At 58.6% G+C, this 461,373-nt stretch carries 416 protein-coding genes and 30 pseudogenes (2 of these 446 cut by a window edge); 259 read left to right on the top strand and 187 right to left on the bottom strand.

Annotation, left to right across the window (positions count from 1 at the left end; translation table 11 throughout):
- From LOY56_RS12365 to LOY56_RS12355, 3 genes are all read right to left on the bottom strand, one after another.
- Positions 1-977, bottom strand: partial view of a cystathionine gamma-synthase gene (locus LOY56_RS12365; protein ID WP_258622195.1) — the 5' portion only. Its footprint begins 205 nt before the window's first position; only the first 977 of its 1,182 coding nucleotides appear in the window; it begins with the start codon at positions 975-977; the stop codon falls past the left edge of the window.
- Entirely contained in the window at positions 974-2,350 is a 1,377-nt protein-coding gene (locus tag LOY56_RS12360; RefSeq protein WP_258622193.1) for a pyridoxal-phosphate dependent enzyme, read from the bottom strand. Before LOY56_RS12360 ends, LOY56_RS12365 begins: the two co-directional genes overlap by 4 nt.
- Before the next feature lie 293 nt (positions 2,351-2,643).
- Positions 2,644-5,118, bottom strand: coding sequence for a UvrD-helicase domain-containing protein (locus tag LOY56_RS12355; protein ID WP_258622191.1), 2,475 nt, complete (start codon positions 5,116-5,118; stop codon positions 2,644-2,646).
- A 280-nt stretch (positions 5,119-5,398) separates the two neighbouring features.
- Here LOY56_RS12355 and LOY56_RS12350 point away from each other — a divergent pair, with 280 nt between their 5' ends.
- On the top strand, positions 5,399-6,094 hold the full coding sequence (locus LOY56_RS12350; RefSeq protein WP_258622188.1) for a pirin family protein: 696 nt from the start codon (positions 5,399-5,401) through the stop codon (positions 6,092-6,094).
- Positions 6,095-6,257: 163 nt separating this feature from the next.
- On the opposite strand, the gene pgm is transcribed toward LOY56_RS12350, so the two are convergent.
- From pgm to LOY56_RS12325, 5 genes are all read right to left on the bottom strand, one after another.
- On the bottom strand, positions 6,258-7,904 hold the full coding sequence (pgm, locus tag LOY56_RS12345) for a phosphoglucomutase (alpha-D-glucose-1,6-bisphosphate-dependent) (protein ID WP_258622186.1): 1,647 nt from the start codon (positions 7,902-7,904) through the stop codon (positions 6,258-6,260).
- Positions 7,905-8,012: 108 nt separating this feature from the next.
- A complete protein-coding gene (locus LOY56_RS12340; protein ID WP_258622184.1) occupies positions 8,013-9,413 on the bottom strand; it encodes a PLP-dependent aminotransferase family protein in 1,401 nt (466 codons plus the stop codon).
- Positions 9,414-9,480: 67 nt separating this feature from the next.
- The gene (locus LOY56_RS12335; protein WP_258622182.1) at positions 9,481-10,968 is read right to left on the bottom strand and encodes a hypothetical protein; all 1,488 of its coding nucleotides are present in this window, start codon (positions 10,966-10,968) and stop codon (positions 9,481-9,483) included.
- 125 nt (positions 10,969-11,093) lie between these two features.
- Positions 11,094-11,342: a hypothetical protein gene (locus LOY56_RS12330; protein ID WP_258622180.1), complete on the bottom strand. Its 249-nt coding sequence runs from the start codon at positions 11,340-11,342 to the stop codon at positions 11,094-11,096.
- A gap of 191 nt (positions 11,343-11,533) precedes the next feature.
- A complete protein-coding gene (locus LOY56_RS12325) occupies positions 11,534-12,556 on the bottom strand; it encodes a zinc-dependent alcohol dehydrogenase family protein (RefSeq protein WP_258622179.1) in 1,023 nt (340 codons plus the stop codon).
- 268 nt (positions 12,557-12,824) lie between these two features.
- On the opposite strand from LOY56_RS12325, the gene LOY56_RS12320 reads away from it, so the two are divergent.
- The 5 genes and pseudogenes from LOY56_RS12320 to LOY56_RS12300 form a co-directional block, all read left to right on the top strand.
- The gene (locus LOY56_RS12320; protein ID WP_258622177.1) at positions 12,825-13,739 is read left to right on the top strand and encodes a LysR family transcriptional regulator; all 915 of its coding nucleotides are present in this window, start codon (positions 12,825-12,827) and stop codon (positions 13,737-13,739) included.
- 282 nt (positions 13,740-14,021) lie between these two features.
- Positions 14,022-14,427: pseudogene (locus tag LOY56_RS12315) on the top strand (tyrosine-type recombinase/integrase); the annotation flags it as partial.
- 595 nt (positions 14,428-15,022) lie between these two features.
- Positions 15,023-15,397, top strand: a complete 375-nt coding sequence (locus tag LOY56_RS12310) for a hypothetical protein (RefSeq protein ID WP_258622175.1) — start codon at positions 15,023-15,025, stop codon at positions 15,395-15,397.
- A gap of 615 nt (positions 15,398-16,012) precedes the next feature.
- Entirely contained in the window at positions 16,013-16,354 is a 342-nt protein-coding gene (locus LOY56_RS12305) for a hypothetical protein (RefSeq protein WP_258622174.1), read from the top strand.
- 517 nt (positions 16,355-16,871) lie between these two features.
- A pseudogene (locus LOY56_RS12300) lies at positions 16,872-17,020 on the top strand (DUF4224 domain-containing protein); the annotation flags it as partial.
- Between the two features lie 367 nt (positions 17,021-17,387).
- Here LOY56_RS12300 and LOY56_RS12295 read toward each other — a convergent pair.
- Positions 17,388-17,678: pseudogene (locus tag LOY56_RS12295) on the bottom strand (transposase); the annotation flags it as partial.
- Positions 17,679-17,912: 234 nt separating this feature from the next.
- On the opposite strand from LOY56_RS12295, the gene LOY56_RS12290 reads away from it, so the two are divergent.
- The 6 genes and pseudogenes from LOY56_RS12290 to LOY56_RS12265 all read left to right on the top strand — a co-directional run.
- Positions 17,913-19,139, top strand: coding sequence for an MFS transporter (locus tag LOY56_RS12290; RefSeq protein WP_258622172.1), 1,227 nt, complete (start codon positions 17,913-17,915; stop codon positions 19,137-19,139).
- Positions 19,136-19,513 carry a hypothetical protein gene (locus tag LOY56_RS12285; protein WP_258622170.1) on the top strand — a complete coding sequence of 126 codons (378 nt, stop codon included), beginning with the start codon at positions 19,136-19,138 and terminating at the stop codon, positions 19,511-19,513. Before LOY56_RS12290 ends, LOY56_RS12285 begins: the two co-directional genes overlap by 4 nt.
- Before the next feature lie 176 nt (positions 19,514-19,689).
- Positions 19,690-20,613, top strand: coding sequence for a LysR substrate-binding domain-containing protein (locus LOY56_RS12280; protein WP_258622168.1), 924 nt, complete (start codon positions 19,690-19,692; stop codon positions 20,611-20,613).
- 365 nt (positions 20,614-20,978) lie between these two features.
- Entirely contained in the window at positions 20,979-21,206 is a 228-nt protein-coding gene (locus tag LOY56_RS12275) for an NAD(P)-binding protein (RefSeq protein ID WP_258622167.1), read from the top strand.
- 272 nt (positions 21,207-21,478) lie between these two features.
- Positions 21,479-23,557 carry a bifunctional diguanylate cyclase/phosphodiesterase gene (locus LOY56_RS12270; protein WP_258622165.1) on the top strand — a complete coding sequence of 693 codons (2,079 nt, stop codon included), beginning with the start codon at positions 21,479-21,481 and terminating at the stop codon, positions 23,555-23,557.
- A gap of 78 nt (positions 23,558-23,635) precedes the next feature.
- Positions 23,636-23,851: pseudogene (locus tag LOY56_RS12265) on the top strand (hypothetical protein); the annotation flags it as partial.
- A 264-nt stretch (positions 23,852-24,115) separates the two neighbouring features.
- Here the strand turns inward: LOY56_RS12265 and LOY56_RS12255 are convergent.
- Together LOY56_RS12255 and LOY56_RS12250 are read right to left on the bottom strand one after the other, a co-directional pair.
- Positions 24,116-24,616 (bottom strand): Lrp/AsnC family transcriptional regulator, encoded by a 501-nt coding sequence (locus tag LOY56_RS12255; protein ID WP_056724899.1) that lies wholly within the window; start codon positions 24,614-24,616, stop codon positions 24,116-24,118.
- A gap of 128 nt (positions 24,617-24,744) precedes the next feature.
- Entirely contained in the window at positions 24,745-26,118 is a 1,374-nt protein-coding gene (locus LOY56_RS12250; RefSeq protein ID WP_258622163.1) for an MFS transporter, read from the bottom strand.
- A 139-nt stretch (positions 26,119-26,257) separates the two neighbouring features.
- Between LOY56_RS12250 and LOY56_RS12245 the strand changes: the two genes are divergently transcribed.
- Positions 26,258-26,986 (top strand): helix-turn-helix transcriptional regulator, encoded by a 729-nt coding sequence (locus LOY56_RS12245; RefSeq protein WP_258622161.1) that lies wholly within the window; start codon positions 26,258-26,260, stop codon positions 26,984-26,986.
- Positions 26,987-27,002: 16 nt separating this feature from the next.
- On the opposite strand, the gene LOY56_RS12240 is transcribed toward LOY56_RS12245, so the two are convergent.
- Complete coding sequence (locus tag LOY56_RS12240) at positions 27,003-27,452, bottom strand: hypothetical protein (protein ID WP_258622949.1); 450 nt, start codon at positions 27,450-27,452, stop codon at positions 27,003-27,005.
- Between the two features lie 3 nt (positions 27,453-27,455).
- On the opposite strand from LOY56_RS12240, the gene LOY56_RS12235 reads away from it, so the two are divergent.
- Positions 27,456-28,127, top strand: a complete 672-nt coding sequence (locus LOY56_RS12235; RefSeq protein WP_258622159.1) for a hypothetical protein — start codon at positions 27,456-27,458, stop codon at positions 28,125-28,127.
- A gap of 52 nt (positions 28,128-28,179) precedes the next feature.
- On the opposite strand, the pseudogene LOY56_RS12230 reads toward LOY56_RS12235, so the two are convergent.
- Positions 28,180-28,353: pseudogene (locus LOY56_RS12230) on the bottom strand (transposase domain-containing protein); the annotation flags it as partial.
- 82 nt (positions 28,354-28,435) lie between these two features.
- The gene (locus LOY56_RS12225; protein WP_232005464.1) at positions 28,436-28,729 is read right to left on the bottom strand and encodes a group II intron maturase-specific domain-containing protein; all 294 of its coding nucleotides are present in this window, start codon (positions 28,727-28,729) and stop codon (positions 28,436-28,438) included.
- Between the two features lie 384 nt (positions 28,730-29,113).
- On the opposite strand from LOY56_RS12225, the gene LOY56_RS12220 reads away from it, so the two are divergent.
- The 10 genes from LOY56_RS12220 to LOY56_RS12175 all read left to right on the top strand — a co-directional run bounded on the left by LOY56_RS12220 (position 29,114) and on the right by LOY56_RS12175 (position 37,295).
- Complete coding sequence (locus tag LOY56_RS12220; protein ID WP_258622158.1) at positions 29,114-29,560, top strand: MFS transporter; 447 nt, start codon at positions 29,114-29,116, stop codon at positions 29,558-29,560.
- 663 nt (positions 29,561-30,223) lie between these two features.
- Positions 30,224-30,451 carry a hypothetical protein gene (locus tag LOY56_RS12215; protein ID WP_258622157.1) on the top strand — a complete coding sequence of 76 codons (228 nt, stop codon included), beginning with the start codon at positions 30,224-30,226 and terminating at the stop codon, positions 30,449-30,451.
- 220 nt (positions 30,452-30,671) lie between these two features.
- A complete protein-coding gene (locus tag LOY56_RS12210) occupies positions 30,672-31,373 on the top strand; it encodes a LuxR family transcriptional regulator (RefSeq protein ID WP_258622150.1) in 702 nt (233 codons plus the stop codon).
- A 159-nt stretch (positions 31,374-31,532) separates the two neighbouring features.
- Positions 31,533-32,108 (top strand): acyl-homoserine-lactone synthase, encoded by a 576-nt coding sequence (locus LOY56_RS12205; protein WP_258622143.1) that lies wholly within the window; start codon positions 31,533-31,535, stop codon positions 32,106-32,108.
- 144 nt (positions 32,109-32,252) lie between these two features.
- Positions 32,253-32,846, top strand: coding sequence for an NAD(P)H-dependent oxidoreductase (locus LOY56_RS12200; RefSeq protein ID WP_258622137.1), 594 nt, complete (start codon positions 32,253-32,255; stop codon positions 32,844-32,846).
- 13 nt (positions 32,847-32,859) lie between these two features.
- Positions 32,860-33,408 carry a DUF2867 domain-containing protein gene (locus LOY56_RS12195; RefSeq protein WP_258622136.1) on the top strand — a complete coding sequence of 183 codons (549 nt, stop codon included), beginning with the start codon at positions 32,860-32,862 and terminating at the stop codon, positions 33,406-33,408.
- Positions 33,386-34,585 carry an AfsA-related hotdog domain-containing protein gene (locus LOY56_RS12190; RefSeq protein WP_258622135.1) on the top strand — a complete coding sequence of 400 codons (1,200 nt, stop codon included), beginning with the start codon at positions 33,386-33,388 and terminating at the stop codon, positions 34,583-34,585. The genes LOY56_RS12195 and LOY56_RS12190 overlap by 23 nt, the downstream gene beginning before the upstream one ends.
- A gap of 13 nt (positions 34,586-34,598) precedes the next feature.
- Positions 34,599-35,747, top strand: coding sequence for an NADH:flavin oxidoreductase (locus LOY56_RS12185; RefSeq protein ID WP_258622134.1), 1,149 nt, complete (start codon positions 34,599-34,601; stop codon positions 35,745-35,747).
- Position 35,748: 1 nt separating this feature from the next.
- Positions 35,749-36,519 (top strand): SDR family NAD(P)-dependent oxidoreductase, encoded by a 771-nt coding sequence (locus LOY56_RS12180; protein ID WP_258622132.1) that lies wholly within the window; start codon positions 35,749-35,751, stop codon positions 36,517-36,519.
- A gap of 8 nt (positions 36,520-36,527) precedes the next feature.
- Positions 36,528-37,295 (top strand): SDR family oxidoreductase, encoded by a 768-nt coding sequence (locus tag LOY56_RS12175; protein ID WP_258622128.1) that lies wholly within the window; start codon positions 36,528-36,530, stop codon positions 37,293-37,295.
- An 81-nt stretch (positions 37,296-37,376) separates the two neighbouring features.
- Here the strand turns inward: LOY56_RS12175 and LOY56_RS12170 are convergent, their stop codons facing one another.
- Both LOY56_RS12170 and LOY56_RS12165 read right to left on the bottom strand, forming a co-directional pair.
- Positions 37,377-37,586, bottom strand: a complete 210-nt coding sequence (locus LOY56_RS12170; protein ID WP_258622127.1) for a hypothetical protein — start codon at positions 37,584-37,586, stop codon at positions 37,377-37,379.
- A complete protein-coding gene (locus tag LOY56_RS12165; protein WP_258622125.1) occupies positions 37,579-38,454 on the bottom strand; it encodes a DMT family transporter in 876 nt (291 codons plus the stop codon). Before LOY56_RS12165 ends, LOY56_RS12170 begins: the two co-directional genes overlap by 8 nt.
- 155 nt (positions 38,455-38,609) lie before the next feature.
- Here LOY56_RS12165 and LOY56_RS12160 point away from each other — a divergent pair, with 155 nt between their 5' ends.
- The 5 genes from LOY56_RS12160 (at position 38,610) to LOY56_RS12140 (ending at position 47,169) form a co-directional block, all read left to right on the top strand.
- On the top strand, positions 38,610-39,191 hold the full coding sequence (locus LOY56_RS12160) for a helix-turn-helix domain-containing protein (protein ID WP_258622123.1): 582 nt from the start codon (positions 38,610-38,612) through the stop codon (positions 39,189-39,191).
- Positions 39,192-39,772: 581 nt separating this feature from the next.
- Positions 39,773-41,026, top strand: a complete 1,254-nt coding sequence (mexE, locus tag LOY56_RS12155; protein WP_258622121.1) for a multidrug efflux RND transporter periplasmic adaptor subunit MexE — start codon at positions 39,773-39,775, stop codon at positions 41,024-41,026.
- Between the two features lie 15 nt (positions 41,027-41,041).
- Positions 41,042-44,233, top strand: a complete 3,192-nt coding sequence (locus tag LOY56_RS12150; protein WP_258622119.1) for an efflux RND transporter permease subunit — start codon at positions 41,042-41,044, stop codon at positions 44,231-44,233.
- Positions 44,230-45,651, top strand: coding sequence for an efflux transporter outer membrane subunit (locus LOY56_RS12145; RefSeq protein WP_258622117.1), 1,422 nt, complete (start codon positions 44,230-44,232; stop codon positions 45,649-45,651). Before LOY56_RS12150 ends, LOY56_RS12145 begins: the two co-directional genes overlap by 4 nt.
- Positions 45,652-46,113: 462 nt before the next feature.
- The gene (locus LOY56_RS12140) at positions 46,114-47,169 is read left to right on the top strand and encodes a tetratricopeptide repeat protein (RefSeq protein ID WP_258622115.1); all 1,056 of its coding nucleotides are present in this window, start codon (positions 46,114-46,116) and stop codon (positions 47,167-47,169) included.
- A 111-nt stretch (positions 47,170-47,280) separates the two neighbouring features.
- Here the strand turns inward: LOY56_RS12140 and LOY56_RS12135 are convergent, their stop codons facing one another.
- The 3 genes from LOY56_RS12135 to LOY56_RS12125 form a co-directional block, all read right to left on the bottom strand.
- A complete protein-coding gene (locus tag LOY56_RS12135; protein ID WP_258622615.1) occupies positions 47,281-47,658 on the bottom strand; it encodes a response regulator in 378 nt (125 codons plus the stop codon).
- 102 nt (positions 47,659-47,760) lie between these two features.
- Positions 47,761-48,570 carry a protein-glutamate O-methyltransferase CheR gene (locus LOY56_RS12130; RefSeq protein WP_258622113.1) on the bottom strand — a complete coding sequence of 270 codons (810 nt, stop codon included), beginning with the start codon at positions 48,568-48,570 and terminating at the stop codon, positions 47,761-47,763.
- Positions 48,571-52,059, bottom strand: a complete 3,489-nt coding sequence (locus tag LOY56_RS12125) for a response regulator (RefSeq protein ID WP_258622111.1) — start codon at positions 52,057-52,059, stop codon at positions 48,571-48,573.
- A 258-nt stretch (positions 52,060-52,317) separates the two neighbouring features.
- Here LOY56_RS12125 and LOY56_RS12120 point away from each other — a divergent pair, with 258 nt between their 5' ends.
- From LOY56_RS12120 to LOY56_RS12085, 8 genes and pseudogenes are all read left to right on the top strand, one after another.
- Complete coding sequence (locus tag LOY56_RS12120) at positions 52,318-52,677, top strand: response regulator (RefSeq protein ID WP_258622109.1); 360 nt, start codon at positions 52,318-52,320, stop codon at positions 52,675-52,677.
- A gap of 57 nt (positions 52,678-52,734) precedes the next feature.
- On the top strand, positions 52,735-54,027 hold the full coding sequence (locus LOY56_RS12115) for a glycosyltransferase (protein ID WP_258622107.1): 1,293 nt from the start codon (positions 52,735-52,737) through the stop codon (positions 54,025-54,027).
- 179 nt (positions 54,028-54,206) lie between these two features.
- Complete coding sequence (locus LOY56_RS12110) at positions 54,207-55,139, top strand: phospholipase (protein ID WP_258622105.1); 933 nt, start codon at positions 54,207-54,209, stop codon at positions 55,137-55,139.
- A gap of 24 nt (positions 55,140-55,163) precedes the next feature.
- Positions 55,164-55,341 (top strand): annotated as a pseudogene (locus LOY56_RS12105) (PfkB family carbohydrate kinase); the annotation flags it as partial.
- On the top strand, positions 55,339-55,623 hold the full coding sequence (locus tag LOY56_RS12100) for a hypothetical protein (protein ID WP_258622947.1): 285 nt from the start codon (positions 55,339-55,341) through the stop codon (positions 55,621-55,623). The pseudogene LOY56_RS12105 and the gene LOY56_RS12100, both read left to right, overlap by 3 nt.
- Complete coding sequence (locus tag LOY56_RS12095; RefSeq protein WP_258622103.1) at positions 55,620-55,916, top strand: hypothetical protein; 297 nt, start codon at positions 55,620-55,622, stop codon at positions 55,914-55,916. The genes LOY56_RS12100 and LOY56_RS12095 overlap by 4 nt, the downstream gene beginning before the upstream one ends.
- 106 nt (positions 55,917-56,022) lie before the next feature.
- Entirely contained in the window at positions 56,023-57,444 is a 1,422-nt protein-coding gene (locus tag LOY56_RS12090) for an IS1182 family transposase (RefSeq protein WP_258615292.1), read from the top strand.
- A 138-nt stretch (positions 57,445-57,582) separates the two neighbouring features.
- Positions 57,583-57,832: pseudogene (locus tag LOY56_RS12085) on the top strand (hypothetical protein); the annotation flags it as partial.
- On the opposite strand, the gene LOY56_RS12080 reads toward LOY56_RS12085, so the two are convergent.
- Together LOY56_RS12080 and ilvA are read right to left on the bottom strand one after the other, a co-directional pair.
- Positions 57,829-58,098: a DUF1652 domain-containing protein gene (locus LOY56_RS12080; RefSeq protein ID WP_258622102.1), complete on the bottom strand. Its 270-nt coding sequence runs from the start codon at positions 58,096-58,098 to the stop codon at positions 57,829-57,831. The pseudogene LOY56_RS12085 and the gene LOY56_RS12080 sit on opposite strands and share 4 nt — an antisense overlap.
- A gap of 649 nt (positions 58,099-58,747) precedes the next feature.
- Positions 58,748-59,743 (bottom strand): annotated as a pseudogene (ilvA, locus tag LOY56_RS12075) (threonine ammonia-lyase, biosynthetic); the annotation flags it as partial.
- A 207-nt stretch (positions 59,744-59,950) separates the two neighbouring features.
- On the opposite strand from ilvA, the pseudogene LOY56_RS12070 reads away from it, so the two are divergent.
- A pseudogene (locus LOY56_RS12070) lies at positions 59,951-60,134 on the top strand (DUF2834 domain-containing protein); the annotation flags it as partial.
- Positions 60,135-60,252: 118 nt separating this feature from the next.
- Here the strand turns inward: LOY56_RS12070 and LOY56_RS12065 are convergent.
- Positions 60,253-61,404, bottom strand: a complete 1,152-nt coding sequence (locus tag LOY56_RS12065) for a PQQ-dependent sugar dehydrogenase (RefSeq protein WP_258622098.1) — start codon at positions 61,402-61,404, stop codon at positions 60,253-60,255.
- 51 nt (positions 61,405-61,455) lie between these two features.
- Positions 61,456-61,815 carry a hypothetical protein gene (locus LOY56_RS12060; protein WP_258622096.1) on the bottom strand — a complete coding sequence of 120 codons (360 nt, stop codon included), beginning with the start codon at positions 61,813-61,815 and terminating at the stop codon, positions 61,456-61,458.
- 210 nt (positions 61,816-62,025) lie between these two features.
- Here LOY56_RS12060 and LOY56_RS12055 point away from each other — a divergent pair, with 210 nt between their 5' ends.
- The gene (locus LOY56_RS12055) at positions 62,026-62,886 is read left to right on the top strand and encodes a Ku protein (protein ID WP_258622094.1); all 861 of its coding nucleotides are present in this window, start codon (positions 62,026-62,028) and stop codon (positions 62,884-62,886) included.
- Positions 62,887-62,978: 92 nt separating this feature from the next.
- Here LOY56_RS12055 and lpxO read toward each other — a convergent pair whose 3' ends face one another.
- Positions 62,979-63,878 (bottom strand): lipid A hydroxylase LpxO, encoded by a 900-nt coding sequence (gene lpxO / locus LOY56_RS12050; RefSeq protein WP_258622092.1) that lies wholly within the window; start codon positions 63,876-63,878, stop codon positions 62,979-62,981.
- A 381-nt stretch (positions 63,879-64,259) separates the two neighbouring features.
- On the opposite strand from lpxO, the gene LOY56_RS12045 reads away from it, so the two are divergent.
- A complete protein-coding gene (locus LOY56_RS12045) occupies positions 64,260-64,466 on the top strand; it encodes a hypothetical protein (RefSeq protein ID WP_032836318.1) in 207 nt (68 codons plus the stop codon).
- Between the two features lie 112 nt (positions 64,467-64,578).
- Here LOY56_RS12045 and LOY56_RS12040 read toward each other — a convergent pair whose 3' ends face one another.
- Entirely contained in the window at positions 64,579-64,860 is a 282-nt protein-coding gene (locus LOY56_RS12040) for an excalibur calcium-binding domain-containing protein (RefSeq protein WP_258622085.1), read from the bottom strand.
- Between the two features lie 352 nt (positions 64,861-65,212).
- Between LOY56_RS12040 and LOY56_RS27020 the strand changes: the two are divergent.
- From LOY56_RS27020 to LOY56_RS12030, 3 genes and pseudogenes are all read left to right on the top strand, one after another.
- Positions 65,213-65,446 (top strand): annotated as a pseudogene (locus LOY56_RS27020) (hypothetical protein); the annotation flags it as partial.
- Positions 65,447-65,451: 5 nt separating this feature from the next.
- Complete coding sequence (locus tag LOY56_RS12035) at positions 65,452-67,041, top strand: ABC-F family ATPase (RefSeq protein ID WP_258622077.1); 1,590 nt, start codon at positions 65,452-65,454, stop codon at positions 67,039-67,041.
- Between the two features lie 299 nt (positions 67,042-67,340).
- Complete coding sequence (locus tag LOY56_RS12030) at positions 67,341-68,528, top strand: MFS transporter (protein ID WP_258622075.1); 1,188 nt, start codon at positions 67,341-67,343, stop codon at positions 68,526-68,528.
- A gap of 161 nt (positions 68,529-68,689) precedes the next feature.
- On the opposite strand, the gene LOY56_RS12025 is transcribed toward LOY56_RS12030, so the two are convergent.
- Entirely contained in the window at positions 68,690-69,727 is a 1,038-nt protein-coding gene (locus tag LOY56_RS12025) for a dienelactone hydrolase (RefSeq protein WP_258622073.1), read from the bottom strand.
- Between the two features lie 168 nt (positions 69,728-69,895).
- Positions 69,896-70,507 (bottom strand): FMN-dependent NADH-azoreductase, encoded by a 612-nt coding sequence (locus LOY56_RS12020; protein ID WP_258622072.1) that lies wholly within the window; start codon positions 70,505-70,507, stop codon positions 69,896-69,898.
- 129 nt (positions 70,508-70,636) lie between these two features.
- Here LOY56_RS12020 and LOY56_RS12015 point away from each other — a divergent pair, with 129 nt between their 5' ends.
- The gene (locus tag LOY56_RS12015; RefSeq protein ID WP_258622070.1) at positions 70,637-71,545 is read left to right on the top strand and encodes a LysR substrate-binding domain-containing protein; all 909 of its coding nucleotides are present in this window, start codon (positions 70,637-70,639) and stop codon (positions 71,543-71,545) included.
- Positions 71,542-71,901, top strand: a complete 360-nt coding sequence (locus LOY56_RS12010; RefSeq protein WP_258622068.1) for an MmcQ/YjbR family DNA-binding protein — start codon at positions 71,542-71,544, stop codon at positions 71,899-71,901. Before LOY56_RS12015 ends, LOY56_RS12010 begins: the two co-directional genes overlap by 4 nt.
- Here the strand turns inward: LOY56_RS12010 and LOY56_RS12005 are convergent.
- Both LOY56_RS12005 and LOY56_RS12000 read right to left on the bottom strand, forming a co-directional pair.
- Positions 71,898-72,326, bottom strand: coding sequence for a DUF1294 domain-containing protein (locus tag LOY56_RS12005; protein ID WP_258622067.1), 429 nt, complete (start codon positions 72,324-72,326; stop codon positions 71,898-71,900). The two genes, LOY56_RS12010 and LOY56_RS12005, sit on opposite strands and share 4 nt — an antisense overlap.
- Positions 72,323-73,153, bottom strand: coding sequence for an undecaprenyl-diphosphate phosphatase (locus LOY56_RS12000; protein WP_258622065.1), 831 nt, complete (start codon positions 73,151-73,153; stop codon positions 72,323-72,325). The genes LOY56_RS12005 and LOY56_RS12000 overlap by 4 nt, the downstream gene beginning before the upstream one ends.
- A 291-nt stretch (positions 73,154-73,444) precedes the next feature.
- Between LOY56_RS12000 and LOY56_RS11995 the strand changes: the two genes are divergently transcribed.
- The 3 genes from LOY56_RS11995 to LOY56_RS11985 all read left to right on the top strand — a co-directional run bounded on the left by LOY56_RS11995 (position 73,445) and on the right by LOY56_RS11985 (position 76,270).
- Positions 73,445-75,079: a methyl-accepting chemotaxis protein gene (locus tag LOY56_RS11995; RefSeq protein ID WP_258622063.1), complete on the top strand. Its 1,635-nt coding sequence runs from the start codon at positions 73,445-73,447 to the stop codon at positions 75,077-75,079.
- 106 nt (positions 75,080-75,185) lie between these two features.
- Entirely contained in the window at positions 75,186-75,749 is a 564-nt protein-coding gene (gene pnuC / locus LOY56_RS11990; RefSeq protein WP_258622061.1) for a nicotinamide riboside transporter PnuC, read from the top strand.
- Positions 75,746-76,270: an AAA family ATPase gene (locus tag LOY56_RS11985; RefSeq protein WP_258622054.1), complete on the top strand. Its 525-nt coding sequence runs from the start codon at positions 75,746-75,748 to the stop codon at positions 76,268-76,270. Before pnuC ends, LOY56_RS11985 begins: the two co-directional genes overlap by 4 nt.
- Before the next feature lie 52 nt (positions 76,271-76,322).
- On the opposite strand, the gene LOY56_RS11980 is transcribed toward LOY56_RS11985, so the two are convergent.
- Positions 76,323-77,648: a sigma-54 dependent transcriptional regulator gene (locus tag LOY56_RS11980; RefSeq protein WP_258622052.1), complete on the bottom strand. Its 1,326-nt coding sequence runs from the start codon at positions 77,646-77,648 to the stop codon at positions 76,323-76,325.
- 343 nt (positions 77,649-77,991) lie between these two features.
- Here LOY56_RS11980 and LOY56_RS11975 point away from each other — a divergent pair, with 343 nt between their 5' ends.
- The 3 genes from LOY56_RS11975 (at position 77,992) to nhaB (ending at position 81,382) form a co-directional block, all read left to right on the top strand.
- Positions 77,992-78,255, top strand: a complete 264-nt coding sequence (locus LOY56_RS11975) for a hypothetical protein (RefSeq protein WP_258622050.1) — start codon at positions 77,992-77,994, stop codon at positions 78,253-78,255.
- A 269-nt stretch (positions 78,256-78,524) separates the two neighbouring features.
- Entirely contained in the window at positions 78,525-79,814 is a 1,290-nt protein-coding gene (locus LOY56_RS11970) for a hypothetical protein (RefSeq protein WP_258622048.1), read from the top strand.
- A 65-nt stretch (positions 79,815-79,879) separates the two neighbouring features.
- Positions 79,880-81,382, top strand: coding sequence for a sodium/proton antiporter NhaB (gene nhaB, locus LOY56_RS11965; RefSeq protein ID WP_258622046.1), 1,503 nt, complete (start codon positions 79,880-79,882; stop codon positions 81,380-81,382).
- Positions 81,383-81,515: 133 nt separating this feature from the next.
- Here nhaB and LOY56_RS11960 read toward each other — a convergent pair whose 3' ends face one another.
- Genes LOY56_RS11960 through gnd form a run of 3 tightly spaced genes read right to left on the bottom strand, consistent with a single transcriptional unit; the run spans position 81,516 to position 84,836 of the window.
- The gene (locus LOY56_RS11960) at positions 81,516-82,340 is read right to left on the bottom strand and encodes an HAD family hydrolase (protein WP_258622041.1); all 825 of its coding nucleotides are present in this window, start codon (positions 82,338-82,340) and stop codon (positions 81,516-81,518) included.
- On the bottom strand, positions 82,333-83,859 hold the full coding sequence (gene zwf, locus LOY56_RS11955) for a glucose-6-phosphate dehydrogenase (RefSeq protein ID WP_258622039.1): 1,527 nt from the start codon (positions 83,857-83,859) through the stop codon (positions 82,333-82,335). Before zwf ends, LOY56_RS11960 begins: the two co-directional genes overlap by 8 nt.
- Entirely contained in the window at positions 83,856-84,836 is a 981-nt protein-coding gene (gene gnd / locus LOY56_RS11950) for a phosphogluconate dehydrogenase (NAD(+)-dependent, decarboxylating) (RefSeq protein WP_258622037.1), read from the bottom strand. The genes zwf and gnd overlap by 4 nt, the downstream gene beginning before the upstream one ends.
- Positions 84,837-85,108: 272 nt before the next feature.
- Between gnd and LOY56_RS11945 the strand changes: the two genes are divergently transcribed.
- Both LOY56_RS11945 and LOY56_RS11940 read left to right on the top strand, forming a co-directional pair.
- A complete protein-coding gene (locus tag LOY56_RS11945) occupies positions 85,109-85,291 on the top strand; it encodes a DUF6026 family protein (RefSeq protein ID WP_258622034.1) in 183 nt (60 codons plus the stop codon).
- A gap of 198 nt (positions 85,292-85,489) precedes the next feature.
- The gene (locus LOY56_RS11940; RefSeq protein WP_258622027.1) at positions 85,490-87,235 is read left to right on the top strand and encodes a phosphoethanolamine transferase CptA; all 1,746 of its coding nucleotides are present in this window, start codon (positions 85,490-85,492) and stop codon (positions 87,233-87,235) included.
- 84 nt (positions 87,236-87,319) lie between these two features.
- Here LOY56_RS11940 and LOY56_RS11935 read toward each other — a convergent pair whose 3' ends face one another.
- The 4 genes from LOY56_RS11935 to LOY56_RS11920 form a co-directional block, all read right to left on the bottom strand.
- The gene (locus LOY56_RS11935; RefSeq protein ID WP_258622020.1) at positions 87,320-87,811 is read right to left on the bottom strand and encodes a GNAT family N-acetyltransferase; all 492 of its coding nucleotides are present in this window, start codon (positions 87,809-87,811) and stop codon (positions 87,320-87,322) included.
- Positions 87,812-87,944: 133 nt separating this feature from the next.
- Positions 87,945-89,060 (bottom strand): cell division protein ZapE, encoded by a 1,116-nt coding sequence (gene zapE, locus LOY56_RS11930; protein ID WP_258622019.1) that lies wholly within the window; start codon positions 89,058-89,060, stop codon positions 87,945-87,947.
- A 49-nt stretch (positions 89,061-89,109) separates the two neighbouring features.
- Positions 89,110-89,451 carry a nuclear transport factor 2 family protein gene (locus LOY56_RS11925; protein ID WP_258622017.1) on the bottom strand — a complete coding sequence of 114 codons (342 nt, stop codon included), beginning with the start codon at positions 89,449-89,451 and terminating at the stop codon, positions 89,110-89,112.
- A gap of 52 nt (positions 89,452-89,503) precedes the next feature.
- Positions 89,504-90,220 (bottom strand): YafY family protein, encoded by a 717-nt coding sequence (locus LOY56_RS11920; protein WP_258622015.1) that lies wholly within the window; start codon positions 90,218-90,220, stop codon positions 89,504-89,506.
- A gap of 181 nt (positions 90,221-90,401) precedes the next feature.
- On the opposite strand from LOY56_RS11920, the gene LOY56_RS11915 reads away from it, so the two are divergent.
- Positions 90,402-90,869 (top strand): LEA type 2 family protein, encoded by a 468-nt coding sequence (locus LOY56_RS11915; RefSeq protein WP_258622008.1) that lies wholly within the window; start codon positions 90,402-90,404, stop codon positions 90,867-90,869.
- Positions 90,870-90,872: 3 nt separating this feature from the next.
- Here the strand turns inward: LOY56_RS11915 and LOY56_RS11910 are convergent, their stop codons facing one another.
- On the bottom strand, positions 90,873-92,450 hold the full coding sequence (locus tag LOY56_RS11910; protein WP_258622006.1) for an alkaline phosphatase D family protein: 1,578 nt from the start codon (positions 92,448-92,450) through the stop codon (positions 90,873-90,875).
- 104 nt (positions 92,451-92,554) lie between these two features.
- On the opposite strand from LOY56_RS11910, the gene LOY56_RS11905 reads away from it, so the two are divergent.
- Positions 92,555-93,100, top strand: coding sequence for a GNAT family N-acetyltransferase (locus LOY56_RS11905; RefSeq protein WP_258622005.1), 546 nt, complete (start codon positions 92,555-92,557; stop codon positions 93,098-93,100).
- Here the strand turns inward: LOY56_RS11905 and LOY56_RS11900 are convergent.
- Complete coding sequence (locus LOY56_RS11900; RefSeq protein ID WP_258622003.1) at positions 93,093-94,013, bottom strand: carbon-nitrogen hydrolase family protein; 921 nt, start codon at positions 94,011-94,013, stop codon at positions 93,093-93,095. The genes LOY56_RS11905 and LOY56_RS11900 overlap by 8 nt on opposite strands.
- 85 nt (positions 94,014-94,098) lie before the next feature.
- Between LOY56_RS11900 and LOY56_RS11895 the strand changes: the two genes are divergently transcribed.
- Entirely contained in the window at positions 94,099-95,013 is a 915-nt protein-coding gene (locus LOY56_RS11895) for a LysR family transcriptional regulator (RefSeq protein WP_258622001.1), read from the top strand.
- Between the two features lie 62 nt (positions 95,014-95,075).
- Here the strand turns inward: LOY56_RS11895 and LOY56_RS11890 are convergent, their stop codons facing one another.
- Positions 95,076-95,327: a hypothetical protein gene (locus tag LOY56_RS11890; protein ID WP_123359611.1), complete on the bottom strand. Its 252-nt coding sequence runs from the start codon at positions 95,325-95,327 to the stop codon at positions 95,076-95,078.
- Between the two features lie 165 nt (positions 95,328-95,492).
- On the opposite strand from LOY56_RS11890, the gene LOY56_RS11885 reads away from it, so the two are divergent.
- Positions 95,493-95,810 (top strand): YqjD family protein, encoded by a 318-nt coding sequence (locus tag LOY56_RS11885; protein WP_258621999.1) that lies wholly within the window; start codon positions 95,493-95,495, stop codon positions 95,808-95,810.
- Positions 95,811-95,853: 43 nt separating this feature from the next.
- Here LOY56_RS11885 and LOY56_RS11880 read toward each other — a convergent pair whose 3' ends face one another.
- Positions 95,854-96,894: an Ldh family oxidoreductase gene (locus LOY56_RS11880; RefSeq protein WP_258621997.1), complete on the bottom strand. Its 1,041-nt coding sequence runs from the start codon at positions 96,892-96,894 to the stop codon at positions 95,854-95,856.
- 262 nt (positions 96,895-97,156) lie between these two features.
- Here LOY56_RS11880 and LOY56_RS11875 point away from each other — a divergent pair.
- The 3 genes and pseudogenes from LOY56_RS11875 to LOY56_RS11865 all read left to right on the top strand — a co-directional run bounded on the left by LOY56_RS11875 (position 97,157) and on the right by LOY56_RS11865 (position 103,332).
- Positions 97,157-101,202 (top strand): annotated as a pseudogene (locus LOY56_RS11875) (dermonecrotic toxin domain-containing protein).
- A gap of 239 nt (positions 101,203-101,441) precedes the next feature.
- Positions 101,442-102,443, top strand: coding sequence for a FecR family protein (locus tag LOY56_RS11870; RefSeq protein WP_258621995.1), 1,002 nt, complete (start codon positions 101,442-101,444; stop codon positions 102,441-102,443).
- A 148-nt stretch (positions 102,444-102,591) separates the two neighbouring features.
- The gene (locus LOY56_RS11865; protein WP_258621993.1) at positions 102,592-103,332 is read left to right on the top strand and encodes a Mut7-C ubiquitin/RNAse domain-containing protein; all 741 of its coding nucleotides are present in this window, start codon (positions 102,592-102,594) and stop codon (positions 103,330-103,332) included.
- Between the two features lie 51 nt (positions 103,333-103,383).
- Here LOY56_RS11865 and LOY56_RS11860 read toward each other — a convergent pair whose 3' ends face one another.
- Positions 103,384-103,842, bottom strand: coding sequence for a helix-turn-helix domain-containing protein (locus tag LOY56_RS11860; RefSeq protein WP_258621991.1), 459 nt, complete (start codon positions 103,840-103,842; stop codon positions 103,384-103,386).
- Positions 103,843-103,978: 136 nt separating this feature from the next.
- Between LOY56_RS11860 and LOY56_RS11855 the strand changes: the two genes are divergently transcribed.
- Positions 103,979-105,313 (top strand): MFS transporter, encoded by a 1,335-nt coding sequence (locus tag LOY56_RS11855; protein WP_258621989.1) that lies wholly within the window; start codon positions 103,979-103,981, stop codon positions 105,311-105,313.
- Here the strand turns inward: LOY56_RS11855 and LOY56_RS11850 are convergent.
- Positions 105,264-105,905, bottom strand: a complete 642-nt coding sequence (locus LOY56_RS11850) for a LysE family translocator (RefSeq protein WP_258621987.1) — start codon at positions 105,903-105,905, stop codon at positions 105,264-105,266. The two genes, LOY56_RS11855 and LOY56_RS11850, sit on opposite strands and share 50 nt — an antisense overlap.
- A gap of 383 nt (positions 105,906-106,288) precedes the next feature.
- Here LOY56_RS11850 and LOY56_RS11845 point away from each other — a divergent pair.
- Positions 106,289-107,142, top strand: a protein-coding gene (locus LOY56_RS11845; protein ID WP_258621986.1) for an IS5 family transposase whose coding sequence is annotated in 2 segments (ribosomal slippage) — positions 106,289-106,630 and positions 106,633-107,142 — 852 coding nt in all. Because the reading frame shifts where the segments join, the coding sequence is not laid out codon by codon here.
- Positions 107,143-107,194: 52 nt separating this feature from the next.
- Here the strand turns inward: LOY56_RS11845 and LOY56_RS11840 are convergent.
- Positions 107,195-108,400, bottom strand: a complete 1,206-nt coding sequence (locus LOY56_RS11840) for an ISL3 family transposase (RefSeq protein ID WP_258614918.1) — start codon at positions 108,398-108,400, stop codon at positions 107,195-107,197.
- Positions 108,401-108,546: 146 nt separating this feature from the next.
- Complete coding sequence (locus LOY56_RS11835) at positions 108,547-113,454, bottom strand: NAD-glutamate dehydrogenase (RefSeq protein ID WP_258621971.1); 4,908 nt, start codon at positions 113,452-113,454, stop codon at positions 108,547-108,549.
- 503 nt (positions 113,455-113,957) lie between these two features.
- Here LOY56_RS11835 and LOY56_RS11830 point away from each other — a divergent pair.
- From LOY56_RS11830 to LOY56_RS11785, 10 genes are all read left to right on the top strand, one after another.
- On the top strand, positions 113,958-114,314 hold the full coding sequence (locus LOY56_RS11830) for a hypothetical protein (protein ID WP_258621969.1): 357 nt from the start codon (positions 113,958-113,960) through the stop codon (positions 114,312-114,314).
- 171 nt (positions 114,315-114,485) lie between these two features.
- Positions 114,486-115,445 carry a MoxR family ATPase gene (locus tag LOY56_RS11825; RefSeq protein ID WP_008067939.1) on the top strand — a complete coding sequence of 320 codons (960 nt, stop codon included), beginning with the start codon at positions 114,486-114,488 and terminating at the stop codon, positions 115,443-115,445.
- 5 nt (positions 115,446-115,450) lie between these two features.
- Positions 115,451-116,395: a DUF58 domain-containing protein gene (locus LOY56_RS11820; protein ID WP_258621965.1), complete on the top strand. Its 945-nt coding sequence runs from the start codon at positions 115,451-115,453 to the stop codon at positions 116,393-116,395.
- Positions 116,392-116,886: a DUF4381 domain-containing protein gene (locus LOY56_RS11815; protein ID WP_258621964.1), complete on the top strand. Its 495-nt coding sequence runs from the start codon at positions 116,392-116,394 to the stop codon at positions 116,884-116,886. The genes LOY56_RS11820 and LOY56_RS11815 overlap by 4 nt, the downstream gene beginning before the upstream one ends.
- Positions 116,879-117,958: a VWA domain-containing protein gene (locus LOY56_RS11810; RefSeq protein ID WP_258621962.1), complete on the top strand. Its 1,080-nt coding sequence runs from the start codon at positions 116,879-116,881 to the stop codon at positions 117,956-117,958. Before LOY56_RS11815 ends, LOY56_RS11810 begins: the two co-directional genes overlap by 8 nt.
- Positions 117,955-119,691: a VWA domain-containing protein gene (locus tag LOY56_RS11805; protein WP_258621960.1), complete on the top strand. Its 1,737-nt coding sequence runs from the start codon at positions 117,955-117,957 to the stop codon at positions 119,689-119,691. The genes LOY56_RS11810 and LOY56_RS11805 overlap by 4 nt, the downstream gene beginning before the upstream one ends.
- Complete coding sequence (locus tag LOY56_RS11800; protein ID WP_258621958.1) at positions 119,688-121,340, top strand: BatD family protein; 1,653 nt, start codon at positions 119,688-119,690, stop codon at positions 121,338-121,340. The genes LOY56_RS11805 and LOY56_RS11800 overlap by 4 nt, the downstream gene beginning before the upstream one ends.
- Positions 121,341-121,590: 250 nt before the next feature.
- Positions 121,591-122,835, top strand: coding sequence for an exonuclease SbcCD subunit D C-terminal domain-containing protein (locus LOY56_RS11795; protein ID WP_258621956.1), 1,245 nt, complete (start codon positions 121,591-121,593; stop codon positions 122,833-122,835).
- Positions 122,832-126,473: an AAA family ATPase gene (locus LOY56_RS11790; protein WP_258621954.1), complete on the top strand. Its 3,642-nt coding sequence runs from the start codon at positions 122,832-122,834 to the stop codon at positions 126,471-126,473. Before LOY56_RS11795 ends, LOY56_RS11790 begins: the two co-directional genes overlap by 4 nt.
- On the top strand, positions 126,470-127,066 hold the full coding sequence (locus tag LOY56_RS11785; protein ID WP_258621952.1) for a glutathione S-transferase: 597 nt from the start codon (positions 126,470-126,472) through the stop codon (positions 127,064-127,066). Before LOY56_RS11790 ends, LOY56_RS11785 begins: the two co-directional genes overlap by 4 nt.
- Before the next feature lie 51 nt (positions 127,067-127,117).
- On the opposite strand, the gene LOY56_RS11780 is transcribed toward LOY56_RS11785, so the two are convergent.
- The 8 genes from LOY56_RS11780 to LOY56_RS11745 form a co-directional block, all read right to left on the bottom strand.
- Positions 127,118-127,330 carry a hypothetical protein gene (locus LOY56_RS11780; protein WP_258621950.1) on the bottom strand — a complete coding sequence of 71 codons (213 nt, stop codon included), beginning with the start codon at positions 127,328-127,330 and terminating at the stop codon, positions 127,118-127,120.
- Between the two features lie 115 nt (positions 127,331-127,445).
- The gene (locus tag LOY56_RS11775) at positions 127,446-127,571 is read right to left on the bottom strand and encodes a hypothetical protein (protein ID WP_258621948.1); all 126 of its coding nucleotides are present in this window, start codon (positions 127,569-127,571) and stop codon (positions 127,446-127,448) included.
- Between the two features lie 206 nt (positions 127,572-127,777).
- Entirely contained in the window at positions 127,778-127,957 is a 180-nt protein-coding gene (locus LOY56_RS11770; protein WP_258621946.1) for a hypothetical protein, read from the bottom strand.
- Positions 127,958-128,112: 155 nt separating this feature from the next.
- Positions 128,113-129,282 (bottom strand): lactonase family protein, encoded by a 1,170-nt coding sequence (locus LOY56_RS11765; protein ID WP_258621944.1) that lies wholly within the window; start codon positions 129,280-129,282, stop codon positions 128,113-128,115.
- Positions 129,275-129,571 (bottom strand): DUF5629 family protein, encoded by a 297-nt coding sequence (locus LOY56_RS11760; protein WP_258621942.1) that lies wholly within the window; start codon positions 129,569-129,571, stop codon positions 129,275-129,277. The genes LOY56_RS11765 and LOY56_RS11760 overlap by 8 nt, the downstream gene beginning before the upstream one ends.
- Positions 129,572-129,766: 195 nt before the next feature.
- On the bottom strand, positions 129,767-131,347 hold the full coding sequence (locus LOY56_RS11755) for an aldehyde dehydrogenase (NADP(+)) (RefSeq protein ID WP_258621940.1): 1,581 nt from the start codon (positions 131,345-131,347) through the stop codon (positions 129,767-129,769).
- 10 nt (positions 131,348-131,357) lie between these two features.
- The gene (araD1, locus tag LOY56_RS11750; RefSeq protein WP_258621938.1) at positions 131,358-132,350 is read right to left on the bottom strand and encodes an AraD1 family protein; all 993 of its coding nucleotides are present in this window, start codon (positions 132,348-132,350) and stop codon (positions 131,358-131,360) included.
- Between the two features lie 64 nt (positions 132,351-132,414).
- On the bottom strand, positions 132,415-133,737 hold the full coding sequence (locus LOY56_RS11745; RefSeq protein ID WP_258621937.1) for an MFS transporter: 1,323 nt from the start codon (positions 133,735-133,737) through the stop codon (positions 132,415-132,417).
- 195 nt (positions 133,738-133,932) lie between these two features.
- Here LOY56_RS11745 and LOY56_RS11740 point away from each other — a divergent pair, with 195 nt between their 5' ends.
- Together LOY56_RS11740 and LOY56_RS11735 are read left to right on the top strand one after the other, a co-directional pair.
- On the top strand, positions 133,933-135,669 hold the full coding sequence (locus tag LOY56_RS11740; RefSeq protein WP_258621935.1) for an IlvD/Edd family dehydratase: 1,737 nt from the start codon (positions 133,933-133,935) through the stop codon (positions 135,667-135,669).
- Positions 135,670-135,869: 200 nt separating this feature from the next.
- A complete protein-coding gene (locus LOY56_RS11735) occupies positions 135,870-136,589 on the top strand; it encodes a FadR/GntR family transcriptional regulator (protein WP_038984087.1) in 720 nt (239 codons plus the stop codon).
- A 146-nt stretch (positions 136,590-136,735) separates the two neighbouring features.
- On the opposite strand, the gene LOY56_RS11730 is transcribed toward LOY56_RS11735, so the two are convergent.
- From LOY56_RS11730 to LOY56_RS11695, 8 genes are all read right to left on the bottom strand, one after another.
- Positions 136,736-139,120 (bottom strand): RND family transporter, encoded by a 2,385-nt coding sequence (locus LOY56_RS11730; protein ID WP_258621932.1) that lies wholly within the window; start codon positions 139,118-139,120, stop codon positions 136,736-136,738.
- 28 nt (positions 139,121-139,148) lie between these two features.
- Positions 139,149-140,216 (bottom strand): YCF48-related protein, encoded by a 1,068-nt coding sequence (locus LOY56_RS11725; protein WP_258621928.1) that lies wholly within the window; start codon positions 140,214-140,216, stop codon positions 139,149-139,151.
- A 1,021-nt stretch (positions 140,217-141,237) separates the two neighbouring features.
- Positions 141,238-143,895, bottom strand: coding sequence for an aminopeptidase N (gene pepN, locus LOY56_RS11720; RefSeq protein ID WP_258621927.1), 2,658 nt, complete (start codon positions 143,893-143,895; stop codon positions 141,238-141,240).
- 10 nt (positions 143,896-143,905) lie between these two features.
- Complete coding sequence (locus LOY56_RS11715) at positions 143,906-144,736, bottom strand: DUF2797 domain-containing protein (protein WP_258621925.1); 831 nt, start codon at positions 144,734-144,736, stop codon at positions 143,906-143,908.
- On the bottom strand, positions 144,733-144,993 hold the full coding sequence (locus tag LOY56_RS11710; RefSeq protein ID WP_258621924.1) for a YeaC family protein: 261 nt from the start codon (positions 144,991-144,993) through the stop codon (positions 144,733-144,735). The genes LOY56_RS11715 and LOY56_RS11710 overlap by 4 nt, the downstream gene beginning before the upstream one ends.
- 31 nt (positions 144,994-145,024) lie before the next feature.
- Entirely contained in the window at positions 145,025-145,897 is an 873-nt protein-coding gene (locus LOY56_RS11705) for a rhomboid family intramembrane serine protease (protein WP_258621922.1), read from the bottom strand.
- Entirely contained in the window at positions 145,894-146,868 is a 975-nt protein-coding gene (locus tag LOY56_RS11700; protein WP_258622614.1) for a metallophosphoesterase, read from the bottom strand. The genes LOY56_RS11705 and LOY56_RS11700 overlap by 4 nt, the downstream gene beginning before the upstream one ends.
- Positions 146,865-147,755 (bottom strand): NAD(+) kinase, encoded by an 891-nt coding sequence (locus LOY56_RS11695; protein ID WP_030130396.1) that lies wholly within the window; start codon positions 147,753-147,755, stop codon positions 146,865-146,867. The genes LOY56_RS11700 and LOY56_RS11695 overlap by 4 nt, the downstream gene beginning before the upstream one ends.
- Positions 147,756-147,879: 124 nt before the next feature.
- On the opposite strand from LOY56_RS11695, the gene LOY56_RS11690 reads away from it, so the two are divergent.
- Positions 147,880-148,830: a DUF1853 family protein gene (locus tag LOY56_RS11690; RefSeq protein WP_258621921.1), complete on the top strand. Its 951-nt coding sequence runs from the start codon at positions 147,880-147,882 to the stop codon at positions 148,828-148,830.
- 75 nt (positions 148,831-148,905) lie between these two features.
- On the opposite strand, the gene LOY56_RS11685 is transcribed toward LOY56_RS11690, so the two are convergent.
- Complete coding sequence (locus LOY56_RS11685; RefSeq protein WP_258621919.1) at positions 148,906-149,466, bottom strand: NADPH-dependent FMN reductase; 561 nt, start codon at positions 149,464-149,466, stop codon at positions 148,906-148,908.
- A 182-nt stretch (positions 149,467-149,648) separates the two neighbouring features.
- Here LOY56_RS11685 and LOY56_RS11680 point away from each other — a divergent pair, with 182 nt between their 5' ends.
- The gene (locus tag LOY56_RS11680; protein ID WP_258621917.1) at positions 149,649-149,885 is read left to right on the top strand and encodes a hypothetical protein; all 237 of its coding nucleotides are present in this window, start codon (positions 149,649-149,651) and stop codon (positions 149,883-149,885) included.
- A gap of 88 nt (positions 149,886-149,973) precedes the next feature.
- Complete coding sequence (locus LOY56_RS11675; protein WP_258621915.1) at positions 149,974-150,867, top strand: LysR substrate-binding domain-containing protein; 894 nt, start codon at positions 149,974-149,976, stop codon at positions 150,865-150,867.
- On the opposite strand, the gene LOY56_RS11670 is transcribed toward LOY56_RS11675, so the two are convergent.
- The 5 genes from LOY56_RS11670 to LOY56_RS11650 all read right to left on the bottom strand — a co-directional run bounded on the left by LOY56_RS11670 (position 150,833) and on the right by LOY56_RS11650 (position 156,295).
- Complete coding sequence (locus tag LOY56_RS11670) at positions 150,833-151,447, bottom strand: GNAT family N-acetyltransferase (protein ID WP_258621913.1); 615 nt, start codon at positions 151,445-151,447, stop codon at positions 150,833-150,835. The two genes, LOY56_RS11675 and LOY56_RS11670, sit on opposite strands and share 35 nt — an antisense overlap.
- Before the next feature lie 14 nt (positions 151,448-151,461).
- Positions 151,462-153,717 carry an Orn/Lys/Arg decarboxylase N-terminal domain-containing protein gene (locus LOY56_RS11665; RefSeq protein ID WP_258621911.1) on the bottom strand — a complete coding sequence of 752 codons (2,256 nt, stop codon included), beginning with the start codon at positions 153,715-153,717 and terminating at the stop codon, positions 151,462-151,464.
- A 288-nt stretch (positions 153,718-154,005) separates the two neighbouring features.
- The gene (dnaQ, locus tag LOY56_RS11660; protein WP_258621910.1) at positions 154,006-154,764 is read right to left on the bottom strand and encodes a DNA polymerase III subunit epsilon; all 759 of its coding nucleotides are present in this window, start codon (positions 154,762-154,764) and stop codon (positions 154,006-154,008) included.
- A gap of 227 nt (positions 154,765-154,991) precedes the next feature.
- Positions 154,992-155,444: a ribonuclease HI gene (rnhA, locus tag LOY56_RS11655; RefSeq protein ID WP_003180633.1), complete on the bottom strand. Its 453-nt coding sequence runs from the start codon at positions 155,442-155,444 to the stop codon at positions 154,992-154,994.
- A gap of 92 nt (positions 155,445-155,536) precedes the next feature.
- Positions 155,537-156,295, bottom strand: coding sequence for a methyltransferase domain-containing protein (locus LOY56_RS11650; RefSeq protein WP_008074391.1), 759 nt, complete (start codon positions 156,293-156,295; stop codon positions 155,537-155,539).
- Positions 156,296-156,360: 65 nt separating this feature from the next.
- Here LOY56_RS11650 and gloB point away from each other — a divergent pair, with 65 nt between their 5' ends.
- The 8 genes from gloB to fabI all read left to right on the top strand — a co-directional run bounded on the left by gloB (position 156,361) and on the right by fabI (position 167,178).
- On the top strand, positions 156,361-157,128 hold the full coding sequence (gloB, locus tag LOY56_RS11645) for a hydroxyacylglutathione hydrolase (RefSeq protein WP_258621908.1): 768 nt from the start codon (positions 156,361-156,363) through the stop codon (positions 157,126-157,128).
- 99 nt (positions 157,129-157,227) lie between these two features.
- On the top strand, positions 157,228-158,682 hold the full coding sequence (locus tag LOY56_RS11640) for a transglycosylase SLT domain-containing protein (protein ID WP_258621906.1): 1,455 nt from the start codon (positions 157,228-157,230) through the stop codon (positions 158,680-158,682).
- A gap of 298 nt (positions 158,683-158,980) precedes the next feature.
- Positions 158,981-160,813 carry an extracellular solute-binding protein gene (locus LOY56_RS11635; protein WP_258621904.1) on the top strand — a complete coding sequence of 611 codons (1,833 nt, stop codon included), beginning with the start codon at positions 158,981-158,983 and terminating at the stop codon, positions 160,811-160,813.
- Complete coding sequence (locus LOY56_RS11630; protein ID WP_258621902.1) at positions 160,810-162,651, top strand: extracellular solute-binding protein; 1,842 nt, start codon at positions 160,810-160,812, stop codon at positions 162,649-162,651. Before LOY56_RS11635 ends, LOY56_RS11630 begins: the two co-directional genes overlap by 4 nt.
- 4 nt (positions 162,652-162,655) lie before the next feature.
- Positions 162,656-163,729: a microcin C ABC transporter permease YejB gene (locus LOY56_RS11625; RefSeq protein ID WP_258621900.1), complete on the top strand. Its 1,074-nt coding sequence runs from the start codon at positions 162,656-162,658 to the stop codon at positions 163,727-163,729.
- Position 163,730: 1 nt separating this feature from the next.
- Positions 163,731-164,750, top strand: coding sequence for an ABC transporter permease (locus tag LOY56_RS11620; protein ID WP_205889284.1), 1,020 nt, complete (start codon positions 163,731-163,733; stop codon positions 164,748-164,750).
- 1 nt (position 164,751) lies between these two features.
- Positions 164,752-166,362 carry an ABC transporter ATP-binding protein gene (locus LOY56_RS11615; RefSeq protein ID WP_258621897.1) on the top strand — a complete coding sequence of 537 codons (1,611 nt, stop codon included), beginning with the start codon at positions 164,752-164,754 and terminating at the stop codon, positions 166,360-166,362.
- Between the two features lie 21 nt (positions 166,363-166,383).
- Positions 166,384-167,178 (top strand): enoyl-ACP reductase FabI, encoded by a 795-nt coding sequence (gene fabI, locus LOY56_RS11610; RefSeq protein ID WP_007906751.1) that lies wholly within the window; start codon positions 166,384-166,386, stop codon positions 167,176-167,178.
- Positions 167,179-167,243: 65 nt separating this feature from the next.
- Here the strand turns inward: fabI and LOY56_RS11605 are convergent, their stop codons facing one another.
- Complete coding sequence (locus LOY56_RS11605; RefSeq protein ID WP_258621895.1) at positions 167,244-168,098, bottom strand: LysR family transcriptional regulator; 855 nt, start codon at positions 168,096-168,098, stop codon at positions 167,244-167,246.
- 113 nt (positions 168,099-168,211) lie between these two features.
- Between LOY56_RS11605 and LOY56_RS11600 the strand changes: the two genes are divergently transcribed.
- Both LOY56_RS11600 and LOY56_RS11595 read left to right on the top strand, forming a co-directional pair.
- Positions 168,212-168,637 carry a VOC family protein gene (locus LOY56_RS11600; RefSeq protein ID WP_258621893.1) on the top strand — a complete coding sequence of 142 codons (426 nt, stop codon included), beginning with the start codon at positions 168,212-168,214 and terminating at the stop codon, positions 168,635-168,637.
- Positions 168,634-169,911, top strand: a complete 1,278-nt coding sequence (locus LOY56_RS11595) for an amidase (RefSeq protein WP_258621891.1) — start codon at positions 168,634-168,636, stop codon at positions 169,909-169,911. The genes LOY56_RS11600 and LOY56_RS11595 overlap by 4 nt, the downstream gene beginning before the upstream one ends.
- On the opposite strand, the gene LOY56_RS11590 is transcribed toward LOY56_RS11595, so the two are convergent.
- From LOY56_RS11590 to LOY56_RS11575, 4 genes are all read right to left on the bottom strand, one after another.
- Entirely contained in the window at positions 169,902-170,525 is a 624-nt protein-coding gene (locus tag LOY56_RS11590; RefSeq protein ID WP_258621890.1) for a GGDEF domain-containing protein, read from the bottom strand. The genes LOY56_RS11595 and LOY56_RS11590 overlap by 10 nt on opposite strands.
- A gap of 74 nt (positions 170,526-170,599) precedes the next feature.
- Positions 170,600-171,178 carry a hypothetical protein gene (locus LOY56_RS11585; protein WP_258621888.1) on the bottom strand — a complete coding sequence of 193 codons (579 nt, stop codon included), beginning with the start codon at positions 171,176-171,178 and terminating at the stop codon, positions 170,600-170,602.
- 1 nt (position 171,179) lies between these two features.
- On the bottom strand, positions 171,180-173,348 hold the full coding sequence (locus LOY56_RS11580; protein ID WP_258621887.1) for a xanthine dehydrogenase family protein molybdopterin-binding subunit: 2,169 nt from the start codon (positions 173,346-173,348) through the stop codon (positions 171,180-171,182).
- Positions 173,349-173,372: 24 nt separating this feature from the next.
- Entirely contained in the window at positions 173,373-173,828 is a 456-nt protein-coding gene (locus LOY56_RS11575) for a (2Fe-2S)-binding protein (protein ID WP_007906916.1), read from the bottom strand.
- Between the two features lie 157 nt (positions 173,829-173,985).
- On the opposite strand from LOY56_RS11575, the pseudogene LOY56_RS11570 reads away from it, so the two are divergent.
- Together LOY56_RS11570 and LOY56_RS11565 are read left to right on the top strand one after the other, a co-directional pair.
- A pseudogene (locus LOY56_RS11570) lies at positions 173,986-174,156 on the top strand (VOC family protein); the annotation flags it as partial.
- A gap of 34 nt (positions 174,157-174,190) precedes the next feature.
- Positions 174,191-175,024, top strand: coding sequence for an AraC family transcriptional regulator (locus LOY56_RS11565; protein ID WP_258621885.1), 834 nt, complete (start codon positions 174,191-174,193; stop codon positions 175,022-175,024).
- A 47-nt stretch (positions 175,025-175,071) separates the two neighbouring features.
- On the opposite strand, the gene LOY56_RS11560 is transcribed toward LOY56_RS11565, so the two are convergent.
- Positions 175,072-175,659, bottom strand: coding sequence for a LysE family translocator (locus tag LOY56_RS11560; protein WP_258621883.1), 588 nt, complete (start codon positions 175,657-175,659; stop codon positions 175,072-175,074).
- A 291-nt stretch (positions 175,660-175,950) separates the two neighbouring features.
- Here LOY56_RS11560 and LOY56_RS11555 point away from each other — a divergent pair, with 291 nt between their 5' ends.
- Positions 175,951-176,163 carry a DUF1059 domain-containing protein gene (locus LOY56_RS11555; RefSeq protein ID WP_192410688.1) on the top strand — a complete coding sequence of 71 codons (213 nt, stop codon included), beginning with the start codon at positions 175,951-175,953 and terminating at the stop codon, positions 176,161-176,163.
- Positions 176,164-176,253: 90 nt separating this feature from the next.
- On the opposite strand, the gene LOY56_RS11550 is transcribed toward LOY56_RS11555, so the two are convergent.
- Complete coding sequence (locus LOY56_RS11550) at positions 176,254-177,264, bottom strand: aldo/keto reductase (protein ID WP_258621879.1); 1,011 nt, start codon at positions 177,262-177,264, stop codon at positions 176,254-176,256.
- A gap of 92 nt (positions 177,265-177,356) precedes the next feature.
- On the opposite strand from LOY56_RS11550, the gene LOY56_RS11545 reads away from it, so the two are divergent.
- Positions 177,357-178,259, top strand: a complete 903-nt coding sequence (locus LOY56_RS11545) for a LysR family transcriptional regulator (RefSeq protein WP_258621877.1) — start codon at positions 177,357-177,359, stop codon at positions 178,257-178,259.
- Here the strand turns inward: LOY56_RS11545 and LOY56_RS11540 are convergent.
- Together LOY56_RS11540 and LOY56_RS11535 are read right to left on the bottom strand one after the other, a co-directional pair.
- Entirely contained in the window at positions 178,234-178,422 is a 189-nt protein-coding gene (locus LOY56_RS11540; protein ID WP_258621875.1) for a DUF2986 domain-containing protein, read from the bottom strand. The genes LOY56_RS11545 and LOY56_RS11540 overlap by 26 nt on opposite strands.
- A gap of 53 nt (positions 178,423-178,475) precedes the next feature.
- Positions 178,476-178,886 carry a VOC family protein gene (locus tag LOY56_RS11535; protein WP_258621873.1) on the bottom strand — a complete coding sequence of 137 codons (411 nt, stop codon included), beginning with the start codon at positions 178,884-178,886 and terminating at the stop codon, positions 178,476-178,478.
- Positions 178,887-178,976: 90 nt separating this feature from the next.
- Between LOY56_RS11535 and LOY56_RS27015 the strand changes: the two are divergent.
- The 7 genes and pseudogenes from LOY56_RS27015 to LOY56_RS11505 all read left to right on the top strand — a co-directional run.
- Positions 178,977-179,119, top strand: a pseudogene (locus tag LOY56_RS27015) (XRE family transcriptional regulator); the annotation flags it as partial.
- Between the two features lie 262 nt (positions 179,120-179,381).
- Entirely contained in the window at positions 179,382-180,650 is a 1,269-nt protein-coding gene (locus LOY56_RS11530) for a hypothetical protein (protein ID WP_258621871.1), read from the top strand.
- Between the two features lie 273 nt (positions 180,651-180,923).
- Positions 180,924-182,006 carry a bifunctional transcriptional activator/DNA repair enzyme AdaA gene (locus LOY56_RS11525; protein WP_258621869.1) on the top strand — a complete coding sequence of 361 codons (1,083 nt, stop codon included), beginning with the start codon at positions 180,924-180,926 and terminating at the stop codon, positions 182,004-182,006.
- A gap of 45 nt (positions 182,007-182,051) precedes the next feature.
- Positions 182,052-182,864 (top strand): isocitrate lyase/phosphoenolpyruvate mutase family protein, encoded by an 813-nt coding sequence (locus LOY56_RS11520; protein WP_258621867.1) that lies wholly within the window; start codon positions 182,052-182,054, stop codon positions 182,862-182,864.
- A gap of 75 nt (positions 182,865-182,939) precedes the next feature.
- On the top strand, positions 182,940-183,557 hold the full coding sequence (locus tag LOY56_RS11515; RefSeq protein WP_258621865.1) for a DNA-3-methyladenine glycosylase: 618 nt from the start codon (positions 182,940-182,942) through the stop codon (positions 183,555-183,557).
- 196 nt (positions 183,558-183,753) lie between these two features.
- Complete coding sequence (locus LOY56_RS11510) at positions 183,754-184,242, top strand: GFA family protein (protein WP_258621863.1); 489 nt, start codon at positions 183,754-183,756, stop codon at positions 184,240-184,242.
- Between the two features lie 101 nt (positions 184,243-184,343).
- A complete protein-coding gene (locus LOY56_RS11505) occupies positions 184,344-185,132 on the top strand; it encodes a MipA/OmpV family protein (RefSeq protein ID WP_258621861.1) in 789 nt (262 codons plus the stop codon).
- A gap of 118 nt (positions 185,133-185,250) precedes the next feature.
- Here the strand turns inward: LOY56_RS11505 and LOY56_RS11500 are convergent, their stop codons facing one another.
- The 3 genes from LOY56_RS11500 to LOY56_RS11490 form a co-directional block, all read right to left on the bottom strand.
- Positions 185,251-186,537 carry an ATP-binding protein gene (locus tag LOY56_RS11500; RefSeq protein ID WP_258621859.1) on the bottom strand — a complete coding sequence of 429 codons (1,287 nt, stop codon included), beginning with the start codon at positions 186,535-186,537 and terminating at the stop codon, positions 185,251-185,253.
- Positions 186,538-187,245: a winged helix-turn-helix domain-containing protein gene (locus LOY56_RS11495; RefSeq protein WP_258622613.1), complete on the bottom strand. Its 708-nt coding sequence runs from the start codon at positions 187,243-187,245 to the stop codon at positions 186,538-186,540.
- 166 nt (positions 187,246-187,411) lie between these two features.
- The gene (locus tag LOY56_RS11490) at positions 187,412-188,020 is read right to left on the bottom strand and encodes a tRNA-(ms[2]io[6]A)-hydroxylase (protein WP_258621857.1); all 609 of its coding nucleotides are present in this window, start codon (positions 188,018-188,020) and stop codon (positions 187,412-187,414) included.
- Between the two features lie 160 nt (positions 188,021-188,180).
- Here LOY56_RS11490 and LOY56_RS11485 point away from each other — a divergent pair, with 160 nt between their 5' ends.
- Positions 188,181-189,044, top strand: coding sequence for a universal stress protein (locus LOY56_RS11485; RefSeq protein ID WP_258621855.1), 864 nt, complete (start codon positions 188,181-188,183; stop codon positions 189,042-189,044).
- 48 nt (positions 189,045-189,092) lie between these two features.
- Here LOY56_RS11485 and LOY56_RS11480 read toward each other — a convergent pair whose 3' ends face one another.
- On the bottom strand, positions 189,093-189,563 hold the full coding sequence (locus tag LOY56_RS11480; protein ID WP_030130429.1) for a DUF1289 domain-containing protein: 471 nt from the start codon (positions 189,561-189,563) through the stop codon (positions 189,093-189,095).
- 407 nt (positions 189,564-189,970) lie between these two features.
- Between LOY56_RS11480 and acnB the strand changes: the two genes are divergently transcribed.
- Complete coding sequence (gene acnB / locus LOY56_RS11475) at positions 189,971-192,571, top strand: bifunctional aconitate hydratase 2/2-methylisocitrate dehydratase (RefSeq protein WP_258622612.1); 2,601 nt, start codon at positions 189,971-189,973, stop codon at positions 192,569-192,571.
- Positions 192,572-192,772: 201 nt separating this feature from the next.
- Here acnB and LOY56_RS11470 read toward each other — a convergent pair whose 3' ends face one another.
- Positions 192,773-194,053, bottom strand: coding sequence for a serine/threonine transporter (locus LOY56_RS11470; RefSeq protein ID WP_258621853.1), 1,281 nt, complete (start codon positions 194,051-194,053; stop codon positions 192,773-192,775).
- 459 nt (positions 194,054-194,512) lie between these two features.
- Here LOY56_RS11470 and LOY56_RS11465 point away from each other — a divergent pair, with 459 nt between their 5' ends.
- The 3 genes from LOY56_RS11465 to LOY56_RS11455 all read left to right on the top strand — a co-directional run bounded on the left by LOY56_RS11465 (position 194,513) and on the right by LOY56_RS11455 (position 197,584).
- Positions 194,513-195,484, top strand: a complete 972-nt coding sequence (locus LOY56_RS11465) for a 2-hydroxyacid dehydrogenase (protein ID WP_258621851.1) — start codon at positions 194,513-194,515, stop codon at positions 195,482-195,484.
- A gap of 226 nt (positions 195,485-195,710) precedes the next feature.
- Positions 195,711-196,778, top strand: a complete 1,068-nt coding sequence (locus tag LOY56_RS11460; RefSeq protein ID WP_258621849.1) for a phosphotransferase family protein — start codon at positions 195,711-195,713, stop codon at positions 196,776-196,778.
- 38 nt (positions 196,779-196,816) lie between these two features.
- Positions 196,817-197,584: an SDR family oxidoreductase gene (locus tag LOY56_RS11455; RefSeq protein WP_258621847.1), complete on the top strand. Its 768-nt coding sequence runs from the start codon at positions 196,817-196,819 to the stop codon at positions 197,582-197,584.
- A gap of 475 nt (positions 197,585-198,059) precedes the next feature.
- On the opposite strand, the gene LOY56_RS11450 is transcribed toward LOY56_RS11455, so the two are convergent.
- From LOY56_RS11450 to LOY56_RS11435, 4 genes are all read right to left on the bottom strand, one after another.
- Positions 198,060-198,308 carry a DUF1652 domain-containing protein gene (locus tag LOY56_RS11450; protein ID WP_258621845.1) on the bottom strand — a complete coding sequence of 83 codons (249 nt, stop codon included), beginning with the start codon at positions 198,306-198,308 and terminating at the stop codon, positions 198,060-198,062.
- A 192-nt stretch (positions 198,309-198,500) separates the two neighbouring features.
- Positions 198,501-199,997 (bottom strand): helix-turn-helix transcriptional regulator, encoded by a 1,497-nt coding sequence (locus LOY56_RS11445; RefSeq protein WP_258621842.1) that lies wholly within the window; start codon positions 199,995-199,997, stop codon positions 198,501-198,503.
- A 115-nt stretch (positions 199,998-200,112) separates the two neighbouring features.
- Entirely contained in the window at positions 200,113-201,396 is a 1,284-nt protein-coding gene (locus tag LOY56_RS11440) for a Zn-dependent hydrolase (RefSeq protein WP_258621840.1), read from the bottom strand.
- 129 nt (positions 201,397-201,525) lie between these two features.
- Positions 201,526-203,010 carry an NCS1 family nucleobase:cation symporter-1 gene (locus LOY56_RS11435; RefSeq protein ID WP_258621839.1) on the bottom strand — a complete coding sequence of 495 codons (1,485 nt, stop codon included), beginning with the start codon at positions 203,008-203,010 and terminating at the stop codon, positions 201,526-201,528.
- A 623-nt stretch (positions 203,011-203,633) separates the two neighbouring features.
- Between LOY56_RS11435 and hydA the strand changes: the two genes are divergently transcribed.
- The 3 genes from hydA to preA all read left to right on the top strand — a co-directional run bounded on the left by hydA (position 203,634) and on the right by preA (position 207,875).
- Positions 203,634-205,073 carry a dihydropyrimidinase gene (gene hydA / locus LOY56_RS11430; protein ID WP_258621837.1) on the top strand — a complete coding sequence of 480 codons (1,440 nt, stop codon included), beginning with the start codon at positions 203,634-203,636 and terminating at the stop codon, positions 205,071-205,073.
- A 159-nt stretch (positions 205,074-205,232) separates the two neighbouring features.
- The gene (locus LOY56_RS11425) at positions 205,233-206,600 is read left to right on the top strand and encodes an NAD(P)-dependent oxidoreductase (RefSeq protein ID WP_258621835.1); all 1,368 of its coding nucleotides are present in this window, start codon (positions 205,233-205,235) and stop codon (positions 206,598-206,600) included.
- Positions 206,601-207,875, top strand: a complete 1,275-nt coding sequence (gene preA / locus LOY56_RS11420; RefSeq protein WP_258621833.1) for an NAD-dependent dihydropyrimidine dehydrogenase subunit PreA — start codon at positions 206,601-206,603, stop codon at positions 207,873-207,875.
- 19 nt (positions 207,876-207,894) lie between these two features.
- Here preA and LOY56_RS11415 read toward each other — a convergent pair whose 3' ends face one another.
- A complete protein-coding gene (locus LOY56_RS11415; RefSeq protein ID WP_258621831.1) occupies positions 207,895-208,515 on the bottom strand; it encodes a TetR/AcrR family transcriptional regulator in 621 nt (206 codons plus the stop codon).
- Positions 208,516-208,653: 138 nt separating this feature from the next.
- Here LOY56_RS11415 and copC point away from each other — a divergent pair, with 138 nt between their 5' ends.
- A complete protein-coding gene (gene copC, locus LOY56_RS11410) occupies positions 208,654-209,019 on the top strand; it encodes a copper homeostasis periplasmic binding protein CopC (RefSeq protein ID WP_258621829.1) in 366 nt (121 codons plus the stop codon).
- A gap of 3 nt (positions 209,020-209,022) precedes the next feature.
- Positions 209,023-209,883, top strand: a complete 861-nt coding sequence (gene copD, locus LOY56_RS11405; protein ID WP_258621827.1) for a copper homeostasis membrane protein CopD — start codon at positions 209,023-209,025, stop codon at positions 209,881-209,883.
- 7 nt (positions 209,884-209,890) lie between these two features.
- On the opposite strand, the gene LOY56_RS11400 is transcribed toward copD, so the two are convergent.
- The 12 genes from LOY56_RS11400 to pedF form a co-directional block, all read right to left on the bottom strand.
- The gene (locus LOY56_RS11400; protein ID WP_258621825.1) at positions 209,891-211,618 is read right to left on the bottom strand and encodes a NahK/ErcS family hybrid sensor histidine kinase/response regulator; all 1,728 of its coding nucleotides are present in this window, start codon (positions 211,616-211,618) and stop codon (positions 209,891-209,893) included.
- Complete coding sequence (ercA, locus tag LOY56_RS11395) at positions 211,602-212,765, bottom strand: alcohol dehydrogenase-like regulatory protein ErcA (RefSeq protein ID WP_258621823.1); 1,164 nt, start codon at positions 212,763-212,765, stop codon at positions 211,602-211,604. Before ercA ends, LOY56_RS11400 begins: the two co-directional genes overlap by 17 nt.
- 149 nt (positions 212,766-212,914) lie before the next feature.
- Entirely contained in the window at positions 212,915-214,048 is a 1,134-nt protein-coding gene (gene pqqE / locus LOY56_RS11390; protein WP_258621821.1) for a pyrroloquinoline quinone biosynthesis protein PqqE, read from the bottom strand.
- A complete protein-coding gene (pqqC, locus tag LOY56_RS11385) occupies positions 214,045-214,797 on the bottom strand; it encodes a pyrroloquinoline-quinone synthase PqqC (RefSeq protein ID WP_258621820.1) in 753 nt (250 codons plus the stop codon). The genes pqqE and pqqC overlap by 4 nt, the downstream gene beginning before the upstream one ends.
- 66 nt (positions 214,798-214,863) lie before the next feature.
- The gene (gene pqqB / locus LOY56_RS11380) at positions 214,864-215,778 is read right to left on the bottom strand and encodes a pyrroloquinoline quinone biosynthesis protein PqqB (protein WP_258621819.1); all 915 of its coding nucleotides are present in this window, start codon (positions 215,776-215,778) and stop codon (positions 214,864-214,866) included.
- A gap of 54 nt (positions 215,779-215,832) precedes the next feature.
- Positions 215,833-215,904 carry a pyrroloquinoline quinone precursor peptide PqqA gene (pqqA, locus tag LOY56_RS11375; RefSeq protein ID WP_010455123.1) on the bottom strand — a complete coding sequence of 24 codons (72 nt, stop codon included), beginning with the start codon at positions 215,902-215,904 and terminating at the stop codon, positions 215,833-215,835.
- Between the two features lie 220 nt (positions 215,905-216,124).
- Positions 216,125-217,645: an aldehyde dehydrogenase family protein gene (locus LOY56_RS11370; RefSeq protein ID WP_258621818.1), complete on the bottom strand. Its 1,521-nt coding sequence runs from the start codon at positions 217,643-217,645 to the stop codon at positions 216,125-216,127.
- A gap of 162 nt (positions 217,646-217,807) precedes the next feature.
- The gene (locus LOY56_RS11365; RefSeq protein ID WP_258621817.1) at positions 217,808-219,583 is read right to left on the bottom strand and encodes a PQQ-dependent methanol/ethanol family dehydrogenase; all 1,776 of its coding nucleotides are present in this window, start codon (positions 219,581-219,583) and stop codon (positions 217,808-217,810) included.
- A gap of 261 nt (positions 219,584-219,844) precedes the next feature.
- On the bottom strand, positions 219,845-220,783 hold the full coding sequence (locus LOY56_RS11360; protein WP_258621815.1) for a quinoprotein relay system zinc metallohydrolase 1: 939 nt from the start codon (positions 220,781-220,783) through the stop codon (positions 219,845-219,847).
- A gap of 15 nt (positions 220,784-220,798) precedes the next feature.
- The gene (locus LOY56_RS11355) at positions 220,799-221,560 is read right to left on the bottom strand and encodes a quinoprotein dehydrogenase-associated SoxYZ-like carrier (protein WP_258621814.1); all 762 of its coding nucleotides are present in this window, start codon (positions 221,558-221,560) and stop codon (positions 220,799-220,801) included.
- Entirely contained in the window at positions 221,557-222,435 is an 879-nt protein-coding gene (locus LOY56_RS11350) for an ABC transporter substrate-binding protein (protein WP_258621812.1), read from the bottom strand. The genes LOY56_RS11355 and LOY56_RS11350 overlap by 4 nt, the downstream gene beginning before the upstream one ends.
- Positions 222,436-222,438: 3 nt before the next feature.
- Complete coding sequence (pedF, locus tag LOY56_RS11345; RefSeq protein ID WP_048394661.1) at positions 222,439-222,900, bottom strand: cytochrome c-550 PedF; 462 nt, start codon at positions 222,898-222,900, stop codon at positions 222,439-222,441.
- Between the two features lie 251 nt (positions 222,901-223,151).
- On the opposite strand from pedF, the gene exaA reads away from it, so the two are divergent.
- Positions 223,152-225,059 (top strand): quinoprotein ethanol dehydrogenase, encoded by a 1,908-nt coding sequence (gene exaA / locus LOY56_RS11340; RefSeq protein WP_258621809.1) that lies wholly within the window; start codon positions 223,152-223,154, stop codon positions 225,057-225,059.
- A gap of 195 nt (positions 225,060-225,254) precedes the next feature.
- Positions 225,255-225,896 carry a pentapeptide repeat-containing protein gene (locus LOY56_RS11335; protein WP_258621808.1) on the top strand — a complete coding sequence of 214 codons (642 nt, stop codon included), beginning with the start codon at positions 225,255-225,257 and terminating at the stop codon, positions 225,894-225,896.
- Between the two features lie 38 nt (positions 225,897-225,934).
- On the opposite strand, the gene LOY56_RS11330 is transcribed toward LOY56_RS11335, so the two are convergent.
- The 3 genes from LOY56_RS11330 to LOY56_RS11320 are packed head-to-tail and all read right to left on the bottom strand — an operon-like array spanning position 225,935 to position 227,957.
- Positions 225,935-226,573 (bottom strand): response regulator transcription factor, encoded by a 639-nt coding sequence (locus tag LOY56_RS11330; protein ID WP_258621807.1) that lies wholly within the window; start codon positions 226,571-226,573, stop codon positions 225,935-225,937.
- Positions 226,570-227,832, bottom strand: coding sequence for a sensor histidine kinase (locus tag LOY56_RS11325; protein WP_258621806.1), 1,263 nt, complete (start codon positions 227,830-227,832; stop codon positions 226,570-226,572). The genes LOY56_RS11330 and LOY56_RS11325 overlap by 4 nt, the downstream gene beginning before the upstream one ends.
- 2 nt (positions 227,833-227,834) lie before the next feature.
- Positions 227,835-227,957 (bottom strand): hypothetical protein, encoded by a 123-nt coding sequence (locus tag LOY56_RS11320; RefSeq protein WP_258621805.1) that lies wholly within the window; start codon positions 227,955-227,957, stop codon positions 227,835-227,837.
- Between the two features lie 157 nt (positions 227,958-228,114).
- Here LOY56_RS11320 and LOY56_RS11315 point away from each other — a divergent pair, with 157 nt between their 5' ends.
- The 6 genes from LOY56_RS11315 to LOY56_RS11290 all read left to right on the top strand — a co-directional run bounded on the left by LOY56_RS11315 (position 228,115) and on the right by LOY56_RS11290 (position 233,344).
- On the top strand, positions 228,115-229,305 hold the full coding sequence (locus LOY56_RS11315; protein ID WP_258621803.1) for an ABC transporter substrate-binding protein: 1,191 nt from the start codon (positions 228,115-228,117) through the stop codon (positions 229,303-229,305).
- Positions 229,306-229,338: 33 nt separating this feature from the next.
- Positions 229,339-230,298, top strand: a complete 960-nt coding sequence (locus LOY56_RS11310; protein ID WP_258621802.1) for a YVTN family beta-propeller repeat protein — start codon at positions 229,339-229,341, stop codon at positions 230,296-230,298.
- Complete coding sequence (locus LOY56_RS11305) at positions 230,295-231,038, top strand: ABC transporter ATP-binding protein (RefSeq protein WP_258621801.1); 744 nt, start codon at positions 230,295-230,297, stop codon at positions 231,036-231,038. The genes LOY56_RS11310 and LOY56_RS11305 overlap by 4 nt, the downstream gene beginning before the upstream one ends.
- Complete coding sequence (locus LOY56_RS11300; protein WP_258621799.1) at positions 231,035-231,826, top strand: ABC transporter permease; 792 nt, start codon at positions 231,035-231,037, stop codon at positions 231,824-231,826. The genes LOY56_RS11305 and LOY56_RS11300 overlap by 4 nt, the downstream gene beginning before the upstream one ends.
- 235 nt (positions 231,827-232,061) lie before the next feature.
- Positions 232,062-232,619, top strand: coding sequence for a PQQ-dependent catabolism-associated CXXCW motif protein (locus tag LOY56_RS11295; protein WP_258621797.1), 558 nt, complete (start codon positions 232,062-232,064; stop codon positions 232,617-232,619).
- Between the two features lie 59 nt (positions 232,620-232,678).
- Positions 232,679-233,344 carry a response regulator transcription factor gene (locus LOY56_RS11290; protein ID WP_095055052.1) on the top strand — a complete coding sequence of 222 codons (666 nt, stop codon included), beginning with the start codon at positions 232,679-232,681 and terminating at the stop codon, positions 233,342-233,344.
- A 115-nt stretch (positions 233,345-233,459) separates the two neighbouring features.
- Here the strand turns inward: LOY56_RS11290 and nahK are convergent, their stop codons facing one another.
- The 6 genes from nahK to LOY56_RS11260 form a co-directional block, all read right to left on the bottom strand.
- Positions 233,460-236,093 carry a hybrid sensor histidine kinase/response regulator NahK/ErcS' gene (gene nahK, locus LOY56_RS11285; protein WP_408980362.1) on the bottom strand — a complete coding sequence of 878 codons (2,634 nt, stop codon included), beginning with the start codon at positions 236,091-236,093 and terminating at the stop codon, positions 233,460-233,462.
- On the bottom strand, positions 236,023-237,186 hold the full coding sequence (gene nosP, locus LOY56_RS11280; protein WP_258621795.1) for a nitric oxide-sensing protein NosP: 1,164 nt from the start codon (positions 237,184-237,186) through the stop codon (positions 236,023-236,025). Before nosP ends, nahK begins: the two co-directional genes overlap by 71 nt.
- A gap of 272 nt (positions 237,187-237,458) precedes the next feature.
- Complete coding sequence (locus tag LOY56_RS11275) at positions 237,459-238,643, bottom strand: porin (RefSeq protein ID WP_258621793.1); 1,185 nt, start codon at positions 238,641-238,643, stop codon at positions 237,459-237,461.
- 210 nt (positions 238,644-238,853) lie between these two features.
- Positions 238,854-239,660, bottom strand: coding sequence for a sulfite exporter TauE/SafE family protein (locus LOY56_RS11270; RefSeq protein ID WP_258621792.1), 807 nt, complete (start codon positions 239,658-239,660; stop codon positions 238,854-238,856).
- 9 nt (positions 239,661-239,669) lie between these two features.
- Positions 239,670-240,914, bottom strand: coding sequence for an FAD/NAD(P)-binding oxidoreductase (locus LOY56_RS11265; RefSeq protein WP_258622610.1), 1,245 nt, complete (start codon positions 240,912-240,914; stop codon positions 239,670-239,672).
- Positions 240,915-241,162: 248 nt separating this feature from the next.
- On the bottom strand, positions 241,163-241,498 hold the full coding sequence (locus tag LOY56_RS11260; protein ID WP_032830345.1) for a helix-turn-helix transcriptional regulator: 336 nt from the start codon (positions 241,496-241,498) through the stop codon (positions 241,163-241,165).
- A gap of 104 nt (positions 241,499-241,602) precedes the next feature.
- On the opposite strand from LOY56_RS11260, the gene LOY56_RS11255 reads away from it, so the two are divergent.
- The 3 genes from LOY56_RS11255 to LOY56_RS11245 all read left to right on the top strand — a co-directional run bounded on the left by LOY56_RS11255 (position 241,603) and on the right by LOY56_RS11245 (position 245,971).
- Positions 241,603-242,466: an MBL fold metallo-hydrolase gene (locus LOY56_RS11255; RefSeq protein ID WP_258621789.1), complete on the top strand. Its 864-nt coding sequence runs from the start codon at positions 241,603-241,605 to the stop codon at positions 242,464-242,466.
- A 260-nt stretch (positions 242,467-242,726) separates the two neighbouring features.
- Positions 242,727-243,560, top strand: coding sequence for a hypothetical protein (locus LOY56_RS11250; protein ID WP_258621787.1), 834 nt, complete (start codon positions 242,727-242,729; stop codon positions 243,558-243,560).
- Between the two features lie 53 nt (positions 243,561-243,613).
- Positions 243,614-245,971 (top strand): AAA family ATPase, encoded by a 2,358-nt coding sequence (locus tag LOY56_RS11245; protein ID WP_258621785.1) that lies wholly within the window; start codon positions 243,614-243,616, stop codon positions 245,969-245,971.
- Between the two features lie 45 nt (positions 245,972-246,016).
- On the opposite strand, the gene bkdR is transcribed toward LOY56_RS11245, so the two are convergent.
- Complete coding sequence (gene bkdR / locus LOY56_RS11240; protein ID WP_008059350.1) at positions 246,017-246,505, bottom strand: Bkd operon transcriptional regulator BkdR; 489 nt, start codon at positions 246,503-246,505, stop codon at positions 246,017-246,019.
- A 185-nt stretch (positions 246,506-246,690) separates the two neighbouring features.
- On the opposite strand from bkdR, the gene LOY56_RS11235 reads away from it, so the two are divergent.
- The 6 genes from LOY56_RS11235 to LOY56_RS11210 all read left to right on the top strand — a co-directional run bounded on the left by LOY56_RS11235 (position 246,691) and on the right by LOY56_RS11210 (position 253,306).
- Positions 246,691-247,926, top strand: a complete 1,236-nt coding sequence (locus tag LOY56_RS11235) for a 3-methyl-2-oxobutanoate dehydrogenase (2-methylpropanoyl-transferring) subunit alpha (protein WP_008005369.1) — start codon at positions 246,691-246,693, stop codon at positions 247,924-247,926.
- A 1-nt stretch (position 247,927) separates the two neighbouring features.
- On the top strand, positions 247,928-248,986 hold the full coding sequence (locus LOY56_RS11230; RefSeq protein ID WP_258621782.1) for an alpha-ketoacid dehydrogenase subunit beta: 1,059 nt from the start codon (positions 247,928-247,930) through the stop codon (positions 248,984-248,986).
- A complete protein-coding gene (locus LOY56_RS11225; protein WP_258621781.1) occupies positions 248,987-250,258 on the top strand; it encodes a dihydrolipoamide acetyltransferase family protein in 1,272 nt (423 codons plus the stop codon).
- Between the two features lie 3 nt (positions 250,259-250,261).
- Complete coding sequence (lpdA, locus tag LOY56_RS11220) at positions 250,262-251,644, top strand: dihydrolipoyl dehydrogenase (protein WP_258621779.1); 1,383 nt, start codon at positions 250,262-250,264, stop codon at positions 251,642-251,644.
- Positions 251,645-251,810: 166 nt separating this feature from the next.
- Positions 251,811-252,830 (top strand): branched-chain amino acid aminotransferase, encoded by a 1,020-nt coding sequence (locus tag LOY56_RS11215; protein WP_258621776.1) that lies wholly within the window; start codon positions 251,811-251,813, stop codon positions 252,828-252,830.
- A 134-nt stretch (positions 252,831-252,964) separates the two neighbouring features.
- The gene (locus LOY56_RS11210; RefSeq protein ID WP_258621774.1) at positions 252,965-253,306 is read left to right on the top strand and encodes a hypothetical protein; all 342 of its coding nucleotides are present in this window, start codon (positions 252,965-252,967) and stop codon (positions 253,304-253,306) included.
- Here the strand turns inward: LOY56_RS11210 and LOY56_RS11205 are convergent.
- Positions 253,296-254,222 (bottom strand): LysR substrate-binding domain-containing protein, encoded by a 927-nt coding sequence (locus LOY56_RS11205; RefSeq protein ID WP_258621773.1) that lies wholly within the window; start codon positions 254,220-254,222, stop codon positions 253,296-253,298. The two genes, LOY56_RS11210 and LOY56_RS11205, sit on opposite strands and share 11 nt — an antisense overlap.
- Before the next feature lie 105 nt (positions 254,223-254,327).
- Between LOY56_RS11205 and LOY56_RS11200 the strand changes: the two genes are divergently transcribed.
- Complete coding sequence (locus LOY56_RS11200) at positions 254,328-254,936, top strand: LysE family translocator (protein WP_258621772.1); 609 nt, start codon at positions 254,328-254,330, stop codon at positions 254,934-254,936.
- Positions 254,937-254,997: 61 nt separating this feature from the next.
- On the opposite strand, the pseudogene LOY56_RS11195 reads toward LOY56_RS11200, so the two are convergent.
- A pseudogene (locus LOY56_RS11195) lies at positions 254,998-255,147 on the bottom strand (transcriptional regulator); the annotation flags it as partial.
- Between the two features lie 81 nt (positions 255,148-255,228).
- On the opposite strand from LOY56_RS11195, the gene LOY56_RS11190 reads away from it, so the two are divergent.
- From LOY56_RS11190 to LOY56_RS11165, 7 genes are all read left to right on the top strand, one after another.
- Positions 255,229-255,900, top strand: coding sequence for a cytochrome P450 (locus LOY56_RS11190; protein ID WP_258621770.1), 672 nt, complete (start codon positions 255,229-255,231; stop codon positions 255,898-255,900).
- Positions 255,901-256,036: 136 nt separating this feature from the next.
- A complete protein-coding gene (locus LOY56_RS27010; protein ID WP_408980361.1) occupies positions 256,037-256,270 on the top strand; it encodes a response regulator transcription factor in 234 nt (77 codons plus the stop codon).
- Positions 256,233-256,508 (top strand): helix-turn-helix transcriptional regulator, encoded by a 276-nt coding sequence (locus tag LOY56_RS11185; protein ID WP_309474886.1) that lies wholly within the window; start codon positions 256,233-256,235, stop codon positions 256,506-256,508. Before LOY56_RS27010 ends, LOY56_RS11185 begins: the two co-directional genes overlap by 38 nt.
- A gap of 130 nt (positions 256,509-256,638) precedes the next feature.
- Entirely contained in the window at positions 256,639-257,313 is a 675-nt protein-coding gene (locus tag LOY56_RS11180; RefSeq protein ID WP_258621768.1) for a sensor histidine kinase, read from the top strand.
- Positions 257,310-257,960, top strand: coding sequence for a response regulator transcription factor (locus tag LOY56_RS11175; protein WP_258621766.1), 651 nt, complete (start codon positions 257,310-257,312; stop codon positions 257,958-257,960). The genes LOY56_RS11180 and LOY56_RS11175 overlap by 4 nt, the downstream gene beginning before the upstream one ends.
- A gap of 203 nt (positions 257,961-258,163) precedes the next feature.
- Entirely contained in the window at positions 258,164-259,522 is a 1,359-nt protein-coding gene (locus LOY56_RS11170; protein ID WP_258621764.1) for a hypothetical protein, read from the top strand.
- 79 nt (positions 259,523-259,601) lie between these two features.
- Positions 259,602-260,810, top strand: a complete 1,209-nt coding sequence (locus LOY56_RS11165) for a hypothetical protein (RefSeq protein WP_258621762.1) — start codon at positions 259,602-259,604, stop codon at positions 260,808-260,810.
- Between the two features lie 398 nt (positions 260,811-261,208).
- Here the strand turns inward: LOY56_RS11165 and LOY56_RS11160 are convergent.
- Positions 261,209-261,757 (bottom strand): annotated as a pseudogene (locus tag LOY56_RS11160) (cation diffusion facilitator family transporter); the annotation flags it as partial.
- A gap of 2 nt (positions 261,758-261,759) precedes the next feature.
- Here LOY56_RS11160 and LOY56_RS11155 point away from each other — a divergent pair.
- From LOY56_RS11155 to LOY56_RS11145, 3 genes and pseudogenes are all read left to right on the top strand, one after another.
- A pseudogene (locus LOY56_RS11155) lies at positions 261,760-262,398 on the top strand (S-type pyocin domain-containing protein); the annotation flags it as partial.
- A 58-nt stretch (positions 262,399-262,456) separates the two neighbouring features.
- A complete protein-coding gene (locus LOY56_RS11150) occupies positions 262,457-262,687 on the top strand; it encodes a hypothetical protein (RefSeq protein WP_258621761.1) in 231 nt (76 codons plus the stop codon).
- Complete coding sequence (locus tag LOY56_RS11145) at positions 262,684-263,019, top strand: hypothetical protein (protein WP_258621759.1); 336 nt, start codon at positions 262,684-262,686, stop codon at positions 263,017-263,019. Before LOY56_RS11150 ends, LOY56_RS11145 begins: the two co-directional genes overlap by 4 nt.
- 104 nt (positions 263,020-263,123) lie before the next feature.
- Here LOY56_RS11145 and LOY56_RS11140 read toward each other — a convergent pair whose 3' ends face one another.
- Together LOY56_RS11140 and LOY56_RS11135 are read right to left on the bottom strand one after the other, a co-directional pair.
- The gene (locus LOY56_RS11140; RefSeq protein WP_258621757.1) at positions 263,124-263,462 is read right to left on the bottom strand and encodes an FKBP-type peptidyl-prolyl cis-trans isomerase; all 339 of its coding nucleotides are present in this window, start codon (positions 263,460-263,462) and stop codon (positions 263,124-263,126) included.
- Between the two features lie 143 nt (positions 263,463-263,605).
- Positions 263,606-264,070 carry a hypothetical protein gene (locus LOY56_RS11135; RefSeq protein WP_258621755.1) on the bottom strand — a complete coding sequence of 155 codons (465 nt, stop codon included), beginning with the start codon at positions 264,068-264,070 and terminating at the stop codon, positions 263,606-263,608.
- Positions 264,071-264,292: 222 nt separating this feature from the next.
- Here LOY56_RS11135 and LOY56_RS11130 point away from each other — a divergent pair, with 222 nt between their 5' ends.
- A complete protein-coding gene (locus tag LOY56_RS11130; protein WP_258621753.1) occupies positions 264,293-266,101 on the top strand; it encodes a monovalent cation:proton antiporter-2 (CPA2) family protein in 1,809 nt (602 codons plus the stop codon).
- A 135-nt stretch (positions 266,102-266,236) separates the two neighbouring features.
- Complete coding sequence (locus LOY56_RS11125) at positions 266,237-267,343, top strand: DNA alkylation repair protein (RefSeq protein WP_258621751.1); 1,107 nt, start codon at positions 266,237-266,239, stop codon at positions 267,341-267,343.
- Here LOY56_RS11125 and LOY56_RS11120 read toward each other — a convergent pair.
- The gene (locus tag LOY56_RS11120) at positions 267,324-267,896 is read right to left on the bottom strand and encodes a cytochrome b (protein ID WP_258621750.1); all 573 of its coding nucleotides are present in this window, start codon (positions 267,894-267,896) and stop codon (positions 267,324-267,326) included. The genes LOY56_RS11125 and LOY56_RS11120 overlap by 20 nt on opposite strands.
- Before the next feature lie 185 nt (positions 267,897-268,081).
- Between LOY56_RS11120 and LOY56_RS11115 the strand changes: the two genes are divergently transcribed.
- Genes LOY56_RS11115 through LOY56_RS11085 form a run of 7 tightly spaced genes read left to right on the top strand, consistent with a single transcriptional unit; the run spans position 268,082 to position 274,427 of the window.
- Positions 268,082-268,759: a thermostable hemolysin gene (locus LOY56_RS11115; protein ID WP_258621748.1), complete on the top strand. Its 678-nt coding sequence runs from the start codon at positions 268,082-268,084 to the stop codon at positions 268,757-268,759.
- On the top strand, positions 268,749-270,230 hold the full coding sequence (locus LOY56_RS11110; protein WP_258621747.1) for an AMP-binding protein: 1,482 nt from the start codon (positions 268,749-268,751) through the stop codon (positions 270,228-270,230). Before LOY56_RS11115 ends, LOY56_RS11110 begins: the two co-directional genes overlap by 11 nt.
- Positions 270,227-270,901 (top strand): TenA family transcriptional regulator, encoded by a 675-nt coding sequence (locus tag LOY56_RS11105; protein WP_258621746.1) that lies wholly within the window; start codon positions 270,227-270,229, stop codon positions 270,899-270,901. Before LOY56_RS11110 ends, LOY56_RS11105 begins: the two co-directional genes overlap by 4 nt.
- Entirely contained in the window at positions 270,888-271,697 is an 810-nt protein-coding gene (locus tag LOY56_RS11100) for an SDR family oxidoreductase (RefSeq protein ID WP_258621744.1), read from the top strand. The genes LOY56_RS11105 and LOY56_RS11100 overlap by 14 nt, the downstream gene beginning before the upstream one ends.
- Positions 271,694-272,338 (top strand): tetratricopeptide repeat protein, encoded by a 645-nt coding sequence (locus LOY56_RS11095; RefSeq protein ID WP_258621741.1) that lies wholly within the window; start codon positions 271,694-271,696, stop codon positions 272,336-272,338. Before LOY56_RS11100 ends, LOY56_RS11095 begins: the two co-directional genes overlap by 4 nt.
- Positions 272,339-272,349: 11 nt before the next feature.
- Complete coding sequence (locus tag LOY56_RS11090; protein WP_095055020.1) at positions 272,350-273,012, top strand: response regulator; 663 nt, start codon at positions 272,350-272,352, stop codon at positions 273,010-273,012.
- Positions 273,009-274,427 carry an ATP-binding protein gene (locus LOY56_RS11085; RefSeq protein WP_258621738.1) on the top strand — a complete coding sequence of 473 codons (1,419 nt, stop codon included), beginning with the start codon at positions 273,009-273,011 and terminating at the stop codon, positions 274,425-274,427. Before LOY56_RS11090 ends, LOY56_RS11085 begins: the two co-directional genes overlap by 4 nt.
- A 102-nt stretch (positions 274,428-274,529) precedes the next feature.
- Here the strand turns inward: LOY56_RS11085 and LOY56_RS11080 are convergent, their stop codons facing one another.
- On the bottom strand, positions 274,530-275,429 hold the full coding sequence (locus tag LOY56_RS11080; RefSeq protein ID WP_258621736.1) for a LysR family transcriptional regulator: 900 nt from the start codon (positions 275,427-275,429) through the stop codon (positions 274,530-274,532).
- Positions 275,430-275,565: 136 nt separating this feature from the next.
- Between LOY56_RS11080 and LOY56_RS11075 the strand changes: the two genes are divergently transcribed.
- Together LOY56_RS11075 and LOY56_RS11070 are read left to right on the top strand one after the other, a co-directional pair.
- On the top strand, positions 275,566-277,215 hold the full coding sequence (locus LOY56_RS11075; RefSeq protein ID WP_258621734.1) for a GMC family oxidoreductase: 1,650 nt from the start codon (positions 275,566-275,568) through the stop codon (positions 277,213-277,215).
- 194 nt (positions 277,216-277,409) lie between these two features.
- Positions 277,410-279,032 (top strand): MFS transporter, encoded by a 1,623-nt coding sequence (locus LOY56_RS11070; RefSeq protein WP_258621732.1) that lies wholly within the window; start codon positions 277,410-277,412, stop codon positions 279,030-279,032.
- A 133-nt stretch (positions 279,033-279,165) separates the two neighbouring features.
- Here LOY56_RS11070 and LOY56_RS11065 read toward each other — a convergent pair whose 3' ends face one another.
- Positions 279,166-279,528 (bottom strand): DUF427 domain-containing protein, encoded by a 363-nt coding sequence (locus LOY56_RS11065; RefSeq protein ID WP_258621730.1) that lies wholly within the window; start codon positions 279,526-279,528, stop codon positions 279,166-279,168.
- A gap of 252 nt (positions 279,529-279,780) precedes the next feature.
- On the opposite strand from LOY56_RS11065, the gene LOY56_RS11060 reads away from it, so the two are divergent.
- The 5 genes and pseudogenes from LOY56_RS11060 to LOY56_RS11040 form a co-directional block, all read left to right on the top strand.
- On the top strand, positions 279,781-281,721 hold the full coding sequence (locus LOY56_RS11060) for a DNA topoisomerase III (RefSeq protein ID WP_258621728.1): 1,941 nt from the start codon (positions 279,781-279,783) through the stop codon (positions 281,719-281,721).
- A 155-nt stretch (positions 281,722-281,876) separates the two neighbouring features.
- On the top strand, positions 281,877-282,404 hold the full coding sequence (locus LOY56_RS11055; protein WP_258622608.1) for a GNAT family N-acetyltransferase: 528 nt from the start codon (positions 281,877-281,879) through the stop codon (positions 282,402-282,404).
- A gap of 537 nt (positions 282,405-282,941) precedes the next feature.
- The gene (locus LOY56_RS11050) at positions 282,942-283,271 is read left to right on the top strand and encodes a hypothetical protein (RefSeq protein WP_052962958.1); all 330 of its coding nucleotides are present in this window, start codon (positions 282,942-282,944) and stop codon (positions 283,269-283,271) included.
- Between the two features lie 167 nt (positions 283,272-283,438).
- Positions 283,439-283,741, top strand: coding sequence for a hypothetical protein (locus tag LOY56_RS11045; RefSeq protein WP_258621726.1), 303 nt, complete (start codon positions 283,439-283,441; stop codon positions 283,739-283,741).
- A 28-nt stretch (positions 283,742-283,769) separates the two neighbouring features.
- Positions 283,770-283,928 (top strand): annotated as a pseudogene (locus tag LOY56_RS11040) (cyanate hydratase); the annotation flags it as partial.
- A gap of 65 nt (positions 283,929-283,993) precedes the next feature.
- On the opposite strand, the gene LOY56_RS11035 reads toward LOY56_RS11040, so the two are convergent.
- From LOY56_RS11035 to glsB, 4 genes are all read right to left on the bottom strand, one after another.
- Positions 283,994-284,344: a BON domain-containing protein gene (locus LOY56_RS11035; protein WP_258621724.1), complete on the bottom strand. Its 351-nt coding sequence runs from the start codon at positions 284,342-284,344 to the stop codon at positions 283,994-283,996.
- Between the two features lie 132 nt (positions 284,345-284,476).
- Positions 284,477-285,979: an aldehyde dehydrogenase family protein gene (locus LOY56_RS11030; RefSeq protein WP_258621722.1), complete on the bottom strand. Its 1,503-nt coding sequence runs from the start codon at positions 285,977-285,979 to the stop codon at positions 284,477-284,479.
- Positions 285,980-286,063: 84 nt separating this feature from the next.
- Positions 286,064-287,182 carry a DUF3616 domain-containing protein gene (locus LOY56_RS11025; protein WP_258621720.1) on the bottom strand — a complete coding sequence of 373 codons (1,119 nt, stop codon included), beginning with the start codon at positions 287,180-287,182 and terminating at the stop codon, positions 286,064-286,066.
- Between the two features lie 85 nt (positions 287,183-287,267).
- Positions 287,268-288,176 (bottom strand): glutaminase B, encoded by a 909-nt coding sequence (glsB, locus tag LOY56_RS11020; protein ID WP_258621718.1) that lies wholly within the window; start codon positions 288,174-288,176, stop codon positions 287,268-287,270.
- A gap of 220 nt (positions 288,177-288,396) precedes the next feature.
- On the opposite strand from glsB, the pseudogene LOY56_RS11015 reads away from it, so the two are divergent.
- The 4 genes and pseudogenes from LOY56_RS11015 to arsN2 form a co-directional block, all read left to right on the top strand.
- Positions 288,397-288,600, top strand: a pseudogene (locus LOY56_RS11015) (DoxX family protein); the annotation flags it as partial.
- A 47-nt stretch (positions 288,601-288,647) separates the two neighbouring features.
- Positions 288,648-289,346 (top strand): dienelactone hydrolase family protein, encoded by a 699-nt coding sequence (locus tag LOY56_RS11010; protein WP_258621716.1) that lies wholly within the window; start codon positions 288,648-288,650, stop codon positions 289,344-289,346.
- Between the two features lie 61 nt (positions 289,347-289,407).
- Positions 289,408-290,595, top strand: a complete 1,188-nt coding sequence (locus LOY56_RS11005; RefSeq protein ID WP_258621714.1) for an MFS transporter — start codon at positions 289,408-289,410, stop codon at positions 290,593-290,595.
- Positions 290,596-290,697: 102 nt separating this feature from the next.
- Positions 290,698-291,168: an arsenic resistance N-acetyltransferase ArsN2 gene (gene arsN2, locus LOY56_RS11000; RefSeq protein WP_258621712.1), complete on the top strand. Its 471-nt coding sequence runs from the start codon at positions 290,698-290,700 to the stop codon at positions 291,166-291,168.
- Here arsN2 and LOY56_RS10995 read toward each other — a convergent pair.
- Positions 291,134-291,580 (bottom strand): DUF1801 domain-containing protein, encoded by a 447-nt coding sequence (locus tag LOY56_RS10995; RefSeq protein ID WP_258621710.1) that lies wholly within the window; start codon positions 291,578-291,580, stop codon positions 291,134-291,136. The genes arsN2 and LOY56_RS10995 overlap by 35 nt on opposite strands.
- Before the next feature lie 185 nt (positions 291,581-291,765).
- On the opposite strand from LOY56_RS10995, the gene LOY56_RS10990 reads away from it, so the two are divergent.
- On the top strand, positions 291,766-292,248 hold the full coding sequence (locus LOY56_RS10990) for a cupin domain-containing protein (protein ID WP_258621709.1): 483 nt from the start codon (positions 291,766-291,768) through the stop codon (positions 292,246-292,248).
- A gap of 165 nt (positions 292,249-292,413) precedes the next feature.
- Here LOY56_RS10990 and LOY56_RS10985 read toward each other — a convergent pair.
- Positions 292,414-293,217, bottom strand: a pseudogene (locus tag LOY56_RS10985) (tyrosine/phenylalanine carboxypeptidase domain-containing protein); the annotation flags it as partial.
- On the opposite strand from LOY56_RS10985, the pseudogene LOY56_RS10980 reads away from it, so the two are divergent.
- Positions 293,212-293,496: pseudogene (locus LOY56_RS10980) on the top strand (GrpB family protein); the annotation flags it as partial. The pseudogenes LOY56_RS10985 and LOY56_RS10980 sit on opposite strands and share 6 nt — an antisense overlap.
- 56 nt (positions 293,497-293,552) lie before the next feature.
- On the opposite strand, the gene LOY56_RS10975 reads toward LOY56_RS10980, so the two are convergent.
- Positions 293,553-294,512 (bottom strand): threonine dehydratase, encoded by a 960-nt coding sequence (locus LOY56_RS10975; RefSeq protein ID WP_258621707.1) that lies wholly within the window; start codon positions 294,510-294,512, stop codon positions 293,553-293,555.
- Between the two features lie 96 nt (positions 294,513-294,608).
- Here LOY56_RS10975 and LOY56_RS10970 point away from each other — a divergent pair, with 96 nt between their 5' ends.
- Both LOY56_RS10970 and LOY56_RS10965 read left to right on the top strand, forming a co-directional pair.
- On the top strand, positions 294,609-295,436 hold the full coding sequence (locus tag LOY56_RS10970; protein ID WP_258621705.1) for a helix-turn-helix transcriptional regulator: 828 nt from the start codon (positions 294,609-294,611) through the stop codon (positions 295,434-295,436).
- 320 nt (positions 295,437-295,756) lie between these two features.
- On the top strand, positions 295,757-296,275 hold the full coding sequence (locus LOY56_RS10965) for an isochorismatase family protein (protein ID WP_258621703.1): 519 nt from the start codon (positions 295,757-295,759) through the stop codon (positions 296,273-296,275).
- Positions 296,276-296,381: 106 nt separating this feature from the next.
- Here the strand turns inward: LOY56_RS10965 and LOY56_RS10960 are convergent, their stop codons facing one another.
- A complete protein-coding gene (locus LOY56_RS10960) occupies positions 296,382-296,726 on the bottom strand; it encodes a cupin domain-containing protein (RefSeq protein WP_258621701.1) in 345 nt (114 codons plus the stop codon).
- Between the two features lie 88 nt (positions 296,727-296,814).
- Complete coding sequence (locus LOY56_RS10955) at positions 296,815-297,114, bottom strand: hypothetical protein (protein WP_258621699.1); 300 nt, start codon at positions 297,112-297,114, stop codon at positions 296,815-296,817.
- Positions 297,115-297,309: 195 nt separating this feature from the next.
- Here LOY56_RS10955 and LOY56_RS10950 point away from each other — a divergent pair, with 195 nt between their 5' ends.
- On the top strand, positions 297,310-297,789 hold the full coding sequence (locus LOY56_RS10950) for a VOC family protein (RefSeq protein ID WP_258621698.1): 480 nt from the start codon (positions 297,310-297,312) through the stop codon (positions 297,787-297,789).
- A 110-nt stretch (positions 297,790-297,899) separates the two neighbouring features.
- Here the strand turns inward: LOY56_RS10950 and LOY56_RS10945 are convergent, their stop codons facing one another.
- Positions 297,900-298,616: a class I SAM-dependent methyltransferase gene (locus LOY56_RS10945; RefSeq protein ID WP_258621696.1), complete on the bottom strand. Its 717-nt coding sequence runs from the start codon at positions 298,614-298,616 to the stop codon at positions 297,900-297,902.
- A 285-nt stretch (positions 298,617-298,901) separates the two neighbouring features.
- Here LOY56_RS10945 and LOY56_RS10940 point away from each other — a divergent pair, with 285 nt between their 5' ends.
- The gene (locus LOY56_RS10940) at positions 298,902-299,933 is read left to right on the top strand and encodes an IS110 family transposase (protein WP_258621694.1); all 1,032 of its coding nucleotides are present in this window, start codon (positions 298,902-298,904) and stop codon (positions 299,931-299,933) included.
- Positions 299,934-300,596: 663 nt separating this feature from the next.
- Here LOY56_RS10940 and LOY56_RS10935 read toward each other — a convergent pair.
- From LOY56_RS10935 to LOY56_RS10925, 3 genes are all read right to left on the bottom strand, one after another.
- Positions 300,597-301,055: a hypothetical protein gene (locus LOY56_RS10935; RefSeq protein ID WP_258621693.1), complete on the bottom strand. Its 459-nt coding sequence runs from the start codon at positions 301,053-301,055 to the stop codon at positions 300,597-300,599.
- The gene (locus LOY56_RS10930) at positions 301,043-301,501 is read right to left on the bottom strand and encodes a glucosaminidase domain-containing protein (RefSeq protein ID WP_258621692.1); all 459 of its coding nucleotides are present in this window, start codon (positions 301,499-301,501) and stop codon (positions 301,043-301,045) included. Before LOY56_RS10930 ends, LOY56_RS10935 begins: the two co-directional genes overlap by 13 nt.
- A gap of 295 nt (positions 301,502-301,796) precedes the next feature.
- Positions 301,797-302,351 (bottom strand): TetR/AcrR family transcriptional regulator, encoded by a 555-nt coding sequence (locus LOY56_RS10925; protein WP_258621690.1) that lies wholly within the window; start codon positions 302,349-302,351, stop codon positions 301,797-301,799.
- A gap of 126 nt (positions 302,352-302,477) precedes the next feature.
- Here LOY56_RS10925 and LOY56_RS10920 point away from each other — a divergent pair, with 126 nt between their 5' ends.
- The 4 genes from LOY56_RS10920 (at position 302,478) to LOY56_RS10900 (ending at position 305,354) form a co-directional block, all read left to right on the top strand.
- Entirely contained in the window at positions 302,478-303,098 is a 621-nt protein-coding gene (locus tag LOY56_RS10920) for a DJ-1/PfpI family protein (protein WP_258621688.1), read from the top strand.
- 415 nt (positions 303,099-303,513) lie between these two features.
- Entirely contained in the window at positions 303,514-304,044 is a 531-nt protein-coding gene (locus tag LOY56_RS10910; protein WP_309474879.1) for a DUF2867 domain-containing protein, read from the top strand.
- A 148-nt stretch (positions 304,045-304,192) separates the two neighbouring features.
- Positions 304,193-304,582 (top strand): hypothetical protein, encoded by a 390-nt coding sequence (locus tag LOY56_RS10905; RefSeq protein ID WP_258621686.1) that lies wholly within the window; start codon positions 304,193-304,195, stop codon positions 304,580-304,582.
- A gap of 202 nt (positions 304,583-304,784) precedes the next feature.
- A complete protein-coding gene (locus tag LOY56_RS10900) occupies positions 304,785-305,354 on the top strand; it encodes a MepB family protein (protein WP_258621684.1) in 570 nt (189 codons plus the stop codon).
- A gap of 5 nt (positions 305,355-305,359) precedes the next feature.
- Here LOY56_RS10900 and tnpC read toward each other — a convergent pair whose 3' ends face one another.
- From tnpC to LOY56_RS10880, 4 genes are all read right to left on the bottom strand, one after another.
- On the bottom strand, positions 305,360-306,955 hold the full coding sequence (tnpC, locus tag LOY56_RS10895) for an IS66 family transposase (RefSeq protein ID WP_258621683.1): 1,596 nt from the start codon (positions 306,953-306,955) through the stop codon (positions 305,360-305,362).
- Positions 306,956-307,016: 61 nt separating this feature from the next.
- On the bottom strand, positions 307,017-307,352 hold the full coding sequence (gene tnpB / locus LOY56_RS10890) for an IS66 family insertion sequence element accessory protein TnpB (protein WP_258621681.1): 336 nt from the start codon (positions 307,350-307,352) through the stop codon (positions 307,017-307,019).
- A complete protein-coding gene (gene tnpA / locus LOY56_RS10885; protein ID WP_258621679.1) occupies positions 307,349-307,681 on the bottom strand; it encodes an IS66-like element accessory protein TnpA in 333 nt (110 codons plus the stop codon). Before tnpA ends, tnpB begins: the two co-directional genes overlap by 4 nt.
- Before the next feature lie 302 nt (positions 307,682-307,983).
- Positions 307,984-308,565, bottom strand: coding sequence for a TetR/AcrR family transcriptional regulator (locus LOY56_RS10880; RefSeq protein ID WP_258621678.1), 582 nt, complete (start codon positions 308,563-308,565; stop codon positions 307,984-307,986).
- Between the two features lie 134 nt (positions 308,566-308,699).
- Between LOY56_RS10880 and LOY56_RS10875 the strand changes: the two genes are divergently transcribed.
- A complete protein-coding gene (locus LOY56_RS10875; RefSeq protein WP_258621676.1) occupies positions 308,700-309,911 on the top strand; it encodes an MFS transporter in 1,212 nt (403 codons plus the stop codon).
- Here the strand turns inward: LOY56_RS10875 and LOY56_RS10870 are convergent.
- A pseudogene (locus LOY56_RS10870) lies at positions 309,850-310,438 on the bottom strand (tyrosine-type recombinase/integrase). The gene LOY56_RS10875 and the pseudogene LOY56_RS10870 sit on opposite strands and share 62 nt — an antisense overlap.
- A gap of 422 nt (positions 310,439-310,860) precedes the next feature.
- Here LOY56_RS10870 and LOY56_RS10865 point away from each other — a divergent pair.
- Together LOY56_RS10865 and LOY56_RS10860 are read left to right on the top strand one after the other, a co-directional pair.
- On the top strand, positions 310,861-312,732 hold the full coding sequence (locus LOY56_RS10865; protein WP_258621674.1) for a hypothetical protein: 1,872 nt from the start codon (positions 310,861-310,863) through the stop codon (positions 312,730-312,732).
- Positions 312,733-312,842: 110 nt separating this feature from the next.
- Positions 312,843-313,252, top strand: a pseudogene (locus LOY56_RS10860) (type I restriction endonuclease subunit R); the annotation flags it as partial.
- Between the two features lie 225 nt (positions 313,253-313,477).
- On the opposite strand, the gene LOY56_RS10855 reads toward LOY56_RS10860, so the two are convergent.
- The gene (locus tag LOY56_RS10855) at positions 313,478-314,374 is read right to left on the bottom strand and encodes a LysR family transcriptional regulator (RefSeq protein ID WP_258621672.1); all 897 of its coding nucleotides are present in this window, start codon (positions 314,372-314,374) and stop codon (positions 313,478-313,480) included.
- Between the two features lie 100 nt (positions 314,375-314,474).
- Here LOY56_RS10855 and LOY56_RS10850 point away from each other — a divergent pair, with 100 nt between their 5' ends.
- The 4 genes and pseudogenes from LOY56_RS10850 to LOY56_RS10835 form a co-directional block, all read left to right on the top strand.
- On the top strand, positions 314,475-315,137 hold the full coding sequence (locus tag LOY56_RS10850; RefSeq protein WP_258621670.1) for an NADPH-dependent F420 reductase: 663 nt from the start codon (positions 314,475-314,477) through the stop codon (positions 315,135-315,137).
- Between the two features lie 615 nt (positions 315,138-315,752).
- Positions 315,753-316,910, top strand: coding sequence for an HD-GYP domain-containing protein (locus LOY56_RS10845; RefSeq protein ID WP_258621668.1), 1,158 nt, complete (start codon positions 315,753-315,755; stop codon positions 316,908-316,910).
- A gap of 56 nt (positions 316,911-316,966) precedes the next feature.
- Positions 316,967-321,367: a response regulator gene (locus LOY56_RS10840; protein ID WP_258621667.1), complete on the top strand. Its 4,401-nt coding sequence runs from the start codon at positions 316,967-316,969 to the stop codon at positions 321,365-321,367.
- Positions 321,368-321,409: 42 nt separating this feature from the next.
- A pseudogene (locus LOY56_RS10835) lies at positions 321,410-321,892 on the top strand (EAL domain-containing protein); the annotation flags it as partial.
- Positions 321,893-322,106: 214 nt separating this feature from the next.
- On the opposite strand, the gene LOY56_RS10830 reads toward LOY56_RS10835, so the two are convergent.
- Both LOY56_RS10830 and LOY56_RS10825 read right to left on the bottom strand, forming a co-directional pair.
- Positions 322,107-323,816: an amidase gene (locus LOY56_RS10830; protein WP_258621665.1), complete on the bottom strand. Its 1,710-nt coding sequence runs from the start codon at positions 323,814-323,816 to the stop codon at positions 322,107-322,109.
- Between the two features lie 248 nt (positions 323,817-324,064).
- Complete coding sequence (locus tag LOY56_RS10825; RefSeq protein WP_258622606.1) at positions 324,065-324,946, bottom strand: LysR family transcriptional regulator; 882 nt, start codon at positions 324,944-324,946, stop codon at positions 324,065-324,067.
- Positions 324,947-325,048: 102 nt separating this feature from the next.
- Between LOY56_RS10825 and LOY56_RS10820 the strand changes: the two genes are divergently transcribed.
- Complete coding sequence (locus tag LOY56_RS10820; protein WP_258621663.1) at positions 325,049-326,119, top strand: alkene reductase; 1,071 nt, start codon at positions 325,049-325,051, stop codon at positions 326,117-326,119.
- Positions 326,120-326,212: 93 nt separating this feature from the next.
- Here the strand turns inward: LOY56_RS10820 and LOY56_RS10815 are convergent, their stop codons facing one another.
- Complete coding sequence (locus tag LOY56_RS10815; RefSeq protein ID WP_258621662.1) at positions 326,213-328,114, bottom strand: potassium transporter Kup; 1,902 nt, start codon at positions 328,112-328,114, stop codon at positions 326,213-326,215.
- A gap of 187 nt (positions 328,115-328,301) precedes the next feature.
- Positions 328,302-328,922 (bottom strand): cell wall hydrolase, encoded by a 621-nt coding sequence (locus LOY56_RS10810; RefSeq protein ID WP_258621660.1) that lies wholly within the window; start codon positions 328,920-328,922, stop codon positions 328,302-328,304.
- A gap of 179 nt (positions 328,923-329,101) precedes the next feature.
- Here LOY56_RS10810 and LOY56_RS10805 point away from each other — a divergent pair, with 179 nt between their 5' ends.
- Both LOY56_RS10805 and chrA read left to right on the top strand, forming a co-directional pair.
- On the top strand, positions 329,102-329,953 hold the full coding sequence (locus LOY56_RS10805; protein WP_258621658.1) for a CAP domain-containing protein: 852 nt from the start codon (positions 329,102-329,104) through the stop codon (positions 329,951-329,953).
- 35 nt (positions 329,954-329,988) lie between these two features.
- Positions 329,989-331,347: a chromate efflux transporter gene (gene chrA, locus LOY56_RS10800; RefSeq protein WP_258621656.1), complete on the top strand. Its 1,359-nt coding sequence runs from the start codon at positions 329,989-329,991 to the stop codon at positions 331,345-331,347.
- A gap of 16 nt (positions 331,348-331,363) precedes the next feature.
- Here chrA and LOY56_RS10795 read toward each other — a convergent pair whose 3' ends face one another.
- The 4 genes from LOY56_RS10795 to LOY56_RS10780 form a co-directional block, all read right to left on the bottom strand.
- A complete protein-coding gene (locus LOY56_RS10795) occupies positions 331,364-331,762 on the bottom strand; it encodes a DUF5329 domain-containing protein (protein WP_258621654.1) in 399 nt (132 codons plus the stop codon).
- A gap of 69 nt (positions 331,763-331,831) precedes the next feature.
- Positions 331,832-332,068 carry a hypothetical protein gene (locus LOY56_RS27005; RefSeq protein WP_008006269.1) on the bottom strand — a complete coding sequence of 79 codons (237 nt, stop codon included), beginning with the start codon at positions 332,066-332,068 and terminating at the stop codon, positions 331,832-331,834.
- Positions 332,069-332,192: 124 nt separating this feature from the next.
- Positions 332,193-332,429: a hypothetical protein gene (locus tag LOY56_RS10785; RefSeq protein WP_258621651.1), complete on the bottom strand. Its 237-nt coding sequence runs from the start codon at positions 332,427-332,429 to the stop codon at positions 332,193-332,195.
- 61 nt (positions 332,430-332,490) lie between these two features.
- Positions 332,491-333,279 (bottom strand): DeoR/GlpR family DNA-binding transcription regulator, encoded by a 789-nt coding sequence (locus LOY56_RS10780; RefSeq protein ID WP_258621650.1) that lies wholly within the window; start codon positions 333,277-333,279, stop codon positions 332,491-332,493.
- A gap of 387 nt (positions 333,280-333,666) precedes the next feature.
- Between LOY56_RS10780 and LOY56_RS10775 the strand changes: the two are divergent.
- Positions 333,667-334,254 (top strand): annotated as a pseudogene (locus tag LOY56_RS10775) (transposase); the annotation flags it as partial.
- 11 nt (positions 334,255-334,265) lie between these two features.
- Positions 334,266-334,988 (top strand): NAD(P)H-dependent oxidoreductase, encoded by a 723-nt coding sequence (locus LOY56_RS10770; RefSeq protein ID WP_408980360.1) that lies wholly within the window; start codon positions 334,266-334,268, stop codon positions 334,986-334,988.
- Positions 334,989-335,391: 403 nt separating this feature from the next.
- On the opposite strand, the gene LOY56_RS10765 is transcribed toward LOY56_RS10770, so the two are convergent.
- Together LOY56_RS10765 and LOY56_RS10760 are read right to left on the bottom strand one after the other, a co-directional pair.
- Positions 335,392-335,595, bottom strand: a complete 204-nt coding sequence (locus LOY56_RS10765; protein ID WP_218396563.1) for a hypothetical protein — start codon at positions 335,593-335,595, stop codon at positions 335,392-335,394.
- Between the two features lie 323 nt (positions 335,596-335,918).
- Positions 335,919-337,196: a sugar MFS transporter gene (locus LOY56_RS10760; protein ID WP_258621646.1), complete on the bottom strand. Its 1,278-nt coding sequence runs from the start codon at positions 337,194-337,196 to the stop codon at positions 335,919-335,921.
- A gap of 637 nt (positions 337,197-337,833) precedes the next feature.
- Here LOY56_RS10760 and LOY56_RS10755 point away from each other — a divergent pair.
- Complete coding sequence (locus LOY56_RS10755; protein WP_258621644.1) at positions 337,834-338,229, top strand: NADPH-dependent FMN reductase; 396 nt, start codon at positions 337,834-337,836, stop codon at positions 338,227-338,229.
- A 65-nt stretch (positions 338,230-338,294) separates the two neighbouring features.
- Here the strand turns inward: LOY56_RS10755 and LOY56_RS10750 are convergent.
- Positions 338,295-338,717 (bottom strand): annotated as a pseudogene (locus LOY56_RS10750) (HD domain-containing protein).
- Between the two features lie 613 nt (positions 338,718-339,330).
- On the opposite strand from LOY56_RS10750, the gene LOY56_RS10745 reads away from it, so the two are divergent.
- Positions 339,331-339,579: a fructose-bisphosphate aldolase gene (locus LOY56_RS10745; protein WP_258621643.1), complete on the top strand. Its 249-nt coding sequence runs from the start codon at positions 339,331-339,333 to the stop codon at positions 339,577-339,579.
- 108 nt (positions 339,580-339,687) lie between these two features.
- On the opposite strand, the gene LOY56_RS10740 is transcribed toward LOY56_RS10745, so the two are convergent.
- Positions 339,688-339,924: an addiction module antidote protein gene (locus LOY56_RS10740; RefSeq protein WP_408980359.1), complete on the bottom strand. Its 237-nt coding sequence runs from the start codon at positions 339,922-339,924 to the stop codon at positions 339,688-339,690.
- On the opposite strand from LOY56_RS10740, the pseudogene LOY56_RS10735 reads away from it, so the two are divergent.
- The 3 genes and pseudogenes from LOY56_RS10735 to LOY56_RS10725 form a co-directional block, all read left to right on the top strand.
- Positions 339,884-340,081 (top strand): annotated as a pseudogene (locus LOY56_RS10735) (alpha/beta fold hydrolase); the annotation flags it as partial. The gene LOY56_RS10740 and the pseudogene LOY56_RS10735 sit on opposite strands and share 41 nt — an antisense overlap.
- A 143-nt stretch (positions 340,082-340,224) precedes the next feature.
- On the top strand, positions 340,225-340,725 hold the full coding sequence (locus LOY56_RS10730) for an Hcp family type VI secretion system effector (protein WP_258621641.1): 501 nt from the start codon (positions 340,225-340,227) through the stop codon (positions 340,723-340,725).
- Positions 340,718-341,404 carry a DUF4225 domain-containing protein gene (locus tag LOY56_RS10725; RefSeq protein ID WP_258621640.1) on the top strand — a complete coding sequence of 229 codons (687 nt, stop codon included), beginning with the start codon at positions 340,718-340,720 and terminating at the stop codon, positions 341,402-341,404. The genes LOY56_RS10730 and LOY56_RS10725 overlap by 8 nt, the downstream gene beginning before the upstream one ends.
- A 757-nt stretch (positions 341,405-342,161) precedes the next feature.
- Here the strand turns inward: LOY56_RS10725 and LOY56_RS10720 are convergent.
- The 4 genes and pseudogenes from LOY56_RS10720 to LOY56_RS10705 all read right to left on the bottom strand — a co-directional run.
- A pseudogene (locus LOY56_RS10720) lies at positions 342,162-342,239 on the bottom strand (XRE family transcriptional regulator); the annotation flags it as partial.
- Between the two features lie 161 nt (positions 342,240-342,400).
- Complete coding sequence (locus LOY56_RS10715) at positions 342,401-344,161, bottom strand: L-tyrosine/L-tryptophan isonitrile synthase family protein (RefSeq protein ID WP_258621639.1); 1,761 nt, start codon at positions 344,159-344,161, stop codon at positions 342,401-342,403.
- A gap of 27 nt (positions 344,162-344,188) precedes the next feature.
- A complete protein-coding gene (locus LOY56_RS10710; RefSeq protein WP_408980383.1) occupies positions 344,189-344,905 on the bottom strand; it encodes an HAD family hydrolase in 717 nt (238 codons plus the stop codon).
- On the bottom strand, positions 344,905-345,900 hold the full coding sequence (locus LOY56_RS10705) for an isocyanide synthase family protein (protein ID WP_258621636.1): 996 nt from the start codon (positions 345,898-345,900) through the stop codon (positions 344,905-344,907). The genes LOY56_RS10710 and LOY56_RS10705 overlap by 1 nt, the downstream gene beginning before the upstream one ends.
- Positions 345,901-346,170: 270 nt before the next feature.
- Here LOY56_RS10705 and LOY56_RS10700 point away from each other — a divergent pair, with 270 nt between their 5' ends.
- Entirely contained in the window at positions 346,171-347,991 is a 1,821-nt protein-coding gene (locus LOY56_RS10700; RefSeq protein WP_258621634.1) for a di-heme-cytochrome C peroxidase, read from the top strand.
- Positions 347,992-348,242: 251 nt separating this feature from the next.
- Here the strand turns inward: LOY56_RS10700 and LOY56_RS10695 are convergent, their stop codons facing one another.
- The 6 genes from LOY56_RS10695 to LOY56_RS10670 all read right to left on the bottom strand — a co-directional run bounded on the left by LOY56_RS10695 (position 348,243) and on the right by LOY56_RS10670 (position 354,626).
- Complete coding sequence (locus LOY56_RS10695) at positions 348,243-348,710, bottom strand: GNAT family N-acetyltransferase (RefSeq protein ID WP_258621632.1); 468 nt, start codon at positions 348,708-348,710, stop codon at positions 348,243-348,245.
- A 257-nt stretch (positions 348,711-348,967) separates the two neighbouring features.
- The gene (locus LOY56_RS10690) at positions 348,968-349,414 is read right to left on the bottom strand and encodes an NUDIX hydrolase (protein ID WP_258621630.1); all 447 of its coding nucleotides are present in this window, start codon (positions 349,412-349,414) and stop codon (positions 348,968-348,970) included.
- Positions 349,415-349,492: 78 nt separating this feature from the next.
- Positions 349,493-350,041: a cupin domain-containing protein gene (locus LOY56_RS10685; RefSeq protein WP_007895886.1), complete on the bottom strand. Its 549-nt coding sequence runs from the start codon at positions 350,039-350,041 to the stop codon at positions 349,493-349,495.
- Positions 350,042-350,344: 303 nt separating this feature from the next.
- Positions 350,345-351,628 carry an FAD-binding oxidoreductase gene (locus LOY56_RS10680; protein WP_258621629.1) on the bottom strand — a complete coding sequence of 428 codons (1,284 nt, stop codon included), beginning with the start codon at positions 351,626-351,628 and terminating at the stop codon, positions 350,345-350,347.
- Between the two features lie 52 nt (positions 351,629-351,680).
- Complete coding sequence (locus tag LOY56_RS10675; RefSeq protein ID WP_258621627.1) at positions 351,681-353,171, bottom strand: aldehyde dehydrogenase; 1,491 nt, start codon at positions 353,169-353,171, stop codon at positions 351,681-351,683.
- A gap of 78 nt (positions 353,172-353,249) precedes the next feature.
- A complete protein-coding gene (locus LOY56_RS10670; RefSeq protein WP_050681361.1) occupies positions 353,250-354,626 on the bottom strand; it encodes a glutamine synthetase family protein in 1,377 nt (458 codons plus the stop codon).
- A 280-nt stretch (positions 354,627-354,906) separates the two neighbouring features.
- Between LOY56_RS10670 and LOY56_RS10665 the strand changes: the two genes are divergently transcribed.
- From LOY56_RS10665 to LOY56_RS10650, 4 genes are all read left to right on the top strand, one after another.
- Positions 354,907-355,668: a gamma-glutamyl-gamma-aminobutyrate hydrolase family protein gene (locus LOY56_RS10665; protein WP_258621624.1), complete on the top strand. Its 762-nt coding sequence runs from the start codon at positions 354,907-354,909 to the stop codon at positions 355,666-355,668.
- Positions 355,669-355,899: 231 nt separating this feature from the next.
- Positions 355,900-357,042, top strand: coding sequence for a polyamine ABC transporter ATP-binding protein (gene potA, locus LOY56_RS10660; RefSeq protein ID WP_258621622.1), 1,143 nt, complete (start codon positions 355,900-355,902; stop codon positions 357,040-357,042).
- A 29-nt stretch (positions 357,043-357,071) separates the two neighbouring features.
- Positions 357,072-357,953: an ABC transporter permease subunit gene (locus LOY56_RS10655; RefSeq protein ID WP_258622605.1), complete on the top strand. Its 882-nt coding sequence runs from the start codon at positions 357,072-357,074 to the stop codon at positions 357,951-357,953.
- Positions 357,950-358,834 carry an ABC transporter permease subunit gene (locus LOY56_RS10650; protein WP_258621621.1) on the top strand — a complete coding sequence of 295 codons (885 nt, stop codon included), beginning with the start codon at positions 357,950-357,952 and terminating at the stop codon, positions 358,832-358,834. Before LOY56_RS10655 ends, LOY56_RS10650 begins: the two co-directional genes overlap by 4 nt.
- 236 nt (positions 358,835-359,070) lie before the next feature.
- Here the strand turns inward: LOY56_RS10650 and thpR are convergent, their stop codons facing one another.
- On the bottom strand, positions 359,071-359,610 hold the full coding sequence (gene thpR / locus LOY56_RS10645; RefSeq protein ID WP_258621619.1) for an RNA 2',3'-cyclic phosphodiesterase: 540 nt from the start codon (positions 359,608-359,610) through the stop codon (positions 359,071-359,073).
- Between the two features lie 125 nt (positions 359,611-359,735).
- Here thpR and LOY56_RS10640 point away from each other — a divergent pair, with 125 nt between their 5' ends.
- On the top strand, positions 359,736-359,930 hold the full coding sequence (locus tag LOY56_RS10640; protein ID WP_258621618.1) for a hypothetical protein: 195 nt from the start codon (positions 359,736-359,738) through the stop codon (positions 359,928-359,930).
- Positions 359,931-359,944: 14 nt separating this feature from the next.
- Here the strand turns inward: LOY56_RS10640 and LOY56_RS10635 are convergent, their stop codons facing one another.
- From LOY56_RS10635 to LOY56_RS10605, 7 genes are all read right to left on the bottom strand, one after another.
- On the bottom strand, positions 359,945-360,298 hold the full coding sequence (locus tag LOY56_RS10635; protein ID WP_258621616.1) for a DUF1428 domain-containing protein: 354 nt from the start codon (positions 360,296-360,298) through the stop codon (positions 359,945-359,947).
- 16 nt (positions 360,299-360,314) lie between these two features.
- Positions 360,315-361,376, bottom strand: coding sequence for a hypothetical protein (locus LOY56_RS10630; RefSeq protein ID WP_258621614.1), 1,062 nt, complete (start codon positions 361,374-361,376; stop codon positions 360,315-360,317).
- Between the two features lie 266 nt (positions 361,377-361,642).
- Positions 361,643-364,843 carry a glycogen debranching N-terminal domain-containing protein gene (locus LOY56_RS10625; RefSeq protein WP_258621612.1) on the bottom strand — a complete coding sequence of 1,067 codons (3,201 nt, stop codon included), beginning with the start codon at positions 364,841-364,843 and terminating at the stop codon, positions 361,643-361,645.
- Positions 364,844-365,047: 204 nt separating this feature from the next.
- The gene (locus LOY56_RS10620) at positions 365,048-365,770 is read right to left on the bottom strand and encodes a DUF2238 domain-containing protein (protein ID WP_258621610.1); all 723 of its coding nucleotides are present in this window, start codon (positions 365,768-365,770) and stop codon (positions 365,048-365,050) included.
- Between the two features lie 101 nt (positions 365,771-365,871).
- Complete coding sequence (locus tag LOY56_RS10615) at positions 365,872-366,501, bottom strand: PQQ-binding-like beta-propeller repeat protein (protein WP_258621608.1); 630 nt, start codon at positions 366,499-366,501, stop codon at positions 365,872-365,874.
- A gap of 50 nt (positions 366,502-366,551) precedes the next feature.
- On the bottom strand, positions 366,552-367,772 hold the full coding sequence (locus tag LOY56_RS10610) for a helix-turn-helix domain-containing protein (protein ID WP_258621607.1): 1,221 nt from the start codon (positions 367,770-367,772) through the stop codon (positions 366,552-366,554).
- A gap of 108 nt (positions 367,773-367,880) precedes the next feature.
- Positions 367,881-368,735 (bottom strand): LysR family transcriptional regulator, encoded by an 855-nt coding sequence (locus LOY56_RS10605; RefSeq protein ID WP_258621605.1) that lies wholly within the window; start codon positions 368,733-368,735, stop codon positions 367,881-367,883.
- Between the two features lie 94 nt (positions 368,736-368,829).
- Between LOY56_RS10605 and LOY56_RS10600 the strand changes: the two genes are divergently transcribed.
- The 4 genes from LOY56_RS10600 to LOY56_RS10585 all read left to right on the top strand — a co-directional run bounded on the left by LOY56_RS10600 (position 368,830) and on the right by LOY56_RS10585 (position 372,316).
- Positions 368,830-369,471: an FMN-dependent NADH-azoreductase gene (locus LOY56_RS10600; protein ID WP_258621603.1), complete on the top strand. Its 642-nt coding sequence runs from the start codon at positions 368,830-368,832 to the stop codon at positions 369,469-369,471.
- 581 nt (positions 369,472-370,052) lie between these two features.
- Positions 370,053-370,433 (top strand): RidA family protein, encoded by a 381-nt coding sequence (locus tag LOY56_RS10595; RefSeq protein ID WP_258621601.1) that lies wholly within the window; start codon positions 370,053-370,055, stop codon positions 370,431-370,433.
- Positions 370,434-370,629: 196 nt separating this feature from the next.
- On the top strand, positions 370,630-370,860 hold the full coding sequence (locus LOY56_RS10590) for a hypothetical protein (RefSeq protein ID WP_258621599.1): 231 nt from the start codon (positions 370,630-370,632) through the stop codon (positions 370,858-370,860).
- 64 nt (positions 370,861-370,924) lie between these two features.
- Positions 370,925-372,316 (top strand): hypothetical protein, encoded by a 1,392-nt coding sequence (locus tag LOY56_RS10585; RefSeq protein ID WP_258621597.1) that lies wholly within the window; start codon positions 370,925-370,927, stop codon positions 372,314-372,316.
- A 454-nt stretch (positions 372,317-372,770) separates the two neighbouring features.
- Here LOY56_RS10585 and LOY56_RS10580 read toward each other — a convergent pair whose 3' ends face one another.
- The gene (locus LOY56_RS10580) at positions 372,771-373,286 is read right to left on the bottom strand and encodes a DUF2938 domain-containing protein (RefSeq protein ID WP_258621595.1); all 516 of its coding nucleotides are present in this window, start codon (positions 373,284-373,286) and stop codon (positions 372,771-372,773) included.
- 79 nt (positions 373,287-373,365) lie between these two features.
- Between LOY56_RS10580 and LOY56_RS10575 the strand changes: the two genes are divergently transcribed.
- Complete coding sequence (locus LOY56_RS10575) at positions 373,366-373,806, top strand: helix-turn-helix domain-containing protein (RefSeq protein WP_258621593.1); 441 nt, start codon at positions 373,366-373,368, stop codon at positions 373,804-373,806.
- A gap of 48 nt (positions 373,807-373,854) precedes the next feature.
- Positions 373,855-374,304 (top strand): annotated as a pseudogene (locus tag LOY56_RS10570) (transposase); the annotation flags it as partial.
- Positions 374,305-374,370: 66 nt separating this feature from the next.
- On the opposite strand, the gene LOY56_RS10565 reads toward LOY56_RS10570, so the two are convergent.
- On the bottom strand, positions 374,371-375,354 hold the full coding sequence (locus tag LOY56_RS10565) for a GlxA family transcriptional regulator (protein WP_258622604.1): 984 nt from the start codon (positions 375,352-375,354) through the stop codon (positions 374,371-374,373).
- A 231-nt stretch (positions 375,355-375,585) separates the two neighbouring features.
- Here LOY56_RS10565 and LOY56_RS10560 point away from each other — a divergent pair, with 231 nt between their 5' ends.
- The 5 genes from LOY56_RS10560 (at position 375,586) to phnE (LOY56_RS10540) (ending at position 379,275) form a co-directional block, all read left to right on the top strand.
- Positions 375,586-375,801, top strand: coding sequence for a hypothetical protein (locus tag LOY56_RS10560; protein WP_258621591.1), 216 nt, complete (start codon positions 375,586-375,588; stop codon positions 375,799-375,801).
- A gap of 243 nt (positions 375,802-376,044) precedes the next feature.
- Positions 376,045-376,896, top strand: a complete 852-nt coding sequence (locus LOY56_RS10555; protein WP_095053402.1) for a putative selenate ABC transporter substrate-binding protein — start codon at positions 376,045-376,047, stop codon at positions 376,894-376,896.
- Entirely contained in the window at positions 376,893-377,690 is a 798-nt protein-coding gene (locus tag LOY56_RS10550; RefSeq protein WP_258621588.1) for a phosphonate ABC transporter ATP-binding protein, read from the top strand. The genes LOY56_RS10555 and LOY56_RS10550 overlap by 4 nt, the downstream gene beginning before the upstream one ends.
- Complete coding sequence (gene phnE, locus LOY56_RS10545) at positions 377,684-378,511, top strand: phosphonate ABC transporter, permease protein PhnE (RefSeq protein ID WP_258621587.1); 828 nt, start codon at positions 377,684-377,686, stop codon at positions 378,509-378,511. Before LOY56_RS10550 ends, phnE (LOY56_RS10545) begins: the two co-directional genes overlap by 7 nt.
- The gene (gene phnE, locus LOY56_RS10540) at positions 378,508-379,275 is read left to right on the top strand and encodes a phosphonate ABC transporter, permease protein PhnE (RefSeq protein ID WP_258621585.1); all 768 of its coding nucleotides are present in this window, start codon (positions 378,508-378,510) and stop codon (positions 379,273-379,275) included. The genes phnE (LOY56_RS10545) and phnE (LOY56_RS10540) overlap by 4 nt, the downstream gene beginning before the upstream one ends.
- A 164-nt stretch (positions 379,276-379,439) precedes the next feature.
- Here phnE (LOY56_RS10540) and LOY56_RS10535 read toward each other — a convergent pair whose 3' ends face one another.
- Positions 379,440-380,345: a helix-turn-helix transcriptional regulator gene (locus tag LOY56_RS10535; protein ID WP_258621583.1), complete on the bottom strand. Its 906-nt coding sequence runs from the start codon at positions 380,343-380,345 to the stop codon at positions 379,440-379,442.
- A gap of 141 nt (positions 380,346-380,486) precedes the next feature.
- Between LOY56_RS10535 and LOY56_RS10530 the strand changes: the two genes are divergently transcribed.
- The 5 genes from LOY56_RS10530 to LOY56_RS10510 all read left to right on the top strand — a co-directional run bounded on the left by LOY56_RS10530 (position 380,487) and on the right by LOY56_RS10510 (position 384,079).
- Complete coding sequence (locus LOY56_RS10530; protein ID WP_258621582.1) at positions 380,487-380,714, top strand: hypothetical protein; 228 nt, start codon at positions 380,487-380,489, stop codon at positions 380,712-380,714.
- 62 nt (positions 380,715-380,776) lie between these two features.
- A complete protein-coding gene (locus LOY56_RS10525) occupies positions 380,777-381,979 on the top strand; it encodes an MFS transporter (protein ID WP_258621580.1) in 1,203 nt (400 codons plus the stop codon).
- 351 nt (positions 381,980-382,330) lie between these two features.
- Complete coding sequence (locus LOY56_RS10520) at positions 382,331-383,107, top strand: nucleotidyltransferase domain-containing protein (protein WP_258621578.1); 777 nt, start codon at positions 382,331-382,333, stop codon at positions 383,105-383,107.
- 80 nt (positions 383,108-383,187) lie between these two features.
- A complete protein-coding gene (locus tag LOY56_RS10515; protein ID WP_258621576.1) occupies positions 383,188-383,577 on the top strand; it encodes a GFA family protein in 390 nt (129 codons plus the stop codon).
- 100 nt (positions 383,578-383,677) lie between these two features.
- Complete coding sequence (locus LOY56_RS10510; RefSeq protein WP_258621574.1) at positions 383,678-384,079, top strand: hypothetical protein; 402 nt, start codon at positions 383,678-383,680, stop codon at positions 384,077-384,079.
- A 105-nt stretch (positions 384,080-384,184) separates the two neighbouring features.
- Here LOY56_RS10510 and ligD read toward each other — a convergent pair whose 3' ends face one another.
- Positions 384,185-386,809: a DNA ligase D gene (gene ligD, locus LOY56_RS10505; protein ID WP_258621573.1), complete on the bottom strand. Its 2,625-nt coding sequence runs from the start codon at positions 386,807-386,809 to the stop codon at positions 384,185-384,187.
- A gap of 131 nt (positions 386,810-386,940) precedes the next feature.
- Between ligD and LOY56_RS10500 the strand changes: the two are divergent.
- Positions 386,941-387,090 (top strand): annotated as a pseudogene (locus LOY56_RS10500) (cupin domain-containing protein); the annotation flags it as partial.
- A 93-nt stretch (positions 387,091-387,183) separates the two neighbouring features.
- Here the strand turns inward: LOY56_RS10500 and LOY56_RS10495 are convergent.
- Positions 387,184-387,954, bottom strand: a complete 771-nt coding sequence (locus tag LOY56_RS10495; RefSeq protein ID WP_258621571.1) for a tellurite resistance TerB family protein — start codon at positions 387,952-387,954, stop codon at positions 387,184-387,186.
- A gap of 113 nt (positions 387,955-388,067) precedes the next feature.
- Between LOY56_RS10495 and LOY56_RS10490 the strand changes: the two genes are divergently transcribed.
- From LOY56_RS10490 to LOY56_RS10475, 4 genes are all read left to right on the top strand, one after another.
- The gene (locus LOY56_RS10490) at positions 388,068-388,439 is read left to right on the top strand and encodes a VOC family protein (RefSeq protein WP_258621569.1); all 372 of its coding nucleotides are present in this window, start codon (positions 388,068-388,070) and stop codon (positions 388,437-388,439) included.
- A 197-nt stretch (positions 388,440-388,636) separates the two neighbouring features.
- Positions 388,637-389,359: a phosphatidylcholine synthase gene (gene pcsA, locus LOY56_RS10485; RefSeq protein ID WP_258622603.1), complete on the top strand. Its 723-nt coding sequence runs from the start codon at positions 388,637-388,639 to the stop codon at positions 389,357-389,359.
- 11 nt (positions 389,360-389,370) lie between these two features.
- Positions 389,371-389,757, top strand: a complete 387-nt coding sequence (locus tag LOY56_RS10480; RefSeq protein WP_258621568.1) for a DUF488 domain-containing protein — start codon at positions 389,371-389,373, stop codon at positions 389,755-389,757.
- Positions 389,758-389,884: 127 nt separating this feature from the next.
- Entirely contained in the window at positions 389,885-390,811 is a 927-nt protein-coding gene (locus LOY56_RS10475; RefSeq protein ID WP_258621566.1) for a universal stress protein, read from the top strand.
- A 138-nt stretch (positions 390,812-390,949) separates the two neighbouring features.
- Here LOY56_RS10475 and LOY56_RS10470 read toward each other — a convergent pair whose 3' ends face one another.
- Together LOY56_RS10470 and LOY56_RS10465 are read right to left on the bottom strand one after the other, a co-directional pair.
- Entirely contained in the window at positions 390,950-391,762 is an 813-nt protein-coding gene (locus tag LOY56_RS10470; protein WP_258621564.1) for a class I SAM-dependent methyltransferase, read from the bottom strand.
- A gap of 37 nt (positions 391,763-391,799) precedes the next feature.
- On the bottom strand, positions 391,800-392,072 hold the full coding sequence (locus LOY56_RS10465; protein WP_123499640.1) for a DUF4242 domain-containing protein: 273 nt from the start codon (positions 392,070-392,072) through the stop codon (positions 391,800-391,802).
- A 234-nt stretch (positions 392,073-392,306) separates the two neighbouring features.
- Here LOY56_RS10465 and LOY56_RS10460 point away from each other — a divergent pair, with 234 nt between their 5' ends.
- Positions 392,307-392,765 (top strand): GNAT family N-acetyltransferase, encoded by a 459-nt coding sequence (locus tag LOY56_RS10460; protein WP_258621560.1) that lies wholly within the window; start codon positions 392,307-392,309, stop codon positions 392,763-392,765.
- Between the two features lie 15 nt (positions 392,766-392,780).
- Here the strand turns inward: LOY56_RS10460 and LOY56_RS10455 are convergent.
- Positions 392,781-392,906: pseudogene (locus LOY56_RS10455) on the bottom strand (cytochrome c biogenesis protein DipZ); the annotation flags it as partial.
- 328 nt (positions 392,907-393,234) lie between these two features.
- Between LOY56_RS10455 and LOY56_RS10450 the strand changes: the two are divergent.
- Positions 393,235-394,281, top strand: a complete 1,047-nt coding sequence (locus LOY56_RS10450; RefSeq protein ID WP_258621557.1) for a class I SAM-dependent methyltransferase — start codon at positions 393,235-393,237, stop codon at positions 394,279-394,281.
- Positions 394,282-394,359: 78 nt separating this feature from the next.
- Here the strand turns inward: LOY56_RS10450 and LOY56_RS10445 are convergent, their stop codons facing one another.
- The gene (locus tag LOY56_RS10445) at positions 394,360-395,256 is read right to left on the bottom strand and encodes a LysR family transcriptional regulator (RefSeq protein ID WP_258621553.1); all 897 of its coding nucleotides are present in this window, start codon (positions 395,254-395,256) and stop codon (positions 394,360-394,362) included.
- Between the two features lie 177 nt (positions 395,257-395,433).
- Between LOY56_RS10445 and LOY56_RS10440 the strand changes: the two genes are divergently transcribed.
- The 4 genes from LOY56_RS10440 (at position 395,434) to LOY56_RS10425 (ending at position 398,904) form a co-directional block, all read left to right on the top strand.
- Positions 395,434-396,132, top strand: a complete 699-nt coding sequence (locus LOY56_RS10440; RefSeq protein ID WP_258621551.1) for a CoA transferase subunit A — start codon at positions 395,434-395,436, stop codon at positions 396,130-396,132.
- 36 nt (positions 396,133-396,168) lie between these two features.
- Positions 396,169-396,834 (top strand): CoA transferase subunit B, encoded by a 666-nt coding sequence (locus LOY56_RS10435; RefSeq protein ID WP_258621549.1) that lies wholly within the window; start codon positions 396,169-396,171, stop codon positions 396,832-396,834.
- A gap of 11 nt (positions 396,835-396,845) precedes the next feature.
- Complete coding sequence (locus tag LOY56_RS10430; protein ID WP_258621546.1) at positions 396,846-398,027, top strand: acetyl-CoA C-acetyltransferase; 1,182 nt, start codon at positions 396,846-396,848, stop codon at positions 398,025-398,027.
- 289 nt (positions 398,028-398,316) lie between these two features.
- Positions 398,317-398,904 (top strand): hypothetical protein, encoded by a 588-nt coding sequence (locus LOY56_RS10425; protein WP_258621545.1) that lies wholly within the window; start codon positions 398,317-398,319, stop codon positions 398,902-398,904.
- 11 nt (positions 398,905-398,915) lie between these two features.
- Here the strand turns inward: LOY56_RS10425 and LOY56_RS10420 are convergent, their stop codons facing one another.
- On the bottom strand, positions 398,916-399,632 hold the full coding sequence (locus tag LOY56_RS10420; protein WP_258621544.1) for an alpha/beta hydrolase: 717 nt from the start codon (positions 399,630-399,632) through the stop codon (positions 398,916-398,918).
- Positions 399,633-399,866: 234 nt separating this feature from the next.
- On the opposite strand from LOY56_RS10420, the gene LOY56_RS10415 reads away from it, so the two are divergent.
- The 3 genes from LOY56_RS10415 to LOY56_RS10405 all read left to right on the top strand — a co-directional run bounded on the left by LOY56_RS10415 (position 399,867) and on the right by LOY56_RS10405 (position 401,775).
- Positions 399,867-400,310 carry a DUF3592 domain-containing protein gene (locus LOY56_RS10415; RefSeq protein ID WP_258621541.1) on the top strand — a complete coding sequence of 148 codons (444 nt, stop codon included), beginning with the start codon at positions 399,867-399,869 and terminating at the stop codon, positions 400,308-400,310.
- A gap of 4 nt (positions 400,311-400,314) precedes the next feature.
- Complete coding sequence (locus LOY56_RS10410; RefSeq protein WP_258621538.1) at positions 400,315-400,902, top strand: hypothetical protein; 588 nt, start codon at positions 400,315-400,317, stop codon at positions 400,900-400,902.
- Between the two features lie 228 nt (positions 400,903-401,130).
- Positions 401,131-401,775 carry a type 1 glutamine amidotransferase gene (locus LOY56_RS10405; RefSeq protein ID WP_258622602.1) on the top strand — a complete coding sequence of 215 codons (645 nt, stop codon included), beginning with the start codon at positions 401,131-401,133 and terminating at the stop codon, positions 401,773-401,775.
- A gap of 183 nt (positions 401,776-401,958) precedes the next feature.
- Here the strand turns inward: LOY56_RS10405 and LOY56_RS10400 are convergent, their stop codons facing one another.
- Positions 401,959-402,393 (bottom strand): rhodanese-like domain-containing protein, encoded by a 435-nt coding sequence (locus tag LOY56_RS10400; RefSeq protein ID WP_258621536.1) that lies wholly within the window; start codon positions 402,391-402,393, stop codon positions 401,959-401,961.
- Between the two features lie 101 nt (positions 402,394-402,494).
- Here LOY56_RS10400 and ftrA point away from each other — a divergent pair, with 101 nt between their 5' ends.
- Complete coding sequence (ftrA, locus tag LOY56_RS10395) at positions 402,495-403,469, top strand: transcriptional regulator FtrA (protein ID WP_258621535.1); 975 nt, start codon at positions 402,495-402,497, stop codon at positions 403,467-403,469.
- Positions 403,470-403,505: 36 nt separating this feature from the next.
- Here the strand turns inward: ftrA and cobF are convergent, their stop codons facing one another.
- The gene (gene cobF, locus LOY56_RS10390) at positions 403,506-404,261 is read right to left on the bottom strand and encodes a precorrin-6A synthase (deacetylating) (RefSeq protein ID WP_258621533.1); all 756 of its coding nucleotides are present in this window, start codon (positions 404,259-404,261) and stop codon (positions 403,506-403,508) included.
- The gene (locus tag LOY56_RS10385) at positions 404,261-404,833 is read right to left on the bottom strand and encodes a histidine phosphatase family protein (protein WP_258621531.1); all 573 of its coding nucleotides are present in this window, start codon (positions 404,831-404,833) and stop codon (positions 404,261-404,263) included. Before LOY56_RS10385 ends, cobF begins: the two co-directional genes overlap by 1 nt.
- 339 nt (positions 404,834-405,172) lie before the next feature.
- On the opposite strand from LOY56_RS10385, the gene LOY56_RS10380 reads away from it, so the two are divergent.
- From LOY56_RS10380 to LOY56_RS10345, 8 genes are all read left to right on the top strand, one after another.
- The gene (locus LOY56_RS10380; RefSeq protein ID WP_258621529.1) at positions 405,173-406,027 is read left to right on the top strand and encodes a MurR/RpiR family transcriptional regulator; all 855 of its coding nucleotides are present in this window, start codon (positions 405,173-405,175) and stop codon (positions 406,025-406,027) included.
- Between the two features lie 2 nt (positions 406,028-406,029).
- Complete coding sequence (locus LOY56_RS10375; RefSeq protein WP_258621527.1) at positions 406,030-406,674, top strand: isochorismatase family cysteine hydrolase; 645 nt, start codon at positions 406,030-406,032, stop codon at positions 406,672-406,674.
- Positions 406,671-408,002 (top strand): glutamine synthetase family protein, encoded by a 1,332-nt coding sequence (locus tag LOY56_RS10370; protein ID WP_258621526.1) that lies wholly within the window; start codon positions 406,671-406,673, stop codon positions 408,000-408,002. Before LOY56_RS10375 ends, LOY56_RS10370 begins: the two co-directional genes overlap by 4 nt.
- A complete protein-coding gene (locus LOY56_RS10365; RefSeq protein WP_258621524.1) occupies positions 407,986-408,738 on the top strand; it encodes an N-formylglutamate amidohydrolase in 753 nt (250 codons plus the stop codon). The genes LOY56_RS10370 and LOY56_RS10365 overlap by 17 nt, the downstream gene beginning before the upstream one ends.
- Before the next feature lie 57 nt (positions 408,739-408,795).
- Positions 408,796-410,145, top strand: a complete 1,350-nt coding sequence (locus tag LOY56_RS10360) for an APC family permease (protein ID WP_258621522.1) — start codon at positions 408,796-408,798, stop codon at positions 410,143-410,145.
- 119 nt (positions 410,146-410,264) lie between these two features.
- A complete protein-coding gene (locus tag LOY56_RS10355) occupies positions 410,265-411,281 on the top strand; it encodes an arginine N-succinyltransferase (protein ID WP_258621520.1) in 1,017 nt (338 codons plus the stop codon).
- Between the two features lie 61 nt (positions 411,282-411,342).
- Entirely contained in the window at positions 411,343-412,377 is a 1,035-nt protein-coding gene (gene astA / locus LOY56_RS10350; protein WP_258621516.1) for an arginine N-succinyltransferase, read from the top strand.
- 273 nt (positions 412,378-412,650) lie between these two features.
- A complete protein-coding gene (locus LOY56_RS10345) occupies positions 412,651-413,520 on the top strand; it encodes an oxaloacetate decarboxylase (RefSeq protein ID WP_258621514.1) in 870 nt (289 codons plus the stop codon).
- 62 nt (positions 413,521-413,582) lie between these two features.
- On the opposite strand, the gene LOY56_RS10340 is transcribed toward LOY56_RS10345, so the two are convergent.
- A complete protein-coding gene (locus LOY56_RS10340) occupies positions 413,583-414,656 on the bottom strand; it encodes a diguanylate cyclase (protein ID WP_258621511.1) in 1,074 nt (357 codons plus the stop codon).
- 208 nt (positions 414,657-414,864) lie between these two features.
- Between LOY56_RS10340 and LOY56_RS10335 the strand changes: the two genes are divergently transcribed.
- From LOY56_RS10335 to LOY56_RS10315, 5 genes are all read left to right on the top strand, one after another.
- Positions 414,865-415,794 carry an alpha/beta fold hydrolase gene (locus LOY56_RS10335; protein ID WP_258621509.1) on the top strand — a complete coding sequence of 310 codons (930 nt, stop codon included), beginning with the start codon at positions 414,865-414,867 and terminating at the stop codon, positions 415,792-415,794.
- Positions 415,795-415,882: 88 nt separating this feature from the next.
- Complete coding sequence (glcD, locus tag LOY56_RS10330) at positions 415,883-417,382, top strand: glycolate oxidase subunit GlcD (RefSeq protein WP_258622601.1); 1,500 nt, start codon at positions 415,883-415,885, stop codon at positions 417,380-417,382.
- Positions 417,382-418,431, top strand: a complete 1,050-nt coding sequence (glcE, locus tag LOY56_RS10325) for a glycolate oxidase subunit GlcE (RefSeq protein ID WP_258621508.1) — start codon at positions 417,382-417,384, stop codon at positions 418,429-418,431. The genes glcD and glcE overlap by 1 nt, the downstream gene beginning before the upstream one ends.
- 12 nt (positions 418,432-418,443) lie before the next feature.
- Positions 418,444-419,661 (top strand): glycolate oxidase subunit GlcF, encoded by a 1,218-nt coding sequence (gene glcF / locus LOY56_RS10320; RefSeq protein ID WP_258621506.1) that lies wholly within the window; start codon positions 418,444-418,446, stop codon positions 419,659-419,661.
- 127 nt (positions 419,662-419,788) lie between these two features.
- The gene (locus tag LOY56_RS10315; RefSeq protein WP_258621504.1) at positions 419,789-421,180 is read left to right on the top strand and encodes a VOC family protein; all 1,392 of its coding nucleotides are present in this window, start codon (positions 419,789-419,791) and stop codon (positions 421,178-421,180) included.
- Positions 421,181-421,361: 181 nt separating this feature from the next.
- Here LOY56_RS10315 and LOY56_RS10310 read toward each other — a convergent pair whose 3' ends face one another.
- The gene (locus tag LOY56_RS10310) at positions 421,362-422,039 is read right to left on the bottom strand and encodes a type 1 glutamine amidotransferase domain-containing protein (protein ID WP_258621502.1); all 678 of its coding nucleotides are present in this window, start codon (positions 422,037-422,039) and stop codon (positions 421,362-421,364) included.
- Between the two features lie 400 nt (positions 422,040-422,439).
- Here LOY56_RS10310 and LOY56_RS10305 point away from each other — a divergent pair, with 400 nt between their 5' ends.
- From LOY56_RS10305 to LOY56_RS10265, 9 genes are all read left to right on the top strand, one after another.
- Positions 422,440-422,958: an Hcp family type VI secretion system effector gene (locus LOY56_RS10305; RefSeq protein ID WP_258621500.1), complete on the top strand. Its 519-nt coding sequence runs from the start codon at positions 422,440-422,442 to the stop codon at positions 422,956-422,958.
- A gap of 295 nt (positions 422,959-423,253) precedes the next feature.
- Positions 423,254-423,982 (top strand): DUF4123 domain-containing protein, encoded by a 729-nt coding sequence (locus tag LOY56_RS10300; protein WP_408980358.1) that lies wholly within the window; start codon positions 423,254-423,256, stop codon positions 423,980-423,982.
- Positions 423,979-428,802, top strand: a complete 4,824-nt coding sequence (locus LOY56_RS10295) for an RHS repeat protein (RefSeq protein ID WP_258621496.1) — start codon at positions 423,979-423,981, stop codon at positions 428,800-428,802. Before LOY56_RS10300 ends, LOY56_RS10295 begins: the two co-directional genes overlap by 4 nt.
- 7 nt (positions 428,803-428,809) lie before the next feature.
- Entirely contained in the window at positions 428,810-429,310 is a 501-nt protein-coding gene (locus tag LOY56_RS10290; protein ID WP_258621494.1) for a DUF2247 family protein, read from the top strand.
- 326 nt (positions 429,311-429,636) lie between these two features.
- Positions 429,637-429,786, top strand: a complete 150-nt coding sequence (locus tag LOY56_RS10285) for a hypothetical protein (protein WP_258621492.1) — start codon at positions 429,637-429,639, stop codon at positions 429,784-429,786.
- A 320-nt stretch (positions 429,787-430,106) separates the two neighbouring features.
- Positions 430,107-430,436 (top strand): hypothetical protein, encoded by a 330-nt coding sequence (locus LOY56_RS10280; RefSeq protein ID WP_258621490.1) that lies wholly within the window; start codon positions 430,107-430,109, stop codon positions 430,434-430,436.
- A 570-nt stretch (positions 430,437-431,006) separates the two neighbouring features.
- Entirely contained in the window at positions 431,007-431,381 is a 375-nt protein-coding gene (locus tag LOY56_RS10275) for a DUF6124 family protein (RefSeq protein WP_258621488.1), read from the top strand.
- A complete protein-coding gene (locus LOY56_RS10270) occupies positions 431,378-431,644 on the top strand; it encodes a hypothetical protein (protein WP_258621486.1) in 267 nt (88 codons plus the stop codon). The genes LOY56_RS10275 and LOY56_RS10270 overlap by 4 nt, the downstream gene beginning before the upstream one ends.
- A gap of 320 nt (positions 431,645-431,964) precedes the next feature.
- Positions 431,965-433,833, top strand: coding sequence for an ATP-binding protein (locus LOY56_RS10265; protein ID WP_258621483.1), 1,869 nt, complete (start codon positions 431,965-431,967; stop codon positions 433,831-433,833).
- 575 nt (positions 433,834-434,408) lie between these two features.
- On the opposite strand, the gene LOY56_RS10260 is transcribed toward LOY56_RS10265, so the two are convergent.
- The 5 genes from LOY56_RS10260 to LOY56_RS10240 form a co-directional block, all read right to left on the bottom strand.
- Positions 434,409-434,651: a hypothetical protein gene (locus tag LOY56_RS10260; RefSeq protein ID WP_258621481.1), complete on the bottom strand. Its 243-nt coding sequence runs from the start codon at positions 434,649-434,651 to the stop codon at positions 434,409-434,411.
- Between the two features lie 62 nt (positions 434,652-434,713).
- Entirely contained in the window at positions 434,714-435,787 is a 1,074-nt protein-coding gene (locus tag LOY56_RS10255; RefSeq protein ID WP_258621479.1) for a lipocalin-like domain-containing protein, read from the bottom strand.
- Complete coding sequence (locus LOY56_RS10250) at positions 435,777-438,248, bottom strand: ABC transporter permease (protein WP_258621477.1); 2,472 nt, start codon at positions 438,246-438,248, stop codon at positions 435,777-435,779. The genes LOY56_RS10255 and LOY56_RS10250 overlap by 11 nt, the downstream gene beginning before the upstream one ends.
- Before the next feature lies 1 nt (position 438,249).
- Positions 438,250-438,918: an ABC transporter ATP-binding protein gene (locus LOY56_RS10245; RefSeq protein WP_258621475.1), complete on the bottom strand. Its 669-nt coding sequence runs from the start codon at positions 438,916-438,918 to the stop codon at positions 438,250-438,252.
- Between the two features lie 111 nt (positions 438,919-439,029).
- The gene (locus LOY56_RS10240) at positions 439,030-440,727 is read right to left on the bottom strand and encodes a sulfatase-like hydrolase/transferase (RefSeq protein ID WP_258621473.1); all 1,698 of its coding nucleotides are present in this window, start codon (positions 440,725-440,727) and stop codon (positions 439,030-439,032) included.
- A 368-nt stretch (positions 440,728-441,095) separates the two neighbouring features.
- On the opposite strand from LOY56_RS10240, the gene LOY56_RS10235 reads away from it, so the two are divergent.
- The 17 genes from LOY56_RS10235 to LOY56_RS10155 all read left to right on the top strand — a co-directional run bounded on the left by LOY56_RS10235 (position 441,096) and on the right by LOY56_RS10155 (position 459,859).
- A complete protein-coding gene (locus LOY56_RS10235) occupies positions 441,096-442,448 on the top strand; it encodes a UDP-glucose/GDP-mannose dehydrogenase family protein (RefSeq protein ID WP_258621471.1) in 1,353 nt (450 codons plus the stop codon).
- On the top strand, positions 442,445-443,503 hold the full coding sequence (locus tag LOY56_RS10230) for an NAD-dependent epimerase (protein ID WP_258621469.1): 1,059 nt from the start codon (positions 442,445-442,447) through the stop codon (positions 443,501-443,503). The genes LOY56_RS10235 and LOY56_RS10230 overlap by 4 nt, the downstream gene beginning before the upstream one ends.
- A complete protein-coding gene (locus LOY56_RS10225) occupies positions 443,500-444,246 on the top strand; it encodes a sugar transferase (protein ID WP_258621467.1) in 747 nt (248 codons plus the stop codon). The genes LOY56_RS10230 and LOY56_RS10225 overlap by 4 nt, the downstream gene beginning before the upstream one ends.
- Positions 444,247-444,891: a CpsD/CapB family tyrosine-protein kinase gene (locus LOY56_RS10220; RefSeq protein WP_258621466.1), complete on the top strand. Its 645-nt coding sequence runs from the start codon at positions 444,247-444,249 to the stop codon at positions 444,889-444,891.
- Positions 444,892-444,914: 23 nt separating this feature from the next.
- On the top strand, positions 444,915-445,937 hold the full coding sequence (locus LOY56_RS10215; RefSeq protein WP_258621463.1) for a polysaccharide biosynthesis/export family protein: 1,023 nt from the start codon (positions 444,915-444,917) through the stop codon (positions 445,935-445,937).
- A 17-nt stretch (positions 445,938-445,954) separates the two neighbouring features.
- Positions 445,955-447,550 (top strand): Wzz/FepE/Etk N-terminal domain-containing protein, encoded by a 1,596-nt coding sequence (locus LOY56_RS10210; RefSeq protein ID WP_258621460.1) that lies wholly within the window; start codon positions 445,955-445,957, stop codon positions 447,548-447,550.
- Positions 447,551-447,582: 32 nt separating this feature from the next.
- Positions 447,583-448,638: a glycosyltransferase family 4 protein gene (locus LOY56_RS10205; protein WP_408980382.1), complete on the top strand. Its 1,056-nt coding sequence runs from the start codon at positions 447,583-447,585 to the stop codon at positions 448,636-448,638.
- Complete coding sequence (locus LOY56_RS10200) at positions 448,635-450,002, top strand: O-antigen ligase (protein ID WP_258621457.1); 1,368 nt, start codon at positions 448,635-448,637, stop codon at positions 450,000-450,002. Before LOY56_RS10205 ends, LOY56_RS10200 begins: the two co-directional genes overlap by 4 nt.
- A complete protein-coding gene (locus tag LOY56_RS10195; RefSeq protein WP_258621456.1) occupies positions 449,999-450,967 on the top strand; it encodes a glycosyltransferase family 2 protein in 969 nt (322 codons plus the stop codon). Before LOY56_RS10200 ends, LOY56_RS10195 begins: the two co-directional genes overlap by 4 nt.
- Complete coding sequence (locus LOY56_RS10190) at positions 450,960-452,096, top strand: glycosyltransferase (protein ID WP_258621454.1); 1,137 nt, start codon at positions 450,960-450,962, stop codon at positions 452,094-452,096. Before LOY56_RS10195 ends, LOY56_RS10190 begins: the two co-directional genes overlap by 8 nt.
- A gap of 12 nt (positions 452,097-452,108) precedes the next feature.
- Positions 452,109-453,110, top strand: a complete 1,002-nt coding sequence (locus LOY56_RS10185; protein WP_258621452.1) for a polysaccharide deacetylase family protein — start codon at positions 452,109-452,111, stop codon at positions 453,108-453,110.
- Positions 453,107-454,411, top strand: coding sequence for a lipopolysaccharide biosynthesis protein (locus tag LOY56_RS10180; RefSeq protein ID WP_258621450.1), 1,305 nt, complete (start codon positions 453,107-453,109; stop codon positions 454,409-454,411). Before LOY56_RS10185 ends, LOY56_RS10180 begins: the two co-directional genes overlap by 4 nt.
- Positions 454,408-456,327, top strand: a complete 1,920-nt coding sequence (locus LOY56_RS10175) for a hypothetical protein (RefSeq protein WP_258621448.1) — start codon at positions 454,408-454,410, stop codon at positions 456,325-456,327. Before LOY56_RS10180 ends, LOY56_RS10175 begins: the two co-directional genes overlap by 4 nt.
- Before the next feature lie 92 nt (positions 456,328-456,419).
- The gene (locus LOY56_RS10170; protein WP_258622600.1) at positions 456,420-457,109 is read left to right on the top strand and encodes a GNAT family N-acetyltransferase; all 690 of its coding nucleotides are present in this window, start codon (positions 456,420-456,422) and stop codon (positions 457,107-457,109) included.
- Positions 457,110-457,113: 4 nt separating this feature from the next.
- The gene (locus tag LOY56_RS10165) at positions 457,114-458,328 is read left to right on the top strand and encodes a GNAT family N-acetyltransferase (RefSeq protein ID WP_258621446.1); all 1,215 of its coding nucleotides are present in this window, start codon (positions 457,114-457,116) and stop codon (positions 458,326-458,328) included.
- On the top strand, positions 458,300-459,112 hold the full coding sequence (locus LOY56_RS10160) for a carbohydrate deacetylase (protein WP_258621444.1): 813 nt from the start codon (positions 458,300-458,302) through the stop codon (positions 459,110-459,112). Before LOY56_RS10165 ends, LOY56_RS10160 begins: the two co-directional genes overlap by 29 nt.
- Before the next feature lie 57 nt (positions 459,113-459,169).
- The gene (locus LOY56_RS10155; protein ID WP_258621441.1) at positions 459,170-459,859 is read left to right on the top strand and encodes an N-acetyltransferase; all 690 of its coding nucleotides are present in this window, start codon (positions 459,170-459,172) and stop codon (positions 459,857-459,859) included.
- Between the two features lie 172 nt (positions 459,860-460,031).
- Here LOY56_RS10155 and LOY56_RS10150 read toward each other — a convergent pair whose 3' ends face one another.
- On the bottom strand, positions 460,032-460,838 hold the full coding sequence (locus LOY56_RS10150) for a class I SAM-dependent methyltransferase (protein WP_258621439.1): 807 nt from the start codon (positions 460,836-460,838) through the stop codon (positions 460,032-460,034).
- Positions 460,839-460,931: 93 nt separating this feature from the next.
- Positions 460,932-461,373 carry the final stretch of a LysR family transcriptional regulator gene (locus LOY56_RS10145; protein WP_258621437.1) on the bottom strand. The gene runs 464 nt beyond the window's last position, so the window shows 442 of its 906 coding nt (coding positions 465-906); its start codon lies beyond the right edge, outside the window; it ends in the stop codon at positions 460,932-460,934.

Raw genomic sequence — 461,373 nt, 5'->3', positions numbered from 1 at the left:
CTCTCGAGGAAACGCTTGGCGCCAGCCAGGTCGCTGTTCAGGTCGAGGGAAATCATCCCACCGAATCCACGCATTTGCCGCCGCGCCAGTTCATGCTGCGGGTGCGATGGCAGGCCCGGATAGTAAACGCGCGCCACCTGCGGCTGACGCTCCAGCCATTGCGCCAACTCCAGCGCGTTGCTGCAATGGCGCTCCATGCGCAGCGCCAGGGTCTTCACCCCGCGCAGAGTGAGGAACGCGTCGAACGGCCCGGCAATAGCCCCCACCGCGTTCTGCAGGAAACCCAGGCGTTCGGCCAGTTCCGCGTTCTGCCCGACTACCGCAATACCGCCGATCACGTCAGAGTGACCGTTCAGGTACTTGGTCGTCGAGTGCAGCACGATATCAAAGCCCAACTCCAGCGGGCGCTGGATCCACGGACTGGCAAACGTATTGTCGGCCACACAGATGATGCCTCGCTCTCGACAGGTGCGCGCGACGGCGGCGAGATCAGTAAGGCTGAGCAACGGATTGCTCGGCGTCTCGACCCAGACCATCCGCGTGTCGTCCTGAAGTGCCGCTTCGAAGGCCGCCAGGTCAGTCAGATCGACGAAGCTGAAACGATGCCCGGCACTGCGCTGGCGCACCTTGTCGAACAGCCGAAATGTACCGCCGTACAAGTCATTGCCAGAGACGATGTGGGCGCCAGCATCGAGCAGCTCGAGCACATTGGCGATCGCCGCCAGCCCGGAAGCGAAGGCGAAGGCCTGAGTGCCGCCCTCGAGGTCCGCCACGCAACGCTCCAACGCAAAACGCGTCGGGTTGTGCGAACGCCCATAGTCGAAGCCCTTGTGCACACCCGGGCTCTGTTGCAGATAAGTGGAGTTGGCGTAAATCGGCGGCATCAGCGCCCCGGTGGACGGGTCCGGCGTCTGCCCGGCATGGATCACACGGGTGGCGAAGGCACGTGGCTTGGCGGTTTCATCGTGCTGACTCATGCAAGGGATCTCCGCAGGTAATTGAGCATGTCGACGCGGGTAATTAGCCCATGGAAACCCGAGTCGTCGGCGATCATCGCCACCAATCCACGGTCGAGCTTCGCCTCCAGCTCGGCCAGACTGGCGCCGGGCGGCAGGATTTCCAGTTTGTCGGTCATCGCACTGCTCACCGGCATACGGAAGTGCGAAACGTCTTCGTGTACGCCAAGCAGAATATCGGACTCATCGATCACCCCGACCAGCCGCTGCCCGTCTACCAGCACCGGCAGTTGCGACACATCCGCCAGGCGCATGCGCTGGAAGGCGGTGAGCAATGTGTCGTCCGGCCCCACGCTGACCACCCGGCCATCCTCGAAGCGCCGCGCGATGAGGTCTCGCAAATCACCATAGCGCTTACGCGCAAGCAACCCCTGATCGTTCATCCACTGGTCGTTGTAGACCTTCGACAGGTAGCGGGTGCCGGTATCGCAGACAAAACTGACCACCCGCTTCGGCTCGGTTTGTTCGCGGCAGTAACGCAGCGCCGCAGCGAACAATGTGCCAGTCGAAGAACCGCCGAGAATGCCTTCGACACGAAGCAGCTGGCGGGCATGATCGAAGCTTTCCTCGTCGCTGATCGAATAAGCCTTACGCACGCTGGACAGGTCGGCAATCGACGGAATGAAGTCTTCGCCAATGCCCTCAACCGCCCAGGAACCGGGCGTACCCAGGGTGCCGCTGCGGCTGTATTCGGCCATCACCGAGCCGACCGGATCGGCCAGCACCATTTCCAGATTCGGTTGTACGCGCTGAAAGAAACGGGTCAGCCCGGTCAGCGTACCGGCCGAACCGACGCCGACAACGATGGCATCCACATCATGCTGAGTCTGCGCCCAGATCTCCGGCGCGGTACTGCACTCGTGGGCCAGTGGGTTGGCCGGGTTGTTGAATTGATCGGCGAAGAAGGCGTCGGGAATTTCCTGCGCCAACCGCGCAGCGACGTCCTGGTAATAATCGGGATGACCTTTGCCGACATCGGAACGAGTGATGTGCACCTCGGCGCCCATCGCCTTGAGGTGCAGGACCTTCTCGGTGGACATCTTGTCCGGCACCACCAACACCACCCGGTATCCCTTGGCTCGGCCGACCAGAGCCAGGCCCAGACCGGTATTGCCAGCGGTGGCCTCGACGATGGTGCCGCCGGGGCGCAGGCGCCCATCGCGCTCGGCGGCGTCGATCATTGCCAGGCCGATGCGATCCTTGATCGAGCCACCGGGGTTCTGCGATTCGAGCTTGAGAAACAGCGTGCATGGGCCGGTATCGAAGCGGCTGACGCGCACCAGCGGCGTATTGCCGATCAGTTCGAGCACGGCGGGACGGGAGTCGTTCGGCATGTCGTCACCTCGCTGCATGTATCCGCACTGGATGGACAGCGACCTGCGGCGAATCATTGCGCGCCAGTCGCAAGCAAAGCCTCGCCTTGGACCTTAGGCCGGGATTGCATCCCCCGCAACTTTTCGCGGCCAGTCGGTAGCGTCCTGTGGCGAGCTTGCTCCGAGCGGCGTTCCGACGTTGGGTCGCGTAGCGGCCCAAAAAAACTCGACAAGCATTGCCGATTTTTGTGAGTGCTGCGCACTCAAGCGGGAGCAAGCTCCCTCGCCATAAGTTTCTCTGAGACGCTCTTAAATCAGGCCGGCACTTTTCCCTGACGATGATCAGCGAAGAACGCCTTGCCTTTGCCGATCCGGTCGGAGGCCTTGGGCATATTCGCAGCCGAGGTATCCTGACCATCGACATACCAGTAGCAATGGCTCACTGCCCGGGTGATGCCCACGTAGGCCAGTCGCAGAATCTCGTCTTTCTGTGCGCTGTCGTAAGCTTCGCTGTCGCCGGCCTTGCAGAGCCCGGCAATACGATAGACCTGGTTCTTGTAGGGTGAACTGGTCAGGTGCTGGCAATCGCCGAGTAGAAATACCGCATCAGCCTGCAGGCCTTTGGCGCTGTGATAGGTCAGTTGTTTGAGCCGTCGAGCGTCGTACGGCAAGCTAGAATCCACATTAACTACAGACTGAATATGCTCTTCTATCAATGACTTATCGCTGCTTTTTCGATAAAGCATCAAGATTGAGTCGCCTTTTCTGTAGTGCTCGATCAGGCGTTTGGCCATGCCTTGGTCATCCCGATCAAGCACATTCACAGGCAGCAGTGCCTTGGGTTCACCGCTGGCCTTGGCCTTCTTGCCAGCGATCGCCGGCGCCGCGCGGACGATATGCTCCGCCGCGTCAATGATGTGCTGATGGCTGCGGTAATTGTCGCTGAGCATCACTTTGGTCGTGCTTGGCGACGGGAATTCCTTGTTGAACTCCATGAAATAAGTCGGCGAGCTGCCGCGCCAGCCATAGATGGACTGCCAGTCATCGCCGACACAAAGCAATGACGAACGTTGCGCCCCGCGCCCCACATGCAGGGCCGGTCCGCGACTGCGGATCTGCGCCAAGCTGGCGCGAATCCACGAAACGATCTGCGGCGACACGTCCTGAAACTCGTCAATCATCAAGTGCGACATTGGCCGGAGCAGTTCATCGCTCAGCAACTTGAGATTCTCCGGCGAATGTTCGCTGAACAAGGCGAACATCCGGTTGTAGGTCATCACCGGAGGCGATTGATCCAGCAGATGATCTTCCAGCGCTCGCCAGAACAGGCTCAAGGCCTCGAAGAAGAACCGGTCCGGGTCGTCCTTGGCGAAACTCATCTGGCCCACGGCATTCGGCACATCCAGGCCGAGGTTTTCAATAAACCCGGCCGCCGCGACAAAACAGTCCAGCAATGGCGCGGAGCCGAGCTCGCCCTTGACCTTGTAATCGAAGCCCGGCCCGGCGCTGGCGTCCCCGGCAAGCGATGCCAAAACACGCTTTGAAGACTCATAACTGTCTATCCATATCAAAGGCTTACGACAGAAAGCTTGAAACAAGGTGCGCTTTACCGCCCATTCTGCGCGCACTGAAAGCTTGGCATTCGGACGGCTGACCTGGGGATTTTCCCGAGGATCGAAACCCAACACCACCCAGGCGTCCAGCGTCGGAATGTAGCCGTGGCAATGAAAGGTCGCGCCATTAATGTCGAAGGTCTGACGATTCGGTTCGATGCCCTTGATCGGCCAGGCACCGGCGCGAAACCACAAGTCTTCGAGGGTGTCGCACAGCTCTTCATCGCGCTTGGCGGCCAATTCGGTCACCGCCATGCGCTTCTGCACGTCCGGGTGATCTCGCTCCAGCTCCTTGAGCTGCAAGGCATGGCGAGACAAAGGCTTGATCAGTTCGCGAAAACGCTCATCGCGGGTGTACAGGCTGTGATAGCAGGCGTTGAGTTGCTGACGCTGAGCATCGTTGATCCGCAGGTCGAAGGGGTTGCTGTCGACCTCCTCGTCGCCGCTTTGCACGCGGTGACTGAGGTTTTCGAAGGCTTGCAGCCGTTCGAAACCCGGCAGACTGCGGACCATCGGCAGGATGCGCGAATGGAAAGTGCGCACTAGGTCGCGCGCTTCTTTAAGGCTGATTCCCCGACCCCAGACTGCAAACAGCTCGATCAGCTTATTAATGAAGTCCTTGCGCGATTCGCGGGTGAAGGTCACCACGGTCATCGAGCTCAACTCAAACCCCAGGTAATGACTGAGCAGCAGAATTCGCAGCACCAGGGTGGTCGATTTACCCGCGCCCGCCCCCGCGATCACCGAGGTCGACGGTGTGTCGCTGAAAATCATCTTCCATTGGGCGGCGCTCGGTTGGGCATGCGCGGGCAGCAGTCGCGCCACGTCGGACTTCATGCGCTTCTTCAGCTCAGCACTCAACGGCAGTCGCCAATCGTCGAACAGATTGTCATCGACGTTGGGCGGTCGATGCTCGGTTGAGCGCGAGTCGCGAATCAACAGAACCTGGCGCCCCTCCTCCAGCCCCTCGAGTTTGCCTTCCTTATAGCCGTACTCCACACCGGCGCTGTGGCCGCTGCGAAAACCGTCGGCTTGCCCGTGCAGCCAAGAGGCCCGGTGTTGCGCGCGCAACCGGGTAAGGCCGTGGCCAAAGAACCGAGCGGCCAAGCGCTTGAGCAGCGGCATCTCGGCCAAGGGACGAAGTTCGGGAGGAAGATCGGGGGTGTGTTGCGGCACGCTGACGGACTCCGGGGTGTGAGGCTGTTGAGGGCTATGGTGTCTGTATTTGCCGCTGAGTTCTAGTGAAATGCTTACGGGTCATTGGCTTATGCGATGAAGTGAAGGCTGGATGGGAATATTTCGAAGCTGTTTTGATATCAACTTATTCGATTGTATTGAGGCATTTTTTACGCTTTTTATCGATGATTGCCTGATAGATGATCCTCACCATCAACCACCGGTTCTCGTCTGTGGCTCAGGCGTTCTGCCCCATGACGAACCTTTTCAGGAGACGATCATGCTTGAACTCAGGCCTTTCAACTCGCTGGGCGGCGCGCACCATGGCTGGCTGGATGCCCATCACCACTTTTCGTTCGCCGAGTACTACGACCCCAAACGCATGAACTGGGGCAACCTGCGGGTGTGGAACGACGATGTGATTGCCCCCGGAACCGGGTTCCCGCAACACCCGCACCGGGACATGGAAATCATCACCTACGTTCGTGAAGGCGCGATTACTCACCAAGACAACCTTGGTAACAAGGGCCGCACCGAAGCGGGCGACGTTCAGGTCATGAGCGCTGGCACCGGAATCGCTCACAGTGAGTACAACCTGGAGACGACCGAGACTCGGATCTTTCAGATCTGGATCATCCCCAACGAAGTGGGTGCCGCACCGTCGTGGGGCGCCAAACCGTTCCCCAAAGGCGAGCGCGAAGGCTTCGTGACCCTGGCCAGCGGCAAGGCCGGCGACGATCAAAGCCTGCATATTCGCGCCGACGCGCGGCTGGTGGCGGCGAATCTGAAGGCCGGTGAATCCGCGGAGTATCATCTGGACAGTGGCCGTCGCGCTTACCTGGTGCCCGCCACCGGGGCCATTGAAGTCAATGGCTTGCGTGCACAAGCTCGAGACGGTGTCGCGATTGCCGATGAACAGGTGTTGCGCGTGACTGCGATCGAGGACAGTGAGATTGTGTTGGTGGATGTGGCTTGATGCGGTGAATGCAGGACGAAAAAAGGGGCGACCGTTGATGGTCGCCCCTTTTTTGTGGTTGAAATCCTGGGTGACTGTAGCGACGCCTTCGCGGGCAAGCCTCGCTCCTACAGGTTTAGCGCAATCCTTGTGGGAGCGGGCTTGCCCGCGATGGGACCCTCAATCACTTCGCAGAAATTGCGCCATCCACCAAGGTCTGAGCCTCGGCCACCAACTGCTTCAGATGATCGTCGCTGACAAAGCTTTCCGCATAGATCTTGTAGATATCCTCAGTGCCCGACGGACGCGCCGCGAACCAGCCATTCTCGGTCATGACTTTCAGACCGCCGATGGCCTGGTCGTTGCCCGGCGCATGACTAAGAATGCTCTGGATCGCTTCGCCCGCCAGTTGAGTCGAGGTGACCTGGTCCGGCGACAATTTGCTCAGCAGCGCTTTCTGCTCAGGGTTCGCCTTGGCGTCGACCCGTACCGAGAATGGCTCGCCCAGTTCATCGGTCAGCGCACGATAGGCCTGGCTTGGATCACGTCCCGTGCGAGCGGTCATTTCGGCGGCCAGCAATGCCGGAATCAAACCGTCCTTGTCGGTGCACCAGACACTGCCATCCTTGCGCAGGAACGACGCGCCAGCACTTTCTTCACCGCCAAAACCGAGGGAACCGTCGAACAGACCGTCGGCAAACCATTTGAAGCCGACCGGCACTTCGTATAGACGTCGACCCAGACGCTTGGCAACGCGATCGATCAAGCCACTGCTGACCACGGTTTTGCCCACGGCCGCATCGGCACGCCACTGTGGACGGTTCTGGAACAGGTAATCAATCGACACCGCGAGGTAGTTGTTGGGGGCCAGCAAACCACCGGACGGGGTCACGATGCCATGGCGGTCGTGATCCGGATCACAGGCAAAGGCCACGTCGAAACGCTCTTTCAGACCGATCAAGCCTTGCATGGCGTGGCTGGACGATGGGTCCATGCGGATCTGCCCGTCCCAGTCGACGGTCATGAAACGGAACGTCGCATCAACTTCTTTATTCACCACCTCCAGGTCCAGGCGATAGTGTTCGGCAATCGCCGACCAGTAGCGCACCCCTGCTCCACCCAGCGGATCGACACCCAGGCGCAGCTTCGCATCGCGGATGGCGTCGAAGTCGATCACGTTGATCAGGTCGGCGACATAGGTGTTGAGGTAATCGTGACGATGGGTGGTGCTGGCCTTCAGCGCCTGCTCGTAGCTGATGCGTTTGACGCCGGCGAGTTTGGCCGCCAGCAACTCGTTGGCCTTGGCTTCGATCCACTTGGTGATGTGGGTATCGGCCGGGCCGCCATTGGTAGGGTTGTACTTGTAGCCACCGCTTTGTGGCGGGTTGTGGGACGGCGTGATGACGATGCCATCCGCCAGGCCCGAGGTGCGGCCACGGTTGTAGCAAAGAATCGCGTGGGAAATGGCCGGCGTCGGCGTGTACTCGTCACCTTCGGCGATCATCACTGTCACACCGTTCGCCGCCATCACCTCCAGGGCGCTGGCCCCGGCCGGCGTAGACAGCGCGTGGGTATCGATCCCGACGAACAGTGGACCATCGATGCCCTGAGCTTGGCGGTACAAGCAAATCGCCTGACTGATGGCCAGAACATGCCATTCGTTGAAACTCAGGTCGAACGAGCTACCTCGGTGTCCGGACGTGCCGAAGGCAACGCGCTGGGTAGAAATGGCTGCATCGGGCTGGCCGGTGTAATAGGCCGTTACCAGTCGCGGGATGTCGACCAACAGTTCTGCCGGTGCCGGTTTGCCCGCAAAAGGACTGAGTGTCATGCAAAACCTCTGAGAGAGTGGTTCAGGAATAGGCCTGCAGTTTACTGACAGTTGGCCCTTGGCGCGACGTTATCGATTGTCAGGTTTCGCGCAGCTTTGCGCCTGGACTCAATCGATCGATTCCAGGCGCAAGGCATCCCCTAACAATCCAAGTGCATCGGCGAGATCGTGATGGCCACCAAAGGTGTGAGTCAGGCGCAGATGCTGCCCATGCAGGCCTCGCAAGCTGAACAGTTCTCCTGGCGCAATCACCACCTGATGCTTGAGCAGGCGTAGAAACACTCGATGCACATCGACCTGGCGCAACGAGCGGATCCAGATCGTCGCCCCGCCCTGGGGCTCAACGAAGTGCAATGCATCGGGCAGACGCTCTTCAAGCAACTGAGTCATCTGCACCATGCGTTCCTTGAGCAGACGACGCAACACGACCAGGTGCTGATCGATGCGTCCGTTGCTGTACAGCCGTGCAATGGCTTTCTGACGAATGAGCGACAAACGAAAAGCGCGTAGCAGAAAGTGCCGTTGCAGTTCAGCGCGCAGTTGTCGCGAAAGCAGGTAACCGTACGGCGCCTCCGACCCGATGATTTTCTCGAAAGTGGAAAACACGATCAGCCGATCCGGGTCCAGCAAGTCGCGGAACCGCAGGCCGTTCGGTTCGAATTCGAGTTCGCCGTAACAATCGTTTTCCAACACCCAACTGCCATGCCGTTCCAGCAGTTGCGCGGTGGATTGTCTGTTGCTGTCAGGCGCCACACTGGCCCGCGGCATGTTCAGCCCCGATGAAAGCATTACCAGACGCACTCGCTCAGTCTCGAGCAGTGCCTTCAGTCGCTCAAGATCCAGACCACCATTGGCTTGCAATGGCAACTCCATCACCTGTACGTCCGCGTCCTGGAGCAGGCGCAGAATCACCCAGTCGCACGGCGATTCAACCACTACCACGGCGTCTTTGAGTCCCAGGACGGCGATCAATATTTCCAGGACTCCCCGCAGGTCAGCGCCGATGTAGACATCATCGGCATGCCAGCAACGAGTCGGTGAAGTGGTGTAGCGCGCCGCGAGGGCTGTGCGCAACTCCAGTTCGCCGCAAGGTTGCGAAGAGGGTTGTGGCTGGCGCGGATACTGGCGCAGCAGTTCTCTTTCCAGTAACAGCAACGGGCTATCCAGAGGTTGTAACAACGCTGGCTCATCAGCGCTCAGCACCAGCATGCCGGGGCGTCTGGCGTTGAGATAGACCGTTTCCAGCAGATCCTTACCGCCGCCGGGCATGCCGATGGAGGATACAGGGAGTGCGTAATAGCCAGACTTGGCGACTGAATAAACGCGCCCTTCCTTTTCCAGCAGTGAATAGGCGTACTGAATGGTCGAAATCGAAACACCCAGGCGGTGTGCCAACTGTCGCAATGATGGCAGGCGCACTTGCACATCACTGCCCGGCTCATTGATCAGGTTAATCAGATAACGGTACACCGCCTGGTACGCAAAATCGGTATCTCGTGGTCCTTTCATGGGTAATGGCCGAACAGGCTGTGAACGTCGTGCCGCACCGTTGGTGAATCCGTCAACCCTGGCACTTTCACCGGCCCGTCGACCATTCGCCAGGCATGGCCGTTTCACTGTCTTGCTCCATGACTTCAGCTGGCACACCCACGTCGCCACCCGAGCCGAGGCCCCTGCCCTCATCCCGCATCACCGGGCCCATGCGATAAAGCGTACCGATCAGACTCACGGGCAACCCGCTGACATCGACCATCCACTGCAGAACCTGCTCGGGTGCCGGTCCGCCCTGCATCGCCCGATGCAAGTCCGGTAGCGCCACAAGCATGCCGGGATGGCACCGACGAAGAAAATGTTCAAGCGCCGCGCCGTTATCGACAAAAGGAGCAAACAGCAAACACACCATTTGAGCCTCGCTCAAACCGAGACTCTTTTGTGTTTCGGCCGTCGCCAATGTGCGCTGGTCGGTCATCGACATCGGGATGCCGAAGGCTTCCATCGCCTGTTCGCAAAAACGCTCTGGAAGCTGTTTACGACGCATCATCACCAGCGCCCGCTGCAGGTATTCAGCCACGCCCGCCTCATAGGTGCGACCCTGTATAAAACAGGCTTGCAAGCCACCAAGATGCGCGGATATCGGCAAGCTGACATAGTCGTTATCGCTAAGCTGAGCCGACAACTCGTCAGGTTGAAACCGGAGAAAATCGGTGAGCAGTGGCCAGCGGTCTTCCAGGTTGCTGACCAGCATGTCGTGAATATCGATGAACGTTGTGCGGCGACACGCTTCAAAACGATCGGCGGGACGCCACGCCGCCTGGTCGGTCTCAGGATAAAATTCGCGGTAGCAATCGCTGCCCAATTCATCGAGTCGCGCGAACAGGCCTTCATAGCCCGTTTCATGACGGTTCGGTACCTTTAGCCCGGCCTTGGCCGCTGCACGGTTCAAGCCCTCGATAAATTGCTTCTGCCGACGAGGTGTATCGCTGCTGATCAATGCATCGACACCCTTGTCCCAGCGGGCGATTTGTCCGTAGAACTCGCCGGTCGCCAGGTACCCGTCATCCCATAGATCAAGCGGTCCGTTCCAGGCACGACGGTGCCCGACCATCAGCAGGTTGAGGCGATTCGACTCGCGACCGGCCTGGGAGATCGGCGTCAGGTGATTGAACGGCAGTACTTCGCGATTATCCACCATCAACACTTCGACCCGGGGATCGTCGTAAAGGAACAACGCACTGCAGCTACGATGGATATTTTCCAGGGCTGTCGAGGTGGCACCGTTCAAGCGCAAAGTCGCCACTCGCAACTTGAACGTCGCCGGTGACCGGCTGGCGATGCTCAGTTGGGCGGCGCGCAGCAACGCCAGGGTATAGCAGCTGTCGCGGGATCCGGACTGGATCGCCAGCACCTTGTAATCGCCGATACACTCCATACCGCCTGCAGACACTACCAGGCGCTGAATCATCAACTGCAATGCCGTGCGCTCGGCACGAGAGAAAAAACCCATCAAACGCTGCAGCATTTGCTGATAAACATAGTTCATTGCCTGATCATGGGTAGCGGTCATTGTTATTTACCTGTGACTCATAAGTTCAATGCCGCGCAAACATGAGGTGCAGTGCGCGGCAGGTTATCTGTTATGAAGGGCGTGCCGGATTGTTGTACAAATGCTAGCACTTAAGCTCTATGTAATTATTTGAAACGATTAAGTGTCACGGTCACGCCAAGACGATCAAAATCGCCGCAACCACCGCCAGAATAGGCACCTTGCGCCCTCAGGAGGTTTCCTAGGAAATTTCCGACAGCGTCCCACAGACACTGAGCACAAGAAATAAAGAAAGAAGTTGCCAATAAATGTAAGACAACTGAGCGACACCGCATTATTTGTTGAGCATATATTGCCAGCGCGCACTGAGGAGTTTCAGCCTGATACTCGGCCATGACTCTTTCCTTGAGATGAAAGTAATCATTCAATTATCAGGGCTTATATAACGATTAGAAGATACAGATCGAGAGCAAAAACCAGTTCAGTTGCTAAACCGGCCCACCGACTACTCGATGGAACGTCTCGTTTTGAAGTGACTGCCAGCCAAAGAGTCCGTGCTCACACGGACTCTTGAAGAGGGAGGGGCTCAGGCCGGTTCGACCTGCAGGGCGACCCGTTCGCGACACGGGCATTCGTCCATATAGCGGTGGGCTTCGACAAACTCGGAAAACGGGAAGACCCGAGTCTTGAGCGGCAGCAGCACACGATCCGCGGTCAACTGATTGATGTCGCGCAGGGCACGTTGCAGTGCAGCCTGATCCTGGACGATGCCCAGTTCCGGCTTGCCGGTGAAGTTACCGATGCAGTGCACGAAAAACTGAATGTTCTTCTGAAACGCCGCACAGGCCGGGAATGGCGTCTGGTTACCCCCTTGCAGGCCATAGAGCACCAGGCTGCCACGTGGAGCGAGCACATCGCCGAGCAGCGACATCTGCGGCCCGCCCAGACCATCGAACACCACATCCACACCGCGATTGTCGGTTATCTTGTTGATCCGCATAAGCAGATCTTCTTCCTCTGTGACGATGACTTTCTCGGCACCCAGTGACAGCAGGTATTCACGCTCATCCGCGGTTTTGGTCGCAGCGATCACTCGTACACCGAGGGCTTTGCCCAGTTGCACGAATGAAGGTCCGGCGCAGTGGCTGGCGTCGGTCACCAACGCAAATTGCCCCGGTTTGACGCGCGCCAGATCGGCGTAGGCGAAATAAGCGATCAACAGCGGCGTGTAATGCACGCTGGCTTCAATCGGGCTGAGCACGTCCGGGTAGCGAGTCAGCGCCGAGCGCGGCAGAACAATCTGCTCGCCGTAGACCGGATAGTCGTTGGGGCTTTCGGCCGGAAAGCTGGCGACCTTGTCACCGACAGCCAGGTCATCGACGCCCTCGCCGACCTTCGTGACGACCCCGGCCATTTCATGACCGAGGCCTGAAGGCAGACGAGCATGGGACGAGGCCAGGTTCTGGCGCCAGAGAATGTCGTACCAGCTGATGCCAATCGCTTCGACGCGCACCTGCACTTCGCCCGGCGCAGGCAGAGCGGGCGCATGCTCTTCGCATTTGAGCACCTCGGCTGGGCCAAACTTGTGAAAACGGATCGTGCGGGACATCGCAAACCTCGTCAAAGTAACCTCTAATGCCTTGAACTCTATCTGGGCTTTTTACCCAAGACCATCAGTGGCTATTAATAGTCGACATGCCTGTCATTGATTCCGCAGCGACGGCGACATCATCCAATGCCGTAAAAACCGAAGCAGCCTTTCAGGAAAAACTGAATTACCCTGTGCAGGGTACCAGCCTTTGCCCGTAAGATTCACGCCGGCCATTTTTCTGATATGGCCGCTCACGTCAAGTTTGCTGAATCTGCCAGGACTCCAGATGAATCGTAATGACCTGCGTCGTGTCGACCTGAACCTGTTGATCGTTTTCGAAACACTGATGCACGAACGTAGCGTGACCCGTGCTGCAGAAAAGCTGTTCCTCGGCCAGCCGGCCATCAGCGCGGCGCTTTCACGCCTGCGCGGGCTGTTCGACGACCCGCTGTTCGTGCGCACCGGCCGCAACATGGAACCTTCTGCCCGGGCGGTAGAGATCTTCGCCCTGCTCTCGCCGGCCCTGGATTCGATTTCCACCGCGGTCAGTCGTGCGGCGGAATTCGACCCGGCGACCAGCACCGCGGTGTTCCGCATCGGCTTGTCGGATGATGTTGAATTCGCGCTGCTGCCGATGCTGCTCAAGCGTCTGCGCGCGGAATCGCCGGGGATCGTGCTGGTGGTGCGTCGGGCCAACTACATCCTGATGCCGAACCTGCTGGCCTCGGGCGAGATCTCTATCGGCGTCAGCTACACCGCCGACCTGCCGGCCAACGCCAAGCGCAAAGTGCTGCGCCGCAGCATGCCGAAACTGTTGCGGGCCGACACCGTGCCGGGACCATTGAGCCTGGATGATTTCTGCGCCCGCCCCCATGCTTTGGTTTCGTTCGCCGGCGATCTGAGCGGGTTTATAGATGAAGAACTGGAGAAGCTCGGACGCAAACGGCATGTGGTGCTGGCAGTACCGCAGTTCAATGGGCTCAGTACACTCATCAGCGGGACTGATATTGTCGCGACAGTGCCTGATTACACGGCTGAAGCGTTGACCGCTGCTGGCGGTGTACGGGCCGAAGATCCGCCATTGCCGGTGCGCAGTTTTGAGTTGCACATGGCTTGGCGCGGGTCGCAGGATAATGACCCGGGTGAGCGTTGGTTGCGGTCGCGGATTCAGATGTTTTTCGGGGATCCGGATAGTCTGTAAGAAAATTCAAAATTCCAAAAAAAACTCCTATAAACATCAGCTTATATGTGAAATTAGTCCAAGGCCGTCCGTCCAGTTCCACTGGGTTCCAGCGCTCATGGGGGCGTAAATTGGGGGCAAATTCGATTTTCAAAAAAACGGTGCCCCCACCGATACCCCCAGAAAACGGCCCTGTTTTCAGACGAAAACTCAGCGATGCCTTCATCCGCTCGCTGACCGAACCCGCACGCCGACGGCGAAGTCCCTGGCCTCTACTTGGAGGTGAGGGCGTCGAGCAAGAACAAGAACAAACACATCGTGCCGTTGCCCGAGCAAGCCCTGGTCCTGCTGCGCGAGCTACGCAAAACCCGTGTGGTGGATGCAGAGGGCAAGGGTTGGGTGTTCGTCTCGCCGGTCTATCCGGGTCGCCCCATCAACCCGACCTCCCTGCTCAAGTCCTTTCAGCGTATCTGGCCGGAGTACGACATCACTGCCCACGGCTTTCGCGCTACCTACCGGACGATTGCCCATGAGCACTTAGGTATCGATCCAATCGTGCTTGAACTCTCATTATCCCACCGGATGCCAGGCGCTCTGGGGGCGGTGTACGCGCGCGCAACTGCTAGTGCAACGCCGGGAGGCGGCTCAGCAATGGGCGAACTACTTAGACCAGTTGCGGCAAAATGCAGAGCGGGTGACGACAGATTGACGATACAGCGAAAACGATCAGGAGATTGGAGCGGGAAACGAGACTCGCATCTGGTGACACACGCCAACAAAGAAAAACCGATGAGCCTTGAGTAGGAGGTCCAACGCATAAGCTGATCGTCAATCGTGATCTCAGGCGACTGAAACGAAAGCTAGAAGGAATGGGATCAAATCTTACGAGCAAATAGATACGGCTGGGGGCGGATTGGTTTCTCAGAGCAGGTCTCGAACAAATCTCCAGCCAGCCAAAATCAGGGTGAGATTCGCGACATAATTACCTGCAACAGCCAAACGTCTCAAGACAGCTGACGCGCTCAAACAGTCCCCTAGCCTGCGAAGAACTGATGGGGCTCGACCGGAGAGCGCAGCGCTTGTCCAAAATTTGGTATCAAGGTTTAAACAGACAGACTCACAATAATGAGGGCTACTATTGGAGCTTTAATGAAGGTCCAACGGTCAGCATTGGGTCGATACGCTATAGGGTTGGCGGCTCAAAAACAAATTGCTATAGCTACCAATCATCGCCCCTTAAATTTTTTTTAAATACTAAAAGGGCTCTATAGGAGAGGAAACACCAATGGTGCCCCGCGTGGGCGATGGCACAAGGGTACGATGTCAAAACCCGATCCCAAAGCGCTTCAGTGCCGGTGATCGAAACCCACTCCTGCTATGAATACGAAGGCATGCCCGTGGACGCTATTGATTGGTCCTGCAGCAACGAAAGCAAGGAAATGCTGACCAGCACCAAGACCAAAGTTGCACAGTGCGGTGATCGCTATCGGGCCACCTGCCTGGGTACATTGACGCCAGAGGCGCTGGCCAACCCTCAATCCATCAGCAAAGACAAGAACAGCAAACCGCTGAACATTCCCGACAATGCCCAGGTCATCACGTATTACTACAGCATCGAGAACCTGCCGCAGGCCAGGATCGATTGCGAAACTGGGGGGGGGGAATGGACGGAGAAGTAACGGCGTTATTTATGAACGGTAGTGCGGCAGATCCACACTCGCTCAAAAAATAGCGGTCAACCTCCACAACGCCGGCGCTACCCGCCAACCTTGGTGTTGAGCCATTCAATCAGATGTTGAATCTGCTTCATCACCTCGTCACTCAGCATCTGGATTAGGTTGTGAATGCCCATGATCTGGTATCGATGGAGATTGCAGGATGAAGATGAAATCTCAACTCAAAATTAAGATACCAGCCTTTTCAGTAGTAACCGTGAACCGGCTTCCAGCTTCTCATATTTCGAAGCAATAATCTCCGCACCTCGCACGGCATGGCGCGCTAGTGTCAACATACGTTTTGCATCTGTATCTTCGTAAGCCATGTCCATCATCTCACTTACAAGATCCTTCGTTAGGTTTTCGCACTCAGGAAATCCACAAATCCAACCTCGCCCCCCTTCGTAAACATAAAGCCAAATACAACCCCAGCAGAAAACAACAAGCAACAATAAAAAAACATCAAGTAACCGTCTCTTCGACTCATCGCAATTCTCGCTATCCAGAAGTGAAACGATAAGTCTAGTTCGCAAATTCTGCCCCTTCAACGTCAGCCGCTATAGCGGCAAAGGAACAGTCATGCCTGAAGAAACCGTTTTGATTCAGCCTCTGCCAGTCGAACGCGATAACGATGGCTGGTGGTCACACCATGATTACCTATCGGAATTCGACGACGAAATCACCGAAGCACAGTTCAACGATTGGTGCTCCCGCAACCAGGTGGAAACGAAGATCAGCCACATGGAGAGCGACGTATCGACCGACGTGTTCAACGTCTACATGGAAGACGGCCAAGTAAATTGCTCGGTGTGGGAGATGATCCAGCACCCCGCCGAGCCGGGCTGGTTCATCCTGTCGATCTACGACGCCGAGGATGGCCCTGTTTGCATCTGGGGCCGGCAGATGACGCCTTGCTCCTGAAAGCGGTCACCCTCGGCGTCTGCTTCTAGGTCGAGAAAAATCAAAATGGAGCTCACCTAACTAGGGCCTAGCACTCCGTGCTTGGTAAAGAGCCAAAACTGGATGAGCGGTGAAAACTCTATCCAGAGTTGCGCCATGTGTCCCGAACACAATTCTGAATAAACCTGAAGAGCTGCCATGCGGTTGGCGAGGAATCCCCAAAAATGTGTACGACGAACAAATCAGCCCTCTGGTCCATCAGATCATCGACATCTGTAAAGAGCACAACATCGCCTTGCTGCTCTTTGCTCAGCTTCAGGACGAGGATGATGAAACGCTCTACTGCACAACCATTCTTCCCGGTACCGACGATGTGTCTGAAGAGAAGTTTGTCCAGGGCACTGAACATCATTCGGCCGCCAAGTCGCTCCGTCATACACATGACCACCACTCATGCAGACGGCAGTCAGACGCTGACCGCAATCATCTGCCCTTCTTCCCCAACCTTCTCCCTCCACGCGCGGCACGGAGCATCAACCTGGAAACCGAAATTCTCTCGGACGAAGAGCTGGCGGATCTCACCGACTACAAGGCCAGGGCCTACCAACGGCGCTGGTTGATGGATCGCCAATGGGGTTCGTCGAAAGCCGAGGCAAGCGGGAGTGGACTTCTTCTATCACGGCGAGGCGGTGGACAAAAAAGGGAGCGTGCGTTATGCGCCCCGCCTAGCCTACGACGCCTTTCTGGGCGAGTATCTCCAGTTGCGCGAAAAATGGTAACCCGGCTTTCGCATCAATAATCCGCCGACGAGAGTGATCGAGGCGATCCCCGATGCCACCGTGTCGGGAGGGATGCGGTATCGAGACCTAGACGTACAAGAGCCGCAAGAGCCGCAGCCATGAGGCGGGATACACCGGGCTGCCCCAGTCGCGCCGCTTAACCGCAGCAGATCAAACGCCAGCGTGAGAGTCAGCTTCCGGCCCAGAGTGTGTAAAACCGCTCATGACCTCATCGCTTTCGATCATCGACGTTCGTTGACTGGGCGATTGCGCAGTCAACGCCGCGGGGCCCGTTTCAAATTGTAAGCGAGCACATTCAAGCTCATCTTCGCACTCACCCCGACGAGCTTTCGGGTCAGGAAGTATGTCGCGCCCATCCATTGTTTGAGCGTCCCGAAGGGATGTTCAACCGTCCGTTTTCGGACTCGCATCATCTCCGGTGCGTTGCTCAGCCGGAGCTGCATTTCCTCCAATACGGCTTCATGCTCCCAGCGTCGAACTCGTCATTCCGTGTTCGGTGTGCACTGCGATTTCAACGCGCAGCCCTGGCAGTTCGAACTCCAGTATGGGTAGCCCCATGTCAGGTATGTGACTGGGCGAAACTGGCTGATTGATGGCGTTGCATACCCCTTCCGAGCGCTACGACCGGGTTGGGCAAGTTTCGCTCAACTGACAGTCGTTGGCACAAGGGTGCCTGCAACTATGGAATCTAGGTAAACAATCAAAGGAAAAATTACCCGAGATAGGAATTTTTTGCTTTCTTAGACTAGCGCGATCTAACCCTGCCTGGATCGCAAGCCATGACACACGCACCCACTCCCAACGCGGCGGCGACACGCCACAGTTTTTTCTCAATCACCTTACTGGCTATCGCAGCCTTCGTCATTGTCACCACCGAGTTTCTTATCATCGGCCTGTTGCCCGCACTGGCGCGCGACCTGAACATCTCTATTTCCGCCGCAGGCCAACTGGTGACCTTGTTCGCCTTCACGGTGATGCTGTTCGGCCCACCACTGACGGCGGCGCTTGCGCACATCGAGCGCAAGCGTTTGTTCATCATCATCATGCTGATCTTCGCCGCGGCCAATGCCCTGGCCGCAATGGCGCCGAACATCTGGATACTCAGCCTGGCGCGGTTCATTCCAGCGCTGTTGCTGCCAGTGTTCTGGGGCACCGCCAGCGAGACAGCCAGCCAACTGGTTGGCCCCGAACGGGCGGGCCGTGCAGTGGCACAGGTTTATCTGGGTATCGCCGCAGCCACGCTGTTCGGCATTCCCTTAGGCACCGTGGCCGCCAATCTGATTGGCTGGCGTGGTGCCTTCTGGGGGCTGGCAGGGCTGTCGCTGCTGATGCTGGTGCTGCTGGCACTCTACATGCCCAGCCTGGCACGCCCAGTGCGCAGCAGCATCGGCCAGCAGATGCGCATCCTGCGCGATAGCCGATTCATCGGCAACATCGTCCTCTCGGTGGTGGTGTTCACCGCTATGTTCACCGCCTATACCTACCTTGCCGACATGCTTGAGCGCCTGGCTAACATCCCTCCGGTAGCTGTCGGCTGGTGGCTGATGGGTTTCGGCGCAATCGGTCTGGTCGGCAACTGGCTGGGAGGGTACTTCGTTGATCGTAATCCATTGGGAGCCACTGCGGTGTTCGTGCTGATCCTCGCCGCCGGGATGTCCATCAGCATCCCCTTGGCCACTTCGTATGTCGGCTTGGCGGTGGCTCTGAGCGTCTGGGGCATCGCCTACACCGCGTTGTACCCGGTGTGCCAGATACGGGTGATGAAGGCTGCCAGCCACGCCCAAGCCCTGGCCGGCACCCTCAACGTCTCGGCCGCCAATGCAGGTATCGGCCTGGGGGCGATTATCGGCGGCTACAGCATAGAACAGGCGGGCCTGGCCAGCATCGGCTACATCGCCGCCTCGATCGCGCTGGGCGCGGCAGTGATCTGCTTGTTACTGGCCCAGTTCAAGACACGACGCACCGAAGACGCGATCCCTGAACAGTCCGGGACGATCCGCCCATGACCGGTTCTCTGTCTCCTTCAGTACGCTCTGCTGCGCAGCAAGCCCAGGCAAATGCCTCGCTAGCCGGGCATCCTGCATACGCTCAGGTGTTTCGACCGGGCCAACTGACCTTTGGCCTGATCGCACCGCTGGAAGCCTATCCACATGGGGCTACGCCGCCACTGCAACAGCATACGCAGCTAGTGCGCCATGCCGAGGATCTTGGCTTCTCGGCCATCTGGCTGCGCGACCGTCGCAAGGCCCTGCTCGAGTTCTGGTTACGCCAGTGCGAGCAAGGGGTGTCGCACATCGCCCTGAACATGCGCATCACCCGGCGTCCGGTGCAGGCGGTGATGGATGAGCTGGCGGAGCAGGTGCTGCCTCACTTTGCCTGATACCCCCCCGAAGGTGCATCTGCGGCATCGGTCTGCCCTCCGTGACCTGATACCCTAACGGTCGACCACTGCAACCTGCCCGGCCTGGGCAGGTTGACTCCCACGGGGCCAAGTCACCCCACAATCAGCGCATGAAGCGTGCGCGTCCGGTGCGGGCGCCGGTAGAAGGATTTTCAATGAGGCTCACCGAACATCTCAAAGGCATCGAAGTGTTCGTCACCACTGCGGACGCTGGCAGCTTCACTGCGGCAGCCGCACAGCTCAACCTGTCCACCTCGGCTGTCAGCAAGGGGGTGGCCCGCCTCGAAGGGCGCCTAGGCACACGGCTGTTTGAACGCACCACACGCAGTCTTTCCCTGACCGACACCGGCGAGGCGTTCTACCGCACCTGCGCACGCATTCTGGCCGAGCTGGAGGAGGCCGAGACAGTGCTGGCCGCCGAGCGCCAGGAGCCCGCTGGACGGCTGCGCATCGATGTACCAGTGACCTTCGGCAAACTGCATGTGCTGCCACTGCTACTGAACTTTACCGAACACAACCCGCGCCTACGCCTGCACGCCTCCTTCACCGACCGCTTCGTCGACATCATTGAGGAAGGTATCGACCTGGCAGTGCGCATCGGCAGCGTCGACCAGCTTTCGAACCTGCTGGCGCACCAACAGATCGGCCAGGAACGCCTGATCTTCTGCGGGGCCCCCCAATACCTGCGCCAGCATTTGAGCATCCAGCACGGCAATGAGCTGGACCAGTTCGACTGCATCATGTACGGCCGCGCCGACGGCAGCATCAGCCCGTGGTTGTTCACCGGGCCGGATGGCCAAATCGAACGACGCACCATGAACGGCCGAATCATCGTCGGCAGCGGTGAGGCTCAAGTGCAAGCGGTCAAGGGCGGCTACGGGATCTCCCAATTGGCGACGTGGATGATTCGCGACGAACTGCAACGGGGCGATCTGGTAGAGATCATGCCGCACCTGTCGACCCCAGGATTGCCGGTACACCTAATCTGGCCTCGTAGCCGACAATTGCTACCTAAGGTCGATACTATGCTGCGCTTCCTCTCCCGGCACTTGACGCCATTATTCCTGGATAACAACTAACGTTATTATAAGCGTGCGGCCAGCCGGAATATTTCATGCTTTCCGGCTGGCCATTTTCATGAACTCGCCGTCTCCCCGAACCGGCTTGCCTCACCAAGCCATTAGTTCCAGCTCCCGCCTTCTGCGCTCGCTCTTTAGCGCCCCGCCCTTGCTCTACACCTCATCACACTATTGACTGCGTATTGAAACAGTTTTGTCGTTTTGTCAACGAGCCAGAAAAAAACACGTCGATTACTGAATAAAACTCCACAAACAATAAAAAAAACAACTGAAATCAACTACATTGATAACAAAAAAATACACAGACCAGGATCTACTGTAATTAATCAAAACAATTTAATACTATACAGAGCTTAGAATATCCCATGAATCAAATTATTATTGCCGGCACGGGAATTACTGGACTAACGCTCGCATTTTCATTACATGAAAAAGGCTACCAGGTAAAAGTTTACGAATCGGCAAAAGTCATTGGGCCTCTGGGTGCAGGCTTGAATATCCAGCCATATGCCATGAAAGTGCTAACCGAACTAGGGCTACTGAGGAAATTGCAAGACAAGTCCATCACAGTGGCCTGGAAGGCGCCGGCGTAAATCTCGGGGTAAGGATGAGCTGTGGGGTTTCCTGGACTTCTCCTAAAACCTATACGGCATTCGTCCTTACCCAAGTCCTTCTTGAGCAGAAGCAGACTGCCTACGCAGATCACGCCCAGCATTGCAACCATGCCCACAATGCGTCTAACTCGGCACTATGGGAGTGTAAAAGTCGTTGAGATTACGCTGTCTTTAACGCAAAAGATCAGTTTATAGTGGCGTCTCAATATCAATCACGCAGCAGCGCCGATTATGCTCAAGGATGGGAGTTTATGCTTCTCAGCAGTTACAACAGTGTTTTTGTCGCTTTTTCTCTGATTGTCGCCATTCTTGCCTCTTACACGGCCCTTAACATGGCCAGTCGAGTCTCCAGCTCCACGGGAAGAGCATCCGCGTTATGGCTGATAGGTGGCTCGTTCGCGATGGGGTTCGGCATCTGGTCGATGCACTTTATCGGCATGCTCGCCTTCAATCTGCCCATTTCCCTAGGCTATGACGTACCTCTCACACTCCTGTCGCTACTGATTGCCATCGCCTCATCGGCCTTTGCCCTATGGTTGGTTTGTCAACGGGATCTACCGTGGGGCCGCCTGGCTCTGGGTGGCCTGTTGATGGGCACCGGCATTGCCTCCATGCACTACACCGGCATGGCCGCAATGTTGATGACGCCGAACGTGATCTATATTCCCTGGATATTTGCCCTGTCCATTGTCATCGCGGTTCTTGCCTCAGGGGCGGCCCTGTGGATCGCCTTCCGTCTGCGCAGAGACTCAACAAGGGCTACCTATGCCCGTATCGGTGCGTCGCTGGTGATGGGGTGTGCCATCGTCGGCATGCATTACACCGGGATGGCGGCTGCGCAGTTTCCTGTCGGCAGCTTCTGCGGGGCGGCAAACAACGGCATCGATACCAAGTGGCTGGCAGTGCTGGTAATCGTGGTGAGTTTGGCAGTATTCGCCATTGCCTTGATTGTTTCCATGCTGGATGTGCGTACTAACCTGCTGGCGATCTCACTCGATCAGGCCAACAGCGAACTGGTTCAGCTGGCATTGCACGACAACCTGACCAAGCTGCCCAATCGTGTCCTGCTGAATGACCGGTTGGAGCAGGCCATTCAAAAATCCGCACGGGAAAAACGCCATTTTGCGGTGCTGTTCATGGACTTGGATGGCTTCAAGGCCGTCAACGATGTCTACGGGCATCACGTTGGCGACCTTCTACTGATCGAAGTCTCGCGACGAATCCTCGACACCAAACGCTGCGAGGACACCATTGCGCGCCTGGGTGGTGACGAGTTTGTTTTATTGATTGATCCGGGTGCGCCCGAAGATGCTGCGGCGCTGGCACAAAGGCTGATCGAGAGCATTGGCAGCCCCTTCAGTATCGCCGGCAATAGCCTGCATGTATCAGTCAGTATTGGTATTGCATTGTTCCCCATGGATGGTCTTACCGCGCACGAGCTGCTGGTCAACGCAGATGCCGCGATGTACCACGCCAAGGAACTGGGGCGTAATGGGTACTGCTTCTTCGAAAGCACGATGAACACCAATGCTCATCAACAAATGCAACTTCAACAAGATCTACGCCAGGCGCTGGATCGAGGTGAATTCCTCCTGCATTACCAGCCTAAAATGCTCGCCCCCAACGGCCCGATGATTGGGGTCGAGGCTTTGTTACGCTGGCAAAATCCCGAACTGGGCTTAGTCCCGCCGGATCGTTTTCTACCACTCGCGGAAAGAACTGGCTTGATTATTCCCATTGGTAATTGGGTAATCGACGAAGCCTGTCGCCAGATGCGCGAGTGGCACGACGAAGGCCATCAGGACTGGAGCATTGCGGTCAATCTGTCCACCGTTCAACTGGGGCATGCCAGTCTGGTGGATGTCGTGCGCACGGCTCTAGCGCGTCATTCGCTGGATGCTCGCCACCTGATTCTTGAGGTCACTGAATCTACGGCGATGCGCGATGCCGAAGCCAGCTTGGTGATCCTGGAACGCCTGTCGGAACTGGGGCTGAGCATTTCCATCGACGACTTCGGGACAGGCTACTCCAGTTTGCTCTACCTTAAACGTCTACCAGCCAATGAGCTGAAAATCGATCGGGGATTTGTCACCGAATTGGCTCAGGGCAATGACGATGCGGCGATTGTTTCGGCAATTATTGCACTGGGCAAGACGTTAGGTCTAAAGATTGTGGCCGAAGGTGTGGAGACCGCAGAACAGCAAGAATTGCTCACTCGCTTAGGCTGTAACACTTTACAGGGATATTTACTCGGAAGCCCGTTGCCGGCAGAACTGTTGCTCAAAAGTCTAACTGCAACAGCGATTTCCGAGTCCACGCTGACTGATTGATGCGTTTCAGACTCGTGCTACACCTCATATCGTTGGAGGATTCGATCCTGCCTCCCAACGTACACTCTCCAGCCAAGAGCGGAAATTCACTACCCCCTGGCGATGGTTCAGGCAGTTGCTGTGGTATGGACACAGACGGGGTTACGCAGCAACGAAATTATGCGGCTTGCCCCAGGCTGCGCCCATGCTCAGTCAAGCGGTGTCGTGCATGAAGACGGGACCACCGTCCCTGCAGGAACCTTGTGCTATCTCGACATTCCAGTCAGTAATAAGCTTTCCACTTTGTCAGCACCTTGTAATTGTCGAAACGCTCTATCGTTCAATCGCCGCCCAGAAAGCATTGGTTTTGCTAAGGCCAGCGTCGCAGGGATCACGGAACCCATAACCTCCCCCTTCGCAACTGATCGATTGCGGGTTGGCGGCAGGTCACTTTTCGCTATCAGCTCGGCTAGCATGCTCAGATCGAGTTTCAGAATCAGGCCCAAGCTTGGCTATTCCGGGCTACAACGGAGCTACGTCAAAGGCAGGCTTTCAAAAGGTGATCTAATCCCTGCCCATTCACTCCTTGCTTGATTTGGGTATCGCTATACGGCTACTGGTCTTGACCTCGCGTAAAGCCAGACTGGACTGGATGGACGCAATACCCACCTGACGCCTGAGCACCTGCTCGATAAAATCACTGTAGCTATCAAGATCCTCTGCCAAAACTTGCAGCACGTAATCGGCATCCCCGGTGATCTTGTGACAGGACAACACTTCAGGTAATTGAGCAATCACCGCCTCGAAAGCGTCGGGAGCGTGATCGGCGTGGGTGGAAAAACGGATGTGCACGAACGCCATGATATCCAGCCCCAGCATTCGTCGATCAAGGTTCGCCTGATAGCCCTTGATCACGCCCGCCTCCTCCATTCTCTTACGCCGTCTCCAGCAAGGTGTCAGGCTTAACGACAAGCGCTCACTGAGCTCAGCGTTGGAGATACTCGCATCTTCTTGCAGCAATGCGAGGATTGCCAAGTCGGTATCGTCGAGACTGATGCGTTTGGATAATTTTTTCTGCATTATGCCTTTCCATAGTAAAGCATACGAAAACGCCGCTCAGGGAGCGGCGTTTTTGTACCTCCAGCAGACACGCCTCACGACATTCGCAGACGCGTGCTGAGCGACTTCTGTTTACAGGTGGAGGTAAATCAACTTCCCACGGTTTGGGCCGCCGGTGTTTTCAGCACCAATGCGGACACCGCCATGGCCAGCAACGACAAGCCAATCGCAACGCTGACTGCAATATAGATGGCCTCGTTGAGCGGTTGGATCGAGGTCAGCAACGCGCCGAATATCGCGACGCCGAACGCGGAGCCACTCTGTCGACTGGCATTGAGCGTGCCGGCCGCCACCCCTGCCTTGGCGCGGTCAACCACGCTCATCAGTGCCGAAGTGGCGGCCGGGGTGATGATCCCGGCGCCAAAACCCACGGCCGGATAACACAGTGCGATCCGCCAGTACAGCGCGTCACTGGCCAGGGCGAACAGTCCGATGAATCCCAAGGTGTACAACCCGAACCCGGTGCATAGCACAGCTCGGGGCCCATAGGCACGGGTCAACCGGCCGCAGGTGAAACTGCCGAGAGTGACCATTGCCGTCAAGGGCAGGAATGCCAATCCGGTATCCAGGGGCGACCATCCGCGATTCGTCTGGAAATACAGGCTCAACAGAAAGAACAGGCCGTAGAACACCAGCGCGGAAATCAACGACAGAAAGGTTGCACCTGTGAACACCGGGTTGCGGAAATAATGCAACGGCAGCATCGGATCCTTATGCCGGCTTTCGGTCACCAGGAATACACACCAGGCTGCACAGGCCAGGATTATGCCCGCATACACCCATTCGGAATTCCACCCCAGCTTTGCCCCTTCGATCAGCACTGCCACCGAAGTGGCCAGGGCGACGATGGCGGCGACCTGGCCGGTGAAGTCCAGATGGCGATTAGGTGCCAATGGAGGCGAAGGAGGAATACGCGACGTCAGCCATACGCCGACCAGAGCGATGGGCACATTGATCAAAAAGATACTGCGCCAGCCAAACAACTCGATCAGCACGCCGCCAACAAGAGGCCCGGCCGCCATGGCAATACCACCACAACCTGCCCAGACACCGATGGCACTCGCCCGTTGATAGGTCTGCGGGTAGGCATTGTTGATCAGCATCAGTGAGCACGGCACCAACATGGACGCACCCACCCCCTGCAGCACTCGGGCAGCGACCAGTTGAAGCAGGTCAGTTGCCAGACCACATAATGCAGAAGCAACCGCAAACAAGACCAGACCAAGGCCGTAGATCTTTCTTGCCCCGCAACGGTCGCCCAATAAACCGCCCGTCAGCAGTAAACTGGCGAACGTCAATGTATAAGCGTTGATCACCCACTGTAGCCCGGTGATATCCGAATCAAATGTCTGAGAAATGGATTCCAGTGCCACGTTGACGATTGAAGTATCGAGAATGACAACGACGTAACTGAGGCTTGTAGCGATCAGAACCTGTCGTTGGTAGCGACTCTTGATTTCCATGACTTCGCATTTCCTTTCCCTGGCGGCGGATTGACTATAAGCAGCTTTTTGCAAAAAATGCTTCGGGGCGTGTCGAAGTGTTTCTAGTCATGTCATCCTGAAAGCCGGGTGATCCGACACACCCATGGAGTTCAAAGGAATGACCCAGCCTAAAATTTCTTCCATCGCCTACTTAATCGCTGAACCCGTGCGGGCGGTCATCCTGATCACCCTGTCCGACGGTGGCTCGTTGTCAGCCAGCGCACTGGCGGACGCCGCCGGTGTCACACCACAGACCGCCAGTTCGCACTTGGCAAAACTGCTCGATGGCGGACTGCTGACTGTTGAGATAAAGGGGCGCAACCGTTTCTATCAATTGGCAGGCCCCGACGTTTCCCATGTGTTGGAAAGCCTCGCAGCCGTCTCCCCACAAACCAGTTCCTGGCGCAGTCTGCCCAATCGCGCCGCCCATGAACTGCGTTTTGCCCGTTGTTGCTACGATCATCTGGCCGGTCAAGTTGGCGTCGCGGTGGCTCAAGGCATGCTTGAGCGCGAGTTCATCGTCGAGTGCAATGAGCGTGAATATGCGCCTACCCCTCGCGGCATTGAATGGATGCAATCCCTCAATCTGGACAGCGGCGAGCTGTGTTTCGAAGCTCATGGCCAGGCTCGCCGATGCCTGGACTGGACCGAAAGGCAGCACCACATAGCCGGACCGCTGGGTGCACACCTGCTGGATACCTTCTGCAACCTGGGCTGGATGCGCCGATCCACAGGCACTCGCGCCGTGACCATCACCGGTGATGGCTGGAGAGCGCTCAAGCACCATTTAGGAGTCCAACACTTGCATGATCTTGAAACGCTGGCGCGCCCGCTTGTTTCCGCCTGAAAACCGGCTATGCAAACTACTGCGCAGGCGAAAAAAACCTCTCGATTTCGCGGAAGCGACGCTCTTGGTCCAACCCTGTCGCCTGCCACGCCACAATGTTGTTCACTCGCTCATACCACGCAGCAACGTGGGGATACTCAAGAAAGGAGGCCTGGCAGGTTAGCTTCGAGCGATCGAAGTCGATACGCCCCTGCATCACCCCGTTGCTTAACAACTCATAGAGGCCGGGAAACATTTCTAGTGGTTCAGAGCCCTGAGGAAACACTGCCTCTGATTTTACCAACGTCCTGACCCGCGAGGCCTCAAGCAAAATCGCGTCCACCTCTGGCGGTAGGGAGAAGGATGGAGGTATCGCTTTAGGAGATAATTCAGACATTGCCAAAACCCGACAATCTTGTTTTGAAGGCTCGGATAGTGTCAGAGCCATCGGGCCTGTAGACGACAGGCATACCTGAATCAGGAACATAGAATGTACGTAGGTCACTTCGCCATCGGCCTGGCAATCAAGGCCCGCTATCCCAAGATCCCTGCGACACCCATCATGATGGGAGTTGGTTTTCTGGATCTGCTTGATGGGATTTTCATCATTCTCGGCTTCAACACCCTCACCCCCAATTTAAACAGCGGGCCGTACCTGTTCTTTGATCTGACCTTTATCGATTGGGATCACTCATTGCTTGCCGCTGTATTCTGGTCAGCGATTTGGGGACTGCTTTTCGTAAAGCATCGACCAGTAGCAATTGTGGCGGCGTTGGCAGCCTTCTCTCACTTCATCGCTGATTGGCCGATGCACAACAGCGATCTAGCACTGTATCCCCACTCGGTTGAGCATTACGGTTATGGCCTATGGGGCAAGCTGGGGACTGCCTCTTGGATCCTCGAAGGAGTTCTCTCAGCCGTGCTGGCAGCCTATGCATGGCGGCTAAGTGCGCGACGCGGTGTCAGCTTGATTTGGCCTTGTGTGGTGCTGCTTGTCTTGTTCTTGCAGCTATCCCCAGTCGCTTCGCCCATGAAGCTTGTTGCCACTCTCGAGGAACCTCTGACGCACATACTTCACGGGGTTTTAGTCTCGTTAGGTTTCCTGATTCCAGGGCTGCTGATGTCATGGCTTTTGAATAGAAGTGAACGATTCCACGAGTGAACATCAAAACAATCGCGATAAAGGTGAGCGTCCGGCGTCTCGCCTTGCGTGATTAAACCGGTTGCCACCTATGCGGCAGCAACTGATTGATTTCACTCGCCTGCTGAGTCGGCAGGCGCGCGAGAACATCCTTCAGATATGCATACGGGTCATGACCATTCAGCCGCGCAGACTGGATCAAGCTCATGATCGCCGCCGCCCGTTTTCCACTGCGTAACGACCCTGAGAGTCGAGTCAGCCGAAGGGAATTTCACCCCTCGGCTGCTCACAGCCCCGTACGTGACAGTCTCCCGTCATACGGCTCTTGATCACACATTCGATGCACGTAGTAAATACCAATGCGCGAACAGCTCCGGATTCTCTCTTCGAACAAGACGCAGCCGATGCTCCGCTTGACGTATAGAGATTCGGTACTTGCTCTTCATCCATTTGAGCAGGCGCGATTGCAACGCGCTCCACAATCGGTAGCTGAAGTTTCTGTACCAGAATTTACCGTAGTATTCGATCCATCCTCGAATCACAGCGTTGTACCTGCGAGAAAAATCCCTCAGGTCATCCGTAGTGGATCGATGGATGCGCCAGTGTTTGATCGTGTCTACCATCCTGCGCATCGCCTTCATCGACGCTCCCGGCATGCACTTACGAAAGAGTTCGCCCTTGGAGTTCCTCAGGGTTCGCACCTTGAAATCATATCCAAGAAAGGTGAAGCTCGTCGCGACATTGTGCCGCTCGAATGTGTCGATGTAGACAATCTTCGACTTTTCTTCGTTGATGGTCAGACCCACTTCACTCATCCGTCGTGTCAGGCTCTCCCTGATTCGAACTGTAGTGGTCAGACCAAGGAGCAGCGTCAGTCTCTTGTTAATGTTTTCCTGAAGACTGGTATTCGATCAGTTCTCTTCGTTGTTTTTACTTTCGTTGTCGCTCACAACGTTCTCTACATCTACATTGAGCCATTCCTAGATTCTTCGGGGCTGGCTGCGAAGTTGGATGTTGTTCTTTTTGTTTTCAGGCTAGGTTCCATCGTCGGCCTGTGGCTCGTGGGGGCAACAATTGATCGCCGGTTGCAATTTCTCATCATCGCGAGTGTTCTTATATTTGCTTTTGCCTCCCTGTCGCTAGGGCTTTGGGGCAGTATCCCCGCGATGATCTATCCCTCTGTCGCGGTTTGGGGGCTAGCTGTCGGAGGATTTGCAACGATTACCCAGACGGCATTGTCTCGCTTGGCCGGCGACTCCGTTGATGTCGCCCAGTCGATGTACACCACAGCCTGGAATACCGCTGTTGCCAGTGGTGGAGTCGTCGGTGGTGTTCTGCTGGCGCAGGCTGGGTCGACGTCATTTCCATGGGGCATTATCGGAATTTTGGTTGTTTCGTTGGCCGGTGTGATCTTCTCGATGAACAAGGCGCTGCCCTCACCTCGTGACTCTTGATACGAGCTGTTTTGCAAGCTTCTCTGGAAGTGTGCCGTTACACGTGCCTCAGAGGCGGGCCTACATCTAGGCTTACGCGACAGTCTACTTGGAAACGCTCATGTTGTTGCCTGGAGGACAGCGAAGCCCTCTTTGCCTCGGTCAATCTCTGCCGGTCGCGCCAAAGCAATGTCGTCAACCTCGACGCAAATAGCTGATCAGAATGAATGCAATCAGGCAGGCAATTCCCCAGCAGTAAAGCAATCGCTTCTTCGCGTAAGCGCCTAGCCTTTACCCCATAATACGTTCAAGCAAGACATTGGTTCCCAGCAGATCCACCACCTTGAGCACAACCAGCATATCCAACGATTTAAACGCACTGATCAACGCACCAAAATTTTCGGGCGATGCAGTTGGACGACGTCAAATGAAGCGGTTGCAGCTCATCGCTGAAGACATCTACAAAAAACACATCCAAAGAGGCGTTGCTCGAAGCAAGGGGTAGAGCCGAAGGCTACATCCATGGCCTGGTGGACGCAGGTCACCTATAACAAGAGACACCGATCGTGACTATCTCATTTTGAGCGTCGTTCAAAGGCGACGTGAGTTTCTGCAGAGATTGTTGAACGACTACGGATACTGAACCATGAATGCTCATGCGGATGAGAGTTGCAGAAGTGACGAATGGCTGATGCACTCCAGACGATAAAACTGGTATATCCGGTGCGTTCACCTGAGCGGAGCAATTCAAGAAAACTACGCCGCCCGCTGATGAACAACTGTGGTGCACCCCACCGAGATTTTCCTGTGCGTGCCCTGGTGTATTTCATCTTCTGCTCCAGCCTCTCGGTGCTGGCCAATCTGCTGGCGCGCAAGCACACGTCAGGTAGCACTGCGTCTCAAGTTTCCTAGCGCTCGGTCACCAACCATCAATGAGTTGACCCAGCTCAATGTTTTCCCGCCGCGTTCAGGCTACCCTTGCTTGGGGCCAGTAATCCCAATACCGATCACTGGCCCGACCAGTCAACCAAGCCATGACAACACTGCCCTGCGTCATCAGCGCGTCCGAAAGTAATTTTCGGCGCAGATAGAGCGTAACAAGGTCAATTCAAGGAGAATGACAGTGAAGTGGATGGATGATCTGCTGGACACGATCGACAATGCCCGAACCGAAGCTGAATTGTTGGCCCGGATCGTAAGCACTGCAAGACACCTAGGGTTCGACTATTGCGCCTATGGGATCCGAATACCTATACCCGTCACTCGTCCCATGGTCGTGATGAGCAACAATTTTCTGCCTTCGTGGCGACAACGCTATGTCCAATGCGAATACATTGCCGTGGACCCGACGGTACAACACTGCACGAAATCGACGATACCGATTGTCTGGGACGAGCAAATGACCCAGCAAAGCCCGCAGATGTGGGAGGAAGCCCGCGCTGCCGGACTGGTACACGGTTGGGCGCAATCCTGTCTGGACGGCCGCGGCAGCGGCGGCATGCTGACACTCGCACGCCCCAGCGACCCTATTACTACCCAAGAGCTTGCCGCCAATCAAAAATACATGCGGTTTTTGGTGCATGTCGCCCATCAGGGTTTCTTGCGCGTGCTGACACCGCACTGGCAATTACCACAGGAAAAATCGCTGTCGCGGCGCGAATGTGAAGTCCTTAAGTGGGCAGCCGACGGCAAGACCGCCTACGAGATCGGTTTGATCCTCTCTCTATCGCGGGAAACCATCAAGTTTCACCTGCGCAATGCAGGCTCGAAACTGGGCGTCCATAACTGCACCGCTACCGTAGTGCGCGCCACTTCACTGGGCTTGCTCGCCTGACACACAACTCATTTCCACACCGCTGAAGCGTTAACGTCGCTGAGTGATAACAACAATAATAATACTCGCTCCTTGACGACACACCTGCCCAAAAGAGCAGTACCTAAACATTCGATTATTCTGCCGAATGATCCCTCGATTATTTGCCGAGGGTTCCTCATGTATATGACCACGGGTACGCGCCTTACATTACCGATAGAACTGTGGCAGGCCCTGCTGCTATATCGCTATCGCGTATTTGTCGAGAAGCTTGGATGGCATCTGGACTGTGCGATCGGTGAGGAACTGGATCAATTCGATCGCGACGACACGGTATACGTGATCGCCCATCAAGGCCCGCGCATCGTCGGAGTAGCGCGGCTGCTGCCCACGCACAAGCCCTATCTGCTGGGAGAAGTGTTTCCCCAGGTGATCGGCGACCAGGCACTCCCTCGTTCCGCGGACATCTGGGAAATCTCCCGTTTTGCCGCCGTCGACCTGCAACAACGGACCTTCACTGGCCATTCACTGTCATCGCCGAACGCCGTGGCGCTACTGCACGAAGTGCTCAAGGTCGCGGCTCGCCACGAGGCTCGCCAATTGATCACGGTATCTCCGCCGGGGATTACCCGATTGTTGCGCAAAGCGGGCTTCGATGCTCATTGCGAGGACAAGCTGACCGTAATCGACGGGCACAAGATCATGGTCAACTGGATCAGGGTACCGCCCAGCCTTGTTGATCGAGAAGTGGCCTGAAGCACTACGAATGGCCTGCCGCTGCCGGCAAATTGGCCAAGCCGCCTCCCCAAAAGGTTAGGTTACAACTTCAGGCACCTGCTCTTAAATAGTGCTGCATCGGAATTTCAATCGACTTATTTATATAAAGGACACGTGCCCTACATGAAAAAAGTCATTGTCATTTCTGGCCATCCTGATCTCTCGGTTTCCCGCGTCAATATCGCGATCATGAGCAAGATCAGCCATCGTGGCGTCAAGGTCCATAGCCTGGCCTGCGCGGTAACGCCCACCGGGTTCGATATTCGTGCAGAGCAGGCGTTGCTCGATGCCCATGACCGCATCGTGTTGCTGTTTCCGCTGTATTGGTATTCCTGCCCGGCAATCATGAAGCAGTGGATCGACGAAGTGTTCACCCCCGGCTATGCCTACGCACGCGGCGGCGACAAGCTCAAGAACAAGGAATTCTTGATCATCGCCACAGTGGGTGTGCCATCCATAGGCTACCGCGCTGGCGGGTTCAACCGTTACACACTGGATGAATTGCTCAGGCCTTTGCAGCAGACGGTGGCGTACGTCAAAGGTATCTACCTGCCTGTCGTCGGGGTTTACGAATCGGTATTCATCGATGACGAGTCAATCGACGTCACCGCTCAGAACGTCGCCGAACAGGTTGTCGAGGACCAGGCATCCGCCGACCGGCTCTACGAAAACATGCTGTTGCAAGCCGAGCAGGCGCAAGTCGCCCTGTTGCAATAAGGTGTCATCGATCATGAAGACGCCGAACGACCAGATCCCACCGTGCGCCAGCCTGGTGGCCGCGCACCATGAACTGGGTTTTCTGCATTCGGCCAGCGCGATCATCGACACCGAAGCCACGGTATTCGAACTGTACTGCCTGATGACGGCCGCCACGCCCGCTTGGCTCAAAGGCGCGTTCAGGCTGCGCGACAGTATCTCGCAGCACTTTCACGTCGAGAGGATCGGCGGGTTCTCGGGCGTTACACCACAGTGCGTCCCGGCGGTCGGCGAAAAGCTCGATTTCTTCACCGTCGAGGTCATCAGCGCACAGAAGCTGGTACTGACCTCACGCGATACCCATCTGGCGGTCATGGTCTCGATCGATGCAACACTCACGCAACGGCGTTGCCTGCATATCACCACCTCCGTCAAGACCTTCAATACTTTCGGCCGCCTGTACATGCTGCCGGTGGCGCCGGTACATGGGGTCATCATCAATCTTTTGCTGTCCCATCTCCCCCTACATTCCCCAACTCGCTCACTGGAGATCGCAACTCATGAACAGCGCATACTCGATTGACCCTCACCTGTTGCACAAAGACACACCCAAGGATGTCCTGGTCGCTCGACCAAGGCTGATTCTGCCCAGCTTTCTCAGTGCTCCGATCGGCGCCGAAATACTGGCTGGCAACGCGGAGGATCAGGCCCTGTTCAAGAAACTGTACCGTGCACAAGATGGCCAGTATGTGCTGCACTATCTGCCCTTGACCATCAGCGCGGAACAGGCGACCACACTCTCCACCTTCGAGATCCGCCTGAACGATTTCTATACCGAGTGCGGCGACCACTTCGTCCTCACGGCTGAATTCATCCCTCAGCAGACCCAACGCTACCTTGCCCAGCATTTTCAGGGCGTTGATGCCGAGATACCGCCCGACCAAGTATTACGCATGATCGAATGCCTTGAAGCGCTCGCGCAGTGGGACAAGGCCAGGCGGGGGTCTTATCTGTTGATCAACGACACCAAAAATTACTACTTCTACAACAAGCAGCACGAACATGTGCCTGGCCTGATGCTGATCGAAGTGGCCAGGCAAGCCATGTACCACTATGTCTACAACCACTTGGGACACCAGCGCGGCGCAGTTTCCATTTCCATCGAAGACTTGCGCATTTCCTTCAGTGCCTACATCGAATCGGCCTATGAAGTCGAAATCATGGTGCAGCAGGCCAAGGGCCTCAAACGATCACAGCCCAAGACCATCGACAAGTGCGCGCACTTCTATCAGAACGGTCGGCTGGTGTCGCGTCTTTGGCTGCAAGGCGCAGTGATCAAGTTACCGCTGTTCAAACGCATGCGCTCGTTGAACTACCCTCAGGATCACTGGTTTGCCCCCTCCGATCGCTTGCCCAAGAACATTCTCGTGCATTACGCCGATAGCGTGTTGCAAGCCAGGCTGAGCCTGCTCTCGGTACTGGGAGTGCTGGTGACTCATCAAGCCGGGGCCATCGATTGGAGCACGGTCAGTACCGTATCGCTCTACATCGAAGGGGGTGGTTTCCTCAGCCTGCCAGTTGCTTCGACCTGCTCCACCAGCGAACCCGATCAGCGGGTGCTGGTGTTCGGCAAGCTGTCCAAGGACCAGGCCAGCGAGCTCCGTGAAACGATCAAGTGCCACTGCTTCTTTGCCGGACAGATGCAATCGGCCGCTGCCTCTTCGCCTGCCCCACTCGCCCACGAGCAAACCGTGGCATGAGGATCGTGCGCCCATGAGCTATGAGATGTCACAAAGCCCACTGGTGATCGGTCAGAGCGTTTCGCTGAAAAACCGATTGTATTTCGCCCCGATGGGCATCGACCTGGCCACCTCGGACGGTTCGCTGTCCGAAGAAATGCTCACTTTCTATCAACATGTGATCGATGGTGGCTGCGCCATGGTGGTGCTGGGCAACTCCTCCATAGCGCCCTCCACGCGCCTGCATGCGCGCGGCCTGTGCCTGCACAGCGATGCCAACATGGAAAAGCTCGCGCCGCTGGTGGAGTACGGCCACCAGCGGGACTGTCCGGTGGTGGTGCAACTTCAGCATTACGGAGCCCAAGGCGGCACGCAGATCAGCGGCCAGCCGTTGCTTTGCCCGAGCCGCAGTGCGTTATCCGGCAGCAGCGGCGCCGATCTCTTGGTAGAGATGAGTGTCGAGGACATCGACGCTGTCTGCGATCAGTTTGCCCAAGCGGCTCTGCGTGCCAGACAGGCCGGCGCCAGGATGGTCCAGCTTCAGGCATCCAACGGCTATCTGCTGAGCAGTTTTCTGTCGCCCTGGACCAACCATCGCCGTGACGCCTATGGCGCCAGCCCACTCAAGCGAGCGCGGTTCCTGTTGGAAGTCATCGACCGCATTCACAGGGTTACCGCTGGAGACCTGGAGGTTTCCGTGCGCTTGGGCATCGATGATTGTTTGGGCGCCAACGGGCAGCAACCGGAACTGCTCGAGGACGTCGTGGCTGCCCTGGCGGACGCCGGGACGTCGGCAATCATGTGCTCGATCACCATCAAGGAAACCTTCCGCTACATGCTTTCTGCCCATCCGACGATTCAGCGACAGTTCGTCGAAGGGGTACGCCTGATCAAGTCGTTCACCTCTCTCCCGGTCGGCTATGCCGGTTTCATTGGCTCCCTGCAGGAGGCAGAAGATCAACTGCGGCTTGGTCACTGCGATCTGATCGGCATGAGCCGAGCCCTTTTTGCCGATAACGACCTGATCAGCAAGTCACTCGCCGGTCATGAAGATCAGGTCCAGCAATGCCGGTTTGACGGTAACTGCTTTCGGGACAAGAGCAATCCGCAACTCGATCGGGTGTATTGCTGTGTGAATGAGCACTACAAGCGTCCCGCTCACATCCATTACGGGAATCAATAACATGGAATTTCAAGACAAGAACATCGTCATCACCGGCGGTGCAAGCGGCATCGGCCTGGCGGTGGCAAAGCAATTGGCCGGAGCGGGCGCGCGGCTGTTCCTGATGAGCAGGAACCAGCAAAAGGCCGCCGCCGCTCTGGAGATACTGGGTACTTCGGCACAGTTCATTTTTTGCGATGTAGCGTCGGAAACTTCAGTAGCCGAAGCATTCGCGAAGGTGGCTGGCGAGGTTGATCGCTTGCACTACGCAATCAACAACGCAGGCATTACCGCCCCCTATGCGCCGATCGCGACAGTCCAACCGCAGGACTGGAACAGGGTCATCCACACCAACCTGAACGGCCCCCTGTATTGCCTGCAAAAAGAACTGGCATTGATCAGCCAGTACCCCGATGGAGCGATCGTCAATGTGTCCTCGTGCGCTGGCGTGATGCCTATGGCCAATCAGGCGGCCTACGTCGCCAGCAAGGCAGCGCTCAATGCCTTGACGCAAGTCGCCGCCATGGAGAATGCCTGCGACAGCGAATCCCGCTTTGCCGTGCGCGTCAACGCCGTAGCGCCCGGGCCGACACTGGGAGGCATGAACTCTCCGGAACGGCTGGCTGCCCATCCGGAAAACACCCAGCGCAAGCGCGACGTGACGGCCATGAAGCGCTTTGCCCAGCCAGAGGAAATCGCCGACGCGATCGTGTTTTTGCTGAGCAAGAGATCCAGCTACATCACCGGCACGGTGCTCAGCGCCGATGGCGGCTATCACATCGGAAAATTCTAGGGGCAATCATGGCTAGCATATTGATCACCGGTGTAAGCACCGGTATCGGCAACGCTCTGGCACGCAATCACCTGGCCAGGGGCGACGAGGTGTTCGCTGTGTCACGAAATCCTGCGGCCAATATCCCGCCACAGGAGCACTTCCACTTCCTGCGGTGCGACTTAACCGATATCGAGCGCGCGCCGGCAATCTTGCAGGCGTTGCTGTCGCGCACCCCTAACCCGGTAGAGACCGTCTACCTGAATGCGGGAAGGTTCGGCAGCCCGCCCCAACTGGCCACGCAGACCTCGATGCAGGAGTTCAATAGCGTCCTGGCGCTCAATCTGGGCGCCGTGAAAATGGTCCTGGACATTGTGCTGAGTGCGACGCAGCCCCCCAGTACCGTGGTCTTCTCATCATCGATTTCAGCACTGCGCCAACGTGCCGGGATGCTCTCATATTCGGTATCCAAGGCGGCGTTGAACGCTCTGGCAAAAATCTATCAATTGGAAAACCCACACACATTCTTTGCAGTTCTGGGGCTCTGTAACGTCCAGACAACTGTGGCGCGGACCATCATGGCGGCGGATGAACGTTTCAGCGATCTTGTCGCGCTGCGGCAACGAGCGGCAGTTCCCGGCTACATCGTCGACGCCGAGTCCCGCGCTGGGCATATCATCCAAGTCTTGGCCGAGCGCCATCGTAATGGACTGAAATCGGGGGAGTTCCAGGAAATTCGCGACGTGTTGAACCGGCCACTCCAGGAGGAGACTCGCAATGACCCAATCCACACATGAGAAAATCGTACGCGTTGGCGCTGTATACGACATTCTTGCAATGGCCCCATTCGCCTTGCCGATGGTGTCCGTCTGGGCTATTCACTGATCCAATGGCTCGATCATCAACTGGGCTTCGACAGCCGCTTTTCGACGCTCGACCCCACGGCCATGTTCCTGCTCAACATCGGCGCCTGGGCATACCTTGTGTGGGGCTTTGTGCGTTGGCGAGCCCCCACGCGCGAACACGCCCGTCTCAGTGCCTTGCTGCACGTGATCGTAGTGGTACTGCAGGTATTGGCCGTCAGGCACGGCCCAGCGACCAACCGAAGTTCATGCCCGCAGCCGCCAGCAGGATGGCGCTCGCACCAATCATTTGCAGGACGCCGAGCGGGTGGGCGAAGGCAACCCAGTCGACCAGGATGGCGACGATCGGATAGATGAACGACAGCGCCCCGACCAGCGCCGTGGGGATTTTCTGGATGGCGCTGTACAGCAGGGTCGACATGAGCCCGGTATGGGCCACGCCGATAATGATCAGGTAAGTCCAGGCACCTTCGACCGTATCAACCCTGGTGAAGTCCACGAACGGTGCCAGGACCAGCACGCCTACCACCATCTGGATCAGCACGATCAGGTGCGCGGGTAAGTTTTTGAGGCGCTTGGTGATCGCCGCCGCCACAGCGTAGAAGAAGGCTGAAGCCAGGGCCAGGCAGATGCCCAGCAGGTAGTCGGCGCCGGTGGCCTGCCCACTGCCTTTGGCGGACACGATCAACATCAGACCGGAGAAGGCCAACAGCAGCCAGCCGACCTTGGCGGCGCTGAGGCGCTCGGCGAAGAACAGCACACCCAGACCGACCAGCATGAATGGCTGAACGTGGTAGACCACCGTCGCAATGGCGATAGAGGAATGTTTGTAGGCACTGAACAGCAGCAGCCAGTTAAGTATCAGCGCCACCCCACCCAGGCATACCAGAATGAACTGCCGGGCGTTGATCCGGGAGCGGCGCAGCCCCCCGAGCACCAGGCACGCGACCAACATCGCCATGGCGCCGAACAAGCAACGCCAGAACACCACGGCCTCCGGACTCTGCCCCGACATGATGACGAACCAGCCCACCGTGCCGGAAATCACCATGGCCGAAATCATTTCGAGCGTCCCACGAGTTTGCGACTTCATCACTCACTGCTTCCTTGCTGCCGGCATTGCCGTAACCTAAGCCGTCATTCGTGGGGATTGGGTCGGCAAATCGTGCTTTATAATGAACTAACGACCGCTATACTGAACAATGCGTCTGAGAGCGTCAACCCAATTCAGGATTATTTATAAAACAAATGACCGATATAACGAACACGCTACTGAGAAATAACCCGAGCCGAATCGATCTGCTGGCCCTTTCGATCAAACGCGAGCGCCTGGCCGCCGGGCTTTCCTTGACTGAGCTGGCGAAGCGCGCCGGGGTGGCGAAGTCGACCTTGTCTCAATTGGAGTCGGGAATCGGTAACCCCAGCATTGAAACCTTGTGGTCGCTGGCGATGGCAATGGGCTTGCAAGTCACCCGGTTCTTCGAGCAACCCCAGCAGACCCTGCGGGTGATTCGCGCCGACGAGGGTATGACGACCTATGCCGAGACTGCCAATTATGCAGCGACACTGCTTGCCGATTGCCCGGCGGGAGTACAACGCGATATCTACCGGCTCAAAGTGCAGCCCGGGGAAGTTCGTCTGTCTCAGTCCCACCCACTGGGCACCGTAGAGCACGTGGTGCTGTGCAGTGGCAGTGCCCATATCGGCCCGGCGACTGGACCTATATTGCTGAACGCTGGCGACTACATCAGCTACCTGGCGAATGTGCCTCACGTCTTCGAAGCACTCGAGGCGGACACCACTGCGGTGATGGTGATAGAGCATTCCTGAGGTGGGTGCCATCGACACGGCGTGAATCGCCCTGAATTTTCTAGACGCCCTGACAGCTGCGCACGATGCCCTGACTTCAATGTGGAGTTAACAGAAACCATTAGAACCCGAATGGAATTATGCCAGCACTCGTCATTTTCGTTCGCTCGTGTATCGCGAGCGAGTGGGGGTATAAGGGCATCAGTAGTTTTTTATCACCTGAAACCACCGCCCTAGAGCCCAGTCAAAATGTACTTTGGGGATCCGGATAGTCTGGTTTGATCCTGATGTTGTATTGAGGCTGATGGCCTCTTCGCGAGCAAGCCTCGCTCCTACAGTGGATCGGCGGCGTACACAAATCCCCTGTAGGACAAGCTTGCTCGCGATGGCCATGACTCGGTTTCAAACTTGTCCTCTGCACTCCCTGCAACACTCAATTGTCATCATTTCATTTGATAGCCCATTAATGGAAGGTGCATGCTAGAGGGCTCGCCTTGAGCTGATATCATTCCGAATGATAGTTATCTTCGCCCCATTCGATTCGTGCCATACAACCCCGCCAAGCATCATCCGCCCATCTCAATACATTGGCGGATGCATCCATGGAACAATCACTCAAACATTTGCGCTTCCCCTTGGCCCTGTTGGCCGCGCTGGTGATGAGCGCTTGCGGCAAGACCCCGGACGCTGCCGCTACCATGCCCGCGGCCAAAGTCAGCGTAGCCAAGGTGCTGGAACAACCGGTCAACGAGTGGGACGAATTCACCGGGCGCCTTGAAGCGCCGGAAACGGTAGAGATTCGTCCGCGGGTCTCAGGCCAGATCGATGACGTGGCCTTCACCGAAGGCGCGCTGGTGAAGAAAGGCGATCTGTTGTTCCAGATCGACCCGCGTCCATTCCAGGCTGAGGTCCGCCGCCTCGAAGCCCTGGTTGCCCAAGCTCGCGCCACCGCCACCCGCAGCGAAAACGAATCCCAGCGCGGCGAACGTCTGCGCACCAGCAATGCGATTTCCGCCGAACTCGCTGACTCGCGCACCAGCGCGGCTCAAGAAGCCCGCGCCGCCGTCGGCGCCCTCCAGGCCCAACTGGACCTGGCCAAACTAAACCTGAGTTTCACCCGTGTGACTGCCCCCATCAGCGGCCGTGTCAGCCGTGCGGAAATCACCGCCGGCAACCTGGTGACCGCCGATACCACCGCGCTGACCAGCGTGGTGTCCACCGACAAGGTCTACGCCTATTTCGACGCCGATGAGCGTGTGTTCCTCAAATACACCCAGCTCGCCCGCCAGGGCCAACGCGGCGCAACCACGCCGGTTTACCTCGGCCTGTCCAATGAAGACGGCAACCCCCACCAGGGCCAGATGAACTTCGTCGACAACCAGGTCAACCCAAAGACCGGCACCATCCGCGGTCGCGCGGTGTTCGACAACAGCGACGGCACCTACACCCCAGGCCTTTATGCGCGCCTGAAACTGGTGGGCAGCGGCACCTATTCCGCCGTGTTGATCAACGACGAAGCGGTTGGTACCGACCTGGGCAAAAAGTTCGTGCTGGTGATGGATGTCGACAACAAAACGGCTTACCGCCCTGTCGAGCTGGGTCCGAAAATCGAAGGTCTGCGCATCGTGCGTAGCGGCCTGAATAAAGACGACACCATCATCGTCAAGGGCTTGCAGCGGGTTCGCCCGGGTTCACCGGTCACCCCTGAAGTGATCCCGATGGCCAGCGAACAAACCCTCGCGGCTCTGGCTCAACAACGACAAGCGCTGGAAGCCAGCAACCTGCCCCAAGTCGCACCTGCCAAGGTCGCGCCGGGTACGGTTGTGAAACTGGCTGCTGCGACTCCACGCGGTTAAGGGGCGACAACTTCGATGAATTTTTCCCAATTCTTCATTTCACGGCCGATCTTCGCAGCGGTGTTGTCGCTGCTGATCCTGATCGCCGGTGCGATCTCGCTGTTCCAGTTGCCGATCAGTGAATACCCGGAAGTCGTGCCGCCGACCGTGGTGGTGCGTGCCAACTTCCCGGGCGCCAACCCTAAAGTCATAGGCGAAACCGTGGCCGCTCCTTTGGAGCAAGCCATCACCGGCGTCGAGAACATGCTGTATATGTCCTCGCAGTCCACGGCTGACGGCAAGATCACCCTGACCATTACCTTCGCCCTGGGCACGGACCTGGATAACGCACAGGTGCAGGTTCAGAACCGCGTGACCCGGTCCGAGCCCAAACTTCCCGAGGAAGTGACGCGCATCGGTATCACCGTGGACAAGGCGTCGCCCGACCTGACCATGGTTGTGCACTTGACCTCGCCGGACAAACGCTACGACATGCTCTACCTGTCCAACTACGCCTTGCTCAACATTAAGGATGAGCTGGCGCGTCTGGGCGGTGTCGGTGATGTGCAACTGTTTGGTATGGGCGATTACTCGCTGCGGGTATGGCTCGATCCGAACAAGACCGCTTCGCGTAACCTGACCGCCACCGACGTGGTCACCGCGATTCGCGAACAGAACCGCCAAGTGGCGGCCGGTGCCCTGGGCGCTCCGCCGGCACCGAATGCCACGGCGTTCCAGCTGTCGATCAACGCGCAAGGTCGTCTGGTTTCTGAGGAAGAGTTCGAGAACATCATCATTCGTTCCGGCGAAAATGGTGAAATCACTCGCCTGAAAGACATCGCCCGCGTCGAACTCGGCTCCAGCCAATACGCCCTGCGCTCCCTGCTGGACAACCAGCCGGCGGTGGCGATCCCGATCTTTCAGCGCCCTGGCTCCAACGCAATCCAGATCTCCAACGACGTTCGGGAGAAAATGGCCGAGCTGAAGAAGAACTTCCCGGAAGGCATGGATTTCAGCATCGTCTATGACCCGACGATCTTCGTGCGCGGCTCTATCGAGGCGGTGGTTCACACCCTCTTCGAAGCGCTGATCCTGGTTGTGCTGGTGGTGATCCTGTTCCTGCAAACCTGGCGCGCTTCGATCATCCCGTTGGTGGCGGTGCCGGTTTCGCTGATCGGTACGTTTGCCGTGATGCACCTGTTCGGCTTCTCGCTGAACGCCCTGTCGCTGTTCGGGCTGGTACTGGCCATCGGTATCGTGGTCGACGATGCGATTGTGGTGGTGGAGAACGTCGAGCGAAACATCGGGCTCGGATTAACCCCTGTAGAAGCCACCAAACGTGCGATGCGCGAAGTGACCGGTCCGATCATTGCGACGGCGCTGGTGCTGTGTGCGGTGTTTATCCCGGCTGCGTTCATCTCCGGCTTGACCGGGCAGTTCTATAAACAGTTCGCCCTGACGATTGCGATTTCGACCGTGATCTCGGCCTTCAACTCGCTGACCTTGTCGCCGGCGCTGGCCGCCGTGTTGCTCAAGAGCCACGACGCGCCGAAAGACCGTTTCTCCAAGGTTCTGGACAAGATCTTTGGCGGCTGGTTGTTCCGTCCGTTCAACCGCTTCTTTGACAAGGCCAGCCATGGTTATGTCGGCACCGTGGGCCGGGTTATCCGCAGCAGCGGTATCGCCCTGCTGCTGTACGCCGGGCTGATGGTGCTGACGTTCTTCGGTTTCTCCAATACCCCGACCGGTTTCGTACCCGGCCAGGACAAGCAATACCTGGTGGCCTTCGCGCAATTGCCGGACGCCGCGAGCCTGGACCGTACCGAAGACGTGATCAAACGCATGTCCGACCTGGCCCTGAAGCAGCCTGGTGTAGAAAGCGCGGTGGCCTTCCCGGGTCTGTCGATCAACGGCTTCACCAACAGCCCTAACTCCGGCATCGTGTTCGTCACCCTCAAACCGTTCGACGAGCGTAAGGATCCGAGCATGTCCGCCGGTGCGATTGCCGGTGCATTGAACGGCCAGTACGCGGGGATTCAGGAAGCCTACATGGCGATCTTCCCGCCGCCACCGGTACAAGGCCTAGGGACTATTGGCGGTTTCCGCCTGCAGATCGAAGACCGGGGCAACCTGGGCTATGACGAGCTGTACAAAGAAACCATGAACATCATCACCAAAAGCCACAGCGTGCCGGAACTGGCTGGCCTGTTCACCAGCTACACGGTGAACGTGCCGCAGGTCGATGCCGCCATTGACCGCGAAAAAGCCAAGACCCACGGCGTGGCCGTCAGTGACATCTTCGACACCCTGCAGATCTATCTGGGCTCGCTGTATGCCAACGACTTCAACCGCTTCGGTCGCACCTATCAGGTCAACGTTCAGGCTGAGCAACAGTTCCGCCTTGAATCGGACCAGATCGGTCAGCTGAAAGTGCGTAACAACCGGGGCGAGATGATTCCGCTGGCGACCTTCATCAAGGTCAGCGACACCTCGGGGCCGGACCGTGTGATGCACTACAACGGCTTCATCACCGCTGAAATCAACGGTGCGGCAGCCCCCGGCTACAGCTCCGGCCAGGCCGAGAAAGCCATCGAGAAACTGCTCAAGGACGAATTGCCCAACGGCATGACCTACGAGTGGACCGACCTGACCTACCAGCAGATTCTGTCCGGCAACACAGCGCTGTTCGTGTTCCCGCTCTGCGTGCTGCTGGCGTTCCTGGTGCTCGCGGCTCAATACGAAAGCTGGAGCCTGCCACTGGCGGTGATCCTGATTGTGCCGATGACCCTGCTGTCGGCCATTACCGGGGTGATTGCCTCGGGCGGCGACAACAACATCTTCACCCAGATCGGCCTGATCGTACTGGTGGGACTTGCGTGTAAGAACGCGATTTTGATCGTCGAGTTTGCCAAGGATAAACAGGAAGAAGGCCTCGGCCCGCTGGCCGCGGTGCTGGAAGCTTGCCGTCTGCGTCTGCGGCCGATCCTGATGACCTCTTTCGCGTTCATCATGGGTGTTGTGCCGCTGGTTTTCTCCAGCGGTGCCGGTGCCGAAATGCGTCATGCCATGGGTGTGGCGGTGTTCTCCGGGATGCTCGGGGTGACCTTCTTCGGTCTGTTGCTGACGCCGGTGTTCTACGTACTGATTCGCAACTTTGTGGAGCGCGGTGAAGCGCGCAAAGCGGCCAAGGCGCTGAAACTGGAAAAGCAACTGGAGGCGCAACAATGAGCCTGAAAGCCTTCCTGCCGAGCCTTCTGGTACTGGCCCTGAGTGCCTGCGCCGTCGGCCCGGACTACAAAACCCCCACCACGGAGGCGGCCAACATCACGGCCGCCACCGATGGCAGCGCCGGTCAGAAGAATTTTGACCGTGCACGTTTCGAAGGCATCTGGTGGCAGCAGTTCGACGATCCAACCCTCAACCAGTTGGTGACGCAATCCTTGCAAGGCAACCGCGATTTGCGCGTGGCCTTCGCCCGCTGGAAAGCGGCCCGGGCAATTCGCGACGACGCGAGCAATGACGCCATGCCGACCATCACCAGCCGCGCGAGCAGTGATCTGGCCAAAGGGCAGATTCCCGGCCAGACCACTAAACGCGTCAGCAGTGAACGCTATGACCTGGGCCTGGACATGGCCTGGGAACTGGACTTGTTCGGTCGCATCCAGCGCAACCTGGAATCCAGCGACGCCGAACAGCAGGCGGCCGAAGCCGATCTTTACCAACTGCAAGTCAGCATGATTGCCGAACTGGTGGACGCCTATGGCCAACTGCGCGGCGCGCAACTGCGGGAAAAGATCGCCCTGGCCAACCTGAACAACCAGCAGGAATCGCGCAAGATCACCGAAAGCCTGCGTGATGCCGGTGTCGGCGATCAGCTGGACGTGGTTCGCGCCGATGCGCGCCTGGCATCTGTCGAAGCCAGCATGCCGCAACTGCAGGCCGAACAGGTGCGTCAGCGCAACCGCATCGCCACCCTGCTGGGTGAACGTCCGGAAAAACTGACAGTCGATTTGAGTCCAAAAGACTTGCCGGCAATCGCCAAGGCATTGCCGATCGGTGATCCGGGCGAGCTGCTGCAACGGCGCCCGGACATCCTCAGCGCCGAACGCAAACTGGCGGCCGCCACCGCCCGTATCGGCGTGGCCAAGGCTGATTTGTTCCCACGGGTCAGCCTCAGCGGCTTCCTTGGCTTCACCGCCGGGCGCGGATCACAGATCGGCTCGTCGGCGGCCAATGCCTGGGCACTGGGCCCAAGCATCACCTGGGCGGCGTTCGACCTAGGCAGCGTGCGCGCCCGTTTGCGCGGCGCCGATGCTGAAGCCGAAGGCGCCCTGGCGACTTACGAACAGCAAGTACTGCTGGCGCTGGAAGAGTCGGAAAATGCCTTCAGCGATTACGGTAAACGTCAGCAGCGCCTGATCTCGCTGATTCGTCAAAGCGAATCAAGCCGCGCCGCGGCCGATCTCGCCGACATTCGCTACCGCGAAGGCACCGTGGACTTCCTCGTGCTGCTCGATGCTCAGCGTGAGCGCCTGGCAGCCGAAGACACCCAGGCCCAGGCCGAAGTCGATTTATATCGCGGCATCGTCGCGATCTACAAAGCCCTCGGCGGCGGCTGGCAGCCAGAGACGGTCGCCAGCAAGTAACGTTTTAAAGCGCTCCTTTGGTTGACCGCAATCAACCAATTCTTTTGCCCCGCGCCTCATTCGGTCGCGGGGCTTTTTTTGGCCATCTTTAATTCAACGCATATCCCTGTAGAAGCGGGCTTGCCCAGTTAAGAGATAGAACAAGCAATGAGTAACCCGTGGCGAGGGAGCTTGCTCCCGCTGGGCCGCGGAGCGGCCCCTTTAACCCAAAAAGAGGGGACTGCTTCGCCCGAGCGCGGACCGGTCCAGCGGGAGCAAGCTCCCTCGCCACAGGTTCAGTATCACGCTTAACTGACTGGCATTAGGGCTTGCCCGCTCCCACAGGGATTGCGGGGGATCATGATTGGATAGTTCTACTGATTCCAAGGCTCAAATCGCGAAAACCTCACTCGTGGTTTGACTCACAGCCCGGCCTGACCGAAGCTGATGACTTTGCAAAAACCTGTCACCCCGGATTCCTGCATGCCTCAGTCCCGCCGCTACTTGCTCATCAGCCTCTGCGTATTGTTTGCCTTCGCCCTCGCTTGGTTTTTCCTGCGTAGCACGACGCCTGTGGTGCCGGCGGCGATCAAGCACGGCTACAGCGAAGCGCTGGCCCAGGCACGCGCGGGTCAACCGGGGGCGGCGCGGGTGCTTTATCAGCAATTGGGCCGCCCTGACCTGTCGACCAAGCGCCGTGTCTGGTTGCACGCCGAACTGCCCAACTACCCGAGCCCGCAAGCCCTGAAACTGGCGGATGCAGACCTGCAACATGCCTCGGCGGATGTGCGCATCGCAGCGATCAAAAGCATCAACGGGCTGGTGTCCAGTGGGCAACGCAGCCTTTTGCTGGGGCCCTTGCTCGATGACAGCGACCCTAGCGTCCGGTTTGCGGCGGTCAATGCCTTACTGGGGCTGACGCCGGATGAGCTAGGGTTGTACTTCGGCCCATTGGAGCAAGCCATCGATGCCTGGGAGCAACTCCTCAAGGGGCAGCCGGAAAGCGCCGAAACCCAGTACCAACTGGCGCGCCTGCACTTGCACAATGCCGAACTGAAGGACGCGCAGCAGGCCTTGGAGCGCACGTTGCAACTGGCGCCTGGTAACCTGCCGGCGCTGGTGATGCAAATTGAAGTGCTGGATAAACAGGGCCAAAGTGACGCTGCCAGGCAATTGTTGGCGAAACAATTAAAGGCCCAGCCTGACTCGGCCTACCTGCAACATGCGCTGGGACTCTGGTTGCTGCATCACGGGCAAAGTGAGTTCGCCTTGCTCGGGTTGTCCAAAGCCGTTGAACTTGAGCCGGACAACAAGGATTACCGCTACGATCTGGCCACTACGCTGCACGGTGAGCAAGAGCTGGAAGCGGCGCAGAACCAGCTGCAGGAAATCGTCCAGCGTCACCCGGCCGATCGCAAGGCGCGCGTGCTGCTAATCAACTATTGGAAAGAAAGCGGACAGTTGCAGAACGTGCAGATCCTGTTGGCGCAGCTGGAACAGCTAAATCCGGACGATCCGGCGTTGCAGCAAGGGTTGTAAACGGTCGTTCTGTAGTGGCTCGGGCGCGCAGAAGACAGCGCCATACATGCCTTGACGAGGACTTCGTCCCCGGAAGCAGGTTTCAGCAGCGGCTACACCGGAACGGTCCTTTCAGGACAGCATGGCCTGCATGATCCGTTGCAACTCATCCAGATCGAACGGCTTGGCCAGGATTGGTGCTGTGCGGGTGATCGGGCTGTCGGTCTCACGAATTTCCTGGGGATAGCCGCTGATGAAGATGACCTTGAGTTCCGGTCGCAGCTTCACGGCGGGTTCGGCGATCTGTACGCCAGAGATTCCCCCCGGCAAGCGGAAGTCGGTGATCATCATGTCCAGGTGCGGCTTGCTCGCCAGAATTTCAAAGGCCTGCTCGCCATTTTCGGCTTGCAGCACGCGGTAACCTTCGCCCGACAAATAAGCAGACAACACCATCAAGATCGAAGGGTCATCCTCGACGATCAATACCACGTCTTGTGCATCTTCACTCATGGGTAGCCTTTGCTCGGTCAATAACTGCTGATACGACCATACGGTCATTCAGAGGTTGCGTTTATCTGGCTGTTTTCCTGCAGCGGCAGACAAACGTGTTCATCATTTGCGGTAGATCCGTTCTTGCTTGACCAACGGTTCAAACTGATCGCCATAGGCCGAGAACTCAAGGGTTTCCTTACTGCCCAGTGCCAGAAAACCCCGACGACACAAAGATTCATGAAACAACCCGAACGCGCGATCCTGAAGTTTTTTATTGAAATAAATCAATACATTACGACACGAAATTAATTGAGTTTCCGAGAACACGCTGTCGGTGGCCAGGCTGTGATCGGCGAAAGTCACGTTGTCGCACAGGCTCTTGTCGAAAATGGCGTAGCCATAGGCCGCCGTGTAGTAGTCGGCGAATGAACGCTGACCACCAGCCTGCTGGTAGTGGTGAGTGTAGGCCCGGACATTCTCCAGGGAAAAAATCCCCTGCCTGGCTTTATCCAGCGAGCGCGGGTTGATGTCGGTGGCATAGATGATGGTGCGATCCAGCAAGCCTTCTTCGCGCAGCAGAATCGCCATCGAATAGACCTCTTCGCCAGTGCTGCAACCGGCGATCCAGACCTTGATCGATGGATAAGTCTTAAGCAGTGGCACCACTTCGCGGCGCAGCGCCAGAAAATACGAAGGATCGCGGAACATTTCACTGACCGGGATCGTCAGCCATTGCAGCAGTTGCATGAACGCGGTCGGATCATGCAAGACCTTCTCTTGCAACGCCGGGATGGTATTGCATTCGAATTGGCTCAACGCATGATTGACCCGGCGTTTGATCGAGGCGGCGGAGTAATCGCGAAAATCGTAGCTGTACTTAAGGTAGATCGCCTCGATCAACAACCTCAATTCGATTTCGGTACTGCGCACTTAGATGCGTTCCATCTTCGGCAACCACACACGAATCAGCGAGAACAGGCGGTCCAGATCGATCGGCTTGGCCAGATAGTCGCTGGCGCCAGTCTGCAAGCAGCGCTCCTGATCGTCCTTCATGGCCTTGGCCGTCACCGCAATGATCGGCAGCTTGCGCCAGCGCGGGTCCTTGCGGATTTCGAGGGTGGCTTCAAAACCATCCATCTCCGGCATCATCACGTCCATCAGCACCAGATCAATGTCCTCGACTTCATTCAGTTTTTCAACGGCCTCACGGCCAGTGCGGCCAATGACCACGATAGCGCCTTTTTGCTCCAGCGCACTGGTGAGGGCAAAGATGTTGCGTACATCGTCGTCCACCAGCAGCACTTTACGCCCCTCAAAAACCTTGTCGCGGCTGCGGGCTGTCTTGAGCATCGTCTGGCGTTCCAGGGACAACCGGGATTCGACTTTGTGCAGAAAAAGTGTCACTTCGTCCAGCAAGCGCTCGGGCGAGCGCGCGCCCTTGATGATGATCGAGCGCGAATACTTGCGCAGCTCGGCCTCTTCGTCCCGGGTCAGGTTACGTCCGGTATAGACGATCACCGGCGGGAACGAGCAGATATCTTCGGTGGACATGCGCTTGAGCAAGTCGTTGCCGAGCATGTCCGGCAGCTTCAGGTCGATGATCATGCAGTCGAAAATCGTGGTGCGCAGCAGGTCGAGCGCATCCTGCGCTAGGCCGACGGCGGTGATTTCGATGTCTTCCTCGCCGATCAGTCGGGCGATGCCGTCGCGTTGCACATCGTCGTTTTCGACCAGCAATACCCGTTTGACCCTCTGTGTCAGTTTGGCTTCGAGGCGGGCAAACACCGCTTTGAGCTCCTCGCGGGTGGTGGGCTTGAGCGCATAACCGATGGCCCCCATGTGCATGGCGGCCTCTACGCGGTCTTCGACCGAAATCACGTGCACGGGAATGTGCCGGGTTTCGGCGTGCTCTTTAAGACGCTGCAATACAGTGAGCCCGGAATGATCCGGCAAGCGCATGTCCAGCAGGATCGCATCGGGGATGAATTGGCTGGCCAGGTCACAGCCTTCGTCGGCGCCGTGGGCCACCAGGCACTGATAACCCAGTTCATGGGCCAGATCGTAGAGAATATGCGCAAAGTTCGGCTCATCTTCCACCACCAGAATGCAGCGAGTGGCAAATGGCGCCTTGTGGCGATCATCGTCGAAACGCGGAATGTCGGCGGCAATCAGCGACACAGGCGCGGTAACCGTGATGCTTTTCGGCATGGCCACCGGCGTGGCGCTCATCGTCTCGACAGGCGCGTCGCCCGGCTCGACGTAGTGCCGCGGCAACACCAGGGTGAACACACTGCCCTGCCCTGGCTCGCTGATCAGGCTGATGGAACCGCCCAACAACCTGGCCAGATCACGGGAAATCGACAAGCCAAGGCCGGTGCCATCGTAACGACGGTTAAGGGCGCCATCGGCCTGACGGAAGGCTTCGAAAATGCTTTGCTGCTGATCCGGCGCAATGCCAATCCCGGAATCGCGAACGATAAAGGCAATGCCCTCGCCCGACTGAGCGCAGACATTCAGGCTGACAGTGCCCTTTTCGGTGAATTTCACCGCGTTGGACAGCAGGTTCTTGATCACTTGCTCCAGACGCTGGCGGTCGGTGAACAGCATCAACGGTGCATCAGCCTGCAGTTGCACCTGGAAATCCAGTTTCTTGTCGGCGGCCAATGGCTGGAACGTGTCCTGCAAACCTTCCACCAGACGCGCGACGCTGGTGTTTTCCGGACGGATTTCAAGCTTGCCGGCCTCGACCTTGGAAAGATCGAGAATATCGTTGATCAAATTGAGCAAGTCGGTGCCGGCAGAGTAGATCGACTCGGCGAATCTGACCTGCTCGGCGCTGAGGTTTTCCTGCGGGTTTTCCGCCAGCAGCGTGGCCAGAATCAACGAACTGTTCAGCGGCGTGCGCAGTTCGTGGGACATGTTCGCGAGGAATTCTGATTTGTACTGGCTGGAGCGCTGCAACGCTTCGGCGCGCGCTTCGAGTTCCACCTGGGCCTGATTCAGTTCAGTGTTCTTCAGGTCCATGGCATCGCGTTGCCTGACCAGAATCTGCGCCTGTTCGGCGAGTTGTTCGTTGGCTTGCTCCAGCTCGATCTGCTGGGTTTCCAGATTGGCTTGGGACTCATTCAGACTCCGCGACTGTTCTTCCAGTTCTTCGTTGGCGGCTTTGAGTTCTTCTTGCTGGACTTGCAGCTCTTCGTTGAGTTGCTGGGTTTTGGCGAGTACTGCCTGCAAGCGCTGACGATAGCGCGCCGCCTCGATCGAGCTGCCGATATTACCGGCAATCAGCTCGAGCAGTTCGACGTCGCGATCCGTCAGCGCCCGCAGGAAACCCAGTTCGATCACCCCGTTAACCCGATTATCGTCGCTGGTCGGCACCACCAGGACGCTATGGGGAAGGCCTTCGCCGAGGCCGGAACTGACTTTGAAGTAGTCGTTTGGCACATCATCAAGACGAATCAAACGAGCCTGTTGCGCCACCTGGCCGACAATCCCCTCGCCACTGGAAAGTTGCTGCTCAAGCGCTTCCTGTTCCCGGGAAAAACCGTAACACGCGATACGTTTCAGTCCGCCATGCTCCTCACGGACATAGAGCGCCGCGACAGCGCTGCCCAGATATTGCGCGCAGAACTGCAGAATATGTCGACCCAACACATTCAGGGACAATTGCCCCAGGATTTGCTCGGCCAGCTCACTCTGGCCAGTGCGCAACCAGGCCTGCTGTTCCAGACGCCGGGCACTGGCCTGTTGCGCGGCGAGATTGGCACTGTAGCTGCGCGAGAGGTTAAGTAGATCCCGGCGGCCAATGTACGCCAGCAAACCGCTGATACCGACCACGAACAACAAATAAAGGGCAATGCTCCAGATCGTGGTGCGGCGTACGTCCTCGTTGCGCGTGGCACGCAGCTGCTGCTCCATGTCAACCACATCTTCGAATTGCTTGCGAATCTCATCGGTCAGGCGCTTGCCACGGCCTGTCTTGATTGCGCCACGGTAATCCCCCCCGGCGCGCTGCAAATCGAGCATTGTTTGCGCGTAATTGACCCATTCCATGTGCAAGGCCTGGAGCCGGTGCAGACGGTCAGTCTGGATCGGGTTGTCGGCGGTCAGTTCAAGCAAGGTATTGAGGGCGACCGCTATTCTCGGTTTGGCCGTCTCGTAGGGTTCAAGAAAATGTTCATCGCCGCTGAGCAGAAAACCGCGCATTCCGGTTTCCAGATCAACGGTCAGCTTTGTTGCTTCATTGGCATTATTGATCACCCGGTCGGTGTGCTGGACCCACTGGATTACCGATAACAGATAGGTAATCAGCGCAACGAAAAAAAACGCGCTGATGACACCCAGACCCAATGGCAGGCTTATATTACGGCTCAGCAGTTTACGGAATCGTTGCTCATCAACCGAAGACGCAAAGATCATGGCTTAGCCTTATCGGACTATCGGAAATAATTGAGTTTGCCCGATAACTGACGAATGGATCCAATTTTATGACCTGTTTTTTGGCAAAATCGTGATTTAACTGCTCTGGCGCGAAGGAGCAGTTATTCTGTGCGGCTCTTGTGCGGCTATTGTTTTTGTAGCGCCTTACAAACTCATCGTGATCCGTCACTGACGCATCCAACGAACCCGGCGACTTCGATCGACGCAACCGCACATCCAGCCCTGTGAGAACCCGCCATGTCCACCAATGCCTCCACCATACTAGTCGTCGAAGACGATGCCATCGTGCGCACGCTGATCGTCGATGTGCTGGAGGAGCTTAAATTCCGGGTGCTTGCGGCGGATGGTTGTGAAATGGCGCTGGAATTCATCAACGATGAGGACCAGGGCATCGATTTGCTGATGACAGATGTGGGGCTACCCGTTATGGATGGCCGGGAATTGGCGAAACAGGCACGCATGCTGCGTCCCGAGTTACCGATCCTGTTCGCCAGCGGCTTTGCCGAAAGCATCGAGGTACCTGACGGCATGCATCTCATCGGCAAGCCATTCTCGATCGATCAGTTGCGTGACAAGGTCAAAGGCATACTCGTCTAGGCTGGTTTCACCCCCCGATTTCCCCGCTCCCTACCTGTATCAAGGAATACCCATTAAATGAGTCAACCCCGCGCAACCAAAGTCCTGGTGATTGGTTACGTCTGGCCCGAGCCCCGCTCTTCTGCGGCCAGTGGGCATGTCATGCAAATTCTCGAAACGTTTTTGCAGCAAGGCTGGGACATTACCTTCAGCAGCCCCGCTGGCACCGGTGAGCACCGTGCGGACCTGAGCACGTTGGGCATTCGCGAAGTTCCAATCGAGTTGAACAACAGCAGTTTCGACACCTTTGTCAGTGAACTGGCCCCGGATATCGTGTTGTTCGATCAGTTCATGATGGAAGAACAGTTCGGCTGGCGAGTAGAGAAACACTGCCCCGATGCGTTGCGTGTGCTTGAGACTTCAGACCTGCAAAGCCTGCGACATGCCCGGCATCAGCGACTCAAGGATCGCTTGAAGGCCAGCGACGACGCCAACGATTTCAGTGAGTTATTCGCCCCGGCATTGCGTGAAGAGTTCGAGCTCATGGCCGATACCGATCTGGCAAAACGTGAGATCGCCGCGCTGTATCGTTGCGACTTGAACCTGATGATCTCTGAAGTGGAGATCGAATTGCTGGTCGAGCAGTTCAAACTGCCGCGCAACTTGCTGCACTGGTGTCCGCTGATGGTCGATGCACCGAGTGAGGCACCGAAAGCTTTTGAGGACCGGGCGCACTTTCTCAGCATCGGCAACTTCCGTCATGCGCCGAACTGGGACGCGGTGCTCTGGATGAAAACGACCATTTGGCCGCTGATCCGCCAGCAACTGCCAACGGCTCAGTTGCACATATACGGCGCTTACACGCCGCCCAAGGCCACCGCGTTGCACAATCCGGCCCAAGGGTTTCAAGTGATGAACTGGGCAGAAGATGCATTGCAAGTCATGTCGGCTGCCCGGGTATGCCTGGCGCCGTTACGTTTCGGTGCGGGTATCAAAGGCAAAATCGTCGACGCCATGCTATGCGGCACACCCAATGTCACGACCCCAATTGGCGCGGAAGCGATGCACCGAGAACAGCCGTGGCCGGGCGCGGTGACCCGAACCGCGCGCGAATTCGCCGATTGTGCGGTACGTCTTTATAAAGACAAAGACCTTTGGATGAGCGCCCAATCCCATGGGCAGACGCTGTTGGCCGATCGCTATCGGCCGTCGATACATGGCCCGGCGCTGATCGAGAGATTATTGTATTGCCAGGTACATCTCGCTCAACTTAGAAGGGACAATTTCACGGGCAGCATGTTGCGTCATCACCAGCACAAAAGCACTCAGTATATGGCGCAATGGATTGAGGCAAAAAATCGAAATCAGTAGTAACTCATTCAGCTCAAGTTCAACCAACAAATATAGAATCAACACAAAAACAGAACATACGCTGCATTAAACAGTAATTTGCCATGCGCACTTTTATCATTATAAATACGAAGCAGCCGCCCCTCACCGTTTCAATAAACAGGGGCGACGCTTCTATTAATCGATGTAAGGACGCATCAATGAACAACACCACTTCAGAAGATTACGCACTCAACAACTGGATGGCTGCGACCCCGGCCCTCGATACACTATCGCTCTGCGAGTTGACGCTGCCGGGCACTCACAATGCGGGCTGCGACTGGCAAGCGTCCTACCCGACAATTCCAGGCGCTCACTGGCTGGCGTGCCAGCACGATTCGTTTTATGCCCAGCTGAACAATGGTTCGCGAGCGCTGGATGTTCGACTGGATTTTGACTTCGACGCGCCGGGGCTTGGCAAATTCCGTTTTCAACACAATGGTTACCGCTCCACCCGTACTTTGGGCAATCTTGTGACGGACTTGAATCGTTTTCTCAAGGAAAACCCCGACGAATTTATCATCCTGGACTTCCATGAACTGAAGGGCGGTCATCAGGCATTTGATTTTGCCTACTTCAATAGCATGATTATCCACTTCTTGGGCTATCGCATCATTCCCACCGGAAACCTGCATCTGAGCCTCGGCCAACTCAAGCACATCAGCCCTCTGGAAAGAATTCTGGTCGCGACGCCGTCGCACCGTGCACTTGATCAAACTCTATTTTGCAAAAAAATCGAACACCAATGGAGTCGCATCGCCGATACGAACACCGCTGAACTGGAAAAACACATCGTTGACGTACTGAAAAACCCTCCTGGCGAATGGGCGCCCTGGTCGCTTTCCGCAACCAGCTACAGCATTACCAGCGGCCCTGTCGACATCAAAGGACATCTCAATTGGTGGTTCGATCTCGCCAAGCGCGACTGGGCAACCCAGTGCAACATAATCAACGTCGACTTCATTGAAGAATCAAAAATGGTTTTTTATTGCCGAGCCGCGAGTTTGATAAAAGCGAACAATCGAATTAATAGTATGGCCACTCGAGCCAGCCTGAACGTTACTCGGGCTGGCACAGTGACCTATCCTTCCTAGATGTTGATGGACGACCACAACGGGTTGGAGCATCGCTGTCAGTTAGTGTTCCTGGCCCGAGGCGGCGAAGGCGCAACGGTGGCCCACGGTTCGTGGTCTATGCCGGCTTGTTCGGTGAAGATTGCCAATACCGTGAGGGGCTGGCGGTACCTTCCAGGCGGCGCTGATTGCCTGGCTGATCGACAATTCCACGGTCTCCGTGAACTGGAGCAATAGCCAGCCGCCCGTACCGATCACAGTGCCTGGCACCACGGCCAATGCAGGCTTGGCATCATTGGGTTTTGTCTCGGGCACCGATACTCAAACCGTTTCGGTTTCACTGCCCAGCAACGCCGGTAGGTCCCTGGTCGAAATCTGGCTGGGAAGTGTCGGCATGCCGACCAATACGTCGGGGCTCAGTAATTATCCGCTGCAGGCCGATGGTGAGCAGCATCCGTTCAACAAGTACACCCGTTACTATGCGGCCCCCCCTCGAAATGGATGAACCTGACGATCAGCAGCTCCATTACACAGTTCCTCTCCTGCCAGTTCCGTGAGGCGCAAGCGACCGTGTTTGTCGTCAATGAGACTTCAAACGGCCTCCTTGCCAATCAGGTCACCAACATTGGGCCTACTGCCAGTGCGGCTGGGAACGTCAAGATCGTTTACTCGCAGATTCAGAGCATTACCAATAATCTGCAAGGCGACGGTACGCAGTGGGTGTGGATGGACGCTGACAGCCAGCAAGACTTCAGAGCGCGACCATTTCTTTGCAATCGCTTTGAGTTCTCTAGCTGAGTAATAAAGGAAGGCCCCACCCTGTGCAGACTGTGTGAAAACCTAGCCATTTGCGCAGCGATTCAAGAAAATGCCCCATCATTGAAAGATACGGGGCATTTTTGCTGTGGCGTATATCCAAGGTGAACCACGAAACCAGACCAGTCTCTTCCCGGTTTCTCTGGAAGATTTAATACCTGAAGATCATCTCGTTCGCGTGATTGACGCCTATGTCGCAGGACTGGATCTTGTTCAATTGGGCTTCGGCAGGGCAACTCCCAAAGGCACAGGACGTCCCTCTTACGATCCTGCCGACCAGCTCAAACTGTATCTCTACGGCTATTTCCAGCGGATTCGCTCCTCGCGCCGACTTGAAGCCGAGTGCCAACGCAACGTCGAAGTCATGTGGCTGATCAATCGACTCAAGCCCGACTTTAAAACCATTGCCGACTTTCGTCGGGACAACAAAACCGCGTTCATTGCCACGTGCCGGGCCTTTGTCCAATTCTGCCGCGCGGTCGGTTTGATTGCGGGCGACCTGGTTGCCATCGATGGCAGTAAATTTCGGACGGTGGCGTCTGCACGACGGCATCTGAATCTCAAACAGCTCAAGCTCCAGGAGGAAAAGCTGGACAAGCGCATTGCCCAGTATCTGGTGCAGCTGGATGAGGCCGACAAGGACGAGGCGGGTGAAACGGTTGATCGCAGCGCGATCAAAACCGCGCTGGCGCGACTTGAAGACAAGCAGTCGAATAACCGGACTTGCCAGGCTTTGATGAAGTCTATGGATCTGGAGCAGTTCAACGCTCACGAAAGCGATGCTCGAATGATGCGCACCGCCAAAGGTCCGCGAGTTGCTTACAACGTGCAAACGGCGGTGGACGCTGAACACTGCCTGATCCTGCACCATGCAGTGACTCAGGATGGCGACGATCGGCGTCAGTTGGAGCCGATGGCCAAGGAGGCCAAAGAACAGTTGCAGCAGCCAGAGCTGACCGTGACGGCTGACGCCGGCTACTCCAATGGCCAGCAATTCCAGGCATGTGAAGACGCCAACATCACGGCTTATGTGCCGCCCAGCCGATCAAAGAACTCCAGCCGCAAAGGTAAGGATTTTTTCGACCGAAAAGACTTTGTTTACGACGTAGAGCACGACCATTACCAATGCCCTGCCGGCCAATTACTGACACTCAAGCAATTGCACAACGGCAATCGTGAGTACCAGGCCATCAAGGATTGCACCTCCTGTGCATTAAAAGCACAGTGCACCGATGCGCCTCGTCGGTATGTCTCGCGGCATGCAAACGAAGATGCCTTTGAGCGCATGGGGCAACGGATGCGGGCACATCCAGAGATGATGGTCAGCCGAAGATCCATCGTTGAACACCCTTTCGGCAACCTCAAACAATGGCTGTTCGGCAACGGCCGCTTCCTGCTGCGTCAATTGGAAGGCGCGAGAGCGGAAATGGCGCTGGCGATAAACGCCTACAACCTCAAAAGAGTGATTAATGTGCTGGGAGCACGTCAACTGATGGCGTTAATGGGCTGAATAGCCTTTTTTCGTCTGCTTCCCGCAAAGAGCAAACGCCCCGAACAAGCCGTGGCGTTTGCTTGGGCCGCGATTACTGCGTTTTCACACAGTCTGCTGTGGGGCCTTCCTTTTATCTGACATGACGGCCAATTTGCCTCGAAAAAAATGTTCGGCGCGTTGGGGGTGATGTTTTATCGGGTATGGCAGGCACCGCTCTGGCAGCGAGAAGCGCGATGTGCAGCGGCTTTATGGTGGGTGTTTCGATTTGGCGGCACTGGGCTTCGGCGAGGCTCAATGGTCATGCCGGGCCGGGTATTTAGCTGGTGATACTGGTGGAATTGAACGGGGTCTGGGGTTTATCCAGACCCGGCGTGTATCGGTTGAACGGGGTGAAACGGCCGGTTAATGGGCTTTTGACTTTGGGCTGTACGGATGCTCGATAACGTGATGTTCAAGGCCCGAACGCAACTCGACGATCAGCTCTTTTATCTCCCTACATCCATTGAGACGCTGGGCGTCTATACCGGTGACAAACAGATCGAGATGATCCGTTTCATCGTCCGCGTATACTTTGACGGTCATCGACAGGTCCGGTGACAGCGTGCATTGGCAGCGTTTTGGGAGAAAACTGCTCTCGATGATATTGCGTAGTTCCAAGGCAGAAAGAAACATGGCCACCCTCTCGGTTTGTGAGATTGCCAATCAAAGATCAATGTCGGTCGGAGCTCAAATGCCCGTTGCTTTTCTTCCGTGGGGAGCCTCTTTGTTCCATTCCAGCGTCCAACCGCTTTCTTGTTTCAGCGCTGACTCAGTAGCAATCGTGGTCAGCTCAAGACAGCTACAGCATAAAACATGCCCGGGATTTCGCTCTGCGCCTCGTCGGTAAATCAAGGGTTTTAGGGAGATGGCAACACAACGCGTCATGCAAAATGCAAGAAAGGACTGTTTCAAGACCCGCATTTTGCAAACACCCCGGTGTGGCGGGTTTGCATTGGGTGAGGACGGCAGTGAAAATGCGGCCCATCTATTCAGTATCTACTGACCCCACATACACGCAAGGAGGCATCATGGGGACTTTTCCGCTTAACACGACCGTCGGGCTGATAGTTGGCTGTTTTGTCGTTCTACATCCGTCACGCTTGGGCGGCATGCTCGAGTCGGCGTAGAACCCTGTCGAGAAAGCCGTTCAGGAATAACCGACCACCACGCCAAAGGAGTGCCTATCTTGATTACCTGCCATGTCAAATATGTGATCGACCCATACTTTTTGCGTCCGCTGCTCGCCTGAGCCCCTGATGCCTCCTCACGCCGGCACGCCGCACAACGCGGCGCGCTCGGCCACATGCCGCAGGCTGTCGAAATTGATGTTCGCTCCGGAATCAATGGCCACCAGGGTCTGCCCCCGGACGCCGTTTCGTGCCACGTACTGCTTGATCCCGGCCACCGCCAGCGCACCGGAAGGTTCGGTGATTGAGCGGGTATCGTCATAGATATTCTTGATCGCGGCACAGAGTTCGTCGTTGCTGACGGTCATTACCTCATCGACGCAAAACCGGCAGACCTCGAAACTATGGGCGCCGATCTCAGCGACCGCCACGCCATCGGCGAAGGTGCCTACATGGGGTAACACGACCCGTTCACCGACCTGCAATGCAGCCTGCAAACAGGCGGAATGTTCCGACTCGACGCCGATGATCCGGACTTCAGGGTGAAGGTATTTGACGTACGCGGCGATGCCGGCGATCAAGCCTCCACCGCCCACCGGAACGAAGATCGCATCCAGCGGCCCTTGGTGCTGGCGAAGGATTTCCATGGCGACGGTGCCCTGCCCCGCGATCACGTCCGGGTCGTCGAAGGGTGAGACAAAGGTGCGGCCGGTTTGCCGTGCCAGATCCAGCGCATATTCCAGGGCAAACGGAAAACTCTCGCCGTGCAGCACCGCATCCGCTCCCCGACTGCGAACCCCGTGCACCTTCAATTCCGGTGTCGTGCAGGGCATGACAATCGTTGCGGCAATCCCCAATTCGCGGGCTGCCAACGCTACGCCTTGGGCATGATTGCCCGCCGAGGCCGTGATCACGCCATGGGCCTTCTGTTCATCGCTCAGGTGCACCAGTTTGTTGTAGGCGCCGCGGATCTTGAAGGAAAACGTCGGTTGCAAGTCTTCGCGCTTGAGTAGGATCTGATTGCCCAACGCCTCGGACAAGGCAGGTGCTGGTTGCAACGGCGTGCGCACGGCAAGTTCGTAAACCGGCGCGGCGAGGATTTTTTTCACGTACTGCTCAAGCAAGCTCTGCTGAGCGGGGGTGCTGTTCATGATCGTCTCCTGACTTTGATCGGAGCCCAGAGACAGAAAGTAAAAACCCGCCTCTAGGGCGGGTTGGGTGCTGCAGTCGTGAGCTAGCCCGCCAAATAAGGAATGGCGGTAATAATGCTTGGCTGGCAGCGCAATACGGTGGAAGTCATGGCTGGAAATTAGCCGGACGCTGATGGCAAGTCAATGGCCAATTTTCAAGGGCCGCTGTTATACCTGCTGGCGACGCTTGCCGGTATCTGGATGTACCAGGATGCGTGGGCAGTCGGGATTGTCCGTGGTTCCCTATCTGTTGGTGACGGTGTTTTTTGTGTCTGTCGGGCCATTGTTGTATCTGGTGGTGCGGGGTCTTCAGGAGCGGAAAAATTCCGTTAGCGCGGCTCAAGAGGTCTGATCCGGAATTTGTGGAGTTGAGGTGATTGCCATCGCGAGCAGGGAGGACTGCGCCGGACCCGAGCGAGCCCGCTCGCGAAGGCGATCTTGCAGTTGCTACAAAGTTTGGGCAAACCCGTTTACTTCAACCCAACCTTGTACAACACGCCATCCTCCTCATCCGTCAGCACATACAGATACCCATCCGGCCCCTGCCGTACATCGCGAATCCGTTTGTTGAGCTCACCCAGCAACCGCTCTTCGTGAACAACTCTGTCGCCGTCGAACTGCAGACGAATCAGCTCCTGACTCACCAGCGCACCGATAAACACATTGTGCTGCCAGACCTTGAAGCGATCGCCATCATAGAAGGCCATGCCGCTGAGGCCGGGGGATTTTTCCCAGACATGGTGCGGGCCCACGGTACCTTCGGCGGTTTCGCCCTTGGCTTCTGGGATTGGCAGGCCGGAATAATTGATACCGTGGGTTGCCAGCGGCCAGCCGTAATTCTGGCCTCGTTCGATGATGTTGATCTCGTCGCCACCCCGGGGGCCGTGTTCGTTTTCCCAGAGTGTGCCGCTCCAGGGGTTGAGTGCCGCACCTTGCGGGTTGCGTTGGCCGTAGGACCAGATTTCCGGGCGAACACCTTTTTGCCCGACGAAGGGATTGTCCTTCGGCACCTTGCCATCCGGGTAGAGCCGCACGATCTTGCCTTGCAGCTTGTCGAGATCCTGCGCCGTGGGCCGGTCGTTATTCTCGCCCAGGGTGATGAATAGATAGCCGTCGCGGTCGAACACCAATCGCGAGCCGAAGTGATTGCCGACTGAGAGCTTGGGCTCCTGACGGAAGATCACCCTGAAATCCTTGAGGGCCGTCAGGTCTTCGGACAACCGTCCGCGACCGACCGCCGTGCCGGCCTTGCCGCCCTCACCGCCCCCTTTGGCGTAAGATAGATAGACCATGCGGTCTTGCTTGAAGTCGGGCGACAACACCACATCGAGCAATCCGCCCTGCCCCTTGGCCCAGACCTGAGGCACGCCGCTGAGCGGGCCCGAGAGTTTGCCGTCGGCGCTGACCAGCCGCAGGTTGCCGGGCCGTTCGGTCACTAGCATCCCTTGGCGGTCGGGCAGAAACGCCAGCGCCCAGGGATGTTCCAGGCCTTTAACGATCGGCGTGACCTCAAGGGTGCCCTGCTCGCTTTTAAAATCCTGTGTTGGCGCTGCGAAGACGGGCGCCGTGACTGCCAATAATGCGCTGGCACAGACGGTGGCCAAGAAGACTTTACGCAACATGCACGATTCCTTTTGTCGTCAATATGGCTGGCAAGACCTCTGTCCTGCCGTTCAACGGTAGTTGCGGTCCGAGTCCCGGGGCGGTGGATTGGGAATGAATTTCGGTTCGCTGGTGGGAGCCTGTCGATCTTGCGGATAGCGGTTGCCGATCCCACCGTTATCCAGCGTTGGCGGTCGTGGCACAGGCACCGTGTTTGGGCCGCGAATCACCGGGATGCTCGGCTGGGTGCCTTGCATGCTGTTGGGATTGGCCCGGCGGATCGGGCTGTTGTAAGGATTGTTATTGGTGCTGCCCGGCAGGTTCTGCGCCAGCAGCAAGGATGAGGACGGCGATGCGGCGTCTGCCAGAGCCAAAGGGCTCAGCACGCCACTCAATGCCAGCGCGATGACGCCGAGCACACATCGGTTCATGAGGACCTCTCTAAATGAGCGTGCCATGCTTCACGGATGAATAGAGCCACGCTACGCCCAGGGTCCGGATTTGTTAACCAAAACCTGCTCCACAAGATGTAACACCAGTTGACCGCACCGCCGATCAGCCCGCAGGACCGAGCCGCCGCCGACTGAAACTTTTGCCCTTGGCCACAGGTCACCAGAACATCAATCGACGAGATCACGACGATGGCACGGGCAATCTGGAAAGGCGCAATCAGTTTCGGGCTGGTGCACATCCCCGTGGCGCTGGTTTCGGCGACGTCTTCGCGCGGGATCGATTTCAACTGGCTCGACAGCCGCAGCATGGACCCGGTCGGCTACAAGCGCATCAACAAGGTCACCGGCAAGGACGTCACCCAAGAGCACATCGTCAAAGGGATCGAGTACGAAAAGGGACGTTACGTGGTGCTTAGTGAAGAGGAGATTCGCTCGGCTCATCCACTGTCGACCCAAACCATCGACATTTTTGCCTTTGTCGGCAGCGAGCAGATCCCCCTGCAAAACATCGACACGCCCTACTACCTGGCGCCGGACAAACGCGGCGGCAAGGTCTATGCGTTGTTGCGCGAAACCCTGAGCAAAACCGACAAGGTCGCCCTGGCTCGCGTGGTGTTGCATTCGCGCCAGCACTTGGCGGCCCTTATGCCGCTGGAATCAGCCATGGTGCTGGTGATGTTGCGCTGGCCCGCCGAAGTGCGCAGCCTGGATCAACTGGAGCTGGGCAGTGAAGTGACCAAGCCGGATCTGGCCAAAGGTGAGCTGGAGATGGCCAAACGGCTGGTGGAGGACATGAGTGCCGACTGGACGCCCGAGGAGTACCACGACAGCTTCGAAGACAAGATCATGGCGCTGGTCGAGAAGAAGGCGAATGAAGGCAAGATCGAAGATGTCGAAACGGCGACGGGTGAAGAGGTGCGTAAAACCGCCGATGTTATCGATCTGACCGAGCTGCTCAAACGCAGTCTTGGCGGCAAGGGCGGCGGTAAAACGACAGCAAAAGCCAAAACGACTACAGACAAAAAAGCCACGAAGCATTCTCGTGGCTGACGGGTCACAGTAGCATTCGTAAACTATGCGATGAAAATCCCGGCCTCTTCGCGGGCTTGCTCGCGAAGGCGTCATGCGCCAAAACGCAAAACTCAGATCAAAAGAAAAATCGCCAGCAACCCAGCAAAAATCGCCCACTTCTCCAGGGAGTAGCGAGTGCGGTTACGCTTCTTGAGCGCTTTGCCACGCAGGCGAATCTTGTAGATTCTGGCGAACAAGCGGTTGATACCACCGACCTTGTCGCCGGCATCGTTCGGCGCGCCCGCCGCCGCCATCACCGTGCGGCTGAACCAACTGTTGAACGCCGCCGCCCAGCGATACTTCATCGGCCGCTCAATGTCACAAAACAGGATGATGCGGTTTTGCGCAGTGGTGTTTTCGGCGTAGTGAATGAAGGTCTCATCGAACATCACCGCCTCGCCATCGCGCCAATGGTAGTTCTCACCGTCGACGTTGATGTAGCAACCGGCATCATTCGGCGTTTCCAGCCCCAGATGATAACGGTAGGAACCGGCATACGGATCGCGGTGACGGACCAGTTTCGAACCCGGTGGCAGTTCGGCGAACATCGCCGCCTTGATCGAGCCAATGCTTTGCACCAGTTCAGTGGTGCGCGGGCAGAGCTTTGCGGCCGACGGGTGACTGTCGCCATACCACTTGAGATAAAAACGCTTCCAGCCACTTTTGAAAAACGAGTTGAAACCCACATCGTCGTATTGGTTCGAACGCTTGATTTCCCCAGCCTTGAGCAGGCTCTGGCCTTCGGCGCGAATCTCTTCCCAATGAACCTGCAAAGGGCTCAGGTCGGGAAAGTCCGCCGGATTGAGATAAGGTTTGTTGGGGATTTTCGAGAACAGATAAAGGAAACAATTGATCGGTGCCAGAAATGTCGAGTGGTCGCTCAGTTGACGGCCTAATTTATGGCGAACCTTTCCGCGCAAATGAACATACGCGATGGAGATGACATAGATAGCGGCAATGATAAGTTTCACGAAAATCGTCACACGTCAGAAGTGAACACATTGCGTCCCGATGGCGCGTTCTTGAGCCATACCGACGGTCGGCATGGGGTCGAAAGATGGCATTTTAGCCACACTTTGTAACTAATAGTTAACCTTCAACTGTGAAAATGTGTCCACGTTATTGTTAGCGCGGTCGGCCGTAATGCGAAACGCTATCCCGATAGTAGCCTCCTGCCATACCACCATCCGTCGCATATGTAAACACGACACTCAATACGCGGCCCTGTCTGGCTTAGGCCTTGCAGAGCCCGGACCTAGCAGCCCCAGAGCGACGTAATTCTGACGCGGCGGCAATTAAATTAACGTTTAGGACTCCAGCGATACGCTTGGTCAGTCACCGGGAGATGTAACGTGTCAACTCTCAATGAAATCGCAGCGAACCACGCGAGAATGGCTAAGGCAAAAGAAGAAGAATCGACCGGACTGAATGAGCGGCACCTTCAAATAGTGGGAAGTTTCGAAATCCCCTCTATCGATGAACAACAACACATTCCACTGCACCTCATTACTGGAGGGCAGGACAACCATCTCGGACAAGCCGCTGGGTACTTGCTCTGAGTCTCGACCTGGTCAGTCGCCGGCTTGTCGCACGTAGTAGTTCAACGTGCGGCAAAGCCAGACTTGCAATCGCTGCCAGCGAGTCGTTTGCCTGTCGGTGAGCGACGGATAGTCATCGGCACCACTGCGACTCACAGGGGATTGCGTCGTTGTCGCCGTCCATTTTCATTCCTGGGCAATTTTGCAGAAAGTTTTTGGCCTCTGCGCACGAGGTCATCTGCGAACAATATTTTCGCCCATCACATTTGAATGGCGCTGAAACAGGCTTCGGCGCAGTCACGACTATAGAGACTTCTTTGGGATTCGATAGTTGAGCTGCAGCCCAGGACTGTAATTCAGGGGAAAGCTTCCAAGCCAACAGACCAACAACAAGCATCACCAAAATCAGTTTCATTTTGACCCCATCCATGATGAGAGACTGTTTGCGTTCTCACGTTGCCTGCTTTCCAGCGTACCCCATTGATCCACTCACAGCCTGCTGGGGGGAATGGCGGGCGAGGAGCGTCTTGGTTGAGAAACAGGTGCTGGCCATTCAGCAATCCATCTGAAACATACCAGGCCGGGCAAGCAGTGCTGACTTTACCCAGACCCACGCCAAGTGTCCCGAACACAACGCCGAACAAAAATAACATTGAGGTGCGATCAAGGAGCGTCCCTACGTTTGCCCACCCTCCAGGATGAGCCATCCCATCAGACAGATCCAGGTCTGCACAAACCGGGGACGAACCTGGAAGAAGCCCGCGACACGTTATCGCCCACCGTACAACTGCCGTCACACTTATGCGACAATATGCGCAATGTCTGGCATGAATCCCGCCGTTATTGCCCAACAGCTTGGACACAGCGTCCAGATGCTGCTCTCGACTTATGCGCGCCGGTTGAACTCTAGCGGTGACTGGGGAGAGATGGAGAGAAACTCCAGAACGTCCCAGGAATGGCCCAAGCGCCCAATGCGCAGCTCGCAACCCATTGATAGGTAAAGTAATTGATCTCCACAGCTAACATCACGATGCAGTTCGGCGCCAAGCCGCTTTTCGAAAACGTTTCGGTCAAATTCGGCGCCGGCAACCGCTACGGCCTGATCGGCGCCAACGGTTGCGGCAAGTCGACCTTCATGAAAATCCTCGGTGCTGACCTCGAACCGTCCGGCGGACAGGTCATGCTCGAGCCGAACGTGCGTCTGGGTAAATTGCGCCAGGACCAGTTCGCCTACGAAGAATTTACTGTGATCGACACCGTAATCATGGGCCATGAAGAGCTGTGGAAGGTCAAGGCCGAGCGCGATCGCATCTATTCGCTGCCGGAAATGACCGAAGAAGACGGCATGGCCGTGGCCGAGCTGGAAACCGAATTCGCCGAAATGGACGGTTATACCGCCGAATCCCGCGCTGGTGAATTGCTGTTGGGCCTGGGTATCGGCATCGAGCAGCACTTCGGCCCGATGAGCGAAGTGTCCCCGGGCTGGAAACTGCGCGTATTGCTGGCGCAGGCACTGTTCTCCGATCCTGAAGTGCTGTTGCTCGACGAACCGACCAACCACCTGGACATCAATACCATCCGCTGGCTGGAAAACATTCTGACCCAGCGCTCCAGCCTGATGATCATCATCTCCCACGACCGTCACTTCCTGAACAGCGTGTGCACCCACATGGCTGACCTGGACTACGGCGAGTTGCGCCTGTTCCCGGGCAACTACGACGAGTACATGACCGTGGCGACCCAGTCCCGCGAGCAACTGCTGTCGGACAACGCCAAGAAGAAGGCGCAAATTTCGGAACTGCAATCGTTCGTCAGCCGCTTCTCGGCCAACGCCTCGAAAGCCAAGCAAGCGACCTCCCGCGCCAAGGCGATCGACAAGATCCAGCTGGCCGAAGTCAAGCCTTCGAGCCGTGTGAGCCCGTTCATCCGTTTCGAACAAACCAAGAAGCTGCACCGTCAGGCGGTCATCGTCGAGCGCATGGCCAAAGGCTTCGACGGCAAGCCGCTGTTCAAGGACTTCAGCTTCCAGGTTGAAGCCGGCGAGCGCGTAGCGATCATCGGCCCGAACGGTATCGGTAAAACCACTCTGTTGCGTACTCTGGTCAACGAACTGACCCCGGATGCCGGTACCGTGAAGTGGACCGACGCCGCCGAACTGGGCTACTACGCCCAGGACCACGCTCACGACTTCGAAGACGACTGCAACCTGTTCGACTGGATGGGCCAGTGGACCCAGGGCGGCGAGCAAATCGTTCGCGGCACCCTCGGTCGTATGCTGTTCTCCAACGACGAGATCCTCAAATCAGTCAAGGTCATCTCCGGTGGTGAGCAAGGTCGCATGCTGTTCGGCAAGCTGATCCTGCAAAAGCCAAACGTGCTGATCATGGACGAACCGACCAACCACTTGGACATGGAATCCATCGAAGCGCTGAACCTGGCGCTGGAGAACTATCCGGGCACGCTGATTTTCGTCAGCCACGACCGTGAGTTCGTATCGTCCCTGGCCACCCGCATCATCGAGTTGAGCGCCGATGGCGTGATCGACTTCAGCGGCACCTATGATGACTACCTGCGTAGTCAGGGTGTTTTGATGTAAGACGGCTGCAAGCTTCAAGTGAAAAGCCCCGTCCTGGTGACGGGGCTTTTTGCATTTCAGAGCCAAGGGATGCTTTGGTGCCAACACCTTCGCGGGCAAGCTTCGCTACAGGTCCCGAGTTGTTCACATTACGCGTGAACGACACAAAACCTGCGAGCGACGCGGCGATCCGACTTGCCCGCGAAGAAGCCCTCGATAGCGCTGCAAAACTCAAAGGCCAACATAGTTAGCCAGCTTCCTTTTATTCCACACCCGCGCCATGATGCAGCTCTCCTGCCGCCGCCCCCGAACGAGCTCTCATGTCTGTGCTGCAACTGCCTCCGCAACGCTCAATGGCGATCACCCTGCAGATCGTTTCCGTCGTGTTCTATAGCTTTATTGCCTTCCTCTGCATCGGCCTACCGATTGCCGTGTTGCCAGGGTATGTGCATGAACAGTTGGGTTTCAGCGCCATCGTGGCGGGGTTGACCATCGGCTCTCAATACCTGGCCACCCTGTTCACCCGCCCCATGGCCGGGCGTCTGTCGGACAGTGTTGGCACCAAGCGGGCGATTGTTTACGGGTTGTCGGGGATTGCATTGAGCGGTGTGCTGACGCTGATGTCGACCCTGCTGCAAAGTGTGCCATTGTTGAGCCTGATCATCCTGATCGCGAGCCGGTTACTGCTGGGGATCGCCCAAGGGTTGATCGCTGTCGGCACAGTCAGTTGGTGCGTGGGTCAGGTCGGTGCCGAGCATACGGCGCGTTCGATTTCCTGGAACGGCATCGCCTCGTATGGCGCCATCGCTATAGGCGCACCGCTGGGCGTGGTGATGGTCGCTGAACTGGGGTTCGCCAGCCTCGGGATCGCGTTGTCGTTACTGGCCTTGATGGCGCTGCTGTTGATCCGCAACAAACCTTCGGTACCGGTGATTCGCGGCGAACGTCTGCCGTTCTGGGCGGTGTTCGGACGCATTGCACCCTTCGGCGCGAGCTTGAGCCTGGCGTCCATCGGTTACGGCACGCTCACTACCTTTATTACCCTGTATTACGTCAGCCTTGGCTGGACCGGGGCGGCTTATTGCCTGACGGTGTTCGGGGTCTGTTTCATTCTGGCGCGACTGTTGCTCATTTCCAGCATTAGCCGTTTCGGTGGCTTCACCTCGGCCATTGCCTGCATGAGCATTGAAACCGTCGGGTTGGTCTTGCTGTGGTTGGCACCCTCTACAGGATATGCCTTGATTGGCGCCGGCTTGGCCGGGTTCGGCCTGTCGTTGGTGTATCCGGCGCTGGGGGTGGAAGCGATCAAGCAAGTGCCCAATTCCAGTCGCGGAGCGGGTTTAAGTGCTTATGCAGTATTTTTCGATCTGGCACTGGCGATTGCCGGGCCGCTGATGGGCGCAGTGGCGTTGAACCTGGGGTATTCGTGGATTTTCTTTAGTGCGGCGGTGTTGTCAGTCACTGGACTCGGGTTGACCTTATTACTAAAACGTCGCGCAATGGCGTGACTTCACGCAATCCCTAAATGGCGTGACTTCACTTACGCAATCCCTTGGAGCTGCCGAAGGCTGCGATTTTTTGATGTTGCTTTTAAGAACAAGATCAAAAGATCGCAGCCTTCGGCAGCGCCAACGGGGACCGCGTCATTGCATCATTGGCCAGCGTTGATTTATTGATCGGCGGTTTGCATGCCGGCGCGGGTGGGCTTACCCAAGGCACGGGAGAAAAACCGTCCGGCTTCGGAAATCATGTTGCGGTGAATATCCTTGCGGTCGACGCCGTCGGCATCGGTGCACAGCGCTGGCATGGCGGCGATCTGTTCTTCGTTGCAGGGTGCAAGGAACACGAAGTGCCCTGCCCCAGCCAGCAATTTGAAGTCCGGTGCGGTCGGCAGTTTGCGCGCAAGCGCTGCGGCGTTTTTGTCGAATGCCACCAGTTTGTCGCCATCGCCGCTGTATAGCAGCACCGGCACATGCACATCGGCCAGAGTATGGCGGCCGAACTTCAGGCTCAGCGGCGCCATCAGCAACAAGGCATGCACGCGCGGGTCCGCCACGGGCTGCAAATCATCACGATCGACGATCAGTTCGCCTTGCGTGTTGCAGGCGTCATGATCATCCGGGCGCTCGTGGCAATAACGGCGCAGGCGATCCAGGTCCGGGGTAGCGCCGGACAGGATCAACGCGGTCTCACCGCCCGCCGAATAGCCAATCACCCCGATCTGCTCGGCATTGACGAAGGGCGCGAGCATCCGGTCGCTGAGTGTCGCGGTAATGGCTTCGGAAATCTGGATCGGCCGCCCATAAAGGTTGCTCAAGGTGCCGAGGCGGCTGTGGTCTTTGGAGTTGTCGCCGGGATGGATCACCGCCACCACCACAAAACCCTTGCGCGCCAATGAGGTGGCGAGGTCGTGCAGGGCCAGCGGGGTTCCGGTGTTGCCGTGGGACAGCATCAGCATTGGAAAGCGCCCGATGGCGACTTTGGTGTCTTCACCGGCTTCGACGGTGTAGCCCTCGAGCGTGCTGGAATGTTCCTTTTCACTGGACGGGTAAAAAGCGATGGCACGCATCGGTTGCGAATCCAGCGGATCGTGAAAGGTCATCTCATGAAAACCGACGCTCCAGTGAGGAGGCGGCGCAAGCGCGGCGTGCACTGAATTCAGGCTGCCCAGCAGACAAATCAGAAGCGTTGCACAAAGACGCACCATGGGATGCCCCACCTTATTACCTGACCGCAGATGTTAACCCTCGACTGCATAACCTGGGCCAGAGACTGATAACCGCCAGAAACAAAAAACTCCGTACCTGGCCATCACGATGACCAGAATACAGAGTTTCAGGGGTATTGCCCGACTGTTTACGACTTTACGCAAGCCTTACGCGGCAGCGAACAATTGCTCGCTGATGTGCGCCTGAGCGTCGCTCATGGCTTTGCTGCGCACTTCATCACCGTAGGCCAGGCCATGGGCACGAACGAACTCGATGTCAGTGATGCCGAGGAAGCCGAACAGTACTTTCAGATAATCTTCGTGCGCAACACCGGTCGCTTGACCGGCATGCAGACCACCGGCAGTCGAGACGATCACGACTTTCTTGCCGCCGCACAGGCCTTCAGGGCCGGCTTCGGTGTAGCGGAAAGTCTGACCGGCCACGGCGATGCGGTCGATCCAGGCCTTGAGTTGGGTCGGAATGGTGAAGTTGTACATAGGCGCGGCAATCACGACGGCATCAGCGGCGATGAATTCGGCCAGAGCCTGCCCGCTCAGATCGGCTTCGTGCTGTTGCGCGGCGTTGCGCAGCTCAGCGGCTGTGCCGGCGGCGACCAAGGTGCTGGAAGAGAAATGGCTGATGGCATCGGCGGCCAAGTCGCGGTAGGTCACCACGACGCCAGGCTCCGCGGCTTGCCAGGCTTTGACGACTTCGCCGCTCAACTGACGGGAAGCTGAGTTGTCGCCCAGAATGCTCGAATCGATATGCAGTAATTTCATGTGGGATCTCCAAAGTGAGGATCGCCACCGGCGATCTGATGGAAACAATCCTATCGACGAAACCAATAACTGATTAGTCGGCAACAATGCGATAGTTCGTCCCACTAATAGAACAATTGGATTTAAATCATGCAAGACCTCAACGACCTCTACTACTTCGCCAAGGTGGTCGAAGCCGGTGGCTTCGCGGCGGCCGGGCGTTTGCTGGGGATTCCCAAGTCGCGGTTATCGCGACGCATCGCCGAGCTGGAAGAGCGCCTCGGCGCACGTCTGCTGCAACGCACCACTCGCCAGCTCAACCTGACCGCCGTGGGCGAGCGTTATTTGCGCCATTGCCAGGCGATGCTGCTGGAAGCCGAGATGGCCGACGAAGCGGTGGCCAGCATGTCCAGCGAACCCCGAGGGCGCTTGCGAGTGTCCTGTCCTGTCGGGTTGGCCCACGAAATTCTGCCTGGAGTGATCAGTCATTTCCTGGAGAAATTCCCTCAGGTTCAGCTGGAGATGATGTTGCTCAACCGTCGGGTTGACCTGATCAACGAGGGCGTCGACGTCGCCTTGAGAGTGCGGGATTTGGGTGATGAAGATCCATTGCTGGTCACCCGCCGCCTGCGGCAGGCCCAAATGGCGATGGTTGCCAGCCCTGCATTTTTGCTCGGCCGTGAAATCAATCATCCCGAAGACCTGAAAAACCTGCCCGTGCTCGGCGCTCTGGAAGCCGACCGCATGGTGCACATCCGCCTGCTTGATCAAACAGGTAAAAGCTATGATCTGAGCCTGGAAGCGCGATTGGGAATTGACGATTTCATCGTGCGCAAAGCCTGCACCCTCAGCGGCCTGGGCTTTACCATGCTGCCGATGATGCATTGCGAGCAAGAGCTGAAAAATGGCGCGCTGGTGCAACTGCTTCCCGACTGGTCATTGCCGGGCGGCTGGCTGCAAGCCGTCTACCCTCATCGACGCGGGGTGATGCCGGCGGTGCGTGCCTGGATCGACCATTTGATCGAATCATTCAATGCGTGTGGGGACAGACTGTTATGAAAGCGGGACTAATGAGCGAAGAGGACGTCGCGCAATTCTGCCTGGCACTGCCCGGTGCGCGGGAAGACTACAAGTGGGGTGGCGTGCGGGTGTTTTCGATTGCCGGGAACAAGATGTTCGCCTTGCAGAACCTGCGGGGGCAGTCCCTGGCGTTCAAGGTCGACAAGGACCTGTTCCTGGGCCATTGCGACCGGCCGGGCATTCACCCGGCGCCGTATCTGGCCCGGGCCCAGTGGGTCATCATGGAAACGCCCTACCCGCTGGGCACCGAAGAGCTGCAAGGCTTGCTGCGACGTTCTCACCAACTGGTGGTGAGTAAGTTGCCCAAGCGAACGCAGGTCGGCTTGCTGCTTTAAAGCAATGCAAACAGGTTAGCGCCCAGAAACAGCTGATCGATCCAGAACACCTGATGCATCAGCACGATGAGCCAGAACACCAGTTGAAACGAGACTTTGCGGGTCTTGTGCCGAAACGCTTGCTGGGCCAGCAAGGCGCCCGGCCAACCGCCCGCCAGCTCCACCGCGTGCAACACGTTCTCCGGCGTGCGCCAACTGTCGGCGCGGGCCTTGTGCTTGTCGCTCCAGTACAGGAAAAACGCCAGCACGCTGACGATGCCGTAGGCCGCCAGGGGAATCACCGACACCCCGCGCAGCCACAGCGACACCGAGCCAAATAATGGCACTGCGCACAGCACAGCGAACGCCAGCAGTTTCAGCCGCAGGTTTTGAATGGCTCCCCCGGACTTGCGCCCGGGGTTGTGGCGTGCGGCGGAGTCACTCATGGTTTGACCGCTGTCCAGTCGACCCAGCCGAATTGCCAAGTGGCCAGGATCACCAGACCAAACGCGATGCGATACCAGGCGAATGTCGCGTAGCTGTGGCTGGCAATGAATATCAGCAAGGCCCGGACGGCGATCATCGCAAAGATAAACGCAGTGATGAAGCCAATGGCAAACACCGGAAAATCCGCCGGCACAAACAGATCGCGGTATTTATAGCCGGAGTACACCGCCGCGCCGACCATGGTCGGCATGGCGAGGAAGAACGAGAACTCGGTGGCCGTCTTGCGCGACAACCCGAACAGCAAGCCGCCAATGATCGTCGAGCCGGAACGCGAGGTCCCCGGAATCATCGCCAGGCACTGGGCGAAGCCGACTTTCAGGGCGTCTTTCCAGGTGATGTCGTCGACACTTTCAGCATGCACTTCATGCTGACGGCGTTCAGCCCACAACATGACGATCCCGCCCACGACCAATGCAGTGGCCACGGTAATCGGGTTGAACAGGTACTCGTGAATCAAGTCGGCGAAAATCACCCCCAATACCACGGCCGGCAGGAAGGCAATCAACAGGTTCGCGGTAAAGCGTCGAGCGCTGGGCTGCGTCGGCAAACCGATAACCACGTCGAAGATCTTGCGGCGAAACTGCCAGACCACCGCCAGGATCGCGCCGAGCTGAATGATGATGTTGAAGGCCATGGCGCGCTCACCGCCAAAATTGAGCAAATCCGCCACAATGATCTGGTGCCCGGTACTGGAAATGGGCAAGAACTCCGTCAGCCCTTCTACAACGCCTAAAATCAATGCCTGAAAGGCCGTCCAAAGATCCATCAATCCCCCAAGAAGCAATACCCCCAGGCATGCTCCGTTAATATTTTTTAAGCGTTCATTGCGATCAGCGTAGCTGACATGCCGCGCGCACAAGATCCCCACAAAACCGTACAAATGCCGTGAAAAACAAACTGGAACTCAGGTTTTTTCGCGTGGGGCCGAAATCCTATCAGACACGCCTTGTTTTCGCTGCCGCGTAATAGGACCTGAGTCGCATAGGCCCGATCGACAAAGTGTGGTTGGATGCTGGCGATCGTTTATGACAAGAACAAGAAAACGGAGTAACAGCGTATGAACAGCTTGCGCAGTGTGTCGATCAGCCGACGCTTGTGGCTCATCTTGATCGTGGCCGTGGTGATGCTATCGACGTTGGGCGTGTTGATGCTCAAGCAGATTCACGACGACCTTTATCAGGCCAAGGCCCAAAAGACCCAGCATGTGGTGCAGACCGCCAGTGGCATCCTTACCTACTACCACGGCCTGGAAAATGCCGGCACCCTCACCCGTGACGCCGCGCAAAAGCAGGCACTGACCGCCGTGCGCGGTTTGCGCTACGACCAGAATGACTACTTCTGGATCAACGATCTGACGCCGGTCATGATCATGCACCCGACCAATCCGAAACTTGAAGGCCAGAACCTGTCGACGATCCGCGACCCCGACGGTTTCGCGCTGTTCAACGAGATGGTCGCCATCGCTAAGGCCAAGGACGCCGGTATGGTCGACTATCGCTGGCCGAAACCGGGTGCCAACGCGCCGGTGGAGAAAACTTCCTACGTCAAACTGTTCGAACCCTGGGGTTGGGTGATCGGTTCGGGGGTGTATATCGATGACATGCAGGCCGAGTTTTATGCTCAGGTCTGGAAGGCCTCTTTCGTGGGCCTGGTGATTGCCCTGATCATGGCGTTGCTGGTGATCATGATTGCCCGCAGCATCGTGCGCCCGTTGCAGGAAACCGTGAACGCCATGGCCAATATCGCCAGCGGTGAAAGCGACCTGACCCGCAGCCTCGATACCCACGGCCAGGACGAAGTCACACAATTGGCCCGGCACTTCAACGCCTTTACCGCAAAACTGCGCCTGGTGATCTGTCAGCTGCAAACCTCCGCCAGCGCGCTGGGTCAGTCTTCCAGCGAACTGGGCAACGATGCCGCGCAAGCCCAGCAACGCAGCCAGCAGCAGTCGCAGCAGATGGAGCTGGTGGCGACCGCGATCAACGAAGTGACCTACGGTGTGCAGGATGTGGCCAAAAACGCCGGGCACGCGGCCAGCGAAATGCGCAATGCCGAGTCTCAGGCGCAACAGGGGCAGGTCAATATCGACGGCAGCCTGCAGCAGATCGACAAGCTGTCTTCGACCATCGATCAAGCCGTCGAAGTGATTCGTACGCTGGCCGCCGAAAGCACACAAATCGGCAGCGTTCTGGAAGTGATCCGCTCCATCGCCGAGCAAACCAACTTGCTGGCCCTCAACGCAGCCATTGAAGCCGCCCGGGCCGGCGAGCAAGGTCGCGGGTTTGCGGTGGTCGCCGATGAAGTGCGCCTGCTGGCCCAGCGCACCCAGAAGTCCACGGCGGAAATCCAGTCGATGATCGAACGCCTGCAAAGCCATTCCGAAGCGGCGGTCAAGGTGATTGGCGACAGCAGCCGTGCGTCACAACTGACTATCGAACAGGCCGGCCTGGCCGGCGCCAGCCTGAATGCCATCGGCCAGGCCTTGCGCAACCTCAACGGGTTGAACGCTTCGATTGCCAGTGCGACCTTGCAACAGGCCCACGTGGTGGAAGACATCAATCAGAACGTCACCCAAGCAGCCGGGTTGTCCCACAGCACGGCACTGGCGGCCGAGCAGTCGAGCGTGGCCAGCGTACATCTCAAGGAACTGAGTGAGCAGTTGAACGGGTTGCTGAAGCAATTTCGGGTGTGACTCCGTCCCAGCACCCGGCGTTGCCCCTACAGGGACTGGCAAGCCCCATTCCCCACAATCCGGGTACAATTCGCCCCCCTCATTTGTACAACACCAAGGAATCTCCATGTCCGGGCTTGAACTGTTTGCTGCCGCCCTCGGCGTGATTGCCGTCTGGTTGACGGTCAAACAGAACCCCTGGTGCTGGCCGATCGGGCTGGTCATGGTGCTGCTGTATAGCTGGATTTTTTTTGAGGTGAAGCTGTATTCGGACATGCTGCTGCAAGTGATCTACGCCGCATTGCAGCTCTACGGCTGGTGGCAGTGGACCCGCGCGGGCGCGGCGCATGACGGGCGGCAGGTCAGCCTGCTCGATGGCAAATCCATCGCGCTCGGTCTGGTCGTGGGCGCAGTTGGCAGTTTGCTGCTGGGCGCCGCGATGGCCCACTGGACCGATGCCGCCCAGCCCTGGCTCGATGCGGCACTGACCGGCTTCAGTTTGGTGGCGCAGTTATGGATGGCGCAAAAACGTCTGCAATGCTGGCCGCTGTGGATCGCGCTGGACATCATTTTTGTTGGCCTCTTCGTCTATAAAGCGATGTACCTCACCGCCGGCCTGTACGGTTTATTCGCGCTGCTGGCGGTGCATGGCTGGCGGACGTGGCGCGTAGATCCGGCGTTGCGCACATGAAAGTACTGGTACTCACGGGGCCTGAATCCAGCGGCAAGAGCTGGCTGGCCGCCGAACTGCAACAGCAATTCGGCGGTGCTCTGGTGGGCGAATACGTGCGCTGGTTCATTGAGCAGAAGGCGCGAGACACCTGCCCGGCCGATATCCCCGACATCGCTCGCGGTCAGCTGCAATGGGAGGACGACGCCCGCGCCCTTGGGCCGCAGCTGCTGATTCTCGACACTCACTTGCTGAGCAACATGCTCTGGAGCCAGACCCTGTTTGGCGATTGCCCGACTTGGCTCGAGCAGGCGCTGCTGGCCCGGCACTATGACTTGCACTTGCTGCTGTCGCCCGAACAGGTCGTCTGGACCGATGACGGTCAGCGTTGTCAGCCCGAGCTGGATGAACGCCGGGCTTTTTTCAACGCGACTCAGGCATGGCTGGAGCAACATCGACAGCCTGTTCAAGTGCTTCAGGGCGATTGGGCCGAACGCCGGGTTCAGGCATTGCAAGCCGTCGCGTTACTGCTCGAGCGCTGATCGTGCTTATTCTGCGATTGATGTCGCAGAGGGCCTTTGCCGCTTCACCGCCCTAGCGGATCTGATGCTTGTGCAGCAATCGGTAAAAAGTCGGCCGCGACACCCCCAGGACTCTGGCAGCAACGCTGAGGTTGTCGCTGTGGCGGTTCAATACGTCGCACAGCGCCTGACGCTCGGCGCGGGTCTTGTAGTCTTCAAGGGTACCCATCGGCGAGGCAAAGCCGTGTTGACTGATCAGCCCCAAGTCGCGCGCCTCGATCTGCCGTCCTTCGGCCAGAACCAGCCCGCGCCGTACCCGGTTGGCTAACTCGCGGACATTGCCTGGCCAGTCATGCTTGCCCATGGCGATCAACGCGTCCTCGCTGAAGCTGCGAGGACGACGGCCGGTTTCATGGCTGTAGAAATGGGAGAAATGGTCGGCCAGCATCGCAAGATCGCCATGGCGTTCACGCAACGGCACGGTAATGACCTGCAGGACGTTCAAACGGTAGTACAGATCTTCGCGAAAGCTTTTTTTCTCGATGGCCGCCTCAAGGTCGACGTGTGTCGCCGCCAATACCCGCACGTCCACCGCAATGGGCTGATGCCCGCCGACACGTTCAATGTGTTTTTCCCGCAGAAAGCGCAGCAGACTGGCTTGCAGTTCCAGGGGTAGATCACCAATTTCATCGAGAAACAGAGTTCCGCCGTTGGCCGCCTCGATCCGCCCGACCTTGCGTTGATGAGCGCCGGTAAAAGCGCCCTTCTCGTGGCCAAACAGTTCGGACTGAATCAAGTGCTCAGGAATCGCGCCGCAGTTGATTGCCACGAACGGTTTGCTGTGTCGCTGGGATTGTTGATGCAGGGTACGGGCGACCAATTCCTTGCCGGTCCCGCTTTCCCCGCGGATCAGCACCGGAGACTCCGTAGGCGCCAGTTTGCTCAGCAATTTGCGCAGTTCACGAATCGGTTTGCTGTCGCCCAGCAACTCGTGTTCAGGCTGATCGATGTGAACCGTGCCCTGGCTGCGCAGGCGTGCCATGCCGAATGCGCGGCCCAGGGTCACCTGAACCCGTGAGACATCGAATGGCAGGGTATGGAAGTCAAAAAACCATTCGCAGACGAAGTCCCCGACATTTTGCAATCGCAAGACTTCCTGATTAAGCACCGCAATCCATTCGGTACCGCTACGGGTGATCAATTCCTTGACGGCTTCCGGGCGCTCCAGATGAAAGGGTTGCAAACGCAACAGGCCGACATCGCAGCTTCGTTCAGTGGCGTTTTCCAAGGTACAGCTGTCAACATCCCATCCCACGGCGCGTAAACCCGGCAATAAACGGTGGCAGGCATCGCAAGGATCCACCACTAATAGACGTCGCAAGACAGGCGCTTCGATCATGACTGTTCCTTGACGCCAAATTTTAAGAAATATTATTAAAAACAGTCATTTGGCGGGCTTCGTTGTAACAGTAGCAAGAATTTGACGCGGGCTTGTATCAATTGCTTATAGGGTTATTGACGTATTAGTTATAAGAAGCCACTTTGTTAGTTGCCTATCGAGTTGAACCTTTCGTTGAGCTTTCAGGAAAAGGCCGGAAAACGGAATCAATGACAGAAAGTTGAAATTTCTTTTGATTGTGTGTGACCCAGACCCCCGTTTCGGGCATCAGTACAGTAACCAGCCGAACGGTAAGCCCAACCGACGGCACATCACTTGATTGGGCATATAGAGAGAAGACCCCATGAACGCCCCGCTCCGTATCAACGAAGCACTTTTGATTGCCGACCGCGCATTCCAACCCTTTCAATGCGTGGCCTGGGCCTTACAAGACGGTGGCGAACTAAGCCTGGCCATTATTGATCGCACGAATACGCGCATCGGCCGCACGCAAATTCCAAGCAGCGCCTATTCCGATCCAGCGCAACTTGAACACGTGCTGGAAGAAGCCCGTGCCGAGTTGAGCCAGGAAGGTTACACGCTGCAATCGTGGTCCATGCCGCACTAAGTGTTTTCGCGGATTACCTCATGGTAATCCGCTCCCTCCTCTTCTTAGTTGACGATTTTCTACAGTCAACTGCGCGACACCACTCACCTTTTCAACTTCTGACGCGCCAGATGACCTGGCAGGTTCGTCAGTGGTTCGTTCTGGCACAAAACGCCCCTCCTCCGGCTCATGAAGACAGTTGTGCGCCAGGTCATTCAGGGATTGAATGTTCTTCTCAGTCACCACCACCCGGGCACCCGGATAAGGATGACTGGCAAGGAGATGCATGCATGTCACCCCAGACTGCTTTTGTCTTGCCTGCAACCATGAATAGCGCCGGGAAACTCGATACGAGTTTCGCGGGTACCCGCAAAACTCAAGTGTATTTCGCCGGCAGTCTCTCCAGCATGGCCAATGGGATTGCGATTGACCACGCCGGCCGGTTGTTGGTGGCGGCAAAGGTCGGTACGCCGGGCGGCCAGCGCTTTGGCCTGGCCCGCTTGCTTGCAGACGGTTCGGCGGATCTGGCATTCGGTAAACAAGGCAGCATCAGCGGGCAGTTCGCACAGGGTTTCGAGGCCATGGCTGGCAAGGTGCGGGTGTTGGCCGACGGGCACATTCTGGTGGCCGGCCTGCACTACGAAAACGCTCACCATTCGCTGCCCGCCCTGGCGATGTTTGATCAGCAGGGCTGCCCGGTCCAGGGTTTTGGTGACCATGGACGTTGCGTGGTGCGCCTGCCGGGCGATCTTTCCCGGGGCGCTCGCGATACCTGGTTACCGCCCGGCGTGCCGGGTGCCGAAGCCTGTGATCTCTGTGTGCAGGACGACGGTCGAATTCTGCTCTTGGCCAATCATGACTTCGAACCGGCGGATCACGCCGGCATGCTGATACGACTCAACGCCGACGGCTCGCTGGACGACAGCTTCAACGGTCGCGGTTTCGTCATGGTCCGGCACTTGTTGATGAACACCTGGCTCAGCAACCTGATAGTGCAACGTGATGGCCGGATTCTGGTGAGTGGATCCATCAATTTTCCCGAGGAAGGTCTGCTGGCGCGTTATCACCCGGATGGCCGCCTGGACGACTGCTTCGCCGTTGAGGGTTTCATGACCTTCAAGGCGCGAAACCATAGCGCTCAGATCAACCAGATCGTCCAGCATGAAAATGGTGACTTACATTGTTTTGGCAGCAGTCGCGACCCGATGCTCTGTCTGTCTCTGAAAGTTCACAGTAATGGCCGACCCGATATTCATTGCAACGGTGGTCAGCCAAAGCTATTGGGCGTCGGCCGCAGCAGTTGCCGCTGGACCGCCGCCGAGACTCAACCGGACGGCCGTGTGCTAACAGTTGGATCGACGGTCGGCGGGATCGAAGCCGATTTCATTTATGCCCGATATTTACCCAGTGGGCAGCTGGATCGCAGTTTTGCCAAGGGCATCGGCTGGTGTCGCACACGCTTGGGCCGCGGTACGCATACCGCTACTTCATTGGCCATTCAGGCCGACGGTTGCATTGTCATAGGTGGCTATTCACTGGACGGAAGTTGCCGCGCGGTTGTCGTGCGTTATCAGTGTTAGGCCAGCACTTGATCTTCTGTTCTTCTTACGGCAAGTTGCGCGCTTCTTAATACAAGGAGTAGCCGATGTCCGGTTCAATGGCCCAGGCCTTCGCGCACAACTTTCTCGGGCACTCACCTCGTTGGTACAAGGCGAGCATCGTCGGCTTTCTGATTCTCAATGCCCTGGTGTTGTGGACGGTCGGTCCGGTGGCGGCCGGCTGGCTATTGGTGATTGAGTTCATTTTCACCCTGGCCATGGCGCTCAAGTGTTACCCGCTGATGCCCGGTGGCTTGTTGCTGATCGAAGCATTGCTGCTGAAAATGACCACGCCCCAGGCGCTCTATGATGAGCTGGTGCACAATTTCCCGGTGATCCTGCTGCTGATGTTCATGGTGGCGGGCATTTATTTCATGAAGGACCTGTTGCTGTTTCTCTTCTCGCGCCTGCTGCTGGGGGTTCGCTCCAAGGCGCTACTGGCGTTGATGTTCTGTTTCCTGTCAGCGTTTCTGTCGGCTTTTCTCGATGCGTTGACGGTGACCGCGGTGATCATCAGTGCGGCTGTGGGATTCTATTCGGTATATCACCGCGTCGCCTCGGGCAGTGATCCGCGTCAGGACGGTGAATTCAGCGACGACCGGCACTTGCCCAGCCTCCATCATGCTGACCTCGAACAGTTCCGCGCTTTCCTGCGCAGCCTACTGATGCACGGCGCCGTCGGTACCGCGTTGGGTGGTGTGTGCACGCTGGTTGGCGAGCCGCAGAACCTGCTGATCGGCCATGAGATGGGTTGGCACTTCGCCGAGTTCTTTCTGAAGGTCGCACCGGTGTCGTTGCCGGTACTGGCAGCCGGTCTGGTGACCTGTGTGCTGCTGGAAAAACTGCGCTGGTTCGGCTACGGCACGCTGCTGCCGGACAACGTACGTACGGTGCTGGCCAATTACGCCGCCGAAGACAACGCCGCACGGACTGCACGTCAGCGTGCTGCGTTGCTGGTTCAAGGGGTGGCGGCGCTGATTCTGATTGCCGCGCTGGGGTTTCACATCGCCGAAGTCGGCCTGATCGGTTTGATGGTGATCGTGCTGATCACTGCGTTCACCGGCATAACTGACGAACACCGTCTGGGCAACGCCTTCAAGGACGCCATGCCGTTCACGTCATTGCTGGTGGTGTTTTTCGCGGTGGTGGCAGTGATTCACGATCAGCAACTGTTCGCGCCGCTGATCCAGTGGGTGCTGGCGCTGCCAGCGGATCAACAGCCGGGCATGTTGTTTATTGCCAATGGCTTGCTGTCGGCCATTAGCGACAACGTGTTCGTGGCGACCATTTACATCACCGAAGTGAAGCAGGCGTTCCTCGCCGGCCACATGAGCCGCGAACACTTTGAAACCCTGGCGATTGCGATCAATACCGGCACCAACCTGCCGAGCGTGGCAACGCCCAATGGTCAGGCGGCGTTCCTGTTCCTGCTAACCTCGGCGATTGCACCGCTGATTCGCCTGTCGTACGGGCGGATGGTATGGATGGCGCTGCCTTACACCGTGGTGATGGGCGTATTGGGCTGGTATGCGGTGAGCTTTTGGCTTTGAGGTGATAGGTCTGACGCCTTCGCTGTAGGAACGGGCTTGCCCGCGAAGACGGCGGTACAGTCAACATTGATGTCGCCTGACACACCGCTTTCGCGGGCAAGCCCGCTCCTACAGTGAAGAACGATAACGCGGTTCAGACCGAACTCAGGATAAACCGCTCGATCGCCTGGGCTGCACCGTCTTCGGTATTGGCCCCGGTCACCACGTCGGCCTGGCGCTTCACCGCCTCCTCCGCCTGCCCCATGGCGATCGATAACCCTGCCCGGTGAAACATCGCCGGGTCATTGCCGCCGTCCCCCAGTGCGGCGGTCTGCTCTAGCGGTACACCGAGAAACTCGGCCAGTGTCGCCAATGCCTCGCCCTTGTTGGCTTTCATCGCGGTCACGTCCAGATAGATCGGTTGTGAGCGCGAGACCTGCGCCTGCCCTTCGACCGTGGGCAGCAATTGCGCTTCCAGCTCGATCAACAGTTCGGTGTTGTTACTGGCGGCGACGATTTTGTCGATACCCTCCAGGTAAGGCTCAAAACTCTCGACCATCACCGGCGGATAACCCAAGCCATGCTGCTCTCGCGGGACCATCGGGCCGTACGGATCCTTCAACAACCAGTCGCCGTCACTGAATACCCAGACTTCAATGTCCGGCTGATCGGCAAACAGCGTCAACGCCGTCAGCGCTGCCGTGGCCGGCAAATAATGCGCAACCAGCAAACTGCCATCCGGGTTTACGATTGTGCCGCCATTGAAGGCCGCCGTCGGCAGATCGACACCCAAGGCTTCGATCTGCTGCAGCATGGCTTTGGGCGGACGCCCGGTGGCCAGGCTGAACAGCACGCCAGCCTCGCGCAAGGCGCGGACCGCTTCGATTGTGCGCTGACTGAGGCTGTGATCAGGGAGCAGCAAAGTGCCGTCCATGTCACTGAGCAGAAAACGGATGGATTGTTGCGTAACGTCACTCACCGACGCTGTGCCAAACACGACCATCGCGGGTCAGCAGCTCGTCAGCGGCCTGTGGTCCGTCTTCGCCGGCCGCGTAGTTCTGCACCGTTGCATCCTGCTGCCACGCGTCGAGGAACGGCTGCACCGCGCGCCAGCCGTTCTCGATGTTATCGGCACGCTGGAACAGCGTCTGATCGCCGGTCAGGCAGTCGTAGATCAGCGTTTCATAGCCCGTCGACGGCTGCATCTCGAAGAAATCCTTATAGGCGAAACCCAGCTCGATATTGGCCATGTTCAATGCCTGCCCGGGCCGTTTGGCCAGCAGGTCGAACCACATGCCTTCGTTGGGTTGAATCTGGATCCGCAGGTAGGTCGGCTGCAACTCATCAACCTCGGTATCGCGGAATTGCGCATACGGCGCCGGTTTGAAGCAAATGACAATCTCGGTGTCGCGCGCGCTCATGCGCTTGCCGGTGCGCAGGTAGAACGGCACGCCGACCCAGCGCCAGTTGTCGATCATGATTTTGAGCGCGACATAAGTTTCGGTCGTACTGTCGGGCGCCACATTGGCTTCCTGGCGATAACCGGGCAGAGGCTCGCCCTCAATCTCACCGGCGGTGTATTGGCCGCGCACTGAGTTGGCTCGCGCTTCCTCGGTCGACCAGGGACGGATCGCGCCGACGACTTTGGCTTTTTCGCCGCGTACCGCATCGGCGCCAAAAGCGGCCGGCGGTTCCATGGCCACCATCGCCAACAATTGGAACAGGTGATTGGGCACCATGTCCCGCAGGGCGCCGGTGACCTCATAAAAACTGCCACGGGTTTCCACGCCGACGGTCTCGGCGGCGGTGATTTGCACGTGGTCGATGTAGTGGTTGTTCCAGAAGGCTTCGAACAGGCTGTTGGAGAACCGGCTGACCAAAATGTTCTGCACGGTTTCCTTGCCCAGATAGTGATCGATCCGGTAGATCTGCTTTTCCGTCATCACTTTGAGCAAGCACGCGTTCAAGGCTTCGGCGGTGTGCAAGTCGGAGCCGAACGGCTTTTCGATCACTACCCTTCTGAACGCTTCGGGGGTTTCCTGGAGCAATCCGGCGGCACCGAGACGCTGCACCACTTCACTGAAAAAGCGCGGCGCGGTGGCCAGGTAGAAAATCGCATTGCCAGTGCCGCTGGCGGCGATTTTCGCCGCCAGCGCTTCATAGGTGCGTTCATCAAGGAAGTCGCCCTGGACGTAGCTGATGTGCTTGGCCAGTTTGGCCCACAACGCCGGATCAAGGGCTTCATCGCCCTTGCCGACCTTGCTCGCCACTTCGGCCCGAATGAAGTCTTCGAGTTTTTTGGCGAAGGCTTCGTCACTGATAGCATTGTGATCAACGCCGATGATCCGCAGTCCATTCCCCAGCAAACCGTCGCGACTCAGGTTGTACAGCGCCGGCATCAGCAGGCGCTTGACCAGATCACCATGGGCACCGAACAGAAACAGCGTGGTAGGCGGTGCGGGTTCTGCCTTGGATTTCCTGCGGATCACATGGGTCATTTTTTTGCGGTCTCCACGTGGCCGCCGAAGCCGAAACGCTGGGCAGAGAGAATCTTGTCGCCAAAGGTGCCTTGCCCGCGCGAACGATAGCGCGAGAACAGCGAGTTCGACAGCACCGGTACCGGCACCGATTGCTCCATCGCGGCCTCGATGGTCCAGCGACCTTCACCGCTGTCAGCCACCGAGCCTGAGTAACCGTCGAGTTTCGGGTCGCTGGCCAGGGCGTCGGCGGTCAGGTCGAGCAGCCAGGACGACACCACGCTGCCACGACGCCAGACTTCGGCGATGTCGGCAACGTTCAGGTCAAAGCGCTGATCTTCCGGCAGGTTAGTGCTGGCCTTGGTCTTGAGGATGTCGAAGCCTTCGGCGAAGGCCTGCATCATTCCGTACTCGATGCCGTTGTGGATCATCTTCACGAAGTGGCCGGAACCGGCCGGGCCTGCGTGGATGTAACCGCGCTCGGCGCGATCGTCATCAGACTGGCGATCCTTGGTGCGAGGGATGTCACCCAGGCCGGGGGCCAGGGTTTCGAACAGCGGGTCGAGACGTTTAACGGTCTCGGCATCGCCGCCGATCATCATGCAGTAACCACGCTCCAGACCCCAGACGCCGCCGGAGGTGCCAACGTCGATGTAATGCAGACCTTTTTCCGACAAGGTTTTGGCCCGGCGGATGTCGTCCTTATAGAAGGTGTTGCCGCCATCGATAATGGTATCGCCGGCGTCAAGCAAGGTGCTCAGGGTATCGATGGTGTCTTCGGTCGGTGCGCCAGCGGGCAGCATAACCCACACCGCGCGCGGTTTGGCCAGGCCAGCGACCAGGGCTGGCAAGTCGGCAACACCGGTGGCGCCTTCTTCAGCCAGGGTGTCGACAAAGGCGGTATTGCGGTCGTAAACAACGGTGGTATGCCCGTTGAGCATCAGGCGCCGCGCAATATTGCCGCCCATGCGGCCCAGTCCAATAATCCCGAGTTGCATGTACTGATGCTCCCTACTACAAATAAAGTGTGTCAAAGGTTATAGCCCAACGCGGCTCTTGAGGGTTAGTCCAGAGCGGCGGGATGAAGTTTCCGGGCATTGTGCCCGATCCTGATGGATAACGTCGGCAATCACATCGAAGACACAACGACCATGAAAAATAAAAAAGTTCCCTTCCGAGGCAAAAGAAACCAAAATCGGCGCCGATAGTAAGTCAGCACTCGATCTGCGAAGCGCACTTATAGTTGAGACAGCCATTTGCGAGGTGAGCAATGGGCACCGTACACACAGCACTGCCAGCACAAACCCTTTACGTCACAATCCGTCGTGATGAACTGCGCCAGTTGAAAGATGAGCGCGACCAGTTGAAGCGGGAAGTCGCGCAATTGCGCCTGCTGACCCAAGGCAATCAAGCTCAGCCCTTGCCTGTCACCCAACGCACTCCCCACGCCTGACCCCCTTATTTTTATCGGAAACAGCTACCGCTGTTTCCGATCCGCAGTAAACCTGCCAGCTCCGGCAACTCACAAAGTTTTCACACCTGCTTGTCGATACTCCGGCTCATTGTGGCCGCTCGGTATCCGCGCGGCGCCCGTTCGTCGGCGATAAGGAAAGTGCCGACGGCCGAAGTAATCATCAGGCTGGAGTGCTGAATGGCTTTGTTTAAACGCAGCAAAACATCTGCGAATGGTTTTGATTGGGCAGGATTTCTCTGGTTATTTCTGTTCTTCTGGTATTTTTCGGGCATTACCCAACTGCTGATTCAACTGACGGGCACTTCCGGTTTTACCGGGTTTCGTCAGGCCTTTGTGATGAGCGCCATCTGGCTCGCGCCCATGCTGCTATTTCCCAAGCAAACACGTGTGATGGCCGCGCTGATCGGCGTGGTGCTGTGGGCCTGCTCGATGGCCAGTCTCGGTTATTTCTTTATCTATCAGCAGGAATTTTCCCAGAGCGTCATCTTCATCATGTTCGAATCGAACGTGTCTGAAGCCGGCGAGTACATGACCCAGTATTTTGCCTGGTGGATGGTACTGGCATTCCTCGCCCATACCGCGTTCTCGTATTTCCTTTGGACCCGTTTGCGCCCGGTGTACCTGCCACGCGGCCAGGCCTTGGTCGCAGCCACGGCGATTCTGCTGGCGGTAGTCGGTTACCCGCTGCTCAAGCAAACCGCGCGCACTGGCAGCCTGGCGGGCGGCTTCGAGAAATTCGAAACCCGCATCGAACCCGCGGTGCCGTGGCAGATGGCGGTGGCCTATCACCGTTACCTCGATACCCTGGCCGGCATGCAAGACATGCTCGACAGCGCCAGCAAGATTGCACCGCTCAAAAACCTCACCGATTCAATGGCCAATCAGCCGGCGACCCTGGTGCTGGTGATCGGTGAGTCCACCAACCGTCAGCGCATGAGCCTGTACGGTTACCCTCGGCAAACCACCCCGGAACTGGACAAACTCAAAGATCAACTGGCGGTTTTCGATAACGTCATCACCCCACGCCCCTACACCATCGAAGCCTTGCAGCAGGTGCTGACGTTCGCCGACGAAGAGAACCCTGACCTCTACCTGACGACCCCATCGCTGGTCAGCATGATGAAACAGGCAGGTTACAAGACGTTCTGGATCACCAACCAGCAGACCATGACCAAGCGCAACACCATGCTCACGACCTTCTCCGAGCAGGCCGACGAGCAGGTGTATTTAAACAACAACCGCAACCAGAACGCCGCCCAATACGATGGCGACGTGATCGAGCCATTCCACAAGGCTTTGGCTGACGCGGCACCACGCAAGTTAATCGTCGTGCATTTGCTCGGCACGCACATGAGCTACCAGTACCGTTATCCGCCGACGTTCGACAAGTTCACCGACCGCAAAGGTGTTCCCGAGGGCGTGCGTGACGACCAGGTGCCGACGTACAACAGCTATGACAACGCGGTGCTGTACAACGACTTCGTGGTGTCGAGCCTGATCAAGGACTACGCCAAGTCTGATCCGAACGGCTTCCTGCTGTACCTCTCCGACCACGGCGAAGACGTTTTCGACTCCGCGGGTCATACAACCCTGGGTCGTAACGAGAACAAGCCGACCGCACCGATGTACACCATTCCCTTCATGGCCTGGGCCTCGCCGAAATGGCGCGAAACCCATGACTGGAGTTTTGCCGGTGATCTGGGTCGGCCGTACAGCAGTTCCCAGCTGATTCACACCTGGGCGGATCTGGCGGGCCTGAGTTTCGATGAACTGGACCGCAGCAAAAGCCTGGTCAGCGACAGTTTCAAGCCTCGGCCATTGATGATCGGCAACCCTTATGAGCGTCAGCAGCGGCCGTTGATCGACTTCAGCCTGATGAAACCCAAGGGCGCGCCTGTCACGCCGGCAGTCGTTCAACAGTAATTCTTTTTGTAGGAGCCAGCGGTGCGGCAAGTCGGATCGCCGCACCGCTGGCTCCTACAAAAAGCGGTTCATTTGGACTGCGGACTAAAGCGCCTTGGTCCAGAACAGCATCCGCCCATGCACCGGGTCGAACATGCCTGGCGAAAAGCCGAATTTGCCATAGGACGCCTGAGCCACCGCATTGCCTTCGAGTACTTCCAGAGTCATTTTGCAGCAGCCGCGCTGGCGTGCGATGTCCTCGACTTTGTGCAGCATCTTCTGGCTCAGCCCCAACCCGCGAAACTTCGACACCACGGCCACATCGTGCACGTTGACCAGCGGTCGACAGGCGAAGGTCGAAAAACCTTCAAAGCAGTTGACCAGCCCTGCCGGCTCACCGCCGACAAATGCCAGTACGCTGAAAGCATGGGGACGTTTGGCCAACTCCCCTGGCAGTTGTTGCAACCTGTGAGCGGGTAACGGATGACCGCCGCCCATCGGGTCTTCGGCGTAGTGGTTCAATACAAGACAAATCGCCTCGGCATGCACCGGGTTGGTGTAGCTGGCCTGAAGCACAAGAATTTCTGCGGATTCCATTTCCACCCTCAATCACACAAGTTGCCCCAGTTCGCCTCTTGCGCACTGAAAGGTCCTGCGACCTTATCGCGAGTGCCGGGGTGCCGACAACTGGATCCTGTGGTGATCGTTCTCTCTCAAAAGCCCCCAGCCATCAAGCCTCGACGAAACGTTTGAGCTGCATTTCCTGCAAGCGACTCAGGGTGCGGCGAAATGGAAACTGCAAATAGCCCTCGGTGTACAGCGCCTCCATCGGCACCTGCGCTTCGAGGTACAGCGGCACCTTGCGGTCATAGCATTCGTCCACCAGGGCAATAAACCGACGCACACCGTCGTCATGCACCGATAACTGCGGCAACTGGCGATCACCCGCCGCCACCCGCTCGACACCGTCTTCAGTGCCGCGGGCAATGCGCCCTTCGCGTTTTTGCGCGCTGAGGTTGGGCACGTCGCTCAACAGAATAGCGCTGAAGGTGTCGCACAGCGCCATGAAGTCCATGGCAGCAAATGGCTGCTCACAGAGTTCGCCGTAACGGCACCAGAGCACCGTTTGACTGGCCTGCATGATATTGACTGAACGGTAGCCGATCTTGAGCGGAACGCTGGACAACGACTGGCCGGCGGTCAAGGCTTTGAATACCTCGCTCAAGGCACCGGGTTGACCCGGTACATTCACCCAGTAACGTTGCAACCCGGCGCCAGGGTGCAGGCGGTGATCTTCCCCGCCATCCACCGCAATCACCTGCATGTGCTGCTTGATTGCGGTAATGGCCGGCACGAAGCGGTCACGGTTGAAGCCATCCGCGTACAGCTGGTCCGGCGGCTGATTGGAGGTGCAGACCACCACCACGCCCTCCTCGAACATCACCTGAAACAAACGCCCGAGAATGATGGCGTCACCGATGTCGTTGACGAACAGTTCATCGAAACACAGTACGCGCACTTCCTCGCTCAGCTCGCGGGCCAGCGCTTTCAACGGATCGGCGATGCCGGTCAATTGAAAGGAGCGCTGGTGCACCCAGCCCATGAAATGATGAAAGTGCTGACGCCGGGACGGGACGCGCAGGTTTAGATAAAACTGATCCATCAACCAGGTCTTGCCGCGCCCCACCGGGCCCCAGAGGTACACGCCGGTAGGCGTGCGGTTTTCATGCAAGGCTTCGTGACATTTTTGCAGCGCCCATACAGCGTGTTCCTGAGCTTCGTCCTGGACGAAGCCCTTCTGTTCAATGGCGTGTTGCCAGGCGCTTAAGGGAGAGTCGACATTCATGCGCGGCAGTATATAGCAGCTAGCGAAGCTCAATGCCTGTGGGAGCGAGCTACAGCGAGATATCCAGCCGGGCGATTTTGCCCTGTTCATTGAGGCGGAACATGTAGCGCAGTTCCAGCGGGCTACCTGGAAAGGTACCGGAGATCAGGTTGTGCACCAGCACTTTGCCGGTGCGCAGCTGAACGTCGAGCACCTCGACCCGGGGCTGATAACGTTGTGCGGTGGCTTGCATCCATTGGGCGATGGCTTGTGTGCCGACCTGATGCTGCCCCTCATCGAACACGTTGGCATCCTCAGCGAAAAAACTGGCAACCCTCGACGTGTCGCGAGTATTGGTGGCGGCAATGTAGGCGGCGATGGCGGGGGCCAGTGAAGAGGCTGGACTGGACATGTTTACGACTCCTTGTGAGTTGATTCTGGCGCCATGCTAAAACAAGCCTGTGTCAGTTCTTGTCAGGAGTGAAACGCCCTGCTTCGTCCAGTTGCATTTGCTTGCGCCAAGTGCGCAACAGGTCGCTGCGCCGCCCCGGATAGCGTTCGCCCTGCTCGCTGGCGGCCGAGATCCGGTCGGTGCGAAAGGTGCGATAGGCACTGCGCAATTCACACCAGGCGACGATGATTCGCACTTCGTTGAGAAAACCCAGGGCCAATGGCCAGATCAGCCGCTGACTCGGCACCTGGTTGGCGTCCGCGTAATCGATGTGCAGCTTGGCCTGATCGCGGATGGCTTGGCGAAACACGTTCAAGGGCACGGCATTTTGCGGATAGCCATAACCTGGTGGCCCTGGCAGCACCGTCGGGTTGCGCAAGGCATCCTGGGCCACGGGGTCGAGTACCGCGGCGATTTTTGCCAAGGCATCGGCCGCAGCTTTGCTCAAAACCTCATCGCCACGCTGATCCACGTAGCGCAGCCCGAGCACGATAGCTTCGGTTTCATCGGCATTGAGCATCAAGGGCGGCAGGAACAGACCACTGCGCAACACATAACCGATCCCCGCCTCGCCAAAAATCGGTGCGCCGAGCGCGGTGAGTTCCGCGATGTCGCGGTAGAGCGTGCGTTCGGAAATCTCCAGTTCGCTGGCCAATGTCGCGGCAGTCACCGGGCGACTTTTGCCCCGTAGCACTTGTAGCAAAGTCAGTAAACGAGTGGTTCGCGACACGGTCGGCAGGCTCTTTGCTGAAAAATCGTCGGAGCTTAGCAGAGGCTGCCGTCAGAAACTGGCAGGAGCGACTGGCCGCCTGAAAAGCTTCGCGTCATAACAGGCTGCGCAACATCTTCGAATCACTGTTAGCGCGTTGTGCGCTATCGTGCTGAATAACTTCCTGTTCGAGAGCCTGTCCATGCGCAGATTGTTTGCCCTGTCCTTCCTGCTGCTCTCCCTGAGCGCCTGCGCCCTGTTCCCCCATCGCGACCCGCTGAACATCAACGTAGTCGGTATCGAGCCGCTGCCAAGCCAGGAGCTGGAAGTGCGATTTGCGCTAAAACTGCGCGTGCAAAACCCTAATGAAACGGCGGTCGACTACAACGGCGTCGCCCTGGATCTGGAGGTGAACGGTCAATCGCTAGCCTCCGGCGTCAGCGACCAATCGGGCTCGATCCCACGGTTTTCCGAAGCGGTGATCGTGGTGCCAGTGAGCGTTTCAGCCTTCTCGGTGCTGCGTCAGACCCTCGGGCTGAGTCAGACGCAGACACTGGACAATCTACCGTATGTGCTTCGAGGCAAACTGGCCAGCGGCGTGTTTGGCACAATGCGTTTCGTTGATCGCGGCAAACTCAGCCTGCCAAGACCGACTACCGACGCGTGGTAGCGCTCACGGTTCGGCCCGCGATTTAACGGGGTCGATCACCTGGGTCACGCAATGTTTGAGACCTTCTACGTGCCAGTGGGCCCATAGCCGACTTTTTCCAGTGCCATCTTCATCCGGCTCTATCGCCAGCCAGTTTCGAGCGGCGATCAGGTAACGTCCCCGTGCGCCGATGGGCAACAGTGTTCCGGTGACGGCGTAGTCGATCTGTTCCTGGTGCTTGCCAATGGACTCCAGAAACTGCACCGCCAGCACCGGCGGTGAAGGATGCACGACCCCGGTCGATATCAGTTGGTAGATCGTTCCTGCGCCGTCGATGTTATGCCGGGACAACTTCGATTCGATCACGCAGGCCCCTGCCACATGAACATCACCGGACACCAGCGTGACCTTGCAGGATTCGCTATTGGCAAAATCCAGCAAACGCATGATCAGCCGCTTGCGTTCGTCTCGGTGGGGCTGGCTTCGCCAATGGTCGCGTAAATCGTCCTCAAGCTCCTGTTGCCCCGAAATCAGGTCCAGTGCCTTTTCGGCCGCCTGCAAATCCAGGTAACCCACGGGAATACTCGACATCAGCAGCAAGTGCTTATGCCCTTTGAGCTTGCCCAGCCAGGCATAAATCGCATCCCAACTGACGGGCGAAATGATCCGGGTTTGCCGAGCCGGCGGGGTCGTCAAATCCGGCGCACGCTCACTGCGCAAGTCAGGAACCAGCAATGCCAATTCGCCTAGGCCGGTAAACCCCAGGTGAAAGCCGTCGGCGGTGTCGGGAATGGCACAGGGATGAGTATCAGCGGACGGTTTGAGGTGAGGATGAGTCTGGATCAGTTGCTGCTGGAAAATCCTGAAATAGCGTTTGGCCGTGGCAAACAGCCCCTGGAACACCGGGCTTGAATGCAGAATCTCATCGTAAGAACCCCAGCCATCGATGATGTCATGGTCATCCCACATCATCACCGTCGGAACGGCGCTGAGCAGCTTCGCAACCTCAGGCTGCTTCCAGTGCTCCAGGTAGAGTCTGGTGAAGAACTTGTCCAGATCGGCTTCGATCACCTTGCTGTAGACCGCCTTTCGACGGTCGGCGAAGGGTTTGGCAAACCATGTTTTCATCGACGACACATTGCTGCGCATATCGTCGCTGTAAACCTGATCGCCCCCCATCAACAACAGGTGATAAGGCTTGCTTTGATGAGCCCCCCACAGGTGTTCCCAGCGCTCATTGTTCCGGTCCACTTTCTCCATCTCCTTGGGGTCCGAGAAACCGTTGCACGACACATAAGCCATGCGCGGCGATTGCCCCTCGGCCGGAACGACGAAGTTGGCCTCCGCGCCCTCTATCTTGATCGTGTAAGTAGTGGCGACATCCTGGTCTTGCAGCGCTTTTAAATCGATGCGCCAGACGCGGTACTGAGGATTGAGCAACGGGATATCGGCGGTGGCCAACGGTTTGCGGGCAGTGACACCGCCGGGTACTTTTACGCTGGGTGATGTCGCGCCCAAGGGTAAAACCACTAGAGCAGACACGTTATAAACATTACTGTTGATGCCACGAAACTGCAGAATCGGGCCGAGTAACAAACTCATGGGCAGTCCATCCGTTGACAGGGGTGTGAACGCCTAGAGACTAGACGGACAATCGACGCTGCGCATGATGCGCAGCGCCCGTCCCTACAAGGAGGTCATCCACGATGCACACTGCTCCAACGCTCTACACCGACAGGCTGATTTTGCGTCCGTTGGAACTGGCCGATGCCGAGGCCATTCAGCGACATTTCCCCCACTGGGACGTGGTGCGTTACCTGAACGTCCTGGTGCCGTGGCCTTATCCCGCCGACGGCGCGTTGACTTATCTGCGTGATATTGCCCTGCCGGCGATGGCCCGTGGCGAAGAATGGCACTGGTCGATCCGCTTGAAGTCAGCCCCCGATCAGCTGATCGGCAATGTCAGCCTGATGAATGAACAGGACAACAACCGCGGCTTCTGGCTGACCCCGCAATGGCAAGGCCAGGGATTGATGGCTGAAGCCAGTGCGGCGGTGACCGAGTACTGGTTCGAAACACTCGGCCGGCCGTTACTGCGCGTGCCGAAAGCGGCGCCGAATATCGGCTCGCGCAAACTCTCGGAACGTACCGGCATGCGCTTGATACACACTGATGAAGGCGACTTTGTCAGCGGGCGACTCCCGAAGGAACTCTGGGAAATCACCCGCGAAGAGTGGCTGCGCCTCAGATAAAACGCACGCCCGGTTTGGCCCGCTCATCCACCGTCAACTCAAACACGTCCGGGCGCGCGTAATGCCCGACCACGTCGTAGTCATAACGGGCGCGGATCAGGTCGTCGGTGTCGATTTCGGCGCTCAGTAAACCCGCCTTGTCACGCAGCGGTCCGGCGAGGATGTCGCCCATGGGCCCGACAATCACGCTGCCGCCGGCAATCAACAGACGCTGTGCCGGCCAGTTGGCGATTTCCACGCCCAAAGCTTGCGGTGAGGCCTGGACCTGACAGGCGCTGACCACAAAGCAGCGTCCTTCATGGGCGATGTGGCGCATGCTGACCTGCCACATTTCCCGCTCGTCCACCGTCGGCGCGCACCAGACCTCTACGCCTTTGGCGTACATCGCGGTGCGCAGCAGCGGCATCATGTTTTCCCAGCACACCACGGCGCCGATTCGCCCGACCCGGCTATCGATCACCGGCAAGGTCGAGCCATCGCCCTTGCCCCAGATCAGTCGCTCGGTGCCGGTGGGCATCAGTTTGCGGTGCTTGGCGACCAGCCCGGCCTGCGGATCGAAATACAACGCGGTGCAGTATAAGGTGCTGCCCGCGCGCTCGATCACGCCGATCACCAGATTGGCGCCAGTGCGTGAGGACAATCCGGCCAAGGCTTCAGTCTCGGCACCGGGCACGTCGATGGCGTTGTCGAAATACCGCGCAAACGCTTCCCGCCCCTCTGGCAGTCGATAGCCGAGTTGCGTGCCGAAACCCTCGCCCTTGGGGTACCCGCCGAGCAACGCCTCCGGCATGACCACCAGTGCGGCGCCGGATTCGATAATGGCGGTTTCCCAGGAGAGGATTTGATCGAGGGTATCGGCCTTGCCGCCGGGCAAGGCGCCGATTTGCAGGGCAGCAACGATAGACTTGGGCATCGCGGTGACTCCGTCAGTAATGAGGTGTTGCTCATTCTCCGGCGCCACAGGATCATGAATAAAGCCCGACTCACTGCTGAATGATATGAACCCAATGAATATCGTGACCGTCGATCTCAATCTGCTCAAAGTCTTCGAAGCGCTGCATGAAGAATCCAGCGCCAGCCGAGCCGCGCTGCGTCTGGGCGTGACGCAATCGGCGGTCAGCGCGGCGTTGCGTCGATTGCGAGAGGTGTATGGCGATCAGTTGTTCGTGCGCACCGGTCGCGGCCTTGCACCGACGCTCAAGGCTAACCAGTTGAAACCGGTGGTCAGCGATGCGCTGAATAAATGCCGCCAGAGCCTGGCGATGGTCGATCCGGCGGCGAATCATTACGACGGACGCTCGGTGACGGTGGGTTTGTCGGATGATTTCGAAATCGCCTACGGGCGACGATTGATTGACGAGATCGCTGATCGCGCGCCGAAACTGCGGCTGATCTTTCGCCAAACCCATAGCCAGATCGTCGCCCAGGCCTTGATGGAACGCAGTATCGATCTGGCGATCACGGCAGGCGGGTTTGCCGAGCGTTTGCTCAGTCGTCAGGTGCTGGGTGAAGGCGATTATCTGTGTCTGGTGGATCCCTTCAGTCTGGCCGAAGGACAGGAGACGCTCAGCCTTGAAGCGTTCGTCGCCCGCGAGCACATTCTGGTGTCATCGGGCGGTTTTATCGGAATTACCGATGAAGGCCTGGCGGCGTTGGGACTGAGTCGGCGGGTATGCGCGTCAACCACGCACTTTGCCGCATTGCCGCATCTGCTCAAGGGCAGTCAGGCGGTGGCGACCATCCCGGCCCACGCGGCTCGAAGTATCGCTGCGCTCAGCGGACTGGCGCTGCTGCCCTGCCCTCTGGCATTGCCACGCTATCCGATCGAACTGGGCTGGCGCACCATTACGCAGCTCGATCCGGTGGTGCTCAGAGTGCGCGAGGCGATTATCGCGACCTTTTCCCACCCGTAGGAGCTGCCGCAGGCTGCGATCTTTTGATCTTCGGCGGATTCGAAACTGTCAGTGCTGGAAGCTTATTTAGCGGCCATCAGCCGATTGACTTCACTGCGCACCATGTTGGCGAATTCCGGGGGCGACATGCCGTCGAGTTCGGAGCGCACCCATTCGGCCCATTTGCCTTTGCGCTTGGCACGCTCACCGAACAACCGTGCGGCTTCACCCTTGGATTTACCCAAGTTGTTTTGCCAGAGCTCGAACAAACGGGACTTTTCATCTTCAAGCGCCGCGCGCTCGGCAAGGGGTTTGTCGGCCAGATTGAAGCTCATGGAAGATACCTGCTGCGTAAAATAGGCGACATCTTACACTGTAGGAGGAAATGTCCTGCGCTGGATTTTTCTTCAGGGTTGAGTCGCCTGGCAAAATTGCTGCAACTTTTGCCATGGCGGCAGACTCCATTGTTCACTGTCCATTCACCTGCAAGGAGTACTCCAATGGCCCGAAAAATCATCGATCAAGTCGCCGAGGATCAAATCAAGGATCAGGTCTTCAGCGAACTTCAGGCCCTGATCGAAGAATCGGAAAAACTGCTCAAGAGCAGTGCTTCACTGGTCGGTGAGGAAGCGGACACCCTTCGTGGGCAAATCGCCCAGAAACTCCAGCAGGCCCGCAGCTCAGTCGCAAACGTACGTGACCGAACCCAACCCGCCGTCGACGCCACCGAAATCTACATCGGCGGTCATCCCTGGCAAACCGTGGCCATCTCCGCCGGGTTCGGTTTGGTGGTGGGGCTGTTGTTGGGACGGCGTTAAGCGGGAAACACTGGACCTGCACCTACAAAAAAACACTGTCCCTCTAGAACCCGGCCAGCTCCCGCAGATTTGCCAGTGTTTGAGCATCGAGCCCAATGCCTTCATCCTTGGCTTTGGCGCGCTGCTGATGACGCCGATCACCCGGTAGTCGCTTGAGCCCCACACCGTGCATTTGCCGAGCCAGTTCCTCACTGCGCTCGGCAAAATTCTGCCCCGCCGACTTGCTCGGGTCGATCACGATCAGCAGTTGACCCGTCCAGGGTGTTTTCGCCCCCGGATGGTTCGACCAGTCGAACTCAAAAGAGAAATTGCCGCCAGTCAACGCCGCCGCCAACAGCTCCACCATCATCGACAGTGCCGAACCTTTGTGCCCGCCAAATGGCAGCAAGGCGCCACCCTCAAGGATCGCTTTCGGGTCCTGGGTCGGCTGGCCGAGGCTGTCCACGCCCATGCCTGCCGGCAAACGCTCGCCTTTACGGGCGGCAATCTGTACATCGCCATGGGCGATGGCGCTGGTTGCGAGGTCGAAAACGATTGGATTACCACCGGCACGAGGGGCGGCGAAGGCAATCGGGTTGGTCCCGAACAATGGCCGATCGGCGCCGTGTGGCACCACGCAGGTCATGCTGTTGACCACGCTCAATGCCACCAGCCCTTCATCGGCAAATGGCTCGACGTCTGGCCACAAGGCGGCGAAATGGTGGGAATTACGGATGGCCAGCACTGCAATGCCGGCACTGCGGGCTTTCTCGACCAGCAATGACCGCGCTGCCATGAGGGCCGGTTGGGCAAAACCATTAGCGGCGTCAACCCGGACGAAACCCGAGGCCACGTCCTCGACCACCGGCACCGCCTGACCATTGACCCAGCCGCTTTGCAGCGTCGACACATAACCGGGAATGCGGAAAACACCATGACTATGAGCCCCGTCGCGCTCGGCACCGGCGCAGTTGAGGGCCAGGATTCTGGCGACATCGGCTGAGGTGCCGTGGCGCTGGAAGATCTGCTCGAGCAACGCCGTCAGTGCTTCGAAGGACAGGTTTGGCGAAACCGCAGTAGACACATGATCGTGTGGCGCAGACATCTGAAGCTCCAGAATAATTATTTGAGGGGGCAACAGCGTACGAAGACCCGCTGATTAACAACGCGCGACGAGCGACCTGTCAACTTTACGATTGATCCGTGGAGGTTGTCCCCGCACGGCTGTGCTTTTTTCTCAGGTTTGCACGATCACCGGCAGGCTGTGCGGTAATTATTTACCACCTTCCACTCCCCTATGACTTTTAGTCTCGATGCTCAATCCCACTGGCGCATTTCAAAAATTGCGCCCTGAACGAGACTCGACAATGTCTACTTCTGTTACTCCGATGTTTTTCCCTCAGGCCCTGAAGTCTCGCGGCCTTTGGAGGAAGCTTGGCCAAACCCATGGACTGACGCAAAAGGATTTCGAATGGCTCAGTCACGTGCAACTGGCCAGCCACACATTACGCAGTAAAGAAACGCCGCCCATGCTCGCCGAAAAAATCCTGCTCAAAACCAATGATCTGGACCCCGTGCCACTGGCCGGCAGTTTTGTGCTGAGCGCCACTCCGGATGACAAGGGCGTGATTCTCTACACCCCTTATGCCGGCATACAGAAATTCGACAACCGCACAACCTTGACCGAAGAGCTGAACAGTCAGCTGAAGAATGCAACCGAGGACGACGACCTGCTGGCGTTCATGTCGTTGTCTCATCGCAAAACGCTGGCAGATGCCGCCGATATCGAGGTGACCTTTCAAACCCTCGAAGGCGATGTGTTCGAAGACCAGAGCAACACCATCACCGCATACCAGACAATGAACGATCGGGCTCTGCTCGATGAGCTCAAAGTGCTGCCGACACTGGCTTCGTTGCTCGATGCAGTGCTGGATGAACTGTTGAAGTCAGCGTTCCCCGGCCTGGATCAGAGCCAGACCCAGGTCAGTTTCTATTTCACCGCTGCGACCGATGAACAAGATAAGGAAAGCCCTCCGACGCGGCGCTTGATCAACTCCATATCCTTGAGGGAGGCGGTGCTGTTGTACTACCGCAATCAACGCTGGCCGTCAGGCCAATCACATGAGTTTTCCCATCCGGGAAAGCACTCAGTGACCACTGACCAGCAACACTGGGAAACCGCTGTAGTCACGGCTTCCAAAAAGTTGATCAGCCTGCTTTCCGGGCAAATGGAAGGCTACTGGGACGCCTTGAGTGTCGATGGCACGTCACGTCGCGAGTTTTTCAGCAAGGCCATCGCCGAAAAGGCGCGAGCAGAGCTCTTGCTCAAGCGCGAAGCCGAGATCATCACGCCTGAACAAAGCCAGGACTTGCATTTGCTGATCAAGCCGACCAGCCGAACGTTCGAGACGCTGACCATCGAAACCGTGCGCCTGTGGGAATACAAGGACAATTATGTAGAGCTGGCAGGCTCGCTGATAATCAGTGGCAGCAATGCGTTTCTCTACTCCCCCATTCAGGGGCTGCAGGTGCTGAAAGACTATCAGGACCTCAAAGACACCTTGCTGAGCAAATTCAGCGCGGCCGGTCACGAGGATGAGCTCTACAACCTCCTGAGTCTGGAGGAACGCCACCGCTTCATCGGTTTTGATCAGCCGAATGTCACCGGGGAGGCCATTTCCGGTTCGATTTTCAAGAAGCTGTTCGAGGCGATCATCACCAAGCAACAGCAGAACATTGAATATGCCCTGCAGGTTTTCCGTCACAGCGACGGCATCGTGGACATCAACGCCTTGTTCGATAAGGCGCTGGACATACGCTCAATGATCAGCGAGCAACTGCCGGCGCTGGATGCTAAAGGACGCTGGAGTACGCGACCGGTATTGTCAGGTAATCAACAGCCCTCCATGGTGCTGGCAGACAAGGCGGCGGGGTTCGTGAAAACCTACAGCGATATCGAAGCGCTGATCAGTACGGACTTCGCGTCCCAACCCGTCACCCCGCTGGCACTGCAGCGGGTCTATCTGGATAACTTAAAGCCCCGCCTGGCTCACGCCCTCTCCGTAGGCGTATGCGGGGAAGCCCATCTTCGGGTACTCGACGCAACGTTGGGCGATACGGATCGGGCTATTGTCGTGACGGTGCTCGATCCAGATCAGCCGGATCGTAAAAGCCGTCGCTCTCTCAAGGGATTCCGGCCTGACGTCTATTCATTGACCCTTGAGTGCTCCGGCCAAACGAACCTCCTGCCCTTGGCCAATTGCTTGCTGTTGACCGAGCGTGGCGGGCTCGACCCTCAGCATTCGGGCCGAACGATTCTATGGACATCCGCGCAGGGCCTGGAAGTCTTTGATACCGTCAGCCTTGCAAAGCAGGAGCTGGATCGGCGTCTGCTTGATCCGCGCAAACGCTTGGCGCTGTTGGAAAACCTTCCCCCTGCCCAACGCTCCTTCCACCAGCGCTATTCGCTCGGCGCGTTGCGACTGATTGAGGATCATGTTCTCCAGCAGGCATCACAATCGTCCATCGACCACTTCCTGGAACGTTGCGAACACCTGCGCAGCCTGAAGCTGGACGCTGCAAAACAGACCAAAGCCCTTGAAACCTTGACAAAAACGGTGGTCGACACCAACTTGCGCAGAGCCACCTTGATCGCGCGGGCGATTACCCGTCAGCAGTCCTTGCCTGCCTGGCTCGGAATGGCCCCCGTCGAGGACCTGCAATTGCACATCGAATTGCTGGAGCAATATCGCAACAGCGTCAACGATGACAAAGACTACCTGCATGGCATGAAGCCCCTGCGATCGTACGTGCATGACACATTGGTGTCGCTGCTCGGCAGCCGGTTCTCCGGGGCTCTGCCGGACCCCGATGACATCGAAATCACCCCCAACCTGACCTTGGCCGGCTCCGCTCGATCCTTGACGGAATTTGCCTTGAATCATGTCAATGTTGCCCAGGGCACAGGATTCAAGATCGCATCGAAAACCACGCAATCCCTTCCAGAAGGCCTGGACCAGGCGGCGGTCAGGCAACTTCTGCTGTCACTGAACATTCAGCAAACCTACGCAAAAGAGGTGACCGACAGCTTATCGAACAAAAGCGCCGAAGCCGACACTCGAACACTGCGCTTCGTTCGGCAATTGCCTTGGCAATTGATGCAACACGCCCATGCGCAGAAGCTGCAGCAACGTATTTCCGATAGCGGCTTCGACTTGATTCGACAGGTTATGGACATGCCGGACGCTATCGCCCGGGCTGCTGTCGAAGGTGCCCACGCCATCGTCCGCCCGCTGGAGCTGATCAAGACTGTCGGCGCAGCAGCCGTCAAGACACTGGGCCTGTACCTGATCGGCCCCGGCTCCGGCCAGAAAGGCCCGCAAGTCCTGTATGCCCCCTATCACGCTGACTCGCCGTTCACCGAGTTCGAGAATGAGGCGAGCGTTGTCTCGGAAAAGCCCTGTCGAAAATGCACAGTCAATATGTTTCCAGTCGCGCAGTCAGCAGCGTACTGAATATTGAAGCGCGAGGAATGGAAGACATTCGGACAAAACACCCGGAAAAAGCACGCATGATCGTGCAAGCCATAGACCTGGCTCGCTACTACGCTTTTAACAGTTTGCATAACCTGGTGCAGCTCAAAAACATGAGGCCGGGGACGCGGCTGGACACCTTCCTCAAAACCTTTTTTGAAGTTGACAAAATCGACGCCAATGTTCTTGAAAAAATCAACAAAGTCATCGTACCTATTTGTAAAGCGCTCGTGGACCCAAACGAGGATTTGATGAGTACCGATCGCTTTGTGGTCGGTTCAAACAGATACCGGGCCGACAACACCCTTGCTTTTGTCATCCATGACGACTCGCAGATGAATGTGCATTTCACGGACAGGTTTTTCAATCAGCAACTCGATGAATACAAGTCTTTTTTGACTGAGCCTTTCGACATCGACACCCATGCCCAGGCGGCTACCCTGATTCATGAGTTCTCCCACCTTTATTCAAAGACCGTGGATATCGCCACACTCGAATCAAGGCGTCCGTTCTCCGATCTTGTCACCTCAATAGCTATTTTCAGCGCAAAACTGAAACAGACTCAACTGGACTTCCAGCGAGCGGCACTCTCCCTGACGACCCCCAAGGAACAATTGTTTCCATGCTGGAACAGTGAACTGGACTTATGGGAAGGTCTGGACTCGATTGTGGGTCTGGAGCATGTGGGCAAAAGCATTCTCAAAACGACAGGCTGCAAGACAATGGATGAAGCTCGCGATGCCTTCCTGAACCCACAGAATACTAATTTGCGAATCGACACTATTTTGTGCAATGCAGACTCAATCGCGTTTCTGATCTGCGAAATGGGCCGACAACTGGATCCGGTGCCTGTCACCTCTGGTTCCACTTCAAAGACCTGAGCCTCTTGAAAAGCACGCAAATCCAAGGATCTGCTCAGTACCGTCGCCATCACTCACTAGGGTGGCGACAGCACGGGCGTGTTTGATCTTTTTTGTCATGTCATTGATGGGTTATTACCGTCCTGTGAATTCCTTCAATAATATGTCGAAAAATAAATACGCTTTGATAGTTAAATGCCATGACCCATGTTCTCGCCGATTTCTCCCAAGGTTAGAATGCAAGAAATCAGGATGAGTCAATGACCGACCACTCTTTCTCGCAAGCTCAGTACGATGCCATCACCGATACCGCTGCGCACTGGTGCATGCGTCTGCATGCCGTCGACTGCACGGCCGAAGAACGTCTGGCCTTCGAGCAATGGCGTGATGCTCATCCTCTGCATGCCTTGGAGTACGAAGCCATGCTGGATATCTGGGATGTGGCAGGGCATTTGTCTCGTCCCGAATCCGCCGTGTCGGCAGTTGGCATCAAACCGGCAAAGCCCTGGCGCACCTTCGGCATGGCTGCCGCGATCTGCGCCCTCGCGCTGCCGTTGGCGGCCTATACCGGATGGAACCTGGGTTGGCTGCCCAATGCCCACCAGCATTTCGAGGCGACCGATAATGTTCGTCAAGTCACGTTGAGCGACGGCAGTCAGGTGGAGCTGAACCTGGGCAGTGAATTGACATTCAGCAATTACAAAGATCAGCGTCGGGTCACGCTGAAAAAAGGCGAAGCCTTCTTCAACGTCAGTCATGACCCGCAGCATCCGTTCATTGTCAGGGCAGCCGATGGCAGGATTCGCGTCACCGGAACCCGATTCAACGTCTGGATGTATGAAGATCAGGTACGCGTGAATCTGATCGAAGGTTCCGTGCTGGTCACCAGCAATAGCGACCTGTCGGGCGAAGGTTTACATCTGGAACCTGACATGCAGGCGCGTTACAGGCACGGCGACTTCTCGCCTCAAATCAGCCAGACCTGCGCCAACGACCATTCGCTGGCCTGGCGCAGCGGCAAACTGGTGCTCGATGATCTGGCGCTGACCGATGCCCTGCCCTTGATCAATCGTTATTTGAACAAGCCTGTAATGGTCGCGGACCACAGCACGGGTTTGATTCGTCTCGGCGGTATCTACAACATCAAAGAACTCAATAACCTGGTGGCATCGCTGCCCAAGGTACTGCCGGTCTATCTGACCCGTAACAAGGAGGGTAATCCAGTCCTTAATTCAATAGCGCAACAAGTCCCAAAAAGCTGAAGACCGCACTTTTTTGGGTGTGGCCCCTTTTATTTGCATTCACTTTGCTGTGCTTCATCTCAAAAACTCCATGTAGTAGTTTGGGGCTTACCGGAGAATATATCTGGACTAGACTCGCTCATCCTGATGCCCTGCCATACTGTTTGACATGACCCGTGCAACCTTCCGCTTCTACGAAGAACTCAACGACTTTCTGCCGGCCGAACGGCGCCGACAGTCCTTCACCTGCGAGTGCGCGCGCGGGGCGACGGTCAAGCACATGATCGAGGCGCTCGGGATACCGCACACCGAGGTCGAACTGCTACTGCTCAATGGCGAGTCGGTGGGCTTGGAGCGGGTGATCTTCGACGGGGACCGGCTGGCGGTGTATCCAAAGTTCGAAGCGCTGGACATCAGCCCGCTGCTCAAGGTTCGTGCGCAACCTTTACGGGTGCTTCGCTTTGTCGCTGACGCGCACCTTGGCGGGCTGGCCAGCCTGCTGCGCATGAGCGGCTTCGATACCCTCTACGACAATGGCTTCGAGGATGGCGAGATCGCCGAGATCGCTGCGCAGCAAGGACGCATCGTACTGACCCGCGACCGCGAACTACTCAAGCGGCGGATCATCAGCCACGGCTGTTACGTGCATGCCCTGAAACCGTCGCTGCAGCTGCGCGAATTGTACGAGCGTCTCGACCTGGCGCGTAGCGCGCGCCCATTCAGCCTGTGCCTTCATTGCAACCTGCCGCTGCACGAGATCAGCCCGGAACTGGCCCGGCCGCAGGTACCGCCACGTGTTGGCGCCCTCTATTCACACTTCCTGCGCTGCGACGCCTGCCAACGGATTTACTGGGAAGGTTCGCACTGGCGCGGCATGTGTGCACTGCTGGCACCTCTGCTGGACCGATAGCCGGGCTTGCGTAATTCGCCGCAGGTGTGAGGTCAGTCTGCTGCTGCCGACTCACGACCCGCCGTCAACGAGTCTCACCCTGTGGCAGTCAGAGGGTTCAAGTTTTTGACCGCTTGAGGAGCGAACATCAAGCGGCATCAGAGGCTGAACGAACTCGTTGTCCATCAGCACAGAACGCGTCTCGTGCGGCTTGAACAGGAAACGCTCACCCCACTGCCTCATACTGACCACGACCGGAAAGATCTCCCGTCCTTTGTCCGTCAGCACGTACTCCTTGTAGGCGCTGCCATCCGACGCCGGTCGAACATCGAATACTCCGACCTCGACTAACGTTCTCAGTCGCGATGCCAGAATATTTTTGGCCACGCCCAAGCTCTTTTGAAATTCGCTGAATCGGCGAATGTCATCAAAAGCGTCGCGAATGATCATGAGTGACCAGCGATCTCCGATGGCCTCCAGCGTTCTTGCTACCGGGCATTCGCTGCTTTGCGGAGAAGCGTCTTCGTCCATCTTTTTGACCTTCTAGAATATGGATTTGCCAAGTCTGTCCACCGGACTGGCGCGATGTGGTTGCAATTTAAAACAAGTTACGACAACAATCGATCTAGTTTTTAATTGAAACCAGTTTAGCGCCATGGAGGCGTACATGACAGCAGAGGCCAACTCAGCCACCCAACGTTTCTCCAATCAGCCGTCTGGATTGCGGCATTTTGATACCGAAGAAAACAGCAGGACCGACCGATCGCCAGGGCTTTCTCCATTGCTCACGGTATTACTTTCTGTCACTTGTGCGCTTGCGGTAGCCAACGTTTATTTCGCACAGCCTTTACTCGATTCAATGGCTCAGAGCCTGGGTGTGGCCCCATCAATGATCGGGGTTGTGGTGACGGCCACTCAGGTTGGTTATGCGCTGGGGCTGCTCTTCATCGTCCCGCTTGGCGATTTGGTCAACCGTAAGCGGCTGGTTCTGACTCAAGTACTGTTGTCTGCGGTTGCGCTAGCGGCGGTCGGTGCAGCACAGCAATGGCTGGCGCTGTTGGCTGCCATGATCATGATGGGTTTACTGGCAGTGGTCGTTCAGGTGCTTGTGGCATATGCCGCTGTGCTGGCAACGCCATCACAACGTGGGCAGGCAGTGGGAACCGTCACCAGCGGAGTTGTACTGGGTATTCTTCTGGCCCGGTTTACCTCTGGGCTGATCGCGGATCTAGCGGGCTGGCGCGCCGTTTATTTTGTATCCTCAGGATTGATGCTGACGCTCGCGGCGGTGTTCTGGAAAGTGGTTCCTGCCGCCGTGTCGCCACGCAATCAACACGCCTACCCAGCGCTCATCCGGTCGCTGTTCAAGCTGTTCATGACTGAACCGGTTTTGCGGATCAGGGGCCTGCTGGCCCTACTGATCTTTGCCGCTTTTTCCGTGCTGTGGACCGCCATGGTACTACCGTTGAGCGCCCCGCCGCTGTCGCTTTCACACACGGCCATCGGCATGTTCGGCCTGGCCGGCGTCGCCGGCGCCCTCGCTGCCAGAGGAGCCGGTCGCTGGGCCGATCAAGGTCTGGGACAGCGAGTGACCGGCCTTTCGCTGGTGCTCCTGACGCTGTCTTGGTTGCCCATCACGTTTGCCGAGACGTCTCTGATCGCGCTGGTCTGCGGCGTAGTCCTGCTCGACTTCGCGGTGCAGGCAGTACACGTTACCAACCAGAGCCTCATTTTCGCTGCGCGACCAGACACCCAAAGTCGCATGGTCGGTGCCTACATGATTTTCTACTCAGTCGGCAGCGCGCTGGGAGCCGCGGCAGCGACCCAGATTTATGCGCTATGGGGCTGGATGGCGGTCAGCCTGCTGGGCGCCTTGATCAGCGCTACGGCCTTGGTTCTGTGGTTTTTCACGCGATCGGCCACTGTTACCGGAGTTACAAGCCCGACGCCCCTTACGCCGCCTGCCGCCGCATGGTCAGAATGGCAGCACCGAAACCGATGAATGTCGACCCCACTACCCGGCTGACCCAGCGGGACAACGCAGGCCGGGTCAGCACCCCCTTGGCCCGCGAGGCGAGCGCGGCATAGAGGCTCAAGGACGACACCGACAATGCCATGAAGATCGAGGTGAGGATCAGAAATTGCGGCAGCAGTGCCGTGCTCTGATCGATGAACTGCGGAAACAGCGCGGTGAAGAACATCGTCGCCTTGGGGTTGGTCACTGCCGTCAGGAAGGCCGATTTGTACAGTTTGGAGCGAGTCGGCCGGCTTTTCTTCAAATCATCCTGAATCCCGTCCGGAAGCATCGGGCCCTTTTTGAACAATTGCCTGATGCCCAGATAGAACAAATAACCGGCACCGATGAATTTCACCGCGTTGAACAACCATTCGGAACTGGCGAGCAGCGCCCCGAGCCCCAGCATGGCAGCAGACGACAGGCAGAACAGGCCACTGGCGTTGCCGAGCGAAGACCATATGGCGCTGCGCTGCCCGTGGGCCAAGCTATTGTTGATCGCCATCAAGGTCGCAGGCCCTGGGCTGGCGATGGCAATCGCGGCGACCAGGGTAAAAGTCAGAATCGAGTGAGAGTCCATTTTCAAAGCTCGCGGTGGTGAGGACTGGCATATTACAGGAGTGAGCGGGACAACGAGTCAAGTGGTGCTCGGTTTCCCAGGCGGTAATTGGATCGAACGTGCTCTCTGCCCCACCGACAGCTATCGCCGAAAGACCGTAGACAACACCCCGGGCAGGAAGCTAGCGTCGGCATTCAATTCGAGGTCTATGCCATGGATGCTATCGCCGACTACTCAAACGAACACCATCGACTTGCCGTTATGGAACTATGGGAAACCATATTCGGTTACGAAACTGCGCATAACACTCCTAGGTTCTGTACGAAATCCTTTGAAACCGCCGTCACCGCACTTGAACACTGATATTCGGTAAAGTTCGCGCCCATCGAAGGCAGGAGGCCACGATGGTGAAACGGTACGAAATTCCCGATGCAGCCTGGGAGCTGGTTGCTGACCTCTTTGAACAACCCCGGCGCAATGGTCGGCCGAGAGCCGATGATCGTTTGATGCTCAATGGCGTGCTCTGGGTGCTTTGCTCAGGCGCCGCATGGCGCGACATGCCCGAGCGCTTCGGGCCCTGGTCAACGGTCTACCAACGGTTTCGGGATTGGCGTAACCAAGGAACGTTCGACCTGATGCTCAGGCGGCTGCACATTAAGCTGAACGAGCAAGGATTGATCGACCTGGAAACATGGATGATCGATTCCACAGCTGTACGCGCAACCCGAGCTTCATCAGGCGCCGGGAAAAAAGGGGGCCTGATGAACCTTCAGACCATGCGCTAGGCCGCAGTCGCGGAGGCCTGACGACCAAGATTCATATGCTTTGCGACGCCAACGGCATACCGCTGCGTTTTCTACTTTCGGGCGGACAAGCCAGTGATATCTCGTATGCCCAGCCACTGCTCGATGAAGCCTATATCCCCAGTTTGCGCGGTCGTCCTCGCAAACGATGTCGCTGGCTTTTGGCCGACAAAGGCTACGATGCTGAGGCTCTGCGTCGCTACTGTGACCGTTACCGGATGCAGCCGGTAATCCCTCTGCGATCCATGAAACGCAAACCCAAGCCCGGTTTGCCTCGCTTGTTTGATCGGCCAAAATACCGGCAGCGCAACATCATCGAGCGCATGTTCGGCTGGCTGAAAGAAAACCGCCGCATCATCACACGCTTCGACAAGCTCGCGAAAAGTTATGCTGCGATGGTCTCGTTAGCTTGTGCTATGCGGTGTTTGCGACATTACTTTTCGTACAGTGCCTAGCCTTGCAATCGACAAGAAGCTAGCCGTTGCGGATGGCCTTTTTTTTGGTTCTTCACGGATTACCGGGAAAGACGCTCTTGATCTTCATGAAAAAGAATTCGCTGTCCCGGTAACCGTACGCCATCCGCTTAATGACCTTTATTCGATTGTTTATGCCTTCCAGCTGACCCGTGTGCATCGGCCAGCGAACCCGGCTGACGATGCCCCGCCAGTAACCCTTTAGTCGCTTTGCAAACTGGATCAGAGCCGGTATTTCACTTTCTTGAGCATGGCGCAGCCATTGCTTCCAGGCTGATCGCCAGCCCCAAGCGGTGCTCGGCGTCCAAAGCGTTTTGAGTTCAGCCTTCATCAAGTAGACCGTCATCAACGCTTGGTTGGCCGCCAGCAGATCCTCCAAACGGACCTGTTGCTCCGGCGTTTTCAGGTTCTGCGGATTACGCAGAAGCAGCCATCGCGCTTGCTTGATGACCTTGCGCGCAGGCTTGTCGTGACGTAGCCGATTAGCTTCGTCGACGCGGACTCGATCAATGACCTCTCGGCCATATTTGGCCACCACATGAAAGAGGTCGTAGATCACTCGCGCGTTCGGACATTGCTGGCGAACCTCCAGGTCAAACGCGGTGTTCATGTCCATCGCCACCGCTTCTATGCGAGCGCAACCCTGCGGTCCGAGCTCTTCGAAAAATGGCCTGACCGCCGCTCGGCTGCGGCCTTCGCCGATCCACAGCACTCGTCGTGTATCCGCATCCAGCACAACGCTGGCGTAGCGATGACCTTTGAACAGGGCGAATTCGTCCATCACCAGGCGCCGTGGCTGCGCCTTCGGCAAAACACTCAGCGCCGCTTGCAAGGCCCGACGCTCCAGCAACCGCACGGTGTCCCAATGCAGCCCAAACATCTGAGCCACGTGCAGCGTGGGCAGACGCTCGCAGGCTTGAATGACGGCCTCAGACAGGCGGCGCGTCATGCGGGCATAGCGATCCAGCCAACTGACGGCTTCCATGCGTTTGCCGCAATCACGGCAGCCAACACGTCTGAGCAACACGCTGAGACGCACCGCACGGCCGAGGATGGGCAAATCACGAACGGTTCGCTCGCAATACTCATGAGTGGTTGAACAGGGCTTTTGGCACCCGCCACAAGATGGGAACCGGGTGGCGTGAGGGGTTAGATCGATTTGTAGGGTATCGCCATCAGGCTTGATGGTGACAACAGAAAAGCCCTCCCAAAAAGGAAGGAAAGTATTAATATCGCGCATAAGAACGCCGGTTTGTTAGATGTGTTTGCTCGCACGAACATCATCAATCAAATCGGCGTTCTTGTTTCTGTGTTTCCCGGGATTCCGTGAAGAACCAAAAAAAAGCCCCGCCTCTTCCGAGACGGGGCTTTTTCATTCAACGCCTATCAGGCAGCCGGTTCCAGCTCGGTGCTGACAGCGGCAGTCGCAGCGGCAGGCATCACCGCTTGACCGCTCAACGCCAGGTCCAGCAGTTCGCGGTTGGCCACCGCGTACATGGCGTAGTCAGTGCCGCTGGCGGCACGGATTTCCACCAGCATGGCGCGCCAGCGTTCGATCATGCCTTCGTGCGCTTCCATCCACAGCGCCAAGCGTGTTTCCACGTCCTGGGTGCCGTCGCCCTGTTGCAGAACGGAGATGGTGATCGCACGTTGTTGCCAGTCGACATCATCACGGAACGCTTCACGAGCCAGGGCTTGCCAGTTGTTTTCAACCGGCAGAGCGCTGATCTGTTGCAGGTACCAGGTGATGTCCAGCGCGCTACCCACGGCGAAGTAGGCCTTGGCCACGTCCGCTGCGTTCTGGCCGGTCACGTCCGAAGCTTCGATGATCGGCAGTAAGGTGTACAGGTGAGTGGTGCCTGCAACCATGCGCGCCAGCAACTCAGGCACGCCAGCTTCGACGTAAGCCTGGTAGCGGGTCTGCCAGCCTTCGCGAGTCGGGCCTTCCAGCAGTTCGTCGAGCTTGAGGCCCAACGCCGCCAGGTGCGGACCGAAATGCGCGACGTCACGGGCAGCGTTCTGCTCGTTGCGACGGCTGCGCAGGAACCAGCGCGTAGCGCGACGGCCCAGACGCATCAGCTCATCCATCAGCTCCAGTTGCACATCCGCGGAGACCTGGTAGTCCAGGGCTTCGATCTGACGGAACCAGTGCGGGAGATGGAAGATGTCACGCACGATCACGTAAGCACCGGCCACGTTCGCCGGGCTCATGCCGGTCGACTCTTTGAGTCGTTGAACGAAGGTGATGCCCATGTGGTTCACCAGATCGTTGGCAATCTGGGTGCTGACGATTTCACGCTTCAGACGGTGACGGCGCATGGCGGCGGAGAACTTGCTGACCAGCGTCGGCGGGAAAGCGGTTTCCATGTCGCGTGTCAGGTAATCGTCGTCCGGCACCAGGGAGTTGAGCAGCGCTTCCTTGAGGTCGATCTTGCTGTAAGAGATCAGCACCGACAGCTCGGCACGGGTCAGGCCATGGCCTTCCGCGAGTCGCTCGTTGATCGCCTCTTCAGCCGGCAGGAACTCGATGGCGCGATCCAGCTTGCCGCGGCCTTCAAGATCGTTCATCAGGCGCTTGTATTCAGCGATCCGCACGAAGGCACGGCGTGCCGCCAGGGACAGGGCCTGAGTCTGCTTGTAGTTGTTGCCGAGCACCAGGTTGCCGACTTCGTCGGTCATGCTCGCCAGCAACTGGTTACGTTGCTTGTCGGTCATGTCACCGGCGTGTACCACTTCGTTCAGCAGGATCTTGATGTTCACTTCGTGGTCGGAGCAGTCCACACCACCGGCGTTGTCGATGAAGTCGGTGTTGGAACCGCCGCCATTGAGGCCGAATTCGACACGACCCAGCTGAGTCATACCGAGGTTACCGCCCTCGCCCACGACTTTGCAGCGCAGTTCGTTGCCGTTCACGCGCAGTGCATCGTTGGCCTTGTCGCCGACATCGGCGTGGCTTTCGGTGCTGGCTTTCACGTACGTACCGATACCGCCGTTCCACAACAGGTCTACCGGTGCCTTGAGCAAGGCGTTCAGCAGTTCGGTCGGGGTCAGCTTGTCAGCCTGAATGTCGAAACGCTCTTTCATCTGCGGGGAAATCGCGATGCTTTTTGCGCTGCGCGAGAAGATCCCGCCGCCTTCGGACATGATGCTGGTGTCGTAATCCGACCACGCCGAACGCGGCAGATCGAACAGACGCTGACGCTCGGCGAAGCTGTTGGCAGGCGCAGGATTCGGGTCGATGAAGATGTGCAGGTGGTTGAACGCAGCGACCAGTTGCAGCTTGTCGGACATCAGCAAGCCGTTACCGAACACGTCACCGGCCATGTCGCCGACGCCCACTACAGTGATGCTGTCTTCCTGAACATTGATGCCGCGCTCGCGGAAGTGGCGTTGTACGCCGACCCACGCGCCCTTGGCGGTAATGCCCATTTTCTTGTGGTCGTAACCGGCCGAGCCGCCGGACGCAAAGGCGTCGCCGAGCCAGAAGCCGTAGTCGATGGCGATGCCGTTGGCGATGTCGGAGAAGGTCGCAGTGCCCTTGTCCGCCGCTACCACCAGGTACGGGTCATCGTCGTCATGACGCACGACGTTGGCCGGCGGTACCAGCGCGCCGTCTTTCAGGTTGTCGGTGATGTCCAACAGGCCCGAGATGAAGATGCGGTAGCAGGCGATGCCCTCGGCCGCGATCTCGTCACGGCTGCCGCCCAGTGGCAGGCGACGCGGCAGGAAGCCGCCCTTCGCACCCACCGGCACGATGACCGAGTTCTTCACTTGCTGGGCTTTTACCAGGCCCAGGACTTCGGTACGGAAGTCTTCTTCACGGTCGGACCAGCGCAGACCACCGCGAGCAACGTTGCCAAAGCGCAGGTGCACGCCTTCAACGCGAGGCGAGTAAACGAAGATTTCGAACTTCGGAACCGGCTTCGGCAGCTCTGGAATCTGGTGCGGGTTGAACTTGAAGCTGAAGTAGGGCTTGTTCTGACCGTTGGCATCGGTCTGGTAGAAGTTAGTCCGCAGGGTCGCTTTGATCAGGTCCAGGTAACGACGCAGGATGCGGTCTTCGTTCAGCACCTGAACATCGTCCAGTGCCGCCAGAATCGCGTGTTCCAGGCGTTGTTGCTTGTCTTCCAGATCATCGCCGGTCAGCTTGCGCGCCAGGTAGAAACGGGTCTTGAACAACCGGGTCAACTCGCGAGCGATGTCGGTGTGGTTGTTCAGGGTGCTGGCGATGTAACCCAAGTCGAAGCCCAGACGGATCTGCTTCATGTAACGGGCGTAGGCACGCAGCAGCGCCACATCGCGCCATGGCAGGCCGGCGGTCAGCACCAGACGGTTGAACGCATCGTTCTCGGCATCGCCACGCACGATGTGGACGAAAGCGTCCTGCAAGGTGTCGTTGAGTTGCTGGATGTCGAGTTCCAGGCCTTCGGCGGCAGTGAACGCGAAGTCATGAATCCAGAATTCGCGGCCATTGTTGTGACGCAGGCGATACGGGAACTCACCCAGCACGCGCAGGCCAAGGTTTTCCAGGATCGGCAACACGTCGGACAACGCCAGCGGCGTATCGGCGTGATACAGCTTGCAGTGCAGCATGCGCTGACCGGAGACCTGGGCCAGCGGCTGATAGAAGCTCATGACCAGCGGATTTTTTTCGCTCAGGCTCAGCAGGTGCTGCATGTCGACCACAGCCGAGTGGGCTGCGAAACGCTCGCGGTAACCGGCCGGGAAGCCTTTCGGGAAGTCGCCCAGCACGTTGGTGCCCTGGGCTTCGCCGAAGCTCTCGACCACCAGGCTCGCGTAGTCGTCCTGCCAGCTGCGGCAGGCCTGCACCACTTCTTTTTCCAGCAGAACCGGGTCGATGTCCAGACGGTTCTTCGGATCGACCCGCAGAATCAGCTGTACACGGGCCAGCACGGACTCGGAGAAGAAGGTCCAGAACTCGCAGTCCGAGGCTTTCAGGCGATCCATCAGCACTTGCTGGATCTTCTGGCGCACTTCGGTGGAGTAGATGTCGCGCGGCACGTAGGCCAGGCAGTAGCAGAAACGGCCATACGGGTCTTTGCGCAGGAACACGCGGATCTTGTTGCGTTCCTGGATCTGCACGATCGACATCACGGTGGTGAACAACTCGTCCACCGGGGTCTGGAACAAGTCGTCGCGCGGCAACACTTCAAGCACCTGGGCCAGTTCCTTGCCCAAGTGAGCCTTGGCCTGGAAGCCCGAACGCTGCTCGATGATCTCGACCTTGCGACGGATGTAAGGAATGACCCGCACGCTTTCGCCATACACCGAGGAGGTGTACAGGCCCATGAAGCGGCATTCCTTGATGACCTTGCCATCGGCATCGATCTGGCGGATCGACACGTAATCCGGGTACGCCGGACGGTGGACACGGCTTGGGTGTGCAGCCTTGGCGAACGACAGCGGCGTCGGTTCGCGCAGGTAGTTCACGGCGTAGTCTTCGATGCGCAGGTCTTCGACGGTCAGGCCGGCGCGCAGCAGTTTGGTCAGGCCGAGGAACGAATTCTGGTCATATTCGATGTGACCGCCGTTCTGATCTTCGCCCACCACGAATTCTTCGTAGCCCAGGAAGGTGAAGTGGTTGCCCACCAGCCATTCCAGGAAGCTCTTGATTTCGGATTTTTCGTCGGCGTTGATGATGAACTGGCTGTTGTCGATGCCTTCGATCAGCTCCTGGACCTTGGCTTTCATCGGCTCAAAATCGGCGACCGCGACGCGGACTTCGCCGAGAACCTGCTCCAGCTCTTTGGTCAGGACATTCAGTTCGGCCGTATTGGCGCAACGGTCGATTTCCAGGTACATCAGCGATTCTTGCAGAATGCCTTCGCCCTGGGTGCCTTTCGGCAGGATTTCCAGCAGCTCGCCCTTGCTGCCGCGACGCACGCTCAGCACAGTGGTTTGCAGGGTATGGATGCTGTAGCCGCGACGGTTCAGCTCGGTACGCACCGAGTCCACCAGAAACGGCAGGTCGTGGTGCAGCACTTCGACCGCGGTGTGGGTCGACTGCCAGCCGTGGCGTTCGTAATCGGGGTTGTAGACGCGCACTTGCGGATGCGCGTGATCGAAGCGCTCAAGCAGGCGCCACGCAGAAAGGGTGCAGCCGGCGAGATCGGACAACCGACGCTGGGTCAGCTCGTCGAGGGAAATAATGCCGAAAAATTGTTCGGCGAACAGCGCCACTTGTGGCAGTGCCTGTTCACTGATGTGCTGCGCCAGTGCCGCTTGCAGTTGGTGCTGGAAGTCGGCTTTGCTGGCTGCGGTGAAGAACGCCATCTGTGGTACTCCGCTTGGGCTTGTTATTGATGGAAGCGTCGCGTGCAAAACCCCTTTCGGGGCAATCCGTCACCCTGTTCCTGATTCTCGGGCAGAGGAAACAGAATGACAGGTGGATGAAGCTGGACGAGACACTCAGGTCACATTCACCTTCCTGAATGGGTATCGGCAAAAGCGACTGTACAATGAATTACACAATGCCTTTACGGGTATCCATTCGATGCGCAGCTTAACGAGTGCAGCAAGGGCCGTGCTTGCAGCGCTGCGACATATTCGGTCATCGGCACGTAAACGGCGGTCCATGCCTCGAACAACACTAGCAGTCATGCGGGAAAATAGGCACTTTATGGCCGGTTTTACGGCACATTCGTACCAGAAATGACCAGCAACACCCCAGATGTTCACGACACATCTTCTGACAACCAGGCGAGCAGAAATTCCCGTCTGCTGGCAGAATCGCCCTTTGTTCGTCTCCACAATGCTCGTCGAGCCAGGAATCCCCCATGCAAATGACCACCGCCCTCTTGATCGTCAACCCGCGCGATGACGAAGAAGACAACATGGCCATGCTCTGCTGCCACAGCGATCAGGGCGATATGTTCCTGATGACCCGCTACCCGGACGAGGACGCGCTGGACATCACCCTGGACGGCGAGCCTTCGACGCTGGATGGCGTAAAAGTCACGCTCAGCCCTACCCGCCTGCTGATCGAAATCGCCGCCGCTGACGCCGATGCGCTGAATGGTGATGATTCGCTGGAAATCATTCACAGCACTGATGCAGCGGATTTGGCCGAAGTGGAAGAAACGTTGCAGAACATCCTTAAAGGCACTGGTACCTATATAAGCCAACTGAGCTGACTCCTCCCTTCCGGGCACTGATCATTCCCACGCTCCGCGTGGGAACGAGCGTTAATCCGCACTTCGCGCAAAATGCCGTTAGTCGGCGCCCCCCGCGATGGATTAAAGTATCGCCCCCAGCCCTGGCGTTATTCGAACGTCTTCGGTCACCCTTTCCAGGAACAGTCATCGATGGAACATCGTGAAGCGCTGCTCGCGCTGCGAACCTTTCTTTCAACGCAGATTCTCGGCCAGGAAAAACTCATCGAGCGCTTGCTCATCGCCTTGCTCGCCGACGGCCACATGCTGGTCGAGGGCGCCCCGGGGCTGGCCAAGACCAAGGCCATCAAAGAACTCGCCGAAGGCATCGAAGCACAGTTCCATCGCATTCAGTTCACTCCCGACCTGCTGCCGGCCGACATCACCGGCACGGAAATCTATCGCCCGGAAACCGGCAGCTTCGTGTTCCAGCAAGGCCCGATCTTCCACAATCTGGTGCTGGCGGACGAAATCAACCGTGCCCCGGCCAAGGTTCAGTCAGCCCTGCTTGAAGCGATGGGCGAACGCCAGGTCAGCGTCGGACGCAGCACCTATGATCTGTCGCCGCTGTTTCTGGTCATGGCCACGCAAAACCCCATCGAACAGGAAGGCACCTACCCGCTGCCTGAAGCCCAGCTCGACCGTTTCCTGATGCACGTGAAAATCGGCTTCCCCGACGCCACCGTCGAACGGCGGATTCTGCAACAGGCTCGCGGCGAAGCGTTGCACGGCGAAACCAAGCCCGAACGTCGGGTCAGCCAGCAGGCGATTTTCGCCGCACGCAAGGAAATCCTTGGGTTGTACATGGCCGACGCCGTGGAGGAATACCTGGTGCAGCTGGTCATGGCCACGCGCATCCCGGCCAAGTTCGACCCGGAAATGGCCGAATGGATCGCCTACGGCGCCAGCCCGCGGGGCTCCATCGCCCTCGACCGTTGCGCCCGGGCTCATGCCTGGCTGGCCGGTCGCGACTTCGTCAGCCCGGAAGACATTCAGGCGGTGCTATTCGATGTGTTGCGCCACCGCATCATTCTGTCTTTTGAAGCCGAAGCCGCTGGCATCGACCAGGACCGGGTGGTCCAGCGGATTCTCGACGTCGTAGCCGTCGCTTGACCCCGATGAACGCCCTCCTGCCGCCTGAGCCGGGCATCCGCATCAGCCTTTCCGAGCTGATCAAGATGCGTCATCGCGTGCGTGAAGTGCAGCTGTTTTCCACGCCGAGCCAGCGCAGCCCGCTGATCGGCCTGCATCACTCCAAACTGCGCGGGCGCGGGGTGGACTTCGATCAGGTGCGGGTCTATCAGGCCGGTGACGACGTGCGCAGCATCGACTGGCGCGTCACCGCCCGGACCCAGGAGCCTCATACCAAGCTATTCCATGAAGAACGCGAACGGCCGATTTTCATCATGGTCGAACAGAGCCGGCGGCTGTTTTTCGGCTCCGGGCTGATGTTCAAATCGGTGCTCGCCGCTCAGGCAGCGAGCCTGATTGGCTGGGCCGCTTTGGGCCATAACGATCGGGTTGGCGGGCTGGTGTTCGGCGACGACGAACACTACGAGATCAAGCCGCGACGCAGCAAGCAGAGCCTGCTGCAATTGCTCAATCGGCTGGTGCGGGTCAATCAGTCGCTGCACACCGAACGCGAGCCGGATCGCGACGCCTTCGGCATTGCCCTGCGCCGCGCCCGGGAAGTGTTGCGCCCTGGCAGCCTGGTGATCGTGATCTGCGATGAGCGCGCCTTGTCCGACGGTGCCGAGCAGCAGTTGAGCCTGTTGTCACGTCATTGCGACCTGTTGCTGCTGCCGGTGTCCGATCCGCTGGATCACGCCCTGCCCGCTGCCGGGCTTTTACGCTTCGCGGAACGCGGGGCGCAGCTGGAACTCGACACGTTGAATTTCGACTTGCGCCAGGCTTATCGCGCACAAGCGGAAGCGCGTATCGCCCGCTGGGAACTGCTGGCGCAGAAACTGCGGGTATTGCTGATGCCGTTGAGCACCCAAAGCGAAATGGTTGAGCAACTGCGCGAATACCTGAACCCGCAGCGTCCGGGGAAAGGTCGATGAGCAGCCTCGATCAACTGCAACCGCTGATTTCCCCGCCACCGATCGGCTTCTGGCCGCCGGCGCCGGGCTGGTGGCTGCTGCTGTTATTGCTGCCATTGATCGGTTTCGGCGTGTGGCAGTTACGGCGATTCATTCCGAACAAGCGCCCCATTGTCCGTGCCGAGCAACCGCTGGACCCGGTGCGACTCGCTGCCTTGGCCGAACTCGCCCGGATGCCCAAACCCTACGACGGCGCCCCGGCCGGTGCCTGGCTGCAACAACTCAACGGCTTGCTTAAACGCCTGTGCCGCAACCATTACCCCTACAGCCAGAGCCATACGCTTAACGGGCGCAAATGGCTGGCATTCCTCGACAACCGCTGCCCGGCCGCCGGCCTCACACGCTGGATGGTGCTGGTGGAAGGCGCCTACAAACCCGAATGCAAACTCGATGACAAGGCCATCGCTGGCCTGACTCAAGCCGTCGACACCTGGATTCGCAAACATGTTTGAGCTCGCCTGGCCATGGATCTTCGCCCTGCTGCCGCTGCCCTGGCTGATGCGGGTGCTGCTGCCGGTGGCCGACAGTGGCGAACCGGCGCTCAAAGTCAGCTTCCTCAGCGACCTCGAAGGCCTCGCTCGCCGCCGTGCCCGGGCGAATCTGCCAGCGTGGCGTCAGCAAGCACCGTTCATTTTGCTGTGGCTGTTATTGCTGATCGCCGCGTCGCGCCCGCAATGGCTCGGCGAGCCCCTGCCGGTTGCCGCCAGTGGCCGCGATCTGCTGGTGGCGGTGGATGTATCCGGCTCCATGGATTTCCCCGACATGCAGTGGCAGGACGAAGACGTCAGCCGATTGTCGCTGGTGCAGCATTTGCTCGGTGATTTTCTCGAAAAACGCGACGGTGACCGGGTCGGGTTGATCCTGTTCGGCAGCCAGGCCTACCTGCAAGCGCCGCTGACCTTCGACCGGCATACCGTTCGCGTGTGGCTCGACGAAGCGCGAATCGGCATCGCCGGCAAGAACACCGCGATTGGCGACGCCATCGGCCTGGCCCTCAAACGTCTGCGTCAACGCCCGGCACAAAGCCGCGTGCTGATTCTGGTCACCGACGGTGCCAACAACGGTGGCGAAATCGATCCGCTGACCGCCGCGCGCCTGGCGGCCAACGAAGGCGTAAAAATCTACCCGATCGGCATCGGCGCCGATCCGGAACAAAGCGGCACCTTGGGTTTCCTTGGGATCAACCCGAGCCTGGACCTCGACGAACCGGCCTTGAAAGCCATCGCTGCAGCCACCGGCGGCCAGTACTTCCGCGCCCACGACGGTGAAGAATTGCAAGCGATCAAGAACATCCTCGACAAACTGGAGCCGGTGACCCAGCAACCCACGCAAGCCCGCCCGGCCCAGGCGTTGTATCACTGGCCACTGGCGATGGCGCTGCTGTTGAGCATGTTGCTGGTGATTCGCGTGCGCTGGCCAGACAACCCGTTGCAAAGGCTATTTACCAAAGAGCGGTTTCTGCAAACTCAACTGCCTGACTGGCGTCAGCGGCTCAAACGCTTGCGTCTGCGGAGGCGCCGATGATTGCCCTCTGGCCGCACTGGTTCCGCCCCTGGTGGCTGCTGTTGTTGCCGTTGCTGGGCTGGTTGCTCTGGCAACTCTGGCACCGGCAGAAACGCGCCGGCCGCTGGCAAATGATTCTGCCGCCGGCCTTCCATGCCGCGCTGCTCAGCGGTGGCAGCGGTCGTGAAAGCAAACTGCCGTGGGTTGCCCTGGGCCTGGCCTGGGTGCTGACCGTGCTGGCCCTGCTGGGACCGAGCTGGCAGCGCGTCGAGCAAACCAGCCAGAAACCTGCCGACCCGCTGGTGGTGTTGCTTGAGCTGACCCCGGAAATGCTCGCCACCGACAGTGCACCCAACAGGCTGGAACAAGCCCGACGCAAACTGTTCGACTTGCTGCAAAACCGCAGCGACGCGCAGACCGCAATCATCGTCTACGCCGGCAGCGCTCATACCTTGGTGCCGCTGTCGGATGACCTGGCCACCAGTCGCAACTTGCTGGAAGCACTCAAGCCATCGCTGATGCCCCAGGCCGGTCATCGTGCCGATCTGGCGGTGACCAAAGCCCTTGCGCTGCTGGATCAAGGCGCCCTTGGCCAGGGTCGAATCCTGCTGATCGGTTCGTCGCTGACGGAACAGGAACGCCAAGGGATTCGTCAGGCCCTGGACGACAAGCCCACGCCATTTCTGATGCTGGGTATCGGCACCGCCGAAGGTGCGCCGGTCGCGCAGGACGACGGCTCTTTCCTCAAGGATGACGTGGGCGCAATTCTGGTGCCGCACCTGGACGGCCCCAGCCTGAAAGCCTTTGCCACCGGTCTGGGCGGACGTTATCGCCAGGCGCGCCTGGACGATGCCGATTTGCGCGGTCTTGGCTTGCTCGACGGCCCACGGGATCTGCGCAACGACGGCCAGACATTGCGCCTCGACACCTGGGCCGATCAGGGCTACTGGCTGCTGCTGCCACTGTTATTGCTGGCCGCCTGTGCCGGACGCCGGGGTTGGCTATTCTGCCTGCCGCTGCTGTTCCTGTTGCCGCAACCGAGTTACGCCTTCGATTTCGAAGACTTGTGGTTGCGGCCCGATCAGCAGGGCCTGCACTTGCTCAAACAAAAGCGCCCGGCCGAGGCTGCACAGCATTTTGAAGATGCTCAATGGCAAGGCGTGGCGCTTTATGAAGCCGGCGACTACAGTGGCGCCGCTCAGCGGTTTGCCGAAAGCAATGACGCCCACGCCCACTACAATCGGGGCAACGCCCTGGCCAAAAGCGGTGAGCTGGAAGCAGCGCTGGATGCTTACGAACAAGCGCTGGAACGTCAACCGGATCTGCGCCCGGCCCTGACCAACAAGGCACTGGTGGAAAGTCTGCTCAAACAGAAGGCCTCAACGCCGCCCGTCGAGCCGGACAAAACCGCCGAGGGCAAAACCGAAACCATCACCCAGGAACCGCCGCCGGGCAGCGCCACCCAACCCAGCAATGGCGAGCCGAAAACCGACGCCGAGCAAACCACGCCGGACGCCGAGCAGCCGCCCACGACGCCACCGCAACCGGGCGCCAATGAAGTCCCGGGCAGCGAGTTAGGGGATGAGCAAAGCACCACGCCACCCCGCTCCCCCGCCAGCGACATGATCGAAGGCGAACAGCGCCAGGCACTGGAGCAATGGCTGCGCAAAATCCCGGATGACCCCGGCGAACTGCTCAGACGTAAATTCTGGTACGAACAGCAACAACATCAGGATCAGGGAAAAACTCGATGACCCGCTTCACCGCCTTCTTGCTCGCATTGCTGCCCGCCCTGTTGCTCTGCACCGTTCAGGCCCAGGCTGCGGGGCTGGTCGCCAGCGTCGATCGCAGCCGCCTGAATTCCGGCGAGACGGTCGAGCTGACCCTGGAAACCAGCGACGTGACCCAGTTCGGCAAACCCGACCTGGCCCCGCTGGAACCGCTGTTCGAGGTGCGCGGCACTCGTCAAGTCAACCAACTGAATACGCTCAATGGCGACACTCAAGCGACCACGCGCTGGATCATCACGCTGTTGCCCCGGCAAAATGGCAGCGTGGTCATTCCATCGCTGCAACTGGGCGACACCCAGAGCCAGCCGATTACCGTGCAGGTGATCGAGAGCGAAACCCTGGACAGCAGCAACACACTGGCGCCGGTGTTCATCGAGGCCAGTCTCGACCAGAACAGTGTCTATGTGCAGGCCCAGGCGATCCTGACCTTGCGCATCTACCATTCGGTGTCCTTGTACGACGACAGCAGCCTGACTCCTTTGCAGATTCCCGATGCGCGCATCGAACAGCTGGGCGAGTCGCGCACCTACGAAAAAGTCATCAACGGATTGCGCCATGGCGTGATCGAAATGCGCTACGCGATCTACCCGCAACACAGTGGCGAATTGACCATTCCGGCACAGATGTTCAGTGCCACGCCGGTCGATACCCGGCCGTCCCAGGATGCAACACCTCAAGGGCCGAAACCGGGCAAGCAGATGCGCGTCAAATCCGCCGAGATCCCGCTGACGGTCAAGGCCAAACCCGGCACATATCCGGCCGATGTTCCGTGGCTGCCGGCCCGCAGCCTGAGCCTGAGCGAAAGCTGGAGCCCGGAACCGGATCATGCGCAGGTCGGCGACTCGCTGACCCGCAGCTTGACCTTGAACGCCGAAGGCCTCGCCAGTTCGCAATTGCCACCGCTGCCCGCCACCGAGATCAACGGCCTGCGGCGTTACCCGGATCAACCGGTGCTGGGCAACCAGAGCAGCGAACGCGGCTTGATCGGCAGCCGCGAGGACCGTGAAGCCCTGGTGCCAACCCGCACCGGCAACATTGATTTGCCGAGCGTTGAAGTGGTCTGGTGGAACACCTTCGAGGATCACCTGGAACACAGCAGCCTGCCGGCCCGCACACTGCAAGTGGCGAGCAATCCGAGCCTGATCGTCGATAGCCCGGCGGGCAACCCGCAGGTCATGTCCGGCGCCAGCAACGAAGCCCTCTGGTGGTGGAAACTCAGCACTGTGATTCTGGCCTGCACCACCCTGCTGGGCTTCGGCCTCTGGTGGCGCGCCCGCTCGCAACCGGCGATCCTGCGAGCGGCGCAGACCGGCCCGAGCCCACGCACCTTGCTCGACGACCTCAAACGCGCCTGCCAGGCCAACGATTCCCACGCCACCCGCCAGGCCCTCGACGCCTGGGCCCGGCAACAACCGGAAACCCTGGCCGACATGGCGGCGCGTTTTGTGCCGCTGTCCGATGCGCTGGACGGCCTGAACGGCGCGCTGTACAGCGAAACCGGCCAGTACTGGCAGGGCGAGGATCTCTGGCGCGCGATTCGTGCGATCCCGACGGTCGAAGGGGTTCAAGATCTGGTTGGCGATACTGGGTTGCCGCCGCTTTATCCCAAATAGAATCAAAAAATCGCAGCTTCCTGCCGACGCACACCAATCCCCTGTAGGAGCGAGGCTTGCCCGCGAAGAACGATGACGCGGTCTTACGGATGCATCGAGTTATCGTTCTTCGCGGGCAAGCCTCGCTCCTACGGGGACCGTGACATCCCGCCAAACCCGTGTTCCTTTGCACATTTGCCAGTAAACTCTCCTCCTTTTAGCCGCCACCCTTTTCCTCGCGGCCATTACCTTATTTCCTACGGAGTACGCCTTGCGTCTGTTTCACACCTCCGACTGGCACCTTGGGCAGAACCTGCACGGCCAGGAACGCGATTTCGAGCACGCTTGCTTCCTTGAATGGCTGTTGCGCCAGCTGAAGCTGGACCAGCCCGATGTGCTGCTGATCGCCGGCGATATCTTTGACACGGTCAATCCGCCGGTCAAAGCCCAGGAACGCCTTTACGACTTTATCGTCAGCGCCCACGAACAGCAGCCCTTGCTGACCATCGTGATGATCGCCGGCAACCATGACTCCGGCTCGCGAATCGAATTGCCCGCGCCGTTGATGCGGCGCTTGCGCACTCACGCCCTCGGTCGCGTGCTGTGGCTCGATGACGGTCAACTGGATGCCGAACGCCTGTTGCTGCCGTTGCCTGATGCCAGCGGCGAAATTGCCGCCTGGTGCCTGGCGCTGCCATTCCTGCGCCCCGCCGAAGTGACCGGTGCGCATTTGGGCGATAACTACTTGCGCGGCATCGGCCAGGTTCATGAATGGCTGATCGAAGCGGCCAACGTTAAGCGCAAGCCGGGCCAGGCGCTGATCGCCATCAGCCATGCGCACATGGCTGGCGGTTCGGTTTCGGAAGATTCCGAGCGTAGTCTGATCATCGGCAACGCCGAAGCCCTGCCCGCCAGTCTGTTCGGGCCGAGCATCAGCTATGTCGCCCTCGGGCATTTGCACAAGCCGCAGAAGGTCAACGGTGAAGAGCGCATCCGCTACTGCGGCTCGCCGATTCCGTTGTCGTTCTCCGAGATCAATTACCAGCATCAGATTCTCGATATTCAGCTCGATGGCGAAACATTGGTCAGCGTCGAACCGCGCCTGATTCCGCGTTCCGTCCACTTGCAACGCCTCGGCTCCGCGCCGTTGGCGGAGATCCTGCTGCAACTGGCCGACCTGCCCAACATCGATCTGCTCGCCGATATCCAGCGCCAGCCGTGGCTGGAGGTGCGGGTCCGCCTCGACGAACCGCAACCAGACCTGCGCCATCAAGTGGAAACGGCGCTGCAAGGCAAAGCCGTGCGGCTGGTGCGGATTGCCGCCGAATATGCCGGCAATGGCAGCCGCGACGGCGTCGATGACGGCACAACCTTGATCGAACTGGATCAGATGACGCCGCAGGAACTGTTCAGCCGCGCCTGGCAGGACAACTACGGCAGCGAGGTCGACGAGCAAACGCTCAAGGACTTCGCCGAGCTGTTGCAAGACGTGCAGATGGAGAGCGAACAGCCATGAAGATCCTCGCGATCCGCCTGAAAAACCTCGCCTCCCTGGCCGGGCCGTTTGAAATCGACTTCACCGCTGAGCCCTTGGCCAGTGCCGGCCTGTTCGCGATCACCGGGCCGACCGGCGCCGGCAAAAGCACACTGCTTGATGCGCTGTGTCTGGCGCTGTTTGGTGCCGTGCCGCGCCTGAGCAATGCTCAAACGTCCGCCAAGACGCCGGACGCCGACGGTGAAATCAGCACGGGCGACCCGCGCACGCTGTTGCGTCGCGGCACCGGTGAAGGCTTTGCCGAAGTGGATTTTGTGGGCATCGATGGCCGCCGTTATCGCGCACGCTGGGAAGCCAATCGCGCCCGGGAAAAGGCCGGCGGCAAGCTGCAAGCCAGTCGCCAGAGCCTTCGCGACATCGATCAGGATCAACTGCTCGCCAGTCAGAAACTTGAATTCAAAAGCCAGATTGAATCCGTACTGGGCCTGAACTTCGAACAGTTCACCCGCGCCGTCATGCTGGCTCAGAGCGAGTTCAGCGCCTTCCTCAAGGCGGACGACAACGACCGCAGCGAACTGCTGGAAAAACTCACCGACACCGCGCTCTACACCCGTCTCGGTCGTCGTGCTTTTGACAAGACCAAAGAAGCTCGCGAAGCGCACAAGCTGTTGCAGGATCAGGCCACTGGGGTCACACCGCTGTCGCCGGAAGCCCGAGCCGAGCTGGATGAGCGCTTCAACGACGCTCAGCAGCAACTCAAGACCCAGCAGGCACAGCTCAAACAGCTGGAGTTGCAACACACCTGGCTCAAGGAACTGCGCCAGGTGCAGGACGCGCAGCAGAGCGCCACCGAGCAATTGCACTCCGCCCAGCAACACTGGAACAGCCTGGCCGGTGAGCGCTTGAAGCTGACCCGTCTGGAGCAACTGGCCCCGCAACGGCATCAGTTCGCACGCAAGACCGAACTCACCGCCCAGCTCACGCCGTTGGCAGCGCAGATTCAGCAGTACAGGCAACAGCAAAGCGAGCTGACCGAGCGACAGACTCAACTCGAACAGAGCCTGAGCACCGCACAAACGGCGCTGACCCAAGCGCAAAGCCAACACACCTCCAGCGCGCCCCTGCTGCGTCAGGCCTTCGAAGAGCAAAGCACCCTCTCCCGTCTGGTCAAGGACGCCGCCCTCAGTGCCGACCTCAAGCAGCAGGCGGAACAGGCCTGCACTCAGGGCCAGGGGGCGATTCAGGGTTTGCTCGACCAACAGAAACAGGTCGCCGAACGGTTGCAGCGGATTGCCGGTGAGCTTGAGCAAAGCACTCATCTGGCACCATTGAGCGATGCCTGGAACGCCTACCGCGATCGCCTGCAACAACTGATGCTGATCGGTAATCGCCTGAACAAGGGCCAGGCCGAACTGGCCGCTCTGGAGCAAAGCGCCGCCCGCGCCGCCGAGGAACTGGCCACACAGCGCCAGAGCCTAGAGGTGTTGTACAAAGAAGCCGGCGCCGAGCCTGAAGCGGTGGCTGAGCAGATTCAGATCCTCGGCAGCCTGCTGCAGGACAACCGCAAGCAACTGCGAGCCTTTGAAGAGTTGACGCGACTGTGGGCCAGCCAGCAGGAACTGGACAAGCGCGGTGCCGAGCTTCAGCAGCGGCAACTCGCCGCTCAGCAAGACCGCGATCGTCTGACCCAGGACGGCGTGAAAACCAAGGCCGAACTGACTGTCGCCGAACAGACCCTGACCGTCACCCGCGAACTGCTGGAGCGTCAACGTCTGGCGCGCAGTGCCAGCGTCGAAGAACTGCGCGCGCAGTTGCAAGACGATCAGCCGTGCCCGGTTTGTGGCAGCCCGGACCATCCTTATCATCAACCCGAAGCCTTGCTGCAAAGCCTCGGTCGGCATGATGAAAGCGAACAGGCCAACGCTCAGAAAGCCGTCGACCTGCTCAAGGAAAAACTCACCGATCTGCGCGCTGAAGTCGGCGGTTTGATTGCTCAGCAAAAGGAATTGCTGCAACAGCAAGAACAGCTCGCGGCTCAACAACAAGGCCTGACGCCAAGCCTGGAAGCGCACCCACTGTCCGCTCAACTGCTGGCCCAGGACGTAAGCAAACGCGATGCCTGGCTGACGCAACAAAGCAGCCAGTTGAACCAAAGCATCACCCAGGACGAACAACGGCAAACCACCCTGCTCACTTTGCAACAGGATGCCGCGCGCCTTGCGCAGCAACTGCGCAATGCCGAAACGGCGAGTCAGCAAGCAACACAACACCTGATTAACCAACAACGTGAATTGAGCAGTGATCGCCATCGTCTGGACGAAGATCTGAAGGCGTTCAGCACCCTGCTGCCAGCCGACACGCTGGAGGCCTTGCGCAACGAACCCGCCGCGACCTTCATGCAGCTCGACCGGCAGATCGTCCAGCGTCTGGAACAACTTGACCAGCAGCGCGAAGAACTCAGCGAACAGCAACAGCGCCAGCAGACGCTGGAGAAAGAGCAGTACCAACAGCAGACCCGCACCCAGCAGTTGGACGCCGCGCAACAGCAGTTCACCGCGCTGGCCGGGCAGCAACAGGCTTGCCAGGAAAAACTGACGCAACTGCTGGGCGAACATGCCAGCGCTGAACAGTGGCAGCAGCAACTGGATCAGGCCGTCGAGCAGGCGCGCAGTGCCGAAGCGACGGCCAATCAGGAACTGCAAACCGTGCGCACGCGGTTGGTGCAATTGGCCGCCGAACTCAAGGCGCAGCAGGAACGTTCGCAGGCTCTGGAAACTGAAGATCGCGAGCTGAGCGGCAAAATTGCCGACTGGCGTGCGCAGCATGCAGAGCTTGACGACGGTGGACTGGAAGATCTGTTGAGCGTCGACGACCAACAGCTCAGCGAGCTGCGACAACAATTGCAGCAAAGCGAACACGACATCACGCAAGCCAAGGTGCTGCTGCAGGAGCGCGATCAACGCTTGCTCGATCATCAGGCGCAGCACAACGGCAATCTCGACACCGAACAACTGGCCACGACGCTGGCCGAGCTGCAAAACCTGTTCGCCGCCAGCGAACATCGTTGCGCCGAATTGCGCGCAGAACAGGCCGAGGATCAGCGTCGCCAGAATGCCAATCAGGCACTGGCGCAACAGATCGCCGACGCCTATACCGAATACCAGCGCTGGGCACGGCTTAATGCATTGATCGGTTCGGCCACCGGCGACACCTTCCGCAAGATCGCCCAGGCCTATAACCTCGACCTGCTGGTGCATCACGCCAACGTCCAGTTGCGGCAACTGGTGCGACGCTATCGCCTGAAACGTGGCGGCAGCATGCTCGGGTTATTGGTGATGGACACCGAGATGGGCGATGAACTGCGCTCGGTGCATTCGCTGTCCGGCGGCGAGACGTTCCTGGTGTCACTGGCGTTGGCGCTCGGTTTGGCGTCGATGGCGTCGAGCACGCTGAAAATCGAATCGTTATTTATCGACGAAGGCTTCGGCAGCCTCGATCCAGAATCCCTGCAACTGGCCATGGACGCCCTCGACGGCCTGCAAGCGCAGGGACGCAAGGTCGCGGTGATTTCCCACGTGCAGGAAATGCATGAACGGATTCCGGTGCAGATTCAGGTTCACCGTCAAGGCAACGGCCTGAGTACGCTGGAGGTGAAATGAATACGCTGTATTCATTCCGCCGCTGCCCCTACGCCATGCGCGCACGCATGGCGCTGCGTTATTCAGGGGTTGAGGTGGATATCGTCGAGGTCAGCCTCAAGGCCAAACCGGCCGAAATGCTCGCACTGTCGAGCAAAGGCACGGTGCCGGTGCTGAGTGTGGATGGACGGGTGATGGATGAGAGCCTGGAAATCATGCGCTGGGCGCTGGCGCAGAATGATCCGCAGAACTGGTTGCTCAAAGATAACCCGCAAGGACAAGCACGCAGCGCCGCACTGATCGAAGAAAACGATCAGGTGTTCAAGGGGCACCTGAATCGCTACAAGTACGCCGAGCGTTATCCCGAGCAATCGAGGGAGTTTTACCGGTCTGAGGGCGAGGTGTTCTTGCGCAAGCTGGATGAATTGCTGGAGGGGCGCGACTACTTGCTGGCCGGGCATCCGAGCCTGGCGGATGTCGCCTTGATGCCGTTCGTACGGCAATTCGCCCACGTGGATCGCGAGTGGTTCGGGCATACGCCTTATGTGCGATTGCAGGCGTGGTTGCAACGCTTTATCGAGTCAGAACTGTTCACCAGTGTGATGCAGAAATAACACCGCGCACTTGCTCCCGCTCGGCTGCGTAGCAATCGTATTTGCGTCCTTTCATGCCCCCACCACTCCCGCCACGTCGGCGTGATCGACCGTTACGCTTTGAGCGCGGTGTTCGAATTGAATGGAGGGATAAGCGACCTGGATCGGTGCTTGAAAGTTTTGTTGCGACTGCGCCGAAAAGCTGACGACCAACACCATGGCCACGTAAAGACCGATGGCCAGGTAGGCGCCGTGTTTGGCAGAAGTGATGATTGCGCTGGCCATGATGTTCTCCGTGGGCGTGTTTCAGTGCCCACAGAATCGATCAAAAAACAGAAGATAACTAGCGACCTTTATCCATAGTCGCTATCAGTTTTATTGATCATGAACCCAGCGTATTTCAGCCCTCGATAAAACTCATCAAGCGCTCGCGGGCTGCCTCCGGCTCGTTTGAAACGGGCTCGGCAGCCGACAGAATCGGGGTGGAATAGAGAAACAGGAGAACCACTGCCAGACGCATCGCCATGCTGTCGATCCTTTTAGGGAAGGAGTCAAAAAATCAGCGCCAAATTTAAACTCATGGCCATGTGATATCAAGCAATACCTTGATATCAATATGATGCTGTCGTAAACGCGTTATGCAGGAGCGACATCACTTCGACGCTTTTCGACGCCTTACAGGTCGATCGGCAAGTGACTTCGCTCCTGCATAAAAGGTGCGGAGCTTACAGTTCAGTGTTGGGTTTTGTGGTCCAGCGCGGCGTAGAAGTTGGCGCTCTGTTGCAGGTATTTCTGGGTGTAGCTTTGGGTGTGGGATTTTTTGTCGCTGATTTCAACGTTGGCATTGGCAGGCAGTGCAACGGTGGCAGAGATAGCGGAAGCGGCGATGACGGAGAAGAGATTGAAATTCATGGCGGTATTCCTCGATTCAGTTGGCTTGCTTGCCCGGTGGGGCCGTGAAGCAAACTTAACTCCCGAGGGTCGACGCCTTGAAATGCTTTGTAGCATTAGCCGATATCAGTCTCATTAATAGAAGGTTGCAGGCCCCATCAACCGGGGCCTGCGGTCTATTGACGCACCAGGAACTTGAGATCGCTGGGGGCATCCATCGGCAGTTTCTGCACGGTTTTACCCAACAGACCGGTCTTGGCATCGCGCTCGACGACGACAATCTGGTTGCTCTTCTGGTTGGCAATCAGCACGAACTTGCCACTCGGATCGAGGCTGAACTCGCGCGGGTGATCACCGTCCACGGAGCGGCGCTGAAGCTCCTTGAGGTGCCCGGTCGCCGGGTCGATGGCGAATACCAGCAACTGATTGGTGGTGCCACGGTTGCTGACGTAAAGGAACTTGCCGTCAGCCGAGGCGTGAAGCGCAGCCGCAGCCTTGCCCGATGTCGGCAGCCCCGCCGCCAGATCGACCAACTGCGTTTGCTCAAGTGTGCCGTCGCGGTAATCGAACACCGCGACCTGCGCGCTCATCTCCAGGGTCAGCCAGGCGTGCTTGCCATCGGCGCTGAACAGCAAGTGTCGCGGCCCGCTGCCGGGTGGCAACTGGACGGACGCCGGTTTGGCGGCGGTCAACGGCCGTTCCGGATTGGCCTTGGGATCGAAGCGATAGACGAAGATCTTGTCCGCTCCCAAGTCGTTGGAAAACACGTATTGGCCATCCGGCGATGAAACCACCGAATGCACATGCGCCGACTTCTGCCGCTCGGGGTTGACCCGGCTGGACGGATGACTGCTCATCTGCACCACCGGTTTGAGCGTGCCATCGGTGCCCACCGGTAACACCGCCAAGGTGCCGCCCGGGTCTTCAGCCACCGAGTAGTTGCTGACAAACAGGTGACTGGCGTCGCCGCTGACGCTCGAATGCGTCGGTTCGCTACCCAGGGTTTGCACCTGGCTGATCAGGCTCAACTCGTGGGTCTTGGGGTCGATCGCATAGCTGCTGACACGCCCTACCGGATCGGACTGACCCGGGCCGTTTTCGTTGACCACGAACAGGCGACGTTGATCCTTGGACACCGTCAGCCAGGACGGATTGGCGCTCTTCACCACTTGCAGGGGTTTGGCGTCGATCTGCCCGGTGCGGCTGTCGAAGTTCAGGCGATAAATCCCTTGGCTCTGCCCGGCGGTGTAGGAGCCCACCAGCAACTCGTAACTGTCGGCCGGGGCCGCTTGCACGCCCATTGCGGCGACGCTGCCGGCCATCAACAGTGGCCAGAGGTTACGCATCCTCATTCGTTTCGTCCTCGTCGTCACCACCGCCGAACGCTTCCATCGGCACCAACCGGTGCTCGCCGGAATCGCCGGTAATGATCCAGCTCTTCAAGTCGGGATCAAAAGTCGCCGCCGCGATCTGCGCCACGCTGAACTCCCAGCGCTTGAGCGCCCGACCGTCCATGCATTCGATGTGCAGGTTATCGTCCTCATCGAGAGAAAAGTCGAAAGCGTGCAGCCCGTCGATTTCCAGCATGTCGCAGTGTTCGAGGGCTTCGATCAAGGTGTTGGTTACGGCAGTCATGGCAGTCAATCTTTGAATGAGAAAGAGGCAATGATAGCTCATCACATGAGCGTTCCCACGCTCCGCGTGGGAATGCAGCCCGTGACGCTGCGCGTCACATTAACAGCCGAACGCGGAGCGTCCGTTGAGGCATTCCCACGCAGAGCGTGGGAACGATCAGTTACAGCGGCGGACCAAGCCAATCAGTTATGGGGGCTAGAGGGCATCACGCGTTGGCTTGCCATCGACCAGGCGCTGAATGCGCAGCGGATTGCCGTTCTTCAGTGCTTCCGGCAGCAAGCTGTCGGGGTAGTTCTGGAAACACACCGGACGCAGGAAACGGTCGATGGCCAGAGTGCCCACCGATGTGCCGCGCGCATCGGAAGTCGCCGGATACGGACCGCCATGAACCATCGCGTCGCAGACTTCCACGCCGGTCGGATAGCCGTTGAGCAGGATCCGACCGACTTTCTGTTCCAGCAATGCCGTCAGCTCGCTGAACTGTTCAAAGTCCGCCGGCTCACCGATGATCGTTGCCGTCAGTTGCCCATGCAAACCGTTCAACGCGGCACTGAGTTGCGCCTGATCCGCCACTTCGACGAACACCGTGGTCGGGCCGAACACTTCCTCTTGCAGCACTTCATCGCCTTCGATCAACAGGCTCACATCCGCCTTGAACAATTGCGGTTGCGCCTGATTGCCTTGTTGCGGGTTGCCGACCAAATGCTCGATTTTCGGATGCGCGAGAAGCTTCTGCAGGCCTTTGCCGTAGCTGCTCAAGGTGCCGGCATTGAGCATGGTTTGAGCCGGCTGGTCGCCAATCAGCCCCGCCACCTGTTGCACGAACGCGCTGAACTGCGGCGAACGAATGCCGATCACCAACCCCGGATTGGTGCAGAACTGACCACAACCCTGCACCACAGAAGCCGTGAGGTCACGGGCGACGTTTTCAGTGCGAGTTTCCAGCGCCTGCGGCAACACGATCACCGGGTTGATGCTCGACATCTCGGCAAACACCGGAATCGGCTGCGCACGCGCCGCGGCCATGTCGCACAACGCACGCCCCCCCTTCAGTGAGCCGGTAAAACCGACCGCCTGAATCGCCGAATGCTTGACCAGCGCTTCACCCACCCCGCCGCCGTAGATCATGTTGAACACACCGGCCGGCATGGCGGTTTTCTCGGCCGCTCGGATCACGGCGTCGGCCACCCATTCAGCGGTTGCCATGTGGCCACTGTGGGCCTTGAATACCACCGGGCAGCCAGCGGCCAATGCCGAAGCGGTGTCACCGCCTGCCGTGGAAAACGCCAATGGAAAGTTACTCGCGCCAAACACCGCGACCGGCCCGAGGCCGATGCGGTACTGACGCAGATCCGGACGTGGCAATGGCGTACGCTCGGGCAGTGCGCGATCAATCCGCGCCCCATAGAAATCACCACGCCGCAGCACCTTGGCGAACAGACGCATCTGGCCGCTGGTGCGCCCCCGCTCACCTTGAATACGGCCCGCCGGCAACGCGGTTTCGCGGCAAACCACGGCCACGAACTCATCGCCCAGGGCGTCCAGTTCATCGGCAATCGCATCGAGGAATTGCGCACGTCGTTCGGCGCTCAGGCTGCGATAGGCCGGGTAAGCAGCGGCGGCAGCCTTCGCGGCGGCGTCGACTTCTTCAAGGGTGGCCTGATAGAAATCATGGGGCAAAGCCTCGCCAGTGCTGGCATCGACGCTCTGGAGTTTGACCGTGCCAGTAGCGCTGCGCTGACCGCCAATGTAGTTGTGACCAAGAATCCGGGTCATGGGTGTCTCCTTAAAGTGTGCCGATGGTGCCGGGTTCAAACGCCGCTTCAACGGGCTCAATGCCGTTGATCAAGGGCGCGCCGAACTCGGCCTGACTGATCTCGAACACATCACCCGGTTGGGTGCGGATGCCGTCAGCGAAAGACAGGGTCGCGGTGCCGAAGAAATGAATGTGCACATCGCCGGGGCGCAGGAACTGGCTGTATTTGAAATGGTGATACTCGAGGTTTTCCAGACTGTGGCACATGTTCGCTTCGCCACTGAGGAACTCGTTCTGCCACAGCACTTCACCCTCGCGCAGGATGCGGCTGGTGCCGGCCAGATGCAGGGGCAATTCGCCGACCCGAAGCTCCGGGCCATAGCTGCAACTGCGCAATTTCGAATGGGCCAGGTAAAGGTAATTCTTGCGCTCCATCACGTGATCGGAGAACTCGTTGCCCACCGCGAAACCGAGGCGATACGGTTTGCCATCGTGGCCGATCACATAGAGACCGCTGAGTTCAGGCTCCTCCCCGGCATCTTCAGCAAACGGCGGCAGCGGGAACGGTTTGCCCGGTCGCACAACGATGCTGCCGTCGCCCTTGTAGAACCACTCCGGTTGCACGCCAGCCTGGCCGGCAGTGGGTTTACCGCCCTCCACGCCCCACTTGAAGATGCGCAGGGTGTCGGTCATGGCAGTTTCGTCACCGGCCTGCTGATGCATTTTGTCCCGGGCCGACGCGCTGCCCAGATGGGTCAGGCCGGTGCCGCTGACCAGCATGTGCGCCGGGTCCGGGTGATCCAGCGGCGGCAGGATTTGCAGATTGGCCAGCAGCGCTGAATAGTCATGGCTGATGCCCAACCCCAAGGTTTGAACCTGGTGCTCAAGACCGACGCCCGCCTCGATCGCCGCCAGCGCCAGATCCCGCACCGAGCGCGCATCCCGCACTTCGCGCACCCGGCCATCCTCGACCACGCCGACACGACGCTCGCCGTTACTCAATTCGAACTGAACTAAACGCATGATTTTCTCCTGTTAACGCAAAACTTCAAAACACCGCCGCTCCCACATTTGAATCGTGTTGACCTCAGGTACGGGTAGCCCCACGCGCACTGGCTGCAAATTCATCGGCCGGCAGTACGTGTTTACGCTCCAGCAGCCGATAAACCACACCCGTCAGCACCAGGCCGAACACCATCACGCAAGACAGGAAGTACAACCCCGACGCCAGATTGCCGGTGTATTCCTTCAACGCACCAATCACGAACGGACCGATGTAGCCGCCGAGGTTGCCCACCGAGTTGATCAACGCGATCCCCGCCGCCGCACTGGCGCCGGCGAAGAAGCGACCCGGCAAGGTCCAGAACACTGCGGTGCAGGAAAACAGCGCGAACGCCACCAGGCACAGCGCTGCCAATTGCAGCACCGGCACCGTCAGCCAGGCGCTGAGGAACAGACCGATGGCGCCCAACACATACAGCACCGCCAGATGACCGTAGCGATCATTCAAGCGGTCGGAACTGCGCGGAACAATCAGCAAACCGATGATCCCGAAGATGTACGGCACCGACGACACGAAACCGGTCATCAGATCAGTGCCACCGAACTGCTTGATCAACGTCGGCAACCACAAACCGAGACCGTAGATGCTCAACGTCACCGGCAGATAGAACAGCGCCAGCAGCAACACGCGTTTGTCCTTCAGTGCATGAAGCGGATTGCCGTGGCGGGTCTGGCCGTATTCTTCCAGGTCCTTTTTCAGCTCGCCGGTCAGCCAGTCTTTCTCAGACTGGTCCATCCATTTCACCTGTTGCGGGCCGTCCGGCAAGTAACGCAGCACTGGCCAGGTCAGCAGGATCGCTGGAGTACCGATGACGATGAACAGCCACTGCCAACCGTGCAGCCCAAGAATGCCATCCATGCCCAGCAAGCCGCCGGACACCGGGCCGGTGATCATCATCGCGATGGGTTGGGAAAGGATGAACAGCCCGAGGATCTTGCCGCGATGGCGGATCGGGAACCATTGGGTGATGTAGTACAGAACGCCCGGGAAGAACCCGGCTTCGGCCGCTCCGAGCAGAAAACGCATTACATAAAAGCTGTTCGGTCCCTGGACGAACGCCATGCCGATGGTGATGGCGCCCCAGGTGACCATGATCCGCGCGAACCAGCGTCGGGCGCCGAAGCGGTCGAGCATCAGGTTGCTGGGGATTTCCAGCAGGAAGTAGCCAATGAAGAACAGCCCGGCCCCCAGGCCGTAAGCCGCGTCCCCCAGGCCAATGTCGGCGCCCATGTGCAGCTTGGCGAAACCGACCGCGGAGCGATCCACATAGGCGATCAGATACAGCAGGATCAGGAAGGGAATCAGTTTCAGCGTGATGCGACGAATAAGCCGCAGTTCCTGGCTCATGAGTTCGGTCTCCGATTGTTGTTGTTATAGAACCTCGGGGGACGCCTCTCGCAGAAAATCGCCAGGGCCATCCCACCGTTGAAAACGACTATATAGTAATACTATTTAGCCAACAACACTTCCAAGCAGCCGAAATTGCGCTTATGTTACGCCGTAGCTCGAACAATATAGTCATACAATAAGAGAACCGATCATATGTCTGATAAGAAACCCACCCTGCGCTCCGCCCAATGGTTTGGCACCGCCGACAAGAACGGCTTCATGTACCGCAGCTGGATGAAGAATCAGGGCATCGCCGACCATCAGTTCCACGGCAAGCCGATCATCGGCATCTGCAACACCTGGTCGGAACTGACCCCGTGCAACGCGCATTTCCGGCAGATCGCCGAGCACGTCAAGCGTGGGGTGATCGAAGCCGGCGGGTTTCCAGTGGAATTCCCGGTGTTCTCCAACGGCGAATCGAACCTGCGCCCCACCGCCATGCTCACCCGCAACCTGGCGAGCATGGACGTCGAGGAAGCGATTCGCGGTAACCCGATCGATGGCGTGGTGCTGCTCACCGGCTGCGACAAAACCACCCCGGCATTGCTGATGGGTGCAGCCAGTTGCGACGTGCCGACCATCGTCGTCACCGGCGGGCCGATGCTCAACGGCAAGCACAAGGGCCAGGACATCGGCTCGGGCACGGTGGTCTGGCAGCTCAGCGAACAGGTCAAGGCCGGTACCATCACCCTCGATGATTTCCTCGCGGCCGAGGGCGGCATGTCGCGCTCGGCCGGTACCTGCAACACCATGGGCACCGCCTCGACCATGGCCTGCATGGCCGAAGCGCTCGGCACTTCCCTGCCCCACAACGCGGCGATCCCGGCGGTCGATGCGCGCCGTTATGTGCTGGCTCACATGTCCGGCATGCGCGCAGTGGAGATGGTGCGTGAAGATTTGAAACTGTCGAAGATCCTGACCAAGGAAGCCTTCGAAAACGCCATTCGGGTGAACGCCGCCATCGGCGGTTCGACCAACGCGGTGATCCACTTGAAAGCCATCGCCGGGCGCATCGGTGTCGAACTGGACCTGGATGACTGGACCCGCATCGGTCGCGGCATGCCGACCATCGTCGACCTGCAACCCTCCGGGCGCTTCCTGATGGAAGAGTTCTACTACGCCGGCGGCTTGCCCGCAGTGCTGCGTCGCCTCGGCGAAGCCAACCTGATTCCGAACCCGAATGCCCTCACCGTCAATGGCAAAACCATCGGCGAAAACACCAAGGACGCGCCGATCTACGGCCAGGACGAAGTGATCCGCACCCTCGACAACCCGATCCGCGCCGACGGCGGCATCTGTGTGTTGCGCGGTAACCTGGCCCCGCTGGGTGCGGTGCTCAAACCTTCCGCCGCGAGTGCCGAATTGATGCAACACCGTGGGCGTGCGGTGGTGTTCGAAAACTTCGACATGTACAAGGCGCGGATCAACGATCCGGAACTGGACGTGGACGCCCATTCAATTCTGGTGATGAAAAACTGCGGGCCGAAGGGTTATCCGGGCATGGCCGAAGTCGGCAACATGGGGTTGCCAGCCAAGCTGCTGGCCCAGGGCGTGACCGACATGGTGCGGATTTCCGACGCACGCATGAGCGGCACGGCATATGGCACGGTGGTTTTGCATGTGGCACCGGAAGCGGCGGCTGGTGGGCCTTTGGCGACAGTGAAGGAAGGCGACTGGATCGAACTTGATTGCGCCAACGGGCGTTTGCACCTGGACATTCCGGATGCGGAGCTGGCGGCGCGCATGGCCGATCTGCAGCCGCCACAGCAATTGATCGTGGGCGGTTATCGTCAGTTGTATATCGACCATGTGCTGCAGGCGGATCAGGGTTGCGACTTTGATTTCCTGGTTGGTTGCCGTGGCTCTGAAGTTCCCCGCCACTCTCACTAACCCCCCTACCGATCGTTCCCACGCTCTGCGTGGGAATGCAGCCCGTGACGCTCCGCGTCACTTCCCGCGCGGGGACGCGGAGCGTCCCTTGAGGCATTCCCACACAGAGCGTGGGAACGATCATCAAAGGGCTGGATCGCCCACCGCTCGCGCCTGCTATCATGCGCGGCACCCCATCGCACAGGATCGCGCCGTTCCCCATGGATTACCGCAAACCCTCCGACCGCAAAAGCATGCATTCGCGCATCGTCCAGGAACTGGGCATGCAGATCGTCTCGGGACGGTTCAAACCGGACGACAAACTGCCCGCCGAAGCCCTGCTGTGCGAGGAATACGCGGTCAGCCGGCCGGTGCTGCGCGAAGCCACTCGCGTATTGGTCGCCAAGGGCCTGGTGTATTCCCGTCCGCGGGTCGGCACGGTGGTCAAGCAGCGCAAGGAATGGCACATGCTCGACCCGGACGTGCTGCATTGGCTGATGCAAAGCAGCCCGCAAAATGAATTCTTTGATCTACTGACCAGCGTGCGCAGCATCATCGAACCCGCCGCCGCCGCATTGGCCGCGCAATTCGCAACGGATGAAGACATCGCCTCCATCGGTGAAGCCTATCAGCGCATGGAAGCGGCACCGACGCCTGAAGCCTTGTTGCAACCGGACCTGGATTTCCACAGCCGCATCGCCGACGCGACGCATAACGACTTGCTGGCAAACCTGTGCAACATGCTGTCGGTGGCGATTGCCGAAGCCTTGAAGCATTCCAACCAACGACCGAATCTGCATGAATTGGCGATGCCACGGCACAAGGCGATCCTGACCGCTATCGAAAATCGTGATGCGCTGGGCGCGCGGCATGCGACGCTGGTGCAGCTGGATGATGCGCGCAGTGCGCTGAATGTGGTGCTGGGTACTGATTTGTCCTAGAGCAAAGTCAAAAGATCGCAGCGATCGAGTACACCCAACAGTGCACGCGGTCCCTGTAGGAGCTGCCGAAGCCTGCGATCTTTTGATCTTCATCACGAATAAAAAAGCCGCAACCAAGATTGCGGCTTTTTTGCTTCAGCGACCGGTTAGTGAGCGAACAGCGAATTGCCCTTCTGCCCCGCCAGTTTCTCCGGCTTGATCAGGAACCGCGCCAACGCTGGAAGCAGCCACAACGCGCCGAACATGTTCCAGAGCAGCATGAAGGTCAGCATCAGGCCCATGTCGGCCTGGAACTTGATCGCCGAGAAGATCCAGGTACACACGCCGATCGCCAGGCACAGACCGGTGAACAGCACGGCTTTACCGGTGGACTTCAGCGTCTGATAGTACGCCTCTTGCAGCGGCAGGCCGGCACGCAAGAAGCTTTCCAGTCGGCTGTAGATGTAGATCCCATAGTCCACGCCAATCCCCACCCCGAGCGCCACCACCGGCAAAGTCGCCACTTTCACGCCGATGCCCATGAACGCCATCAGCGCGTTGCCGAGCACCGAGGTCAGCACCAGCGGCAGCACGATGCACAAGGTCGCCGCCCAGGATCGGAAGGTGATCATGCACATGGTCGCGACGCAGATGTATACCAACACCAAAATGGTCAGTTCGGAGCGTTTGATCACCTCGTTGGTGGCCGCTTCGATCCCGGCATTACCGGCGGCGAGGATGAATTCCAGGCCTTCCTTGTTGTTCTCTTTGGCGAAGTCCTGCACCGCATGCACGGCGCGGTCCAGGGTTTCGGCCTTGTGGTCGTTGAGGAACACCAGCACCGGCGCCAGGGAGCAATTGTTGTTGTACAGGCCATCGGCACGGGCAATGGAGTTGTTCAGCACGTCCGGGTTGCGCGACAGGGTTTCCCATTTCAAGTTGCCCTCGTTCATGCCCTTGATCATCTGCTTGGACACGGTCACCAGCGAGATCGCCGACTGCACGCCCTCGGTGTTCTGCATTTTCCACATCAGCTCGTCGATCGGTGCCATGGCTTCGTAGCGCGAGCAACCTTCGGACTTGGTCTTGACCATCACCACCAGCACGTCGGAACTGGTGGAGTAGTTGTTGATGATGAAGCTGTTGTCCTTGTTGTAACGCGAGTCCGGACGCAGTTCCGGCGCGCCTTGGTCGAGGTCGCCGATTTTCAGGTTCTGGCTGTACCAGAGACCGCCACCGAAAGCGATCAGGGCCAGGGCAATGGAAATCGGGGCGACTTTGGGGCTGGCAAAATTCGACAGCAGGCGCCAGAACGGATGTTCGCGGTGCGCGTCTTTCTTGCTGCGTTCGACGGCGCGTTTGCTGATACCGACGTAGGAAATCGCCACCGGCAGCAGGATCAGGTTGGTGAACACGATCACCGCCACGCCGATGGACGCGCCGATGGCCAGTTCACGAATCACGCCAATGTCGATGATCAACAGCGTGATAAAGCCCACTGCATCCGCGAGGATCGCGATCATCCCTGGCAGAAACAGCTGACGGAAAGTGCGGCGTGCCGCGGTCAGCGCGTTCTCCGCCTCGCTGGACTGCAAGGCGATACCGTTGATTTTCTGCACGCCGTGGGAAATCCCGATGGCGAAGATCAGAAACGGCACCAGCATCGAATACGGATCAAGCCCGAAGCCGAAGAAATGCATCAGGCCCAACTGCCAGACCACCGCCACCAGCGTCGTGCTCAACACCGCCACGGTACTGCGCATGCAGTTAGTGAACCAGTACAGCAGGATCAGGGTGATGACGAAGGCGACGCCGAAGAACATCACCACCATGACCAGGCCATCAATCAGGTCGCCGACTTTCTTGGCGAACCCGACAATGTGGATCTTCACGTTGGGGTTCTGGGCTTCGAACTTGTTGCGGATCTTGTCTTCGAGTTCGTGAGAAAACTGGCGGTAGTCCAGCGCCAGCAACTTGCCCTGATCCTGCGGGTCCGGGTAGGACTCCAGCAGCGGGATGTCGACGATGCTCGACTTGAAGTCGTTGGCCACCAGCCGCCCGATTTGCCCGGACTTGAGCACGTTGTTGCGCAGCAGGTCGAGGCTTTGCTGGGAGCCGTTATAGCTCTGGGGAATCACTTCACCCCCGGCGAAGCCCTCCTCCGTCACTTCAGTCCAGCGCACGCTCGGGCTCCACAGCGACTTGAGGCCGGAACGGTCGACGCCGGAGATGTAGAACACCTCGTCATTGATCTGACGCAGGGTCTCCATGTATTCCTTGGAGAAGATGTCGCCGTCAGTGGCTTCCACGGAAATCCGCACCGTGTTGCCCAGGTTCGCCAAATCGTTGCGGTGCTCCATCATTTTTTCAATGAACGGATGCTCGAGCGGGATCATTTTTTCGAAACTGGTCGACGGCCGGATCAATGTTGCCTGCCAGAACAGGAAAACACTGACCAACAGGCAGATGACGATGACTGCCGGTCGGTTGTTGAAAATCAGGCGCTCAAGAAACGTCGCCTTGTCCTGATGAGGAGTGCTTAAGGATGTCATAGACCCGCCTTCTTATTATTTGCCCGGCTCATTTGGACGACCCGTTTTTTCCATTCTCTGCGCCGGTGGGCGAAGTGACGCGAACGCCGCCCTGTCCTGCCAGAATCAGATTGCCGTTGCCTGCCGCCGTCACCGCCGAAACGGAAATGCGATCCGGGCGATTGAACACGCTGAAGGTTTCGCCGTCGTCGCTGCTGCGAATGATGCTGCCGCCGTTGCCGACGATCACGATGGAACCGTCGTCGAGCAGTGTGGCGCCGGACAGACCGAACTCCAGTGCACCGCGTGCAGCCTTGAGTTCGACCTGTTCCCAAGTGCTACCGAAATCCGTGGAACGGTAGAGATTGCCGCGCAACCCATAGGCCAGCAGCGTGGCCGATTGCGCAGTGCCGATCACACCGAACAGCGAGCCTTCGTAGGGGCCCTCAAGCTTTTCCCAGGTCTGCCCATCATCGGCGGAGCGGAACATGCTGCCCTGTTCGCCGACAATGAAAATGCCGGAATCCTTGACCGCGGCAATAGCGTTGAGGTGGTACTGGTCTTCGTTGCCCAGGCGATCACTGGCGTCTTCCCAGTTTTTACCGCCGTCGGTGGTTTCCAGCAAGGCACCATAAGCGCCCACGGCAAAGCCGCTGTTAACGTCCTTGAACCAGACGTCGAGCAGCGGCGATTCGCGTGTCAGGTCTTCGAATTGTTTGGTCCAGGTGATGCCACCGTCTTCGCTGGCGAGGATCTGCGCGTCATGGCCAACGGCCCAGCCGTGTTTGTCATCGACAAAAAACACCGCCGTCAGCAGTTGCCGGGTCGGTACCTTGGCCTGGGTCCAGGTCGCGCCCTGGTCATCGGAATATAGAATGTGCCCGCGATCGCCGACCGCCACCAGGCGTTTGCCGGCGTGTACGACATCGAGCATCAGGCCTTTGCTGGCCTTGGCGGATTCAACGGAATAAACCACATCGGCGGCCGACGCGGCAGCAGCCAGCGCAGGCGCCGACAGCACGGTACAGCCCAACAGCGAGAGCGCTGTAGCCAGCAACGCGAACCTGCGTAATGCCGGCGGGCGGCCAATACTCACACCCATGACAGGCTCACTCATAGACCTTCCCCCACATTATTATTGTTAGGTCGTTTAACCCTTCAGGGCGCCGTTAGGGGTGCTCATCGAGATTGACCTATTCAGGAGCATAGTCCTGAAACCCGCAATCCAGAGCCCCCTTCGGAAGCTGGCTTATCCTATCGGGGTTTGGAAAGGTCTGACAATCGACGCCTCGTTATGTTTTGTTAACTGGGGGATATGGGTTGTGGGTGAATGAGGAGGTATTCGGAGGGGTGGTTTGGGTTTGGGTTTGGGTTTGGTGTACATATCCGTTTCTGCGGTAACGACGGCTAACGGTTCCGCCCTTACGGCGGGTCACTTTGGAAAAGCGCCAAAGTAACCAAAGCGCTTTTGCCCCTGTCGTTCGGTGCCTCGCCCAGGCTCGGCATGCCCTCGCTCCGGTCCTGCTCCGTGGGCCCGCCGCCATCGGCCATCCATGGCCGGGGCGGCTAACCCGGCATCCATGCCGGGTTGCCCACTGCGCAGAACCTCCACTCGGCCTCTCGAGGGGGCGTGCACCGCAAAAGCCAAAGCGAGGCGACCTACCGGCCGGCCTGGTTGGAAGCGCGTACGCACTTTTCCCGGAGCTGCCGAAGGCTGCGATCTTTTGATTTTGCTCTGGCTCTGGCTTTGGCTTTTGATCTTGATCTACCCGCCCCTTCGGGAGGCTGAGTGGAGGTGTTCATCTGGGGATTGGCGCGCAGCGCCGTTCGACGCAGTCGAACCCATCGCATGTAGATCGTAGCGAAGCAGACCGTAGGGCGATGCCCCCAGATGGATACCGGAGCGAAGGAACGCCGAGCCTCAGCGAGGGGCCGTACGCTTGGGGCGAGACTTTTTGGTTCCTTTTGTGGCGTTTGACAAAAGGGACTCGCCGTAAGGGCGAAACCATAAGCCGCCGTTACCGCAGGAATGGATATGTACACCATCAAAAATCCCGGTCAGCTATCAGGCCGCCTTCGCGAGCAAGCCCACTCCCACAGGGTCCAAAAAAGTGAACCCTGAAGGAGCAAGGCCAAACTCAGGCCAGGCTTTTGCTGACCACTTCAAACACATCGCTGGACAGTTGCCCCGAAGCGCGAATCCGCTCCAGTTCGCCTTTCATCAACGCCTGACGAGCCTCGTCGTACTTGCGCCACCGAGTCAGCGGAGCCAGTTGGCGAGAGGCGATCTGCGGGTTAAACCCGTTCAGCTCGATCACCAGATCCGCCAGGAACCGATACCCGGAACCATCCGCCGCATGGAAGTTGATCAAGTTCTGCCCGGCAAACGCGCCGATCAGGGCACGCACCTTGTTCGGGTTCTTGATCGTGAACGCTGGGTGTTGCATCAAGGCTTTGACCCGTTCCAGACCACCCGGCAACGTGCTGCCGGCCTGAACGCTGAACCACTGATCCATGACCAGCGGATTGTCCTTGAAATGTTCGGCGAAGGTCGCCAACGCCGTGGCTTTCTGCTCTTCGAACGGCGAATTGACCACCACCGCCAACGCCGTCAGACGCTCGGTCATGTTGTCGCTGGTGTCGAACTGTTCAAGGGTTGCCGCCAACACCTCCGGCTTGCCGCTGAGCATCAGGTACGACAGCGCAATGTTTTGCAGCGCGCGGCGGGCGAAATGCTCGGCTTCGGCCACATACGGCGTTTTCTTCGAGAGATCGCGATTGGCCTGATAACGCAGCCACAATGCCTCGAACAAACCTTCAGCCAATTGCTTACGGGCAAACTCACGGGCCGTGTGAATGGCGTCTACGTCAGCCACTTCACTGATCTCGGTCAGATACGCCTCGCCCGGCAACGAAAGCATTTCGGCCACCATCGCTTGATCCAGCGTCTCGTCGGACAGCACGGTACGCAGCGCTGCAACCAAACGCTGATCCAGCACCAGCGCTTCACCCTTCTGTTGCTGTTCGATCAACTCTTGCAGCACCTGCACTGACAATTGCTGACCGGCATCCCAGCGGTTGAAACCGTCGCTGTCGTGCTGCATCAGGAACATCAGCTGATCGCGGTCGTACGGGAAGCTCAGTTTCACTGGCGCCGAGAAGCCGCGCAGCAACGAAGGCAGCGGCTTTTCAGCAATGTCGATGAAGGTGAAGGTCTGCTCGGCTTCAGTCACCGAAATAACCCGCGAAGTGCCTTGAGCACTGGCTTCACCGACAAGACGCAGGGCAATTTCGCCGCCCTTACTGTCCAGCAGACCCAGTTCCACCGGAATCACGAACGGCAGTTTTTCCACCTTGTCCGGGGTTTCCGGGCAGCTCTGGCGGAAGGTCAGGCTGTAGGTTTTCGCTGCGGCGTCGTAGGACTCGCTCACCGCCAAACGTGGTGTGCCGGCCTGGCTGTACCAGCGTTTGAATTGGGTCAGGTCAACGCCGTTGGCGTCTTCCATGGCCTTGATAAAGTCGTCGCAGGTCACCGCCTGGCCGTCATGGCGTTCGAAGTACAGGTCGCTGCCTTTGCGGAAGCCTTCGGCGCCAAGCAAGGTGTGGATCATGCCGACCACTTCCGAACCCTTTTCGTACACAGTCAGGGTGTAGAAGTTGGAAATCTCGATGAAGCTGTCCGGGCGCACGGCGTGGGCCATCGGGCCGGCGTCTTCGGCGAACTGGTGGGTGCGCAGGTAAGCAACGTCCTGGATGCGTTTGACCGTGGCCGAGTTCATGTCGGCGGAGAAGCCGGAATCGCGGAACACGGTGAAGCCTTCCTTCAGCGACAACTGAAACCAGTCGCGGCAGGTCACGCGGTTGCCCGACCAGTTGTGGAAGTACTCGTGGGCAACGATCGCCTCCACACGCTGGTGCGCGGCGTCGGTAGCGGTTTCGGCGCGGGCCAGCACGGCGCTGGAGTTGAAGATGTTGAGGCCCTTGTTCTCCATGGCGCCCATGTTGAAGTCGTTGACCGCGACGATCATGAAGATGTCCAGGTCGTACTCGCGACCGTAAACCTCTTCGTCCCAACGCATGGACTTCTTCAGGCTGTTCATGGCGTGCTGGCACTTGTCGATGTTTTCCGGCTCGACATAGATGCGCAGCGCCACGGAGCGCTCGGTCATGGTGGTGAAGGTGTCTTCGACGCACCACAGGTCACCGGCCACCAGCGCGAACAAGTAGGCAGGCTTCTTGAACGGGTCTTCCCACGTCGCCCAGTGCCGGCCGTCTTCGCCCGGACCTGAGGCAATCGGGTTGCCGTTGGATAGCAGCACCGGATAACTGTGCTGCTCGGCGACCACCGTGGTGGTGAACGTGCTCATCACGTCCGGGCGGTCGAGGTAATAGGTGATCTTGCGGAAACCTTCGGCTTCACACTGGGTGCAGAACATGGTACCGGATTTGTACAGACCTTCCAGGGCGGTGTTGGTTTCCGGGTGGATCCGGACGCTGGTGTCGACCGTGAAGCTTATGGCGGTCGGTTGCAGGGTCAGGTGGTTCTCGGTCAGTTGATAGTCGGCGGCGCTCAGCTCGCGGTCGGCCAATGTTACCGACAGCAGTTCGAGTTGCTGGCCGTCCAGCACCAGCGGCGGCAGGCCCGGGCCACGTTCAGGATTGCGGCGCATCACCAGTTGCGCATGGACCAGGCTGTGGTCCTCGAACAACTCGAAGGTCAGGTGCGTCTCGTCGATCAGGTACTCAGGCGCCTGATAGTCCTTCAGGTAGATCATCTTCGGTTGTTCGGTGCGCATACTGGAATCCTTACTGATGCACGGCGAGCTGGTAGGCCGTGTATTTACGAATATTGATCACGCCGGTGTCGAAAATCAGGTATTGGCCCTTGATCCCCAGCAGCGTGCCTTCGGCAATCGGGTTCTTGTCCAGGTTGAAGCTGACAATCTTGGCCGGGTATTGCTCGACCGGATAGCGGATCTCGAGCGGTTCGACATCGGTAATGGTCTGGATTGCTTGCAGGCCAAATCGTTCCTGCAATGTTTGCAGGCCTTCGGCGCAGCTGTCGAACAGCTGATCGCGAACCTGCACCAGATCCACCGACACCGCATCGCCCTTGAGTAAAGCACGCCAGTTGGTTTTGTCGGCGACCTGGCTGCGGAACAGGTCTTCGACGAAGCCCGACTGCTGGCGGGTCGCGACGCGCATGATCGGCAGAGCCTGGCTGGCGCCCTGATCGAGCCAGCGGGTCGGCAGCTGTGTGGCGCGAGTAATTCCGACCTTCACCCCTGACGAATTGGCCAGGTACACCACGTGATCGGTCATGCAGAATTTTTCGCCCCACGCAGGCTCGCGGCAGGTGCCGGCGTCGTAGTGGCAACGTTCCGGGCTCATGATGCAAATGTCGCACTGGGCCAGTTTGGTCATGCACGGGTAGCAGTAACCCTGGCTGAAACTGGTTTTGGTCTTGCGTCCGCAATGGGTGCAGTGGATCGCCCCCAGGTATTCCAGGCGCACCGTGGTGCCGATCAACGGATTGACCGGTACCTCGGCGTCGCCCAGACGAAAAGCGTACTGAACGTTCGGCCCGTCAAGGCGCGCCGACATTTTGCTGATTGCACCGCGGCCAATCTCGATCAATGGATGGCATCCGATTTGAACAGAATGTTCGGCACTTCGATCGACTTCGACTCGCATCCCTGCGGGCCCATGTAGCCGGTGCGCTCTTCCTCGGGCAGGTTCTGAATTTCCCAGGCGATCATCGCTTGCAGGGACAGTTCGCGCTGCTCGGCGGTGAGTTTGCCGCCGTCGGACCATTTGCCGATTTCCACCGCCAGTTTCAGGCTCTGGTAGATATCCGGGGTGATGTTTTTGATCATTTCGTTAAAAGAGGACATCAAGGGCTCCGCGCTCTTTAATTCACATAACTTATTTGGAAGTCAGTTTACGGCGGTTGTACAAACCGCCCAACAAACCGGTGAAGCATCCGATGAGTAACCCGCTGACGTGGGCCGCGTTGGCAATCTGACCGAAGCCGATCATCGAAACCAGCCCCGACAGGCACACCAGCAACCACACCAGCATCATCACCAGCACCCCTCGGGGCAGGCGATAAGCCGGGTTCGGCGACAGAATCTGGAAAATCCAACAATGCCCGAGCAGGCCATACAGCACGCCGGATAACCCACCAAACAGGCTCGGGCCGCTGAAAAGGAACTGGGCATAGTTGGACACCAGGCTGAACAGCAACGTCAGGCCGATCAGGTTGATGCTGCCCTGACGCGACTCGATGCGCCGCCCCAGTTCCCAGTACCACATGCCGTTCATGGCCAGGTGCAGGATGCCGAAGTGGATCAGCATCGGCGTCACCAGACGCCACCACTGCCCCGCCGCCAGGCTGTCGGCCAGTGGCGTGAAATGGATGTACTCGCCGACCACACGGAAATCGAGGAAGGTCAGCCAGCGCATCGTCTCGAGGTTCTCGCCCAGCAGCGTCACCATGGCGACGATCAGGCTCAGCAACAGCACCAACGCCGTGGCCTTGCTGTGGCGCACCTGCTCGACGAAGCCCGGACGCTGCCGCGACTGCGCGATCGGGATATCCAGTTGCTGATCCGGGTCGCCCGCCGGAAAGCGTTCGTACAATGAGCGCACGTCTTCGCTGATGTCGGCCGGTACCCACAGCACCTGTTCGCCCGCCTCTTCGCTGACCCGATGGGGCACTTGCATGCGCCGCAGCAATTTGACGAACCCACTCAAATCCACCGCCAGAGGCAGACGCAATACCGCAACGGCCGTCATTGCAACACCTCCGGCCGCTCGACATCGACCCAGACAAATTTATGCGGGTCGAGACGGGTTTCCTGGTCCAGACGATAAGCAACCAGTTTGCCGTAGAGCACTGCGCTGTAATCCAGACACGCCAGGTTCGGACGGATCGGCGCCGGCTTGCCGCTGCGCCAATAGTGGCCGACAAATAATAGCGGCTCATCGATGCCGTAACGCAGCAGGTTGTCTTTTTCGGTGGACGACAGTGGCGTGCGGGCCACCGGCTCAGGCAAGGCGTCGGGCTGGAACACGATGTCTCCGTAGGTTTGCGGGTCGTCTTCCCAGAACTTGGTGCGGAAAAACGAGCGCGTCAGGCCATCGCCACTGGTCATGGTCAACCCGTGGGGCAAGCGCATGTCGGTGCCGCGCAACAGGCGATCGAATACGGTGCTGGCAAAACTGCCCGGCACCGCGGAGGCCTGAAGGAAGTGCTCATCAATGCAGCCGTCGGGGAACAACCCGCGCAACGGCTCGATCAGGCCGGCGTCCCAGCAGGCATGCACCACCCGGAAGCGCCCTGCATCGACGAACAATGGCAGCTTGTAGAACCATTGCAGGAAGTCACGCCATTCAGCGGGATGATCTTCGAACTGGGCCAGGGTTTCCTGAAGCAGGCGCGCGTGGCGCGGCGTATGTTCACGCACAAATTGCTTGCCGCTGCCCGGCGGTGCCGGCGTGCTCCAGCCCAGGGCGTTGAATTCATGATTGCCCATGATGCACAGCGCCTGACCGGCTTCGACCATGTCGTGGACGATGTGCAGCGCTTCGCGAATCCGTGGGCCGCGGTCGATGATGTCGCCGAGGAACACCGCCATGCGCGACGGATGCCGCCAGACACCCGCCTGTTTGTGGTAACCGAGCCGGTCGAGCAAGTGCTCAAGGGTCAGAGCGCAACCGTGCACGTCACCGATCAGGTCGTAGCTACGCGCGGGATCGAGCATCAGTCGCCTCCACCGCCCAACTTGCTGCCCCAGCCAAGCTTGGTCCGGCAGACTTCATAGTAGTTGTGATCGAGCGGATGAATCAGCCGCAGCTTCTGCGCTTTTTTGCTGATGGTGATGGTGTCACCGGGCGCGCAGGTGAAGTGATTCTGCCCGTCACAGGAGACTTGCGGGTAAATCTGCATATCTTTTGACACGACGATTTTCAGCTCACTGTTGCCATCGACCACGATCGGCCTACCCGACAAGGTATGGGGGTACATCGGCACAATCACAATAGCGTCGAGCTTGGGATGCATGATCGGGCCACCCGCCGACAGTGCGTAGGCAGTCGAACCGGTCGGTGTGGCGACGATCAGGCCGTCGGCCTTCTGGCTGCAGACGAACTGGCCGTCGATGTACAACTCGAACTCGATCATCCGCGTCGATTTGCCGGGGTGCAGCACTACATCGTTCAGCGCATCGCCCTGGCCAATGGCCTCGGCGTGGCGACGGACTTCGGCTTGCAGCAGGAAGCGGTTTTCCACCAGGTAGTGGCCGTCAAGCACTTCGGCAACTTTGACCTCCAGCTCATCGGGACGAATATCGGTCAGGAACCCCAGGCTGCCACGGTTGATGCCGAGCACCGGAATATTGTGCTTGGCCAAGGCACGAGCGGCGCCCAGCAGGCTGCCGTCACCACCGACCACAATCACCATGTCACACACTTCACCGAGCATCTTGCGCGACGAAGTTTGCAGGCCATGCCCCGGCAGGACTTCGGCGATGGTGTCTTCGAGGATCACGTGCAGGTGACGATCGAGCAGAAACCGTTTCAGTCGGCGGACGGTATCCAGCACCTGAGAACTGCCAAGGCGACCGATGATGCCGATATTACGAAATTGCTCCATGGGGCTCCTATTGGGACGCGGAGGGCCTGCGACGGCGAAAAACACGATTATGGGCGAAAGCGCGGCGTAGACAAAACCCTTTCAGCCACGACGGTGCGCTCGCGTTTCGGGCTATGCTCGCAAGATGATCCTATTTCCAGATTTGCTCCAGTTACCCCACCAGTTGCGCCACCCTGAAGTGCGCGACCTGGCTTGGGTCATCCTCGCGCCGCCGATGCTCGGTGTCACCCCGTGGCCACAGCGTCATCCGCTGGCCGGCAGCGACTGGGTGCAGGCACCGGAGCGCCTGGAACACTGGCTCAGGCAACTGGATCGCGACAGCTACGATTTGCTGCACTGGCTGGCTCAGGCCAGGACCCGGCGGCTGGGTCTGTACTACGAGCGGCTGTGGCAATACGCCGTGCGGCACGCGCCGGGCATCGAACTGATTGCCGCCAACCTGCCGATCCGCCGCGAAGGCCACACCTTGGGTGAACTGGACATGCTGCTGCGTGATCGCGATGGTGTGCATCACCTGGAATTGGCGATCAAGCTCTACCTTGGGCCACAGAACGGTGACGGCCATGACACCGCGCAGTGGCTCGGACCGGGTTGTCATGATCGGCTCGACCGTAAACTGAAGCACCTGAGCCAGCATCAATTACCGATTTCCGCGCGGGCGGAAAGCCGTGCAGTGCTGGCGTCGCTGGATATCCAGCAGTTCAGTGCGCATCTGTGGCTGGGCGGCTATCTGCTTTATCCGTGGCCGGGACAGTCCGAATCACCGAGCGGCGCGCACCCTCAGCATCTGCGCGGTAGCTGGCTGCATCAGAAGGACTGGGCGAACTTTGTCGTGCAGCGCCCGTTCGGTCGCTGGCAACCCCTGCCCCGCCATGCCTGGCTGGCACCGGCACACTATCCCGAGGAGCAGACCTGGAACGCTGAGCAGCTGAATGCATGGCTGAGCGATCTGGACCCGCTGGCACCGGCGCAATTGATGGTGCGGCTGACAGAACGTACGAACGGGGATTGGGAAGAAGCCGAGCGGCTGTTTCTGGTGTCCGATCTTTGGCCGAATGTGCCGGGTAATGGTTGAGTCTTTTAGCGTCTGGGCAGGCCTATATCGCGGGTTTGCCCGCGAATAGGCCCAATACGGTCTAGATGGGGACGGTCATGGCTTTTTATGCTGCTCAACCCACTGCGCATACGCATCGATGAATTTCTGCAAGAACGGCTTGAGCGACTCCGACAACTTGCCTGCCTCGTCGAACGCTGAACCGGCGCCACCCAGATAGGCTTCCGGTTGCTGCATGCATGGCACATTGAGAAACACCATGGACTGGCGAATATTGTGGTTGGCCCCAAACCCACCGACGGCGCCCGGTGAAGCGCTGATCACCGCCCCCGGCTTGCCGTTCCAGGCGCTCTTGCCGTAGGGGCGCGAACCCACGTCGATCGCATTCTTCAACGGCGCCGGTACAGAGCGGTTGTATTCCGGGGTCACAAACAGCACCGCGTCGGATGAACTCACTTGTTGTCGGAAAGTGCTGTAGGCTGCCGGCGGTGACTCGCCATCGATGTCTTCGTTGTAAAGCGGCAAATCGCCGATTTCGACGATGGTCAGCTTCAGATTGGCAGGCGCCAACTCGGCCAGCGCCAGTGCGACTTTGCGGTTGATCGACGCTTTTCTCAGGCTGCCGACCAGAACGGCGATCTCGTAGACGTTGCTCATAGAGAATTCTCGACTGTCCGATGGAAAGAGCTCTAGTTATAGATTTCAAATGACGATTCAACCAGCGGGCGACGGAAAATCGCCGCCCCTGACTATTTTTTTCCTGTAGGAAAACTTACCTCGCCCAACCACGGTCTACAGAGCCGCAAATTGAGTGATTTATCTCCAGAGGTTCTAAGCAGATGGCAGCAGTACTCGTCGGTCAGTTCCATGCAAGAGACGCGGAAGGCCGCGTTTATTCAGTGCATGAGTTCCAGGACTCAACCCCTTCGCACGACGGCCTCGCCGGCTCTGCGCCCGTCACCACCTATAAGCTGGCTATTGGCGACCGGGTCAACAAACTCGACGATAACGAGTTTTTGCTGGTGCAATCAGGCGTCACCCTTATTCGCGAACCTGAAACGAACGTAGCCTCATAACCCACTGTTATGAGCAGAAGTCATAGGCGTGCACTTGAGTTAGGATTCAGTGACTGACTTCCTCACCTGCTGAACATGGACTTCACGCATGCGTTTACGTCATATCGAAGTGATCCAGGCGCTCCTGCAGACCGGTCACCTGGGCACCGCCGCCGAATGGCTGCAGCTGCCGGTGGCCGAGGTAGAACGCACCCTGCGTGATGCCGAAGATCAGTTGGGGTTCATGCTGTTTGCCAGCGTGCGTGGTCGCCTGCAAGCCACGCGCGAGGCGCGGGAGTTGCAGGTCGAGATCGCCCATGTCTATGAAGCCCTCGAACCGGTGCAGCGACTGGCCAGCAGCCTCAAGCAATATTTGGCCCCGCCCCTGCGAATCATCTGCACCCCGCCGTTGGCACAACACCTGTTGCCACACAGCATCGCGGCCCTGCGCCGACGCCTCCCCGACGCACCTTGTACTCTTCTGAGCCAGCCTACCCGCGAGATTGTCAGAAGCCTGCTGCTGCGTGAAAGCGACTTGGGCCTGAGCCTGCATGACCCGGACCACGCCGATATCCATTGCCAAATCATCGCTCAAGGCAAGCTCCAGCTACTGGCACCCCATGGCTGGCTGCAACCGAAACAGAAATACATCTCGCTGCTGGACTTGGCTGGCCAGTCAATGGTTGGCCTTGAAGGTCACGATCCATTGAACCCGGCACTGGACAACAAGCTGCATGCGCTGCGCCCTGCCCCGGTCATTCAGACCCGGGTCCAGACTCATCAAATGATGCGCAGCATGGTCGAGGCCGGTGAAGGCCTGGCGATTGTCGATCCATTCACCGCCCTCGGTGCCAAATCGGCCGGGCTCGATGCCTGCCCGTTGGCGCCTGCCGTGCCGATCAGCGTGTATGCCTTGAGCCTGAAGGGCGCCGAGCATTCTTCAGCCGTTCAGGCGCTGCTGGACATCATCACGGAACAAGCCGTGGCGATGCTGGCGAGCTGAGCGGGTTTTCCAGCGGGTTATCGAACAGCCGATACCAGAACAGCGCCACCTCGGCGGTGTTCGGATCGATCCCGCGGTAGCGCAGATGATCGATCCCGCCGACGGTATAACCGCAGCGCTCATAAAGTCGACAGGCACCCAGGTTGTTGTTCTGGGTTTCCAGCATGATGCCCGGCAGTTTTTTCTTGCGGCTCCAGAACTGCGCCACGTCCAGCAACGCCTTGGCCACGCCATGACGGCGCGCCGGTGCATGCACCGCCAATTCATCGATATGGGCGAAACCGTTCCAGTTGGTGCTGACCACCAGGTGCCCCACCGGCTCGTCATCCAGGTAGGCCATGAAAATCGCGCTGTCAGCGGCATCGTGAAAACTGCTGAATTCTTCGGGATCGATGCCGTAACACTTGCGATACGGGGTGATTGGCGTCACCGGCCACTGCGCCACCGGCTTACCGATTTGCGCGACACCATAGGCGGCGACTTCAAAACTGAAATCACTGCCCCAGATATAAGCCGCAAACCCCTCATCGGCGACACGCACCGAGAGGCCCGGGTATTTGGGATTCATGACGGGTTGCATACTCGCAAAGGTCCTCATTCCTTGATGCAATCGACGGTGTAGTGCCGTCCATTGCCCTCGTCTTCGTGTTGCAAGCCATGCACATCGGCGACAAATCCGGGAAAACTACTGTCGAACGTACGGGCAAACTTCAGGTAATCGATGATCGAACGGGTCGACTCGGTGAAACGCTCGCCGGGCATGATCAACGGGATCCCCGGCGGGTATGGCACCAGCATTACCGCTGCGATCCGCCCGTCCAGAGCATCGATCGAAACAGCCTCAACCTCCCCGCGTACCAATTGATCATAGGCGTGCGCCGGCTTCATCGCGACTTCCGGCAGTACGGTGTACATGCGTTTGAGGTGTTTGGCCGTGGCGTTGCTGCGATAACAGGCGTGCAATTGATCACACAGATCCCGCAAACCCATGCCTTGATAACGGGCAATATTGTGTTGTGCCACGCATGGCAGGCAGGTGGCCAAACTAACGTTGGCGTCATAACTGCGCTTGAACTCCAGCAACTCGGTTAGCAACGTGCTCCATTTGCCCTTGGTGATGCCCATGGAGAACAGCACCAGGAACGAATACAGCCCGGTCTTTTCCACGACCAGCCCACGTTCCCAGAGGAATTTGCTGACCACCGCCGCCGGAATCCCGCGCGCGCTCAGGGCACCGCCCGCCGTTAGACCCGGCATCACTAACGTGACCTTGATCGGATCAAGGAGCACGTAGTCGTCGGTCACGCCGCCAAAGCCGTGCCAATCGGCATCGGGTTGCAGCAACCAATCTTCGGTGACCACCTGCTCGATACCTTCGGCCGAGGGTGGCTGCCAGATGGAGAACCACCAGTCATCGGCGGCGATATGCTGGCGCAGATTGGCCAGCGCCCGGCGAAAACTCAGGGCCTCGTCGAACATTTCCTGCAACAGCGAACGCCCGGCCGGCCCTTCCATCATCGCCGAGGCTACATCCAGCGAGGCGATGATGCTGTACTGCGGTGAAGTCGAGATGTGCATCATGAACGCTTCGTTGAAACGGTCGCGATCCAGTTGCCGCGCACCGCCGTCCTGAACATGAATCATCGACGCCTGACTGAACGCCGCCAGCAATTTGTGCGTGGAGTGCGTAGTGAACACCAGCGGACTGTCTTCGCTGCGAGAGGTGCCCATGCCGTAACGGCCGGCGAAGAACTCGTGGAACGCCGCATAGGCGTACCAGGCCTCGTCGAAATGCAACACCTCGACGCTGTTGCCCAGGCTTTGCTTGATCAGCTCGGCGTTGTAACAGAGGCCGTCGTAGGTCGAGTTGGTCACCACCGCCAATTTGACCTTGGGTTCGCGGCCCTGGGTCAGCGGGCTGGCGTCGATCTTGGCCTGGATCGATTCGCGGCTGAATTCGCTCAACGGAATCGGGCCGATAATCCCCAGTTCATTGCGCTCCGGGCACAGGTACAGCGGAATCGCGCCGGTCATGATGATCGAGTGCAACACTGACTTGTGGCAGTTGCGATCCACCAGCACCAGATCATCGCGGGCCACCATGGAATGCCAGACGATCTTGTTGGCGGTCGAGGTGCCATTGATCACGAAAAAGGTGTGATCGGCGCCGAAATTTCGGGCCGCTCTCGCTTCCGCCTCGGCCAGTGGCCCCGTGTGATCGAGCAGCGAACCGAGTTCCGGTACCGACACCGACAAATCCGAACGCAGGGTGTTTTCCCCGAAGAACTGGTGAAACGCCTGCCCCACCGGGCTCTTGTGATACGCCACGCCGCCGCCATGGCCCGGCGTATGCCAGGAATAATTGGAGTCGGCCGTGTGCTGCACCAGCGCCTTGAAAAACGGCGGCAACAGGCCGTCCAGATATTTGCGCGCCGCGCGGGCGACCTGACGGGCGAGGAAAGGCACAGTGTCTTCGAACAAATAAAGAATGCCGCGCAGTTGATTGAGTTCGGCCATGGCGTCGGCCGGGGCATTTTCGAGGGTCACCTGCTCGCCCAAGGCGAAGATCGGCAGGTCCGGCGCTCGAACCCGTGCCAAGCGAATCAGCTCGGCCATGTTATGCAGAAGATGAGCATGGGTGCTGGCATCTTCGGCGGCAATCAACATGCAAGAGAGGCCGTGATGCGTCGAGGCGACCAGACGCCCTTCGTTGTAATCGACTGCCGAGACGATGCTGAAGCCTTCTTGCTCCAGCTCCCGGGCGATGCCACGTACACGATCACCGGCAACGGTGTCGGCCTTGATGTCGCGGTGGACGATCAGGACCGGAAATTTCAAATCTTTATACATGGGGCTCGGTGTCCTGAGGCGGCAGACCGTGGCCTGCCAATCACCTCAGGGTAGAGGGTTGGAGCCCATGTGGCGAGGGGGATGCCCTGAAGTGGGTCGGTGGGCGAACCATGCTGAAGCGAGAAAATGTGAAGTAGAGATGAGCTCTCGTGGCGAGGGACCTTGCTCCCGCTCGGCCGCGTAGCAGTCGCAAGATGCGGTGTCACTGGAAGACCACAGGGGCCGCTTCGCGACCCAGCGGGAGCAAGCTCCCTCGCCACAAAAGCACTTTCGCTTTTTATCTGCGATTTACGCCTGGGCCTTGGCCTCAGCCAATTGCTGCCAAAGCGACGGAGCGCCGGCGGATTTGGCGATGGCTTCAAGGCGCGCAATGTGCTGGGCCAGGTCTTCTTCACTGGCACGGATGATCCGGATCGGCTGACGATCGGCTGGCAGACGACGGATTTCGGTGGCGGAGTTGTCCGCGCCTGCACCTGAACCATTGCCATCGGACGCGTTACCGGCCAGCGACAGGCTGGTCTGACCACCGGTCATGGTCAGGTAAACGTCGGCCAGAATCTCGGAGTCGAGCAAGGCGCCGTGCAGCTCACGGCCGGAGTTGTCGACGCCATAGCGCTTGCACAAGGCGTCAAGGCTATTGCGCTGCCCCGGGTGACGTTCCCGGGCCATCATCAGGGTGTCGAGGATCGAGCAGTGTTGCGTGATGTCCGCGCGATCGTGATGGCCCATCAGGGCGAATTCGTTGTTGATGAAGCCAACGTCGAACGCCGCGTTATGGATGATCAGCTGCGCGCCCTTGATGAACTCGAAAAACTCATCGGCTACTTCAGTGAAACGCGGCTTGCCCACCAGGAATTCGTTAGTGATGCCGTGAACGCCGATGGCGCCTTCATCACTCTCGCGATCCGGTTGCAGGTAAACGTGGAAATGCCGGCCGGTCAGGCGCCGACCGATCAACTCGACACAACCGATTTCGATAATCCGGTGGCCGTCGGTCACCGGCATGCCGGTGGTTTCGGTATCGAGTACAACGGATCTGGTGGCCATCAGTGCTCAGCTCTCAACGGGTCAATCGTGCAAAAGCGGCGATGTTAACACGCTCGCCGGGGTCTTTCAGATACACCGTGTTGCACCCATCGCGAGCAGGCTCGCTCCCACTGATCGTTCCCACGCTCTGCGTGGGAATGCCTCAAGGGACGCTCCGCGTTCCAATGGGACGCAGAGCGTCCCGGGCTGCATTCCCACGTAGAGCATGGGAACGATCAGTGAAAGGTCTAGGCTTGTTTGTACCCACGCACTTCATCAACGCCACGGTTGGCCAGTTGGTCAGCCCGTTCGTTGCCGTGATGGCCGATGTGCCCGCGCACCCATTTCCAGGTGACGTTGTGGCGGTTGACCTGCTCGTCGAGCAGTTTCCACAGATCGGCGTTTTTCACCGGTTCTTTCGCCGCGGTTTTCCAGCCGCGCTTCTTCCAGTTAGCCATCCACTCGTTGATGCCTTTCATCACGTACTGGGAATCGGTCACCAGCAGCACGTCGCAGGAGCGCTTGAGTTCTTCCAGGCCACGGATCGCGCCCATCAACTCCATGCGGTTGTTGGTGGTGTTGGCTTCGCCGCCCCAGAGTTCTTTTTCAACGCCCTTGCACACCAGCAACGCGCCCCAGCCGCCCGGGCCAGGGTTGCCCTTACAGGCGCCATCGGTGAAGAGTTCTACGCTATCGCTCATGCCAATCTATCCAGAAAATGCGGTGGCTCGCCGATCGGTGACCGACGATGCCCGAGGCCGGGGCGAACCCGGCCGGGAAAATAAAATGTGTATTACGGTTCGAGGTGACGACGGTTGACCTTGGCCATCGGCAACGGAATCAGCTTGCCCATCGGTTCGCGCCGTTCCTGACGCACCGGCCGCAGACCCACCACGATCTTGCGCGCGACCAATAAATAGAAGCCACCACCCGACAATTGCCAGTCACCGGCCTTGCGCTCCCAACCGGCCAGACGGGCTTGCCAGGCAGGCGACGCAAGCGGCGGACGATAGCACCCGAAGCGGCGTTTCTCCAGCGCGAAGCCCAGCAGGTTCAGCCAGTCAGCAACCCGCGACGGCGAAATGCAGCGGGCCTTGCGCAAGGCGTCATGGGCGAACACATGACGCAGGCCCCAACTGCTCCAGGGGTTGATCCCGACAATCAGCAGATGCCCGCCAGGCCGAACACTGCTCGCTGCTTCGCGCAGCAAACCGTGGGGCGACAGGCAGAAATCCAGCCCGTGCTGCAACACCACCACATCGGCGGCATGCTCGCTCAACGGCCAGGCCTGCTCTTCACAAACGATCTCGACCCCCGGCAACGGCGCACCGAGCCGCACATTGCGCTGGACCTGCGGTGCCGACGGCGGTGTTTGCGCCGAGGGGCCGTAATGCACCAGGTAGCCGCCGAAGAAGCGCCCCAACTCGTCTTCGAGCATGCGTCGTTCTTCGTCCAGCAGAAATTGCCCGATGGGCCCGGATAGCCATTCACGGGCCGCGCTGATCAATGTCAGCCACTCAGGATCGGCCTGAGCGAACGCTTTATCGGTCATTGCATTCTCCAACGCGCCAGGAAGTTCTAAGATGCGCCAATGTTTTCCGCTTGGCGAATCCGACGATGATACAGATCAGTGCCCTGCCCGCCTTCACCGACAACTACATCTGGTTGTTGCAAGACCACAGCACCCAGCGCTGCGCCGTGGTCGATCCGGGTGATGCCGCGCCAGTACACGCCTGGCTCGCGGCGCACCCGGGCTGGGTGTTAAGCGATATTCTGATCACTCATCACCATCATGACCATGTCGGCGGCGTCGAGCGGCTGAAAAAAGCGACAGACGCGACAGTCTACGGCCCGGCCAGTGAAAGCATCCCGGCGCGAGACGTGGCGCTCAAGGACAATGACCGCATCAGCGTGCTGGGCTGGGACTTCGACGTCATCCAGGTGCCGGGCCATACCCTCGGGCACATCGCCTTTTATCACCAAGGCCATTTGTTTTGCGGCGACACCCTGTTCGCTGCCGGTTGCGGCCGGTTATTCGAAGGCACGCCCGAGCAAATGCATCACTCGCTGAGCCGCCTCGCGGCGCTCCCCGAAGACACGTTGGTCTACTGCACCCACGAGTACACCCTGAGCAATCTGAAGTTTGCCGCAGCGGTCGAACCGGGCAACGCCGACACCCTCGCACGACTGGCCAAAGTCGCCCGTCAACGCGACGCCGGAATCATGACGCTGCCTTCGACACTGGCACTGGAAAAGCTCACCAATCCGTTTTTGCGTACCGGCGAAACATCCGTTAAAGAAAAAGTGGACGAACGGAATGGACCCGACAACCGGGCTCCGAGTGCGGTTTTTGCGGCTCTTCGCGCTTGGAAAGACACGTTCTAGGGAGGCTGCTTGATGGTACAAAAATTCTGAATGGTTGACCGCAGGGGGTGCGCTTTCTAGAATCGCCCGACATTTTTGCCCGGAACTTACTTCCAGCCAATGTCGTCACCTATTCGTAAAGCCATCAATTCAGACGCATTGACCCGCTTGGCTCAAGCCATCGCGGTGGCTGTGTCCGCCACTTTGGCGGGCTGTTCCAGCCATGTGCCGCAGACCGAAGCGACACACACCCCGAATATCGCCGCGCGAGCCAAGCAAAAACCTGTCTGGCTCAGCGAAAAACCCACACCGCAAATACCACAGGACGTCTGGGAGCGCATGCGCCAGGGCTTCCAGTTGCAGGACAACCTGGGCGTCAACCCGCGCATCGAGCAACAGCGCCTGTGGTTCGCCAGTAACCCGTCCTTCCTTGAAAACGCCGGCGAACGCGGCAGCCTCTACATTCACTACATCGTCGAACGCCTTGAAGAACGCAACATGCCGCTGGAACTGGCGCTGTTGCCGGTGATTGAAAGCGCCTACAACCCGATGGCCTATTCCCGGGCCGATGCGGTGGGTCTTTGGCAATTCATTCCTTCCACCGGGCGTTACTTCAACCTGCGTCAGACCCGCTTCTACGATGGCCGTCGCGACATCACCGCCTCGACCACCGCGGCCATGGATTACCTGACCCGTCTGCACGACATGTTCAACGGCGACTGGCTGCTCGCCCTGGCGGCCTACAACGCCGGCGAAGGCACGGTCAGCCGGGCCATCGAGCGTAACGAACGACTCGGCCTGCCGACCGACTACTGGAACCTGCCGCTGCCCGCGGAAACCCAGGCCTATGTGCCCAAGTTGCTGGCCCTGTCGCAAGTGGTATTGGCGCCCGAAGCCTATGGCGTGAACCTCAACCCGATCGCCAACGAACCGTACTTCCAGGTCGTCGAAATTAACCAGCGCATGGACCTGTCCAAGGTTGCCGCGGTGGCCAACATCGACGAAGACGAATTGTTCCAGCTCAACCCGGCTTTCAAGCAACGCACCACCGTCGATGGCCCCCAGCATCTGCTGGTGCCAACCTCCAAGGCGCAACTGCTGACCGCCAGCCTGTCGACCATGCGCCCTGAGGAGCTGATCAGTCAGCGACCGCTCAAACCGGTGTTCGAAGGTGCAGACGACAGCGAAATCGCCAGCCTCAAGCGCGCCTATCGAGTCAAACGTGGCGACAATCTGGGCACTATCGCCAAGGCCAACAAGGTCGACATCAAGGACCTGCAACGCTGGAACAAACTGACGGGCAAGGACCTCAAGGTCGGTCAAAACCTGGTGATGCAGGACACCACCAAGCGCAAGTCCGGGCGCGTCAACACCGTGGTGGCAGCGAACAGCAAGACGAACGGCAAGATCACCAACAAGGCCCAGCAGACCCAGTACAAGGTCAAGCAAGGCGACTCCCTGTACATGGTCGCCAAACGTTTCAATGTCGAAATGCAACACCTCAAGCGCTGGAACCCTCGGGTTGGCCAGGCGCTTAAACCGGGGCAGATGCTGACGGTTGCTTCGCCGCATTAAGCAACACGCCCTGTCGAGGGGCTATTGTGGCGAGGGAGCTTGCTCCCGCTGGGTTGCGAAGCAGCCCCAAAACCTGAAACCCGGTGATTTCTGACACACCGTGTATTTCGGTTTAACGACTGCTTCGCCCGGGCGCGCATCGGCCAGCGGGAGCAAGCTCCCTCGCCACAGGTTCTGCGATCCGCCGGACCTTCACCTGCACAATTAACAATGCATTAACCCCCCGTCTTTTTCCTGTCGATACAAGCTGTTACTGTACGGCCCACAAAGCCCAAGCCGCCTGGATCGGATCTCTGACTTGAAGCGTCCCCTCCTCCTGCTCCTGATCAGCCTGGCCTTGAGCTCCCCCGCCAGCGCGACGATCAGCGAAAGCCATGGTTATGCGCAGTTCGGCACGCTCAAGTACCCGGCCAGATTTACCCACTTCGACTGGGTCAACCCGCTAGCGCCCAAGGGCGGTACGTTGCGGGTGATGGCGTTTGGCACCTTCGATACGCTCAACCCATACACCTTCAAAGGCTCGAGCCCGGTTTCTACCCCCAACTTCCTGCAATACGGCATCAACGAACTCAATGAACCGTTGATGGTCGGCACCGGCCAATACGCGCCGTCTGGCGATGAGCCGACTTCCAGTTATGGCCTGATTGCCCAATCGGTGGAATACAGCGAAGACCGCAGCTGGGTGGTGTTCAACCTGCGCCCCGAAGCGCGTTTCCACGATGGCACGCCGATCACCGCTTACGATGTGGCGTTCTCTTACCGTTTGCTGCTCAAGGAAGGTCACCCGCAATACCGCACCAACCTTCAGGAAGTGTCGCGGGTGGATATCCTCAACCCAAGGCGCATCCGTTTCGTCTTCAAACGCGCTGGCAATCCGCTGCTGATCCTGCGCCTGGGCGAGTTGCCGGTGTTGTCCCAGCATTACTGGGAAGGTCGCGACTTCAAGGTCACCACCTTCGAGCCGCCATTGGGCAGCGGGCCATATCGCATCACCTCGGTAACGCCGGGGCGGCAGATCGTCTTCGAGCGGGTCAAGGATTATTGGGGCAAGGACCTGCCGGTCAATCGCGGCAAATACAACGTCGATCGCATGGAAGTCGAGTTCTACCGTGACAGCGATGTGGCTTTCGAAGCGTTCAAGGCCGGCGAGTTCGACATTTACATCGAACACCAGGCCAAGAACTGGACCAACGGCTACGACTTCCCGGCCGTGCGCCGTGGCGATGTGATCAAGGCGCAAATCGCGCACCAGATCCCGACCCAGAGCCAGGGCCTGTTCATGAACACCCGGCGACCAACCTTCGCCGAGGCCAAGGTCCGCGAAGCGCTGGGGCTGATGTTCGATTTCGAGTGGACCAACCGCACGCTGTTCAGCGGCGCCTATAAGCGCGCCATGAGTTATTACCCCAACAGCGAATTCTCCGCCACCGGGCTACCGGTCGGTCACGAATGGCTATTGCTCAAGCCCTATCGCGATCAGTTGCCCGCCAAGCAGCTTACCGAGCCGTTCAGCCTGCCGCAGACCGATGGGCGCGGCATTCCGCGGAAAACCATGCGCAAGGCCCTGGAGCTACTCGCCGAGGCCGGCTGGAAGCTCAACGGTCAGCGGCTACAGAACACCATCGGCCAACCGTTGCGTTTTGAGATCCTGCTGGTCAACCCGAACCTGGAACGCATTCTTCAGCCTTACGTCGAGAACCTCGCCAGCATCGGCATCGACGCACGGCTGCGCACGGTCGATCGCGCCCAGTACAAACAGCGCCTCGATCAGTTCGATTTCGACATGATCCTGATGACCCTCAACCAGACCCTCAGCCCGGGTCTGGAACAATGGCAGTACTTCCACTCCAGCCAGGTCGGGGTCAAGGGCAGCAAGAATTACGCCGGTATCGCCAACCCGGTGGTCGACCATTTACTCGAACAACTGCTCGCCGCCCAGACGCGCGACGCACAAGTCGCCGCCGGCAAGGCGCTCGACCGGGTGCTGCTGTGGCAGCACTACATCATTCCCAACTGGTACCTCAATTATCACCGCCTGGCCTACCGCAACCGGTTCGCTTTCGTCACCACGCCGCCCTATACCCTGGGCCTGAGCGCTTGGTGGCTGAAATCTTCGGAGAAAGATCAATGAAACCCGTACGCGCCCTGCTCTTGCAGGCCAGCGGTCTGTTGTTCGCCGGGCTGGCCTGCGCCGCCCCGCAACATGCCCTGACCCTGTACAACGAACCGCCGAAATATCCGGCCAATTTCAAACATTTCGATTACGTAAACCCCGATGCGCCCAAGGGCGGGATCTTCCGCCAGGCCGGGTTCGGTGGCTTCGACAGCCTCAACCCGTTCATCAACAAAGGCGTGCCGGCCGACGACATCAGCATGATCTACGACACCCTGGCCAAACAGGGTCTGGATGAGCCGTTCACTCAATATGGCTTGATCGCCGGCAAAATCGAAAAAGCCCCGGACAACAGCTGGGTGCGCTTCTACCTGCGTCCCGAAGCACGCTTCCACGACGGCCACCCGGTGCGCGCCGAAGACGTGGTGTTCAGCTTCCAGACCCTGATCAAGGATGGCGCCCCGCTCTACCGCGGCTATTACAGCGACGTGGAAGAAGTAGTCGCCGAAGACCCGCTCAAAGTGCTGTTCAAGTTCAAGCACACCGGCAATCGCGAATTGCCGCTGATCCTCGGGCAACTGCCGGTACTCCCCAAGCATTGGTGGGCCACCCGCGACTTCACCAAGGGCAACCTGGAACTGCCGTTGGGCGGTGGGCCGTACAAAGTCAGCGAAGTGAAGGCCGGACGTTCGGTGCGCTATGAGCGGGTCAAGGATTACTGGGGCAAGGACCTGCCGGTCAATCGTGGCTTCTACAATTTCGACGTGATGACCACCGACTACTACCGCGACAACACCGTCGCGCTGGAAGCGCTCAAGGCCGGTCAGTTCGACTACTGGCTGGAATCGGTCGCAAAAAACTGGGCCAAGGCCTACAACATTCCGGCAGTGACCGAAGGTCGGCTGATCAAGGAAGAGATCCCCAACGGCAAACCCACCGGTATGCAAGGCTTCGTGTTCAACCTGCGCCGTCCGGTGTTTCAGGATGTGCGCGTGCGCCACGCGCTGACCCTGTTGCTGGACTTCGAATGGACCAACAAACAACTGTTCAACGGCGCCTACGCGCGCACCCGCAGTTTTTTCGAAAACTCGGAAATGGCCGCCACTGGCCTGCCGGACGCCGATCAACTGGCGATCCTCGACCCGTTCCGCGGCAAGATCCCCGAGCAAGTGTTCAGCGAGGCGTTCCAGAACCCGGTGACCGACGCCAGCGGCATGATCCGCACTCAGCAGCGCCAGGCGTATCAATTGCTGCAAGAGGCCGGCTGGCGGATCGTCGACGACAAAATGGTCGACGCCACCGGCAAACCGGTGACCCTCGAGTTTCTGCTGGCCCAGACCGAGTTCGAGCGGATACTGCTGCCGTTCAAGCGCAACCTCAGTGATCTGGGCATTGATCTGGTGATCCGTCGGGTCGACGTCTCGCAATACATCAACCGCGTGCGCTCGCGGGATTTTGACATGATCGTCGGCAGCTTCCCGCAGTCGAACTCGCCGGGTAACGAACAGCGCGAGTACTGGATGACTGCCGCCGCCGACAACCCCGGCAGCCGCAACTCCATGGGTTTGAAAGATCCGGTGGTGGACCAATTGGTCGAGCAACTGATCAACGCCGATTCGCGCCAAAGCCTGGTGGCCCACGCCCGAGCGCTGGACCGGGTGCTGCAATGGGGCTATTACGTGATCCCCAACTGGCACATCAAAACCTGGCGCGTGGCGTACTGGAACCACATCGGCCACCCGAAGGTTTCACCCAAATATGACATCGGCATCAATACCTGGTGGGTCAAGCCCGACGCGGTACCTGCGATAGAAATCGAAACCAAACGGCAAGCCGACCCTGCGGGCACGGAGTAATCAGATGCTGGCGTATATTTTTCGGCGACTGCTGCTGATCATTCCGACCCTACTCGGCATTCTGCTGATCAATTTCGTGATCATCCAGGCCGCGCCCGGTGGGCCGGTGGAACAGATGATCGCCAAGCTCGAAGGCTTCGAAGGCGCCACCAGCCGCATTGCCGGCGGCGGTGCCGAAGTCTCGGTGGCAGGCTCGGCCTATCGCGGCGCCCAAGGCCTGGACCCGGCGCTGGTCAAGGAAATCGAACACATGTACGGCTTCGACAAATCGGCGCCGGAACGTTTGTGGATCATGATCAAGAACTACGCCACCCTGGATTTCGGCGACAGCTTTTTCCGCGACGCCAAGGTCATCGATCTGATCAAGGAAAAGCTGCCGGTGTCGATCTCCCTCGGGTTGTGGAGCACGTTGATCATGTACCTGGTGTCGATCCCGCTGGGAATCGCCAAGGCGACGCGACACGGCAGCCATTTCGACGTCTGGACCAGTTCGGCGATCATCGTCGGTTACGCGATCCCGGCGTTCCTGTTCGCCATTCTGCTGATTGTGGTGTTCGCCGGCGGCAGCTATTTCGATTGGTTCCCGCTACGGGGCCTGACCTCGAACAACTTCGACGAGCTCAGCACCGGCGGCAAGGTCCTCGATTACTTCTGGCACCTGGCGCTGCCGGTGACCGCATTGGTGATTGGCAACTTCGCGACCATGACGCTGCTGACCAAAAACAGCTTCCTCGACGAAATCAACAAGCAATACGTGGTCACCGCCAAGGCCAAGGGCCTGACTCGCCACCGCGTGCTCTACGGCCATGTGTTTCGCAACGCCATGCTGTTGGTGATCGCCGGGTTCCCTTCGGCATTTATCGGGATCTTCTTCACCGGCTCGTTGCTGGTCGAAGTGATTTTCTCCCTCGACGGCATGGGCCTGATGAGTTTCGAAGCGGCGATCAACCGTGACTACCCGGTGGTGTTCGGCACCCTGTTCATCTTCACCCTGCTGGGGTTGGTGGTGAAGCTGATCGGCGACCTCACGTACACCTTTGTCGATCCGCGCATCGACTTCGAAAGCCGGGAGCATTGAGATGAACCTGTCCCCTCTCAATCGCCGACGTTTCGAGCTGTTCAAGGCCAACAAGCGTGGCTGGTGGTCGCTGTGGCTGTTCCTGATTTTGTTCGGCGCCAGTCTCGGCGCCGAGCTGATCGCCAACGACAAACCGCTGGTGGTGCACTACGACAACGCCTGGTACTTCCCGGCACTCAAGCGCTACCCGGAAACCGCGTTCGGCGGCGAATTCCCGCTGGAAGCCAACTACAAGAGCCCGTACATCCGCGAATTGCTCAAGGCCAAGGACGCTTGGGTCTTGTGGGCGCCGATTCCCTACAGCTACCAAAGCATCAACTACGACCTGAAAGTCCCGGCCCCTGCGCCGCCTTCGGCCGATAACCTGCTGGGCACCGACGACCAGGGTCGCGATGTACTGGCCCGGGTGATTTACGGCTTCCGGATTTCGGTGCTGTTCGCTTTGACGCTGACCCTCCTCAGCTCGATCATCGGCGTGATCGCCGGGGCCTTGCAGGGCTTTTATGGCGGCTGGGTCGATCTGGCCGGGCAGCGTTTTCTGGAGATATGGTCCGGGTTGCCAGTCCTGTATTTGCTGATCATTCTGGCCAGTTTCGTGCAGCCGAACTTCTGGTGGCTGTTGGGGATCATGCTGCTGTTCTCGTGGATGAGCCTGGTGGATGTGGTGCGCGCCGAGTTCCTGCGCGGGCGCAACCTGGAATACGTGCGCGCGGCCCGGGCGCTGGGCATGCGCAATGGTGCGATCATGTTCCGCCACATCCTGCCCAACGCCATGGTCTCGACCATGACTTTCATGCCGTTTATCCTGACCGGCGCCATCGGTACGCTGACCGCCCTGGATTTCCTCGGCTTCGGCCTGCCGCCAGGCGCGCCATCCCTGGGTGAGCTGGTGGCTCAGGGCAAATCCAACCTGCAAGCGCCGTGGCTGGGCATGAGTGCGTTTGCGGTGCTGGCATTGATGTTGAGTCTGCTGGTGTTCATCGGCGAGTCCGCTCGCGATGCCTTCGACCCGAGGAAGTGAAATGAATCAGGACAATCTGATCGAAGTGCGCGACCTGGCTGTCGAGTTTGTCGTTGGCAAGCGCGTTCAGCGGGTGGTCGAGGGCGTCAGCTTCGACATCAAGCGTGGCGAAACCCTGGCCTTGGTGGGTGAAAGCGGCTCCGGCAAATCGGTGACCGCCCACTCGATCCTGCGCCTGCTGCCCTACCCGCTGGCACGGCACCCGTCCGGCACCATTACCTATTCCGACCAGAACCTGCTGGACCTCAAAGAGAAAACCATCCGCCACATCCGCGGCAACCGGATTGCGATGATTTTTCAAGAGCCAATGACCTCGCTCAATCCGCTGCATTCGATCGAGAAGCAGATCAACGAGGTATTGGGCATCCACAAAGGCCTGATCGGCAAAGTGGCGACCAAGCGCACGCTGGAACTGCTGGAAATGGTCGGCATCCCCGAGCCGCAGAAGCGCCTCAAGGCCTTGCCCCACGAATTGTCCGGTGGTCAGCGTCAGCGGGTGATGATCGCGATGGCCCTGGCCAATGAGCCGGAATTGCTGATCGCCGACGAACCAACCACGGCGCTGGACGTGACTGTTCAGCTGAAAATCCTCGAACTGCTCAAGGAATTGCAGGCCCGTCTGGGCATGGCGTTATTACTGATCAGTCATGATTTGAACCTTGTGCGAAGAATTGCGCATCGCGTATGTGTCATGCAGCGCGGTTGCATCGTCGAACAGGCATCGTGCGAAGAATTGTTCCGCGCGCCGCAGCATCCGTACACGCGGGAACTGCTGGCAGCGGAGCCCAGCGGCAAGCCGGCAACCAATGTGATTGGCCCGCCGTTGCTGCAGGTCGAGGACTTGAAAGTGTGGTTCCCGATCAAGAAAGGCTTTCTGAAAAAGACCGTGGACCATATCAAAGCGGTCGACGGGATTAATTTCAGCCTGCCCCAGGGCCAAACCCTGGGGATTGTGGGAGAAAGCGGTTCCGGCAAGTCGACGCTCGGCCTGGCGATTTTGCGGCTGATCGGTAGCAAAGGCACCATCCGTTTTGAAGGCAAGCAGCTAGACTGCCTGACGCAGCACGAAATTCGGCCGCTGCGAAGGGAAATGCAGGTGGTGTTCCAGGACCCCTTCGGCAGCCTGAGCCCACGGATGTGCGTGAGCCAGATCGTCGGCGAAGGCCTGCGGATCCACAAGATGGGCACTGAGGCAGCACAGGAACAAGCGATTATTGCGGCACTCAAGGAGGTAGGTCTGGACCCGGAAACCCGGCACCGCTACCCCCACGAATTTTCCGGTGGGCAGCGGCAGAGAATCGCCATTGCCCGGGCATTAGTGCTAAAACCGGCGTTGATTCTGCTGGACGAGCCGACTTCGGCCCTCGACCGCACCGTACAACGCCAAGTGGTGGAGCTGCTGCGTTCACTGCAAACCAAGTACAACCTGACGTATCTGTTTATCAGCCATGACCTGGCTGTCGTCAAAGCGCTGAGCCACCAACTGATGGTGGTCAAGCATGGCCAAGTGGTCGAACAGGGAGACGCGCAAAGTATCTTTGCCGCCCCCCAACATCCGTATACACAGCAGTTGCTGGAAGCCGCTTTTCTGGTACCAGCCACTGCGCAATAACCTGAAAGAGAGGAGCAACACATGGGTTTTCTCGCCGGTAAGCGCGTACTGATCGTCGGTGTCGCCAGCAAGCTGTCCATCGCATCCGGCATCGCTGCCGCCATGCATCGCGAGGGCGCTGAACTTGCCTTCACTTATCAGAACGACAAACTCAAGGGTCGTGTCGAAGAGTTCGCACAAGGCTGGGGTTCGAGCCCTGAGCTGTGCTTCCCGTGCGACGTGGCCAGCGATGAAGAAATCGCCAAGGTCTTCGAAGCGTTGAGCAAGAAGTGGGACGGCCTGGACTGCATCGTGCACTCCGTCGGCTTCGCCCCGGGCGACCAACTGGACGGCGACTTCACCGAAGCCACCACCCGTGAAGGTTTCCGCATCGCTCACGACATCAGCGCCTACAGCTTCGTGGCCCTGGCCAAGGCTGGCCGCGAAATGATGAAAGGCCGCAATGGCAGCCTGCTGACCCTGTCGTACCTGGGTGCCGAGCGCACCATGCCGAACTACAACGTGATGGGCATGGCCAAGGCCTCGCTGGAAGCGGGCGTGCGTTACCTGGCCGGCTCCCTGGGCCCGGACGGCACCCGCGTCAACTGCGTATCGGCCGGCCCGATCCGCACCCTCGCCGCTTCCGGCATCAAGAACTTCCGCAAAATGCTGGCCGCCAACGAAGCGCAAACCCCGCTGCGTCGTAACGTCACCATCGACGAAGTCGGCAACGCCGGCGCCTTCCTGTGCTCGGACCTGGCGTCCGGCATCAGCGGCGAAATCATGTACGTAGACGGCGGCTTCAACACCACCGCCATGGGCAACATCGAAGAGTGATCTTCGGTTAGCCATGAAGAAACCCGCCGATTGGCGGGTTTTTTATGGCTGCGATCTTTTGATCCTTACAACAAACACCGCGCAAACAACTGCTGGATCGGCTGTGAGCGCTGGCTATAACGCTGCAACAGCACGATCTCCCGGTAAAACGTCAGCTCACCCAACGAGATGGTCCGCACTTTCGCCCCATGCTCAAGCCACAGTCCGGCCTCGGGCAGCAAAGAAACACCCAGCCCGTACTCAACCATTTTGACGATAGCTTCCAGCTCATCCAGCTCCAGAGCCACCTGCACATCAATTTGCTGCTCACGCAAAAAGCGAGTCACCAAGCGCCCACCGAACGAATTGCGGTCGTAACGTACGTGAGGGTGATTGGCGAGTAACAACAGCGGGTCGTCGCCCTCAAGATCTGCCGGCACGATCAGCACAAACGGTTCCCGACGGATGATTTGCGCCGACAATTCCTTGGGCAATTCAAAAGGCGGCTTGATCAGAATCGCCAAGTCCACTTCGCCGGTGTCCACCTGACTCAACAGGTTCAGGGATACCCCCGGCATCAGTTTCGCTTCCAGCAACGGCGCCTGCTGCCTGAGGCGCAACAGCGCTCGCGGCAACAACCCGGTCTGCACGGTGGCCACCGCGCCGATCTTCAATTCGCCCCGAAACTCGCCGACGTCGTCACTGATTGCCATGCGGCTGAAGGTCTCAAGAATCTCCCGAGCCATCGGCAACGCCCGTTGTCCCGCCGCATTAAGCGTCGCCTGCCGGCCGGTGCGATCGAACAGGCGAATGCCCAATGCCTGTTCGAGGTTACGGATCTGCGCGCTGACCGCCGACTGGGTCAGGCCGATGTGCATGCCTGCCGCGGCGAACGTCCCATGACGGGTCACGGCAATGAAGGTTTTCAGTTCTCGCAGCATGTGGCTCCCCAATTGATCGAAATAATTTGAGCTCGACGCAAAAACTATCGTCTTTCAATCAAAAAACACAGGATTAAACTCAGTCTCAACTCCAACCCGTTGAGGCACGTCCAATGCAGCTGTCCCCTTTTCACTTGGCTATTCCGGTTTACGATTTGGCCGCCACCCGGCGTTTCTATGGCGAAGTGTTCGGCCTGGAAGAAGGTCGCTCCAGCGATCACTGGGTCGATTTCAACTTTTTCGGCCATCAACTGGTGATTCATCTGGCACCGAAAAACGCTTCTCAGGAAGCCGCCCATACCAACGCCGTGGATGGCCACGACGTGCCGGTGCCGCATTTCGGTGTGGTATTGGGGATGAAGGAATGGGAGACGCTGGCCGAGCGTTTGAAAGCCCTTGGCACTCGCTTCGTGATCGAACCGGGTATCCGCTTTCAGGGATTGGTGGGCGAACAAGCGACGATGTTTCTCTTCGACCCCTGCGGCAACGCCCTGGAGTTCAAGGCGTTCAAGAATATCGATCAGTTGTTCGCTAAATGATCGGCCCTACCCTTGATGCCACCGCCCTCAGTGAAGCGGCGGTCAATGGCAAGACGAGCGCCGCGGCTATCGCCGAGCACTTTCTTGAGTGCATTCAGACGCTGGAACCGGATATCCAGGCTTTCGTCTCATTCGACGCCCGACAGGTTCGCGCCGATGCGGCGCAAAACAACGGCCTAGGTCTGTTGGCCGGCGTTCCCGTCGGCATCAAGGACATCTTCGACACCGCTGATTATCCGACGCAATTCCATTCGCCCATTTATAGCGGCCATCAACCCTCCCGGGACGCCCACGTGGTGACGCTGCTGCGCCAGGCCGGAGCGCTGATCATGGGCAAGACCCACACCACCGAGTTTGCGTATATGCACACCGGCCCGACCCGCAATCCCCACGACCTCGCTCGCACGCCGGGCAGCTCCAGCGCGGGTTCGGCAGCCGGGATGGCGGCGGGTTTCTTTGCTTTGGCGCTGGGCACCCAGACCGCTGGCTCGTTGCTCAAGCCGGCGTCCTACTGCGGCCTCTTCGCCTTCAAGCCGTCGTTGGGCCTGGTATCGCTGGAAGGTGTAAAACCGCTGGCGCCGAGCTTCGACACGGTGGGTTGGTATGGACGATCAGTGCGCGATCTGCACCTCGTGGCACGCGTGTTGATTCCCGGCTTCCTGATACCTGAGGTCGAACAGCGTCCGCGGCAATTGGGTTTCTGCCGCACATCACGCTGGGATCAAGTGGACCCCGAAGTGGCCCGCGCTCTGGAACAGGTAGTGGATCAGTTGCGTAGCGCCGGCCATCACGTGAGCGAAGTGCAACTGCCGGATGAGTTTGCCGGGGTGTTCGACGATCATCAGTTAATTAACGATTGCGAAGGTGCCCGCTCACTGGCGAAGGAATTTCAACGACACCGGGCACAATTGAGCCCTTCGACACTGGCCATGTTCGAGCGAGCGGCGGCGACAACGTGGGAACAGGAATCCGCTGCCAAGGCGCGCCTGGCCACTCTTGCCCCGCGCTTGAATGAGCTTTGCCAACCTTTCGATGCCATGCTCGGCGCCAGTTGCGGGATGGTCGCGCCGGTAGGGCTGGAAAGCACCGGACCGTCGGATTTCATCAAGTTCTGGGGCGCATTTGGCTGGCCGCAGGTGAATATCCCGCTGATGCGCGGCCAAGCCATGTTGCCTCTAGGGTTACAGATAATCGGGAGGTTCAGAGACGATGCTCGGCTGTTGCGAACAGCCGAGCACATTGCAGCGGTCTTGCAAGATGCCATTCAACAATGACGAACATCGAATTCCCGGGCGCACAGCGCCTTATCAGCCAAAGCCAGCAAGCCTTCCGCCGTCTGGTGTAGCCGAGAATCAAACTCGATCTGCCCGACACTGAAGCGAATGTCATAGCCACGATGCACCGTGGCATTACGCTCATCGAGTATTTCTTCGAGGCGCACTCTGATCGCGGCAACTTCCACGGCGTCGGCGCCGGTCAACAAGGCGGCGAACTCATCGCTGCCGAGCCGGCCAATCACATCGCTTTCGCGAAAGGCGATGCGTAGCACATCGGCGAAGGTTTTCAGGGCATTGTCGCCCTCGGCGCGACCGTACAGACGGTTGATGCGCTTGAAGTCATCAAGGTCGAAAAACAGCAGCGTCGCGGGTTTGCCCAACGCTAGACAGGCCTCCAGCCCCAACCGGGCCAAAGCCTCGAAGCCATGACGATTGGGGAGCAGCGTCAGTTCATCCATGCTCGCCATCTGCACGCCCATCAGCGCTTGTTCGGCCTTGCGCGCCAAGTCGCGCAGTACATCGCGATCCTGCACTGCGCTGTCGAGGACATTGGGCGTACGCAAGGCATCTGCGCCAGCGCCGGGTTTGAACGGTTTGCCTGGGGTTAACATCACTCACTCCTTTGATGGGTATGAACGTTAGAGTCGTTCACACCTGGTTTGACTCCCTATAAACGCGCCGCTGGTCAGCTACCCGCCACCGGACAAGGCCCGCCAGCCTCCGCCCAGAGCTTGAACTGGGTGACAAAGATGTCGTGAGGCACCGGCACCGGCGCCCGCCCCTCACCTGGATGCCAGCCCCAAAGCACCAGCTTATCGTCGCTGACGTGCTTGATCAGCGCCGCAAAATCACGGTCGCCATTGCTGGAACGGTCCTTGATCATCGCGCACAGCTTGTCAGCCGGCAGACCGATCCAGGCCATTTTGTGCGCGGCCGGTGGCAGGCTCCAATGCGGCGCTCCGGGTGGCGCATGGGGGCCATAAGTGGCCGGCGGATTGCTTTCGGCGTGACATGTAGCACACGGCAAACCGGCTGCGCCCTTGCCGTCCATTCCGCGAACCACATTCATTGCATGAGGGATACCAGCATCGAACTGCAACGGCGAATCACCAGGGATATGGCAGTTCTGACAACGCGGGCTTTGGAACACCTTCTGCACCGTATCGAACGCCTTCACCGCCTCTTTATCATCAGCGAACAGGTCGAAGGCATAGCCACCCAGGCCGATCAGCATCACCGCGCCCCAAAATACAGGCCGTCTCATCTCACACCCCCGACAGTTGCAACGGCAGTTCCCGCAGACGCTGCCCGGTCAATGCAAACACCGCATTCGCCACGGCCGGCGCCACCGGAGGTACACCAACCTCGCCGATGCCACCGGGCTTGTCGCTGCTGGGGACAATGTGCACCTCGACCACCGGCATCTCGTTCAGGCGCAGGACCTGATAGTCGTGATAATTGGACTGCTCCACCTGACCGTTCTTGAACGTCAGTTTGCTGTGTAAGGTAAATCCCAGACCGAAGGTGATACCCGATTCCATCTGCGCGGCGATGCTCTGCGGGTTGACCGCAATGCCGCAATCCACCGCACATACCACCCGGTGCACACGAATCGCCAGGTTGTCCTGCGAGACCTCGGCGACCTGGGCGACGTAACTGCCGAAGGACTCGTGCACCGCCACGCCCAATGCATGACCGTCCGGCAATGGCGCCTTCCAGTTGGCTTTCTCCACGGCCAGATTCAGCACGCCCAGATGCCGCGGATGCGCCTTGAGCAAGGCGCGTCGGTATTCCACCGGATCCTTGCCGGCGGCGTCTGCCAGTTCATCGATCAACGACTCCATGACGAATGCCGTGTGGGTGTGCCCCACCGACCGCAGCCACAGCACACTGATGCCGGTTTGTGGTGAATGCAGTTCGACCTGGTGGTTGGCCAGCCCCTCAAGATAGGGGCTGTCGGCCACGCCTTCGACGGAGGTTTTGTCGACGCCATCCTTGACCATGGTCGCCGCGAACGACGTGCCCGTCAGGATCGACTGCCCGACCAGCACATGCTTCCAGGCCATTGGCATGCCGTCGGCACCCAGACCGATGCGCGCCTGATGCAGGAACGCCGAGCGGTAGTAACCGCCGCGAATATCATCCTCTCGAGCCCAGACGGTTTTCACCGGCCCGCCCGCTGCCTTGGCGACATACACGGCTTCGCTGACAAAATCCGAGGTCGGATTGGCCCGACGTCCGAAACCGCCACCGAGGAATTGGGTGTGGATCTCGACCTGTTCGGGTTTGAGCCCGGTGATCTTCCCCGCGATCATCTGATCCAGCGTCTGAAACTGCGTGCCGGTCCAGATTTCGCATTTGTCCTTGGTGATTTTCACCGTGCAATTGAGCGGCTCCATCGGTGCGTGAGCGAGGTATGGCACGCTGTATTCGGCTTCAATCGTCTTCGCTGCTTTGCCTAGGGTCGCCGTCGCATCCCCAGCCTTACTGGCGGAAGTGCCGGGCGTGGCGGCGAGTTTACGAAAGCTTTCCAGCAGCTGTTGACTGTCGAGCCCGGCGTTTGGCCCCAGGTCCCATTCGACCTTCAGCGCATCACGCCCCAACTTCGCCGCCCAATAATGATCGGCAATCACCGCAACACCCGTGGGCACCTGCACCACTTTGTGCACCCCCGGCACCGCCAGCGCCTCGGCGCCTTCGAAGGATTTGACGCTGCCGCCGAACACCGGTGGCCGAGCGACCATTGCCGTCATGAGCCCATCGAATTGCACGTCCATGCCGAACTTGGCGCAGCCGGTGATTTTCTCCGGGGTGTCGAGGCGTTTGGTGGGTTTGCCGATGACCTTCCAGTCTTTGGCTTCCTTGAACTTGATCGAGGCCGGATCCGGCACCGGCAACTTGCCGGCGTCATCCGCCAATTCGCCGTAAGTGGCGCGCTTGTCGCCGGCAATGACCACGCCCGATTCGGTGCGGATCTGCGAAGGCGCCACGTCGAATCGCTTGGCCGCCGCTTCGATCAGCATCAAGCGTGCTGCCGCTCCGGCCTGGCGATAGCGGTCGAACTCCATCCAGGTCGACGTCGAACCGCCGGTGATCTGCATCCCGCCAAACGCCGGCAGGCCATAATCGGCCGCCGAGGCCGGCGCATGTTCGACGCGGATTTTCGACCAGTCGGCGTCCAGCTCTTCAGCGATCAACATGGTCAGGCCGGTCCAGATGCCTTGGCCCATTTCCGAATGGCCGAGCAGCACGGTGATACTGTTGTCGTTGCCAATGCGTAAAAAGGCATTGGGGGCGAAGACGTTTCCTTGATTCTCGGCCGCGAAGGCAAAACGATTGGCACCCGGGATGACAAACGCCACCACCAGACCGCCGCCCAGCACTGCACTGCCCTTGAGAAAACCGCGACGCGAGACAGGGTTGATTCTGTTCATGGGTCAGCTCCCTTCGACGTGGTATCAACCGATCTCGGCGGCGCGTTTGACCGCGGCGCGGATTCTTGGGTAGGTGCCGCAGCGGCAGATGTTGCCGGACAGCGCCTGGTCGATGTCGCTGTCGGTGGGTTTGGGGATCTTCGCCAGCAACGCGGCCGCCGACATGATCTGCCCCGACTGGCAATAACCGCACTGGACCACGTCGAGTTCGGCCCAGGCTTGCTGGACCGGGTGCGAGCCATCGGCGGACAAACCCTCGATGGTGAGAATTTTCTGCCCGTGGGCCACCGCCGTGGCGGGCGTGATGCAAGAGCGCAGCGGCGCGCCGTCAACGTGTACGGTGCAGGCACCACACTGGGCCATGCCGCAACCGAATTTGGTGCCCGTCAGGTGCGCGACATCGCGCAGCACCCAGAGCAATGGCATGTCCGCGGGGACATCCAGTTCCTGGTCCTTGCCATTAATGTTCAGGGTCAGCATGCGGGTTTCCTCAGACTCACGGTGTTCTGAGCCACGACACCGCTATTTTTTGCAGGCGGTCACGCGCGCCTTGGGTTATCCCTACAGCTAAGCGCAATTTGACCCACAAGCCATGTTCATCGACCACCGGTCGCCATCGCCCCCGTTCCGTAGTGGGCGCTGGCTCAAGGACACGTTCGACGTGTCGGGGCAAATCATGCCCGTGGCACTGATGGACATGATGAAAGCCCCCCGGCACAGCCAAATCCCGGCGCGCCATGGTGGCGACGCTGCAAATGAAAAAACCGACATCGCCACGCTACAACGAGCCTTTGATGGCGAGAGCTAATACACTCCAACGCTGAACTGCCGAGGACTCCAGGATGAAGCACGCCGTTGCCAACGATGCTGACAAAGCCCCGCGCTTCTGGCGCGACGACGCCCTGCCCTTCATCGAAGCCCGTTCCATCGCCGACGGGCGCGAGGTTTGCTACAGCCGGCACTCCCACGCACATTTCTCCATTGGCGCGATTACCGCCGGGCGCAGCACCTATATCCACGAGCAAGCGCACTATCAGGTCAGCGCCGGCACCGTGGTGTTGATGAACCCCGGCGATGTGCATGCCTGCAATCCGATCGACGACCAGCCCTGGTCGTATCTGATGCTGTACGTCGAAACGCCCTGGCTGACCGATTTACAGCATCAGCTCGGCTTCAGCCAGGACTCGGCGTTTCGCCGTTTTTCCGTCACCCACAATCGTGACCTTGAGCTGTTTGCCGGTCTGAAGAACTTGTACGAAGTGCTGGTCGACCCACTACAAGACGTGCTGCGCAAGCACAGCGCGGCGGTGGAGTTTTTCACCGAGGTGCAACAGCGGCTCAACCCCATCGATCAACCGCTGCGCGAGCCCAATTTCAAGCTGGAGCGGGCCGCCGACTATATCCGCGATAACTGCACGCAGATGCTCAAACTCGAAGACATTTGCGAGGCGGCACAACTGTCGCCGTCGTACCTGATCCGTGCCTTCAAGCAGCATTACGGCATGACGCCCCATGCGTTTCTGGTCAACCGGCGCATCCAGTTCGCCCGGGATCGACTGCGCAGCGGCAGGTTGATCGCCGATGTGGCGCTGGAGGCCGGGTTTGCCGACCAAGCGCATTTTCAGCGCGCGTTCAAACAACATCTGGCGGCGACACCGGGGCAGTATCGCGGCTAACTAAAGCGACCCAAACTCCCTCACCACAAAAAGTCTGACACTCTCGTCTACGGCAACAGCAAATACACCGCACTCACCGCCAGCAGCAACGCCATGATCCGATTGAACAAGCGCATGCCCGCAGGATTGCTCAGATAGCCGCGCAAAAACGTCCCGGCATACGCCCAGCAACCCACCGACACATAGCAGATCACAAGGTAAACCGCGGCAAACTGCCACACCAACCGCGCCTCACCATCGGCGACAAACGCGCCCATCCCCGCCACACAGGCCAACCAGGCTTTCGGATTGAGCCATTGCATCACCGCGCCGTACAGCATCGACGGCGCCCGGCCTGACTCCTTGGCATCGAGCTGCCCGTTGTCAGTGGCCAATTTGAAAGCCATGAACAACAGAAACGCCACCCCCGCCCATTGCACCCCCCGCGTCAGCGCCGGCCAGCGCTGCAACACCTCATGTAAACCCAACCCCATCAGCACCAACAGCAGAACGAACCCCAAGGTCGCCCCGGCCACATGCCGCTGACTGGCGCGAAAGCCGAACTGTGCGCCAGAGCTCAACGCCACAATATTCACCGGTCCCGGTGTAATCGACGCCGCCAACGCAAACGCGGCCATGGAAACAATCAGACTCATTGCATACATCCTTCAATTCAGTTGAACCAGGCTTCAAGGTAATGAGGTACCTGAGCGACGTATTGAAGAAAACACCCCTGTGTGTTGCATAAAAAAGACAGGCCACGATTTCAGGCGAACATCGACCCGACTGAGTCGTTGCAAACCTGCCACGATGGGTCTTACGGCGGGCCTATACTTTAAGCGTTGGCACTCGATGCGACCGGCAATCGTATTTGATTTAGCGGATGACGCATCGAGCAATCGTTCACGCAGGCAACAGCCTGCCTTCGTCGTAAGGAGGAGAAGATCATGGCGCGTAAATACATCGACTGCCGCGAGTTTCCGAGCGATGCAAAATGCTCGGTCGCGCTGTCCGCAGACTCTGAAAACGAGTTGCTTGAGGCCGCCGCACAACATGCGGTCAGTGTTCACAAGCACACCGACTCACCCGAGTTGCGTGCTCAACTGAAGACGATGTTTCACGACGGCACCCCGCCTGTTGAAGCACCGCGTTCCGCGTAGGCGCTGCCGAAGGCTGGGGCCGCGTTCGGGCGATCTTTGCGCTTGATTTCACCAGGGTCGCCGAAATTCAAGATCAAAAATCGCCCTGTATCAGGCCGCGGCACCGGGGACATTGGTTCCCATGCCCAATGGCAGATGAGGTCGAATTTCGTCGATTTCCGCAACGCTAAGGCGTAACTCCGAGGCGGCGATCACCCCGTCCACTTGGGCGGGGCGGCGGGCACCGACGATGGCGCCGGTCACCACTGGCTTGCGCAATACCCACGCAATGGCCACCGCGGCAGCACTCACGCCGTGCCTTTCGCCAATGCGAGCCATAACGTCAACCAATGCCAGCGTTGCACTTAACCGTGGCTCCTGGAAATCAGCACTTCGGGCCTTGCGCCAATCGTCTTCAGGCAGCCGCAAGATGCGCTCGCGCGTCATGCTGCCGGAAAGCAGCCCCGATTGAAGCGTGGAATAGGCAAGGACACCCATCCCGGCCTGCTCACAGAATGGCAGAACGTCGTTCTCGATGTCCCGCATCAAGGCGGAGTACGGCGGCTGGAGCGAAACGACCTGTGTCACCGCCTGTGCCCGTTTGAGCTGAGCGACATCAAAATTCGACACACCGATAGCACGAATTTTTCCTTGATCGAGTGCGGCGGCCAAGGTCGAAAGTGCCAGTTCAATACCTTCACTGCCTGCATCGGCAGGAAAAGCAGGCCAATGGATCTGATAGAGATCGATCGTCTCGACTTGAAGCCGGCGCAAGCTTGCATCGATCTCGGCAAGCAAAGATTGAGGGGCCAGCGAGTGCGAAATCGCCTTCGTGACCGGGTCCCAGACCAAACTGCCTTTAGTGAACACCAAAGGACGCCGCGAGGCCGGCACCCGACGCAACAATTGCCCGACTAATTGCTCCGCATGACCCAAGCCATAAACCGCAGCGGTATCAATCCAGTTCACACCCCGTTCGACGGCATATTCAAGTGCGGCCAGGCTGTCGCTGTCATCCTGCGCTCCCCAGCTGTATTCCCAACCGGCACCGGCGATTGCCCATGTCCCGAGTCCGATAGGAGAAATCAGAAAATCCGACGATCCAAGACGATTCTTTTGCATGGTGACCTCTCGACAAATGATGTGAGAAGTATCCGCGAGGCAGTTAGTGTCGATAAGATGGGTAATCGTATTTGGACTACTGAACTGCATTCATGAGTAATAACCCCGACTTCTCTGAACTCGACGCTTTTGCCACCGTCGCCCGCCATCGCAGCTTTCGCAAGGCCGCCGACGAGCGTGGTGTGTCGGCTTCTGCGTTGAGTCACACGATGCGAGCCCTGGAGGCGCGCCTGGGCATCAGGTTGCTAAACCGAACCACGCGTAGCGTGACCCCGACCGAGGCCGGCCAGCAGCTGTTGGCAACGCTGGTTCCAGCGCTGCATCAGGTCGCCGATGCACTCGTGCAACTGACCTCGATGCAGGAAGTACCCGCGGGCAAACTTCGCCTCAACGTGGCGCGTCCGGCGGCGCGTATCGTGTTTGCGCAATTGCTCGCTCGCTTCGTGGCCCAGTATCCACGTATTCAGTTGGAGCTGGTCGCCGATGATGGGTTGACCGATATTGTGAGCAGCGGGTTTGACGCTGGCGTTCGCTTTGGTGAAAGCCTGGCCGGCGATATGATCGCCGTCCCTGTTGGCGCACCTCAATCGTTCGTAACCGTTGCGGCGAATGCCTATCTGACCGCGAAGGGAATGGCGAAGGCCCCCCGCGACTTGCTTGACCATTCGTGCATTGCCAGGCGTTTCCCCAGTGGCAAACTTTACGCGTGGGAGTATCAGGCAGACAGGCAGCCGATACGCTTGGCTGTCAACGGCCCGCTCATTCTGGAAGACGATGCGTTGATGATCCAGGCGGCCAAAGATGGCGCCGGTATTGCTTATGTCTACGAAGAACTGGCACGCGACGACATACGGAATGGGCATCTCAGCGAAATACTTCAGGAATGGAAAGCACCGCCAAGCCGATTCTTTCTTTATTACTCCAGCCGGCGTTTCGTGCCACCCGCCTTGAAAGCGCTCATCGAATTCATCAGAGCGGATGATCTGCGAAGTTGAGGGTCATTTCTGAGGAAATGATTGGATCCTGACTGCTCTCAGCAGCCAGCTTCAATCGGTCAGCTTTACTAATGTATTTAGACTTGCTTGCCGGTGCCAATTTGGCACTCGCCTTTTTGGCGTGAGCCTTTAATAGCTGCTTGATTTTTTTACGACGGTTCATATTTTCCTAATCGGTTTGTAAGTTTTTTGAATGATATCAGCTGGCGACCCGACTCAGCTGCAGGGCCCTTTCAGTTCGACCTGGTTGCCGTCCGGATCGAAGCAATAGATCGACAGCCCATTACCTTCGGCGCCGAAACGCACGGCGGCTTTCTCGGGCGTCAGGCCGAAGGACTGCAAGTGACTGACCAGCGCTTCCTCGTCGAACGGTTCAATGCGCAGGCAGAAGTGATCGACGTTGCGCCGTTCGTGGCCAGCGCCAGCACCGCCCTTGCGGCCGAGTTCGCCCTGGATGTCGACGAGGTCGATCATCGAGGTGCCCGCACGTAAATGCACCAGGCCCAGATCGTCGCGGCGCTTGACCAGTTCGGCGCCGAATACCTCGCCGTAAAACGCGATGCTTCGTTCGAGATCCTTGACGCGCAGGACGATGTGATCGATGTGTTTGATCGTGAACGGTTGCATTAGGATGATTCCTGAAAATAGCGTTTACAGGATTATCGGTGACCCGATGACTGTAGCTCAGGGCCACAAAAATTCACTGTCGATTTTCCGGTGGAGGCGCCGGGCGACGCGCCCTATGCTCAGCCCATGAACCTACAAAACGCTGTGCTTCCGCCTCACGCCGAGATGGTTCGCGCCATGCTCAAACGCGACACCGCCTACGAGGGGTGTTCTTTACCACGGTCAAAACCACTGCATAAAAGACCATGACATAAAAAGCGAATGACCACGATTTCAGGCAAATGCCAAACAATCGTGATCTGTCCCTGTTATTCCGAAGTGAAATATAGACAGGGATTCAAACTCCTTTTATTACGCCACGCCGCGACAAGGCAGGACGTCATATTAATCTTCTTAGCCAATCCTGGCGTTACTCATTTGTTGTCCTACAATGAAATCTGATTCAAAAAAACGTTGTGCACGGACTTAATATTAACTCGCCTTATGGATGAAGCCATGACTCAATCACAAGTTAAAATAGACGCACTGCCTGCCTTTTTTAGGGATATAGAAATAATTGGTCCAGCCGTTCATGAAATCCCTAAATACAAAGCACTCCATGCGTCGTTACTTTTCGCGTCGTCGGCCAAGCAAAATATTGAGGTCACAGCGGACAGCTCACCCGTTCTACTCGCGTCAAGATCGGTAAAAGAAATTTATCAAAGCAACAACTTCTCTCAAATCAAGGACATGGAAAGAAAAGCCCAGAACGACCTCCAGGCAATTTATACAAACGTATCGCAAAACGGAACGAATGCCTGGACAAAGGTCAGAAGCCAAGGCAAAGACTTCTATATGAGCTGGTCTGACACTGGATCAATGTGGTCTTTTACTGACAGCATTACCCAAACCGCTAAAAAAAACCAAGATGGCGAAACCACATACCAGGCAAAAGTTCAAATTGGCACATACACTCAAACTGGCAAGATCGCGGGAATTCACACCTATAATTTAACACTTCCAACATTGCTAGTTGAATCTGTAGTCGCGTTAATTGTAGCAAAAGCCGTTTCTGGAATCATTGCAGATGGCTTAGGATTTCTAGTCGCAAATTTCGCCATGTACCTAACGAGCGCTGCTGCAGAGTTGGGTTTGGAATCATTTAGTTTTTTTATTTCTGAGGCACTGCTTGCAACTGTCGCTTCATGCCTGGTTTTTGCGGTTGTGTTTATCGGATTAGCCTACCTATGGGATTGGCTTAACCGCCAATACACAATTCGCCTCCAAATATTTAACTGGGATGGAGATCATGATTGGAATGCGGACGGGCAATATATGTCAAATGCCAAGATATCGGGTGACAATTCAACATTCGATTTCAATCTCCCCAAACTGACCAAACCAGGAAATATTGTCACCCCTCCTGGCTTCCAGCCTGTGGAGGCTCTTGAATCCGTGTGCTACTACGCTGTAATCATCTGGCAGAATGACAGCACCTTCATGCAAGGGTGTTCTGCTGCGCTGAGAATGCAACGAGACGGCTCTTCCGACGGTTTTATGTGGGCATTTGATTGTCCGCGCTGGTCAGATAACCAGCAGGCCAGCACTAATGGTACGAGTGACCCTAAAACTTACCTGAACAACCCAAACTGGAATAACAACCCAAAAAACTTTAGCATTGAAAGTACTTCTTCCAAAACGCCTATAAACCTTGCACTCGATGCATTAAGCGGCGCATCGGATAACCTCTATAACTTCATCATCAATATAAACAAAAAATCTTAACCACACCCCCATGACTCATCACTTATGACTCACAACTAACATCCGATATTTGCCCCATCAAATATCGGATTTTTTTATTAAACCGTTTCTGCGCGAGTTTGTTGTCGGCGGCGGCTTCGGTGCTGCTGATGGCACGGTGGGCCTGAATTTACGCAGCCCGACTTTCGGACTTACACGGTCGGCAGCGCCTACGAGATCTCTATCGATTTCCAGTACGAATTCACTGTCGATTTTCCGGTGGAGGCGCCGGGCGACGCGGCTTATGCTCAGCCCATGAACCTACAAAACACTGCGCTTCCGCCCCACGCCGAGATGGTTCGTGCCATGCTCGAACGCGACACCGCCTACGAGGGGGTGTTCTTTACCGCGGTCAAAACCACTGGCATTTTCTGCCGCCCCGGCTGTACGGCGCGTAAACCGAAGCCGGAAAACGTCGAGTTCTTCGCCCATGCCGATGAGGCGATGTCGGCGGGCTATCGGGCGTGCCTGCGTTGCAAGCCGCTGGACGCCGCAGCCATCGCGCCAGACTGGGTGCAGCGGCTGCTCACATCCGTGGACGCTGATCCCGACTGGCGCTGGACCGATGCCCAGTTGCTCGCCGAGGGCATTGAGCCGCTGAAACTGCGCCGCTGGTTCAAGCAGCATTTCGGCATGACCTTTCACGCCTGGCTGCGCAGTCGGCGCCTGGGCATCGCCCTCGGTGGCATCAAACAGGGCGAATCCATCGACAACGCTGCGTTCGACTCCGGCTACGAATCCCTGAGCGGTTTTCGCGATGCGTTTCAAAAGTCGTTCCACATTACACCCGGCCGCACCGCCCACAGCGAGCCACTGCTGTTCACTCGGCTGACCACGCCGCTGGGGCCAATGATCGCAATGGCCGAACAGCGTGGGCTGGTGCTGCTGGAGTTTCTCGATCGACCGGCATTGACCAAGGAAATCGAAGAACTGCAAAAACGTTATGACTACGCCGTGGCACCCGGGCACAACGAGCATTTGCAGCAGATCGAAGAAGAACTGGCGCAATACTTTGCCGGCAAACGGAGCGCATTCAATGTTGCACTCCACCTGCCCGGCAGCGCTTTCGCCCGGCAGGTGTGGGCCGAATTGATGAAAATCCCGTACGGTCAGACCACTACTTATGGCGCCATCGCCGCGCGACTCGGCAAGCCCGGCGCCAGTCGCGCCGTGGGCCTGGCCAACGGACAAAACCGCTTGGCGATTATCCTGCCCTGTCATCGAGTGATCGGCGCAGATGGCTCATTGACCGGCTATGGTGGAGGGCAGCCGCGCAAGGCGTTTCTGCTCAGGCTGGAAACTGCCGCGACGCAAATCACCGAACAACTCGCGTTCTGATCAATCCGCCGTTTCTTTTCAGAAAGTCATAAGGAAGGACATTCGATGGACACACTCGACAATCAATTCCACCAGCTACACCAAAACGGCCTGCTGATTCTGACCAACGTCGCCGACGCCACCGGGGCGCGACTGGTGGAACAGCTGGGCAGCAAGGCCGTCGCCACCAGCAGCGCGGCGGTGGCTTGGGTTCATGGTTACCCGGATGGCAATACCTTGCCGCTTGAACGGCTGATTTCCACTGTCGAATCTATCGCTCGGGTTATCACGGTGCCGTTGACCGTGGACATTGAGGCCGGTTATTCCGATGACTTGGGTCGGGTCGCGGAAGTGATCGACGCCGTCATCGCTGCCGGTGCCGTGGGGATCAATATCGAGGACGGTGCTTCGCCGCCCGAGCTGCTGGCCCGCAAGATCGAAATCGCTCGCCAGGTCGCCAATCGCCGGAACGTGAAGCTGTTTATCAACGCTCGCACTGACGTGTATCTCAAGGGCTTGGTGCCGGCCGAAGATCGCGTGGCAGAAACACTCAAGCGCGCCGCGTTGTATCAGGCCGCCGGTGCCGACGGGCTGTTCGCGGCGGGCGTCACGGCGGCGTATGAGATCGAAGCGCTGTGCCGTGGCACGACGCTGCCGGTGAACGTGCTGGGTTTCGCGGGCCTGCCTTCGCCGGAAGAACTGCAAGCCCTCGGCGTGCGCCGTTTGAGCGCCGGCTCGAGCATCGCCGAATTCCTCTACGGCGCCATGGCGTCGGTAGCCAAAAGCTTTCTGGAAACCGGAAAACTCGATAGCAGCGACCTCAAGGCCTTTACTTATGGCCAAGTGAACGCCCTGCTGGCCCCCACCGGCAAAGTTTGACCGCAAGCAATGGAGTGCGGCGCTTCGGGGTGAGGGCTAATCTTCCCCGCAGTCACCCGCGCTTCAGGATGCTCCATGCCCGACACCTATCAACTGGCCAGCGAATTTCTCTCGGCCCTCGATGCCGACTGGCAACGCCACATCAGCGCCATCGGCCCCTGCCTGCATCAGCCCCATGCAGCTCGCGATCCTTATGAGTCGCTGGTGCGGGCGATTGCCTATCAGCAACTGCATGCCAAGGCCGGCGATGCGATTGTCGGCCGGCTGCTGGCGTTGTTTCCGGCGAGCACCTTCCCAAGGCCCGAGCAGATTCTGGCGACTGACTTCCAGCAGATGCGCGGTTGCGGGTTTTCTGCCAGCAAAATCGCGACTATTCAGGGCATTGCTCAGGCGGCTCTGGACGGGGTAGTGCCGGATTACGCCACGGCCCTGGCCATGGACGATGAAGCGTTGATCGAGCGCTTGATTACCTTGCGCGGAGTGGGTCGCTGGACGGTTGAAATGCTGCTGATCTACAGCCTGGAGCGGCCGGACATTTTGCCGGCCGATGACTTTGGGGTGCGCGAGGGATATCGGCGGATGAAGGGGTTGGAGGTACAGCCGACGCGTAAGCAGATGATTGAAATCGGGTTGGCGTGGCGCCCTTATCGGACAGTGGCGGCGTGGTATTTGTGGCGGGTGCCCGGCCGGTAGACCGCGTTATCTTCATAGCGAGCAGGCTCGCCCACATTGGGTCTTTAGTGTTCACAAAATAATGTGTTCGCCGAAAATCCCTGTGGGCTCGAGCCTGCTCGCGATAGCGCCCGCACAGCCAGTACAAATTCAATGGCCCAGGAACACCGACGGTCTAGGCTGTCTTGAGCCATCCCAAGACCCGTCGGAGGTTCCCATGCAGCTCGAAGGCTCCTGCCATTGCGGCGCGGTGTCGTTCAGCCTGACCAGCGCCCACCCCTACCCTTATCAACGCTGCTATTGCTCGATCTGTCGCAAGACTCAGGGTGGTGGCGGTTATGCGATCAACATCGCTGGCGATGCCGCCAGCCTCAAGGTGCGCGGTCGCAAGCGCGTCTCGATTTACCATGCGCGGCTCAAGGAAGAAGGTGACAAACGCGCTCACCGCAGCACCGCCGAGCGGCATTTCTGTTCCGTTTGCGGCTCGGGGTTATGGGTGTTCAGTCCTGAATGGCCAGACCTTGTTCACCCCTTCGCCTCGGTCATCGACACGGCGCTGCCGGTACCACCCGAGTACACGCACGTGATGCTCGGTTCGAAAGCATCATGGGTGGAAGTCCAGACACAGCCTGCTGATCGACAGAGCGATGTCTGGCCCGAAGAGTCCATCGCCCAATGGCACGAGCGCCTGGGTTTGAGCCGCTAAGGCCGTTCACAGTCTTTGACAGTTTCCCGACAAAGCTGTCAAAGATTGCTGGCCGGCACCCGCCTAGCATGGGCGCATCCAACCTCCCTTCGGGTGCTCCCATGTTCCGTTCGTTGTGTCTGCCGTTGACTTCATGCTGCCTGCTCATCTCTTCCGACTCATTGCACGCCGAAGACTGGCGCTACAGCCTGCGAGCCGGTGCCGCCAGCGTGCCGCGTTACAGCGGCAGTGATGAACGCGCAGTGGCACCGCTGTTGGGGGCAAAAATCACCAGCCCTTATGGGTTGTTTCTCGACACCGATAAGGGGCTGGGCTGGGCGTTTGATGAAGACGATTTCGGTTTGAGCGTGTACATCGGCGCCAGTGATGTGCGCAAGGATCGCAAGACCGGTTTCAAAGGCTCGGATGAGCTCAATGGCATGGGCTCGATCAAGTCGCGGCCGGTACTGGGGCTGGACGGAACCTACCAGATGGGGCCGATCATCCTCGGCGCCACTTTCGAACATGCACTGGAAAAGGATGATGACGATCACGACACCGGCTCGGCCTGGAGCCGGTTGAAGCTGAGCATCAGCGCACCGGTTTATGAGGGTGACTACGGCAAGCTTGTGGGTAGCCTCAACAGTCAGTTCGGCGACAGCAATTACGTGCGCACCTGGTATGGCGTCAGCGCGGCTCAGGCTTCACGCAGCCAGTTCCGGGCTCATGACACTCATGGCGGGCTGTTCAGTCGCGGGGCGGATTTGACGTGGTCATTGCCGATCGATGATCAGTGGAGCGTTTCGACGGTGCTGGCCGTGCAGTACCTGGCCAATGATGCGGCGGACAGCCCGATTGTGGAGCGCCGGATGCAGACGTCGTTGGTTGGGCAGGTGGTTCATGCCTTTTGAGAAGGGGTGTTGTTGATGGCCCCTTCGCGGGCAAGCCTCGCTCCTACAGGATTTGCGGCGTTCGCGAATGCGGTAGGAGCGAGGCTTGCCCGCGAAGGCGTACGCAAGAACAACACAGCTAATCCAGGTGCGCCCAGGTCATGCGAAACGACGCCCCGCCCCATGGCGAATCCGTCACTTCCACTTGCCCGCCATGGGATTGCGACACCCGTCGCACCAGCGCCAGGCCCAGGCCAAACCCACCGGTGCGGCGGTCGCGGCTGGCGTCCAGGCGCGAGAATGGCTCGAAGATTTTCTCTCGCCCGTCCAGCGGCACACCCGGCCCGTCGTCGTTGACCCGCACTTCGTAATGATCACCGGTGCGCACCAACGACACTTCCACCCGCTCGTCGGCGTAACGAATGGCATTGCGCAGCAAATTGATCACCGCGCGGGCCATGAAACGCGGTTCGATACGAACCTCGTCGACCTGGCATTCAACAATCAACAACTGCACCCCGGCAGCCTCAGCCTCCAGCGCGACGCTGCCAACCACGCTGTCGAGCCAGTTGCTGGCCTGAATATTTTCCCGCGTGATCACCGTGGCGCCGCGCTCAAGGCTGGCGTACGTCAGCAGCTCGGAAACCATCTCTTCCAGCTCGCCGAGGTCGGCGTACATGTCGGCAATCAGTTCGAGATTCTGGGTCGCATCGGGTTGTTGCTTGAGCTGATCGAGTTCAAACGACAGCCGCGCAATCGGTGTGCGCAGTTCATGGGACACCGCGTTCGTCAGCTCGCGCTGATTGGCGATCAGGCCTTCGATGCGTGCCGCCATCAGGTTGAAGTGTTCGGCCAGATCGCGAATGTTCGAACGCTTGGATAACTGGATGCGCGACGACAAGTCGTTATCGCCGAATCGCTCGGCCGCCAGGCGCAGTTTTTCCAGATCGCGCCAGTGCGGGCGCACCCAGAATAACAACACGAAACCGATCATCACCGCGATCATCAGATAGGCCGCGGCGATGTAGAACGACATCAGGCTCGGCTCGGCCGGCAGTTTGATGCTGAGCAGCTGCGAGCCGTCGTCAATGCGCGAAATGAATTGCGTGTACTTGTCGCGAATCACCAGCAGGCCCTGGGCCAACTCGGCTTTTTCCTGATCGGTCAGGGACAGTTGATCGGACTCGACCAGGGTCAGGCCCAAGCCGTAATGGGGGCGCACGGCTTCCAGTTGTCGCTCCTGCGCCAAACTGTCCAGGCCGCGCAACTGCTCGGTCAGCGACCAGGCCTGGCCCCGCACCGCCTCTCGGTTGTAGCTCTGCATCTGACCGTCGAGAAGCGCATCGAAGGTGCGCTCGACGGTTTGCAGGCCCAGTACCAGGCCAACCGTCATTACCAGAAACAGCCCCAAAAATAACCGCAGCATTTACAGCTCCCACGCAAACGGATTGAACAGGTAACCCTTGCCCCAGATGGTCTTGATGCACACCGGCTCACGCGGGTTGTCCTTGAGCTTGCCGCGCAATTTGCTGATGTAGACGTCGACGCTGCGGTTGAGGCCGTCGAAGGCGATACCGCGCATGCGGTTGAGAATGTCGTCGCGGGACAGAGTCTTGCCGGCGGCGCTGGCCAGCAACCACAGCAGTTCGAATTCCATGGTGGTGAGTTCAATGCCCTCACCCGCCAATCGCACTTCGCGGCAGCTGCGGTCGATGCTCAGATGGCCAAATTCCAACGAACTGCACACGCTGCTGTCGGGCATCTGACGGCGTTGCAAGGCGCGCAAACGGGCCAGCAGCACCGGTGGTTTGATCGGTTTGATCACGTAGTCGTCGGCACCGGATTCCAGGCCGAGGATGTGATCGAGGTCGTCTTCCTTGGCGGTGAGGATGACGATCGGCGTGTCGGATACGCTGCGGATTTCGCGACACACGTGCAGGCCGCTCTGGCCAGGCAGCATCAGGTCGAGCACCACGATTTTCGGTTTGAAGTCGAGGAAAGCGGCCAACGCGAGATCACCGCGGTGCACCTGTCGGACCTCGAAACCGTGTTGGGACAGGAAATGCGCGATCAGCCCGGCAAGCTTTTCGTCGTCTTCCACCAGCAGTACTTTGCCAAAACCCAGGTTATCCATAACGACCGTTTGCCAACCCTTGAGTGAAGTGGCGGGCATTATGGCGCCAATCGCGTCCGGGACGGTTATCGCAGGCAGCAAAAACCGGCCACGGGGGGCCGGTTTTTGGCGATGTTTCATTCTTTTAAGAGTTTTTTACAAACAGGGTCAAAGATCACAGCCTTTATCACGCCGCTACCGGCACACCACTGTGAAAGCGAAATTCTACATCCGGCGACTCGATCAACGCCTGCTCGGCATCACGAACCCTGTCGATCACCAGGGCGATGTCCTTGGCGTCACCGTACTGATAGGCCAGTTTCAGGTAACCCTGGAAATGCCGTGCCTCGCTTTTCAGCAGACCGAAGTAAAACTTGCCCAGTTCTTCATCCAGATGCGGCACCAACGCCTCGAAACGCTCGCAGCTGCGGGCTTCGATGAAGGCGCCGACCACCAGCGTATCCACCAGTTTCACCGGTTCGTGGCTGCGCACCACTTTGCGCAGCCCCGAGGCGTAACGCCCGGCGGACAGCTGACGCAACTCGATCTTGCGCTTTTTCATCAGGCGCATGACCTGCTCGTGGTGCACCAGCTCTTCCCGGGCCAGACGCGACATCAGGTTGATCAGATCGACGTGGGAGTGGTATTTGGCAATCAGGCTCAACGCCGTGCTGGCCGCCTTGAATTCGCAATTTTTGTGGTCGATCAGCAAAGTTTCCTGATCGGCCAGCGCGGCCTGGATCCAGCCATCGGGCGTGCGGCAGCCAAGGAATTCGTGAATTTCGGGAAGGATCATGGGGCTCACGGATAAGAGGTTCAAACGAAAGCCGCCGATTATACCGGCCAACCGACAGACCACCAGCCGCGACCATTGATATGCATCAAGTCGCCGAATGCCGACCAGCAACTATAGTTGTCCAACGCGGTGTTTTTTACCTTCCAGGGAGATTCCGATCATGCAAGCCATTCGCAGCATTCTGGTGGTCATCGAACCCGAGCACTCGGAGAGCCTGGCGCTCAAACGGGCCAAACTGATCGCTGGCGTGACCCAGGCCCATTTGCACCTGCTGGTCTGCGATAAAAAGCATGACCACGCTGGCATGCTGGGTGTGCTCAAGGCGGCCCTGCTGGAGGACGGCTATAGCGTCACCACCGAACAGGCCTGGAACGAAAGCCTGCACGAAACCATCGTCGAAGTGCAGCAAGCTGAAGGCTGCGGGCTGGTGGTCAAGCAGCATTTCCCCGACAGTCCACTGAAAAAAGCCCTGCTGACCCCGGCGGACTGGAAACTGCTGCGCTACTGCCCGACGCCGGTGCTGCTGGTGAAAACCGCTAAACCCTGGACCGGCGGCGTGATCCTGGCGGCCATCGATGTCGGCAACATCGACGGCGAACACCGTACCTTGCACGCCAGCATCATCGATCATGGCTACGACATCGCCAGCCTGGCCAAGGCCCATTTGCACGTGATCAGCGCTCACCCGTCGCCGATGCTGTCGGCGGCCGACCCGACGTTTCAACTCAGCGAAACCATTGAGGCCCGCTACCGCGAGCAGTGCAAAGCCTTTCAGGCCGAGTTCGACATTGATGACGACCACCTGCACATCGCGGAAGGTCCGGCGGATGTGTTGATTCCGCACATGGCCCATAAGCTGGGGGCCTCGGTGACGGTAATCGGCACCGTGGCGCGGACCGGGTTGTCCGGCGCGTTGATCGGTAATACGGCGGAAGTGGTGCTCGATGCGCTGGAGAGCGATGTGCTGGTGCTCAAGCCGGATACGGTGATGGATCATCTGGAGGAGATCGTGACTCAGCATTGAAGCCACGAAACATACTTGTGGCGAGGGAGCTTGCCACAGGTTAAACAATCAGCCGCCAAAGGCATCCTTGAGAAACCCCGGCGCAATGTAGCGCTGGTAATGCGCTTCCGAGAGCAGGAAAAATTCCCGATCAATGGCATCGCGCAGTTCCGGCAGGTTCCAGTCGCGAAACTCCGGCAGCAGCACCATCCCGTAGGCTTCCAGATTATTGATGACCCGCGCCCCCCGGGCGATCAGCTGATACGCCCAGCAATATTCCGACTGATGCGGCACAAAGCGGATCTTGCGCTGCTCCAGCTGCAGGCGCAGCAACGCGGGATCGAAAATCTCTATTTTGCTGGCCATAACCTGTGACAACAATTGCTCAAGACGCAGCCACACCGCGCGTTTCTCTTCCTCGTTGTAACCGTTCCAGTGAATCACTTCATGGTGGAAACGCTTGCAGCCACGGCACACCAGGTCACCGTAAACAGTGGAACAGAGGCCGACGCAGGGGGTCTTGATGGTCTGATTGGGCATAGGTAGGCAAAACACGGGAAAGCAGAACAGGTCGGCATGTTAGCCCTTTGTCTAACATTCATCACCCCTCAAAGTTCAGGGGCTAACTTACGTTTATTTTTTTTTTGCCGTAGAATCAGCCAGCCTTTTAAGGCGCCAATGTCCGTTAGAAGCTGTTTTCAAAGCGTCACGAGCACAGTCGTTCCTTCAGAGCGGTGTTGGCGAAGGGTTTTTCAGCGGTGAAAAACCTGACGCCAACCCTCATCAGCTCCCCGTTCTGCAGGCGTAAAACTTTGAAAGCAGCTTCTGTAAGGAATTGCCGGTAATTCTGGCTAAGCGGCCCATAACGCCACGCAGCGCATGAGTACGGCCATTTCGGGATGAGCGTCCCGGACACCCATTTGGGACCACTGATGAGGGTAATAACTGTGCTTGAAGCCTACCGCAAACATATCGAAGAGCGTGCAGCACTGGGTATCGTTCCCCAGCCGCTAAACGCCGAACAAACTGCAGGCCTGGTCGAGCTGCTGAAGAATCCCCCGGCTGGCGAAGAAGCCTTCCTCGTTGACCTGATCACCAATCGCGTTCCACCTGGAGTGGACGAAGCGGCCTATGTAAAGGCCGGTTTCCTCTCTGCCCTCGCCAAAGGCGAAGCCAAATCCCCTCTGATCGACAAGAAACGCGCTGTTGAACTGCTCGGCACCATGCAGGGCGGCTACAACATCGTGACGCTGGTCAATCTGCTGGACGACGCCGAACTGGCACCAGTGGCCGCCGAAGAACTCAAGCACACCCTGCTGATGTTCGACGCCTTCCACGACGTCGCTGAACGCGCCAAGAACGGCAACGTTCACGCCAAAGGCGTTCTGCAATCCTGGGCCGACGGCGAGTGGTTCAAGAACCGCCCTGTGCTGGCCGACAAGATCAGCCTGCGCGTGTTCAAGGTGACTGGCGAAACCAACACCGACGACCTGTCCCCTGCTCCTGATGCCTGGTCCCGCCCGGACATCCCGCTGCACGCCCTGGCCATGCTGAAAATGGCTCGCGACGGCATCGTGCCGGACGTGCAAGGCTCCATCGGTCCGATGAAGCAGATCGAAGAAATGCGCAACAGCGGCTTCCCGATCGCCTACGTCGGTGACGTGGTCGGTACCGGTTCGTCGCGTAAATCGGCCACCAACTCGGTGCTGTGGTTCTTCGGTGACGACGTTCCTTTCGTGCCGAACAAGCGCGCTGGCGGCTTCTGCTTCGGCAGCAAGATCGCCCCAATCTTCTACAACACCATGGAAGATGCCGGCGCACTGCCAATCGAGTTCGACGTAACCAACATCAACATGGGCGACGTGATCGACCTGTACCCGCACGCAGGCAAAGTCTGCAAGCACGGTACCGACGAAGTCATCACCACCTTCGAAATGAAGACCCCGGTTCTGCTGGACGAAGTTCGCGCTGGCGGCCGTATTCCGCTGATCATCGGCCGTGGCCTGACCGAGAAGGCTCGCGCCGAACTGGGCCTGCCAGCGTTCGACCTGTTCAAGAAACCGGACGCCCCGATCGAAAGCACCAAGGGTTTCACCCTGGCGCAGAAAATGGTCGGCAAGGCGTGCGGCGTAGCCGGTGTGCGTCCAGGCACCTACTGCGAACCGAAGATGACCACCGTGGGTTCTCAGGACACCACCGGTCCAATGACCCGTGACGAACTGAAAGACCTGGCGTGCCTGGGCTTCTCCGCTGATCTGGTGATGCAGTCGTTCTGCCACACCGCGGCTTATCCAAAGCCGATCGACGTAACCACCCACCACACCCTGCCTGACTTCATCATGACCCGCGGCGGCGTTTCCCTGCGTCCGGGCGACGGCATCATCCACAGCTGGCTGAACCGCATGCTGCTGCCGGACACCGTCGGCACCGGTGGTGACTCCCACACCCGTTTCCCGATGGGCATTTCGTTCCCGGCCGGTTCCGGTCTGGTCGCGTTCGCCGCTGCCACCGGCGTCATGCCGCTGGACATGCCGGAATCGATCCTGGTGCGCTTCAAAGGCAAGATGCAACCGGGCGTTACCCTGCGTGACCTGGTTCACGCCATTCCTTACTTCGCGATTCAGGCTGGCCTGCTGACCGTCGAGAAGAAAGGCAAGAAGAACGCCTTCTCCGGCCGCATCCTGGAAATCGAAGGCCTGGACAACCTGAGCATCGAACAGGCTTTCGAACTGTCCGACGCCTCGGCCGAACGTTCGGCTGCCGGTTGCACCATCAAGCTGTCGAAAGAGTCGATCACCGAGTACCTGAGCTCCAACATCACCCTGCTGCGCTGGATGATCGGTGAAGGCTACGGTGATGTGCGTACCCTGGAGCGTCGTGCCCAAGCGATGGAAGCCTGGATCGCCAACCCTGAGTTGATGGTTGCCGATGCTGATGCCGAATACGCTGAAGTCATCGAAATCGACCTGGCCGACATCAAAGAGCCTGTGCTCTGCGCGCCAAACGATCCGGACGACGCCCGTCTGCTGTCCAGCGTTGCTGGCGAGAAGATCGACGAAGTGTTCATCGGTTCGTGCATGACCAACATTGGTCACTTCCGCGCTGCCGGTAAACTGCTGGATCAGGTCAAGGGTCAGCTGCCGACTCGTCTGTGGCTGTCGCCGCCGACCAAAATGGACGCTCACCAGCTGACCGAAGAAGGCTACTACGGCATCTACGGCAAGGCCGGCGCGCGCATGGAAATGCCGGGCTGCTCGCTGTGCATGGGTAACCAGGCACGTGTAGAGCCGAACTCCACCGTGGTGTCGACGTCGACCCGTAACTTCCCGAACCGTCTGGGTGACGGCGCGAACGTCTACCTGGCTTCGGCCGAGCTGGCGTCCGTTGCGTCGATCCTGGGTCGCCTGCCGACCGTCGAGGAGTACATGGAGTACGCTGGCAAGATCGACAGCATGGCGGCCGATGTTTACCGCTACCTGTCCTTCGACCAGATCGCCGAGTTCCGCGAAGCGGCTGCGAACGCCAACATCCCGGTCGTTCAAGCCTAACGTTACAACGCCATAAAAAACGCCGCCCATCGTGAGATGAGCGGCGTTTTTTTTGCCTTCAGGAAGACCGCGTTGCCTGATCGTTCCCACGCTCCGCGTGGGAATGCCTCAAGGGACGCTCCGCGTTCCAGCTCTCGAAAGGGACGCGGAGCGTCCCGGGCTGCATTCCCACGCGGAGCGTGGGAATGATCAGCATGGTGGTCAAGCAGTCAGGGAGTAGATCAACGCCGTAATCGCCACCAGGCCCACCGCCGTCACGAAGACGTTAGAGGCTTGGCCACGATAACGCGCCATGGCCGGAACCTTGCGGATCGCGTACATCGGCATCAGGAACAGGATTGCCGCGATGACCGGGCCACCGAGGGTTTCGATCATCCCCAGAATGCTCGGGTTCAGCGTGGCAACGATCCAGCAGACCACCAGCATGAACGCGGCGGTCATGCGGTCCAGCGTCTTCGGTGCCGGGCGTTTGCCGCTCTTGACGATCAGCCCCTTCAAGCCTTCACTGGCGCCGATGTAGTGGCCCAGGAACGACTTGGAAATGGCCACGAAAGCAATCAACGGCGCCGCGAAGGCGATGGTCGGGTTGCTGAAGTGGTTGGCCAGGTACGACAGGATCGACAAATTCTGCGCCTTGGCTTCCGCCAATTGCGCCGGAGACAGGGTCAGCACGCAACTGAAAACGAAGAACAGCACCATCACCACCATCAAGATATGGGCGCGTGACAGGATCTGCGAGCTGCGTTCTTGGGCATGCGCGCCATGGCGACGCTTCTGATCCACCGCGAACGCCGAGATGATCGGCGAGTGGTTGAACGAGAACACCATCACCGGAATCGCCAGCCACAGGGTGTGCAGCAACGCCGAGGGCTCAGGTAGCGTGGTGGCGGTGCTGAGGATGCCGCCATTCCAGTGCGGAACCAGGAACACCGCCAGGAACAGCAGCGCGACGATGAACGGATACACCATCAGGCTCATGGCCTTGACGATCACCTGCTCACCGCAGCGCACCACGGCCAACAGGCCGAGAATCAATACGAACGACAGCACGGCGCGCGGTGGCGGCATGATGTGCAGTTGATGCTCGAGGAAACTGCCCACGGTGTTGGTCAGGGCCACGCTGTAGATCAGCAGGATCGGGAAGATCGCGAAGAAATACAGCAACGTGATCAACGCGCCGGCCTTGATGCCGAAGTGTTCTTCCACCACTTCGGTGATGTCGGCGCCTTCGCGGCCGGACAACACAAAGCGGGTCAGGCCACGGTGTGCGTAAAACGTCATGGGGAACGCCAACAATGCCAGGATCAGCAGCGGCCAGAAGCCGCCCAGCCCCGCGTTGATCGGCAAAAACAGGGTACCGGCCCCGATTGCCGTGCCAAACAGGCCCAGCATCCAGGTGGTGTCATGGCGATTCCAGCTTTCGAGGCTCGCTGGTGTCGCCGCTACATAGCGTTCGTCGACGCTATTGGCCTGATCATTCATCCGGTCGGTTCTCCGCTTTCCGGTCACTTGCCACCCGGTCAGGACGAGTCGGAAAAAACCGACAGGCAGCGCCCTGGCCGAAACAGGGGCGCGATTGTCCGGGATTAGGCTACAGAAGCAAAGACTTAGCTGAGCAATGGTTGTGCGGATCAGATGCGGTTAGCCCGTAGGAGCGAGCGGTGCGGCGATCCGACTTGCCCGCGAAGAACGATAACGCGGTACTCCTGATGGACCGGGGCGACTGGTTCGCGGGCAAGTCGGATCGCCGCACCGCTCGCTCCTACGGATAGTGGACAAACTCCCACCATCTGCCTCGCACTGATCTAGTGTTGTCATTAGAAGGATCGCAGGCTTCGCCACCGGGAGCCAAAACCCCTGGCCATTGCCAAACCGCTCTGGAGTCAGCAATCTGAAGCGACGTTCGAGCACCCGATATTCCGCTGCCCGCAGGAGCCCAGCATGACCGCAACTGTTCTGGTACTGGTTGAAACCATCAATGAATACCTGCCGATTCTCGAACGTCAGGGGTTTTATCTGATCCTCGCCCCGACCCCGTCCGAGCGCGCCGAAGCCATTGCCCGACAGGGCGGTCAGATCGATGCGGTGCTGACGCGCGGCCCATTGGGCCTGCACGCCAATGAAATTGCCGCCCTGCCCAATCTCAAAATCATCTGCGTGATCGGCGCCGGCTACGAGCATGTCGACTTGCAAGCCGCCGCCGACCGCGGCATCACCGTCACCAATGGGGCCGGCGTCAATGCCTCTTCTGTCGCCGACCATGCCATGGCGTTGCTGCTGGCACTGGTGCGGGATATCCCTCGGGCCGATGCTGCCGTGCGTCGGGGCGAGTGGCCGAAAATCATGCGCCCTTCCCTGGCCGGCAAACGCCTGGGCATCCTCGGCCTTGGGGCCGTCGGCATCGCGATCGCCAAACGGGCCGCCAACGGCTTCGACATGAGCGTGAGCTACCACAACCGCCAGCATCGCAGCGACGTACCCTATAGCTTCTGCTCGACACCGGTCGAACTGGCACGCCACTCGGATTTCCTGATCATTGCCGCACCCGGCGGGCTCGGCACCCAACACTTGATCAACAGGCAGGTACTCGACGCTTTGGGGCCCGACGGATTTATCGTCAACATCGCGCGGGCCAGCGTGATCGTCACGGCAGACCTGATCAGCGCGCTGGAACGGCGACGGATCGCCGGTGCCGCGCTGGATGTCTTCGATAACGAACCCCAGGTGCCGGACGCTCTGAAGAGGTTGGCCAACGTAATTCTGACCCCGCATGTCGCCGGATTGTCCCCGGAAGCCACCCAAGGCACCGTGGAACTGGTCGGCAAGAACCTGACGGCGTTTTTTTCCGGTCAACCGGTCCTGACCCCGATTGCTTTACCACCGCCGACGGCAGCCACCCGGCACAATCCCTAAAGAACGTACAAAGGTACGCTGCTGGTTCAAGCGCTGGAGTGATCCTGCTGAAGCCTTATCTATATCGCAAGCAAGCCCACTCCCACCGTTTGATCGCGCGAATCAGGCGCGCTGATTATCCAGCAACACGCTAGCCTATAAGACCGTGCCGCGCTTGTGGCCACCCCGGCGCCCCCTTAGATTAGCCAATGATGTCTGGCCTCCAAAATAAGCAGAAGGGATAAGCATGGCGCTTACTGATCAGTCCACCCGTATCCGCTCCGGCGAAGAACTCGATGCCAGCCTGATCGATCCGTACCTCAAGGCGCACATTCCTGGCCTGAGCGGTTTGCCGACAATCAGCCAGTTTCCGGGCGGTGCGTCGAACCTGACTTACCTGCTGGAATACCCCGAACAGGAATTCGTCCTGCGTCGGCCACCGTTCGGTCACAAGGCCAAGTCTGCCCATGACATGGGCCGCGAATTTCGCATTCTCAATCAGCTGCGGGACTGTTTCCCTTATTGCCCCAAAGCCTACGTGCACTGCACCGACGAATCGCTAATCGGCGCCGAGTTTTATGTGATGGAACGGCTCAAGGGCATCATCCTGCGCGCCGAACTGCCGCCGGAACTGGGCCTTGATTCAGCGAAGACCGAAACCCTGTGCAAAAGCTTCATCGACAAGTTCGTGGAACTGCATCAGGTCGACTACAAGGCCTGTGGCTTGGGCGACCTCGGCAAACCCGAAGGTTATGTCGCGCGACAAATCAAAGGCTGGAGCGAGCGCTACGAAAAGGCCCTGACCCCGGATGCGCCGAAGTGGGAAGCGGTCAAGGCCTGGCTCAATGACAAAATGCCAGCCGATCACCCGACATCGAGCATCGTCCACAATGATTACCGCTTCGACAACGTGATCCTCGACCCCGAGAACCCGATGCAGATCATCGGCGTGCTGGATTGGGAGCTGACCACCCTCGGCGACCCGCTGATGGACTTGGGCAACACCCTCGCCTACTGGATCGAAGCCGACGACCCGGCGCCGGTGCAATTGATGCGCCGCCAGCCAAGCCATGCCCCCGGCATGCTGACCCGCCGTGAGTTCGTCGATTACTACGCCGAGCGCGCGGGCATCCAGATCGACAATTTCGACTTCTACTACACCTACGGCCTGTTCCGTCTGGCCGGCATCGTGCAGCAGATCTACTACCGCTTCTTCCAGGGTCAGACCCAGGACAAACGCTTCGCACAGTTCATTCACATGAACACACTGCTGGAGCAGATGAGCCTGCAAGTCATCTCGAAATCCAGCCTCTGATCACGACCGCTGATCGGGCCCCAAAACAAGGAAAAATCATGTCCAGGACTCAGTTGTTCGACCTCGACGGCAAGATCGCTTTCGTCTCAGGCGCCAGCCGCGGTATCGGTGAAGCCATCGCCAAACTGCTGGCGCAGCAAGGTGCCCACGTCATCGTCTCAAGCCGCAAACTCGAAGGCTGCCAGCACGTCGCTGACGCAATCAACGCCGCCGGCGGCAAGGCCACCGCAATCGCCTGCCACATCGGTGAAATGGAACAGATCACCCAAGTCTTCGTCGGCATTCGCGAACAGTTCGGGCGCCTGGACATTCTGGTCAACAACGCCGTGACCAATCCGCAGTTCTGCAACGTCCTGGACACCGACCTCGGCGCCTTCCAGAAAACCGTCGACGTGAACATTCGTGGCTACTTCTTCATGTCGGTGGAAGCCGGCAAGCTGATGCGCGAACACGGCGGCGGCAGCATCATCAACGTTGCCTCGATCAACGGTATCTCGCCGGGGATCTTCCAGGGCATCTACTCGGTGACCAAGGCAGCGGTGATCAACATGACCAAAGTCTTCGCCAAGGAGTGTGCGCAGTTTGGCATCCGTTGCAACGCGCTGCTGCCAGGGCTGACCGACACCCAATTCGCTTCGACGCTGGTGAAGAACGACGCCATCCTGAAAACCGCGCTGCAGCAGATTCCGCTCAAGCGTGTGGCGGATCCGAGTGAAATGGCCGGTGCGGTGTTGTACCTGGCGAGTGATGCTTCGAGCTACACGACTGGGGTTTCGTTGAATGTGGATGGCGGGTTCTTGTCCTGATCTGTTCTTGCAGATAAGAAAAGGCAGCCTCAGGAATACCTCAGGGCTGCCTTTTTGTTTAATCGGAGGACGAACCGGCCATCTTCGCCAGTGGCCAAAGGGCCACTGGCGAAACACCGAAACGCCATTACGTTGCAGCCTTGTCAGGCCTATTGAGTCACGCAACGGGTCAGGGTCGTGGTCCGGGTCACCTGCCCTTCAACCCTCATATCACCCTGCACATCGGTGTTTTCGGAGGTCTGACAGGTACGAACCGGTGGCGGTGGTGGCGTAGCGGGGGGTGGAGGCGGCGGACTGGCACAACCGCCGAGAATCGCTGCACTGAGTGCGAGCGGCAGTGGCGAAAAAACGCGTTTCCCAAGAATGTTCATAGACTGACCCGCGATAAGTGATCGACACCTTTGTGACAACAGAACAGCCCTACAAAATCCATGGACCGATCCTGGAAAAATCAGCTCGTATCCTTTTACGCTTCCTATAAAGCGCTGGACCGATGCAGGCCGCTACTTTCAAGCTCATAGCGCAACTCTTCAATCAGCCCCGCCAGCGCCTCTGGCGTGCGGAGTGTCGCCACACTCAACCCACTGACGACCAGATCCACCTGTCCCGTAGTCGGATGATAAAGCTTCACCGTCAACGAATTACCCCCTGTGAGCGCACACTCACAGGCCAATGGGGAAAAACTCCGTTCCAGTTGCATACGCAATTGCGTCAAACAAATCATCCCGATTCACCTGGGCGACGGCAGAAAATCGACTGCATTGCTGATTTATTTGCACTCATGTGGCAGTTCCTTTAGCGGCGTCAAAGAGGACGCGACACTGACCGAAGCCACGTATCGCACCCTGACAGCCTAGAAAAAGCCTCCTGCGACCAACACATGAAATTGCACCACTGCCTCTAGTGCATTTGCACCTTAACTTCCACCCTTGGAACGGCTCTCGCCGGAGAACAAACCCCGTTCGCGGGCCCATACTATCGCCTCACTCCGGCTGTGCACGTCGAGTTTGGAATACACCGTCGAAACATGATTGCGCACCGTATTAGGCGCCAGTTTCAGGCGCGCGGCGATTTCCTTGTCGGCCAAGCCTTCACAGATCAGGCCGAGCACATCGCGCTCCCGGGCGGTCAGGTCGGTGAACGACACACTGGGCAACTGCGGCGAATTGACGTTCTTCACATTGGCCAGTTTTTCGATCAGCGTGCGGCTGAACCAGGAAGCATCCTTCATCACCTCTTCGATCGCCGAGACCAGTTCCAGCTCGGTGCGTTTGCGCTCAGTAATGTCCATCAACACCAGCAGATAACAAGTGCCGTCTCGAATGTTTACGGTGTCCGCCGAGACCGCGCAATCGATCGATCCGGTGTCCTTCCTGCGCACCCTGACATCAATGCGATCAACGCGCCCGGTTTTCTCCAGGGCCGCAAACAGTCGCGTTCGGGCCTGCGCATCATCAATGAAACCGAGTTGCGCCACGGTCTTGCCGACCACCTCTTCACTGAGGTACGCGAGGGTATCGAGAAAAGCTTCGTTGACATCCATCACCACTTGATCGTCGGCACTGCACACCAGAATCGGCACCGGGGTGAGGCGAAAAGCTTTGGCGAACTGTTCTTCGCTCTGGCGCAGGGCAATTTCAGCCTTGTGCCGCAGCTCCATGTCGACGAAAGAAAACAGCATGCAATCTTCATCGTTGAGCTCAAGCGGTTGCCCGGCAACGATCACTTGTTTGCTGCCACCGTCGGGCAATTGCAGTTCGGCCTGCATCTGCGGAATGGTTGCCCCGTCACGCAAACACTGCTTGGCCAGATCCTTGTTTTCCGCACGCTCCAGTACGTCCAGTTCATAGGTCGAAACGCCGATCACCTGATCTCGGGCATAGCCGGTCATTTCCAGGAAACCCTGATTGACTTTGATGTAGCGCAAATCGCTGAGGCGACAGATCACTGCCGGGGCGGGGTTGGCATTGAAGGTCTTTTCGAAACGCTGCTCGGCGCTGGCCCATTCGGTGACGTCGTTCATGATCAGCACCCAAGACTCCGGCTCGCCAGCGCGGTCGGCAAGTACCATGCTGCGCACGCTGTGGACCCAGGTGCGCTCGTCGTTTTCCACCGGTGTCAATTCAACCAGCACATCGCTGAACACCTCGCCGCGGGCAACACGGCTGATGGGATAATTCTGCGTCGCTACCGGGTGATTGTTGCGATAGCGCAAGGCAAACCGATTCACGTACTCCTGGGCATTGGCGCCCAGCTCACCGATCCGACTGACGCCGTGCATGGCCAGCGCGGCGTCATTGGCCCAGAGAATGGTCTGGTCGAGCTCCAGCAGAATCACCCCCTCGGACAGGCCGGCGATGATCTGCTGCAACTGACGGCGATTGGTTTCGGTGGTCAGGACGTCCTGGCTCATTGGATCTCCACGATGGCGGCGGCGCACTGACGCGCTGCCCTGTGAAGATTACGACCGTTGGAGGTTCTGATAGTGCGAATGAAGCGGCCGCCGGGACCAAAAGACCCAAAGATCGTCAGACCGCAAGTTCACCACTGGCAATCGCATCCGAAGCCGCCAGCATCGCCCGCAACAACACCGCACAGCCGGCAGCCAGGTCGTCCGGCGCGGCGTTTTCGATTTCGTTGTGGCTGATGCCGCCTTCGCAAGGCACAAAGATCATCCCGGCCGGGCCGAGTTCGGCGAGGAAGATCGCGTCGTGCCCTGCTCCGCTGACGATGTCCATGTGCGACAAACCCAATCCTTGTGCGGCACCGCGTACTGCTTCGACGCAATCCTTGTCGAAGTACAGTGGCGGAAAATCGGCGGTCGGGGTCAGTTCGAACGTCAGGCCGTGTTCCTCGCAGGTGGTTTCGATGACCTCGCGAACTTCGGCGATCATTGAATCGAGTCGCGCCGGTTCCAGATGACGGAAATCCAGGGTCATGCGCACTTCGCCGGGAATCACGTTGCGCGAGCCGGGGTAGGCTTGCAGGCAGCCGACGGTGCCGCAAGCGTGGGGTTGATGGCCGAGGGCGGCGCGATTGACCGCGCCGACGATCACCGAGGCGCCGACCAGAGCATCCTTGCGCAGGTGCATCGGTGTCGGGCCGGCGTGGGCTTCGACGCCACGCAGTTTCAGGTCGAACCATTTCTGCCCGAGGGCGCCCATGACCACGCCGATGGTTTTGTGTTCGTCCTCAAGAATCGGGCCTTGCTCGATGTGGGCTTCGAAATACGCACCGACGGCGTGGCCACTGACTTTGCGCAGGCCGGCATAGCCAATGGCATTCAAGGCTTCGCCGACGGTTACGCCCTCGGCATCGACCTTGGCCAGGGTTTCTTCGAGGGTGAATTTTTCCGCGAACACGCCAGAGCCCATCATGCACGGGGCGAAGCGCGAGCCTTCTTCGTTGGTCCAGACCACCACTTCCAGCGGCGCTTCGGTTTCCACGCCCAGGTCATTGAGGGTGCGCAAGACTTCGACCCCGGCCAGCACGCCGAAGCAGCCGTCGAACTTGCCGCCGGTGGGTTGAGTGTCGATGTGGCTGCCAGTCATCACCGGCGGCAGGTTCGGGTTGCGCCCCGGACGCCGGGCGAAGATGTTGCCGACCGCGTCGATGCTAACGGTGCAGCCGGCTTCCTCGCACCAGTTCACGAAAATGTCCCGGGCCTGGCGGTCGAGGTCGGTCAGGGCCAGCCGGCAGACGCCGCCCTTGACCGTGGCACCGAGTTTGGCCAGGTCCATGAGCGACTGCCACAGACGGTCGCGGTTGATGTGCTGGTGGGTGGACTGCAGAACATCTATGGCAGCGTTCATGGTGATCTCCTCAGTTTTTCTTCTGATCGTTCCCACGCTCTGCGTGGGAATTCATCCGTGGACGCTCTGCGTCCGCTTCTGGGACGCGGAGCGTCCCGGGCTGCATTCCCACGCGGAGCGTGGGTACGATCAAACCGTGGACTTCGCGACTGACGGGGTCGGCCGCATCACGCTCAATCCGTAATAGATCAGCCCACCAAGGACCGAGCCGGTGAACCAGCCGTAGCTGTAGAACCAGCTGAACGCATCGCTGCCCAGCGACAGCAGCGTCAACGCCACCGGCACGCCGAACGCGATGAAGCCGAGCCAGTTCCACGCTGGGTAAACGTCGTCACGATAAAGGCCAGCCAAATCCAGTTGCTGCTTCTTGATCAGGAAATAGTCCACCACCATGATTCCGGCGATCGGGCCCAACAAGCTCGAATAGCCCAGCAGCCAGTTGGAATACACCGTTTCCAGGCTCAAATCCGAAACGATCAGCCCCAGCTTCTTCAACAGTTCATGGGCCATCAGCGCCAATCCGACCAGCCCCGTGAGGATTACGGCTTTGGTGCGGTTGATGATCTTGGGCGCAACGTTCTGGAAGTCGTTGGTCGGCGAAACGATGTTGGCCGCGGTGTTGGTCGACAACGTGGCGATGATGATCAGCGCCATGGCCAGTGCAACCCAGACCGGGCTCTGGATATGGCCAATCAGGGTGACCGGATCAGAAACCGTGACGCCCACCAGCTTTACCGAAGCGGCTGTCATTACCACGCCAAGGGAGGCGAACAGGAACATGGTCAGGGGCAAGCCCATGATCTGCCCGACGATCTGATCCTTCTGGCTTTTCGCATAGCGGCTGAAGTCCGGAATGTTTAGCGACAAGGTGGCCCAGAACCCGACCATCGCAGTCAGTCCAGCGGCGAAGTAACTGACCACGCTGGCCCCTTCCGGACGCTTGGCCGGGATCGCCATCAATTCGTTCATCGATATGTTCGGCATCGCCCACACCAACAGCCCCACGCCCACCAGCACCAACAACGGCGCCGAAAGGGTTTCCAGCCATTTGATCGAGTCCGCGCCGCGAATCACCACCCACAGATTCAAGGCCCAGAACAGCATGAAACCGATGACTTCACCGGTACCGCCGAGGGCTTTCCAGTCATCGAACACCGAACCGAGAAACAGGTGAATCGCCAGCCCGCCGAACATCGTCTGGATGCCGAACCAGCCGCACGCCACCAGGGCACGGATCAAGCACGGAATGTTGGAGCCGAGGATGCCGAAGGACGAGCGCAGCAACACCGGGAATGGGATGCCGTATTGGGTGCCGGGGAAGGCGTTCAGGGTCAGCGGAATCAGTACGATGATGTTGGCGAACAGAATCGCCAGCAGCGCTTCGCCGACGGTCAGGCCGAAGTAGGCAGTGAGCACGCCGCCGAGGGTGTAGGTCGGCACGCAGATCGCCATGCCGACCCATAAGGCGGTGATGTGCCATTTGTTCCAGGTTCGCTCGTGCACCTTGGTCGGTGCCATGTCGTGGTTGTAACGGGGACTGTCGAGGACATCGCTGCCGGCTTCGAGCTCGAACAAGCCGTCGCGCTCGGTCACTTGCGATCTGATCTGTTGCATGGCCGCTCCATTATTCTTTTGATTATTTTTGCTCATCGGGGGCTGGCGCGAGGCGCGCGAGCCGGACGATGGCCGGAGAAACTGACAACTTTCAGGGACGGCCAAGGTGTCAGCGGCGGCATCAATAAACGTGCCGGGTGCCCCGCTTACGCATCATGCAGTGCCATGAAATTTCGCTAACCAACTGATGTTAATCAGCTTTATTTATCCAACTATTGAATCCGCGGGTGAGTTGCCGTGCCACTCAGGCCGAATGTCAGGCAAGTTGTCCGAACAGTCAGGACTCAATCTGGTGCGTCGATCTTTTTTGAAAGACTGCGACCTCAACCATAGACCCTCCTCAAACGGCTGATTTCTCATAGAAAATCTCGTCTATTTTTGGAACCTGTCAAGTGCGTCAAAATGGTGAGAGACCTCACCATTTTGGTGATTTTCAGTTTTTTTCTTTATTTTTCAATAAATTAAAACGGTAATAAGCTTATAAAAAATATGCTTGCTCAATCGACGAACTGCAGCTAGCGTCTATTCTTGACAGCGCTGACAGGAATACACCAATTGGCGTCTGCTACCTATAAAACATTTAGAACCGGCCTCAGTCGGTCAATGCCTGCGAGGAACTCGGAATGTCTCTGTTGATCCGTGGCGCCACCGTTATTACCCATGATGAAAGTTATCGCGCCGACGTCTATTGCGCCGAGGGCGTGATCAAAGCCATCGGTGAAAACCTCGATGTTCCCGCCGATGCCGAAGTGCTCGACGGCAGCGGTCAATACCTGATGCCCGGCGGCATCGACCCGCACACTCATATGCAGTTGCCCTTCATGGGCACCGTGGCCAGCGAAGACTTTTTCAGCGGCACCGCTGCAGGGCTTGCCGGCGGCACCACCTCGATCATCGACTTCGTGATTCCCAACCCACAGCAATCGTTGATGGAGGCATTTCATCAATGGCGCGGCTGGGCGGAGAAGTCGGCGTCGGACTACGGTTTCCACGTCGCCATTACTTGGTGGAGCGAGCAGGTCCGCGAGGAAATGGCTGAGCTGGTCAGCCATCACGGGGTCAACAGCTTCAAGCATTTCATGGCCTACAAGAACGCGATCATGGCCGCCGACGATACGCTGGTGGCGAGTTTCGAACGTTGCCTGGAATTGGGCGCAGTGCCGACCGTGCACGCGGAAAACGGCGAGCTGGTCTATCACCTGCAACGCAAGTTGATGGCCCAGGGCATGACCGGGCCGGAAGCGCACCCGCTGTCGCGGCCTTCGCAGGTGGAAGGCGAAGCTGCGAGCCGGGCGATCCGCATCGCCGAAACCCTCGGCACGCCGCTGTATCTGGTACACGTTTCGACCCAGGAAGCCCTCGACGAAATCACCTATGCACGCAGCAAGGGCCAACCGGTTTACGGCGAAGTGCTGGCCGGGCATCTGCTGCTGGACGACAGCGTTTACCAACACCCGGACTGGCAGACCGCCGCCGGTTATGTGATGAGCCCGCCCTTCCGTCCTCGCGGCCATCAGGAAGCCCTTTGGCATGGCCTGCAGTCGGGCAACCTGCACACCACCGCCACCGACCACTGTTGCTTCTGCGCCGAGCAAAAAGCCGCCGGCCGTGACGACTTCAGCAAGATCCCCAACGGCACCGCCGGCATCGAAGACCGGATGGCGGTGCTCTGGGATGAAGGGGTGAATACCGGGCGCTTGTCGATGCAGCACTTCGTTGCCCTCACCTCCACCAACACCGCGAAGATCTTCAACCTCTATCCGCGCAAGGGTGCCATTCGCGTTGGCGCCGATGCCGATCTGGTGCTGTGGGACCCGGAAGGCACGCGGACGATTTCAGCCAAGACCCATCACCAGCAAGTCGACTTCAACATCTTCGAAGGCAAGACCGTGCACGGCGTGGCGAGCCACACGGTTAGCCAGGGCCGAGTGGTGTGGGTCGATGGCGATTTACGGGCCGAGCCTGGTGCCGGTCGGTACGTCGAACGGCCGGCGTATCCGGCGGTGTTTGATTTGCTGAGCAAGCGGGCTGAGAAGAACAAGCCGACGGCCGTGAAACGCTGACTTTACCAATGATCGTTCCCACGCTCTGCGTGGGAATGCAGCCCGGGACGCTCTGCGTCCCATTGGAACGCGGAGCGTCCCTTGAGGCATTCCCACGCAGAGCGTGGGAACGATCAGCTCACCAGAGGCAGTACCTCAAATAACCGTGAGGTCAACACCGTGATCAAGACTTTGAACCATCTCCCACATCCCCAAGAGGACGCGGCCGCCCTCGCCGGTCATTTCACCGATCTGGCGCCGCCACTCAACGACCGTCAGGCGCATCTGGAAGCCTCGCGTTGCCTGTATTGCTACGACGCGCCGTGCGTGAATGCCTGTCCGAGCGACATCGATATTCCGTCGTTCATTCGCAATATCCATCAGGAAAACGTTCAGGGCGCCGCGCAGAAAATCCTCTCGGCCAACATTCTCGGCGGCAGTTGTGCCCGGGTCTGTCCGACGGAGATCCTGTGCCAGCAAGCCTGCGTGCGCAACAACGCTCAGGAATGCGCGCCGGTGCTGATCGGCCTGTTGCAACGCTACGCCGTGGACAACGCACACTTCAGCGAACACCCGTTCCAGCGCGCCGCCGCAACCGGCAAGCGCATTGCCGTGGTGGGTGCCGGCCCGGCCGGTTTGTCCTGTGCGCACCGCAGCGCGATGCACGGCCACGACGTGGTGATTTTCGAGGCGCGGGAAAAGGCTGGCGGCCTCAACGAATACGGAATCGCCAAGTACAAACTGGTGGACGATTACGCGCAGAAGGAGCTTGAGTTCCTGATGGGGATTGGCGGGATCGAGATTCGCCACGGGCAGAAGCTCGGCGACAACCTGACCCTCATTGAACTGCATCAGCAATTCGACGCGGTGTTCCTCGGTCTTGGCCTGGCCGCCAGCAAACAGTTGGGGCTAGCCCACGAGGATGCCCCCGGCCTGCTCGCCGCCACCGACTACATCCGCGAACTGCGCCAGGCCGATGACCTGACGCAACTACCACTGGCCGAGCACTGCATCGTCCTCGGTGCCGGCAATACCGCCATCGACATGGCCGTGCAAATGGCCCGCCTCGGCGCTCGCGACGTGAATCTGGTGTACCGCCGTGGCGCCGAGGACATGGGCGCCACCGATCACGAACAGGACATCGCCAAAGCCAATCAGGTGCGCCTGCTGACTTGGGCGCAACCCGAAGAGGTGTTGCTCGACGATCAGGGCAACGTGCGCGGCATGCGCTTCGCTCGCACCCGGTTGGTGGAAGGTCGCCTGCAAACCACCGGCGAAACCTTCGAACTGGCCACCGATGCGATCTTCAAAGCCATCGGCCAGGCTTTCGACGGCAGCGCCCTCGCCGATCCGCTGGCCCGTGAACTCAAGCGTCAGGGCGATCGCATCCTCGTCGACGAACAGCTGCGCACCAGCATTCCCGGGGTGTATGCCGGCGGCGACTGCACCAGCCTCGATCAGGACCTCACCGTGCAGGCCGTGCAGCACGGCAAGCTGGCCGCCGAGGCCATCAACGCTCAACTCATGCTCAACGTGGAGGCTGCGTAAATGGCCGATCTCTCGATTGTTTTCGCCGGCATCAAAGCCCCCAATCCGTTCTGGCTGGCTTCCGCGCCGCCGACCGACAAAGCCTACAACGTGGTCCGCGCGTTTGAGGCTGGCTGGGGCGGCGTGGTCTGGAAAACCCTGGGTGAGGACCCGGCGGCGGTCAACGTGTCGTCGCGTTACTCGGCGCACTTCGGGGCTAATCGGGAGGTGCTTGGTTTTAACAACATTGAACTGATCACCGACCGTTCGCTGGACATCAACCTGCGGGAAATCACCCAGGTCAAAAAGGACTGGCCGGACCGTGCGCTGATCGTGTCGCTGATGGTGCCCTGTGTCGAAGAGTCGTGGAAAAACATCCTGCCGCTGGTGGAAGCCACCGGAGCCGATGGCATCGAACTGAACTTCGGCTGCCCCCACGGCATGCCGGAACGGGGCATGGGCGCAGCGGTCGGCCAGGTGCCGGAATACGTCGAACAGGTCACCCGCTGGTGCAAGACTTATTGCTCGCTGCCAGTGATCGTCAAGCTCACGCCGAACATCACCGACATCCGCGTCGCCGCCCGTGCCGCTTACCGGGGCGGGGCTGATGCGGTGTCGCTGATCAACACCATCAACTCGATCACCAGCGTCAACCTGGAACGCATGGTCGCCAATCCCGCCGTCGGCAGCCAAAGCACCCATGGCGGTTATTGCGGCTCGGCGGTGAAGCCGATTGCGCTGAACATGGTCGCCGAAATCGCCCGCGATCCGCAGACCCAAGGCTTGCCTATCTGTGGCATTGGCGGGATTGGCAGTTGGCGCGATGCGGCGGAATTCATTGCGCTGGGCAGCGGCGCGGTGCAGGTGTGCACGGCGGCGATGCTGCATGGTTTCCGGATTGTCGAGGAGATGAAGGACGGTTTATCACGCTGGATGGACAGTCAGGGCTACGCCAGCGTGTCGCAGTTTACCGGGCGAGCAGTGGGCAATACCACGGACTGGAAGTACCTGGACATGAACTATCAGGTAATTGCGAAGATTGATCAGGAGGCGTGCATTGGTTGCGGTCGTTGTCACATTGCTTGCGAAGACACCTCGCACCAGGCGATTGCGAGCCTTAAGCAGGCGGACGGGACGCATAAATATGAAGTGATCGATGATGAGTGCGTGGGGTGCAACCTGTGCCAGATCACCTGCCCGGTGCAGGATTGCATCGAGATGGTGCCGATGGAGACCGGCAAGCCGTTTCTGGATTGGGACCATGATCCGAGGAATCCGTACCATGTTGCTGTTTGATCGTTGAAGATCTTTTGACTTATGGCTCCAACCCGATCCCACGCAATATCACACTGGTCACCGTCTGCACCGCCCGCTCGAACTGCATGTCCGACAGCGGCTGGTGATCGTTAAGAATATTCACCTGGTGGTCAAAGTCGGCGTAGTGCTGGGTCGAGGCCCAGATCATGTACAGCAGGCTGGAAGGTTCCACCGGCAGGATGCGTTTGTCTTCCACCCACTGGCGAATTTTCGCTTCTTTCATCTTGGCCCAGTCGTACAGGCTGGCGTCCAGTTTCTCACCCAGTGTCGGCGCGCCGTGGATGATTTCGTTGGCCCAGACTTTCGAACCGTACGGCCGGCTGCGGGAATGATTCATCTTGGCGCGGATGTAGCTGCTGAGCACCACACGCGGGTCGTCGAACGTCTCGAAGCACAGGGCGTCCTTCTTCCAGACCTCCAGCAAACCCAGGAGCACCGCGCTGTACAGCTCACTCTTGGTGCTGAAGTAGTAATGCAGGTTGGAACGCGGCAGTTGCACTTCGGCGGCGATGTCGGCCATGGCGGTGCTGCCGAAACCTTTTTCGGCGAAGACTTTTTCGGCCCCCAGCAGGATTTTTTCGACGTTACTGCGACGAATCTCGATCTTGTGATTGCCCATGAGGGCTCCCTGACAACAGCATTGATCAAGACTAGCATCCGCTCTGGATCGGGCGACAGGGGAAAACGAAACTTCGTACAGCGCTCCAGCGACAGGTAAACTGGCCGCCTCTTTGAAACTGCCTCCGAGGTCTTCACGATGCTGCTCAAGAACGCCCTGACCACCACCGCCCTTCTCGGCTCGCTGTTCGCCGCCTCGTCAGTGTTTGCCCACGCGCACCTGAAAAGCCAGACCCCGGCGGCCGATAGCACCGTCAGCGCGCCATCGGAACTGCGTCTGAAGTTTTCTGAAGGGATTGAAGCGACGTTCACCAAAGTGACGATCAGCAAGGACGGCGCCGACGTCCCGGTAAAAAAACTCGCCACCGAAGGCAGCGACAAGAAAACCCTGATCGTCACTCCGGCCGCGCCGTTGGCCGCTGGCGATTACAAAGTCGAATGGCACGCGGTGTCGGTCGACACCCATAAAAGCGAAGGCGCCTATCGCTTCAAGGTAGGTCAGTAATTCATGACCGATGCGTTGGTGCTGTGCCGCTTTGTGCATTTCACCATGGTGCTGATGCTGTTCGGGGCCTGGGTGTTCAGGCCTCTGCTGTTGGGCCGTGAAACCGCGTGGCTGGATCCGCCGCTGGCGCGAGTGACCCGCTGGCTTACCGCTATGGCGTTAATCAGTGGCGTCGGCTGGTTGCTGCTGATCACCGCCAGCATGGCCGGCTCCGCGGACGCGGCATTCGATCCGGCGACGCTAGGCCTGGTGCTGAGCAATACCTTTTTCGGTCAGGTCTGGCGCTGGCATCTGCTGCTCAATCTGTTGCTCATGGCCCTGCTGCTGACGCCTTGGCGTTCCAGTACGTTTTGGCGCATCAGCCTTTCCAGCCTGCTGCTGGCAACGCTGGCGCCGGTCGGTCATGGCGCCATGCTCGATGGCTTGCAAGGTCAATGGCTGATCCTCAACCAGATCATTCACCTGGCCTGCGTCGGCGCCTGGCTCGGCGGGTTGATGTTGCTGGTGATAATCCTGCGCCAACCGATTGATCATCCCTTGAGCGCGATACTGCAACGCTTCAGCGGGATCGGTTACGCCTTGGTGGCGGGACTGGTGATGACCGGGCTGATCAACGTGCGGGTATTGACCGGCATGTTCTGGCCAATGCCGTTGCTATCGGGGTTTGCGCTGATCCTGTTGATCAAGGTTGTGTTGGTGGTCGGGATGTTGGGGTTGGCACTGTTCAATCGGCTGCGGATCAAGGATTGCCAGCAGCGTCCGGACTTGTTGCATACCAGCGTCGTACTGGAGTGGTTACTGGGCATTGGCGCGGTGGGCGCGGTTTCGCTACTGGGCACCCTGCCCCCGATGATTACCGCCTGAAAGATCGCTACGCCAAAAGCTGACTCAACACCGCGCGCAACTTGCCGGGCTTCACTGGTTTATTCAGCAGCGGCGCGTCGAGGCGCTGCAATGAGCGCCGACACTGATCGGTGCGGTCGGCGGTGATGATCACCGCCGGAATCGTCTGGTTGAAATGCTCGCGCAGATGCCGAACCACTTCACAGCCCACCACCCCGTGGTCGAGGTGATAGTCCGCCAGAATCAGTTCCGGCGCCTGTCCCTGCAAAGCCACCAACGCGGTGGCCTCGTCGGTGGCCGTGACCACCTCGCAGCCCCACTGCCCGAGCAGCGCGCTCATGCTTTCAAGAATGCTGACTTCATTGTCCAGCACCAACAGACGTCGGCCCGGCAGCGGGTTGCCGGTACTCGGCTGCGGCGCGACCTGACTGATCGGCAGTGGAATCTCATGGGAAATCGGCACTTCGATGCTGAACATCGAACCGCGCCCCGGCCGCGAATGCACCTGAATCTTGTAGTCGAGGATCTTCGCGATGCGTTCGACAATCGCCAGTCCCAGGCCCACGCCCTTGCGATCGGCGGCGCGCCCGACATCCAGTTGGTTGAATTCGAGGAAGATCGAGTCAAGACGATCCGCAGGAATCCCGCGCCCGGTGTCCCAGACTTCGATACGCAGCGCATCGCCCCGGCGTCTTGCCCCCAGCAGAATGCAGCCTTCGTCGGTGTAACGGCAGGCATTGCTGAGGAAGTTGCGCAGGATTCGGGTCATCAGGCGCAAGTCGGTATGAATGGCGTAATCGCCCATGCGCACCCGCAGGTTCAACCCGGCTGCCGCGGCCACCGATTGAAACTCCGAGACCAGTGGCGCGAACAATTCATCGAGGCGGTACAGGGCAATGTCCGGCTTCACCGCGGCCTGATCGAGCCGGGAAATATCCAGCAGATCGGTGAGCAAGTCTTCGGCCCCTTCCAGCGCCTGATGTGTGCGCTCCACCAGCACCTGCTCGACGTCGGGCAGTTTGCGTTCGCGCAAGGTCGAGATCAGCAAACGCGCGGCATTGAGCGGTTGCAGCAAGTCGTGACTGGCGGCCGCGAGGTATTTGTCCTTGCTGCGATTGGCCGCCTCGGCGGCATCACGGGCATCGCGTAAGGCTTCGGCGATCTGTTTGCGCTGGGTGATCTGCTGTTGCAGATTGCGGTTGGCGTCCAGCAACTCGTTGGTGCGCGCGGTGACCCGCTGCTCCAGTTCGTCATTGAGTTGTTGCAGGCGCTGTTGAGCGAGTTTTCGTTCGGTGATATCGGCGACAAAGCCCTCCACCAAACCTTCCTGATCCGGTTTGAGCAGCAAGTTCATCAATACGTCGAGGACGCTGCCGTCCTTGCGCCGCAGCTGGGTTTCATAACCTAACAAGCTGCCTTCGCGCTGAAGCATTTCGCCGATGCTTTCCAGCTCTTGCGCCCCGCCGACGAACAGCGTGCCGGCCAAGTCCGTCAGGGAAAACAGCACGTCCTGAGGGTCCTGATAGCCGAGCATCCGCGCCAGCGCCGGGTTGGCGGCGCGCATGCCTTCCTGCAGGCTGGCCTGGAAGATCCCGTGTACCGCGTTTTCGAACAGCCATTTGTAGCGGTTGCGTTCGGTTTCCAGTTCATCCAGGCGCGCGGCCAGTTCCGGGTAATGACTCTTGCGCGCCGAGTGGTTGCCTAAGCCGAGTAACCCGGCCAGCGCCCGTTGTTGCTCGTCAGAGGGCTTCGCCATAGACGACCTCGACGTCGCGCTGACTGGATTCGCGCGGGTTGGTAAGGATGCACGGGTCATCCATGGCATGTTGCGACAGGAACGGAATGTCCGCCGTACTCACCCCGTGCAGGCCCAGGGTTTCGTGGAAGCCGATGGCGTGTTTGAGGGCGATCAAGTGTTCGACCAGACGCCCGCAAATCTGCCGATGATTGAGGCCACGGCAATCAATACCGAAGGTCTCGGCAATCACCTTGAAGCGCTCCGGCGCCGAGCTGTAGTTGAACGCCACCACGTGTTCCACCAACACCGCATTGCACAGACCATGGGGCAGATCGAGGAAGCCGCCGAGGCTGTGGGACATCGCATGCACCGCGCCAAGGATCGCGTTGGAGAACGCCAGCCCGGCCTGCATGCTGCCGAGCATGATTTTTTCCCGCAGGGCGATGTCGCTGGGGTTGGCGATCATTTGCACCAGATTGCCGTTGATCAGCCGCATCGCCTCCAGCGCATGAGGGTCGGTGAGCGGCCCGTGACCGGTGGAGACAAAGGCTTCGATGGCATGGACCAACGCGTCGATGCCGGTACAGGCCGACAGGAACGGGTCCATGCTCAGGGTGGTTTCCGGGTCGATCAGCGACACGTCCGGCACTGCGGCCTTGCTGACGATGGAGAATTTCATGCGTTCTTGCTGATTGGAGATGATCACGAACTGCGACACGTCGGCCGAAGTGCCAGCGGTGGTCGGGATCAGGATCAGCGGCGGGCTGGGCATGCGCAACATGTCCACGCCCTCGAATTCGAGGATGTTGCGTCCGTGGGCGACGACGATGCCGATGCCTTTGCCGCAATCCATCGGGCTGCCGCCGCCGATCGCCACGATCACATCGCAGTGATTCTCCCGGTACAGCTCGGCGCCGAGCATGACCTCTTCGATCCGCGGGTTGGGCGAAACGTCGCTATACAAAAAGAAATCAATGCCCTGGGCTTGCAGGCTGGCCTCGACATCGGCGACCCAACCGGCGGCAATCACCCCGGGGTCGCTGACCACCAGCACTTTACGGGCGCCGAAGGTCTTGGCGTAATTACCGACGTTGTGCCGACAGCCGGCACCGAAGATGATTTCAGGCGAAACGAATTTACGCAGCTGGCTGAGATTCTGGCTCATTGGAAAGCCTGCTTTTATTGTTTTGGAAGGTAAAGTCCACACTAAAGCATCCGGCTGCGAATGCAATCAGACCAATGGATGGCAGCCCGCCCCGGGGACACCGAAGATTCCTGTGGGAGCTCCCACAGGGATTTGTGTCAGCTCACGATTCATCCACGATAGATCAGCCGCGAAGCCTTTTCATTGCGCAAGGTCAGGTGCTCCATGCCCTGCCCCGGCGCGTTGGCTTCGTCCCGGGCCTTGAGAATAACGTCGTGGTGCGGCGACTTGCTGCACACCGGGTCAGCGTTGCTGGCATCGCCGGTGAGCATGAACGCCTGGCAGCGGCAGCCGCCGAGGTCCTTGTGCTTTTCATCGCAGGAACGGCACGGTTCTTTCATCCAGTCATCGCCGCGAAAACGGTTGAAGCCGAAGGAGTCGTTCCAGATGTGGTCGAGGCTGTGCTCGCGCACGTTCGGAAACTGCACCGGCAACTGGCGGGCGCTATGACAAGGCAACGCCGTGCCGTCCGGGGTGATGTCGAGAAACAAGTTGGCCCAGCCATTCATGCAGGTTTTGGGGCGTTCTTCGTAGTAATCCGGGGTCACGAAAATCAGCTTGCACGGGTGGCCCTCGGCCTCAAGCCGCTGGCGGTATTCATTGGTGATGCGCTCGGCGCGCTGCAACTGTTCGCGGGTCGGCAACAGGCCGACGCGGTTGAGCTCGGCCCAACCGTAGAACTGGCACGTCGCCAATTCGACGAAATCCGCCTCCAGCTCCAGGCACAGTTCAATGATCTGCGCGATCTGGTCGATGTTGTGCCGATGGGTGACGAAGTTCAGCACCATCGGGTAGCCCTGGGCTTTCACCGCCCGGGCCATGGCCAGTTTCTGGGTAAAAGCCTTGCGCGAGCCGGCGAGCAGGTTGTTCACCTGTTCATCGGCGGCCTGAAAACTGATCTGGATATGGTCCAGCCCGGCGATCTTGAAGTCGCGGACCTTCTGTTCGGTCAGACCAATGCCTGAGGTGATCAGGTTGGTGTAGTAACCCATGTCCCGCGCGGCCTTGATCAACTCGGCCAGGTCCTGGCGCACCAACGGCTCGCCCCCGGAAAAACCCAGTTGCGCAGCGCCCATCTCCCGCGCCTCGCGGAACACCCGAATCCATTCCTCCGTGCTCAACTCCTCGCCCTGTTGGGCGAAGTCCAGCGGGTTGGAGCAATACGGGCATTGCAGCGGGCAGCGATAGGTCAGCTCCGCCAGCAACCACAGCGGTGGGCCGGGTTGCTGTTCGATCAGGCTCACAGGATGATCCCCCGGTGCCAGACCTGCTCGGTGGTGACGGTGTGATACGGCGGGCGATCCAGCTCGTAGGCCATGCTCATCGCGTCGAGCATGCTCCACAGCACATCGAGCTTGAACTGCAGAATCTCCAGCATGCGTTGCTGGCCTTCGACCGTGACGTAGTGCGCCAGGGTGATGCGCAAACCATGCTCGACATCGCGCCGGGCCTGGCTCAGACGCGTACGGAAATAGTCGTAACCGGCCGGATCGATCCATGGGTAATGGGTGGGCCAGGCGTCGAGCCGAGACTGGTGGATTTGTGGCGCGAACAATTCGGTCAGCGAGCTGCTGGCCGCTTCTTGCCAGCAAGCGCGACGGGCGAAATTGACGTAGGCGTCCACGGCAAAACGTACGCCCGGCAGCACTAGCTCTTGCGAGAGGATTTGTTCACGATCCAGCCCCACGGCTTCGCCCAATCGTAGCCACGCTTCGATGCCGCCTTCACTGCCGGGGACGCCGTCATGGTCGAGGATCCGCTGCAGCCATTCCCGGCGCACGTCGCGGTCCGGGCAGTTGGCGAGGATGGCGGCATCCTTGAGCGGGATGTTCACCTGGTAATAGAAGCGATTGGCGACCCAGCCCTGGATCTGCTCGCGGGTGGCACGCCCGGCGTACATGGCTTGGTGGAACGGGTGGTGGATGTGGTAATAGGCACCCTTGGCGCGCAGGGCTGCTTCGAATTGGGTGGGGGTCATGGGAGTGTCAGTCATTGCGGTTCTCCGGGGAATAACCGTTGGGTTCTGCGGTGTCTGATCTTGCCCGCGATGGGGCCTCCGCTACAGCTCAATACTCATGCCGTCATAAGCCACTTCAATCCCACGCCGCTCCAACAAGGCGCGCTCGGCCGAGTCTTCATCGAGGATCGGGTTGGTGTTGTTGATGTGGATCAGCACCTTGCGCTGGCGATTGAAGCCCTCCAGCACGTCGAGTATGCCGCCGGGGCCGCTTTGTGGCAGATGGCCCATTTCGCGGCCCAGGCTCTGGCCGACTTCGCACACGCGCATTTCATCGTCGCGCCACAGCGTGCCGTCCAGCAGCAGGCAGTCGGCGCGCTGCATCCAGCTCAATACCTCGGCGTCGACCTGTCCCAACCCCGGGGCATAGAAAACCGATGCACCACTGCGCAGGTCTTCGATGAACAGGCCGATGGTGTCGCCCGGTTGCGGATTGCCGCGATTGGGCGAGTACGGCGGTGCATTGCTGACCAACGGAATCGCGCGAAACTGCAGGTGTGGGCAGGCCGCGATGCTGAATGGCTCGCGATCCAGCTCGATGGGTTGCCACTGCAAGCCACCGTTCCAGTGTTTGAGCATGGTGAACAAGGGAAAGCCGCTGCTCAGGTCTTCGTGAACCCGCTCAGTGCACCAGACCGAATGCGGACAGCCTTCGCGCAGGCTCAACAGCCCGGTGCAATGGTCGATTTGACTGTCCAGCAGAACGACGCCGGCAATCGCCGTGTCGCGCAGGCGTCGAGCCGGTTGCATCGCCGGAAAGCTTTCGAGTTGCGCGCGAATATCCGGTGAAGCATTGCAGAGCACCCACTCCACACCGTCGTCGCTCAGGGCAATGGACGACTGCGTGCGGCGTTGTGCGCGCAGGTTGCCGTGGCGCATAGCCGCGCATTGGCGGCAGTTGCAGTTCCATTGCGGAAAACCACCGCCGGCGGCGGAACCGAGAACACGGATGTGCATGGGATGGCTCCAGAAGGCAGGCCCGGCCAACGCGACGGCCGACCGGGCGATCAATCAACGGTTGGCGAAATACATCGTCACTTCGAAGCCAATGCGCAGATCGGTAAACGCGGGTTTATTCCACATGGGGCAATCCTCTTCTTGTGCCGGACAATTCCGGTAAGTCCATTAATGCACGGGGGATGAGATGACCGAATGCTACTTTCGAAGGAGGGTGTGGGGTGCGTTGGTAGGGGGTGTTGCGCAGATCTTTAGCTCCACACAAAACCCTGTGGGAGCGGGCATATGTGGCGAGGGGCTTGCCACACAGACTCGTTCCCACAGGGCTTGTGGGGTGCTTATGGGATTAGAAGAACCCCAACGGATTGATGTCGTAGCTCACCAGCAGGTTTTTGGTCTGTTGGTAATGGTCGAGCATCATCTTGTGGTTCTCACGGCCGACACCGGACTTCTTGTAGCCACCGAACGCGGCGTGGGCCGGGTACAGGTGGTAGCAGTTGGTCCAGACGCGCCCGGCCTTGATCGCCCGGCCCATGCGGTAGGCACGGTTGATGTCGCGGGTCCACAGGCCGGCGCCGAGGCCGAACTCGCTGTCGTTGGCAATCGCCAGGGCTTCGGCTTCGTCCTTGAAGGTGGTGATGCCCACCACCGGACCGAAGATTTCTTCCTGGAACACGCGCATTTTGTTGTGGCCCTTGAGCAGGGTCGGCTGGATGTAATAGCCGGTCGACAAATCGCCCTCAAGACGCTCGGCCGCGCCGCCGGTGAGCAGTTCGGCGCCCTCCTCCTGAGCGATTTTCAGGTACGAGAGGATCTTGTCGTATTGCTGCTCGGACGCCTGGGCGCCGACCATCGTCTCGGTGTCCAGCGGGTTGCCGCGCTTGATCTTGACGATCTTCTTCATCACCTCGGCCATGAACGGCTCGTAGATCGACTCCTGCACCAGCGCCCGGGACGGACAGGTGCAGACTTCGCCCTGGTTGAAGAACGCCAGCACCAGGCCTTCGGCGGCTTTCTCGATGAACTGCGGCTCGGCATTCATGATGTCTTCGAAGAAAATGTTCGGCGACTTGCCGCCCAGTTCAACGGTGCTTGGAATGATGTTCTCGGCCGCGCAATGCATGATGTGCGCGCCCACCGGGGTGGAACCGGTGAAGGCGATTTTGGCGATGCGCTTGCTGGTGGCTAGCGCCTCACCGGCTTCGCGACCGAAACCCTGAACGATGTTCAGCACGCCGGCCGGCAGCAAGTCGGCGATCAGCTCGGCGAACACCATGATCGACAGCGGCGTTTGTTCGGCGGGTTTGAGCACGATGCAGTTGCCGGCAGCCAGGGCCGGGGCGAGTTTCCAGGCAGCCATCAGCAGCGGGAAGTTCCACGGGATGATCTGCCCGACTACGCCCAATGGTTCGTGGAAATGATAGGCGGTGGTCAGTTCGTTGATCTCGGCGGCGCCGCCTTCCTGAGCGCGGATGCAACCGGCGAAATAACGGAAGTGGTCGGCAGCCAAAGGCACGTCGGCGTTAAGGGTTTCGCGCACGGCCTTGCCGTTGTCCCAGGTTTCGGTGACGGCGAGGATTTCCAGGTTCTGCTCGATGCGGTCGGCGATTTTCAGCAGCACCAGCGAGCGATCCTGCGCCGAGGTTTTACCCCAGGCATCGGCGGCGGCATGGGCGGCGTCGAGGGCTTTTTCGATGTCGGCGGCGCTGGAGCGCGGGAACTCGGCGATCACTTCACCGGTAACCGGTGAGGTGTTGGCGAAGTACTCGCCGTTGACCGGGGCAACGAATTCGCCGCCGATGAAATTGCCGTAGCGCGGTTTGAAGGAAACGACGGCGCCGGGTGTTCCGGGTTGTGCGTAGATCATGGTGGGCCTCTGTCTGGGTCGATGCCTGTCAGGCCAACAGGCGATGAACCGATAGTAGAGAGCCCCGCCTGCCAGACGAATGCGCCGTTGGCAGGGGGATTCTCGTTATTTGGTAGTAGGTGATCGTTCCCACGCTCTGCGTGGGAACGATCAGTGCAGCGATCAGTGTTTGGCTACCAGATCTTTAGGCAACTTGAACGTCCAGAGCATGCCGCCCTGGTTGAAGTCCTTGACGCGCTTGGCCACTTCGCCGCCCCACAGCGGTACCGCGCCGCCCCAGCCGGAAAGCACCGAAACGTATTGTTCGCCGTCCATTTCCCAGGTGATGGGCGAGCCCAGCACGCCGGAACCGGTCTGGAATTCCCAGACTTTCTCGCCGGTCTTGGCGTTGAACGCTTGCAGAAAACCTTCTGGCGTACCGGTGAACACCAGGTTGCCCTTGGTGGTCAGCACCCCGCCCCACAGCGGTGCGAAGTTCTTGTGGCGCCAGACTTCCTTGCCGGTTTTCGGGTCGATGGCGCGCAGCACGCCGATGTAGTCTTCATTCAACGGTTTGATGGTGAAGCCGGCACCGAGGAACGCCGCGCCTTTCTTGTAGGCGATGCCTTCGTTCCAGATGTCCATGCCCCACTCGTTGGACGGCACATAGAACAGGCCGGTGTCTTTGTTGTAGGCCATCGGCATCCAGTTTTTCGCCCCAAGGAACGCTGGCGCGACGAAGACTGAACTGCCTTTGGCGTCAGAGCCCGGCGCCCCCGGACGACCGGCTTCGTTGTAGATCGGCCGGCCATTTTTATCCAGGCCGCTGGCCCAGGTGATCTTGTCCACGAACGGGAAGCCGCGGATGAATTTGCCGTTGGTGCGATCGAGCACGTAGAAGAAACCGTTACGGTCCGCCGTGGCTGCGGCTTTGATTTCCTTGCCCCCTTCGCTGTAATTGAATGACACCAGTTCGTTCACGCCGTCATAGTCCCAACCGTCGTGAGGGGTGCTCTGGAAGTGCCATTTGATCGTGCCGTCATCCGGGTTCAGCGCCAGACGCGACGACGAGTAGAGGTTGTCGCCAGGACGCAGGTGCGAGTTCCAGGGAGCCGGGTTGCCGGTGCCGAACAGCAGCAGATTGGTTTCCGGGTCGTAGTAGCCGCCCAGCCAAGGCGCCGCGCCGCCGGTTTTCCACAGATCGCCCGGCCAGGTCTTGCCCGCTTCGCCGCCGGAGATGCCGTTTTCTACCGCTTTGCCGTCCTTGTAGACATAGCCCATGTGGCCTTCAACGGTTGGTCGGCTCCACAGCAGGCTGCCGTTTTTCGGATCGTAGGCTTCGATCTTGCCCACCACCCCGAACTCGCCACCGGCCACGCCGGTGATCAATTTGCCGTTGATCACCAATGGCGCGGCGCTGATGGAATAACCTTCCTTGTGGTCGGCGACTTTCTTGCTCCACACCACTTTGCCGGTGTCTTTGTTCAGGGCCACGAGTTTGGCGTCGAGGGTGCCGAAAATCACCAGATCGCCATACAGCGCAACGCCCCGGTTGATCACGTCGCAGCACGGGCGGATGTCATCGGGCAGGCGCGCATCGTATTGCCAGAGCTTTCTGCCGGTGCGCGCATCCACCGCGAACACCCGCGAGTAGGAGCCGGTCATGTACATCACGCCGTCCTTGATCATCGGCTGTGCCTGCTGACCGCGCTGCTTTTCCCCGCCGAACGAAAAGGCCCAGACCGGGCGCAGATCCTTCACGTTGTCGACATTGAGGGTGTCCAGCGGGCTGTAGCGCTGACCCTGGACGCCCAGGCCATTGGTGACGACCTGCTCCGGGTTCTTCGGGTCCTGGAGGATGTCTTGATCGGAGACTGCGGCCAATGCCTGGCCAGACAACAGCATGGCACTGAGCAGCATGCTCAAAACGAAGGGTTGGCGACGTGCGGGTTGGGTCATGACGGCTGCCTCTGCGGTTTTTGTTATACCCGGGAAATTTTCCCGGTCTGGTGCAGATTCTTGGGCGCCGCCGCCCTTGCAACAATTGCCCGCAATGCGGAGATTGCTAGTTCCTTAGTACCGGGTCGGAGGGAATGGGTCGCGGATTGATCGTTCCCACGCGCAGCAAAGGAATGCCTCAACGGACGCTCCGCGTTCGGCTCTGGATGGGACGCGGAGCGTCCCGGGCTGCATTCCCACGCGGGAGCGTGGGAACGATCATCACTTGCGCATGCCCGAATCAACACGGGTCATCTGCCCCCGTTCGTAACGAGGGTACAAATGACTGACACTGCGAATCAGCTCATAACGGCTCAAGCTGATCCCCGCGAAACGTTGAGGGATGGGGCTGCGGATCATCTCGGCCATGTCGCTGCCATGAGCGGCGCCATCGCGCATCAGCTGGTCCAGCCAGGTCAGGTAATCGCGCATTTGCTCGAACGGTTGTGTGTCCGTGGCCACCGGCCCATGGCCGGGGACGATCAGCGTCCACGGCAAATCTTGCAGGGTCGCGATGTCCGCCAGCCACACCGACAACCCCGGGCTGTTGGGCGTGGTCAGCGCACGTTGATAAAACACCAGGTCCCCGGCAAACAGCACGCCGGTTTTCTGGTCGAGAATAGCCAGATCCGCGCCGGTGTGCCCACCCAGACTCAGCAGGCGCAAATCGTGGTTCCCAAAACTTTGCACGCCGGGCGTCAGCGTCTGCGTCGGCAACACCACTTCGGTGCCGCGCATCCAGTCACCCACCAGTCGATACATGTTTTCCGCCATGGCCTCACCCTGTTGCTGCAACAGTTCAGTGGTACCGGCCAAGGCTCCGATCGGCACGTCGGTGAAAGCCTGATTGCCCAGCACATGATCAGGATGGTGATGGGTCAGCAGCACCTGGATCACCGGTTTATCGGTGGTCGTCGCAATTGCTTTGCGCAGCGCTTCGCCATAGCGCTTCGACGGCCCGGTGTCGATCACCACCACGCCTTTCTCGGTGACGATGAACGCGGTGTTGACGATGTTGCCACCGTTGCTCTTGGCGAAATTATCGGTGCTGCCTTCCAGCAGCCAGGTGCCTTCGGCGATCTGTCGGGACTTGAGTGCGTAATCGGGATCGGCCAGGGCCGGCAGGCTCAGACTGATGAACAACAGCAGCATCCAGCGCATCACACGCTCCTTGGGTCAGGGTATGGCCGCATCGAATTGATTGCCGCTGTTGTCGCGCAGCACCAGGCGCGTCTGCCCTGCTCCTTCGATATCGAAGGCCAAATTGGGGTTTTCGCTGACCGCCGGGAACAACTCAAGACGCGCCAGCAATTGATCGTTTTGATCGCGCAGCTCGGCGTGATTGATGAAAAATTCCGGGATGCCGCTGACCATGCCGTTGTCCATCGGATGTGCCACCTGCAAACGCACGCGACTGAATTCACCACGGGGATAACGACCGCCGAACACTTCGCCGATGTGTTCCTCCCAACCCGGTTGGGTGCGTACAACGCTTGGCGCCGTGCAACCGCCGCCCGCCGCATCGATCAGGGTCGAGCCGACATGCCACAGCCCATCGCGGGTCAGTACCGCCGCACGTAATGGCGTGGCCTGTTCAACGCGGATACGGATCGACAGCCATGGCAACACACCGGTCAAGGGTTCGAAATCGACGATTTTCGGCAACGGATTGAGTTCGGCCCAGGCGAGGATTCGCACCACCTCACCCTTGAACGCCCGGGCGTCAATTTCCAGCGGCACTTGCCGCGCGTTTTCGGCAAACGGCGGCGCCAGCAGCTTGACCCGTTCGTCAAACATGAACGGTGCATCACCCAGCATCTGCTTGTGATAGAAGGCCCACATCACCGACGGCACCGGGTCTTTACCCGGCTCGACATCCACCGCATGCGCGGCCAAGGGTAACCAGCAGGCCAACAGACAACTCGCTCGCCAGTTCACTGTTGATACATCTCGGGTACGTCATACCGCAGGCCGTAACGGGTATAAATGCTTTTGACCGTGCCCTCGAGAATCAACGCTTCCAGCGCCTCTTCCACGGCGTAGGCCAATTGTCGGTTGCTTTCATGCACCGCCATGCCGATCTCCCAAAGCTGCTTGCCCATGTTCGGATAGGCGTTTTCCGCCAGCGCCACTTGCGGGTCGCCGGCCTGATGGACTTGCCAGTCGATCTCGCCGCGCATGGCCATCACCGCGTCGACTTCACCGGCCTTCATGGCAGCAAACGCCAGGGGCACGCTCGGGTAATGATGGGTCTTGGCGGCCAGCATGCCATTGAACACCGAGGTCAGGTAAAACGACGGCACGCTGTCGACTTCAACGCCAATCGGGTGTTGCTGAAACACCGCGACGCTGGCCACTGAGTCCAGTCGACGACGGTCATAAGCCACTTGCCATTGTTCGCTCTGGTACGGCCCGAACATCACCACATGGCCGTTTTCCAGCTCACCCAGTTCATTGCGTTTCTGTGAGTAATCGCGATCGTACGGCACGCGCATCATCAGGTCGGCCAACTGCTGATTGTGCAACTGACTGGCCCGCCAGATGTAATCGCGCAGGTCGTCGTCGAGCTTTTCCCCGGCGGGTGCCCAAATCAGTTTCAGGCGTACTCCCATGGCCTTGGCCAGGGCCTGGGCGAGTTCGACATCGACCCCGCGAGCCTCGCCAGCGTCTTCAAAGCTGTAGGGCGCGAAGTCCTTGTACACCGCGACTTTCAGCTCGGCGGCGGCGATCATTTCGTCATAGGTACGGACCTGCGCCTGCGCTGTCTGGCAACACAGCCACACAGCGCCGATCAACACCGCGAGCACACGCATGGGTCACTCCTCGACGTGCACGCTGTCCAGGTAGGTGCGCACCGCCCACAAGGCTTCCTGACTCAGGTAGTCGGCCATTTTCGGCATGTACACCCGGCCGTCACGCACGGCACCATGGCGCACGCGTTCGACGAACCATTCATCACCGGCCTCGCCGACGTCGAGCATGCGCAAGTCAGGGGCGATGCCGCCGGACTTGGCTTCCAGGCCATGACAGGCCGCGCAGTTCTGGTTGTAGGCCGAAGAGCCGATTTGCACGGCTTTATCGCGTTCCGGGGAGGAACGGTAAGGGTTCGCCGCCGCCCAACCATCGGCATCGACCTGCACGCCGGCATCCTTGATCGGGGTCAGCCCCTGGGTTTCGACGGCTTGGGGTACCACGTTGCCGTGGGCCCAGACGGAACCTGCGTTGATGAAACCGGCCAGCAGTCCGGCAACGAGCAAGGCGTTGCGTTTTGTTGTCATTGTTATGCCCTCAAGATTGCACGCAAAACCTCTTGGCAGAGGCTAGGCCCCATCTTAGGAACCCCGTCGCGCCAGCCGTATGCTGCTTTGGTGGCCGCGGCCTACTCCCTTGGTAGTAGGGCTTGTGGGGCACGCCCAAATCAGGTGCTGTACGGGAAGTTTTCCCGGCAACAGCGGGACTTTTTCCGTATCCGCCCTCTCTCGGGCGCAGCACCCTGTGCAGGCCAAAACCTCCACTGGGAACTGCAACCATGACAATAAGATCGCTACCCGCCCTTTCGCCGCTGAGACTTTCCCCTCTGAGCCTTGCCGTGCAGGCTTTTCTGTTGGTGGGCAGCCTGTCCCTGAGCACTGCAAGCTACGCCGCGACTGCACCGGCCACCCCCACTCGCACCGTCAGCTGGGAAGACATCGCCAACGATCACCTGACTACCCAGGACGTGCTGCAATACGGAATGGGCACCAACGCCCAACGCTGGAGTCCGCTGGCCCAGGTCAACGACAAGAACGTGTTCAAGCTGACCCCGGCCTGGTCGTACTCGTTCGGCGACGAGAAGCAGCGCGGCCAGGAATCCCAGGCCATCGTCAGCGACGGTGTGGTGTACGTCACCGGTTCCTACTCACGGGTGTTCGCCCTGGACGCCAAAACCGGCAAGCGCCTGTGGACCTACAATCATCGCCTGCCGGACAACATTCGTCCGTGCTGCGACGTGGTCAATCGCGGTGCGGCGATTTACGGCGACAAAATCTATTTCGGCACCCTCGATGCGCGGCTGATCGCCCTCGACAAGAACACCGGCAAAGTGGTCTGGAACAAGAAGTTCGGTGATCACGCCGCCGGTTACACCATGACCGGCGCACCAGTGCTGATCAAAGACAAAACCAGCGGCAAGGTGCTGCTGATTCACGGCAGCTCCGGCGATGAGTTCGGCGTGGTCGGCCAGCTGTTTGCCCGAGACCCCGATACCGGCGACGAAGTCTGGATGCGGCCCTTCGTCGAAGGTCACATGGGGCGCTTGAACGGCCAGGACAGTACTCCGACCGGCGACGTCAAGGCGCCGTCCTGGCCGAATGATCCGACCACTGAAACCGGCAAGGTCGAGGCCTGGAGCCACGGTGGCGGCGCCCCTTGGCAGAGCGCCAGTTTCGATCCGCAGACCAACACCATCATCGTCGGCGCGGGTAACCCCGGCCCCTGGAATACCTGGGCTCGCACCTCCAGGGACGGCACCCCCCACGACTACGACAGCCTTTACACCTCGGGCCAGGTCGGCGTCGACCCGAGCACCGGTGAGGTGAAATGGTTCTACCAGCACACCCCCAACGATGCCTGGGATTTCTCCGGCAACAACGAGCTGGTGCTGTTCGATTACAAGGACAAGGACGGCAAAACGGTCAAGGCCACCGGCCACGCGGACCGCAACGGCTTCTTCTATGTGGTCGATCGCAACAACGGCAAATTGCAGAATGCGTTCCCCTTCGTCGACAACATCACTTGGGCCAGTCACATCGACTTGAAGACCGGTCGCCCGGTGGAAAACGAGGGTCAGCGTCCGGCCAAACCGCTACCGGGAGAAACCAAAGGTAAACCGGTGGAAGTCTCGCCGCCGTTCCTCGGTGGCAAAAACTGGAACCCCATGGCGTACAGCCAGGACACCGGGCTGTTCTACATTCCCGGCAATCAATGGAAGGAGGAGTACTGGACCGAAGAGGTCAACTACAAGAAGGGCTCGGCCTATCTGGGCATGGGTTTTCGCATCAAGCGCATGTACGACGATCACGTCGGCAGCCTGCGTGCGATGAACCCCACCACCGGCAAGGTGGTCTGGGAACACAAGGAACCCCTGCCGCTGTGGGCCGGCGTGCTGGCGACCAAGGGCAATCTGGTGTTCACTGGCACCGGCGACGGTTTCTTCAAGGCCTTCGATGCGAAAACCGGCGTAGAGCTGTGGAAGTTCCAGACCGGCAGCGGCATCGTCTCGCCGCCGATCACCTGGGAACAGGATGGCGAGCAATACATCGGCGTGACCGTCGGCTACGGCGGCGCGGTGCCGTTGTGGGGCGGCGACATGGCTGAGCTGACCAAACCGGTGGCTCAGGGCGGGTCGTTCTGGGTGTTCAAAATCCCGAGCTGGGACAGCAAGGTGGCGAAGAAGTAACTCCGTTCCTCTGTGATGAAGGGGCTTGCCCGTGGCGAGGGAGCTTGCTCCCACTGGGCCGTGAAGCGGCCCCCTTCATTTCCGGCGGCGGCGGGTTGCCCGGGTTTACGACTGCTGCGCAGCCGAGCGGGAGCAAGCTCCCTCGCCACACTGGATGGGTGATTATCCAGCCGCTCTACATAACGAGATTTCGCCATGAACTACCCGTCTCTTCTGCTTTTGCTGGCGCTACCTATGGTTTGCGCTGCCGACGACACACCACTGATCATCAACAACTGCACCCTCGCCGAACACAGCCAATGCCCGGGCATAGATCTCAGAAATGCGAACCTGAGTAATCAGGACCTGCGCAGCATGAACCTCAGCGGCGCCGACTTGCGCGGTGCCAATCTGCGTCACGCCCGGCTAGACCTGGCCAATCTGGAGAAAGCCAACCTGCAAGGCGCCAACCTGACCCGTGCCAGCCTGCAACAAAGCAACCTGCGCCTGGCCGACTTCACCGGTGCCACGTTGATCGCAATCCAGGGCTGGGGGATGTTCGCCCAAGGGGCGCAGTTTCAGGACGCCAACCTCAGCGCCGCCTACCTGCAATTTGCCCGCCTCTCCGGCGCCAAATTGCACAACGCCAACCTGCAAGCGGCCGACCTGGAAATGACCTGGCTGAACAAGGCCGATCTCAAGGGTGCCAACCTCAGCGACGCCAATCTGCAAGAAGCCAAGTTTGGTGAAAGCAATCTGGAGCAGGCCAACCTCAGCGGTACGCGTCAGCATTATGGGAATTTTCAGGATGCAAATATGGAGGGTTGCATGGGGTGTCCGACGACGTGGGACAAATGAACTGAATCCAAGCACACAATGGTAATGCAGTGTTTGAATTAGCAGGCCACCCGCACCACCCCCATATCAATCCCCAAATGCACCAGTTCGGCATGGGAGCTGACCTGTAGTTTGCTTTTAAGCAAGGTCAGGTGATTGGAAACGGTTTTGCTGCTGATGCTCAGTTGTTCAGCGATCAGCCGGGCCGGGGTGCCTTTGGCTAGCATCACGAAAATCTCCAGTTCGCGCCGGGTCATGCTCTGCAAGCGCGGGTCGCTGGCGTCCTGTTGCGGGTGGCAGGCCAGTTGTGTGGCCAGCGGTTGTTCGATGTAGGCATGGCCGGCGAGGGTCCGTCGCACGGCCTCGATCAACACCTGCGGCGCCGAGTTTTTGGTCAGGTAGCCCGAGGCTCCGGCGTCCAGTGCCTGACGCACCAGAGGCAATTCATCGTGCATGCTGAAAAACAGCACCCGCAGTTGCGGCAAACGTTGACGCAGACGCCGGGTGGTTTCCAGGCCGCTGATGCCCGGCAGGCCGAAATCCATGATCACCAGTTGCGGCACGGCTTCCTGCACCCGAATCAGTGCCTCTTCGCCGGTGGCTGCTTCACGCACTTCAATCGCCGGCAACAGCGCCCGCAACAGACTGGCATAGCCCTGACGGACCACCGCGTGGTCATCGACCAGCAGAATATTCATGACGCCTCCAAAGGCATGCTCAAAGCCAACGCCCAACCGGCGCCGGGGTGGCTGATGATGCGCAGTTCGCCGCCCAGGCTGCGGGCACGCTCGAACATCGAGTACAAACCGACGCCCGGCCGCTGCGGCTGTTGCGCGCCGCGACCGTTATCACGGATCAGCAAGCGTAAATGCCCGCCATGGTGTTGCAGGCGAACTCGCACCTGACTGGCCTCGGCATGCCGCGCGATGTTGGTCAGGGCTTCCTGCAACAGACGATAGAGATGGGTTTTGTTCGGCGCAGACAACGCCGGCAATGGCTCGCCAACCGTTAATTGGCACGCGATGCCTTGCCGGCTCTGCCATTGTTCCAGCAACAGGCCGAAGGCTTCGGACAATGGCAAATGCTGCAGCACCACGGGATAGAGGTCGTGCACCAGTGCCCGAAAGCCTTGTTGCAGGTGTTCACAGTTTTGCTCCAGCAGCCGTGCCGTGCGCTCGACGGTTTCCGGTTGATCCATCGCCAGTCGCAGCAGACAGGCCTGAGCGCGAATCCCGGCCAGGTACTGACCGAGATCATCGTGCAGTGTCTGGGCCAGGTGCGTGCGCTCCTGCTCCTGCACCGCCAGCAGTGTCTGGGTCAGTCGGGTGTTGTCGGCGCGGGTCTGTTCCAGGGTCGCGGTCATGCGGTTGAAATGCGCCGCCAGTTGCCGTGCTTCCGGCAGTCCTTCGGCGCGCAGGCGCACTTTGAGCTGGCCGCCAGATACCTGCTGCAACGCCCACAACAGTTCATCCAGCAGGCCCATGCCCCGGTGCACCGCCCAACGAATGGTCAACAGGCTCAACACCAGCGCCAAGCCACAGAGACCCAGTAGCTGTTGCAGGGAATCCCAGACTTCATCGATCTCATCTCGCGGATCGACGGCAATCTGTACCCGCCGACCATCCTGCAACTCCAGCACCTGCGCATTGTGTCGGGCCTCGGCGAACATTAGTCGACCGAGCCAGGCATCCAGCCCCTCCTGCACCGGCAGTTGCGCCGCTTCGCCCGGCTCCAGCCAGCGCACCCGCACATGACGCAAGCTGCGGGTCAGTCGAGGTTGCAGGCTAACCGGGTCACGTTCGGCGGTTTCGCCCAAGTATTCGACCACCGCTTCGGCCGATTGCAGTTCGCGCCCCACATCCGCCAACGCCTGATGCAGCAGCAACCCCATGCACGCGACCGTGACCAATGCGAAAAAGCCGCAGACCCAAAGGTTGATCCGCCACAGGGCCGACATGCCTAGCGCCCCGGTGTCGCGGACAAGACCGGCACAACGGCGAGTCGCGAGCTGTGGAGTTTATCGACGCCGATCAGGCTCAAAATCAGCAACAACGGCAGGAGCAGTGCTTTGAGAATACGCATGGTCGATCTCCCCCTGAGTGATGGCCGTTGTTGCCCATGCTAAAACCGCGCCGCCCAAGGCGAGTTACTACCTTGGTACTGGCTCACTGGTACTTTCTGCATATTTCCCCTTCCGTTCAGGGTTCCTATGCTGACGCTACCTGTGATGGAGTGCCTTATGCGCCAGCTCGCCCCTTATGCCTTGATCTACTTGCTGGCAATTGCCTGCGCCGCCGGGGTGGCGACCCAGACTCAGGCGGCGGATGCGCCGCTGCAGGTGCAGATCGGCTACCTGGGCTATCGCCCCGCCCCCGGTCCGTTGCTGTCGAATGTCCATGTCATTCCCGAACCAACCGATGCCGGCCTGCGTGGCGCCGAACTGGCGATTACTGACAGCAACAGTACCGGGCGTTTTCTTAACCACCGCTACGACCTGGTCAGCGAAAATGTCAACAGTCCCGAAGCCTTGCTTGAGGCGGCCAAAATCCAGCACCAACAAGGCCTGCGACTGTTTGTAGTGAATGTGCCAGCCAACAATCTGCGCCAACTCAGCGCGGCGTTGCCCGACAGCCTGCTGTTCAATGCCGGCAGCCCCGATGACAGCTTACGCACTACCGATTGCCTGCCGAACGTGCTGCACAGCCTGCCAAGCCGCGCGATGCTGGCCGATGCGCTCGCGCAATTTCTGGTGCTGCGCAAATGGCAACGGGCGCTGCTGATCGTCGGCCCGACCGCGGACGATCAAGCCTATGCCGCCGCCCTGCGTCGGGCGGCCAAACGCTTCGGCTTGCAACTGGTGGCAGAAAAAGCCTGGAGTTTCGATAACGACCAGCGCCGCAGCGCCCAGGCCGACATGCCGCTGTTCACCCAGACCGCCGAGTACGACGTGGTGCTGGTGGCCGATGAACGCGGCGACTTCGGCGAGTACGTGCCCTACCAGACCTGGTATCCACGGCCGGTTGCCGGCACTCAGGGCCTGACGCCCGTGGGCTGGCACAAGACCGTGGAAACCTACGGCGCCGCGCAGTTGCAGAAACGCTTTGAAGCCCTGACCGGACGCTGGATGAACGACCGGGATTTCGCCGCCTGGATGGCCGTACGCAGCATCGCCAGTGCGGTGGGCAAACTGCGTCAGGCCGATGCCATGGCGATTCGTCAGTTGGAAATCAGCGATCAATTGCCACTGGACGGCTTCAAGGGTCGCAAGCTCAGTTATCGGCCGTGGAACGGTCAGTTGCGCCAGCCGATCCCCATCGTGCAACCCCGGGCACTGGTCAGCACTTCGCCGCAAGACGGTTTCCTGCACCCCGTCAACGAAATGGACAGCCTGGGTTACGACAAAGCCGAGGTCAGCTGCCGCTTTCTCTGAAAGTCCTACAACCACAACAAGAAGGAATCTGCCATGCGCCGCACCCTGCTTTCATGCGCTCTACTGCTCGCCGCCGGGCATGCGGCGGCCAGCACCGCCTGGGTTTCCAACGAAAAGGACAACAGCCTGAGCCTGATCGACATGCAGACCCTGCAAGTCACCGATACCCTGCCCGTCGGCCAGCGACCGCGTGGCCTGTTGCTGTCCCACGACAATAAGCTGCTGTACATCTGCGCCAGCGATTCGGACCGGGTCCAGGTGATGGACGTCGCCACCCGCAAGATCATCAAGGAACTGCCCTCGGGCAAGGACCCTGAGCAATTCGCCCTGCATCCCAACAATCGCTGGTTGTACGTCTCCAACGAGGACGATGCGCTGGTGACGGTGATCGACACCGAAACCTCCAAGGTGCTCGGGCAGATCAGCGTTGGCGTCGAGCCTGAAGGCATGGCCGTCAGCCCCGACGGCAAGTGGGCGGTGAACACCAGTGAAACCACCAACATGCTGCACTGGATCGACACCAGTACCCAGACCCTGGCCGACAACACCCTGGTCGATCAGCGGCCGCGTTTCGTCGAATTCAATCCCGATGGCTCGCAACTCTGGGCCTCGGCGGAAATCGGCGGCACGGTGACGATTCTCGACGTCGCCAGCCGCAAGACCCTCAAGACCCTGACCTTCCAGATCAAAGGCGTGCACCCGGACAAAGTCCAGCCGGTGGGGATCAAACTCAGCGCCGACGGCAAGTACGGTTTCGTCGCCCTCGGCCCGGCCAACCATGTGGCGGTGATCGACGCCAAGACCTTCGAAATCCTCGATTACCTGCTGGTGGGCCGACGGGTCTGGCAGATGTCGTTTACCCCGGACCAACGGCAATTACTGGCTACCAATGGCGTCAGTGGCGATGTGTCGGTGATCGATGTCGACAGCCTCAAGGTCAGCAAATCGGTGAAGGTCGGGCGCTATCCGTGGGGCGTGGTGGTGACGCCATGAACGCCCTTGAAGTCAGTGACCTGAGTTTCGCTTACGGCCAGCGCGAGGCCTTGCGTCAGGTGAGTTTCAGCCTGGTACCCGGGCGTTTTGCCGCGCTGCTGGGACCGAACGGCGCGGGCAAGTCGACCCTGATCGCCCTGCTCACTCGCCTTTACGATGTGCAGCGCGGTGATATTCGGGTCGGTGGCTGTTCGTTGCGCAACGCGGCACGCCCGGCGTTGAAGCAATTGGGTGTGGTGTTCCAGCAGAGCACCCTGGATCTGGACCTCAGCGTCGAGCAAAACCTGCGTTATCACGCCGCGCTGCATGGCCTGTCCCGACGCCAGACCGGACTTCGGGTCGACGCCGAACTGGCACGTCAGGCCCTGACCGAACGCCGTCGCGAACGGGTGCGCGAACTCAATGGCGGCCATCGCCGCCGGGTGGAAATCGCCCGCGCGTTGCTGCACGAGCCAAGCCTGTTGCTGCTCGACGAGGCGAGCGTCGGCCTCGATCCGGCCAGTCGCCTGGCGCTCAACCAACACATCCGCAGCCTGTGCCGCGAGCACACCATCAGCGTGCTCTGGACCACTCATTTGCTGGATGAAGTACAGCCCAGCGACGACTTGCTGATCCTGCATCAAGGCCGTTTGGTGGCCAGCGGACAGGCAGACGCGTTGAGCCTAGAACATGGCGGTGACCTCGGTTCGGCCTTCGCTCGCCTGACCACCTCGGTCTCTTCAGGGGCAGTCGTCCAATGAACGCTTACTGGCAATGTTTCAGCGGTATCGTACTGCGCGAATGGCTACGCTTTGTGTTGCAGCGCACGCGATTTCTCAGCGCACTGGTGCGGCCATTGCTGTGGCTGCTGGTGTTCGCCGCCGGTTTTCGCGCGGCACTCGGTATCGCCATCATCGAGCCCTACGACACCTACATTCCCTATGAGGTTTACATCATCCCGGGCCTGGCCTGCATGATCCTGCTGTTCAACGGAATGCAAGGTTCACTGTCGATGGTCTACGACCGGGAGATGGGCAGCATGCGCGTGTTGCTGACCAGCCCCCTGCCCCGGACTTTCCTGCTGTGCAGCAAATTGCTGGCAACCTCGCTGATTTCGCTGTTGCAGGTGTATGCCTTTCTGGCGATTGCCTGGCTGTACGGCGTGCAACCGCCGGCCATCGGCCTGTTGCTGGCCTTGCCGGCGTTGCTGCTGGTGGCGTTGATGCTCAGTGCGCTGGGCCTGTTGCTGTCCAACGCCATCCGCCAGCTGGAGAACTTTGCCGGGGTGATGAACTTCGTGATCTTCCCGCTGTTTTTCCTGTCGTCGGCACTGTATCCGCTGTGGAAAATGCGCGAGTCCAGCGAGTGGTTGTATTGGCTGTGCGCCTTGAGCCCGTTCACCCATGCGGTGGAACTGGTGCGCTTTGCGCTGTATGAACGCTTCAACCCGGTCGCGCTGGCGGTGTGTGTGGGGCTGATGCTGGTGTTTACCCTGCTGGCAGTACTCACCTTCAACCCGCAGCATGCCGCTTTGCGCAAAACCGGCTGACTACTCCGGATCGTTCCCACGCTCTGCGTGGGAACGCAGCCAGGGACGCTCTGCGTCCCAAGAGCGGACGCGGAGCGTCCGGTGAGGCATTCCCACGCGGAGCGTGGGAACGATCAAGCACCCGGCAATCCAGGGAAAATTACTACTTTAGTACTGGTTCACCTGTCTATCGTCGCATTCACAACGCACCGCTACTGGCATGTAATGGGTTCATAACTATAAGGACTGAACCCCCATGCCGCGTGCACGATGTGTTCTGCTGTGCCCTTCTCTCGCCGCGCTGTCGCTGAGCCTGTTGCTGGGCGTTGCGCAGGCTGAAACTGCGCTGTTCTCCGCCGAGGGTTATCGCATCGGTTTATACCGCAGCCCGACCCCGACTCAGCTTCAGGGCGCGAGTATCATCGATACGCCGGCCCTGCAAAACCTGCTCAAGCACACGCCGCAGCCACTGCTGATCGATGTCTATCGCCAGCAATGGCTGCAAAGCCGTTTCATCGAAGACCAGCCCCACGAAAACCTGCCCGGCAGCCATTGGCTGGCCAATACCGGTGACGGCGACCTGACGCCCCCGTGGCAGCAATATTTCGCGCGCCACCTGCAGCAATTGACGGCGGGCGATCTGACTCGACCGTTGGTCTTTTACTGCCGCTCCGATTGCTGGTTGAGCTGGAACGCGGTAAAACGCGCCGCTTCCATGGGCTATAAAACACTGTATTGGTACCGCGACGGACTGGATGCGTGGCAAGCGGCAAATCTGCCCGTGACGCCGGCCCGGCCCGAGCCCTTTCCCTGACGTGAACGCTTGCGAGTTGTTGCCACACCCTGATCAAAAAAATAATGAGGTGAAAGGCCATGTACAAAATTCTGATTGCCGACGATCACCCGCTGTTTCGCGAAGCCATTCATAACGTCATCAGCGACGGTTTCCCCGGCAGTGAGGTCATGGAAACCGCCGACCTCGACAGTGCCCTGGCCCTGACCCAGGAACACGACGACCTTGACCTGATCCTGCTCGACCTGAACATGCCCGGCATGCACGGCCTCAATGGCCTGATCAACCTGCGCAACGAGGCGCCGACCATTCCGGTGGTGATCGTCTCGGCCGAGCAGGACAAGCAAATCGTGCTGCAAGCCATCACTTATGGCGCGGTGGGGTTTATCACCAAATCGTCGCCACGGGTGCAGATGACCGAGGCCATCCAGCAGATCCTCAATGGCAATGTGTACCTGCCGCCGGACATCATCCGCACGCAAAAAAGCAGCACTCATCGCCGGATGAATGACACCCCGAGCTTCCCGCCGGAGTTGCTCCAGGCACTGACACGCAAGCAGTTGCTGGTACTTGAGCGCATGACCAAAGGCGAATCGAACAAACAGATCGCCTACACCCTGGAAATCGCCGAAACCACGGTCAAGGCCCATGTCTCGGCGATCTTGCGCAAGCTCAATGTGCACAATCGGGTGCAGGCGATTTTGAGTGCCGGGGATATTGATTTCGGGTCGTATTTGCGGCGCTGATGATCGTTCCCACGCTCCGCGTGGGAATGCAGCCCGGGACGCTCCGCGTTCCAAGAGTCCCAAGAGCGGACGCAGAGCGTCCATTGAGGCATTCCCACGCAGAGCGTGGGAACGATCAGGGCCGCCCAAGCAAATGACTCATCGCCGTCTTGAGCTTCATCGGCCGCACCGGTTTGTGCATCAGGGTGTGGCCCAGTTCGCGGATCTGCTGTTTGAGTTCGTTGCTGTAGTTGGCAGTGATCATCATCGCCGGGATCGCTGAAGCGCGACGGGCGTTGATACGGGCCACGGCGTCGACGCCGTTCTTCTCGTCATCCAGGTGATAGTCGGCGATCAGCAGGTCGGCTTCGGCGTGATAGTTGTCCACTTGCCGCGCCAGGTCCTCCTCCGACAGCGCCGTGATCACACGGCAGCCCCACCCTTCGAGCAAGGTGCGCATCCCGGCACAAATGGCCGCGTCGTTGTCCAGCACCCACACCCGTGCACCGCGCAGGCGCTCGAGCATCGGCTCACTCATCAGCAGGCTCGGCAATGCCTTCGGCGCCGTGGCACTCAAGGGTACTTCGACGGAAAACATCGAGCCTTTGCCCGGCCATGAACGCACGTGAATCCGATGGCCGAGAATGCGGGCGATTTTCTCGACGATCGCCAGGCCCAGCCCCAAGCCGCGATCCTGATCCGGGCGCTGCACGTCACCGCGTTTGAACTCCTGAAAAATCTCCTCCAGACGGTTTTCCGCAATGCCCATGCCGCTGTCCCAGACTTCGATGGTCAACCGCTGATGATGACGTCGGCAGCCGAGCACCACTCGCCCGCTGTAGGTGTAGCGAATGGCATTGCTCAGCAGATTACGCAGGATCCGCGCGAGCAACTGAATGTCGCTGCGCACCAGCGCCGAACACGGGATGAAATGCAGTTCAAGCCCTTCGCTGCGGGCCACTTGGGTGTATTCGGCGGCAAGATTTTCCAGCAACTCGCTCAGGGCGAACGGCGCAATGTCGGCCTTGATCACCCCGGCATCGAGTTTGGAAATGTCCACCAGGGTGCCCAGCAGATTTTCCACGTCTTCCAGGGAATTGCTGACGTTGCGCACCAGAATTTCGTTAGCCACCGGCTCCCGGCGCTCCAGCAAGGCGCTGGTAAACAGCCGCGCGGCATTCAACGGTTGCAGCAGGTCGTGACTGACGGCGGCGAGAAATTTGGTCTTCGACAGGTTGGCCTGCTCGGCTTCAAGCTTGGCCTCGCGCAAGCGTGACTCCACGCGGCGGCGCTCGTCGATTTCGCGCAGCAATTGGTCATTGAGGGTGGTCAGTTCGGTGGTGCGTTCACGCACCCGCAACTCAAGATTCTGATAGGCCTGATGCAGCGCCTCGGCGGTGCGGCGGCGCTCAGTGATGTCGCGGATCAACACGAAAATCCCCACCACCTCCCCGGTGGCCAGGCGATTGGGCACGTAGGAGCGCAGCATGTAGCGCTCCTGATTGTTGATGTTGGTTTCGGCAAACTCGAACGTCACGCTCTCGCCGGCCAGGGCCCGCTCCACGTAGGCTTCGAGGCGCTGATAATGCTGTTCGCTATGCACTTCGCGCAGGCTCTGCCCGAGCATCACGCCCCGGGGCCAGCAGTACCATTCTTCGTAGACCTTGTTAGTGAATTCATAGACCAGATCGGCATTCAGGTAGGCAATCAGCGCCGGCACATGATCGGTGATCAGGCGAATCCAGCGCTCGCTTTCGCTAAGCGCTTCGGCGTGCTGATAGCGCTCGGTGATGTCGGTGAAGGTGTTGACGAAACCGCCGGTGGGCAACGGATGGGTGCGGATTTCCAGCACCCGGCCATCGTAGAGGCGCTGCTCGCATTCCTGCACATGCCGCCCGTTCGGATCGCGACTGGCCGGGGTCAGCAGGTTCAGTTCGCTGTCGGCGATTACTTCGGCGAATGGCCGATGGGCCGCCACCGGGGCCAAGCCGCTGAGTTCCAGGAAACGCCGGTTCCACAGTTCCAGAATGCCCTCGGCGTTGACCATCGCCACCCCTTGGGACAGGTTGTCGACCGCCCGTTGCAACAAGTGCGACTTCTGCGCCACAGCCTGCTCGCGGCGCAGGGTTTCGCTGAGTTTGACGTCGGTAATATCAGTGAACAGGATCACCCGCCCACCTTCCTGAGTCGGCCGTTCGCTGACTTGCAGCCAGCGCCCGTTGTGCAGGCGATAGAGCAGGTTTTCGTCGGCATGCCCGCGAGGTTCTTCGCTGAACAGTCCGGTCGCAGTCATCAACCGTTTGACTTCGCGCAGACGCATGCCGGCGGTGATCCGCACCCGGCTGTTGCCCCAAAACGCCTTGAAGCGGCTGTTGAACAGTACGATCCGCTGCTCGGCATCGAACAGCACAAAGGCATCGGAAATGCTTTCGATGGCGTCGATCAAGTGTTGATGGGCGGTTTCGGCCCGCAATCGCGCTTCGCTGAGCAAATGATTGCCAGCCTTGAGTTCGGCCATGGCCTGGTTCAGGGCGTCGGTGCGCTCACGCACCTGCTCGGCCAGCACCACCGAATGTTGGAACGCCGCATACGGGTCGTTGCCCCGGGTGATGCCGGACTCGATGCGCTCGATCAGCGCGCCATTGATGCGCTGCAGTTTATGGTTTTCGTGGCGCAGGCTGGCGATCTGCGCCTGAAGGTCAGCGCTGTCCAGGGGAGCGGCCTCGGGCAATGGCAACCCCGGTGAAGGTCTGGTTGATGTGCATGCCATTGAACTGTTCTCCGTAGGTGTTGAAACCCATCACCCGCTGGTCCCGCAGAAACGCGCCTATCTGCTCGAGATTGCCGCCGTCTTCCAGCTCCAGACGCCTGAGAAAGCAGTCGCAGCCGATGGTCAGCAACAGGTCGCCGAGACGCGCCTGCAAACCGTCGAACAGGTTTTGCAGATTCGGCAGCATGGGGCCGGGGGTCATGACAGTGAGGACGATGCCGTTTTCCACCGCACAGTAAAAACTCAGGCTCAGGTCTGGATGAACCTGCTGGATCGCCCGCACGTAATACTGATCGTTGATTCGCACCGCCAACGGGTGCGCGGCAAAAATTCGATAATCGAGGTCGGCCACCGCCACGCCGATGTGCCGGGCGTACTCCTCGGCGGCCGGTTCGGCGTTGAGTTCAAAAACTCGGCGCGAGGCGCTGTCCGCCGCGGTGACCACCAGTTTCTCGGCCCTGGGCAGGATGTGGTGGGTGGTGAAGACTTCGAAGTCCAGCCAGGTATTGACCAGCACCACCACCGCCGCGCCGCTGTGAAACTCTCCGCCGAAATACACGTGGGTGTGGGTCAGGTAATTGTCGTCGCCGGCCGAACCGCCGAAATGCGGAATGTCGCCCAACGCCGCGCTCAGGGCAGCGAGAACCATTTCTTCACGGCTGGACAAGCCATCGAGCAGGGTCAGGGCAAAGCTGTTGCCCTTGATCGGCGCCAGGGTATTGCTGCGACAACCACTGACCAGTCGCTCGACCATTTGCTGGGCATCGATCAGGCTGAAATGCTCCATCTCGTCGATCAGTTCGGTGGCGATGGAAAAGTGCCGATGATCGAAGCCCACCGCCGTCACGCAGCTGCGGCCATAACCTTGGGGGGTGATTTCCCCGGCGCTGGTGCAGCCCACCAGACGAATGCCGCCGAAGCTCTGTTGCAACGCCTTCCCCAGCGCCTGCAAGTCGTACTCGGCGGAACAGAAGAACAGCACGAAGCCCAAATGCGGGTGCAAAAGTTGTCGCGCCAGATCCTGAGCCGCTTGTTGGGCATCGGTGGCTTGGGACATGGCACTGACCACACCGTCGTTCTGAACCTGCTCCATCCTCGCCCCTCGCCGGTGCGCCTGTATGAGGCACGAGTGTACGAAGCCTGCGGGCGGCGGCGAATGCTACTTGGGTAGTGGGTGGGTGGTTCGATGGGATGAGAGGGGGATTTGCACGATTGCGTGGCTGGAGCTTTTGTGGCGAGGGGGCTTGCCCCCGTTGGACTGCGCAGCAGTCCCCAAAATTGGCCGATGCGCGACCAGAATCGGGGCCGCTTCGCGACCCAACGGGGGCAAGCCCCCTCGCCACAGTTGATCTATGTCGCCACCAGTTACCAGGTCAACACCGCCCCCATCGCAAACGTATCGGTGTCTTCATTCTGGTCGCTGGTGTCGTGGCCATTGATTTCGAACTGGTTGTACTCGGCCACCAGTTTGAGGTTGTCGTTGACGTCATGGAACAGCGCAATGCCGCGGGTCTCGTAATCGGCGCCGCTGCCGACCACGCCGTTGCCATCGTCCTCGGTCTTGCCGTAAGACAGTGCCAGGCGGTTCTTGCCCAGTTTGTAGGACCCCTGCAACAGGTAACCGTCGCTGTCGACATTGCGCAGGGTCGGTTCGCCGGCGTTGTTGGTGAAGAACGGGTTGATGCCCTTGGCCTGGAAACCGGAGCCGGTCAGCGACAGCCCGCCCATCTTCGCCTGCACACCGTAGCCGACGCCTTTGGAGGTGACGGACTCGACGCTGGAGTCGGTGTTGTCCGAAGTCTGGTAGCTGCCGTTGAGCCAGCTGTAAATCTTCGCCCCGCCGACGTCGAACTGATAGGTGATCTCGCTCTCGGTGCGGGGGTTCCCCTGATACGCCTTGCCCGTCGCGCTGCTGTCGTTGGTATCGACCGGGTCCATGATCCCCACCGCCACCCGCAAACCGTCCATCACCGGGGTGCGATAGGTAATCTGCGCCGTCGGGAACGGGTATGGATAACCGCTGCCGATGTTGCCGAACGACACCCCGCCGCCGTCCACCAGGCCCAACGTATCGCTGACCTGACCATAACCGGCGAGCAATTCGTCGAGCAGGATGTTGGAGCGGGCAAACAGGCCGAAGTCCTTGCCGATCAGCACCTCGCCCCACTCAGGATTGGCCACCGTGCCGTAGAACTGCCGTACGTCGATGGCGGTGTCGGTGCCGTTGGTTTCGCTGTCGTTGATGGTCACCCAGAACGAGGCGCGGGCGCCGAGCTTAAGGTCATCGACCTGCTTGCCCATGTTGAAACCCAGGTAGTTGGGCAGAAACCCCATCTTCACCCGCGCCTGACGCCGGTCGTACTGCTCGCCGGCCCGGTCCACGTCGCTGTTCACATAGAAGGCGTTGATGTAGCCATCCGTGGAGAACGTGGTCTGGTCCTTGTCGTACAGCATGATCTCGGCCTCGGCCATTGAGCTCAGGCCAAGGGACGACAGGCTGGCGATGAGGGCCGGCAAGAAACGATGCTTGAAGTTCTTATTGTTGTGCATGACGCGCTCCGCAACGGGGGACTTGATGTCGGAGGCGATTATCGAAAGCTGACCGGCGGCGTCATACGCTGCCTTGGGGGCGGTTGTCCGCTGCTTTGGATTGGCGGGGTGGCGCGCGGCAAATTCGGCGTAAGACCGCCCGCCGGACAGGCCCGGAACTTAGGGTGTAAGCCTGTGGACCCGACTGCTGTCCACAGGAACTGGTGTCCGCTAGGCAAGCGCTCTAAACAGCATGTAAACGGCGATCACCCCGCAGACGCTGGCGAAGCCGATCTGCAGCCCTCGGGCCGGCACCCGCGCGCAGAGTTTTCGACCGAGGATCATCCCGACGATGCTGGCGACAATGAACGACACGCCCAAACCATCGATCCGCACCCCTGCATGAAACGCGCCGACCACGCCGATCACCGAGATCAGGCTGATCACCATCAATGACGTGGCGACGATGCCGCGCATCTGCACATCGGTCAGTTGCTTGAACGCCGGCACAATCAGAAAGCCGCCACCCACCCCGAGCAGCCCCGAGACCACACCGGTCACCGCGCCGAGTGCCGCCAGGGTCGCGGTGCATTTGGCAGTCCAGGAAAAACGCCCGGTCTGCTGATCGAGCATGCAGTTCTTCTGGCCCCAGTTGGCATGGCCGTGATCGCTCGGGCCATCGTCGTGCTTTTCCCGGCGCAGCATCCGCCAGGCCACCATGACCATCAGCAGACTGAACAGGACCATCAGGATCTTTTCCGGCAACTGATGGGCGAAGTAGATGCCCACCGGCGAAAACACCGCGCCGAGCAGCGCAATCAACAACGCCGCGCGATAGCGCACCAGGCCATGACGCAAACCGTCAATCGCACCGATCGCCGCCGCACTGCCCACCGCAAACAAGGCGACGGGCGCCGCTTGGGTCATGGTCAAACCCAGCCCCAGCACCAGGGCCGGCACGGCAAGAATGCCGCCACCGGCACCGGTCAAGCCCAGCACCAGGCCCATGACCACACCGAAAAAACTGGCCAGCAACATAGAGTTCTCTCAGTCAATTCTGGACAGACGGGTCAGCCATTCGCGGCCCTTGAGCAGGCCATTCCAGTAGAACCATGGCAGCAGGGTCGCCTTGAGAAACCAGGCTGAACGACGCGGCACCGTCGGGTCGAGGGGAAAGGTCGGCAGCAATTTACCGGCGTAACCGAACTCGGCGAGGATCACCTTGCCCTTCTCCACCGTCAGCGGGCAGGAACCGTAGCCGTCGTACTTGAGTGGCAACGGCTGTTGCTTGCGCAGGGCCAGCAGGTTTTGCGCCACCACCACAATCTGCTTGCGCGCGGCGGCGGCAGTTTTCGCGTTGCTGGTGGAGCAGACATCGCCCAAGGCAAAGACGTCTGTATAGCGTACGTGTTGCAGACTGTGCGGGTTCACTTCGCACCAGCCAGCGGCGTCGGCCAACGGGCTTTGGCGGATGAAATCCGGCGAGACCTGAGGCGGAACGACGTGCAGCAGGTCGAAGGTTTTTTCTTCTACGTTCACGACACCTGCAGCGTCCTTGACCTCAAACCACGCGGTTTTCGATCGCCCGTCAACCTTGACCAGATTGGAATTGAAGGCCAACCGAGCGTTGTACTTTTCGATGTACTTCATGAGCGGCGGCACGAATGTCGCCACGCCAAACAACGCAGCGCCGGCCAGATTGAACTCGACGTCGAATTTGTTCAGAACGCCGGTTTTGCGCCAGTGATCGCAGGACAAGTACAAGGCTTTCTGCGGCGCACCAGCGCATTTGATCGGCATCGCTGGCTGGGTGAAGATCGCTTTGCCGCCGCGCAATCCCTGGACCAGTTCCCAGGTGTAGGCCGCGTGCCGATAGCTGTAATTGGAGGTCACGCCGTTCTGGCCGAGGGTGTCCTGCAAGCCTTCGACTTTCTCCCAGGCCAGGCGCAAACCGGGGCAGACGACGAGGTTCTGGTAACTGACGGTGCGGCCATCGTCGAGGGTCAGCTGTTTGCTGTCCGGGGTGATGTCAGTCACGGACGCCTGCAACCAGGTGGCCTGACGCGGCATCACCGAAGACATCGGGCGCGCGGTGTTTTTCACCGCGTAAGCACCACCGCCCACCAGCGTCCACGCCGGTTGGTAGTAATGCTGGCTGTCGGGTTCGATAACGGTAATTTTTAAACCCGGATCGCGTTTCAGCAGGCTGGCAACCAGGCCAATGCCGGCGGTCCCGCCGCCTATTACCACGATGTCGGCACTGATGGATGGGCCCCAGTGTTGATCGTTCATCATTCATTCCTTGTTATTGCACGCATGGCGCCGGGTTCAGTCCTGATGCCAGTCAGTTAAGCGCAATCCCATGTACAAGCGGGCTTTTGTGGCGAGGGGGCTTGCCCCCGTTCGGCTGCGAAGCAGTCGTAAACCCATTAAATGCGGTTTGACTTTGAAATGCCGGGGTCGCTTCGCAACCCAACGGGGGCAAGCCCCCTCGCCACAGCCCGCACATGGGATTGCGCTTAACTGACCGGCCATCAGGCTCAGCCCCAGCTTTTCAGCACCGCTCCGCAGTACAGGCCGGACAGTGTCTTCATCACCTGAATCACTTCGTGACTGGCTAAACCATAGAATATGTACTTGCCTTCACGACGGGTGACTACCAATCCTTCGTCGCGCAGGATGCCCAGCTGTTGGGACAGTGTGGGTTGGCGCACGCCGGTCATTTTTTCCAGTTCGCCGACGTTGCGCTCGCCCTGGGTCAATTGGCAGAGAATCAGCAAGCGGTCCTCGTTGGCCAAGGCCTTGAGCAGCGCGCAAGCTTTGGAGGCCGAGGCCCGGAGCTGGGCGACTTCACATTCGGTCAGACTGGATTGCATTTGCAGGATGCCTTCGACGTCACTTAAGCTGCGGACATTATGTTTAAACATAAAGTGTTGCAACCGGTTATTGTCCTCCCGCCCCTTTCCACAGGTTCGTACCCATGTCTGCGTTGATTGAAGCCTTTCTTGACCCCGCCTCGTCGACTTACAGCTACGTGATCTACGAACACGATGGCGGGCACTGCGCGATTGTCGACCCGGTACTGGATTTCGACCCCGCCGCCGGGCGCACCGCGACCGTCCAGGCCGACAAAATCATCGCCTTCGTGCGCGAACACCAGTTACAGGTGCAATGGCTACTGGAAACCCACGCCCATGCCGATCACCTGTCGGCCGCGCCTTATTTGCGTCGGGAACTGGGCGGCAAGATTGCGATTGGTGAATCGATCAGCAAGGTTCAGGACGTGTTCAAGGCACTGTTCAACCTCGAACCGGGATTTAGCGCCGATGGTTCACAGTTCGATCACCTGTTCGCGCCGGACGAATCATTCCGCATTGGCAACCTGAAGGCCACGGCCCTGCATGTGCCCGGGCATACCCCGGCGGACATGGCTTATTTGATCGACGGCGATGTGATTCTGGTGGGCGATACGTTGTTCATGCCGGACGTTGGCACTGCGCGTTGCGATTTCCCTGGCGGTAATGCCAACCAGATGTTTGCCTCAATCCACAAACTGTTGGCCTTCCCCGCCAGCGTGCGGCTTTACGTCTGCCACGATTACCCGCCCACGGGCCGCGCCCCGCAATGCCAGAGCACGGTTGGCGAGCAGCGCAAAAGCAACATTCATATTCACGACGGCATTGATGAGGCCTCCTTCGTCGCGATGCGCATCCAGCGTGATGCCGGTTTGTGCATGCCGACGCTGTTGCTGCCGGCGATTCAGGTGAATGTGCGGGCGGGGAATTTGCCGCCGGCCGAAGATAACGGCGTGACCTACCTGAAAATCCCGATCAACCGTATGTAAGCCCGATCGCACGACATCGTTACTAAATACAAGGTGCGGACGGGATGGAGGCTCACATTGCAACGTATAAAACCCACGTAACCATATGTTTTAAAAGATAAACAGACAGAAAAACCCTTAAAACAACCCCTCTTCCGCAGTACAAAGCTCGTAGGAGGTATGGATAGTGAACTGAACACCACAGATAGACTAAAGCATTACTACGGCGTTCCTAGACTCTGCTACCCTAATTTACCAAGGACGAAATTTCCGGGTGGAAAATGGACAGAATTAATGAGCTAATAAATTACGACCCTACTGATATTGTTTTCCACTCAAGCAACTTAATACATGCCTACTGCTTCTGTTTAACTCCAGAACAAACATGTGAGCTTTTCAAGTCCATCCCCAGGAAAAACAAACGCCTCCTCGATAAAGCCCTGAAGAAAATATGCTCCGACATAGAATCCGAAATGCTTCCGTGTCACGAAAACCTTTTAGGCGTATTAGAGAAAGAGCTCACTTCTGTCACTTCAAAACACAGACAAAGTATTGGCTATTATTTGACAAACATCTCTGACTGCGCCCCAGCCGACACCAGAAAGCGGATCCAAACACTTTTCCTGGAATCTAAGTATATCGGGATTCGCAAGAGGGGATACAAGAGCATTACAAGAAACAAGAACGACTCTCAAGATATACTTCTTGAAGCATGGAATACATTCAACGACGCTGAATGCGCATGGACCATAACCAACACTTTCCCTACAGACGCGCTGGTCCCTATCAGGAAGAATATTGTAAATACTTTCTCTGAAGGATGGCAGTATTCAAGGCTATATTTAAAAATAGGTAAAGAGCATCCTCAGTTGCTCGAGGAACTCAGAGACCTCGACGAAATATCATTTTGTTACGTCCTTGCCAAGCTCAACAAAAAACTCACTACAACTGATGCAAAGAAAATAATAGATAACAATCTGTGCGATGAACGAATCGGGTTGTTAATCTGGGCTCTAGGGCGCTTACGCCTATGGAAAGCATTGCAGTACATAGAATTACAACTGAAACACAACCAAAACCCAATACAGCTCAAACCTACACCATGCTTATCTTAGCAGAGCAAACATGGGTTAGTAGCCACATGTAAAAACCACAAGAAAGGTTTATCATGCTCACAAAAATCAGAAAAATAAAAAACTTTGCCATATATCAAGACTTCGACTGGGACTCTTCCACCAGAGACACCGGCAACAATATAGCCAAGTTTAAAAAACTAAACATTCTATATGGTCGCAATTACTCAGGAAAAACAAGCCTATCCAGAATAGTGAGAACATTGGAAACTAAAACACCTCATGAAAAATACAAGCTCTCCAGTTATGAATTCACTCACAGCGGAGCCCAAAAGCTCGACAGCACAACATTAACCAACTGCCCATACCATGTACGGGTTTACAATAAAGATTTCGTTGAAGAAAATCTAAAATGGCTTTCAGACTCAGACGGAACAATTAAACCCTTTGCCGTGCTAGGAGAACCTAATATAGCGCTGGAAAAAGAGATCGAAGAGAAAGAGGCTCTACTTGGCTCAGAATCGGATAAAAAAGGTCTCCGACACGAACTAAAAACAAAAATCGAAGAAAACCAAAAAAACACAGCCACACTCACAAAAGTATCAAACACCCTAGATGAAAAATTAAAAACCAAGGCCAACACAAGCATAAAAACCAACCCTATATACAGGGAGATAACATACAATATACAAAAAATAAAAAACGACATAACGGCCATATTATTAGCGACCCCCAACCCCCTACCAATAGAAGAACAGCTCAAGTTACGAAAGATCCTTACAGAGGAAAATAAAGAAACACTGAGCTTTAAAAGCGACTTCACCAATAAGCTACATAGCTTTCAAACAGAAGCCAACAAGCTTTTAGAACAGGAAATAAAACCCACAGACACAATACAAAAACTACTGAATAACGCTATTTTACAGGAGTGGGTACGTACGGGTGCAATGCTCCACAAGGGGAAAGAGACACATTGCAACTTCTGTGGCAATCCATTGCCATCCGATCTTTGGAAAAAAATAGATGCACATTTTAGCAAAGAATCTGAAAATCTCCGCACTTTAATTACCACCCTAAAAAACAAACTTGATACAGAAACAAGATCCTCGGACATCTCAATCAACTTAAAAGCCTCATCCTTTTACTCAGCACTTGAATCAAAATTCGTTAAGCTGAATGAAAAGCTGGAAAACGGAAAAGAGTTATATAAAAACGACCTCTTATTGTTAATATCATCATTACACGCCAGAGAAAATAATATATTTTCTCCTCAGCCAAAACCTACTTTATTGAGCAACCCTCAAGATATTGAAAAAACCCTTAAGTCTATCGAGGAGATAGTAAATGAGCACAACGCAAAAACTGGAACAATAGCAAAGGACCAGGAGATTGCTCGAAAAAGCTTAAAATATGACGAAATCGCGACCTTCATAAAGGACATTGAGTATTCGACGACAACAAAAAACATCGAAACACTTACCACATTCCAAACAACCTTAAACAAACAACAAAATGAAATATCAAATAAAATCACAAAAGCAGAAAAAGATATAAGCATTCTTAAGAACCAACTTAAGGATGAGCGAAAAGGTGCTGAAAAGGTCAATCACTATCTACAACATCATTTCGGACACTCCGGACTACAGCTATCCGCCATAGACGAAGATACTACAAAAGGTGTTCATTTTAGAATCAGTAGATCAAATGATATAGCTCACAATCTCAGCGAAGGCGAGTGCAGCCTCGTAGCCTTCTGTTACTTCATGGCAAAACTAGAAGATATCGAAACCAAAGACAAGGAATTAATAATTTGGATTGACGACCCAATTTCAAGCCTTGATAGCAACCATATATTTTTCGTCTACAGCCTGATCGAAGCAATGCTAGCCAAACCGATAAAGGCCGTCAACCAAACGAATACATACAGATATAGTCAGTTATTTATTTCGACCCACAGCCTAGACTTCCTCAAATACCTAAAAAGAATCTCGAAACCAAAGAACGACTCCGAATACTTTATCTTGGAACGCACCGAAAGAAACTCCGCCATTAAGCTAATGCCTAGCTACCTAAAAAATTATATAACCGAATTCAACTACTTATTCAGCCAGATATACAAATGCACCCAACCAATAATAGGCGATTCGGACCACGAAGCCTTCTATAATTTTGGCAACAACTTGAGAAAATTTCTAGAAGCGTACCTTTTCTACAAATACCCTTCGCACTCGAGCACGGAAGAAAAACTTGGAAAATTTTTTGGTGGCGACCAGTTAGCCACTGAGCTCTCAAATAGACTTTACAATGAACAATCCCACCTAGAAGAAATTTTTGACAGAAGCATCAAACCCTCTGAGATCCCGGAAATACCAAAACTTGCCAATTATGTGCTCAACACAATAAAACAAAAGGACCCAGATCAATACAACTCATTAATTGAGAGCATTACTTGATCAACTTATCTAGGGGCGGAAACTCCCCGCCCCACATTCAATATATTAAGTCCCAAGAGTCAACCCATTCGCCGGCAACGGCAGCGCCGTCTTATACCTCACCTGCTTGAGCGCAAAGCTCGAACGAATGTTCGCCACCCCCGGCACCTTGGTCAAAAAGTCCATCATGAAGCGTTCCAGCGACTGAATGGTCGGCACCAGCACGCGGATCAGATAGTCCGGGTCACCGGCCATCAAATAGCACTCCATCACTTCCGGGCGATCCGAGATCGCCTCTTCGAAATGCTGCAACGCCTCCTCCACCTGTTTCTCCAGGCTGACGTGAATGAACACATTCACATGCAGCCCCAGCAGGTCGGCATCCAGCAGGGTCACTTGCTCACGAATCAGCCCTAATTCTTCCATCGCCTTGACCCGGTTGAAGCACGGCGTCGGCGACAGGTTCACCGAGCGCGCGAGGTCGGCGTTGGTGATGCGCGCGTTCTCCTGAAGGCTGTTGAGAATGCCGATATCGGTACGGTCCAGTTTGCGCATGAGACAAAACCACCTGTTTTTTATGTTTATGCAGATTTTTTATCCTCAAATGACCTCAAGCGCAACGAAACAGAGAGAAATATTCTTCTTGGCCCGACCTATCATTGTTGTAGGACAAGAATTCTTTTACCGAAGAATGACTGCCAGCTCACTACAAGAAATTCACAAGATCGAGCGTAGAAGCCATGAACCAAGCGTACGAACCGCTGCGCCTGCACGTTCCCGAACCTTCGGGCCGCCCCGGCTGCAAAACCGACTTCTCCTACCTGCATCTGACTGACGCAGGCCTGGTGCGCAAACCCCCAATCGACGTTGAACCGGCCGACACGGCTGATCTGGCCAAAGGCCTGATTCGCGTGCTCGACGACCAGGGCAATGCCCTCGGCCCGTGGGCTGAAGGCGTGCCAGTCGAGATCCTGCGTAAAGGCATGCGCGCCATGCTCAAGACGCGGATTTTCGACAACCGCATGGTGGTCGCCCAGCGTCAGAAAAAAATGTCGTTCTACATGCAAAGCCTTGGCGAAGAAGCCATCGGCAGCGCCCAGGCCCTGGCCTTGAACATCGACGACATGTGCTTCCCCACCTATCGTCAACAAAGCATCCTGATGGCCCGCGAAGTGCCGCTGGTCGACCTGATCTGCCAACTGCTGTCCAACGAGCGCGATCCGCTCAAGGGTCGTCAGCTGCCGATCATGTACTCGGTCAAGGACGCCGGTTTCTTCACCATTTCCGGCAACCTCGCCACCCAATTCGTTCAGGGCGTTGGCTGGGGCATGGCCTCGGCGATCAAGGGCGACACCAAAATCGCCTCGGCCTGGATCGGCGACGGCGCCACCGCTGAATCGGACTTCCACACCGCCCTCACCTTCGCCCACGTCTACCGTGCGCCGGTGATCCTCAACGTGGTCAACAACCAGTGGGCGATCTCGACGTTCCAGGCGATTGCCGGCGGTGAAGCCACTACCTTCGCCGGTCGCGGCGTCGGTTGCGGCATCGCCTCCCTGCGGGTCGATGGCAACGATTTTGTCGCGGTCTACGCCGCTTCTGCCTGGGCTGCCGAACGCGCACGCCGCAACCTCGGCCCGACCATGATCGAATGGGTCACTTACCGCGCCGGCCCGCACTCGACCTCTGATGATCCGTCCAAATACCGTCCTGCCGACGACTGGAGCCACTTCCCGTTGGGCGACCCGATTGCGCGCCTCAAGCAGCACCTGATCAAAATCGGTCAGTGGTCCGAAGAGGAACACGTCGCCGTCAGTGCCGAACTGGAAGCCGAAGTGATCGCCGCGCAGAAAGAAGCCGAGCAGTACGGCACCCTCGCCGGCGGCCAGATTCCGAGCGCCGCGACCATGTTCGAGGACGTCTACAAAGAGATGCCGGAGCACTTGAAGCGCCAGCGTCAAGAGTTGGGGATCTGACATGAACGATCACAACAATAAAATCGAGTTGGAAACCGCCATGACCACGACCACCATGACCATGATCCAGGCCCTGCGCTCGGCCATGGATGTGATGCTTGAGCGTGACGACAATGTCGTGGTGTTCGGCCAGGACGTGGGCTACTTCGGCGGCGTGTTCCGTTGCACCGAAGGCCTGCAGAACAAGTACGGCACCTCCCGCGTATTCGACGCACCGATCTCCGAAAGCGGCATCGTTGGCGTCGCCGTGGGCATGGGCGCTTACGGTTTGCGGCCGGTGGCCGAGATCCAGTTCGCCGATTACGTTTACCCGGCGTCGGACCAGATCATTTCCGAAGCCGCACGCCTGCGTTATCGCTCGGCCGGCGAGTTCACCGCACCGATGACCCTGCGCATGCCATGCGGCGGCGGCATCTACGGTGGCCAGACCCACAGCCAGAGCATCGAGGCGATGTTCACCCAAGTCTGCGGTTTGCGTACGGTCATGCCGTCCAACCCTTACGACGCCAAAGGCCTGCTGATCGCCTCCATCGAAAACGATGACCCGGTGATCTTCCTCGAGCCAAAACGCCTGTACAACGGCCCGTTCGATGGTCACCACGATCGTCCGGTAACCCCGTGGTCGAAACACCCCGCCGCGCAAGTGCCGAACGGTTACTACACCGTGCCGCTGGACGTTGCCGCCATCGCTCGTCCAGGCAAGGACGTGACCATCCTGACCTACGGCACCACCGTTTATGTATCGCAAGTGGCGGCTGAAGAAACCGGCATCGATGCTGAAGTCATCGACCTGCGCAGCCTGTGGCCACTGGACCTGGACACCATCGTCAAGTCAGTGAAGAAAACCGGACGCTGCGTGGTGGTTCACGAAGCCACCCGCACCTGCGGTTTCGGTGCTGAGCTGGTGTCGCTGGTGCAAGAGCATTGCTTCCACTACCTGGAAGCGCCGATCGAGCGCGTCACCGGTTGGGACACTCCCTACCCGCATGCGCAAGAGTGGGCGTATTTCCCTGGTCCGTCCCGAGTGGGCGCGGCTTTGCATCGGGTTATGGAGGTCTGAATGGGCACGCACGTTATTAAAATGCCGGACATTGGCGAAGGCATTGCAGAAGTTGAATTGTCGCAGTGGCACGTCAAGGTCGGCGACATGGTCGTCGAAGATCAGGTGCTGGCCGATGTGATGACCGACAAGGCAATGGTCGATATTCCGTCGCCGGTGCATGGCAAGGTGATTGCGCTGGGCGGCCAGCCTGGCGAAGTCATGGCGGTTGGCAGCATATTGATCAGCATTGAAGTTGAAGGCGCGGGCAACGTTAAAGAGTCGGCTCAGCCAGTAGCGGTTAAAGAAGCACCTGTTGCAGCGCCTAACGTTGAAGCCGTTGTTGAAAGCAAACCGGTTGCGGCACCTCGTCCGGCCGCCGCGTGCCAAGATCCGATGGTAGCCCGTGAAGCCGATGAGCGTCCGCTGGCCTCCCCGGCTGTGCGCAAGCATGCGCTGGACCTCGGCATTCAATTGCGTCTGGTGCGTGGCAGCGGCCCTGCCGGTCGGGTGCTGCATGAAGACCTCGAAGCCTATCTGGCGCAGGGTCAGTCAAACGCCTCGGCACCGGCCTCTGCCGCTTACGCCCAGCGTAATGATGAGCAGCAAATCCCGGTAATCGGCATGCGCCGCAAGATTGCCCAGCGCATGCAGGACGCCACCCAGCGCGCCGCCCACTTCAGCTACGTCGAAGAAATCGACGTCACTGCCGTGGAAGAACTGCGCGCACACCTGAACGAAAAACACGGCGCGACCCGCGGCAAGCTGACCTTGCTGCCGTTCCTGGTCCGCGCGTTGGTCGTGGCGCTGCGCGACTTCCCGCAGATCAACGCCCGTTACGACGACGAAGCGCAAGTCATCACCCGCCTCGGCGCGGTGCATGTGGGCGTCGCCACCCAAGCCGACATCGGTTTGATGGTGCCGGTGGTGCGTCATGCCGAAACCCGCAGCCTGTGGGACAGCGCCACGGAAATCTCCCGTTTGGCCACCGCCGCGCGCACTGGCAAGGCCAGCCGCGATGAGCTGTCCGGCTCGACCATCACCCTGACCAGCCTCGGCGCGTTGGGCGGCATCGTCAGCACGCCGGTGTTGAACCTGCCGGAAGTGGCGATCGTCGGCGTGAACAAAATCGTCGAACGACCGATGGTCGTCAAAGGCCAGATCGTGATCCGCAAGATGATGAACCTCTCCAGTTCCTTCGATCACCGCGTGGTCGACGGCATGGACGCGGCGCAATTCATCCAGGCCGTTCGTGGTCTGCTCGAACAACCCGCAACCTTGTTTGTGGAGTAAAACATGCAGAATTTGAACACCACGTTGCTGATCATCGGCGGCGGCCCTGGCGGCTATGTGACGGCGATCCGTGCCGGTCAGTTGGGCATTTCGACCATTCTGGTGGAAGGCGAATCGTTGGGCGGCACTTGCCTGAACATCGGCTGCATTCCGTCCAAGGCGTTGATCCACGTCGCCGAACAGTTCCACCAGACGCAGCACCACAGCCAACACTCGGCGCTGGGTATCAGCGTGTCGGCGCCGACCCTGGACATCAGCAAGAGCGTCGAGTGGAAGGACGGTATCGTTGATCGCCTGACCACCGGCGTCTCGGCACTGTTGAAGAAGCACAAGGTCCAGATCATTCAAGGCTGGGCCAAAGTCATCGACGGCAAAACCGTGGAGGTCGGCGACACGCGCATTCAGTGCGAGCACCTGGTGCTGGCCACCGGTTCGAAAAGCGTGAACCTGCCGATGCTGCCGATTGGCGGGCCGATCATCTCTTCCACCGAAGCGCTGGCACCGAAAAGCGTGCCTAAACGGTTGGTCGTGGTCGGTGGCGGTTACATCGGTCTGGAACTGGGGATTGCCTATCGCAAACTCGGCGCCGAGGTCAGTGTGGTCGAGGCGCAGGATCGCATCCTGCCGGCCTATGACGCCGAACTGACCCATCCGGTGTACGAAGCGCTCAAGCAACTGGACGTGAAACTTTACTTGAAGCACAGCGTTGAAGGCTTTGATTCACAAAGTAATACGCTACAAGTTCGTGATCCGAACGGCGACACCTTGAACCTGGAAACCGATCAGGTACTGGTAGCCGTCGGTCGCAAACCCAACACTCAAGGCTGGAACCTCGAAGCCTTGAAGCTGGAGATGAACGGTTCGGCGATCAAGATCGACAACCGTTGCCAGACCAGCATGCGTAACGTCTACGCCATCGGCGACTTGAGCGGCGAACCGATGCTCGCCCACCGGGCCATGGCTCAGGGTGAAATGGTTGCCGAGCTGATCAGCGGTAAACACCGCGAATTCAACCCGACCGCCATCGCCGCCGTGTGCTTTACCGACCCGGAACTGGTGGTGGTCGGCAAGACCCCGGACGAGGCCAAGGCTGCAGGGCTGGACTGCATCGTGTCCAGCTTCCCTTTCGCCGCCAATGGCCGGGCGATGACGCTGGAATCGAAAAGCGGCTTCGTGCGGGTCGTGGCGCGCCGTGACAACCATGTGATTGTTGGCTGGCAGGCGGTGGGTGTAGGCGTTTCGGAGTTGTCGACGGCGTTCGGTCAAAGCCTGGAAATGGGCGCTCGGCTGGAAGACATCGCCGGCACCATCCATGCGCATCCGACGCTGGGTGAGGCGGTGCAAGAAGCGGCGTTGCGTGCCCTTGGTCACGCGCTGCATCTGTAACCCGGACCTGACTGATCGTTCCGACCTCTGCGTGGGAACGATCAGTGCGAGAGAGATCGCATTCCGGGCTGCGAAATGGGCCCGGAATGAAGTATTGTTGTCCCCATCCAGAAAAATGTCAGAAGCCTTGAACCGTTTCGGCGGTTGTTAAGTGATAGAGGGTGTCATGGGTAACGAAAGCATCAATTGGGACAAGCTGGGTTTTGACTACATCAAGACAGACAAGCGCTATCTGTCGCACTGGCGTAATGGCGAGTGGGACAAAGGCACCTTAACCTCTGACAACGTGCTGCACATCAGCGAAGGCTCCACGGCCCTTCACTATGGCCAGCAGTGCTTCGAAGGCCTGAAGGCCTACCGCTGCAAGGACGGTTCGATCAACCTGTTCCGCCCGGACCAGAACGCCGCACGCATGCAACGCAGCTGCGCGCGCCTGTTGATGCCACACGTGTCCACCGAACAGTTCATCGAAGCGTGCAAGGACGTGGTGCGCGCTAACGAGCGTTTCATCCCGCCTTACGGCACTGGCGGCGCGCTGTACCTGCGCCCGTTCGTGATCGGCGTGGGTGACAACATCGGCGTGCGTACCGCGCCCGAGTTCATCTTCTCGATCTTCTGCATCCCGGTCGGCGCCTACTTCAAGGGCGGCCTGACCCCGCACAACTTCCTGATCTCCAGCTACGACCGCGCCGCCCCACAAGGCACCGGCGCGGCCAAGGTCGGTGGCAACTACGCCGCCAGCCTGATGCCGGGCTCCCAGGCCAAGAAGGCGCATTTCGCCGACTGCATCTACCTGGATCCGCTGACCCACACCAAAATCGAAGAAGTCGGCTCGGCCAACTTCTTCGGGATCACCCACGACAACAAGTTCGTCACGCCGAATTCCCCTTCGGTGTTGCCGGGCATCACTCGTCTGTCGTTGATCGAGCTGGCCAAAACCCGTCTGGGCCTGGAAGTGGTTGAAGGTGACGTGTTCATCGACAAGCTGTCCGACTTCAAGGAAGCCGGTGCTTGCGGTACCGCTGCAGTGATCACCCCGATCGGCGGCATCAGCTACAACGACAAGCTGCACGTGTTCCACAGCGAAACCGAAGTCGGCCCGGTCACCCAGAAGCTCTACAAAGAGCTCACCGGTGTACAGACCGGCGACGTCGAAGCGCCAGCGGGCTGGATCGTCAAGGTTTGATTTGACTCGACTGACCGTTTGAACACAAAAGCCCGGCCATCACCTTGAAGGCCGGGCTTTTTTTCGTCCGCGTTTCGTGGAAACGTCACTAGACTTGCCACGTGCAACAGCCATTAACAGGTGCCGCCTCAACCATGAGCAAACTCTGGCGAAAGTATCTGGCCTTGCTGGACACCGATTTCACCACGCGAGTGTTCGACAACATCAAGAACCTGCTGGTGTGTGCGTTGATGTTCGCTGCGGGCACCAACGCACTGCATGGCGAGCATCACCTGTTCATGGGGTTACTCGCTTCGAATCTGGCGGGTTGGGGGTTGATCCTGATAGCGGCGTTGCTGATGTTGCTGAATGTCAGCGACGGCTTGCGCCGGCTGTCCAAGTTGCCGTATCACACGGCGTTTCAGATTATTTTGTTTCTGATTTACCTGATTTTGGCCGTGCGAGTGGTGGAAATAGTCTGGGATTTCAGGGCGTAGTGGTCACAGTACGAGGTGTTTGCCAACGCCGCTCATCCTGTGCAATCCGGGCAAACAGCCACTCCACAAACACCCGAGTGTGCGCCGTCACGTCCGGCGCAACACCGTAGTAATAACGTGGCAAGGGCATACGCAACTCGGGCAATGGGCAGGTCAAGTGTCCGCTCAAAAGATGGGTGCCCAGCAAAGAGGTCGGACACAAGGCAATGCCCTGCCCCTCCACGGCAGCCTGAAGCACCAGGTGCATGTGATCAAACTGCCGGGTGACCTGAGTGGCTGACAGACTTTGACCAAAGTGCATGGCCCAATGGTGCCAGTCTTCACGACGTGCCTTGGCGGTCAGTAACGTGTGGCTGCTCAGCGACGTGAGGCTTTCAAGGGGCAAGCGTTCGATCAGCGATGGCGCCGCGACCAGCACTAGTTCGTCTTCGAACAGTGCTCGCGCCTCAATCGCCGGAGCCCAATCGTCACGACCACGGCGAATGACGATGTCGAACCCGTCGCGTGCCTGATCGGGAGCCTGGGTTTGCGTGATCACCTGCGGCTTGATGTCCGGGTGCTGCGCAATGAAATCCGCCAGCCTGGGCGTCAGCCAAAGCACGGCAAAGGACGGACGGACATTGATCTTCACGGTGGGCAGCGAGGCATGTTGCTTGAGCGCAGCGGCGGCGTTGGCGATCTGCGCCAGTCCGGCGCTGACCTGCTCATAAAAGCGCTGGCCGGCCGGCGTCAGCACCGATTGACGGATGCGCCGCTCGAACAGCAGCACACCCAGGTATTCCTCAAGCAATTTGATGTGCCGGCTGATGGCACTGTGGCTGACATGCAGCTCTTCGGCCGCCAGGCTGAAGCTCTGATGACGAGCAGCAACGGCGAAGGCGCGAACAGCATTAAGCGGCGGTAGTTGATTTATCATGCGTCTAATTTAGTCACCTATGCGCTTTAATTAAAGCGTTTGTCACGCTCTCGTCGTCACGCCACTCTGCCAGCACGCAGCCAGCGCCACCTGACGGAGCACGACATGAACAGCTACGGACTCTTTGTACTTTTCGCCACCTTGACCATTTTGAGCCCGGGGCCTGGTGTGGTCTTGACCCTATCCAATGCGATACGCCACGGTTGGACGGGAGCCGTGCCGGGCATTTTGGGGATCGCATCGGGGGCGTTTGTCGTCGCCGCCATCAGCGCCACCAGTGTTGGCCTGATACTCAGCACCTCGGCGAATGCCTTTACCGCGTTGAAATACGCAGGGGCCGCCTATCTGTTGTACCTGGGCTACAAAAGCTGGCGCTCGGATCGTTTCAGTACGCTGCTTGAAACGCGCCCTTCAAGCCCTGGCTATCGCTTCCTTGAAGCCGCTTCGATCCAGTTTCTGAACCCCAAGGCGGTGTTTTTCTTTCTGGCGGTGTTCCCGCAATTCATCGACACCTCGGCGCACTTCTACGCCCAGTTCTTCAAACTGGTCGCCACCTACGCCGCACTGGTGATCCTGGTGCATGGCAGCTATGCGTTGCTCGCCAATGCCGCCAAAGGCTGGTTGTCGAGCCCGAAGGGGTCCTGGCTGGCGGCAAAAATCTCGGGTGTGACCTTCACCGGTTTTGGCGTACTCATGGCCTCGGCCAGTCGCTAAGCCACGGGGCTTGCGATTGCACGGCGCCGGTTCTCGGTGGATGCGGGTTGTGCTGGCGTCAAGTCGAGGCGCTGACTTCGGCAACCGCCGCCAATTCGGTGCTAGTACGCGCGTGGCCGTCCATCAGCGAACAGAGGATTTTCGTCCGGGCCGGCTCGGCAATCGCTGCCGCCACTTGAGAGACGCCGACGTCGTGTTGTCCTGCGTTCATATTTCGCTCCCGGACGAATCAAGGCCCTTTCGGGCTGGAGATAGTGGCAACACTTTCCAACCACCAATAAGGCTGCGCCCCATGGACCCGATCATTGCTGCGACTCATGCCGATCCCTACCCTTACTACGCGCAACTGCGTGCCGAGGGTGGATTGGTTTTTCATCAGAGACTGAAACTGTGGATGGCCAGCAGCGCCCGAGCCGTTGCCGCCGTGCTGGCGCATCCGGACTGCCATGTCCGGCCGTCTCATGAGCCGGTGCCCCGATTGATTGCTCAAAGCATAGCCGGAAAAGTGTTTGGTCAGTTGATGCGGATGAACGAGGGTGAACGGCAGCGTTTCGCGGCAACCTCGTTAATTCGAAACACACAATTGGATTCGGCTCAAGTTGATGACTTGATCGCCGAAGTCCAGCGCTTCGACCCGTCGGTGCAAAACACCCGCCGTTTCGTCGCCGCACCGTGTGAAATCGACGGTGTGAGCCTGAACCACGGCGACGTCATCCTGGTACTGCTGGCCTCGGCCAATCGCGATCCGCAGCTTAATGATGATCCCGATGCGTTTTTGCTCGATCGCCCGAACCGTCGCAGCTTCACTTTCGGTGCGGGGCGTCATCAATGTCCGGGACAGGTTCTGGCCCTGCATATCGCCAGCTCCACGCTGACGAAAATTCTTGCCATGAAACCCGCGCTGGAGCGGTTGACCTGGCACTATCGCCCGTCCCTGAACGGGCGAATTCCGCTCTTTGCCTGAGTTCGCCCAATCGAAGACCCGAAGAGTTTTGAACTATCCTGTGTGGCTACAAAGGATCAGTCACCTCAAGTCACTGCTGCAGGGAGAGCGATGATGGACGTGGATTCAGGGCGGCGGGTAAGAACATGACTTCGGATTGAGTCCGGCTAACTTCGAACCACTGACGCCACGAGAGCGAGAAGTGATGCAACTAATCAGTCACGGCCTGGATTGCCGGGCCATTTCCCTGCGGCTGCATATCAGCCCTTGGACAGTTCGTAAACATCGCAGCCACATCATGGCCAAAAAGGGCCTGACCCATTCGGCGCAACTCTGCGTCCTCGCCGTAGAATATTATTTTCGTCGACCGAGCCATCACTCCAATCACTGATGGTTCCCGGACTGACCAACCCCATCTCCCTTCCCCGCTGTCCCGGCGTGAACGCGAAATCGCGTGGCATATCGCATGCGGACGCACCAGTAAAGAAATTGCCCAACGGCTGAGTCTCAGTGATCTGACCGTGCGTAAACACCGGGAGAACCTGTATCGAAAACTGGGCATCGGCAGCATCGCGCAACTGGTGCGCTATTGCCTGGAGCAACACCTGGTCAGACCTTCAACATCCTGATAGCCAACTACGCCATCGGTGGTATTGCCGGCCTTGCGATCTGCCTCCAATCATGTACCGGCAAAATGCCACAACTGAAAAGCGCTCGAGCAGCCTGCCCGAACGTGAACCTCGTAAATGGAGACAAGGAATGTCACGCCAGAACAAATGTGCCTGCCTCTGGGCCATCGAATGCGAACGCCTGCGTATAGCCTCTGATCTGCATGACCATGCCGGACAACACTTGGCGCTTGCCCAATTGCGCCTGGCCGAGCTGCAACAACAAACATCTGCTGCTGCGCTAAAGCAGTTGATTCAGGAGTTGCAGACCTTGATCCATGAGGCCAGCACGAGCCTACGCTCGGTGGTGCACAACCTGGGGAAAGGACCGATACCACGCCAATCCCTGGACGAAGCACTTCGAGGGTTGGTTCGCGACGTTCAGACCGACTTTCCCGATGCCCCGACCATCGTTCTGAACCTGCATGGCCCGCAAGCACCGCTTGCAGATGCCACCACGGCCACCCTGCTGCGGTTAGTCAATGAACTACTGGCCAATGTACGCAAACACAGCGGTGCGACGCAGGCAAAACTCAAATCCTCCTGCCTGGGCAACTACCTCACGTTGTGCGTAGAAGACAACGGCCATGGCTTCATCCCCCATTCGGAGGGCCAGTCGAACGGCTTCGGTTTGCGCAGTATTGCGCTACAGCTCAAGCCGTTGGAAGGACGGCTGATACTGGTCTCCGAGCCAGGCAATGGCACCTGCGTTCGGCTGCTGGTTCCCAGTCATCACCTCGATAGCGCGACGCGGGGTCGCTCATGAGCACAGGACCGCTGAAGATTTTGCTGGTTGACGACCATATTCTGTTTCGCCAAGGCCTCGCCGCATTACTGGTCAGGGAACATGACCTACACATTATCGGTCAGGCGGCCAACGGCCTGGAGGCCTTGGCCTTAATAGCCCCGCAACCTCCGGACCTGGTGATTATCGATCTGGAAATGCCGCTGTTGAACGGCATCGACACCATCGCTCGCGCTCGCCAAAGGGCACCAGCACTGCAATTTCTATGCGTGTCGGCCCACGGCGAACAACGCAGGATCAGCGCGGCCCTGGACGCAGGCGCCTCAGGTTATCTGCTCAAGGATTGTGCCGTAGATGAGTTGGTTAAAGCCGTGCGTACGGTAGCTCAGGGACGCAGCTACCTCTCACCGGAGATCGCCACGGCAATGGTGCTGAGCCAGCGCCTGAGCAACGCACAACACTCCACCCCCGCGGGTGCACGGCTCAGTCCACGGGAACGGCAGATTTTGCAACTGTTGGTGGAGGGGCTCACCACCCGGGCGATTGCCGACGCCATACACATCAGCTGTAAAACCGTGAGCACCCACCGCGAACACATCATGAGCAAGCTCAACCTCAAGGGCATCGCACAACTGACCCGCTATGCCCTGCGCGAAGGATGGCTTTAGAGCTGATGGGGTCGGTATTAATGCCTATAGAGAATCAGTGTTTTTGAGGCTTCGAATCAGCATTACGTACAGGTTCACACCTGCGAACGAAAGATAGTCTCTGTTTCAGACGAGCGATGCACACATCACTGCACTGATCGTCTCAGGAGGTCGCGGTACTGACCGCGATGCTCGGTTTTCCAACCGATTTGGAGCAATACGAAATGGCTAATATTGATACTTTGGATCTGTGGCAAAAATGGATGGGAGCAGTTCAGGCAGTAGCACTGCCGGGCGGCATTAGTGATAAGCAACAGTTCAGTGCAGGTTCTACCACCCTTAACATTGATCTGGGTAATAGCGACCCGAACATCCAGAACTACTACATCCATGGCCTGGGTGATGTGGTGCCGGCCGACAGTCCATCCTACTCGGCTGGCAGCGGCTTGCTGTCCGCTTATGCGACCTTTCTGGACTGGATTGATCCGGGTGCTGCGCTCAATCCGAATCTGGCCAGCCAGGTCTCTGTCGCGACCACCAACCTCAATACCGCTCAGACAACTTTCAACAACGTGCAGGCACAAGCCTTTACCGCCTACACCAACGCCAAAAACATTTTCCCTAACATCCCTGCATTCCAGGATTGGGTAGGGCAAGGCTACCAGTCCTATCCAGCTGCGAATAACGCCCTGATCGGTGCCGCCAACACCTACGAAGAATTGATGATTCAGATGTATGGACCGGGCTACAGCGTCCTTCAGTCGGCTCGGACGAAAGTCGGCATCAACGGTGCCCAGAGCCTGATGGGACCCAACGCCTTCAACATGGCGGTAACCTCTGGCACGGTCTCTCCGCCCGGGAGTCAGCCAGTCGTGATTGGAGGCACCACGCCACCGCCAACGACCGCCTTGGTGTCTACCCTGGCACCTTCCTATACCCTCCAGGCATTCGGCACCAAATATGCCGAATGGCAAGCGGCCAGTGTTGCAGGCAAGACCAACGCCGGCGCCACGATCGCCATTACCTCCAGCACCGCCAGCTACAGCCTGGATAAGTCCGGCTGGAGCACTTCGGCCAACGCCAGCCTGTTCGGTGACTTCTTCAACTTTTCCCTGGGCGGCTCAGCCAGCGGCCAGAAAACCAGCATCGACACCACCAGCAGCGACTTCTCCTTACAAGTCGATTTCACCGGCTTCGGCAGCTTTCTGGTCAGTCCCGGGCCGTGGTGGGACAGTGCCCTGGTAGCGATAAACAGCAAAAAACTTAAACCTGGAGCCCCTGCGTTCTTCGGTGAAGGTGGTGCGTTGTCAGCCATCGCCACCCAGGTGGTGGTGGGTTTTGAACCAACGGTAACGCTAAAAATGAGCGCCAGCGATTACAGCAACGTCAAAAGCAGCTGGCAGGCGAGTGCCACCACCTCGATCGGTATCGGCCCGTTCCGCCTCGGCTCCCTCAAAGGTTCGGCCAACGGTACCAAGCAAGACATCAAGTACGACGATGCCACTGCGTCCGTGACCATCGGCCCGATTAGCAGCACGCTGCCAGTACTACTGGGGGTGATTAGCCAAAAACTCGGCGTCTAGCCCCTCGCTGGTTGCCCTTTGCCTGAACACGCGAAGGGCACCAGCTCCTGGATCGCAGCCAAAACAAGGAGAACATATCGTGCAGAGCGATTCATCGATATGGCAGTTGTACAGGCAGGCTCTTTCCAACTGGGCGCACGTGACAGGCAGCGACGTATTGTCGGTCGCGGCCATAGATACATTCAGTGACCTTGGCAGCTCGGATACCGGGCTCTGTAACTGGAGTATTTATCAACTGGGCAATGGCATTCCCTCGCCCACCGGCAGCTATGCCCCCCACAGTGGCCTGTTTTCGTCTTACTGGATTTACCTCAGTTACCTCCTGCAAGACGTTGCGCCCGTCCCGGTGCTTTTGCAGGCGAACGTCAGCGCGCCGCACCCGGAGGTCAACTTCGAACACTACCGGCAACTGCTGCTGGCCACGCTGAACCCTCAGACGGCTATTGCGCAGAACGGCTTGTGCCCTGCCAGCAACACACCGAGTACCGCCGACCTGGCAGCGGTCCATCAATCCATGACAAGTACCTTCATCAACCGGGCACCGCAGATTATCAAGGCGCTCAATCAGTGTTGGCAGGCCTCACTTCAGGAATCCACGGCACTCAACATGGTGGTCAGCACTGCCAACGCGACCGCTTCCCGTTGCCCCGGATTCACCCTTGAACAGTGGGCCCAGACCTTGCCCAGCTGGCGCGGCAGCGGGTTGTCGGCCCTGCGCAGCAGCGCTCCCACCGCATTGCTCAACGCCGTGGACATCGTCCTGCCCTCAGCACCGAACAGCACCTCGGAAGCTCAGCTACTGACCACCGCCGACTTACCGTCCTTTATCGGTTTAAGCCAAGCCAATCCCATGCACACGGCAATGAGCAGTCTTGCAAACCTCAGCAACACCTCAGTCACTATGAGCCTGTCCCTTGAACAATTCGGTAGCTTCGCTCTCAGCCCTGCGGCCTGGTTTGACGCCGATTTTTTTGACGGTAGCCGTTACATCGCACCGCCCAATACCGCCGATTTTTTCAGTGAAAACGGAGCCATTGGCCTGCTGCCCAGCCATGCCGTGATTGGCTTTCGTCCGCACCTGACATTGAGGGTCAGTAACCTGGCCAAGGTACAAGACCTGGCCAATTCGGTGACACGCATCGGGCCGTTCCACCTTCAGGCGACGGCCACCGTTCCACTTCCCGCAGATGCCGGCGGCAGCTCGGGTGAAGTCGATATTCATTTTGATGCACAGGATTCAAACCTGCCGGTATTACTCGGCGTAATCAGCCGCCAGGTATTGCACTAAAACGGAGTTTTTCAACAGCCGACCAAGGAGGACTGCGATGAACAAAACACCCGATTGTGAACGAAGCGAGCAAGACCAAAGCAATACTTTCTATGGAATGAACGAGGGTCAAGATCATGGCGTACTGTCAGGAAAAGTTTGAAGAAACCGTCACTGGGGCAACTCAGATCGTTTACTGGCAACAAAATAAACACGTCCACAATGCCGCGCTACAGACGGTAATCGCTACATGGCTAGGACCCAACTGGCGGCCCCGAGTCAAGAGCTACCAATCAAACTTGTCAAAATTCTCAATCGGCGCAGTCGAGTATCGATGAGCAATAGCCGAGGGGGCTTCACGCCCCCTCGTTTTTAAACGCTGCAAACCAGGTTCTGTACGAAATCCTCGTGCACACACCTCAAGCGTTGCGATATTCGACCGTCAGGTGAGACAACTCATGAACCGGCGCCAGACGTTCGCGAATGGCATCGGCACTAATACCCGCCACGGCCACGACGCTGACAATCGCCGCCCGCGCCTGAGGGCCAACCTGCCAGACGTGAAGGTCACTGATGCGAATATCGTCCGTTGATTCGAGCAGCTCACGAATTTCGGCGGCGACGTGTTCATCGGTGGTATCCAGCAACACCGCGGCGCTGTCGCGCATCAAGCCATAAGCCCATCTCGCGATCACGATGGCACCGACGATCCCCATCACCGGGTCCAGCCAGACCCAGCCCAGGTAGCGCCCGGCCAACAATGCCACGATAGCCAGCACCGAGGTCAACGCATCGGCCAGCACATGGAGATACGCTGAACGCAGGTTGTTGTCGTGATGATGAGTGTGGCCATGGCCGTGATCATGATGATCATGGCCGTGATGCCGTTGTTTGCCCGCCAGCAGAAACGCACTGACGATATTCACCGCCAGCCCCACCACCGCAATCACCGTCGCTTCGGTGAAAGCCGCTATTAGGTGGCCGTGAAAGGGATGAAGCAGGAAACATACCTCTCAAAAAAATCAGTGGTAGCGCATTACCTCGCTCATTCGGAACACTGATTTTAGGTGGCGTAGGAGCTGTTGGCTCCGGGGCGGCTGCAAGCGGTGCGGGGGTAGTGACGACTGGTGTTGTTGCTGGCGCTTTGGCGGGAATCGTTGCGTTGCTCTGGCCATCGACGCTCGGGGACAGTTCCCTGTATTCGGAAGAACAGCTCAAATCACTCAAAGAAGGTCGCACCCGAGTTCGCCTGCATATTGAACAACAGGCCAATGGCACCTTGAAGGCATACGGATACAACACTCAAAAGCGCAGCGACTGGGAAATGATTCCTGTCGTGCAGTTCGTAGCTCAAGGCTCTCAGCAAGTGGCTGACTTTGGTAACGGGGTAACGCTGATATGGACACCAGCCGTAGATCCGTCGAGCACTTCGGGAATCCCGCCGCTAGAAGGAGCTCCACAAGCTCCGCAAATCTGGATTTATCCGCCTACACCAGCGGCTGACAGCATCATTGTTAACCCGATCTACCCGCCTAAATACAAGGACTTCATCCTTGTTTTTCCGGCTGACTCCGGCATCAAGCCTCTTTACATTGTCTTTTCCCTGCGATTCGATGCTGCCAGGTACCATGGTAAAGACGGATACACCAGTTAAAAGTAAGGGTCCCGTGAATGGCCAGGAAGCTTTGGATAATTCGGTACAGGTAAAACCTACATCGGAACGCAGGATTGGTATTGATCCCAAAACCAACGAGTTTGTCGTCTTTGATCACACGGGAGGGGACGACTACCACGGACATGTCAGAGCATGGAATAAACTCCATCAAGATATGAAAAATGTATTGATCAAGGCAAAAAAAGCCGACAACAAGGGAAACATCCTGGGAGCTAAACAGTGAGTCTTATCTACCACGATCCGTCGATTAGCCATGACGAAGCAATCAGTCTCTTTGATAGCGGCTTAGAAAGGAACATTGTCACCGCGCTGATTTCCATCGGATTAAATGAGCAAGACAGTGCCTGGGCTCAGACCATTTGCCTGAAACATCTCGAGAATGGTACTCAGTCTGTGGCTGCGGCAGCAATCACCGCACTCGGCCATGTAGCCCGCAGATTCGGTGAGCTTGAAATGCAAGCCGTGATGCCCGCCCTTGATTCCGTAAAAGGAAAATTCCCTGCACTTGAAGCCACAGTTGCTGACACGCTCGACGATATTGAAATGTTCACCTGACTCGCTAAATCAAAACCAGAAATCACCCTCCCAACACATAAAAACCCCACCATTTCTTCTAACAGAGATGGTGGGGTTCGCCATTTCAGCCCACACCCAACAAATCAATCATCCCGCGTCAGCACTTCCAGCAATTCAATCTCGAAAATCAGGTTCGAGTTCGGTGTAATCGCGCCCATCGTCCGCTCGCCATAAGCCAGATGCGCCGGCACCAGCAGCTTGCGTTTACCGCCAACCTGCATGCCCATGATTCCCTGATCCCAGCCCTTGATCACCCGCCCCGTGCCAATCACGCACTGAAAAGGTTTACCCCGGCTGTAGGAAGAATCGAATTCAGTGCCGTCTTCCAGCCACCCCCGATATTGAGTGGTGATCAGCGCGCCTTTGACAGCGGTTTTGCCGTCGCCCACTTCAAGGTCGATTACCTGCAATTCATCATTCATTACATTCACTCTAGTGTGCGCTTGCCCGAACAGGCTTCATGGGCGCCGTTTTCCCAGAAATACAGGTTGTTGGCAACCGTTTCGATCTGTCTCCGGCAGTTGGGCGAGCAGACGTTGAGTCACAGCCAGGTCGAATGACACGCTCAGTCTTTGCTTTGACCGAAAGGAATGCCGTTGAAGGTATGAGTGCAGCAATGGCAGTAAGGCGTCATTTGCTCAGCCGTCAGCTCAGGATTGACGACCCGCAGACTCCCCTGATCATCGACATACAAGCCACTGAAATAGCTCGACTCCCCCAGTCGCACCTGCTCCTGCCTTTCGCTTTCATGAAGCGCAACCATCCAGAACACCGGTTCGGTTCGATCGAGGCGAGCCACCGCTTCGCTGAAAACCTCATCCCACTGTCCTCCAACACGGGACAGCAGGAATCGGAACAACGGTGTGTAATCCAGGCCGTGGCGGCGGGTTCCGTGCATCGAACCGCGTGACGACTCATTGTGGATTTCGGCTTTGGTATGGCGCTGATGCCGGTACTCACCCGAGTAATCATTCAGCCGAACACCCCTGGTACGAGTGTTGATCTTGCGGTAGAGGGGTTTCTTTTCCAACGAGTAGCTCCTGACATCCAGTCAATCAAACACCCTGTGCGTTTTACTCGAACGGTGGCCAATATCAATCAGCTCGCCGTGGCCAATTGTTTCAAGCGGCTTGAAATGGCACCGGCGTGATAACGGTATGTCAGCCAACAACATTGTACGTTCATGGCTGACGCGTCTTGTCGCAGCCTTTATCCTCATCGCCCCGCCGTACCGAGTCCCAGGAGTTTCCCCATGCCCCACGAAGGCAACCTGTTGCAAGCCGCTGTCGTCTTTTTATTCGCGGCAGTGCTCACCGTGCCCTTGGCCAAGCGCCTGCAATTGGGGGCGGTGCTCGGCTATCTGTTTGCCGGGGTGATCATCGGGCCGTCGGTGCTGGGCTTGATCGGCAACCCGCAAAGCGTCAGCCACATTTCCGAACTCGGGGTGGTGTTGCTGCTGTTTATCATCGGCCTTGAGTTGTCGCCGCGACGTTTGTGGGTGATGCGCAAATCGGTGTTCGGCGTGGGCCTGGCGCAGGTGTTGCTGACCGGTTCGGTGATCGGTGTGTTGGCGTTGTTCGTGTTCGGCCAATCCCTGAACAGCGCCATCGTGTTGGGCCTGGGCCTGGCGTTGTCGTCAACCGCATTTGGTTTGCAAAGCCTGGCCGAGCGCAAGGAGCTGACCAGCCCTCATGGGCGGTTGGCGTTCGCGATTTTGCTGTTCCAGGACATCGCCGCGATCCCGCTGATCGCGATGGTGCCACTGCTTTCCGGCGGCGATCACACCAGCAGTGCCGCCGAAGATTTGAACCATGGTTTGCGGGTATTGGGCAGTATCGCGGTGGTGGTGATTGGCGGGCGGTATTTGCTGCGACCGGTTTTTCGCGTGGTGGCCAAGACCGGCCTGCCGGAGGTGTCCACCGCCACCGCGTTGCTGGTGGTGATTGGTACAGCGTGGCTGATGAACCTGGTCGGCGTGTCCATGGCACTCGGCGCGTTTCTCGCCGGTTTGCTGCTGGCGGATTCCGAATACCGCCACGAACTGGAAGCGCAGATCGAGCCGTTCAAGGGGCTGCTGCTGGGGCTGTTTTTCATCAGTGTCGGCATGGGCGCCAATTTGAGTTTGCTGTTGAGCGCGCCAGTCGCGGTGCTGGGGCTGACCGTGCTGCTGATCGCGATCAAGTTGCCGCTGCTGTTTGTGGTCGGTCGATTGGCGGGAGGTTTGGGCAAGGTCAATGCGATTCGTTTGGGTATCGTGTTGGCGGCCGGTGGTGAGTTTGCCTTTGTGGTGTTCAAGATCGGCCGGGATCAGGGCTTGTTCGAGCCGCGCCTGTACGACTTGCTGGTGCTGACCATCACCCTGTCAATGGCGCTGACACCGCTGTTGCTGCTGGCGTGCGCACGACTGGTCAAGCCGAAAGTTCAACCGGTGGAAGTGCCGGATAAATTCCGCGAAATCGACACCGATGCACCACGCGTGGTGATCGCCGGCATGGGCCGAATGGGGCAGATCGTGGCGCGGATTCTGCGGGCGCAAAATATCAAGTTCGTCGCCCTCGACACATCGGTGGAAACCATCGAACTGTCCCGCAGCTTCGGCGGTGTGCCAGTGTTCTACGGCGACCCGATGCGCCCGGAAATCCTCAGCGCCGCCAAGGTCGAGCAAGCGGAGTTCTTTGTAATTGCCACCGATGATCCCGAGACCAACATCAAGACGGCCGAGGTGGTGCACAAGCTCTATCCGCACATCAAAATCATCGCCCGCGCCCGTAACCGTCAGCATGTGCACCGGTTGGTGGATGTCGGGGCTCAGGCGGTGCGGGAAACCTATTACTCCAGCCTGGAAATGACCCGACGCACCCTGGTTGGACTAGGGTTGACCCAGGCCCAGGCGGATGCGCGGATCAAGCGTTTTACCCATCACGATGAACAGGTGCTGGAAGCCCAGCATGCGGTGTATGACGATGCGGCCAAGGTGATGCAGACCGCTCAGGAAGCGCGGGCGGAATTGGCAAAACTGTTTGAGTCGGATCAGTTGGAGGAGGAAGCGGGTAAGGTTTGAACCGGATCGTTCCCACGCTCTGCGTGGGAACGCCACCATGGACGCCCTGCGTCCACTCCTGAAATGTGACGCAGAGCGTCACGGGATGCATTCCCACGCAGAGCGTGGGAACGATCACTTGGCAAGGAACCCATAATGGCAGACCAAACCTCCCCCGCCCTGAAGGAAATCTTCAACGCCGAACGCCTCGCACACATCGCCACCGAGATGACTGCGGTCTATCCCGGGTTCGATGCCAAGGCCTTCCTGAAATTGGCCAAAACCGGCCTGGCGGAGTTGTCAGTCATGCAACGCATGGCCCGCGTCAGCGAATGCCTGCACGCGGTATTGCCACTCGGTTATGAAGAGTCCCTGGACGTTCTGCGCGCCCTCGCCCCGCGCCTGAACAGCGCCTTCGTCAGCATGTTTTTGCCGCATTACGTCGCGACCTACGGCGCTCATACGTTCGATCTGTCGATGAATGCGCTCAAATATTTCACAGCCTTCGGCTCATCGGAGTTCGCCATCCGGCATTTTTTGCGCAGCGATATCGAGCGCTCGTTGGCGCTGATGCACGACTGGTCGCGGGATGAAAACGAACACGTCCGGCGCCTGGCCAGCGAAGGCAGCCGACCACGCCTGCCCTGGTCGTTCCGCCTGGAACAGGTCCAGGCCAACCCGACACTGGCGGCTGCGATCCTCGACAACCTCAAGGCCGACGACAGCCTCTACGTGCGCAAATCCGTGGCCAACCACCTCAACGACATCACCAAGGATCATCCCGAGTGGGTGCTGGCGCTGATCGAGGGTTGGGCGCTGGACAACAAGCATACGGCGTGGATCGCCAGACACGCTCTGCGCAGTTTGATCAAACAGGGTAACAAGCGGGCGCTGGCAATCATTGGCGCGGGCGGCACGCCCGAGGTTGAAATCATTGACGTGAAAGTCGAACCGGCGGTGATTCGCCTGGGAGAGAAAATCACCCTGTCTTTCAGAGTGAAGTCCACGGTCCCGGACCGTCAGCGATTGGTGATCGATTACGCTATCGATTATGTCAAAGCCAACGGCAGCACCTCGGCAAAGGTGTTCAAACTTAAGGCCCTCACGCTGTCCGACAATGCCAGCGAAGCCATCAGCCGCAGTCAGCACATCAAGGAACTGACCACCCGCAGGCACTATGCCGGCCAGCACGCGGTGCACATTCTGGTAAATGGCGAACGCTTGGCCAGCACCCAATTCCGGATTATCGCTGACGCTCTTTGACGCCCACACCAGAGCGCCCCGGAAGCATGCGCGTGAGCGTGTTATCGCGAACCCAATAGTGATGGAACAACCCCGCCGCTGCGTGCAAACCAATCAACCAATAACCGGTGCTGCCGAGCAATTCATGCCAATGCTTGAGTTGCTTGGCCAGATCGGGATCAACCGCAACCGGCGCCGGCAAGAAAAAGCCGAAATACGGCATCGGCTTGCCCCCGGCGGCCAGCATCAACCAGGCCAATAGCGGCGTAGCAATCATCAGCCCATACAGCGCCAGGTGCATGAGGTGCGAGACGCCCGTCTGCCAGGTGGGCGGGGCCGGGGTAATCGGTGGCCGGGGCGAGAAGCGCCCGAGCAAGCGAACCCAGACCAGCACAAAAATGCTCAACCCGAATACGCCGTGCAGCCCCAGAAACAGGCCCCTCAAGGCATGCCCACGGGGCAGCAGTCCTTTGATCTCGATGCAGCCATAGACACCGACGAACAACGCCAGCATCAGCCAGTGCAAGGTGATCGAGAGTTTTCCATACCGGTGTACTGCTGAATCTCGGGTCATACGGGGCCTCGTGAAGCTCAGTGGCGGCTGCCGACTCATTCGCACAGCCTGGATCCGGTTTCGTCGAACCGACCGGCGCCACCCTGCCCGTCCCGTCTTAAGACAATCTGAAGGTCACCTTCAGACTCCGTTAAGAATTGCCTTTGATACTCCTCCCAAACTTACTCAGGGAGGCGTTCTTGCCCATGCCCGATTTCGACTGGAACATCCCTCTGCCCCTGCACTTCGGCCAAGCCGAAACCCCGCAGATGAGTCTGGCAAGAGCCTTGCCGGACGATCCCCAGCGTCCGGTTCTCGAAGCCTTTATCCAGCAACGTTTTCGAAAGGCCCACGGCGCCGACATTCGCCAATTCATGCCGCAGCTGTTCGGCATGAGCGATGCGTCAGGCGCGCTGTCTGCGGTGGCCGGCGTACGACTGGCCAGCGCCGAACCGCTGTTTCTGGAGCGTTACCTGGACGAGGCGATTGATCCGCTGATCAGCGACGCTGCCGGTCAACCCGTGGACCGGGCCGGTATTGTCGAGGTCGGGAACCTTGCCGCCAGCGATACCGGTAGCGCGCGCCTGAGCATCATCGCCATCACCTACCTGTTGGCCATGGGCGGGCTGGAATGGGTGGCGTTCACCGGCAACATCGGGCTGGTGAACAGTTTTCATCGCCTGGGCTTGAAGCCGGTGACGCTCTGCGCCGCCGATCCTGCGCGGCTGGGCGACGACCGTCACCTCTGGGGCAGTTATTACGAGAGTCAGCCATGGGTGCATGTCGGCAACATCCGCGCCGGTTTCATCCATTTGCGCAACATCGGTCTGTTCAATCGTCTGGGGTTGCCGACCTCCCTTGAGGAGTCCAGCCATGTCGCCTGAAATGGAACGGTTCAAACAGACCCTGCGCAGTCACGCCGAGCGCAAGACCAACGCCATCGCCTTGTGGGGCGATCAGTTGAAACTGGACTACGCCACGCTGTACGCCGAGGTCATGTATCGCCAACAGCGCCTGCGCGATGAGCACGTCAACGTGGTCGCGCTGGCCCTGGACAACGGCACCGAGGCGATGCTCTGGGACCTGGCCGTACTGTTCGAAGGCCTGACCTGCCTGACGCTGCCGCCCTTCTTCAGCCCGGCACAACGCAGTCATTGCCTGGAACAGAGCCAGGCCGAACGGGTGATTGCCGAACCGGAACTGGAAGCCGAACTGCAGGCGGCCGGCTACGAGAAGACCGGCGAATTCTGGCGTCGCACCTTCAGCGGTCCGAACCGGATACCCGAAGGTACCGCCAAGCTGACCTTCACCTCAGGCACCACCGGCACGCCCAAAGGCGTGTGCCTGAGCGCCGAGAGCCTTCTGCGAGTGGCCCGTGAGCTGGATCAGGCAAGCAAACCCACCGATCCACGGCATCACCTGGCGCTGCTACCCCTGGCGATTCTGCTGGAAAACCTCGGCTGTTATGCCTCGCTGTATGCCGGCGCGACCTTGAGCGTACCGAGCCAGAAAACCCTGGGCATTCAGGGCGCCAGCGGTGTCGATGTGCCGCGGCTGTTGGGTTGTCTGGCCACCCGAAAACCGGAAAGTCTGATCCTGGTGCCGCAGTTGCTGCTGATGCTGGTCAGCGCCGCCGAGCAAAAAGCGTTCAACCCCCAATCGTTGCGTTTTGCTGCGGTCGGTGGTGCACGGGTTAGCGAAGAATTGCTGCATCGCGCTCAGCGCATCGGCATTCCGGTCTATGAGGGTTACGGGTTGTCGGAATGCTCATCGGTGGTGTGCCTCAATCGCCCGGGCGCCCGCCGCCCCGGCAGCGTCGGCCGGCCCCTGCCCCATGTCGAGATTCGCCTGGCCGATGATGGTGAAGTACTAGTCAAGGGCTCAACCCTGCTCGGCTATCTGGGGCAAGCCCCCTTCAGCGATGAATGGTGGCCGACCGGCGATCTCGGCGAGTTCGACCCGGAAGGTTTTCTCTACCTCAACGGGCGCAAGAAGCATCAGTTCGTCACCAGTTTCGGCCGCAACGTCAATCCGGAATGGGTCGAGGCCGAACTCACTCAGCGTCGCCATATCGCTCAGGCGTTCGTCTATGGCGAAGCGATGCCGGCCAATCACGCCCTGCTCTGGCCCCATCGGCCGGACTGCACCGATGAAGAACTGGCCGCCGCCGTGGCCCAGGCCAACGAGGCCTTGCCCGATTACGCCCAGGTTCATCACTGGACCCGTCTCGATCAACCGTTCACCGCCGCCAACGGCTTGCTGACCGCCAATGGCCGACCGCGCCGCGACGCCATCGTCGAACGTTACCGGGCGCAGCTCACTGAATCCGTTTTTTCCGAGGAATCCGCATCATGAGTTTTTTCGACACCCTGCAAGAAGCCACCCTGCAAGAACGCCACGAGTTGTTCAACCTGCCGATCATCCGCGATGCCCTCGACGGCAAGGTTAGCCTGGACAGCTACCGCGCCTTCCTCGCTCAAGCCTACTACCACGTGCGCCATACCGTGCCGTTGATGATGGCGTGCGGCGCACGTCTGCCGCAGCGGCTGGAATGGTTGCGTAAAGCGGTGTGCGAATACATCGAGGAGGAATACGGCCACGAACAATGGGTACTCGACGACATCGCGGCCTGTGGCGGCGACAGAGAGGCGGTACGTGACGGTCGCCCCTCGCTGCCAATCGAGTTGATGGTCAGCTTCCTCTACGACCTGATTGCACGGGACAACCCGGTCGGCCTGTTCGGCATGGTCAACGTGCTGGAAGGCACCAGCATTGCCCTGGCCACCCACGCGGCCGGCAGCATCCGCGAGCGTTTGGCGCTGCCGGAAACCGCCTTCAGCTACCTGAGTTCCCATGGTTCGCTGGATATCGAACACATGCAGACCTACCGCCGGCTGATGAACACACTCGAAGACCCGGCCGATCAAGCCGCGGTGATTCATGCCTCGAAGGTCGTCTACAAGCTCTATACCGACATGTTCCGCGGCCTGCCCCGCGATGGGGAGAACCTGCATGCAGCTGCATGAAGCCCGTGTGGTTTTGACCGGAGCCAGCGGCGGTATCGGCCTGGCCATCGCCAGCGCCCTGTGTGCCAGTGGCGCGCGGGTGTTGGCCGTGTCCCGGCACCGGGAGGCGCTGGAACCCTTGCTCGAACGCTACCCGCTGCACCTGTGTTGGGTCGGCGCTGACCTGACCGTCCCCGGCGACCGACACAAAGTGCTGGCCGCGGCCAAAGCCATCGGCGGCATCAACCTGCTGGTCAACGCTGCCGGGGTCAATCACTTCGCCATGCTCGAACAGCTCGATGACAGCGAGATCAATGCGATGCTGGCGCTGAACATCAGCGCGCCGATCTGCCTGACCAAGCTTTTGCTGCCGCTGCTCAAGCAAGCCGAGAGCGCCATGGTGGTGAACGTCGGCTCGACCTACGGCTCCATCGGCTACCCCGGTTACGCCAGCTATTGCGCCACCAAGTTTGCCCTGCGCGGTTTCTCCGAAGCCCTGCGCCGGGAGCTGGCCGACACCCGGATCAGCGTGCTTTACGTTGCCCCTCGGGCGACCCACACCAGCATGAACAGCCCGGCGGCCCAGGCGCTGAACGATGCGCTCAAAGCCAATGTCGACGATCCGCAAACCGTCGCCTCGGCGGTCATCCACGCGATTGCCGGTGACCGGCGCGATTTGTACCTGGGCTGGCCGGAACGCTTTTTCGTCCGGCTGAACAGTCTGTTGCCGCATCTGGTGGACCGTGGCTTGCGCAAGCAGTTGCCGCTGATCCGTCGCCTCAGTCAGAAGCCCGATAACGAGAGCCTCAAACCATGAAAAAAATCATCACTTGCCTGCTGTTCGGGGTGTTGAGCCAAAGCGTCTGGGCGCTGGACGCCGCCGATCAGCAGCGCCTCAATGGCATTCAGCAAAGCTGGGCGCACATTCAATACGAATTGCCCGCCGAACAACGCACCGCGGCCTTCGAAAAACTCGCGACCCAGGCCTCGGCGTTCACCCAGGAACGCCAATCCCTGGCCGAAGCATGGATCTGGTCCGGCATTGTCACCAGCAGTTGGGCCGGAGCCCAGGGTGGCCTCGGTGCCCTGAGCAAGGTCAAGGCCGCCAAAGTCGACCTGGAAAAAGCCCTCACCATTGATCCCAAGGCCCTGCAAGGCTCGGCCTACACCAGCCTCGCGGCGCTGTATGATCGCGTGCCCGGCTGGCCCCTCGGTTTCGGCGATGCCGACAAGGCTGAACAATTGTTAAAGCAGGCCTTGCAGCTGAACCCCGCTGGCATCGACAGTCTGTACTTCTGGGGCGATCACCTTTACCGTCAAAAGCGCTATGGTGAAGCCAGGGAAGCACTGCAAAAAGCCTTGCAAGCGGCACCCCGCCCAGGCCGGGAAAGCGCCGACGCCGGGCGACGCAAAGAGATCCAGGCGCTACTGGTGGACGTGAACAAAAAACTCAACTGACAGGAGTCCGCGTGCGCTTATTACTGATCGAGGATGACGTGGCCCTTGGCGAGGGCATTCATCAGGCCTTGGGCCGTGAGGGTTACACCGTCGACTGGCTGCAGGATGGCAACAGTGCCTTGCATTCGCTGCTCAGCGAGACGTTTGACCTGGCCGTGCTCGACCTCGGCCTGCCGCGCATGGACGGTCTGCAAGTGTTGCGCCGCCTGCGTGAAAGCGGCTCCAACTTGCCGGTACTGATCCTCACCGCCCGCGATGCCACCGAAGACCGCATCGCCGGGCTGGATGCCGGGGCCGACGATTACCTGATCAAACCCTTCGACCTGGACGAACTCAAGGCTCGCCTGCGGGCCTTGTTGCGACGCAGCGCCGGTCGCGCCCAAGTGCTGATCGAACACGCCGGCATCAGCCTGAACCCCGGCACCCAGCAAGTCAGCTATCAAGGCGAGCCGGTGGCGCTGACACCCAAGGAATATCAACTGCTCCACGAATTGCTCTCGCCTCCGGGCCGGGTCATGACTCGCGATCACCTGATGCAATTGCTTTACGGCTGGAACGAAGAAGCCGAAAGCAACACCCTGGAAGTGCATATCCATCACTTGCGCAAGAAGTTCTCCACCGACCTGATCCGCACCATTCGCGGTGTCGGGTACCTGGTGGAGGAGCGTCGATGACTTCGATCCGGCGTCGCACCCTGACGCTGATCATTGGCCTGTTGCTGACTGGCCTGGCGATCATCAGCGTGCTCAACCTGCACGACAGCAATCACGAAATTGCCGAAGTCTACGACGCTCAACTGGCCCAGAACGCCCGGCTGCTGCAGGGTGTGATGCGCATGCCGCTGGCCAGCAATGAACACGCCGAACTGTATCAAGCGTTCAACAATGCCTTGAGTGAAGCGGTGCCGAGAGTCGATGGTCACCCCTATGAAAGCAAAATTGCCTTTCAGGTGTGGAATCGCAAGGGCGAAGTGCTGGTGCACACCGCCAGTGCGCCCTCCTTCACGACCCCGCCGACAAAACCCGGTTTCAGCGATGTGGTGGATCTGCACAACCGTCATTGGCGGGTGTTCATGCTCGAAGACAAACAGAATGATCTGCGCATCTGGGTCGGTGAACGGGACGACGTGCGTGCGGACCTGGTAGACCGGATCGTGCGCCATACCCTGTGGCCCAATGTGCTGGGCAGCCTGATATTGGCGGCCATGGTCTGGCTGGCCATTGGCTGGGGGCTCAAACCCCTGGCCAATATGGCGGAAACGTTGCGGGCACGGCACAGCGGTTCTCTGGAGCCGTTGCAACTGACTCCGTTGCCCAGCGAACTGGAACCGATGCAGGCAGCGCTCAACCGCATGCTCGCGCAAATTCAAGAAGTGCTTGGCCGCGAGCGGCGCTTCATTGCCGACGCCGCCCACGAACTGCGCACGCCGCTGGCAGTGCTGCGGGTGCATGCGCAAAACCTGCAGGAAGCCGGCACGGAACAGGAACGTCGTGAGTCCCTGGCGTTTCTGATTGCCGGGGTCGACCGCACCAGCCGCCTGGTCAATCAGTTGCTGACCATGGCCCGTCTCGAACCCAAGGCTGTGGCGCCGGTGTTGCACAGTATTGATCTGAGCGAAACCGTGCGCGCCAGTCTGGCCCAACTCACGCCCTGGTTATTGAGCAGGAACCTGGAACTGGCCTTCGACGTCGATGACCAGCCTTTTGAAGTCCTCGCCGACGCCGCCGACATCGACATCGCCCTGAACAATCTGGTCACCAACGCCGCGAATTTTTCACCGGAGCATGGCGTTATCACCGTGCAATTGAGCCGGGACGACGGGTTCTACCACTTGAGCGTCCAGGACCAGGGGCCGGGCATCGACGAAGCGGATCGCGCGAGGTTGTTCGAACGCTTTTACAGCCGTGGAAATGCTGGGGGCGCTGGGTTGGGACTGACCATCGTCAGCACCATCGCGACACGGCTGGGTGGGCGGATTACCCTGGTCAATCCACCCGAAGGCGGGCTGCGGGCGACCCTGTCGATTCCCGATGGCCAGCACCACAACTCTGTGCAACGGACCACCCGCGAGCTGCCGCCCAATGGCTGAGCGACTGCGCGCGGAACACAATCCCCGTAGGAGCGAGGCTTGCCCGCGAAGAACGATAACGCGGTGTGTCAGACTTGACGCCTTCGCGGGCAAGCCTCGCTCCTACAAGACGGGAATGGTTCCTTGCAGCAGATGTTGCTCACGCTCACACAACTCCACCACGTAATCCCACAACACCCGCAACCTCACGGACTTGTGCAGCTCGCGCCGCGTACTGATCCAATAACTGCGCTGGATGCTTTCATCGGGCAGCAACGGCACCAAGTCCGGATCGGCGCTGGCCATGTAGCACGGCAGCACGGCGATTCCCAGGCCCGAGCGCGCCGCCTGTTGCTGGGCGATGACGCTGGTGCTGTGGAAGACCACCTGAGGGTTGCGGCAGAAGCTGTTGAGGAACATCAGTTCCTGGCTGAACAGCAAGTCGTCGACGTAGCCGATCCACGCATGGCGGCCAAGGTCTTCGCGGCTGCGCAATGGCGGCGCGTGATCCAGATAGGCCTGGCTGGCGTAGAGCGCCAGTCGGTAATCGGTGAGTTTGCGGGTGACCAGCATGTCGGCGGCCGGGCGTTCCAGGTGGATGCTGATCTCGGCTTCACGGTTGAGGATGCTGACGAAGCGCGGCACCGCCACCAGCTCCACTTCCAGTCCTGGATAGCGTTCGAACAACCCGTTCATGCGGCTGGCTAGGAACATGATGCCCAGCCCTTCCGTCACCCCGACGCGGATCTTGCCCAGCGGCGCGGAGGATTGGGTGATTTCTTCCTGAGCCAGCAGCGCGACGTTTTCCATAGCCTCGGCGTGTTTGAGCAGCGCTTCGCCGGCCGGGGTCAATTCGTAGCCTTGGGCATGCTGGACGAACAGCGCGGTGCCGAGGCTTTTTTCGATGGCTTCGATGTGCCGGGCTACGGTGGCGTGGGTCGTGTTCAAGCGGCGAGCAGCGGTGAGCAAGCGGCCACTGCGCTGCAATTCGAGAAAAAACCGCAGGTCATTCCAGTCGAACATGAGCCCTCCTTGTCGTTATGTCGCGTGAATGACTCTGTCTAAAAACGCACAGCAGCTGCGCAGAAACTAACATTCTTTTAACGAAAGCTAACAACTAGGATGACCGACAACAAGAACAACAATACGAGGGTCAGGGATGCAGATTTCCCTTGATGAATACGACTACATCGTGGTCGGCGCCGGGCCGGCCGGTTGTTTGCTGGCCAATCGACTGTCAGCCAACCCGCAGCATCGGGTGTTGCTGCTTGAAGCGGGCGGGCGCGATAACTACCCGTGGATTCACATCCCCGTCGGCTACCTGTTCTGCATCGGCAACCCACGCACCGACTGGTGCTTCAAGACCGAAACGCAACCCGGCCTGCAAGGCCGCGCCCTGAGCTACCCACGCGGCAAGGTGCTCGGTGGCTGTTCTTCGATCAACGGCATGATCTACATGCGCGGCCAGGCTGGCGATTACGACGGTTGGGCGGCCGAGGGCAATGTCGGCTGGAGCTGGCAAGACGTGCTGCCACTGTTCAAACAAAGCGAAAACCATTTTGCCGGCGACTCGGAGTTTCATGGCGCTGCCGGCGAATGGCGGATCGAACGGCAGCGGCTGTCGTGGCCGATCCTCGACGCTTTCCGCACGGCGGCTGAGCAAAGCGGCATCGCCAGCATCGATGACTTCAATCAGGGTGACAACGAAGGCTGCGGCTATTTCCAGGTCAACCAGAAAGCCGGGATCCGTTGGAATGCGGCCAAGGCGTTTCTCAAACCGATCCGCCAGCGCGCCAATCTGACGGTGCTGACCGACGTCGAAGTGGACCGCGTGCTCCTGGAAAACGGCCGCGCCTCAGCGGTCAGCGCACGTTGGCAAGGCCAGGCGAAAACCTTCAAGGCGCGCAAGGAAATCATTTTGTGTGCCGGCTCCGTCGGTTCACCGGGCATCCTTCAGCGCTCGGGTATCGGCCCTCGCCCGCTGCTGCAAAAACTGGGCATCGGCGTTGCCCATGAACTGCCCGGCGTGGGTGGCAATCTGCAGGATCACCTGCAACTGAGGCTGATCTACAAACTGGAAAACGCCCGCACTCTGAACCAGATCGCCGGCACGCTGTGGGGCAAGATGGGCATGGGCCTGCGTTATCTGTATGACCGCAGCGGCCCTTTGTCCATGGCACCGAGCCAACTTGGAGCCTTCGCCCGTTCGAGGCCGGAACAGACCTCGGCGAACCTCGAATACCACGTGCAACCGTTGTCGCTGGAGCGTTTCGGCGAGCCGCTGCACGCCTTCCCCGCCTTCACCGCGTCGGTCTGCGATCTGCGCCCGCAAAGCCGTGGCCGAATAGACATTCGCTCCGCCGATCCGCGGGAAGCGCCGCTGATTCAGCCCAATTACCTGAGCCATCCCGAAGACTTGCGAGTGGCAGCCGACGCCATCCGCCTGACTCGTCGCATCGTCTCCGCGCCCGCGTTGCAAGCGTTCAAACCGGTCGAGTACCTGCCCGGCGACAGCTTGCAGAGCGAAGAACAATTGCACGAAGCCGCCGCCCGGATCGGCACCACGATTTTCCACCCGGTGGGCACCTGCCGGATGGGCAACGATGCGGGCGCGGTGGTCGACGCCGAGTTGCGCGTCCATGGCATTCCCAGCCTGCGGATTGCCGATGCCTCGATCATGCCGCGCATCACCTCGGGCAACACCTGCTCGCCGACGCTGATGATCGCTGAGAAAGCTGCGCAATTGATGCTCAGCCCCAGCGCAAGGAGCCTCAACCCGCAGAAGGAACTGTTGAGCAACCAACTGTAGGAGCGAGCGGTGCGGCGATCCGACTTGCCCGCGAAGAACGATGACGCTGTGTGTCAGGTCTGACGCCTTCGCGAGCAAGCTTCGCTCCTACAAAGATCGACGTACACCCCGCTTTATGGATAAACGCGGCGTCGGCCCACAAGGCTGGCGTCGACAGTGGAACAACAAAAACAATCACTGTGAGGGATACCGATATGTCAGAACATGTTCAGCCCCTGGAAGCCGTCCGCAGCGTCGGCACCAGTCAGGAAACCCAGAAAGTCATCTTCGCCTCGTCCCTCGGGACGGTGTTCGAGTGGTACGATTTTTTCCTCTATGGCGCCCTCGCGGCAGTCATCAGCAAACAGTTCTTCGCCGGGGTCAACGACACCACGGCGTTCATCTTCGCGCTCATGGCCTTCGCCGCCGGCTTCATCGTGCGACCGTTCGGTGCGCTGGTGTTCGGGCGCTTGGGGGACATGATCGGGCGCAAATACACGTTCCTCGCGACCATCGTCCTCATGGGCCTGGCGACGTTCTGCGTCGGCTTACTGCCGACTTACGCGAGCATCGGCATTGCCGCGCCGATCATCCTCGTGGTGCTGCGCATGCTTCAGGGTCTGGCGCTGGGTGGTGAGTATGGCGGCGCTGCCACTTACGTTGCCGAACACGCGCCGATGGGCAAACGCGGTTTCCACACCAGCTGGATTCAATCTACCGCCACCCTCGGCTTGCTGCTGTCGCTGCTGGTGGTGCTCGGCTGCCGCTACTTCACCGGTGACCAGTTCGAAGTCTGGGGCTGGCGCATTCCGTTTCTGTTTTCGATCGTGCTGCTGGGCATCTCGACCTGGATTCGCTTGAGCCTGCATGAGTCGCCTGCGTTCGTGAAAATGAAAGAAGAAGGCAAACTCTGCAAGTCGCCGCTGCGCGATTCCTTCGGCAAATGGGACAACCTCAAAGTGGTGCTGATTGCGCTGTTCAGCATCAACGCCGGGCAAGCGGTGACCTTCTACGCGGCGCAGTTCTACGTGCTGTTCTTCCTCACCCAATTCCTGAAAATGGACCCGGCCCTGGCCAACAGCCTGCTGATCGTCAGCGTGATCATTGGCGCACCGTTCTTCATCTTTTTTGGCTGGCTGTCGGACAAGGTCGGGCGCAAACCGGTGCTGATGATTGGCCTGTTGCTGGCCACCGCGCTGTACTTCCCGATCTTCAAGACCCTGGCCCACTACGCTAACCCGGCCATCGACCAGGCCAGCCGCCAGGCACCGATCACCGTGCTGGCCGACCCGGCCACCTGCACCTTCCAGTTCGACCCGGTGGGCAAGGCTAAATTTGATAGCCCATGCGACAAGGTCAAAACCTTCCTGGTCAAACAAGGCCTGCCCTACAACAGCGAAGCGGCTCCGGCCGGCAGCGCCGTGCAGGTCAGCATCGGCGAGGTGAAAATCGATGGTTACGACGAAGCGGCCCTGCGCGGTGCAGTGACCCTGGCCGGGTATCCGTCACAAGCCGACACCCAACTGATCAACAAACCGATGATCGTGGCGCTGATCGTCGCGCTGATCATCATCTCCGCCATGTGCTACGGCCCGCTGGCGGCGCTGATGGTCGAACTGTTCCCGACCCGCATTCGCTACACATCCATGTCCCTGCCCTACCACATCGGCAACGGCTGGTTCGGTGGTTTCCTGCCGACGGTGTCGTTTGCCTTGGTGGTGTACACCGGGGATATTTTTTACGGGCTGTGGTACCCGGTAGTGATTACCGGGGTGAGCATGGTGGTGGGAATGATGTGTTTGCGGGAGACAAAGAATGTGGATCTGAACAAGAACTGACGACATGCATCTCTAGCGGAGGCTTACCTGTGGGAGCGCGCTTCCTGTGGCGAGGGAGCTTGCTCCCGCTCGGCTGCGAAGCCGCCGCAAGCTGACATTAGGCCAAGCCCCCTCACCACATGCTTTCTGCACCTCAGGTATCAAGTATCTCAAACGTCACTTCTTCGGGGTAAAACGCTACATACCCGTGAATCTGCGCGACTGAGACCTTAGGGTGCTCATAACTCCACACCGCATTGGCGCCTTCATGCCCGGGGATTTGCAGGCTGAAATAGCTGGCATCACCCTTGTAGGGGCAATAGCTGGTGTGGTCGGTGCGGGCGAAATATTGTTCGGCGATGTCCTCTCGCGGGATGTAGTACACCGGAGGATAATTGGCCTCATGCATGACCAGCGTCCGAGTGGATGACGCCACTTGAATGCCATGGAACTTCACCACCACGCAGCCGGGTTGAGGGCTGATGGCGATGGGATTACCGGGTCCGGGGGCTTTCATGGAGTAGGATCCTCTGTCGCTGCTGTGCTGTATCCGCGCTCCGACAGGTATACCGCATGTTTCGGCATCGCGACTGCTTCACAGCCGAACGGAGCTGCTTGGGCTACAGTGAAGCCCCCAAAACAGCATGCCCCAACCTGCTGTCATCAACCGCAACAGCTTAAGCTGTACATCCATACAGATAAAGATTGCTCCATCGCTCATCAGCCGCCATTCTGTGCACCTCACGCATATTGATCGACGATGGTGGTTATGCAGCTGTACCTCTGTGAAAAACCTTCCCAGGCCAAAGACATCGCAGCCGTGCTCGGCGCCAAGCGTCGGGGCGACGGCTGCTGGCTGGGAACGGGCGTCACGGTGACATGGTGCATCGGCCATCTGCTGGAAACCGCACCGCCGGATGCCTATGACGCGCGTTACAAGCGCTGGGTGCTGGCGGATCTGCCGATCATTCCCGAAAAATGGAAGATGACCGTCAAACCGCGCACGGCCAGCCAGTACAAGGCGGTCAAACGCTTGCTCGGCGAGGCCAGTGAACTGGTGATTGCCACCGACGCCGACCGCGAGGGCGAGATGATCGCCCGGGAACTGGTGGAGCATTGCCGTTATCGCGGGCCGATCCGGCGATTGTGGCTGTCGGCGCTGGACGATGCATCGATCCGCAAGGCGCTGGCGGCGCTCAAGCCCGGGGCCGAGACGTTCAGCCTGTATCATTCGGCGTTGGGGCGCTCCCGGGCCGACTGGTTGATCGGGATGAACATGAGTCGGCTGTTCACCCTGCTGGGGCGTCAGTCCGGCTATCAGGGTGTATTGCCGGTCGGTCGGGTGCAGACGCCGACCTTGCGCCTGGTGGTGGATCGCGACCGCAGCATTGCCGATTTCGTCCCGGTCGCCTACTGGGCGATCGATGTGCAACTGCTGCACGACAGCACCGCATTCACCGCCCAGTGGCGTGCGGCCTCCGACGCTTGCGACGATCAGGACCGCTGTCTGAATCAGGCGCTGGCTCAGAAAGCCGCCGCGGCCATTAGCGGTGCGGCGAGCGCGCGGGTGATCAAACTGCGCACCGAGCGCATGCGCGAAGTCGCGCCTTTGCCGTTCGATCTGGGCACGTTGCAGGAAGTCTGTTCGAAGAAACTCGGGCTCGGGGCTCAGGAAACCCTCGATATCGCCCAGGCGCTGTACGAAACCCACAAAGTCATCACCTACCCGCGCAGCGATTGCGGTTATCTGCCGCTGAGTCAGCACAGCGAAGCCCCAAGTATTCTTGCTGCGCTGAAGCAGGCCGATCCGGCATTGAACGCCTTGCACGATCACCTGGAGCCCCAGCGCCGCTCACGGGCCTGGAACGATACCAAGGTCAGCGCTCACCACGGCATCATTCCCACTGCTGCGGCGAAAAACCTCGACCGACTGGTAGGCAAACAACGGGCGGTCTACACCCTGATTCGTGCGCGCTACCTGGCGCAGTTCCTGCCCAACCATGAGTACGACCGGACCCAGGCCGACTTCGACTGTGGCGGTGAAGCCTTGCGTGCCGTGGGCAAGCAGATTGTCGAGCCCGGCTGGAAACGCGCCTTGCCCGAGGCTCTCGCGCCAGCCAAGGGCCGCGAAGCACCGGCGCCGCAAACACTCCCGGCATTGGCCGAAGGGCGTGACTGCGCGGTGGCCGACGTGAAGCTCAAGGACCTCTGGACCCAGCCGCCCAAGCCGTTTACCGAAGGCGATCTGATCAAGGCGATGAAGAGCGTCGCCAAACTGGTGGAAGATCCACTGCTCAAGCAGAAGCTCAAGGACACCACCGGCATCGGCACCGAAGCCACCCGCGCCTCGATCATCCAGGGCCTGCTGGACCGCGGCTACCTGATCAAGAATGGCAAGGCCCTGGCCGCGACGCCGGCAGCGTTCAGCCTGATCGACGCCGTGCCGCGCGCGATTGCCGATCCCGGCACCACGGCGATCTGGGAACAGGCCCTGGACATGGTGCAGAGCGGTGAAATGAGCCTGGAAGAATTCGTCACCAAACAGGCTGCGTGGATGAGCAAGCAGGTGGCACGTTGCGCCGGCCTGAACCTGACCATCAGCGGGCCGGCAAGCCCGGCCGGGCGTGGCGCCACACCGTGGAAAAACAAACGCAAACCGGCCAAACGCAAGCCTTCGACCGGTACCAAACGCGCGGCGAAACCGGGTTGACGCAAAGCCTCAAGGCGTGAAAAGGACAAGGAGCTGCCGAAGGCTGCGATTTTTTGGCGTCCTTGAAGGCGCTGGAAGATCAAGATCAAAAGATCGCAGCCTTCGGCAGCTCCTACACTGATCGACATCAGCCCTGCTTTCTGAAAGGTACGACCATGGCGACAATCAGAAGCCAGCCCTCAATAGAACTGCACGCCGCCCAGCGTGACGAACTGGAAACCATCGAAAACCTGATGCAGTTCTACATCTACGATTTCAGCGAATGGCTGCCGCTGAAACTCGGGGAACATGGCTTCTTCAACATCCAGACCAAGCTTGATTACTGGCGCAACCCGGCAACCAGGTCGTTTCTGATCAAGGTTGACGGCGAGCTTGCCGGTTTCGTGACAGTGGATAACCAGACCCATATCGTCGGCGCGGAGCACAACATCGGCTACTTTTTTGTCAGTCGACGCTTTCGTGGTCAAGGCGTCGCGAAGTTTGTCGTCTCTGCCCTCTTGAGCCGGTTCCCCGGTCAATGGCAAATTTTCCACATCGATGCCAACCAGCCTGCACGGCTGTTCTGGGCCAAGGTGATGCCTGACCTCACGGGCGGTGTGTTCACCCTGCATCACCTGCCGATCGACGGTTATCCGTGCACCGTTTACCGCTTTGAAAGATCGCAGCTTACGGGGCCGGGGTAGGACGCCACGCCCCTTCAAGCCCTAGCCACGTCCGACTTTCTAATTCCAAAACCACTTTGTCCGACAATATGTAGTGAACAAAAATAATCACTACAAAATCGTTGACGCCTCCGATTTGCCCTTGCATGATGCAGACGTCTCCCCGATCGGGAGTACAGGCAACACGTTTGAGCAAGCTCGTCTGACCGCCGAGCTGTTTTTTCCCGGATACACGCTGCCCACAAGGCAGATTGAAGAAGCTGACCTGGCCTGAACGTCCAGTACAAGGGCGAGAAGCGCTGGCGATCAATCCTCATGAAGCTTGTGGCCGACCCTGAAAACGTCGGCAGTGGCCTCCAGGTTTTCGCTGCTTCTCTTCGTTGTGACGCTATTGCGTAGCAGTTATTCAACACGACTACATGCAACAGACGCGGGCCCCGTCGTATTGACGGCTGACTGCTGACGTCCTGGTTTCGGTGCCAGGGATCAACTAACCGATGGGCTACTTGTATTAGCGAATCAACTTTGAAAGATCACCAAATGGTCAAGGGGCTTACAATGAATCTGAACAATCAACCTACTATCGATGAATTGGCTCGCTTGTTCGCTGCGCAGAAAGACAGCCAGGACAGCCATATTCTGTGGATCAGCAAATCGGGCCAGGTTCATATCGACTGCCTGTCGCCCCATGCCCATGAAGAAGAGTTCGACCAGAACAACCAGAACCTGCTCGCCCGACTGAAGATGTACCGTCGCGGCCAGGGCTATGTTGGCAAGAAAGCCGCGGCCGACAAAGACTTCATCGGTAATGTGCTGCAAACGCTGAAACAGGCGTGGGCCTCGATGCAGAACCAGAACGAAGTTCGGGTGATTGATCGGTTGTACTGATCGCTTTCAAAGGGTCACCCCCCCCTAAACAAAAGGCCCCGCTCGTATCATCGAGCGAGGCCTTTTTTTGTTTTTCGCGTATGCCCCTCTAACTTCGCACTGAGTCAAAAGAACAGCGCTATGGTTAACAGAGTGCTGGACATCGGTTTATCCATTGGAGGTCTGCGATGAAAAAAATCCTGACATTCATGCTACTGGCATTGGCAGGTGCCGCTCAGGCGAACAGCGTTCCCGGCGTGCCTGCTTTTGATGTGGATTGCCCCGGGAAAATCATGGTCCACGCCGACCAGGATGGTCCGGTCATGATCAACAGCAAAGAAGCCCAGACCAAAATGATCAACGATCGCCTTTTCGAGGCCAAGGGGCCGGACGTAACGATCTCGATCAGCATCGCGGATGACGACTCGGTTGCCGTGACCTATACCAGCAAGAAAGGCGGCAATGGCATCTGCCAGTCCGTGGATGATTGATCTACACGCTGGCGCTGCCGGCCAGCGCCTTCTCGGCCAGCATGCGCTGCCAGAAGCTGCCGCCAAGGTGATTGGCGAGAAACTCGAACTGGACGCCGACGCCGTGGCCCGCCTGCAGATCATCTCGCTGCGCGGCAGCCTCTCAGGTGTCCCGACCGATCCGACCCTCTACCGTTTCTACGAAATGACCTGAAAGCTTCGCCCCGTCCTCGGTTCCCGACCGGGAAGGCGACACTCACAAAATCGCCGTTGTTATTTGTCGTCCGTCTTTGCTGACGATTGTGGCCGACGTTCAGGAGTGTCTTCGGCATTGGGCGCTTCTGGAAAACTGCCCGGCGTGAACACGTGAGTGAGCAATTCGCTGGCATCGATGTCGACGACACCATGGACCGAACGGGCCAAAGCAACAGCCTGCTCACACTGCCTATGAGTGTTGACGCGGCCGCTCAATGCCACCCTGCCTGCATGGGTTTTGACATGGACATGCAGGCCAAGGGTTGAATCGGCCAATGCCAGGGCCGACTTCACCCTGGTGGTAATCCACGCATCGTGAACGACCGTTTCCAGATCATGCGAGTAATGTTGAAAGGAATGAAGTTTCATGGCGTAACCCTCCCTCACGTAGTCAGATGAGCGCTGTCCGCCCCCATGCAGACACGGACACACATTAAGTATAGTGCGGCCGTTGTCTGGGGTCGGGGGCTGTCCCCTCACTGTCCGTTCTAGCGTGCCATCTCAGCGTTTGACCGACAGATCCGTCTGGGTCATGCGGCTACGGATCGTGAACACACCATCCCCCGAGAGAATCGCGCTACGTGCGAACAAGCGCCCACTCTCCCAGTTCGAAAGCCCCAGTTCCGGCTTGTTCAACGCGTACTGTCCATCGACCCAGCGGGTAATCCCATTGCCAACAAAAGGCGCGTTGACCGCGTTGTAGAAACGCTCCTGCGCTTGCGCCTCTTCACTGATCAGCGACACGGTGAATTGCGGGCTGTAGCGATTGAACAAAGCAATGGCCTGGTCCAGGTCGTCGACGATCTTCAGGCTGACTTCCGGGGTTTCTTCCCATTCCCACTCGCGACCCAATTGATCTTCGGGCAGCGGTTCGGCCAGCGCTTCGGTCTGATAGCCTTCGGCGCGGTACACCTCGACGCTCGCGGTTTGCCAATCAGTTGGCAAGTGCTGCTCACTGCCCTCGACGATATGCAACTTGCAGCCCTGGCCGCGAGCGGTGCCGGCCTGTTGCAGGGCGTCGAGAAACAACGGCACCAGTTCGGCGGCGCGATCGCGGTGGATCAGGCAGACGTTCAGGGTATTGCAGACTTTGCGATCCAGTGAGTTGCGCACCACGGCGGCAAAGCGCCGGGCATCGGCGTCCTTGTCGGCGATCAGCCACGCGCCACCGGTGCCGTGCAAGCTGACGGCGGTGCCGGCCTGTTGCGCGATGCTGCCCAATTGACTGACCGCACGTCCCGAACCTCGGGCCACGGCCAATGACAAGCGCCGGTCAGCAAACATCGCCCAACCGGCGGCGTGATTGACGCTTTCCACCAGCGACACCGCTCCGGTCGGCAATCCGGCATCAGCCAATGCAGGATTCAATGCGTGGGTGACGATGGCCTGCGCGGTGCCCAGCGCATCGCTGCCAATGCGCAGCACTGCAGTGTTACCGGTGCGCAATACACCGGCGGCATCGGCGAAGACGTTCGGCCGGCCTTCGAACACGAACGCGACGATGCCCAGCGGCGAGACCACTTGCTCGACTTTCCAGCCGTCATGCTCGACGCAGCTCACGACCTTGCCGCGCGTGGCCGGCGCATCGCGCCAGGCGCGCAGGCCGGCGATCATGTCGCCGCGCATGCGTTCATCGGCGAGCAACCGCGTGGTGGACCGCCCGCGTGCCTTGGCGCGCTCGATGTCGGCCAGGTTGGCGGCCGCAATCAAGGCCCAGCATTCCGGGGTTTCCAGGCGTTGAGCAAAGCGGTCAAAGAACGCGCTGATGGCGTTATCCGAGACGCTGGACATTGCAGCGAACGCTACTTCAGCGCGCTCGATGGCGACCGCCGCCGCTTGCTGGTCTGCCACCGGGATCAGCAACAACTCACCACTGACTTGCTCTACCAGCAGATGGTCGCCGGGCTGAAAGCGCGCCGCCAGCTCGGGGCTGACGACCGTGACACGATTGCCGGCAAAAGGGATCGGCGTGCCAGCGACTAGACGTTCGAGCGCAAGAGACATGAAACGGTTTCACCATGCAGGGGGACGGTCGGAAAATGTATAGCAAAATTCGCGGAGCGTCATTCACCGGGGGTGCAGTGGCGGTTACTTTTTCGCCAGTCGAAATACATCTTGCTCCAGGCGATTGCTCCCCTGTCTGCGCCACGCGGCGTTCGCGTCATAGACCACCAGCAGCAAGGGCTCTTCTACACCCGCAGTGCTGACAAAGGTCATTCCTTCGGCATGATCGCAGCCTTTATCCTCTCCTTGTCCGTAAGGAACCTCCAGGACCGGCGTCAATTGTTCGCTGAAGACAAAACTTTCGTCTGTTGGCCTGGCGCCGTCGTGCCATCGAAATAAGCTGACAGGCCCGTCGAGGTTCATTGTCGGCCCGGCCAGGATCAACATGTCGTCACCATCGATGCATAAGTCCCTGACGCCGAGTCCATCCAGCTGGAGAAAATGCTTCCGATATTTGCGCCCCTTGGGCCCGATTTTTTTCAGCGTCAGTGTGTGAGCAGCATCGGGATGGTCCTCGGGTTCGACCTCCAGAATGATTGCCCAGCCACGCAACACCGGCCCCCGCAACCCGATAAACACACGATTGCCGTTGATCTCAAGGCCCTCTGTATCGAACCCGTTGTCCTTGCCGGGGATGTGCAGAAATGCCCCCACATGCTCGTCGTCCTTGAGTTCATCGAGCAATTCGTTACCCAGTTGATTACCGGCCAACTGGGCGGCGACTCGATCATCGCTAACGGTGCTCTTCACCAAAGTGAACGTTCCGTTTTCTTCGACCACCGGAATCCGGGCCAGGAGAAAACGATTGCCATCACTGCTGACAGTTGCCAGACGCTCGGCGTTTTTCTTCAGGGACTTGGTGCTATCGGGTTTTTTCCGTTTCAGGCTGTGAGACCCCACAATCCAGAGATACCCCGTGTCGCGGCCGTAGCTCATGCCTTCCAGGTCTGCTTCAACGAATTCTTCGCCAATCGTCGGGATGACCGGCAGCGTTAACAGGGACGCCAACGGGAATTGTTTGTGCTGGTCAAACAGAAACTCGCCCGCACCGACGCGCTCACGCAAGGTGAAGCGGTCCAGGCTCAGGGATTCATCATTGGCGACCCACAGGGTGTCACCTATCTGGACCACGGCAGACAACCCTTTGCGCAAATGAGTGTCCGGGTCATTGAAGACTAGAAGCGCGGAACCGAAATTCACCATGAAGTCACCCGCCCCTTCACCCGTTCGGGTGAGTCAAAGAATGCCTGCTTCACGGTAGCGGTCATCGAGCGCTAGTCAAATGCCATCAGAACACCGACCAGCCGATCCGCTGACTCAACAATTCCAGCGCGGCCATGCCAGCGAGGGAGTTGCCGGCGGCGTTCAATTCCGGGGACCACACGCACACCGTGAATTGCCCCGGCACCACCGCAACGATGCCTCCGCCCACGCCACTCTTGCCCGGCAGACCGACGCGATAGGCAAAGTTGCCGGCTTCGTCGTACAGCCCGCTGGTGGCCATGATCGAGTTGACTTGCTGGGTCTGGCGGGCGCTGAGGATCTGTGCGCCGCTGTGTTTGCAGAAACCGTCGTTGGCCAGGAAGCAGAAAGCCCGGGCCAGATCCACGCAACTCATGCGCAGCGCGCAATGGCTGAAGTAGCTGCGCAGCACGGCTTCGACGTCGTTATGAAAATTGCCGAACGATTGCATCAGATAAGCCATGGCCGCGTTGCGCGCGCGGTGCTGGTATTCCGACTCGGCGACCTTGCCGTCCACCATGACATTCGGGTTGCCAGACAAACGCCGGACAAAATCGCGCATCGACAATGCCGGCGCGGCAAAACGTGACTGGTTGATGTCGCAGATCACCAGCGCACCGGCGTTGATGAAGGGATTGCGCGGGCGCCCGCGCTCGAATTCCAGCTGCACCAGCGAGTTGAACGGTTGGCCGGACGGCTCGTGGCCCAGGCGCTCCCAAATGGCTTCACCGGAATGGTCGATGGCCTGCACCAGGCTGAACACCTTGGAAATACTCTGCACCGAGAACGGCGTCTCGGCGTCCCCGACGCAAAACAACTCGCCGTCGTTGCCATACACGGCAATGCCCAGCTGATTGGCCGGCACTGTGCCGAGCGCGGGAATGTAGTCAGCCACTTTGCCCTGACCGATCAACGGTCGGACTGCGTCAAGGATCTCGTTCAACAGCGCTTGCATGCCGGGTTCCGAAGTCTCGCCCCATGGGATTGCGGGGACACTGTCGCTAGACGCTCCTGGTCAGCAGCGAATCACAGTTTTGTACAGGATTGTATCTGTCGCGGTCCGGGATACACCAACTTGCATCACGCGACTTTTCAGACATACCGCCCATACACACGGTTGAAATACAACGCCAACGCTTCCCCCACATTGGTTTGTCCGCAGCTCAAACCCATGAACACCTCTCTCTCATTGGCCGGCCGATTGGTCTACATTGAGTGAACTTGCCCAAGGTTATGCCATCAGCAATAAAGGCCATGGCAACTTCAAACTGCCGCTGATCTACCTCGCAGCCCTCATGCCGTTGCTGCTCTCGGGGGCCGGCAAACTCAGCGTGGACGCGCTGTTGGCTCGATACTTCTGGCGGCGCAGTCACCGCTGATACGCCAGCGTCTCGATAACCTACCCAACTTATGTAAAGGAGCCATCATGAGCGTAACCACCCAATGGATCGAGATCAGTAGCGCCGAGGGCACATTCGGCGCTTACCTGGCCATCCCCCACACCCGTAAAGGTCCGGGGATTGTGCTGATTCAGGAAATCTTCGGCGTCAACGAACACATCCGCTCGGTCGCCGAGCAGTACGCAGCCGACGGCTACCTGGTCATAACGCCGGATCTGTTCTGGCGCAACGGCCACCGTATCGAACTGGGCTACGACGAAGCTGGCTGGAAACGCGCCGTCGAATTGATGAATGCCACCGACACCACCAAGGCCCAGGCCGACATCAAACTGGCCATCGACGCCCTGAAGGCTCATCCGGGGCTTGACGGCAGAATCGCTTCCATCGGTTTCTGCTTCGGCGGCATGCTGTCGTACAACACCGCGGCCAACGGTTTCGTCGACGTGGCGATCGCCTACTACGGCGGCGGCATTCAGAACCAGCTGGATCGGGCCGGTGAAATCAAGGTGCCGATGCTGATGCATTTCGGCGAACAGGACAGCCACATCCCCATCGATGCCGTGAAGCAAATCGCCGAGCGTTTCGAGTTCAACGATGACGTCGATATCGAGGTTTATCCGGGGGCCGAACACGGCTTCAACTGCTCACACCGTGACAGCTACAACCAGCGGGCGGCGGTTGAGGCGCATGGCAATACGTTGCTCTTTTTGAGTCAGAACCTTTAAGGGCTGATCGCTGGGGTTGGCGACATAAACAATCGGTGAGCATTCAATCCCGGAAACCCGCATGGACAACCTCTCAAAACCCAGACCGGCTTCACTGCGTATCCCCTCCACGGTCTGGGCCCTGGGTTTTGTCAGCCTGTTCATGGACCTGTCTTCAGAACTAGTGCACAGCCTGCTTCCGGTGTTTCTGGTCACAACCTTGGGCGCGAGCGCATTGACCGTCGGGGTGATCGAGGGCATCGCCGAGGCGACCGCGATGCTGACCAAGATCTTCTCCGGCGCCATCAGCGACTTTATCGGCCGGCGCAAAGGCCTGCTGTTGATGGGCTACGGTCTGGCCGCCTTGTCGAAACCGCTCTTTCCTCTCGCGCATTCGGTGGATGTGGTGTTCACCGCGCGTTTTCTGGATCGCATTGGCAAAGGTATTCGTGGCGCGCCGCGAGATGCATTGGTCGCCGATGTCGCACCCGCCGAAATCCGTGGTGCTTGTTTTGGCATGCGCCAGTCGATGGACACCGTGGGCGCCATTCTTGGCCCGATCCTGGCCATCGTGCTGATGCTCTGGCTCGGGCAGATCCATCTGGTGTTGTGGTTTGCGGTGATCCCGGCGGTGATATCGGTGGCGCTGATTGTCGGCGGGGTAAAAGAACCGACCGCTGCCGCTGGCGAACGCACCTTTCGCTCACCTATTCACTGGAAGGTCCTGCGGGATTTTTCCCGTGATTACTGGTGGGTGGTGATCGTCGGCGGGCTCTTCACGCTGGCCCGCTTCAGTGAAGCTTTTCTGGTGTTGAAGGCGCAACAAACAGGCCTGACGGCCACTTGGGTGCCGATGGTGATGGTGGTCATGTCGCTGCTTTATGCCGTGTCTGCCTACCCGGCCGGCTGGTTATCCGACCGGATCAGCCGCACCAAAGTGCTGTGTGTCGGCATCGTCCTGCTGATTCTGGCGGACCTGTTATTGGCGCAAGCGGATTCGATCACGAGCATGCTGGCAGGCGTGGCCCTGTGGGGCCTGCACATGGGCTTCAGCCAAGGGATTCTCGCGACGCTGATCGCCGATACCGCGCCCGAACATCTCAGGGGCACGGCATTTGGCCTGTTCAATCTGATCAGCGGCGTGTGCCTGTTGATCGCCAGTGTGCTCGCCGGCGCGCTGTGGGAGACCTCGGGCTCGGCCAGCACCTTCATCGTCGGGGCGGTGCTGGCGGCTGCGGCGCTGCTGTTGCTTGTGCTGCGCAAGCCTTAGTTCACCGCAGCCGCGAACCCGCTCCCCAGAACTATCAAGTGGCGAGTGCCAGGATCAAGCCAGCTAACATTGAGTGCCAAAAATCTATTAATGGAGCAAACGATGCAGATGATGAAAGTGGGGCCGAGCGGTTTGAATCAGCTCCGTGAGTGTTTGAGTGAAGCCGGACTGCCCTGCGATGATGTAAGCGAACCGGGACTGCAGTTTTACCACTTCGACGTGGATGGGAAATGGGTTGCTTATGGGGGGCTGGAGGGTTCTGGCCCTGATCTGTTGCTTCGCTCAATGGTCGTTTGTCAGACGCGTCGTGGTGAGGGGCTAGGTAAAGCTGTGTTGTCTGAACTGGAACAGTATGCAGTCTCCCAAGGCGCAGTCCGACTTCATTTGCTGACCCAAAGCGCTGCTGGTTTTTTCACAGCCAATGGCTATGAACTGCTCGATAGGGGTGAAACGCCTGTCGCAATCAGCCAAACAGCTCAGTTCAAGCATCTGTGTCCTGCGTCAGCGAGCTATCTGCGAAAAACTTTAAAGGCTCCTCTCAGTACTGGGTCAGCGTCCTCTGAGACTGAATAGTGCCGTCAGCCATTCTCACCGACGTGTTAAACGTCACCGCGGCGCGAATCAGCGTCTTCAACGCGTCTTCATCAATACTGTCGCCCTCATGAATATCGATGGCGCGTTGGGTGTTGCCTTCGAGGCTGGCGTTGAACAGACCTGAAGGATCCTCCAGCGAGGCGCCCTTGGCGAAGGTCATCTTCACGGCATTCTTGTACGTCTCACCGGTGCAAATGATGCCGGCGTGCGACCACACCGGAACCCCTCTCCACTTCATCTCCTCGACCACGTCGGGGTCAGCCTGCTTGATAAGGGCCCGAACCCGAGCGAGCGTCTCACCCCGCCAGTCACCCAACGCCTGGATTTTCGTCTCTATCAGCTCAGCGACAGAGCCTTCCCCCTCGCCTGCCTTTGTGTCGATCTTCTTCATGATGATTGTCACTCCTCAGGGTGGTCATCAAACGTCCAGCCCACCGTTCATATCTGTGCGTTATAGCACTGTTCACAATGGGTATATCTGCGCTCCAACATTCGACTATCGTCATCGTATATGACGTGATCGCGCAAGCTCTGCTGCTCTTTTGCTGCGATATGCCCCAACATGAGGAGGCCATAATGAGTTCCCATAAGGCCATCGCGGCTCTGTTGACCTTGGTCAGCGTAGCCTTTCTGGCACCTACCGCCTTGGCCGAGGAAGCAGGTTTTATTGCCGCCACCTCATCCGAACTCAACTGGAAAGCCGCGCCGTCGGTAGGGCCCGGCGCAATGATCGCAGTGATTGAAGGCGACCTCAAAGCCGCCGAGCCCTTTACCCTGCGCTTGAAGCTGCCGGCAAATACGAAAATCGGCGTGCATACCCATCCCGTGACCGAACACGTAACCGTTATCTCCGGCACCTTCTACTTCGCCACCGGAGACACATTCGATCCGGCACGAGCCAAGGCCTATCATCCGGGCGACACCTTGATCATTCCTGTCGGCATGTCGATGTACGGCGCCAGTCGAGAACAGGAAACCGTTCTCCAACTCCACGGCACTGGCCCTTGGGGAATCACCTACCTCAACCCGGCGGACGATCCCAGAAACAGCAAAATGTAGCGGCAGGCAGGCAAATAAATCATGCCTGATCGCCAGCAATATCATCCCTGAGAAACGCTTTTGAAGTCCGGCAACAAGAAGGTACAGGCTGGCATCGAGGAAGGAACAGTTTCCTGCTGGTGTACAAGCCAACCACAGGGGGTGGAGGTCGTTACGCTGCTGGATTCAAGCCAAGGCGCTGGCATCGGCTTCATGCTCGTCTGCGAAGGCCATGAGCACCTCCAGATCGAGCACATCCAGCTTGATCTGGGCGATAAAGGCTGAGAAGGCAAGATTAGCGGCGAGCCGACGCAGATCGGCGGCCCAGGCCGGGATATGAACCGGCCCCTGGAGCCAGCCGGACTCGAAGAGCGGAGCCAAACGAACGGTATCACCCAGACTGAGGCGCCCGGCGAACAGATGGCCCACCAATTCCGGCCGGTTGTCGCGGATTGCGATGCGCAGCAGGGTATGGACGCCGAGCAAACCGGTCAGGTAGGCGGCATCCTTGGTGAACGCCGAACCACCGCGCAGGTCGGCGCCGCGGAAAACTCGTTGGGTCGAGCGGAAGGACTCCTCTTGCGACTGACCGGCCGCGAGAAAGCCTTCAAATACCTGGATGAAATCGGCGCCATCCAGCGCCTGCTGGACTGCGAGCACGCGCAGGGCAAGGCGGCGCAGGCGGTTGATGTCCATGCTGCCGGTGAACAGCTCGGCCAGGGTGGCGATGCCCTCCTGAGTCTGAGTGGTGCGTGGCGCCCCCAGGCCCAGGCTTTTCAGGTTGGGTTGGAGCGCGCCGTTTTGTGCCGTGGCGACATGCACGAAAGCCTCATGCTGCAATAACTGACTCTTGTCCAGTTCCGAGAACAGGGCGCTGGCATGCAAGCGGATGCGGCTCGACCCGGCGATGGCCTTGGCGGCCAGGGTGGGATCGAGCACGACCGTGATCCGGCCCGGGCCGAAGAAGCTGTCCAGTTCCGGCTGCATCCAGGTCATCGCGATGTTGATGGCGTGCGAACACATAAGGCCCACGTTTGTGTCACCGGCCACGGTCAAATCGAAAGAATGCTCCGTTTTCGTGACCTGCTCAGGGACGCCCCTGTGATTCGCCAGCAGTATCAAGACTTAAAACTTGAACTGGAAGCAAGCAACACCGACGGCATAGGTGAATACCTGGCACAGAAAGCACCGTTTATCGACGGGCTTATGGGGTCGGTCTCAAACTTGATTTCCCTACCCCCTGTCACAGGCTGTTCCAGTCAGCGTTAGTTCAGATCAGAAACAGAGTTGAAGCTCTGACCACGTCGCGAGGCGGGTTGGAGCAATCAGCTCGCAATTATGCTCGCATACACCGACCGATCCACATTCCCGCCGGACAAAATCACACCCACCTTTTTGCCCAGCATCATTTCACGCTCCTGAATGAGCGCCGCCAGCGCTGCCGCACCTGCCCCTTCAGCGAGGTTGTGGGTATCGGTGTAATACACGCGCATGGCCTCGGCAATCTCGCCCTCGCTGACAGAGACGATTCTCGCCGAAGCGGTCCCGTAGATGTCGAACGCATCGGGAACTGGCTTACGCACGGCCAAGCCATCCGCAAAGGTATTTGCCGAGGCGGTCTCGCATATTGCCCCGGCTTCAAACGATAACTTCGCCGCCGCAGCCTCTTTGGAAACCACGCCCACCACTTGGGTGTTCAGGCCCAGCGCATCGCGGGCGGCGATCACCCCGCAAATCCCCGATCCACAGCCAATCGGCACGTAGACGGTATCCAGATCGGGCACGGCGATGAACAGCTCCAGCGCATAAGTGGCCACTCCTTTGACTAACTCGGTATGGAACGGTGGCACCAGGTAGAGGCCATGCACTTGCGCCAGACGCGCGGCCTCTTCACGGGCCTCGTCGAAATCGCGACCACACTCAAGCACTTCGCCGCCAAAGCCGCGCATGGCATTGTTCTTTTCCAGTGAATTACCTTCCGGCACGACAATCAAGGCCCTCAACCCCAGCGTGCTTGCCGCCAGCGCCAGGCTCTGACCATGGTTGCCGCGCGTAGCAGAGACAATGCCCTTTACGTCTGGATGCTCGCACCGCAGCCAGTGCAAGAAGGTAATGCCACCCCGTACTTTGAAAGCGCCTGTAGGTGTATGGTTTTCGTGTTTGACCCAGACAGTGCAACCTAACCGCTGAGCCAGCAATGGCCAAGGGTATTGGGCGGTGGCAGGCATGACTTGGTATACGTGGCGGGCAGCTTGTTCGAGATCGTCGCGAGTCAGTTTGTGCATGAGTTGTCTTCCTGAGGCTTTTCCCAGTCTAGGCACGGGCATGTCACGCCGGCTTTCAAAAAACTGACCTGACTTTTACGCCCCCTCTTCACTACTATGGTGTTCATGAGCCTTCGAAACCGTCTGCAGCCCTCGCTCGTACCTGAACCGATTCGTCGTGTCGAGGCAGGGCCGTGGACGATCGAATTGCTACCCGGCGCCGCCTACGCGACCCGATATGTTGCGACCCAGGCAGCGATCGGCTTTGCCTTCGACAGCCAACGAGGCTTGCACGCCATTGGCAGCGACCGAGTGCGCCCCTTCGATGCCATGCCCAATGGGTTGGCGTTCGTCCCCGCTGGCTGTGATGTGTGGTCCGAGTCACCCACGGGTGGTGAATACCTGCGGATCATGCGCACCGACGGTATTTCATTGCTGGGTGACCGGGCATTCAACAATCGCATTGATCAGCCAGCCGTTAACCTCGCTCTGCGAATGCGCCGCGCGCTGTTGCAGGCCTCCGTGGAGGACGACTGTGAAGCCTGGGCACTCGCCTTGGCTGAACGGGCGGAGGGCATCGAAACGTCGTCGGCGCCGCCCCAAGGCTCTATAACTGGCAGCCGAATGCGCCTGCTCGATGAATTCATTGATGCTGGCCTCGATGGCCCTCTGGGTATACAGGCAATGGCAGGGTTGCTTGAGTTGTCCGAAGGTTATTTCATGCGCGCATTCAAGAACGCGACGGGCAAAAGCCCTCATAGCTATCTAATCGACCGACGCCTGGCCAAGGCCCGAGCATCGATGCGCGATTCGACCGCCAGGCTGTCGGAGATCGCACTCTCCTGCGGCTTTAACTCCCAAGCGCACATGACAACCGCTTTCAAGCAACGCCTTGGCGTCAGTCCAGCGCAATTGCGAAGGTGTTCAACGTACGGTCAAAGCTAGGTTATTGGCCGTTTTGCCATTTGATTGAGGACCCGCTATCGGCCGGGTCGGTATCGAAGGAACAGGATTTCCCGGATCAAGCGTTAAAAACCGTCGTTAGGCGCACGGACGCGCGCCCTTGCAAATCAGGCACCGTGCAGATACTGTCGGCTTCATGAATCAACCACGCATTGCCTCGACCACCACAACCACGACCGCCCAGGGCGGGTCGTGAGAGGTGTCGTGAGCCAATAACGCACGAACTTCAAAGGCCCGCCAGTGATGGAGAGGGCCTTTTCTTTTGCCCTTGCGTCACTGGTACAAACGCAAGGAAAAGCACTATGCACGCACTGTTGATTCTCGATATGCAGGTTGGATTGTTTCATGGCCCGGATAAACCCTGGGCTGGGGAAGCGCTGTTAAACACTTTGAATAGCCTGCTGAACAAAGCCCGGAAGGCAGGCGCGCCTGTTTTCCTGGCTCGCCATGTGGGTCCGGCTGGCTCGCCTATCGAGCCTGCAAGCCCGTTGACACAATTGCTGCAGGAACTGCTGCTACAAGGCGACGAAGTCATCTTCGAAAAAAGCCGACCCAACGCTTTCGCCATGACTGACCTGGCCGATCGGCTAAAAGCTTGTGGATCTCAGGGTGTGGTTATTGCCGGAATGAATACCCAGTATTGTGTCGACAGCACCTGCCGCGCCGCACGAGATCTTGGGTTCGATGCAGTACTGATCGCCGACGGTCATACCTGCTCCGACACCCCTGCGTTGACAGCCGAAAATATCGTCGCTCATCACAATGCAACCCTGGCGGGCCCATTCTGTCGTGTCGTTCTCGCCGAGAACTGGAACTTCTGACCAACGTTGATAGATCGGCTCAGACGGGGTCGATCTATCCTTCGTCGGCGTTGTTTCCGCTAGAGCCGCGCGTCAGGCCCGACCGTGTCGGATATCGGGCCTGACGTTACTCTTGCCTGACAATATCGACCGAGATCTCCACCGCAGGAATCGTTCCTCTGTTCTCAAGCCAGTGTGTGGTGTTCCTGTCCTCGGGCCAGCCCACGCCCGGTCCATAGTCCGTGGCGACTCCATGTCGATGGTCAGTGATCGTTCCTTGCAGTATGTAAACGGTGCCTGGCCTGTCTTTATGGTTGTGAATGGGCCCGAAGACGCCTCCAGGCTCGATAGTCACCCTACGCATTCTAAGCTGGTGCCCGGCCATGCCCTCGATTTCAGGGCCAAGGTCAACCGTTGCAAGTAACTCCACCGCAACACCTTTCGTCTCTGGTGCCATCTGTTCGGTGCTCATAGGGCTTTCCTCTCTGTACATGCAGGGCCTGACTTCCCCCGACAAGCACCCTCACAACAATGGCTCGTTCCATCTAACGGGCCATTTCCTAATTTTTGCACTCCGATAACACCACGTGGCAGGTATCCGGCGCGCCACCGGATCGGCCGGCATAGCGTATGCAATTAACCATGGATTTTTCGCGCGCCATGTTCAAGGTAGAGCCCCAAGCCAGGCCACCTTCACCAGCGGTGGGTAACGCTTTTGCATAGCAGCTTGAACCTGTGTTTGAAGCCGAATAGCGAGCTGTGGAAGCGTTGCCAGCACATCCCGCCGTTAGCGCCAGATCGATGGCTAACAAGGAGAGTAGGACCCATGACGAGCATTGGCGCGCTGTTGTTCCGGTCATCCCGTTTCCCCTGTAGCAAGAGGCGTGAGGCACGTTTGTGCCCTCGTACTACTCAGATTAGACGGTGTTGCGCCTGCCCTTGGCTCCGTTTAGCGGACTGATTTGCGCTGGCCTGCCACTCTCCGGAAGTTGCCAAAAGAGCCCGGTTGCCTACGCTACTAAAATGCACGCATCAGTCCTATTGTGGAGAACCAGATGATCAGCAAAAACACGATTTGTCTTTGGTACGACGGCACCGCGTTGGACGCGGCGAACTTCTATGCCCAGACGTTCCCGGACAGCGCTGTGGGAGCTGTCTTTCACGCACCAGGCGATTATCCGGCGGGCAAACAGGGCGATGTCTTGACGGTCGAGTTCACGGTGATGGGCATCCCTTGTCTTGGGCTGAACGGGGGGGCGGCGTTCAAGCACAACGAGGCTTTCTCGTTCCAGGTGGCGACCGACGACCAAGCTGAAACGGACCGCTTGTGGAACGCTATTGTCAAAAACGGCGGCCAGGAAAGTGCATGCGGCTGGTGCAAGGACAAGTGGGGACTGTCGTGGCAGATCACTCCGCGCGTTCTGACAGCCGCGATAACCGATCCTGATCGAATGGCGGCCAAGCGCGCGTTCGACGCCATGATGGGGATGAGAAAGATCGACATCGCTGCGATCGAAGCGGCTCTGAAGGGTTAACCAGCGGTGCCTGGGGTTGGGCGCTTAGACCTGTCGGATGTGGCCGGTGCTGAAGCCAGGCGCTGGGCTGGAAAACACCAGCAGATATCGGCCAGAAGCCGCCTCCATGTTCAGGCCGTTTTGCACGTCAACCAAGCCCCCCAGAAAAGACTGCTGAAGAAACGGGTAGCGTCCCCAAATCCGGCGTCATGCAAAAGTTTTTGAACCGCCGCCTCGGAGTGTGGAGGGTCCGCGCCTTGAAGGATTTTCCCAAACTTGACCTTCACGTCATCCGGGCTGGCTCCATGCTGCCGCCACCGTTGCCCCCAGGCAGCAAGCAGTAGCGGCTGGCTGGCATAAGCATATTGATTCCCCGCGACAATCAGCGGTGCACCCGGCTTTAGATGGGTCCGAATGGATCGTAAAATTTGTCGCTTGGTTTCATCCCCATCGAGATGATGGAGTACACCGATCAAGGTGGCTGCGTCGTATGACTCCTCTGCTGCCAGGTCTTCAACATGCCCAAGATGCAGGGTCGTTCTTTCAAGCAAGTTGTTCGCCTCTAACTGCTGCTTTGCTGCCTCCAGCATCGGCTGGGATGGATCAACGGCAGTAAAGCGCCAACCCGGCTCAAGCCTGGCCATAGCAATAATCTCCTGCGCCGTGCCGCCAGCACCAACCACCAGTATTTTTGCCATGCTTGTATTGCCAAGGCTTGCCGCCAGCATGCACGCCGCCAAATCTTGGCAAGCGTCATATCCGGCTAGTGCAATACGGCTCTGTCGTCCGTACTCATTGGCTCGTGAGGTATCAAATTTTCCAGCTGAGTTAAGAGGTGATGATTTCAAGGCGGTTCTCCATGTCCTTGAATCAAGCTACGTCATACTAAGCAATAATAAAAATTCATTAATTTTATGTATTGCATTCCTGAAAGGAATATATAGCCCAAATATTTTTCTCGTCTGCTTAAGTTGATTCAGCCTTGGGGCGACAGTCAGTTTCGGGTCGATTTCGGTCAGTCGTGACGGGCAGCAATAGGCCAAAAGCAATGGGATGGACTCCTCCTCACTTCGGCATCTTGAGTGCCAGACTGAAAGCGCGAACCACAGTCAACGGTGAGAAGGAGTCCACACATGAAGCTTATGCGCATTGGGGTCGATCTGGCCAAGAACGTGTTTCAGATCCACGGCGTGGATTGTCATGAGCTACCCGTCTGGCGGCAGCGCCTACCGCGTGATCGCTGGCTGCAAACGGTGTTGGAGAAGATCGAACCTGGCTGTGAGGTCGGGATGGAGAGTTGTGGCGGTGCGCATCACTGGGCTCGGCAGCTACAAGCCCACGGATTTCGGGTGAAGCTGGTCGCGCCGCAGTTCGTCAAACAGTACGTCAAGAGCAACAAGAACGACGCGAACGATGCCGAGGCGATCTGCGAAGCGATGAGCCGTCCCAGCATGCGCTTCGTCGCCATCAAGACCATCGAACAACAGGATATCCAGGCGACGCATCGCATCCGGGCCGGCTTAATCGAACAGCGGACGGCCAAAGCCAATCAGATCCGTGGGCTGGTCGCCGAGTACGGTCTCGTTGCACCGAAGGAATTGCTGATGCTGCGTCGTGCAATACCATGCTGGCTAGGGGATGCGGATAACGGTTTGACGGCACGCTTTCGTCGTCTGCTGGATGGTTTGTGGGACGACCTTCGTGCGCTGGATGGGCGTGTTTGCCAGCTCGACGGCGAGATCACTGCAATCGCGACAAACGAGCCGTCCGCCGTTCGCCTTCAACAGCTGCGCGGTGTCGGTCCAATGATCGCCACAGCGCTCGTCGTCGCTCTCGGTGATGCCCGTCAGTTTGCCAATGGCCGACAGTTTGCCGCCTCGCTGGGACTGACACCGAGGCAACACAGTTCTGGTGGTAAGGATCGACTACTCGGTATCAGCAAGCGCGGTGATACGTATCTGCGAACATTGATGGTGCATGGCGCACGCTCGGCGCTACGCACAGCCAAATCCAAAGAGGATCGGTTCAGCCAGTGGGCAGTTCGTTTAGCCGAGCGATCGCATCCCAATGTGGCCGCTATTGCGCTGGCCAACAAAACTGCACGCATGGCTTGGGCGATGCTGCGTCACGACACTGATTACCAACCGAATCAGGCAGCGGCCTGATCTATTTACCCGACGTGTTCTACGAGAGAAACAACTCTTAACCACGATTGCGAAGCAACCTGAACGATGGCAAACCGGTCGAACCGGCGTCGGCAAAACCCTCGAATGTCCAAGTGCGAAAAGCACGAAAAAGCGATCGGGAGCCGGCGCGCGAATAGCCCATCATGGCCCTGCATCGAAACGATGCCGTATTTAGAGGCCGAATATACGTGTGCAGTCGGCACGGGTGCCAAAGCAACGGGGCTTGCAATGAGGGGGAGTCCATATACGGGCATTCAGCGCGACGTCGATGCGTTCCTGGATCACCTCGTCGGCCCGATGTGCCTCCGGCGTTGCCGTGTCTTCGCCATCCTGTCACGATGGCTGACGAAACTTGAGGCAGACTGAAATGCCAAGGCCCTGGTGAGGATCACGCAGGCCTGGCGGCACCTTCTGCTGAACGGGCACTAAACGTTTCACGACGACTGCAAAGTGATCAAGCTGGATGCACTCGTAGTCGGGTTAGATCTTAAGTGACGGAGTTTTCGGCGGTTCGGGCTTATACCCCTGGTTAGGGCTTAAGTGCACTTTCTGTCCCGTTGCTCCCCAAACCCCAAACCCTATTCTTAGCGTTTTGGTCACAATTCTGACCGGCCATTCCCTATTAAAAAAGGTAGTCAGCTACTAGCAGCCTATCTCGCTACGTGCCACCTCTTCATTAGCAAGTTTTTTGCCAGTCTGCACGGAAATTCGTTTTTGAATTCCCGATAAGGTGGCGGAACTGAAGCGTTCGCAGCTTTCGGTTTCCCACACATCACCGGTTAAGGTGTTAACCGCGAAATGGCCAAGTACATTGGACGCCGCGCCTTTTGGGTTATTGAACACCAAACCGAAGTCATAGTATCCCGGACGAAACAGAGTCCCTTTCTCTTCGCCCTGCCATGGACCGTCAATCCACATAGCCGGGTTTGACATCTTGTAGCCCTGGTCTTTCAGCACCACAAGCAGAACCTGCTTGGCTTGATCCGCCGTCAAGCCGGAAGGCCGAATGTTCTTTGCGTTGAGTGATTCCGCAAGCACGGGCGAACAGGCCAACAGGGCAGCAGCAACCATCAATGCTTGCAGCCGGCTTATGTACCGCATTGCATTCTCGCTTTCACCATACCAATTGCGTCTTCCACAAGTTTCGCATACCCAAAGCGCCCGCCAGTCTTCGCATCGCCTGTGTTGAAGTGGCTTGTAACAAGGGCTCTGCTAAACTCGCCCGGATCTTTTTTACCGCGTACTGCACTCCCAAATCGCGCCAAAAAAGACTGCCCTGACTGTGAAAATGAGGCGAAAGCAGCAACTTTCATTTTTGGATCGCCCAATGCCGTTATCGTGCCGGTCTGTAAAGGCGCTGGCGCGTGCATCGAGAAAAAATTGTTGCCCTCGGTAGCGAACCGGCCTTTGCCGTATTGACTCTCATGTGCGGCAAGGCCAAGAATGTTTTCGGTCGGGACGTCAATCTGCTTGGCTAGAATTTCCGCAGAGAAACGGTGTTTAACTACAAACATTACAGCCGATTCAGCATTACACGGATTGCGCAAAACTCTCTCCTTAAGTTAGGTTTATTCAATATGCCATTATGCTCATACAGCATAAACGGCGCTATCAATTCGCGCTTTCATGGCATAACACTGTGAGCGTACGGGGAATACGCCTTGTGCAGGGTATGCGTGTGGTGAAGGCCGTACTCAAGTTAGTGCCATAGGCCAGTGGCATGGACATTAGCCCTAGGAGACCAATGGCGTGCACTAGAGCTGGTAGCGACGTCCCTACCCCAAGCACATTTGCAGTGGCACGCGACCTCTATTTATTCAGTTACCCAATGTAGCTCATGACTTAGGCCCGCCACGGTGGAAGAGCCCCTTCGAAAAGTGAAAAGGCTCGATGCAGGAAACTGTTGAAGCGAGCGGCATCACGCCGCAGCCCTGCCTGTTGACCACCAATCAGGCACAGATGGGCCACCTGACCAATCACTTCTGCTTCGCCTGGCATATGGACCAAGCGGCGGCACGTCCGTATCGCGAAGTCCAGTCGTCTTGTGTCAACACGCTGCTGAAACTCGCCTACCAACGGATCGTGCAGCGACCAGGCTCGGATGGAAACTTCCCGCCCAGGTTGTTTCTCAGCGGCAATACTCAAGTAGCGTTTCAAGGTTTCGCCCGCGCTACGACCCTGCGCCGCATAAGCGAGCATGCGCTCCGTGTAGTCTTCTTCCCAAGCGGCCAGCAAGGTGCGGACAAAGTCTTCGCGATTGCGGAAATGGTGATAGAACGATCCGCGGGTCACATTCAATCGGCGCGATAGACTCTCGGCCGAAACGCCAACATGCCCTATTTGGTCGAGGGCCTCAAAACCAGCCGCGATCCAATGGTTACGAGTTAGTTTTCTCACCAGTTATTTCGCTCCATATTTAGCGCCATACAGACTGTGTATGGTGCGCAACCGATTGATACGCTGCGAACACCAGCAAAGATGGCCGTTGCGTTTTGCACGCCAGCACTTTTCATGGAGCTCGCCTTGAAGAAAATCGTTCTGGTTGCTTTCGACCAATTCACTGATATCGACCTATTCCTGATGTGGGACATTTTAGGCCGCAACACTGAGGACTGGCACGTCCGAATATTGGGTTCTAGCTCTATCGTGCGATCGGCGCACGGCCTGCCTGTTTCGGTGCACGGTCCGCTTTCCGAGGCCAATAGTGCCGACGCGGTATTGTTCGTCAGCGGCAAGGAAGGGATACCCGCTGCACTTGCCGCCCCAGATTTCCTGCCGTCGTTTGAACTTGACTCCAGACGCCAGCGAATCGGCTCCATATGCGCCGGAGCTTTCATTCTCGAACGGCTTGGGCTGCTCAGCGACCAAGCAACTACACACCCGGATGCACGATCGAGCTTGCAAGCTCTGGGACTTGAGCCCGTGGACCAGCCACTTGTATGCCAGGGGAACGTTGCAACCGCTGGCGGATGCCTTTCGGCGCTCTATCTGGTGGGATGGTTGGTTGAATCCTGGTTCGATGTCGACAAGCGCCGCGCGACGTTGCTCCCTGTTCTGCCAGCTGGGCAGCAAGAGCTCTATGATGCCTTGATCGGGCTCAGTATCCGACAAGGAGAAGTTGGCGCCTCAACAACATCCAGTTAATCCATGCTCGCTCAGCGAGGCTCTGGACCTCATCAAGGCGTGGACATTGGTTATCCGGACGGCATCGCCACGACCCATGCGAGCTCCGCTCCTGGTGCGCTACTGCGCCTGGAACCTGAAGTTGCCGTGAACCCCACATTTGAATACGTACCTGATAGCCTAAGTAAGCACGCCGCAATATGGAAAAAGAGCCGCTTGTACAGCGAGATTCCTCCACTATGCAGATACCTCGTGTGCTTGGGAATGAGCAGTGAGCGCGGTTGTCCCTGTCCGGCTTGAAAGTCGGTAACCGTCACTTCTAAGCTAGACAAGCACTGACAGGGCAACAAGGAGCGTTATACGACAAGCCATTGCAACAAGAAACGTGACATGGCATGTCGCCTAATTAGTAGTTAGACCTCAGGAGAGATCCCCGATGCCCAGAGAATTCGAGCTCATTACGTCCGTGCCAGTCCCTTCGAGGTCCGGCATCTCCCACTTTTACAAGTCGATGAACCTAGCGGACGCTTTTGCGATTCGGCTCCCTGCGGGCACATCTAGCAATCCAGATTTGCTGGCTCGATTCATCTTTTCCCACCAGCCATCCTGGATCGGATGGCTCATGAAAGTCCGAGACACTATCGTTGCCTGTTTCGGTCTCAAGACAGCCAAACACTTGGCATCGCTTGCTAATCGGGTTGGAATCTTCAAGGTCTACAGCACGAACCAGACTGAAATCGTGTTGGGAGAGGACGACAAGCACCTCGACTTCCGGATATCGGTTCTGTGTTCTGGAGAGGCAGAGCCAGAAGGCAGTCACCAACTCGTTGTTTCAACCGTGGTCCAGTGCCACAACCGTCTAGGCCGGGCCTACATCTTCGTCATTGCCCCATTTCACCGCTTGGTTGTTAAGGCCAGTCTCCTGCGTGCAGCGCGCCTCGGTTGGCCTCTGGCTACCTGCCCCTAAGGCTGAAAACGCTGTGCGCCCCTCTGAAGTTTAACCCTTCCATCGAAAGGCTTGTTCCGGCAAGCCCTGGCAAGCTTCTCAAGTCAAACGTCAGGCCGCCAGGATTCATTCGCTCCATCTGCCGAACATCACTTAAGGAAAGGAAAATATGTCCAGGTCTGCGTTCAGCGCCAAGGTCTTCGCCATCTATTTGTTCGTCGTGGGTGCCGTGTTAGTCGTCGCGCCGAACTTCTTGCTGTCGATCTTCCGGATTCCACCAACCTCCGAGGTCTGGATTCACGTGGTTGGCGTTATCGCGTTCAATTTTGGCATCTACGCATGGGTCGCAGCCAAGCACGAAAACAGGCCATTTTTGGAAGCATCGGTGTACACGCGCTTCGTCGTCTTCGTGGCCTTCACTACCTTCGCTGTCGTTGGCCTCGCCAGTCCAATGATCGTTCTCTTCGGAGTAGCGGATCTTTTTGGAGGCATATGGACCTACTTCGCACTGAAAGCCGATGCTCAGTCGATCAGGTCTATCCTGGCGGACCAGCACTGAGGCCTAACTCTTCCATCGAGCGGTTGAATCCACAGTCGATTGCAGCCCTTCATGACAAGCAGAAATCGGTAAGCGGCTGGCTATCCCACCTTGCGCAATTACACGACGTAACCGCACGCAGCCCGCTTCGGCATGTCGAAGGGCGTAGCATATGTTCTGGAATGGGTCGTATGGTCAATGAGTCGTTTAGGAGTTGTTCCCGTTGAAATTCGATTTAACTGAACTAGACACAAAATATGCAGGCGCGGCAGACCCGGCCCTCGGCCATATTCCGAACGATCTGATAGCTGCTATCCAGGATGTGTACAAGCCGGCGGGAATGCAATTGACGGATCTGGCTCTACGCGAGGCTGAGAGTGTCGAGTATGGTGCCTCCCGCTTTGGCCTCGACGGACACACCATTGTCTTCCGTGTGGCTAAAACAACGCCGACGAAGATTGGACAGTTCGTCACAATATGGAAGCGCCCGACGTCAGGCAGCATCATTGCACCTCTCGATGTCGATGATGGCGTAGCCTTTGTTGTGGTGAGTGTGTTCGATGCAACTCATCGCGGACAGTTTATTTTCGACCAGAAAATACTGGCATCAAAGGGCATCATGGCGATTAACGGTAAAGGCGGTAAGCGCGCTATCCGCGTTTATCCACCTTGGGTCAAACCAGTCGCCAAAGAGGCCGTTAGGACACAACAATGGCAACTACGATACTTCCTTCCTCTTGAACAAAGCGGAAGCGCCGATTCCGTGCAGGTGCGTCGGTTATTTGAAGTTTAAGATCCTTATCCGTCATTCTTGAGCGTTCTGGGTAAGCCCGACGTCCACCTATGCGGCAGCAACTGATCAATTTCACTCGACCGCTGCGTCGGCAGACGCGTGAGAACGTCCTTCAAATAAGCATACGGATCATGCCCGTTGAGCCGCGCAGATTGGATCAAACTCATGATCGCCGCCGCCCGTTTTCCGCTGCGTAGCGACCCTGCGAAGAGCCAGTTCTTGCGTCCAAGAGCCCACGGCCGGATCTGGTTCTCTGCCCAATTATTATCAATGGGAACAGTTCCATCATCGAGGTAGCGCAACAGCGCTGCCCAGCGTTTCAGACTGTAATCCAACGCTCTGCTGATAGCCGAACCTTCGGGCACGAGATCGCGCTGCGCGATCATCCAGGCATGCAGCCTATCCATCACCGGTACGGCTTTTTCTTGCCGTATTCGGCGCCGTAAATCCGGATCCAGGTCGCGGACTTCACTTTCGATTTCGTACAGCAACTGGATACAGCGCAGGGCTTGCTCGGCGAGCATGCTCTTGTTGGTGGCATGCAATTCGAAGAACTTACGCCGCGCATGGGCCATGCAACCGATCTCCGTCACGCCGAGTTCGAAGCTGGCCTTGTAACCGCCAAAATCATCACAGACCAGCTTGCCCTTCCAGCCTTGCAGGAAGTTGCGAGCATGCTCACCAGCGCGGCTGGGACTGAAGTCATAGACGACAGCCGCTGTTTCGCAGAACTGGCTGGTGGCGTAGGCCCACACATAAGAGCGGTGAGTTTTCTTCGAGCCCGGAGCGAGCATCTGCACCGGTGTTTCATCAGCATGGATGACTTGCTGCCCAAGCACCACGTCGCGCAGCGCGTCGATCAGAGGCTGCAACTGCACGCCAGTTACGCCAACCCATTGAGCCAACGTTGAGCGCGGAATCGCCAAGCCAGCCCGACCGAAAATCGACTCCTGGCGGTAAAGCGGAAGATGGTCGGCAAACTTGGCGATCATGACGTGGGCAAGCAGCCCGGCGGTCGGGATGCCCTTATCAATGACCTGCGCCGGAACCGGCGCCTGGATAAGCGTTTCGCAGTCATCGCATACCCACTTACCACGGACATGGCGCTCAACGGTAAATACGCCGGGCGTGTAGTCCAGCTTCTCGCTAACGTCCTCACCGATGCGCTTGAGTATGCAGCCACATGGGCAGTGAGTGTTGTCAGGCTCGTGATGGATCAACGTGCGTGGAAACTCAGCCGGCAATGCAGTGCGTTTGGGCTTTTGCTTTTTCTCGGTCAGCGACGGAGCGGGTTGCAAGGCTTGAAGTTCAGCTTCAATCGCCGCGATATCGGTATCGATCAGGTCATCGAGCAAGCTGGCCTGCTCAGGATTCATCTGCTCGCTGCGCTTGGCAAACTTCAAGCGCTTGAGCTGAGCGATCTCGTGGGTCAGTTTCTCGATCACCGTTTGATCGCGGTTGATCTTATTGCTCATTGTCTCAACCGTCTTACCCAGCGCGTCGACTTGATGGTCGAGCGTCTCGACACGCTGCATCAACTGCGTCGCCAAAGCGCGCAGTTGTTCAGGGGGCAGGTGGTCGAGAGCGGGAAGAGAAGTCATGGTGCCGATTTTGCCAGACCTGACAATTCGCAGCGATAGATCGATAGGCTAATGGCAGCAGTTAAAGCAGTGTGATCTCACCGCCGGAGCCCACGCGTTGCCATGGCAGGCCCAACACTAAAGCCCGAAGTTGCTCGGCATCCAACTCTATTTCGGTGCCTTGGCGAATCCCTGGCCAGTGGAACTTGCCTTGATTCAACCGGCGAGCAGCCAGCCAGATCCCGAAGCCGTCATGCACCAGAACTTTCATCCGAGTGGCTCGGCGGTTGGCAAACAGATAAGCACAGTGCGGCTTCACCGCACCAAACACCGCGATCACTCTGGCTAATGCCGTCTCGGTGCCCGCGCGCATATCCATCGGCTCCGTGGCGAGCCAGATGGAATCGATTCGGATCATCGCAGTAAGTCTCGAAGAAAGGTCGCGCAGGCAGCAGCACTTTCAGTTGGCCAGTTCACTTTGACGGTGCCGCGCGGGTGCTGGATTTCGACGCAAATATTCGACGATGCCGCTTGCGAATTTGCTCCGGCCAGCTGCATGGGTAACGGAATAAATGCAGGTTGCAGCGCCGTGCTTTTCTGCGCTTGTACCCGAATCCATTTGTGGACGAGGTTTGCGTTGAGGCTATGGCTGAGGGCGATGCTGGCAATCGAAGCGCCGGGCTGGGCACACTCTTGAATGACCTGAGCCTTGAAGGACTTGGAGTAGGAACGGCGTTGTGGCTGCATGAAATACCCGCTTAAAAGGCTAAAACTGGTGCCCACTTAAATTTAAGTGCACACCATGTCCTGGCTTTGCGGGACTCGGTAGATGACTTGGCCAGACGGTTACTCTGAATCTGGGACGCGACCTTAATAGTCCAAAGTATTTACTCTGCGCCTCATAACCAACCGGGTGGGCCACAGGTTCGAGAATGGCACGATGTTCTGCGGCCTATGGTCCGTGCATACCAATACACTGATTACAATGCTCGCCCTCCCCCGTAAACAGGTATTACCTACACTGGACTCCGCCCCCTATGCTCCTGGTTTCAGCTACGGACGCCCTTAAGCAGAAGCTCAAGCGCCCCCAGGGCCTGCAACAGCCTATCTGAACCTGGCTCAGCTTCTGCGATCCAGAATGCTGCTTCGCACAAGGCACCATGGATCAGCATCGCCAATGCTTCGGGATCGGTTTGTACAACCGTCTCTTGCAGCATCAGTTGCTCAAGCATCTTTTGTAGGGAGGCTGCACAGTGCCGATGCGCTTCTGGTGGGGAGCTACCCAGAACAGCGCGCGCATCCCGCAATACGATGCGCTGTATCTCAGGCTCCTGTGCCATTTCCAGGTACATGCGACAGCGGTCCCTGAAAGCTTCCCATGCGTTGTCTGTACTGTCCGAAATCACTTGTAGCCGCGTGTCCATCTCCGCATCAATTTGAGCGACCACGGCCGTGAGTAAACCTTTCTTGTCGCCGAAATGATGGTAAAGCGCGCCCCTCGTCAGGCCAGCCAGCGCTGTCAAATCATCCATGGATGTTTCGGCATAGCCATGTTCGCTGAACACCTGGCGCGCGGTCTTCAGCAACGTGGTACGTGTTTCTTCCATATCAGCGCGTGTACGTCGAACCATGATATCTCCTAGACCAACAAGCCATTTACATTCACCGCGTATGATTATAGGATTTTAATCATACGCGGTGAATGTATATTCCCAGTTCAGCGACGCCCCGACAAGCTGAACTCATTTGATAAGGAGCATCGAGCATGGCCAATCCGTACCGAATACTGTTCCAAGCCCCCGGCACCAGGGGATTCTCCCTGGCAGGCCTCCTCGCCCGTTTACCGCTCCCCATGACAGGTATCGGCATCATCACCATGCTTTCGCAGTTGCGGGGCAACTACGCACTGGCAGGCGCGGTTTCTGCCACCTTCGTCCTGACCTATGCATTGATGTCACCGCAGGTTTCACGCATGGTGGATCGATACGGTCAACGCAGGGTACTACCGTTGTCTGCTGGCATCAGTGCTTTGGGTATTCTTCTACTGCTTGCCTGTACCTACTGGCATACGCCCGATTGGGCTTTGTTCGTGGCCGCTATGTTAGCGGGCTTCATGCCGAGCATGTCGGCCATGGTCCGCGCTCGCTGGACTGCGGTCTACAGGGGCAAGCCGCACCTGCAAACAGCTTACTCACTTGAAACCGTGCTGGACGAAGTGACGTTTATCGCAGGCCCCCCGATTTCCGTTGGTTTGAGCGTGGCCGTCTTCCCCCAGGCAGGACCATTAGCGGCAGTTGTACTGTTGGCGATTGGCGCACTTGCTTTGGCAGCACAAGTATCCACCGAACCGCCAGTAGAATACGCTGAAGAAATGAGCACGCGAACAGCCTCAATCTTTCGCTTGGCAGACGTCCGGCTATTAACATTGCTGATGGTCGCGATGGGCGTCATCGTCGGAACTGTCGATATCGTGAGTGTCGCGTTCGCTGAACAAATGGGCAGTCCGGCGGCGGCCAGTATCGTGTTGTCCTGTTACGCCATCGGCTCGTGCGCCGCGGGCTTGTTGTTCGGTGCGCTAAAACTGAAAACACCGTTGCACAAACTCTTGCTGTTGGGTGGCCTTGCAACTGCCGCAACGACACTGCCCTTGTTGATGGCCAGTAACATTGCCAGCCTCTCGGGAGCAGTGTTGGTGGCCGGGTTATTCTTTGCGCCCACGATGATTGTGGCGATGTCCTTGGTTGAGCGAATTGTGCCGGAACGACAATTGACCGAAGGCATGACCTGGTTACTGGCGGGCTTGAATGTTGGGGTGGCGATGGGTGCTGCAGCGTCGGGCCAACTGGTGGATATGGAAGGTGCTCGCTATGGATTTAACGTTGCTCTGGCAGCCGGAGCAGCTGTATTGCTGGTAGCTATTTGGGGGTATCGACGGATTCGAGAGCACTCGCTTGCGGCATCATTCCCATGTATCTGACGGTGCTTTCAAGCTTCCTGTGATCAGGCAGGAGTTGGACAGCTCTCAGGTTCTTCGTCCTGCGATAAATCAGCGATGCCTTGGTTCGCCGCAGCGTGTGAGTACCGTACAGGGTTGGGTCAAGGCCAATGACGATCACCCATGCTTGGACTATTCGAGCGTATTGCCTGGTGGATAGTTGATCTGAGTCGTGTAACCGGGAGGTGGGCCTGATGCATCCAAGCCTCCAGAACCGTTCGGGTTTGCTCAGTGATTTCAAATTGCGCTGGGTGCTGAATTTTCTGCTGCATAACGATGGCCCGTGACGACACATGTTGGGCTATGTCTCGTACTCTCAGTTTGGTTAAGTCACAGGCACCCAGCTTGCTGTCGATAGCCAAGTTGAAGAGAGCCAGATCCCGTGTCTTCTCCGCGAGTTGGAGTCTGACCCGGATGGCCCAGATACCTCTGACTCGGAGCGGGGCTTCCTGCCCGACAAGTTTTCCCTTGTTCCAAGGCTGATGGCTGTATGTAGCAATAGTGTTCATGGTTTGTCCTCCACGCTGAAGGAGGACAAGGGTGGATCAGTCACAGGGAGTGGTGGTCGCATTCGGCCAGAAGCGATCACTGAGTTTCATCCATCGAGCCATAACAAATCACGAACATAATGAAGCATCTCAAACGGATGCAGCCTAGAAATTAGCGCGACCAGGCACCGTTAACAAACCTCAGTCCATCGAAAAGGACACCGATACTCAAGGCCGCTCCGATAAAAGTGAGCTGAAATTTCTATCCACATCAACACGCTCTGGATGCCACTGGAAGTGACCTCATTGCGCACCCAACCAACTCGAGTGATAGGCAAGGTTTGGCGAAGGAGCAAATGAACATCAATCTTGTGTCGACATTTGGACAGTGATGGCAAGATGCCCCATAAAATATCCACCGATACCTCATCCAGGGAACGGAAATGGCAGCAGCGACACCATTCACTCCAGACCAGATCGCTCAAGCAATGAAGGCCAAAGCGCAAGATGCCTATGGCGAGAAGGTCACCGATCCATTTAGCGTCCGAGATATCGAGCAGCACCGGGCAGACGTTCACTACACGGTTACGGTTAACTACACGTGCCAATACAACAGCCGTCCGGTTCGCTATGCCACTGGGCCGATGTACGCACCGTCACAGATCATGGCGGTGCTAACCCACCGTCAAGGTGCGCTACTGGCCTACCCGGGTCACTACCGCGAGATGATGCTGACCAAGTTCCAAAGCAATGGAAATCTCTACCGCGAACCCATGAAGTTTCTCCTCACAAGCGATGGCGAGGTCTGCTGCAGTGTAGAGGACTGCAAAGGTTGTTCTGGGCAAGGGACCGTCAACTGCTCGACGTGTAACGGCCATGCCAGTTATACCTGCAGGCAATGCCACGGCCAGTGCCGACTGCGATGCACCGGATGCAGCGGTACCGGAAACAGCACGCACAGCCGTCACTGCACGGCGTGCGGGGGCTCGGGCGTTTACGCGGGCAACGGCAGGTGCAACCAGTGCAACGGCTCGGGCGTTGCCGGCCATACCTGCGGCCGCTGTCATGGCTCGACGATGATGACATGCGACGGGTGTCACGGTGGCGGCCGCCAGAACTGCACCATATGCAACCGGGGCCAAGTAACGTGCAATACGTGCAGCGGCGCACGACAATTGATCTACGAATACCACCTGGACGTCTACGCCGACACGAAGGTGCTTTACCGCTGGAGTAACCTGAGCGCTGGCTGGCTGGACCAGGCCATGAAAGACATGATCAACGCACCGCAGAGCCACACGGTTTTCAGTGTTGATCGCTATCAGTTGGCGAACGAAGACCCGAGCGTTTTTACCGCCACCGGTCACGTTGTCGCGGCACAGGCCTCAGTCTCATACCAAGGCACTTCAGGCAGTTGCCGGTTCATTGGGCCAACTCTGGAATCGGTGTTCCTCGACGGCGTCTTGAGTGGGGGATTCAAAAAGTCTGTCGAGGGTGTCAAAGATTTCAAAAACATCAAGAAAGTCAATACCGCATCCAGCTCCAGGATCGCGCGGCAGCTCATCAAGGAGACCGACGAGAATGTTGATGTTAAACACACTACGCCGGTAACCAAAGGCATTATCAGCCATGAAGACGCCACGATGTTCATCGGCGCAAGAGCCCAGTCTACGTTGCATATTTTGACGACTCGCCGCTCGTTCCGGTGGAGTGCTGTGTTCGGGTTCTCATTCCAAATTTGCAAGGTTCTAATCTGCCTGTATGCGCTGATGAGCATCCTGACCCATGGCACACCGACGGTGCTTGCGGGCAACGAAGGCTTCTTCGGCATCCTGGCGCTCATGCACAACCCTAAGCAGGTCCTAAGCGGGTTCGGGCAGCCCCTTAGCTACCTTGTGTATAACGTCGCGAGCAATCACGACTACTGGCAGCTGCTCTGTTGGATCATAGCGTCCATGATCTTTAACCGGTTCATGCTCTCCCTGATGGCGCCTCGAACGTGGGACTGGGCACAGCGGTCTTGGGCTCGGCTAATCCTCGTGAGCGTGCCTGGCGCGCTGTTGCTGAGCCTGTTCATGGCCATGCACCCGGATGGTTTCGTGCTACTGAGATTCACGTCGTTCGTCCCGAGTTTCCACTTCAGCCTAAGCACGATCCTCACATGGGTCATCCTCTACGTGCCGCAGATCTGGGTGCTCTCACTTGTGGTTTCGCTTGTTCGCTACAAAGCCGCAGGCGTGCAATGGGGCGTCCGGATGATGCGCATCCTCACTCAGTCGAAGGACGTTTCAGGGTATTGGCCGATGCTGAAGTAAGGGGACAGCCCAACGTTTTGCGATCAGTACCTATCTCCCCTGAGCCCGGTACCCGCCGGGCTGTTTCATGAGCGCGCGGCGAAAGTCTCGCATTCATTCCCGAGGTTGTACGAACAGCCTACCGCCTGAGCAAGCGCGCCGAACGCCAGGCGAATACGCCCTCAAACTTGGTAGTGATGTGGGCAGCGGCAAGCTCCATGTTCCGGAGAAGAAACGCTTGTCGGAAATCATCGAGGCGCTGAACGATATCTTTGGTGCCAAAGCGAGCGATGACGACCAGTTGCAGTTCCTCACAGGAATCGGTCAGCGCATCAGCCGCCAGGAAGATGTGATCGCCCAGGTAAACAATCACTCGGCGTATCAAGTGACGCACGGCCTGCTCCCAAACGCGTTCTGGACACTGTACTAGATGCCATGAACGTCCACGAAAAGCTTTCGCTGGAAGTGCTGGATACCGAGACCAAAAAGCCGCGCTCTTGCTTTGGTGATCTTGAAGATGCTGAAATCGGCAGCCGCACTAAATCCGGCCTGCGCGATGCCTGAACCACACAACCCCCATAAACGAAGCACGCGCCTATATCTGCTTTTTGCTGATTTCTGCCCGTCGTCCCCGGCAGCAATGGGTCCAGGCTGTGTGAGAACGCGCTAAATACCTCGACGGCCAGAAGCAGCCAGTCAATCAAACAGCAGCCTGCGACCGAGATCAGTCACAGATCAATGCGGCTGAGATAACTCAAAAATCTGCTCAATGAGCACCAAAGCGGGCGAGCGCAGCATCGATAAATCGTCGAAGTTTGGCTGTTCTCTGACGATTGGCCGTGTAGAGCAAATGCATTTGTCGGCTCGGTGCCTGGTAGTCAGCTAACAGTCGAACTAACCCACCGCTGCGCAACGCGGGCTCAAGAAAGTCTTCCGGTCCAAGGACAATCCCGAACCCGTCCAGTGCTGCCGACAGCAGTGCTTTGCTCTCATTGACCTGCAATCGACTGACGACTTGTACCCGCTCAACTGCGGAGCCTTTGCAGAATATCCATTCGCGGTCGGCCGGCCGGGACCAATAGGCATATCCCAGACACTCATGATTCTTCAGATCATCCGGTACTTGCGGCACTCCGCGGTCGGTCAGATAGCTCGGTGCCGCACAGGCTACCAACCGATAAGGCGCCAACGGCCTGGCGGTCAAACTGGACGCGGTCAATGGGCCAATCCTGAAAGTCACTTCATAACCCTCCTCCACCAGATCGACGAAGCGATCGGTCAAATGCAGATCGATTTCGACCTCCGGGTGCTGACGTAAAAACTCCGTCACAAAGGGCATGAGGCTATAGGAGCCGAACGTTACGGGAGCGCTGATTTTCAGTTTGCCGCGCGGGGTGTCGTTCATGATCTGCACAAGGGAGTCGGCAGCCTGAGCCTCGCTCAAAATGTGCTTACAACGCTCGTAGTAAGCGCTGCCCAACTCAGTCAGGCTCTGGCGTCGGGTGGTCCGGTTCAGTAGCCGCGCACCTAGCCGCTGCTCAAGCGCGGCAACATGTTTGGCCACCATCTGCGGCGACAGGCCCAATCGCTCGGCGGCGCTGGCGTAGGAGCCGGATTCCGCCGCCATCACAAACGCCCCCATGCTCGTCAGGCGATCCATCATTCAACACTCCTGGTAACGAGACTAAGTAATCGATGATCATTTATCTGTCCTTGGTTGGCAATCATCATGGTTTCTTCTTACCAACCAGCGGAGCAAGGTCATGCGTATCGGCATTATTGGGGCGGGCTTCATCGGACGTGCAGTGGCGCAATTGGTTATCGCGGCGGGACACGAGGTGATGCTCAGCAATTCACGTGGGCCACAGACCATGAGCAGCGTGCTCAGTGGAATTCCTGGCAGTCAGGTCGGCACTGCCGAGGACGCAGCACAATTTGGCGACGTTGTACTCGTGGCCATTCCTCTTGAGCATTACCGAAGCGTTCCGGCCAAATCGCTAGAAGGTAAAATCGTGCTGGATGCCAATAACTACTACCCGGAACGTGACGGTCACATTGCCGCGCTCGACCGATTCGAAACCACCACCAGCCGCCTGCTCGCCGAGCATCTGCCCCACTCCAGCGTGGTCAAGGTGTTCAATGCAATCCTCGCCCAGGACCTGCTGCAGGACTCGCGCCCGAAAGCAGCGCCCGACCGACGCGCACTGCCGATCGCGGCGGATGATCCGGCGGCGAAAGCGCTGGTGATCAAGTTACTGGACGAGATTGGATTCGACGCGGCAGATGCGGGCAGCCTTGATGAAAGCTGGCGATTCGAACGGGCTAAACCCGCCTACTGCATACCGCTGGATAAAGAGGGGCTGAAGGTCGCCTTGGCTGCAGCGCATCGGCAGACAGAATTGCCTGGGGGATCGTGGCGCCGCTGAATAGCCCACAAACCACTGGATCGAGAGAAGACCTGGAGCTGACAGAGGGTAATGTCAGCTTCAGGTCGGCTCCGACCTGTGACGGCCGGCAACAGTCGACCCAATAGGGACTGATTCAACGGGCAGCTTCAGGTCGATTTCAACCCTTCGCGACAGGCAGCATTCGGCCCAGGCTGTGTAAAAACGCAGATACGGTTTTGAAGTCTGCGTCGCTACGTAAAATCGGCCAATGATTGGTGTATCAGCGGCCCCTGAAATTTGCGTAGGAGCGCGATTTTCTTTCTGGTTCTGACTTTCAAACCTGCTCTAAACCGTTTTTTACACAGCCTCGGCCAGTAGCGGACGTTCGTCTTCGTCCGCGTACGACCCAAGCTACTACTCATACAGGAGGTGCCGGCAGTCTCGGAGATTCTTTCCTTTGAGCGGTTGCCAATGACGCATCGTAGCCAGTGAGGCTACATGGCCACATTCGCGCTTTGATACTTCTACGCTTCCCAGCGTAGCTCTGAAGCTGGTACGGCAGCCCAAGAGAAGTACAGCTAAGCTGTCCTCCATTGAGGGGGCAGAAAAACGTCACCCTTGGGATATCAGCATCTGGCAAGGGAGCCGTTCTCCATGAGTGCCGAACAGAGTCATCACCGTCAGGCCACTTTACTGGTGGTCGACGACACACCTGATAACTTGATGCTGATGACCGATCTGCTAAAGGATCGCTACCGTGTCAAGGCTGCCAATAGTGGTGAGAAGGCTCTCCGGGTGCTGCAGGGAGACTCGCTACCAGATTTGATTTTGCTTGATGTCATGATGCCGGGACTGTCCGGCCACGAGGTGGCGGACCAGCTCAAGCACGATCCGCGAACCCGCGATATTCCCATCATTTTCCTCACCGCCCTGGCGGCAATCGAGGATGAGATTCATGGCCTGGAATTGGGCGCGGTCGACTACATCACTAAACCGATCAATCCGTCATTGGTTCTGGCGCGGGTGGATACCCAGCTCAAGATCAAGGCCGCAGCGGACTTCCTCCGCGATCAGAACGACTACCTCGAGAAGGAGGTGGAGCGCCGCACCCGAGAGGTGATGGCCATCCAGGACGTGACCATCCAGGCCATGGCTTCCCTGGCGGAGACGCGCGACAACGAGACCGGCAACCACATCCGGCGGACTCAACACTACGTGAAGGTGTTGGCTGAGCAGTTGCGCGATCATCCTCGCTTCAACCATTTTCTCAACGACGAGACAATCCGCCTGCTGTTCAAGTCGGCGCCGTTGCATGACATCGGCAAGATCGGCATTCCTGACCATATTCTCCTCAAGCCGGGGCGTTTCACCGCAGAGGAGTTCGAGATCATGAAGACACACACCACGTTGGGGCGTGATGCCATCCAGCGCGCAGAGGATCAACTTGGTGTTCAGGTGGACTTCCTCAGTCTGGCCAAGGAAATCGCTTACAGTCACCAGGAAAAATGGGACGGTAGCGGGTATCCCCAGGCGTTGGCCGGCGACGAGATTCCCATCAGCGCCCGGCTGATGGCGGTGGCGGATGTCTATGACGCCTTGATCAGTCGACGGGTGTACAAACAGGGCATGCCTCACGAGGAGGCCGTCGAGATCATCCGGCAGGGGCGAGGTTCACATTTCGACCCAGACATCTGCGACACATTCCTGGCTCACGTCGAACAGTTCCAGGCCATTGCGCAGCGCTTTGCCGACAGCGATCAGGACATGGCCAAGCAGTTGGCCGCCTTGGAGCGTATCGCCCAGAAACCTTGAGCGAAGTCCCGCAGCCGCCTTCGCCAGTTTCTTCATTGTGGTCACTAGGTTATCTCATGGTCAGATTACGCACGTTGCTTGAGCGTCTCCCGCTTCGCCACAAGCTGATCCTCGGCTTTGCCACCCTCCTGCTTTTGGTGCTGGTACTCGGTGTGCAGAGCTTGCGTACTCAGGAGTCGCTGAAGCAGAACATGCAGAATCTCTATCGCCAGGAGCTTGTGGGCATGGAACACCTGCACGAGGCGCGGGTGCAGTTGCCGCATCTGGTGCAGACGTTGCAGCGTGCCGTGGGTACGAACAGCGCGGATATCCGCATCGAATCACTGAAACAGCTACGTGATACTCAAAGCCGTCTACAGCAGGCCCTCGCCCAAGCCAAACCAACCCTCAGGCGTCCGGAAAATCTCGCACGTCTCGCCGAGTTTGACGTGCTGCTGCAACAACTGGAGCGTGATAGCGAGCAGGCCTTCCAATTGATTGATCAGGGCCGCCAGGGCCAGGCATTACTGCTGCTCAACAGCAGTGAGTTCCAGCAACTCGACCAGCAGGCGGACGCCCTGTTGTACGCAGTCGCCCAAATTAAGGAGGCCTCGATCCGCGACACGGCCAAGGAGATTGCCGACTTTGCCGAGCGCAGCACCACGCTTACCTACATCCTGCTGCTCGGCGGCTTGGCGCTGGCGCTACTGCTTTGCTGGCTGGTTAGCCAGTCGATCCGCAACCCGCTCAACCGAGTGCGAGTCGCCGTGGACCAGCTAGCTGCAGGAAAGCTCGACCAACCGATTCCGCACACTGACTTGAACAACGAGACCGGCGACTTGGCGCGGGCTATCGCCAAACTGCAGATCGAATCTCAACAACTGGAGCGCCAGCGGTCGGTCAAGGCGCAAATCGCCCAGTTGCAGATCGACCTGCAGCAGGCAGAGGCGCCCGGTGAACTGGCGCAGGTGTTTCTTCAACACATGGCGAACCTGCTCGGTATCTGTCAGGGAGTTCTCTATAGCGCCCACCAGGACTCCACCCGACTGGTGTTGATGGGCGGCTATGCCACCGATTCCAATCGGCCACCGCAGGCGCAGGTCATGTTCGGCGATGGCCTGCTGGGTCAGTGCGCGGTCGATCGCCAAGCACGCCTGATGCAGGCGCTGCCGGAACAATATTGGCGCCTGCACTCGCCGCTCGGCGAGATCCCGGCCACTTGCCTACTGCTGCAACCGATTCTGCGTGGCGAGCGGCTGCTGGGCGTGCTCGAACTTGCCGGATTAAAGGCCTTGGATGATGACCAGTCACTGCTGCTCCAGGAAGCCACCCCTCGCTTGGCTGCGGCGATGGCTATCCTGGAGCGTAATCAGGCCGTCCAGGCACTGCTGGAGGAAACTCGTCGTCAAGCCGATGAAATGGCCGGGCAAACGCTGTTGTTGGCGCGCCAGGCTCAGGAGCTGGAAGCCCAGCAATCCGCGCTGCGCGCCACCGAGGCCTGGTACCGAGGGATCATCGAGGCGGCACCGGACGGCATGTTGGTGGTGGGCGCTGACGGACGCATCCTGCGGACCAACCGGCAATTGGATCGGTTGTTCGGCTACAGCGCCGGCGAGTTGGTGGGCGAGGCTATCGAGCGTCTGGTACCGATCGCGAGTCGCGGGCGCCACGTCGAGCTGCGCAACAGCTTCATGGCCCATGGCGATACTCGACAGATGGGTGCCGGTCTGGACGACCTGCAGGGCGTGCGCAAGGACGGCAGTCTGTTTTCCGTGGAGATCGGCCTGTCACGCTTGCCTAGCCTTGAAGGAAGCGGAATATGTGTGTGCGCCTCGGTGCGCGACGTCAGCGAGCGTCGCCAGCTGCAAGCGGCGCTCAAGGTCAGCGAAGCACAACTGCGCGCGGTACTCGACAGCAGCCCGGTAGCGATGCTGATCAGGGATATTGAAGGCCGTCCGACCTACTGCAACCCGCAGTTCGAACACCTGTTCGGCGTCGATATTGTTCAACTCGAAGGGATAGATCCGGGGCGTTTCTGGGTCGATCAGCAGGCACACCAGCGCTTTATCGAAGCAGCGGAGCTGGGCGCGGTGCTGAACTTCGAGGCCACTCTGCAGCGTAGCGAGGGGGAGCGCTTCGATGTGCTGGTTTCGGCGGTGACGCTGGAGCAGCGCGAGCGAGTCAGTCGCGCCAACTGGTACTTCGACATCACCGACCGCAAGGCCGCCGAGGCGGAAGTGCATCTGGCGCGGGAGATTGCCGAGGAAGCGACCCGGGCCAAGAGCGATTTCCTGGCCACCATGAGCCACGAGATCCGTACGCCGATGAACGCCATCATTGGCATGAGCCACCTTGCCCTGCGCACGGACCTGGACCATCGGCAGCGCAACTACATCGAGAAGGTACACCGCTCGGCGGAGAATCTGCTGGGGATCATCAACGACATCCTGGATTTCTCCAAGATCGAGGCCGGCAGGATGCACCTCGAGTACATTCCTTTCCACTTGGAAGACGTGCTCGACGGCTTCGTCAGCATGATTGGCCTGAAGGTCGAGGACAAGGGCCTGGAACTGCTGTTCAGCACCCCGGCGGGGCTGCCGACTGCGTTGATCGGCGATCCGTTGCGCCTGAGCCAGGTGCTGATCAACCTTGGCAACAATGCAGCAAAGTTCACCGAGCAAGGCGAGGTCGTGGTGAGCGTGGAGCGACTGGGTGGCGGCGAGGAGCAGGCACAGCTGCATTTTTGGGTGCGCGATAGCGGCATCGGCATGAGCCCCGAGCAATGCAGTCGGCTGTTCCAGCCGTTTAGCCAGGCTGATAGCTCCACCACGCGCAAATACGGTGGCACCGGCCTGGGCCTGGCCATTTCCAAGCACTTGGTGGAGCTGATGGGCGGACGTATCTGGGTGGAAAGCGAGCTCGATCAGGGCTCGATCTTCCATTTCGAGGTGAGCCTCGGCGTTCAGCGCGACGCTCAGCCGCGGCGAATGTTTACTGCCGATGAGCTACTAGGCGTTCGCGTGTTGGTGGTCGACGACAACGCCAGTGCGCGCGAGATTCTCTCCAGCATGGCGCGCAGTTTTGGCGTCGAGGTGGACGTGGCGGAGAGTGGGCGGGTGGCGTTGGGGAGGTTGGTCGAGGCGGAGCGCAAGACATTGCCCTATGACTTGGTGTTGATGGATTGGCGCATGCCCGGCATGGACGGCGTGGAGACGGTGCGTCAGATGCACGCCGCCAATCTGGCACAAACACCTTCGGTCATCATGGTCACCGCGTTCGGGCGCGAAGAGGCACGCGAGGAGGCCAGCCGGCACGGCATCCAGTTGCCGGTGGTACTGACCAAACCGGTCACCCCATCGACGCTGCTCGAGGCCATCGGCACTGTGCTTGGCAAGACTCCCCAGGCCGATACCCGGGCCGGCGAACGATCCGGACAGAGCGCCGGTGCCATGGCCAGCCTGCGTGGAGCGCGCTTGCTGCTTGTCGAAGATAATGAACTGAACCGCGAACTGGCCTGCGAGCTGCTGGGCAGCGCTGGCATTGAACTGTGCGTGGCCATCCATGGCGAAGAGGCACTCGACCTGTTGGCGCGCGATGACGATTTCGACGGCGTACTGATGGACTGCCAGATGCCGGTGATGGACGGCTATACCGCAACCCGCAGGATTCGCGAGCAGCCGCGCTGGGTGGGGTTGCCAGTGATCGCCATGACCGCCGACGCCATGGCGGGAGACCGTGAGCGAGCCCTGGCCTGTGGCATGAACGACCATATCTCCAAACCGCTGAACGTCGAGGGCATGTTCGTCACCCTGGCCAAGTGGATTCACCCCAGGCCCGGTCGTACCGCCCACGCAACCGAAGTCTCACCGCTCCCCAAGGTTGTCCCCATGGGCCTGCCCGTTGAACTTGCCGGTATTGATCTGGCTGCCGGCCTGGCCACCAGTATGGGCAAGGTCGAACTCTACCTGCGCCTGCTGCGCAAGTTCCGCTCCAGCCAGGGTGCTTTTCGAGCTGAGTTCTTGGTCGCGCGAGGCGATGAAGATCCTTCGGCGGCAACACGACTGGCCCATACCCTGCGTGGCACTGCGGGAAACATTGGTGCAAAGGCCGTCGCGGATGCTGCCATCGCCTTGGAGCAGGTTTGCCTGGCCGGCGCCCAGGAGGAGATCGTAGCTGACCGGCTGTTGGCGGTGGAGCGTTGCCTGAATCTGGTGCTGGAAGGATTGGTGGAGCTAGCGGAACCGCGGCCATCCACCGAGTGGGTGCCTGCGTCACATTCTGAAGCCGAGTTGCGGGAGCGGTTGGCCCAAGTCAGGGACCTGCTGGCCGAGAGTGACACACAAGTGCTGGCAGTCCTGCACCAATTACAGGGGCTGGCGTCAGACCCCAGGGTGGCCGAGCAGTTGCGTCGAATCGTCCGGCACGCCGAGCGCTTCGATTTCGACCAAGCCCTGGAGCTATTGGAGAACCTGACCTGACCCGGCCAAAGGAACCGGAGAGTCGGCACCGAAGGTGCCGGGCAGTTTATTCAGATCGCCGAGCAAAGTGGTCTTATCGTGCCCATTGGCGAATGGGTCATAAGCGAACGCTGCCGCCAGGGCCAGGGGTGGCGCGAAGCTGGTATTCCACCTGTACGGATTGCGTTAAACCTGTCGGCCGTGCAATTCAGTCACGGCGATATCGAAGGTACGATCCGGCGTGCTCTGATCGAGTCTGAGTTTGATCCCAACTTTCTCGAACTTGAACTTACGGAATCGGTGCTCATTCGCAACACCGAACAAGTGCTTACCACCGCCCTGCGCCTCAAGCAGCTTGGCGTGATGGTCTCCGTGGACGATTTCGGCACCGGTTATTCCAGTTTGGCTTATCTCAAGCGTCACGCACTTAACCTTCGCACGATAGCGGAAGGCGTCGAAGACGAAGCAACGCTCGTATACTTGCAACAGTTGGAATGTGACGAAGTGCAGCGATATCTGATTGCCAAGCCGATGCCAGAACCCTGAAGCGACATCGCCAAAGTCATAGCATGGACGATCGCATGTCAAAAAACCTTTTCTTGGAGAGATCCAGAACTGGACGCTGAGCAAATTAAACCTCTGCAAAAGCGTCGACTCTCGAAAGTGCTGGATAAACGTATATGGCTCGGTCCCGCGCTCTAGCGTGCCGTTACCAAGCGGGATTAGAGCGTGTCCTGCCCCAATCCCGCCCTGTCTATTTTTAGACACCCGACAATGGCGGGGTTCGAGGCGGGATCAATCGCTTCGTCCCCATCGACTCAAACGCCGAAGCCAAGCGAAGCAGCGTCGAATCGTCATAGGCGCGACCGGCAAAGGTCAGCCCGACGGGCATGCCGATGTCCGGCATTATTCCCATCGGCACCGTGACCGTAGGAACACCTAGGTGGCGGATGGCGAGATTGCCATTGGCGACCCAGACACCGTTACTCCACGCGATATCCGCAGACGTCGGATCGACATCGGCATTCGCCGGCCCGACGTCGGCCACCGTCGGGAAGATCACCGCGTCGAGCCCCAGCCGGTCCATCCACTCTTCAAGATCGATCCGGCGCGTTTGCTCAAGGCCACGTAGCCCGTCAGGCACCGTGGTGATCTGGTCCCAAGGAGTGATGCCGCGCTCTGCCATTCGCACATACTCTTCCATGCCCGCGGCAAGGTCGCCCTCTCGGTTAGGCAGCGTTCCCGGGTCGTGCGGAAAAATCAACGGCCCGTTCACATCGACCAGGCGATTGAGTGTTGGATCGCCGTTGGCCTGCAGAAAATCGTCGAACGCCCAAGCTGTCAGATCCCATAACTCATGGTGAAGGAACTCTTTGGACACCAGGCCACGGTTGAACACCGTCGGTGCACCAGGACGATCGCCCTCGCAATTGGAGACCAGCGGGAAGTCGACCTCGATCACCTCGGCTCCGGCAGCTTCAAATGCCTTGCGAGCCTCTTCCCAAAGACCGATCACCGAGGCACGGGTGTTGATTCGCTGACCCGTCGGACCACCGATGCCAGGCGCATCGCTGGTGCCTGCATCGGGATCTGCATTGATGTACATACGAGGAACGCCGAAGCGCTTTCCGGCGAGGGCATCGGTATTTGCGGCAAGCGACCCATAGGAAGCGGGACGCACCGAGGCGACACTCGGAATGGGCACCCAGGGTTGCATCCGCCACAGATCGCCCCGTGTGTCGGGATCGTCCGCCACTATCACGTCGAGCACTTCGAGCAGGTCGGCCATGGTTCTGGCAAACGGCACGACAACGTCCATGGTCGGCGTCAACGGCCAGTTGCCGCGCACCGAGATCACCCCGCGCGAAGGCGTATAGGCACACAAACCATTGTTCGAGGCAGGGCCCCGGCCGCTCGACCAAGTCTCTTCGGCGAGGCCGAAGGCTGCGAAACTGGCGGCGGTTGCCGTACCGGCGCCGTTCGATGAACCCGATGCGAAAGGGGCAGTGAGATAATCAGCGTTGTACGGGCTCTCGGCACGGCCATAGACCCCACGCTGCATGCCGCCGTTGGCCATGGGCGGCATATTGGTCTTGCCCAGGCAGATCGCGCCGGCGGCACGAAGCCGTTCGATGGTGAACGCATCGCGATAAGCAATCAGGTTCGCGAAGGCGGGACTTCCAGAGGCTGCGGTGAGCCCCTTCACCAGATAACTGTCTTTGGCCGTATAGGGAATGCCGTCGAGCGGCCCTAGCGTCTGGCCCTTGGCCCGACGGGCATCGGACGCCTGCGCTTCCTTGAGCGCATCGGGGTTGCGAACCACCACTGCGTTGAGGGCGGTGGGCGTGTCGGGGCCGTCGTAGGCATCAATCCGGGCGAGATAGGCCTGGACTAGCTCAACCGCCGTCGTCTGGCCCGATTCGAGCGCAGCACGCAGTTGAGCAATGGAGACCTCGGTGACCTCAATCATGCTGTTACCGTCGGCGGCTGATGGGTGGCTGGATCTTGGACTCAAAGGCATCACTTATCTCAAAAGGGGTTTTCATATTGGTTCTCGTTGCACTGCATCAGCGCGGTCGATTATTCACAATATGGGCTCAACATCTTTATTTCAGGGCGCTTGATGCAGGATCTGCGATCAATACGCTGTGCGTACGTTGTACCCGTGATTTTGCATAAGATAGAGAAAGAACGCACGCCATGAACAGCCCTGGAACATTACGCATCCTGAAGTCGCTCACGCAAAAACTCGATAAACCGCTGGGTTTTCGCTGGCAACAGCCGCGTCTCGGTGAGGGCGTAAACCGAGACGGGTGAAGCCTGCCACTGCGGCAAGACTCTGCGCAGTGTGCCATTGGCAAGGTCTTGCGCAACGATGCCTTCGGCCAGCAACGCGATCCCCAGATCCAGCGTCGCCAGACGTCGAATCATGCCCACGCTGTTGAGTTCGAATCGACCGTCAACTTCCACCTCCAGCTCCCCTTCACTGCCGGAGAGTATCCAGCGGTCAGCGCGCGAGCTGCGCATACGCAGGCATTCGTGGCGTGTCAGATCCGAGGGCTGAACAGGGTCGCCGTGCAGCTCAAGATAACGGGGCGAGGCGTAAAGACAGCGGCGAAAAGTGGCGAGCTTGCGGGCTATCAGGTTCGAACTCACGGGCTCGCCCATGCGAATGACCACATCGACCGGCTCACTCACCAGATCGACCTGACGTGGCGTCAGGTCAAACTCGAAGTCGATACCGGGATACAACTGGGCAAACTCCGCAATCAGCGGCGCCAGGTAGAGAGAGGCGAAATCCACTGGGAACGAGGCCCGCAGCACGCCACTGGGCTGGGCAAGCATTTCGCCGAGCTGCTCGTGCGCGAGCCGGGCTTCGTCGACGATGCGTTTGCAGCGATCGAAGTACACCTGCCCCGCCTCGGTCAGCTCGATTTTGCGCGTGGTGCGATGTAAAAGCCTTAGCCCGATTTCCTTCTCGAGGCCACTTATCCGGCGTGACAGCGTTGAGTTCGGCATCCCCATCGCCTCGGCCGCACGGCGAAAGCTGCGCGCCTTCACGACTTCGACGAACAGCGCCATGTCGTTGAGAAACTCCAATGTCATTGCTCCATCAGTGGATCAGTCAATTCTGTTTTACCGGATTTATCCCGAATTCGGATTGATCAATGATAGCCACATCGTTTCCTGAGGAGTACCGCAATGCATTCGCTTTTTGCTCAAGTCCAGATCGGTCGTCTTACACTGTCCAATCGCATGGTCATGGCCCCGATGACGCGTTCGCGTTCCAATGACGCAGGGGTACCTACCGAGCTGGTGCCGACTTACTACGCGCAGCGCGCCGGTGCCGGGCTGATTATCTCTGAAGGGGTGTTCCCTGTAGCCCTTGGCCAGGGTTACGTGCGCACCCCCGGTATCGAAACCGCCGAGCAAGTGGCCGCCTGGAAGCAGGTTTGCGATGCCGTACATGCTCGCGGCGGTCGAATCTTCATGCAGCTGATGCATTGCGGACGTATTTCGCACCCTTCGCTGTTGCCTGACGGCGCCCTGCCACAGGCCCCCTCCGCGATCAAACCCGCCGGCCAGACCTGGACAGCCACAGGCCTGCAGGACTTCGTCACCCCACACGCGCTGAGCGTGATCGAGATTGCCGCGGTCATCGAGGGTTACCGTCAGGCCGCACGCCTGGCCATCGAAGCCGGTTTCGATGGTGTCGAGCTGCATGGCGCGTCGGGGTATCTGCCTGAACAGTTTCTCTCGACGGGCAGCAATCAGCGCACGGATGAGTACGGTGGATCGGTTGAAAACCGTGCTCGCTTTGTACTGCAGGTGCTGAACGCCATAGCGACGGAAATTGGCAGTGATCGCGTCGGCATCAAGCTCTCCCCTGAAATGAACTTCAACGACATCGTCGATGCCAACCCGCAAGAAACCTACACCCATCTGGTCGAGCAATTGCGCGGGCTGAATCTCGCGTATCTGCACGTTGCCCTGTTCGGCGCCAGCATCGATTACCACGCCTTGTTGCGCCCACTGTTCAATGGCAGCTACCTGATCGGTGGCGGGCTCGATCAACGCTCCGCCGAATCCCTGATCGCGGAGGGCCGGGCCGACGCAGTGGTGTTTGGCAACGCATTCCTCGCCAACCCCGACCTGCCCGAGCGTTTTCGCACAGGCGCCGAACTTAATGTGCCGGATAAAGACACGTTCTATGCACCGGGTGCGCAGGGGTATATCGATTACCCGGCCATGAGCTCGGCTCATAGCGCCTAAGTGGCACTGCAAGGCTAAAAACCTGGTGCAAAACCTTGTGGGAGCGGCGGTCGGCGATCCCACAGGGATGTGCGTTTGACTGACCGTTGCCGTCTACATTTCGACCTGCGTGCCCAGTTCTATCACGCGATTGAGCGGTAACTTGAAGTATTTGAGGTTGCTGTTGGCGTTCTTCAGCAAAAACGCGAACAGGCTTTCGCGCCAACGGGCCATGCCTATACGCTTGGTCGGGATGACCGTCTCTCGGCTAAGGAAGTAAGTGGTGCGCATCGGGCTGAAATCCAGCTCTTTCAAATGACAGAGGCTCAACGCCAGCGGTACGTCGGGCTCCTCTATAAAGCCAAAGTGCAAACTCACCCGAAAGAACCCTTCACCATATGCCTCGACCTCGAAGCGTCGATCCTCGGCCACACGCGGGCTGTCTTCAGACACCACAGTGAGCAACACGACCTGTTCGTGCAGCACCTGGTTATGCAACAGGTTGTGCAAGAGCGCATGAGGGACAGCATCAGCCCTGGCCGTCAGAAATACCGCTGTGCCCTGCACACGATGGGGAGGTTGCGAGCCGATGCTGCTGATGAACAACGGCAGCGGCAGAGAGGTTTCATCCAGTCGCTCGACAATGATCTTCCGGCCCCGTTTCCAGGTGGTCATCAAAATGAACAGGGCAATACCTGCAATGACCGGGAACGCACCGCCCTGGAAAATCTTCGGTGCGTTGGCGGCGAAGTACAGGCTGTCCACCACGACAAAACCCAATAGCATCGGAATTGCCAGCCAACGAGGTGTTTTCCAAAGCAGCAAGGCGACGGCCGAGGACAAAATGGTCGTAATCAGCATGGTCCCCGTCACGGCCACGCCATAGGCCGCCGCCAGCGCACTGGACGATTCAAAGCCGATGACCAGCAACACGACGCCGACCATCAGCGCCCAGTTCACCATGCCGATGTAAATCTGCCCCTGTTCCTGGCTGGAGGTGTGCTGGATAAACATGCGCGGTACGTAACCCAGCTGAATGGCCTGACGGGTCAGTGAGAACGCGCCGGAAATCACGGCTTGGGAAGCGATGATGGTTGCCAGTGTCGAGAGCGCGACCATCGGCAGCAGCGCCCAGTCAGGTGCCAATAGATAGAACGGATTACGGACCGCTTCAGGGTTCCCGAGGATCAGCGCGCCCTGACCAAAGTAGTTGAGCACTAGGCCGGGGAGCACCAGGATGAACCAGGCACGAGCAATGGGTTTGCGGCCGAAGTGGCCCATATCGGCATACAGTGCTTCAGCACCGGTCAATGCCAACACAACGGCGCCCAGAATGGCCACGCCAATGCCCGGATGAACCACGAAAAATTGCACCGCCCACGCAGGATTCAACGCTTGCAGAACTTCCGGCCGTTGCAAGATGCCGTAAATGCCGAGTCCGCCCAACACCACAAACCACAGCACCATGACCGGGCCGAACAGGATGCCGATACGCGCCGTGCCATGTTTCTGTATCAGGAACAGTGCTACCAGGACGACCACGGACAGCGGAACCACCCAATGCTCAATGCCATCGAACGCAAGCTGTAGCCCTTCAACCGCAGAGAGCACCGAAATGGCCGGGGTGATCATGCTGTCGCCGTAAAAAAGTGCCGCGCCAAACAAGCCAAGCAATACCAGCACCCTGCTCATTTTGGGATACGGCGCCGCGGCCCGACGTGCCAGTGCCGTCAAGGCCATGATGCCCCCCTCGCCCTGGTTGTCGGCGCGAAGGATAAACAACACGTACTTGATCGAGACGACCCAAATCAGTGACCAGAAGATCAACGACAGAATGCCCAGTACACCGTCGTGATTGGCCTGGACTCCGTAGTGACCGGCGAACACTTCTTTGAGGGTGTAAAGAGGACTGGTGCCGATATCCCCATAAACCACGCCCACCGCGGCGACGAGCAAACCCACGCCTGATGTTTTGGAGTGGGACTCTTCATGGGCAGGGATTGCTGTTTCGCTCACGGGTCGCTTCTCTGAGACGGAGGGAAAAGGAACTGACCTCAAGTCAGCCGGGGGACGAAGGATCGCAGGCATTATTGATGATCAAAAAACACGGCAAGTATCGTCGCGAGGGAGAATATCCACCGTAAAAAAAACGTAAAATTCTACCGGCAGCACCCTGCGTCAACGCTCATGAAGCGATTCGTACCTACTGCGCCTTCCCGCCACGAGGCTTATAGAAAAGAAACTTCCGGGTCTCGGCCGTCCTGGTGTATTTCTTCGCCCAGGCGGGCTTCACCGTTCTGTCGTGGAAATACAAGGCACCGTGGGTGCGGTCCGTGAGTTGCTTGTTGAGGGCCTTGCGCGCGATTTCCTTGGCGAGGACATATTCGTCGTCTTCCTTGACCTGATCCGCACGTCCGTCACACCACCACGAAAACTGGCAGGAACGCGTTTCAGAACCTTGCTTGACCACCGCGCACACCGAATCGGGAAAACCCTCGTGGCCCAGCCGGTTCATGACCACGTTGGCGACGGCTTCCATGTCCGCACCGGCCACACCTTTGGCTTCCCAATAGATGCTGCGTGCAAGGCAGGTGATTGCATCGTCGAGAGGGGCTGCGCCTGCCGGATCGACCGCCTGCGCTTCGGAGGGGGTGATGACTGCGGCCTTGGGCACCGGAACTTCGCTGCCCTTCTCTGCCGCTTTCTCTTCCAGGACCTGCGCCTTGTCTTCAGCCACTTCCTGTTTTTGCTCCTGGTCAGCCGCCAATACCTGCCCACACAGAAGGATGATTGCGAAGCAGGTGAGTACCCATTTTAATCGCATGATCGATCCTTCCGATGACACTGGCTTGAGCAACGAAACGGCGATGTTGTAGCTCTGATCTGCTGTGATTGTAGTCGTCGCCAATCATTCCAGTCGCCGGGCAATAAACGCAAAAAGGCATTGCGTTCGCAGGGGTGAAATCGCGCATCATGGGCGCAGTCCGTTCAAGGGAGATTTTCATGCGCAGCCTGTCATCCGTTTTGCATCTTGCCGTGTTGTCATTCGGGCTGGTGTTCAGCGTCGCCGCGTCGGCGGTCGAGGAAACGCAGCTGGTCGAGTCGATCAACGTTTACCGCAGTCAGGTGCAGCGCTGCGGCGGCCAGGCGTCATCGGAGCTGCCACCGCTGGCGAGCGATCCGCGCCTGGTCCTGTCCGCCAACAGCATCGGCGACTTGCAGCAGGCTTTGGCCCGCGCGGCTTATCCGATGGTCAATGTGCAGGCGATCAGCCTGTCCGGCCCGCGTGATGCGCCGTCCGCCATGAAGGCGATTCAGGAGAGCTTCTGCCAAGTGGTGCTGGACCCGCAATTCGTCGACATCGGCGTCAGCCGCGATGGCCGTGAATGGCGCATTGTGCTGGCGCGTCCGCTGTTGACCGGGCGTCTGGGCGACTGGCAGACGGAGGGACAGAAACTGCTTGAAGCGATGAACAGCGCCCGCGCTCAGACACGCCAGTGCGGCACCCAAGCCTTTGCCGCCACGACGCCACTGGCCTGGAACGCCACTCTGGCCTCCGCAGCCGAGACCCACAGCCGGGCCATGGCCAACAATAACTATTTCGATCACAAGGACCGCGATGGCCGCACACCGGGTGATCGGGCTGAACTCGCGGGTTACGCCGGTCAGCAGGTCGGTGAAAACATCGCCGCCGGGCAAGACACCGTGCGCAAGGTGGTCGATGGCTGGCTGGCCAGCCCGGGACATTGCGCCAACCTAATGAACCCACAGTTTCGCGAGTTGGGCGCAGCTTATGCAGTGGACCCGAAGAGTGATGCGGGCATTTACTGGACGGCGATGTTTGGTACGCCCTGAAGGCCTGAATCGACAGTTGAATAAGGAATCGTCACTTGAATAAAGCCCCCTCTTCGATCGTCGAGCAGGACCTGTCGAAGCCTGAGGCCATCAGTCTGCGGGAAGCGTTTCTGTTCTGGCTGAAGCTCGGCTTCATCAGTTTCGGCGGGCCGGCCGGACAGATTTCGATCATGCACCAGGAATTGGTGGAGCGCCGACGTTGGATCTCGGAACGGCGCTTTCTGCATGCCCTCAACTACTGCATGTTGCTGCCTGGGCCTGAGGCTCAGCAGCTGGCGACCTACATCGGCTGGCTGATGCACCGCACATGGGGCGGCCTGATCGCCGGCGCACTGTTTGTGCTGCCTTCGCTGTTCATCCTGATCGTGTTGTCCTGGGTGTACATCGCCTTTGGCGAAGTGCCGGCGGTGGCCGGTCTTTTTTATGGGATCAAGCCTGCCGTGACCGCCATTGTGGTGCAGGCAGCTCACCGGATCGGCTCGCGGGCCCTGAAGAACAACTGGCTGTGGGGAATCGCCGCAGCGTCATTCACGGCCATCTTCGTGTTCAATGTGCCGTTCCCGTTGATTGTGCTGGGCGCCGCCATCATCGGTTATGTCGGCGGACGTCTGGTGCCTGAAAGGTTCCAGACCGGGGGCCACGGCGCTGCGAAAAAATCCTTCGGCCCGGCGTTGATCGACGACGATACTCCGCCTCCTGAACACACCCGCTTCAGCAGTTTTAAATTGCTGCGCCTGTTGTTGGTGGGTGCTGTTTTGTGGGTATTGCCGATGGGCATTCTCACCGCTCTGTTCGGCTGGGAAGGCACCCTCACCCAAATGGCCTGGTTCTTTACCAAAGCGGCGTTGCTGACATTCGGCGGCGCGTATGCCGTGCTGCCCTATGTGTATCAGGGCGCCGTCGGCCACTATGGCTGGCTGACACCCACGCAGATGATCGATGGTCTGGCACTCGGCGAAACGACTCCCGGACCGCTGATCATGGTGGTAGCTTTCGTCGGCTTTGTCGGCGCCTATGTTCATCAGGTGTTCGGCCCCGATCATGTGTTCCTGGCCGGCGCCCTCGCCGCCACGCTGGTGACCTGGTTTACCTTCCTGCCTTCGTTCCTGTTCATCCTCGCTGGCGGTCCGCTGGTGGAATCGACGCACAACGAACTCAGGCTCACCGCACCGCTGACCGCGATTACTGCAGCGGTGGTCGGCGTGATACTTAATCTGGCGTGTTTCTTCGGCTACCACGTGCTCTGGCCCAACGGCTTCGGCGGTCAACTCGACTGGCCTTCGGCGCTGATCGCCATTACGGCGGCCATTGCGTTGTTCCGCTTCAAGCGGGGTGTAATCGAAGTACTGATGGGGTGCGGGCTGATTGGGCTGGCGGTGCATCTGCTGCGCTAGCCCGATCAAGACGAAATCATTGGCCTTGCCGTTGCCTCTGTAGCTCAGTCTTCAGCCAGAAGCTGGCGGATTGTACGCCTGCCGGACAACGCACTTCATAGGCGCGGCCACTCATACTGCTTTGGCTGGCCACCAGATCGATGAAGTCCTCTGCGCTGTTTACCTTGTTCCGGTCTTCAAGATACTTCAGCTTCTTCTGCAGATGTACCCGGGCTTCAGCGCCCGGGTACTCGCTTCCATTACGCACAAACCGGCACTCACTGTGCTCGACAAAGTCCAGCAAGCTGTTTATTTCCTGAGTGGCTTGAGGTGGGGTTTGCGCCTGTGCATCGAACGCCATGGCGGTCAAGCCGATACCCGACGCGATCAGCCAATGGCTGAGGCGCCGAGCGAAACGTCCAGGCAGAATTCCCATGGTGATTCCTCGCATGACTAACGGCAGATCAGAGCGGTGGTGCCCGCTCTGAAGGCTGACGGACAAGTATCAATCGTCGTCGCGGTCGTCACGGTCCCGATCGCGGTAACGACGGCGATCATCACGACGGTCGTAATCGCGGTCATACCCTCGATCATCACGTTGGTCATAGCCTCGGTCATGGTCGCGACGGTATTCACGGCGGTGATCCCGATCGTACCTGTCGTCATCTTCCCAGTGAGGAAAGCAACCTCCCAGCAGGAGGGTACTTGCAATGGCCAGGGTCATTATCGCGGTGCGCTTCATTTGAACGTCCTAAAAGGTCAGAGCTGCGGGGATGAGGTGACGCTTCCCGCGAAATAAATCGCAGTGCGTTCAAACCCATAACTACGACCTTCCAGCCAATCAATGATTCCGTTATCGCAGGGCCTTAGAGCGTTCTTTGGCTGTTGCCGATGGTTTTGGCTTTTTCGATGGCCCACTCCATCGCAGCTTCCATGTCCATCTGATGCGGCGACGGATGGTTGTCCTCAACGATGGCCGAGCCGTCCGGCCAGTAAACACCGATGAACATCCCCAGCGAACCGTCTCTCAATATCTCGGCCTTGACCTTGATCGTGCATCCGTTCGATAGCGTTTCCGAGTGGATCATATGGCGCTCAGTCATGACTGCATTCCTCCCGTCGTAGCTATCAGCGTAACCCATGCAGCGCTGACCGCGATGACGCTCAAGCGTCTATCTGCACCACCTCAATCCCCAGTTTTTGATAATCCTCGACATTGCCCGAGGCCACGTGACGTTCGGTGATCAGGGTATGCACGCGGTTGCAAGGCGCAACAACGAAGGGCTCCACCGCCCCCAGTTTATCTGCGGTGGTGACGGCAATCACATGGGAAGCACTGGCGAGCATTGCCTGCTTCACCCGCACCTCATCGAAATGCAGCGAGCTGATGCCGACTTCCGGATGAATGGCGCAAACCCCGGTAAACACCAGGTCGGCCTTGATGCTCTCGATCAGCCGCAGCGCTTCATGGCCGCCGGAAGACATCGTGGCGGGATTGAGCTGACCACCGGCGACTATCACTGTGATGCCTTTGTATTCGGCCAGGGTGATCGCGATCATCGGCGACGCGGTGATGGCCGTGATGCAGATGTCAGCGGGCAACGAGCGCGCGATCTGCAGCGTGGTGCTGCCGGAATCGAAAATCACGATCTGGCCGTTTTTAACCCGCCGTGCGGCGAGTTGGGCCAGCCGGGTTTTCACTTCATCGGTTTCGCCGACCCGGGTGAAGTAATCCTTGCCCGTATCTTTGGGTCGCGGCAACGCCCCGCCGTGTACCCGCTGCACCAGCCCGGCGCTGGCCAGCTCCGACAGATCCCGGCGGATGGTGTCCTCGGACACGGCGAAATGCTGGCTCAATTCGGAGGCCATGACCTTACCGTCGCGCTCCAGGATCAGCAGGATTTTTTGACGGCGCAGCTGCGGGAGTTCAGCGATGGAATGCTCAGCTTGCATGGTTATGCCTGTTTTTGCGTGTTTGTGCAAGATTAGCCAAACACCGGGATGAACACAACTGGCGGCAGAAGAATGCAGGCTCATACCAAGCGCAGAACCTGTGGGAGCGGGCTTGCCCGCGAAAGCGGTGTGTCAGCAAACATCAATGCTGGATGTGCCGCCGCCATCGCGGGCAAGCCCGCTTGTATGGTAGGACTTGAAGGGAGGAGGAGGGACAAAGCCCGATTCTGACTGTTGACGCAGTACAGATCCGTGGGAGATTTCGCCCCTCCTCCTTTCACCCAAGCGCCGATAAAGAATGCATCTGGCTAGACCGACGATAGGAACAAGCCTGCGCCTCTGGGTGAGCCCTTCAAGTGCTCAAAACCATATCCCGGAGGAAATCCAATGGCAATGCCGGTTTCTGTCACAAAGCCGATCGTAGGCGTGGATGTCGCCGAGAACGAACTGGTGATCTATCACGCCGAACTTGACCTGCTTGAAGAGATCCCCAACAACAAAACAGCCATCAAGCAATGGTTGAAGGCCTTGTCGGGGACCGTCGCTGTAGCCATTGAGTCGACCAATATCTATCACCTGGAGTTCGCCGATCTGGCCTATGAGGCCGGCTGCGTGATTTACATGGTGGGTGGCTATGAACTCAGCCATTACCGCAAAGGGGTGAATATCCGCGCCAAAACCGATGCGCTGGATGCCCGACTGCTCGCTCGCTATCTGAAGAACGAAGGTGATGATCTTCACCCTTGGACCCCGCCATCACCGCTGTACCGCCAGCTCTTGAGCCTTTTTCGTCGTCGCGCAGCCTTGGTTCAGGCGCGGGTCGGTCTGGTGCAAAGCTGGACGAATGAACCGCTGCTGAAATCTGCTTTCGCCGAGCAAGTGAAGTCCATGCAAAAGCTTGAAACGCTGGTCGAAAAGACGATTAACGATCGTCTGAAAGAAGCCGGTTTGCTCGGTCAGTTGAAGCGGAAGCTGCCGGCCACCAAGTGCAGGTCTCCGATCTATACGCGATGGACTGGAAAGCCTCACTGGACGCCGATGACAGCCCCGGCCGGCCAGCTGAATCGCGGTTCAATCCCTCGCTGGACTCCAAACATGCCTTCGAAGAAGGCCGACAAAGCCAGGACATCGTCCTCGAACAGGAAAAACTGCTCTGGGCCGATGCCGTCATTCTGCAGTTTCCGCTGTGGTGGTTTTCGATGCCGGCGATCCTCAAAGGCTGGGTGGAACGCGTCTATGCCTATGGCGTAGGGGAACATTCCGATGCGCGCTGGGGCAACCGCTATGGGGAAGGCAAACTCGCGGGCAAACGGGCGATGCTGATCGTCACCGCGGGTGGATGGGAATCGCATTACAGCCCCCGGGGCATCAATGGGCCCATCGACGATGTGTTATTCCCGATTCAGCATGGCGTACTGTTTTATCCCGGCTTCGACGTGCTGCCACCGTTCGTGATCTATCGGACCAGCCGAATGGATGAGGAGAGATTCTCAACAACTTGCGACGCGCTCGGCCAACGCCTTGATGACCTCTGGAAAACCGCACCGATTCCTTTCCGACCGCAGAATGCTGGTGCATATGACATTCCGCTACTCACGTTGCGCGCGGAAATTGCTTCGGATCAGATTGGCTTTGCGGCTCACGTCAGACAGGCGGAACGCGATGAACCAGGCGTGCGCGAGTCATTCACAAAAGTGAACGCCGTGTAGAACAAACTGGCTACCCGCGAACACGAAAAAGCCCGCACAAGGCGGGCTTCTGAAATCGATGTAGGTGGCCAGCGCTGGTCTCTGGCTTACAAGGTTTATCGGGCCTCTCACAGAACAGGATTTTTAACTTTAGGCTGTTCTGCCTCACACGGCATAAGGGCTGGATCTCAGCGCGGAGATCTTTCTAACCGTGTACCCTTGGGAGCGCGCCCCACGCTTCCTCGCTATCCCTTTGCGCATCAGTCTGCGTCTTCACCTACAGCTTCAGAATAGCAAATCGTTCGAGGCTTGGGTCGGGGTTTTTAGACCGATTCTTTTCTAGGGGAATGACTGCAGAATGGAAAAATACTAACGCCGCAAGACGGACTCCATCACGCCTTGGAGCTATTCGGCTGAGTCAGCCTCACTCTGCTCGCGACTGTGTGAGCGACCACATCCAGACGCTCAATACCACGAGCAATACCAAGGCGAGCACGCTTGGCCACAGGGGCATGGGATACCCATCAACGAGAACCTCGGGGCGAATAATCAAGCGCCCCAGTTGTGCCAAGGCCATCAGTGCGTAGACGGTGCCGGCCACTCGCAGCCCAATGATCCGGGATTTCATGCTGTTCTCCTCGACCTGACTATGAACGTAACAGGCGAGCAAAAGCGTTGTTTTTTTGCCGGCCCAGTGTGTGAAGTCGTGAAGGGGCGGCCAGCCTTGGCACGCTCCTCTCATCCAGTTCGGAAACCACTATCCAACCCTGGCCTTCACCAGAGGCCGGGGACCAATCTCCAACGTACTCGACGGGTATAATCGTCATACCCTGCAAGCTCGGACCGCAACAGCTGGTCCTCTTCTTGGCTCAGGTCCATCGGTAGTGATGAGTTCCTCTCCGAGCCGGAACGCCAACATTCTCGAGACAATGGGTAAAGGGCAAGGGAATGCTAGTGCTTCGGAGCGCGGGCATACCAACCGTAGATTGCGATGCCGGCATAACAGGTCGCTGGCACGCTCAATGCCATCGCGAGCGTCGAGAGGTCGGCCGCATACCCTGTCAATGGCGGAATAAATGCCCCGCCAACAATGGCGCAACAGAATAGGCCCGAACCTTCCGCCGCGCGATGACCGAGCCCTGCGGTCGCAAGGGTAAAGATCGTCGGAAACATGATGGAGTTGAACAGCCCGACGGCCAGCAGCGACCATCCGGCAACAACGCCTTGTGTGGTGGCAGAGATCGTCAACAGCACAATGACTGCCGTGGCGGCAAAGGCCAGCAGTTTCCCGGGTGCGAAAGTGCGCATCAGCGCCGAGCCGATAAAGCGGCCAACCAGGGCGCCACCCCAATAGAAGGCAACATGCTTGCCTGCGGCTTCGGCGGGAAGGGCCAGGGTTGTCGGCAGCATGAGGTAGTCGGTGATGAGGCTGCCAATCGTGACTTCGGCGCCGACATAGAGAAATATGCAGACGGTGCCGAGTGCAAAGCGCGGCTGCTTTAGAAGGTCGAGCGCAGCGAGTGGATTGAGACGTTCAGGTCTTGTTGACGGTTGCAGCTCATTTCTTTTCAGCCAGACGATCAAGGCGACGATGCAGATGAAGAGCGTAATGCTTGCATAGGTGTTGCTGATCACGCTGGCTTCCTGCGACAGGAAGGACGTCAGTTCTGCTGGCGACAATGCGGAAGTATCTACCGCATTAAGGGAGCCCAGGATCAGTATGGCACCCAGGTAGGGTGCGACCGTGGTTCCCAGCGAATTGAACGCATGGCCGAGGGTGAGGCGGCTGGGGGCCATTGCGGCGGTTCCGAGTAGTGAAAGCAGCGGGTTCGCAACGACCTGAACGGTTGTCACGCCAATCGCAAGCACAAAGAGGGCACCGAGGAAGGCTGGAAACAATGCGGACTGGGTGGCAGGAATGAAGAGCAGGCATCCACCAGCCATCAGCAGCAACCCGAGGACGGCCGCTCTCATGTAGCCGATTCGCGAAATGAGCAGGCCTGCGGGTATGGCGAAAATGAAATAGGCAAAAAAGAATGACGACTGCACAAGCATGGCCTCGGTATAACTGAGGCTGAAGAGGTGCTTGAGTTTTGGCACCAGGACATCGTTAAGGCTGGTGATGCTGCCGAGGATGAAAAACAGCACGAACACGTAGGTGCTCATCCGTTGGGTGTGGGGTGTTGCCAAACTGTTGGTGACAGTCGCGCTAGCACTAGCGTTAGTCATCACGGGCTTCCTCTTTCTTGTGATTGTTACTTTCAAGGAAAACTCTATCGAGCCTCAGGCACCTTGATAGTGAGACAGCGCTATCTTTGTGCGGTGAAGTACTCGCCAAAGGAGGGTGCGCTGCCATCTGATTTTTTGTCTGTAGCCGTTACCGCTCACCCCAAGTCCGGGGCCAGTCGTTAGAGGGCGCTACCTTAGTGCCTGACTTTTCGTTTGGCAAGCCGCTGGATCTCTTGGGGGTTATGCCGAGATAAGGGGTAAATTCGCTCATTTGGGCTGCAGCAGGACCGTGGGTACTTGGACGCTCGAACTGGTTATTTGCTGGGTAAGCGTCTGGCAAAGCCATCTGGTCATCCCTGCGAAACCAGGACATAGGGTTTGACTCCGGTGGTAGGGCCAATGATGGTGCAGTAAGTGGCCCTCATGCGACACTCCCCGCCCTACAAATCAGGGAGAGTGTTGACATGGTGCGTTTGCTTGCCGTTTCAGGGAGTCTTCGCGAGGCCTCCTCCAACTCAGTGCTATTGCGTGCAGCTGAGGTTCTCTGTCCCAAAGGGCTGTCGATAGCGCATTATCACGAGGTTGGCCAGTTACCTCATTCAACCCGGACTTCACGGAAACTCCTCCTGAATCCATCATGGGCTTACGCTTCAGTATCGCCCAAGCGGACGGCGTTCTGATCTCTTGCCCTGAGTACGCTCGCGGAATTCCCGGCTCATTCAAGAATATGCTGGACTGGCTCGTTAGCTCTGAGGAGTTCCCAGGCAAACCCGTTGCTCTTTTCAACGCTTCACCTCGGGCTTCGCACGCGCAGGCGGCACTGCGGCTGGTTCTGGAAACAATGTCGGCTTGTATCGTGGAGGAAGCATCAATATCCGTAAATTTGCTTTCCACGGAATTGAGTGCAGAGACCATCGCAAATGATCCAACGATCCGCCCACTGATTGTTTCCGCACTTGAAGCATTCAAGCAGCAAATCGATGGCAAAAAAAGCGGGCTATCTTCACAGAGATTCCGCCAGTTAAGTCGATAGTAATAAGCGTTTGGGCGGCGGTGGGTGGGTATCGCTTGATGGACTCCGAACTCTCAACCCACTCGCTACGAACGCAACACCCCTATCGCTCGCCGATACTTCTCTACGCGCTCCAGATCCTCCCAGGACGGCTGGGCAATCCGCGACAAGTCGCTGTTCTCTTCCAGATCCGCCAGTTTCACCACCCGCCCGATCGGGTTCTGCGCCGCGCGCTCGACAAATGCCTCGTAGGACTCGTCCGGCACCTTGGTCACTGACGCAATCGCCATCAGCACCGTTTCGCTGAAGCCTTCGTTACGCAGGTCGTCGAAGCTGATGCCTCAGTCCTCGACCACGTCATGCAGCACCGCGACGATGCGCTCTTCCAGTGTGTTCACCCGCAGCATGACCCTCAGCGGATGCAGGATGTAAGGCGCGCCGCCCTTGTCCACTTGCCCTTCATGCGCTGCGGCGGCGATGGCAATGGCGCGTTCCAGTGTCTGACTCATGGGATTCTCTTCGGGTTAAGCGCCGTAACGGCTGGTGAAATGAATATTGCGCTTGAAACAAACTGCAATCGTGATCGATTGATGAAGCCGCAGCCAGGATTTTGAAGTCTGAGAATCTCGTAGGAATTTGCGCTTTGTGGTGAGGGGGCTTGCCCCCGTTGGGCTGAGAAGCGGCCCCAGATCCTGCTAGCCCGTTTCCTCAGACACACCGCAACACCCCATTTTGCGGCGGCTGCGCCATCGAACGGGGCGATGCGGCGTTCCGCCCCTCCCTTACAGTGACCGCGTATGGTCCTACAGCCCGGTTGCGGCTATCAAAATCACTGCCTAGAGTGGGTCTGTCGCTGACCACAGTTAGCGATAGGGTTTCGCAGCCCTGAGGGAAATGACCTAACACCGTCAAACAACAATTCTGGCAAACTTCGCCAGCATTACGTTTCATGGCGGCTGTGTGTGGGAGACCTTCGGGTCTGCCGGGTTGGTCTTGTCCTCGGTCTGCGAACCCGCTCACAGCTGCCACCTATTTGTTTCGCAGCAGAACAGTGGCACTACGTTTTTCACGATAGGACCATCCTTATGACAATGAAAAAACCCGCTCCGCCACTACACCCCAATGTCCCATTTCGCCACCGACCACCCCGTCCTCCTCATCGACGCCGACGCCCCACTGCGCGAACTCCACAACTGCCTCAGCGAACGCCTCAGCGCCGTCCTCAAATACCTCAACCTCATGGCCTGCACCAGCCTGCCGGACTACGCCGAGCACGACATCAACACTGTCACCAATATTGCTAGGATCATGGTCCAGGATGTGAGTGATGTGTTTCGGGTGATTGAGCAGCGTGGGTTTGATACGCCGTAAAATCAAAAAAATCAAAAAGGTGACCAAAAAGGTGACAGATCTATTTTTTTCAATAGATCTGTCACCTTTTTTCCGTTTTCCCAGCAAGGCAAACAGCCACGGACACTCTCAGAGAATCGAGTGATTTGCCGCATGTCCCAGTTGTGCGCAGAGATCAATGCCAAGGGCATGGGTGACCTTTAGAACCGTATCAAAACGTGGTTTCGCGCCTGGCGCGAAGGCCTTGTACAGGTTTTCGCGGCCCATTCCGGAATCCTTGGCAATTTGTGTCATGCCACGGGCCTTTACCACGTAGCCGATAGCAGCTTCGATGACAACGCGGCTGACGATGCCAGTGCTGGCCATCGGCGGTGAGAAATCCTTTGGCAGCAATGAAGCGATCGTTATGCGCAATGCGGCGGATAAGGTCACGGAAGTGGTGATTCCGGGGGCAGGACATTGGCTAATGGAAGAAGCGCCGATAGAGACTATTCGAGCGATTCGGGACTTCATCGCGCAATAATATAGGGTTTTACCATCACTAATTTCTTCACGAACTGTAAGACGAGTCTTAAGTTAGTTTAAAGATTTACCACATCAAAATCCTGTCGATAGTGCGCCTGATACACTCGAAATGAAGCAATCAGAAGACAGGATGTACCCCGCATGGCTAATCACGGATACATGAGAGTCACCGGCAAACGCCAGGGTTTAATTTCCGCCGGGTGCTCCGGAGTGGAATCTATAGGGAATAAATTTCAAATCGCTCACAAAGACGAAATCATGATTTTGGCGTATTCGCACAATATGATTACGGGCAATGACGGTGGTGTTTCAGGTGGTCGCGGCAAACATTTGCCGATCATGATTACCAAGAATATCGATAAATCTTCACCATTGTTGGCGAGTGCCCTCCATGAAAGGGAAGAAATTGAGTGCACTATTTTTTTCTATAGAACATCTCCGGCGGGCGGCCAAGATAAATATTATAAAATACAACTCACAGGGGCGAAAATCGCGCACATCAACCTTAAAGTTCCTCATGCCATATATATGAATGATACAGAACCTCAAGAGATGGTATCCATCCGATATCGCGATATCACTTGGACGCACGTCCAGGCGGGAACGTGTGCTTACAGTACGTGGGAAATTGAAGATGAATGACGATTCTTGTGACATTCATGATGTGACTAAAGCTGCGTCCGATCTTGTTGCGTTCGGGTGCACTATTGGCGCTACGCAACTGTACGATAGTTTTTTGCAGCTTCAATTCAGCTCGATCGTTTCATCTTATGCTAACGAGATTATCCAAGCGGTTGATGAAGGTTTAATTAGCGCGCGACAGGGTTTGCAAAAAATCAGAGATGAGTATGCCGAATTATCATCCAAAGCGATGTTTTACACTAAAAATGGCATTGGTATTTTAGCGGGAGCAATGCAAATTCAAACTGGAGCTTCACTACTCGGAAAGTCAAGAGGTATTAAATTAACCAGCGGGTTAACCTACGTTGCGCATGGCGCTAATAATATTTATGAAAGCGCAGGAAATATATACAATGGACCTGACGCACCCAGCACAGTAGGGCCCATTAGGAGAACATACCAACACCTAGCCGAAAACACTAAAACCGGCAACACTATCTATTACTCTGTGGACTTAGGACCATCAGCGTTCGGCGTAGTTAGTTTAGTGCAAAAAAACGATATATTTGAGCTTTTCAGGAAAGACCCTATAAACTATGAGCGAGCATACAGACAAATGGGAAAACTGGCACTGGCCTTTGAAGCCCTGGTCGATGCAATCACAATAAAAAACATAGCAGAAGAAACAACTTTAGAATAAACCACCTCATCGAGCACATCACTTTCTTCGGCGCAGCCTCATTATATAAATGCATAAGCAGACAAAAACCAACATAAAAATAGCCGCACTAACGACAAACGAAAGCTTTCCTCGCAGCGGAAATATTTGATCAATTTGTAGAACGATAACAGCAACCCAAAACAAAGAACCGATAAAAGCACCGAAATAGGCAACCCAAGCAGAGTCTCTTTCGGGATTAAGATCACGCCCCAGTGAAACATCAATATAGCTGAGAGAGCAATAATAAAAATTAACAACCAACAAAAAAATAAAAAAACACCTAGCACCAACCAATAATAAATCCCGATTAAAGGGACCACCACCCCTATTAACCATGCAAGAAATGCCGCATAAAGCATGGAAAGCATAACAGTTAATAAATCCGAAACTAAAACGGTAAAAAAACTCTCAGCCGCATTAATACCCCCTCAGACAGCCCGATAGATTTCTTGAGCTTCGATACAAATCAGCGCTCACACCAAAAATTATAACCCTATCATTAATATGACTCACTCTAACAAATGACATAAACGAGCGACGATCCGAAAAGCCCTACACATCACTTCTTTTCATCCTACACATCATTCCCATAACCCCAGAAACGATTCATCAAAAAAACTATCGCAATAGAGGTCTTCAAAATTGGAAGCCGGCATATTCGGCCGAGCATTGGATTTTTTAGAGCCGTAAAAACACCCTCGGGCAACCCCGCGCCCAATGCGAAGGCGCAAGGAGATTAGAATTTCGCCGGGGTGTTAGTACTGATGATTTCCGCCTCATCCGCCCCAATATTGCGAAACCGATGCGGCAGCGTGCCAACTTTCGATCAGTCACAGACAAACGGTCCAAGCTGGGGTTGGTTGATGGAAGAAGCCGCCAACACAGACTATTCGCGCGATTCGTGACTTCACTCCGCAGTGATAGGAATAGTTTTCGAAGAAGACCCTGTCCCCAGGGCCTGCCAAACTCGAGCAATCAGTAAACCTGCACCCGCCACAATTCCCGCGAAGAAGAACCCGCCGACATCGGCAGCCTTCCATGCAACGTCCGATAGTTGTCGATCAGCACCAAATCCCCCTCACTCCATTGATGAGCAATCAGGCACTCCGGGTCATAAACCAGCGCATTGACCTGTTCCAGCAACGCCTGCTGCGCCTCCTCATCATGATCCTGCACAGACTGACTAAGCGTCTGCAGTGTCGATTCAGTGCCCTCTTGATAACGCAGGATAAGTTCGCCGCTGCGGGGGTGGTGATCCACCAGGCTGTAGCTGCGCGGTGAGCCACCGAAGTAGGTCATTTTGGTGTAGTAGCTGATGTTCACGCCCTGCCATTGCTGGGCGATTTGCTGCCCGACTTTGCGCAGGACGTTTCGGCTGTCGACGATGGTGGTCTGGCCCTCGCCCGGCTGCGGCGCGGTCTTGCAATAGAGCATGAATTTGCTGGCGCAGAATTTCGGGTTGCGCTGCACCTGTGCGTCGCTGTCGGGCAGCATGTTCAGGTCCCAGTGCAATGGTGTTTTCTCCAGCGAGTGCACCACGCCTTGGGGTTTGTCCGCGGGTTTGACCACGTGCACGGCGCCGAAGGCCCATTCGTACAGCGTGCCGAAGCGTTCGCAGCTGCGCGCAAAGCTGTCCTGGTCGTCGAAGCGGCAGCCCTTGAGGCAGACGAAACCGAAGGTTTCCACCAGTGCCTCCAGCAAGCCCGTGGACAGTCGCTCGAAACCCAGCCCCAACGGGTCTCGCACCACCAGACCAAAGAGCGGAAGTTTTTGCAGTTCGTACTCGAAGCCTTGCGCCTGTGGGTTTTCTGTTTGGTGGTAGAGCCACGGCCGCCCGTCATACGTGACCAACACGTGGTGGTCGAGGTCGACCTGGGCGCGGGTGCGAAGGGTTTGGCTGCCATCGAGGTTGCACACCGGCACGGCATGCCAAGGGCTGTAAACACGGGTCAGCCCCTCGGCCAATCCGAAGGTGAACTTGGGTCCGGCATTGCTGTACTGGTGGACCGACAAGCGAATGTCATCGCCGAAGAAACGGTCCACTGCCGCATTCAATGCCTGCCCGCGATACATCATTTGGTAGGCTTTGAAATTGATTTGCTGCAGGTACTCATCCTCGCTCTGCCCGTCCTCCCGGCACAGTCGCAGATCGTTGTAGAGGTGACTGCAGAGGTGGTCATGGGCCTGGCTGAGGGATTCATCTTCGCGGCTCTTCTCGATCAGATCCCCAAGGTTTTTCCAGGGCAGACGGGCCTGCTTGACCAGGCTGGCGCGAACCGACTCGGCGCTTTGGGCCTGTGGGAACAGGTCTTCCATGCTGACCCACTGAATCGTGTGGGTGGTGCACAGTTCACGCAACGCTCGGTTGTAGGCGACGCGAACGTCGTCGGCAACGCCAACGATGTCATTGAAGGTCGTGCCGTCACTGAGGATCGACACCACACAGCCCGGGGCATGCAACGCGGTGATGGCTTGGCCGAGCTGGTCGAGGCGCTCGATGGCCATGACCTCACCATAATCCGGCAGCACGCCGAAGGTCTGGTCGATGGCGTTTGGCGACTTGCAGGGAAAGCCTGGCAGTACCAGACGCACTGGCAGGCTCTGATCGAAGCAATGTCCCAGGCGTAGCGCGAGATGCGCGCTGCCTTGTGCTTCGAAACAATCATCCGTGCCTTTGAGCAGATAACCCGCCAACAAATCGCTGACAGCAGCGATCCAGGCTTCTCTATGTTCCATAGAACAGCTTCCTTGAGAGTGTGTGTATCAATAGGATTTAACAGTGTCGCCATGCTCGGTGAACGCAGGCGCCGTACCGCAGACTTGCTGCAAAATGCGCAGCAGCCCGGCCGGTTGTTCGCAACAGAAGTTCGGGGCCTGGGCCTGCAATGCAGAGGTCAGGCCATAGCCCCAGGTGACTGCCGCCGAGTACATGCCTGCGGCACGCGCCGTTTGCAGGTCGATCTGCGTGTCACCGACGAACAAACAGCGTTGCGGATCAACCGATAAGCATCGGGCGGCTTCCCATGCCACCTCCGGCTGAGGTTTGAGCGCCCGGCCCGCGCGATGCCCCAGAATCGTCCCGAAGGTATTCTGTGGAAGCAGCGCATCGGCTACTTGCCGGGCCATTTCGTCAGCCTTGTTGGTGACGATTGCCAGCGGCACTTGCAATTGGCGACAACCTTCGAGCAAGGCAAGCACACCGTTGAAGGGCCGGGAAAATTGAACAAGGTTGTTTTGGTAGAGCGTCACATAGCGCTGGTGCATGGCGGGCGCATCAGCGATATCAAACTGCGCGGCAAGCTGCTCGATCATCGCCGTGACCCCACCGCCGATATAACCCCGCACCGTTTCCGCGCTCAGCGCCGGGCAACCGTGTTCGAGCAACACCTGGTTCAGGCACCAGGTGATGTCAGGCAAGGTATCGACCAGGGTTCCATCCAGATCGAAGAGTACGGCTTCGACCCGCAACCGAGACACCATCATTGAGCACTGGCGTAGTGACAAGGACGCCCCTTGCGGAACACCAAGCGGTGGTAACGTTCATCGACATTGCTGCGTTTTTCGAGGGTGACCACACCCCGTCGCTTGATGGCCACCGAATGCCAGGGCGTACGCCACAGGTCACTGGTTGGCACCAACCGGATACCGATTTTCGTCGACACCGCCAGTTGCGGGTGAATCGACAGGCGCAGGCAATGTGGGTAGCGCGCCTGTAACAGAGCACTCCAGGCTTCACTGCGCTGGATCACCCGCTGCGAGGCCGGCTTGGCGATTTTTTTCACCGCATTAAGGCTCATGCCCGCGAATACTTTGAGGCCCGAGTAATCCTCGGAAAGAAAGCGATGGATGCCGCAGTACATCAACATCATGTGCGGATCATCCTTGAAGCGTTGCTGCAACAAGACCAGTGACTGGCCGTGCTCGATCATCATCTCCTCACGCATGGCGTCCAGACAGTCAAGCGGAGGATAGGCATCCCGGAGGTCGAAATGGGCGAACGTGCCGCGATAGTGCTGTTCGGCGTAGTCCTGGATAGCGTCGGTGTAGGCTTTGACGTCTGCATCGGGAACATGCACCAGATCAGAGAACACATAGCCATCGGAGCAGATATGAATCAGCGCCCCCGGTGCGTAGATCGCCTGGATCTCATTGCACAGGCGGTGTAACTCGTCGATTGCGTGATGCTCAGCAAGATCTGGCAGATGGCTGAGGGTTTTCTTGCGGCTGGGTGATTTGCCCGGGAAGGCTGGCAAGACCATTTCGACCTGGCGACCGCGCTCGACCGCCTGCATGACCTTGGTCAGATGGGGTTCCAGTACCTGCAACGAAAGCTCGGAATCCTGCCCCGGGGCAAGGCTACGACGCCGAAACAGGCATTCGAGGATTTGCTCGGCAATGTTCATGTGTGCGGTGTTCTGATGCGTATGCACCCGCTGACCGCACACCTGTTGAGCAACGGTGTTTGAACCTTGCATAGGCAATCCCTTGTGTGATGAATAACGGCCATTTTTTGGCCGTCAGCAGATATTCCTTACCTGCGAGCGGCTAAATTCCTACAAGTCGTTCGGGCTGTCAATCGTGGCAATCCGGAATATTACGGGCTGGTTGTGGTTGAGGGCACGATATGAGTGCCATGGAACAAAATCCAAGAGCGGTGTTTTTTTCGTGGCTACACTCATGACGGGTAGCTTTTGGCTACCCACGTGATGGGTCCCAACAGGAAATTACAAATAGAAGGGAATCTGATGAACAAATTAAAAGCCCCACCATTTGCCTGCGCTGCATTGTTGTTTTTCAGCTGTAATTCAGTGACTCAAGCGGCCGACATCCTGGATCAGGGATGGAATGACACCACCCTCTCCAATTGGCATGACCTTTCACAAGGTTCGAGAATTCTCCCTCTCTCCTGGGCACGAGCACTGGAAGTGCCCGCTTCAGAAGAGAAGTTCATGAGTGACAAAACGATCTCTGCCTACGGTTACATGCCTTATCAGCCGTCTTATAACGGTAAGCGTTTTACGTTGCCGATGGGTTTCGTTTTGGATGATAGCCATGACAGCAAGCTGTCCTTCACGAAACTCCGTTGGTTTTTTGGACAAGGGACGCAAGAGCCGTGGGTGGGGATGAATTGCTCTGCTTGTCACACGGCTCAAATCAATTTTGAAGGACAGAATCTTGTCATCAATGGCGGGCCAACTAACGCCGACTTTCAAAATTTCTTTAAAGCATTGAGAGCGGCGTTAACCACAACGGCTTCCGACCCTGAAAAATTTGAACGCTTTGCGAAGAGTGTCCTGGAGGATGACCTGTCGAAAGGAAATCGCCAACGGCTGAAAAAATCGCTGGAAAGCTTGAATGCGTTTTATGCACAAAACGAGACACTGAATGCCACCGATCTGCAATATGGCCCAGGGCGCCTTGATGCAGTAGGCCACATTCTCAACAAAATCAGTCAAGTCACCCAAGCGAAACCGCCTACCCCTAACCCCTCTGATGCGCCGGTAAGTTATCCATTTCTCTGGAATACGCCTCAACATGACGTCCTCCAATGGAACGGAATGGTCGGCAAAAAAACACTCCCCTCGATAAAAAAAGACGGCGGCCTCGATGTTGGAGGCCTGGGGCGTAATGCTGGAGAGGCCATCGGCGTGTACGCCGATATTCGACCGGTTAAAGAAAATCCGGCCAAGCCAGGATTTGTCTCCAGTGTAAACGTGAAAAATCTGGATGTTCTAGAACGTTCTCTTTATACCTTGAAGCCTCCGCAATGGCCTGGGTCGCTGCCAAAAGACCTCACGTCAGGCGCCAAATTGTTTACGGACAATTGTGCCGGCTGCCATGTACCCCTTGATAGAAACGATCTCACTACGGCCATCGCGGCGGTCATGATTCCAATCTCCGCGAATGACAATTTCAATGCTCAGAGCCCAAAAGCCTCGACCATTGGCACGGATCCCTGGATGGCGTGCAATGCTTATCAATTTAAAGCGGATGCTGGCGTGTTATCGGGTTATCCCAGAGTCGATAAATTAGGACCCATTCAGCCAAATGACCGTCTCTACAACATGCTGGGTGTGACCGTCCTTGAGACATTACTTGGCAAAGGACGCGATGTCGCCGAACTGGCTTTCGATGGATTGCTTGGAATAGATACCAAACCTCAAAAAGTCCCTGGATTCAAGGACCGTGCCTTGTTCAGCAATGCTGATGAGAAAGCGCTACGGCTATACAACTGTTACCGTAAGAGCCCAAAAATTTCTCTTCTCGCCTATAAAGCAAGACCCCTCACCGGCATCTGGGCCACCGCTCCCTATTTGCATAACGGCTCTGTGCCGACCCTGAACGACCTTCTCTTGCCACCCCGTCAGCGTCCCTCGACGTTCTATACAGGGACCCATGAATTCGATAACCAAAGGGTGGGATTCAAGACTGATAAGTCGGACAAGAACTGGTTTCTTTTCGACACCACGCTTGAGGGCAACAGCAACGGCGGCCATGACTATGGCGTGGGCAACCTCAGTGATATCCAAAGGTCACAGCTTCTCGACTACTTGAAGTCACTTTGAGCGGCGTCGCAGACGCCCTCACCTGAGGTATGAAGTGGTAATCGCTAGGAGGGGCGACCAAAAGTCGTGGTCGCCCCGCCGAAGGTCGCTGCGGGTTTAATGTTTGCTTTAGAGGTCAGAAGTTAGCCGAGGTGTTGGCGCTGATGATTTCGGCCTCATCCTGCCCAATATGCGAAACCGATGCAGCAACGTCGTCGGAAAATTACCCATCCTAGGCATACAACACACTAATCTGCACATCAACGCCAAGCCTACAAAAGCGCCTTCACCATCGGTGTACAAGCCAGCTGAAGCCCGGAGGGCGAATGGTAAATAGCAGGTTCGTCACCCACGAAACCGCAACGCCGGTAAAAGTCAGCAGCATTCAACGTGGCGTCCAGATTGATCTCCTTCAGCCCCAGATCTCGCGCCAGGCATTCAAGGTAGTCCAGGACTCTCAAGCCAATGCCTCGTTGCATAAAGCTCGGGAGCACAAAGATCGCGCCGATTTCGCTCCTCTCCAGATCAAGCATTCCGGTCGCCACCGGCTCACCCTGAATACAGCCCAGATAAAAGTGTTTATTCATCAGGTCGCTATAGCCGTCGTTGGCTGATCCTGCCGTCCAGGCCAACATTTGCTCCGTGGTATAGGCGCCGATGCATTGATGCCGTATCGCTTGAAGGCGAATATCGAACGCTGTTTGGGCATCGCTGTGCGTGGCGCGTCTAATCTCGAACATTTCATTCTCCGTTAGCCATCGGTAGACGGAGACCTAAAAAGCCCCGTCCATTTCTGGCGGGGCCTTGGGTAATTACGTCAAATTCTACGAACGCATGACCTCATGGCCCGCCGGAAGCGGTCATGGAGGTGCACATCATGTTCATGTGGCGTGTGTAGGTCATAGGCTGATAGTGTTTTGGATGATCCGGGTTGTCAATCGTGGAGCGGAAGGACCAAGAGAAGTCTCCTCAAGTCACTCCTTTGCTGCTTCAGATATCAATCCAGCAATGCGACTTTCTGCAGTAGCTCATAAAGACCATCTGGAACCAAAGGTGACCCATCAGTGAAGCTTGCGACGCCATGCCATTTCGCTATGAAGGCCGTGCCGTCACTCTCACACGCCTTCAACTGCGGCAATTCGTAGACGTTCGCATCCACAAATTTTGCATCGTACACCTGAACAATTTCATGCCCTGGAGTGCCGGCATAAGTGAAGATGCTCTCAAGCGTACCGAGTAAGCGAACATCAGAGATGGGTAACCCGAGTTCCTCTTGTACCTCTCGCACAACTGCCTGGGCACTGGTTTCGCCGAACTCGATGCCTCCACCGACGGGGCGGAAAAAAGTCTGCTTTTTTATTGAGTCGTAAGCTTCGTTGACCAGAATTTTTCCGTTGTGATGGAAGACGCAGAGTGCGAGGGGGCGGATGCGTTGTGTGGTCATGAGGTGAAGTCCATTTACTTTGAAAAAGCCCGTAGCAGCTACCAATGGCTACTACAGGTTTGATGTTCACTATCGTTATCAGAAGTTAGCCGGGGTGTTGGCACTGATGATTTCAGCCTCATCCGCCCCAATGTTCCTAAACCGATGCGGCAGCGTCGTCGGAAAGTAATACCCATCCCCGGCATTCAGCACACTAATCTGCCCATCCACCGTCAACTCAACCGTGCCCCGCGTCACCAGCCCACACTCCTCGCCTTCCGAGTGCACAATCGGCTCTTCCCCCGAACTCGCCCCTGGCGCGTATTGCTCGCGCAACAGCCGCATCTGCCGACTCGGTACCGAAGCCCCGATCAGCAACAACCGCAGCCCATGGCGCCCGAGATCTGGCTGCTCATTGGCGCGGAACACGTATTGGTGCTCACGCGGCGGTTGGTCGAAGGTGAAAAAGTCCGCCAGGGACATGGGGATGCCTTCGAGCAGTTTTTTGAGGGAGCTGACGGAGGGGCTGACGCGGTTCTGTTCGATCAGGGAGATGGTGGCATTGGTGACACCGCTACGCCGGGCCAGCTCACGCTGGGACAGTTTGTAGCTTTCGCGTACTAATTTGAGTCGTGAGCCCGTGTCCATGACAGCCTTATGCGAAGAATACTTAAGGGTAATGGGGGTGGGTGGCGGGCGACTGGTGGCCGCGGATTACGCCGTTTCCCATCCCGGAACCGTGGAAGGCGGGTATTAAATCACGTTTGTGGATGTTGCTCAGCAGGTTCGATAAACGGCAGATAATCGAATAGGTGGATGATAGTCGTCCGTCCCTGTACGAAACCTGTAGAAGCGGTCTTTCTCGCGATGGCGAGGTGTCAGGCGACATCAATGTTGACTGTGCTGCCGTCTTCGCGAGCAAGCTCGGCTCCTACAGGGATTGGGTCTGGCTTATATGCCGAACCGGTCGCGCAGCGCGTAATACGCCGCGCCCATGGCAGTGAGTGGGGCCTGGAAGGTGCGGCCGCCGAGCATGGGCATGTGCGGCAGGGAGGCGAAGGCGTCGAAGCGTTCGGCGTCGCCGCGGATCATTTCGCAGATGAGTTTGCCGGCCAGGTGCGAGCAGGTGACGCCGTGACCGCTGTAGCCTTGCATGTAATAGGCGTTCTTTTCGATGCGGCCGAATTGCGGCATGCGTGACATGGTCAGCAGGAAGTTGCCGGTCCAGCGGTAGTCGATTTTCACGTCCTTCAATTGCGGGAAGGTTTTGAGGATTTTCGGTTTGATCAGTTGTTCGATGTCGTCCGGCTCGCGGGCGCCGTAGACCACACCGCCGCCGTACAGCAGGCGGTTGTCGGCGGTGAGGCGGTAGTAGTCGAGCAGGTAGTTGCAGTCTTCCACGCAGTAGTTATTTTTGATCAGGCTGCGCGCAACCTGTTCGGACAACGGCTCAGTGACGACGATTTGCGAACCGCAGGGCATGCTTTTGCGCGTCACGCGGTTGTCGAGGTCTTGAGGCAGGTAAGCATTACCTGCGATTAGCAGGTACTTGGCCCGCACCACGCCTTTGGCGGTGCGTACGGTGATCGGTTCGCCGTAGGTGATTTCCACGGCGGCGGATTGTTCGTAGATTTTACCGCCCAGGCTGATGATCGCGGCGGCTTCACCCAAGGCCAGGTTCAGCGGGTGGATGTGCCCGCCCTGCATGTCGAGCAGGCCGCCAACGTAGTTGTCGCAACCGACTTCGCGCTGGATGTCCGCTGCGTCGAGCATTCTCAGGTTTTTGTTGCCGTAGCGCTCCCAGCTGCGCTTCTGCTCGGCCAGGCCGTTGAGTTGCTTTTTGTTCAGCGCGGCGAAGATGCCGCCGGGGCGGTAGTCGCATTTGATGTCGTACTCTTTGATGCGCGAACGGATGATGTCGGCGCCTTCAAAGATCATGCTGCCGAGCACTTCGGCGGTTTTATCGCCATAACGCTCTTCGATCACATCGACGTCGCGGCTGTAGGAATTGACCAGTTGGCCGCCGTTGCGACCGCTGGCGCCGAAGCCGACTTTGGCGGCTTCGAGGACGGTAACGCTGTAGCCCGCTTCGCTGAGGAACAGCGCCGAGGACAGACCGGTGTAGCCGGCGCCAATCACGCAGACGTCGCATTCCACCCACTCTTCAAGAACCGGGTAATCACCGATCTGATTACGGGTCGCGGCGTAGTAGCTGTTTACATGAGTCTGTTTCATACGTTTCTCCGAAGGCCGCCGGCACGCGCGGGCGACCGCCGCTGTAAAAGGGTTAGAGCTTGATCCAGGTCGCTTTGAGTTCGGTGTATTTGTCGAACGCATGCAGCGATTTATCCCGACCATTACCCGACTGCTTGAACCCACCGAACGGCGCGGTCATGTCGCCGCCGTCATATTGGTTGATCCAGACGCTGCCGGCGCGCAAACCGCGAGCGAAGGTGTGGGCCTTGCTGAGGTTGCTGGTCCACACGCCAGCCGCCAGACCGAAGATGCTGTCGTTGGCGATCTGCAGCGCTTCTTCCGCGGTATCGAAGGTGATCAGCGACAGCACCGGCCCGAAGATTTCTTCCCGGGCGATGGTCATGGCATTGGTCACACCGTCGAAAATCGCCGGTTCCACGTACAGGCCACCGGTGCCTTCGAGGGTACGATTGCCGCCGGCGATCAGGTGTGCGCCCTGGTCTTTGCCGACCTGGATGTAACGCAACACGTTCTCCAGTTGGCGCTGATCGACGACCGCGCCAACAGTGGTTTTCGGATCGAGGGCGTGGCCCGGTTTCCACGCTTGCAGCGCATCCACCAACAGCGGAATGAACTGCTCGCGAATCGAGCGCTCCACCAGCAAGCGCGAACCTGCTGTGCAGACTTCGCCCTGGTTGAAGGCAATCGCGCTGGCCGCCGCCTGAGCGGCTGCGCGCAAGTCCGGCGCATCGGCGAATACCACGTTCGGGCTCTTGCCGCCCGCTTCCAGCCAGACCCGTTTCATGTTGCTTTGCCCGGCGTAGATCAGCAGTTGCTTGGCAATCGCCGTCGAGCCGGTGAAGGCCAGTACGTCGACGTCCATGTGCAACGCCAGCGCCTTGCCGACAGTGTGACCGAAGCCTGGCAGGACGTTGAACACGCCTTTGGGGATGCCAGCGTCAAGGGCCAATTGCGCGACGCGAATGGCCGTCAGCGGTGACTTCTCCGAAGGCTTGAGGATGAAGGAGTTGCCTGCCGCGAGGGCCGGGGCGAACTTCCAGCTGGCCATGATCAGCGGGAAATTCCACGGGACGATGGCGGCAACGACGCCTGCTGGTTCGCGGGTGATAAGGCCGAGTTGATCGTGCGGTGTGGCGGCGACTTCGTCGTAGATTTTGTCGATGGCTTCGGCGCTCCAGCGGATCGCGTTGGCGGTCGCCGGGATGTCGATGCTCATGGAATCGCTGATCGGCTTGCCCATGTCCAGGGTTTCCAGCAGCGCCAGTTCTTCCTGGTTTTGCAGAATCAGATCGGCGAAACGAATCAGGATGCGCTTGCGCTCGGCCGGGGGCAGCTTGGCCCAGATGCCGGATTCAAATGTGCGGCGTGCAACCTGCACGGCGGCATTGGCGTCGGCTTCGTCAGTGCTGGCGATGTTCGCCAGAAAGCGGCCGTCGACCGGGCTGATGCATTCAAACGTGTCGCCGCTGAGTGCCGGGCGGTATTGGCCGTCGATGAATGCGCGGCCTTCTAGTGTGAGGGACTGGAAGCGTTGCTCCCAGTCGCTGCGAGTGTTTGCCATGGTTGTGACTCTACGCAGAGGAATAAGTAGTCGCCGGACTAAAGCCGACCAATTAACGATTAGAAAACCACGATCCCATCAAACCGTATGCAAGTACCAGTTGTACTCAAGGTCGGAGATGGAGTTTTCGAACTCGGCCAGCTCGCTTTCCTTGCACGCCACGAACACGTCGATGTACAGCGGGTCGATGTAGCGCGCCATGACTTCGCTGTCGTCCAGTTCGCGAAGTGCATCGCGCAAGTTGTTCGGCAGGCTTTGCTCGTTCTGTTCGTAGCTGTTGCCTTCGACCGGGGCGCCCGGTTCGATTTCGTTGGTCAGGCCATGGTGAATACCGGCCAGCACTGAGGCCATCAGCAGGTACGGGTTGGCATCGGCGCCCGCGACGCGGTGTTCGATGCGCACGGCATCTGCCGAACCGGTGGGCACACGCACCGCCACGGTACGGTTGTCGATGCCCCAGCTAGGCGAGTTCGGTACATAGAACTGCGCGCCGAAACGGCGGTACGAGTTGACGTTCGGGCAGAGGAACGCCATCTGCGCCGGCAGGGTCTCGAGCACACCGCCGATCGCGTGACGCAGTGCGGCGTTCTGCTCGGGATCCTCGCTGGCAAAGATGTTGTTGCCTTCTTTGTCGAGAATCGAAATGTGCACGTGCAAACCATTGCCTGCCTGGCCCGGATACGGCTTGGCCATGAAGGTGGTGTCCATCTCGTGGTCGTAGGCGATGTTCTTCACCAGACGCTTGAGCAACACCGCGTAGTCGCAGGCCTTTATAGGGTCGGAGACGTGATGCAGGTTCACTTCGAATTGCGCCGGGGCGCTTTCCTTGACGATGGCGTCAGCGGGAATGCCCTGCTCTTTCGCGCCTTCGAGGATGTCTTGCAGGCAGTCGACGTACTCGTCCAGATCGTCGATCAGATACACCTGAGTCGAGTGTGGACGTTTGCCGGACACCGGCGAACGTGGCGATTGCGGACGACCGTTCACGTTGTCCTGGTCGATCAGATAGAACTCCAGTTCGAAGGCTGCGCAAATGGTCAGGCCCATGTCATCGAACTTGCTCACCACCTGACGCAACACTTCGCGCGGATCAGCAAAGAACGGCTGGCCTTCGAGTTCGTGCATGGTCATTAACAGCTGCGCGGTCGGGCGCTTCTGCCAGGGTTCGATGCTGAGGGTATTGGGGATGGGGAAGCAGATGCGATCCGAGTCGCCGATGTCCAGACCCAGGCCGGTGCTTTCCACCGTAGAACCGTTGATGTCCAGGGCAAACAGTGACGCCGGGAGGTTGATGCCTTTTTCGTAGACCTTATGAAGACTGGTGCGCTCGATGCGCTTGCCGCGCACCACACCGTTCATATCCGCAATCAGAAGGTCGACGTACAAAACCTCAGGATATTTCTTAAGGAATGCGTTTGCTTCGTTGAGTTGAACGGCACGCAGAGGGACCGACATGATGCACCTATTAGCTGTTAATTATTATGTTCACTTCACGTTCACGAGCCCAGTCAACCCGAACGGAAAAGTGAAGTCAATAGCGAACACTTGGCCTCTCGCCCTTTATTTTCTGGGCTTTTTTGGGCATGAAAGTGCCTAGCTAGTCTTGCGAACCGCATAAATCCTGAGGATCTGGCGTGCGGCGTTTAGAATTTTTTACATGAGAGTTGTTAATTAAAATCAACAAGGCTAAGCTCCGGAAAAGCTCGTTCAAGTGTGAAACTTCGAGGTGATAAAAATGGCATTCAAGCCATTGATCGGCGTTACTGCGTGCACTAAACAGATTGGCCTGCACCCCTACCACGTCAGCGGCGACAAGTATTTGCGTGCTGTCAGCGTCGCGGCCTTGGGGTTGCCAGTGGTCATTCCTTCCTTAGGCGATCTGACCGAAATCGATGACCTGCTCGCGCAGCTCGACGGTCTGTTGCTGACCGGCTCGCCGTCGAATGTGGAACCCTTCCACTATCAAGGCCCGACCAGTACCCCCGGCACGGATCACGATCCGCAACGGGACGCCACCACCCTGCCCTTATTGCGCGCAGCCATCGCCGCCGGTGTTCCGGTGCTCGGCATCTGCCGGGGCTTTCAGGAAATGAACGTGGCGTTCCGCGGCAGCCTGCATCAGAAGGTGCACGAACTGCCCGGCTACCTTGATCATCGCGAAGCGGATCACCCCGACCTGGCCGTGCAGTACGCGCCTGCTCATGCGGTGAATATGCAACCGGGCGGTGTGTTCGAAGCGCTGGACTTGCCGCAGGTGTTCCAGGTCAATTCGATCCACAGCCAGGGCATTGACCGACTGGCTCCCGGCCTGCGCGCTGAAGCTGTCGCACCGGATGGTTTGATCGAGGCGATTTCTGTCGAGCACAGCAAGGCCTTCGCCGTCGGCGTGCAATGGCACCCGGAATGGCAGGTGCTTTCGAATCCCCCCTATTTGAGTATTTTCCAGGCGTTTGGCGAAGCGTGCCGGCAACGGGCGGCGCTGCGTAATACGCGCTGACTTCAAAAAGCATTTAACGATTTAACTGCCCCCGTGAGTCTGGCGGGCGTGCCTTTGCGCGCCGGTCGCTCACGTAATAGATGAACCGCAATAACAACAAGTACGACCAGGCAGCCAGGACGGCGGTGCCGAATAAGCCCTGGCACCCGCGCATCGCTCGGCTCGGGTTTGCAATCCACTCTTAAGTCAGGCCGCGTTGGCCCGATGACTGAAACCTGTTGGGAGTTTCATATGGCAAACGCCTCCAGCATCTACAGGAAGGCTCTTGAAGGTCACCAGGCACCGAAAAAGGTGCTGGTGAAAGTCGACCGCGTCACCAAGAAATTCGACGAAACCACCGCCGTGGACGATGTGTCCCTGGAGATCCATCAAGGGGAAATCTTCGCCCTGCTCGGCGGTTCCGGCTCGGGTAAATCGACGCTGCTGCGCATGCTCGCCGGCTTCGAACGCCCGACCGAAGGGCGGATTCTGCTCGACGGTGTCGACATCACCGACATGCCGCCGTACGAACGGCCGATCAACATGATGTTCCAGTCCTATGCACTGTTCCCGCACATGACAGTGGCGCAGAACATCGCCTTCGGCCTCAAGCAGGACCGTTTGCCCGCCAGCGAAATCGACGCCCGTGTCGAAGAGATGCTGCGGCTGGTGCACATGACCCAGTACGCCAAACGCAAGCCGCATCAGTTGTCCGGCGGCCAGCGTCAGCGTGTGGCGTTGGCCCGTTCGCTGGCCAAGCGACCAAAGCTGCTGTTGCTCGACGAACCGATGGGCGCGCTGGATAAAAAGCTGCGCTCGCAGATGCAACTGGAGTTGGTGGAAATCATCGAGCGCGTCGGCGTGACCTGCGTGATGGTGACCCACGATCAGGAAGAAGCCATGACCATGGCCGAGCGCATCGCGATCATGCACCTGGGCTGGATCGCTCAGATCGGCAGCCCGGTCGACATCTATGAAGCCCCGGTCAGCCGCATGGTCTGCGAGTTCATCGGCAACGTGAACGCCTTCGACGGCACCGTGATCGAGGATCTGGAAGGTCACGCGATCATCCACAGCCCGGATCTGCAACAGAAGATCTACGTCGGCCACGGCGTGAGTACATCGGTGCAGGACAAGTCGATCACCTACGCCATCCGCCCGGAAAAAATGCTGGTCAGCACCCTCAAGCCCGAGACTCGCTACAACTGGTCCGAAGGCAAGGTGCATGACATCGCCTACCTCGGCGGCCACTCGGTGTTTTACGTGGAGCTGCCCGGCGGCAAGATCGTCCAGTCGTTCATGGCCAACGCCGAACGCCGTGGCGCGCGCCCGACCTGGGACGATCAGGTCTACGTGTGGTGGGAAGACGACAGCGGCGTGGTACTGCGCTCATGAGAACCTTCAATCAGCAGTTCCTGCGCCTGGTGCCCAGTGGCCGCAAACTGGTCATCGGCATTCCGTTCCTGTGGTTGTGCCTGTTTTTCCTGTTGCCGTTCTTCCTGGTGATGAAGATCAGCTTCTCGGAAGCGGCGCTGGCCATTCCTCCCTACTCCGAGATTTACACCTTCGCCGAACAGAAATTTCAGCTGCTGCTGAACCTCGGCAACTATTCGCTGCTGACCGAAGATGAGCTGTACATCTCGGCTTACTTCGGCTCGTTGAAGGTCGCGTTTTCAAGCACGCTGATGTGCCTGGTGATTGGTTTCCCGATGGCCTACGCCATCACCAAGGCCAACAAGGAAACGCAGAACGTTTTGCTGCTGTTGATCATGATGCCGACCTGGACCGCGATCCTGATCCGCGTCTATGCGTGGATGGGCATTCTCAGCAACAACGGTTTGTTCAACGCGCTCCTGATGTGGACCGGGCTGACGTCGCAGCCGATCGAGATCCTCAACACCAACACGGCGGTCTATATCGGGGTGGTTTACGCGTACTTGCCGTTCATGGTGTTGCCGCTGTACGCCAACCTGGTCAAGCACGATCACAGCTTGCTGGAAGCCGCGTCGGACCTGGGTTCGAGCAACTTCAACAACTTCTGGAAAATCACTGTGCCGCTGGCCAAGAACGGGATCATCGCTGGCTGCATGCTGGTGTTCATTCCAGTGGTCGGTGAGTTCGTGATTCCGGAACTGTTGGGCGGCCCGGAAACCCTGATGATCGGCCGCGTGCTGTGGCAGGAGTTTTTCAACAACCGCGACTGGCCGGTGGCGTCCGCCTTGGCGGTGGTGATGCTGGCGATCCTGATTGTGCCGATTCTGCTGTTCAACCGCAGCCAGGCTAAAGAGATGGAGGGACGGGGATGAAACGCTTCGGATTTTCAAAGTTCATGCTGATTTTCGGTCTGTCGTTTATCTACCTGCCGATGCTGATTCTGGTGATCTACTCGTTCAACGCCTCGAAACTGGTGACGGTGTGGGGCGGCTGGTCGGTGAAGTGGTACGTCGGTCTGCTCGACAACTCGCAACTGATGGGCTCGGTGATGCGCTCCCTGGAAATTGCCTGCTACACCGCGATTGCCGCCGTGGCATTGGGCACACTCGCCGCTTTCGTGCTCACCCGTGTGACGCGTTTCAAGGGTCGCACGCTGTTTGGTGGTTTGGTGACGGCGCCGCTAGTGATGCCGGAAGTGATCACCGGTCTGTCGCTGTTGCTGCTGTTCGTGGCGATGGCCCAGTTGATCGGGTGGCCGCAGGAACGTGGCCTTGTCACCATCTGGATCGCCCATACCACGTTCTGCGCAGCGTATGTGGCGGTGGTGGTGTCGGCGCGTTTACGTGAGCTGGACCTGTCCATCGAAGAAGCGGCCATGGACCTCGGCGCGCGGCCGTTCAAGGTGTTTTTTCTGATCACCATTCCGATGATCGCGCCGTCACTGGTGGCGGGCGGCATGATGTCGTTTGCCTTGTCGCTGGATGATCTGGTGTTGGCGAGTTTCGTCTCCGGGCCCGGCTCGACGACGTTGCCGATGGAAGTGTTCTCGGCGGTGCGTCTGGGCGTGAAGCCTGAGATCAATGCCGTGGCCAGTTTGATTCTGTTGGCGGTATCGATCGTCACGTTCATGGTCTGGTACTTCAGCCGCAAAGCCGAAGCCACCCGCAAACGGGCGATCCAGGAAGCGATGGACCAGACCGCCAGCGAGTCGTGGCAGCAACCGAAAAAGCAGCGGGTTGAAGCGACGGCTTAGTGCTGCGGTTCAGTTAACTGTGGCGAGGGAGCTTGTCGGATCGCCGCACCGTCCCGCTGGGCTGCGAAGCGGCCCCAAAAATTCTGGCTACCTGCCTATTTCTGATCGTTCCCACGCTCTGCGTGGGAGCGATCATGTACGCAGCGCCTTACCACCGCCCCACTCCTCTGTAGAAAAACGGCTTCACCTGGCTTCCTCGGTCAAGGTGAATTTCAGGCGCTCTCGGGCGCCTTTTTTTATGCAGAGACCAACGGCCATTCGGCCAACGCCCGATACCGGCCTTTATGGGATTCGAACAAGGTAAAGCGATCCGCACGCAAGAAAAACTCTGGCGGCGTAATGGATTCAGGAACCGGCGCCCGGTAGTCGCGCATCAGAGTCAAATGTGGACGAAATTCCCGACGAGTGTCTTCAAAGCCAAACGGCAACATGGCCTGCTCCAGCGCATACACCAGCCGCAGCAACTGCGGTTCTGCCTGCGCGGGTGCCAGCAATAAAACGCCGGATCGACGCCAGACTTCCAGACGATCAAGCACCACCGTCAACGGCACGCCGGGCATCCGGACATTGGCGGCGGCCTCGCAGACGCCCGCTATCTGCGCCATCCCCACCGTACCGAGAAACAGCAGCGTCAGATGAAAGTTTTCCGCCGGCACCGGGCGCCCGACATTGAGCTCCAGCGCACTGCGCCATTGGGCGATGGCCCGGCGTTGTTGGGGGGCGCAGTTCAGGGCGAAGAACAGCCGCTTGAACGGCTCACGGGTTTCATCGCTCATGTCTGCCACCTCAAGGTTTCGGGCCCCTTTGATTTTACAAAGGGATATCGCACCAGCAAGTGCATTTCTGGCACCTGCCCGCCTGCGCGTTATAGTTGATGCAACCGAATCGACGGGAGGGCGCCATGCGTCAGATCATCAGCAAAGAGCCATGGTGGGCCGTGCCACCGAAACCCGGCCAGGATGAGTCAGAACTGGAATGGGGCTGGCTGGTTCATTACAACGAAGGCGAACCGCGCTTCGAGTTCATCAAGGAGCGGCCGTCGGACAGCGAGATTCATAACCGTAAAAGCTGCAGGATCACCCCGACGCCGGAGTGATCCTGCCGTTGAGTTCAGGCTTTGACGATCATATCGAAACCGCCAAAAATCATTCGCTGACCGTCAAATGGCATTGGATTGACATCGGGTTGCATGCGCGGATCAGACATGAGTTTCGCCATCCCAGCATCACGGGTGGCTTTATCGGGCCAGACGATCCAGGAAAACACCACGGTTTCGTTTTCCTTGAGTTTTACTGCCATGGGAAACGAGGTCACTTTGCCGTCCGGGACGTCGTTGCCCCAGCATTCGGCGAGACTGAGCGCACCGTTTTCCTTGAAAATCGCGGCGGCGGATTGCGCGTGTTGCTTGAATTTTTCGCGGTTGGCGGTAGGCACTGCAAAGACGCAGCCATCAACGTAAGCCATGATCGTTCTCCTCGGGTTATGGGGTGATCTGCTGGATAGTCGAGTCAGCGTGGCTAAAATCGACAGCGCCAGTATCCAGACCGACCGACGGCTCGACGGTCTCCTCCAGGCTGCCCTCGATCTGCCTGGCCATGTACAGCGTTCCGGCCATGACGCCGGTGGCGGGGTTATCCACCAGTTTCATCCATGCCTTGTCGAACGAATTACCCAAGCTGCTGCGGATCAGCGCTTCGCTATCGGGCCGATCGTTGGCCTGAATAATCGCGCGCACCCCCGCCACTCCCACGGAAATCAGCGCCCCGGCCGCCTTCCCCGCCATGGCGGCCACTGCACTGGCTGCTCCTCGCGGAGCCATCTCGGCTTCTATTCGCTTGCTGGCACGTTTGGCCACCGGCCCCATGCCGGCGTCTGTCGAGGCGATGCCCTTCTCGCCGCCCGCCGTATGGATCTTGTTGATCAGTGCCAGGTAGGCCGGCAATGCATTCAGTTCGGTGTGCACCACCTGATACAGCGATGCGTCACGGGCGGGCGGCGGGCCCAGTGAAATAGCCGGGATTTTCTGGATACGACCGTTGAGCTGCGCCATCGGCACACCATGACGTTTGGAAATAACCTCGAGTTGCTGACCCAGCAGTTGCACGTAAAACGCTGTCGCCTGCCCGAGGATCGCGTCGGGATCAACCTCCACCGCCACCGGAGCCAACACGCGTTGCTGATATTGCTCCAGCAGATAGGCTGCCAGGCGCTTGGATGAAGCATCCTGTTCATCCCCGGCGTTGATGGCGTACCAACTGACCTTCATCGATATCCATTCCTGGGTCCAGTAGCTGCTGAACCACGGAATGAAGACTTCTTCAGTCTGCTGGTAAACCCGCGTGCGCCAGTGTTCCATGGACCCGCGGGCGTAGACCCTGGCCTGTTCGGTGGCCTGTTGCGAAGCGGCGACAATTTCCCGATCCACTTGCTGCCAGGTGCTCTGGGAAACGACCACCGGCACCACGATTACCGGGGCAGGCGTGTGCGTGGCGCATCCCGCCAGCACCACTAACACAGCGACGATCAGCGAACGCAGGTTCAAGATCGCGGTGTCCTACAGTCTTCGCCGAACGGTGTGTCCGACGCTAAAGAACGTGCTGATTTGAGTATAGGTCGGGGGCGATGGCCGTCCGTCAGATGAATGGATGGCGCCCTCAAAGACTTGATTGCAGAGCCAGTCAATTGTTTCTTGAAGGAGACATCACACCTGTGGCGAGGGAGCTTGCTCCCGCTGGGGCGCGTAGCGGCCCCGCAACTTGCCGCAATGGTTCAGATAAAACGTAGGCGAATAAAGCCGCGTTCATCCTGCTAACTGGTACTCAGGATCCGCACCGGCCCTTGGCGATCGAGAACCTCGATCATGACGTTTTCCCCCGAGCGGCGGAGCATCAAGTCCACGCATTCAGCCCCCACGGCCAAACGTCGCAAGTCGATGGTGTCGAGAAACGCCGGGAGTACCGGTTCGTCAAACAGGATGTTGAGCTTCCTCGGCCTGAAGCTCATCCCCAGACACGACTGGATCATCGACAACGGCGCAGCGGCGGCCCAGGCCTGGGGCATGCAGGCGACTGGATAAAACGTCGGCCCTTGGGTGCGTTGCCGGGCAAAGCCGCAGAACAGTTCCGGCAGGCGCCGTAGATCGATGTAGGTCGACGCGGCGAACAGTCCTTCGAAAATCCGCGCCGCGTCCCGACGGTAACCGTAGCGGGCGAAGCCGGCAGCGATCAGCGCATTGTCGTGAGGCCAGACCGAGCCGTTGTGATAACTCATCGGGTTATAACGAGCCTGGGAAGAGGCGACGGTGCGCACGCCCCAGCCGGAAAAGGATGAGCGGTCCATCAGGGTGTCGACGACTGTCGCCGCGCGTTCCGGGTAAGCGATGCCGGCGAACAGGGCATGGCCGGCATTGGAGGTGCGGATTCGACAGGGCTTTTTGCTCCCGTCCAGGGCCAATACATAAGTGCCCAGTTCTTCGTCGAAGAAGCGGTTATCGAATTCTTCGCGCAAGCGTTGGGCCTTGTATTTCAGGCGCTGGGCCCGCTCCGGATCACCCAGTCGACGGGCGATTTTGGCGGCACCGGTCCAGGCGCCATACACGTAGGCCTGAACTTCGACAATCGCAATCGGGCCCACGGCCAATTGCCCATTGGCATGGAAAACCGAATCGTGGCTGTCCTTCCAGCCTTGGTTAATCAGCCCCTCGGCGGACTGCCGGCCATATTCGACAAAACCATCGCCATCGCGGTCGCCGTATTCCTCGATCCAGGTCAGCGCCGCTTCGATATTGGGCCAGAGCTGACGCAGCGTGCCCAGGTCATTGGTGCGCTCCAGGTACGCAGCGGCCAGCATGACGAACAGTGGCGTGGAATCGATGCTGCCGTAGTAGCGTCTGAACGGCACCTCGCCCAACTCGGCCATTTCCCCCAGCCTTATTTCGTGCAGGATTTTACCGGGCTCAGAATCAGCGTGAGGGTCCACAATGGTTGCCTGGTTGGCGGCCAGATGCCCGAGTACGCCTTTGGCGATACCGGGATCGAACCACAGCATCTCCCATGCCGTGATCAGCGCATCTCGTCCGAAAACAGTGCTGAACCATGGAATGCCGGCGTAGGGATATAGCCCCTCACGGGTTTTGGTCATGAGCATGTAGAGGTCGGAAACGCTGCGGCTGACCGCCTCATTGAACACATCATGGGAGGTCACCACAGAGGCCGCCCGCGAAGAGAAGGTGCGTAACTCGCGCCGGGAATCGCGCAATGAAATAAAGAACCCGTGGCGCACAGTAAAAGGTGGATTTGGCACGCCGCAGTTGATGTCCATGAACAGCGACTGGCTTTCTCCCGGAGCCAGTCGGACCTCGAACAACGCCGAATCGCAGGTCAGGCTAGTCGGCACCGGGGCGAAACGCAGGCGGGTCATGCGCCGTTTGTGGTCCAGGCCGGTGTAGGAAAGCACCACCTCTTCATCGGTAATCTCTGCCCGATGCCCCTCTCCGCGTTGCGGGCGCCGGGCACCGCGAACTTCGAACAGGTCTTTGAAGTCAGCTGCGAACTGGATCCTCAATTGCAGATGCTGGGGCGAGTCGTCGAAATTGCGCAGGGTCAGGCGTTCATAACAGGAGCCCTTCCACAAGAACCGTGAGCGGCGCAAATGGATCAAATCGTGGTGCAGAATTTTTTCACCATTGGCATCGAACAGGTCCGGATTGGTCAGGTCGCAGGTCAGCATCGCGTTGTCATCACGCAGCGTGGAACTGAGCAACAACGGCCGCGCGCCGTTAAGTGTCAGGTAGAGCCCGGACAGGTGTCGGGTATCGGTATGGAAAATCCCTTGCGGGCTGTCGTCCGCAAACAGCACGTCGCCATTGGGATCGAACACGGCGAAGGTGTCGTTGTTTTTCAGGTTGCGCAAACGCAACTCTTGCAGCGACGCGGTGGCCGGAATATCGAAGGGTGTGGAGGGATGCCCATAGGTATTGCCCGCCGTCAGATGGCGATACAACTCCAGATAGTGATGGGTCATACACTCGACCGTGAACCGTTCGTCAAACCTGGCTCGCACCTTGCGCCGATCCAACTCTCCCAACCGCTGCACCGCCGCGACCGCCCCGGCGACGCCATCGACGATGTAACCGGACACGCCCTCGTCGATCACTTCCGGCACCGAGCCCTGACCAAACGCGATCACCGGCGTGCCGCAGGCCATGGCTTCGATCATGACCAGACCGAACGGCTCGGGCCAGTCGATGGGAAAGATCAATGCGCGGGCATTGCCCAGCAAGTCTGCCTTTTGGGATTCATCGATCTCGCCGAGAAATTCGACATTCGGATGGGTCGCGATCATCGGTGCGATGACTTCTTCCCAATACACCTGATCAGCCTTGTCGACCTTGGCCGCGATCTTCAATGACAGCCCGGCCTTCGAGGCAATCTCTATGGCGCGGTCCGGGCGTTTTTCGGGTGAGATACGCCCCAGAAACACCAGATAATCGCCGCTCGGCTCAGGGTTGAAGCTCAGCAGATCGCCCGGAATGCCGTGATAGACATTGCCCACCCAATTGACGTCACCCTTCACCGGGGTGCGTTGCGCCTTGGACACCGAAACCAGCGGCACCTCGGGAAAGTGAGGATAAAAGGATTGGTAATCCCCAATATCCAGACGCCCGTGAAGCGTGGTCACGCTGCGCCCGGCCAAGTGTCGAATCAAGGGAAAATGGTAGATATCGACATGAAAATGCATCACGTCGAATTGATCCGCCTGATGCAGGACATGATCGAGCATCAGGATGTGATGAGGTAACCCGTCCTTGACATGTGGATCGAACCGCAGGGCCTGGGGCGCACCTGACTCCAGGCGTGCCGAGGTTTGCGAATCGCCGCTGGCGAAGAGCGTGACATCGTGGCCCTGGCGCACCAGCTCTTCGGTCAGATAAGACACGATCCGCTCAGTGCCACCGTACAAACGGGGTGGACAACGTTCGGTGAGCGGCGCGATCTGAGCGATCCTCATGGAGAGGCCCTCCGTCATGGGGTCGAAGGATAATGGCCTCCAGCACCTCGGTGTTTCCTCTCACTCGGATCTGGCGGCCCTGTCCTCGATTGACGGTACGCCTGCTGCAACAGTTCCATCCGGTTATACGCCTTGGGGCTCACCGGTCGCCGCTCTCCAGACTTCTGAGCAATTGGCGGCTTATCGACATCATTCAATGAGAACTTATGAATTTTTTTCGGAGACATTTAATAGAGCATTTCGATGAGACAACCGTCGCCGGAACCAGGCAACCCATAGCGTGAAGAATGCACCTGCCACAGCCAGTGCCATGTCGGCCTGAGAGTCCCAGGGGTCATTTTGTGCAGCGACAAAAGCTTTCGCCGTGTCTTTCCCCAAGTACTGCCCCCCTATCCATTCCACGATTTCATAGACAGCCGAGGTCGACAGCACGATGTTCAGCGCGATGAAACCAACCCAAAAACCGCGCAGCGGCGTGATTCGCACAAGCACTTCCCGAATCGGATACACCATCAAGAGCCCATAGGTCAGATGGACCAGCCGATCATAGTGATTGCGTTCAAACCCAAGGGTTTTGTTGAGGCTGATCCCGGTCAAGGCTGAGCACCAGCGGTCGTAAGGCACCAGCGCATAGGTGTAGTGCGACCCCAGCTCATGAATACACAGAAAAACGAAAACCAGGCTGATGGAAACGGCAGACAGACGGAACCGTCGGTAAACGCCCACCAGGACCATCACCAGCAGCAGGGCCAGCAGGTTTTCCAGAACCCAATCCACTCGACTATGGGGTGAAATACCCAGCGCTGCGACGATGAGAAGAAATGCAATCAACAGCGCCAGGTCGTATCGCGGATGCTCCTTGGGCGTCATGACCGGCAGAGGTCTGCTGTGAGTAGTCAGGTCTTTTACGCCTATCGACTTGCTCATTGGGCGCCTTCTTCTCGAGTCTTTTAAATTCGAGACACGGCCGTTTCGCAAGTTCGTTTTTTCTGGGCGGGTTGCGGCCCGATACCCGCCCCCCACGCTTATTAAGGCCGGCGCACCGCTCTCACCTTCCCGCTGTTGCCGCCACCACAGAAAAACCGGTCGCGGTCATCGAACTCAAGGCCGGAGACCCCGACGCCTGCCGGCATCTGGATGCTCTCCAGCACCTCGCCCGTTGCCGTATCGACTCGCCGCAACTCGCTCTCATCCCCTTCCCAGGTGCCGTGCCACAGATCGCCCTCGACCCAGGTCACCCCGGTGACGAAACGGTTGGATTCGAGGGTGCGCAGCACTGCCCCGGTCTGGGGATCGACCTGATGAATTTTGCGCTCGCGATATTCACCGACCCAGAGCGTCCCTTCGGCCCAGGCCAGCCCCGAGTCGCCACCGCCGCCGGGCGCGGGGATGGTGGAGAGCACACGCCCGGTGTGCGGGTCGATTTTCTGGATGCGATCCTCGGCGATCTGAAACAGGTGCTGGCCGTCGAAGGCGGTGCCGGCATGGGCGGCGACATCGATCGAGCGCAGCGTCTTGCCGCTCGCAGGATCGAGAGCGTTGAGTTTGTCGCCGGAGGCAAACCAGACCTGCTGGCCGTCATGGGTGACGCCGTGCACGCTGTCGACGCCTGGAAAGGGTCCGTATTCGCGGATGATTTCGGCCGTTGAATGTTTCATGTCTTGCTCCTCGTTCACTGACTGCATTCACTGGGTGGGTGAAGTGGATGCTAGTCATTGGGCAGCAACCCTGTGAGTAACAATACCGTCGCGAATCCCGGAACCGGCGGGGTCATCCAGCGACGGGCGCGGCCGTGACCGAATGATTGCACCTTGCCGGCAGCCGCCAGGGTGTCAAGGGCCCGTTGCACGGTGCGCTGACTGGCGCCAAGCGCTAACGCCAAGGCCGAACTTGACCACGATTCGCCGTCAGCGAGGAAGGCGAGCAGCGTCGCATGCGGCTCTTCGACCGGCCGCGCCAGCACCACGACGTCATGCGCAACGTGCGGCACCAGCGCAAACCCTCGCGGGGTCGCGACGACATCGGCGATCAAGTGCAACGCCGCGCGCAACCGCCCGAGTTCGACGCGCAAGCGCGCGCGATGGGAGTCATCCGCGACTTTCATCCGAAAGGCTCGCGCAATCAGCGTCTCCCTCGGCACGTCGGCGGGCCACGCTTCACCCAGCGCCTGGGCGAGCGCAAATAGCACCGGACGCCGGGCGAGTGAAACCGACGAGCCTGCGTCGCGCACGACATACCGGCATGCGTCCACGACCAGTGTGGGGGATGCCAATAACGCTTCAATTTCATCCAGCAGCAGCGGCCGTTCCTGACCACCGACAATCAGTCGCGCCGCCGGTGTGTCGAGGATGCGGGCGGCGCTTTCGACCTCTGCCGTCAACGCGGGGATAGCGGCGTGTTGTGCGGCACGCTCGGCCCGTTCGAGTGCAGCGCGCGCCGTTTTTGTTTGCAGGCGACGCATTGCGATACCCGCCACGACCAGTTCGTAGGCTGCCCTCGATGTGGGTGGTAACGGCGTCGGATCGAGTTCGGCGAGCCGGTGTTCGGCCTCGCCGAGGTGCCCGATCAGCAGCAAGCGGCGGATCTCGAGGTACCGCGCATGAGCGGCATTGACCCAGTCGCCGTGCGCCTGAAGCGTCGCCCGCGCGGCGTCGAGTGCCTTGGTTGGCCAGTTCAGGTCCCGCGAGGCGAGCGCGATTTCGGCTTCGGCGACGACACACCGCGCCCGGGCCAGGGCCTCCTTCGGCCCGAAGGCACGTGCGGCGCTGCGCACCAGCGCCTTCGCGCGCACAAGGTCGCCCAGCTGCGCCATCGCGATGCCGCGAAGCGCGAGGGCTGGCGCGTCGTCGCGCAAGGCGATGCGGTTCAGCGCGCCGAGGGGATCACCCGCCGCGAGCGCACGGGCCGCCGCCGTGATCAGCGAATCCATCTGAAGCGCGCCACCTGTCATCCCCCACCGTCCGATGCCCGCTGATCAGTCTATCTCACGAAGCCGTCATGCGATCTGTAGCAGCTGTCGAGTGCTGCCTCGAAATGCTCAAGCCCTTCGCGTGGAGCAATACTCCACAATGAGCTGAGAGAGCGCTGCCACGATCGCCTGATCCGCTTCAGCAGAGGTAAACAACCGAAACTGCGCATCCGGCAAATCCGGCAACCCTTGCTCCGCACCCAGCGCCGCCAGTCCCTGCCCCAATTGACTGACCGTCATCGGCGCCACCGCGAAACCAGCCAACGCCGCCGCTCGCAACCCGGCGGAGCTGGTGCAGGACATCGCCGTGCGTTGGGCGATCCCCGCCCGAGCCAGCCGCCTCAACGCTATCTCACGATAAGGACAGGGCTCAGGAAACAGCGCCAACGGCAACGGTGTCGGTAACCGGGTGACGGGTTGTGCCGACCAGGCCCACACCAGCGGTTCTTGCCACAGTAGCAACCCTGCTTCGCTGGTTTCGCACAGAGAACCGATGACCAACTCAAGATCGCCTTGCTTCATCAGGTTCAGCAACGTGCCAGGAATGCCCACCTGCACATCGATTTCCATGCCCGGGTACTGCGCCGCAAAATCCTGAAAACCCCGCAGCAATCGCGGTTCGACAAAATCCTCCGACACCCCGATCCGCACCCGCCCGTGAAACGGCGTGCGCGTCAGTTGCGCCCAGGCATCACGGTTCAGCGCGAGGATCGTCCGCGCATAAGCGATCAGGCGCTCGCCATCGGGCGTCAAATGCTGGGAGCGGGTCGTACGCTTCAACAGCGGTTTACCGACCTGTTCTTCCAGTCGCCGCAAATGACCGCTGACCGCAGATTGGGTCAGGTGCAGTTTTTCGGCTGCGCGACTGAAACCTTCTTCATCGACGACCGTGACAAATGTTTTGAGCAGCAGAGCATCGAACATAGTTTTATACGTGATCAATAACTAATTTATTCACGATTTATATTCCAGATACAACTATGTTGCAATGCGTCCATCTCACCCATCCGAGGCACCCATGACCACCCTTCTGCATATCGAATGTTCCCCGCGCAAACAGCGGTCGGCCTCCCTTGAAGTCGCCCGCAGCTTCATTACGCGCTATCAAGAAAACACCTCAGCTACCGAAATCATCACCCTCGATATTTGGAACATGGTTTTGCCGGAATTCGACGAACTGGCAATGGATGCCAAATACGCCGGGCTCAATGGCACGCCCTTGACCCCGGCGCAGCAAGACGCCTGGAACACCTTGAAAGATCTTGCCGCGCACCTGCATCGCGCGGACGTGCTGGTAATGTCCGTGCCGCTGTGGAATTTCAGCATTCCGTACAAACTCAAACACTTCATCGACCTGGTGTCGCAGAAAGACATCCTGTTCAGCTTCGACCCGGAACGCGGTCTGCAAGGCATGCTGCATAACAAAACCGCCGTGGTGATGTACGCCCGCGGCCTGGATTTTTCGGCGCAGTCAATCACGCCGGCGGAGCGCTTCGACTTTCAGAAGCCCTACGTGGAAGCCTGGCTGCAATTTATCGGCGTGAGTGATGTGCACTCGGTGATTGTCGAGAAAACCATCCTGGGGGAAGACGTTGACCTTGGTACGCGTAAGGCCGCGATCCAGCAGGCCATGAGGCTGGCAGATAGTCTCGTTGGTTGACGCTTCAAGTGTTCTCGCTGGTTGATCCCGTTAAGCAAAAAAATGGGCGATCTCTAGAGATTAATGCCAATCAGTTAAGTAATTTCAGCCGCGACGCATTTCCTTGTAGCAGCTGCCGAAGGCTGCGTTCGGCTGCGAAGCAGTCGTGAATTCGGCTAACGCGGTCCACCTGACGCACCGCAGTGGCTGATTTTACGACTGCTACGCAGCCGAACGCAGGCTTCGCCAGCTGCTACAGATAGCATTGCAGCTTAATTGACGGGCATTACCCCCAAGCTGTCCTGTTCGGCCTGACAAGCCAGCCACGTGCAAAACAGATCCAGTTTCTTATTGTGTTCCGGACTTCGCTTCGCAACATAGGCGTAGTCACTTTGGTGAAAACCGAACGGTGCCAGTAAACGGCCAAGACGAATGTCGTCGGCCACCAGATGGCAAAACCAGCATTCAGCTGTAGCAGCTACAGAGAGTGCGTTACAGTTGAAAATGATTAACTTATCGGCATCAGGGCTTGGCTGATCTGGCCCGCTGCCAGCCGCCCCATACACAACCGCCCTCTCACCCCCTCAAGCAAGAGATCCCCCATGGCAAACCGCGACCTCACCTTCCTGCCCGACCCAGACCCGGAATCCATCTCCTCCGACGTCGCCGGTTTCGGCGGCCTGCTGGTCTCCACTCAAATCCCCACCCGCGCCGACGGCAGCCTGGAGCTGGGGAGCATCACCCTGCAGAGTGAATGCACCCTGCAAGCGCTCAAGGTTGCGCTGGAATTAGCCGGCAGCTCCATGGACCGGGTTCTGCACCTGACCATCTACCTCACCGACATGGCCGACCGCGCCGCTTTCAACGAGGTCTACAAGCGCTTCTTCGCCAAGCCCTGGCCGGTTCGCGCCGCCGTTGGCGTGGCGTCCCTGGCGGTCGATGGGATGCGCGTGGAAGTGACCGCGATGGCGGCCAAGGGCTGAGTCCACGGACTTGTCCGGTGGCGCTGCTCCAGCGAGCGGCTGCCACCGGGCACCACACATTCCCTTTCACCGACACAGTTCCATACCGGCTGTCCGCCAGGCTCCGCGCAAGCTGGCGAAGTCTTTACGCCTGACTAAACTCCCCAGCGCTGTGACTTCCGTACTTGCAAGGCATTTATAGATAAGGAGATCTATCGTGCGCAGCCCTGCCCATGACGCAAGCCTGAAAAAACCATCCCTCTCCTACGGCATTTGCTCCCCTCCCCCGGTGGTCAGCAGCATCCAGGACGTCTCGGTGTCGGTGATCTGGCAGAACCTTCAGCCAAGCGATGTCTTGGCAATGCTCTCGGGTATCGACGTTCCCACCACCGGAGTCTTCATCGACTATCAGCAAAAGGTCGACCAGAACGGTCCGTTCACGCGCTGAAGCAGCCTGACTACCCCCCCGACAGCAGGTATATACCGTCGGTTGAGGCCAAATGGAACAGTGGATGAAAAATCTCGGTCTTGGAATTCTGCTTGCCGCTGCATCGTTGGCAGCACATGCGCAATGTACTTTTCCCGCATCGGCAAGTTCCGCTTACGATCCAGCCATGAGCGCCATTCATTTACCTTGGCGTACTGACTTGCCAGGCACTCCTGGAACCCCCGTATTTGCCTGGCAAGAGGTCAGGTTCGAATCCAGTTGGCGCGACTACATGGCTGCGTTTCTTGAAGAGATTCGGGCCAGTGGCATCCGCATCGACCAACGCCGACTTACGATGAATCCAAAAGCAGAATGGTGGATCGTTCCATGGATGGACTACAGCCTCAATGGTCGTGAACGTCTCAACGGCCTGACCGCTGAACGCGGCCCGGACCGGGGGGACCTTTCGAAAACCTCAGGCGATAACATTCAGACGTGGGCGGTGGGTTGGTATAACCGCCCTGGCGCGTACGCGATTGGCGAGATTTTCAAGAATCCTTGCAATCCTCAGATTCCAGCGACTTTTGCTTTTCCCGCTCAATCTGCCTCATTCAAATTCCTCTTCACCACCGCGGATGTCGAGCAAGTGTCGTACCTCGAAGGCTCACCTGAGATCGATGCCTACATAAACCCGAAGGATGATCCGCATGGTGAACGGGATGGAGTCGATGGCCGAACACCAAGGCCAATGCGACTGCTGCAAGTCGACATCGCGGTAAAAGACCCGAACGCGAAGGACACCGGATGGGTGATGGGGACTTTTGTCTGGCGAAAACCTGCAAACCCAAAGGCTTTCAAAGGCGATTGGCTGCTCGATAATCTGGTTCCCGTCGGTCTCATGTGGGGGAATGATCCAGGTGAACTGGATCCGGCCTGGAACAAAACCACCGCCATTAGCCAGAGCCAAATCAACCAAGAGCTCCGCGGTGTGGTCTGGGCCGCTTCCGAAGCCGATTGGCCACAGCGTCCATACCCGGGTTTTCAGGGGCGTCTTAATGGCCCGGCAGATAATCCTCGCTCATCATGCCTTGCGTGCCACGCGGCCGCTCAGTGGCGTCGCGACCAGCCCTTGGTGGACTCATTCAAGTTAGATAAAAGTTTCTCGGAGGAGAAAGTCCGAGCCCACGTCAGCAAGTTCTTCATGAATACCCAAGGCGGAATTCGGCATTCAGGTTCCAAGGTGGGTAACCCGCTCGACTACTCACTGCAACTCGAAGCGGCATTCGATCGAATTTGCCGGGCCTGCAGCGATCAGAAACTCCAGGCCAAGACCCCGGACATTTGCAAAGTGCCGCAGGTCCGTAACCGCGGCACAATCGTGACACGAGACACTTGTGAGGCGTCACCGGCAGTCAATTTTCTCAAGCTATTCATAAAACCCGAGGCACTTAGCGAGACGCCCAACCCGCGACAGTAAGAGACGGATAACAGGCCTATCAAACGGCCCCCGGGCCCCACTGGCATGCCGCTTCCTGAGCGCGGGCAGCCGATGCCTGCTGCAAACGCTCCTGTGTGGGTGGATTCTGCTTGTAGTTCGCAGTCCTCGCCGAGAAGCAACTTGCCCTTTGACTGTTGATTGATAAACAGCACTAATCTGAGAGCCAAAAACTCGCCGACTGTCAGTTTTGGACCGATTCTGTTGAAAAAGTCGGTTCTTCCAGACTGCCCGCATACTGACTGCTGAAAACGCCTTTTTTGCGTGCCGCTACGCGCAATCTGAGCCCGGAATCCTCTGCTCAATGTAAAGATTTCAATCTCAAGTGCGTACTTTTCTACCGTGGAAACCATGGCCGACTTTTTCAACAGAATCGGCCAGAAACAGACACTCAGAACTTACGCCTCCCTGAGCACTACCGCTGCCCCAAAGGCACTCAACTTAGGCATAACGATGCCGGAAAGAGCAGCATCAACAGCCATCCCGCCACAAAAAGCCCCAGTCCGAACGTCAGATGCGCAGTGACGCTTCTGCGCCTTGCCACGCTCGGTGCCGCTGTCTTCGACGCGGCAACGCCGAAACCGAACGCGGGCTGCATGATGAAGAAAGGCGCAATCACACTGACTAACCCCATCACCAGCGCAGGCACCAGCGTGGGGTTGCAGATCCAGGCAAGCCCTTTCGCACCGATCAGCACCATCGCGAAAACAATGCCCGTGACGTAATGGAACACCCACCCCATCAGGCGTTCATTCCTGACATGAGCCGCCGTCATGATCGAGGCGTGACGAAACCGCCCTTGCAACATGTGGCCCAGCCAACGACCGACCAGGCCATAGTCAAACGACGCCAGGCCAAACACTCGTGCTTGAATAAAAGCCGATACGTCCATGATCAGCGTGGCCCCCATTCCAACAAACAGAATGCGCAGTGCTGTCTCGGCTGTTCCCATGGTATTTCTCCTTGCCTTGAACCTGTTTTGGCGGTTTGATCCGAGCAGTCTGCAGGTTCAAGTCGACTTGAGGTCAAGCATGAAAGAGCTGGATATTGGTGAGGTGGCACGACGTTCCGGTCTACCGGCTTCAACGCTGCGCTACTACGAAGAGAAAGGTATTATCAGCTCGATAGGCCGTCGTGGACTGAGTCGCGTGTTTCGTGCCGATGTACTCCAGCGATTGTCCTTGATCGCGCTCGGGCAGTCGGCAGAGTTTTCACTGGACGATCTCGTCGCCATGCTTGACGCAGACGGTCAGCCTGACATTGATCGCCAGCGACTTAACGAAAAGGCAGACGAACTGGACCGTACCATCAAGCGACTCAGCTCCGTACGCGACGAGCTTCGTCGCGTAGCGTCCTGCCCTGCTCCTCGTCACGTTGAATGCTCAAAGTTTCAGAAAATGCTGAACGCCATCGGGACGGGGGATATCAAGAGAAAAACTGGAAAAGGCGACCTGCGCAGACGTGGATCGTAAAAAGGAGACGCGCCTGTTTTGGATCGATAGCGCAACCCTCTCGGACAATGGGACAACACTGAGCGCAAGAACGACAGCTTTTCGAGTAACGATTTCCACTGGAATGAAGAGGCCGAGGAATACCGCTGCCCAGCCGGCAACGTATTACGCAGCGAATGGCGAGCCTTCAAAAACGAGCGTTCGCACGTCACAAAAGCCAACACCATCATCTTCCGATCCAGACAGACCGACTGCGCAACGTGTCCGATGAAAGCCAAGTGCTGCCCGAACACTTCGATTCGCAAGATCGTCCGCTGCGTCCATGAAGCCGCTCGTGATGTGGCTCGACGCATCGCGGCGACGCCGGAGTACGTGCGCTCTCGCCACGAACGTAAGAAGGTCGAAATGTTGTTTGCCCACCTCAAGCGCATCCTGAAACTGGATCGCTTGCGACTACGTGGCATGAATGGTGCCTCCGAAGATGGTTCTCCGGTGATGGCCGTGCCTGAGTTCAGCTGATCTGAAAATCCGATTTTTTCAACAGAATCGACCGGTAACGGACTCTTGGTAAACCGACGGATACTTTTACTTTACCAGCCGCTTTTCCTTGGAAGGTCTGTAGCCGAAGTACGAGCTATAGCACTTGCTGAAATGACTGGGCGACACAAAGCCACAGGCAACCAGCACGTCTACCTGTGACAGCTCTGTGTGCTGGAGAAGTCGACGCGCTTCGGTGATGCGCAGCTCCATGTAATATCGCTGCGGCGTTGTCCCGAGCTGCTCCTTGAACAGGCGTTCGAGTTGTCGCCGGGAACGGCCGGCGTAGACCGCCAATTGCTCCAGCTCCAGCGGCTCTTCTAGGTTGGCATCCATCAGCTTGACCACCTCTCGCAGCGGCGCGCTCACACAGATATTTTCAGCCGGTTTGATGCGCCGATAACGAGACTCTTCGAAAGCAAGAATGTCCTCGATACCCTCGACCAGGGCTTTATCGTGCAGTTCCTTGATCCAGTCCAACGCCATATGAAATGCCCCAGAGGGACTGGACGCGGTAAGCCGGTCTCGATCGATGACATAGGGCTCACTGGTGACATGCGTCGCCTTGGAGATTTCCGCGAGTGCGGGACGATGTTCGGGGTGAATGGCGCAACGGTATCCATCGAGCAAGCCAGCGCTGCCCAGGAACCATGCACCATTCCACAACCCGGCCAGACTGACACCGTGGTCTGCTGCCATTCGCAACAGGCTGATCAACTCATCAGTCGCCTTCAGTTCTGTCCTGTAGCCGCCGCAAATCACCAGCAGGTCCAGGTTGTGAATGGCTGAAGAATCGATACGGGCATCGGGCCGAATGACCAGGCCCAGATCGCTGACGACCTCCCCCTCATTCAAGCCGAACGTTCGGGAAGAGAACAAGCCGGGGCGCAGAAGATTGGCGGTGACAATCGTATCCAGCGCTTGCGTGAACGCCGGCAGCGAGAAATGCTCGAGCAGCAAAAAGCCCACCCGAATCATTCGAGCAGGCTCGCCAGGGTTTTCATTCAGATAGCGGAGGTTTTTCCCCTTCATGCCCCCGCTGAATTGACGTCGTTCGATCAATGTTCGACCCACTCGGTTACGTTAACCAACCTGTCATTAGGTGCGCTGATAAAGCGTCATGCTAACGGCAAAAGCTCAAAAAGCCCTAACGCCATTATGCGACTGATCAGGCCAGTTGAAAGCCGTGACGAAGCGGGTCTTTATCATCGAACTCCCTCCATACCGTTGAATCCAATGTGTAGGCCAATGGAGGTGAACGAAATGAACAATGATGACCGTGTTAATGACGACGAATCAGAAACGACCTCGAACGTCCCGCCTACCGATACGTCTGACAAACCCGTCGATGGAGTGGAAGGAGCCCTTGAGGACAACGACACTGAAGATTTGGAGCAAATTCGAAAGCAGGAGCAGGAGGCTGAAGAGCTCCGTCGAAAAGTAGATGAGATAGAACGGAAGGTGGCGGACGGTAATTAGCAGAATGCCGCAAGGGCGAGAGACATCATGATGCAGAGGTTGGCCGAGGGTGATGCCACAAACGTGGTTTTGCGCTTCGATAATTGACCGTTTTGGATTGAGGACTCAACCGGTCGATGCAAGAGATTGCAATTGGGCCAAAACCGGTCAATATCGCTCCATTTCGTCTACCCTCTCAAAGCGCCAGGCAGCCATCAGCGTGTGCGCCTCGACATTCTTTCGTTAATACACCGGAGATTTTCCATGCTCAAGCGCACCCTGGCATTGGCCGTCGGCTTGACCCTGTCTTTTTGCACCCTGCTGACGCAGGCCGCCGATACGCTGAAAGTCAGCGCGATTCCCGATGAAGCCCCGACCGAACTGCTGCGCAAGTTCAAGCCACTTGGCGCCTATCTGGAACAACAGTTGGGCATGAAGGTCGAGTTCGTGCCTGTGAGCGACTATCCGGCCGTGGTCGAAGCGCTGGCCACCGATCGAATCGATCTGGCCTGGCTGGGCGGCTTCACGTTCGTGCAGGCACGCCTGAAAACCGGCAATGCCATTCCACTCGTGCAGCGCGAACAGGACGCCCAATTCACCAGCAAATTCATCACCGCCGACCCTGCCGTCAAGTCCCTCGCCGATCTCAAGGGCAAGACCTTTGCATTCGGCTCGGTGTCCTCCACGTCGGGCAGTCTTATGCCGCGCTACTTTATGCTCAAGGACGGCATCAAGCCTGAAACCTACTTTAGTCGCGTAGGCTACTCCGGCGCCCATGACGCCACTGTCGCCTGGGTCCAGGCCGGCAAGGTGGACGCCGGGGTACTGAACGCCAGCGTGTGGGAAAAACTGGTCGCTGCCGGCAAGGTCGACACCACCAAGGTCAAAGTGTTTGCGACCACCCCGGCCTACTTCGACTACAACTGGACAGTGCGCGGGACCCTCGATCCCGCGCTGGCGGCCAAGATAAAGGCAGCCTTCCTGGCCCTCGATCCGGCGAAGCCTGCGGACAAGGAGATTCTGGATTTGCAGGCCGCCAGCCGATTCATCGAAACCAAGCCTGAGAACTACAAGGGCATCGAGGAAGCCGCCCTCGCCGCCGAACTGCTCAAATGACATTGCGTCTGACCCAGGTCAGCCTTACCCACGCCAACGGCGTCCATGCGCTGCGTGGCGTGGACCTGCACATCGGTGCAAGCGAACAGGTGGCCATCATCGGCCCGTCCGGCGCCGGTAAGTCGAGCCTGCTCAATCTGCTGGCCACCGCCCTGCGACCGGGCAGCGGCGAGCTGCAAGTGCTCGGCGAGCGAGCCTGGCAGCTTTCTGCCCGTCAGCGTCAGCGTCTGCGCGCCCGCATCGGTCTGATCCATCAGTCACCTCCTCTGCCACCGCGCCAGCGCGTGGTCACTGCGGTTCTGGCGGGAAAACTGGGTCAGTGGGGGCTGGGCAAGAGCCTGCTGAACCTGCTGCATCCACTGGATATTCCGGGCGCACGCGCGGCATTGGCCAGGCTGGACCTGAGTGACAAGTTATTCGCGCAATGCCAGCAACTGTCCGGCGGACAGCTGCAGCGCGTGGGCATTGCCCGCGTGCTGTACCAAGCGCCCGAGGTGTTGCTGGCTGATGAGCCGGTATCGGCCATGGACCCCGTGTTGGCCCAGCACACGCTTTCGGTGCTCTGTCGCCATGCCCGGCAGCACAACGTCACCCTGGTCGCCAGCCTGCATGCGGTGGAGCTGGCCCTGGCGCACTTTTCGCGCATCATCGGCTTGCGTGATGGACAGATCCTGTTCGACCTTCAGGCCAGCGAAGTCGACCGAGAGTTGCTGGACAAGCTCTACGCCAACGAACAGTTGCTGTCCCCACCGATTGCTCCGGCGCCCTTGAGTGTGCAGATTCCCCGATGCTGACCCGTGATACCCGAGATCCCGCCACCCGGCCTCGCCTGCTGCTCACCTTGCTGGCCCTTGCCTTGCTGTGGCCGGGCATCCACTTCAGCGAGCTGGACCTCAGCGTATTGGTGGCGAGTGACAGTCAGAGCGAGATGGGCCGGTTTGTATCTGCCTTCTGGCCACCGGCCCATGACGAAGAGTTCATTGAGCTGCTGTTGCAAGCCACCCTGCAGACCCTGGCCATCGCCACGGCCGGCATGGCCCTGGCGTTGCTATTGGCAGTCCCTGCCAGCCTGTTGGCCAGCCGTGCTCTGTCGCTGTCTGCTGCTTCCCGTGCCGGCCACCCGAGCTATTGGGGCCAACTGTTGCGCTGGCCTGTACGCGGTTTACTGATCTTCCTGCGCAGCGTGCCGGAAATCGTCTGGGCCCTGTTGTTCGTGCGCGCCGTCGGCCTCGGCCCGACGGCCGGGGTGCTGGCCATTGCCATTACCTACAGCGGCATGTTGGGCAAGGTCTACGCGGAAATTTTCGAGTCGGTCGACCAGCGCCCGGCCCACGCGCTACTGCAATCGGGCAGCGGTCGGCTCGCAGCCTTTTGCTACGGGATCCTGCCCAATGTCGCGGCGGAGCTGCTGTCATACACGGTGTACCGCTGGGAATGTGCCATCCGCGCCTCGGTGGTGATGGGTTTTGTCGGTGCCGGCGGTCTGGGCCAGCAAATGGATCTGTCGTTGCGCATGTTCGCCGGCGGTGAAGTGGCCAGTTTGCTACTGACGTTCCTCGTACTGGTGCTGCTCGCCGATCAACTCAGCCGCCTGCTGCGCTGGAGGCTGGCATGAATCGCCTGATCAACCTGGCACTGCTGCTCTGCATCGGTGCAACGGTGGTCGCCTCGTTCAGCTATCTGGGCATCGACCTCGGCGAACTCGGCAGTACCGGCAACCTGCATCATATGGGTGCTTATGCGCAGCGATTTCTCAGCCCGGACCTGAGCTCCGGCCATCTGCAAGCCATCGGCCACGGCGCCATGGAAACCATTGCCATGTCCGCTCTTGGCACCCTGCTCGCGGCGGTATTCGGCCTGCTATTGGCATTGCCCGCGGCCGGGCGCTTCGGCTGGCCACTGCAGAGCGCGTCGCGCCTGGTGCTCAACGCCTTGCGCGCGGTTCCGGAACTGGTGTGGGCTGCACTGATGGTCCTTGCCGCCGGTCTCGGTCCCAATGCCGGTACCCTGGCACTGGCCCTGCACACCACTGGCGTGCTCGGTCGGCTGTTCGCCGAAGCGTTGGAAAACACCCCACCAGAACCCGCCGAAGCCATCCGCCTGCAGGGCGGCAATGCCGTGTGGGCTTTCTGCTATGGCACCCTGCCCAACCTGTTTCCACAGCTACTGGCCTACATCCTGTACCGCTGGGAAAACAATATCCGCATGGCCAGCGTGCTCGGCTTCGTCGGTGCCGGTGGTTTGGGGCAAATGCTTTATGTCAGCCTCAGCCTGTTCCAGGAAGCTCAAGCCAGCACGATTATTCTGGCCATGTTGTTACTGGTATTCGCCGTCGATACCTTGAGCAGTTGGAGCCGTCAACGTTGGGTCAAGGCTTGACTCTTTTCGCAAAGCAGATGTATCTGCAAAGGCACTAAGGATTGAGAACAGCAGCCCTCAAGCAGCGGCGCAATTATGGCAGCGGCCCGTTGATTTGCGCCGAGCGCATGGCATAACAAACTACACACCAGCAAGTCCCGCAACACTCTCAAACATGTGAAACCTCATACTCCAGGAAGTCGCACACTGGAATTACAGTTGTCATTATTCTCAAGGCCATCAAACTTGACTTCCACTCCCTCCTGCAGCCATTTCTCAAAATCAGAAACCGTCGTCCCTTGATCTATAGGCGCGTAGTATACAAGTCGCAAGTGCCTATCGACATCAATTGTTAATGTCGTATGCTCCAATATGACATCGCCAAATGACTCGATCGAAAGATGTCGAATACCTTGGCACGGCCCATGAACATCCTGTTTTGACCACCAGCCTTTAAACTCCGAACTCGTTTTCTCAAGCGCCTGTACCAATGACGCGACATCGCTTTCTTTCGAGGCGTGCACGTAATCCCTACGAAAACTGGAAAGCATCTGGATCGCCTGGTCGTCCCAAGGGCTGAAAAGTGACCTCATACGCTCATCGGTAAACAGCATCCACACTATATTCCGATGCTCAGACGGTTTATCTGAAAAGCTGAAAACTTTGTCTGCTGCGGGATTCCAGGCAAGAACATCCCAACGAAGATTCAGAACATAGGCGGGCCGCAAAGGAAGATCCGCTAGCAGGCGGTTTACAATTTTTGGGACTACGCACCATGTTTTGCCTTCCTCAGCTGGTGGGCGCTGATGGGAAAGAAGGTAAAGATGCCTGCGCTCTATTGCGTCAAGCTGAAGAACCCGACACAGATTATCTAGAAACGCTGGCGACACACTAATATCTCGCCCCTGTTCGAGCCATGTATACCAAGACAAGCCTACACCTGCCAATGCAGCTACTTCTTCGCGACGCAGGCCAGGCGTTCTGCGTCGTCCAGTGGCCGTTAAACCTGCCTGCGCGGGTGATATACGCTCACGACGGCTGCGCAAAAACTCAGCCAGATCCTGTCGAGTGCGCTCTAAACTCCTTTCCATTATCCAGTTGCTCCTAGTAACACCATAAACAGTAGCCATTGTACTGACTATCAGGTTGTTTAAGAATCCGCTCGCCCCCTTAGAGAGGCCATTCACACCCGTAATGGATTATCGCGGGATTCGCTGCCAGGAGTAGAAAAAATGTATCAGGCACTTTTGCAAGATAAGCTCGAAGCGCAGCACACCTCAGGGCAATATCGGCACTTCACAACTCTAAACAGCATTTGTGCCCGTTATCCCATGGCTCATCTCGCTGATAACGATGACAGCGAAGTCGTAGAGCTTGGTGCAGTAATGATTACCTTGACATGTCCCAACACCAAGACGACCGCGTGGTTCACTGAGTACGACGTAAATCTGGTGATCTGATGAAGTCTGGGGGGGTGCCAGTTTTAATGCCCTCTGCGCTTCGCACAAGGAGTAACTAACTAATGTCAAAAACAATACCGGGGTCGGTTTACCTGATCGCTATTGGCGCCTTTGCCTTAGGGATGGCGTCCTACGTGACCGCGGGGCTGATCCCTATGATCGAGCTTGCCTTTGACGTGCAGGTAGCCGTAGCTGCACAACTGGTCACCGCTTTTACACTGGCTTATGGGGTTGGCTCGCCTGTCTTCGTCGCCCTGCTACCAGCACAACGACAGCGGTTCGGCTTGCTGGTCGCGCTGGCCCTGTTCGTTCTTGCCAATGCGGCAAGCGCTTTGGTAGATAACTTTGCCGTGCTACTGGTTTGTCGCGCCCTGGCAGGTATTGGCGCGGGCGTCTATCTCGCAACAGGCATCGCTGCATCCGCTGCAGTCTCGGCACCCGAACTGAGAGGCAAGTCCATTGCGGTCATCATGGGCGGCATGGCCAGCGGAACGGTTCTTGGGGTGCCTGTCAGCCTGCTACTCGCCGAGCAGTTTGGCTGGCAGATGGCTCTGTGGCTGGTGGCTTTTCTCGGGCTGGTTTCCTGGTTAGGCCTGATCCTCAAGCTACCCGCGATTCCTACTGGTCCGGCGATGCCCATGGGCCGAAAACTTGCCCTGTTGGCGGACAGGAACGTACTGACCATTCTGGTGGTTTCGCTGCTGGCGGCCGTGGCCAGTCTTGGTATGTACACCTTTATGGTTCCGCTGATGACGGACCCGGCCTATGGCGGAGTAGGCAATATAGCGCCCTATCTTTGGGTCTGGGGTCTGGGCGGCGTGGCGGGCAGTTTCCTGGTAGGGCCTCTTGTGGATCGCATAAAGGGGCCGACGCTCACATTTCTGATCTTGATAATCCTCAGCGTTTCGTTGTTTGCGCTACCGGCCGCGGCGGCAGTAACGCCCTGGCTTGCAATGCTCCCGATTGCCTTGTGGGGTGCCGTGGGCTGGGCGCTGCAGGTGCCTCAAAACAATGAATTGATCGCTGCACGTGATCATAAAGGTGATGGAAATCTTGCAGTGGCTCTGAATGAGTCGGCGCTCTATCTGGGTAGCGCCTTGGGTGCCGCAGCGGGGGGCTTCATATTGCTCCTGCAAATGCCGGGCTGGTCATTGGCCGTCAGCGCAGGAGCGGTATCCGTTATCGCAGCTATCGTGCAAGTCCTGCATTTACGCAACAGGAAAATGCACGCTGTTAACGCCGCGACCGGCATTTCTGCTCAGTAAAAAAAGACCGCAACTTCGTAGTTAATTCGGGTGCCGCGTGATTGGCACCTGCTCGGTAGGTGCAAGCCCGCCGAGAAGCCGAACGCCATCGCGATTGGGAGCGCCAACAGGATCGGGCCATGCGGCACCGCTATGAGGACGATCACCGCTACTATCGTCGCTAGTGCGAAACCACGGGATTAATCCGTCTGCAACATGAGTCCTGCTGCGCCAACTTGCGAAACCAGGGACTCAAGCCGGCCCCAAATAGCAGTGCTCGCCCAGGTTGTAGAAATCAGACTGATTCTCAAATCTTCGGACACTATTGGCTCTGTTAAAGTACCTCTCCGAATACAACTCACGGACGGCTTCATGGAACGATTCCATCCTAGTGGCATTGATGCAGACGGATATATCCTCACCGTGCCCAATGTCGAGGTGCAGCCACAGTTTCAGGATTTGCTGGCGGATGTTTGCATGACGCTTACTCGGTCGGAACTTCTGCTGGACGGGATTTATCTTTATGGCAGCGTCGCTAGAGGCAACGCCGTGCCGGGGGTTTGCGACCTGGATCTAACCCTTGTCCTGCATAGCCCTCCTGCACCGCAGGATCTGGAAATGTTGGAGTCGAAAAGACGCACGCTGGAAAGTCGGCATGCCGAAGTCATCAAGATCGATTTCGATATCGGTAGTCGTTCTGAAGTATTGGCGACTGACAATCGATTGAGCTGGGGGTATTGGCTCAAGCATCACTGTCGTTGCATATGGGGAAATGATCTGACCAATCGCTTCGACCGGTTCAAGCCGTCGCGTGATATCGCCATTGCCGTAAATGGTGACTTCGAATCCGTACTGACCCGGTATGCCGATCTTATCGATCAGGCGGCGACTTCGACGCAATCGCTACGCTTGCAACGCGAAGCCTCGCGCAAACTCATCCGGTCAACTCAAGTACTTCGCTCTGAACGGGACTCGATGTGGCCGCACACACTGGAAGAACATGTCGAGCTGTTTATTCAGCATTACCCGTGTATGAGCATGCAGATCTCTTTTTTCTTGTCCCAGGCAAGGAACCCGTGCGCCAAGCCAAAAGAGTTTACGACTCAGCTGCATAGTTTTTTGACCTGGATGGCTTCAGAAACCGGTTGAATCCACAGTCGATAGCAGCCATTCCCCAAACTCCACCCTCCCATTTAAAGTAGCGCGATCAAATCCGGGGAACGATGAACATGGATGGGTTTCACCAAGGTAGCTGCCTCTGCGGGGCGGTGAAGTATCAGGTATCAACTGAGCTGAAAGCCGTCACCCATTGCCATTGCAGCCAATGCCGAAAGGGGCATGGAGCGGCCTTCGCGACGTATGCCAGCGCTCCCAGGTCAGCGGTTTCGATCATGACGAGCGCAGAGACGCTCAAGGGTTATCAGTCGTCCGAAGGCGTAACACGACAGTTCTGTTCCAACTGTGGCTCCTCGCTGTTCTGGTCTGATTCCAAAGGATCGTTCCCAGACTGGATTTCGATCGCGATAGGTACGCTGGATACGCCATTACTGGCTAAAAAGCAGAAACATGCCTGTGTATCCTCGAAAGCGTCCTGGTACGAAATACAAGATCCGCGATAACACAAAGCCGAGGCCAGCAAGCCCGGGCTGTAGACGTCGCGCTCAACGGCACAACAACCCCATGGGCAAACCCGATCATAGCGCTCTATGATTGAACCCCATGACGACCTCTCTTCCGATCCGCCAACCCTGCCCGCCCGGAGCCTGCATCTGCGAGCGTGAGCCGTTGCTGGAAACCCCCGGCGCGGATCTGCGCATCCTGAGCCTGACCCGGTCGGAGGAGAAGCGCTTGATCGAGCGCCTGGAAAATCTTCAGAGCCTCGGCGATCTGGAGCGTCTGCAACGCCGGATGTACGAGCAATTGGGTTTGCGTGTCGAGATCGCTCCGGGCTTCAATGAAGTGCGCACCATGCGCGGCATCAATATCACCCTCGGCGAACTGCCGGGCCTGTGTCGCAAAACCCGACAGTCGATTCCGGCGGCGATTCGCCGCGGGTTGGAGAAGCGCCCGGAGATTGCCTACGAGCTGCTCAATGCCAACGACTTGTTGCGTGATGCCTGACAGTTTGCGCTGTTATCCCGATACGTTCATTTCAAATGCCTGAAAGAGGATCAGCGATCGTACTCAGGCGCCCCGCCCGCCGACGTCAACATGCTGGGGCGCTGGCTATTTTTTCATCCCCACCCGCCGGCGCATTTCGGCGGTAATCGTCTGTCGGGTTTTCTTCAGGTCGGCCCAGGGTTCGTCACCGATTTCGGCCAGGCGCTCATGCACGTTGTGGACATTCCATTGATTACCGCCCTTGAGCTCGGCGACCTCCTCCCGAAAGATCGGCACCGATACTGGAAGCCCTTCGCGGGTGCGCACGGCATAGGCGCAAATAGTGGTAGCGCCCAGGCCGTTGCGCAGGTAGTCGATGAAGATACGCCCAACGCGGTTTTTCGGTCCGGACACCGCAGAAAAACGATCCGGCAGTAATTTGGCCATGTGGCTGACGATCGCGTGGCTGAAGTCCTTGACCTCGTCCCAGCCGTGTTTGCGGGTCAGCGGTACCACCAGGTGAATCCCCTTGCCGCCGCTGGTTTTGAGAAACGCCTTGAGCCCCAGTTCATCCAGCACCGTAAGGGTTAACTGGGTCGCTTCGATCATACTTTTCCAGGGCAGCGCCGGGTCCGGATCGAGATCGAGAACGAAGCGATCAGGTTTATCCAGATCGACTGACGTGGCATTCCAGGTGTGCAGTTCCACCGTGCTCATCTGCACCGCGCCGATCAGGGCTTTGGCGTTGTTGATGATCATCACCGGTTGGCCCGTCAGTGCCTTGTCCAAAGTAATAATCCCCGGAATGGCCAGGCGTTCGGCGTTCTTTTGAAAGAACAGTTCGCCGGCGATCCCGTCCGGCGCGCGCACCAGCGCCACCGGCCGGTCCTTGAGTTGCGGCAGTATCCATTCCGCAACGCTGGCGTAGTACTCCGCCAGTTGCAGCTTGGTGATGCCGCTGCTGGCGTCGATCACCCGGTCCGGGTGCGTGATGCGTACCTTGCCGCTGGCCAGGCCGATTTGCGATGGGGCGACAGTCGACCGGGCAGTTTTTGGCTCGATGGCGTCAGGTTTCTCGGCGACAGATTTGTTCTTCGCCGCAGACTTGGGTGAGGCTGTTTTCGAGGCTGAAGTGTTCACGGTTTTCGGCAGCTCCTCGGTGATTTCTTTGGCCGGCTTGTCATCACGCAAACCATGGAACACGGCGTGGCGCACGGAGCCGTCCTTGGTCATTTCGGCAAAGGCCACTTCCGCCAGCAGCGTAGGTTTGAGCCAATGCACACCCTTGGCTTCAAAACCGCTCGGCGGATTGATCACCGCCGGCTTTTTCGTCTGCAGCGGTTTCAGTTGCTCGTAAATACGCTTGAGGGTCGCCTCGTTGAACCCGGTGCCAACCTTGCCGGCATAGCGCAACTCACCGCTGTCGCGGTCGTGCAACCCCAGCAACAACGCGCCAAAAGCGCTGCGCGCGCCTTTGGGGTCGGTGAAGCCGACCACGACGAATTCCTGCCGATGCTTGCACTTGAGTTTGATCCAGTCACTGGTACGCCGGGACACATAAGGCGAACCCAAGCGTTTACCGATCAGCCCTTCCATCTGCATTTCGCAGGCGCTATTGAGCAAGGCCTCCGGGGATTCGCCAAAGGCATCGGAGAATCGCAACAGCGGATTTTCGTTGGGTTTGAGCACCGTCGCCAACGCCGCTCTGCGCTCCTCGACAGGCACTTCGCGCAAGTCCACGCCATTGAGGTAGGGCAAATCGAACAGGTAGTAAACGATGCTACCGCTACGGCCGGAATCGAACGCGTTTTGCAGCGCCTGAAAATCCGGAACGCCTTGCTCGTTGGCCACCACCATTTCGCCGTCCAGCCAAGCCGATTCCAGGCCCAGTGCTGCCAGTGCCTCCGCTTGCCCGGGCAATTTATGAGTCCAGTCGTGACCATTGCGGGTGAAGAGTTTGACTTCGTCGTGGTCGATGCGCGCCATGACACGGTAGCCGTCGAACTTGATCTCATAGCTCCACTCGCCGCTCGGCGCGGATTCCACCAGCGTTGCCAGTTCAGGTTTGAGCAACTCCGGCAACCTGGCTTTGCGCGCGCCCGTCAGTTGTGTCGACTTTTCCTTGCGCGCCTTGGCCGGGGCTTTTTTGATCGGTTTAGGCTTTTCAGCACCGTGCTTTTTTTCCACGATGGTGCGGTCGCTGAGCACGCTGTCCGGCTCTGCGGCGACCACGTCGTATTCGCTGTCGGGTCTGGCGGCGCTGTCCTGATGCTTGATCAGAAACCACTGCTCCTGCTTGCCCGGCATGTGTGTGCGCACGAGATTCCACAGGCCGCCGAGCTTTTCTCCTTTCAGCTCGAATTTCAGCCGGCCCTGGGTGTACGCCTTGGCCGGATCGTCTTGGGGAATCCACACGCCACGGTCCCAGACGATCACATCGCCGGCGCCATAATGCCCTTCGGGAATGGTGCCCTCGAACGTGGCGTAATCCAGCGGATGGTCTTCGACGTGGATGGCCAGGCGCTTGACCTTGGGATCCAGCGACGGCCCTTTGGGCACGGCCCAACTTTTCAGCGCACCGTCGAGTTCCAGGCGAAAGTCATAGTGCAGGTGGGAGGCGTCATGCTTCTGAATACAGAATTGCAACGCATGATCCTTCACCGTTTTTTTGCCCGAGCGTTTGGCGGCGGCCGGTTCCGAGGTCGCCGAGAAATCGCGCATGCGGTTGTAATCGTCCAGATTCTTGTTCATGGCTGATGCTCGTTGCCGAACGCTGAGTGGGCAGGTTTCTACATCAGCAGAGCGACAGGCCTGGAAGAAAATTCCATCGCCGTTGAAATTACCCGGACAGACGGATCGGTGTTACGGCACTTGCTCGCGGCGTCATTGGCGTGGTTTCTGATCCGCGTGGCGGTCAGTTTTTTGCGGCGTTGAATCAGCTCAAGGTGCCTGAAGACCTGCCTCGGATACTGGATATATCTGACGGCTTCGTCGTTACGTTTCTGCTGACGAAATTACCAGAACACACGTAGGAGCTCTGCCGCAGGCTCGGGCCGCGTTCGGACGATCTTTTGATCTTTGCCATGTTCGAAACCGCTGAAAATCAAAAGATCGCAGGGGAACGCTCAGGCAGCGCCGCCCTTGGCCTGCTGCTCCAGATGGACTTGCAACTCGGGATCGATTTTCAGCGCGGCGGCCAATTCATCCAGATAGTTGCGCTCGGCGTCCTGCTGATCGTCCACCAACATCACGCTGGCCAGGTACATCTCGGCGGCCATGCCCGGGTCCTGGGCGGATTGCGCCACATCGGCGGCATCCAGCGGCCGGGCGACTTCGTCATCGAGCCATTGCTGCAGTTGCGGATCGTCGGTGTGGCGGCCGATTTCGGTGCTGATCATTTGCTTCTCGGTATCGTCGATGCGGCCATCGGCCTTGGCGGCAGCGATCAAGGCACGAAGGATGGCGTGGCTGTGGTCTTCGACTTCCGGGCCGGATAACAGGTCAACGGTGCGCGGCGCCTGTTGTGGTGCCGAAGCCTGGCTGCGTTGCCAGGCCTGATACGCCTGGAATGCCATCATCCCCAAAGAGGCCAACGCCGCATAATTAGTGCCGCCCGAACGTGTCTGGGTCGAATGGCCCGTGGGTGAACCGCCGCCCAGCAGACCACCGAGCAAACCACCCAGGCCTCCGCCGCCCGCCCCGCGCCCTAACAAACCACCCAGCAACCCGCCAAGATCGCCCAAACCACCTTGAGCTGACGCCGCACCGCCACTCTGTTGCGGCTGCGAGCCTTGGCCGGCCCGCAGTAATTGCTCAAGCAAATCGCTGGTATTCATGACGACGTCCTCATCAATGGGCAGAAACTCAGTCAGGCAACGATAGTCCTCGCCCGACATTCCGCCAACGCCGTCTGGCTGACGGCATGTCTACTGCCCTTCGCCTTCACACTCCTGACAGAAACTGACAGCGCCTGCTTTTATGCTGCGCTCACCTTGAATGGAGCAGCCCTATGATCACTCCCCGTTATATTTTGCTTTTCGTGGAAAACCCTGCCGTCAGCGCGCGGTTCTATGAGTTTCTGCTGGAGCGCAAGCCCGTGGAAGAGTCGCCGACCTTTGCGCTGTTTGTTCTGGAGGGCGGCTACAAACTGGGGCTCTGGTCACGGCATACCGCCGAGCCAGCCGCGCAAATGACGGGCGGCGGGACCGAGTTGGCGTTCCCGGTGGAGTCCGCCGAGCAGGTCGATGCACTGTTTGCCGATTGGAGCGCGCTTGGGTTGACCATGGCGCAAGCACCGACAGAGCTGGACTTCGGTCGCACTTTCGTCGTGCTTGACCCGGATAACCATCGGCTGCGCGTGTTCCACCCCTCGCTGAGCTGACGCAGTCTCGACATCGGTCAACGCTCAATACATGCCCCGGATATTTCCGGGGTATTTTTTTGCGCGGCGGCTAAGATTCAAGGGTGGTGAACCTTATTCCCGAAAATCCGGTCGATACCTGCAACCCGACCCCGTTTGCCGATGCCCTCAACAAGTGGGTGATAACTGGCTTGCTTCACTTTCTGGAGAATGCTCCCGTGATATCCACCGTACACATCGCCAGGCTCAAAGCATGGGGCGCCCATGGTTTTACCGCCACTGGCGTGGTCACAGCCTTCCTCGCGACCCTCGCCTTGCTGGAGAACCAGCCGACCAATTGCCTGCTGTGGCTGGGCGTGGCGCTGATCGTCGACGGTCTGGACGGCGCGCTGGCGCGCAAGGTGAATGTGCAATCGGTGCTGCCGAGTTTCGACGGATCGATCCTCGACCTGGTGATCGACTACCTGACCTATGTGTTCATTCCAGCGCTATTCATCTATCGCTACATCCCGTTGCCGGACTACACCCTGCTGCTGACCGTGTCGCTGATTCTGGTGTCGTCGCTGTTTTGCTTCTGCAACGTCAACATGAAGAGCAAAGACAACTACTTCCAGGGCTTCCCCGCCGCGTGGAACGTAGTTGCGTTGTGCCTGTACATCATCGATCCCTCACCGTGGATCACCTTGCTCACCGTCATTGGCCTAGCGCTACTGACCGTGACCCGAATGAAGTTTCTGCACCCGTTCCGCGTGCACCGGTTCATGCCGATCAACATTGCCGTGACGGCCATCTGGCTGCTGTGCAGCTTGTCGCTGGTGGTCAACCACCCGGTCATCAACCCGCTGGTGATGGCCTTGTGGCTGCTGATGTCGGCGTACTTCCTGGGGATCTGTTTCTGGCGCACAGCGTTGGAATGGTTCGACGGCTCGCGGCTCAAATAGGTACGGCGATCATGCCCATCCACATCGTCCAACTCGGCTCACCCCGCACCGCGAATGAAGGCCTGCGCCTGGGCACGGTCCGCCGCCCGCCTCGGGGGGTGCCGAAGGCCGAGTTTGCCAGCCGGGATTTCTACGATGTGTGGCAACCGCTGCTGTCCCCCAGCCCCGAGCTGGTGGCCGAAGCCAAAGCGGCGGACGATGCCAAAGCCTGGGGAGCCTTCAAGCGCAAATTCAAGGCCGAGATGAACCATCCCGCGCCCAGCCAGCTGCTCGATCTGCTGGCCGCCCTCTCCCATCAAACGTCGCTGGCTGTGGGGTGTTATTGCGAGGACGAGGCGCACTGCCACCGTTCCGTATTACGAGAGTTGCTGGAGGCACGGGGCGCGAAGGTTATCTAGATGACGCGAACACCAAAGCCCCCCACATTAGAACTTCGCCATGACACCCCTCGCATGAACCTCACGGAAGAGAGACCGATCATGGTCAATAATTAAAGGATTGGGTGTATTGAACGGGAGGTTTGTCATGTCTGGTCAAGCACGTTTCATGCTGGTCGCTTCGCCCCTGATGGAACACAGCCCCGCCTTCGACCGGGCCGCAGCACTGGCCAAGGCCGAGGATGCAGCCCTGCACATCGTGGCTTTCGACTATCTGGAGGGTCTGGCGACCGCCGGTTTGGTCAACGAAAAAGCCCTGGAACAGATGCGTCTGGGGTATGTCGAGCGCCACCACCAGTGGCTTGAGGAACAGGCCCGCCCCTTGCGCAAGATCGGTGTGCATGCCACCACCGAGGTGGTTTGGGTCGAAAATCCGCTGGAGGAAATCCTGATTCACCTCAAAGAGCAGCCGATGGATGTGCTGATTAAGGCGCTGGAACATCAATCACGGCTGTCGCGGCTGGTGTTTACCCCTCTCGACGTGCATTTGCTGCGCGAATGCCCGGTGCCGCTGCACTTCGTCAGCCATGCCATTCATGCATTGCCGCGCAAGATCGTTGCGGCGGTCGACCCCTTCCACAGTGATGATCAATACAAAAGCTTCAACGACCGGATCCTGCACGAAGCGTCAAAACTGGCGAGTTCCTGCAATGCCGAGCTCGACGTGGTCTACGCCTATGACCTTTCGTCTATCAGCTCGGATGAGTTCAGCTTCGAAAACGGATCGGCGTTTTTCGCTTCGGACAAGGCCAAGACCCTGTTCAATTTCCAGGAGGATGCCTTCAACGAATTGGCCGCCCGCAACGGCATCGCCCCGGAGCAACGGCACATGCTGATGGGCAGCCCGACCAAGGTGCTGACTCGCTACGCCGATACCAATGATGTCGACGTGATTGTCATGGGCCGGGTCGGCCATCGCGGCATGGGCCGGTTGCTCGGCAGCACGGTGGAGCATCTGCTGTACAAAATGCCGTGCAGTGTGTGGGTGGTGTACACCGAGCGGCTGGATGAGTGAGGGGCGGGTCAAATTTTGCACATACCCCTTGTGGCAGCGAGCCTGCTCGCGATGGGGGACCTTCAGTCAACATGCATGTTGAATGTAAGACCCTCATCGCGAGCAGGCTCGCTCCCACAAGTGTTTTGCGTTTTCAACTCAACGCCGGGTAATCACCACCTCCAGGTATTCACTCGGCACCACCAGCGACCGCTCCCCCGCCCGGTTCAGGCGATTCAGCAGTTCGGTCAGGTCGTTTTCCAGGGCTGTGCCCCCTTCAGGTGGCAGGGTCGCAAAAGCCTTGTGAACCGGGCCATACCAAGTGCGGAAGGTGTCGATGAAGTGCGCAGCCGAGCGATAGCGGAAGTTGAACAACCGCCGTGTCACTTGGAGCTGGAAGTCGCGCTGGTCGAATTGCGAGTGCAACCAGGCTTCTGAGCCCCAGTTTGAGGGCGGTTGAGCGCCCATCGGTGGCGGCATGTGGCGGCCCAGGGTCTTGAACATCTGACCGACAAAGCCTTCAGGCGTCCAGTTGGCAAGGCCAATCCGCCCGCCAGGACGGCACACCCGTGCCAGTTCCGCTGCTGCCTTGGGTTGATCCGGCGTAAACATCACGCCAAAGGTTGAAAGCACGGCATCGAAACTGGCGTCCTCGAACGGCAAGTCCTCGGCATCGGCCACCTGAAAGGTCACGTCCAGGTGCTCCGCCCGTGCGCGATCTTCGCCGCGTTCAAGCAGCTTGGCCACGTAGTCGGTGGACGTGACCTTGCAGCCCCGGCGCGCGGCGGCGAGCGTTGCATTACCGTTGCCGGCGGCGACGTCCAGCACCTGCTCATCACAGAGTAAGTCGCAGGCTTCGGCCAGTTGTTCGCCGACAATCTGTAAGGTGGTGCCGATCACGGCGTAGTCGCCGCTGGCCCACGTGGCCATCTGACGGTTTTTCAGGGCAGTGAGGTCAATGGGTGTGCTCATGAAGTCTGCTCCGTTGCGGGTTGGAACGCGTCCCGGCTTACTCCGCCGTGGTGGGATCGATAATGTTCATGACCCGGGAAACGCTGTTGATGGGAAATTCACCCTTTTGGGCGTGCTCCCTGATCAGTCCCTCGTTCGGCGCGATGTACACGCAGTAAATCTTGTCGCCAGTGATGTAACTCTCCAGCCACTGCACCTCTGGTCCCATCTCGCGCAACACATCGCAGGACTTTTGCGAGATCGCTTTGAGCTCCTGTTGCGGCAGTGCGCCGGCGCCCGGAAGCTCGCGTTCAATAATGTATTTAGGCATGGCAACTTCCTTTTCTTGAGGGTGATGACAGGGTCGGCAATGATCCCGTCGTCCACAAACTATCGCTCCCGGATACGCCGGCGTCCTGCCGATCGTCCGGAGAATTCACGAAATATGGCATTCTCCGATGCATGGTCACCTATCTGTAACAACGCATTGACACCCAGGTGCCCGGATTGCCGATACGCCATGAATCAGCGCTTACAAGCCACCGACTTTTTGAAAGGATTCCCTATGCCTCGCCTGGACTGGCTCGCCCTCCATATGCACCACAGCGACACCTTTGCCTCATGGATTCACCAGCAGTTCGACTACGAATACGCCGACCAGCCCTTGCCTCACTGGCAACGGGAATTCGCTGACGGCCAAACCAATGGCCACTGGCAATGCTTGATCGCCCAGGATGGGGATCAACTGCTGGGTGACGCAGCGCTGGCCATGGCCGATCTGGCTCAACGGCCTGACCTGGGCCCTTGGCTGGCCTGTGTGTTCATCACACCCCAAGCGCGAGGAAAAGGATTGGCCGAGCGTTTGATCGAAGGGATATGCGCAAAGGCCAAGGAAAATGGTGTAGCGAGTATCTACCTGCATACCCAGGACCAGAGCGACTACTACGCCAGACGCGGGTGGACAGTACTGGAGCGCTTTAAGGCTTGGGGAAAAGACCAATGGCTCATGGTGAGGAACCTGTGAGCCATTGATGAGCGGTTACGCGGCAAGCGCTTTGGCCTCTTCCAGCAGTTGCTGAATCATCTGCTCCTGAGTCTCGTACGGCCCCTCACCAAAGTGGGTGTAACGCACCTGGCCCTTGGCATCGATCAGGTAGTGAGCAGGCGCTCAATCGGATGTGAGGGGCGTCTGCACGGTGTCGATCTCATCCTGGGATCCGGTCTCCAGCGTCTGAAAACTCAGTGCCGACCGGCAGGCCCAGTCAAGCGCCGTGGTGTGTCGGGTCTGTGTTCACCAACGCCGCTCTTCTCAGGCCACTGTATCGGACAGGCAGTCAGATACGGTGGGGTACACGAACTAGACTTATTGATTACCCCCGTAGGGGAGCCAGGACGCGGTTATCGTCCTGTTCATTCCCACGATCACCGCCCAAAGGTGCATGCCTCGACAAACAATGCCTCTGGAGCGTGATCCTGCTGAAGGAGCACACAAGATGGACGAGGCCAGACTCAATGATTTCATGGGCAAACTGGTAAACGACATGGGTGGCGCGGCGATGCTCGCCAACGTCATCCTCGGCGAAGAACTTGGTCTGTACCGGGCCATGGCCGACAGTCAGCCAGTTACTCCCGAAGCACTCGCCGAGAAGACCGGCTGCAACACCCGCCTGCTGCGCGAATGGCTCAGCGCCCACGCCGCCTCCGGTTACATGGAACACCGCGACGGCCAGTTCCGACTGCCCGAAGAGCAAGCCCTGGCGCTGGCGATCGAAGACTCACCGGTTTATGTGGCTGGCGGTATTGGGGTGGTCGCGTCGTTTTTCCATGACAAGGACAAACTGGTCAACGCCATGCGCGGCAACGGCGCCCTGCCCTGGGGTGATCACCATCCGTGCATGTTCAGCGGCACCGAGCGATTTTTCCGCCCAGGGTACAAGGCGCATCTGGTCAGCGAATGGCTGCCGGCCCTCGACGGAGTGGTCGCCAAACTGGAAGCCGGCGCCAAGGTGGCGGACATTGGCTGCGGTCATGGCGCGTCGACCGTGATCATGGCCCAGGCGTTTCCCAATTCACGGTTCGTCGGTTTCGACTACCACGCGCCTTCGGTCACCGTCGCCACCCAGCGCGCCGAAGAAGGTGGCGTGACCGGCCGGGCGCGGTTCTTCCAGGGCACCGCCAAGAGTTATCCGGGCGATGACTATGACCTGATCTGCTACTTCGACTGCCTGCACGATATGGGTGACCCGGTCGGCGCCGCAAAGCATGCCTATGAATCGCTCAAACCCGACGGCTCGGTGCTGCTGGTCGAGCCCTTCGCCAACGACACGCTCGATGCCAACACCACTCCGGTGGGACGACTGTTCTACGCCGCCTCGACCTTTATCTGCACGCCCAACTCACTGTCCCAGGAGGTCGGCCTCGGGCTCGGTGCCCAGGCGGGTGAGGCACGGTTACGCAAGGTCTTTACCGAGGCGGGGTTCACGCAATTCCGGCGGGCCACGGAAACGCCGTTCAACCTGATTCTTGAGGCACGTAAATAAACACCGCTGACTGCTAATTGCAGGAGCTGCCGAACGCGGCCCGAGTCTTCGGCAGCTCCTACGGGACCGTGTTGGATTTCAGGGGGAAAGTTGTTGGCCGAGACTTTCAGCCTTGAGAATGTCGAACAACGCCTGCGCCGCCGCCGACAGTTCATGCCCCGTCGTCAGCACACCGATCGCCCGTTCCACCACCGGGTCACGCAGGGTAATGCAACGCGCGCCCAGCTCGCGCATTTGCCCGGCGCACAATGCCGGCACCGCACTGACGCCCAGTCCGCTGGCGACCATCCGCCCGACCGTCGCCAACTGATGACTTTCAAACTCCACCGGCAACTTCATGCCGCGCGTCTGTAAATGTTCCTCGAGCATCACCCGCACTGTCGACGGTCGTTGCAAGGTAATGAACGGTTCCTTGAGCAAGGTTTGCCAATCAATGTCGTCCAGTTCCGCCAGTGGTGAATCGAGGGGCACCACCGCGACAAACCGGTCGATGTACAACGGGGTGAATTCCAGCGACGAACTCTGGGTCGGTTCGAACGCCACGCCCAATTCCACCTGACGGTCGCGAACCATTTCCAGCACCTGCTCGTTGATCACGTCGTTCACCGTAACGTTGACCTTGGGGTAACGCGCGCGAAAGGTCTTGAGAATCGGCGGCAGCAAGTTGCCGGCAAACGACGGCATCGCCGCCAGGGTCACGCGGCCGCGCTGGAGGGTGAAGCGTTGGCGCAATTCATCCTCGGCATTGTCCCAGTCCGCAATCAATCGACGAGCCAGTGGCAGCAGCGATTCGCCTTCGGCGGTCAGTGCGACGTTGCGGGTATTGCGCGTGAACAGGCGCCCGCCCAAGCCCTCCTCCAGCGCCTTGATGGTCAGGCTCAACGCCGACTGGGACAGGTGCAGCCGCTCGCACGCCACGGCAAAACTCAAACTCTGCGCCACGGCCAGGAATGCACGGATCTGTTTGACGGTCATAGTCGCTCCGCTCCAGCGGTAAGCCGTAAGTTTCAAGCTGCAAGTTGGCCAGCAGTTAATTGATGATCTTTATCAATCAATTCAACCTAAAAAACAACTTAACAAATGAATACCACGACGAGACACTCCCTCCCCATCCGGCTAGCCAGCCGCCCACAAAGAGTAAAAGAGGTGCCTATGGCAGGGTTCGACAAGCGCGTGTATTCCTACGAGGAAGCGATGGCAGGTCTTGAAGACGGCATGACCGTGATCTCCGGCGGCTTCGGCCTGTGCGGGATTCCGGAAAACCTCATCGCCGAGATCCAGCACCGCGGCACCCGTGATCTCACCGTGGTCTCCAACAACTGCGGCGTCGACGGTTTCGGCCTCGGTGTGCTGCTGGTAGACCGGCAGATCCGCAAGGTGGTGGCCTCTTACGTCGGCGAAAACGCGCTGTTCGAGAAGCAACTGCTGAGCGGCGAAATCGAAGTCGTCCTGACCCCTCAAGGCACCCTCGCCGAGAAAATGCGCGCAGGCGGTGCCGGCATCCCGGCATTCTTCACGGCGACCGGCGTCGGCACTCCGGTGGCCGAAGGCAAGGAAGTGCGCGAATTCAAGGGCCGCCAGTACCTGATGGAAGAGTCCATCACCGGTGACTTCGCCATCGTCAAAGGCTGGAAAGCTGACCATTTCGGTAACGTGGTCTATCGCCACACCGCCCAGAACTTCAACCCGCTGGCCGCCACTGCCGGCAAGATCACCGTGGTCGAAGTCGAAGAAATCGTTGAACCCGGCGAGCTGGACCCGTCGCAGATCCACACCCCTGGCATCTACGTCGACCGGGTCATTTGCGGCACGTTCCAGAAGCGCATCGAACAGCGCACCGTGCGTAAGTGATCCCCTGCCCCCGGACTGAATGAAGGAATAACAACAATGGCACTTTCCCGCGAACAAATGGCTCAGCGCGTCGCCCGCGAAATGCAGGACGGCTACTACGTGAACCTCGGCATCGGCATTCCGACCCTGGTCGCCAACTACATCCCTGAAGGCATGGAAGTCATGCTGCAATCGGAAAACGGCCTGCTCGGCATGGGTGCGTTTCCGACCGACGCCGAAGTCGACGCCGACATGATCAACGCCGGCAAGCAAACCGTGACCGCGCGTATTGGCGCGTCGATTTTCTCGTCCGCCGAATCGTTCGCAATGATCCGCGGCGGCCATATCGACCTGACCGTGCTGGGCGCGTTTGAAGTGGACGTCGAAGGCAACATCGCCTCCTGGATGATCCCCGGCAAACTGGTCAAGGGCATGGGCGGCGCGATGGACCTGGTGGCCGGTGCGGACAACATCATTGTCACCATGACCCACGCGTCCAAGGACGGCGAGTCGAAACTGCTGTCGCGTTGCAGCCTGCCGCTGACCGGCGCCGGTTGCATCAAACGCGTGCTGACCGACCTGGCCTACCTGGAAATCCAGGACGGCGCGTTCGTTCTCAAGGAACGTGCGCCGGGCGTCAGCGTCGAAGAAATCGTCGCCAAGACCGCTGGTAAACTGATCGTGCCTGACCACGTCCCGGAAATGCAGTTCGCTGCCCAGTGAGGAATCCTTCCATGCAAGAAGTTGTGATTGTTGCCGCCACTCGCACTGCCATCGGCAGCTTCCAGGGGTCGCTGGCCAATGTGGCCGCGGTTGACCTCGGTGCTGCGGTGATCCGCCAGTTGCTGGCGCAAACCGGTCTTGATCCAGCGCAAGTCGATGAAGTGATCATGGGCCAGGTATTGACCGCCGGTGCCGGGCAGAACCCTGCGCGTCAGGCCGCGATCAAGGCCGGCCTGCCCTTCGCCGTGCCGGCCATGACCCTGAACAAAGTCTGCGGCTCGGGCCTGAAAGCCCTGCATCTGGCGGCTCAGGCGATTCGCTGCGGCGATGCCGAAGTGATCATCGCCGGCGGCCAGGAAAACATGAGCCTGTCCAATTACGTCATGCCGGGCGCCCGCACCGGTTTGCGCATGGGTCACGCGCAGATCGTCGACACGATGATCAGCGACGGTTTGTGGGATGCGTTCAACGATTACCACATGGGCATCACCGCCGAGAATCTGGCTGAGAAGTACAGCCTGACCCGTGAGCAACAGGACGCCTTCGCTGCCGCTTCCCAGCAGAAAGCCGTGGCCGCCATCGAAGCCGGGCGGTTTGCCGATGAGATCACCCCGATCCTGATCCCGCAGCGCAAGGGCGATCCACTGTCCTTCGCCACCGATGAACAGCCTCGCGCCGGCACCACCGCCGACTCCCTGGGCAAACTGAAAGCGGCCTTCAAGAAGGACGGCTCGGTGACTGCTGGCAACGCCTCTTCGCTGAACGACGGCGCCGCTGCGGTGATTCTGATGAGTGCGGAAAAAGCCAAAGCGCTGGGGCTGCCAGTGCTGGCGAAGATCGCCGCTTATGCCAACGCGGGCGTCGACCCGGCGATCATGGGCATCGGCCCGGTGTCGGCCACTCGCCGCTGCCTGGACAAGGCCGGTTGGTCCATCGATCAACTGGACCTGATCGAAGCCAACGAAGCCTTCGCCGCGCAATCTTTGGCAGTGGCCAAGGACCTGGAATGGGATCTGGACAAGGTCAACGTCAACGGCGGCGCGATTGCGCTGGGTCACCCAATTGGTGCGTCGGGTTGCCGAGTGCTGGTGACCTTGCTACATGAAATGATCAAACGCGATGCCAAGAAAGGTCTGGCGACGTTATGCATCGGCGGAGGCCAAGGTGTAGCGCTGGCAATCGAACGGGTGTAACCCAAAACCCCCTCGCCACAGTTGATCGGGGGTCGATCACAAATTTTGTGATCGGCACAATTCCAATGTGGGAGAGGGCTTGCTCGCGATATAGGTAGTCGCAATGCTAACGTGGCCATCTCACACCGATCGGAGACGCGTGCGTGCTGATGCTCAAACTGCTGGTGATCCCAGGATTTCTAACGATGATCACCGCACCGCGCCACAAGGTGAGAACGCACCCTGCTACAGGATCGCGATCCATGGGATGATCGCCATCAAAGCGCGGATCATCCCACGGAGAGTTTGAATGTCATTGTTGAGTAAAAAAGCCGCTGTTCTGCTGCTGATGGCGGCTACGGGTCTGGGCGCCTTGAATGCGCAGGCGGCCAAGGCCACTGCCAGCGACAAAGCGCCGACCCAGAAGGTCTCGATGCTCGGCGGCAAGTTCACCTTCACCCTGCCCAAGGGCTTCATCGCCAACCCGCTGCCGGCCGGCGATGCAACCACCGGCACCGCCGGGGCGACGGGTACGATGTACACCAACCAGACCACCAAAACCGTGGTGATTGCAGCCGAAAACACCCTCCCCGGAGGCGCCAACGTCAAGGACAACGACGGTGAGTTCCTTGACGCCACCGTGTCCGCGTTCGCCACCGAGCAACGCAACGCTTTGCCGGATTTCAACAAAACCAGCGAAAAAAGCCTGACCCAGAAAGGCACAGGCCTGGGCCTTCGGCAGATCGACAGCACCGCCACCCAGGGCGGCGGCCTGACCCTCGACAGCACGCTGATGGCCGCTTCCGGCACGCGCATGGCCATCGTTCAGGTCATTTCCCGCCCCAACGACAAAACCGGCCACGATACGCTGGTGAAACAAATCGTCAGCGGCAAATAAACCCGACCGATTCAGGGATTGAGGCGCTGCAACCAGGCGCTCAAATCCCGCATCTCAGTGACGCTGATGCTGTGCCCAACACCCGGATAGGCATGAAATTCGGGCTTGAGTGACAGACGCTGCAACAGGCTGTCGGCATCGGTGCCATCGTTGTAGGGCAGGCGTTTGTCGGCGGTGCCATGACCGATGAAAATCGCCAGCTGCCGGCGTTTTTCATCCGGTTTGAGCTCGGACTCGAGCACCGGCAGGATGCGTCCGCTCAACGCCGCAACGCCGCCCACCGCCTCGGGATGACGCAACGCGACCTCGTAGGACATGATCGCGCCCTGGCTGAACCCCACCAGGAATACCTTGTCCGCTTCGGTGTGATATTTCTTCGCCGCTTGTGCGACAAAATCCCGCAGCACCTGGCCGCTGGCTTTCAGGTCGTCCGTCTCGCCGTCATAGGCGCCCTCGCCCTTCTGGCGAAACCACTGGTAACTGCCCTCCTCCATCGTCATCGGCGCCCGCACCGACAGGTAGTTGTACCGCGGCGGCAACTCATCTTTGATGTCGAACAGGTCCTGCTCGTTACTGCCGTAACCGTGCAGAAAAATCACCAGGGGTTGGTTGCGGGATTCAGCGTCGGTGTGCTCCAGGTACTTGAGCGGCAGATCAGTGTGCAGCGGGGTTTGAGCGTGGACAGCGGTGGACGCCAGGAGCGTGAGCAGAGCGAGCAACTTCAACATAAACCTTCCTTCACAGCGCGCAGGGTTCGGGGCAGAGCCTAACATCTCTTCCCGCCTATACATCGCCCCTGTAAGAGCTGCCGCAGGCTGCGATCTCTTGATCTTGTTTTAAAAGCCAAATAAAAGATCGCAGACTGCGGCAGCTCCTACATTTTGAATCGCGTGGAGATGGATATAGCGAGACTTCTTGTTATTCTGGCCGCCTTCTTTCATGGACGAATACCGAGACAAGCCATGGCTAATGAGACCCCGTCACGCATCGGGAAGATACTGCTGGCCCTGCTTTTTGCCCTGATCGGCATTGGCTTGTTGGCCATTACCGCCGATTTCACGCTTGAACGACGCGATTTCCTCGCCCGTGCACAGACCGCCGATGGCATTGTCAGCCACTTGAATGCCGGTGGTTCGCACCCTGAGATCGCCTTCACCACCGGCAGCGGTGAAACAATTTCCTACCCCCAGAACGGCTTTATCTTCGGCTATCAGCAGGATCAGCCGGTGCGGGTGTATTACCTGCCCGAGCAGCCGGCTGGCAGCGCCATTGTCGATGACCCGGCCGCACTGTGGGGCACTCCCGGGGTGCTGGGTTTTATCGGCCTGGTGTTTACCCTTGTCGGCCTGATAAGAGCCATCCGTCAGCGCGGTCGCGGTGCGGTTCATTCACATAAAGGACTTTGAACGTATGAGCTACAACATCCCAATCCCGGTCAATGAAAGCCGCTGGCAGTATCAGACCGCCAGCGGCGGCGGTCTGACCGTGGTCATGGTGGCCGGCAGTGGCGGTTCGATCATCCTGCGTTCGCCCCAGGGCGAGAACGTCAGCTACCGCTACGGCGGCGTCGGGGTGGGTGTCGGATTTGGCGCGCGGCTGCCACGTTTCGGCAAGATCAATATCCAGATCAAGGGTAAGAGCGTGGCTGGAACGGGTGCGGCGCAGGCTTTTCCCAGCACCGGCAAGGTGTTTGTCAGCGACGCCCTGGTCAGTCGTGACCTGACCAGTGACGACATCACCGGGCCTTGCATGTATACCGAAGTGGGAGTGGGTCTGGTGGTTGGCGGTTCTGCCACGGCGCTGTTGTTCGGGCTTGATCCCAAGTTGCTGGCGTTGTCGGTGGCCCTGAGCGCCAACCCGGCGACCTCGCTCATTGCTGCCACCACGGTCAACCGGCAGCTGGCGCAGTCGGCCAAGGGGGCGGTGGTCATGGCGGGCATGAACGCTGGCGTGCAGGCCGGCGGTAGCGCCGCGATCTACATGGGCTATCTGTTCTAGCCGCGCATCGGTTTTCGATGCCAATAACGCTATACGTTAAACCAGAAGTGAGCGGCGATCTCGATACTTCAAGACGTGTGAAAGGTCGCCCCTCTTCGATTTTTCGCCTCCGTGGTCCTGCCCAACCGAGTGATCTCAATATCCCGAACAGTGTCAATGTAGGTGATCGATAGGTGAGAGTCGCGCACGTTGCCCCCGCCAACCCGCCCCCCCCAAAAGAGAAACATGATGTCCACATTGAACCTGATCCAGCATCATCCTGCCGAAGGTCCTGGCGCCATTGCCGAATGGGCCCGGTCCCGTGGCATTACGCTGAATGTGTTTCGTGCCGACCTCGGCCAGTTGCCGTCGGCGAGTGCGGCACCCGCGATTCTGTTGGGTGGGCCTTATGAATCCAACGCCGGGCCGACGTGGCTGGAAGCGGAGCGTCAGTGGCTGGCAGACAGTCTGGATCAGGGCGCGGCGGTGTTTGCGATGTGTCTGGGAGCGCAACTGCTGGCGCTGAGCCTGGGCGGCAATGTACGGCGGATGTCTCGCCCCGAAACTGGCTGGACGATCGTGACCTTTGCGGATGGCCAGAGGCTGATGGTGCTGGAATGGCACGAAGACGCGATCGATTTACCGCCGGATGCGCAATTGCTGGCCAGCAGTGAGGTTTGTGAGCAGCAGATGTACCGCGTCGGCCCGACGCGGGTGGGGTTGCAGTTCCACCCGGAGTGGAATGCCGAGTCGGTGGCGATTCTCAATGAGCATTTTGCCGAAGAATCGCCGTTGCCTCGGGGACCACAGGATAGTGCTGCCTATGCAGCTGTGTTTGGCTGGTTGCAGGCGACGCTGGATGAGTGGTGGACCGCTTCATCAGCTAATCGCTGAATCTGAGATTTGATGGACTTTTGTGGCGAGGGGGTTTACCCCCGTTCGGCTGCGAAGCAGTCGTAAAACCGGTTAATGCAGTATGCCTGACAGAATGTGATTTGGGGGCTGCTACGCAGCCCAACGGGGCGGTGCGGCGTTCCGACGAGCCCCCTCGCCACATTTGATGACCTGTTCCTGACGTCAGCATTCGCAACCAATGACCGCCGTAGCGGTGCGTGCAACCACAACACTCAATTCAAACCCCTCATCCAGCCACCCGGTCACCCCGCCGATCATCTCCTTGACCGGGTAACCCAACGCCGCCAGTTTCACCGAGGCCTTGTTGGCGCCGTTGCAGTGCGGCCCCGCGCAATAGACCACGAACAACGTGGATGTCGAATAAGCCGCCAGGCCGTCAGCCGTAATCAGTCGCCCCGGAATGTTGATCGCGCCCGGTACATGCCCGCGTTCGAACGCCAATGGTCCGCGTACATCGACCAGTACAAAATCCACCTCGCCGGCCTGTTGGCTGCCATAGACGTCGGAACAATCGGTTTCGAAGGTCAGACGGTTGCTGAAATGCATCAGGGCGATGGCGGACGGGGCGGCGGGAATTTCGCGAACCAGGCTGGGCATGGGCTGTACTCCAAAGTCTCGGTGGGTGTGGGAAGACTTTATCTGCCCCGCGCTTGCCGCTACAGTGGCGCATAAGACACTCACCGGGAATTTTCCGCCAAATGCAGCCCAGCCCTGGATTGGTCGCGATTCTGGCCTACGACGGCCTCTGCACCTTCGAATTCGGCATCGCCGTGGAGATCTTCGGCCTGGCGCGGCCGGAGTTCGATTTCCCTTGGTACGAGCATCGCATCGTCGCCGTCGACCAAGGGCCGATGCGTGCCATGGGCGGCATTCAGGTGCTGGCCGACGGCGAGATGGAACTGCTGGAAGAGGCCCGGACCATCATCATCCCCGGCTGGCGCGACCGCAGCGCGGCGGTGCCTGAACCTTTGCTCGCCGCCCTGCGCCAGGCCCATGCCCGGGGCGCGCGATTGCTGTCGATCTGTTCCGGAGTATTCGTACTGGCGGCCACTGGTTTGCTCGACGGTCACGGCGCCACGACGCATTGGCGCTATACCGCTGAACTGGCCGAACGTTTTCCGGACATTCAGGTGGACCCGGACGTGCTCTATGTCGATTCGGGCCAATTGATCACCTCAGCCGGCAGTGCCGCGGGCATCGATGCCTGCCTGCATCTGGTCGCGCGGGATTTTGGCACTCAGGTGACCAACTCGGTGGCGCGGCGATTGGTGATGTCGCCGCAACGCACCGGCGGTCAGGCGCAATTCATTCCGTCACCGGTCAGCCCGACGCCACGCAGCGATCTGTCGCGGGTCATGCAATGGGCACGCGAGCGCTTGCACGAACCGCTGGAGGTTCGCGACCTTGCCAGCGAGGCGGCGATGAGTGAGCGCACGTTCCTGCGGCGGTTCACCGAAGCCAGCGGCCTGCCGCCCAAGGCATGGTTGCAGCATGAGCGCCTGGCCCGGGCGCGCGAGTTGCTGGAGAGCACCCGCCAAAACACCGAGCAGATTGCCCAGCACTGCGGTTATCGATCGGTGGAGAGTTTCCGGGTGGCGTTTCGCAGTGTGGTCGGCGTACCGCCGTCGGTGTATCGGGAGCGGTTTGGGCGCGAGATCAAGGCGATTTTTTGAGGTGTTATTGAGGACGTCTTCGCGGACACAATTATCTCAAGGCTTGCGCAACAAATAGGTATCCATAATCCACCCATGCGCCAGCCGCGCCGCCTTGCGCACTCGCTCAATCTCATCCGCGACATCCTTGAGCTTGCCACTGATCAGGATTTCATCCGGCGTCCCCAGATAAGCCCCCCAGTAAATCTCCGTCTCCTGATCAGCCACGTGATGGTAGGCATCTTGCGCATCCAGCATCACCACCAGGCTGTCGGCATCACTCACCTGCCCCGCCGCCAACCGCCGGCCGGTGGTGATTTCAATCGAGCGACCGATACGATTCAGCGGCACCTTATGTTGCGCCGCCAACGCCTGCACACTGGTGATTCCGGGGATCACCTCGAACTCGAACACACACCGGCCTGACGCCAGAATCGCCTGCAGAATCCGAATGGTGCTGTCGTACAACGCAGGATCGCCCCACACCAGAAGACCGGCGCACTGGTCGTCGGTCAATTCCTCATTGATCAGCCGCTCGAAGGTTTGCTGCTTGGCGCGGTTCAGGTCTTCGACGCTGGCCTTGTAGTCCACCTCCCCGCGCTCCCGCTCCGGGCTGTGGGCTTCAACAAAGCGGTAATCGCGATCGGTAATATAGCGCTCACAGATCTCGCGGCGCAGGTCGATCAGTTTGTCTTTGCTCTGGCCCTTGTCCATGAGGAAAAACACATCGACGCGGTTCAGCGCCTTCACCGCCTGCATCGTGATGTAGTCGGGGTTGCCGGCGCCGACACCGATGACCAGAAGTTTTTTCATCAACATGCTCCCTCAGGGTCCGTGCCCATCAAGCGTAGCCGCCAGCGACCGTTGAACCGCAACTCGATGGCCGACAACGGTTCGACGTCGATCTGGTTGAACGCCATGCTCTGCAACACCTGCATCAGTGCGGCGCGAATGACAAAAGGATGGGTGATCGCAACGATATGCCCCGGCGTTGCCTCAAGGGTATGCAACCACGCACCCACCCGCTCACCGAGTTGCGCCACCGTTTCTCCACCGTGGGGTGCCGAGGTCGGGTCATTGAGCCAGGCCTGGAGCGTTTCGGGTTCAGATATCTGCAGGTCGTCGATCGACGAGCCTTTCCAGCGTCCGAAATCGCAATCTGCCAGCGCCGCGACAATCTCCACGTTATCGCCAAACAGCGATGCCGTTTGCCGGGTCCGCAGTTCCGGGCCACAGAACAAACGGGGTGTGCCCTTGAACTGGCGGCAACGCGACCCTTTCGCCGATTGCCAATCCATTTCCAACGGCTCGTTCGTAGGAAAACACGCCAATTTCTGTGCGACGGTTCGAGCGTGGCACATCAGGGTCAAACGGGTCGCCTGCACGGAAGATCACTCAATCAATGGGATGAAAAAGGCACGATGCCACGAACAATCGGGTCATTGTGCCCCAAGATACGCAATCCAGCGCGCTTGGTTCCCAGCAGTCGATCGGGTTCGCGGTCCAATTCCCCTCCCAGAAATAGCAATCTCCGACACCACTACGGACGATGTCCTACAACGTCAATCGACATCCGCGTAGCCCACGGCGTACGGGGCTTTCGCCCCCTATTGGGGCTTGTTTAATTCGCGCAAAAATTCACTAGACTTGTAGCGCACGTTACATAAATACTGTTTTATCAATTTATGAAATAAAACCGACACACCCATCCAGCAGGAGCCCGGATGCCCCCTCTCAGAGACCTGATCACCCATCCAGGCCTGGAACTCACGCCATCGGAACGCAAAGTCATCCGCGCCTTGCTAGACCAGTACCCGCGTAACGGGCTGGGCCCGATGTCACGTCTGGCCGAACATGCCGGTGTCAGCGATCCAACCATCGTGCGGTTGGTAAAGAAGCTTGGTTTCAGCGGTTATGCCGAGTTTCAGGAAGCCTTGCTCCGCGACATGGACGACCGCCTGCGCTCCCCTAGTACCCTGTTGCAACCCCGCGCCCATCTCAAGAAAGACGACCCCTGGAGCCATTATCTGGCGGACAGCCATCGGGCACTGGTCGACACCCAGGCACTGACCCAGCCCGAAGATGTACGCATTCTGGTCGAATGGCTACTCGACACCCGCCATCAAATCCATTGCTTCGGCGGCCGCTTCAGTAGCTTCCTCGCCAACTATTTGCTCACCCATCTGCGCCTGCTGCGGCCCGGCTGTTTTGCTCTGGAAGACAACGCGCAATTGCCGGACCGACTGTTCGACGTGCAACGTCAGGACGTGGTGCTGATGTTCGACTATCGCCGCTATCAGTCCCAGGCCATGCGGGTCGCCCATGCCGCGAAAGGTCGACATGCGCGGGTCGTGCTGTTCACCGATATCTACGCGTCACCGCTGCGAGAAATGGCCGACCTGATCATCAGTGCACCCGTGGAATCGGCGTCGGCCTTCGACTCGATGGTTCCGGCGCTGGCTCAGGTTGAAGCCCTGGTTGCCTGCTTGTCCTTGCGCAGCCCCGAACTGGCCGATCGCCTGGAAGGCATCGATGCCCTGCGCACCGACTTCGACACTCATCTGCTGGAGGATAAATAAGGATGTTCACGCTCCCCCACCACTCGCCCCGAGACTTGCCGTTTGCCGCCGACCACACCGCACTGTTGCTGGTGGACATGCAGCGTGCCTGGCTTGAGCCGCAGTTCGACCCGCACCTCAACGGACAGGATGCCGAATATTTTCTGACCCGTGCCCACATGCAGGTGGTGCCCAATCAACGCCGGCTACTCAGTGCCTTTCGTAATGCACGACAAAACGTGCTGCACACGCTCATCGAAAGCCTCACTGCCGATGGTCGCGACCGCTCGCTGGACCACAAACTCTCGGACATGCACCTGCCCAAGGGCAGCCCGCACGCGCAAATCATCGATGACCTGACGCCGGTCGAAAACGAAATCGTGTTGCCCAAGACCTCTTCCGGGGTCTTCAATTCCACCAACATCGACTACGTGCTGCGCAACCTTGAAACCCGACACCTGATCATCGCCGGCATCGTCACCGACCAGTGCGTCGACATGGCCGTGCGCGACGCCGCCGACCGTGGTTACTGGGTGACGCTGGTCGAAGATGCCTGCGCCACCTACACCGAACAACGGCATCACGCCTGCCTGAATGCCATCAAGGGTTACTGCTGGATCACCGACACCCAGACCGTGCTCGGACGGTTACGGGAGATGCAGTCATGAGCGCTCGCCTGTCGCCACTGCCGATGACCACGATCGTCACCACCGACCTGATCGGCGTGACGCGCGGCCGTTCCTTTCCCACCGACGAACTCGATGCCTATCAAGTGGCGGGCTGCGGCTGGGTGCCGGCCAACAGCGCCCTGACCCCGCAAGACATCATTGCCTCCAGCAATCCATGGGGGGCTTATGGAGACTTGCGGCTGATTCCCGACCTGAGCAGCCGCGTGACCGTCAACAATGGCCCGGACGCCAATGCCCCGGCGCTGGACTTCATTCACGGCGACATTCGCGAAACCGATGGCCGCCCGTGGGGCGCCTGCCCGCGCACGCTGTTGCGCAACGAGGTGGAGCGTTATCGCAGCGAATTGGGACTGCAGATCAACGCCGCGTTCGAACATGAATTCAACCTCGGCAGCGGCGCGGCTGAGCATTTGGCGTTCTCCCTGCAAGCCCAGCGTCAAGGCGCCGAGTTCGGCGGCTGGCTGCTCAGCGCACTGCGTGCCGGCGGTGTGGAGCCGGAGATGTTCCTGCCGGAATACGGCAAGCACCAATACGAAATCACCTGCCGCCCGGCCCTTGGCGTCGCCGCCGCCGACCGCGCGGTGAACGTGCGCGAGATCACCCGTGAGATCGCCCGGCAAATGGGCCTGGACCTGAGTTTCGCCCCCAAGACCTCCGAACAGACGGTGTGCAATGGCGTGCATTTACACGTGAGCCTGCAGGATCTGGCCGGCCACCCGGTGCTGTACGACGCCGGCACCACCAACGGTCTGTCGACCCTCGGCCAGCATTGGGCCGCCGGCGTTTTGCACTATTTACCGGCGCTCTGCGCCTTTACCGCGCCGACACCGGTTTCCTATCAGCGCTTGCAGCCCCATCACTGGAGCGCCTCCTACGCCTGCCTCGGCCAACGCAACCGCGAAGCGGCGCTGCGGATTTGCCCGACCGTGAGCCTGGGCGGCAACGCCGTCGCGGCGCAGTACAACCTGGAATTTCGCGCCTTGGACGCCACCGCCTCGCCGCACCTGGCCATGGCCGCATTGCTGATCGCCGGGCGCCTGGGCATCGAGCAACGTCTGGCCCTGAACGCGATCACCGATGAAGTCCCCGATTCCCTGAACGAAGAGCAACGCCAGGCTCGCGGCATCGTCGCCCTGCCCGCGTCGCTGTCCCAGGCCCTGGATTGCCTGCGCAATAGCGAGGCGCTGATCGAAGCCCTGCCGAGCGCCTTGCTGGACACCTGGTTCGCCCTTAAAACCGAGGAACTGAGGCTGACGGAACAGCTCACGCCCGCCGACCTCTGTGAGCACTATGCGCGCCTGTACTGAATCCGCCGAACGGGGGCTCTACACCCAGCCTGCGTACACCCTGAGCCGGGAAGCTTCCGAGCACCCGCTGATTCTGGTGTGTGAACACGCCAGTCGTTTTATCCCGGTCGAGTTGAACGATCTCGGCTTGAGCCACGAGGCCGCCCGCGAACATATCGCCTGGGACATCGGCGCCCTGGCGCTGGCCGAGGGCGTGTCCGAAGCACTGGGCGCGACCCTGTTGGCGGCCAACTATTCACGGCTGTTGATCGACCTCAATCGCCCGCGCCATGCGCCGGACAGCATTGCCTTGCAGAGCGAGATCTATCAGGTGCCGGGCAATCGGGATCTGGACGAGGCCACCCGCGACTATCGCCGCCACTGCCTCTTCGAGCCCTTTCATACATGCCTGCAAACCTTGATCGACGCCCGTGTGGCGCAAGGTCGGCCGGTTCGCGTGGTGGGGATTCACAGTTTCACGCCGATCTACTACGGCCAGTCCCGGTCGCTGGAAGTCGGCGTGTTGTATGGACAGGCCGGGGAGTATGCCCAGCGAGTGATCGATGGGCTGAGCCGGCATCCCTTGAGAGTCGCCGGTAATCAGCCGTACAAAGTCGATCCGCGGGGTGACATGACCGTGCCGGTTCACGGCGATGCCCGAGGGCTTGAGTCGGTGCTGATCGAGGTGCGCAACGATCTGCTGCGCACCCCGGAAAACATCGGTCGCTGGACCGACTATCTGGCGCCACTGCTGTAGAGCAATCGCTTCAAACTCGCAGCGTGCGGCTGCTTTCATATCAAGGAGAAGGGCTTCATGGAAATAGAAGAGTTTGGCTACAAGCAAGAGTTGAAACGTAGCCTGTCGCTGACGGACCTGGTGGTGTACGGGATGATCTTCATGATCCCCATCGCCCCGTTCGGCGTTTATGGTTACGTCAACGCCGAAGCCCCGGGGATGGTGCCGCTGGCCTACATCATCGGCATGGTGGCGATGCTGTTCACCGCCCTCAGTTACGGCAGCATGGCCCGGGCCTTTCCGATTGCGGGCTCCGTGTATTCCTACGCACAACGCGGCCTCAACCCGCATGTCGGGTTTATCGCCGGTTGGCTGATGCTGCTCGATTATTTGCTGATTCCGCCACTGCTCTATGTCTACGCGGCGATGGCGCTGAATCATTTGTACCCGGACATCCCGAAAGTCGGCTTCATCCTGGCTTTTCTGGTCAGCGCCACCTTCGTCAACCTGCGGGGCATTACCTTCACCGCGCGGATGAACATCGTCTTTCTACTGGCGCAACTGGTGGTGTTGGGGATCTTCCTGTTCTATGCCTGGAATGCCCTGCACAGTGGCGGCGGAAACGGCGAGCTGACGCTGGCGCCGCTGTATAACCCCGAGACGTTCAACTTCGCACTGCTGATGCAAGCAGTCTCGATTGCCGTGCTGTCGTTCCTCGGTTTCGATGCGATTTCCACCCTCGCCGAAGAGATCAAGGGCGACCCGGGCCGTAGCGTCGGCAAAGCTGCGCTGATCACCTTGCTGGTAATGGGCGCGATCTTTGTCGTGCAAACCTGGATTGCCACCGATCTGGCCGCTGGCCTGGGCTTCAAGTCCGCCGATACGGCGTTCTATGAAATCGCCGAAATCGCCGCCGGCAGCTGGCTGGCCACCCTGACCGCCGTGGCCACCGCCCTGGCCTGGGGCGTCGCGGTCGCGATCACCTCGCAAGCGGCGGTTTCGCGTCTGCTGTTCGGCATGGCCCGAGACGGCAAACTGCCGAAAGTGCTGGCCAGGGTGCACTCGAAACACAACACGCCGTACGTGAGCATCTATCTGGTGGCAGTGCTGTCGCTAGTGATCTGCTACCTGTTCATCAACTCGGTGGACACCCTCACCTCCCTGGTGAACTTCGGCGCTCTGAGCGGCTTCATGTTGCTGCACCTGACCGTGATCAACTACTACTGGCGCCGGCAGAAGTCCGGCCAGGTGATTCGTCACCTGCTCTGCCCGGTGATCGGCTTCATCATCGTCGCCGCCATCATGTACAACATGGGCGTCGATGCACAGAAACTCGGCCTGATCTGGATTGCCCTGGGGCTGGTCTATCTATTCTTCCTCAACAAACGGGGTGCCAGCACGGTCCTACCCGACCCAAGCAATGGCTGACAAGAAAAAGAGCAGCGTCTGACATGAATTCAGGCGACTGCCGATTTAACGCGTGGAAACCGACAGTGATAGTCAGGTTCGGTGCAAATCGCCGAACCCTTTGAGACAGGAGTACATCCATGCTGGTCTTACGCCCAGTGGAGTTAAGCGACCTGACCCAGTTGCAGCAACTGGCGCGCGACAGTCTGGTGGGGGTCACGTCCTTGCCGGACGACACCGAACGCCTGCGCGAGAAAATTCTCGACTCCTGCGCTTCGTTCGAGAAAAACGTCCAGGGGCCTGGCCCGGAGAATTATTTCTTCGTGCTGGAAAATCTCACGACCCGCCGTCTGGTCGGCTGCTCGGAAATCCTCGCCACCGCAGGGTTCAGCGAACCGTTCTACAGTTTGCGCAACCGCCATTTCACCAGCGCCTCACGGGAACTGAACATCGAGCATGGGGTGCCGGCGCTGTCGTTATGCCACGACCTCGGTGGTCACACCTTGCTGCGCGGTTTCCATATCGACACGGCGCTGGAACGCACGCTGTTTTCCGAACTGCTGTCCCGGGCGCGGCTGCTGTTCATCGCCGCCCACACGGTGCGTTTTGCCGAAGCGGTGATCACCGAAATCGTTGGCTACAGTGACGAACAAGGCCAGTCACCCTTCTGGGATGCGCTGGGCAAGCACTTCTTCGACCTGCCGTACGTTGAGGCCGAGCGGCTTTGCGGTCTGCAGAGCCGGAGGTTTCTCGCCGAACTGATGCCGCAATACCCGATCTACGTGCCGATGCTGCCCCCGGCCGCACAGGCATGTATCGGCCGGATTCATCCTGACGGTCAGGAGGCCTTCGACATTCTTGAACGCGAAGGCTTCGAGACCAACAGCTATATCGACCTGTTCGACGGTGGCCCGACGTTGCACGCACGCACCTCGAACATTCGCTCCATCGCCCAAAGCCAGACCGCCGCGGTGCACCCTGGCTCAGCCTCCGACGCCCGCGGCAACTACCTGGTGAGCAACGATTCGTTGAAGGGTTATCGCGCCATCGTCGCCGAGCTCGACTATCGAGCCGGGCAACCTGTGACATTGAGCGCCGAAATGTGCGCGGCCCTGAACGTGACCGACGCCAGTAAGATCCGGTTGATCGCCCTGTGAGCCGCCACCCGCCCCGTGCCCAACGACAGCGCCCGAATGGGCGCGAAGAAGGAGCTGCCTCATGATTCTCCGCCCGGTTCAAGTCACCGACCTGCCCGCCTTGCTGGATCTTGTGCAACGGGCCGCCCCCGGGGTCACCACCCTGCCGGCCAACGAGGAACGCCTGGCCCATCGCGTTCGCTGGGCCCAGCGCACCTTCGCCGAACAGGTCGAGCGCGCGGACGCCGATTACCTGTTCGTGCTCGAAGACGACGATCAACAAGTGGTCGGCGTCAGTGCCCTGACGGGAGCTGTCGGCCTGCGGGAGCCCTGGTACAACTACCGGGTCGGACTCACGGTCAGTTCGTCGCCGGACCTGGGCATTCAGCGCCAGATCCCCACGTTGTTTCTGAGCAACGAAATGACCGGCCAATCGGAAATCTGTTCGCTGTTTTTGCGACACGATCAACGTCATGGCAGTAATGGTCGATTGCTGTCGCTGGGGCGTCTGCTATTCGTTGCCGAATTCCCGCATCTGTTCGGCGACAAGCTCATTGCCGAACTGCGCGGCAGTGCCGATGAACAAGGCTGCTCGCCATTTTGGGACAGTCTGGGCCGGCACTTTTTCAAGATGGATTTCAGCCAAGCCGATCACTTGTCGGGGCTGGGCAGCAAAGCGTTTATCGCCGAACTGATGCCGCGCCAACCACTCTACACTTGCCTGCTTACTGAACAGGCCCAAGCGGTGATCGGCAAACCTCACCCGAACACGGAACCGGCGCTGAAAATCCTCACCGCCGAGGGGTTTACCCATCAGGGCTATGTCGACATTTTTGACGCAGGTCCGGTCATCGAAGCCCCGGTATCGAGAATCCGCACGGTGCGTGACAGCCAACGCCTGGAGCTGGCCATCGGCACGCCCGACGAGCAGGCGCCGGTGTGGCTGATCCATAACCGCCGCCTGGAAAACTGCCGCATTACCACCGCCCAGGCGCGGATGGTCGGCAATAGCCTGATCGTCGACCGACTCACCGCCAAACGCCTGCAACTGCAACCCGGCAACTCGGTCCGTGCCGTGCCGCTGCCTAACCAACAGCGGCAGGCGGTGGCGGCGTGATCGGAAAAGATTGTCCGAACGCGGCCCGAGTCTTCGGCAGCGCCTACATCGGGATGCTGTGCACCCGATAATAACTACATCCTCATTTTTTACCCGTCCCATTCGTTGAACATCCCGCAGCAGCTGCCCCAGGCTGCGATCTTTTGATCTTGCGTCTCCCTGCTCGGCAAATTCGTCATCATTCTTCGCCCGCCCGCGTGATAGCCTTTTGTTACTTTGGCGTTGACACTTTTTGCTCAAGCCCTTCCATTCCTTTGTATTGGTGGAACTCATATGTCCAGGCTGTCACATCAGGATTTGCGCCGTAATTTCCGCCAACTGTTTGCTTCCAATGCCTGCTATCACACCGCGTCGGTCTTTGATCCCATGTCGGCACGCATCGCCGCTGACCTGGGGTTTGAAGTGGGGATCCTCGGTGGTTCGGTCGCGTCGCTGCAGGTGCTGGGCGCCCCCGACTTTGCCTTGATCACCCTGAGCGAGTTCGCCGAGCAGGCGACCCGCATTGGCCGCGTGGCCCAATTACCGGTGATCGCCGATGCCGATCACGGCTATGGCAACGCGCTCAACGTCATGCGCACCATCGTCGAACTCGAACGCGCTGGCGTGGCCGCGCTGACCATTGAAGACACCCTGTTACCGGCACAATTCGGCCGCAAGTCCACCGACTTGACCACAGTCGCCGAAGGCGTCGGCAAGATACGCGCGGCGCTCGAAGCTCGGGTCGACTCGGAAATGGCGATCATTGCGCGGACCCATGCCGGGATCCTGCCGGTTCAGGAAATCATCAGCCGTACCCAGCAATACCAACAGGCGGGGGCGGACGGGATTTGCATGGTGGGCGTGCGGGACTTCGACCACCTCGAACACATTGCCGAGCACCTGAGCGTGCCGCTGATGCTGGTCACCTACGGCAACCCGCTGCTGCGCGACGACAAACGCCTGGCGGAACTGGGCGTGCGCGTCACCATCGATGGCCATGGCGCCTACTTCGCCGCGATCAAAGCCACTTACGACAGCCTGCGCGAACAGCGCCAGATCTTTACCCAGGCGTCGGACCTGAACGCTACTGAGTTGACTCATACCTATACGCAGCCTGAGGACTACATTCTTTGGGCGAAGGAATACATGAGCGTCAAGGAGTGAGGTTCAGCTGAAATGATGCCATCGCGAGCAGGCTCGCCCCCACAGCTGTTTGGGGTGATCGGTCAGACTGAATCGAGCAACGCTTTATACGACTTACCGTCATTGTGGCAGATGACGCGATTGCGGCCGGTGGTCTTGGCTTCGTAGAGCGCCTGGTCGGCATCATTGAGCCAGAGGGTCGCGTCATCATGGGCGGGATTGAAGGCCGCCAGGCCGATGCTCAGACTGACTTTCAGCGCCGGGCTCTGCTCATAACCCAACGTGGCGAAACGATCACGCAGCGCATCCATCGCCACGGCGGCGCGGTCCAGCGGCAGGTCTGGCAGCAACACACAGAATTCGTCGCCGCCATAGCGCCCGGCGACATCCGCTGCCCGCAGGTTCTGCTTGAGCATTTTGCTCAACTGACGCAGGACAATGTCCCCGGCGACATGGCCGTAGGTGTCGTTGATGATTTTGAAATGATCGATGTCGATCAGCGCTATCGCCCCGCCCTGCTGCTGGCGTTGGCAACGCTGAAACTCGATTTCCAGCTGATCTTTCCAGGCCCCGTGATTCAGCAGGCCGGTCAGGCTGTCGGTGCGACTCAGGGCCAGCAACTCGCGCTTGTGACGGCCGAGGGTGTGGGCTTGGCGGAAGCAGATCCAGCCCAGGGACAGCGGATAAATCGACAGCAAAGGCAAGCAGGCGTACAGCTGAAACGGGCTGGTTTGCGGGACAAAAGCCGGCATGAACACCAGCAGCCCGACGCCGATCCCGAGCATCTGCGCAACGGCGCCCACCAACAGAAAACGCAAACCGCCGATGGCCACGTTGTGCATCGCCATCATCGACAGTGTTGCCGCGCTCGGCAGCGGATTGAACTGCATGGCGGCCACCCAGAAACCGCCGAGAAACGCGTCAACCAGAATGTTGCGGTGTTCCGCGTGGTAGGGAACTTTCGCCCGGCGCGCCCATTGATAGGCCATATGCGGCCAAAGCAAGCCATTGATCAGCATCACTCCCCAGACCCAGGGCGCCGGGTCGAGTGGATACATTCCTGCACCGACGCACAATAATCCAAGGGCCAGCCCAAGGATTCGCGACGTATACAGCCTCCTGGCCAATGAAAGTCCCTTTCCTCCCTTTTTTTCCATAGAGGCCTCTGTACGACTGAACGGAGCCTGACAGCACACGGGGGTGAAAGTGTGTTTTGAAGTCTATCAGGGCAACGGCAAATAGCCATCACCGGCTAGCGGTCTGAATTACGTAGCATCGCCATGAGGCGAGTGTCCAATGTTTGTCTATACATGAAGGGAGGGATCGATAAACAACCTGCCCTGATCACCGCAAAGGAATAGCCTGATGCTTCTGTTGGTTGTCTCTATCGCCGTCTTCGTGGCCTGGAGCTGGTTGAGCTACCCGGCCATCGGTTACTGGCTCTATGATTTGAACATGGCGCTGGAGGCCAGGCTGTATCGGTTGCACAAGATCGTTGTGCCGATCACCGAAATGACCGTCTCGACCTGGCAAGGCGGGCCTTACGAAGCCTCCAGCAGTGTGCTGATGCTGCATGGCTTCAGCGCCGACAAGAACATCTGGCTGCGTTTTGCCCGCCACTTTGTCGACGACTACCGGGTGATTATTCCTGACCTTGCGGGGCATGGCGAAACCGGCTTCAAGGCCGGCGGTGGCTATGACATTGCGGTCCAGGCCAAGCGGCTGATCCAGCTGCTCGATATCTGCGGGGTCGAGAAGGTGCACGTGATCGGCAACTCCATGGGCGGTTACATCGCGGCGTGGCTGGCGGCCACCTACCCGGAGCGCATTGTTTCACTGGCGTTGATCGACCCGGCCGGTGTCACCGCCCCGGAGCTCAGCGACATGGAGCGACACCTGGCTCGTGGTCACAACCCTTTTTTGATTCATTCCCGGGAAGAGTTCCAGTATTTCTACGCCATGACCATGGCCTCGCCGCCATGGGTGCCGGGGATCGTGCTGGATGCCGTCGCCCAACGCTATGAACAGCAGCGCGACGAGCTGGAAGAGATCTTCAGGGACTTTCACGCCAGCCCGCCGATGGAGCCGAAACTGCCCGACATCAAATGCCCGGCGCTGCTGCTGTGGGGGCGCAAGGACCGTTTGATCGACGTCAGCAGCGTGCCAGTCTGGAGCAAGGGCATCGTCGATCTGCGGGTGGACATCTGGGACGGTGTCGGCCATATGCCGATGGTTGAGCAACCGGCCAATACGGCGCGGTTGTACCGGGAGTTTTTGGAGACACATCGCTCCTGAGCCCTCCCCCATAGCAGCTGTCGAGCTGCGAGACTGCGTTTGGCAGATAATTCGGGGTGATGTTCAGCGATTCATATGAGGCGCGATGATGAACATTCTTTACGACGAACGCATCGACGGTGTTCTGCCGAACGTAGATAAAGCAGCGCTGCTCAAGGCGTTGCAGCAAGAGGTGCCGGACCTGGACATTCTCTGGCGCGAAGAAGAACTCAAGCCCTACGAATGCGACGGTCTCTCGGCCTATCGCACCACGCCGATGCTGGTCGCCTTGCCTCGGCAACTGGAACAGGTGCAGGCACTGCTCAGGCTCTGTCATGCCCGTAATGTGCCGGTGGTGGCGCGCGGGGCCGGCACCGGCTTGTCCGGCGGTGCGCTGCCATTGGACAAAGGCGTGCTGCTGGTGATGGTGCGGTTCCACAACATTCTGCACATTGACCCCGCCGCCCGCACCGCACGGGTCCAGCCGGGGGTGCGCAACCTGGCGATTTCCCAGGCAGCGGCGCCCTTCGGCCTGTATTACGCGCCGGACCCGTCCTCGCAAATCGCCTGCTCCATCGGCGGCAACGTCGCGGAAAACGCTGGTGGCGTGCATTGCCTCAAATACGGCCTGACCGTGCACAACCTGCTGAAACTCGAAATATTGACCCTTGAAGGCGAACACCTGACCCTCGGCGCCGATTCGCTGGACGCGCCGGGCTTCGACCTGCTGGCGCTGTTCACCGGCTCCGAAGGCTTGCTGGGGATCATCACCGAAGTCACGGTCAAACTGCTGCCCAAACCCCAAGTCGCCAAAGTCCTGCTGGCGAGTTTCGACTCGGTGGAAAAGGCCGGCCGCGCGGTGGCCGAGATCATCGCCGCCGGGATCATCCCCGGAGGCCTGGAGATGATGGACAACCTGGCGATCCGTGCCGCCGAAGATTTCATTCACGCCGGTTACCCGGTGGACGCCGAAGCGATCCTGCTGTGCGAACTGGACGGTGTCGAAGCCGATGTCCACGACGACTGCGAACGAGTCCGCCAGGTGCTGCAACAGGCCGGCGCCAGCGACGTGCGCCAGGCCCGGGACGAAGCCGAACGCGTGCGGTTCTGGGCCGGGCGCAAAAACGCCTTCCCGGCGATCGGCCGCCTCTCGCCGGATTACTACTGCATGGACGGCACCATCCCCCGCCGCGAACTGCCCGGCGTGCTCAAGGGCATTGCCAGCCTGGCGCAGGAATACGGCTTGCGCGTGGCCAACGTTTTCCATGCCGGTGACGGCAACATGCACCCACTGATTCTGTTCGACGCCAACCAGCCCGGTGAACTGGAGCGGGCCGAAGCCCTCGGCGGCAAGATCCTCGAACTGTGCGTGAAAGTCGGTGGCAGCATCACCGGCGAGCACGGCGTCGGCCGGGAGAAAATCAATCAAATGTGCGCGCAGTTCAACAGTGACGAATTGACCCTGTTTCACGCCGTCAAAGCCGCATTCGACCCGCAGGGCCTGCTCAACCCCGGCAAGAACATCCCGACCCTGCACCGCTGCGCCGAATTCGGCGCGATGCACATCCACGCAGGAGAACTGCCGTTTCCTGAGCTGGAGCGTTTCTGATGCCGGACTTCGATGCCAGTGCGGCCCTGCTGGAGCAGGTCAGGCAGGCGCGGGAGAACGCCACGCCACTGCGCATTCAGGGCGGTAATACCAAGGTGTTTCTTGGCCGTGAAGTGGCTGGAGAAATACTCGACACCCGCGCCCATCGCGGTATCGTCAGCTATGACCCGACGGAGCTGGTGATCAGCGTTCGCGCTGGCACGCCGCTGAGTGAACTGTTTGCCGCACTGGACGCAGCGGGGCAAATGTTGCCCTGCGAGCCGCCGTCGTTCGGTGAAGGCGCCACCGTCGGCGGGATGATCGCGACGGGGCTGTCCGGGCCGCGGCGCCCGTGGTCCGGTTCAGTGCGCGATTTTGTCCTCGGTACGCGGGTGATCAGCGGCCTCGGCACCCACCTGCGCTTCGGCGGTGAAGTGATGAAAAACGTTGCCGGCTACGACCTCTCGCGCCTGATGGTGGGTAGTTATGGCTGCCTCGGCGTGCTGACCGAAGTTTCGCTCAAAGTGCTGCCCAAACCCCGGCAATGCTTGAGCATCAGCCTGGACATCGATTGTGCCCACGCCTTGGCCAATCTGGCGCAATGGGGCCAGCAACCGCTGCCCATCAGCGCCGCCAGCCACGACGGCAAGCGTTTGTATCTGCGCCTGGAAGGCGGCGAGGGTTCGGTCACGGCCGCCCATCAACGGCTCGGCGGCGAGCCGTTGGACTCCGTTTATTGGGCCGACCTGAACGAACAACGACTAGACTTTTTTAATGAGGGCTTGGCGCTGTGGCGCTTGTCATTGCCCAACAACCTCGGGCCTCTGGACTTGCCCGGTGAGCAACTGATCGACTGGGGCGGCGCGCAACGCTGGTTGAAATCCGCGGCTGACAACATTCAGTCGCGAGCCCGTGAACTCGGCGGCCACGCCACCTGTTTCAGCCATGGCGTCAGCGAAACGCCTTTCCAGCCGCTGGCCCCGGCACTGCTGCGCTATCACCGGCAACTCAAGGCGCAACTGGACCCGCAAGGGCTGTTCAATCCCGGCCGGATGTACGCGGAGCTTTAGGGGGCGTTCTTCATGCAAACCAACCTTAGCGAACAGTCCAAACTACTGCCCCGCGCCGAAGAAGCGGACAAGATTCTGCGCACCTGTGTGCATTGCGGGTTCTGCAACGCGACGTGCCCGACCTATCAACTGCTGGGTGACGAACTGGACGGGCCGCGCGGGCGCATCTACCTGATCAAGCAAGTGCTCGAAGGCGCCCCTGCCACGGCCAAAGCCCAGTTGCACCTGGATCGCTGCCTGACCTGCCGCAACTGCGAAACCACCTGCCCGTCCGGGGTGGATTATCACAACCTGCTGGACATTGGCCGCGCCGTGATCGATCAAGCGGTGCCGCGCCCGGCCAGTCAGCGGTTGTTGCGCCAAGGGCTGCGGGCATTGGCGCCGAACCCGAATCTGTTCAGGACTTTGCTGCAAATCGGCGCCACATTCCGGCCGTTGCTGCCACGGGGCGTCGAGGCGAAGTTGCCCCACGACCTCCCCGCCGCAGGCGAGCGCCCTGCTCCTCGGCATGCTCGCCGGGTGCTGATGCTCGAAGGCTGCGTGCAACCTGGTCTGTCGCCCAACACCAATGCCGCGACCGCGCGGGTGCTGGATCGATTGGGGATCAGCGTGATCCCGGCGCCAAACGCCGGTTGCTGCGGCGCGCTGGACTATCACCTCGACGCCCAAGCCATGGGCCTGGACCGCGCCCGACGCAACATCGACGCTTGGTGGCCGCACCTGGAAAACGGCGCCGAAGCCATCGTGCAAACCGCCAGCGGTTGCGGCGCGTTCATCAAGGATTACGGGCATCTGCTGGAGCGCGATCCGGTGTATGCGGTCAAGGCCCGGCGAGTCAGCGAACTGGCCCTGGACCTGGTGCAAGTGCTGGCCGATGAACCTTTGGAACGGGTTTGCGCAGCCACCGACCAGCGGATCGCCTTCCACTGCCCCTGCACGTTGCAGCACGCGCAGAAACTCGGCGGCGCGGTAGAAGCCGTGCTGACGCGATTGGGCTTCAATCTCACGGCGGTGCCCGACAGTCATTTGTGTTGCGGCTCGGCCGGTACCTACTCGATCACCCAACCGGTACTGGCGCGGCAATTGCGCGATAACAAACTCAACGCACTGGAAAGCGGCCACCCTGAGGTCATCGTCACCGCCAACATCGGCTGTCAGAGCCACCTCAACAGCGCCGGACGAACGCCAGTCAGGCACTGGATCGAACTGGTGGACCAAGTGCTGCGCTGACTCAACCCTCCTGCGTTGCAAGAACAGTCCTTGGCAGAATGAAGTTCGTCAGAAACTTCGTTTGTCGGCGCCGCCGAAGGCTGCGATCTTTTCTCGCATTCATCACACCGCGCCAGGAATTTTTTTCATGAGCCATCCGAACTTCGTCAGCCCTGACCTGATCCGCCAACGCTTCTCCAAAGCGATGTCCGACATGTACCGCGAAGAAGTGCCGCTGTACGGCGCGCTGATGGAGCTGGTGGAACAGACCAACCGCCGCGTGCTGGACAGCGATCCGCAGATCGCCCGACAGCTGAACAGTACTGGTGAAATCCAGCGACTGGACCTGGAGCGCCACGGTGCGATCCGCGTCGGCACCGCCGCTGAACTGGCAACCCTCGCCCGCCTGTTTGCGGTAATGGGCATGCAACCGGTGGGCTATTACGACCTGACCCCGGCCGGCGTGCCGGTGCATTCCACCGCGTTCCGCGCCGTGCATGAGGCGGCGTTGCAGGTCAGCCCGTTCCGGGTGTTCACCTCGCTGCTGCGCCTGGAACTGATCGAAGACGCCGAACTGCGGGCTTTTGCCCAGTCGGTGCTGGACACGCGCTCGATCTTTACCCCGGCGGCATTGGCCCTTATCGAACGCGCTGAAACCCAGGGCGGCCTGACTGAATACGAGACGCAGGACTTTGTCACACAAGCCCTGGAAACCTTCCGCTGGCACCACAGCGCCACCGTCACCGCCGCGCAATACCAGCAACTGAGCGCCCAGCATCGACTGATCGCCGACGTGGTGGCGTTCAAAGGCCCGCACATCAACCACCTGACGCCACGAACCCTGGACATCGACATCGTCCAGGCACAAATGCCCGCCCATGGCATCACCCCCAAAGCGGTGATCGAAGGCCCTCCCCGCCGCCGATGCCCGATCCTGCTGCGCCAAACCAGTTTCAAGGCGCTGGATGAGCCGATTGCTTTTACCGATCAGGCCGAAACCCGTGGCAGCCACAGCGCCCGCTTCGGTGAAATCGAACAACGCGGCGCGGCGCTCACCCCCAAGGGCCGGGCGCTTTATGACCGCTTGCTCAACGCTGCCCGGGATGAACTCAAGGATTTTCCCAACGAAGCCAACGCCGCACACTACAACGCGCTAATGACGCAGCACTTCGGCGAATTCCCTGACACCCTCGAGGCCATGCGCCAACAGGAGCTGGCGTACTTTCGCTACTTCGTGACGGAAAAAGGCCTGGCGGCGGATGAACTGAAAGGCGCGTCGCTGGAGGATTTGCTCAGAGGTGGCTATGTGCGGGTTGAACCACTGGTGTACGAAGACTTTTTGCCGGTCAGTGCGGCGGGGATTTTTCAGTCCAACCTGGGGGATGCGGCGCAAACCCACTATGGCGTGCATTCGAACCGGCAAGCGTTCGAAAAGGCCTTGGGAAGGTCGACGATTGATGAGTTGGGGCTGTATGCGCAGACGCAACAGCGGTCGATCGAGGAGTGCTGCAAGACATTGGGGTTAGCGAATCTGACTTGACCCAAAGAGCTTTCAGTCAAACACACTTTGTGACGAGGAAGCTTGCTCCCGCTTGAGTGCGTAGCACTCACAAAATCTGCGCTTGTACGCAGAGTTTTGGGGCCGCTGCGCAGCCCAACGTCGGAACGCCGCCCGGAGCAAGCTCGCTCGCCACATAAATTCGACCGATGGCTATCTGGGTTTACTCCAGCTTCGCCAACAACGCCTTGGCGGTCGCTTCCGACGAGGCCGGGTTCTGACCGGTCAACAACAGACCCTCCGCGACCATGTAACTCGCCCAGTCATCCGCCTTGGAGTACAGGCCACCGTTGGCCCTGAGCATGTCCTCCACCAAAAACGGCACCACGTCCGTCAGCTGCACAGCGGCTTCTTCGGAATTGGTGAAGCCCGTCACACGCTTGCCTTTGACCAATGGCTGGCCGTCCGCATCCTTGACATGACGCAACACCCCCGGCGCGTGACAGACCGCCGCCACCGGTTTGCCCGCCTTGTAAAACGCCTCGATCAAGGCAATTGAAAAGGTGTCTTCAGCCAGATCCCACAGCGGACCATGCCCGCCTGGATAGAAAACAGCATCGTAATCTTCGGCCCTCACAGTACTCAGCAGCCCGGTAGACGCCAAGGCGGACTGGGCAGCAGGATCCTTGCGAAAGCGATCGGTGGCCGCGGTTTGCGCGTCCGGCTCGTCGCTTTTGGGGTCCAGTGGTGGCTGGCCGCCCTTGGGTGAAACCAGGGTCAGCTGCGCACCTGCATCCTTGAAGGTGTAATACGGGGCGGCGAATTCTTCGAGCCAGAAGCCGGTTTTCTTGCCGGTGTTACCCAATTGATCGTGGGACGTTAAAACCATCAGGATTTTCATGTCGTTCTCCAGTCGATGTCAGGCTTGTTCAGTGATCTCGGCGTTGGATTTGACCTCCGGGCAGCGCTGTTCGTTGCGCCCATTGCCGGGGGCGATGGCTCAAGGCCTTGATGCGCAAAAAGTTGCGCAACTATTTCGGGGAAAAGTCCTCCAGCGATGCTGGACGCCAGGTTTATCAAGCCCTCCAGCCAAGTGCGCAATAGGTTGCGCAGTGGTGCGCAACCTATTGCGCACTTTTTCAGCTGATCCTTGCCGAAAATTTTTTCGGCGTTGGATAAACCGCCTCAACTACCTGTTTTATATAACTTTAATCATCTACGGCACGGTCCTTGATAACAGTCAGGCACCCGCCGGGCAATTTTGCCTCCCGGGCCCTAACTTTTTAGCAAGGAGCACTTCCATGGCTACACCCGCGTACATGTCCGTTACTGGTGAGAAACAAGGCCTGATCACTGCTGGCGCGTTCACCGCTGACTCGGTTGGCAACACCTACCAGGAAGGTCACGAAGACCAGGTCATGGTTCAGGCTTTCAGCCACGACGTGATCATCCCGCGTGATCCACAGTCCGGCCAACCGACCGGTCAGCGCGTACACAAGCCAGTCGTGATCACCAAGGTCTACGACAAGTCTTCGCCACTGCTGCAAGCGGCGCTGACCTCCGGCGAGCGCATGAGCGAAATCGTTATCCAGTGGTACCGCACCTCGGCCCAAGGGACCCAGGAGCACTACTACACCACCCAACTGGAAGACGCGATCATCGTCGCCATCAACAACAAAATGCACAACTGCCAGGACCCGTCGAATTCGCACTTCACGCACCTGGAAGAAGTGCAATTCACCTACCGCAAAATCACCTGGACCCACGAAGTATCCGGTACCTCGGGTTCCGATGACTGGCGTTCCCCGGTCGCAGGTTAAGTCCGGCCGAGCGTTTCAAGCATCGACCAGCGCTGCTGGTCGATGTTGTTTGCGGCCCTTCCAGAATTTCGCGTCCGTTGATCCGGTTTTCGGGTGTCAACGCACGCCGCAGCATTGCACGAGGAACAAGGGATGTTCGCGCCGGCCGATCAGACTCACTTTGCCCTGACCATCGAGGGTCTGGAACACGATCTCCAGGTCCTTGCCCTGCCCACCGCAAAGTCGAGCCCCAGTAACGCGCCATTCTGTGAAGAGTGCGAGAAATGCAAGGCAGGTGCTTGTGCGATCTGATCTTTTGACTCCTCAAGCGTGGCTGGCTGAACGGCCGTTGCAGACGGGTGAGTGTTTGTACTTGATCGTCAGCGCGGCCAGCGATGCCGAAGCGCTCAAAACCCTTTACCAACATGAACCCACAACCCAGGCGATGCCGATCTGGGGCGGCACACCCTACGCAGCTTGGCAGCCGGTGATGCCCTACCTCACCGAGTTGAAACCCAACTCAAGCTTTCTGTCGTGGATTGCCGAAACGGATGCCCTCGATTGGGGGTGGCTGGCCGTTTCCAGCAGCGAACCGGACGTGGTGTTCAAACACCTGCGTAGCCTCACTCAGGTTCGGATGCCGGATGGCACTGACGTGTTTTTCCGGTTCTGGGATGGGCGGCATATCTACCCGATTCTGGATGGGCTCGGCGATGCCGCCGGTGAAGTACTGCCGGTGTTTGATCGGTACCTGATCAATGGGAAGAGCTTGGAAGTTGGGCCGCGCGCGGTGCCGCCGGCGAAGGGCTGGCCTTGGTGGGAAGTGCCTACGGCGCTGCTGGATAGTTTGACCAAGCAGAATCCGTCGACCGTCATCGGCAACATGATGCAGTGGCTGCTGGATGAGCATGCCGACCTGTACTTCTCGTTCCCCGAATCCAACCTGCGAACAAAAGTGGCGCGCTTCGTAAAACGCACGCCACTCACGGAAGAGAATTTCACCGGGCTGTTGAAGGCCCATCTGGAAAATGAGGTGGCTGTATGAGCATTTTGATGGGTGAGATTGTAGGCAACCTCACGGCAAAACAACCTGATGCTCAGGCCATCATCAGTGACTTCAAGAAGTGCCTGAAGGATTACCGTGAGCATGCCGAGGCCTGGTACGGCGGTGTGCTGGACGCGGAACAGCAATTCAAGGTCGGTGATGAGGTCGGCACTCAGGACAAGGACAGCAAGAAGGAAAACACCCTTTATGCCAACTGCCCGGCAAACGGCAAGCTCACGCTTGTGCATAGCTTCGAGTCTGCGCGATTTGTTCCGATCGGCAATACGCCGGTCCGTCTGGTGCCTGTGGTGGAGGGCGGGTTCATCGGCAAGAACGAAGCCGGACCGGAAATCAACAAGACAATCGACTCGACCGGGATTCTGGAAGTCACCGGCCTCACGCCCAATCAGCAATACAAAATCACGTTCTTCCCGAACCCTACTCGCGCGCAGATCGACAGCCTGTTCAACTCCTATCAGGGCGTGATCGGCGATTTGAGCGGCTGGTTGCAGACTGAATGGAGTACCAGTTTCCTACCGCTTTGGCAGGCACATACCGATGCATCGATGGGTGGCCGTGTCCTGCAGGAACTGGAGGCCGCATGGGAAGGCTTTCTGAAAGCGATCATGGGTTTGTGGGGCGACATCAAAAGCCTCTACAACCTGATTGCGCATCCTCGGGAGAACTACGAGAAGCTGAAAAACTTCTTCACCGAAGAGCAAATCAAGAAAATTTATGACGCCTCCGCTGAGGCCATTCACACCGCCCTGTTGATCGCCAGCGATGAACCACTAATGTGGATCTACGTTGCCGCCATCATGGCCTGGGTGAAGATGCTACCACCGCAGACATGCACGGAAGTGCTGGCTCAGCTGACCACAGAGTTCCTGCTGAACATCCTGGTCGGTATCGTCCTGACCGGTGGTCTCGGCCTGGCCGTGCGCATTGGCACGAAGGTAGTTAAAGCCACGCAAAACAGCGGCAAAGTTGTGAAACTGATTGAAGACTTTACCGGCATGCTGATGAAAGTCAGCAAAACAAGCGCCACACCGCATACAGAGGCTGCTCGGCCTTTACTGCTTAATGGCAATTCGGCATTCAACCCGGCACGTAAAGCCAACGTTGAGATCGCCCCGCCCAAACCCGCCGAAACAGCAACGGCGCCGAAGAAAAAACCACCTGTCGTAGGTGGAAAAGTGGAAACGGATGCGCAGATCCAGGCGCGCGGCAAAACTGAAAGCGCCACACGTGTCGAGCAAAAAGAGGCGGTCGACAACGCACCAAATCAATCAAAAAACCCGGCTGACCAACCCACCGAGTGTGCCAACAAAACCTGCCTCAAAGACGACCCGATTTCGATGGTGACGGGCGAGGAATTGCTGACCCTCTCCGATGGCGAGTTGGGTGGCTTGTTGCCGCTGGAATGGACGCGCCTTTACCGAAGCAGTGCGGTCGAAATCGACTGCCGTCTTGGCCATGGTTGGAGCCATTCCCTGTCTCATCGTTTGCAACTGGACGATGAAGGTGTGCTGTGGACGGACAACGAAAACCGCCAGATCCGCTTCCCGATGCCAACCGAACAACGCCCGGCTATCACCAACAGTCTGGCGCAGGCGGCAATTTACTTGGGCGATGCTCCCGGTGAACTGATCCTTACCCAGGCGGGGCCAAAAGCACGCTTCTATCACTTCCGTGCCGGGCGATTGATCACCATCAGCGATGCCTATGACAATCGGGTGCATATCAGTTATGACCTGGTCGACCGCATTCAACGCATCGACAACGGCGCAGGCCGCGCCTTGCTGCTGCGTTACGACGACCGTCATATCGCCGCGGTGGATCATCAGCAACAACGCTCCGAGTACAACGAGCGCGGTGAGCGCCAGGATCCATGGCTAACCCTTCAGACCTTGGTCTCGTACCGCTATAACACGCGTAATCAGCTCGTATCCTCGACCAATACAGCAGGTGAAACCGAGCATTACCGCTACAACGATCAGCACGTCATTCTGGAACGGCAACTGGCCGGTGGTGCCAGTTTTTTCTGGGAATGGGAGCGTGAAGGCAAGTTTTCCCGTTGCGTCCGTCACTGGGCTAACTACTCGCAGCTGGAAGCGCGTTACGAGTGGGATGACAAAGGTTCAGTGACTGCTTACAACGCCGACGGCAGCGAGCATGTCTACGTGCATGACAAGAATGCGCGTTTGATCAGCGAGACCGCTCCCGATGGCGGGGAAACGCGGAAAGCCTATGACGATCAGGGTCGTCTGGTCGCAGTAAAAGACCCGATGGGCGCCATCACCGAGTATCAGTACAGCGATGCCGGGCGCTTGATGGCCGTCATCCCGCCAGAAGACGAACCGACCCGTTACAACTACTTCAATGGTCAACTCATTGATGTCCAGCGAGGTAAAACGCGCTGGAAGTACGAGCGTAACCGTCAAGGCGATATCACCCAGCAAACCGACCCTCACGGCGCCGAAACCCATTACAGCTACGACCGTCAAGGCCGTCTGCTGGAAATCCGTCATCCCGACGGCAGCCGTCACCAACTGGGCTGGAACAACCTCGGCCAACTGCTGGAAGAACGCCTGCCTGACGGCGGCCAACGCAAGTACCGTTACGACGCGCTAGGTCGGCAGATCACCCGTCAAGAAGAAACCGGCGCCATCACCCATTACCAATGGGACGCAGTTGATCGCCTGACACAAATCACCCTTCCTGGCGGCGCCACCCGCGCCTTCACCTATAACCCGTATGGTCGCGTCACCGCCGAACGGGATGAACTCGGGCGCATCACCCGCTACGAATACGCCGACAACCTGCACCTGGTGAGCCGCCGCATCAACCCCGATGGCAGCCAGCTGCGTTACCGCTACGACAACTCGCGCCTGCTGCTCACCGAGATTGAAAATGAACGCGGCGAGCACTACCACCTCGACTACTACCCGAACGGGTTGATCCAGCAGGAAACCGGGTTCGACGGTCGCCGCACCGCCTACGAATACGACCTCAACGGTCGGTTGCTGAAGAAGACCGAGTTCGGCGACGACGGCAGCGAGCTGGTGACCGAGTACCAGCGTGACGCTGCTGGCCGCCTGCTGGTGAAAACCTTGGCCGACGGCGAAGAAATTCACTACAGCTATGACGCCCTCGGTCGCCTCGTTAACGTTGACGACGGCAACTGGCCGCTGGCGTACGAATATGACCTGCAAGACCGCCTCATCACCGAACACCAGGGTTGGGGCACCCTGCGTTACGAGTACGACAATGTAGGCCAACTGAAGCACTGCCGCCTGCCGGACGCCAGCAAGCTCGACTACCGCCATCAGCCCGGTGGCCGGTTGAGCAGCATCGACCTCAACGGCTCGCGCCTGACCAGCCACCAGTTCAACGCTGGCCGCGAACAACAGCGCCAACAAGGCCTGCTGCTCAGCCAATACCAGTACGACGAACAGGGTCGGTTGCAAGCACACAACGTCAGCCAGCGCGAAAAGAATCTGTTCCAGCGCCGCTACACCTACGACGCCAACGGCAACCTCGCCGGCATCGACGACAACCGCAAAGGTAACCGCAGCTACCACTACGACCCGCTTGATCGCCTGATCAACGTCCGTGGCAGCACGCCTGAAAGCTTCGCCCACGACCCGGCAGGTAACTTGCTGGGCCAAGGCGACCAACCAACCGCGAACCTTGCCAACGTCAAAGGCAATCGCCTATTGATGCAGGGCGATCGCCATTACGACTACGACGCGTACGGCAATCTGATCCGCGAACGTCGCGGTACCGGCCAGAAACTCGTCACTGAGTACCGTTACGACTGCCAGCACCGTTTGATCGGCGTCAGCCTGCCGGGTGGCAGCATCGCGAGCTACAAATACGACGCCTTCGGCCGTCGCATCGCCAAAACCGTCGATGGCCACACCACCGAGTTCCTGTGGCAAGGCGAACATCTCATCGCTGAAAGCGCGGATAACCGCTATCGCAGCTACATCTACGAACCCGGCAGCTTCCGCCCGCTGGCCATGCTCGATGGTGAAGGCCCGCTGAAGGCCGCGCCGTTCTACTACCAACTCGACCACCTCGGCACCCCGCAGGAACTCACCGACTACAGCGGCGAGATCATGTGGTCGGCGAAATACCGCGCCTACGGTAATCTCGCCGCACTCGACATCGCCGAAATCGACAACCCGCTACGCTTTCAGGGCCAGTATTTCGATGCCGAGACAGGGTTACATTACAACCGGCATCGCTACTACAATCCGGGGACTGGACGGTTTCTGACGCCGGATCTGATCAAGCTGGCGGGTGGGTTGAACAACTACCAATACGTGCCTAACCCTACGGGGTGGGTGGATCCGTTGGGGTTGAATAACTGTCCGGGTGATAGCCTTACTTCATCAAGTGCGGTAAAAAATCCGGCCACTAAGGCGGCAGTCAATGAAGGATCGCCTAGCACCCCAGAGCCTCGGGATAACTCGGCCCATAATGTAGCTCTCTTTGAGCGACAACGTGCTGGCTATGCTGCACAAGAAATAAATGCAGCTCAACCAATAGGAAACGCTCTGAAAGAGGATCCAATGCACAGAGCACCTAGCTATGTCGTTGATCAGATACCTGCAAAGGGAAGAGTATTTCCGCTCAAGGGCGGAGATGGAACAAATAACACGTTCACACAAATGGAGGGAACAATGAATAATAAACGTGGCGTTTTCGAATGGATTGTAAATTCAAAACTAGAGCTAACTCACCAACGATTCATCCCAGATGGAAAAATAACTGGTACACCAAACCAAATCCCATCAAGACTGCCCAAGTAGATACAAAATGAAAAATCTTCCGCTCGACGGCCATTACATATACAAAAAAACTCCATGGATAAATTGGAAAGAGCTTCTATATGGATTCGAGCACGGTTTTATAGATGAAAAAGGAGTATCGGAATACGCCTGTGAAACCCTAACAGAAAAGTCCTCACAAGAAGCAATTGAGCTCGCCTCATTGCTACCTCAAGAAAATTATTTGGCAAGCGACTTACTCCAATCCCTGGCAGACAAGGACCTCTCACCAGCAACAGACACCACCAAACCTTGGATTTTTTTATTACTTTCCTTTTTACTTGAGCATCAAGAAGACTATGAAGATCCGCTTGAAATAATTGAAGAGCTGTACGCAGACTTCGACTACCCAGAAGAAATTACCTCTTTAGTTAGATACATGCCTGCCCCCGAAGGAATCGAAGGATCCGAAGAGCGGCTATTTGAAAATTGGAAAATTATCTTATCAGCTTATAAAGATTTTTTCGAACAACAGAACAGATTCATTTAATAAGAAGCAAAAAAAAGAGGACAGCTTTATAGACAACAAACAACAAAGGGGACCAACAAAGGGGACAGATTTATTTTCTACGCACTCATGAAAATAAATCTGTCCCCTTTGGCTCTATACTCATTCAGCCGCACAACTTATCACTCCAATAGAGTATAGCGACAAAATAAAATCCTTAATTGAAAGGTTAGACACCATCAAAATAACCACAACTGAAGTACCAGAAACCATTCAAAGTTTTCAAAACAAAAACCCAGCATAAACAAATGGCAAGTAATCAGAAAAAGGGGCAATGACTTCATCTTGTCCAACAAGAGTCACCCCCCATGAAAAATTATGAAAAAGACGAGACTTATGAAAAGCTTCACTCATGGATCGGCGACTCGGAAGAGTCAAACTGGACTGAATGCAGTACAGAGCTTGTTGCAAAGTCAGTCTTTATAGACTTTAAAGATCAGCAATGGGAACGATTTTAGCAAGAAATACTTCAGAAACCAGAGTATTGGCAACAGCGTTGCGCCGTTTCATTGGGAGAAGATAGAACAGAGCACGCAATTAAACTCCTAAAACTATTACTTTCCAGTTCCTGCTACAAAGATGTAAAACACATCGCAATATACGAACTCGACTGGGCAGAAGTACCTGTTGAAAAACGATACGCACCTTTTATCAAAAAAATTATAGAGACAACGCCTATTGCTGAAATTGAGCCTGAACTCAATAGTTTACTTGCCAAAGCTGAGGCGGCAGAAAAATAATAAAAAAGGAACACGGAAAAACATGAAGAAAATATAAAGTGGACAGATTTATTTTTTACGCGCTCATGAAAATAAATCCGTCCCCTTTTTTGTTCGTCCCCTTTTTTGTTATAGACTTCAAAAATCAGCAATGGGAACGATTAGAGCAAGAAATACTACAAAAGCCTGAGTATTGGCAACAGCGTTGCGCCGTTTCTTTGGGAGAAGACAGAACAGAGCAAGCGATTAAACTCCTAAAACTATTGCTTTCCAGCTCCTGCTACATAGATGTAAAAATCATCGCAACATACGAACTCGACTGGGCAGAAGTACCTATAGAAAAAATACGCGCCTTTCATCAGAGAGCTTATAGAGACAACACCTATTGATGAAATTGAGCCAGAACTCAACAGATTACTCGCCAAAGCTGAAGCAGCAGAAAACTAATCACAAAAAAGCATATAAAGCCATATAAGGACTATAAAGGGGACAGATTTATTTTCTACGCACTCATGAAAATAAATCTGTCCCCTTTGGCCGCCCTTTGGCTCGTCCCCTTTGGCTCTGCTTTGGCTCTCCCTTTGGCTCCTGAAAAAAAATCAAAAAATATTCCTCTGCGGTATCCACGAATACGCCTGACAAGAGCGTCGGACATTTCCTGCAAGACACAGCGCTTTCGCGAACTTGCGCACAGCCACCCTTACCGATAACCTTCGTCCGTCGCTGCAAATTCAGCGACCGGTTTTGACAGATCGAACGTTATCAAGGCATGCAAGTGCCGCTATGTGAACAGTTGGCACTTTTTTTATGCCCGCAGTTCCGTATTATGGCGGCTGTGCGTGGGGCACCTTCGGGTGCGCCGGGTTCCTTGATCCTCGGTCTGTCAACCCGCGCACAGCTGCCACCCATCCTGTTTGACAGCGGGTAGTGGCAGCTCCATTTGATCAAGGAGCTTCACCATGAAAAAGATCACTCCCAATCCCCCTGAAACCCCGGACGCTTCCGACTCCCTCGACCCCCTCCAACTCAGCCAAGCAACCCAACGCACCATCGGCGCCCGCCTCCGCGACCCAAAAACCCCCGACCCCATCAGCCACGTTTTCACCCTCCTCCCCAACATCGACACCGAAACCCTGCTAAGCCACGCCTGCGAAACCCTCGCCTCGCTTAACGTGCTGACGACCGACTTTGCTTGTGAACTCGAAGGCTCGCACCGCAGCCTAGCGCTATCGATTCAGCAATTGGCCGTGCTGGGTGAATTGTTGGTAAACCGGGCGCTGGATAATCTCGATCCACCCGGTGGGGTGTCCGATGTTCAGGAGGTGCAGCCATGACTCGATACATGCCGATTACCGGCATCGACTGCACGATCCCTTCCCTGTTGATCGATACCGAAGCGCCTGTCGACGTGTTGCACGACACGGCGGCGTATCGCATTCGCAGCGTCACTCAACTGTTGGAAACGCTTTCCCTGGGCGAAGCGCTTGGTGGTGATGCTGCGCTGTTGCAAGAGTTTGCGCGGGTGTTGGCCATCCCGTTGCGCGATGGCTGCGATTTGCTGGATGTGGTAGGACGGCGGTTGCGAACGCTACTTTAAATCACCAATAACAATGGGCGATCCAAGGTAAGGTCGCCCATTTTTATGTCCGAAACTTTTAAACATCGCCTCCCAGACTTATGCACGCAGCACTTCGCAAGCGTTGTTAAAAATTGTCTTTAAACTTCTGATCAATCCAAAAAACCGACTCAACATGGTGAACAAAAAACCAAAAAACTGGCTATTCGGTCAAGTAATACCTCACCGCCTCACCGCCTCACCTGAAAACAGCGAAAACAGCGAAAACAGCGAAAACAAAAAAATGGTTTTCAGCCCACCTTCAAATTATGCTTGGGCCTACAGTATGGAGGCTGTGATTTATGTTCAAACTCAAACGGACCACATGGATTTTTCTCCTGGTCTACACCGTAGGTGTCAGTGGCTATATCTACTACCTCTACGTCGAGACTCAAGGCATTCTCACTGACAATGTTAATAACAAGCTGCTGCATGCCGCGTTGGGGGCTTCGGCCATTCTTGGCGACCGCTACCATGACAATCTGATCGACAAACAGTCCAAATCCGAAACGGAAGACTGGAATGCCATCCAGCGGCTCTCCCGGTTTAACGATTCCATGGGTACGGCCTTTGTCTACAGCGTGGTCAAACGCTCGGGCAAGGCTTATCTGGTCAGCTCCAGCGCATCGAAAAAAGAGATCCTGGAAAAGAATTTCGTACGCTTTTTCGATCCCTACCCGGATGCCAGTCAAGCTTTACTCGACAGTTTTGAGCGCACCGAACCTACCTGGATCGACTACTCGGATCACTGGGGAGACTTTCGCGCCGTCTTCGTCCCAATGAAATCGCAGGACGGTACGATTTATGTTGCGGGTGCGGAGATGATCTTGACGGATTACTACCAGCAACTTAATCAGGACTCCCTGCACCATATCATCCTGGCCATTCTGGTATTCCTCGTCTTCAGCCTTATACGCATGCGTGCTCATCTCCAGCAACTGCAAATAAACGAGGAGGTGTTGAGTCAGGCAAAAAAAGCCGCCGAGGACGCTGATCGTTCAAAAACCAGTTTCTTGGCCACCATGAGTCATGAAATCCGCACGCCCATGTACGGTGTTATCGGCGCGACCGAGTTGCTGGCAAGGTCCGCCCTGAACCCCGAGCAAAGCAGTCTGCTAAAAACGATTAATACAAGTGGACAAGCCCTGCTGTCTCTTATCGACAACATTCTCGACCTTGCAAAAATCGAAGCAGGCAAACTTGAATTGAAGCCTCGTGTCTTCGAAATAAGAGCGCTGGTTTCATCCAGTATTGAAATGATCCGGCAAAACCTTCAGGACAAGCCAATAGTGCTTGAGGCCCGGGTATCACCCAACGTACCTCACTTAGTCAAAACCGATACCAATTGCCTTCGCCAGATATTGATCAACTTGTTGGGCAATGCGGTTAAATTCACCGAGGCCGGAAAAATATCGCTCATGGTCACGACTAGCGGTTACGGCACTCGAGCCCGACTCGAATTCTCCATATGCGATACCGGCATAGGTATCCCCATGGAACGGCAAGACAGCCTGTTCAAGCCCTTTGCTCAGTTTAAAGGACCGACCAGTCAGCGCTTTACCGGAAGTGGGCTCGGTCTTTCCATCTGCAAAAATCTGGTCGAGGCGCAGCTGGGGACTTTATCCTTTACCAGTCAGTCTGGCGTCGGATCGACGTTCTCCTTCTCACTCCCCATGGAGCTTTTTTCAGTCTCGGAACTCCCCATCCAGGACGACCCTGCATCGGTCGATTTCGACTCATCTTTTGCCGAGGATTACCCGCTCGATATCTTGCTGGTGGAAAACCATCTTGTGAGTCAGAAAGTTGCCATGGCGATGTTACAAGAGCTGGGTTATGCACCCCACCTTGCGTCAGATGGCCTGGAAGCAGTAAATCATTGTATGACTTCGACTCCCGATATCATTTTTATGGATATCAATATGCCTGTTATGGATGGGCTAGAGGCCATCCATAAAATCCGCCAACTAGCACTGCGCAATATTTCCTACATCGTTGCGTTCACCGCGAGTGCTTTTTCGAGCGAAATAGAACGTTTCAGGGCCGCCGGTGCCAATGACATTTTAACCAAACCGACGACCTTTCAGGCCTTGACCCACGTGCTTCAGCGGGCAGCCAACTATCGGCAGCAGCTCCAGGCCAGCACGCCGGTAGTGGATACAATTTCAGATTGAAATGGACTCAGGATACAAACGTCATTACGGAAAACCTCGATTCCCCCGCTGGAGTATCGGCGCCACCGCTTTAACCCAGCCCATAAAATGGGCGACCCTCAAGGTCGCCCATTTTTATATCCAAAACTTTTAAAATCGTCGCCCAAAAAAGGTGTTCGCCCAGTGTAATGGCCTGGCAATCCATGCACCGGTAAAGAGCCCTGACACCGGGCGAACGGGAAGGATTTTAATAGAATTTGGCCGATATGTCCTCAATATAAACATGAATATTTCGTAAATCTTTGCTAAAAAATCAGATACAAAGTTCTCACAACTCATTGATTCGAGCTTGTTCTTCTGCCCCTATTTGCACACGGATCATCAATTAGTACAAATAATGTTCAGCTTATGCTGGCAGGTGATATTCAACCTATCGGTATCAATCACCACAACGCTCTGTTCTACGTTCAGATCTTTCATTTTCGCCTGCATAGACGCCCGCTCAGAGGGCGCCGCAGTTTCTTGCGCGGTGGACTCTCCGCTGTCTGTGCCCTTGCCGCTTTCCTTGCGCCGGTGTGGGATTCATGGAGTTTTCCTCACGCTTCGGGATCGTCGACTTCGTGGGCGACGTTCACGGCGGGCGAGTCTTTATGGGATTGATCGGCCTTGGTTTTGAGGATCTGCCATTGATCGAGGTCGATGGCGCCCTGCCCGAGCAGATCATCGGCGATGCGCAGCAGTTCGGCGTAATGGGCGTCGGGAGATTGCTGCCAGTAGGCTTTGTCGTCGAACAGCCGCTGCCAGGTGGCAAGGGTGGGCGGTTTGAGATCGTCGCTCATGGCGGGCTCCCGTGAATGGGCTTCATTACGTAGGAAAACGGCGTGGCGCCGAGAGTTCCGGGTCAATACCCGGTCATCTCCAGATACCCCTGCCCGCCATGACTGCCGCTGAGCCGCACCGGCCCTTCCCAATAGGGAATGCGCAAGTCCATCCAGGCCTTGGGATTGAGGGCGCCGATGGTGATATCGAGGTGCTCGGCGGGGATTTTGATCGACCAGCGCACGGGCATCGAACGCCCGGCCACGTTGGCGGTGTCTTGCGGTGTGAGGCGGATGTCGTCGCCATGCAATAGCTGCGTCTGCCCTTGGGCATCGATCCAGGTGCCGGTGAGGTACGGCGCGCCGTCTTTTTGCCGCATGCGGTAGAGCATGACTTGTTCGCCACTGTCCAGGTGCAGGGAGAACCAGTCCCAACCGGTCTGGTTGGCGGTCAGGGGTTGGCTGCTCCACTCGCGGTCGAGCCAGGCCGGGCCGCTGACCGTGTAGGTTTTACCGTCGATTTCCAGCGTGCCGTTGGCCTGGAAAAACGGCTGACTGTAGTAGTACGACGCCTGGCCTTGTTCGGATTTCTGGCTGAAGCCTTTGTCGCCCTGAAGCACCAATGGACGTGTGGAGGTCAGTCGAAGCTGGTAGCTGAAAGCCTTGTCGCGGGCGCTGAGTTGCAAGTCCGCCAGCGGGTTTTCATCGGTGGCCTGACTGCTGAAACGCCAGTCGTCGATCCATGCGTTGAACGGCGCCAGACTCACTCCGGCCTGGCCGACGCCACCCCGGGCGTAGCGTTCGGCGGCATGATGCGCCGTGGCAGAAGTCACGGCCGCATGGCCCAGCCAGAGGGTCTGATTGCTCCAGCCAGGTTGTTCGGGCGTCGCTTTCAAGGCGCTGCGAAAGAGCGTCCATTGCGCGCCGAACTCACGGCCCTGATCGTCCTTGAGGTTTGCGGTGACGTACCACCATTCGATGCGAAAGCCATCGTGGAGGCCGTGGTCCGCCGGAAAATTGAAGACTCGTCCGGGTACCACCGGGGTAAATGCCTCTGCCTGATGACCGAGGCCGGCGAAGCCTTTTTCCGGCGCCGGCGTGTTGTCGCATCCGCTCAGCAGCGCGGCCAGTAACAACACGCCGAGCTTAATCTTCATGAGCGAACGTCCTCAGCAGGTCCGCCGGTTGCGTGCGATACAGCGAGTACAACGGCCACGCTGACGCGAGCAATGTCGCAATCAACGCTAGGCCCATCAACTGCAACAGTTGCAATGGAAACACCCGTAACGGCAAGCGCCAGCCGAAGGCCTGAACGTTGATCACCGTGTCCAGGCACCACGCCAATGCGATGCCCAAGGGCAACGCCAGCACCAGCGTCAACACCGCCAGCAACCAGGTTTGCCCCAGGTTCAGCAGCATCAATTGCCGCCGCGTCACACCCAGCGCCCACAGCGGTGCGAGTTGTCCGAGGCGGCTTTGGCTTTGAGTCAGCAGGCTGATGAACAGCGCCACGCCTGCAACGCACAGCGTCAGGCTGTTAAGCGCGGCGGTGGCGGCGAAGGTACGTTCGAACACTTGCGTGGACCAGCCCTTGAGCCGGGCCTGATCGACGATGCGGCTGTCGTCCAGGGCGAAGCGGGCTTGCAGTGTGGTCAGGAACCCAGGGATCGATGCCGGATCGATGCGCAAGTTGAAACGGCTGGGCGTCAATTGCGGCCAGCCACGCAACAGGTGATCGATGTTGACCAGCAAGTGGCCTTTCGGATTGCCGTAGTCAGCGTAAATCCCGATGATCCGTGGCGACCATGGGCCATTCGGCGTGGGGATCGTCAGGTGATCACCCAAGCGCACCTTCAACCGGCGGGCCAGTTGCTCGCTGAGCATCAGCGCGTCGTCCTTGGCCAGTCGCTCCCAAGGGTTGTCGCCCAAGGCTTCCAGCAGGGGCCAATGCTGACGATAAGTCGGGTGATCGATCACGCCAAAAATGTCCGTCGGCCAGCCCTGCAGCTGAATCGACACCTGCCAGTTCGGCAGCACCGCCGTGACTTGAGGTTGTTGTTTGAGCCAGGTGTGCAGTTCTCGAGCCTGGGCCGGATTTTGCGGATTGAGGTACAGCTCGGCGGTCAGGCGTTGTTCGAGCCAGTTGCTGAACGTCTGACGGAAACCGGCGGTCATGCTGCCGGCGCCGATGTTGGCCGCCAGCGCCAACAACAGTGCCATCAAGGCCAGGCTCAGGGCCGGCAGTTGCTGGCGGCAGTCGGCGAGAAACCATTGGCCGAGCACCGAACGACTGCGCCCAAGCACCCAGTTGAGCACACTGTTCAACACCACCGGCAAGGCCAGTGCGGCGCCAATCAACAACGCGGCCATCAGCACGAAGCCGCTGTTCAGACTGTCGCCGAAGATCAACGCCAATAATGCGATTACCGCAGCCATCGCCGCGACCCATCCCTGGCGCCGCAACCAGCGCGCGTGAGCCTGATGCCAGGCTTGCGGATTGGCCAGCGCCAGCAACGGCAAACGCGCCGCCCGCAGCAAACTGTTGGCACCGGCCAGCAAGGCGCCGAACAGGCTCAGGCCGATACCGCTGAGCCACCACAGCGCACTGAGGTTCAACTGCCCCGGCACTTCGGCGCCGTACAAGCCGCGCAGGCTGGCGGCAACATCTGGCAGCAACACACCCGCCAACAGGTAGCCGCTGACGACACCGGCGATACCACCGATCAGCGCCAGCCCCCCCAGCTCGACGGTGAGACAGGCAATCAACATGCGCGCACTGACTCCACAGGCGCGCAGGGTTCTGAGCAAGCTTCGGCGTTGCTCCAGCGCCAACCCGATCGCCGCGTGAACGATAAACAGGCCGACCACAAACGACAGAAAGCCCAAGGCATCGAGGTTCAGGTGGAAGCTCTCGGTCAGGCGCGCGAGATTGTTTTCTTCGCCGCTGGTTTTGAGCTGGAGTTGGCCCTTTAACGCATCAGGCAGGGTTGCGGTGAAACCCTTGGGCAGCAGCAGGCGCGACAGTTGATCGGGCAATTGCAGAATCTGTTGGGCGAAGCCGATGTCCACCAGCAATACACCGGGCGCCATGTCGGCCTGGGCACGCAGCGGCGGCAACATGACGCCGCTCTGGGCTACCGGTGTTTCACCTTCGTGCAAGCCCAACGCCTGCAAAGTCTGCGGTGAAATCCAGGTGCTGCCCGGCGGGGTGAAAAACTCGACAACCTGCTCGATCGGCAACGACCGCCCAGCCACTGCCGAACCGGCCGGCAACGACACCGGTTCAATGCCCATCAACTGCAAGCGCTGTTCTTCATGACCTTTGAGTGTCACTCGGCCTTGCAACACGGGCGATACCGGCCAGCCCGCACGACGCAAGTCGACAAACCATTGCTGAGAGAACACTCCGCCGCCGGGTGCGCTGAGGCTGGCTTGCGGTTCACCGCCGATCAGCTGACTGGCCCGGGCGTAGCTTTCTCGCGCCTGACTGTTCAGCGCTTGCACGCCGGTCAGCAAGCTGGTGGCGAGCCAGAGCCCGGTCAGCACACTGAAAAATTGCACCGGATGCTGTCGCCAATGGCTAAGCAGCGCCCGTAGTGTCTCGCGAAAAACCCGCACCTCAGTGCTCGTCCGCGCCAGCCAGACGACCACCGTGCAGCACCACTTTGTTCGCCAACCGCGCGGCGACTCGTGGGCTGTGGGTGACCATCAACAACGTCGTCGGGCTGTCGTCGAGTAGCTCCAGCAACAATTTCAACACCTCATCGCTGGTGGCTTCATCGAGGCTGCCGGTGGGTTCGTCAGCCAGCAACAATTTTGGTTGCGATGCCAAGGCGCGACCCAGCGCAACCCGCTGCTGCTGCCCGCCGGACAGTTGTTCCGGATAGCGCCGCAGTAAATCTCCCAACCCAAGACGTTGCACCAGATGCGCCTGCCAACGTGGATCGTGGCGCCCGGCCAGACGCGCCTGAAACGCCAGATTGTCTTCAACGCGCAAGCTGCCGATCAGGTTGAACTGCTGGAACACCAGACCGATTTCGGTCCGCCGCCAGTTCGCCAATTGGCTTTCGTTCATCTGCTCCAGCCGATGCTCGCCACTGCGGATGCTGCCGCGATCGACCTTGTCCAGCCCGGCGATCAGGTGCAGCAAGGTGCTCTTGCCACTGCCCGATTCGCCCATCAGCGCCAGGCTGCTGCCGGGTTTCAACATGAGGTCGACGCCTTGCAGCACAGGCAATGGGCCTTGGGGAGTGGCGTAGCTTTTGAAGACGCCCTGGACCGAAAGCATGAGGGGAGACTCGTTGAAGACAGTGGGCCTAGGATAGCGGACGGCAGCGACATCGCGTTATCGTTTAACGCGAGCCTGCTCGCAATGAGGCCGGGTCAGCCCATCAAAATTTCACTGCCCCACCGCCACACTCGGCACCACCCGCCCCGGCGTCACGATGCTGTTCAGGTCAATATGCTTCCACGCTGGCATGGCCCCCAACCGTGCATTGAACCGATAGTTGAACGTGAAATCGTCCATCGTCGGCACGCTCAACGGTTTGCCATACACCGCCTCGATTCCCGCCAGGTCATAGCCCATTACCTGCAGCAACGTCGGGAAGATGTTGTAGTGACTGGAGCGATCCTTGTTGGCCGGCAACTGCGCCTGCCAGTCCAGGGCCTTCAAACCGCTGCCCGAAATCACCACCAACGGCACCAATCCCTCCTCCTCCACTGGGTCACCACCGCAGTGCGTATTGAGCCCAGGGTTACCGCGCTCATGCAGATCCTGCCCGTGATCCGAGGTGTAGATCAGCAGCGCATGGCTCAAGTCCGCCTGAGCAAACACCCGCGCGAAAAACTCGCCGACATTCCACAAAACAGTATTTTTGTAGGCATTGCGGTACCGCACCCAATCATCTGGCTGACCATTAAACCCGTCGCGGGTCCCGGTGTCCGCCACTTCGACAAACTGCCCACGGGGCAATGTCGGGCGGTAGGCCATAAACGCGTCCGGGTACTTATCGTGCACCGGAAAATGCGCGCCGACTTTGTTAATCACCACCAGCTGCGGCTTACCGTCGTTGAGCAGATTGATCAGTTTGGCCGCCGCGGCCATGTCGCGATCGCGCACGCTGGTCTGGTCGAATTGCACGAACTCGTCGATGTCGTTTTTCTCGGCAGCGTTCATCAGGTTCTGCAAGTTGCCACCGGTGCGCTGAGCATCAATGTAAACGGTGCCCAGCCCGGCCTTTTTCGCGTACTGCCAGATCGACGGCAGCGTGCTGTTGATCCGCCTGTAGTCGCCGCGAGTGCCACCGTAGCGCAGGGTGACATTGGTGTCGGCGCTGCAATTGGCGATGGATGCCGCGTAGCCGTAATTGAAAATGCCCACGCCCGGGCGCGGTTCCTTGAGGTTGCTGTGCACACCGAACGGCGTGTTGATGTCCAGATAATTGCCAGAAATGCTCTCGTCGATGATCAGCACGATGTCGTGCCCCACCGGCTGATCGATGCGCGCCAGGCTCACCGGTTCACGCGGGCCGACAGTGTTGTGCAGCGCTTCATAGGTAAACAGATTCAAATAGGCTAACGGGGTGTACATGATCGGCAAGCCACGGGCGCCCTCACCGGCCCGCACGAATAGTACTACGCTGAGCAGTAACACCCCGAGCACCGGTGCCACCATCAACAGCGCACCCGGTAATGGCGCCCGTCGACGCGGCTTGAGCCCGATACCGAACAGCAGCAACACACCACTGATCATCGCGCTGATGATCGCGTCGCGGTACTGGTAAGCCGCCTCCTGAATGAATCCGCCGGAGTACACCAGCGACACGAAACTGCTGTAAGTCAGGTACCCGGCGGTCACTTGTGTGTAGGCATCAAAAAACACCGCCGAGCCGAACATCACCAATGCGAGCAGATGACGGAGCAGTGTCTGACGGATACACGCGGTCATGAACAGCGCCACTGTCAGCACCACGAACATCCCGCCATACAGCAGCATCGGGAAACCGATGCCCAGCGTCGTGAGGCGATCGAAATAGTCGTCGTAGTTTTTGAGTAAATACAGAACGAGCAACAGTTCCTTGAGGTATCGGATCATGGTGATTACAGCACCTCCCTGATCGGCCATTTTCTGACACTAGCACCGAGCCACCGAAGCGCAAGAAATGCCGGGTTTCTGCCAAAAGCGTCAAAAATATGTTGCCTCAAATCTGACACACCAAAGTGCCTGTAACCCTTGTATTACAAGCCTTTCGACCGTTTATCGTTTTGTTCTGATCCTCCGCAAACCCTCAAAATCACGGTAAATCCAGCAGTGGCAAGCACTTGATATCCAATAGCCCGTGAAATCAGGGTTTTCTGCCCGAGCAACCCGTCATTTTGCTGACACGCTTTCCCCCGGCTGGGCTATACCCCTTTTGACAGTCTCATCCCAGTTACATCCACCGTTTTACGAGGCACGCCAGTATGGACGTGAGCGTATTTGGTACGGGCTATGTAGGCCTGATACAAGCTGCGGCATTAGCCGATGTCGGGCATCGTGTCCTGTGCGTGGATGTTGATCTCAACAAAATCAAGCAACTGCAACACGCCGTGCCCCCGATCAGTGAACCGGGACTTTCCAGCACACTCGAAGACAACATCAAGGCCGGTCGCCTGCTCTTCTCCACCCAGGCCAGTGACGCGGTCGAACACGCCGAGCTGATTTTCATTGCGGTGGGTACGCCCGCCGATGAAGACGGTTCCGCCGACCTCAGCCATGTGCTGAATGTTGCTCGGCAGATCGCCAGTTTCATGGAGGCCGATCGCACCCTGATCATCAAATCCACCGTGCCGGTGGGCACCGCGGACCAGGTGGCAAGCGCCGCCAATGAAGAACTGCAACGCCGTGGCAAAGAAGCGTTGAACGTGCGGGTGGTGTCCAACCCGGAGTTTCTCAAGGAAGGCAGCGCCCTGGCCGATTGCATGCGCCCGGACAGGATCATTGTCGGCACCAACGACGATGAAGCGCGCAACCAATTGAGCGAACTCTACGCACCGTTCTGCCGCAACCGCGAAAAGCTCATGTTCATGGACAACCGCAGCGCCGAGCTGACCAAGTACGCGGCCAACGCAATGCTCGCCACACGCATCAGTTTCATGAACGAGCTGGCCAACCTCACCGAGTTGCTGGGGGCCGATATCGAAGCGGTGCGCAAAGGCATCGGCTCGGACCCGCGCATCGGTTACCACTTCATCTACCCCGGCTGCGGCTTCGGCGGCTCTTGTTTCCCCAAGGACTTGCGTGCCCTGCTGCACACCGCCGAACACCACGGCATGCCATTGCGTCTGCTGCGCAGCGTCACCGAAGTGAACGACAGCCAGCGGCACATTCTGTTCAGCAAACTGCAGACGCTATTTCCCGATGGCCTGATCGGCAAATCCATCGCGATTTGGGGCCTGGCTTTCAAGCCCAATACCGATGACATGCGCGAAGCCCCCAGCCGTTATCTGATGGAGGCGCTGTGGGCCGAGGGTGCGAGCGTGCAGGCTTACGATCCGGAAGCCATGTCCGAGTGCCGGCGCATTTACGGCTACCGCAATGACCTGCACCTGTGCGCTACCCGCGACGACACCCTGGAAGATGCCGACGCGCTGGTGATCTGCACCGAGTGGAAAAATTTCCGTGTGGTCGATTTCGACCTGTTGGCGAGCAAACTGCGTGCGCGGGTGATCGTCGACGGGCGCAATCTTTACAACCCGGAACAGGTGGCGGCGGCCGGTTTGCACTACAGCGGCATCGGCCTTCGGCACATCGCTCCCGAGGCGCCACGGCCATGAAGATACTCGTCACCGGAGCGGCTGGCTTCATTGGTGCCCATTGCGTGTTACGGCTGTTGAGCGACGGGCATCAGGTGTGCGGGCTGGATAATTTCAACGATTTCTACAACCCGCAACTCAAACACGACCGCGTGGATTGGGTGCGTGGGCACGTCGGTGATTTCCCGCTGGCGACAGTCGATCTGGCCGACGCCACGGCCCTCGACGCCTTGTTTGTTTGTGAACAACCGGAGGTGGTGATTCACCTCGCGGCCCAGGCCGGGGTGCGTTACTCCCTGAAAAATCCCCGGGCCTACGTCGACAGCAATCTGAGCGGGTTTCTCAACATCCTCGAAAGCTGCCGTCACCACCCGGTCAAACACTTGATCTATGCCTCGTCCAGTTCGGTGTACGGCGCCAACCAGCACACGCCTTACTCGGTCAAGGACTGCGTCGACCATCCGTTGTCGTTGTACGCCGCGACCAAAAAAGCCAATGAGTTGATGGCCCACAGCTACAGCCATCTGTTCGGTATTCCCTGCACCGGTTTGCGTTTTTTCACCGTGTACGGACCTTGGGGTCGGCCAGACATGTCGCCGATCCAGTTCGCCCGGGCGATTACCGAAGGCCAGCCGCTGAAGCTGTTTAACTACGGCCAGCACCAGCGTGATTTCACCTACATCGACGACATCATCGAGAGCATCGCCCGTCTGCTCGAACGCGCGCCCCAAGCAGCACCGGACTGGAACCGTGAACAACCGGACCCGGCCAGCAGCATGGCGCCGTGGCGCATTTACAACATCGGTGGACAACAACCGGTGGAGCTCAAGGACTACCTGGCACTGCTGGAAAAACACCTCGGACAGAAAGCCCTCGTCGAGTTGCTGCCGCTGCAACCGGGCGACGTGCTCAACACCTGCGCCGATGCCAGCGATCTGGCGCAGGCCACCGGTTTCCAGCCACGGATCGAGCTGGATGAAGGACTCGGACGATTCATCGCCTGGTTCCGTGACTACTACCCACTGCGCAACGCCCACTCGCCACTCGCGTCCGGGCTTCAGCGGAGGCCCCTATGACTGGACAAGAAAAAGGCATGTTGCTCAATCACATGCAGCGTGACAAACGCCTGGACCCCGATCACCGAATGCGCCTCGACCGAGCGATCCACATGCAGGGTCGTGGCTGGGTGACCGGCCGCAACGGCGGTCGGCCCTGGACCCTGTCGCGCACCAACCGGGTGGTTGCATGCCTCGGCGCACTGGTGATTCTGCTGCTGCTCTCCCCTGTGCTGCTGGGCCTGGCACTGGTGATCAAATTCAGCAGCCCGGGGCCGGTGATGTTCGTGCAGAAGCGCACCGGCTACCGCGGCCGCCTGTTCGGCATGTACAAGTTCCGCACCATGGTGGCCAATGCCGAGGATCTCAAGGAGTCGCTGCGGCACCTGAACAAGCACGGTGCCGACGCCATCGATTTCAAGATTGACGACGACCCGCGAATTACTCCCATCGGCGGCTTTTTACGGCGCAGCAGCCTTGATGAACTGCCCAACCTGATCAATGTAGTCAGTGGCGACATGCGTTTGGTAGGTCCACGACCGACTTCGTTCAACGCCTATCGCTACAAAGACAGCCACCTTGCACGCCTGAGCATCTACCCCGGCATGACCGGCCTGTGGCAGATCTCCGGGCGCAGCAATATCGACTTCGACCAGCGCGTTGAGTTGGACCTCAACTACATCGCCGAGCAGAGCCTTTTGCTTGATCTGAAGATCCTGTTGAAAACCCCCTTCAAAGTATTCAGCGGCAACGGAGCGAGTTAAATGGACGGTTCATCGAACACAAGCTTGACCATCGCCAGCCCGAGCGAGTCCAACCTGACTTCGACCGTGCTCGACCTGGATCTGCGGATCCTCTTCCTGACCTCTGCCAATGCAGGCGCCGGCACCACCACCAGCGCCCTGGCGCTGGCCAGCCAACTGGCGTCAATGAGCAGCGGCCAAGTGCTGCTGGTGGACGCCAGCCAGTCGGAGAGCAACCTCACGCAACAACTGGGCTTGAGCAAAGAACGCGGCTTCCGCGACCTGCTGTTCAACGCCTCGCCGCCGCTGCTGCAGGACTGCCTGGTGAACGTCTCCAGCCTGCCCTTCCACATCCTGCCGAACGGGCGGCACATCCGCGGCGCCGAGCACCTGACGACTGAACAGCTGGCCCCGTTGCTCAACCAACTGGGCGATCGGTATCGCTTCGTGGTGATCGACGGCGATGCGGTGTATTCGGCCGCAGACACCCTGGTCATCAGCACCCTGGTGGACGGCGTGATCATGGTGGTGCGCGCCGAAGACACGCGCTGGGAAGTGGCCCAGGCCGCGGTCCAGCGCCTGACCCAGGCCGGCGCAAAACTGGTGGGCAGCGTCTTCAACCGGCGCAAGTACTACATGCCCAAATGGCTTTACAAAAACCTGTAAGCAACCGCAGAAAGGATGACGCTATGAACGCCAAAATGCTTCTCCTGCTGTTGCTGCCGCTTGCAGGTTGCTCCAGCACCAGTGAAACCCAGCAAATGCCGGTACAGATTCTCACGGCCGAGCCGGCCAATGCCCAGGCCACCGACATGCCCAAGGTTGAACAGACCTTGCGGCCCAAGGATGTGCTGGATGTGATCTTCCACGTCAGCACCAGTAGCTCGGGGGCTTACCGCATTCAGCCCGGTGACCAGGTCGCCCTGAACTTCACCGCCGCCAGTCAGCTCAACGGCACTCAGCTGGTGCTGCCCGACGGCACCATCGAACTGCCAGGGGCCAATACCGCGGTGAAAATCGGCGGGCTGACGGCCGTCGAAGCGCGGCAGGAGATCCAGCGTGCCTATGAGCGCAAATCCCTGTTCCAGCCCAATCGCAACCAGGTGACCGTGCTGGTCACCAGCCCGCTGAGCAACGAGCTAAACCTCAAGAGCAACCTGAGCCAGCCCGGTAGCGGTATGACCCGGGAGATCACCGTGGGCAACGACGGCTATGCGAGTTTCCCGGAAATAGGCTCCGTACCGCTGCAAGGCATGACGGTCAACCAACTGGAAACTTTCCTCAATCAACGTTACGCGCAACTGCCGGGGCGGATGAGGGTCGACGTCATGCTCAAATCCACGTCGGGCAACGAAATCTATGTGCTGGGTGAAGTCGCGCAACCGGGCTCCTACCCGATTCGCCGGCCGGTCTCGGTCCTTGAAGCGTTGACCCTGGCCCGTGGCACTAACGTCAAGGCACGACTCGATTCGGTGGTGATCATGCGCCGCACCGGCAACCATGTGCAGGCCGTGCATTACGACGTGGAAAAAGCCTTGTCCGGTGACGCGTCGCAGATTGCTTACCTGCAACCGGACGACATGCTCTACGTGCCCAAGACCAAACTGGCCAGCGCCGGTGAGCTCGCGCGGCAACTGGCGGACGTGGTGTTGTTCCAGGGGGTAGGCTTCGGCTTCGGCTACCGCGTCGACAACAAAGACAGCGACAACTAACGCTCAGGTGACCGACCATGAACCCAAAGGAAAACTACCTGCATGAGTTCTTCAGGATTTTCTTCGCCAACAAGCAGTTGGTGAAACGAGTCTTCCTGATTTTTGCAGTGATCGCCCTGATCTTGCCGCTGATGCTCAAACAGAGCTTCGACATTACCGCGCAGGTGATTGTGCAGTCCAAAAAACTCTCCCAGGGAGACGCCACCACGTCCCTGACCCAAAGTGACGCCTCATTCATTCCGCCGTCACTGGCAGACATGGAAACCGAGAGCAATATCCTGCGTTCGCCGGCCTTGATCCGTCAGACCATCAGCGACCTGCGGGACAAAGGCGAATACGCGCCCAACCCCGGGATCTTCAGCAGACTGGTGACCGAACCGATCAAACGTTTTGTGACCACCCCCTTGCGTGAATACGTGGTCAATCCGGTGCGCGATGCATTCGGGCTTGAAACCGATCCGGTTCGGGACACCGCCCTGGATACCTACACCCAAGAGGCCGTCGATAACCTGAAAATCGAAACCCTGCCGGGTTCCAACGTGATCTCCATTGTCTACAGCTTTGGCGATCCCGCCCAAGGCACCCGGTTTGTCGCGGCGCTGCTGCAAAACTACCTGGCCAGCCGTCAGGAACTGCAATCGATCGACCTGCCGCAGAGCTTCTACGAAACCAAGAAGAAGCAATATCAGGTGCGTCTCGATGGCCTGGAAGGCACGCGGCTGGCGTTGCTCGAAGGCGTGGGTTCATCCGATCCGAAGGAAGAAATTACCTTCCGCCTCAATGCCATCAATACCGAGGAACAGGCCCTGAACCTGTATCAGGATCGCCTGCTGCAAAGCCAGCGCTGGCTCGACTACCTGAAAACCGCCCTGGCGTCAGCCACCAATACGTCCCGGCTCAGCGAGTACACCTTCCCCTTCACCTTCACCACCACGGTGGATAACATCGCGTTCGAAGACCGCGAGATCAGGCAGCTCGGTGAGCAACTGACCACTCAGGTCAGCCGCTACATGAACGACCTGGCGGTCTTCCAGCCGGGCAGTGAACCGATGCTGTTGACCCGCGAGCAGATTTCCCGCACTCGTCAGCAGTTCCTGAAAATCGTCAGCAACCGGATTCAGGAGCGGACCAACGACCTGGCGATTGTCACCTCGGTGATCAAGCAGAAAACCGCGCGCATCGCCGACTTCAAGGACCGCATCCATCAGTTGCAAGTGGCTCAAAGCAAGCTTGCGCAGATGGACACCGAGATCAATGCCTTGCACGCGGCGTTCTCCACCTATGCCCAACGCTTTGCCGAAAGCAGCTCCGCCGGTTTGCTGGACAACGATATGTCCAACGCCCGGGTACTCAGCCCGCCGTACGAACCGACCGATGCAGCGTTTCCCAAACCGCTGCTGATCATTCCGTTCGGGATGCTGACCGGTCTGCTGTTGGCGATTGCCTTCGTCTACGTGCGTGAGTTCTTCGATCACCGCTTCAAACACCCAGCGCAAATCACCCATGAACTGGGCTTGCCGGTGCTGTTGGTGATCAACGAGCAAGACGTTATGCCGAACAACCCGCACAAAAACTGGACCGTGGATAGCTTCGTGCATTGGGTACGCCATTGAACGGGCCGCTCAGCGCCAGCGCTCTGCCGATCATGCATTTGATCAGCAGCGGCGGCTTCTATGGGGCTGAGCGGATGCTGCTGGACCATTGCCTGGCGACGCCGGGGCGGCACCAAGTGCTGTTTCTCGATGCGCCGCCAGTGCTGATCGCGCGATTTCGCGAGGCTGGGGTCGATTGCCGCAGCTTCACGGGTTTGAGGCAATTGCTGCGTCATTTACGTCAGCGGCGGGCTGAACAGCCGCTGATCAATACGCACAATTTCAAGGGTCTGTTATTTGGTTGGGTGAGTGCGACGTTGTTGGACTTGCCATTGGTGATTACCCAACACGGTTTCACCCCACGCAGTCGCAAGCAACGCCTCTACGGCTGGCTGAGTTTGCAACTGTGCCGCACGGCGTCGGTGCATCGGGTTGTTTGCGTGGCTGAAAGCATCGCCGTACTGCATCGCAGAGCGAGTGTTCGAGCGGAGAAACTGCAAGTGATCCCCAATGGTCTGCCAGCAGCTAGCGACCTGCTGCCCAACAACGTCAAACACCCGCGCTGGCTGGCGGGCTACGTTGGAAGGCTGAGCAATGAAAAAGGCCCGGACCTGTTTCTCGATGCCCTGATTCCGCTCTGTCAGCAACACTCGCAACTGGACGCCGTGATGCTCGGCGACGGCCCGGAACAGGCAGCCCTGCTGGCGCGGATTGCCGCTGTCGGCTTGCACAAACGCATCACCCTGCCGGGTTATCAGACCGACATGAACCGGTGGTGGCAGCAACTCGATGCGCTGGTGATCAGCTCGCGCACCGAGGGCACGCCGATGATTTTACTGGAGGCGATGCAGGCCGGAGTGCCGGTGGTGGCATTCAGCGTCGGCGGGATACCCGATGTGCTGGAGGATCGGCACAACGGCCTGCTGGCGACACCCACCGACAGCGCCGCCCTCGCCCGGCAGATCGACACGCTGCTGAGTGAGCCGGCACTGGCTCGCGAATTGATCGACAACGCAAGACGTACGCAATTGGACCGTTACGACCTGAAGGCTTTGGCCGAACGCTGGTCGCAGCTTTATATCCGTACTGCACGGGAGGCACGCGCGTGATCTTTCCGCTCTCGATCGTCAGTCTGCTCGCCCTGGTCTGCCTTGGTTTGCTGGCCAGCCCTTATCCGTATCTCGCGCCGGGCGCGGTGCTCGGTCTGGTCGCCATCGCCGTGCTTTACCGAAAACCCGCCTGGGGTTTGTTGGGCATCGCGGCGCTGGTGCCGTTCGAAGGTTTCTTCAAGGGCAATGCGCTGTCGGGTACCAAGTTCATCGGTGCTTCGCTGGCACTGATCGTGATGTTGCAACTGGCTATCCACCAGATTCCGTCCGAGCGCCTGCGCAGCAACATCTGGCGCTACCTGATCTGGTTCATGGTGTTGTACCTGTTGAGCATGATCAATACCGACAACCTGGACATGTCCCAGAGTCATCTGCGGGATCTGAGTGTCGGCCTGGTGCTGTTTGTAATTACCTTGCTGATCGGCCGTGATTTGAACCTCGATATGTTCGCCCGGCTGGTAACGCTCAGCGTCAGCGCGACCAGCGCGCTGGCCATGTTCTCCACCAAGTATCAGGACCAGGGCCGCGCCGCCGGGCTGCTGGAAGACCCGAACTCGTTTGCCCTACTGATCGCCTTCGCCGTGCCATTGGCTCTGCTGCTGGTGATTCGCAGCCCGAACCTGTTGCACCGATTGTTCTGGGGTGGCTGCTGCATTTTGCTGCTGGGCGGCATGACCAAGACCGATTCCCGTTCCGGGCTGGTGGTGCTTTTTATCAGCTTGATGATCGGCGCCTGGCACTACCGCGCGCAGTTGCCACGCATCCGTCCGCGCCACTTGGGTTTTGCCATGCTTGGTCTTGCGATCGTGATCCCGCTGACCATTTATTCAATGCCGGCCGGTTACATCGCGCGCATTCAATCCTTGAGCATCTTGAAAGCCGGCGCCAAGAGCCAGGACGAATCCCTCGGCCGTCGGGCGTCATACATCGTGGTCGGCAGCCAGATCATCCAGGAACACCCGTTGCTCGGTTCCGGCCCCGGCACCTTCCCGCTGCACTACGCCACCACCGGTTACGCCAAGGTGTTTTCCGCCAACCGCAAGCCCAGTGACCTGTACCGCCGCGCTCACAACACTTACCTGGAAATCTTCAGCGAAGTGGGGATTCCCGCCGGGCTGTTGTTCGTCGGCATGCTGGGCCTTGGGATGTACAACCTGATCCGTGCCCGTCATGCCTGGTTGCTGCGACGGGATTGGGAACAGGCCGACCTGATCACGCACCTGGGCATCAGCTATCTGTCGCTGATGCTGTTTTTGATGTTCCTCAGCGCACCAAATCATAAATACCTGTGGATCATGCTCGCCCTGACTTTCGTGTTGCGCCTCAAGGCTGAAGAACGTCCGCCGACGGAGGCCAAGGCATGAGCCGCATCAGCCTCGTCATCCCGATGTACAACGAAGCCCGACACATCGGTCGTACGTTGCTCGCCGCGAAAAAAGCCGCTGAGGCCACCGGGCTGGAATGCGAGTTGATCGTGGTCGATAACGGCTCCGACGATCAGGGCCCGCACATCGCTCGCCAGTTCGGTGCGCAGGTGCTGGTGCTGCCCGGCCTGCTGATCGGCGCCCTGCGCAATCGCGGGGCGGCGATGGCGACAGGCGAATGGCTGGGCTTCATCGATGCCGATATCGAGATGCCTGGGGACTGGCTGACGCTCTTGTTCGAACTGGAGTCTGGCGGTCAGGCCGATGTCCTTGCCCTGGACTTGCACACCCCTATCCAAGCGCCGTGGTTTGCCACGGCCTGGCAACGCCGCATGGCCCGCCCGACCACTCACACCTTGCACCCGGTGCGATGGCTGCCCAGCGCCAACCTGCTGATGCGCCGCACCTGGTTCGATAAGGTCGGCGGCTTCGACGAAACCCTGCGCACCGGTGAAGACAAGGCATTCACCTTGCGCCTGAGCGAAGCCGGCGCACGATTGCTCGCGGTCAACCAAAGCGTCGCCTTGCATTGGGGTTACGAAGGCAGCTGGCGCGAATGGATGGGCAAGGAGTTGTGGCGCCAGGGCAGTCACCTGCAACTGCTGCGCACCCAAGGGATGAGCCTGCGTTTGCTGCGGTTCCCGGCCTTTTCAATGGGCGTCTGGGGGCTGGATTTCATTGCTCTATCCACCCTGTTCAATGGTTTCCCTCAAGTGGCGTTATTCATCGTGTTCATCACCAGCCTGCCAGCGCTGGTGCTGAGCCTGCGCCAGAGCCTGAAACACCATGACATAGGCCTGATGCTGCAGCTGTGGGGCCTGCATTGGGTGCGTCTGCACCTGGCCGGTGCCGCGCTCCTCCTGAGCCTTTGTCATTGGAATGTCAGGAGGCCGGCCCGTGGCTGAATTCATTTTCTGGTTGTGCCTGCTATTGCCGGCGTATGCCTGGCTCGGCTATCCGCTGCTACTGACGCTGCTCGCGCCATTCTTCCCCGCGCGGCGTCATGCGCCAGCCCCCCCCATGAACGTGAGCATCATCATCGCCGCGCACAACGAGGCCCGGCACATCGAAGAGAAGTTGCGCACTCTGCTCGCTCAGAATTATCAGGCGCGCTCGCTGCACATCATTCTGGCCAGCGATGGCTCCAGCGACGACACCGTGGCCTGCGCCCACAAGGTCATCGACCCGCGCATCAGCGTGCTCGACTTGCCCCGTCAGGGCAAGGCAGCCACCTTGAATGCCGGCGTCGCCCTGAGTACGGGCGAGATTCTGGTGTTTACCGACGCCGACAATCAATGGTCGACCGACACCCTCGGCCAGTTGCTCGCGCCCCTGGCCGATCCAGAGATCGGGGCCTGCGCCGGGCACATGCTGATCCCGGTGCCGGGCAAGGGCCTGAGCCTGGGCGACAGCCTTTATCGGCATTACGAAGGCTGGTTGCGCATGATGGAAAATCGCACCGGCTGCATGGTCTCCGCCGACGGCGCCCTGCTCGCCCTGCGCCGCGAGTTGTTCCAGCCGGTGCCGGCGGAGGTCAACGACGATTTCTTTATCAGCACCTGCGCGCCGGTGGCGTTCAAACGCATCGTCTATGTGGCCGAAGCACAAGTAAGCGACCAGGGCGTCGACGAAATCGCCAAGCAATGGCGTCGTCGCCAGCGCGTGACCGTTGGCGGCCTGCAAAGCCTGGCCCAGCGCCGGGAACTGCTGAACCCTTGGCGCCATGGCCTGTATGCGATTGCACTGATCAGCCACAAGCTGATTCGACGCCTGGCACCGATCCTGTTGCTGCCGCTGTTGCTAAGCAATTGTTGGCTGTGGAATGTACATGGCTTCTATCGCTTGAGCCTGATCGCGCAACTGCTCGGTTACGCGATGGCCCTCGGCGGCCTGCTGGATGTGCAACACCGTTTGCCCAAACCCTTTCGCCTCGCCGCGTTCGTTCTGGTGACCCTCGCCGGGATGAGTATCGGTCTGTGGCAGTTCTTGCGCGGCCAGCGGTACGCGCAATGGAACCCCGAGCAAAATCGTTGAAAGGACCGCGCCATGGCAATCAAACAATTATTAAAACGAACCAGTGGCTGGCTTTATCTCAACTCGCCGGTCGGCCGTCACCAATTGCACGGCGCCGGGGTGATCCTGATGCTGCACCGTGTGCTGGCCAATGACCGCGCCGCCGATTTGCCCCATCGCAATGAGCTGTGCGTCGGGCCGAATGCCTTCGAGCATCTGCTCATCTGGTTGAAAAAAAACTTCGACTGCGTGCCACTGATGGATATCTTGCAACCCGGCGCCATCTGCTCCGAACGGCCGAAAGTCGCGCTGACCTTCGACGATGGCTGGCGCGACAATGCGCTGAATGCCTTCCCGTTGCTGAAAAAACAGCAGGTGCCGGCGAGCATTTTTCTCTCCACCGATTTCATTGGCAGCCGGCAGCGCTTCTGGTGGGAAAGCCTGGGTGAAACCTTGTGGCGCAGCCACGGTGAAAAAGCCCGGACGCACTTGATTGAATGCCTGCAACAGCTTGGGCGACCGCTACCGGTGCTGCTCGATGACCTGGATGTGCAGCGCCGTAGTCTGGCGCTTTTGCATTTTCTGCAAAGTCTGAAAACCTTGCCTGCGGGCGAACTGAACTGGCTCACCGATCAATGCCCGGAGGAGTCGTTGCCCCAGGCTCTGGACTGGCATCAAGTACGCGCGCTGGAAGCCAGCGGGTTGATCCGCTTCGGTCCCCATGGCGCCAGCCACGCGATTCTCACCGACCTTGACGATCAACGTCTGGATGAGGAACTGAGCCGCAGCCGCAATGCCCTGCGCAACGGTTGCAACCGGCCACTGCCGGTCTACTGCTACCCCAATGGCGACCATGATGCGCGGGTGCGCGAACACGTGGCGGACCATGATTTTCCGTTTGCCTTGGGCACCGTCGCCGGGATTTATCGTGGTATCAGCGATCCCTTGGCCTTGCCGCGAATCGGCATCAGCCAGCGCACCGCGCGCAATCCGGAGTTGTTGTCCTGGCGCATCTACCGCGGAGCCAGGCCATGAGTCGCAACCACTACCTCAAACACCTGGCCCTGAGCATGGGCACCAAACTGGCGATGATCGGCCTGCGACTTTTGCGCAACGTATTGCTGGCGCGGATTCTCGGCCCCAGCGAACGCGGACTGTTTGCGTTGCTCAGTACCCTGCCCGACTTGATCAGCGCCGCTACCAGCGGCGGGCTGAATTCGGCGGTGGGCTATCAGGCGGCCAAACAGCGGCCCATGGGATTGTTGCTGAGCCAGGTGCTGGTGTTCGGTTGCCTGTTGGCGGGTTTGCTGACGTTGTTGGTGGTGGCGCTGGTACGGGAGTTCGGCAGCGAACTCGACATCACCACGCAACTGGGGTTGCTCGCCTGGCTATTGCTGCTGGCGGTACCGCTGACCGTGCTCAAGAGTGGCCTGCTGACCTTGCACAATGCGTCGGGTGGTGTGGTGGCGTTCAATGTCTTGCGGCTGGTGGAATCCCTGACGCCGCTGCTGCTGTTTCTGGCGTTGTTCTTGATGTGGAAAGACGCGGCGCTGGAAGCGGCGCTGATCAGTTGGCTGACCGGCATCGGCCTGGTGGTATTGGCCGGTTGGTTCTGGCTCGGGCGCGCCCAGCCCTTGACGTTGCAATGGGACCGCGCCAGCCAGAATGAACTATGGCGCTACAGCGTTCGCAGCCATCCGGACCTGTTGTTCCAGCAAGTGATTCTGCGTTCCGATTACCTGTTCATCGGCGCCCTGCTCGGCAGTACGGCGCTCGGTCATTACGCCATGGCCAGCGCCGCCGCCGAGTTGCTGCTGATTGTCCCGGAAGCGGTGACCACGCCGCTGATGAAACGCCTGCTGCAACAGGACGAAGGCATGGATCGCCTGACGCCGTTGGCCCTGCGCCTGACCGCCACGGTGATGCTCGGCGCCTGCCTGACCATGGCGGTGATCGGTGAATGGCTGATCGTCACGCTGTTCGGCATTGCCTATCAACCGGCCTACCCCGCGTTACTGGCGCTGCTGCCGGGGCTGCTCGGCCTGTGCTATGCGAGCATCCTGCGCCTGGACTTGCTGGGCAAAAATCGCCCCGGCACGATTTCGCTGTTGATGGGCCTCGGCGCGTTGCTGAACCTGGCCCTGAACCTGTTGCTGATCCCGATTTACGGCATCGTCGGCGCCGCCACGGCATCGTCCATCGCCTACCTGGCGGTCACCCTCGCGCTGCTGGTGATGTATTGCCGGCTGAGCGGCGTACCGGTCTGGCAAACCCTGATCATCCTGCCCAGCGATGTGGCCCCGATGCTTCAGATGCTGCAACGGAAATCGGCATGAAACGCCTCGTGCTGCTGTTGAGCCTGGGCCTCGGTTTGAGCGCCCAGGCGGCGCCCATGCGCTGGGCGGATATTCGCGACGGCAGCCTGTACCTGCAAACGGATCGCCCCGACACGCTGACTATTCGCTGGGTTCCGGCGTGGCAGGCCGATGCCAACGAAGAACGCCTGTACCTGCTCGACGGCAACGGCAACCTGAAGGGCGAGCGCCTGATCGCTGCCAGTGAAACCCGAGGCAAGCAGAGCTGGCCACTGGCGCCGAGTGCCGCCAGTTATCGACTGGAAATTCCGGGCTACAGTTTCCGCCGCTACACGATCGAACATGACGAGAGCACCGTGGCGTTGTTCGCCCCGGCCAAGGTGCATTTCAGTGCCGAAACCCGCGGCGGCGATGAGCTGTATTTCAAGGTCGCGCCGGGGCAACACGCCGTACTGGCCGGCAAGTTTCACGGGGGGATCAGCGCTCTGCTGGCCCAGCGCGTCAGCGACAATAAACAGTTGTCCCTGGCACTGAAACCCTATCGCGCCTATTGGCAGTTCGATCAACTTGAACTGCCTGTTACCCAGGACGAACAAGTCTGGCGTCTGCGCCTGCAAGGCAGCGGCAAGGTTGCGTTCTGGCTCGACGGCACAGCGAACCTGTTCGCCCAGAACCCGCAGCAACTCAAACCGCTGCGCGAGGACGATGGCCAGACCCGCTTGACCCTGCACAAAGAGATGCTCGGCCCCACCCCGAACCTGGGCATTTACTTGCCCTACGTGCTGCCCCCTCAATCCAGTTTCGCAGCGCTCGATGCGCTCAAACCCCAGGCGGGCACCTATTACAGTTTCGTTGACGTCACCGCGCAAAATCCGCACCACGAAGATGCGTTCCGCCAGCTCTATCAGAACCGCTTCGGCATCACGCAGGACCTCACGCTGTTGGCCGGCAGCCAGCGTCAGGCCGATCTGCGCGCCGACACCCAAAGCAACGCCGGCCTCGACGCCTGGCTCGCCGCCACTCGCGCCCTCGGCGGCACCGGTACGCACTACATCGCGTTCGCCGACGAGCCGAACCTCAATTACCCGAGCTACGCCGACTACCAGGCGATCTTCAACAGCATGGCCCGACAAGTGCGCAGTGACCCGGCCAATGCCAAGGCCGGTGTGCGCATCGCCATGCCCGCCACTTCGCGCTTCGTTAACGGCCCGTTCGCCGACAACGCCGTCGACAAGCGCGGTATCGATTGGGCGCGGCGCCTGCTGGCCGAATCCGGCGAGCAGATCGACGCCCTCGCCTGGCACGAATGGATGATTCGCGACCTGCTGGCGACTCGGGTCTACCGCGACAGCGTGCGCCGTGCCGCCGAGCTGGTGGGCCTGGATGCCAAGGGTCGGCCGCGCAAAGCCTTGCTGCTGGATCAGACCAACCTGTCCAGCGGCTCAAGCCTGAGCCCTTACGATCAGGAAACCCATTTTGCCTCGCTGTGGTGGACCTCGGTGGTCATCAACTCGGCCCAGGACGGGTTGCTGGACATGCTCAACTGGTTCCAGGCCGCCGACGAGCCGACTTACCCCAAAGGCATGGTGCGGGTATTGGGCAGCGACCGTTTCGAACTCAAACCGGTAGGCCTGGCCCAGCAATTCATCCAGCAGCACTGGCTGAAAAACGTCATGCGCCTGGACAACGATGCCTTCGAAGTCGATGTGCTGGCCATGGCCACCGAACGCCAGCGAAGTTTACTGGGGGTCAACAAGGGCATGCGCTTGCAGCGTGTCGATCTGGCCGGGGCGGCGTGCCCGCTGGCCAAGGGCACGCTGATGTACTTCGGTGCCGACAGCCGCAGTCGTCGCGCTCAATTCAACTGTCACGACGGTCGCGTCAGCTTCGACCTGCCGGGCGAAACCCTGTTCGCCTTGAGCTGGAGCGCCTCATGAACGCCATCAATTTGCATCACCACGACCGCGCCGCGCTCTACTGCGCGTTGCAGCATGTTATCCGCGACCGGTCCCTGTCAGGAGGCAATGACATGAATGCCTTAGGGAAACTTCGCCAACACATCAAGCGAAAAGGCCTGCGTGAAACGATCAGAGTCGTGTGGAGGCGCTACGTGTTCGCTCACTGGGGGTTGTTATGGATGAAGCGTGACCTGGTCAGCCCGGTGCCGCCCCATCAGCTCAAGCCTTACAAACCACTGCAGTTGAAGACCATCACCGTGCACAACACCGCAGCCTTCGCCCGTCACTTTGGCGACCGCGTTCACACCATGGAGGAACTGGCCACCGAGGGTTACACCGGGCACATGTATCTGGACGGCGAAGGCGACACAGTGGCCTTCATCTGGGGCAGCACCCGGGAGTACCACGACCGGCATTTCTACGGCTGCAAGTTCCCGGTAAAGAAAGGCGAGTTCTTCGAGTTCGGCGGCGAACTGGCTCCCGCCTATTGGGGCACCACGCTCTCGGTGGACCTGCAACTGCAACTCTGGAAAGCCATGCAGGCCCAAGGCTGCAACACGGTCGTGGATGTCTGCGACGCCCACAATATACCGGCGCTGAAACTGCACATCCGCATGGGCTATCAAGAGCAGGGACGCATCCAGCACGTCTACCGATTATTCGGTCGCTGGCGCTTCTTTCGTGAGACCCGTTACAGCGACTCACGCCTGGATGCGCTACGTAAACCGTCCCGTTCACCTGTTTCTGAGGCGGTGGCTTGAAGCGATGGTGGCACGATTCGAATGGCGCGCGTCGTTGTGCGCCCCGGACTTTCCGGTAGCGGCCTATGAGGGGTTGCGCCTGCGCGTGACCGACCACACGCCATTCAACACCCTGGCCTGGCTGTACGCGTCGGAACAGGCACTGACCGCTGGAGCATGCTTGCACGTTCTGCTGGGCTGGCAAGGCGATGAATTGGCGTTGTGTTTGCCGCTGGTGGCGTCCGTGGAGCGCTTTGGAAGGTTGCCATTTCGGGTTCTGCGTCACCTCGGTTATCCCCTCACCGATCGCCTGGCCCTGCTCACCTGCCTCGATGCCGACAGCATGCGCAAGGCGCTGGTGATCATCCGTCGTCGCTTGCCCCATGCAATGCTGCAACTCAATGAATTGTCCGAACCCATCGGCGAAGAAAGCGCGCTGACCACATGGATGGCCCACAGCTCGACCGGCGAGCGCCGCCTCAGTTGCCGGGTGCCGGTGCATTTGATCAGCGAGGCCGACCGCCAGGAAGTCTCCGGCGACCCGCGCTATAAATTGCGCCGGGCGCGTAAACGCATCTTGGCCTATGGTGCCCAGGTCCGCCGGATAACCCCCGACGCGACCACTGTCGGGCCACTGCTACAGATGCTCGGTGAAGTCGAAATGCAGAGCTGGAAAGGCATTCAAGGCATCGGAATTTTTACCAACGAGCGCAGTCGGCAATGGATCGAGCTGGCCTTCACCGCCCTCGCCGAACAGGGGCTGATGCGAGTGGTGCGCCTGGAACTGAACGGACGCTGTATCAGCTATCGCCTGGGGTTGCTGGAACAAGGCCGGCTGTACGACTACAACCTGGCATTCCTGCCGCAATACGCCGACCTGGGTAGCGGTCGTGTGCTGCTCGATGAATGGATTCGCTGGGGCCTGGATGACAACTGGCACTGGATCGACGCCTCTCGGGTCAGCCTGATGAATTCCAGCCACCAACTTCAGGAGCGCATGACCGGGCAACTGGAGCACTGGCGCTGGAGCTTTTACTCCTGGCGCCCCAGCGGCCTGGCCCTGGGGCTGACCATGCGACTCTGGCACCAGCTCAAGCCCTGGTTGAAAAAATGGCGGGCCTGGCGTGCCGCAATGCAGGCTGTTGCTGCACCCACTCCTACGCACGCCGACCAAGGTCCTGCGCCCACTGAGAAAACCATGGAGGGAAAAAATGCCTCGCCAAGTCATAATCAACGCTGACGATTTCGGCCTCAGCCCGAGCGAAAACGGGGTGATCCTCGGCGCCTTCCGCGCCGGGGTCATCAGCTCCGCCACCGCCATGGCCAACATGCCTGCGTTCGAGGAAGCCTGCGTCATGGCCCGACAGCCATTGCTCAAGGGGCGAGTCGGGCTGCACTTCAACCTCACGTATGGCCGGCCGTTGAGCCCGTCGATTCTCGCGCGCTCGACGTTCTGTGACAGTGAAGGTCTGCTCGCTCTCAACCTGCCTCGCCACAGTTTATGGCTCAATCGCCTGGATCGCGATGCGGTACTGGGGGAACTCGAAGCCCAATGGCAACGCTGCCTGGACAACGGCCTGCGCCCCAGCCACATCGACTCTCATCAGCATGTGCACAACATCTGGCCCATCGGTGAAATCGTCGCGCGTTTCGCCGCCTACCAAGGGGTGCCCGTGCGACTGGCGCGTCATCTGGGGAATAACCTGAGTGTGCCCAAGCGGGTGTTCAAGACGTTACTCAATCATCGATTGAACCATCTGGCCGGAGCGGCTGCGCAGTATGTATGCACTCCGGCAGACCTGCGCAACGTGATAATGCCGATCGACGGCCTGCTGGAAATCGTTGTCCATCCAACGCACATCGGCGCCGATTTTGGCGATATCTATCTAAACCCCGGAGAGTCTCTGGCTCACATCCTGGAGCAACGTCTTGCGGGCGTTCCGAGAGTGTCCTATGCCGATGTGCCAACGACATTCAATGAGGAGCCGCAATACTCGATTGAGCTGGACCCGTTGAAACCTTGAATTATCGCCATTGAAAACGTTACCCACCCAACCCTGGCTTCAGCCTCGGAGGACTTCATGAGCGCCATCGACAAGCTTCGCGAACGCATCAAACAAAAAGGCCTGCTCCATACGCTCCAGACGCTCTGGAAGCGTTACGTATTCTTCCACCGAGAGCTGTTGTGGCTGGGGCGCGATCTGGTCACCCCGGTGGCACCGCACACATTACGTCCCTATACGGGCTTGCGGCTGGTGACCATTACACCGGAGAACGCGGTGGCGTTCAGCAAGTATTACGGTAACCGCGTCAAGGCCATGGCCGAAATCGCCGCCGAAGGCCATACCGGGCACATGTACGTGGACGAGGAAGGTCACGCGATCGGATTCATTTGGGGCAGCCTCAAGGACTATTTTGACCGGCACTATTACGGCTGCTGGTTCCGGGTCAATCCCGGTGAGTTTTTCCAGTTCGGCGGGGAAATGATCCCTCTCTATTTCGGCTCCAGCCTGTCGGTGGACGCCCAGTTCAAGATCTGGGATGCGATGCGGGTCCAAGGTTGCAACAAGGTCGTGGACGTCTGCGATACCCGCAACATCCAGGCCATGAAAATGCACTTGCGCATGGACTACCAGGAACAAGGGCGCATCACCCACGTCTACGACCTGTTCGGCCGCTTTCGCTTCTTCCGCGAAACCCGCTACAGCGGCTCGCGGCTGACTGAGTTGCGTAAACCGGCGCAGCAGGCGGCGACTGCGGCGCAGGCGTGATTTTGGCTGGTGGGAGCGATTGCCGTTGTTTGATTGAGGACTGTGTCGCCGCCATCGTCGGATTCGCCGCCCGGAGCAAGCTCGCTCCCACATTGGATTGCGCTGAACCTGTGGGAGCGTGGCTGGCCCGCGAAGGCGTCAGACAGCGCAACTCATTTCTAGAATCCGAAACTCAGCGCTTCAGCGCCACCAACGTGTAACACAATGGCAACTGCGCCTTTTGGTGCTGATACCGATCATAGAGTTCTTCGCGATTGGAATGCGGGTACTCCTTGAAATGGCTAATCCGCAACCCTGCCTCAACGGCACCGGTGAAGATGGCCCCCAGGGGGTGGACGAACCAGTAGGATGCCGAGACCTGCTGTTCGACTTTGCCTTCGTAGACGATCGGCTGATTCTGGATGAAAGGTTCGCTGCGAAAATACGAGCTGTCCGGGCGATAGGGATCGGCTGACTCGGGGTCGAACATTTCCAGGAACGGGTGGGTTTCGTACACCACAAGAGCGCCACCAGGTCTGAGGGTTTGCGCGACATGGCGTAAGAATTCGGCGATGTCCGGCATCCAGTTCAATACGCCGATGGTGATCAGCGCCACATCGAAGCGCTGGTGAAGATCAGTCGGCAAGCGATGGATATCAGCCTCGATGAATTCGGGCTCATGGGGCGAACGGGATGCCAGCTCCCGGGCCTGATCGAGAAAGGCCTGCGACTGATCAATGCCCACGACACGACGGGCCCCGAGGGCAAACAGCGAAAGACTTTCGCGCCCGTTGTTGCAGCCCAGTTGCACCACATCCTTGCCATCGACGCCGACCTGTTGGAGCAACCCGGTGAGGGTGTCATCCAGGCAGGAAAAATCGCCATGGCTCACGGCACTCAAACAGGCCGGCCACTCAGGGGTATCTTTGTGGTGTCGGGCGGAGTCATTCCACGCATCGCGATTGCTGGCGATGGCTTTTTCTTTTGTCGGCATTTCCATTGCACACTCCAGAGTTCGGGCCTTTGATTGGCCGGCACGAGTCTGGATCAGCGTCAGGAAAACCACCATTCGAGTTTTGTTGCGATCTTGTAATCACCGGAGGGGCAAACCCTCTTCGCGTTGATTCAACTGCTCACGCAAGAACTCGATCAGCGCCCGCACCGGTCGCGAACCCTGACGATGTTGCGGGTAGACCGCCGACAAGGTCAGCGGCCCGGGGCGAAAATCCTCCAGCACTGGCACCAGTCGGCCGTCCTGCAGGGCGGAACCGACGATGAAGGTCGGCAGGTACGTAATTCCCATGCCGGCGATGGCCGCGTCCTTGAGCAACTCACCGTTGTTGACCCGCATTCGCCCGCTGACATTGACGATCAGCGGCTTGCCCCGTCCCTCGAAACGCCATTGCACCTGACGCCCGTGGCCGTATGGCAGGCAATCGTGGGTGTGCAAATCTTCCGGTTCAAGCGGCGTGCCACGCTCGGCCAGATACGTCGGACTCGCGCAGTACAGCCGCTCGATAGAGGCAATGCGTCGG

Source organism: Pseudomonas sp. B21-048 (assembly GCF_024748615.1).
Classification (GTDB): Bacteria; Pseudomonadota; Gammaproteobacteria; order Pseudomonadales; family Pseudomonadaceae; genus Aquipseudomonas.
The sequence above is the reverse complement of the archived record's forward strand: the minus strand, read 5'-3'. Positions and strand labels throughout refer to the sequence as shown.

Bases quoted from the DNA above. Each gene is read 5' to 3' on its own strand.
- LOY56_RS12360 (WP_258622193.1), bottom strand. From the start codon at position 2,350: ATGCCGAACGACTCCCGTCCCGCCGTGCTCGAACTGATCGGCAATACG.
- LOY56_RS12350 (WP_258622188.1), top strand. From the start codon at position 5,399: ATGCTTGAACTCAGGCCTTTCAACTCGCTGGGCGGCGCGCACCATGGC.
- pgm (WP_258622186.1), bottom strand. From the start codon at position 7,904: ATGACACTCAGTCCTTTTGCGGGCAAACCGGCACCGGCAGAACTGTTG.
- LOY56_RS12340 (WP_258622184.1), bottom strand. From the start codon at position 9,413: ATGAAAGGACCACGAGATACCGATTTTGCGTACCAGGCGGTGTACCGT.
- LOY56_RS12335 (WP_258622182.1), bottom strand. From the start codon at position 10,968: ATGACCGCTACCCATGATCAGGCAATGAACTATGTTTATCAGCAAATG.
- LOY56_RS12330 (WP_258622180.1), bottom strand. From the start codon at position 11,342: ATGGCCGAGTATCAGGCTGAAACTCCTCAGTGCGCGCTGGCAATATAT.
- LOY56_RS12325 (WP_258622179.1), bottom strand. From the start codon at position 12,556: ATGTCCCGCACGATCCGTTTTCACAAGTTTGGCCCAGCCGAGGTGCTC.
- LOY56_RS12320 (WP_258622177.1), top strand. From the start codon at position 12,825: ATGAATCGTAATGACCTGCGTCGTGTCGACCTGAACCTGTTGATCGTT.
- LOY56_RS12310 (WP_258622175.1), top strand. From the start codon at position 15,023: ATGGCACAAGGGTACGATGTCAAAACCCGATCCCAAAGCGCTTCAGTG.
- LOY56_RS12305 (WP_258622174.1), top strand. From the start codon at position 16,013: ATGCCTGAAGAAACCGTTTTGATTCAGCCTCTGCCAGTCGAACGCGAT.
- LOY56_RS12290 (WP_258622172.1), top strand. From the start codon at position 17,913: ATGACACACGCACCCACTCCCAACGCGGCGGCGACACGCCACAGTTTT.
- LOY56_RS12285 (WP_258622170.1), top strand. From the start codon at position 19,136: ATGACCGGTTCTCTGTCTCCTTCAGTACGCTCTGCTGCGCAGCAAGCC.
- LOY56_RS12280 (WP_258622168.1), top strand. From the start codon at position 19,690: ATGAGGCTCACCGAACATCTCAAAGGCATCGAAGTGTTCGTCACCACT.
- LOY56_RS12275 (WP_258622167.1), top strand. From the start codon at position 20,979: ATGAATCAAATTATTATTGCCGGCACGGGAATTACTGGACTAACGCTC.
- LOY56_RS12270 (WP_258622165.1), top strand. From the start codon at position 21,479: ATGCTTCTCAGCAGTTACAACAGTGTTTTTGTCGCTTTTTCTCTGATT.
- LOY56_RS12255 (WP_056724899.1), bottom strand. From the start codon at position 24,616: ATGCAGAAAAAATTATCCAAACGCATCAGTCTCGACGATACCGACTTG.
- LOY56_RS12250 (WP_258622163.1), bottom strand. From the start codon at position 26,118: ATGGAAATCAAGAGTCGCTACCAACGACAGGTTCTGATCGCTACAAGC.
- LOY56_RS12245 (WP_258622161.1), top strand. From the start codon at position 26,258: ATGACCCAGCCTAAAATTTCTTCCATCGCCTACTTAATCGCTGAACCC.
- LOY56_RS12240 (WP_258622949.1), bottom strand. From the start codon at position 27,452: ATGTTCCTGATTCAGGTATGCCTGTCGTCTACAGGCCCGATGGCTCTG.
- LOY56_RS12235 (WP_258622159.1), top strand. From the start codon at position 27,456: ATGTACGTAGGTCACTTCGCCATCGGCCTGGCAATCAAGGCCCGCTAT.
- LOY56_RS12225 (WP_232005464.1), bottom strand. From the start codon at position 28,729: ATGGTAGACACGATCAAACACTGGCGCATCCATCGATCCACTACGGAT.
- LOY56_RS12215 (WP_258622157.1), top strand. From the start codon at position 30,224: ATGGCTGATGCACTCCAGACGATAAAACTGGTATATCCGGTGCGTTCA.
- LOY56_RS12210 (WP_258622150.1), top strand. From the start codon at position 30,672: ATGGATGATCTGCTGGACACGATCGACAATGCCCGAACCGAAGCTGAA.
- LOY56_RS12205 (WP_258622143.1), top strand. From the start codon at position 31,533: ATGTATATGACCACGGGTACGCGCCTTACATTACCGATAGAACTGTGG.
- LOY56_RS12200 (WP_258622137.1), top strand. From the start codon at position 32,253: ATGAAAAAAGTCATTGTCATTTCTGGCCATCCTGATCTCTCGGTTTCC.
- LOY56_RS12195 (WP_258622136.1), top strand. From the start codon at position 32,860: ATGAAGACGCCGAACGACCAGATCCCACCGTGCGCCAGCCTGGTGGCC.
- LOY56_RS12190 (WP_258622135.1), top strand. From the start codon at position 33,386: ATGAACAGCGCATACTCGATTGACCCTCACCTGTTGCACAAAGACACA.
- LOY56_RS12185 (WP_258622134.1), top strand. From the start codon at position 34,599: ATGAGCTATGAGATGTCACAAAGCCCACTGGTGATCGGTCAGAGCGTT.
- LOY56_RS12180 (WP_258622132.1), top strand. From the start codon at position 35,749: ATGGAATTTCAAGACAAGAACATCGTCATCACCGGCGGTGCAAGCGGC.
- LOY56_RS12175 (WP_258622128.1), top strand. From the start codon at position 36,528: ATGGCTAGCATATTGATCACCGGTGTAAGCACCGGTATCGGCAACGCT.
- LOY56_RS12165 (WP_258622125.1), bottom strand. From the start codon at position 38,454: ATGAAGTCGCAAACTCGTGGGACGCTCGAAATGATTTCGGCCATGGTG.
- LOY56_RS12160 (WP_258622123.1), top strand. From the start codon at position 38,610: ATGACCGATATAACGAACACGCTACTGAGAAATAACCCGAGCCGAATC.
- mexE (WP_258622121.1), top strand. From the start codon at position 39,773: ATGGAACAATCACTCAAACATTTGCGCTTCCCCTTGGCCCTGTTGGCC.
- LOY56_RS12150 (WP_258622119.1), top strand. From the start codon at position 41,042: ATGAATTTTTCCCAATTCTTCATTTCACGGCCGATCTTCGCAGCGGTG.
- LOY56_RS12145 (WP_258622117.1), top strand. From the start codon at position 44,230: ATGAGCCTGAAAGCCTTCCTGCCGAGCCTTCTGGTACTGGCCCTGAGT.
- LOY56_RS12140 (WP_258622115.1), top strand. From the start codon at position 46,114: ATGCCTCAGTCCCGCCGCTACTTGCTCATCAGCCTCTGCGTATTGTTT.
- LOY56_RS12135 (WP_258622615.1), bottom strand. From the start codon at position 47,658: ATGAGTGAAGATGCACAAGACGTGGTATTGATCGTCGAGGATGACCCT.
- LOY56_RS12125 (WP_258622111.1), bottom strand. From the start codon at position 52,059: ATGATCTTTGCGTCTTCGGTTGATGAGCAACGATTCCGTAAACTGCTG.
- LOY56_RS12120 (WP_258622109.1), top strand. From the start codon at position 52,318: ATGTCCACCAATGCCTCCACCATACTAGTCGTCGAAGACGATGCCATC.
- LOY56_RS12115 (WP_258622107.1), top strand. From the start codon at position 52,735: ATGAGTCAACCCCGCGCAACCAAAGTCCTGGTGATTGGTTACGTCTGG.
- LOY56_RS12110 (WP_258622105.1), top strand. From the start codon at position 54,207: ATGAACAACACCACTTCAGAAGATTACGCACTCAACAACTGGATGGCT.
- LOY56_RS12095 (WP_258622103.1), top strand. From the start codon at position 55,620: ATGAACCTGACGATCAGCAGCTCCATTACACAGTTCCTCTCCTGCCAG.
- LOY56_RS12080 (WP_258622102.1), bottom strand. From the start codon at position 58,098: ATGTTTCTTTCTGCCTTGGAACTACGCAATATCATCGAGAGCAGTTTT.
- LOY56_RS12065 (WP_258622098.1), bottom strand. From the start codon at position 61,404: ATGTTGCGTAAAGTCTTCTTGGCCACCGTCTGTGCCAGCGCATTATTG.
- LOY56_RS12060 (WP_258622096.1), bottom strand. From the start codon at position 61,815: ATGAACCGATGTGTGCTCGGCGTCATCGCGCTGGCATTGAGTGGCGTG.
- LOY56_RS12055 (WP_258622094.1), top strand. From the start codon at position 62,026: ATGGCACGGGCAATCTGGAAAGGCGCAATCAGTTTCGGGCTGGTGCAC.
- LOY56_RS12040 (WP_258622085.1), bottom strand. From the start codon at position 64,860: ATGAAACTGATTTTGGTGATGCTTGTTGTTGGTCTGTTGGCTTGGAAG.
- LOY56_RS12030 (WP_258622075.1), top strand. From the start codon at position 67,341: ATGTCTGTGCTGCAACTGCCTCCGCAACGCTCAATGGCGATCACCCTG.
- LOY56_RS12025 (WP_258622073.1), bottom strand. From the start codon at position 69,727: ATGGTGCGTCTTTGTGCAACGCTTCTGATTTGTCTGCTGGGCAGCCTG.
- LOY56_RS12020 (WP_258622072.1), bottom strand. From the start codon at position 70,507: ATGAAATTACTGCATATCGATTCGAGCATTCTGGGCGACAACTCAGCT.
- LOY56_RS12015 (WP_258622070.1), top strand. From the start codon at position 70,637: ATGCAAGACCTCAACGACCTCTACTACTTCGCCAAGGTGGTCGAAGCC.
- LOY56_RS12010 (WP_258622068.1), top strand. From the start codon at position 71,542: ATGAAAGCGGGACTAATGAGCGAAGAGGACGTCGCGCAATTCTGCCTG.
- LOY56_RS12005 (WP_258622067.1), bottom strand. From the start codon at position 72,326: ATGAGTGACTCCGCCGCACGCCACAACCCCGGGCGCAAGTCCGGGGGA.
- LOY56_RS12000 (WP_258622065.1), bottom strand. From the start codon at position 73,153: ATGGATCTTTGGACGGCCTTTCAGGCATTGATTTTAGGCGTTGTAGAA.
- LOY56_RS11995 (WP_258622063.1), top strand. From the start codon at position 73,445: ATGAACAGCTTGCGCAGTGTGTCGATCAGCCGACGCTTGTGGCTCATC.
- pnuC (WP_258622061.1), top strand. From the start codon at position 75,186: ATGTCCGGGCTTGAACTGTTTGCTGCCGCCCTCGGCGTGATTGCCGTC.
- LOY56_RS11985 (WP_258622054.1), top strand. From the start codon at position 75,746: ATGAAAGTACTGGTACTCACGGGGCCTGAATCCAGCGGCAAGAGCTGG.
- LOY56_RS11980 (WP_258622052.1), bottom strand. From the start codon at position 77,648: ATGATCGAAGCGCCTGTCTTGCGACGTCTATTAGTGGTGGATCCTTGC.
- LOY56_RS11975 (WP_258622050.1), top strand. From the start codon at position 77,992: ATGAACGCCCCGCTCCGTATCAACGAAGCACTTTTGATTGCCGACCGC.
- LOY56_RS11970 (WP_258622048.1), top strand. From the start codon at position 78,525: ATGTCACCCCAGACTGCTTTTGTCTTGCCTGCAACCATGAATAGCGCC.
- nhaB (WP_258622046.1), top strand. From the start codon at position 79,880: ATGTCCGGTTCAATGGCCCAGGCCTTCGCGCACAACTTTCTCGGGCAC.
- zwf (WP_258622039.1), bottom strand. From the start codon at position 83,859: ATGACCCATGTGATCCGCAGGAAATCCAAGGCAGAACCCGCACCGCCT.
- gnd (WP_258622037.1), bottom strand. From the start codon at position 84,836: ATGCAACTCGGGATTATTGGACTGGGCCGCATGGGCGGCAATATTGCG.
- LOY56_RS11945 (WP_258622034.1), top strand. From the start codon at position 85,109: ATGGGCACCGTACACACAGCACTGCCAGCACAAACCCTTTACGTCACA.
- LOY56_RS11940 (WP_258622027.1), top strand. From the start codon at position 85,490: ATGGCTTTGTTTAAACGCAGCAAAACATCTGCGAATGGTTTTGATTGG.
- LOY56_RS11935 (WP_258622020.1), bottom strand. From the start codon at position 87,811: ATGGAATCCGCAGAAATTCTTGTGCTTCAGGCCAGCTACACCAACCCG.
- zapE (WP_258622019.1), bottom strand. From the start codon at position 89,060: ATGAATGTCGACTCTCCCTTAAGCGCCTGGCAACACGCCATTGAACAG.
- LOY56_RS11925 (WP_258622017.1), bottom strand. From the start codon at position 89,451: ATGTCCAGTCCAGCCTCTTCACTGGCCCCCGCCATCGCCGCCTACATT.
- LOY56_RS11915 (WP_258622008.1), top strand. From the start codon at position 90,402: ATGCGCAGATTGTTTGCCCTGTCCTTCCTGCTGCTCTCCCTGAGCGCC.
- LOY56_RS11910 (WP_258622006.1), bottom strand. From the start codon at position 92,450: ATGAGTTTGTTACTCGGCCCGATTCTGCAGTTTCGTGGCATCAACAGT.
- LOY56_RS11905 (WP_258622005.1), top strand. From the start codon at position 92,555: ATGCACACTGCTCCAACGCTCTACACCGACAGGCTGATTTTGCGTCCG.
- LOY56_RS11900 (WP_258622003.1), bottom strand. From the start codon at position 94,013: ATGCCCAAGTCTATCGTTGCTGCCCTGCAAATCGGCGCCTTGCCCGGC.
- LOY56_RS11895 (WP_258622001.1), top strand. From the start codon at position 94,099: ATGAACCCAATGAATATCGTGACCGTCGATCTCAATCTGCTCAAAGTC.
- LOY56_RS11890 (WP_123359611.1), bottom strand. From the start codon at position 95,327: ATGAGCTTCAATCTGGCCGACAAACCCCTTGCCGAGCGCGCGGCGCTT.
- LOY56_RS11885 (WP_258621999.1), top strand. From the start codon at position 95,493: ATGGCCCGAAAAATCATCGATCAAGTCGCCGAGGATCAAATCAAGGAT.
- LOY56_RS11880 (WP_258621997.1), bottom strand. From the start codon at position 96,894: ATGTCTGCGCCACACGATCATGTGTCTACTGCGGTTTCGCCAAACCTG.
- LOY56_RS11870 (WP_258621995.1), top strand. From the start codon at position 101,442: ATGACCGACCACTCTTTCTCGCAAGCTCAGTACGATGCCATCACCGAT.
- LOY56_RS11865 (WP_258621993.1), top strand. From the start codon at position 102,592: ATGACCCGTGCAACCTTCCGCTTCTACGAAGAACTCAACGACTTTCTG.
- LOY56_RS11860 (WP_258621991.1), bottom strand. From the start codon at position 103,842: ATGGACGAAGACGCTTCTCCGCAAAGCAGCGAATGCCCGGTAGCAAGA.
- LOY56_RS11855 (WP_258621989.1), top strand. From the start codon at position 103,979: ATGACAGCAGAGGCCAACTCAGCCACCCAACGTTTCTCCAATCAGCCG.
- LOY56_RS11850 (WP_258621987.1), bottom strand. From the start codon at position 105,905: ATGGACTCTCACTCGATTCTGACTTTTACCCTGGTCGCCGCGATTGCC.
- LOY56_RS11840 (WP_258614918.1), bottom strand. From the start codon at position 108,400: ATGCGCGATATTAATACTTTCCTTCCTTTTTGGGAGGGCTTTTCTGTT.
- LOY56_RS11835 (WP_258621971.1), bottom strand. From the start codon at position 113,454: ATGGCGTTCTTCACCGCAGCCAGCAAAGCCGACTTCCAGCACCAACTG.
- LOY56_RS11830 (WP_258621969.1), top strand. From the start codon at position 113,958: ATGCAAATGACCACCGCCCTCTTGATCGTCAACCCGCGCGATGACGAA.
- LOY56_RS11825 (WP_008067939.1), top strand. From the start codon at position 114,486: ATGGAACATCGTGAAGCGCTGCTCGCGCTGCGAACCTTTCTTTCAACG.
- LOY56_RS11820 (WP_258621965.1), top strand. From the start codon at position 115,451: ATGAACGCCCTCCTGCCGCCTGAGCCGGGCATCCGCATCAGCCTTTCC.
- LOY56_RS11815 (WP_258621964.1), top strand. From the start codon at position 116,392: ATGAGCAGCCTCGATCAACTGCAACCGCTGATTTCCCCGCCACCGATC.
- LOY56_RS11810 (WP_258621962.1), top strand. From the start codon at position 116,879: ATGTTTGAGCTCGCCTGGCCATGGATCTTCGCCCTGCTGCCGCTGCCC.
- LOY56_RS11805 (WP_258621960.1), top strand. From the start codon at position 117,955: ATGATTGCCCTCTGGCCGCACTGGTTCCGCCCCTGGTGGCTGCTGTTG.
- LOY56_RS11800 (WP_258621958.1), top strand. From the start codon at position 119,688: ATGACCCGCTTCACCGCCTTCTTGCTCGCATTGCTGCCCGCCCTGTTG.
- LOY56_RS11790 (WP_258621954.1), top strand. From the start codon at position 122,832: ATGAAGATCCTCGCGATCCGCCTGAAAAACCTCGCCTCCCTGGCCGGG.
- LOY56_RS11785 (WP_258621952.1), top strand. From the start codon at position 126,470: ATGAATACGCTGTATTCATTCCGCCGCTGCCCCTACGCCATGCGCGCA.
- LOY56_RS11780 (WP_258621950.1), bottom strand. From the start codon at position 127,330: ATGGCCAGCGCAATCATCACTTCTGCCAAACACGGCGCCTACCTGGCC.
- LOY56_RS11775 (WP_258621948.1), bottom strand. From the start codon at position 127,571: ATGGCGATGCGTCTGGCAGTGGTTCTCCTGTTTCTCTATTCCACCCCG.
- LOY56_RS11770 (WP_258621946.1), bottom strand. From the start codon at position 127,957: ATGAATTTCAATCTCTTCTCCGTCATCGCCGCTTCCGCTATCTCTGCC.
- LOY56_RS11765 (WP_258621944.1), bottom strand. From the start codon at position 129,282: ATGCGTAACCTCTGGCCACTGTTGATGGCCGGCAGCGTCGCCGCAATG.
- LOY56_RS11760 (WP_258621942.1), bottom strand. From the start codon at position 129,571: ATGACTGCCGTAACCAACACCTTGATCGAAGCCCTCGAACACTGCGAC.
- LOY56_RS11755 (WP_258621940.1), bottom strand. From the start codon at position 131,347: ATGACCCGGATTCTTGGTCACAACTACATTGGCGGTCAGCGCAGCGCT.
- araD1 (WP_258621938.1), bottom strand. From the start codon at position 132,350: ATGCGTTTAGTTCAGTTCGAATTGAGTAACGGCGAGCGTCGTGTCGGC.
- LOY56_RS11745 (WP_258621937.1), bottom strand. From the start codon at position 133,737: ATGAGCCAGGAACTGCGGCTTATTCGTCGCATCACGCTGAAACTGATT.
- LOY56_RS11740 (WP_258621935.1), top strand. From the start codon at position 133,933: ATGTCTGATAAGAAACCCACCCTGCGCTCCGCCCAATGGTTTGGCACC.
- LOY56_RS11735 (WP_038984087.1), top strand. From the start codon at position 135,870: ATGGATTACCGCAAACCCTCCGACCGCAAAAGCATGCATTCGCGCATC.
- LOY56_RS11730 (WP_258621932.1), bottom strand. From the start codon at position 139,120: ATGACATCCTTAAGCACTCCTCATCAGGACAAGGCGACGTTTCTTGAG.
- LOY56_RS11725 (WP_258621928.1), bottom strand. From the start codon at position 140,216: ATGAGTGAGCCTGTCATGGGTGTGAGTATTGGCCGCCCGCCGGCATTA.
- pepN (WP_258621927.1), bottom strand. From the start codon at position 143,895: ATGCGCACCGAACAACCGAAGATGATCTACCTGAAGGACTATCAGGCG.
- LOY56_RS11710 (WP_258621924.1), bottom strand. From the start codon at position 144,993: ATGTCCTCTTTTAACGAAATGATCAAAAACATCACCCCGGATATCTAC.
- LOY56_RS11705 (WP_258621922.1), bottom strand. From the start codon at position 145,897: ATGACGGCCGTTGCGGTATTGCGTCTGCCTCTGGCGGTGGATTTGAGT.
- LOY56_RS11695 (WP_030130396.1), bottom strand. From the start codon at position 147,755: ATGGAGCAATTTCGTAATATCGGCATCATCGGTCGCCTTGGCAGTTCT.
- LOY56_RS11690 (WP_258621921.1), top strand. From the start codon at position 147,880: ATGATCCTATTTCCAGATTTGCTCCAGTTACCCCACCAGTTGCGCCAC.
- LOY56_RS11685 (WP_258621919.1), bottom strand. From the start codon at position 149,466: ATGAGCAACGTCTACGAGATCGCCGTTCTGGTCGGCAGCCTGAGAAAA.
- LOY56_RS11680 (WP_258621917.1), top strand. From the start codon at position 149,649: ATGGCAGCAGTACTCGTCGGTCAGTTCCATGCAAGAGACGCGGAAGGC.
- LOY56_RS11675 (WP_258621915.1), top strand. From the start codon at position 149,974: ATGCGTTTACGTCATATCGAAGTGATCCAGGCGCTCCTGCAGACCGGT.
- LOY56_RS11670 (WP_258621913.1), bottom strand. From the start codon at position 151,447: ATGCAACCCGTCATGAATCCCAAATACCCGGGCCTCTCGGTGCGTGTC.
- LOY56_RS11665 (WP_258621911.1), bottom strand. From the start codon at position 153,717: ATGTATAAAGATTTGAAATTTCCGGTCCTGATCGTCCACCGCGACATC.
- dnaQ (WP_258621910.1), bottom strand. From the start codon at position 154,764: ATGGCCACCAGATCCGTTGTACTCGATACCGAAACCACCGGCATGCCG.
- rnhA (WP_003180633.1), bottom strand. From the start codon at position 155,444: ATGAGCGATAGCGTAGAACTCTTCACCGATGGCGCCTGTAAGGGCAAC.
- LOY56_RS11650 (WP_008074391.1), bottom strand. From the start codon at position 156,295: ATGACCGATAAAGCGTTCGCTCAGGCCGATCCTGAGTGGCTGACATTG.
- gloB (WP_258621908.1), top strand. From the start codon at position 156,361: ATGATACAGATCAGTGCCCTGCCCGCCTTCACCGACAACTACATCTGG.
- LOY56_RS11640 (WP_258621906.1), top strand. From the start codon at position 157,228: ATGTCGTCACCTATTCGTAAAGCCATCAATTCAGACGCATTGACCCGC.
- LOY56_RS11630 (WP_258621902.1), top strand. From the start codon at position 160,810: ATGAAACCCGTACGCGCCCTGCTCTTGCAGGCCAGCGGTCTGTTGTTC.
- LOY56_RS11625 (WP_258621900.1), top strand. From the start codon at position 162,656: ATGCTGGCGTATATTTTTCGGCGACTGCTGCTGATCATTCCGACCCTA.
- LOY56_RS11620 (WP_205889284.1), top strand. From the start codon at position 163,731: ATGAACCTGTCCCCTCTCAATCGCCGACGTTTCGAGCTGTTCAAGGCC.
- LOY56_RS11615 (WP_258621897.1), top strand. From the start codon at position 164,752: ATGAATCAGGACAATCTGATCGAAGTGCGCGACCTGGCTGTCGAGTTT.
- fabI (WP_007906751.1), top strand. From the start codon at position 166,384: ATGGGTTTTCTCGCCGGTAAGCGCGTACTGATCGTCGGTGTCGCCAGC.
- LOY56_RS11605 (WP_258621895.1), bottom strand. From the start codon at position 168,098: ATGCTGCGAGAACTGAAAACCTTCATTGCCGTGACCCGTCATGGGACG.
- LOY56_RS11600 (WP_258621893.1), top strand. From the start codon at position 168,212: ATGCAGCTGTCCCCTTTTCACTTGGCTATTCCGGTTTACGATTTGGCC.
- LOY56_RS11595 (WP_258621891.1), top strand. From the start codon at position 168,634: ATGATCGGCCCTACCCTTGATGCCACCGCCCTCAGTGAAGCGGCGGTC.
- LOY56_RS11590 (WP_258621890.1), bottom strand. From the start codon at position 170,525: ATGTTAACCCCAGGCAAACCGTTCAAACCCGGCGCTGGCGCAGATGCC.
- LOY56_RS11585 (WP_258621888.1), bottom strand. From the start codon at position 171,178: ATGAGACGGCCTGTATTTTGGGGCGCGGTGATGCTGATCGGCCTGGGT.
- LOY56_RS11580 (WP_258621887.1), bottom strand. From the start codon at position 173,348: ATGAACAGAATCAACCCTGTCTCGCGTCGCGGTTTTCTCAAGGGCAGT.
- LOY56_RS11575 (WP_007906916.1), bottom strand. From the start codon at position 173,828: ATGCTGACCCTGAACATTAATGGCAAGGACCAGGAACTGGATGTCCCC.
- LOY56_RS11565 (WP_258621885.1), top strand. From the start codon at position 174,191: ATGAAGCACGCCGTTGCCAACGATGCTGACAAAGCCCCGCGCTTCTGG.
- LOY56_RS11560 (WP_258621883.1), bottom strand. From the start codon at position 175,659: ATGAGTCTGATTGTTTCCATGGCCGCGTTTGCGTTGGCGGCGTCGATT.
- LOY56_RS11555 (WP_192410688.1), top strand. From the start codon at position 175,951: ATGGCGCGTAAATACATCGACTGCCGCGAGTTTCCGAGCGATGCAAAA.
- LOY56_RS11550 (WP_258621879.1), bottom strand. From the start codon at position 177,264: ATGCAAAAGAATCGTCTTGGATCGTCGGATTTTCTGATTTCTCCTATC.
- LOY56_RS11545 (WP_258621877.1), top strand. From the start codon at position 177,357: ATGAGTAATAACCCCGACTTCTCTGAACTCGACGCTTTTGCCACCGTC.
- LOY56_RS11540 (WP_258621875.1), bottom strand. From the start codon at position 178,422: ATGAACCGTCGTAAAAAAATCAAGCAGCTATTAAAGGCTCACGCCAAA.
- LOY56_RS11535 (WP_258621873.1), bottom strand. From the start codon at position 178,886: ATGCAACCGTTCACGATCAAACACATCGATCACATCGTCCTGCGCGTC.
- LOY56_RS11530 (WP_258621871.1), top strand. From the start codon at position 179,382: ATGACTCAATCACAAGTTAAAATAGACGCACTGCCTGCCTTTTTTAGG.
- LOY56_RS11525 (WP_258621869.1), top strand. From the start codon at position 180,924: ATGAACCTACAAAACACTGCGCTTCCGCCCCACGCCGAGATGGTTCGT.
- LOY56_RS11520 (WP_258621867.1), top strand. From the start codon at position 182,052: ATGGACACACTCGACAATCAATTCCACCAGCTACACCAAAACGGCCTG.
- LOY56_RS11515 (WP_258621865.1), top strand. From the start codon at position 182,940: ATGCCCGACACCTATCAACTGGCCAGCGAATTTCTCTCGGCCCTCGAT.
- LOY56_RS11510 (WP_258621863.1), top strand. From the start codon at position 183,754: ATGCAGCTCGAAGGCTCCTGCCATTGCGGCGCGGTGTCGTTCAGCCTG.
- LOY56_RS11505 (WP_258621861.1), top strand. From the start codon at position 184,344: ATGTTCCGTTCGTTGTGTCTGCCGTTGACTTCATGCTGCCTGCTCATC.
- LOY56_RS11500 (WP_258621859.1), bottom strand. From the start codon at position 186,537: ATGCTGCGGTTATTTTTGGGGCTGTTTCTGGTAATGACGGTTGGCCTG.
- LOY56_RS11495 (WP_258622613.1), bottom strand. From the start codon at position 187,245: ATGGATAACCTGGGTTTTGGCAAAGTACTGCTGGTGGAAGACGACGAA.
- LOY56_RS11490 (WP_258621857.1), bottom strand. From the start codon at position 188,020: ATGATCCTTCCCGAAATTCACGAATTCCTTGGCTGCCGCACGCCCGAT.
- LOY56_RS11485 (WP_258621855.1), top strand. From the start codon at position 188,181: ATGCAAGCCATTCGCAGCATTCTGGTGGTCATCGAACCCGAGCACTCG.
- LOY56_RS11480 (WP_030130429.1), bottom strand. From the start codon at position 189,563: ATGCCCAATCAGACCATCAAGACCCCCTGCGTCGGCCTCTGTTCCACT.
- LOY56_RS11470 (WP_258621853.1), bottom strand. From the start codon at position 194,053: ATGAATGATCAGGCCAATAGCGTCGACGAACGCTATGTAGCGGCGACA.
- LOY56_RS11465 (WP_258621851.1), top strand. From the start codon at position 194,513: ATGACCGCAACTGTTCTGGTACTGGTTGAAACCATCAATGAATACCTG.
- LOY56_RS11460 (WP_258621849.1), top strand. From the start codon at position 195,711: ATGGCGCTTACTGATCAGTCCACCCGTATCCGCTCCGGCGAAGAACTC.
- LOY56_RS11455 (WP_258621847.1), top strand. From the start codon at position 196,817: ATGTCCAGGACTCAGTTGTTCGACCTCGACGGCAAGATCGCTTTCGTC.
- LOY56_RS11450 (WP_258621845.1), bottom strand. From the start codon at position 198,308: ATGATTTGTTTGACGCAATTGCGTATGCAACTGGAACGGAGTTTTTCC.
- LOY56_RS11445 (WP_258621842.1), bottom strand. From the start codon at position 199,997: ATGAGCCAGGACGTCCTGACCACCGAAACCAATCGCCGTCAGTTGCAG.
- LOY56_RS11440 (WP_258621840.1), bottom strand. From the start codon at position 201,396: ATGAACGCTGCCATAGATGTTCTGCAGTCCACCCACCAGCACATCAAC.
- LOY56_RS11435 (WP_258621839.1), bottom strand. From the start codon at position 203,010: ATGCAACAGATCAGATCGCAAGTGACCGAGCGCGACGGCTTGTTCGAG.
- hydA (WP_258621837.1), top strand. From the start codon at position 203,634: ATGTCTCTGTTGATCCGTGGCGCCACCGTTATTACCCATGATGAAAGT.
- preA (WP_258621833.1), top strand. From the start codon at position 206,601: ATGGCCGATCTCTCGATTGTTTTCGCCGGCATCAAAGCCCCCAATCCG.
- LOY56_RS11415 (WP_258621831.1), bottom strand. From the start codon at position 208,515: ATGGGCAATCACAAGATCGAGATTCGTCGCAGTAACGTCGAAAAAATC.
- copC (WP_258621829.1), top strand. From the start codon at position 208,654: ATGCTGCTCAAGAACGCCCTGACCACCACCGCCCTTCTCGGCTCGCTG.
- copD (WP_258621827.1), top strand. From the start codon at position 209,023: ATGACCGATGCGTTGGTGCTGTGCCGCTTTGTGCATTTCACCATGGTG.
- LOY56_RS11400 (WP_258621825.1), bottom strand. From the start codon at position 211,618: ATGGCGAAGCCCTCTGACGAGCAACAACGGGCGCTGGCCGGGTTACTC.
- ercA (WP_258621823.1), bottom strand. From the start codon at position 212,765: ATGAGCCAGAATCTCAGCCAGCTGCGTAAATTCGTTTCGCCTGAAATC.
- pqqC (WP_258621820.1), bottom strand. From the start codon at position 214,797: ATGACTGACACTCCCATGACCCCCACCCAATTCGAAGCAGCCCTGCGC.
- pqqB (WP_258621819.1), bottom strand. From the start codon at position 215,778: ATGCACATCCGTGTTCTCGGTTCCGCCGCCGGCGGTGGTTTTCCGCAA.
- LOY56_RS11370 (WP_258621818.1), bottom strand. From the start codon at position 217,645: ATGATCTACGCACAACCCGGAACACCCGGCGCCGTCGTTTCCTTCAAA.
- LOY56_RS11365 (WP_258621817.1), bottom strand. From the start codon at position 219,583: ATGACCCAACCCGCACGTCGCCAACCCTTCGTTTTGAGCATGCTGCTC.
- LOY56_RS11360 (WP_258621815.1), bottom strand. From the start codon at position 220,783: ATGCGCTGGATGCTGCTGTTGTTCATCAGTCTGAGCCTGCCGGCCCTG.
- LOY56_RS11350 (WP_258621812.1), bottom strand. From the start codon at position 222,435: ATGCGTGTGCTCGCGGTGTTGATCGGCGCTGTGTGGCTGTGTTGCCAG.
- pedF (WP_048394661.1), bottom strand. From the start codon at position 222,900: ATGACAACAAAACGCAACGCCTTGCTCGTTGCCGGACTGCTGGCCGGT.
- exaA (WP_258621809.1), top strand. From the start codon at position 223,152: ATGACAATAAGATCGCTACCCGCCCTTTCGCCGCTGAGACTTTCCCCT.
- LOY56_RS11335 (WP_258621808.1), top strand. From the start codon at position 225,255: ATGAACTACCCGTCTCTTCTGCTTTTGCTGGCGCTACCTATGGTTTGC.
- LOY56_RS11330 (WP_258621807.1), bottom strand. From the start codon at position 226,573: ATGAATATTCTGCTGGTCGATGACCACGCGGTGGTCCGTCAGGGCTAT.
- LOY56_RS11325 (WP_258621806.1), bottom strand. From the start codon at position 227,832: ATGTCGGCCCTGTGGCGGATCAACCTTTGGGTCTGCGGCTTTTTCGCA.
- LOY56_RS11320 (WP_258621805.1), bottom strand. From the start codon at position 227,957: ATGCGTATTCTCAAAGCACTGCTCCTGCCGTTGTTGCTGATTTTGAGC.
- LOY56_RS11315 (WP_258621803.1), top strand. From the start codon at position 228,115: ATGCGCCAGCTCGCCCCTTATGCCTTGATCTACTTGCTGGCAATTGCC.
- LOY56_RS11310 (WP_258621802.1), top strand. From the start codon at position 229,339: ATGCGCCGCACCCTGCTTTCATGCGCTCTACTGCTCGCCGCCGGGCAT.
- LOY56_RS11305 (WP_258621801.1), top strand. From the start codon at position 230,295: ATGAACGCCCTTGAAGTCAGTGACCTGAGTTTCGCTTACGGCCAGCGC.
- LOY56_RS11300 (WP_258621799.1), top strand. From the start codon at position 231,035: ATGAACGCTTACTGGCAATGTTTCAGCGGTATCGTACTGCGCGAATGG.
- LOY56_RS11295 (WP_258621797.1), top strand. From the start codon at position 232,062: ATGCCGCGTGCACGATGTGTTCTGCTGTGCCCTTCTCTCGCCGCGCTG.
- LOY56_RS11290 (WP_095055052.1), top strand. From the start codon at position 232,679: ATGTACAAAATTCTGATTGCCGACGATCACCCGCTGTTTCGCGAAGCC.
- nahK (WP_408980362.1), bottom strand. From the start codon at position 236,093: ATGGCATGCACATCAACCAGACCTTCACCGGGGTTGCCATTGCCCGAG.
- nosP (WP_258621795.1), bottom strand. From the start codon at position 237,186: ATGGAGCAGGTTCAGAACGACGGTGTGGTCAGTGCCATGTCCCAAGCC.
- LOY56_RS11275 (WP_258621793.1), bottom strand. From the start codon at position 238,643: ATGCACAACAATAAGAACTTCAAGCATCGTTTCTTGCCGGCCCTCATC.
- LOY56_RS11270 (WP_258621792.1), bottom strand. From the start codon at position 239,660: ATGTTGCTGGCCAGTTTTTTCGGTGTGGTCATGGGCCTGGTGCTGGGC.
- LOY56_RS11265 (WP_258622610.1), bottom strand. From the start codon at position 240,914: ATGAACGATCAACACTGGGGCCCATCCATCAGTGCCGACATCGTGGTA.
- LOY56_RS11260 (WP_032830345.1), bottom strand. From the start codon at position 241,498: ATGCAATCCAGTCTGACCGAATGTGAAGTCGCCCAGCTCCGGGCCTCG.
- LOY56_RS11255 (WP_258621789.1), top strand. From the start codon at position 241,603: ATGTCTGCGTTGATTGAAGCCTTTCTTGACCCCGCCTCGTCGACTTAC.
- LOY56_RS11250 (WP_258621787.1), top strand. From the start codon at position 242,727: ATGGACAGAATTAATGAGCTAATAAATTACGACCCTACTGATATTGTT.
- LOY56_RS11245 (WP_258621785.1), top strand. From the start codon at position 243,614: ATGCTCACAAAAATCAGAAAAATAAAAAACTTTGCCATATATCAAGAC.
- bkdR (WP_008059350.1), bottom strand. From the start codon at position 246,505: ATGCGCAAACTGGACCGTACCGATATCGGCATTCTCAACAGCCTTCAG.
- LOY56_RS11235 (WP_008005369.1), top strand. From the start codon at position 246,691: ATGAACCAAGCGTACGAACCGCTGCGCCTGCACGTTCCCGAACCTTCG.
- LOY56_RS11230 (WP_258621782.1), top strand. From the start codon at position 247,928: ATGAACGATCACAACAATAAAATCGAGTTGGAAACCGCCATGACCACG.
- LOY56_RS11225 (WP_258621781.1), top strand. From the start codon at position 248,987: ATGGGCACGCACGTTATTAAAATGCCGGACATTGGCGAAGGCATTGCA.
- lpdA (WP_258621779.1), top strand. From the start codon at position 250,262: ATGCAGAATTTGAACACCACGTTGCTGATCATCGGCGGCGGCCCTGGC.
- LOY56_RS11215 (WP_258621776.1), top strand. From the start codon at position 251,811: ATGGGTAACGAAAGCATCAATTGGGACAAGCTGGGTTTTGACTACATC.
- LOY56_RS11210 (WP_258621774.1), top strand. From the start codon at position 252,965: ATGAGCAAACTCTGGCGAAAGTATCTGGCCTTGCTGGACACCGATTTC.
- LOY56_RS11205 (WP_258621773.1), bottom strand. From the start codon at position 254,222: ATGATAAATCAACTACCGCCGCTTAATGCTGTTCGCGCCTTCGCCGTT.
- LOY56_RS11200 (WP_258621772.1), top strand. From the start codon at position 254,328: ATGAACAGCTACGGACTCTTTGTACTTTTCGCCACCTTGACCATTTTG.
- LOY56_RS11190 (WP_258621770.1), top strand. From the start codon at position 255,229: ATGGACCCGATCATTGCTGCGACTCATGCCGATCCCTACCCTTACTAC.
- LOY56_RS11180 (WP_258621768.1), top strand. From the start codon at position 256,639: ATGTCACGCCAGAACAAATGTGCCTGCCTCTGGGCCATCGAATGCGAA.
- LOY56_RS11175 (WP_258621766.1), top strand. From the start codon at position 257,310: ATGAGCACAGGACCGCTGAAGATTTTGCTGGTTGACGACCATATTCTG.
- LOY56_RS11170 (WP_258621764.1), top strand. From the start codon at position 258,164: ATGGCTAATATTGATACTTTGGATCTGTGGCAAAAATGGATGGGAGCA.
- LOY56_RS11140 (WP_258621757.1), bottom strand. From the start codon at position 263,462: ATGAATGATGAATTGCAGGTAATCGACCTTGAAGTGGGCGACGGCAAA.
- LOY56_RS11130 (WP_258621753.1), top strand. From the start codon at position 264,293: ATGCCCCACGAAGGCAACCTGTTGCAAGCCGCTGTCGTCTTTTTATTC.
- LOY56_RS11125 (WP_258621751.1), top strand. From the start codon at position 266,237: ATGGCAGACCAAACCTCCCCCGCCCTGAAGGAAATCTTCAACGCCGAA.
- LOY56_RS11120 (WP_258621750.1), bottom strand. From the start codon at position 267,896: ATGACCCGAGATTCAGCAGTACACCGGTATGGAAAACTCTCGATCACC.
- LOY56_RS11115 (WP_258621748.1), top strand. From the start codon at position 268,082: ATGCCCGATTTCGACTGGAACATCCCTCTGCCCCTGCACTTCGGCCAA.
- LOY56_RS11110 (WP_258621747.1), top strand. From the start codon at position 268,749: ATGTCGCCTGAAATGGAACGGTTCAAACAGACCCTGCGCAGTCACGCC.
- LOY56_RS11105 (WP_258621746.1), top strand. From the start codon at position 270,227: ATGAGTTTTTTCGACACCCTGCAAGAAGCCACCCTGCAAGAACGCCAC.
- LOY56_RS11100 (WP_258621744.1), top strand. From the start codon at position 270,888: ATGCAGCTGCATGAAGCCCGTGTGGTTTTGACCGGAGCCAGCGGCGGT.
- LOY56_RS11095 (WP_258621741.1), top strand. From the start codon at position 271,694: ATGAAAAAAATCATCACTTGCCTGCTGTTCGGGGTGTTGAGCCAAAGC.
- LOY56_RS11085 (WP_258621738.1), top strand. From the start codon at position 273,009: ATGACTTCGATCCGGCGTCGCACCCTGACGCTGATCATTGGCCTGTTG.
- LOY56_RS11080 (WP_258621736.1), bottom strand. From the start codon at position 275,429: ATGTTCGACTGGAATGACCTGCGGTTTTTTCTCGAATTGCAGCGCAGT.
- LOY56_RS11075 (WP_258621734.1), top strand. From the start codon at position 275,566: ATGCAGATTTCCCTTGATGAATACGACTACATCGTGGTCGGCGCCGGG.
- LOY56_RS11070 (WP_258621732.1), top strand. From the start codon at position 277,410: ATGTCAGAACATGTTCAGCCCCTGGAAGCCGTCCGCAGCGTCGGCACC.
- LOY56_RS11065 (WP_258621730.1), bottom strand. From the start codon at position 279,528: ATGAAAGCCCCCGGACCCGGTAATCCCATCGCCATCAGCCCTCAACCC.
- LOY56_RS11060 (WP_258621728.1), top strand. From the start codon at position 279,781: ATGCAGCTGTACCTCTGTGAAAAACCTTCCCAGGCCAAAGACATCGCA.
- LOY56_RS11055 (WP_258622608.1), top strand. From the start codon at position 281,877: ATGGCGACAATCAGAAGCCAGCCCTCAATAGAACTGCACGCCGCCCAG.
- LOY56_RS11050 (WP_052962958.1), top strand. From the start codon at position 282,942: ATGAATCTGAACAATCAACCTACTATCGATGAATTGGCTCGCTTGTTC.
- LOY56_RS11045 (WP_258621726.1), top strand. From the start codon at position 283,439: ATGAAAAAAATCCTGACATTCATGCTACTGGCATTGGCAGGTGCCGCT.
- LOY56_RS11035 (WP_258621724.1), bottom strand. From the start codon at position 284,344: ATGAAACTTCATTCCTTTCAACATTACTCGCATGATCTGGAAACGGTC.
- LOY56_RS11030 (WP_258621722.1), bottom strand. From the start codon at position 285,979: ATGTCTCTTGCGCTCGAACGTCTAGTCGCTGGCACGCCGATCCCTTTT.
- LOY56_RS11025 (WP_258621720.1), bottom strand. From the start codon at position 287,182: ATGGTGAATTTCGGTTCCGCGCTTCTAGTCTTCAATGACCCGGACACT.
- glsB (WP_258621718.1), bottom strand. From the start codon at position 288,176: ATGCAAGCGCTGTTGAACGAGATCCTTGACGCAGTCCGACCGTTGATC.
- LOY56_RS11010 (WP_258621716.1), top strand. From the start codon at position 288,648: ATGAGCGTAACCACCCAATGGATCGAGATCAGTAGCGCCGAGGGCACA.
- LOY56_RS11005 (WP_258621714.1), top strand. From the start codon at position 289,408: ATGGACAACCTCTCAAAACCCAGACCGGCTTCACTGCGTATCCCCTCC.
- arsN2 (WP_258621712.1), top strand. From the start codon at position 290,698: ATGCAGATGATGAAAGTGGGGCCGAGCGGTTTGAATCAGCTCCGTGAG.
- LOY56_RS10995 (WP_258621710.1), bottom strand. From the start codon at position 291,580: ATGAAGAAGATCGACACAAAGGCAGGCGAGGGGGAAGGCTCTGTCGCT.
- LOY56_RS10990 (WP_258621709.1), top strand. From the start codon at position 291,766: ATGAGTTCCCATAAGGCCATCGCGGCTCTGTTGACCTTGGTCAGCGTA.
- LOY56_RS10975 (WP_258621707.1), bottom strand. From the start codon at position 294,512: ATGCACAAACTGACTCGCGACGATCTCGAACAAGCTGCCCGCCACGTA.
- LOY56_RS10970 (WP_258621705.1), top strand. From the start codon at position 294,609: ATGGTGTTCATGAGCCTTCGAAACCGTCTGCAGCCCTCGCTCGTACCT.
- LOY56_RS10965 (WP_258621703.1), top strand. From the start codon at position 295,757: ATGCACGCACTGTTGATTCTCGATATGCAGGTTGGATTGTTTCATGGC.
- LOY56_RS10960 (WP_258621701.1), bottom strand. From the start codon at position 296,726: ATGAGCACCGAACAGATGGCACCAGAGACGAAAGGTGTTGCGGTGGAG.
- LOY56_RS10955 (WP_258621699.1), bottom strand. From the start codon at position 297,114: ATGACCGGAACAACAGCGCGCCAATGCTCGTCATGGGTCCTACTCTCC.
- LOY56_RS10950 (WP_258621698.1), top strand. From the start codon at position 297,310: ATGATCAGCAAAAACACGATTTGTCTTTGGTACGACGGCACCGCGTTG.
- LOY56_RS10940 (WP_258621694.1), top strand. From the start codon at position 298,902: ATGAAGCTTATGCGCATTGGGGTCGATCTGGCCAAGAACGTGTTTCAG.
- LOY56_RS10935 (WP_258621693.1), bottom strand. From the start codon at position 301,055: ATGCGGTACATAAGCCGGCTGCAAGCATTGATGGTTGCTGCTGCCCTG.
- LOY56_RS10910 (WP_309474879.1), top strand. From the start codon at position 303,514: ATGCCCAGAGAATTCGAGCTCATTACGTCCGTGCCAGTCCCTTCGAGG.
- LOY56_RS10905 (WP_258621686.1), top strand. From the start codon at position 304,193: ATGTCCAGGTCTGCGTTCAGCGCCAAGGTCTTCGCCATCTATTTGTTC.
- tnpC (WP_258621683.1), bottom strand. From the start codon at position 306,955: ATGACTTCTCTTCCCGCTCTCGACCACCTGCCCCCTGAACAACTGCGC.
- tnpB (WP_258621681.1), bottom strand. From the start codon at position 307,352: ATGATCCGAATCGATTCCATCTGGCTCGCCACGGAGCCGATGGATATG.
- tnpA (WP_258621679.1), bottom strand. From the start codon at position 307,681: ATGCAGCCACAACGCCGTTCCTACTCCAAGTCCTTCAAGGCTCAGGTC.
- LOY56_RS10880 (WP_258621678.1), bottom strand. From the start codon at position 308,565: ATGGTTCGACGTACACGCGCTGATATGGAAGAAACACGTACCACGTTG.
- LOY56_RS10875 (WP_258621676.1), top strand. From the start codon at position 308,700: ATGGCCAATCCGTACCGAATACTGTTCCAAGCCCCCGGCACCAGGGGA.
- LOY56_RS10865 (WP_258621674.1), top strand. From the start codon at position 310,861: ATGGCAGCAGCGACACCATTCACTCCAGACCAGATCGCTCAAGCAATG.
- LOY56_RS10855 (WP_258621672.1), bottom strand. From the start codon at position 314,374: ATGATGGATCGCCTGACGAGCATGGGGGCGTTTGTGATGGCGGCGGAA.
- LOY56_RS10850 (WP_258621670.1), top strand. From the start codon at position 314,475: ATGCGTATCGGCATTATTGGGGCGGGCTTCATCGGACGTGCAGTGGCG.
- LOY56_RS10845 (WP_258621668.1), top strand. From the start codon at position 315,753: ATGAGTGCCGAACAGAGTCATCACCGTCAGGCCACTTTACTGGTGGTC.
- LOY56_RS10840 (WP_258621667.1), top strand. From the start codon at position 316,967: ATGGTCAGATTACGCACGTTGCTTGAGCGTCTCCCGCTTCGCCACAAG.
- LOY56_RS10830 (WP_258621665.1), bottom strand. From the start codon at position 323,816: ATGATTGAGGTCACCGAGGTCTCCATTGCTCAACTGCGTGCTGCGCTC.
- LOY56_RS10820 (WP_258621663.1), top strand. From the start codon at position 325,049: ATGCATTCGCTTTTTGCTCAAGTCCAGATCGGTCGTCTTACACTGTCC.
- LOY56_RS10810 (WP_258621660.1), bottom strand. From the start codon at position 328,922: ATGCGATTAAAATGGGTACTCACCTGCTTCGCAATCATCCTTCTGTGT.
- LOY56_RS10805 (WP_258621658.1), top strand. From the start codon at position 329,102: ATGCGCAGCCTGTCATCCGTTTTGCATCTTGCCGTGTTGTCATTCGGG.
- LOY56_RS10795 (WP_258621654.1), bottom strand. From the start codon at position 331,762: ATGGGAATTCTGCCTGGACGTTTCGCTCGGCGCCTCAGCCATTGGCTG.
- LOY56_RS27005 (WP_008006269.1), bottom strand. From the start codon at position 332,068: ATGAAGCGCACCGCGATAATGACCCTGGCCATTGCAAGTACCCTCCTG.
- LOY56_RS10785 (WP_258621651.1), bottom strand. From the start codon at position 332,429: ATGACTGAGCGCCATATGATCCACTCGGAAACGCTATCGAACGGATGC.
- LOY56_RS10780 (WP_258621650.1), bottom strand. From the start codon at position 333,279: ATGCAAGCTGAGCATTCCATCGCTGAACTCCCGCAGCTGCGCCGTCAA.
- LOY56_RS10765 (WP_218396563.1), bottom strand. From the start codon at position 335,595: ATGAAATCCCGGATCATTGGGCTGCGAGTGGCCGGCACCGTCTACGCA.
- LOY56_RS10760 (WP_258621646.1), bottom strand. From the start codon at position 337,196: ATGACTAACGCTAGTGCTAGCGCGACTGTCACCAACAGTTTGGCAACA.
- LOY56_RS10755 (WP_258621644.1), top strand. From the start codon at position 337,834: ATGGGCTTACGCTTCAGTATCGCCCAAGCGGACGGCGTTCTGATCTCT.
- LOY56_RS10745 (WP_258621643.1), top strand. From the start codon at position 339,331: ATGTCCCATTTCGCCACCGACCACCCCGTCCTCCTCATCGACGCCGAC.
- LOY56_RS10740 (WP_408980359.1), bottom strand. From the start codon at position 339,924: ATGGCCAGCACTGGCATCGTCAGCCGCGTTGTCATCGAAGCTGCTATC.
- LOY56_RS10730 (WP_258621641.1), top strand. From the start codon at position 340,225: ATGGCTAATCACGGATACATGAGAGTCACCGGCAAACGCCAGGGTTTA.
- LOY56_RS10725 (WP_258621640.1), top strand. From the start codon at position 340,718: ATGAATGACGATTCTTGTGACATTCATGATGTGACTAAAGCTGCGTCC.
- LOY56_RS10715 (WP_258621639.1), bottom strand. From the start codon at position 344,161: ATGGAACATAGAGAAGCCTGGATCGCTGCTGTCAGCGATTTGTTGGCG.
- LOY56_RS10710 (WP_408980383.1), bottom strand. From the start codon at position 344,905: ATGGTGTCTCGGTTGCGGGTCGAAGCCGTACTCTTCGATCTGGATGGA.
- LOY56_RS10705 (WP_258621636.1), bottom strand. From the start codon at position 345,900: ATGCAAGGTTCAAACACCGTTGCTCAACAGGTGTGCGGTCAGCGGGTG.
- LOY56_RS10700 (WP_258621634.1), top strand. From the start codon at position 346,171: ATGAACAAATTAAAAGCCCCACCATTTGCCTGCGCTGCATTGTTGTTT.
- LOY56_RS10695 (WP_258621632.1), bottom strand. From the start codon at position 348,710: ATGTTCGAGATTAGACGCGCCACGCACAGCGATGCCCAAACAGCGTTC.
- LOY56_RS10690 (WP_258621630.1), bottom strand. From the start codon at position 349,414: ATGACCACACAACGCATCCGCCCCCTCGCACTCTGCGTCTTCCATCAC.
- LOY56_RS10685 (WP_007895886.1), bottom strand. From the start codon at position 350,041: ATGGACACGGGCTCACGACTCAAATTAGTACGCGAAAGCTACAAACTG.
- LOY56_RS10680 (WP_258621629.1), bottom strand. From the start codon at position 351,628: ATGAAACAGACTCATGTAAACAGCTACTACGCCGCGACCCGTAATCAG.
- LOY56_RS10675 (WP_258621627.1), bottom strand. From the start codon at position 353,171: ATGGCAAACACTCGCAGCGACTGGGAGCAACGCTTCCAGTCCCTCACA.
- LOY56_RS10670 (WP_050681361.1), bottom strand. From the start codon at position 354,626: ATGTCGGTCCCTCTGCGTGCCGTTCAACTCAACGAAGCAAACGCATTC.
- LOY56_RS10665 (WP_258621624.1), top strand. From the start codon at position 354,907: ATGGCATTCAAGCCATTGATCGGCGTTACTGCGTGCACTAAACAGATT.
- potA (WP_258621622.1), top strand. From the start codon at position 355,900: ATGGCAAACGCCTCCAGCATCTACAGGAAGGCTCTTGAAGGTCACCAG.
- LOY56_RS10650 (WP_258621621.1), top strand. From the start codon at position 357,950: ATGAAACGCTTCGGATTTTCAAAGTTCATGCTGATTTTCGGTCTGTCG.
- thpR (WP_258621619.1), bottom strand. From the start codon at position 359,610: ATGAGCGATGAAACCCGTGAGCCGTTCAAGCGGCTGTTCTTCGCCCTG.
- LOY56_RS10640 (WP_258621618.1), top strand. From the start codon at position 359,736: ATGCGTCAGATCATCAGCAAAGAGCCATGGTGGGCCGTGCCACCGAAA.
- LOY56_RS10635 (WP_258621616.1), bottom strand. From the start codon at position 360,298: ATGGCTTACGTTGATGGCTGCGTCTTTGCAGTGCCTACCGCCAACCGC.
- LOY56_RS10625 (WP_258621612.1), bottom strand. From the start codon at position 364,843: ATGAGGATCGCTCAGATCGCGCCGCTCACCGAACGTTGTCCACCCCGT.
- LOY56_RS10620 (WP_258621610.1), bottom strand. From the start codon at position 365,770: ATGAGCAAGTCGATAGGCGTAAAAGACCTGACTACTCACAGCAGACCT.
- LOY56_RS10615 (WP_258621608.1), bottom strand. From the start codon at position 366,501: ATGAAACATTCAACGGCCGAAATCATCCGCGAATACGGACCCTTTCCA.
- LOY56_RS10610 (WP_258621607.1), bottom strand. From the start codon at position 367,772: ATGGATTCGCTGATCACGGCGGCGGCCCGTGCGCTCGCGGCGGGTGAT.
- LOY56_RS10605 (WP_258621605.1), bottom strand. From the start codon at position 368,735: ATGTTCGATGCTCTGCTGCTCAAAACATTTGTCACGGTCGTCGATGAA.
- LOY56_RS10600 (WP_258621603.1), top strand. From the start codon at position 368,830: ATGACCACCCTTCTGCATATCGAATGTTCCCCGCGCAAACAGCGGTCG.
- LOY56_RS10595 (WP_258621601.1), top strand. From the start codon at position 370,053: ATGGCAAACCGCGACCTCACCTTCCTGCCCGACCCAGACCCGGAATCC.
- LOY56_RS10585 (WP_258621597.1), top strand. From the start codon at position 370,925: ATGAAAAATCTCGGTCTTGGAATTCTGCTTGCCGCTGCATCGTTGGCA.
- LOY56_RS10580 (WP_258621595.1), bottom strand. From the start codon at position 373,286: ATGGGAACAGCCGAGACAGCACTGCGCATTCTGTTTGTTGGAATGGGG.
- LOY56_RS10575 (WP_258621593.1), top strand. From the start codon at position 373,366: ATGAAAGAGCTGGATATTGGTGAGGTGGCACGACGTTCCGGTCTACCG.
- LOY56_RS10565 (WP_258622604.1), bottom strand. From the start codon at position 375,354: ATGAAGGGGAAAAACCTCCGCTATCTGAATGAAAACCCTGGCGAGCCT.
- LOY56_RS10560 (WP_258621591.1), top strand. From the start codon at position 375,586: ATGAACAATGATGACCGTGTTAATGACGACGAATCAGAAACGACCTCG.
- LOY56_RS10555 (WP_095053402.1), top strand. From the start codon at position 376,045: ATGCTCAAGCGCACCCTGGCATTGGCCGTCGGCTTGACCCTGTCTTTT.
- LOY56_RS10550 (WP_258621588.1), top strand. From the start codon at position 376,893: ATGACATTGCGTCTGACCCAGGTCAGCCTTACCCACGCCAACGGCGTC.
- phnE (WP_258621587.1), top strand. From the start codon at position 377,684: ATGCTGACCCGTGATACCCGAGATCCCGCCACCCGGCCTCGCCTGCTG.
- phnE (WP_258621585.1), top strand. From the start codon at position 378,508: ATGAATCGCCTGATCAACCTGGCACTGCTGCTCTGCATCGGTGCAACG.
- LOY56_RS10535 (WP_258621583.1), bottom strand. From the start codon at position 380,345: ATGGAAAGGAGTTTAGAGCGCACTCGACAGGATCTGGCTGAGTTTTTG.
- LOY56_RS10530 (WP_258621582.1), top strand. From the start codon at position 380,487: ATGTATCAGGCACTTTTGCAAGATAAGCTCGAAGCGCAGCACACCTCA.
- LOY56_RS10525 (WP_258621580.1), top strand. From the start codon at position 380,777: ATGTCAAAAACAATACCGGGGTCGGTTTACCTGATCGCTATTGGCGCC.
- LOY56_RS10520 (WP_258621578.1), top strand. From the start codon at position 382,331: ATGGAACGATTCCATCCTAGTGGCATTGATGCAGACGGATATATCCTC.
- LOY56_RS10515 (WP_258621576.1), top strand. From the start codon at position 383,188: ATGGATGGGTTTCACCAAGGTAGCTGCCTCTGCGGGGCGGTGAAGTAT.
- LOY56_RS10510 (WP_258621574.1), top strand. From the start codon at position 383,678: ATGACGACCTCTCTTCCGATCCGCCAACCCTGCCCGCCCGGAGCCTGC.
- ligD (WP_258621573.1), bottom strand. From the start codon at position 386,809: ATGAACAAGAATCTGGACGATTACAACCGCATGCGCGATTTCTCGGCG.
- LOY56_RS10495 (WP_258621571.1), bottom strand. From the start codon at position 387,954: ATGTCGGGCGAGGACTATCGTTGCCTGACTGAGTTTCTGCCCATTGAT.
- LOY56_RS10490 (WP_258621569.1), top strand. From the start codon at position 388,068: ATGATCACTCCCCGTTATATTTTGCTTTTCGTGGAAAACCCTGCCGTC.
- LOY56_RS10480 (WP_258621568.1), top strand. From the start codon at position 389,371: ATGCCCATCCACATCGTCCAACTCGGCTCACCCCGCACCGCGAATGAA.
- LOY56_RS10475 (WP_258621566.1), top strand. From the start codon at position 389,885: ATGTCTGGTCAAGCACGTTTCATGCTGGTCGCTTCGCCCCTGATGGAA.
- LOY56_RS10470 (WP_258621564.1), bottom strand. From the start codon at position 391,762: ATGAGCACACCCATTGACCTCACTGCCCTGAAAAACCGTCAGATGGCC.
- LOY56_RS10465 (WP_123499640.1), bottom strand. From the start codon at position 392,072: ATGCCTAAATACATTATTGAACGCGAGCTTCCGGGCGCCGGCGCACTG.
- LOY56_RS10460 (WP_258621560.1), top strand. From the start codon at position 392,307: ATGCCTCGCCTGGACTGGCTCGCCCTCCATATGCACCACAGCGACACC.
- LOY56_RS10450 (WP_258621557.1), top strand. From the start codon at position 393,235: ATGGACGAGGCCAGACTCAATGATTTCATGGGCAAACTGGTAAACGAC.
- LOY56_RS10445 (WP_258621553.1), bottom strand. From the start codon at position 395,256: ATGACCGTCAAACAGATCCGTGCATTCCTGGCCGTGGCGCAGAGTTTG.
- LOY56_RS10440 (WP_258621551.1), top strand. From the start codon at position 395,434: ATGGCAGGGTTCGACAAGCGCGTGTATTCCTACGAGGAAGCGATGGCA.
- LOY56_RS10435 (WP_258621549.1), top strand. From the start codon at position 396,169: ATGGCACTTTCCCGCGAACAAATGGCTCAGCGCGTCGCCCGCGAAATG.
- LOY56_RS10430 (WP_258621546.1), top strand. From the start codon at position 396,846: ATGCAAGAAGTTGTGATTGTTGCCGCCACTCGCACTGCCATCGGCAGC.
- LOY56_RS10425 (WP_258621545.1), top strand. From the start codon at position 398,317: ATGTCATTGTTGAGTAAAAAAGCCGCTGTTCTGCTGCTGATGGCGGCT.
- LOY56_RS10420 (WP_258621544.1), bottom strand. From the start codon at position 399,632: ATGTTGAAGTTGCTCGCTCTGCTCACGCTCCTGGCGTCCACCGCTGTC.
- LOY56_RS10415 (WP_258621541.1), top strand. From the start codon at position 399,867: ATGGCTAATGAGACCCCGTCACGCATCGGGAAGATACTGCTGGCCCTG.
- LOY56_RS10410 (WP_258621538.1), top strand. From the start codon at position 400,315: ATGAGCTACAACATCCCAATCCCGGTCAATGAAAGCCGCTGGCAGTAT.
- LOY56_RS10405 (WP_258622602.1), top strand. From the start codon at position 401,131: ATGTCCACATTGAACCTGATCCAGCATCATCCTGCCGAAGGTCCTGGC.
- LOY56_RS10400 (WP_258621536.1), bottom strand. From the start codon at position 402,393: ATGCCCAGCCTGGTTCGCGAAATTCCCGCCGCCCCGTCCGCCATCGCC.
- ftrA (WP_258621535.1), top strand. From the start codon at position 402,495: ATGCAGCCCAGCCCTGGATTGGTCGCGATTCTGGCCTACGACGGCCTC.
- cobF (WP_258621533.1), bottom strand. From the start codon at position 404,261: ATGAAAAAACTTCTGGTCATCGGTGTCGGCGCCGGCAACCCCGACTAC.
- LOY56_RS10380 (WP_258621529.1), top strand. From the start codon at position 405,173: ATGCCCCCTCTCAGAGACCTGATCACCCATCCAGGCCTGGAACTCACG.
- LOY56_RS10375 (WP_258621527.1), top strand. From the start codon at position 406,030: ATGTTCACGCTCCCCCACCACTCGCCCCGAGACTTGCCGTTTGCCGCC.
- LOY56_RS10370 (WP_258621526.1), top strand. From the start codon at position 406,671: ATGAGCGCTCGCCTGTCGCCACTGCCGATGACCACGATCGTCACCACC.
- LOY56_RS10365 (WP_258621524.1), top strand. From the start codon at position 407,986: ATGCGCGCCTGTACTGAATCCGCCGAACGGGGGCTCTACACCCAGCCT.
- LOY56_RS10360 (WP_258621522.1), top strand. From the start codon at position 408,796: ATGGAAATAGAAGAGTTTGGCTACAAGCAAGAGTTGAAACGTAGCCTG.
- LOY56_RS10355 (WP_258621520.1), top strand. From the start codon at position 410,265: ATGCTGGTCTTACGCCCAGTGGAGTTAAGCGACCTGACCCAGTTGCAG.
- astA (WP_258621516.1), top strand. From the start codon at position 411,343: ATGATTCTCCGCCCGGTTCAAGTCACCGACCTGCCCGCCTTGCTGGAT.
- LOY56_RS10345 (WP_258621514.1), top strand. From the start codon at position 412,651: ATGTCCAGGCTGTCACATCAGGATTTGCGCCGTAATTTCCGCCAACTG.
- LOY56_RS10340 (WP_258621511.1), bottom strand. From the start codon at position 414,656: ATGGAAAAAAAGGGAGGAAAGGGACTTTCATTGGCCAGGAGGCTGTAT.
- LOY56_RS10335 (WP_258621509.1), top strand. From the start codon at position 414,865: ATGCTTCTGTTGGTTGTCTCTATCGCCGTCTTCGTGGCCTGGAGCTGG.
- glcD (WP_258622601.1), top strand. From the start codon at position 415,883: ATGAACATTCTTTACGACGAACGCATCGACGGTGTTCTGCCGAACGTA.
- glcE (WP_258621508.1), top strand. From the start codon at position 417,382: ATGCCGGACTTCGATGCCAGTGCGGCCCTGCTGGAGCAGGTCAGGCAG.
- glcF (WP_258621506.1), top strand. From the start codon at position 418,444: ATGCAAACCAACCTTAGCGAACAGTCCAAACTACTGCCCCGCGCCGAA.
- LOY56_RS10315 (WP_258621504.1), top strand. From the start codon at position 419,789: ATGAGCCATCCGAACTTCGTCAGCCCTGACCTGATCCGCCAACGCTTC.
- LOY56_RS10310 (WP_258621502.1), bottom strand. From the start codon at position 422,039: ATGAAAATCCTGATGGTTTTAACGTCCCACGATCAATTGGGTAACACC.
- LOY56_RS10305 (WP_258621500.1), top strand. From the start codon at position 422,440: ATGGCTACACCCGCGTACATGTCCGTTACTGGTGAGAAACAAGGCCTG.
- LOY56_RS10295 (WP_258621496.1), top strand. From the start codon at position 423,979: ATGAGCATTTTGATGGGTGAGATTGTAGGCAACCTCACGGCAAAACAA.
- LOY56_RS10290 (WP_258621494.1), top strand. From the start codon at position 428,810: ATGAAAAATCTTCCGCTCGACGGCCATTACATATACAAAAAAACTCCA.
- LOY56_RS10285 (WP_258621492.1), top strand. From the start codon at position 429,637: ATGAAAAATTATGAAAAAGACGAGACTTATGAAAAGCTTCACTCATGG.
- LOY56_RS10275 (WP_258621488.1), top strand. From the start codon at position 431,007: ATGAAAAAGATCACTCCCAATCCCCCTGAAACCCCGGACGCTTCCGAC.
- LOY56_RS10270 (WP_258621486.1), top strand. From the start codon at position 431,378: ATGACTCGATACATGCCGATTACCGGCATCGACTGCACGATCCCTTCC.
- LOY56_RS10265 (WP_258621483.1), top strand. From the start codon at position 431,965: ATGTTCAAACTCAAACGGACCACATGGATTTTTCTCCTGGTCTACACC.
- LOY56_RS10260 (WP_258621481.1), bottom strand. From the start codon at position 434,651: ATGAGCGACGATCTCAAACCGCCCACCCTTGCCACCTGGCAGCGGCTG.
- LOY56_RS10255 (WP_258621479.1), bottom strand. From the start codon at position 435,787: ATGAAGATTAAGCTCGGCGTGTTGTTACTGGCCGCGCTGCTGAGCGGA.
- LOY56_RS10245 (WP_258621475.1), bottom strand. From the start codon at position 438,918: ATGCTTTCGGTCCAGGGCGTCTTCAAAAGCTACGCCACTCCCCAAGGC.
- LOY56_RS10240 (WP_258621473.1), bottom strand. From the start codon at position 440,727: ATGATCCGATACCTCAAGGAACTGTTGCTCGTTCTGTATTTACTCAAA.
- LOY56_RS10235 (WP_258621471.1), top strand. From the start codon at position 441,096: ATGGACGTGAGCGTATTTGGTACGGGCTATGTAGGCCTGATACAAGCT.
- LOY56_RS10230 (WP_258621469.1), top strand. From the start codon at position 442,445: ATGAAGATACTCGTCACCGGAGCGGCTGGCTTCATTGGTGCCCATTGC.
- LOY56_RS10225 (WP_258621467.1), top strand. From the start codon at position 443,500: ATGACTGGACAAGAAAAAGGCATGTTGCTCAATCACATGCAGCGTGAC.
- LOY56_RS10220 (WP_258621466.1), top strand. From the start codon at position 444,247: ATGGACGGTTCATCGAACACAAGCTTGACCATCGCCAGCCCGAGCGAG.
- LOY56_RS10215 (WP_258621463.1), top strand. From the start codon at position 444,915: ATGAACGCCAAAATGCTTCTCCTGCTGTTGCTGCCGCTTGCAGGTTGC.
- LOY56_RS10210 (WP_258621460.1), top strand. From the start codon at position 445,955: ATGAACCCAAAGGAAAACTACCTGCATGAGTTCTTCAGGATTTTCTTC.
- LOY56_RS10205 (WP_408980382.1), top strand. From the start codon at position 447,583: ATGCATTTGATCAGCAGCGGCGGCTTCTATGGGGCTGAGCGGATGCTG.
- LOY56_RS10195 (WP_258621456.1), top strand. From the start codon at position 449,999: ATGAGCCGCATCAGCCTCGTCATCCCGATGTACAACGAAGCCCGACAC.
- LOY56_RS10185 (WP_258621452.1), top strand. From the start codon at position 452,109: ATGGCAATCAAACAATTATTAAAACGAACCAGTGGCTGGCTTTATCTC.
- LOY56_RS10180 (WP_258621450.1), top strand. From the start codon at position 453,107: ATGAGTCGCAACCACTACCTCAAACACCTGGCCCTGAGCATGGGCACC.
- LOY56_RS10175 (WP_258621448.1), top strand. From the start codon at position 454,408: ATGAAACGCCTCGTGCTGCTGTTGAGCCTGGGCCTCGGTTTGAGCGCC.
- LOY56_RS10170 (WP_258622600.1), top strand. From the start codon at position 456,420: ATGAATGCCTTAGGGAAACTTCGCCAACACATCAAGCGAAAAGGCCTG.
- LOY56_RS10165 (WP_258621446.1), top strand. From the start codon at position 457,114: ATGGTGGCACGATTCGAATGGCGCGCGTCGTTGTGCGCCCCGGACTTT.
- LOY56_RS10160 (WP_258621444.1), top strand. From the start codon at position 458,300: ATGCCTCGCCAAGTCATAATCAACGCTGACGATTTCGGCCTCAGCCCG.
- LOY56_RS10155 (WP_258621441.1), top strand. From the start codon at position 459,170: ATGAGCGCCATCGACAAGCTTCGCGAACGCATCAAACAAAAAGGCCTG.
- LOY56_RS10150 (WP_258621439.1), bottom strand. From the start codon at position 460,838: ATGGAAATGCCGACAAAAGAAAAAGCCATCGCCAGCAATCGCGATGCG.